Raw genomic sequence first — 461,373 nt, 5'->3', positions numbered from 1 at the left:
TTTACCGGTTATAACACCCATTTTTTGTTTGGCTGTTGATAGTATATCATCATTACCCTTATAGTTGTCAATTATACTTTGCAGCGTAGCTTTAGCCTGGAAGTTATCTTTTAGCTTCACATAATTATCGGCCAGTAAAATATAGGTTTTGGCTATCCAATAATCATAGTTTGGCATTTCCTTAGCCAGGTCAAAACACATTTTTTGCGATGTTTTGTACCTGCCTTTTAAATACTCAATATTGGCAAGGTTATATTTAGCTTCGGCAGCGGCCACTGTTTTGGTGTTGGTTACTGTGTAGGTAAATTCTTTAACAGCGGTTGTAGTATCACCTTTTTGCAAGTAGGCTTCGCCGGCATATAAACCGGTTTTGAATTTATCTTCCTGGGCAGCTTTTTCATTACCACGTACTTGTTTAACATAGTTCAGCACGTCGTCAGGCATTTGCATCTGAGCGTAGCACAGCATCAGGTTATTGATGGCAAAAGAATAATCCTCTTTAAACTCTGAATTGGTTTCCAGTTTTTTCAGGAATACTACAGCTTCGTTATATTTTTTCTGCGAGATGTACAACTTGGCCATACTAACCAATGATTTTTCAGTATAAGCGCTTGTCCAATCGTTTAATATGATGTTATAATCAACAACAGCCTCGGCAGATCTGTTGAGGTTAACCAAACTTTGGGCCCTGATAAACCTTGCCTGTTTTTCATAGATCTGTTTACTTGGGAATTTATCAAAATAGGCGTTAACCGCGCCCGCGGCGCCCTGCCAATCGCCTTTTAAGTAAAGGTTGTTAGCCGCGGTGATCATGATATCTTCCTGTTGTGATGTGGTATAATTGCCAATAGGGGTGCTTGTTGCATAATTAATAAATGTTTGCGCATCACCTTTATCAGTATATATTTTTTCAATTTGCTTAAGTGCCTGCTTAGCTTCGTCGGTTGATGAATAATCTGCAATTACCTTTTTAAATGACTCCACAGCGAGGTCGTCATTACCGGCATTGTAATCAATTAAACCAATGGTAACTAATGCCCGCGGAACGTAACTGCTATGCGGATACTTCTGGATCATGGCGTTCAGATCGGTTTTTGCTTTTTCCCCATCGGTTTTAAGGAAATAGGTATAGGCTATTTCGAACGATGCATCATCAGCATAGTCGGAATTAGGGAACGTATTTAAAACATCGTTCAGTGTGCTGATCTTGGTATCCAATGATCCCTGCAATCCCTGTATCATACCGCGTTGAAACAAGGCGTAGTCTTCGCCCTGGTTGTGCATGGCAATAATGCGGTTATAATAATCAAGGGCGGTACCATAGCTTTTCAATACAAAATAACTGTCGCCAAGCCTGGTTATGGCATCGTTTTGGGTGTTTTGATCTATTTGGGCGCCGCGTAAAAACTTTTCAAAGTAATTAGCTGCCTTTTTATATTGCTCACCATAAAAGGCTGCATAAGCCAAAGCATAGTTGGCGTAGTTGGACAGATCAGTTTCCTTAGCTTCGGGCATACTTAAAAAGCGCTCAAAGTTATCAACCGATTCACCATATTTACGTACCTCGTACATTGACTCAGCCATCCAATAGGTTGTAAGGGCTTCTGTTTTACTATCAATAGGGTTTTTTAATGAACGCAGGAAAATACCAATGGCATTTTCAAAGGCTCTTTCATTGTAAAACTCCAAACCACGGTAATAAGTAACTTTTTGATAAGCCACCTGTGCGCTTTCTGATTTGTTAGGGATAGGTTCCAGTATTTCAACAGCTTCTTTGTAGTTGCGTGAATTTAATAGTTCCTCACCAAGTAATATCTTCACCTCGTCATTACGGCGTGAGCGCGGATAGTTTTTTAGATACAGGCGGGTAGCAGCCAATGCATCGGTGTTAAAATCAAGTTCGTATGATAGCTTAGCATATTCATATAGGGCATCTTCCTGCAACTGCTTATCGTAGGTAAGTTTTGATGCCGCTAAGAACGCGTTACGGGCGCTTTGCTTGTTATTCATTTTCAGAAAAACATCGCCCAGGGTATAATTACCGCTTTGGCTGTACACATCGCCCTGTTCAATTAGGCGTTCCAGTTCTGTAGCTGCCTTGGCATAGTTACCTACCTTATAATAAGTGTAGCCAATTTGATAGCTATCCTGCGTGTTCTGGGTTTTACCCTGGTCACGGGCCTGAAAACGGTCGTAGTATTTAACCGCGTTATCATAGTTGGCTTTGGCAAAGTATGAAGCGGCAATAATGCGCAGCATCTCGGTTTCGTGCTCCTGGCGGGTGCTGTTTACTATAGGCACCGCGTAACTTAGTACATCGTCATACCGTTTATCCAAAAAATAAACCGCCGATATGTAGTAAGGGTAACTTTTTTCGTATTTTTTTGAATTTTTTAATTTTTCAAAATTTGCCAGCGCCAGGTGATAATCCTTGTTCAGGTAGGCTATATAGGCAAAGTAGTAGGTAGCATCCTCTGTAAATTCCGATCTTTTATTTTTTACCTCGGCAAAAAGCAACTGGGCATTTTTAAAATCGTTGGTGGAGAAATAAGCATATCCTTTGCGGAATTTATATTCGGTATTATCATGGCCGTTAAGCTCGCCTGCCTGTACTTTATCAAACCAGCGCAGGGCATCCTGGTACTTGCCTTGTTTAAAATATGATTTTCCTATCTGGAAGTAAGCAAGCTTAGTTAATGGGTTTTCGGGGTGCTCTTTTATAAAGCGCAGAAACATGCTTTCGGCATCATCATTGCCCAGGTTAAGGGCACAATAGGCTTCATAATACTGGCAGTTTTCTTTAACTAATGATAGTTCAGACTCAAATTGTGGTTGGGTGCTTGTTTTAAGCCGGGATGCTTCAACAATGCGAAATTGCTCAGCGGCGGCCACATATTTACCCTTATCCATCAGGTCAATTGCCGTATGATAAGTACGGTAAATTTGTGATGAAGGATTTTGCTGGGCACGGGCTGTTGAAACAATAAATACCGGGATTAACAAGGAGATGTATTTAATTTTGATCATAAAGCGCATACTAACGATGTTGCTAAAATAGCGAAACGAAAAAGAGTAGTTAACACAAGTAATTAACAAATGTGGAAAATACCTTTAATTGAACGAAGGTAATACTTAAGATAATATGTGTGTGGAAAACTTTAAAATTGTTGAACAATACCATAGTGCTGGTAACGGAGATCAAAAGTAATCAAATAGTACTTATGACCGCAATTTATTTAACAATAAAGCATTATATAGTATGGCATATTGTGCAATAGCAGTAATAGTGGTTTTGATGAGCTGTTTTTTTAACCGGTTTAGACCATTAGGTAAAATGCTGGTGATCATTGCTTTACTTTTACCGCAGCTTTCAAAAGCACAAAAAACAGTTGCCCCACTTGTTTTAAACAATGAGCAATTGCCTGTATTACCTAAAGAGTTTTACGTGGCTGCAGTTACAGATGAACGCGATGACCGCAGTGCTGTTGCCTGGCTTTTGCCAACTACAGAAGCTACCTCAATAACACCCCAGTATAAAGTAGACATTAAGTACGGCGCACAGGCTGCGATAAAACAGTTTGTTAATTATGCTATACCGCCTGATAAGGCATTACGCCCGGTCATCGTCAGGATAAAAAAACTTAAGCTTGCCGAAAGCTTGCTGGCAGGGGGGCGTGTAGAAGGCAAAATGGAGGTAGCGTTATCATTTGATTTGAAACGGGCTTATGATAACGTTCACTTAATAGATTATCGTACCAGCTCCATCTATAACCGCATTGAAGGGCAGCAGTATGATGTGGAAACCCTGTTGAGGCATACACTCGAAGCGGGTTTGATATATTTTAATACCTGGATAAATCGTGAGGCCGATACTAACATAAAATTGGCCAAAGGTGTAAAACTCATATTTACTGACTATACCGAGCAACCCGAAGGTGACACCATTTATTATTCGGCCAAAAGGCCTTTACGATGGGAAGATTTTAAAGCAGTACCAATAGGTGGAAAGTACGAAGCTTCGGTTTTGCCCAGTATTGGCTACAACGAGCGGGTGGAGATTATAAATGGAATAGTTAACATTCACCTTGCTATAAAGACTTATTTGCCCAAAAGCGCTTCATGGGTAAGAAACGGCAGCAGTACTAACTATAGCCTGAACCACGAACAACGGCATTTTGATATTGTGAAAATAATTGCAGAACGGTTTAAACAAAAGCTAATGTCTGAAAAGCTCCCTGTTGATAATTATGACGGCTACATAAATGTAGACTATCTGGAAGCGTTCCGTGAAATGAATATAATGCAGGATCAGTATGATAATGAAACTAGTCACGGTACTAACTCCTATGCACAGCAGCAGTGGAATGAAAAGATTGATAAAGAGCTGGGGAAGTGATGTGCAGATGTGCAGATGTGCAGATGTGCAGATGTGCAGATGTGCAGATGTGCAGATGTGCAGATGTGCAGATGTGCAGATGTGCAGATGTTTTGAAATAAGGCAATCAATTTAGCCAAAATCCCTGGCAATCTCCTAATCACATAAATTAAGGGTCAAACAAAATCAACGGAATCATAATAATCATAATAAATCTGCGGTTAATGTTTCATTTATTTTTGAAAGTTTAAAAACTTAATTACATTTGTATTATGGAACTGGCAGAAGCGAAGTTGAAGTTTATTGAGGCCTGGGGTAAATTAGGGTCAGAGTGGGGTATAAACCGTACTATGGCACAGGTACATGCTTTGCTGTTGGTTTCGCCCGAGGCTTTAACTACTGAAGAGGTTATGGCCGAACTGAGTATATCGCGTGGTAATGCTAACATGACCCTGCGTGATCTGATTGACTGGGGCCTGGTTGAAAAGCAACACAAAACAGGGGAGCGTAAAGAATATTTTTATGCCGAAAAAGATACCTGGATTATTGCCAGACGGGTAGCTGAGGAGCGTAAAAAACGCGAACTTGATCCGGTGATCAAAATATTGGGCCACCTGACAGAAGTTAAGGGTGATGAGAAGGATCCGGCTTTTAAAGCTTTTAATTCGTCGGTAACTAATATTAATAAGCTGGCCAATAACGTGAATAAAACGTTGGAAACCATGTTGAAAGCAGAAGAGAACTGGTTTTTTGGTTCGATCTTTAAAATGTTTAAGAAATAAGGATTACGCTGCAGTGTTTAGTTGTCTGCTTATGCTTCGCAGCAAATCATCAATATCAAAAGGTTTGGCTATATAATCATTTGGCCCGCCAATTTGATTTAATGTTCCCGAAACATCATGACTGGCTGATATTAATATAACCGGTATGTCATGTGTTTCTTTCCTGGTTTTAACAATTCTGCACAAATCGCGGCCATCTAAATTACCTAACATGATGTCAAGTAATATAAGGTCAGGCTGCTTTTCTCTTATCTTATCAAAAAGGTAATGTCCGTCAGTAAGGGTTTCAACCTCATACCCAGAATCTTCAAGTATGTATTGTATGACTTCTAAAATGTCGATGTCATCGTCTACCGCTAATATCCGTTTCATATTTTATTTTTAGCTACTTCCATAAAAATTGCTTCTAAAATTGTAATTAAAGCATCCGGTACTTAACTACACAATTTTTGTTCCAACTTTATGGTCAAAAGCTTAAAATTTGGTTAAATGTTTTAATTACACTTAACTCAGACGTAATTTTATACTGTTTAATCATAAATATTTTATAATAAAAAGGGTATTTGATGTTTGTTTACTGCCTGTTTTAACGCACAGTTTTGGTGAAAATCTAAAATGTGACGTTTTACAGGTCATTAATCGCTATTGTACGAAATGATCAATGCGATTGATCAATAAAAACATATGATGATCTTTTGCATTTTGCACAGAAGTATTTTCTGACAGGCAAAAAAAACAAAATTTTTTTTGTAAACCAGTTTCTTCGTAACTGGAAATGAAATGGTTCACCACATTTTGAGCAGTGATATTTTTTTCTTTTCTGGGTGTCTAAATTCAAATCGGTCACTACAAGTAAATAGAGTGGAACAAATTACAACACTTCCATAATAATGTGCAATAATGCGGGTATAAAAAGTCAAAACCTACTAATAGGTAAGTGTAGATTAATTCAAAAGATAAAAAATAACCAATTAGTTAATCAACGTAATATATAACGCTTACGCTGGCATCTATAACAGATATAGCGTTTTAGGGGAAGAAAGAATAATACAGTTTTTACAAAAAAACTTCTGGGTACCCTGCTATCAAGTTCGGTTTTGCACCGTGGGCACAAAGGCAATTTTTTATGCTCAGTCCTGATAGATTCGTTTGAATTTATTGGGATAACCATAATGCGATCCAGGGTTTAGGGTATTTATTATTTGTTTAAAACCTCATTATCACAAAGTTAAAACATTTGTCAATATTTCAACTATATCTGTTAATTATTAAGTAATTATCTATTTTTGATCAATAATCAGATACATATTGTAATTAACCCGGGTTTTAAGTGATATTTTTTAATCATTTATCAATTTTAACTAAAAACCATAAATTGAAACCACTAATTTATAGCTGTTTTATTAACCGAATTACGAATATAATAATACTATTATTAGGGATATTGCAGTAGCAAAAGGTATATGTAGGTTTATATCAAGTTGTTAACCTTTTCAACCAATTCAGACAGATCAAAGGGCTTATTAATAACGCCATCGCAGCCGTAGTTAAGCAAATGGTCATCATTATTCAAATAAGCAGAAAATATAATAACAGGGATATTACAGAATTTAGGATGTAACTTAATGTTTTTGCAAATTTCGCCACCAGTAGTGCCTGCTACGCGGTAATCTAATATAACAAGGTCTGGAATAAATTGTTCCATCAACGGTAGTACTTCAAGGCTGTTCGAAGTACTTCTTACCTCAAATTGCTCATAAGTAAGTGTTTCATGAACAATATCTAATATGTCCTGGTTGTCGTCCAATACTAAAATACGTTTTGACATAAAAAAATTAAAAATGTGAAAAGGTCGAAAATGTACTAAGGAATGTTTGTAAAACTAATGTATTAGTATAAAGGCAACGGCTTGGCTAAGTTTTTTTATCGTATAAATTAACATGCAAACTTAATTATTTTTTTATATTATTGGATTGGAAAACAGATGATGTAAATTATATTTTTTTGTTTTAATTAAAATTTTGAAAAATAACGATCAGAATACATCAGCAGGGCAGCGTATTAATGATTTGATAACGCAGGCTCCGGTTGCGATCAGTTTTTTAAAAGGCCATGAACTCATTATTGAATCGGCCAATATTCATATACTTGAATTGTGGGGCAAACAGGACGATATTGTAGGCAAGTCGCTTGCCCTTGCCTTACCCGGGCCTGATGGGCTGGCTTATACTAAATTATTACAGGAGGTTTATAAAAATGGCCACGTACATTATGGTTACGAAACAAAAGTGTGGCTTTACCGCAATGGCCATAATAACTTGTTTTATTTTGATTTTGTTTATAACCCGGTTAAAGATGCTGGCAATAATATAATTGGTATCATGGTGGTTGCTACCGAAGTAACCAAACAGGTGATAGCAAGGCAACTTCTTGAAGATACAGAAGAACGACTGCGTTTGGCTATTGAAGCCACCGGTATAAGTAACTGGGACCTTGATATGGTGGAGAGGACTATCATTGCTTCGCCCCGGCTTGCCGAAATATTTGGCCTTGATCCCGAAGAAAAAGTTACCCACCCGCAGTTGCGCGATATGATTCACCCCGATGATAAACCTATGGTGCTTAATGCTTTTGAAAATGCAGTAAAAACCGGTGTTTATTTATATGAGGCACGTATTGTATGGACCGATGGCTCAATACACTGGATTAGGACCGGAGGAAAAGTTGTTTATAATGAACAGCATAAACCTTTACGGATGCTGGGTACAACCTATGATATTACTGAACGGAAGCATGATGAGATGATGAAAAATGATTTTATAGCCCTTGCAAGCCATGAATTAAAAACACCTCTCACTTCCCTTAAGGCCTATACGCAACTACTCGCGGTAAAAGCCAAAAAAACTGACGATACATTTTTTATAAATGCGCTTGAAAAATCTGAAAAACAGATCAATAAAATGACCAGGTTAATACATGGTTTTCTTGATATGTCGAAAATTGAATTGGGCAAATTGCAGCTTAACCAACAACTTTTTGATATCGGCACACTAATTACCGAAGTGATAGCCGATAGCATTCCAAATGCTCCTGGTCATAATTTATTTTTTAAAGCAGGTAGCCCCATCCATATCATGGCTGATAAGGAAAAGATAGGGCAAGTACTTGGTAACCTTGTAAGTAATGCTATAAAATATTCGGCTAAAGGCAGTACTATAACTATTACTGCTAAAATGCAGGGTGAAAATTTGCAGGTAAGTGTAAAAGATCAGGGCATAGGGTTAAAACTAAAAGACCAGCAAAAAATATTTCAGCGCTTTTACCGGGTTGAGAACGAGAGTACTTACGGATTATCAGGTTTTGGCATAGGCCTTTATTTATCGGCCGAGATCATCAGGCTGCATCATGGCAAAATTGCTGTTGAAAGTGAAGAAGGCTATGGAGCCGAGTTTTACTTTTTGTTGCCAATGCAGGCCACAAATAGTTGATTCTTTACCTTGTCTTCCTGAGCCTGCCGGCATGCGGGGAGCGAAGGATTTATCCGCCAACATGCAAGTCTTATAATATATGCTTCACTGCGTTCGGCATGATAAACCTTTTTAGTTGTGATTGTAACGCTTTTGTCTATAAAAATCCTAAACTCAAATATTGTTATTACTTTAGGCGGATAACACAAGGTTTAATTTTATAAGGTTATTTACCTATACATATAACAGTTTGATATCATGGCATTACTAACTATCCTGATCTGTATTATTCTGCTTGTTTTATTAGTGAGCTGGGTTAAGGTCAATCCCTTTATCGCATTCCTCCTGGTATCAATTGCTGCAGGTCTCATGCTCGGTATCCCTATTAATAAAGTTACTGCTTCGGTACAAAAAGGCATGGGCGATATTTTGGGCCAGTTACTCATTATTATTTGCCTGGGCGCCATGCTGGGTAAGCTTGTAGCTGTAAGCGGGGCGGCCCAAAAAATTGCCGAGGTTTTGGTTAACGCCGTTGGTAAAAAGCATATCCAATGGGCATTGGTAACCGCAGGTTTTATTATTGGGATCCCCCTGTTTTATGGTATTGGCTTTGTGCTGATGGTCCCGCTTATATTTTCGGTAGTGTATAAATATAAGCTGCCTGCCGTATACATAGGTTTGCCCATGCTGGCATCCCTTTCTGTAACCCATGGTTTTTTACCACCGCACCCTTCACCATCAGCATTGGTTGTATTGTTTCATGCAAACATGGCTACCACTTTTATTTATGGGTTAATAATAGCTATCCCGGCCATAATACTTGCCGGCCCCATATTTGCAAAATTCCTGAAAAAAATACCATCTGAGCCACTGGCCACTTTTAGAGCCGAAGAGTTGCCTGCCGATAAATTACCCGGGGCCTTTAATAGCTTTTTTACCGCCCTGTTACCGGTAATGTTAATAATGCTCACCGCGTTTTTACCATATATGGGTATTAAAAATGCAGGGCTGTTAAAACTCGTTACTTTTTTAGGCGATCCATCCATTGTAATGCTAATTGCTCTTATTGTGGCAACCTTTACTTTGGGTGTAAAACAAGGCCTGAGCATGAGCCAACTGGCAGTTAATTATACCGATGCTACAAAAGATATAGCATTGATATTACTCATTATTGCAGGCTCGGGTGCTTTTAAGGAGGTATTAACTGCCAGCGGCGTAAGTAATGAAATAGCTGCCCAGTTGCAGCAGTTTAACCTGCCACCCCTTGTTTTAGGGTGGGTAATTGCGGCCATTATCCGTATTAGTTTGGGCTCGGCTACGGTTGCGGGTTTAACAGCCGCAGGCATAGTGGTTTCATTGGTGACACAAAACCATGTAAACCCCAACTTAATGGTATTATCAATAGGTGCCGGCAGCCTTGCATTTTCGCACGTGAACGATTCGGGTTTTTGGCTATATAAAGAGTATTTTAACCTGAGCATAAAGGATACTATAAAGTCATGGTCGGTAATGGAATCATTGGTTTCGGTTATTGGCTTAATAGGGGTATTGATCATTAATCAGTTTATAAAATAAAATCAACCGGTATGAAAAAAACCATTACCCATATAGCTGTATCAGCAATTATGTTGCTGATAAGTGGTGTTAGCTATGCGCAGCAGACTGTAACCGGCAGTTATTATACCTCCTTTGATGGTACAAAGATCTACTACGAGGTAAAAGGAGATGGTTTTCCGATTTTGCTTATTCACGGCTTTTCAGGTACTGGCGAAGGCTGGAAGAAAGGACCCTTGTATAACGACCTGCTAAATGCCGGGTATAAGGTGATCATATTGGATCAGCGGGGCAATGGCCGGTCAGACAAGCCGCATACCGATGCCGCATATGCCAATGATGCCGAGGCTAAAGATATCATGGGTTTGATAAGCAGCTTAAAGCTCAAAAAATATGATGTAGTAGGCTACTCCCGCGGCTCCATTATTGCATCACGGGTGCTGGTACTGGATAAACGTGTACAAAAACTGGTTATGGGTGGCATGGGCGATGCTTATACCAATCCGGAATGGCCAAGACGGGTGCATGCCTACAAAGCGCTGATGGGTGATACATCCTTTCATGATGTTGACGGTATGGTAAAATACATTCAAAGCAATCCCTTTGATGTGCAGGCATTGGCACTGCAGCAAAAATATCAGCCCTCAACAAGTAAACAAGAACTGGCTAAAGTAAAAATACCAGTAATGATCATATGCGGTACCGAAGATAAAGACGGTGGATCAGAAGAAGGACTTCAGCAAGCTATCCCAGGGTCAAAATTAACCTATATCCCTGGCGATCACAATATTGCAGGCAGAAGTGTAGAGTTTTCGGCTACGGTGCTTGCATTTTTGAAGTAATTGCAGGTTAGCATGACCCATCTTAAGGTTTTTTCGACGCTTTTTACATATACGGCTTATTATTTGCATAAGTGTTATCAGGAATAATTTATTAACACTTATCAGATATACTTATGAAAAAGTTAATGATATATGTTTGCCTGTTTGTTGCGTTCCTGCTAATATTAACCTTTAACGTACAAGCGCAAACTAAAAAGAAGAAAGACATAAGTCCGCAGGGTAAGGGTGCCATTATTGGTGGCGCGGGCGGTGCTGTAGCAGGTGGTTTAATAGGTCATAATGTTAAGGGCGCATTAATTGGCGGTGCCATTGGTGCAGGCGGCGGTTATATTATAGGTAATGAAAAACGCCGCGCAGAAGAGAAAAGGAGACGGGCATGGCGCAGAGCTCATCCAAAACACCACCATCACTATACCAAAACAACAACTACTACTACAGTTACCACCAATTAACAATGTTAAAAATGGTTAAAAAGCCTGCAGCTGTTTTTTTACTGCAGGCTTTTTAAATTATATTTAAGATGTTACGAAATTGCTGTTTTATTCGTTATATATAACAGGTAATTTACAAACAGCATGCTTCAATATTTGGTTTAATATATAATGGGTAAGGCGCTTTTAGCATTATTTTTTTGTTTGCTCTCTTTTACGTTGATGGCACAAAGCCGTCTTGAAATTCCTGATACCATTAAAATTAGTGATGATACATTAGTAGCTCAAAGAGATCTTATTGATGTAGTAAGATCGGTATTCAATATAAAGCCGCGAAAAATATCGGCCAGGGAAAAAAAGAAAATTTACTTCTCTATTTTGCCTATTTCTTCATCTGACGGCCGAAGTGGCGGCAAGGCTTTGTTTACATCAACCACAGCCGCATTTTACCTTGGCGATCAGGGAACAACTAATCTTTCCAGTTTAACATTTACGCCCTATTTTAATTTAAAGGGCAGGTATGGTTTGCCTATCAGGTCAAACATTTGGCTTGACAATAACCAGTGGAACATTGTAGGTGATACCCGCGTATTGGTTTACCCACAGTATACATGGGGATTGGGTGGAAACCAGCCCGAGGACGACCGTTTTTTGGTAGATTATAAGTACCTGCGTTTTTATCAAACGGTACTTAAAAAGATAAAACCCTATTTTTATGCCGGCCTGGGGTATAATCTTGATTATTACATGGATATTGAGAGTAGTGGAGCAACTAATCTGCGTGATTTTACTGGATATAACTTTGGTACCGGAAGCGGTCAGGATGTGCTTGCATCAGGAGTCACGCTTAATTTATTGTATGACACCCGTAAAAACTCCATAAATCCGTTACCCGGTGCATACGCGAATATAGTTTACAGAATTAACGGCAGGGCATTCGGCAGCCATAATAACTGGCAATCATTATATATTGATGTGCGCAAGTATATATCCTTAACGCATTCAGGACCTAAAAATGTGCTGGCTTTTTGGTCCTATTACTGGACATCACTTACACCCGGCACACCATATTTGAGCTTGCCCAGCCTGGGGTGGGAGCCCTACCAGAGATCGGGCAGGGGATTTGTTCAAAATAGGTACCGCGGCCAGCGGTTGGCCTATTTTGAAACCGAGTACCGGCGCGATATAACCCGTAACGGTTTACTGGGTTTTGTTTTGTTTGCTAATGTAAACTCCGTTACCGAAGCTACTAACCATAATTTTGTTTACTGGCACCCAGCGGGAGGTACAGGGTTACGGTTTAAGTTTAACAAAAAATCGGGCACAAACATCAGTCTTGATTATGGGGTAAGTAAAAATTTCTCATCCCTGAACCTTAACTTAGGCGAAACGTTTTAGGATAATGGTATAAGATGAAGACAGTGAGCTAAAAATGAACAAATGACAAATAAACAATAGGTGTTTATAATCTAAAACTTTATTTTTGGCCATGTTTTTATCCGGCCAATCGTAGTTAAGATTTCCCCGCACATAGCCGGTAATTTGCCCTTTTAAATTTATTCTGTAATAATATCTGTTGATCCTGGTCTGTTAGGCCACCTACCAAAAATCACATGACAAGAAAAAAATACATATCCCTTATCCTGATACTTGGTTCGCTTACGGCATTAGGGCCATTCTCTATTGATATGTACTTGCCTGGTTTTAAGGCTATAGCAAAATACCTGCATACCAGTACCGATCAGGTAGCCCTTTCATTATCCAGCTATTTTATCGGTATTTCTGCAGGGCAATTGTTATATGGCCCCCTGCTCGACAGGTTTGGGCGTAAAAGACCGCTGTATTTTGGCTTAGCACTTTACATTGTAGCATCAATAGGATGTTTCTTTTCTACTTCGCTGGAAATGCTGATCATTATGCGATTTTTTCAGGCTGTAGGAAGTTGTGCGGCCAGCGTTGCGGCTATGGCCATGGTGCGTGATCTTTTCCCGGTTGAGGAAAATGCCAAAGTATTTGCCCTGTTGATATTGGTACTGGGCGCTTCGCCTATGTTAGCGCCAACCATTGGCAGTTATATAACCGCCGTATTTGAATGGCAGGTGATATTTTTGATACTGACCATCATAGCCGTATTGATATTGCTGGCGGTTATATTTTTATTGCCAGAAAGCTACCAGCCCGATCCATCGTACTCCTTAAAACCCAGACCCATTATTGGTAACTTTTTGCAGGTATTAAAAGATCCTCAGTTTCTTACTTATTCGTTGAGCGGGGCATTCGCATTCGCGGGTTTGTTTGCATATGTATCCTCGTCGCCTATTGTGTTTATTGACGTATTTAAGGTGAGCGAAAAATCATTCGGGTGGATCTTTGCCGGATTATCAGTTGGCTTTATTGGTTCGAGCCAGGTGAACAGCATCCTGATGAAAAGGTATAAAAGCGAGCAAATGATAAATGTTTCGCTTATATGGATGGTATTTATATCTATGGTGTTTTTAATAGGATCACTTAATAACTGGTTTAATATTGGCGGCACCATCGCTATGATATTTGGTGTTTTATGCGGAGTGGGTATTAGTTATCCCAACACGGCAGCATTGTCGCTGGCCCCCTTCACTAAAAACGCTGGTTCAGCATCGGCACTTTTAGGAGCATTTCAAATGGCCGTTGGCTCACTGGCATCAGTAGGTATCACACTCATAAAAAGCCATAGCCCGCTGCCAATGGCAGGGGTTATGGCGGCATCATCTGTAGTGGCCCTATTGATACTGTTGATAGGCAAACGCTTTATTAAAAACAAGGTAGAAGCGAGTGCGGATGCGGGGGTAATAGCTCATTAATGACCGTTGATTTGGATTGATTGCGTTGATTTCGCTGATAACTCCTTTTAGCGCGATACCAGTGCTAAAGATTAATATTGTCTGCGTTTTCTTTTTATTAAGAGGTAAATCAAAAAAGCCTCGTTAAGAGGCTTTTTTGTTCAATAATGATCGTGCTAAGGATTTTTCCTCCTTCATCTTGTTCTTTTTATCTTTTGTCCAAAAGTCTTTTATCCTTCATCCAAAAGTCCTTTATCTGCTTAAGCCAATACTTCATCAATAATCCCAAACTCTTTGGCCTCGGTGGCTATCATCCAGTGGTCTCGGTCTGATACTTCATATACCTTTTCATATAGTTGCCCGCTATGTTTGGCAATGATCTCGTAAAGTTCCTGTTTTAATTTGAGCACCTGCCGCGCGGTTATTTCAATATCCGATGCCATTCCCTGTACACCACCCGATGGCTGATGAAGCATCACCCTGGAGTGGCTCAGCGCGGCGCGCTTGCCAGCCGCACCGCCACATAATAGTACAGCCCCCATTGACAGGGCCATGCCGGTACAAATAGTGGCCACATCAGGACTTATAAAGTGCATGGTATCATAAATACCCAGCCCTGCATATACAGAGCCGCCAGGCGAATTAATATACATCTGTATATCTTTCTTTGCATCTGTTGATTGCAGGAACAGTAATTGTGCCTGTATAATGTTGGCCACGTTATCATCAACCGCCTGACCAAGAAAAATAATGCGGTCCATCATGAGGCGCGAAAATACGTCCATCTGGGCTACGCGCATTTCGCGCTCTTCGGTTATGTAGGGCGTCATGGCCATAGGGAGGGCGCTTTTTTCGACCCCTGAAATAAAGCTATCTACCCGCGAACCGGCAATAGCATGGTGCATGACCGCATATTTGCGGAATTCCTGTTTATCGATATTCATAAAATTGTTGGTTTTTTAGGCGAGTTTTTTACTTACCTGTTTAAAAATATACGGGCTATTCTTTGCCGGAAACTCAGATGCTCGGGCTGGGTGAATAATTGCTGATGTACCGCTTCTATCTCCTGTTTTAATTGCTTGCGACCATATTGCTGCACCAGACTATAAACTTGCTGCTGCGATGAAACATTAACCCGCAGATCGGCATCGAGCAGCGTTTTAGCTTCAAACAAAAGTGCATCGCCGGGCATCTGCCTGTTAAGCAGATGGCTTTCTATTTGGGCTATATCATTCAAGGAAGTCCTCATATGTTAATGCTTTTTGTTTAACCGTGTCCCTTACTTTTTCAATACACTTATACTTTTGCACTGTTGCTGAGCGCACCCCTGAAAAACCGAATAGTTGTGCCACCCTGGTCATAGGTAAATTATCATAGTAAAAGGATCGCAACAGTTCCATGCAGCGTTTACCGGCGGTTTCTAAAAAATGCAGTAATTTATCTTCAGATGGAGCCGCTTCAGTTTCCGCGATGATACTGTACGCAGAGCTATCATCCAATTGCTTGGTTTGGCTACCCTGTTTGTACCGTTTGATCCATAGGTAGCGGGCGGTGCCATAAATATAAGCACCCTCACTACTGTTGATAGTCACATCGGCCGTATGGCTTTTTTCGTAATAGCTTATCAGTGCATCCTGAAACACATCTTTAGCTTCGTCAAATGATCCACCGCATTTGCTCACATACTTGGCTACGGCCGGGAAAACCTTTTGATATAATGTTGTAAAAAGCTGTTGCCTTGCAGCCTGCTCCTCCAAATTAACTGCATCCATTGTTTACTGTTTATTACTATGTGTAAATTATAACAGATATATCACCTTTTTGGATAAAAGATTTTTAATTCTTTTTGTCATCCTGAGGAACGAAGGATCTTCTTCAACTAAACTAATCATATAATAGATGCTTCACTCCGTTCAGTATGACAAATAATATCTCATCCTTCCTCACTACTACCTAAAATTTACTCATCCGTACCGCGGTAACTTTTGAACCATCGGCACCTATGGTTTCAAAAACGATGTTTGTTTCAGTAAGTTCAGATACGGTGAAAACAAAATCGCGTGTTTTACCATCAGGCAACTTTTCATTTACTTTTATGTTACCGCCATCAAGCGTATAGCTGCCATGTGATAAATATTTTCCGCCCCATACAATGTTCCATTTCATTTCGGGTGTAAACTGGATATAGGGAGAGGCTTCATCAAGTTCGGCTTTTTTCATGGTATCCGGCGGACTGGCATTGGGATTCTCTATTTTAACATATTTCCATTTTCCGGTAAGCGTGGTGCTGTTAACAGATGGCTTGCACGATGCCATGAAGCATAGCATGATAACGAATAATAAAAAGCTGTAATTTTTCATGATAGCATAAAAGTTCATCTAAGCTATACAATTACCGTTAAAAATAAAACTCAAACTAAAAGATCAGCTGTTACCTTTAATATGCTTTCTTATTCTTTCTTCAGCTTTTTTTACTTCGTCTTTTTCGCTAAGAGGGCCTTCGGTTTTAAGTTCTTCGGTAGATGATTTATTGCCGGTACCGCTTTTTGTTTTTTTAGTGCCAGCTTTATTTGATTTTGCTGTAGTATTCATGATCACAGGAGTTAATGATAGATGTATCTGTTTAACTACCGGCGAATTGAAATTGTTTTATGGAGTGCGTGTTACTGAGGCAAACGAGACAGGCAAAATCGCGGGAATCTTTTAATCCTATAAATCCAGGTTCAGATAAAAAAATCAACGTAATCGGATCATTATCAACCGCCAAAAATATTTTTGAAAAAAGTTGTAACAAGTAAAAAGCACAACCGTCATAATGACACTATATAGCCAAGGTACTCCAATCCAGTTAAGCTATAAGTTATTGTGAGGGCCCGCACCTTAAGGGTTCCGTTAAAAAATCAAATACTTAAATCTTTTAAAAAAATGAACAATCTAAACAATCTAATTGTGATGTTTTGGTGGGCTGTGCCTGTCATTCTGCTTTTGCTGATGTACAAATTTGTTTTACGCGTGTTTTTCGGTATGGTCATCGTGCCGGATAACCGTATTGGTCTGGTGGTCAAAAAATTCACCTTGTCGGGCAAATCGCGTCTGCCCGATGGTCGTATTATTGCCATTAACGGCGAAGCCGGTATGCAGGCCAAGGCACTGGCGCCGGGTTTATACTGGGGCATGTGGCCCTGGCAGTATGGCATCACCATGGAACCATTTACAATTATCGAACAAAATAAGCTGGGGCTGGTAAAGGCAAAAGATGGTGCACCGTTTGATATCGGCCGTGTATTGGGTAAACCTGTCGACTGTGATAAGTTTCAGGATGCTATAGCCTTTTTGGATAATAAAGGGCAAAAAGGTCCGCAGGCCGCATTCCTTACCCCGGGTAGTTACCGTATCAATACCTTTTTGTTTGAGATTGAGATGGTGCCCATTACCCAGATCCATGAAAACAAGGTAGGGATAGTTACCACACTTGATGGTGAGCCGCTGGATAAGGGCGAAATTGCCGGCGAATCAGTAGCGGGGCATAAGAACTACCAGGACCCTATCGCATTTATTAATGCAGGTGGCCGCAAGGGTTTGCAGGAAGATGTGATATTGGCCGGTACTTATTACCTTAATCCCTGGTTTGTAATTGTGGAGCAGGTTGATATGACCTATATACCTATTGGTTATGTAGGTGTGGTAAACTCCTTTGTTGGTCCCGAGGGTAAAGATACCAGCGGTGATGCTTTTAAACACGGTAATATTGTTCATCGTGGTCAAAAAGGTGTTTGGGAAGACCCGCTTGACCCAGGTAAGCACCCTATTAACATTTACACCCACGCGGTGGAAATTGTACCTACCACCAATATTGTGCTTAACTGGGCCGATAGCCGTACCGAAGCACACGAACTGGATAAAAACCTGTGTACCATTACGGTAAGGTCAAGCGATGGTTTTACCTTTAACCTCGATGTGTCACAGATCATCCACGTGCCACGTAACGAAGCACCAAAAGTAATAGCCCGTTTTGGTAAGATGAAAAACCTGGTATCGCAGGTGCTGGAACCTACCATTGCCAACTATTTCCGTAACTCGGCACAAAGGAGTGATGTGATAGGCTTTTTGGCTAACCGTATCCAAAGACAAAGTGATGCCCGCGATCATATAGGCGCTGTGTTAACAACCTATAACGTAATTGGAGTTGATACACTGATAGGCGATATAGTGCCACCTGCTGCACTGATGAAAACCCTTACCGACCGTAAACTGGCCGAAGAGGAAAAAGTAACTTACGAGATACAACGCCACGCCCAAATTGAGCGTAAGGAATTTGAAAGCGCCAGAGCCGGCGCCGACATGCAACCAGAAGTGGTGAAATCAACCCGTCAGGTGGAGATCAATACCCAGATGGCCGCTTCAAAAGTTGCTGCATCACGTGGTGAAGCCGAGGCCAAAACCATTAACGCCAAAGCTGATGCCGAGGTAAGGATCACGATAGCTAAAGCCGATGCCGAAGCCAAAACAGTGAACGCTAAAGCCGATGCCAACGCTACGGAGGTAAATGGTACTGCAGAAGGTGCTAAGATCAAGGCCATAGGTTTGGCCGAAGCCGAAGTAACCAAGCAAAAAACCGAGGCTATGGGTACCGAACAATATGCTATTGTGCGTGTAGCCGAAGCCCTGGCCAGCAACGGCATCAGGTTGGTGCCGGAAATATTGGTTAGTGGCAAGGATGGCGGTGGTAATGGTATGATAGACGCTTTGATAGGCAGCGAAATGCTTAAAAAATTGCAGAACGAAGCCATAAAAGGAAAGGAAACTGCGCATAAAAAAGAGGGTGATAACGATAAGAGAAATGATATTGAATAACCTTAATACCTAATACCTATCACCCGGGTGCCCCTCATTGGGGGCACCCTTTTACTTGATGTCAAATGTTAATTTTAGTTAAAAAAATATAATAGACAATTGAAGAACCGCATCTTCTGATTATTTTTACCTGATGCTCCGTTACCTGCTTTTAGTTTTTATGGGTTGTTTTATCACCTCTGTTGCTTGTGCGCAGGGTGTTCAAAATGGTACCGTGTTGGAAAACAAGACCCGAATAGTGTTACAAGGTATTCAGGTTGAAAATAAGACTACCACTAAAGTGGTGGTAACCGATAGAGCCGGAAGGTTTAGTATTCCGGCAAAAACAGGTGATCTGCTTGTATTTACAGGTGCCTTTTACCGACCAGATACCATATTGCTGACTAACCTATTGGGGCGGGAAGTGTTTTTAACACCAAAGCAAACTACACTTGGTGAGGTAAAGGTAAATGGTACAGAGATCAAACCGCCTGCAAGCGGCTATAAAGCTCCCGACTTTCACGGGCAAACGATGGTTTATCAGCGCGATGACAAAAATCACGATTATTTCAAGGGTGGGGTTGCACTCAGGCTGCACTATTGGACAAAAGATGATAAGAAACGTAAAAAGGAAGGAGAATTTATACAGAATCAACAGGTACAGGATGAAATAGCCGAGGTTTTCAGCGCTGAAAATATTGCCAAATACGTACCCTTAACTGGTGATGATATGAATAATTTCATATTGCTCTACATCCCATCGGTTAAAACCTATACCAGTACTGATTTTAACCTTACCACCTATCTGGATACCAGCTACAAAAAATTCATGAAATTAACCCCCGAGGAACGAAAAGCCGGTCAGCTGATTAAATAATTACTAACAGGTGTAACTTTTACTTAAATAATGCATCCTTTAGATGTATTCATTTTGAGTATAAAGTACTATAAGTAACTATCGCTTAACCTGTAATAATGGAAACTCAAACCGTTGTATCACCCCCTACCAATGGCAGCAGCACACAAGCTGGTAAAATATTATATATTGATAACCTGAAGGTAGTACTTACTATTTTAGTGATATTGCATCATACTTTTATTACTTATGGCGCGCCGGGGGGCTGGTACTACAGCGAAAAAACAACGCTTACGGCAGCATCTATTCCCATGACCTTGTTTGTAGCCATCAATCAATCGTTTTTCATGGGTTTCTTCTTTTTTATATCTGCGTACTTTACAGAGTCATCCTATCAAAAAAAAGGCGCAGCCCGTTTTATAGCTGATAGGTTAAAACGGCTTGGCATCCCGCTTATATTTTATTCTTTCCTATTCTCGCCTGTGTTGAGTTACCTGGTTTACCGTTTTGGTAAGGGTAATGATATTACCTATCTGCAATACCTGGGCGGCTTTCATTCCTGGATTGATTTTGGGGTACTGTGGTTTGTAGCCGCTTTGTTGTTGTTCAGTTTGCTGTATGCACGCATTATGTTGTTGATTAAAAGCAGGCCATTATCATTAGGGCAGGTTCCGGGTGTTTTAACCATTGTTTTATTTGCATTGACACTGGCTTTGGGCAGTTACCTGGTAAGGTGTGTATTTCCGGTTGGTTGGGTATTATCGCCAGTGGGCTTTCAATTGGGGCATTTTGTACAATATATAGCGCTGTTTGCTTTGGGTATAGTGGCCTCGCGCGGGCAATGGCTTAGTAAGCTCCGCTATAAAATGAGTAAAGGCTTTGCTGTAATGGTTTTAGTAATGATCGTAGTGGTTTTCCCGGTAATTTATTACGTAAAAGTTGCTACTAATAGTCCTGTTGAAACATTTAACGGCAACGGGTACTGGCAATCATTAATGTATGCCTGCTGGGAACAGTTTACAGGTATATTTATTATAACCGCTTTGTTGGGTATAGCTAAACAAAAATGGAATGGCCAGTCAGTACTGATGAAAAAATTATCAAGAGCTGCCTTTGGGGTATATATTTTTCACCCGCTGGTGCTCATCTCTTTATCTATGCTATTTAAAACATGGGGTGTTGATCCTGCGGTTAAATTACTGTTTGTGGCGCCATTGGCGGTTTTCGGCTCATTTATACTGGCACATTTGCTGTTAAAAATACCCGGCGTAAAAGCTGTAATTTGACGTATTAAAGCTGTCCCGAATTTATATTCGGGACAGCTTTTTACTTATGCATTAAACCTATCGGCAAACTCCCTTGCAAATACTTCCAATTTTCTCTTGCTTGTAATGATGGGTTTATTTAAATCATAGTCCTCCCATAATTTTCCGCTGCGCACCGCGGTTCCCATTTCTACAAAGTTTTTTGCAAGTTCTTCAGGTACTCCACTTTGTATTATCCCGCTTAATGCCTGGTCGTCGGTAAATTCTACCCATTGTAGTTCTGGTTTGCCAATGGCTGCACCTAAAATAGCTGCTATTTCTCCGGTAGTACGATCATCGCTCGCCAAATAGCGTACACTTTTTCCTGTAAAAGGGTGTTGAATTTCTTCGGCAGCAGCGGCGGCGATATCTTCGGGATGAACCATAACCAGTCTTGTGTTGCTGTCATAATTTGTTCCGAGAAAACCCAGGTTCCTGATCATATCTATATTATTATAAAAATTGATATAAAAGAAGGGGGCCCGAAGATGTTTTATGGCTACGTTTTCCAGCTTATTCAGTGCAGTTTCTACATCATGCACTCCTTTGATAGGTCCTGTGCCTTCATCAAGGTGCGCGCCAATACTGCTTAAATTAACTACCCGGGATACGCCGGACCTGTGAATAGCCTCTGCGTAATTTTTACCGATACCTGCTACATATTGGCGGTAGTTAGACGCGCCAAAGTTGGGCGGCACCATGGTATACACCACATTTGCACCGGTAAAAGCCTTTGTCAAAAAATCTACGTCGGCTACCGAACCAATGGCAGCCGTTGCGCCTAATGCTTCAATGTCTGTTATTTTATCCTGATTACTGCTGATAATAGTTACCTGATGTCCTGCATCAATTAATTGTTTAGCCAGCGGTTTGCTAATATTTCCTAATGATCCTGTGAGTGTGATTTTCATAACTTTATTGCTTTGATTTTGTTGACAACAAAGTTATATTTGTACTTACTTTTATACAAGTACTTACCCTAAAGTATGTATCATGACCGAAATCAAAGAAAGTTCAACCATACAGGAAAATAAACAAACGGCTTTTAAAGAGTGCCCTGTAACCTATGTAATGAATAAGATAGGCGGACATTGGAAACCCATCATCCTGTATCACCTGTTATCAGGCAGCAAACGGTATAGTGAATTAAGAAAATCGATCCCCGCCATCACCGAAAAAATGCTGATCCAACATCTTAAACAATTAGAGGCTGATAACTTGGTAGCCAGAAAAGCTAAACCTGTAGTCCCCCCGTATGTTACTTACAGCCTTACTACTTCGGGTTTAGCTTTAAAACCGGTTTTGTATACCATGGCCGTGTGGGCTATTGAGGAGAGCGGGAAAAATGCATCGATATTCTATAAAAGCCTGGATGATTTTCCGGGGTAATATTAAACAATAAAAGGCTGCCCTTTTGGCACAGCCTCTTATTGTTTTTATGATAGTATTGATGTATCTATTGTGCCTTCAAACTATCGGCTTTGGCCTTTGCTTTTTTCTTGAAAAAGCCGCGGAGCAAAAAGTTATGCTGCACAGCCTCCAGATCGTCATTTAACTTAACGGAGCTTTGCTGCAGCAGGTTTAGTGTACTTTGTACTTGAGTTGCTCCTTTAGGGTCATTCAGCAGTACGCCAATGGCATTATCGGTAGTATTAAGCTTATTGCTGGCTTTGGTCAAATTTTCGGTTAAGGTTGATGCATTGGCAGCAGTTTTTTGCAATTGGTTAACGGCCTGGCTTATCCTGCTAAATGTAGCGGTATCTGTAAGCAGTTTATCAGCAAAACCGCCCTTGGTGTTCATTTTATTGCTGAAACTGTTAAGCTGTACGGCCATGTTTGCCGCGCTTTGGGTAGCTGCCTGCAAATTACGCATAGCACTGCGCAGTTGCATAGCCAGGGTACTATCTGCCATTAATGCACCTACAGTTCCTTTGCCTTCCAGTATTTTATGACTTAATACTTTAAAATCAGTAGTGATAGCCAATATGTTTTGGTTATTTTCCTGCAGGGTTTTAAGCATATCATCAGTCGATAGCATTTTTTCGGCTTGTAGTTCATCGCCATCCTGTACTACAGGGGCTTGCGGGCTGCCGCCATCAATAACAATGATCTTATTACCTATCAGTCCGTCGGAGCTTATTTTGGCACCGGCATCATGATGAATATACTGCTGAGTGGCTTCATCAATGTTCATAAACACTTGTACCCGTGATGGACCTATGAATTTGACATTGCTGATAGTACCCACCTTAACACCTGAGAACCATACATTATTGCCTTTTTTTAACCCGGCAACATCACTGAATATGGAACTGATATGTATATTTTTTACAAAGCTTTTTTGCTGGCCCCCAAGCGTAAATACGCCAAGTATAAATACCACGAGGCCGAGTGCTAAAAATATGCCTACTATAATTGCTTTTTTATTTTCTGATGCATCCATGATAATGGTATAATGTCTATTGTATAAAGTTGTAGTCGTAAAAAGGTTTCACCCGGTCATCATTAGTGTTAAATACTTCATCAAAAGTACCGGTACGCTGAAATTGCCCATCGAGCAGCATGGCTATCCTGTCGCCGGTTTGTTTGGCACAGGTTAAGTCGTGGGTAATAATGATCGATGAAGTATTGTAACGTTGTTGTACTTCGTTAATAAGCGCATTAATCTCGATGCAGGTTATCGGATCAAGCCCCGCGGTTGGTTCATCATACAGCATTACCTCGGGGTTAAGGATCAGGGTGCGGGCAATACCAATACGTTTACGCTGCCCGCCCGAAAGCTCTGCAGGCATTTGGTTAATGGTGTGCGACAGGCCCACAGCATCCAATACTGTTTCAACAGCTGTATTAATTTCCTTACGGGTGATGTTTTTGCGGTTACGTACCAATGGAAATTCCAGGTTTTTGCGTACTGTCATACTATCATATAGGGCACTGTTTTGAAACGAAAAACCTATCCTGATACGCAGTTCCTGCAATTCCTTTTCGGTTATATGTGCAAAATCATGGCCCAGTACTGTTATTTCGCCCTCATCGGGCTTTAATAAACCTGATATGATCTTTATTAATACCGATTTACCGGTACCTGACCTACCGAGCACCACCAGGTTTTCGCCCTGGTACAGATCAAGGTTAATGCCGCGCAGTACAGCAAAATCCTCAAATGCTTTTTTAAGCCCTCTGATGCTGATAACCGGGTTGCTATGATCTGCCTGTGTTTTTACCTTTTTCATATTCCTGTATTAACGGAACCAGCTGGTTATCTGTACAATAATAATTTCTTCAATAAATACCAGGAACATGGCGGTTACTACCGCGCCATTGGCTGCTTTACCCACGCCCTCGGTTCCCTTAGTGGAGTTATAACCCTGATAACAGCCTACAATACCTATCGTGAAGCCAAAAACTATTGATTTAACTAATGATGCCACAAAATCAACAAACGTTAAAGGTTCAAACACCTGCTGTATAAAAGTACTCCAACTGGTACCTTCATTTTGGCTCACGTTTAAATACCCGCCTAAGATGGCTATAAGAGCGGTATAGGTTGATAAAATAGGTATGGTAAGGGTAGTAGCCAGCACGCGGGTACAAACCAAAAATTTAAAGGGTTTGGTACCTGATACTTCCATGGCATCAATTTGCTCGGTTACCCGCATGGAGCCCAGTTCGGCGCCAATACTTGAACCCACCTTGCCCGATGCTATAAGCGCGGTAACCAAAGGTGCTAATGCACGCATGATAGCGATGGATACCAGAGATGGCAGCCATGATTGCGCCCCAAACTCAGATAGCGACGGCCTTGATTGTTTTGTGAATATTACCCCAACAATAAACCCGGTTACTGATATTAAAGTAAAGGAACGTACACCCACTTCAAAACACTGGCGTACCACTTCTTTAAGTTCAAAAGGGGGTAAAAAAGCTTCTTTAAAAAAGCGTAATATGAATTGGTTGATCTTATACAGATCGGTAAAAAAGTTTATAAAACTTTGTTTAAGCTTTGAATTCTTTTTATAAACGGTTGTTGTGCTTTCTGCTGTATCCATTAAATATGATATAGTAGGTATTTGTCAATTTAATTATGGTTACTCTACAATAACTCATTGCATTTGTTTGCCGCAGTGTGTATTAGCAGGCAGTTTTTTTCAGTTCAGGCCCGATGAAAACTTTTTAAACCAAATTGTTGCAGTATCAAAAACCATACTTTATTGAAATAAAAGTATCACAAATTTCAATTCAATAGTTTAACTTTTCGCAATACTTTTATACATTTTGGTTAATATTCAATTAAAAAAAGTAAAAAAAGTATTATACCTTACTTCTTAATTGCAGGTACATTTGATATCAATCAATTGTAAGCCAGGTTTAAAACATAAACCAGGGATGCGTAAGTTAAGCAGGTAATTTTAAATAACATGTTAAATTGAGTTTAAGTTTTTGACCATTTGGGTAAAAAGTTAAAACTTCAATTGCCTGCAAACCTAAGAGTTATAATTTATATAGAATAATATAGCCAGAAAAATATAGTTAATGAAGTGTAAAATTTCAATATTATGCTTTTTGCTGCTGTTCATCCATCGCTCTTTGCAGGCGCAAAATGACCAGTTTCAATTTTCACATCTGGATATTAACAATGGGTTATCGCACAACCAAATAAATTGTATTTTAAAGGATAGTAAGGGTTTTATGTGGTTTGGTACGCTATCGGGCCTTAATAAATATGATGGGTATAAATTTAAGGCTTATAAACACGCTGTAAGTGATACCACTACCTTAAATGACGATTATATAGTTAGCATAGCCGAAGGACCGGAGCATAATATATGGGTTGAAACCCGCAACGGCTTTAATATTTACACTCCCTCAACAGAGAGATTCAGCCACAATATAGGCGGCTACCTTAAAAATATTGGACTTCCCGATGGCCGGATAGCAGCGTTGAAAAAAGACGGTTTTGGCAATTTTTGGTTTTTACATGCCACAAAAGGCATTTATAAATATGATGCCTCATCGCACAAAGTAACCCATTTAGTCCATAACAGGGCTGATGATAACTCCATTTACAGCAATACCGTATCAGATCTGTCGGTTGATTCAAAGGGCAATATATGGCTGATATACAGCCTGGGTGTATTAGAAAAACTAAATCCGGTAACCTACAAGGTAAACTACCGCTCGCAAGTAATGGAAAAATTGCCCGCGGGCCTAAATACAGCCTATAGGGTATATATTGATAAGCAAGACGACCTGTGGTGCTTTGTGCCTACTTATTCATCAGGGGTATATTACGTAAGTATTAAAAACAACATTTTTAAGCATATTGATAAGGGGGATGGCCCAACACATTTAAACACAAATGTAGTGGCCAACGTAATACAGGATGATAAGAACCGGATCTGGATAGCCACAGATCATGGCGGTATAAATCTGCTCAATAAGCAGGATTTTAACATACGATACCTGCTTAACCGCGAGGACGATATAAAAACGGTTGGCCAAAACAGCGTTACCCTGCTTTATAAAGATAACACAGGCATCATATGGGTGGGTACCTACAAACGGGGGGTAAGTTATTATCACGAAAGCATTATCAAGTTTCCGCTGTATACGCACCATTCATCTGATCCTTTAAGCCTGCCCTTTAGTGATATCAATAATTTTGCAGAAGACAGGGTCGGAAATATATGGCTGGGTACCAACGGCGGAGGACTGATATATTTTAATCGTAAAAACGGCAGCTTTAAACAATATCTACATAGTGCCACAAATAAAAACAGCCTCACCAATAATGTAATTGTGTGCATGTTTGTTGATCATGAGCAAAAGTTATGGATAGGCACTTATTTTGGTGGACTTGATTGCTTTGACGGAAAAACGTTTACCCATTATAAACATAATGATGCCATACCTGGCAGCATATCCGAAGACAGGATCTGCGCCATTCGGGAAGATTCAGAGCATAATTTATGGGTAGGCACATTAGCGGGCGGGCTTAATGTTTTTAATCGTAAAACACAGCAGTTTACCAACTATAAATTTAACGGCTATAATGGTAAGAACAATATTCACTCCAACTATGTAAGCGCTATTTTAGAGGATAGGCGAAAAAATATCTGGGTGGTAACCTCCTATGGCATTGATGTTTTGATGAAAAAAGCGCGCCAGTTTGTGCATTATATGCACGATGATAAAGATCCGGCCAGCCTTATAAACAACAATACTAATAATATTTTGGAAGATAGCCAGGGCTTGATTTGGGTAAGCACGCGCGAGGGTATCAGTATTTTTAATCCGGCAACCAATAAATTCACCAATATTATCAAACAGGATGGCCTGCCCGATAATACGGTGATTGACATGCAGGAGGATGAAAAGCATAATATGTGGGTAAGTACGCCCAATGGCCTGTCAAATATTATTGTATCGCGGCAAGCGAGCGGATTAAAGTTCCGTTTTATAAATTATAACGAGACCGAGGGTTTGCAGGGTCGTGAGTTTACAGAAAACTCATCCTACAAAACACGCGAAGGCGAGTTGATATTTGGCGGAGGAAATGGGTTTAACCTTTTTAAACCGGCCAATATCCAGTTCAATAAAAGTGTTCCTAATTTGGTTTTTACCGATTTTCAGGTGTTTAATCAAAGCATTGGTGCCGGCGATAAGATAAATGGTGACGCCATATTGGCCAAATCGATTACAGAAACAAAGTCATTGAAACTCAGACATAGTGAGAATGTATTTTCTATAGAATTCGCAGCCCTTAATTACTTTAATCCTGATAAAATAAAGCTGCAGTACATGATGCAAGGCTTTGATAAGAATTGGATAACGGCAGATAATAAGATCAGGAAAGCTACATATACCAATTTGGATGCCGGCGATTATATATTTAAAGTACGTACAACAAACAATGAATTTTGGAACGCTAAAGAAATTACTCTGCATGTTACCATATTGCCCCCATTCTGGAAAACTACCTGGGCATATTTGCTGTACATTCTTTTATTTATTGCCACGCTGCTTTATTTACGCCACCGGGGCATACAAAAAATAAAAACGCAATTTTCTATTGAAAAGGAGCGTGAGGAAGCACAGCGTATGCATGAGCTCGATTTGATGAAGATCAAATTTTTTACCAATGTAAGCCATGAGTTCCGTACGCCATTATCGCTCATTATGGCGCCTGTTGATAAAATATTAAAGCAAATAGCCGACCCCGATTCCAGGCGGCAGTTGCTGATGATTAACCGTAATGCCCGCCGTTTGCTTAACCTGGTAAATCAGTTAATGGATTTCAGAAAAATGGAGTTCCAGGAACTCAGGCTGCACAAAAAATCGGGCGATATCATCAGCTTTATTAAAGACCTGTCCTTGTCGTTTACCGATGTGGCCGACCAAAAGAATATCACATTTGTTTTTGATACCGATACCGAAGCGTTTTATACCAGCTTTGATCATGATAAAATTGAACGGATATTATTTAATTTACTCTCCAACGCCTATAAATTTACTCACGAGGGCAGGCAGGTAAGTGTATTGCTTAGTTTAAAATACCAAAGTGATACGAACGATCATCAACTGGAGATCAGGGTTATGGATACAGGTATTGGTATCCCGGCAGATAAACAGGGCAGGATCTTTGAACCATTTTTTCAGCATGATATTCCCGGCTCCATGTTAAACCAGGGGAGTGGTATCGGGCTGTCTATCACCAAGGAATTTGTTAAACTGCACAATGGCGAAATTTTGGTGGAAAGCGAGCATGACCAAGGCAGCTGTTTCACCGTTTTGCTGCCACTACAGCAGCTGGACGAAAGTTTATTTATCGATACGCCTTTGTTATTAAAACATGAGGTAGAAGGATTTATTGACTTGGAATCAGTAAAAACTAATCAGCATAAAGAGAACCGTGACTGTAAAAAGCTTACGGTACTACTGGTAGAGGATAATGAAGATTTTAGGTTTTATATTAAGGATAACCTTAAGGATCATTTTAACATTATTGAAGCCGAGAATGGTAAGAAGGGATGGCAAAAGGCCCTTGCCCAACACCCTAATTTGATTGTGAGCGATATTAGTATGCCCGAAATGAACGGGATTGACCTGTGCCTCAAGATCAGGAATGATTCGCGCACGTCACATATCCCGGTGATATTATTAACCGCCCTTATAGGCGAGGAGCAACAACTAAAAGGTTTGGAAACGGGCGCCACCGATTATATGACCAAGCCATTCAATTTTGAGATCCTGCTGTCAAAGATCAAAAATATCCTGAACCAGCAAGAGGATATGCGCAAAACCTACCGGAAACAGGTGGATGTTAAACCAACAAATGAGCATATTGATTCGCCGGAAGAACTGTTCATTAAAAAGGTTTTGCTTTTGATAGATAATAACATATCTAACCCTAATTTTTCGGTAGAGGAACTGAGCAGTGAAATGTTTGTAAGCCGCTATACGCTGTACAAAAAAATCCTGCAAATGACCGGTAAAACACCAAACGAACTGGTACGATCCATGCGGTTAAAAAGGGCCGCGCAATTGCTGGAAACCGGCCATTTAACCATATCCCAAATTTGCCATAAAGTAGGCTTCAAGAGTCAAAAATACTTTGTACGCACCTTTAAAGCCGAGTTTAACAGTATCCCATCCAAGTACCTTGAAGGGGTTAATGAGGGGGACTGATCCGTCATCCTGAACTTGTTTCAGGAGTTCTTAATAAATTTAGCTCTCATATTGTAGCTTATGGGATGCCGAAACAAGTTCGGCATGACCCCCAAATTGGTTTGTCATCCTGAGGAACGAAGGATCCATTTATCAAACATGCATATTGGATAATAGATGCTTCACTACGTTCAGCATGACAACATATCAATTCCACCAATTTCAACCCCACTTATAATACTATTATCTCACTTCTATGATCTCTTAAAAGGTTCAATAGGGACACATTTGTAAATAATTACTCCGTATTGTAGCTATTTTTATTATTAAATGATTGATAATCAATTATTTAATAAGAGTTGACATTTGTGCCCCTATTTATCCACAACCGGGTATCAACTACCATATAATTTTACCCTCATTATAATCAATATCAAAGCCTGGTTTAGTTTTCCCGGCCTGATATAAACCTAATAGGAATATTTAACCAATTTATTGAAGCAAGTGCCCATCGTTTTTTAATGATGGCAGCATGTCGGGAGTTTTAATGATATACAATATCATCAAATAACCGGCTGCTAAAACGCAGGCAATTGCAAATTACCGAACCAAAAAATCTAAATAAATCAATAACTAACAAATCAATTATGAGAAAAATTCTACGAATAGCCTTGCTGTTTGTTTGTTGTATTCTTGTAGCTGCAGTGGCCAACGCCCAGGATACAGGTACACTAATAAGAGGAACAGTTACAGATGATCAAGGCGTAACCCTGCCCGGAGTTACCGTAACAGCAAAAAATGTTAATGCCATTACCGGCGCTAATGGTAATTACCTTATCCGGGTACCGGCAGCTACCACAACCCTTAGGTTCACCTATGTTGGTATGAGCGCTAAAGACGTTCCAATTTCTGGCAAAACGGAAATTAACGTAACACTAAAATCAAATGCAAGCAATTTAAGCGAAGTGGTAGTTATTGGTTACGGTACAGTACGCCGTGCCGAAGTTACCTCATCTATTTCGTCGGTTTCGGCTAAGGATATTAAAGATCTGCCTGTTGCCGGTATTGACCAGGCGTTGCAGGGTAAGGTAGCAGGTGTTACTATCACCAACAACAGTGGGCAGCCGGGTGGCGGCGTTTCTGTACGGGTACGTGGTATTACCAGCGCCACCGGTTCAAACGAGCCTTTGTATGTAATTGACGGTGTTCAGTTTCAGGGCACCCCTGCAGGTAGTTTAAGCCAGGACTTTTTAGGCGGGGGCGCGGGCCAAACCGGTCAAAGTATTCTGGCTACTTTAAGCCCTTCGGATATTGAATCTATCGATATTTTGAAGGATGCATCTGCACAGGCTATTTACGGTTCGCGTGGTGCAAACGGTGTTGTTATTATTAATACCAAACACGGTAAGGTTAATCAAAATAAACTTAACTATGATGCTTATGTCGGCTTTTCCGAAGTTCCTAAAAAGCTAAAGGTTATGAACCTGCAGCAGTTTGCCCAGTATCAAAATTCATTGGTAAATGAAGTACGCGCGGTACCAGGGAGCGGATTGGATAGCACAATTGAATTTAGAGACCCGTCTGTATTAGGTCATGGTACCGACTGGCAGGATGAAATTTATCAAAGAGGAGTAACCACCAGTCACCAGTTATCCGTATCCGGAGGAAAGGATAAAACAACCTATTATTTTTCTGGTGGTTACCTAACCCAAACCGGAACGCTTATTAAAACCGGTTTTAACAGGTATAATTTAAGAGCCAGCATTGATCAGCAAGTCACCAACTGGTTAAAAGCAGGCTTTACCACTAATTTAACAAAAAGTAAGCAGCAAATTGGTCTTACCGACGGGTTTGACGCGGTAACAAGTACGGTTTTGTATAATACACCCGTATCGCCGGTGCGTGATATATATGGTAACTATATTACTAATGCCAATATTGGTGGTTACCAGATAAATTTAACCAACAACCCGGTAACATTGGCCCAGTCGCGCGACGTTACAGCGGCTAATACAAAGGCATTGGGCGCCATCTACGCCGAAATTAACTTTTTTAAAGGCCTTACTTTAAGAAACGAGTTTAACTATAATTTCAACCTGGAAAGTGATCACGCTTATCAGCCATTTTTGCAAAACACCGAAACCGGGGATGTGATATTATCGCCAAGCCGTATAAGGGAACAAAGAACTCAAAGCTTTTACTGGGATGTTAAAAACTTCCTGAATTATGACCATGTATTTGGAGGTAAGCATAGTGTAAGCGCCACGCTGGGCCATGAAGTGCAAAGGTCTGATTATGATTTCATCAACGCTAACCGTAACAACCTGGTGGCAAATCTGCCTTCATTAAACGCCGGTGATGCCGACCTTACGCAGGGTATTGGAGCCGGCGCGGGAACGTGGAGCATGGAATCGTATTTCGCGAGGGTTGGATATACTTACGATAACAGATACGCTATTTCAGGAACTGTTCGTCGTGATGGTTCATCAAGCTTTGGTCCGGGTAACCGTTGGGGGACTTTCCCGGCCGTATCAGCGTCATGGACAGTTACCAACGAGTCGTTTATGAAAAGCTTTAACGCTATAAATTACTTGAAAATACGCGGAGGCTTTGGCGAGGTAGGTAATCAAAATACAGCCACCAATGCTTTCGTATCAAATATAACTTTGTTTGGTACCGCTCCTTTTGGGCCAGGCAGTCTTCCGTACAATGTGGCCAACCCCGATCTGCAATGGGAAGCAGTAAAAACTTACAATATTGGCGCCGATCTTACAACGCTAAACAGCAAACTGGAATTATCAGTTGATGTATACAAAAAGATAACTACCAATATGCTTTTATCAAATCAGTTACCATCATTTTCTGGCTTGGGAACGTCATATAATGACATACAAACACCCATAACCAACGCCGGTAAAATGACCAATACAGGTATTGATATTGGTATTACTTCATACAATATCCAGAATAAGAATTTTAACTGGAAAACTAATTTAACCTTTAGCCATTATAAAAATGTGCTTAACCAGCTTAACAATCCTACGGCAACCCTGTCGGGGATATTCAATGAGTATGGAACCAGCAATTTAACTTCTCTTACGTCGCCAGGAGGTCCATTAGGTACATTCTACGGCTTCGTTACCGATGGGCTGTTCAGAACCCAGGAAGAACTGGCTAAAGGGCCTATCCCAACCGGGTTAACTGTTGCACCAGGATCATTATGGCTGGGCGATATCAGGTATAAAGACTTAAACGGTGATGGTGTAATCGACGATAAGGATGAGCGTGTTATAGGCAATCCCAATCCTAAATTCACTTATGGTTTTACCAACACCTTTAGCTTTAAAGGCATTGACCTGTCGGTATTTTTATACGGAAGCTACGGCGGCCAGATAATGAACTACACCCGCAGGCAAACCGAGGCAATGACAAGTGCTTTCAATAATCAGTTGGTTACTGTATTAAACAGGTACACGCCAACAAACACCACTGCAAATATGCCAAGGTATAACCAGTGGACCAATAATAACATCAAAATATCTGATCGGTATATTGAAAGTGCTTCATACCTGCGTATCCAGAACGTGGCACTTGGTTATAGCATTCCTAAAAGTATAATCAGCAGACTTAAAATTGCATCTGCCCGGTTCTATGCCTCGGTTCAAAACCTGCATACTTTCACCAAGTACACTGGTTATGATCCTGAATTAGGCGCTCTTAACTCACAAATAGGGTTTATGAATGTAGATAACGGCCACTACCCTGTACCACGTACGTTCACGTTTGGTACTAATATTCAATTTTAATCAAGTTAATACTAAGCAAGATGAAAATAAAAATCATATTCATAATGTTTGTAGCGATTTGCCTGGAAGCTTCTTGTAAGAAGGATTTCCTGAGCCATCCATCAACAACAAGCCCCACCACCGATAACTATTATACTACAGCTGCGCAGGTAAACGGTGCTACCGGAATTTTATACAATAACGTTTGGGGCGATTGGTTCGATAAGGCTTTTACATCAGTAGGTGATGTATTAGGCGGAACTGTAACCGGTACACAGGGTAATTCCCAGTACAACTCATTTTATAACTTCCAAATTCAAAGTACTGATGGGTTAATATCAAGCACCTGGAACTCCTGCTATAAAGCAGCAGGTCAGGCATCAGTTTTAATACAAACTTTTAAAGATAAAAAAGTACAGTTGGGCAGTAACACCGGTTTCCTGGATGTAGGTATTGCCGAGGCCAGATTTATACGCGGGTTTGCTTATTTTTATATTGGCCGAGCGTTTGGCGATGCGCCAATAGTTGATAATCCGCTGGATCTTACAAAACCGGGTGCCTATCTTGTACCCCGTTATTTTCAAAAAGATGTTTTGCGTTTCGCGTTAGAAGATCTGAAAGCTGCAGAAGCTGGTCTTCCTGAAGTATCTTACCAGGATGGCCGTGTAACAAAATATGCTGCCATAGGTATGCAAGCCAAGATCTACCTGTACCTTAAAGATTATGCAAACGCTGCCGCTAAAGCAAAACAGGTAATTGATTATGCAAATGGCGCGGGTGCAGGCAAGCTTGGCTTAAATAGCAGTTACAACGCCATGTTTACATCATCTACGGTTGCCAACACCAATAATGTCGAAAATTTATTCTCCTTAAGATGGTTGGCCTCCATGGGTTGGAACGGTGGAAACAGGTTTTCAATTTATGTTGCCCCGCAGCCGCTTGTACATCCAAAACCAACAGGTGCCAACGGATACTCGGCTGTTGTGCCATCATTTGATATGTTAAACACCAATACAGGGTATGAGGCTGCAGATAAAAGACGCGGCTGGTCTGTAATGCAGCAGGGATTTCACAGGGCTGATTGGGTTAATGATAATTTCCCTAATGGATTTACTTATGATACCACCGGCAAAGCTACAGACGACCATTTTATATTTACCGGCACCCGCTCAAACATTCAGAAATATATAGTGGGCACTAACAGGTCTACTGAACCGGTTACGCCAGACGGCCATACCAGCATGCCTACTTATATACTCAGATATGCTGATGTATTACTCATTTATGCCGAAGCTGTTTTAGCTGGCGGTGCTTCTACGGCTGATGCTGCTGCTTTAAAAGCTTTTAACGCGGTACATAATCGTGCCGGATTAACCAGCCTTACCAGCATTACCCAAAATGATATTTTACACGAGCGAAAAGTTGAATTTGCTTTTGAAGGTGATTATTGGTTTGATATTCAGCGACAGGGCTTTACCAAGGCCGCAGCAATTGTTGCCTCACAAGAGCGGGGTACTTTGGATGGAAGTGGAAGACTTACCAGTTTTAAAGCTACGTTAACGCAGGCACAAATGTTTTTGCCTCCGCCGCAGTCAGAAACTGTTCAGGATCCAAAGCTGCTTGAACCTGCCGTTGCGTATTATAAATAATGACTTACAACATTTAAATTATAGTAATCATGAAAAAATTATATAAACTACTGATCGTACTACTCACGTTTGCTGGTGGCGCATCGGTAATAACATCATGTACAAAGGAAGCACAAAAGCCCGCTGCTGCTTCATCCAATCCAATAGCCGATAAGCTTGATCCCGATTCGGCTAAAGGTGGGGCTGCATTAATATTGACAGGTAGCGGCCTTGGTCAAATTCAATCTGTTGTTTTTGAAACGGGAAACGTTCCGGCCCCATTCAATACGGTACTTAATACTGATAAGGCTTTAATATTCAGGGTTCCTGATACGGCTAACGGAGGTAAACAGAACATTATAATTACCAACAAATTAGGTAAGCAATTGAAAGTGCCGTTTACTGTGATCGCGCTTCCTGTTATATCATCAGTATCAAATTACAATTTTACCAGTGGTACAAGCATCACAATTGCTGGCAATAACCTGGGCGATGTTACATCTGTAAAGTTTGTTGGCTCAAATGATGCAATTACCATTGTGTCAAAATCAAAAAAAGAACTGGTTATAACCATGCCTGCAAATAGTTCGGTTTTGGGCGCGCCTTTAATTATTACTAATTCAACAGGCCCGGTTACTACTACCCAGGTATTTGAAAATTTGGATAAAGCTTACAAGATTTTTACAGATGATTATGGTACTGATGGATGGGCTAATAACTCATGGGGCCCGGCAACAATATCTGCTACGGTATCCAAATCAGGTACAAAATCATTTGCGGCAACCTATGCTAAGGGTAACTGGAGTCAGGATGGTTTTTCAAACTGGTCTAATGGTTTTGCCAGTAATCCATCTTACAAATACCTCACATTCTGGCTCAAAGGAGCATCAGAAGATTATACCCTTTACATCACTGGCGACAAGCGTGCAGGCGGGTTCGGTAACTCCGATGTATCGGCCCCGATCACTGTTCCGGCAAATGTTTGGACTTATTTTAAAATACCGCTTACCACGCTTGATCTTTGGAACAAAGGGACACCGTTTAATCAATTAGGTTTCTGGATAAAGGGACCTAATGACCAGGATGAGACATTCTATTTTGATGATGTACTTATTGTAAACCAATAATTACGCCTTAACATCCGGCCTGCAAAAGACCTTGCCGGGCCGGATGTTTTTTAACCAATGGGTACAGTTAATTTACAACTACTAATAACAATGTATATAAATTGATTTTTTTATGTTAAATTAGTATCAATATTAACACTCTTATTTGTATGCCTAATATATGATGACAAGTAACGTAATGCGTGAAATAACACCGCTAACCCCAAGCGATTGCTTTACTATTTTTTCGAGGGTCAAAAAAAAGTTCGACTTCCCGCTTCATTACCATGACGAGTATGAGCTAAATCTGATCATTAATGCCAAAGGCGCCAAGCGGGTTGTGGGCGGGCATATCGAAGTTATTGACGACCTGGAGCTGGCGCTGGTAGGGCCAAATCTGTACCATGCCTGGTTTACGCATCAATGCCAAAGCGAGGAGATCACTGAAATTACCATACAATTCCATAAGGATCTTTTTGATGAAAAATTTTTGAAACGCAACCAGTTAAGCTTTGTGAAAAGTATGCTGGAGCGTTCACAAAGAGGTATTGCGTTTTCGCCCGAAACTATTCAGGCACTTAAAGGGAGGATATTGGATTTGGATAAAAAGAATGGATTCGACTCAGTATTAGAGCTATTATCCATACTGCATGATCTTTCCATATCGCGCAATATGAAAATGCTTTCGGATCCAAGCTTTACCAACGAAAAGTTTTATTACAACAGCAGGCGCATTGAAAGGGTGTTTGAGCACATGAACATGAACTACAATAAACAGGTTACCCTGGCCGAAGTGGCTAAAATTGCCAACATGCCCGAGGCCTCGTTTAGCCGGTTTATTAAAAAACGTACCGGTAAAACGTTTATTGATAGCCTTAACGAAATAAGGCTGGGCCATGCTTCACGTATGCTTATCGATTCGACCACTACCATAGCCGAAATTGCCTATAAATGTGGCTTTAACAACATATCAAATTTCAACCGGATATTTAAACGCAAAAAGCTTTGCATCCCTAAGGAGTTCAGGGAAACTTATACCGGTAATCGCGTATTTATTTAAGTTTTGACATTCAATTGGCGATGATTTTGAAAATATCAGGGCCATTTTGTTAAATAAACCAAAATATAAAGTTAAAATAGTATTATAATAGGGTTGTTGATAAATTTATTTTAGCATTAACCTTTATATACCATTTGACACCGACATCATATTGCCATATCAGCACCTTCAAACAACCTAAATGAAATTACACTTACTTGATGTTGCCATTATAGTTTTATACTTGTTAAGCACCATTTTTATAGGTTTATGGTACCGTAAAAAAGCGCGCGAAAACAAAGAAAGCTACATGCTTGGAGGTAAATTATTACCCTGGTATAAGCTGGGTTTAAGTGATGCTTCTGACATGTTCGACATTAGTGGTACCATGTGGATGGTAAGCCTGTGTTTTGTGTATGGCATGAAAAGCATCTGGATACCCTGGCTATGGCCGGTATTTAACCAGGTGTTTTTAATGATGTACCTGTCGCGCTGGTTACGCCGCTCAAACGCGGCCACTGGTGCCGAATGGCTGGCCACCCGCTTTGGCAAAACCGGTTCGGGAGTAGGTGAGTCGCATATGGTAGTTATCGCATTCGCGCTGTTAAGTTGTCTTGGGTTTTTGGCTTATGGTTTTATTGGATTAGGCAAATTCATCGAAATTTTTATTCCCTGGGAGTTGGTTAAGGCTTATGTACCGTTTAATGTCGCGCCGCAGTATGTGCCGCACATATATGGTATTGTTTTTACCCTGTTTGCCATGTTCTATTCCATTTTAGGCGGAATGCATAGCATTGTACTGGGCGATATGATCAAATACAGCATCATGACGGTGGCCTGCATCTGGATTGGTTTTATAGCAGCAAACAAATTAATAGGTCATAACCTTAATGTGCCCAACGGCTGGTACAGCCCCTTCTTTGGTAAAAACCTGGGCATGGGCTGGACGGGCATCATCAACGAAGTAAATCAAAAGATAAAGGACGATGGCTATTCGCTGTTCGGTTTATTTTTCATGATGATGACCTTTAAGGGCTTTTTTGCCGCATTGGCCGGGCCGGCGCCTAATTATGATATGCAAAAGATCCTCTCTACCCGCTCGCCCGAAGAGGCCAGCAAAATGAGCGGTTTTGTAAGCATCATATTATTGCCCATCCGTTACTCGCTCATAGTAAGCTTAACCGTATTAGGCTTGCTATATTATAATGAAATGAACCTAAAGGATGCCACCGGTGCTATCGATTTTGAAAGGATTTTGCCGGCGGTTATCAATAACTTTTTACCAGTTGGCCTGGTAGGATTACTGCTGGCCGGTTTGCTGGGTGCGTTCATGAGCACATTTAGTGGTACCATGAACGCGGCGCAGGCCTATATAGTGAATGATATCTACTTAAAATATGTTAACCCAACGGCATCTACCAAAAAAATCATCGCCATGAATTATCTGGTTGGCGTGGTTGTGGTTGCAGTGGGGGTGATCCTTGGCTTTTTTGTGAAGGATGTGAACAGCGTTTTGCAATGGATCGTATCCGCACTGTATGGCGGCTATATAGCATCGAACGTGTTAAAATGGCATTGGTGGCGCTTTAATGCCAACGGATTTTTTTATGGCATGCTGGCGGGTATATTATCGTCAATGGTATTCTCATTACTTATACCATCGGGTGAGTTATTGTATTGGTTCCCGTTGTTGTTTTTGATCTCCATGGCAGGTTCTGTCATTGGATCATACGTTACGCCGGCAACGGACATGGAAGTGTTAAAATCGTTTTACAGCAATGTGCGGCCCTGGGGGTTTTGGGAACCCGTTAAACAATTGGTAATGGCGGATGACGCGGCATTTGTACCCAATAAAAATTTTAAACTAAATATGTTTAATGTGGTGGTTGGTACCGTAGGGCAGTTATGCCTTACTATATTACCTATGTACCTCATATTAAATCAAAAATTGCCCTTGCTGGTTACCATCGGCCTGCTGGCGATTATCATGATGATACTGAAAAGAACGTGGTGGAATAAATTAAAAGATTATTGAGAATTAGCTTATATGATACAGGAATTTAAACAAAGGTTAGCCAGGTTGCAGGATGAACTTACGCGACTGATCAACACCCCTAATGAAATAGCAGGTACAGGCAATGGTATTTTTGATCGCTACAAGCACCCGGTGTTAACAGCGGCGCATACCCCAATTAACTGGCGGTATGATCTTGATGCTAAAACAAACCCGTATTTAATGGAGCGTATTGGTATCAACGCGGTTTTTAATGCAGGTGCCATAAAATTTAACGACAAGTATTTGGTGGTTGCCCGCGTTGAAGGAGCCGACCGGAAATCGTTTTTCGCGGTAGCCGAAAGCGCCGACGGGATCAATAATTTTACCTTTTGGGATTACCCGGTTGATTTGCCTCAAACTGATGAGCCCGATACCAATGTGTACGATATGCGTTTAACCCGGCACCAGGATGGTTGGATATATGGTCTGTTTTGCACCGAAAGGCGCGATCCAGCAGCCCCGGCGCATGATCAGTCAATGGCGGTAGCAGCCTGTGGTATAGCACGTACAAAGGATATGATGAACTGGGAACGTTTGCCCGATCTGAAAACCAATTCGCCACAGCAACGGAATGTGGTATTGCACCCGGAGTTTGTTTATGGTAAATATGCTTTATATACCCGTCCGCAGGATGGTTTTATAAGTGCCGGAACTGGCGGCGGTATTGGTTTTGGCCTGTGCGATAACATAGAAAATGCGGTTATTGATCAGGAAACTATCATCGATAATAAAAACTACCACACCGTTTATGAGGCCAAAAACGGCCAGGGACCTGCACCTGTTAAAACCCAACAAGGATGGCTGCATTTGGCGCATGGGGTGCGTAATACCGCCGCGGGTTTGCGCTATGTGCTGTATATGTTCATGACCGATCTAAATGATCTTACCAAAGTATTATACAAACCTGGCGGTTATTTTTTAGCACCCGAAGGCGAAGAGCGTATAGGTGACGTCTCAAACGTAGTGTTTTGTAATGGCTGGATAGCTGATGATGACGGCACAGTTTACATTTACTACGCATCGTCAGATACCCGGATGCATGTGGCTACTACCACTCTGAATAAACTAATTGATTATGTGATGAATACCCCGGCCGATGGCTTAAGGTCGTCTACATCGGTTGATGCCATTTATCAGATCATTGACAATAATAAAAATCAATTGCAGGAAAGCTAATTGTAAATGATCATGCACCGGGAAATGACCGATAACAGGAGAGTTCAGCAACAGTTGAATTTGTATAAAAGCGAACTTACTGAGGAGTTGCAAAACATCATTAATTACTGGTTAAAGAACACTTATGATGAAATAAATGGTGGTTTTTGGGGCAAAATTGATCACGATAACCAGGTAAATCCCAACTCATCAAAGGGATCAGTGTTAAATGCGCGTATTTTATGGAGCTTTTCGGCTGCTTATAATCAAAAACCTGATGAAGCGGTTTTGCAAATGGCGCACCGTGCCTATGAATATATTATAGCCTATTTTATTGACTATGAATTTGGCGGGGTGTATTGGTCGGTTGATAATAAAGGTAATAAGCTGGATACCAAAAAACAAGTGTATGCCACTGCGTTTACCATATATGCACTGAGCGAATACTACATGGCATCGGGCATAGAAGAGGTCAGGGACCTTGCGGTCAGCTTATACCATTTACTGGTTGATAAAAGCTACGACCAGTACAAAACCGGTTACCTTGAAGCATTTACGCGGGATTGGCAACCGATAAATGATCTGCGTTTGAGTGCAAAGGATGCCAACGAAAAAAAGACCATGAACACCCATTTGCATGTATTGGAGGCTTATACCAACCTGTACCGTATTTGGCCTGATGAAGTGCTCAGGAAGCAAATAGAAACGCTTATTGATAACTTCTGTGATTATTTTATTGATGCTCAAACTCATCACCTCATCCTGTTTTTTGATGAGGATTGGAATCGCCGGTCAGACACGGTATCATACGGACATGATATTGAAGCCACCTGGCTTTTGCAGGAAGCCGCCGGGGTGATAAGCGATCAAGTACGTGAAGAGCGGGTAAAAATGATCTGTTTGGAGATAGCTGATGCAACATTGGAGGGGTTGGATACTGATGGCGGTTTATGGTACGAGTATGAACCGGCTGCCCGGCATCTCATAAAAGAAAAACACTGGTGGGTGCAAGCCGAAGCGATGGTTGGTTTTTTTAATGCCTGGCAAATAAGCGGCGATGAAAAATATCTCGATCTGTCGGTAAACAACTGGGCTTTTGTAAAAAGTAAAATACTGGATAAACAAAACGGCGAATGGTTTTGGGGTATTACCGCCGATGGAAGCGTTATGCCTGGTGAAGATAAAGTAGGTTTATGGAAATGCCCTTATCACAACAGCAGGGCTTGTATCGAAATTATTAAACGAATACACTAAAGAAAAGAAATTACATGGAATGCTTTAAGGTGCTCATTGCCGGGATTTTAGTGTTTTACAGTTTGTTTGCTAATGCGCAATTATTTAGCCCCAGTGATAAAAGGGCAACTACCGAAACCAGGGAGCTCTTTTATAGTATGCAGCGTTTGTTGGGTACCGGGGTAATGTTTGGTCATCATGACGATACCGCGTATGGCGTAGGCTGGAGGTTTGATCCCAACCGCTCAGATGTGAAAAGCGTTACCGGATCATACCCGGCTTTATATGGCTGGGACCTGGCCAAAATTGAGCATGATAGCACTAAAGATATTAACGGCATACCATTTAAACTGCAAAAGCAATTGGTAAAAGATGCCTATGAGCGCGGTGGCATTAACACCTACTGCTGGCATATGGATAACCCGGCCAATGGCAAAACCGCCTGGGATACCACCCAGCACACGGTGAAAGACCTGATCCTCGGAGGGGCTTACCATGACGTTTACGTAAGCTGGCTTGATAAAGCGGCAGCCTATATTGCTGATCTGAAAGGGTCGCAGGGCGAGGCTATCCCTATTCTTTTCAGGCCGTTTCATGAGCTTACGGGTAACTGGTTCTGGTGGTGTAAAAATACCAGCACGCCCGATGAATTTAAAACACTATGGCAATTTACCGTTGATTACCTGCGTAAAAATAAAAAACTGCACAATTTACTCATCGTATATTCAGTAGCTGATTTTGACTCGGAAGAGCAATTCCTGGAACGCTACCCCGGCGATGATTATGCCGATTTTATTGGCTTTGATAATTACTGCACCAAAAGCGTTCCTTACTACCAGGCCAAGCTGGATAAACGCCTTACCATTTTAGATGCCATCGCCGCCAGGCACCACAAATTAGCTTGTCTGCCCGAAACCGGCTATGAGCAAATTCCCATGGCCGATTGGTGGACTAAAGTGTTATTGCCAACCCTGTCAAAACATAAAGTATCATACGTAATGGCATGGCGCAATGGCCGTACAGATCATTATTATGCACCATATCCTGGTCAGGCCAGTGCCGATGATTTTATAAAATTTTACAGCAGCCAGCAAATCATGTTTCAAAACAGGTTAACGCCATTGGGTGTGTATGGCAGGCCTAATTTGAGTAAGTAGTTTTGAGTGGTGAGTTCTTTGCCAGTTCAAACGAAGGATGCACATTGCCTGTTCAAGCGTCCACGCTTGAATAACGTCCTGGGTAAGCGTCCACGCTTACTTTAAATAATTGCATATGTAAGCGTAGGCGCTTACCCTTATGTAAGTTCAAGCGGAGGACGCTTGAACTGGCGGTAGATGCAATGAAAATAATTAAGAATGGCTTTAGCCTAATTTACATAGCAAATCATACTAACCATTCATGACTTTTTCAACATCATCACTCCAAGCACACCAGCCAGTAGTGATGCCAACAAGATGCCATATTTAGCCTGATCAATCATTTCGGGGTGAGTAAAGGCAAGGCCGGATATAAACAACGACATGGTAAAACCAACACCGGCCAACAGTGCTACGCCAACTATTTGTTTCCAGCTGGCTTTAGCGGGTAATTGTGCACCAAACTTTACCATGAGCCAGGTAGCCAGCAATACACCTATAAACTTACCGGCCAATAAGCCAACTGCTACCCCCAAACTCACCGGGTTAACCAGTGACGAAAAAAAGTTGGAGCCAATAACAATCCCCGCATTTGCCAAAGCAAAAAGCGGCATTACCACAAAGGCTACCCAGGGGTGCAGCGCGAACTCCACTTTTTGCAATGGGGTTTCGGCATCCATGCTTAGTTCTTTTATTTTTTCAATAGTATCGTGCTGCTCGGGTGTGGTTAAAGTGCTGTTGTTGGGAATGGCCTTTTCAAAATCAAACAAAAGCTTACGCAGGCTTTCGGCATAATTTTTTTCGTTGATCCTTGTTCGTGCCGGGATGGTAAAGGCTACCAGCACACCTGCAATAGTGGCATGTACACCAGATAATAAAAAGGCTACCCAAACCCCAAAGCCTATTACCAGGTAAAAAATAATGCTCCGTATACCCAATTTATTGCCTATAAGCAGGATCACCAATAGCCACATACCTATGGTTAATGGCATTAATGCTATGTGCGAACTGTAAAATATAGCTATTACCAGCACCGCGCCCAGATCATCAGCGACAGCCAATGCGGATAAGAATACTTTTACCGATGTTGGGATATGTTTACCGGCAATAGAAAGCAGTGCAAGTGCAAAAGCGATATCAGTTGCCATAGGTATGCCCCAGCCATGTTCGGCTGTTGTGCCTTTATTAATAAAAAAGTAAATAAGGGCAGGTACCAGCATCCCGCCCAGGGCGGCAACCATGGGTAACGACGCTTTTTTTATAGTGGATAGCTCGCCGGCCATAAATTCCCGCTTTAATTCAAGTCCGATCACGAAAAAGAATACAGCCATCAGGCCATCATTTATCCACAGGTGAAGGGAGTGATCAAGAACATAGCCACCAAAGCCTAAGGAGAGTTTAATGTCCCACAGATCATGATAAAAGTGTTGCAAGGGAGAGTTTACCCATATAATAGCAACTAAAACACTTATAAAAAGTACAATACCACTGGTATGCTCCTGGTGTATAAACTTATTTACTGGTGCGGTAATTTTATCAATAGGAGATGGCTGCCTCATGCTGCCTAAATTAAGGAATTTTTATCAGGCGGAATTAAATAACCGATGATGTTTTGATTATGCAGATAATCAGATTGCGGGTATTAAACTATTAATCAACCTCAAATATTTAAAACCAATTAAACGGGTTAAACCTTTAATAATAAAAAAGAATTATGAATGTTTATCAGCAAAAATGGATCGATGTATTGAATAATGCTCACTTGCAGGGATGGAAAATTGAAGCCCGGGGCGAGGATATATTTATTGACATGCCCCATGTAACCGACCTTAAATTAATACGGGATAACCTGCCGCAAACCTTAGGGTTAATGTCCCTGGATATTGAATTGCCTAAAGAGCGCTTGAACTTTATTTTTCATAATGGATATGAGCAATTTGAATACCTGCTTAATCCCAGTGAGGCAGATCTGAATGAGGAATGATCAGATCTTGGCTTTTGACGATACAATCACTACCGAAACACCCATAGCAGCTATAAGTATAAATGATACCCTTAAGGTAGCCATGCCGGCAATAAAACCAATAATAGGTGGCCCAACTAAAAATCCCAAAAAGCCTATGGTTGATACTGCCGCCAGGGCAACACCCGGTTGCATGGTTTTTGACTTACCTGCCGCGCTAAATACCATGGGCACTACTGATGATACGCCCACACCTACCAATAAGAAACCCGCAATAGCGGTATATACATACGGAAATGCCACAGCTATTAATAATCCTGTGGCGGTTAATGCACCGCTAACTTGCAGGGTGCGTTTTAAGCCATAGCGGTGAGCAAACCAATCGGCTCTGAACCTGCCGGCCGCCATGGTTAACATAAAAGCCGTAAAACCTACACCTACAAAAGCTGGTGGTGCAAGTACTACTTTCTTGAAATAAATAACGCTCCAGTCAAACATCGCGCCTTCGCATATCATGGAACAAAAGGCAATAACGCCCAGCTTTATCAGGGAATGATCGGGCATTACAAATACGGGGCCGGGATCGGTTACTTTATCATCTTTTAAATACCGTGCAGCTATAATCACCCCTGTAAAAATAACCACCAGCATCAGCAAAAAATGATAAAGGGGGGAAATGTTATTGGCTATCATAAAAGTGCCTACGCCTGCACCAGCAAATCCAGCCAGGCTCCATAAACCGTGGAACGAAGCCATTATTGGTCTTTTATACAACTCCTCGGTAGCTACGGCCTGTGTATTAACGGATATGTTAACCGCGTTACTGCTAAAGCCAAAACATACCAGGCAAATAATAAGCTGAAATGTATTTTGCGCCAAACCCAGGCTTACCAAAGCTGTAGCGTATACCAGTAAAGCGCTGATCAGTAATTTGCGGCTGCCTATTTTAGTGATGATCCAGCCCGAAAACGGAAGGGAGCACATTAAACCTACAGGGAGCGAAAATAAAACAGCGCCCAGGGCGGCATCAGAAAGGCCCATGGTTTGCTGAACTGTTGCAATACGTGATGCCCAGCTTGAAAAGCTTAATCCAGCCATAAAAAACATAGCTCCAACAGCAATGCGGAGTGCTTTTTTTGATGTTAAGACTGGTAATTCAAGTGCGTCGATCATTGTAATTATGGCATCAAAGTGTAAAAAGTACACTATTGCTTGTGTTTACAAAGATATAGCAATTATTTTATACTTTAATACGCTAAATCGTTTTTTACTTTAGTGTGAATTAGGACTTTAACGCGAATAAAAAAATTATAAACCATTTTCCAGCCATACGGTAGCTTCCGCATTTGTTAATGTTAAAGAAGCGCCTGTCCCATCTATGGGATACAACATACAGGAAAAAGTAAGTTTAATTTTTAGTCCCTCTTCCCTTCCAATTTCAGCTGGTACCGAAGTTATGGATACAATATTAACACTGCCTGTTTGTGCTCCTCCTTTTGCACTTGTATATAATTTGCCCTGGCTATCTACATAAGTAATTGATACAAATTTGGCGTCGGCGGCATCATGATCTGTTCCAAAATTCCATGTGCCCGTTTTAACAAACGACTTGAAAACTACTGATTTATCATCATTAGGCAAGGCGTGAAACATGCCAATTTCAACCCCAAATTGTGGTTTAAACTCTTTAGAATCTGATAATAACGCGGTAAGGCTGCCTGTAATTTCGCCCTGGTCATTTGAAGTAGCCGAGGCTGATCCCGTAACCCAGCCATCAAAGCCATCAGTTTCCTGCCAGTTTAATGCCTGGCCATTTAAAGTACCTTTCAAATAGTAATCTCCCGTACTTGCAGCGCTCGTATCTGGTTTGATATACCCGGGAATAGGGATGATTTTGGTTGGATAAATATCCGGGTCTGGTTTACAGCTATTAATGGCCGTAAGTAAAAACAAAAAAGTAGCCGCCTTGTACAGGTTTTTCATACACACATTTATGATAAGGTTTTACCCGTACTAAAGATAATAATTGTTTAGGCTTATTAAAAAATATTAAAACTATTTAACGGTTGCGTTTGTATGCATAGCTGCAAACAAGGTAAGCTATAGGTGAAAATGGGAAAAAGCGGGCGGAAATAGAGAAGTGACTTAGGAGGGCACCCACAGTATTTTTAAACTGCGGATGCCTGTATAATATATCATTAATTGCAATCACCATCGGGCGAACATGATTCACCTTCAATTATGGTTAGTGCAGGTTTTTTGTTTTCCAGCTGCCATTCGGTAAATGATTTTTCAATTGTTTCCTGAAACACCGGAACGGCCTGTGCGCCGGATATGCCGTATTTGTTGTTTAACACAAAGAACGGAACCCCTCTTATACCCAGATGCTGCGCTTCGGCAATATCATGTTTTACATCATCGGCATAGGTGCCGCTATCAAGCACCAGCTTCACTTCTTCGGCATCAAGACCTATTTCAGTACCAAGTTTAATAAGGGTATCCTGATCATCAATATTCAATCCATCGGTAAAATATGATTTGAATAAAGCTTCTTCAGCTTTATCACCAAGATTATGTTTCTTGGCCAGGTGACTAAATCTGTGGGCATTAAAACTATTGGCCACAACCGATCTGTCAAAATTATAGGTAAGACCAACTTCTGCAGCCATTTGGGTCACATGGTCATTCATTTGCCGGGCATAATCCAGTGTCCAGCCTTTTGCATCAGCAAGGTATTGCGTAATATTTAGGGTCGGATCAGTTTTCATATCAGGATTTAGCTGAAAGCTTTTCCACTCTATTTCTACCTGGTCCTGGTGTCCGGAATGCTGCAGGGCCTCTTCAAATCTTCGTTTACCAATGTAGCAGAAGGGGCACATCACATCAGACCATATTTCTATCTTCATGTTATTTCTTTTATTGATACACAAAACTAACATACCCGCGTGGCATCCCCGTAAGGGCAAAGTAAAATTCCCGGCAGCTTAAAATATTTGTACTTATAATATTTGTACACATGCCCATAAAACAATTGCTTTGTAAACCCCAACTACCATATATGATGATGAAAAGAAACTACCTGTGTTTTTGCCTTTTAACAGTACTTATCTGTTATAGTTTTACATCAGTTGCGCAGCAAAAGGCGAAGCCGGCTAACCTTAACGATAATAATTTGTTTAGTGCGGGTATTGCCTCCGCATTTATAGCCGGGCTGTATGATGCGTGGTACCCCTATAAACAGCTTAAACAGCACGGCGATTTTGGCCTGGGTGCGCCCGACCGTGTAGATGGCGAACTGTTAATATTTAAAGGCAATTTGTATAAAACGCAATATACCGGCAAAACTACCCAACTTGCTGATACCGGCAAAACACCTTATGCAATCGCTTGTTTCTTTCACCCTGTTAAGGTTTATAAACATAGCGGTACGCTAAACAAAGCTGCGTTTTACAGTTACCTGGATAGCTTGCTTACCAACCAAAACGGTATTTATGCTATACATATCAGCGGTAAATTTAAATTGGTTAAGGCCCGTGCGTTTCCGCCGGCAGATAAGCCTTATTTACCCCTTGCCGAGTTACTTGACAAGCAGCATTTTTTTGACCATGCCGATTTGCAGGGCGACCTGGTAGGTTTCAGAATTCCTAAGTTTATGGAAGGCCCTCATATTGCCGGCTATCATTTTCATTTTTTATCGGCCGATAAAGTGTTTGGAGGGCATGTGGTTGACCTGATTGCCGAAGACATTACCGTTGAAGTTGACCCGTTGAGCAGTTTTACACTGGATATACCGCAAACAACTGATTTTAACAATTTCGATTTTAAAAAAGACCGCAAAGAAGAGATCAAAAGCGTAGAGAACGGTAAAAAACAGTAGTGTTTAATAAAAGCGGGAAAAAGCTGGTTTTACACTCAAAAATAATTATGCTGTGTTTTTTCTTTGTAAAAGTAATTTTTAATAAATTCGAAATAATTATAAACCAGATTGTTATATTTATTGGTCGGTGCAAACCGGTAACCCCTAACTATTGATATGCCATACATACCATTGGACGAAAACCTGCCCGGAATTACAGGTTTATTGAACTATCGTCAGGATACTGCTTTGCCTATCAGGCAACTCACCCAGATACTTTTAAGGGGCGAATCGACCCTTACCGAAGGTGAGCGCGAACTGATTGCCACAGTGGTTAGTAATGGTAATCAATGCAGGTTTTGCACCAATGCCCATACCGCTGCGGCTGATGCGCTTTTAGGCGAAACTGAAACTTCTGAAAAGGTAAAGAACGATCCGGACAATGCGCCTGTGAGCGAAAAAATGAAATACCTGCTGGAAATTGCCCGCCAAACCCAGGTAAACGGTAAAAACGTTACCCCGGAACTGGTAGCAAATGCAAGAGAAGCCGGGGCTACCGATCTTGAGATCCATGATACTGTACTGATTGCCGCTTTGTTTAGCTTATATAACCGTTATGTGGATGGCCTTGCCAGCGTAACACCAACCGATCCTGCTTTTTACGGCAGACTTGCAGGCATACTTAAAACAAGTGGTTACCTGCCATCGCCAAACAGGTATGCCGCCTTAACCCCCGAAGTATAATGAAAGATCAAAACAGAACGGGGATATTTTGGTGGGGCTTTATGTTGTTGATATTGCCGGGACTGGTGCACGCTTATCTGCTGATGCCTTTTCCGGGTAGCCAGGATCTGAACGCTATTACTGTATGCTATTATCTCGAAAAAATTGTTAATCCGCTACGTATAGTGGGTGTCTTGCTTGTTGTTTGGTACCTGTTTAAATATTATGCAAAAAACTCAACAAAAGGCAAAATTGTAAAGGCAGTGGTGTTATTACTATGCATGGGCAGTTTTTACTTTACTGATATTGCCTACAAAGCCGAAAGCATGTTTAAGGAAACGGCGTCGGCAAAGTTTGCCAATGGTCTTACTAATAGAGTTCCGCTAAACTTTCTGGTGATCGGTGTGATAAACAACGGTGTTGCAAAAGCCTATCCGGTGGTTTATCTGGGTTATCATCATAAAGTGCAGGATCAGGTAGGTGAGGTGCCAGTTTTGGTAACTTATTGCACCATGTGCCGCACGGGCAGGGTATATAGTCCGGTTATAAACGGTGTAAAGCAAAATTTTAGACTGGTGGGCGCAAGGCATTATAATGCCATTATTGAAGATGAAAGCACCAAAACATGGTGGTACCAGGCTACTGGTAATGCCGCCGTTGGCGAGTTAAAAGGTAAGCAATTAAAGGAATTGCCTTATGAGCAATCAACCCTGGGCGCCTGGCTGCAAAAGCACCCAACATCGGTCATTATGCAGCCTGATAAATTGTATACTACTGATTATGCCGACCTGAAAAATTACGACCGCATACAAATAGTTGATCGCGATAGTACGCTTAAAAACAAAGATTCGCTGATCAAAAAAAGCTGGGTAATAGGTGTAATTGTAAATGGCCAGGCCCGGGCTTATGACTGGCGCCACCTGAATAACAAACGCCTGCTTAATGATGAACTTGACCACAGCTCCCTGCTGATAGGTATTGAAAAAGACAGCCTTACATACCATGCATGGAACAGTACTATAAAGGGTAAAACACTGCACTTTAACCTGGATAATAATGGCCTGCTTACCGATGAGGAAACAGCTTCGGTTTGGGACTGGGATGGTGTATGCACGTCTGGTCCGCAAAAAGGACAGCAGTTAATCAAAATACAAGCTTATCAGGAGTACTGGCGTTCCTGGAAGCATTTTCACCCATCAACAACGTTTTGGAAGGACGGAGGGGTAACAGAGTCTGAGCCCATGGCGGGTATTTACTGATTTTGATGTAAGCGGAGAGTGCTTTTATGTTGGCTAAGCAAATCGCAGAGTGCTCAATTGCCACTGAGGCTGTTACTTTTGTCTTGATACAAAAGTAACCAAAAGATCAAGACAGAAAAAAGCACTTTTGTTACTTTTGGTGCAACAAACGGCGCAACCCTCTTGAGTACCTATAAAAACAATAGACAACGAAAAAAGTAAAGGCACTACCCTTCAATAACAGCTATAATCTTACCAATATCGCTATCAGTTATCAGCTCATCTTCGGCTATGTTGGGGTAGTATTTGTTTAGTATCTTTTTTATGATCAGGTAGCTTTCTATTGATTGAATAGGTGGGTTGGCCAGCTCATTAATAATGGAGCCTACCATCTTGATCTTTTTCGCCTCGTATTGGTTCAGTACAAAATCAGAAGTCTTTTTTTTACGACTGAGCACAATCAAGTCATCAAGTTTCTTGATATCTTCAATCAAGTCCATCAGCTTTAATACTTCCACTTTTTTCATCGCGTCAAAATTAAACAAATATTTGCGCCACTAAATAACATTCAGTTAATATGTAAAAATAAATAACATAACTGTGCGCTTTAGCTTTAAATAAAGCCAAATTGTGGTGTTTTAAATAATTTATGCTTAATAGATTTTTAACAAAAAACACATTATCTTAGGTAAATAAAAACTCAATATGAAAAGAAAGATTTTTACTACTACGATGCTGGTAGGCTGTTTTATGGTTTGCCTTGCTGCTATTGCTGACCTTAATGGTAAATGGGCCGGAAAATTGGTTATGGGCGATGGTTCAGAATATCCTTTGCTGTATAATTTTAAGATAGACGGCGATAAATTAACCGGCACTGCTTTAACCCCCGAAGGTGATGTACAGATAGCCGCAGGTAAAACAGATGGTACCACTTTTTCATTCAATGTAACCACCAGTGGTATGGATATACCTCATACCGGTAAATTTTATGGCGACTCAACCGCTATTGACCTGGAGATCAATGGTTCAAAAATACACTCCGTATTAAAAAGACCAGAAGAAAAGAAATAATAAAAAGCCCTGTCTAAAGATCCTTTGGATGGGGCCAACTTTTTTGGAGCCCTCCCTGCCAGGGAGGGCTGGATTCCTTACTAATCGGTAAGGTTTTTTTATTTATCAAACTTTTTAAGAGGGCAATTGTATCTCCATAACAGCACGTTATTAGTTGCTGACAGCAAAGCCCCCTGCCATGAAAAAAAAGATAGTTGCAACTACCGCGTTAATCGTGTTTTTTGTAGTTTGTTTTGCCGCTGTGAACGATATAAACGGAAAGTGGACTGGTACGTTAAAACTTCCGGATAACAGTACCTTTGAGCTGAGCTATACCTTTAAAATAGACAGCGGCAAACTTACCGGAACCGCACATATGCCACAATGTGATGCAAACATTACTGATGGCATGATAAACGGCAATGACTTTTCATTTAACGTGCCCGTGCCCGATGGTAATGCCCCGCATACCGGTAAACTTTACCCGGACTCCATTAAACTGCATATTGTTTATAAAGGCGAACACCTAAGTGCTGTATTGAAACGGAGTAATTAATTTGTTTTTTTTATTTACCGTTGCATATTAAAAGCTTAGCTACTACCTTTGCGCCAACATGCTGCAACGTATTACAGCCTATTTACTCATCATTTCACTGGTTACAGTTAATTTCTCGCGTTTTTTTATTTATGCGGGTTTTGAACTGAACAGGAATTACATTGCCACCAAACTTTGCGAAAACCGGAATAGACCCTGGTTGCACTGTGATGGTAAATGCTATTTCGCGAAAAAGATAAAACAGGCAGAGGATAAGCAGGCCAGCGATGAAAGGCAATCGCAAAAGAGCCTCTTTCAGGAGGTTTATGTTATCAGTTCAACTGATATTAAATTCCACTCCAGCTTGTTGCAAATTATTGTAACCCCCTTTGATTGTACCTTACCGGTTAACCGTGTTGGTGCAGTTTTCCGCCCTCCGCAGTTAGGATAACCCCATTTTATTTTCCCGGATTTTATTTGATGGCTTTGTCGTATGCTTTTGCATGGTGATTGTTTTGTCGTCATTGCAGATTTTCATCATATCATTGCGAGGAACGAAGCAATCTCACAGGACAGGTGACGAACATAAACGATGAGATTGCCGCGCTATCGCTCGCAATGACAAAGTAGTTAAAAAGCAATAAAGCTCAATGTCATCTCGAACGAGGTACGAGGAGAGATCTTATACACGATGCATATTAATCGTATAAGATTTCTCGCTACGGTCGAATGACAGTGGTCATCATCAAACCAAAATCCCGGGAAACCCATTCCTATACTAAAATTTTATACCCGGAGCGTATCGCTCCTGATACTTTATACATGAAACTATATCTAATCCTATATATACTTTTTTTATCTCTTTCAACTTCGGTTTTTAGTCAAACCACGCTGCAGGGTACTATAACAGATACCAATACACACGAGGCACTTGTGGGTGCATCAATCTGTAATGCCGATGCAGTAAATGGCACAAAACTGGCTACTACTAATGCAAAGGGGCGTTTTACTATAAATGCGCAAGGCATTACCCGGCTTAAATTTGCCATGGTTGGCTATAATGCGCGCATTATTGAGATCGCCGCCCTAAAAGGGCAAAACCTCGATATCGCTTTAGAACCTTCTACTGTCGACTTACAGCCTGTGGTAGTAACCGCAAGCAGAGAGGGCCAGGCCCGGCAGGATGCGCCCATCGCCATCAGCAAAATAAATTCCACCCAAATAAAAGATACAAAAGCGACGGCATTGTACCAGTTATTAAACAAAGTAGCCGGCGTTTACATGGTTAATTTAGGTAACGAGCAGCACACTATGGCCATCCGTCAGCCTATTACCTATAACGCGCTTTACCTATATATGGAGGATGGCTTACCTATCCGCCCTACGGGCATATTTAATCATAATTCCCTGTATGAGATCAACATGACGGGTGTTAAGGATATCGAGGTGATCAAAGGCCCGGCGTCATCGCTTTATGGCAGTAACTCTATTGGCGGCGCGGTTAACTTTATTACACAAGGTCCGCCGTCGGGTTATGCGGGTAACGTCTCTGTTCAGGGCGATAATTACCACTATCGCCGGGTTGATGCGGATGGTGGCTTTAGTCAGGGTAAGTTTGGCCTGTATGTTGGCGGATACATAGCCCACCAGAAAGACAGCTGGCAAGATTACTCCGATTTTGATAAATACTCGGGCAATTTTAAAACCACTTATGATTTTAATGCCACTACCCGTTTAACCACAGCCGCGGCTTACAATTACCTCAACACACAAACCCCAGGCAGTTTGGATAGCGCCCGTTTTTATGATCGAAGTTATGGGTCAAACCAGCGTTTTACCTACCGTAAAGTAAAATCATTCAGGGCAAGCACCCGGTTAGATCATCAATGGAACGATAAGAATAGCACTTTTGTAACCTTGTTTTTCCGCGATAACTCCACCGCGCAACTGCCTAGCTATTATATATCAGATGTACGGGATAATACAGGGAAATACCTGAGTTCTAGCGGACAGGTTAATGATCAAAAATTCCAAAGCTATGGCTTGCTGGCCCAGCACCGTGTTGATTTTGGTTTTCTGCATTCGCGTTTGATTGCGGGCGCTTATGTGGACGATAGTCCGAGTTCGTATTATGCCCAATACCTTAACATCAGCAAAGATGTACAGAACAACTACTATACAGGATTTACCAATACCGGCAAGTATATTGATGATTACAGGATTAAGTTATTTAACACCGCCGTTTATCTTCAATACGAAATAAAACCTGTTGAGGCCCTGCGCATTGTTGGCGGTTTGCGGTATGACCGGGTGCATTATGATTTTAGCAATGGTTTACCTGCTGGCCAAACCAAGTACAAACAACAGGAAACCAACAACTTTAATATTGTAGCTCCCAAACTGGGTTTAACGTATGATCTGGGCCATAATAAAGGTTTCTACGCCAATTACAGCGTAGGTTTCCAGCCACCAGAAACCGGCGACCTCTACAGCTCCCGTCAATTAACCCCGTTAAAGCAGGCTACTTTTGATAATTACGAAGTAGGCGGCTGGTTTTCGGCATTTGATAAAAAACTGTACTTTGAGTTGAGCCTGTTTGACCTGGAAGGGCATAATGAGATCATTAACCAGTTGCTGCCCGATAATACTACCCAAAATCAAAATGCTGGAGCTACCCGTCACCGGGGTATTGAATATGCTTTAACACTGGCGCCGGTTCATGAATTAACCTTCAGGTTTAGCGGTACCAACGCGAGGCATACCTATGTAGAATATAGCGAGGTTACTACCAATTACAGTACAGGCGCTAATACAGTGATCAGTTATAATGGTAAACGCATGAACAATGCCCCTGCATGGATAGCTAACTCCGAGCTTACCTATAAACCAATGTACCTGCCTGGTTTCAGAATAGCTACCGAGTGGCAGCATATTAACCAATATTATACCAATCCGGCCAATACCAAAACATATAGCGGGTATGATATTTACAACCTGCGTTTAGGGTACGATATCAAAAGCAGCGTGTTAAAGGGGGCGGGCATCTGGTTTAATGTACTTAACTTGACCAACAAATTATATGCTACCACGGTAACCAGTAATCAGTATGGCGATACTTATAACGCCGCGCCGCCGCGTACTTACACTTTAGGCATTAGTTACTCTTTTTCAAAATATTGATTATGGCATCACCAGCAGTAAAAAGTAAATTTTATAAATGGCACCGCGTACTTGGTTTAATAGGCTTGGTACCGGTTATCTTTTGGACGTTGAGCGGCTTGTCGCATCCTTTTATGTCGAACTGGTTCAGGCCAGAGATTGCTAAAGAAGTGTTTAAACCTTTGTCGCAAAACAGAATGAAATCAGCCTTATCTATTCAGCAAGTGATGGATAAGAACAACCTGCAGGAACTACGGAATTTTAATCTGGTAAATTTTAACAAAGGCACATTTTACCAGGTTTTGGGCCGGGATAGCGTGTACAAATATTACTCGGCTACCGATGGGGCATTACTGCCCAATGGCGACATTAGCTATGCAGAATACCTGGCCCGTTTTTTTACACAGGACTCTACATCTACCTTGAAAAGTATGGTATTACAAACCACGTTCGACGGGCAATACCAGCCTATTAACCACCTGCTGCCTGTATGGAAGGTGTCATTTAACCGCCCGGATGGGATGGATGTTTATATAGAAACAGGCCAAAGCCGCATGGGCACTTTTAATAATAATACCCGCAAAGCATTTTTGTGGGTGTTTGAGCAGTTCCACACCTGGCAGTTTTTGGCCGATATTGCCGGCGATACTTTTCGTAATGGATTCTTGTTGGTTATTATGTGCGTTCTGCTGTGCTCGCTGATCAGCGGGTTAACCATATATGGCTTGTTCTGGAAAAAGTTTAAAACCATACAGCAAAACCGTAAAGCCAATGGTACCGAAGACAAACGCTTTATTCATCGTTTTCACCGGCAGATCGGACTTATCGTGTCTTTTGTAATGTTAACATTTGTGATAAGTGGAGCGTTTCATTTATTTGTTAAGCTGTACAATAATGAGCCGGACAAGGCAGATTATGGGCAAGTGATCAGTCGCAAGCAGTTGGGTGTATCGAATTTGACATTGCCTGTGGCCGATAGCGCCATTAAAAAAACAGGCATAGTAAGTTTTTATAACAACACGTATTACCAGGTGGTAGACAACAGAAAGCAGGTTTTATACTTTAACACCCTAACTGGAAAAGAACTGGAACTCGGCGACGAAGATTATGCCCGGTTTTTAAGTTCCTACTATCACACCACCGCATCGGGTTTAAAAACCTATAAAGGCAGGGTTAAGGTAGATGTGATTAAACAGTTTGATGAAGAATATGGGTTTATCAACAAACGCTTGCCGGTTGAGCGTGTGGGTTACCCTAATGGCGATAACTGGTATATAGAAACCACCACATCCAAACTGGCCACCAAGGTCGCCGGTATCGACAGGGCCGAAGGCTTATCCTTCATCTTCCTGCATAAATACTTTGGTATGACCTGGGCTGGTAAAGATATCCGCGATATTGTAAGTATGCTGGCCGCTTTAGGCGTGCTGGTAGTATCCTTGTTTGGCTTTGCCTCCTTTATTAAAAACAAATAATCATGAAAAGATCAATTATAATCCTGGCTTTAGCCATTATATCACTAAGCGCTTTTAACGCATGCAGTGGTAATAACAAGACAGATAAAGCTACAGAAAGTAAACAAAAGAAGGGCAAATATACCTGCACCATGCACCCCGATGTAAGTGCAGATAAACCTGGCGTTTGCCCAAAATGCGGCATGGAACTGGTAGAGCGGGATACTACAGAGGATAAGTAGAAATACTAATGATATAGTCATGCCGAACTTGTTTCGGCATCCCACATGCAGGTTAAATATTATATTGTCCACTTGTCCTGTGGGATGCTGAAACAAGTTCAGCATGACAAAGTGTGTCGGGAGTTTGTTAGACTTACGAAGTTTTTAAAACTTCGTAAGTCTTCTATCTTATCTCTTGATTCTTACTTCTTGTCTCTTTCAACTATTTCTTCCTCAACAGCGTGGTATGCGCTTTTGTACCATTAACCGCAATATCAACGCCAACAGAATCGTCATAGAATTTACCGGTGTGCTCAATCTCCATATTGCCAAGCATAACGGTAAATTTAAAGTCGGTACCGGTTACTTTACCATCGTCAATGGGCAGGTCGCCTTTGGGTGTTTTGGCGGTGCCAGTTAACTTATCGCCATCAACCTTAAAATTATAAAGCAGGGGATACACTTCGCCGGTATCGGTTTTCAGGGTACCTGTCCACATGCCCGAAAAATCGGCAATAGCTGCAAAACTGGCTAAAAAGCAGCAAATTAACAGTGCTGATGTTAAAAATGTTCTTTTCATGAGAGTCGTTTTTTCAATAACTAAAAGTAAGATCCCTATTAAAACTAATCATGAACAGCAGGTTAAGTTTACTGGCTGATATCGGCTTGCTCGTAAACCGGTATCAGAGGCAACGATCTTGAGACTGCACAGATCATCGACTTACAGTTGTATTGCAATAAGCGTGCCTGTTCGGGTGTCCGCTTTTTTGTGAGGGTTGAAGACCCGAACACTCCCGAGCAATTACTGAAAATAATTGTAAAATACACACTTCATATATTTCCGAAAAATGTAACTTTAACACTTCATGCTTTAGCCAATTATGAAAAAGAAGGTCTGTCTATTAATAATAGTATGCTGCAGTTTTGGGGTTTTTGCACAAAAGCAGCAAGATTATCCCATTCAGCCGGTTCCGTTTACCAGTGTAAAACTTACCGACCACTTTTGGACGTCGCGTATTGAAACTAACCGCACGGCAACCATTCCGGCATCATTTGCACGTTGTGTAAGTACCGGTCGGGTAAAAAATTTCGAGATGGCTGCTGCCCGTTCGGGTAAATTTTGCACTACTTATCCTTTTGATGACACCGATATTTATAAAACCATCGAAGGGGCTTCCTATTCTTTAGCCGTTCATCCCGATAAAAAACTGGAACTATACCTTGATTCGCTGATCACTATTGTAGGCAAAGCCCAGGAGCCAGACGGCTATCTGTACACCGCGCGCACTATTGATCCGCTGCACCCGCAAGCCTGGGCTGGCCCGGAGCGCTGGGTTAACGAACAAAATATGAGCCATGAGCTGTATAATTGCGGCCACATGTTTGAGGCCGCGGCGGCGCATTTTATGGCTACCGGCAAACGTAATTTTCTGAACATAGCCCTTAAAAATGCCGACCTGCTGGTACGCACTTTCGGACCCGGCAAAAGACAGGTAGCGCCCGGTCATGAAATTGTGGAAATGGGTTTGGTGCGCCTGTACCGCATCAGTGGTAAAAAGGAGTACCTTGACCTGGCCAAATTTTTTATTGATGCCCGCGGTAAAAAAGATTATAACAAAAAAAGCAAGAACCCATTTGAAAACGGCATTTACTGGCAGGACAACACTCCTGTTGTTAACCAGGATGAAGCCGAGGGGCATGCCGTAAGAGCTATGTACCTGTACTCGGGTATGGCCGATGTAGCTGCCCTTACCGGCGATAAAGAATACCTTGCCGCCATTGATAAGATATGGGATAACATGGTAAGCAAAAAAATATATGTGCAGGGTAGTATAGGTGCCGTTGGCGATGGCGAGCGCTTTGGCGATAATTACGAGTTGCCCAACACCACTGCTTATAATGAAACCTGTGCAGCCATAGGCAATGTGTTTTGGAACCAGCGCATGTTTTTACTGCATGGTGATTCAAAATATATCGACCTATTGGAAAAAACCTTGTATAACGGACTAATATCGGGCGTAGGGCTTGATGGTAAATCATTTTTTTACACCAATGCCATGCAGATCAGGGATAGTTTTACCCATCCCGATATTGAGCGTGAGCGCTCGGGCTGGTTTACCTGTTCGTGTTGCCCTACCAATGTTGTGCGCTTGCTGCCTTCCATTCCGGGTTATATGTATGCGCAAAACGGTAAGGATGTTTATGTGAACCTGTTCATCAGTGGTTCAGGAAATTTTAAGGTAAATAATAAAGAAGTTAAAATTACCCAGCAAAATAATTACCCCTGGGATGGTGCTTTGGCGTTTACTATTGACCCGGCTTCGGCTTTGGATATGAACCTCAGGATCCGCATACCGGGTTGGGCACAGGATAAAGCCATTCCATCTGATCTGTATGCTTATGAAAAAGCATCGGCACAAAAAATTGAGATCAAGGTAAACGGAAAAGCGGTTGATTATCAAATGCAGAATGGCTATGCGGTTATCAGCAAAAAGTGGAAAAAGAACGACCGTGTTGAGCTTAATTTGCCTATGGATGTGCAGAGGGTAGTAGCCAATGATAAACTAAAGGACGATAACGGTAAGATTGCCATACAACGTGGCCCCATCATGTATTGTGCCGAATGGAAGGATAATGCAGGCAAGCCCAGCAGCTTTATTGTTGCTAAAGATGTTGTTTTTACCCCATCGTATAATGCCGATCTGCTAAACGGGGTTACCGTTTTAAAGGCCGAAGTGAAAAGCATCCAGGTTGATGAGGCCGGCCAAAATGTAACTACCACCAACAGTACTTTAACCGCTATTCCATATTATTCGTGGGCCAACCGCGGTAAGGGCGAAATGACCGTTTGGTTCCCTGAACAAGTTAAGTATATTGATATCCTATCTAAATAAATCAACCCTGAATGAGAAAATTATTTGTATTGACCTTGCTGGCTGCCATTTTTTTTAAAGCAACTGCACAGGATGTTCCGCTAAATAAAGGTTGGAAATTAGCCGTAGGCGATTCGGTACAATGGTCGTCGCCAACCTATAACGACCAGCATTGGGCAACTGTAAATGTAACCCAAAGCTGGGAGCAGGAAGGACACCCTGACTATAACGGTTTTGGCTGGTATCGCATCCATGTGGTTATCCCGTCATCGTTAAAAGAAAAAGCGTTTTTAAAGGATAGCCTGCGTATTAACCTGGGCAGTGTTGATGACAACGATGAAGTTTACCTCAACGGCAAGTTGATAGGCAGATTCGGCGGTAAAACCGGCGATATTGTAAAGGGGGCGTTTTATGGCCCGCGTACTTATACTATAGCTGCAAATAATCCTTCTATTTTATGGGATAAGGAAAACGTTTTGGCTGTGCGTATATATGATACTGGTGGTGATGGTGGTATATATGGCACTAACTTTAGCATAGGCATGGCCGATGTGATGGATCATGTAAGTGTTAACACCGAAGCCGATTTTAACTATGGCGAGCGCAACAGCCTGAGTAAATCTATCAAACTGCTTACCACCAATCATTATGATTATAAGGGTAAACTGGCATTCAAGGTTACTGATCCTGAAACTAACGCGGTTTTATACGAGAAAACTAACGACGCTGCATTTACCGGCGGCAAGCCATTTACCTATACATTTGAGATAGCCCGGCTGGAGAAAAAATCATACGCCATTACCTATACTTTTACTGATGAAAAATCGGGTAAAGTACTCACGCAAACCGAAACAACGCCTTACCTATTAACACCATATCCATCGGCAAAGCCAAAAATAAATGGTGCCGATGTTTTTGGCGCGCGGCCGGGTAACCCGTTTTTGTACCTGATACCCGCAACCGGCAAAAAACCGCTGGTGTATAAGGCTCAGGGTTTGCCCGATGGCTTAAAATTGGATGCGGCCACAGGTATCATTACCGGTACCGTAGCCCAGAAAGGCACGTACCCGGTAACATTTACGGTAAGCAATAAACTTGGTAGTAAAACAAAAGAGTTTACTATTGTTATTGGCGATAAAATAGGCTTAACACCTGCCCTGGGCTGGAACAGCTGGAACGCCTGGGGATTAAGCGTTGATGATAAAAAGGTACGCATATCAGCCAAAGCAATGGCCGATAGATTGAGCGCGCACGGTTGGGCCTATATCAATATTGATGATGGCTGGGAAGCAGAGCAGCGTTTGCCCGATGGTAAAATTGCCACGAACAGCAAATTTCCGGATATGAAGGGACTTACCGACTATGTACATGGTTTAGGTTTACGCATGGGGATTTATTCGTCGCCGGGGCCGCGTACTTGCGGTGGCTTTTTAGGCAGTTGGCAGCATGAAGAGCAGGATGCGCAAACTTATGGCGATTGGGGTATTGATTATTTAAAATATGACTGGTGTGCTTATTCGGAAGTTACTTCACCCAACCCTGATTTGCCTGCTTTGAAAAAACCTTACCAGGTAATGCGTGGCGCGTTGGATAAAATAAATCGCGACATCATGTATAGTCTTTGCCAATATGGCTGGGGAAACGTATGGGAGTGGGGCGCCGAAGTTGGCGGTAACAGCTGGCGTACTACCGGCGATATTCAGGATACGTGGCGGAGTTTATCGTCCATTGGCTTTAACCAGGATAAGGCGGCACCTTTTTCGCAGCCCGGTCATTTTAACGATCCCGATATGTTGGTTGTAGGAAAAGTAGGATGGGGGCCAAGCCTGCACAACACCCACCTTACCTATGACGAGCAATACACGCATATCAGTTTGTGGAGCCTGCTGTCGTCGCCATTATTAATAGGTTGCGATATGGGTCACCTGGATAGCTTTACGCTTAGTTTGCTTACCAATGATGAAGTGCTTGCTATTGATCAGGATGCTTTGGGTAAAGGAGCATCCCGGTACATAAAGAATGATAATTATCAGATTTGGGTAAAGGAACTTAAAGATGGTGGCAAAGCCATAGGTTTATTTAACATATCAGATAAATATCAAACCATCAGCCTTGATAAAAACGATCCTGCATTAAAGGGTTTCACCAAATTCAGGGATGTATGGCAACAAAAATATATTATAACAACAGGTAAAACCTTCAGCGCCAAAGTGGCCCCGCATGGGGTTATGCTGGTTAAAGTGTCTGAATAGATTGAGAGGCTGGTGCTGTCATCCTGAGGAATGTGTATGAAGATTTACGAAGTTTTAAAACTTCGTAAATCTAACTATCTCAATGACATGATTTTTTCTGTAATCCTGTTAATCCCTTAATCTGGGGAATCAAGGTTCAAACAACCTTACTCCGGGGTTTCGTAATAATAAATGGGTGCAAATACACCTTCGCTGGTAGTATAATAGCCTTTACCATCAGGTGTAAATCCTATTGCTTCGCCTTGTTTTTCCGCTTTATAGGATAGTTCCTCCGGTTTTCTTATCATGGTGGCCCAAATATGCTCATGAGGCTGGCGGCGCCAGTAGTAAACCTTTTCGTAGCTTTTTAGTAATACCTGTTGCCCGTCTTTTGATATGTCACCAGCGGTTATCCATTTAAACGGCCTGAAACCCGGGAAAAACAGGCTGGCACGTTTAGTCAGAATAAGGGTATCCTTAGCTGCTGCTTTTAGCGGTGCTGTGTAAACATTTACCGTATCACCACGTTTGGTAACAATATAAAACAGTTTCTCTATCGGGTCAACCATCAGGGTTTCCGCGTCTTTGGCGCCATCAGGATATTTTAAATTGATAGGCTCTGCTGTAACGTTGCTCAGGCTGTCAGTAGCCCATGATTTTTGTTCAGGAATACGATAAATAGTAATATAGCTCCACCAACCATTATTATCCCCAATATCACCTATGTAAACATAACTTTTGCCCTTAACAGGGCCTGGGCCTACGGCTATATCTTCGCAATCATGTACGCCTAAAATTCTATGTTCACCTTTAAAATAAATAGTAGTTTTTAATTTACCATTGGGATTTATAGCGAAAAAGCGACTGGTGTCGCCACTGTCGTTGTGTACATAATAAATATCGGGATTGATGGATGATGCAGCTATGCCGGATGTTTCACTCATTTGTTTGCTGCTGAGCGTACCAGATTGCACCGTCTTGTCAAATAGCCTGTGCTTGGCAAAGGCCCCCATAAAAATCAGGGTAATTAACGGTACAATTAATTTTAATTTTTTTGATCTGCTCATCTTATTTGTTGCAAATAATAACGCAAATTAACCAAAATAGTATGAAGATCGCATTAATTAAATGGTTTTATTGTGTTAATGATGAGGGTTTTGACACACTGATTACTTATAAAAACGCTTGATTACCTGGTTAAATATAAGCCTGTTTTCATGCAGATTCAAACGCCAGTAAAAGCGCGTTCTGCTGAAAGATTTCGCCGGGGGTACGATAGTCAGCAAGGTTAAGTTCCTGTACATACCGGCAATTGCAGGTATGTCCGGGAACAATAAAAACAGGCATATCAAAACCTAACTGCTGGTAATAGGGTGGTATAAACGCCTGCACCGGCAGGCTGTTTGCTGTAGCTATAATGGCAGGAGTTAATTTTTTTAAAGGTTTTAGCAAGAGTTTAACTTCACAAACCTTAAAATCGTCATAAAATGGTATCCATCTACTCACATTATCAACAGTAACCAGTATAGCACTTTGTTTGGTGCCTGCAAGGGTGCCAATAGTTATTTCATTATTTAAAAGGCTGTTGATCATCACCTGTTGTCCTATATAACGGCTAAATATAATGAGCTGGTCTGTAACGCAAAGTAAATCCATAATGCTAAAAATATTAGCAATTATAATGAATTTTGTATTGATTTTTATAGCTGTTAATAATTTTTTTAAGGAGGGTTTGAGGGTAGTAATTAAAAAATATCCTGGTTGTGGGGCTTCCGCTCAAACTTCTGGAAAGGGATTTTAACGGCACCTATAAAATTGGCATTTAGCTTTTCGTCCATATGGGTATCAATGCCGAAAACAGTTTCCTCTTTGCTTAATTGCCCATAAGTGCCAAATAGCCTATCCCAAATGCTTAGTACATCGCCATAATTGCAATCGGTATAAGGCAACTGGTAATGATGATGAACATGATGCAGATTAGGGGTAATAAATACCAGGGCTACAATTTTATTAGCTCTTTCGGGCAACCTGAATTCGGTATGGGCAACAATATTTGAAAACGACTGGAAGGTTTGCCGTAAAATTAAAACACCAATGGCGGGGCCGCAAATAAATACCCATAACATCAGGAAGCAAGTTCGTATACAGGTTTCACAGGGGTGTTCCCTTGTAGTGGTTGATACATCAACCTTAAGATCGCTGTGGTGAACCAGGTGAAATTTCCACAATGGTACTGCTTTGTGCATGGTAACATGATAAATATATTCGCAAAGGTCAAGCAAAATAAACAAAGTGATATAATACACCCAGCGGTTATAATGATAGGGGATAAAGGTAATAAGTCCCCAATGATGGGCCGTAACCCATGCTGATATTAAAACAACAAAGGTGGTTAATAATAGCTGTATAGGTAATGCGGTAAAAATAAATAAAGTATTCACAACAGAGTGTTTCCATTTATTTCTGATACTTTCAACTGATGCCATCATTTCGGCAAACCATAGTCCGGTTATAATACCCGCGTATAAAATTACCTGTGTAAGATCTTCGTGATGAGAAAAAAAAGAGCGCAGCTCGGCCATAGTTTAATTAATAGGGAACTAAAGATAGTGTATTTCGTCCCCTTTCCTTAATTCAACTTTAGGTCTTCATCATTTGTTCATTTTCAGCAGGTGCTAAGGGGAACGCGCTTATTTTTTGCCGGGATGTCTGTCTGCGACTATTTAAATGAGGTGAATTTCTGAAGGCGCTTAAAATAAAAAAGGGCTTTTTTAAAAGCCCTTTTTTATTAAATCTTATTTGCTGATACCGTTACCAGTTCAGGCTTTAACTTATCCGTCTTGATCAGGTCCATGTCTGGCCTGGAGATGTCTGTTATGGCAACACGGCCACGGTCTTTACGCAGGATACGGTTAAACAGTGATATTTCACGATCAAACAGAAAACGGAAAAACAATTTGGTCCATGAGGTATGGTAATACAGCGTTTCATAATATTCAGGCGCTGTCTTTTTTATTTCAGGAAGTTTGTTCCATGGGATAGAAGGAAAATCATGGTGTTCATTATGAAAACCCACATTAAATGCTACAAGGTTTAAACCACCATAATAGCTGTAAGTTTCCTGCTCCACGCTGTGGGTAAGGTAATGCTCCTGGATCCAGCGGGCACCCAGCGGGTGCAGGCCAACCGAAAAAGAAAAGCTTAACAGTAAAAAGGCAATTGCCGGCCAGCCCATAAAGTACCATACAGCGGTTGTAAATACAGCCTGCAATACAAAGTTGGTAACTATCCAGCCATCAATTGGATGAATTTCCCTTAGCCTCGATAAGCGGAAAAGTTGGAACACCGGGAAAAATAACAACCATAATGCTTTACCAAAAAATGAATGCCCAATAAGTTTTGCCTCCCATTTGTTGGGCAAATCGGCATCCAGTTCATGTACACCCTGAAAAGAGTGGTGTTTAATGTGATATTTTTCGAATGATATGGCGCTTGGCAATATTTGCGGTAAATTCGCAAACATAGATGCCCAACGGTTGGCATTACGGTTTTTAAACAGTAATTGGTGAGTACACTCATGTATCATTACAAACAAAGCATGATCGGCAAAAGCGCCTAATAAATAAGCTGCGCCAAAAATAAGCCACCATGACTGGTCGCGTAAAAACCAGGCTAAAACTACCTGGAATGCTACCAGGCCAATAATGGCAAATATGGTATTTGGGTTTTTACCTATCAGTTTCCGTAATTGCGGAAACTGTTTTAAAATTTTTTTTGTGCGGATACGATGAGGTTCAGACTCCTGGGAATAAACAAAATCAGTTTTCTTAATCATTATAGTATATAAACGTTAAATATAACAATAACGTCTCGAAAATATCATTTTGTCGTAAAAAATTATCATAAAAGGCAAAACTTCATAAACATTTCACGAATATTTTATATAGAAATGTTCTTATGGTTGCTTGAATACCAGTACTTTAAAGGTATTTGGTATTGCTTTTCTTGTGCCGGGTTCAAACTGTGCCACACTTAAGTAAATTTTGTGAGTCTGGAGATCCAATGCCATGGTTCTGGCCCTGTCTGTTGTTTTTAGCACCTGCACAACGCTGTAGTCATCGGCCGATTTTTGTTTGATAATGGTAGTTGTACCATCGCCACAGGAGCAAAATATCAATTTTGTTTGAGGATCATAAGCCACTGCATCAACTCCGGCGCCTATAGGTAAAGTGGTGATCACCTTTCCGGTGTTAATATCAACTACGCTTACGCCTTTATTTTCGCGGCAAACGGTAAACAACCGCTGGCTGGTAGCATCTAATGCCAGGCCGGTTGGGCCGCCGCAAGGTGCCAGCGGGTAATTTTTGATCACCTTCTGGGATTTGCTGTCAATTACGTTCAGACTACTTTTATCTTCAAGATTATTGTAAATTTTACCTTTACCATCGGTTACAGCAAATTCGGGAGCACCGCCGAGGGCAACCGTACCTACCTGTTTAAGAGTAGCCGGATCAATAACCGATGAATTATTACTTTCGCCATTGAAACTGAAAACACGGTTGGAGTAAGGATCATACATGATTGCATCCGGGCCGTTGGCATCAGTTAGTGGTATGGTGGCAATCACTTTAAGCGTTTTTAAATCAAAGACCACTACGGCGTTTGCTTTGCCATCACTAATAAAACCCCTGTTAAGCTTGTTTACAATAGCAATGCCATGAACCCCCTTCATATTATTAACCATACCAACAGGCTGCTCGGTAGCCAAATCAATAACATGTACCGAAGTACCATGCGATACATATAAACGGCGGTTTACTTTATCAATGGCCAGGTAGTCATAACCACCGTCGCCGGGCAAGGCAATGGTTTTATCGGCTACGTAGGTTTGAGCTTGTGATAACTGCGGGATGATGCTTGTTGTTAGCAACAGTAAGGTAATTAAAATATGCTTTTTCATTTTTGATGGTTTGCTTGTTGCAATGAAATTACCTGTTAAATCTGTAGAAAAGCTGTGTTAACCAAGCTGGTTTTCATTTGATGGGTGCGTAAAACCATGCCGGTACAAAATGCGTAACATAGCGGGCAAAACTATCAATAATAAAGGTAGGGCTGCTAAAAAACCACCTATTACAGCTATGGCCAAAGGTTGGTGCAACTGTGCCCCGGCACCAATGCCTAAGGCCAGGGGCAGCAAAGCAATAATTGCCCCAAGAGCCGTCATAAGTTTTGGTCTTAAGCGAGTGCTAATGGCATAACTGATAGCATCATTAACCGGGTTTTCGAGCGCGTTTTCTTTAAACTGCAGAAAGGTGAATATGGCATTTTCGCCAATGATGCCCACAATCATGATTAAACCGGTATAGCTGCCCACGTTTAGCGGGGTACCGGTAATGAACAGGGCCAATAAACTGCCGCCAATACCTAACACGCCTGTTACCAATATGAGTATGGCTATCCTGAACTGCTTAAACAGAAAAAGTATCACCCCGAAAACCAGTAAACTCGCAGTAATTAATATAATAAGCAGCTCTTTGAATGATTGCTGCTGCTGCGCGTACGCCCCACCATATTCTACATGATAGCCTTGTGGTAAGCTTACGTTTTGCGCAATGGTTTTTTGAATGGCCGGTATAACCGTACCCAGATCGCTGTTTTCGAGCCTGGCACTAACCACATTCATACTTTGCAGGTTTTCCCGGTTTATCTCGGCATCACCTGCCTTTAGTTCAACCGCGGCCAGTTCATTGATGGGAATAAGTTTACCGTTGGGTAAAAATATGTTCAGGCTATTTATACCCGCTACATTTAATGTCCTGTTGCCCGGGTAAACCATACGGATAGGCGATAATTGTTCTTTTTCGAGCATGTTGCCAATTACATTGCCCTCCAAAGCAGTTTGCACCTGTAACTGTAAATTGGCCGGCGTAATATTATACTGTGCCAGTTTGCCGTAATGTGGTTCTATGCTTACCGATGGACCTGCTATGATAATGCCGGGCAATACATCGGCGGTTCCCTTTACCTTTTCAACCAGACCGGCTATTTGTTTTGATAGTATATTTAGTCTTTTAGGATCGTCACCAAAGATCTTGATCTCGATGGGTTCGGCTGAAGTGGTGAGGTCGCCCAGCATATCGGTGATCACCTGTCCAAATTCAATAACCAGGGCGGGTTGGGTGGTTTCAATCTTTTTACGCAGCTCACTGATCACCTCTTCGGTAGTTTTGTCACGGGTCTTTTTTAGTTGTATCAGGTAATCGCCCCGGTTGGGTTCAGTAATAAAAAAGCCCATTTGCGTGCCTGTTCTGCGCGAGTAGGCGGTTACTTCGGGTTGTTTAATGATGATCTTTTCAACCTCGTGCAGCATACGGTCGGTTTCTTCCAGGGACGTGCCTGGAGGCGAATTATAGTCGAGCACAATACTGCCTTCGTCCATTTCGGGTAAAAAACCGGTCTCCAACCGCGACGGGATCAGTACAATTGCCGCGACCAGCATCAGCATAATAATGATAGCCACATATGGCCTAAGAATAAGGAAACTTACCCAACGGTGTTTTTTAACCTGATGTGGTTTTTCGTCCTTAGCCTTTACCGTATTGTTAAACTTAGGTTTAGGGGTTAACAGCACATAAATTACCGGCAGCCCTATCCAGGTCACAAAAAACGAACATACCAGTGTAATGATCATCGTATCGGTAAGCACCTTGAAATAGGCGCCTGCAACCCCGGTCATCAGCACAAAAGGAATAAATATAACAATGGTGCTGATGGACGAACCCACCATAGCCGGGAATAAATAATTAATAGCCTTTTGAACAAGGTGGCGGGTAAGCTCATCAGGATGTTCCTCATGTGTACGATGAATTTGCTCAACCACCACAATGGCATCGTCAATAATTAAACCTATTGACGCGGCTATGGCACCCAATGTCATGATGTTAAAGGTATAGCCCAACGCGTAAAGTACCAGCAGCGTAAGGCATAGCGTAACCGGTATGGTAATTAGTATAGTTACACTGGCCTTAAATGAGCGTAAAAATATAACCGCCACAATAATGGCGAGTAATAAGCCTATCCATAAGCTGTCGCTCACGCTTTTTACCGAGTCGTTCACAAAATCGGCTTGAACGTAGTATGGCTTTATGCTTACACCTGCCGGCAGTATTTTTTGCAGGTCCTTTACCTTTTGTTCCATATCTGTTGATAAGGAAATTAAATTGGCATTTGGCTGTTTTATAACCGCTATTAAAACACCATCGTGCCCGTTGGCGTTGATGCGCGTATATTCAATACCTTCATTTATCTGAATGCCGGCAAAATCTTTTAAGCGTACCACTCTTTTCCTGTTGTTGCTGATCACCAGGTTCTCCAGTTCATCTTTGGCATTAATGGTAGCATCGGTAACGGTTAGGTACAGCATTTTATAATCAGACAGGTAACCAGCTGATTTTACGAAGTTGGTTTGCGCCAGTGTATTGCTGATAATATCGGGCGTTAGGCCCAGCGAGCTCATTTTTTGAGGATCAAGCGTGAGCCAGTATTCTTTTAATTTACCTCCGATAACCCTGATCTCGGACACCCCGTCAACTTGCGATAAAAAAGGTTTTACGGTATAGGTAGCAATTTGGCGCAGTTCAATGGGCGATTTATTATGGCTCTCCAGCGTGTAGCCGCTTACCGGCAGTATGGAGGGGTTCATTTTTTCTACAGATATATTGACATCTGCAGGGAGGTCATTTTTTATCTGGTCGATGCTGGATTGTATGCGCTGCTGGCTCAGGTCAATATCGGCATCCCAATTAAGCAGGGCCGAAATTTCGCAACTGCCACGACTGGTTGTACTGCGCACCAGTTGCAGGTCAGGAACTTGTTTAATGGCGTTTTCGAGCGGTTTGGTAACCGTAACCATCATTTTATTTACCGGCTGCAAACCCTCATCGGCAATGATCTTGATCTTGGGGAAGGTGATCTCAGGGAAAAGTGAGGTTTGTAATTTAGAGTACGCAAATAGCCCGCCCATAATAATTATGGCCAAAACTAAACCCAGCGGTTTACGATGCGATATGGAAAAGCTTTTCCCGTTGGTCATTACTGCACAATTTTAACTTTGGCTGTATCAGCCAATCCATAATTACCGCTTACTACTATCTTGTCGGTTGCCGAGAATTTGGGCGATAAGATCTCCACTCGGTCGCCGCTTTCAATACCTTTGGTAACGGGGGTTTTAACAGCCGTTGTAGGGTTGATGAGTTTCATTACCCAAAACTCTGTTTGAGTTTCGTTGGTCAGGATGGCTGCCTTGGGCAACGACGCGGTACCTGGCCTTTCCGACTTTATGATCCGGGCTTTGGCCACCAAATTTTCGGGGATCAGATTAGTGCTGTTCACCCTGATCACCATACCCTGCGTTTGTGATAAGGTATCAACCGATGGCATTACAGAGCTTACCTTGCCTGTTAGCTTTTCGCCGCCGGGTAACAGTAAGTGTACATCCTGGTTGTTTTGTACATAACGGCGCATTTCATAAGGCAGCTGCATTACAAAGGCAAAGCTTGAGCGGTCGCTTATAACGGCCAGTTGTTCGCCATCCTGTACATAATCGCCTTGTTGGTGGTTTAACTGGGTAATGTAGCCGCTCCCCGGTGCTTTGATACGGTTAACGCCCGAAAATTTAAAGGTAGTATCAAGCACATTGATGCTATTACCTATGCTTTGGGCCTCCTTAGTTTTTATAGTGAAAACAGTTTCGCCCTTGCTTACATAATGCCCAAGCTGGGTATTTACTTTTTGTATGTAGCCATTGGCATTGGCCTTCATGAAGTTCTTTTGAAGAAAAACAGAAGTAGCGCTCAGGTCAACATAATCAATAAGGGTGCTGTCACTTATCGTGGTTACGGTAACCGGTGTTTGCGATGCTACTGCTGCATCCCCCTCATCAGCAGGCTGATCCTTGCTTTTGCATGAAAACAAGAGCATCAACAGGCAGGCAATTATATAGGTACGTTTAGGTTTCATGTTATCGGTTCCAGTAATTTAACTGATTAATGAGCTGTAAATTAGTGATATTGGTTTGCGTTTTCAGGTTTTTGATACTCAGGTAATTGTTAATGGCCAGTACCAGGTCTGCAATACGCAGGTCGCCGGTTTGCAACAGTTTGGTATCAACCTTGATCAGGCTTTCTGAAAATTTCATCTGTTCATCAATCTGCGCCAGCAGGCTTTCGTTGCCGGTAATTTGCTGATTTAGCTGCGCTATTTGCTGGCGATATTGGGTATCAAAAAAGGCCTTATAACTTTTGCGGGTATCTTCTTCGAGCGATAGTTTGTGGTATTGAATTTTCCGTTGGCCGCCATCATATATGGGCAGGGTAAAGCTAAAGCCTACACTTACACCAAAGTTTTTATAAGGCTGGCTCATAAAATCAGAATTATAACCGCCATCGGCCAGCAGGTTTATTTTAGGTTTGTAGGCAAAATCAACCAGGCTGCGGCTGTTTACCAATTTAAGACTATCCGTTTTATACTGACTGAAAAATATGCTGTTGCTTGCATCGGGGGTATAGGTTTTTTGAATGCCCGGCTCCTGCAGTTCTATGTAGCTGGTATCGGCAATGCCTGTTAAATAATTTAAAGTGGCATAGTCGTTTTTGTATTGCATACGTGATTGTAACAACTGCAATTGCTGCTGTTTTAGGGTTACCAAAAAGGTAAGGTAATCGCTTTGGCGATAAACATTGGTACGGGTAAGTTTTTTAAGCAGGTCTTCTTCCTGGCTAAGCAGGGTTACAATTTCCTGGTTAAATTTTAATTGCAGCAAGCTGCCGTAAGCGCTAATATATTGCGCGGTAACAGCTTTTTTCAGGTCCTGTTCAGATATTTTGGCGGTATTATTTACTGATTGAGATAGCAAAGTAATGGCATCAACCTGCGCGGCTATATTCTTTTTGCTATCCAAAGATTGATTTATACCTAACAAAGCATTAAGTGTATGCTCATTAGTAATAGCTGCGGCATAACCATAGCCATTTTTAACAGGCGCGTAAAGGCCGGTGCTGTTGGCGCTTACCTGTGGTTTATAGCCCGCTTTGACGCGTAAGCTGTCTAACTGATTGGAAGCTACCTGGTTTTTGAGGTCTTTAAGCAGCGGACTGTTATTTTTGGCCAGTTCAAGATAATGATCAAGCGTGTAGGTTTGTGCACCGGCAACAGTATAGGTAAGTGTGAATAGTATAAGACCGAAAAACCACTTCATTAACTGATATATAAATATATAAATGCTATTTAAACATAGCGAAACTATAGTGTAATTCTGAATTAATTTGGGATAGCTATCGTAACAAATTTAAAAGATAACAGTGAAGGTGTGGTAGGGTGCATGAAATTGGTACTTCAGAGAGAAGTTAAAATTTTCACAGATCTGCTTGCTGATGGTAAGCCCCAGCCCGCTGCCCTCAGATCCGGACGATTTATGGAAACGTGTAAATATTTGTTCTTCGTGCAAAGGGGCATCATCTCCAGAGTTTTTGATGATCAGGCTATCGGCAGTTAACTTAATAATAATATGGCCACCCGGATAGTTATGCCTTACCGCATTAATGATGAGATTGTTCAGCAAAATCTCTATCAGGTACTGGCTGGCAACGATCTCCTTATCTGCCAGATTGGTAGTAACCGTTATTTGTTTATCCAGAAAAATATCCTCCAGCTGCATCAGCATTTCCTCCAACAGTTGGCGTAAATTGATGTTTTGCTGATCGGTCATCAGCTTGTTTTCAATTTTAACCAGCAGCAACAATGATTGGTTGAGCCTGCTTAACCTTGATACCGCGCTGTACAGATCGTTAAGCAGCTTGCTTTGCCTGTCGCTAAAATTTTCGGTTTGTATCAGGGTATCCAATTTAGAATTAATGACCGCGATAGGTGTAAGTAATTCATGTGATGCATTTTCGGTAAACGCCTTCAGATCCTTATAATCATGTTTGGCCTTTGCCGACATGGCTGTTGCAGCCTGGTTTAACTCCTTAAACTCCTCAATATTGGTAGTGGTTTGGGCAATTTCCTTGTTATCGGCTATGTTAAATAGTTTCAGCTCTTTTAAAATAGCATAAAAAGGTTGCCATAACCGGTTTAAAATTAAGCGGTTGGCAACCAGCAGTACCAGCAGCAAAAACAAAATAACACCAATGGTAATACCAAAGATGATCTGGATCAGGTCCTCTGTTTCTACTTTTGATTCAACAATAAGTATTTTATAATATTTGCCATTAACCGTAACAGAGCTGATTAATCCACGGCCCGATTCATACTCGTTTTTATCTTTGCGATATTTGGTATTAATGAATTCGCGTCTGATGGAGTTAGGAGAGGCCTCTGTAAAGCTGATCTGCTGATCTTTGGAATCGAACACCTGGGGCAGCCTGTTATTTAATTTTACATAATCAAAAACCTCATCTTCCTCAACCTTTAGTGCTTTATCATTCTGATCATTTAATATCCAACTGATGGCCTGGTAATAAATAATGCCGGTTATCAGCATTACAACAATAGTGGTAATAATATTTACACGGTTATATAAGGTGAGCAGTTTCATTGATCAGTAAATTTATAACCCATACCATAGGCTGCCTGTATATAATCGCTCCCACCGGCCTCCATTAATTTTTTGCGGATGTTTTTAATATGAGAATAAATAAAGTCGAAATTATTGGCCAGATCGATGCCATCCCCCCATAAATGTTCGGCAATGGCGTTTTTAGAAATCACCTTGCCTTTATTGGCAATAAAATAAATAAGCAGATCAAACTCTTTGCGGGTAAATTTAACGGGTTTATCATGCACCTTTACCGTTTTGGCCTGCAGATCAATATTGAGTTCGTTAAATATCAGCAGGTTGCTGCCATTATACATTTTACGCCGGATGATGGCCGATACCCTTGCTTTTAACTCAGATAGATGAAAAGGCTTTACGAGATAATCATCGGCACCCAGGTCAAGGCCCTGCAGGCGGTCGTCCAGTGAGTTTTTGGCCGATATGATGAGCACACCATCGTTATAATTATTTTCCTTTAATTTTTTAAGTATGCTGATGCCATTGCCGCCGGGTAGGGTAATATCCAGCAGGATACAATCATAACGGTACAACTCAACTTTGGCCAAAGCGGCAGGGTAGCTGGCTGCAGTTTCGCAAATGTTGCCGGCTTCGGTAAAGTACTCTTCTATACTTTCGCGCAGGCCCTCTTCGTCTTCAATGATCAGTAACTTCATTACGTTGCAGGTTTTACGTTGGATATCTTCAACTCGTCAAAAGTAAAGGCGCAATTTGTACACATTCTGTATTTCCTCAGATTTACTACAGAATATGGAAGCAAATTAGCATTTAAATTGTTGAACATTAAATTAGAATGTCCAACATATAATGTTAAATGTAAAACAAAAAGCATGTGGTGGATATACGCTTTACTATCGGCATTGTTTGCCGCACTTACCGCAATATTTGCCAAGATAGGCATAAAAGGGGTTGATACCGATCTGGCAACCGCCATCCGTACCGTAGTGATATTGATACTGGCCTGGGCCATCGTATTATTTAAAGGCAGCAACCAGGGCATAAGTGGTTTAACCAAAATGAACTGGACATTCCTATTGCTTTCGGGCTGTGCAACCGGCCTTTCATGGATCTGTTATTTTAGGGCCCTGCAACTGGGCGAGGTATCACAAGTAGCACCGGTTGACAAATTAAGTGTTGCCATAGCCATTGCGCTGTCCGTTGTATTTTTAGGCGAGCCACTTACATTAAAAACGGCATCGGGCGCTTTATTGATCATCGCAGGTACTTTAGTGCTCATTTTTTAGTGTTTTGTAACAAGTATATATACATACAGTTAACCTTACTGTAACAAATACACAACAATTGATAAAATTCAATTTTTATCCAATCTTTCTTATCAAATTCGCGGCTTAATCACCAATTTATTGTAATGAAGGCCCTTTTTGTATCGTTTTTGTTAGTTATTTTTTATGTTAATGTTCAAGCCCAGGTTAACCCTGCCGCCAAAGGTAAAATAAGCGGTAAAGTTACCGATGCTACTAACAAACAACCGGTTGATTATGCAACTATATCTGTTTACAAACAGGGTAATGCATCGCCATTTAATGGTATCAGTACGGATACTAAAGGGAATTTTACGGTAGATCGTATACCTGCCGGCGAGTACAAAATTACAGCCGACTTTTTAGGGTATCAACGTGCTACTATTGAACACGTAATTGTTAAGGATGGCGGCAATGTATCTGTAGGCGAAATAAAACTGGCACCTGTGCCGCGTCAGTTGCAGGGTGTAACCATAACCGCCAAAACCCCTACGGTTGAAAACAGGATAGATAAGATGGTGTACAATCCGCAAAACGACCTGAGCGCGCAGGGCGGTGTAGCTATTGATATATTAAAAAAAGTACCGCAAATAACAGTTGATATTGATGGTAACGTGGAGTTGCAGGGTAATGCCAACATCCGCTTTTTAATAAACGGGAAACCGTCAAGTATTTTTGGAGCCAGCCTGGCCGATGCGCTGCAGAGCATACCCGCCAGCCAGATAAAAAGTATTGAAGTAATTACCAGTCCTGGTGCAAAGTATGATGCTGCCGGTACAGGAGGTATAGTAAACATTATATTAAAAGACAGCAGGGTTGAAGGTGTTAATGGCAGCGTTAACTTATCGGCTGGTACCCGCCGCGAAAACGGATCATTTAACCTGAATGTACGCAAAGGTAATTTTGGGGTGAACGCTTTTTTTAGCGGTAATGCCCAGCTCAACAGCAACTCGCCCAATAGCCGTACCCGTACCTCAACTGATTCATTAAAAAACATGACTACGCTGTTGCAGCAAGGCAGCAACAACTTTACCCGCAACGGGTACCAATCGGGCTTAAACTTTACCTGGAATATAACCAAACATGATGATTTGAACGCGTCTGTTGGGTTTAATCATTTTGGCAACCATAGCACGGGTGTTAGCAACGAGGATACGCGGGTAGTTGATGCAGCAGGTAATTTCGTGTCAGATCTTGCAGATATCCGTAATTCGAGAAGTAAATTTAACGGTACCTCAACTGATGTGAGCGTTGGTTACAAAAAAACATTTGATAAAGAAGGCCAGGAGCTTGACGTATTGTATACCGAAAGCTTTGGTAATAACAGCTTCAGCTCCTTTCAGCAAACAGATTTTTTAGCCGGAAACAGGCCATCAACAGGTATATCAAATAATAATCCGGGCAAGGATAGGGAAACCAATATTTCGGTTGATTACACCCATCCGGTAAGTAAAAATTTTACTATTGAAACGGGCGCCAAGCTTGATTTTAATCACATCAATAATAATGTTGTTACTGATACTTTATTGAACGGTGGATTTGTGCCTAATACAAACCAAACCTATGGCTTTACTTATGACAGTAAAATATATGCCTATTACCTTTCTGCCTCCACATCGCTGTTTCATGATTTTCTGGATATAAAGGCAGGTTTAAGGGATGAGTACACTACTATCAAAGCCGATTTTCAGGGTGCTAATATCCCTGATTATAATATTTTGGTACCGTCGTTGGTATTTTCACATAAAATTGGCGATAGCCAGTCTATTAAAATTAGTTACACCCGCCGTATACAACGACCTGATTATGGCGCCCTGAACCCGTTTTTAAACATCAGCGACCCACGTAACATCAGCACCGGTAACCCTAATTTAAAACCTGAAAAGGGCGATAATTTTGAACTGGGCTACAATAAGTCATTTGATAAGGGAGCTAACATTAATATAGCCGCGTTTTACCGTTACAATACGGATGATATACAACAGTTTACCACCTTTTTTCCGGAGCTGGATGTAAACGGCATCACTTATAATAACGTGTCATTAAATCAATGGTATAACTTAGGTTCGCAGATACGTACAGGTATCAATTTATATGCATCAGTACCGGTAACAAGTAAACTGAGCCTGCGTACCAACATGATATTTTCTGACAGGATTAGCAGAAATCCTGGTTTTGCAAGCGTAAGCGGTTTTACTTATCGTTTAAACCTAAACGCGCAATACAATTTTGGGCATGACCTGAGCGCAGAGTTTTTTGGCAACTATAACTCATCGCAAAAAGGCATACAGGGTGTTAATCCTAAATTCGTATTCTATAATTTTGCCGTGCGTAAAATGATCCTCAATAAAAAGTTCAGTTTCGGACTTACAGCAGCTAATCCCTTCGCCAATTTTGTTGGCCAGCGTTCAACAACCTTTGGCAGCGGCTTTAGCACAGTTAATATAAGGCAGGTTCCCGTACGCTCATTTGGTATAAGCCTGAGCTACAAATTTGGCAAGCTTGAATTTAAGAAAGAAAACAAAGAAAGGGACGAGGAGAATATGAATACCCCGGATGCTCCACCCGAAAAAGAAAGCGATAAGAAGGACGATAAGGGCAAACATTAATAGATTTTAGCGTCATGCTGAACTTGTTTCAGCATCCCATAGGCAGGTGGACCAACTGGTTACATAAATGGTCCCGAATTTATTTCGGGACCATTTATTTTAATCTATGCTGATAACATTGACTTAACAGTCATTAACCATTTTTGATCAGGATACTTTCAATAATCAGTGTTGCATCCTCGCAACTATCGGTAGCGGTTTCCATCGCCATAAAAACATCAGTATACTTAATAAGCTGTATAGCATCCGTTTCGTTAGCCAGTAAATCGGCAAAAGCTTCGTTATAAACGGTATCTGCCTGAAATTCCAGTTTTTTAATATTGTTGCAAAGCTCAAAAATATGTGCTGAGTTACCTAGGTTACTCATGGCAATAATAGCCTTTTGAAGCTCCATGCTTGTTTGAAATATCAAATTTGCCAGGTTGATGATTGGCGGCGTTATTTCAGGAACATCATACAGGTGTATCCTGCGCGATGCCATGGCTATGCTATCGGCAACATCATCAACTGCAGCGGCCAGGTCGCACATATCTTTACGCTGAAATGGTGATACCAATGATTTGCCCGACTCTGAAAATACCTGGTGAGTAAGTTCGTAGCTTTTTATTTTTAACTTATCAATATGAGTGAAATTGTACTTTTGCTCGTAAAGATCGGCCGAGTTCACTGCGATATTTAGTAACGTAGCCATTTCGGCAACATTGGCCGCAGCTTTGTTAAACAAATCATAAAAAATCTTATTTGAATTGGGGAATATCGACATAAAGCTAAACTTTTATGATCTTGTTTTAAATGGTAGAAAATTAAAACTCTGTATGTTAATTGATTAACCTACTTAAGTCACAAATTATATTGCGGTTAAATGTAGATATTAATTTGTTGTTAAAGGTCACGTAATTGTTAACGTAGTGTTAATTTAATATTATTAATTTGTTGGTGTATCTTTACAGCCATGCCGAAACACAGTTTGCCTACTTATGCCATTGTTGAATTATTGATAAGGTTATCGCGATATAATTATTTAATAGGCGACTATAAAAACCATAGTGTATTTGATACCGGCGTTATGGTTAAAACATCAGGTGGCAGCATCAGCTTTCCGGTAGCCATTATCGTACAACAATTTGAAAATCCCACAGCCATTACCGAAAGTGAGCTGGCCAGGATGGCATTACTTTTCAGGCAGGGTTAATAAACACCCAATTTAAGCGGTGAGCTTATAAATACTATGTAACATTTTGGCCCTGATAAAACAATATGCCCATCATGTTGATTATATTTATACAAGTTCATCATTATGAAACCCGCTGATAAACATTATAAATTTATAAACTGTAGAACTGGTTATGTAATTTATTATCATTCCATTAGCAGCGAACGCTCCGCCGAAGAGATTAGGGCCGAACTGCAGGAAGTAAGATGCAAGGTGGCTATTCAAAACGGCCTTTATTTTGAATCAGTTTACTGGGAAGAGATGAGGGAAGACGCTGAAGTGTAATGTAACTATAGCCCCCCGGTAAAAGTTGCAAAAAAAACCCCTGCCTTGCGGCAAGGGTCAAAAAAACCACAACAATTGTTTAACCTTTTGGCTATGAAACCCTAAGGTCAATTCCTAACTGCAATGTGATCTTCTTCCTATTAAACAGTGCTGTATATCAAATTGTTTGTGTATTTATTAGGATGTACTAATTTCACTTTATTTATCACGCTAATGGATAATCAAACAAATTTCCTCTTATATTTATACCATTAAATTATGAAAAATATTATGAGAAGAACATTCCAATTTAAAGCTGCGTTGCTTTTTGCAGTTACCCTGTTTGTAAGCAGTATGGTATCTGCCCAAGATAAAAAGCCCGCAAGTCCGCATGACAGTACAACTGCTGTTGTGGCTGGTTCAACTATCAAAATTAAATATGGCAGCCCTTATGTAAAAGGCCGTAAAGTATTGGGCGGAATTGTGCCTTACGATAAAGTATGGCGTGCCGGTGCCGATTCGGCAACCAGTATTACAACCAGCAAAGCTATAAAGGTTGAAGGTAAATCGCTTCCGGCAGGCAGGTATGCATTTTTTGTAATCCCATCTGAAAAGGGAACATGGACCATTATTTTTGATAAAAATCCAAAACAATGGGGTGCTTATACGTATAAAGAAAGTAATGACCAGTTAAGGGTTACTGTTAAAGGCAAAACTATTCCAAAACAGGAAAGCCTTACCTACGCAATTGATAAAGGCGGGTTTAACCTGAAATGGGATACATTTGAAGTGCCTGTTTCTGTAAAATAAAGATTTTTTTAATTGACCTGATCACATTAAAGCCTCGTTTACGGGGCTTTTTTTATGGCTTATGGTTGGGTTTATTATCATTACAGGTATCAGTTTAAATATTAATTTAGCAAACTCCTATTAGCTATATTTACACTATCAATGCATTACAACCTCAGCAAAAAACCTTTATTAAAAAGAACAGTTGTCATATTATTATTAACACTGGCTATTTTTATACTAATGCAGTTGGCAGGTTATCCTGCTGTAGTTGAGCGTTATTATTCCAGTGGCTTTTATATATTCATTTGCAGAGTTTTTCATCCGGTTTTAAGTTTATTTCCATTTAGTGTTGGCGATATATTGTACATAACAGTAATAGGGTATTTAATTTATAAAATCATCGGGGTTTTTAAACTGCTTTTTAAAAAGCAGTTTAAAAGGATAGGTATGGTATTATTAGGACTGGTTATTGGTGTACAGGCAGGCGTGCTGGCTTTTTATCTTTTTTGGGGGATGAATTATTTCAGGCCATCGGCAGCCGAGCGGCTTAATTTACGGGATACCTCCTTTACAACTGCCGACCTGAAAGCCGTAACCAAATTGCTGATTGATAGTGCCAACGCTTCCCGGGCGCGGGTTACCGCCGCGGATATGGCCCAAACAAACAGCGCTATTTATCATACCGCCGTACAGGCTGTAAGTTCACTTTCTGCCGATTCTGTTAATTTTCGGTCCTACCATCCCGATATTAAACCATCACTGTTAACATTCTTGTTAAACTATATTGGTACATCGGGCTATTATAACCCTTTTACCTCCGAGGCGCAGATCAATTACCAGATGCCCATTTTTAACCGGCCGTTTGTGGCCTGTCATGAAATGTCGCACCAGATGGGTTATGGGGCCGAAGATGAAGCTGATTTTGCCGGTTTTGTGGTCGCTATAAGATCGCGGGACAGGTTGCTGCGTTATTCGGCCTATCACCTGGCGGTTAGTGAATTTATGTACTCATTAGGCAGGTGCGATACGCTGGCCCATAAAGAATTGAAGGCCCTGCTTTCAAAAAAGGTACATCAGGATTATGTGATTGAGCACAATTACTGGCTATCATATGAAAATAAGCTGGGTGCAATTAGCAGCGTTTTTTATGATAACTTTTTAAAGGCAAATAACCAGCCACAAGGCCTTGAAACCTATAACCGTATGGTACTGCTGGTAATGGCCCGCGAGCGTGATCACTGGGTTCGTGATTAGTTTAAATAGTCGAAATGTTATTGTGCCTGGATTTACTGCCTGCTAAGACCAATGAACAATTGAACTAATGAACCATTGAACCAATAATAAAAAAGTGCGTTCCGTATCTCACCCCGGAACGCACCGCAATATCATATCAAACGATATTGAATCAACTAAATCTCAGATATCATGCTTAATGAGTACCCAAGCTCTTATATATTTACTGATGGTTCAGCTTCAGTAAACAAAATTTTATTACTTTGTAGCTATGCTGTTTTTTGAGCTTAATCATCCCGCTCCGTATTAATTATAAATAATTGAATAGGAACGGCGGGGTATTATAAATATTATAGCTTAAGCGTCAAATTTACTGTTATTATTAAAACACCCTTTAATTTTATATCTAAAAGGCCTTTTTGACAGGTAAAAATATTGTTACTATGAAACCTTATTTAATTTTTGCTTTAATATTTTCGCCGGTAATAGCTTTTGCTCAAATATTTAACCCGCAGGAGATCAAACGCGCGGAGACCCAGGCAAAAATGGTAACCATCATTAGGGATAACTGGGGTGTGCCGCATATTTATGGGAAAACGGATGCTGCAACAGTGTTTGGATTAATGTATACGCAATGTGAAGACAACTTTAAAGGTATTGAACGCAATTATCTTTACCAGTTGGGACGGCAAACCGAAGCCGATGGAGAAAATAGCTTATATACCGATGTGCAGTTGCAACTGATTGCCGATAGCGTTGATGCCATTAAAGATTATAAGGCCAGCGCGCCGTGGTTTAAAAAACTGATGGATGCTTTTGCCGATGGTATTAATTATTACCTGTACAAACACCCTGAAGTAAAACCCAAAGTATTTAAGCGGTTTGAACCCTGGTACGCTTTAATGTTTACCGATGGCAGCGTGGCTGCGACAGAAACCGGTGGTATAAAATTATCAGAAACGCAGAATTTTTATAATGGGGGCAGCGAAAAACTTGGCGCGTTGATCAACAAGCCCACACCAGTTTATGATATGGTGAACGAGCGGGAAACCGGATCAAACGGCTTTGCTATAGCACCATCAAAGTCGGCATCAGGGCATGCTTTGTTATATATTAACCCGCATGTGCCCTTTTATTTTCGCAGCGAGGTAGAGCTGGTGAGCGATGAAGGGCTTCATACCTACGGTGCGGTTACCTGGGGGCAATTTTTTATTTACCAGGGATTTAACCAGCACTGCGGCTGGATGCATACCAGCAGCTACGCCGATGTAGGTGATCTGTATGCCGAAAAGGTGAGCAAAAAAGATGGCAAATGGTATTATGAGTATGATGGATCGCTTAGGCCTGTTACCACCCGCAAACTGGTACTGAGCATTAAAAAGGGCGATCAGTTAGAACAGCGGTCTATAACAGGTTATTATACCCATCATGGCCCTGTATTGGGCAGCAGAGATGGTAAATGGCTGGCGCTGAAAGCTAATAACCGCTCCTATAACGCGCTGCTTGAATCATGGCTAATCACCAAAGCCAATACGCTGGCCGAATATAAAAAGGCAATGGAGCTGGTATCAAACACATCAAACAGCACGGTTTATGCCGATGACAAAGGAAATATCATATTTTGGTATGGCAATTACATTCCCAAACGTAATCCCGCATTTAACTGGAGCCTGCCTGTTGATGGCAGCACCCCTGCAACAGAATGGCAGGGTATACATGCGCTTAAGGATATCATAACCGATATGAATCCCGCGACAGGCTGGATCCAGAACTGTAATTCCACACCCTATACTGCATCAGGAACAAGCAGCCCCGATAAAAACAAATACCCGGTTTACATGGCACCCGATGGCGAAAATTACAGGGCCATTACAGCCATTAAATTATTAAAAGATGCGGATCATATCACCCTCGATGGGTTGATAGCCAAGGGGTACGATCATTACCTTGCTGCTTTTGATGACCTGCTGCCGCCTTTGTTTAAGGCTTATGATAATGCCCCTGATTCTATTAAAAAATCACTTGCAGAACCTATAGCGTTATTAAAACAATGGGACAAACGCAGCGCGGCAAACTCTGTGGCCAGCACCCTGGCCATTGAGTGGGGAACCCTTATGATGAAAACCATGCCGCCGCCTCAAACTGATCAGCAAAGCACATTTATTACTCAACGTGTTAAAAAACTTTCACAAACAGACGGCGTGCAACAACTCCAATTTTTGGCCGATGTTTTAAAAAACCTGCAAAGCCGCTTTGGCAGGTGGAAAATACAGTGGGGTGATGTTAACCGGTACCAGCGCCCTGCCGATGGTATTACGTTTGATGATGCCCTGCCAAGTATTCCCGTTGGTGCAACCGGGTCGGGCTTTGGGCAGTTGCCATCATTCCAGAGCCGTACTGTAAATACGCAAAAGCGCTATGGATACTCAGGCAATAGCTTTATCGCGGCCATTGAGTTTGGGCCGCGCATAAAAGCCAGGAGTATAATGACCGGGGGACAGTCTTTTGATCCTTCCTCAAAAAACTTTACCGATCAGGCACAGGGATTTATTGATGGGAAGTTTAAAGATGTGTTGTTTTATAAAAGTGATGTACTTAAGCACGCTCAAAAAACCTACCATCCGGGCGATTGATTACTTAGCAAACTATGTTTAAGTTTTTGGGGTTTGAGTAAAATATAGTTGTCATGCGCCACTCCTGGTAATGTGGTTGTTTTATTAATCTCGCAGCGATGCCAGGTGGCCAACTTTACTCATTAAAATTCAATGCAGCTTTATTATATTGCATTACCAATTTATAAAGCCTATGAAAACCATCAGCCGTAAAAAGTTTATAACTACAGCCGCGCTGGTTACTGCCGGCATCCCGTTTGGCCTGAGTGCTTTAGGAAAGGGAGCACTTGCCCCGGTAACTTTAAATAATAACGGAACTAATAACACATCTGCTGCCGAAAAAATTAAGGTAAGTATATTCTCCAAACATCTGCACTGGCTTAACTATACCGATATGACTGCACTGGCTGCTGAAATGGGTTTTGATGGTGTTGACCTAACCGTAAGGCCCGATGGTCATGTGCAGCCCGAAAATGTGGCTGCAGATTTGCCCAAAGCGGTGGCCGCAGTTGAAAAGGCCGGGTTAAAAGTATACTCCATAGTAACCAACATTAAACAGCCCAACGAAAAGTATACGGTGGATATTTTAAAGGCAGCATCAGCATTGGGTATAAAATATTACCGCACAGCCTGGTTCAATTATAATAATGCCATTACTGTTCCGGCCAATTTACAGGTAATTACCAAACAGTTTGCTGGTTTGGCTGCTTTAAATAAACAATATAATATTCACGGCGCTTACCAAAACCATTCGGGCGACTTATTTGGTGCATCCATTTGGGACCTTTGGCTGGCACTTAAAGATCTTGATCCAACTTCGATAGGCTGCCAGTACGATATCAGGCATGCCACTACCGAAGGGGCCGATACCTGGGCTACATCTATACAACCACTTGTGCCACATATTAAAACAACCAACATCAAGGATTTTTACTGGGAGAAAAAGGATGGTAAATGGCAGGTAAAAAGCGTTCCGCTGGGTGAGGGGATGGTTGATTTTAAAAAGTATTTTGCTGTTATCAAACAAAACAACATAGGAGGACCACTGAGCTTACATTGTGAGTATGAAGCTTTGGGCGGTGCGCAGGACGGCGCCAAACAAATAACTATCAGCAAACAGGAGTTTACTACTGTTGTGCAAAAGGATTTGACTACGTTGAGGGGATGGTTAAAAGACAACGGGTTGTCATGATCAATGGTGTAGCGTAAAGACCCAGGTGGCTCGAATGTCATCCCGAACGAGGTACGGGGAGGAATCTTATACACGGGATATGCTCATCGTATACGGTCGAAATGACAACAAGTGAAGAAAAATAATTTGCATTTATAACGAGTTTGTTACTATATTTAGTAAAAGTAAAAGCATGCCTTTTAACCCAATAAAACCGCTGCTTACTTTATAACCAATAACACCTTATAAAAAGAAAGGAGGCTGTCATGAACTTAGTTCATAAAATTGAAAACTGGGGCGACACTCATCACCCTAAGATACTTGACCTGGTACGAATTGCGCTTGGTGTATTTTTATTGTTAAAAGGTATAGCGTTCATGGAAAATACGGCATACCTGAAAAATATAATTGATAGCCAGGATGTAATTGACCTGTCGCCTATTGTGTTAATAATCCTGGTTTATTATGTAACCTTTGCCCACATGGTTGGGGGGATACTGATAGCTTTGGGTATATTAACCCGGTTGGCATCCATTATTCAAATACCCATAGTTTTGGGCGCTGTATTTTTAACGGGTATTTTTCAGGAAGCCATTAATACTATGGCTTGGCCGTCCATTACCGCACTGATCCTGTTGGTACTGTTCACCATATTGGGTTCGGGGCCAATTTCTTTAGATAAATATCTTTCGGAGTAGTAAGTATTGCAGAAGCCTCACCTAAACCCTCTCCAAAGGAGAGTACTTTACTTGAATGTTCTTATTTTATGGTTTAAGGGCGGTTAAGAATCATGATAATACTTTAATCCAATGAATCATGGTTCAGACGAAATCATGGTTCAGACAAAAATCAGCGAAATCGCGCCAATCATTTAAATCAACGGTCAATATCCTGTTACCAGTTCATCAACATAACACCATAGCCAGCGTTCGCCGGGCTCGGCTGATGTGACCACCGGGTGACCACTTGCCTGGAAGTGTTTGGTCATGTGCGTATTGGGCGAACTATCACAGCAAAGGGTAACACCACAGGTTTGGCAGGTACGCAGGTGCATCCACGAGGAATGCGTTTTTACACACTCCTCGCAAACGTGATCCTGCGGTTGTTTTATATCAGTAATGGCAGCCAGGTGCTGGCATATTTCATCTTCTTCCATCATTAAACCTCGGCTAAATATTTATGTACAAAACTAATGGCCATGGAGCCTTCGCCTACGGCTGATGCTACCCTGTTCATGGCTCCGGCGCGTACGTCGCCAGCGGCAAATATGCCGGAGCAGCTGGTTTCCAGTAAAAACGGATCGCGTTTAAGTTTCCATATTTTACCAAAGCCCTCATAGCTGCGCAGTTCGCGGCCGGTTTCAATAAAATCCTTATTGTTTTTTATAATGTCGAGCTTTATCCAGTCGGTATAAGGTTTTGCACCGATAAAAATGTACAAGGCATTAGCCTCTTTAGTAACCTTTTTCTGTGTTTTACAATTTAACAGTGTAAGCTCCTCAAGGCAGTTGGTGCCATTGGCTTCAATAATTTCAGTATCAGGTATAACTTCAATATTGGGGGTATCACCTATTTGTGTTATCAGATAGGCCGACATGGTACTTACCAAACTATCCTTGCGGATCACGATGTACACATTTTTGGCAAATTTGGATAGGTGCATAGCAGCCTGCCCTGCAGAGTTACCTCCGCCAATTACATACACCTCTTTACCGGTACAGGCTGTGGCCTCGGTAGTAGCGGCACCATAATAAATGCCTGCTCCTGTATAGTTTTCAACGCCTTTTACCTCCAGCTTGCGGTAATCAACACCGGTAGTAATTACCACGGTACGGCTGATGATCTCGGGACCGTCATCCAGAACGATGGTTTTATAGCCATCTTTTTGTTTGATATCGCTTACTGATTGGGGCGATAGAAACTCGGCGCCTAAACGCATGGCCTGGCTTATGGCGCGCCTGGTGAGGTCGGCCCCGCTTAAACCTGCAGGGAAACCCAGGTAATTTTCAATGCGCGAACTGGTACCTGCTTGTCCGCCGGGTGCTTTACGCTCAATCAGCAAAGTTTTTAATCCTTCTGATGCACCATAAACAGCCGCGGCCAGTCCGGCAGGTCCGGCACCTATTATTACTACATCATAAACATCAGTAAGTGTTTGTGGGTTTTTCTCCAGCTTTTCGGCTATGGCCCTAATGGTTGGTTTTGCTATATAACTGCCATCTTCAAAAACTACCAGTGGCAGGCAATCAGTTGTTAAATTGTTCAATGCCAAAAGGCTGCCTGCATCAATGTTCTTTTCAACATCAAGCCAGCGGTAAGGTATCAGGTTACCAGCTAAAAAATCTTTTATCTGGTGCGATTGTGGCGAAAATTGGTAACCTACCAGTTTAATGCCCACAAATTCGGGTACATAATTATTTTGCCAGTCTTCGAGCAGGTCATTTATTACCGGAAAAAGTTTTTCCTCGGGCGGGTCCCAGGGTTTCATCAGGTAATAATCAAGCTGCACATCATTAATGGCTTTTATAGCGGCCTCGGTATCAGAGTAAGCCGTAAGCAGTACACGTTTGGCATCGGGATATATTTTTTTTGCTTTCTCCAAAAATTTAACCCCCTCCATTTCGGGCATGCGCTGGTCGCACAGGAACAAGGCGATCACATCCGAGCTGTTTTTAAGCTCAGTAAGGCTTTCAAGGGCTTCGTTTGCCGATGTTGTACTCAATATTTTGTACTCTTTACCATATTGCGATCTTAAATCGCGGCTTATGGACCGCAGTACCTGCGGGTCATCATCAATGGAAAATATTATAGGGCGGCTCATAGGGGTGTTTTTCTAATAGGTAAATAATTAATATTTTGTTTAGTATCGAGTAATTAGTATCAAGTATCAAGTTGTGGGGTTATTAGTACAGTGCCATTTGAATGCTGTCTTGATACTTGATACCAGCTACTTGATACGCTATCCGTCAATCAGGAAACAAACACTAAATACAGTATGGCCCGGCTCCGATTTTACTTTTATGGAGCCACGGTGTTGTTTTACAATACGTTGTACAACCTCAAGCCCCATACCGGTACCTTTGCCCATTTCTTTGGTAGTAAAGAATGGGTCGAATATCAGCGTTTGTATATCGGGCGGAACTCCAGGGCCATCATCAACTATAAAAACTTCAACAAATTCACGGTCGCGGCGGGTTTTAATGGTCAGTGTACCTTTGCCGGCCGGTTCCATAGCATCAATAGCATTGTCAATCAGGTTGGTCCATACCTGATTAAGTTCACCAATCAGGGCCTTTACTTCGGGCAGTGTTTCATCAAAATCTTCAACAACGTTAATATTTCCTTTCCTTATCTTATAACCAAGCATGGTAAGCGTATTGCGAATGCCTATGTGTATATCGGCATATTGCTTATCCTGCGCACGATCCATGTGGGTAAATGTTTTAACGGAACTTACCAGCTCGGCAATGCGCCTTGCAGACTCCTGGATGTCCCTGACCATTTTTTCGGTGACCAGCATATCACTTATCCAGTTTAGTACATGCATTAAGTTACCCTCGGGTGTATGTTTTTTAAATGCTTCCAGCGTATCAATGGTAAAATTAAAATCAACAAAGCTTTCAGCAATGTCATATCCATTTTCTACTTCATGCTCATCAAGCCATTCAATTATTTCATCTTCGCGCTTTGTACGTTGTTTAAGGCTTAGCCGTGTAAAGTTTTTCTCGTCGAGCAACTCAAACAGGCTTTTGGTGATAGCAGTAACCTGTTCAGGTTCAATTTTCATAGTAAATATGGCCTTAATACTTTCGGGTTCCTGCTCCAGGTGTTTTTTTAATGTCAAAGAATCGCGAACGATGGCCGATGCCGGGTTGTTTAACTCATGCGCAAGCCCGGCCGATAATTTACCCAAGGCCATCATTTTTTCATTCTGCTGCTGTAGGGCAGTAAAATCACGTACACGGGTGGTCATGATATTTACCAGGGCCTGTGTAAGCTCGTAATGATTTTTTATCATTTCGGGTATCATCTCGGTATTGAAGCTGCGTAATTGCAACCTGCCAATAGCCTGTGCATACCCCTTTGAAATTTTGCCCCTTGAAAAGGGAAGGTACCCCGTAACGTTACCCGGGCCCACTACCGTAAATTCGCGCCTGAAACCACTTTGCAGCATAAAAAAACGCATGCTGCCATCTACGGTTATATGAGGTCCGCTCATAGGTTCACCAGGTTGCATCAGGAATTCTCCATCTTCAAATATGTTATCTTCACTATTATCTAAAAGCCATTGCAGCTGCTCTTCAGGTACACTATTTAAAATTTCGAGTGATTTTAGCCAGGACGCGGTTACTGTTTGCATGTATTAAAATTAGCTATTAATATTCAACGGTTTTATTGGCACTTACAAAAATAGCGCACATATTAAACCCAGCAAAATTGCTTTTGCTAAAATACGGATGATTTTTAAATTGAATAGCTAAACGGGTTATAAGTTACATTAACGCGTAAATTATAGCCACTTGCTCAGGAACTGACCAAAGGCTTCCTTGTACTGATCGCCAACGGTAATATTTATTTTGCCAATTTGCAGGGCGTTACGGGTAATGGAGTTTATTTTATCAAGCGAAACGATGAAAGAGCGGTGCACACGCATAAAACGTTTGGCGGGCAGTTTTTCTTCCAGTGCTTTTAAGCTGGTGAGTGACAGCAGTGGTTTCTCGGTATTTTGAAGATATATTTTTACATAATCTTTGAGGCCTTCCATATACAATATGTCCTTCAGGGCAATGCGTACCAGCTGGTATTCTATCTTTAAAAACAAGTACTCATCTTCCATACGCTGCTCATCAACTGCCAGTGAAGCCGTATTTGAGCGTTGTAACAGTTCTACATAGGTTAAGGCTTTATTAGCTGCATGTAAAAACTCCTCATAATTAAAGGGTTTAAGCAGGTAATCAAGCGCGTCAACCTTGTAACCCTCCAGTGCAAACTGGTTATAGGCTGTAGTGAAAATAATACGGGGCTTGTTCGGGCCGCGGCTATCCAGCACCCGGGCCAGTTCAAGGCCATTTAAATTGGGCATTTGTATGTCCAGAAAAATAAGGTCAACCTTTTTATCCTGCAGGCCCACCAATGCCTCAACAGCGCTTGAGTAGCTACCGGTAAGCTTTAAAAATGGGGTTTGCTCAATAAAGCTGCAAACCAATCCGAGTGCAAGGGGCTCGTCATCAACTGCTATACAATTCAATATCATGATAGGTTGAGCGTTAGGTGAACGGAATAAGTGTTAGTAGCAGTATCTTCATTGATGAGCAAATCATATTTATTGTGATAAAGCAGATCGAGCCGGCGAATGGTATTGGTAAGGCCTATGCCCTTGTTTTCTTCCAGATTTGCATTATTTTCTTTAAATATACTGTTCCTCACTATTAGTTCCAGCTGATTGGCATGTTGCTCAATACTAATGAAGATACTGCTGGGCAGCGTGGCGCTAATGCCATGTTTAAAAGCATTCTCCACAAAGGGTAAAAATATCATAGGGGCAACGGTTGTGCCATTTATTGTGTCAGGTAAATTAAATGTTACGGTAACCTTATCGGTAAGCCGCAGTTCCATTAGGCTGATATAATCTTTTATAAATGCTATTTCCTGACTAAGTTGGGCCGTGCCATGCTGGGTATCATACAATACATACCGCATCATGCGCGATAGCTGGTGCAGCGCCTTGCGCGATGTATCTGCATTTACCAGCGTTAGGGCGTAAATATTATTAAGGGTATTAAAAAAGAAATGCGGGTTGATCTGCGCTTTCAGGAATGACAGTTCGGAACTTATTTTATCCTGTTCCAAAGCCTCGCGCAGGCGGATATCGCCCTGCCACTTTTGAATGGCGGTAATGCTGGTGCTTATGCCAAGTACTAACGCGATTATAGCTATCACGGCAACATCAAAATCATGATTTTTTCCACGGCGTCTTGGCGGACCGTGTTTGTGAAAAGCTGTGTCAATAAGCCGGTGCATATTAAGCCAGTCATCCACAAAAGCGTTCAATAAAACTATAACGCCTACCAAAGCAAGTATATACAGGAAATATATACCAGTACGGTTCTTTAATAAATATTGCGGAACAAGTATCCTGGCATTAATATAATAGGCTGCTATCAGCGTACTTAAAACAAGTACCTGCTTTATCCAAAACTGGTAGGGTAATTCAATATTCCATGTTAACGGCTGGTACAAGAACAGCGAAACACTCAATACTACCCATGTAAGTACATGAATTAGTATGGTTATAAAGTTACTTTTTGATTTGAGGCTCATTTATTACTTGCGGCTGTTGTTAAATTTAAGTATATAATTTGTCAATAATACTAATCAATATGGGCATCAACCAATCATAATCGCTCAACAGGCAAAACTTACCGATGAGCGGCCGATGCTGCTCTTTTAAACAGATTGTTACATAAACGAGTTTTGATCATGTGCTTTTATAGGGTAAAATCTGGCCCTTATCTATGTTCTCCTCTTGTAGGTCTATTCTGTTTTTTATAATAAAAGTGGTGGTGTTTTTTTGTGGCTAATCATATCACCATAAAATGAAATTTCTATACGTACTCATAGCCGCTGCATTTTTGCTTAACCTTAATACCTACGCCCAAAGCGGTCGTGAGGTTAGCGGAACGGTGCAGGATTCAACCGGGGTTACTTTGCCCGGCACCACTGTACAATTGCTAACCGGTACAGACAGTACCACCGTAATTACCAATGCTAAAGGTGGTTTTGTTTTTAACCCGGTAAAGGCCAACCAGTTTAGTTTGGTTGTAAGATCAATAGGTTACAGAGCCTTAAAACGCAGGTTTATTTTAAATGCCGATAATAAGCCCGTAACGCTGGCACCCATCATCCTGAAAACCGAAACTTACATGTTAAACACAGTTACTATTGCCGATGTAAACCCGGTAAAGTTAAAGGAAGACACCATTGAATTTAATGCCGATGCTTACAAAGTACGTGATAATGCACCTGTTGAGGATGTTTTGAAAAAACTGCCTGGTGTTGACGTTGATAAAGATGGAAATGTAACCGCGCAAGGCAAAAGCGTAACCAAAGTAAGGGTGAACGGTAAGGACTTTTTTGGGGGAGATTTGAAAACAGCCACGAAGAATTTACCTGCCGATATTGTACAAAATATACAGATCATTGATGATTATGGCGATCAGGCTAATTTAACGGGTGTAAAAACCGGTGAGCCTGATAAGGTTTTAAACATTACCATAAAACAGAGTAAAAACTACGGTTACTTTGGCCAGGCCAGTGTGGGCGGAGGCAAGGATGCCATACCCGGCATAGCCAGCGATAAAGAAGGGAACCGCTATGTGGCCCAGGCAAACGTGTTCAGTTTTAGTGGCGATAGGCAGTTGGCCTTTTTGGGCAATTTAAATAACACCAATACCAACCTGTTTAGCTTTGGTGCCGGTGGTCCACGGGGTGGTGGTCCTGGTGGGCCACCCGGAGGAAGGAATAGTTCCTCAACCAATGGTATAACCACTGCCCGCTCATTTGGATTTAATTACCGCGATAGCTGGAGTAAAAAAATAACGGCCTATGGTAGTTATAGTTTTGCCGATAATTCGGTTTTTACATTGAGCAATACTATTCAAAATAACCTGTCGCCCAGCAACCCAAGCACCAGTACGCAAAACAGTTCGCAAAATGATGAAAACCTGAATCACCGCTTTAATTTTAATATAGAATACAAGCCCGATACAGTTAATTATGTAAAGATAACCCCATCATTTGCCTACGCCAAAGTAAATAGCACGCAGGCAGGCAGCAACAGCCTCATCAATAATGCCGAAACAATCTCCAATTATAATTTTAATACCCTGAGTAATTCGTCTGAACCAAATTACGGGGCCAACATATTATTTAACCACCGGTTTAACGGTCACGGGCGTAATTTGAGTTTAAATGTGGGTGCCGGCAGTTACAGCATTAACAAATACCAAAACCCGGTTTATACTTATATTGAAGGAGCCGCAAACGCGCCGCTTAACCAGTTCATTAATACCGATAGCCGTACCGATAGTATTGGTACCACTTTATCGTTTTTAGAACCGGTAAGCAAAAGGGGGTATCTGGAACTGAACTATGCCTATCATTATGCCTATACCACTGCCGATAAACTGACAGATACACTGGCCGATAATGGCAATCGTGAGCCGTATGATCTGTTGAGCAATAACTATAACTCCACCTTCATCACCAATCGCTTTGGGCTTAACTATCGTTTTATTGCCAAAAAGTATAATTATACCTTAGGTGTGGTGGCCCAGCCATCGGTTTTAAAGGGCCAATCGTCAATGGCAGGGACGTCAACCAATATCAGCATGTTTAATTTTGCGCCTACGGCAAGGTTCATTTATAATTTTTCGCGCAATCAGTCATTAAGCTTTAATTATAACGGCAGCAGCAGCCCGCCAACCTATACCGAGCTGCAGCCGGTGACCGATTTTTCGAACGCATCATACCCGGTACAGGGTAACCCTGATCTGAAACCGGAGTTTAATAATAACCTTTCTATCAAGTATAATAAGTTCAATTTCGAAACCGGGAACGTGTTTTTCAGTAATTTTTCGTTCACCAAAACCGATAATAAAATTGTGGCCAATACCATTAACTACCCAAAAGTTTACGCGCCTGATAGCAAGCTGGCCGGTAGTATATTAACACAGTATTTAAATGCAGATGGCTATTATTCGGCTTCGGGTTTTTATGTGTTTGCAAAGCCCTGGGAAAAAAGAAAGTATAATTTATTTTTTATTGGTAACATTTCGTACAATAACAACGTCTCATATATATCTAACGTAGATGCTGATACCTATCAAATGACTACAGAGAAAAACATCGCCAAAAACCTGGTGCTATCGCAAGGCGTACGCTTTCGCGTTAGCATTGCTGATGTTATTGATGCGGAGGCCAGTACCTCCTACAGCATTAACAAATCAAATAACTCCGTAAGCCAGGCCAACATCAATAATAATTTCAGGATGCTTAATCTGGGGCTTAATGGTAAAAACTATGTATGGAAAAACTGGACTCTGAGCTACGATTACTCCAAAGTATTGTACTATGGTTATACCGGTGCTACCAACCCTAACATACTGAATACCTATATAGAACGCAGGTTTTTAAAACAAAACATTGGTACGCTCCGTTTATCAGCAATGGATGTATTTAACCAGAATACCGGTTATACCAGTACCCAAAGCGGAAGCTATGTAACACAAACTAATTCGAACCGTTTAGGGCGATACTACCTGCTTACATTTACACTTAAACTACAGAAATTTGCCGGAAAAAGGCCAACCATGGGAGGACCAGGGGGGCCAGGCGGACCACCACCTGGCGGCGGCCCCGGAGGACCGCCACCGTTTTAAGACTGATAAAGCCTTGAAAAATATTTAAGACCTTACCATCCCTGAGAAAGGTGGTGAGATAGATCAAACATGAGGTTGATCTGGATTTAGTTGATGTTATTGATTTATTCAATAACCGGGCGTTCCGGGGGTGAGATACCGGAACGCTTTTTTATTTAGTTGATATACGTAGATTGCGTCATTTAAGTTTGATAATTTTCAGTTTTTATATCAGATTATTGTTCCAGAGCGAAAGCGCATTTGCTAACGATTGATGCTGCATTTACTAAATATAACGAAATAATAAAAAGCTACACGTAACGCGTGCCAAATTCTGTTCATAAGGCGTTTAACCCCGTTTATTTAGGTTTAAAACAATAAAAGCAATAGTTTAAATTAGGTTGAGTGTGTATTGAACACTAACAAATATAAACTATTGCTTTTAAATCACTCAATCGATTGTGAAAAAAAATATACTTTTTTTTGCCTCTAATAAAGTGGCCTTAGCTACAAAAAATTATAATGAATGTTTGCCCTGATATTGATCAACACAATAGCACATTTGTAGCCGGTTCCAGGTTGTTTTATTATTAAAACGAATAATTTAAGCCTGCCTGAATGCTGCTGGCCACTATATCATATTCCGCGGCGTCTGTAAAAGGGGCCGAAGCGCTGTATGATACAAAAAGGTCATATTTTTTATTAAGTACTATACCAACTTTTAGCGGAAATGAAGTCCACCCTTTAGTAACTTTCGGATCAGCATGTGCAGCACTTACCTTATTGTCATAATTAATGGTAACGTAATTATCTTTATATCGGGATATGTTTAACGAAGCACCCGCGGCACCATAAAACTTAAGATGGTCGGTATTATAAAAATTATATAACAGCTGGGGTATTATTGATAAGGTATATTGGTCTAACTTGTAATTATAAGTGGCTCCATTTAGTGGTACACTTGCATTAATCCTGTTAGCCCAAAAAGCGGCTTCAATCCTGAATATAAACCTGCCTACATTTGGATTGGCTAATACGTTGAGCCCGGCTGCTATCCTTGGAAGCACCGATGTTGAGTAAGTGTAAGTTGTTGAAGAAATTAAGCTTTCGGTTTTTATTATTCCGACATTTACACCAATGCCCACAAAAAATATAGTGCCTTTATTAAGCGGAGAAGCCTTTTTAATTTCCTTTTTACTAATACGGTTAATAATGCCTGTTATGAGCTCTATATCAGAAAGTTTATAATCGGCCCTTTCGGTTTGTATTTTTAAGACCTCGTTGTCAACATTATATTTTATGGCCAGTGCATACAACTGGCGCATGTATCCATTTTCGTTTACAGTTTTTCCGCCATCGTCATATAGTCGATAAACCAACTCAATGGGTTTATTGTCTGTGTTTTCTGACACAAAAAAGTGGTTCTTTGAGCCCTCGAAATATTCGTAAAGCGTTATGCTTTTACCTTTCTGAATAACTTTCAAAAATAAAGAATCGGTAATAGTGCTGGTATCGCGGCCAACGGTCATTGAATTTACATTGACACGGTCGATATTAAGTGTTCCAATATGTCGCTGATAGGACTCAAAGCCGGTTACATCAAAAAATGAAATATCAGCGGGTCCAAGGCTATGGGTATTGTTTCCATCAGCGGTTGTTTTGAAATTAATTTTCCGTGGATTGGTTGCCCATTCGCGCATGTCAATAAAGCCGCGTAAAGTATCGCCTTTAACGGTTATAGCGTAGCCTGGTTTATAATTGCTTTGGGCGTAAGAAAAAAAAGGTAATAATAGAGCAGGTAATAATAATTTGTAAAAGTGTTTCATTCAGATTGGTTTAGGTTTGAAATCGGCGGCAAGATATTAAAATAATAATAACAATCATTTTACAATGATCATCAGAATTAAAAATGAGCTATTTTTACATTTTTTATATACATTTACCCCTTCAATTGTAAATTAAGTTGAATGAAACCTCTTTTACTAAAAGTTTCTTCGGGCCCTGCGCACTCATTTAGCGTAAGGCATGATGTGTTGCCCGATATAAATAACAGGTGGCATTGCCATCCTGAGCTTGAACTGATATATTTTAAAAAAGGCAGCGGGACACAGTTTATTGGTGATAGTATTAAGCAGTTTAAAGCCGGTGATATGACCCTGGTTGGATCAAACCTGCCACACTACTGGCGTTTTGATGATGCTTATTTTCATCACGACGAAAATGTAAAGGTGGAGATGATCGTGGTGCATTTTTGCGAAAACTTTTGGGGCGACCAGTTTTTACAACTGCCGGAAAATAAACTGATAAAAGTTTTACTGGAACGGTCAAAAAGGGGCTTGCAAATAACAGGCGGCACTAAAGATAAAGTAGCCGATCTGCTGGCGGCTATGCTGAATACTGATGGCGCCGACAGGATCATCATGCTGCTTAAGGCCCTCAATACCGTGGCCACTACCAACCCGGTAAACTACCTTACATCCATTGGTTTTAAATATGACCATAACGAATCAGAGAACGACAGGCTGAATAATATTTATGAATACTCGGTACGTAATTTCAGGAAAAAGATATACCTGGACGAAATAGCCGAAATAGCCGGGGTAAGTTCCAACTCATTTTGCCGGTACTTTAAATCCAAAACCCGCAAAACGTATTCGCAGTTCATTATTGAGATCAAGGTGGGCTATGCCTGCAAACTATTGATTGAAGACAAGCTGAACATTAAGCAATTGTGTTACGATAGTGGATTCAATAACTTTTCGACCTTTCATAAACATTTTAAACAGGTAACCGGCAAAAGTCCGCTCATGTATCAAAAGGAGTTTACCAAGAATTGAATGCCTGATTTAAACTCCTGGAAAGGAGAGGGCTTAAAAAGTATTATAAGTATCGAACATGCATGAAAAAAGTTGGCCTGTCATGCTGAGCATGTCGAAGCATCGTGCGCAGAGGCCACCCCACCATGCTTCGACAGGCTCAGCATGACAGCCTTTGTTTTACTTGTTCCTAATGAGATTATTTTGCACCAATGCCGCGCCCGTTATTTTGTAACACCCGCGGCAATGAACGGGATTGAACTTTACCAAAAAACCTTATATTTAGCATTCAACCTTTGCACTTTATGATTCGTAACATCCTACTGGTTACTTACCGCAACCTGGTAAAAAACAAAATATACACTTTTATTAATGTAACCGGTTTGGCACTGGGTATGGCGGCTTTTATACTCATTACCGCGTTTGTGAATTTTGAAAAAAGCTTTGACCGCATCCACCCAGATGCAGCTCACATTTATCGTGTTGAGAGTCAGTTTTACCGTGGAAATAACCTTACCGATAGCTGGCCCACCAGCACCAATGGTTATGCTACAGCCATGAAAGCCAACCTGCCCGAAATTGCCTCATACGCCCGTATTAACTGGAGCAATTCAGAAAGGGTGGTGAAATATAACAACACCAAATACCGTGAAACACATGTTTGCTTTGCCGACAGTAACTTCTTTAGTTTTTTTGCCTATCCGCTGGTAAAGGGCGACCCCTTAACGGTGCTTAAAGAGGTAAATACCATGGTGATTTCGCAATCGGCAGCAAAAAAATATTTTGGCAATGCCGATCCTGTGGGCAAGTTCCTGGATATAACTACCCTGAGCGATAGTTACCATTGCATGGTTACCGGTGTGTTTAAAGATATCCCGGCTAACTCCACTATGCAGTTTAGTTTTTTGATATCATGGGCTACCACACCAAAGTTTTTGAAAGATTTTTGGTATCAGCACGAAAACTACACTTTTGTAAAGCTTAACCCCGGGGCCAGTGCTTTGGCGGTAGAAGCTAAATTTCCGGCACTTGCGGAAAGGTATAAAACCGGCCCGTCGCTAAAAGACCTGAAATGGGGTATCCAATTGGTACCACTTACCGATATTCACTTAAACCCGGCAAAACCAAATGAAGTTGAGGTTAAAGGCAACCGCTTCGCGGTTAATTTTTTAAATGTAATAGCTTATATCATCCTGCTTATAGCCTGTATCAATTATATTAACCTGGCCACAACCAAATCAGTCGACCGGGCTCGTGAGGTAGGTATCCGCAAAGTAAGCGGGGCGCACGCATCACAACTTATTCTCCAGTTCCTGATGGAGTCTTTCATTATCAACATAGCTGCCCTGTTTGCGGCCATTATACCGGTGATGGGTGCCCGCTATGGCCCGCTGCATTATTTATATGATAGCAATACTTATGGACTGTTGTTTGATGGCGCATTATTATTAAAAATAAGTGCTGTGTTTTTAGGCTGTATTTTAATATCGGGCATTTACCCGGCTACAGTGCTGGCCCGCTTAAAACCTATAGCGGTGCTTAAAGGGCGATTCGCGTTTTCAAAAAGCGGGGTGTTGTTGCGCAGGGTGATGGTGGCTTTTCAGTTTATGGCATCTGTACTGCTTATTGCCGGTACCTTTGCGGTTTATAGGCAAATTGTTTATATGAGCAGCCAAAGTACCGGGGTAAATATTAACCAAACCATCGTTATAAAAACACCGGTAAATACCAGCAATTACGCGCAAAAAACCAATAGCTTTAAAAATACGCTGCTGGCGTTTCCCGGTGTAAAAGTGGTTACATTGTCGGGTGCGGTACCAGGTAAGGAGGTGGGCAAATTTTTAGCCAACCGGCGTTTTGGTGCGCCAAAATCAGAGGAGCGCACCTATGAAATGCTGCGGGTTGATCATGATTTTATGCAGGCCTATAATATGCAACTGGTTGCAGGCAGGGCCTTTGATAAAAGTCGCCCTGCGGATTCAACCGGAATGGTGCTTAATGAATCGGCAGTAAAACAGTTTGGTTTTAACTCCCCGCAGGATGCCATCGGTAAAAAAATATGGATCGAAACTTTAGAAAAACGGCCAAATGAGATCATTGGTGTGATAAAGGATTATCACCAGCAATCGCTGCAACAAAAATATACCCCGGTAATATTGTTCATGGACCCCGGTTTGTCATGGATCCCGGCCGATTATTTTTCGGTTAAAGTAAGCCAGCATAACATGGCCCAAATGGTGAACAACATTAAAGGTACCTGGGATAACAACTTTCCCGAATCGTCATTTGATTTCTTTTTCCTTGACGATTTTTATAACCGACAGTATAGCCAGGAAACCCAGTTCGGCCATGTGTTTACCCTGTTCTCATCACTGGCTATATTTATAGCTTGTATTGGTCTTTTTGGCTTAACCGCCTACTCTGCGGCCCGCCGCACCAAAGAAATAGGCGTACGCAAAGTTTTGGGCGCATCGGTACAAAATATCATTTCCCTGCTTACCTGGGATGTGGTGAAGCTTATACTGATATCAAGCCTGTTTGCCTTGCCTGTTGCGTACATATTTATTAACCAATGGCTTAATAATTACGCGTTTAGGGTAACACTAACCTGGTGGCAGTTTGTGCTGCCAGTATTTGCTTTAATAAGCATCGCGGTAGCAACTACGTTCTATTTAACATTTAGGGCGGCGTTGGCAAATCCTACTTCATCGTTGAGGAATGAATGATATCGAATAATTATGTCATCTATCAAAATTGAACCCTTAAATAACACACTACAAACCCGTGAGGTGTTGAGCGAAATACTGGTTGAAGTAGTAGCTAACGGTGGATCGGTTAGTTTCATGCACCCGCTGGCATTAGAGGAGGCCAATGCCTTTTGGGATGGCTCGCTTGCTGCTGCCGAAAAAGGTGAACGCATAGTGCTGGGCGCATTTGATGGCGATATCCTTGCAGGGACTGTAACGCTGCTGCTTAGCCTCCCACCCAACCAGCCGCACCGGGCCGAAATAGCCAAAATGATGACCCGCATCAGCTATCGGGGCAGGGGCATTGCCAAAGCGCTGATGCAAGTTGCAGAACGTTTAGCCATTGAGCAAAAGAAAACCCTACTGGTTCTTGATACCGCGGAAGAAGATGGAGCATCCGCACTTTACGAAAAGCTGGGTTTCACCCTCACCGGTGTGATCCCTGATTTTGCATTAAAACCCCATGGTGGCTTAACCGGGACTATGGTTTATTGGAAAAGGCTTAGTTAACGGAGATTTTAAATATCAACCTGCTTTCGGCGAGGCTCACACCACGAGCGACGGGGAGGAGTCAAACGGTTGCTTTTTTTAACTCCCTCTCCTTTGGAGAGGGCCGGGGTGAGGCTCCCATGCCAAAAAAGCTGAACACTTTGACGATTTTCTGATAACTATTTTACAGCAAACCTTATTTCTTTGTACTACCAATACCACCTGATTTATAACATATTTATGGGCCACAGATATTGCTTAGCGCTTGATTTAGTTGATGACGAAGGTTTGATTGCCGAATACGAAAAGTATCATGAAGCCATATGGCCCGAGATCCGTAAAAGCATCGTCGACTCGGGCATCACCCATATGGAGATTTACCGTTTTGATGTGCGTTTATTTATGATCATGGAAACTGACGACAGCTTCAGCTTTGAAGAAAAAGCCGCTGTGGATGACGCCAACCCCAAAGTGCAGGAATGGGAAACCCTGATGTGGAAATACCAACAACCTGTAAAAGGCGCCCTGAAGGGCGAAAAGTGGGTTTTGATGAATAAAATATTTGCCTTGTAACCAATGCCAACTAAATAAATAATTATGCTTAGAAGAACACAATTACTATTAGCGCTGGTGCTTTTAACCGTCTCACAGGTATCTGCACAAAAAATGATAGGCAACGAAACCGATGCCCAAAAAGAAAAACGTATGGAGTGGTGGAAAGACGACCGCTTCGGCATGTTTATTCACTGGGGCTTGTACTCGGGAGCGGCCAGGCACGAGTGGGTAAAGCATAATGAAAAGATTGATAATGCGGGTTATCAAAAATATTTCGATCAGTTTAACCCCGATATGTTCGATCCGCAAAAATGGGCGAAACAAGCTAAAGCCGCGGGTATGAAATACGCGGTATTGACCACCAAACACCATGAAGGTTTTTGTTTGTTCGATTCGAAATTTACCGATTACAAAGCTCCCAATACCAAAGCCAAACGCGACCTGGTACGCGAGTATGTGAACGCTTTCCGCGGGCAGGGCCTAAAGGTTGGGTTTTATTATTCCCTGCTCGATTGGCACCACCCTGATTATACCATTGACGAAATTCATCCGCAATCGCCAAAAGATAAAAGCGATGCCTCTTATGCCGCTTTGAATAAAAGTCGTGATATGGCCAAATATCGTCAGTACATGCGCAACCAAATCACGGAGCTATTGACCAAATATGGGAAAATAGATATCCTATGGCTTGATTTTTCATTCCCTCGTAAAGATGGTCATGGAAAAGGCAAGGACGAATGGGGATCAGTTGAACTGTTAAAATTGATCAGGAAACTACAGCCAGGTATTATTGTAGATAACAGACTTAACCTGGAAGAATATAAGGACGGAGCAGATTTTGAGACCCCTGAGCAGGTAAGCACCGCCGAACTATTAAAATATCGGGGCAAAACATGGGAAACCTGCCAAACCTTTTCAGGTTCATGGGGATACTATCGTGATGAAAATACCTGGAAAACACATCGTCAGCTACTTGATCTGTTAATTACTTCGGCAAGTAACGGCGGTAACCTGATCCTGAATGTTGGCCCAACAGCCCGCGGCGAATTTGATTTTCGTGCCACCCGTGCCCTGGATAGCCTGAGCCATTGGATGCATGCCAACAGCAACGCTATTTATAACTGTACCTACGCGCCTGATACTTATAAAAAACCCGATAGCTCAAAACTTACCTATAATAAAGCAACCAAACGTTTATACGTACATTTGTATAACTATCCCAATACAGGCTCAATTGTTTTACCGGGATACAATGGTAAAATATCATACGCGCAGTTTTTAAATGATCATTCAGAGCTTTTGTTCAAACCATCGGCAACAAACCCCGAAGATCTGGTGTTAACGCTGCCAATCAAAAAGCCCGATTACGAGATACCGGTTATTGAATTAACGCTCAATAATTAGATAAAGAATATAGATAAAGGAATAAGGAACTTGATATAATGTCAGCACAAAAAGAAACATTTTTAAGGATACACCCGCATGATAATGTGCTGGTAGCCCTGCAAAATCTGGAGCAGGGAACAATGATAAGCTTTGAGGGCAATACCTTTGCTTTAGCTGATCGTATAGCAGCAAAACATAAATTTGCCATAAACGAGCTATCGGCGGGTCACGAAATTTATATGTATGGCGTATTGGTAGGTAAAGCAACAAGTACCATACCGCAAGGTGGCCTGTTGAGTACGCAGAATGTTCACCATGCGTCAGACGGTTTTCATTTGGGCGAACGTAAACTGCAATGGCACCAGCCTGATACGGGCAATTTCGAAGGCAAAACATTTAAGGGCTATCACCGTGCCGATGGTTCGGTGGGTACCAGCAATTACTGGATAGTTGTACCCCTTGTATTTTGCGAAAACCGTAACATCAATGTGTTAAAAGAAGCCCTGGTTGATAAGCTGGGTTATAAAAAAGCCAAAAGCTATGAGGGTGACGTGGAGCAGCTGATGGAGCTTTACCAGGCAGGTAAATCGGTTGAGGAAATTTTGAATGCCGATATTCAGGCTTCCACCGAAAGGCCGGATTCTAAACGCTTATTCAAAAATATAGATGGTATTAAGTTTTTAAACCATAGCATGGGCTGCGGCGGTACCAAGGATGATTCAGATGCCCTATGCGGTTTAATCGCGGGTTATATCACCCATCCAAATGTAGCTGGGGCAACCATTTTAAGTTTAGGATGCCAGCACGCGCAGGTAAGTATTTTACAGGCCGAGATAGCCAAACGTGATCCCGCTTTCAGCAAACCAATAGTGGTACTGGAGCAGCAAAAAGTAGGTACCGAAAGTGAACTGTTACAACAAGCACTGAAGCAAACTTTTGCCGGTTTGGTACAGGCAAACCAAACCCAACGCGAGCCTGCACCCTTATCAAAACTTTGTATTGGTATGGAGTGCGGTGGGTCTGATGGATTTTCAGGCATTTCGGCCAATCCGGCTTTGGGATATGTGTCTGATCTGCTGGTGACCATGGGCGGCTCAGTGATTCTTGCAGAGTTCCCTGAACTTTGTGGTGTGGAGCAGGAACTAAGCGACCGTTGTGTTGACGAGGATACCGCCAACCGCTTTATGCATTTAATGACCACCTACAACGCCCGTGCAGAGGCAGATGGCTCAGGATTTTATGCCAACCCATCACCCGGAAATATCCGGGACGGTTTAATTACCGATGCCATTAAATCGGCAGGTGCAGCTAAAAAAGGAGGGACATCACCAGTTGCCGCCGTGCTTGATTATCCTGAAAAAGTAACCAAACCAGGTTTAAACCTGCTTTGTACTCCCGGCAGCGATGTAGAAAGCACTACCGCCGAAGTAGGATCAGGCGCCAATATCGTGTTGTTCACCACCGGTTTGGGCACGCCAACCGGTAACCCGATAACTCCGGTAGTAAAACTATCAACCAATACGGTCATGTTCGAAAAAATGCCCGATATTATCGACATTAACTGCGGTACTATTATTGAAGGCGATGAAACCATTCAGCAAGCTGGCGAGCGTATATTAAACTATGTGATACAGGTTGCCAGCGGCGAGGCCGAGCCTAAAGCAGTAAAATTAGGTCAGGATGATTTTATACCATGGAAAAGGGGAGTATCGTTATAAAAGAAGCCTCACCCAACTCTCTCCTTCAGGAGAGGGCTTAAGAAAAGACAAATTAGTAACATTAAAATAAAACAAAAAAGTCTCACCCTTTAGGGGGAGATTTAGAGGAGGCTAACATGTTTAAATTAACCAATAAATCGGTAGTGATTACAGGCGGCGGCAGCGGTATAGGCAAAGCTATGTCTGTATTGTTTGCACAGCAGGATGCCACTGTACACATCATCGAACTAAATGACAAAGCCGCGGCCGAAACCGTAAGTGAGATCGAAGCCGCCAACGGAAAAGCAACAGGCTATGCCTGTGATGTAAGTAACCAGCAGCAGGTAGTTGATACATTTAATAAGATCGGTAAAATTGATATCCTGATAAATAATGCGGGCATAGCCCACATTGGTCGTGCTGATAATACCAGCACTGAAGATTTTGAGCGCGTATTTAACGTGAACGTAAAAGGGGCTTATAACTGTCTTTTCGCTGCTATCCCTATGTTCAAAGCTAATGGCGGGGGTGTCATCTTAAATACAGCTTCCATAGCAGCCAGCGTAGGTATTACCGATAGGTTTGCCTACTCTACAAGCAAGGGCGCAATACATGCCATGACGCTTTCGGTAGCGCGCGATTACCTGCATGATAACATTAGGTGTAATTGTATTTCGCCGGCACGTATCCATACTCCCTTTGTTGATGGGTTTATAGCTAAGAACTATGCCGGGCAGGAAGCCGAGATCTTTGAAAAATTGTCCAAAAGTCAGCCAATTGGCCGCATGGGTAAATCTGAGGAAGTAGCGGCGCTGGCATTATACCTGTGCTCAGACGAGGCCGGATTTATTACCGGTACCGATTACCCTATTGATGGCGGATTTATTACCTTGAACAACTAATCTTAAAAAAACAATAAACATAAATATGAAGCTTATACGATTTGGCGCTAACGGACAGGAAAAACCAGGAGTGATCCTTAACGATAAAAAATACGATGTTTCGGCTTTTGGCGAAGACTATACCGAACAGTTTTTCGAAACTGGTGGTGTTGCCCGTTTGGCTGCTTTTATAAAAGATAAACAATTGCCTGAAGTTGCTGCTGATGTACGTTTGGGCAGTCCGATTGTGCGTCCATCAAAAATTGTATGCATTGGCTTAAACTATGCCGATCACGCTAAAGAAACCAATGCACCGCTGCCACCTGAGCCGGTAATATTCATGAAGGCCACCACCGCTATAGTTGGTCCGTTTGATGATATTGTGATCCCTAAAAACTCTGTAAAAACAGACTGGGAAGTGGAACTGGCCGTTGTGATCGGCAAAAAAGCATCGTATGTTGACGAAGCCAGCGCTATGGATTACGTGGCCGGATATGTATTGCATAATGATGTATCAGAGCGCGAATTTCAATTAGAGCGTAATGGCACCTGGGATAAAGGAAAAGGTTGCGATACTTTTGCGCCGCTTGGCCCCTTCCTGGCTACACCTGATGAAATTGCCGATCCGCATAACCTGCGCCTGTGGCTTAAGGTGAACGGGCAAATCCTGCAGGATGGCACTACTTCAAACTTTATTTTTAATCTGCCACATTTAATATCCTATACCAGTCAGTTCATGACCCTGTTACCAGGTGATATTATATCAACAGGTACACCAGCAGGTGTTGGCCTGGGTATGAAACCTCCATTTTATTTAAAACCCGGTGATGTGGTTGAATTAGGCATCGATGGATTGGGCGAATCAAAGCAAAACGTTGTAGCTTATGCGTAAAATTGATGCGCACCAGCATTTCTGGATATTTGACCCGGTTAGGGATAGTTGGATCAACGATGAAATGCTGGTGATAAAACGTGATTTTTTACCAGCCGATCTGTTACCCGTATTAAAGCAAAACGGCATTGATGGTTGTGTGGCCGTACAAGCCAGTCAATCGGAAGAAGAAACCCGTTTTTTATTAGCCCTTGCAGCCGAAAGCCCCGAAGTTAAAGGCGTGGTGGGCTGGGTTGACCTGAAAGCTAATGATCTTGATAAAAGGTTACAGGATTACAAGCAATATGATAAGTTGAAAGGGTTTAGGCATATTTTACAGTCGGAGCCCGATAAACAGTACATGTTACAATCGCAATTTCAAAAGGGCATAGCCCGGCTGCAAAAGCACGGTTATACGTATGATATATTGATATACCCCGAACACTTGCCCTACGCGGTACAGTTGGCCGGGGGCTTTCCTGATCAGCAGTTTGTGGTTGACCATTTGGCCAAGCCACATATTAAGGATCAAAAAATAAGCGACTGGCAAAAGGATATCCAGGCTTTGGCCAAACACCAAAATGTGCATTGCAAAATTTCAGGGATGCTTACCGAGGCCAAGTGGAATTCCTGGAAAACCGAAGATTTTACATCGTATTTGGATGTAGTGTTCAACGCCTTTGGTATTAACCGGGTAATGTTTGGCTCCGACTGGCCGGTATGCCTGCTTGCCGGTGGTTATGAAGGTACTATGCAAGTGATGAATAATTATTGCGCAAAGCTATCAGCAACAGAACAGGTGTTATTTTGGGGCGATAATGCCACAAGTTTTTATAACTTATAGTTTTAAAAACCCCTCCTGGAGGGGTTTTTAAAATAAAAATGTATCCCTTCCCTATAGAGCTTATTTAGGCCTCCCGCTAATCGTTTGTATAAAACCTTACAAGATTAGTTTTGTATATTGATCCATACTCCTCATCATATCAACTATTTATCATTAAAAACTTAACATATAAGCAATAATTAAAGTCAATAAAAATTATGGCACATATTTAGCTATATAATTATTTGATGGCTGCCTAACAATAAACCGATTATAAAAGCATTTTATTATTAGTGTTTGTTAGTGCTGCTTTCAAATAAATTTTATCAAAAAAGTTATGTATATTATTTTATTACAAATTACCGCTCTGCTTGCTGTAATTATCCTGCCATTATTAGCTATACGGAAAAAATTCAGGAAAAGGTCAAAACCTGAGTTTAAGTATAAAATTGATACTGATACTGAATATGCCCGTTATGCAATAAATGAAGATGGTTTCCTGGAAGAAATTAATGAAGGTAAACTATCAAAGCACAAACATTAGTATTTGTGCAACACAAAAGCCATTGTCCTATTTGTTGGACAATGGCTTTTGTGTTTTTATTGATTTATTAAAAACCTTGTTCATCGGCGCTGGGGCCGTAACTACCCGGAATGGGTACGTTAAGCAGGCGCAAGTATACACCCAATTGTGCCCTGTGATGCACAATTTGTGAGTAAGCCATTCTGATGATATCACCTTTGCTTCTTACGCTGATAATGTAATCTCCTTTCCGCAGCGTCCATTCTTTTTCAAGATCTGCTTCATTTGCCGCGGCCAGACTTGTTTTGCCGCTTTCCAATGATTCTTCAAAAAAATTCAGCAGGTCGGCCGTATTATTTATGGTGTTATCAACATATGGGTTTTTATCAAAGTCGAGCTCGCTGGTGTTAAACGTCATGGTTACCCATGTAGGCAGTTCGGCAATGTGGTTGGCCAGGCGTTGTATGGTCATGCTTTTTTCGTGCGGTTGCCATTGATATTTATCATTAGGTACACGTTCCAGCATTTTACGGGTTGTTTGAGCTTCCTGCTCCATTTCTTTTAATAACATAGGGATGATTGACATGGCTTTATTGTTTTAAGTGTTTACTGTTTTTGTTTATGATTCAAAGTAACAACCGGCAAGTGACAGCCCTATGTCAGCAGGTTTTTATAAATGAAAAAATAGTTGAAAAGAGGTGCAATTTTGCTCACCTTTATCAAAACCTCATTACAATGATTTTTTTTTGCTACAGCATATGGGTAAGCTTTTCATGGGTAGGCATGATCATTTACCTGCTCATCAACCTGAAAAAGATTGAACAATTGAAAATACAACCCCTAATTGAAGCGCAACCGGCTGTAGTTATCATTATTGCAGTACGTAACGAGGAGGATTATCTTGAAAATGCCCTGCAAAGCGTTTGCAATATCAATTACAATAACTATCGTATTATCGTAGTGAATGATCGTTCTACAGACCGTACTGCAGATATACTACAGGGTTTTATTGCACATTACCCAAAACTTACCGTTACTACAATCACCACCTTGCCAGATGAGTGGCTGGGTAAAAACAATGCATTGTACCAGGGTTATTTAAGCAGTTCTGAAGAATGGATGCTTTTTACTGATGCCGATATCGTGTTTCACCGGGATGCCGTTAATAAGGCTTTAGGATATGCGGTTAAGCACAAGCTCGACCATTTAACCATACTGCCCGAGGCGATATCCAGATCTGTAATTTTAAACAGTGTACTGGGCACGTTCGGTATCATATTAATGATGCACATGAAGCCCTGGGGAGCCAAAGATCCCAAATCAAAAGGCTTTGCGGGTATTGGTGCATTTAATTTAGTGCGGCGCGATGCATATGAAAAAATAGGGACACATGCCCGTATCAAATTAAGGCCCGATGATGATATGCAGCTCGGTCAAACCATTAAGTCGGCTGGTTTAAAACAGGATGTATTGGGTGGTCAGCAATATATCTGTTTGGAGTGGTACAAAAATCTGAAGGAGTTTTGTAACGGGCTTATGAAAAATTCATTCTCGGTAGTCGAATATAAACTTGGTCATGCAATTATAAATGCTTTGATGGTATTGGTATGTTTTGCGTTACCTATTCCTGCTATGTTAATTTTCGGATCAACCGAAATTCGTTTAATGGCAGCAGTAGTGTTTCTGTTCCAGATATTTTACATGGTAGCTGTTCGTCCTAATAAATGGTGGTATGCCCTGATGATCCCGTTTACCAGCTTTCTTATAGTATATACCACTTTAAAATCCGCATTTTTAACAATAAGGCAGGGTGGTATTTATTGGCGCGATAGTTTTTACTCTTTAGACATGTTAAAAGGCAAAAGAACATAACTTATTAAGGTTAACACGTTTTAGCAAGAAGATAGACGGGGTTGCGGTTTCAAAATACAATTGATATACTTGGTTTACCAATTTAAATCATGAAAAATATATTCCTTTACCTCTTGCTTACCTTCCCGGCAATGTGCTTGGCGCAAACTCCTGTTGTTGAAAGTTTAACCGCCGAATACCTGACCAATCCAATAGGTATTGATGCACTACATCCCCGCCTGAGCTGGAAAATAAGCACCACGCAAAGAAACACCCTGCAGCAAGCCTACAACATCAGGGTGGCAACAGACGCGTCTTTTTCATCGTCAAAAACAGTTTGGAATACAGGTAAGGTAAAGTCCGATTCATCAGTTTTGATCACCTATAACGGCGTTGCATTAAAATCAGCTACACGTTACTACTGGCAGGTAAAGGTCTGGGACAATCATAACCATGCATCAGCCTGGAGCAAACCTGCTTATTTTGAAACCGGCCTGCTTTCGCCTGCCGACTGGACCGCCACCTGGGTACAACCTAAACAGGATACGTTGCGCAAAATACCGGCAATAATGCTACGCAAGCAATTTGCGGTTAGTAAGAAAATAGTATCGGCCAGGGTTTATGCTACCGCGCATGGTTTATATGAGCTATGTATTAACGGTAAAAGGGTAGGCGACCAACTCCTTACCCCCGGTTGGACAGAATATAAAAAACGACTGCAATACCAAGCTTATGATATTACCACCATGCTGCAACAAGGGGATAACGTGATAGGTGCTATGTTGGGCGATGGTTGGTTTCGTGGTACAACGGGCTTTGCCAGTCAATGGGCCGTTTGGGGTAAAAAACTGACTCTGCTATGCCAGTTGCGAATTACCTATGCCGATGGAACGGTGCAATACGTAAATTCTGACGGCTCCTGGAAAAGTACGCAAAACGGTCCTATAACACTTGATGGTATATATGATGGCGAAAACTATGATGCCCGTAAGGAAATACCCGGCTGGGACAGCAAAGGTTTTAACGCCGCCGCCTGGGTTCCTGTTGATACAGTTACCCATGATAAAAAGATGCTGGTGGGGGTAGAGAGTGTCCCCGTGCATAAAATTCAGGAGATAAAACCTATTGCTATATTTAAAAGCCCCAAAGGAACACAGATCATTGATTTTGGACAGAATCTTACTGGTTGGGTACGCCTGAAAGTAAGCGGCCAGGCTGGACAAACTATTACCATACGCCATGCCGAAGTACTGGATAAGTTTGGCGAGTTTTATACAGCCAATCTGCGCTCAGCAACCGCGACCATCAACTATACACTTAAAGGCGGTGGTATAGAAGTATTTGAACCGCATTTTACTTTTATGGGTTTCAGATACATAGCTGTTGAAGGTTTTCCAGGCGAACTGGAACCTGAAAATTTTACGGCCGTAGTTGTTCACTCAGATATGCCTGTAACTGGTACGTTCGCGTGCTCAGATACCATGATCAACAAACTGCAGCACAATATACTGTGGGGGCAAAAAGGTAACTTTTTAGACATCCCTACGGATTGTCCGCAACGCGACGAACGTTTGGGCTGGACGGGCGATGCGCAGGTTTTTTCGCGTACGGCGGCATTTAACATGCAAGTGGCCCCGTTTTTTGCCAAGTGGATGAAGGATGTAGCTGCCGACCAGTTTCCGGGCGGGGGGATACCCTTTGTGGTGCCCGACAATTTACCAACTGGTCAGGCCACATCGGCTGGATGGGGGGACGTAGCCGTGATTGTACCCTGGACAATGTACCAGGTTTATGCAGATAAGCACATTTTGCAGACCCAATATCCCAGTATGAAAGCCTATGTGGATTACATAGTTAAAAAGGCGGGTGATAAATACATATGGCACGGCGGCAGCTTGTTTGGCGACTGGTTGTTTTACCGTCCGGGTATTTATGATTTCTCTGAACCCAATGGCTATACCAATCCCGATCTGATAGCCACCGCGTTTTATGCCTACTCGTCAAAACTATTGAGCCAGGCGGCGGGCGTTTTAGGTAATACCGCGGATGAGAAGAAATACAGCGATATACATGAGGCGGTGAAAAAAGCCTTTATCCATAATTACATCACCCCAACGGGTCGCATATTTGCCGATTCGCAAACCGGGTATGTGCTGGCCCTAAAGTTTGATTTGGTGCCTGATAGTTTGAAGGCCAAAGCCGCGGCTTACCTCGTGGAGGATGTGCGCAGCCGTAAAAATCATTTATCTACCGGCTTTTTGGGCACGCCGTATTTGTGCCAGGTGCTATCGCAAAATGGTTATAGCAATGTGGCTTATGACTTGCTGCTGCAAAAAACATATCCTTCATGGCTATACCCTGTAAAAATGGGTGCCACCACCATTTGGGAACGCTGGGACGGCATCAAAACCGACAGCACTTTCCAGGATAAAAGCATGAACTCCTTTAACCACTACTCATATGGAGCAGTTGGCGATTGGATGTACCAGCAAATGGCCGGGTTGCAGATTGGCGCGCCGGGATATAAACACATCATTATAAAACCCGAGCCGCACCGCAAATTCACTTTTACAAAAGCAACGTTCGAAACCATGTACGGACAGGTATTGTCATCATGGGAAGTAAAAGACGCTACCATGCAGATGCACGTTAAAATCCCACCCAACACCACAGCTGATGTAACCCTGCCGCAGGCCAATGGCCAGGATATAAAACAGGATGGCAAACCAGTTACCGGAAGCACAGACGAAAGTGGTACCACCATAAAGCTCGGCTCAGGAGAGTATACGTTCAGCTATCCATGGACGGTGAAGAAGGAAGAGAAAAAAGTGGTTGCGAAGTAGATTTAATACATCTTTGTCATCCTGAGGAACGAAGGATCTATTCTACACTAAGCATATTGCGATTAGATCCTTCGCGATGCTCAGGATGACAATTTTTAAATGTTTAAGCCCCTTAGCGAGATAGAAAGATTTACGAAGTTTTTAAAACTTCGTAAATCTAACCTACCAACTGCTCAAACAATTTTGTCAATGTTTCATCAGCATCCAAACACAAACCAGGGTGTACTTTTGACGATTGCACTACCGTGCTCCGGGTAGCCGTAAGCCAGCGGAAGCGAGAGGCCATATCCAGTTTAGCAATAGGGCCGGCTTGTTTATCGCCATGACAGATCCTTTCGAAGGAGCTGATATTGTCTTTGATGCAATCAATATCCAGTCCGCGCGCGAAAGCGCTGATGCGGACCTCGTCAAGCATAAAGCGTACTTTTAAGAACTGCTGTTTGGGACAGTAAATGATCACGCCAATATTTATGAATTCCTCGCGCTCCACCCTGGGTACAACGCGTATCACGGCGTACTCAAATAAGTATTGCTCTTGCATATTGTGCTTCTTTTACAAATATATCAGACGCAGCTATGCGTGTGGTTAAAAAACGGGTGTAAACATCCCGGCGTTCATCAGGTGTCCCATTTTCCGAATCGTCTATAAGCCATTCATCTGGGATCAGGTTAACAATGGAGCGGATGCGGTCTTCAGTTAAAATAGAACAAAATTCTGCATCAACTTCATCCAGTGCCGAGGCCTGGGGTAGTAATACATGATCCTTAACCTTTATAAAAGGGCGCATAGCCTGCTCATCCCAGTTATCCCACGAATGATGAAAGTATAGTGCCGCGCCATGATCAATAAGCCATAGTTCTTTATGCCACATCAGCATATTGGTATTGCGGGGTGTACGGTCAACATTGGTGAGCAAGCAATCGAGCCATACTATTTGCGAGGCCAGTTTGGCATCAAGCGTATTAACAACGGGGTCATAGGTAATAGCACCCGAAAGGTAATGCAGGGCAAGGTTAAGCCCCACGCTAAATTTCAGCAAGTCCTGTATCTCCTCATCAGCTTCTGAGCGGCCAAAGGCAGGGTCAAGGTTAGCAAAAACCAGTTCTGGTACTTTTAAACCCAATGCGCGGGCAATTTCGCCGCCAATAAGTTCGGCAATAAGCGCTTTAACGCCCTGCCCGGCGCCGCGAAACTTGAGCACATACAAAAACTCATCGTCGCCTTCGGCAATGGCAGGCAATGAACCGCCTTCGCGTAAGGGGGTTACGTAGCGTATCACATTAATGGTTCTGAGTTGTGGTTCAGCGTAATTCATTGTGTGGATATTCAAAATTGATAGCTTTCTCCTTAAACAGATATATGCAGAATGGTAGACGACCCGAAAATTAGGGCAAATTTTTGAGAAATCAATAATATTAAATAGGTTTAATATATTACCAGGTGAGGTTGTAAGGATAAAAAGCAAAATGTTGCAACTCACTGTTAATATTGTTTAGGTATTATGATAACATAAATTTTACAGCCGATGATCTTATCTATATTTAAAAAGAGAGAAATTGCGGCGAAGTTTTTTAAGAAAAATACAGACTACAATTATGGAATCCAGACGGAACTTTATTAAAAAATCATTGTTATTATCGGGCGCAGCTGGCCTTACCGCCATGTTCCCGGCATCAATACAACGCGCTTTTGCCATTGATCCAAAGGCAGGTAGTACCTTTTTAGATGCCGAGCACATCGTGATCCTGATGCAGGAGAACAGGTCATTTGATCATTGTTTTGGAACCCTGCAGGGAGTAAGGGGATTTAACGATCCAAGAGCTATAAACCTGCCCGATAAAAAACCGGTATGGATGCAAACTAACGCGGTGGGCGAAACCTATGCCCCATTCCGTTTAAATATTAAAAATTCAAAAGTTACCTGGATAGGATCATTGCCGCATTCAAGGGCAAGCCAGGTTGATGCTTATAATAATGGTAAATATGATCAGTGGCTGCTCTCCAAAAAATCAGGAAATAAAAAGTATGCGGGTATGCCTTTAACCCTGGGCCATTTTACCCGCGAAGATCTGCCGTTTCATTATGCCATGGCCGACGCGTTTACCGTTTGTGATCAAAGTTTTTGTTCGGCTATGACAAGCACTACGCCCAACAGGGCTTTTTTCTGGACGGGTAAAACCAGTTACGAAGAAAATGGCCTTACTAAAGTAAATATCAGGAATGATGATTTTGATCATGGAAAAATGCCATGGCAAACATTCCCCGAACTGCTGGAAGACAACGATATTTCATGGAAGTTTTACCAGAATGAGTTGAATTGCGGCGGCGGCTTTAAAGGTGAAGAAAGATCCTGGCTTTCCAATTTCGGCTGTAATAATTTAGAGTTCTACGCCGCGTATAACGTTAAATTTACGCCGCGATATGTGCAAAATTTACAGCGGCAGGTGGATACGCTCCCTGCCGAGATCAGAAAGCTGCAGGAGAAAAACCCATCTGCAGATGCAAAAGTACAGGCCAGTATACAAACCAAACAGGCAGTATTGGATAATGCCAAAGCCGAACTGAAAAAGTATAACCAGGAACAGTTTAATAAATTATCGGCAAGAGAGAAGAGCTTGTATCAAAGAGCTTTTGTTGTAAATTCCGGTGATCCTGATTATCGCGATGTTACTACACTTAGCTATAATGATGGTAATACGCAGCGCGAGGTAACCGTGCCTAAAGGTGATGTATTGCACCAGTTTAGGCAGGATGTGAACACTGGTAAACTCCCTGCTGTTTCATGGCTGGCCGGGCCTCAAAACTTTTCAGACCATCCCAGCGCCCCGTGGTATGGTGCATGGTATGTTTCTGAAATACTAGATATATTGACCAAAAACCCTGAGGTATGGAAAAAAACCATCTTTATCAGCACATACGATGAAAACGATGGCTATTTTGATCATGTTAAGCCATTTTCAATACCTGATGAAAAAATACCCGGCACCGGGAAAGTATCAAAAGGGATAGATACCGAAGTAGAACACGTTAGGCTGGCCAATGAGCTTAAGCAAGGAATCCCCGAAAAAGAAGCACGCGAAGCACCTATCGGGCTCGGATTTAGGGTACCTACCATTATTGCCTCGCCGTGGAGCAGGGGAGGTAAGGTTTGTTCAGAAGTATTTGACCATACCTCAACCTTACAATTCCTGGAAGCCTTTTTTAATAAAAAGTACAAGAAAAATATTAGGATAGATAATATTAGTAAATGGCGCCGTGCCATATGCGGCGACCTGACTTCGGTGTTTAGTCCGTACGATGGTGATAAACCGGATAAGATTGACTTTTTAAACCGCAATAATTTTGTAGAGGAAATATATAACGCCAAGTTTAAAGAAGATCCATCGGGCTACAAAAAATTGTCGGACGAGGATGTAGCAAGGTATATAGATAAACCGCTTGCCGGGGATGTTGTACCGCTGCAGGAAAAAGGGGTACGTGCGTCATGTGCTTTGCCCTATGAGCTTTATGCACATGGTAAATTGAGTGCTGATAAAAAGAACTTTGAGCTAAAATTGGAAGCAGGGAATAAAGTTTTTGGAGAGCAATCTGCAGGTTCACCTTTTACTGTTTATGCACCCGGTAAATTTCATGATGCGTTAACGGAGCCAGCTACGCAAGTATGCCGTAACTGGTCGTTCGCGACTGCCGTAGGCGATACTGTAGCTTATAACTGGCCGGTTAATGCTTTTGAAGGAGATAAATATCATTTGAGGGTGAATGGCCCGAATGGATTTTACAGGGAATTTATTGGAACCGGTAATAACCCGCTGTTAAATATCACCGCAGAGTATGAACATACTGCAGAAAACGGAAAATTAACGGGTAATGTGATCGTGAAAATTACCAATTCCGATCCGTCAAAAACTCATGCTGTTACCATTAAGGATCAGGGCTACCATAAAAATGATACTAAAAAACAAATAGCCACCGGCAGTACACAAAACATAGTGCTTGATTTGAAATCAAGCTTCGGCTGGTATGATTTTAGCGTTCAGGTAGATGGGGCTGATCATTTTGAGCAGCGGTACGCAGGTAGGGTAGAGACCGGCGCAGCCAGCTTTACTGACCCGGTTATGGGTGGAGTTGTATAAGTAGGACAAATTACAAAGTAAAACGGGAACAGGGCTTAGCGCCCTGTTCCCGTTTTACTTTGTACTATCGGATAGACCCGGGCTGATGATTAAAACTTTTATGCTTAATTATTGTACTTATCTGTACGCTTTAACCGCATACAGAGCCTATGACCCCAAACAATAAACACCCTACCGAAAACGAAAAACAAAAGGAGCTAACTTATATTGAAAAAGTATGGCATACGGTTGCCATAGTTGCCTTATTGGTAGTTGTTATTCTGATAGCACGTGTGGCCTTTAATGTACTGCTGATGGTATTGGCAGGTGTCCTTGTATCGGTTTATTTTCATGGATTGGGAGATATGATTCAACGGAACACCAAATGGAGCAGGCGACCCTGCATGATCATTTCTGTTGCTGGTTCATTTATCATACTTGCTGTTTTATTTTGGTTTATGGGTAGCAAGATCTCCAACCAAATAGCCATATTAAGCGATTCGTTACCTAATACAGTCCGTACAGCTAAATTAAAGATGGCCGAGACACCCTTAGGGAATAAAGTGCTATCCTATTTATCAGATGATAACTCTGACAAGTTATTTGCCACTGCAAGGCAGTTTTTTAGTACCAGCTTTGGTGTTTTGGGCAATCTGTACATTATTTTTTTCCTGGCTATTTTTTTTACCACCAATCCCGATTTATATAAAAACGGTATCATCAAGCTGATACCTGAAGACCGGAAAGATCTTGCCAAAGAGGTTATTGACCGCATCAGCGTGGCACTCAAGAGCTGGCTTAAAGGCATGATGCTATCCATGGTTTTGGTGTTTATTTTACTTACTGTTGGTTTAAGCATCATGAGCATACCCGTAGCCCTTGTGCTGGCACTGCTTACAGGTTTGCTTAAGCTTATTCCCAACTTCGGATCGCTGGCAGCTATGATACCGGGGGTATTGCTTGCGCTCACTATCAGTACCAATACGGCAATAATTGTAGCGCTGATGTATATTATAACCCAAACCATTGTGAGCAATGTTGTAAACCCGCTTATTCAGAAAAGGATGATGGATCTGCCGCCTGCCCTTACTATACTTGCGCAAGTTTTGATGGCTACTTTATCGGGTGTTTTGGGTATCATATTGGCTGTTCCGTTACTGGCTATTGTTATGATCCTGGTTGATGAGTTATATGTGAAAAAGATCAATAAGATAGCTTAAGCAGCGGAAAGCGACTAACTAAACTCTTGTTTTTTCATTTTAGAAAAACGAATGCCTGGTTGTTATTGGTTAAAAGGGAAAGACTATCATAAGTCAATACATTGTAATTAAGAGATATTAATTGGCATATCGGGAAAATCAGATATATATTTGTGTTATGAATCACCTGGAAATTTTTAAGGCACTTTCAAATCCTACCCGGTTGCAGATACTGGCCTGGCTTAAAACACCCGAAAAGTATTTCCCAGATCAGCAGGAGCCATTTACCCTTGGGGTATGTGTTGGACAAATTCAAAAAAAGAGTGGTATGACACAATCTACCATTTCAGAAAACCTATCGGTTATGCAACGGGCAGGGCTGGTTACTTCAACCCGTAAAGGCCAGTGGACGTATTATAAAAGGAACGAGGATGCTTTTAAAGCTTTAGGCACTCTTGTACAGCAGGAACTTTAAGATTACAAATGTAATTCATAGTTTTTTCGTTATCCGAAGTGTAAGGGTTTTCGGATCTAAAATGCCGGTTGGCATTAAAGAAATCAACCTATGTTTTGTATTTAACCAAACCATAGGTTGAAGGGATCAAGCTGTTATATGATGGTGCTTACGCAAAACCAAGTACCGGATGAGGCTGGTATAGCTCTTCCAAACTTTTTATTTCTTCGTCAGAAAGTTTTACAGTTAATGCAGCTACGGCATCTTCTAAATGGCCGGGTTTGCTTGCACCAATAATAGGAGCGGTAACAGCGGATTTGCTCAGCATCCAGGCCAAAGCCACCTGCGCGTTAGGTAATCCTTTTACTGAAGCTATTTCAGTAAGGCGGTTTACGATATCAAAATCTGAGCTTTCATTGTACAGCGTTTTTCCAAAAGCATCTGTTTTAGAGCGCTCTGTTTCATTTCGTTCTTTTGTCCGCTTTCCGGTTAAAAGCCCGCGTGCCAATGGCGACCAGGGTATAACGGCGATCTTCTGATCCTGGCAAAGCGGGATCATCTCCCTTTCTTCCTCGCGGTATATCAAATTATAATGGGGTTGCATGGAAACAAATCTTGTCCATCCGTGCAGATCTGCCGTATATAATGCCTGAGCAAATTGCCAGCTATACATTGATGATGCGCCAATGTAGCGTGCCTTACCTGCCTTAACAACATCATGCAGGGCCTCCATGGTTTCCTCAATCGGTGTGTTATAATCCCAGCGGTGGGTTTGGTAAAGATCCACATAATCTGTCCCCAGCCGTTTCAGACTGGCATCAATGGCGCTCATGATATGTTTACGGGAAAGTCCCTTGTCATTGGGGCCGGAGCCCATAGCATTAAAAACCTTGGTGGCAATTACCACATCATCCCGTTTGGCAAAATCACGTAACGCTTTTCCTACAACTTCTTCACTGGCGCCTGCGGTATAAACATCGGCCGTATCAAAAAAATTAATACCCAGCTCCAGCGCTTTTTGAATAAAAGGCCGGCTTTGCTCTTCATTTAAGGCCCAGGGCCACCTTTCGGTTGGCCTTCCATAGGTCATGGTACCTAAACATAATTTTGAAACCATCATACCGGTTTGCCCAAATCTTACATAATCCATAGTAGTGTTTTATCGAATTTACAAATGTTATTTCAATAGGTTTCGCCCTATAAGCATATTAACAAAATTGTGACTTAGTATGGTGATTCTTGGAGAAGTTTTATTGACCGATCACTTTTTCGATCAGGTCAGATTTTGCATCTGCATATCCGGCATCATCTATATCCTTACCCTTACAATTATTTAACTTTATAAGTTCGTACTCGCGTCTTAAGCATTCATCCTGCATTAAGCTGTCGCGAAATCTGAGTTGTCGCTTTACAATTTCAGAGCCTGTTGCACAATAATGAAGGTTAATTTCCCGCGGCTGTCCCTTAGTAAACCAGATTCGCCCTTTAACGCCAGCCTCACCTTTATAGGTATAGCCTATAGCTGATAGCTGTTCAATAATATCCCGGCCCGGTGGAAATTCCTTTGATTCAAGAGCAATGTCAATTATGGGTTTAGCCAACAGATCGGGAATGGCAGTGCTGCCAACATGATATATTTTTACAAATTTTCCCAATACCCCCGAAAGTAGGCCTTGCTCTGCAGCAAATTTATGTGTCCAAATATCCTGATGTTTTTGTAAGGTTATATATTCCATATATCCGTTTTCTGCGGTATAAATTTAGCTCAAACAAATAACATCCGACTATCTCTTTTCTATTTTTCCGTTGAGGTAGTACTACGTATTTAATACTTTTTAAGGCATATACCGTAAAAGTATGGTATGCAAAAGGGCGTGATGGTATAACCGATATGAAAGGAGTATTCTCAGGATATTTATCGGAATTACTATCTTTACTAAAAGGTAGTATTATTGAATTTTAGGCAAGCATAAATGATTTTTGTTTTTAAAGATTTACCGGCAATTGATTTAGAGAAATTAAACGATATGGCCAAAGAAGCCGGAGCAGAAATACTTACTATTTATAATTTACCTCCCGAAAAGATGGAACTGACATTGAAGGATGACCAGTCGCCCCTTACCATTGCCGATAGCCTGTCGAATGATATTATAGTTAAAGGACTAACCTCGTTAACCCCGCACATCCCCATCATTTCTGAAGAGGGAAAAAATATCCCTTATGGTACCCGGAAAAACTGGGAGTTTTTTTGGTGTGTCGACCCATTGGATGGAACCAAAGAGTTCATCAAGCATAATGGCGAGTTTACGGTAAACATAGCCCTCATATATAAAGATACGCCCGTTTTAGGGGTCATCTACGTACCTGTTGCCGGTGAATTGTACTACGGCGGAGCAAATATTGGAAGCTGGAAAGAAACAAAAAACGGAATTAAAACCCAATTGCATGTTGATACAAGCAGTACCAATTGGACAGCTGTAGGCAGTCGTTCACATGCATCGCCAGAAGAAACAGCCGTGCTAAGCCAATACCCGGTAACCGAAACTATTTCGGCAGGGAGTTCGCTCAAATTTTGTTTAATAGTCGAAGGTAAGGCCCATATTTATTACCGCCACGGCCCTACCATGGAATGGGACACCGCGGCCGGCCAAGCTATCGCGACTTTTAGCGGCGCTACAATGACCGCCCCTAATGGTGATCCCTTTTTATACAACAAGGTCTCGTTACTCAATTCGGGCTTTTTATGTAAGGTGAAATAATCAGCCATCGTGGCGCTGCCGAACAGGTAAACATTAATTCACCATTAAGATTTTAAGCCTTAACAAACGTTTGCGTTAAATTAATTATTAACGCAGGCCGCTTAATTTGTAATTTTCTGAAAATCTTTATAAGATCATAACAATCAGGAAATTAATGGAGGCTGTACAAATTAATATAACTCAAGCTCAAAAGACCCGGGTAAGCCTTAGCTACCTGTTTTACACATTCCTTAAAATTGGGTGTGTGAGCTTTGGTGGCTATATGGCCCTTGTTGCCCTCATGCAAAAGCTCATGGTTGATAAGGACGAAGTTGTTGACAATGAAATTATATTGGAGGGTATTACCGTAGCAAGCCTGCTGCCGGGGCCATTGGCTGTAAATGTAGTAGCCTACATTGGTTACCGCCTTAAAGGCAAAACGGGCGCATTGGTTAGTATGCTGGGTGTTTTGCTACCTGCATGTACCCTCATGCTTTTATTATCATGGGTTTATTTTACCTACTCCTATAAAGTGGAATGGGCCCTCATCATGCAGTATGTAGCTGGTACGGTAAGCGCGATCATATTATCGGCAGGTTTGCAGTTATTCAAAAAGGAAATTTCGAAAGATCATAAAAAAATAGCGTTGTGTGTTTTCACCGTTGTGGTTATTTCTGTAATAAACAGCTACATGGTCACCATTGCACTTATTTTCATAGGGGCAATAGCAGGTTTTTTTATGGGCGGTCATAAACATGCGGGCATATCGATAGGAGATATTTTTAAAACCGGGTATAAGTTCAAAATAAACACGGCATCCATACTGATGGGGATACTGGTGGTTAACGAAGCTTTATTTTTAACCAACGTTTACAAAAACCTGAACAACATACTGCTAAAAATAGGAATGGTTTTTTCGGGGATAAGTCTTTCTTTATTTGGGGGCGGTTACGTCATGATCCCTATCATGCAATCATTATTTGTAAAAGACCTGCACTGGCTTACCGTACAGGAATTTATTGATGCCATAGCGTTTAGTCAGGCCACACCGGGGCCTATCCTGGTAAGCTCCACCTTTATTGGCTATAAATTAGCCGGAATTGCAGGGGCTATCCTGGCTACCGTGGCTATGTTTGCGCCATCGGCCATTTTAATGATCATGGTTGCTAAACTGTTCAAGAAAAACAAAGACCATGCGCTGGTTAAAAATGTAGTTGGCGGAATTAAGGTAGTGATCATCGGCCTTATCATTTCATCGGCTTTAAGGATTGTGTTTCAATTGCATTTAACGCCAGTCATCGTGATCATCCCGATAATTGCTTTGATCCTGAGCTATAAGTATAAAATAAACCCTGTTTATCTGATCATCGCCTCCATATCACTTGGGGTATTAACAAAGTATATTTAATATGAATAATCTGTATAAACCATTAGGCATCCAGATAATTGGCACACAAAGGTCGGGATCAAATTTATTGAGAGTGATACTGGATCAGTCGGAAGCCATAGCGTCACCTCATCCGCCGCATATACTGGTTACTTTTGTGCCCTTATTAAAGTTTTACGGGCCTTTAAATGAAAGTGCGTATAAAATACTGATCAACGATGTGGTTGACTATGTTGAGGCCAATCCTGTGCCCTGGGAAGGCATAAAGATCAACAGGGATTGGACCTTCGAAAATTCTACAGTATATAGCATTTTTGAGATAAACAGGCTTATTTATGAACAGGCAGCCATAACTAAAAAGGCAACGTACTGGTGCTGCAAAAGCATGGCCAACGTTCATTATGCCGATGAACTGGAGCAACACAACGCCAATTTAAAATACATTTACCTGTACCGCGATGGCCGTGATGTGGCGGTATCCTTTAAAAAAGCTATTGTTGGCGAAAAACATATTTACCACCTGGCCCAGCAATGGACACATGACCAGCAAGCCTGCATAAAACTGGCCGAACGCATAGAGGAGGACCGTTTCTTCGCCCTTAATTATGAAACATTGATTACACAGCCTGAAATGCTGATCAGGAAACTATGTAAGTTCCTGGAAATTGATTACGCGGATAACATGCTGAGTTTTTATAACTCAAACGAATCAAAAGCGACCGCAGCTGCCGGCGAAATGTGGCAGAACCTGGAAAAGCCCATCATGAATAACAATACAGGCAAGTTTCATAAAGAACTTAGATCAGACGAAATTGAAATATTTGAACTGGTTAGCCATGATGTATTGAAAAAACTTAATTACCCCATATTTACTTCCTTAACCAATACCCGGTTAACATCGCCAGATGCTGTTGAGGAATACACTGCCGATAACAACATGCTTAAAAAACAGATCCTGACCAACGCCCGTCAATCTGATCTTGATCGTAGGGAACTGCAATTACAGATCCTGCGCGATATAAAAAGTAAAGTTTTATAAAACCGGGTTCTTTAAACGTCATTTTTTGGCCTGTTATCAAACGTTTGCGTTAAGGTATCTGGCTTTAAGGCTGTATTAGTATCTATCTTTCATTGTCGCTAAGGTGCTCATATTTAAACTATTCAAGAGATAATGATAAAGTATAAACAGATCAATTTGTGGCTTTTTTGTATGGCAATGATGCCATTTTTTGCCGTTGCACAAACAAAATCAACGTATGACCAACTCCAGGTTTTCGATCATTCGTTTTTTACCCATAATGGTAATGAGTTACGGAGTGCCAATGGCGCTCCTGGTCCAAAATACTGGCAAAACAAAGCAGATTATGTTATTAATGCCAACCTGGTTGAAAAGGATACCCTGATCAAGGGCAATGTGAACATCAACTATACCAATAATAGCCCCGATACGCTCAACTATTTATGGCTTCAGCTTGATCAGAATTTATTCAGATCCGATTCCAGGGGCGCTGCCACAACGCCTGTAGGTGGCGACCGCTTTGATGTTAAGGGTTACAACAAGGGAGGCTACCATATTGAAATTGTTTTGGTTACCTATATGGGTAAAAGCTACCCGGTTAAACCTCTTATTAACGATACCCGCATGCAGATACGTTTGCCCTTCGCGGTAAAACCGCATGGTGATCAAATCGTTATAAAGATCAATTACGATTTTAATGTTCCCAATTACGGTGCCGACCGCATGGGGAAATTACCTGTAAAAGATGGCGTGATCTACCAACTGGCCCAATGGTACCCGCGCATGTGTGTTTATGATAATGTAAATGGCTGGGATACTTTGCCTTACATTGGTACCGGTGAATTTTACTGCGAGTATGGCAATTACGATTATTTTATCACCGTACCGGCCGATATGATAGTTGCAGCATCCGGCGATCTGCAAAACCCGGAGCAGGTTTTAACCGCAGCGCAAAATAAACGCTTAGCCGCGGCGGCTAAAAGCGATAGCAGTGTGAACATTATAACCGAGACCGAGGTTGGCACTACTGGTTCAAGGCCTAAACAGGCTGGTACGTTAACCTGGCACTATAAAATGCACAACACACGTGATGTTTCCTGGTCGGCGTCGAGGGCATTTATTTGGGATGCCGCCCGAGTTAATCTGCCATCAGGAAAAAAGGGAATGGCTAATGCAGTTTACCCGGTAGAGAGCCGAGGATATGAGCGCTATGGCCGTGCTGCCCAATATTTAAAACATAGTATAGAGTTTTACTCCAAAAATTATTTCGAATACCCTTGGCATTCGGCATTTGTGGTGGCTGGGGTAGCGCTTGGAATGGAATATCCGGGTATTGTATTTTGCAGCTATAAGATTAAAAAGGACGACCTGTGGCATGATATTACGCATGAAATGGGCCATAACTGGTTCCCGATGATAGTAGGCAGTAACGAAAGACGTTTTATGTGGATGGACGAAGGTTTAAACACTTTTATAAATGGCTATGCCTCTAATTGGTTTAACCACGGCGAATATAAGGATACCAGCAGCATGGCAGTAAGCATGACACGTAGTTTATTGAAAGAGAAAGATCCCCTGATGACCGCGCCCGAAGTGATGGCCTTTTCAGATGGTGGTCTGTATTATTACAAAACCGCACTGGCTTTAAACGTTTTGCGGAATGTAGTTTTAGGCGCCGATAGGTTTGATTATGCGTTTAATATGTATATCAAACGCTGGGCTTATAAACATCCGCAGCCTGATGATTTTTTTCGTACGATGAATGATGCAGCGGGCGAAGATCTTAACTGGTTTTGGAAAGAGTGGTTCTTTACCGCCTGGAACCTTGATCAGGCTGTTACTGATGTAAAGTATGTAAAAAACGATCCTGTAGCCGGGGCGTTGATAACTCTTGAAAATTTAGGCGGCATGGCCCTGCCTGTAGCCATAAAAGTAACCGAACAAAACGGAGCTGTACAACAAATAAAACTCCCTGTTGAGGTTTGGCAGCGTGGTGCAAAATGGGTATTTAAATGTAACTCAACTACAAAAATAACTTCAGTAATTTTAGACCCTGACAGGCAGCTGCCAGATATTGACCGCAGCAACAATGTTTACAGAATGCCTGAATAAGACATTGTATTAGTTTTAAATTAAATAGAAGGGAAAAGCTTTGCTTAATCAAAAAGGGATTGTTGTTTGGCTATTCGGATTATCGGGGGCGGGTAAAACAACCATAGCCTCCTTGTTAAAAGAAAAACTGGAAAACGATGGTTTTTTTACAGTTTCTTTAGATGGGGATGTGTTAAGGGCTGGTATTAATAATGATCTGTCGTTCACGGAGGACGACAGATCAGAAAATATCAGGCGTGCGGCAGAAATAGCCAGGATCATGCTGCAAAACGATATTATCACCATCTGTTCTTTTATAACTCCCCTTGAAAAACACAGGGCCCTTGCAGCGCAAATCATAGGCGGGCATTATCTGGAAGTTTTTGTGGACTGCCCCATGAGTGTTTGCCAGGCAAGGGACATTAAAGGCCTGTATAAAAAGGCTCAGTCCAGTGAAATTGTCAATTTTACGGGTATCAGTTCGGGGTTTGAGGCACCTTCCAAATCCAATCTCATCATTTATACAGCGCTTGAATCGCCTATGGAAAGCATGGAGAAGGTTTACAAGTATATTATTCCTTTTGTACAGGCTTAAGCCTGATTAGCACATTTTGCGAAGACTCACCCCGACATCGCTGCGTTTTTCACCCCTCTCTTCGCCTGCGGCGGAAAGAGGGGTGAAAAATAAGTTTGTCATGCTGAACATAGTGAAGCATCTATTCTATGATTGGCCTCTTGAGAGGGGGCGCGTAGGAATCGAGGGTAGCAGGGGTGTGTTTATGCGCGCGATGAAAAGGACACACCCCTCCACCTCTCTCGAGAGGGGAATCGCACACACAGCCTTTCGCTTCCTACGTCATTTTACCTTTAGATACCGCTGGTTTTGATAACTCAGGATGACAGTTAAATAAAAAGCCTTGCAACTCCCTCTCCCTGCCGAAGGCGAAGTGACGGTCGGGCAAATCAAATCAAGGCTTAACAGGTTAAAAATCAACCCCAAATCAAAAAATATCATCAACCCAGGTAAAACAAGCAGCTTTTTAACAAAAGTTTAAAAACCGCCGGGTTAAAAATCTGTAAAGCAGGTTGTTTACAGCCTCTTCTCCTAAAATATCCGGTGTGTTTTCCCATTTATCAAACGTTTGCGTCATTTAAGTTTTTGTAAAACAAACGTTTGCGTGGTGTTTGCGGGCCTTCAACTTTGCTTTGTTTAGGCCTTATCTCTAATTTCCAATATCCAAAACAATAAATAAAACGAACTAAAACTAATTGATTAATTAATACTAACACCAACAATGTATGATTAAAGTTTACACACAATTTGGCTCAGGTTTCAGTGAAAGTACATTTTTAAAAGGGCGTAGGTTATGCAAGCTCTTTTCTAAAATGATCTGCTGTTACCTGCTTGTACTGTTACCGGTATGGGCAAGTGCCCAAACCGCAATAAATGGTACAGTAAAGGATAATAAAGGCGTTCCGGTAATTGGCGCCACTGTAACCGAAAAAGGGGTTAAAAACAATGCCGTAACTGATATAAACGGTAAGTTTAAATTAACACTTAAAGGTAAATCGGGAGTTTTAACGGTAACCTATGTAGGATACAAAACACAGGACGTAACCATCGGAACATCCAGCGAACTATCTATTGTTTTAGAGGAAGACCTGAATAAGCTTAACGAAGTTGTAGTAGTAGGTTACGGTACCCAGAAAAAGAGCGACCTTACCGGTTCTGTAAGTTCGGTAAAAAGTGATGACCTGATCCTGGGTGGTACTACATCAAGCCTTGGCCAGGCCATACAGGGTAAGGCTGCGGGTGTGCAGGTACAACAATCAAGCTTTGCACCAGGCGGGGCCATTTCTATAACGGTGAGGGGGGGTAACTCTATTAATACAAGTAACTCGCCGTTGTATGTTGTTGATGGTTTTATTACCGATAACGGAAACCTGATCAACCCTAATGATATTGACGATATTCAAATCTTAAAAGATGCATCGGCAACTGCCATATATGGTTCCCGTGGTGGTAATGGTGTAATCTTGATCACTACCAAAAAAGGTAAAACAGGTAAGGTATCTATTGATGCCGATGTATCAAACGGTACCCAGTATTTAACCTATAAACCTGATTTACTTACCGGCGCCCAATACACCGCCATTCAAAACGCTACCGCGATTGAAGATGGCAACCCACCAATTTTTCCACCAAGTTTTCCGGTTACCAATACCAATTGGTTAAAAGCGGCTACACAAAATGCAACCGTTCAAAACCGCAACCTGAGTATCAGCAGTGGCGATAAAAATTCAAAAATTTATGTTTCAGGTAATTATATAAAGCAGGTTGGTGTATTAAAAAACACCAGTATGGAGAGATACAGTGCAAGGATAGGTGCCGAAAAAACGCTTAATGAGAATATTAAACTAAGTGCTAACTTTTACGGGGCAAGCACCAATCAAAACCAGCAATCCTATTCTGGTGATATTACAGCGCCTTTGTTCAGTATTTTAACAGCACAGCCTAATATCCCGGTTTATAATCCTGATGGTACTTACTATGTTTATCAGGGAAAAAATAACGCACTGGCCAACCTTTTGGAGCCAACCAATACAAGCGGTAACAAACTGGTAAACGGAAACATCGCTTTAGATTATCAGATCATTAAAGGACTTTCCTATCACCTGGGTGCCGGTAGCGAATACAACCAAACCACCGCTGGCCAGTACACCCCAAGAACATTAACTGCCGGTAAAGCAAATAATGGTATAGCCGCAGAGCAGATGTATACTTCATTCAGATGGCTGGTTGAAAACTACTTTACCTATAAATATGAATTAAAGGATCACGCGTTTACTTTATTGGTAGGTAATTCCAACCAAAAAGACGTAACAGAATCACTAAACGCGGGAGCTAAAGGCTTTCCTACCGACGCATTTTTATTTTATAACTTAAGCGCCGGTTCACTTACAAATGGTTACGGCAGTAATAAGGATCAATCTAAACTTACCGACTATTATGGAAGGTTAAATTATTCATATAAAGACAAACTTTTAGCAACTTTTACCTTAAGGGATGATGCTTCGTCAAAGTTTGGCTCCAACTTTAGCCATGGTCTTTTTCCATCAGGCGCTGTAGCTTATAAATTTACTGAAGATGAGTTTATTAAAAATTTAAATACCTTCTCCAGTTTAAAGCTTAGGGTAAGCTACGGTATTACCGGTAACGACCGCATCCCTAACAACCGTTACATCACTACATTTACCAACTATAGCACCGTGCTTAGCGACGGCGGTCCGTTGCAAGTGGGTATTGAACCATCAATATTACCAAATCCTAACCTGAAATGGGAAAGCACAGCGCAGTTTGACTTAGGTTTAGATATGGGTTTTGCTAACGACAGAATTAATGCCACTATTGATATTTACCGTAAAAAAACCAGCGACCTGCTGATCAATATTCCTATTGGACAGTATTGGGGCTTTAGTACCCAGTTAATAAATGCCGGTTCTATCCAAAATCAGGGTATTGAGCTTTCTATCAATACAAGCAATATCAGATCAAAGGATTTTTCATGGAACACCAGTTTCAATATTTCATATAACAAGCAAAAAACCTTGAAACTATCAAACAATGTTAAAGAGATAGTTACCAATACGGCTAACCCAAGCGGCGTGGTTTCGGGACAGCCATTTACCAAAGTGGTGCCTGGGGTTGAGCTGGGAGAGCTTTACGGTTATGTTTACGAAGGCGTATTAAAAACAGGAGAAACCTACGCTCCACAGCCAAATTCAAAACCCGGCGATCCTAAGTATAAGGATGTGAACGGCGATGGTAAAATTACACCTGACGGTGATCAAACCTATTTGGGTAACTCAAACCCACATTATACAGCCGGCTTTGGTAATGATTTCCATTACAAAGGTTTCGACCTGAACATTTTTATCCAGGGCGCGTTTGGTTATTCCTTATTTAACATGAATAGGCTCGTACTGGAGTCGACAACCGGTGCCGATGCGTTGAACAGATTTGTTGCCGGCAAAAATGAAAATACTGATGTACCCCGGGAAGGTTATTTTTTAACTACCTACGGTGGCTATGTTAACTCAAGATTTGTAGAGAACGCTTCTTTTGCACGCTTAAAATCGGTTTCATTGGGTTATAGCTTCCCATCGTCATTATTCCAGAATATGAAAATTCTTCAGGGAATAAGGATCTATGCCGAGGCCCAGAATTTATTTACGGTTACCAGCTATAAAGGTACAGATCCGGAGGTTAACGTTCATGCCGCTGCTGTTTCAGCAAGTACCCAAAATGTGGGTTCAATTAATAACCTGGCTGGCGGTTTAGATTTTGGTGGATTCCCGGCGTTCAGGACTATCACCTTTGGTATAAAAGCTTCTATCCATTAACAAAACAACAATTATCCTTTTTTAAGGATCAACATAAAATTTAAAAGAAATGAAAAAATATAGTATTCTTTTGATCACCATAGCGGTTTTTATTCAGTTCTCCTGTAATAAGAACCTCGACCCTAAGGTGTACAGCAGTTTAACGAGTGCCAACGCTTTTAAAACCGAATCTGATGCTATTGCCGCGGTAAATGCGGTTTATGCCCGCTTAAAAGGACCGGCTGTTGGCGATAACTTTGATTATTGGACCGTAAGGCACTTTGCCCTTACCGATCTTACAACCGATGTTGGGCATTGCAGCTATGGTGGCGACCCTGGTCAGCTTTCATTAGTGCAATGGAACTCAGCCAATGGCTTGCTGGCCGAGGATTGGAGGCAAATATACAAGCTGATAGCCAATGCAAACAACGCTATCTATAATATTACACCAATGACTTCGGTTTCTGCCGATCATAAAAATCAGTTTCTCGCCGAAATTAAATTTTTGCGCGCTGTGGCCTATATGGATCTTACCGATGCCTGGGGCCCTGTAGTACTCCTTACCGAAAAAGATCTTACCAACCCTAATTATACAGCTCAGCCACCGGTTACCCCGGTTGCCCAGATCGATGCGCTTTTAATAACCGATCTTACCGCTGCTGCAAGTACGCTCCCGGTTGATTATAAAAGTAATTCCATCTATTCAACCAATGATGTAGGCCGTGCAACCAAAGGTGCAGCGCTTACCTTGCTTGCCAAGCTTTATCTGCGCGAAAAACAATGGCAAAAAGCTGCTGATTTAACCAAGCAGGTAATGGATCTGAATGTTTACCAGCTTTATCCTTCTTATGCCGGTTTATTTGCCGAAGCCAATAAATGGTGTTCTGAAAATATCTTTTCGGTATTGAGCGATGCCAACGTAAACGGTACGGAGTTATTGAACCACTTTGGTCCGTTACAGCACCCGGTTTTAACCGACAGGTGGCAGTACTATGCAGTAACCTGGGATTTTTATAACAGTTATGATAATGCGGATGACCGTAAAAAGATGTTCTTCACTTCATATACCGGTGTTGATAACCTGGTGCATCAGCAGGCGCCAACAATAGGCGCTACCCCGCCTCCAGGAGCTTTTTATATGCCCGATGTTGCTACTATGAAATATGCTGACCCGCTTGGCGCAAATACCTATTATGATGGTCATAGTGTTGATATTTTGCGTTATGCCGATGTATTATTAAGCAGGGCCGAGGCATTGAACGAATTGAATGGGCCAAATGCCGAAAGTATAAACTTAATAAACCAGGTTAAAGGTCGGTCGCACGCCAAACAGCTTGTGTTGAGTGATTATTCCCAGGCCACATTGAGGGATGCCTTATTGCAGGAACGCGGATGGGAATTGTATTATGAAGGAAAAAGAAGAGCTGATTTAATAAGAATGGGTAAATATGATGTTATTGTAAATGCCTATTTGAAAAGAACAGGGCAAACACCAACAGTAGTTATGCCACGTGACCAATATTTCCCATACCCTTTAAATCAGGTTACTATTAACCCTAATTTAAGTAATTCTGGAAGGCAATAATACCTGTGTTTTAACTTCAAAAAAAGAATATACAGCCCTGCAAAGGGTTGTATATTCTTTTATATTTAACACAAATGGTACAAAACCAATATAGCATTGTAAATAGTATGATGAAATATTTTTTGAGATGTATTGCAGTAGTACTTGCATCAGCAATATTAGCGGGCTGCTCCAATAGCAACGTGATCAAAGAGATAAAAGTAGGCCTGCATAATGATAATGAATTAAAAATTCAGATCGATGTGCTTACCGGCTCACCCGTGGACGCCCACGCTGAATATTGGGTGGATAAGGGGGCGGATACCACGAAACAAGTTTCGCCGGTATCAAAAAATACGGAATCACATAGGTTTATCTTATGTAATATCATCCCCAAAACAAATTATGCTTACCATATTATTACGGTGGTCAATGGGGTTAAAAACATTAGTAAAACTTATACCTTCAGTTCAAATGACCTGCCTTTATTTTTGCAGGATCAGTTTAAAGCAAAAAGTGCTTCGGAGGGCCACATCCCGGCTGAGTTTAAGGATGGTTTGATGCTTATCAATAAACGGTATGCCCCCGGCGTTGCTTACCTGGTTGATTATAAAGGACAGATCAGGTGGTACCATATGATTGATGGCCTGGGCTTTAAGGTGATCCATTTTACAAAAGACAATACCCTGCTTTCCATTTTGGGCCGCAATGATGAACCCACCAGTTACGGCAGCGAGATCCTGGAAATTAACTTGTTAGGCGATACCCTTTTGCATCTGAAAAAAGGGCAGGGTGATTTTAAACAAACCATACACCACGAAATATTAAAGAACAATAAAGATCAGATAGTAACCTTGTTTGTTGACCAAAAGATTATGGATCTGAGTTCTATCGGCGGCAGCAAAAAAGACACCGTGAATGGCGATGGCATTATGATAATGGATAAAACGGGTAAGCAGTTATGGAAATGGAGTGTGTTTGATGTGATGGACCCATTTAAGGACCCTAAACTGCTTAAAACCAAAAAAGACTGGATGCACGCCAACAGCCTGAATTATGACAAGGATGGCAATTATCTGATGTCCTTCTATAACAATGGCCAGATCTGGAAGATAGATTCCCATACTGGCAAAGTGATCTGGAAGTTTGGCAAAGGCGGAACAATGACCATGCCCGCCGAATGTAATTTTACCCAGGCCCATGCCGCGCATATTAATGCCGATGGCGATTTAATGTTCTTTGATAACGGGGTCGAAAAACACCAGTCGGGAGTGTTTGCTATGAAATTGGATGAGCAGCAGCAAACTTCAAAGATCGATCTGCATATTCAGCTTCCTAAAGAAGTATTTAATGGCCGTATGGGCAGCGCTTATATGATCAATGATACCAGCGTGCTGGTGTGCTGTTCCAAAAGGCATATCATTGTTTTAACCGATCGCAAGGGCATTTTATTATGGACAATGGAAACATCGGTACCTACTTACCGGGCCAACTTTATAAAAAACGCTCAGCTTAGCCCTTATTTAAAACCCTGATGAAAAAAAGGCATCAATATATGATCTGGCTTTTAATGCTGGTGGTACTTGCGGATGTAGCGCAGCTGTTTACCTCCTGTAATGAAGATCGTGCAGCGACTTTAAGTAATTCAAATACCGCATTGATTGGTGCTGATAGTTTGGTTACTATTGATACACTAAAAATACCTCACGATAAATTTGGCCAGGCCGTTAGGTATGGCCGCCAACTGATGTTGAATACCGCTTATTATATTGGTCCGGAGGGTATTAACGGGCATTACACCGGCAATAAAATGAATTGCACCCATTGCCACCGCGATGCAGGCACACATCCTTATGCCTTTAACCTCGTAACAGTTTTTCGCAATTATCCGCAATACCGTGCAAGGGAAGGCAGGATACTGTCATTGGCCGAAAGGATAAACAATTGCGTAATGCGCCCAAACCTGGGTAAACCGCTGCCGCTTGATGGTAAGGAGATGATCTCCATCATGTCATACTTAAAATGGCTCAGTGATTCATCGCATGTGGATAGCCGTACCAAGGGCTTAAAAAATATGGAGATCGCTTTTCCTGATATCGCGGCATCATCTGATAATGGCGAACGGCTTTATGCTGTAAATTGTACACGTTGCCACGGCACAACCGGCGAAGGGCAAATGAGGTATGATAATGTAACATATACATACCCGCCGCTATGGGGTGCAAAAGCGTACCGGCAAGGGTCAAGTATGCACCGGGTGGTTAAACTGGCGCAATGGCTGGTGGCCAATATGCCTTATGATAAAGTTACGCACGGTAAACCATACCTTACTGATGCCGAAGCGCTTGACCTGGCAGCTTTTATAAATGATGACAAAAAACATCCGCGCCCGGCCGAAAAAGTAAAAGAGATCCAATACCCGCACTACGAAGAAAAGGCTATTGATTATGATAAAGGCCCTTTTAATGATACCTTTTCTGAATCACAACATAAGTATGGCCCATATAAACCTATAGCCGCTTATTGGAAAAGTAAAGGGCTTAAACCAACTTATTAAATTTAGATACCACTGAATAATGATTATGAAAAAACAACTCCTTGCGTTTGCCTTTCTGTTACCCTGCTTTGCAGCTTTTGCTCAAAAAATACCTTACACCAATTGTAAAAACTGCTGGACCGAGGATTCATTAGGAAATCACCGGGTGGTTTTAACTTTTAATGGCACCGGTAAAGCTGCAAAAGTCATCATTCCATGGAGGCGAAGGGATACCGAGCCTGAAAACAAGAGGATCATTATTCAGGATGCCCAAACAAAACAAAAGATAACCAATGTAAAGTTGGGTACTATAAACCGGGAAACTGGCGAGTTGGTTTTTGAACCTACATCGGGTAAAGGAACTTATTTTGTGTACTACATGCCTTATAAAAATGAAGGCCGTTCCAACTACCCCAAAGGTACTTACCTGAAACCCGAGAACACAGCTTCGGTAGCATGGTTAAATGGATTAAGCTCCAATATCCCGCTGGCTTCGGTAAAGGAGTTTCAATCTATTGACGCGTTCAATAGCTTTTACCCGATGGAGGTGATCGCCACAAAAAATGAAACTGATGCATTGATCAGCAAACATAAAAGTGAGCAATTCCTGATCTTCCCTGAAGACAGGTTGAACTCTATCCGAATGACCAAAGACCTGCCGCAGCGCTGGATTGAGCACGGTCCGCAAAGCAGATACGCGGCGACAGCATTACGTGGCGAGAATTTTTCTTTTCAGTTAGGCATATATGCTTTGCAAAATATTGATGATGTAAAAATTAAGTTCAGCGATCTGAAGACTGCTTCGGGTAAAGCTATCCCGGCGTCGGCTATTTTTTGTATCAATACAGGTGGTACAGCTTATGATGGTTCGCCGCTGAGCAAAACCGTTACGGTAGCCAAGGGTGATATTCAGGCTTTATGGTGCGGTATTGATGTCCCAGCAAATGCTACCCCTGCAATTTATAACGGCAAAGCAACCATCAGCATAAACGGTAAACCTGCAAAAGAAATTCAGTTAGCCATTACAGTTGGCAAAACCCTCGCAAAAAATGGCGGGGTAGATGAGCCCTGGAAAATGACCCGACTGGGATGGCTTAACTCTACCATGGCGCAAAATAATACGGTGATAGCACCATATACGCCATTGGTAGTAAAAAACAACAGGGTTGATCTGTTAGGTAGAAAAGTGGAGGTGAACAGTGATGGTTTTCCCAAGCAGATCCAAACGTTTTTTACACCCGAAATGACTGAGTATGCCAATACGCCCAACAACCTGTTAACCGAGGCCATTCATTTTCATTTTTTAAATGCCGGTGGTAAAAACATCAAGCTGAAAAGCGCGGGCCTGCAATTTACCAAACAGGAGCCCGGCACAGTACAGTGGAAAGCTACAAGCAGCAATGACAGCCTGAAAATGGAAGTAAGTGCCTCCATAGAGTTTGACGGGTTTATGGCCTACACAGTAAAAGTTGAAGCCCTTAATGATATTGATCTGAAAGATATTACCATGCACATTCCTTTTAAAAGGGATGTTGCCAAATATATGATGGGCTTAGGCCAAAAAGGCGGTTACCGCCCCGAGAACTTTGAATGGAAATGGGATGTGGCACATAAAAATCAGGACGGTGCCTGGATTGGTAATGTAAATGCGGGCCTGCAGTATTCCCTTCGCGACGATAAATATATGCGCCCGCTAAATACCAATTTTTACCTGCAAAAACCGTTGATATTACCATCATCATGGGGCAATGGCGACAAAGGCGGCATCAAAGTAAAAGACGATGGCAAAGCGGTACTTGCCAACAATTACAGCGGCGAAAGAAAACTGCACAAAGGCGATGTGCTGTATTACAATTTCAATTTGCTCATCACCCCGTTCCATACCATAAATACCGATTTTCAGTGGGCAACCAGGTTTTATCATGCTTATAAGCCTATTGATACTATTAAACAAGCAAGGGCTACGGTGATCAATATACATCATGCCACGGCTATCAACCCTAATATCAATTACCCTTTTATTGCCTGGAAGTCGATGAAAGCCTATGATGATTCGGCTCATGCTGCCGGGTTAAAGGTAAAGATCTATAATACCATACGTGAGCTGTCAAACCACGCCTATGAAACATTTGCTTTGAGAAGCTTGGGCCATGAGATCTATTCGTCGGGCAAAGGCGGGGGCTTTAGCTGGCTGCAGGAGCACGTGGGCGATGACTATATAGCTGCCTGGTTTGTTCCTGAAATTAAGGATGCGGCCATCATCAACAGCGGTATGAACCGCTGGCACAATTACTACGTGGAAGGCATGAACTGGCTCACCCAAAACGTAGGCATCGATGGTATTTACCTGGACGATGTGGCCTTTGACCGTGTTACCATGAAACGTGTAAAACGGGTACTGACTAAAGATGGTCACCCGGGTATCATTGATCTGCACTCGGCCAATCAGTATAATAAAAGTGATGGTTTTAATAACAGCGCCAATTTATATATGGAGCATTTTCCGTATCTCAACCGCCTTTGGTTTGGTGAATATTTTGATTACGAAAAAAATAACCCCGATTTTTTCCTGACCGAGGTAAGCGGTATTCCATTCGGCTTAATGGGTGAAATGTTGCAGGGTGGCGGTAACAAATGGCGCGGTATGGTTTACGGTATGACCAATCGTATGCCCTGGAGCGATGGCGCAGACCCTCGCCCTATCTGGAAAGCCTGGGATGATTTTGGAATGAAAGGCACCAAAATGATTGGCTATTGGGTTGATGATAACCCTGTAAAAACCGACCATGAAAAAGTGCTGGCCACGGTTTACAAAAAGGACGGCGCGGCTATGGTTTCCATTGCCAGCTGGGAAGACAGTGATACCGAGATCCAGTTAAAGATAGACTGGCAAAAATTAGGGATCGACCCGGCAAAGGCAACTATTACCGCGCCCGGGATCAGGAGCTTTCAGCCTGCAAAAACGTTCGGACTAAATGATAAAATACCTGTTGAAAAAGCCAAAGGCTGGTTGCTGATCATTAAATAAGCTAATGATGAAAAAAATAGGATTTGTTACTTTAGGTATTTGCTTATCAGTTTGGCAGGTTAAGGCGCAGGAAAAAGTGGGGTTTAAGGAGTATAATAAAACAATCACGACTTATCCGTTCTCTGATCCTAACCCTATCCCGGCGTTTACCAATATATACCCGTATTTCAGATATGATGGTTTTACGGATAAGCCCGTTCAAAAGGAATGGAAGGTTGTTGAGCTGCAAAACGCTTATATCAAACTAACCATATTGCCGCAAATAGGAGGCAAGATCTGGTCGGCGGTGGAACGGTTAACCGGTAAGCCTTTTATTTATGAAAACCATGTGGTAAAATTCAGGGACATTGCCATGCGCGGGCCCTGGACAAGCGGCGGCATTGAGCCCAATTACGGCATCATAGGCCATACTCCAAATTCAGTTACACCAGTTGATTATATAGTACGCAATAACGATGATGGCAGCGTAAGCTGCATCATCAGCGTGCTTGACCTGCTTACCCGTACCAACTGGACAATGGAGATTAACCTACCCAGAGACAAGGCTTATTTTACCACAAAGTCAACCTGGTACAATTCCAACACTTTAAATGAGCCCTATTATCACTGGATGAATACCGGGATAAAGACCAAAGGCAATTTGCAGTACATTTTTCCCGGTACCAATTACCTGGGCCACCAGGGTGAGCATGGCGACTGGCCCATTAACAAACAGAACGGTAAGGATGTATCCTTTTACAATAACAATGATTTTGGTGGATATAAATCGTACCACGTTTTTGGCAAGTACACCGATTTTTTTGGCGCATACTGGCACGACGATGATATGGGGATGGCCAGATATTCGGGCCATGATGATAAGGCCGGTAAAAAGATCTGGATCTGGGGCCTGTCAGATCAGGGCATGATCTGGGAAAAACTCCTGACCGATACCGGCGGCCAATACTCCGAGATCCAATCGGGCAGGCTATTTAACCAAACATCGCCCGAAAGTACTTTTACACCTTTCAAGCACAAAGGTTTCGAACCCGGCGCAGCCGATGTATGGACGGAGTACTGGTTCCCGGTATTAAAGACAAAAGGATTTGTAAAGGCCAATAACTACGGCGCGTTAAACGTACGGGCCGAAAATGGCTGGTTAAAAATCGCGTTCAGTCCGGTGCAGAGGATTGATGATAGTCTTAAGGTTAAACAGGGTACAGCTATTATCTACAACAAAAAAGTAGAACTGTCCCCGCTTAAAACTTTTGTTGATTCCATTAAAATGGATAAAAACGCGGGCGATCTAACGGTTACGCTTGGCGGCGATAAAATGGTATATCAATCAAACCCGGATGCGGATAATTTGAGCCGGCCAATTACATCGCCTAAAGATTTTGACTGGAATACGGCCTATGGTTTATACATACAAGGCAAGGAGCTGATGGATGAAAAAGCATATCCACAGGCAGAAGAAAAGCTGCAGGCAGCTTTAAAAAAGGATCATAACTTTTTACCCGTGTTAACAAAAATGGCCGAGCTGTTATACCGAAACCTGCGGTACACCGAAGGGTTGGAACTTGCAAAACGTGCTTTAAGTTTAGATGCTTACGATGGCGCGGCCAATTATTATTACGGCATCATCAATGCACAGCTTGGTCATATAGCCGATGCCAAAGACGGACTTGATATTGCTGCTTTATCTGTTGAATACAGGAGCGCGGCGTATAACGCATTAAGCAGTTTATACCTTAAACAGAAAAACTACGATAAGGCGCTGGAATATGCAGCCAAAGCCATCGGCTTTAACCGTTATGATATTTCGGCATTGCAGGTGCAGGCTATCGTTTACCGTAATCAAAATAACCTTAAAGCCGTGGAACAGGCGTTAAACCAGATCCTTACTTTTGATCCGTTGAATGATTTTGCCCGGTTTGAAAAGTATCTGTCAGATCCATCGGCAGAAAACAAAACCAGCTTCACCTCATTGATCACCAACGAACAGCCTATTGAAAGCTACCTGGAACTGGCCAATACTTATTACAAAAACGGATGTTTGGAGGAATGTCAAAAGGTATTGCAGCTTTCGCCAGGCAATGCGCTGGTAAACTATTGGCTGGCCTTTTTACAACATAAGGCAGGGCAACCGTTCCAGCAATTATTAGATCAGGCCAATAGCGCTACACCAAAGTTTGTATTCCCTTTTAGGGCAGATGATGAAGCGGTACTTGCCTGGGCCATGCAGCAAGGCAACAGCTGGAAACCCAAATACTACCTGGCCCTGTTGTATAAAGACAGAAATCGTATTACGGAGAGTAAAGGCCTGTTTGCCAAATGCGGCAACGAGCCTGATTTCGCTCCGTTTTATGCAGCCCGCGCGGCCATGTTAATGGGGGCATCTGATCTGGCCGACCTGCAACGGGCCATCAAGCTGGATGCCGGGGAATGGCGCTATTATAAACTGCTGGGCGAATATGATGTAAGCCATGATCAGTACCAAAACGCTTTAAATACTGTTGAACCTTTTTATCGCAGCCACCCTGAAAATTATATTATCGGGATGTTGTATGCTAAAACATTGCTGCTCAATAAGCGATATGACGAGTGCGCCAAATTGCTATCCCGCATCAATATACTTCCCTTTGAAGGTGCTACCATAAGCCGCGACCTGTACCATGAGGCTAAACTGATGCTGGCTATTGAAAAACTTAAAGCGGCCAATTATACCGCTGCTTTAGCTTTTATTAATGATGCCAAACAGTGGCCCCTGAATTTAGGTGTTGGCAAACCTTACCAGGAAAATATTGACGAAAGGGCAGAGGATTGGATGAGTTACCTATGTTATGCAAAACAAGGAAAGATCAAAGAAGCCAGGGATTATTTAAAAAAGATAGTAACGTTTAACCCTAAACTGGATAATACCGTAAAGAATTTTTTACCGGCCAACCACCTGGTAACGACATGGGCCATGGAAAAGTTGGATGGAAAAGCATCAGCAGCAAATTGGCTTAATGGACAGCTTAAGCAATACCCCAACGATGGAATTTTGAAATGGTGTAAACTGGTATTTGAAAATAAACCATCTGCAAAAAGCGATATCAATGATAGCGGCGCACGGATATTAGAACAGCTTAGGCGTATTAAATAGATCAAACTGAAACCACTTTATTTCTATGAATAAACATCGCATAAACAGTATAGCTAAAGTCTTTTTGTTAATTGCAACTTTTACATTGTTGCAATTAAATAGCCGGGCAGCCTTGCTACCGCAAGATTCTTTAATAGCCGTTCCGCTGGGTGGTAATAGTTGGGTTAGTAGGGGCTCACATGCTCAGATTGATAGTACTGGTTTGAGTAACTGGAGCGCTAATACAGATGTGGTGAGTATATACATACGGCTGGAATCTGCTGGTAGTTTAAATATCGCCTTAAAATTATTGGTACCTGATGGTTCAAGTAAAATAAGCCTTACTGTTGGCCAAACAACTTTAACAAAAACGGTATCAGGAAGTCAGCAGGCTATTATCAATTTTGGGAAGGTATCTGTTAAAACGCCAGGTTATATACAAGTAAAACTACAGGGATTAAAACGAAGTGGTAAAGTATATGCCCAGGTAAGCGATCTGCTATTGAGTGGCCCCGCAATTTCAAATGGCACCACATACGTGCAAGACAATCATGGCAATTACTTTTACTGGGGACGAAGAGGGCCATCAGTGCATTTAAATTACAGTTTACCAGATGAGGCTAAAAATACAGCGGAGTGGTTTTATAATGAAGTTACTGTACCCGTTGGCAACGATGTGTTAGGATCCTATTTTATGGCCGATGGCTTTACCGGGGGCTATTTCGGGATGCAGGTAAACTCGCCAACAGAACGGCATGTGCTGTTCTCTATCTGGAGCCCGTTTAATACCGATGATCCTAACAGCATTCCGGACAGCCTGAAAATAAAGTTAGTAAAAAAAGGACCGGGCATACACGCGGGCGAATTTGGCAGTGAAGGTTCGGGTGGGCAAAGCTATATGAACTATCCCTGGGTGGCCGGTAAAACCTATGCTTTTTTAGTACACGCGCAGGCTGATGTCGCATCAAAAACCACTGTTTTTACTGCCTGTTTTAAACCGGCAGACCAAAGTACGTGGCAATTGATAGCCAGTTTTAAGCGCCCTTCGTCTGGCTTTTATTTAAAAGGGCTTTATTCTTTTTTAGAGAATTTTGATCCTGACATGGGCACCGTACAGCGCAAAGTGTTTTTTGGTAACGGCTGGATAAAAGATACATCAGGTAAATGGTACCCGCTAACCAAAGCCCTCTTTACCGGCGATGCTACCGCTAATATCAATTACCGGAAAGACTACGATGGCGGCGTTAAAGGCGATCTTTTTTATCTGCGTAACTGCGGGCTGTTTAATGATTTTGCCCCGCTTAAAACCAATCTTATCCGTCAGCAATCAGGCAAAACCAATCCTGATATTGATTTTAGTAAATTGCCTTGATCAATATGAAAGCATTAGATATTAAAGATTGGGGGGCAGTTGCCAATCAAAAGGTTTACCTGTACACGCTCACCAATAAAAACGGGATGAGGGTGTCGCTGTCAAATATTGGCGCGGCTATCCAGTCGGTTTTTGTTAAAGATAAGAACGGCGTTTTTGACGATGTTGTGTTAGGCTATGATACCGTTGCGAGTTATCAACACGATCCTTTTTATATGGGCACCATAGTTGGCCGCTACGCCAACCGTATTGCGGGAGCAAAGGTTGAAATTGAGGGTAAAACCTGGCAGTTAACCGCGAAAGAAGGGGGCTTTCATCATCATGGAGGAAAAGAAGGATTCAATAAAAAGATATGGACACCAGTTCTTTTTGATAAAAGTGAGGGGCTGGGTTTAACGTTTAGTTTGTTTAGTCCCGATGGTGATGAAGGGTTTCCAGGTAATTTGCAGGTAACTGTTAAATATACCCTGAATGACGATGATCAGTTGACGGTAGAGTACAGTTGTGAAACGGATAAAAGCACCGTGATCAACTTAACACAACATGCGTACTTTAACCTGGCCGGCCATAATAAAGGTTCAATAACTGATCATCAACTGCGGGTTGATGCAAAGCAATACCTGCCGGTAAATAGCATGATAGTACCCAATGGAAACCTTGCAGATGTTGCCGGAACGTCCTTTGATTTTAGTACGCCCAAACCAATAGGCCGGGATATTGATGCTGATCACGAACAGATAAATTTAGGATCGGGATATGACCATTCCTGGGTGCTTAAAAAAGGGCGTTCGCAGGAGTTGGTGCTTGCAGCGCAGGCAACCGAGGATAAAAGCGGGCGTAAACTAACGGTGCATACTACAGAACCGGCCTTGCATATTTATACCGGTAATTTTTTGGATGGTTCTGTAAAGGGAAAGGATGGATACGCTTACCGGCGCCGGGAAGGTTTTTGCCTGGAAACTCAAAACTATCCCGATTCGCCAAATAAGCCGCATTTTCCAAGTGCGATACTCAAGGCCAGCGAGATATTCAGCAGTAAAACCATATTTGAATTTGGTCTTAAATAGTTGTTATCTCGGCTGATTTTGTGTGTTGGATACTATTTGCTGAAAGGTGTCTTCGGCCGCGATGTACTTTTCAAGCAGGGTAAACTGGTTTTGAGCCCTTACCAGGTTATGTCCCGGATAATTGGTGCCATAGTAAACATCATCATTTAAATAGTCTGTAAGGAAGCGTATAGCTTGCATATAGATCATTAATTTGCCCGAATACACGAACAGCTCCCTTTCTGCTTCTGTCAGGTTAGTGCTCATTTCTGACAGGTATCCTTCTACTATGGCGCTGAAAAAATCTTCGCGGATCTCAATTTTCGAGGTATCTGGTTCTTCTTCATTGGCCGGCGACAGGTAAGTACGCATCATATCGCCAACATCGCTGATGTAATAGCCAGGCATTACGGTATCAAGGTCAATTACACACAGGCCCTTATGTTCCTCATCAAATAAAATATTACTGATCTTGGTATCATGGTGAACTACCCGCAGGGGGATAAGCCCGTCGTTCATGATGGACTGGTGCATTTCGGCAATGTTCTGGTGTGCAAACGCATTTTCAATGGCTGTATTTGCCTTGTTTAGCCTCTCGGCACTTGCTTTTTTAACTACCCGTTTAAATTCTTCGAAGCGGGCGGATAGGTCATGGAAACCGGCAAGAGTATAGTTTAATTTGGTTACGCTAAAACCGGCCAGTAAATTGGTGAATTTGGCAAACTGGCGCGCTGCTTCAAAAGCTTCACTACGGGTTTGTACGGTATTTAACGTAATCGATTGCTTTACATAAGGTAATAAACGGTAATATTCGCCGTCGCTGTGTTTAACCATGTAATCGCCATTTACAGCGGCCAGGGGTAACACGAACAAATAATCGGGGTAATGCTTTGATAAATAAGCACCAATTTTATCAATGTTTTCGGCAATATGTGTAGGCGTTTTAAAAACGTTTTTATTGATCTGCTGAAGTATAAACTCGTTAGTATTTCCCAAACCGGTTATTTTCCAGGTCCGGTTTATTAATCCTTCTCCAAATTTTTCAATGTGGTATTCCTGGGCAATAAGGTTAAAGGATTTTAGAATATCATTAAACATTTACTAAGTTTTTTATAAGTTTCTGTATGCTTAAACCAAACCTAATTAATATAATGGTAAACTTTTCACGCAAACGTTTGCCTGTTTTTTTAATTTACAATCCTTTAAGAAAATTTTAATATCATACGCCGGATTTGACAGCATTATAGTTTCGGTTTAGGTATTGCTTCTTTTTTTATTTTCTACCAATTGCGACTCCACCATAACATTATAATAGGCCTGAACCTCATCTGATGATTGTGGTTTACGGGATAACAGATCCAATAATATATCGGCTGCTTTTTGACCCTGCAAATAGGGAAACTGCTCAACAGACGCTACAGGAGCATAATCCATATAATTAATAATGGGTAAATTGGCATAACTTACAAACAGCAGGTCTTTATCCAGATCAATTTTGAGGTTACGGGCGTGTTTTATGGCGTATAAGGACACATAGTCATTAAAGGTGACAATGGCCGTGGGCCTGCGTTTATATGCAAGCAGGCTGTCAAGGGCTGCTTGTGTGCCTTGTTCAGTTAAATTGCAGCTTACAATAAGCGATGGGTCAAACTTGAGCCGGTTTTTTATCATCGCTTTAATATAACCTTCCTTGCGCTCGCTACTTGCAGCTAAAGTATTAGGGCCGTTGATCATGCCGATACTTCGGTGGCCTTTTTGCAATAAATAGTTTACAGCCTCTATGCTTCCGGTTTCCATATTACAGGCCACATAATGTATGTTTTTAAGCGGCGGGATGCGGTCAAAAAACACAACAGGGATATTGTACCGTTTCAACATATCAAAATGTGCAAAGCCCGATGTTGTTTTTGCAACAGAGATCAGCAGGCCATCAACACGTGAGTTTTTCATTTTTTCAACCAGTTGTATCTCCTTTTCCTCATCGTCATGTGACTGGGCTATCAAAACCGTATAGTTTCTTTTGTAAGCGGTGTCTTCTATGGCACTTATTGCTGCGGAGAAAAATGCCTCTGACAGTTCGGGAAGAATAACACCTATGGTATAGGTTTTACCTTTTTGAAAAGATATAGCGGTTTGATTTGGTTCATAACTCAGTTTTTCTGCCAATGCCTGAACTTTTAACTGCGTGGTAAGGCCAATAGTAGGGTGCTTATGCAAAGCCCTTGAAACTGTTGATACAGAAACATTAAGAATTTTAGCTATTTCTTTAATAGTAGCGGGTTTTCCTGTCATTATCTAAAATTAATAAAATGCTTTCAATGTGGCAATTTATGTACAGCTATTGTGAGGGGAGAACAGATGGTTAATTTAACGCAAACGTTTGTTTTCTTTGATGGAAATGCGTTCATAGTATTAAGGTGAGCCTACGTTTACTTAAATATAGCCAGTGACAAAAACGGACAACTGCTGTTCGGTTTTGTTACAATTAACTTCTGTTATTTGATTGTATTTTATTGATTATTATGTAGTTGTAAATTTGGAACGGAATTTAATAGCTCCTGCTTGCAACCATAAACAAACATGAAAAAAATCACATTAGTATTTGCCCTGTTTATTCAAATAGGAGGCATGGCCATTGCCCAGACTAACCGGCAAAATACTCAAAAGTTAGATTCCATTGTTAACCATGCGGCCAGGGACTTTATAAAGGACAGTTCCTGGATGGGGTTTTCTGTTGGGATTGTTGAAAACGGAAAAACACATCTGTATGATTATGGTATTGCCGAAAAAGGGAAAGATCAGGCACCGTCTGATCAAACCATATACGAAATAGGCTCAATAACCAAAACATTCACCAGTGTTTTATTGGCCAAAGCCGTATTGGAAAAAAAGGTAAAATTAGACGATGATATCCGTAAATACCTTAAAGGCAATTATCCCAATTTAGCCTATGAGGGTAAACCCATACAATTAATCCATTTAGCAAATCTTACTTCCAGACTTCCTGATAACCTGCCTGATCATCCTGATGCGTTAAAAAACATGAATGCTGATTCCGTTCCTTACGCCATTTTAAAGATACATGAGGGCTATACAAAAGCAAATTTTCTGGAAGATCTGCACAAGGTTAAACTGGATACTGTTCCCGGACTTGATCCGCGGCATTCTAATGCTGCCGGTCAGCTGATGGGTTATATTTTAGAAAACATTTATCAGAAACCTTATGAGGAATTGTTAAAAGAGTACATCACCAAACCACTAAAAATGGATGATACCTTTGTTGATGTCCCGGCTGATAAAGTTCAGCTCCTGGTTAAGGGTTACAACGAAAAAGGAATGGTTATGCCTTATATTGTTAAAGATGCACAAGCCGCGGGCGGTTTAAAATCAAGCATTGCTGATATGGCCAGGTATATGAAATTTCACCTGGATGAGAAAGACCCCGCTGTTAAAGTAACCCACCAAATTGCATGGGGCGATGTTAATGTTTTTTCGATTGGCTTAAACTGGTTTATTAATAAAACAGGTGATGGAAAGTTGAATATCCGTGATGATGGAACCACTTTTGGCTTTACCACCTATTTTCTGCTCTATCCTGAATTAAAATTTGGAGTTGTATTGATGACTAATGTATGTTCTCCAACTTCCAATAACAAGCTTGGCGATATAGCTAAAAAAATATTTGAAGAAAGTAATTACACTCCAGCCCAGCTGGCTTCTGATGGGTTTGGTTTTTCTCCTTCCATCAATCAGCTCCTTACCGAATTAACAAAAAAAGGATATGATCATGCCATTGAAGTGGCAGATGAATTAAAGAAAAACAGCCCCAAATTTGATTTGAAAGAAAACGAAGTGAATAACTGGGCTTATGGGCTTCTTGGAAAAGGAAAAAAAGAACAAGCGTTGCAGATTTTTAAATTGAATGTAAGCCTGTACCCCGAAGGTTATAATACCTATGATAGTTTGGCAGAGATGTATGAGAATATGGGAAATAAAGAATTAGCCATTAAGAACTTTAGGCGCTCACTTGAACTAAACCCTAAAAACAACAATGCGGTGGAGCACCTGAAAAAATTAGAATAGCGCTTACGTAAAGGTTTTATGCTGATTATTTAACGAAAAGTTAATGCCCGCAAAACAGAATTTATTTATTTTTATTAAAAACCTTAAAAAACATGAGCAAGTTTGAAATTAAAACCAGGACCAATGGTGAATACCAGTTCAACCTAAAAGCAAACAATGGTGAAATTATTTTATCCAGCGAAGGATATAGTTCTAAAGCTGGTTGTGAAAATGGTATAGAATCAGTTAAAAAGAATGCTGCTGATGACGATAAATATGACAGGCTTGAGTCCAAAAACAGTAAACACTATTTTAATCTTAAAGCTACTAACGGACAAATAATAGGAAGCAGCGAAATGTACGAAAGTAAATCGGGCAGGGACGGAGGAATAGAATCTGTAAAGAAAAATGCTCCTGTAGCTATCGTTAGTGATCTTACTGTATAAAACCTATCAGGAATAAAATCTGTAAAATAACAAAGCCTTCCCGGTTTAACAGGAAGGCTTTGTTATTTTCAGGGTAAGACTTTCTACAAATAGACAACAGACCGGCATAGCTTATAGCATTATACTAATATGGTTTAATGTTTGTAAAAAAAATTAATCAAAAACGAACATTGTATGTATCAAAAACGAACAATTAAAACGATGATTTTTTTCGTAAATATCTGATTAATAGTTATTTAAATACATGGCATTTTCTTGGTGCATAATAATATGATTTATCTTTTTATAAGCCATTGATTTAAAAACCATAAACAATTTTGCCATGTTAAAAACCTATTTTAAAATAGCTTACAGAAATTTAATACGGCATAAAGCCTATTCTATTATTAATATATCGGGGTTAGCAATAGGCATGGCTGCAAGCATCCTGATCCTGCTTTGGGTGCAAAACGAATTAAGCTATGACCGGTTTCATAAAAATGCCGATCAGATATATCGTATTACCTGTAATGCCAGTGGCTTTAAAGCCGCTGTGAATCCTGCGGGTATGCCGGCCGGTTTAAAAGCACAAATGCCCGAGATAAAAAACACCGTTCGGTTGAGCCATCTCTCCACTAATTTGTTTGAAGTTGGCAACAGAAAATTTGAAGAAAAGCGTGTTTTTTATGCTGATGATACTTTCCTGCAAATATTTTCTTACGCCCTGGCTAAAGGCGATCCTTTAACCGCGTTAAAGCGTGTGGATGGCGTATTGATTACCCAGGATATGGCAAAAAAATACTTCGGGCAGGAAGATGCAATAGGTAAGGTGTTACGCAAAGATAATGGCGGCAATGTTGTGGTTACCGGGGTTTTGGCCAATATTCCGGCCAATTCTGATCTTCAGTTCGATTTCATTTTGCCAATGGCCTCTATCGCCAAAACCAATAATGATTTAAAGAACAATGTATGGGACAATTTTAACTTTTACAGCTACGTACAGCTGGATAAGAACTTTGTACCTACTGCTGCATCGTTATCAAAGTTTGCTCAGCAAATGACCCGCATCTATCACAAGGTTCAGCCTGAGATGAAGATAGAATTTCAACTGCAGCCGTTAACAAGTATCCACTTGTCTCAACCCTTACAGGTTGATTTGCCCGGGCACGGGAATGTTCAATATGTAAGGATCTTTTTTATAGTCGCTATTTTGATCCTTGTAGTAGCCTGTATCAATTTTATGAACCTGGCTACAGCACGTTCGGCACGAAGGGCTAAGGAAATTGGATTGCGTAAAGTGGCAGGAGCCATACGCGGGCAGCTCATTATACAATTTTTAGGCGAATCACTGCTCATCTCTTTTTTCGCTTTATTGCTGGCGTTGGCGCTTGTGTGGTTATTTCTTCCGTTGTTCAATAACCTGGCCGATAAAAAGCTGGCTATTGACTTTTTGAATGGGAAGCTTTGGTTAAGCCTGTTGGGCATAGCTTTGGTAACCGGGTTGGTATCAGGGAGCTATCCGGCCCTTTTCCTGTCGGGATTTAACCCGGTTAAAGTACTCAAAGGGAATATGAAATCAATGGGGGGCAATTTATTGTTCCGTAACGGATTGGTGGTAACGCAATTTATAGTTTCTATTTTGTTGCTTATTGGTACCGTGACCATTTACAACCAGCTTAAGTTTATAAAAAACAGAAATCCGGGTTTTGAGAAGGATAACCTGTTGTATATGCCCATGACAGGGGATATGTGGAACAAGCAGCAGGCTTTGAAAAGCGAACTAAAACAAAACCCGCTTACCAGTAATTTTACGGTGATCTCTGATCTGCCAACCAATTTAATTAGCGGAACATTGAGTGTGGATTGGGTGGGAAAAGATCCGCGATCGCAGGTTGTGATTCCTTCTATGGATGTAAGCGAGGATTTTATTCAGGTCTTTAAAATGAAGATGTTGAGCGGCAGGAGCTTTTCAACATCGTTTAAAGCAGATTCAAATAACTTCGTAGTAAATGAAAGAATGCTTAGTATAATGGGTCTTAAAACCGCTACAGCAGTAGGTAAATCATTAACGTTCCAGGGTACCAAAGGCAATATTATTGGTGTAGTAAAAGATTTTAATTTTAAGCCCATTCAGCAGTCAATAGAGCCACTGGTTTTACGATTGAACAAATATGGCGGAATTGTAATTGTAAGAACAGTGCCCAAAAGTACCGAAGCAACAATTAAAGCTTTAGCAAAAATAAGTGAGCAGCTTAACCCGGCTTATCCGTTTAAATATGATTTCCTTGACCAGGACCTGGCCAGTATGTATAAAGGCGAACAACAGATGGGCAGCATCTTTAATTTATTTGCCCTCCTTGCTATTTTTATTTCCTGCCTGGGTTTATATGGCTTATCGGCTTTTATGGCCGAACAGCGTACCAAAGAAATAGGCGTGCGCAAGGTGTTGGGAGCTTCTGTATTAAACGTTGTTTATTTATTATCAACTGGTATCACCAGGCTTATACTGGTCGCCATAGCTATAGCTATACCGCTTTCCTGGTATGCGGTTGATAGTTGGTTGGCCAGCTTTGCTTATCATATAAGTGTTGGTTGGGTTGTTTTTGTCGCGGCTTCGCTGGCAGCCCTAATCATTGCCTGGTTAACGGTTAGTTATGAATCTATTAAGGTCGCCATAGTTAACCCAATAAAAAGTTTGAGAACAGAGTAGAATTATTAACCTACAAAGAAGCCTGCAAATTCAACATTTACAGGCTTCTTTTTTTTAGTGCCTTATGGCGATAATGCGAAGTGTTTTTTAAGGATGAACCGAGTTAGCAATTAATGTAACTGCGGTTTGTGCCAACAATTTACCGGTAACTTTAGCGCCGGTGTTTAGTGATATCAATGTTTTACTCAATATTATACCTTTAAAATTTACGGTTGTTCCAAGAGTTGCTTTTCCAGAAACTACCCAGAATACGTTTTTAGCCTGAGCACCCCCCGCCAAAGTAATAATGGCGCTGTTATTTACAGTAAGGTTTTGCGCGATCTGGAAAACCCAAACATCATTAGGTCCTCCGGATAGTGTAACACCAACCTTTGTTATTAAAACACCAGTGCTCCATTTATATAGACCGGGGCGCAAAGTACGGCCACTGATATCGCCGGCGTACATTTGAACTTTAGGGGCTGGGAATACAATACCATTTGCGGTGGTAAAGGCTGTTTTCATATCATTTACAGCCGTAGTCATTTTGGATGGGGTAGGAGCCGCATAGTTAGCAGCGTAAACGTTCCCTGTTACAATTGGTGTACGCGAAAACTGGTTACTGGCATCCTTTATTAATCCAAATCCGGTAATTGCTGTTGATGCTATCGGGCTCGATCCTATATTGCCAATTATTGAAGTGACACCGGTTGTTGAAATACCGGTTTCTGTTAAAATTGTAAAGTTACCGGCTGTTCTGAGATTTATCGGCGCAGGACTAATCGCCGAACTCCCTGTATTTAAAGAGCTGTTTGCTGTCTGGCTTGCTGTTAATGACTGATCTGGTGCCGGGTTTGAATTGTCCTTGTTACATGATGCCGTAAATACAACAACTAATAACAATAATGGCCAAATGTGATTGAATAGTTTAGAATAGGTTTGTGTTTTACACACTTGAGTACTGTTCTTGATCAAATCGCTTTTTTTACTCATAATTTATGTTTTAGATAATAGTGATTTTTTAGATTTTACCTTCACCATGAATAATACAATGCAAAGCAAGTGCCCCTATTGAAGATGTATGTTTTTATAAAGGTATTTATACCAGTACTTTATTTATCGCTTTAACTTACAAATCGCTTGAGCGTATATGAAGGAGATTTTTAAATGGATAAATATCATTTACGAAATAAACTTTAATTAAAATAAAATCTATAATTAATTAAGAAAATCAAATGAACATATGAATGACTTTATGATTAGTTTAAAGGAATATACTGTAGCCTGTTAACTAATTGTTCCTTTAAACCAAAACGCGGAAAAGATTACTTGAAAACTTATTTTAAGACGAGACAGGTATAACAGCAATAGCCACCATTATAAGTGGTGGCTTATTGTAAAGGAATTTAAATTTAATGTTAAATGGTATTTTCCCAGGCCTTGAGTTGATGCTCTTTTAACATATCTTCTACAAATTTAGGAACTACATTCCGAAATTTGCCGGTATCCGATGGTACTATTTTGATCATGGCATCAATCATTTCTTTTGGATCTAACCTGCCTTCGGCAGTGCCTAAAAGGCTGTCGAATGTGGCCCTCATATCGGCACGTTTTGTAAAATTCTTACTGTCATCCAACCAACGGAAAGGGTTATCGGCCATGGTTTCATTATAACCGGTTAAGTAGGCCCCGGGATTAACAGTCTGTATCTGGATGTTATAAGGTTTTAGTTCTTCATGCAATGCTTCGGCAATAGCCTCTAAGGCATGTTTGGTCGAAACATAAATACCATATCCAGCCGGTGTAAACAGCCCCCCCATTGAGGATGTGAAAACAACTTTTCCTTTCCTTTTTTCGTTGATGAATTTGGCTATAAACTTTTGAGCAAGGTCAAGCGGGGCAAATACATTGGTTTCAAAATTGCGCCTTACTAAGTCAACAGGGATTTCAAATACCGGGCCAGCTTCTCCCATTCCGGCATTACTAAAAAGTATATCGATATCCCAGGTTAAGGCATATTTTACGTCATATGGGTCTAAAATATCAAGCCGCTCAACCCGCAGATTGTTTTCCAATCCAAGCTCTTTTGCTTTGAGGCGAAGCGCGGTTACCTGTGGGGATATTTGTACCCCTGCTATAACCTGGTGACCTAATTGTGCTAAACCAATAGCGGTTCCTTCCCCGAAACCAGAGCCTGCTCCGGTTATCAGAATTCTTTTACTTTCCATAATTTTTGTTTTTATTTTATAAAGTGATTTGTGCTGAATTAATTGATAACACTTCCGGCTGTGGCGATAGAAAAATCCTGGGGAACTGCACCTCCGGATACCCCAATGTATCCTATGATTTTTCCTTCCAGTTTAATGGGCATGCCGCCGGGAAAACCAACTAAGCCACCGTTGGTATTTTCGAGGCCATAAGTAGCTGCTTCAGGCTTAAGAAATTCTCCAACCTGTTCAGAATTCATTCGGAAAAGCATAGCCGTTTTAGCTTTTTGGATGGCAATATCCATTGATCCGATGAACGCGTCATCCATACGTTGCAGCGCTTTAAGGTGCCCGCCGGTATCCATAATAACAATATTAACTGGTACACCGATTTCGTGTGCTTTGCTTCTTGCCAAGCTTAACACCTGTTCTGATTGAGTGAGTGTGATATCCATGATTATATTTATTAATTAATACAGTAAAGTTAGGGAGATGCTGATGTGTATTGTTTAACAATAACAAAGCAAAAGTTGTGAATATCAAAGAAGCTGAAGTATGAGGAATGGATAATGATGTGAAATTCAGTTTATAGTAGGGGGTATCACCCAAAGCCAGTACACCCGCTGTCCGAAGTTCAGACTTCGGATGCACTATGCCTGTAGTCTTTAGACTATCGAAAAATAAGGAACGGGGAAATAAATGCGATGAAGAAATAAGGAGTTGTTGATTAATTATAAATAAATAGAAATCCATATATTTAACAATCAACCTCAAATGCCCGTTAATGAGCCGATATAAAAACCTTATAATAAGCACCATAATTTTATTTCTGTTAATAAATACTGGTTACTACTGGGAGGGGATGCTTGGGGGGGGAACTTATTGTTAATGTTGCTGTATGCGATCAGTTTTTTGATCCTATTGATATGTTTAATTCGCCAGTTATTTTTGGTTATTAAAGAACGATTAAAAAATAAGGCAAGGATATATCTAACTATTATAATGATTTGTCTTTTAGGGTTGATAGCAGCAAAACCTAATGGACTTATCGCTTTTGAAAAATTTGAAAGCAAGGATTTGTTTATAGGCTGGCAGGAAGGCGTCGCCAATTGTACTACCACCCTTAAACTCAAGGAAAATAATCAGTTTTATATAAGAAGTATTTGCTTTGGAGATGATAAAACCTGGGGAAGCTATTCTCTTAAAAATGATACCGTTAAATTAAAATTTTCACCTTTAAATAATAGAAATAAGTATTATGAATTTGGGGTGTATAAACCGATTGCTAACCCACATGATAAAATAATAGGAGTGATTTTTCTTTACACCTCTAAAAAGGATACTAAGCCATATCCGTTGTCGGTATATAAAAATGAATTGATAAAATAGGTTTAACATCAAGATATTCTCCAATGGGAAACTTTAGTGCAATAAAGGAGCCCTTTGGCTTTAAAGATTTTCATAAATGCTTCCGCTACTGCAGGCGCCGAATCAACCAAACTGATAATAAGCTATAGAGTTATGGAAACAAAAGATGGAAAACAGGCTGTTTATGCCAAAACCAGGTCAGACTGGCGGCAATGGCTGGAGGAAAATAGCCAAACAGAGAAATCTGTTTGGCTAATTCTTTATCATAAAAAAAGCAAAGTACAGAGTGTTAGCACCAGCGAAGCTATGGAAGAAGCGCTGTGTTTTGGCTGGATTGACAGTTTGGCGAAAAAAAGAGATCATGAAAGTTTCTACCTTACTTTTACCCCCCGCAATCCGAAAAGCAAATGGAGTAAAATCAACAGAGAACGAACAGAACGGTTGACAGAGGAGGGGCTAATGACTGAACATGGACAAAAATTAATTGATATAGCAAAACAGACAGAACGGTGGGAATCTTCGGAAGCGAAAGAGTAAGACCACACTACCCGCTGTTCGAAGTCAGAGACTTCGAACTACTATGCCTGTAGTCTTCCATCGAAAAACTAAAATAACAATACCCTGGTGCGCCAGCATAGGGAGGGTTAAATTAAGTTCAACGCAAATTGATCTGCACTGTGCTGGCGCAGGTGAACCCTGCAACGCCAGTGCTCCAGTGAACACACGACTAAAACGATATTTTTAATCTTTTTAGTCGTTTTAAAATTTTACTGCTTACTTTTGAATACAATTTAGTATAAGAATTTCATACACCATGAACATTTGGTTTTTGGCCGCACCCCGGCATATGTAGAAGTAGCTGAATTTATTCTTTAAAGATGGAAACGCATGAAACTCATTCAACAAAATGGCGAACCTTATTCGGTTGATACGTTAGTAAAACGTCAGAGTAAAACGAGCTTCCTTGTTTTCAGGAAGAATAAATATATCATTGTGCCTGTTGAGAATATTGCTTTTTTTTATGTCAGGCACGAGTCATCAGCAATTGTATGCTTTGACCGGCAGGAATATTTTGTGAATTATTCATTGGATCATATCCAGGAACTTTTGGCAGACAGTCAGTTTTTCAGATTAAATAGACAATACCTGATACATTTCCAGGCAATAAAAGATGTTGAGCATTATCCCGCACGAAAATTACTGGTTAACCTCACTATACCCTTCTCAGATAAATTGTTGGTTCCTAAAGAAAAGGTAAGTGTTTTTTTGAACTGGCTCGATAACCGGTAGTTTTTGGAAAAACCAAACAATTTTCAGATCATTCTTTGAAAGAAGTATGGTCTTTTTTTTTGAATTTATTCATCCCAATCTGTGAATGTGTGGTTAATGCACAAATTTCGTTTCAAGAAATTATTGCCCGCGCAAAGTTTCAAAAATTTTCGGGTTTAAAAATGGCAACCCCAGGAAGTATTTAGTCCACTTAAACTATTTGGTGCTTGGACGCCGGTTGATGAGGCAAATAACTTTGCAAAAAAAACCGACAACACATTAAACCTAAGACAATGGAAAAGAGCAAAAAAATCCTTACAAGTACAATTGTAGCAGGAGTCCTTGTGATGCAAGGTGCGTTAAGTAATGCGCAAAGCGTACCTTCCGGCAATGCCTCTTCGAATGAAGCGATCCGCCCCTTCCATGTGAACATCCCCCCAAAGAAACTCGAAGACCTTAAACGCCGGGTCTTAGCAACCCAGTGGCCCGGACGCGAGATTGTTAACGATGAAACGCAAGGTGTGCAGCTCGAGACGATGAAGCAGTTGGCACACTATTGGGCGACAGATTACGATTGGAGCAAGTGTGAAGCGAAACTGAAAGCCCTGCCGCAGTTCATGACGAATATCGACGGCGTCGACATTCATTTCATCCACGTTCGTTCAAAACAAAAAAATGCTTTACCGATCATTGTTACACATGGATGGCCCGGCTCCATCATCGAGCAGCTGAAGATTATCGGCCCGCTTACTGATCCTACTGCTTATGGTGGAAAGGCTGAAGACGCCTTCGATGTTGTGATCCCGTCAATTCCAGGCTACGGGTTTTCAGGAATACCAACCACAACCGGTTGGGATGCGCCCCGCATAGCGAACGCCTGGATAGTGCTGATGAAGCGCCTTGGCTATACAAAATTTGTAGCACAGGGTGGCGATTGGGGCGCACTGATTACAGACATGATGGCTGTACAAGCACCGCCAGAACTGATCGGCATACATACTAATATGGCCGGAGCTGTTCCAGTCGACATAGACAAAGCCGCTTTCACCGGTACGCCGCCTCCGGCAGGCCTCTCAGCCGACGAGCAGCGTGCGTATGACCAGCTCGCCTTCTTCTACAAACACGGCCTCGCCTACGCCCAGGAGATGGGTAACCGTCCGCAGACACTATACGGGATCGAGGATTCACCGATCGGCCTGGCCGCCTGGATACTCGATCATGACGCGCGTAGCTACGAGCTCATCACGCGCGTCTTTGCGGGTAAAGAAGAGGGTCTCACACGCGACGACATTCTTGATAATATCACGCTCTACTGGCTGACAAATACCGGAGTTTCTTCGGCCCGCCTTTACTGGGAAAACAAGCTCGCCTTTTTCGCCCCTAAACATGTCACCATCCCGGTGGCCGTAAGCGCCTTCCCGGATGAGATTTATACAGCTCCGAAGAGTTGGGCAGAGCAGGCGTATCCTAAACTCATCTATTACAACAAACCCAACAAAGGCGGGCACTTCGCGGCATGGGAACAGCCTAAACTTTTTGTTGATGATGTACGGGCAGGTTTCAAATCACTTCGGTGATCAGTCGTGAAAGAGGTTATGTACTACAAAACCGCTTAGTACACGTGATCAATTTGGTAACTGAATACTGTTTGAATGGGAAATAAATTTAAGAAGACAATTTTAAAATTTATACAATGGAAACCAGCACAGCAACTTTAGAGGGAGTAGTATCAGACGAATTGATCCGTCCCTTTCAGTTTACCTTCCCGCAGGCTGACCTTGATGATTTAAACCGCCGTATTTTAGCGACAAGGTGGTCTGAAAAAGAAACGGTAGATGATTTTTCGCAAGGTACGCCACTGGCAACATTGCAGGCAATAGCCAGCTATTGGGCTACAAGCTATGATTGGCGGAAAATAGAAGCGAAAATAAATGCCCTTCCGCAATTTGTAACCAATATTGACGGAGTGGATATTCATTTCATACATGTACGTTCAAAAAATCCAAATGCCCTCCCTATCATTATAACCCACGGCTGGCCGGCTTCTATAACGCACCACATGAAAATCATCGGTCCGTTAACCGACCCCGAAGCGTTTGGGGGATCGGCGGAAGAAGCCTTTGATGTTGTTTTTCCTTCGATGCCCGGGTATGGATTTTCTGGTAAGCCAACGAGGACAGGTTGGGGGCCGGAACGTATAGCGAAAGCCTGGGTTGTGCTGATGAAACGTCTTGGTTACAACAAATTTGTAGCACAGGGTGGAGATTGGGGCGCACTTATCACAGAACAGATGGCTGTACAAGCAGCGCCGGAATTGATTGGGATCCATACGAATATGCCCGGAGCAGTTCCGCCCGAACTTGACGGAGCGGCATTTACAGGTGTGCCGGCTCCTTCAGGTTTATCTGAAGAGGAAAAATATGCCTATGAGCAATTGGTATTTGTATACCAACATGTTGTTTACTATGCCTTCTATATGGCATCGCGTCCGCAAACATTGGCCGCATTGGCAGATTCACCAATAGGTATGGCGGCATTTTTGATCGACTTCGACCCCCGCGGATTTGAGCTTATCGCACGCGCCTTCGCGGGGCAAAATGAATGCCTTACACGAGACGACATACTCGATAATATCACACTTTTTTGGTTAACAAATACGGCTGTTTCAGCTGCGCGTCTTTACCGGGAAAATAAGCTGCCTTATTTTGCCCCAAAGGGTATCACTATCCCGGTTGCCGTAAGCGTTTTCCCTGATGAGCTTTATCTGGCACCACGCAGTTGGGTAGAAAAAGCATATCCAAACCTCATTCATTACAATAAACTTGACAAAGGAGGGCACTTCCCCGCATGGGAACAACCAGAACTGTTTGTTAATGAAATGCGTGCGGCTTTTGGTTCCCTTCGATGATCAGTGGGGAAATAGTTTAAGTACTACAAGATCATTTAGTTCGCTCAACCAATTTGGTAACTGAGTACAATTTGCACGGAGAATAAATAGTAGAAAATAATTAAAAATTTAAACAATGGAAACCAGCACAGAAACTTTAGAGGAAGTAGGATCAGCCGAATCGATCCGCCCCTTCCAGTTCACCTTCCCGCAGGCTGACCTCGATGATTTAAACCGCCGCATTTTAGCGACAAGATGGCCCGAAAAAGAACCTGTCAACGATCAAACGCAGGGTGTGCCGCTTGCGACAATGAAGGCACTTGCGCACTATTGGGCTACGGAATATGACTGGCGTAAAGTGGAAGCAAAACTGAATGCTTTGCCCCAGTTTATAACAGAAATTGACGGACTTGACATTCATTTTATTCATGTTCGTTCAAAACATACGAATGCTTTACCACTCATCGTTACACATGGATGGCCGGGTTCGATCATTGAGCAAATGAAGATCATTGGCCCACTCACGGATCCTACTGCCTTTGGTGGAAAGGCTGAAGATGCCTTTGATGTTGTGATTCCATCTATGCCTGGCTATGGATTTTCAGGGAAGCCAAGCACTACCGGCTGGGGCCCTTCCCGCATTGCATATGCATGGATAACACTGATGAAGCGCCTCGGATATGAGAAATTCCTGGCACAAGGCGGAGATTGGGGTGGGCTCATCACGGATATAATGGCTGTACAGTCGCCCGATAATTTACTGGGCATGGCCACAAATTTCCCTTGCACAGTTCCACCTGAAATCAACAATGCGGCATTTGCCGGAGCGCCTGCACCAGACGGCCTCTCAGCTGAGGAAAAACAGGCGTACGAGCAATTGAGTTTTTCATACAAGCACGTTGCCTACGCCCTCATTATGGGATCACGTCCACAGACATTACTCGCAACGGCGGATTCGCCAGTTGGCCTCGCCACTATGTTTCTTGACCACGACCAGCTTAGTTTGGCGCTAATTTCACGCTCGTTTGCCGGGAAGTCTGAAGGACTTACCCGGGATGATGTTCTTGACAACATCACACTATGCTGGTTAACCAACACGGCGGTTTCCGGGTACCGTATCTATTGGGAGAATAAGCATGCTTTTGTAGCTCCGTTAGGTGTTAAAGTCCCGGTTGTGGTGAGCGCTTTTCCTGACGAACTCTACCAGGCTCCCAAAAGTTGGGCAGAGAAAGCATATCCCAACATGATCTATTACAAGAAACACAACAAGGGCGGGCACTTCGCTGCCTGGGAGCAACCCGAACTTCTGGTTAACGATATCCGCGAAGGCTTCCGGTCATTGCACTGATGTTGGATAAAACAAGACCAACAGATCTTGAAACCGGGGCGCGATTTTGATAATGCGCCCCGGTTTAATTTTTCATTCATGAAATTTATTTTAAAAATAAGTTGATATCCCAAAGCTGAATCCCCTTGTATGAGTAGCTGGATTAGCTAAAATATCGCGTTGTTTTTGGATACGATAGTTTAGCCGGAAAACAGTTTGGGGGGTAGGCCTGAAACTAACTGCTGGCATTATACTCCAAATTTCATCTCCTATATTTCCACCGGTTTCTTTAAACCGACCTGCGTTATAATCTACATACTCTAAACGGCATGCCAGGTTTAATACAGCCTTTGGCCACCCCAATAAATTGTTTCTTAAAACAGGCTGTACGATGTCTAAAAATCCACCATGCTGCTTGTTACCAAATTGTTGCGAATAGGTTTGAGGAACATTTACGAAAATCCAGGCATACTCACCTATAAAGGTTGTCCCCGTTCTTTTGATAGTGGTATTCATATCAACCGCGAAAACGTCAACGCGTCGTTTATCATCTAATCTTAAACCGTCTTCCCGGTACTTATTGTATACATCACCCATGTATGATAAGCCAAGCTCACCGATTTTGATATTTTTTATCGCCACTTTACCAGTTATTAATGGCTCACCATTATTGCTCTCTTCAAAGCGTTCGGCATTTGCTTTTGAGGCCGGTAAATAAGTCCTGTTAAATTCATTTTCAATTATAGCATTATCAAAACCGCTGGTTAAGTAAAGTTCATATCCAAATAGCCAGTTATGCTGGTAATATTTACCATATAAGCCAAAGCCGGCATTACTCCATGTTGCAGGCAACATTTTTTCAGCCGAAATTGGCCGGTCGGTGAACTCCCATTTCGGCCCGTCATGGTTTTGGTTAAACGCGCCTATGGGATTAACGATCATTCCGCCCCGTAAATTAAAAAGCGGGTGAAACTCCACATCAACGGCGGCAAACTCTATGCTTATCTCTTTGTCGGCAGGTTCAAATTCTATCTCCGACAGAAATTTTATCCGGGTGGAAATGGTTGATGATACAAATAAAGTTAACCTTCTGAACTGGAACTGATGCCCTTCTGATATGCCATCTGTACCCAAATGCTGATAATTGGCTTCTACATAACCACCTAACGAAATAGGAAACTTACCAGCCTGCAGCGCCGGCCGGTTATAAATGGCATCCATGTTCATTAATTTTTTTGAGGTATCGGCCGGTGTTCGCCTTAACAAACTGGTGTCAATTTGTGCCTGCGTGCTTATTGCGATGAACAAAAAAAAAGTAAAAATTATTGCTTTCATTTTAAAGATATTCGGAGTAGGTTATCACTAATAGTTACCGGGAAGGTCCTGAGCTGGCTTGCCGCGGGGCCGTTTACCACCTGGCCATGGTTATTAAATTCGCTGCCATGTGCAGGGCATTGCATTTTATCACCAAACACCTGTAATTCTGTTCCCTGATGTGTACACCTCATCCATAGCGCTTCATATTGTGTTTCGCTAAAGCGATATACGCATATCGGATACCTTAACCGGTCGTTCTGAGCGACTATGTATTTCCTGAATTCCTTTTTACCAGCCCTGGCATGCTCAAAATTTTCCAGAGGTACCAACATATCAGATCCGGAAATATCGGCCGATACAATTTTAGAGGCAGTACCGCAGCCTTCTGATAAGGTGAGCAATAAACCACCACCAATACAGCTGATGCAGGTTGCAGCTATAAATTTTCGCCTGTCCATATTATAAGCTTTTTAAAAAGGTGATCACTTTTTGTCTTTCGCTTTCGCTAAGACTGCTATACCTGTTTTTGATGATTGCCGCCTCGCCATCGTGCATCCGTATCGCTTCATCAATGCTTTTAGCACGACCGTCGTGCATTAAAAAAAACTGTCCTCCCTGTGAGTTTGGCGCTAACCCTAATCCCCAAAGTGGTGGTGTGCGCCACTCGCTCGTTTTTGCGGATCCCTCTGTGTAACCATCATCCAAACCCGGCCCCATATCATGCACTAATAGGTCACTAAAAGGATGAAATTCTTTGTTTGAAAGCGCAGCGACCGGCGAATTACCTGTTTTTAAAGTTTGCTTATGGCAGCTTTCGCAACCTATTTGAACGAACAGGTTTTTACCACCAATAACATCCGGATTGTTCTGATCCCGTTGAATAGGCGCTTTAAGGGTTTGCAGGTAAAACACAACGTCCCTTATTATTTTATCAGATACCTCAGGGTCGGTGTCTAATAATGTGAAAACATCACTGGGGTCAAAAGACGAAGCGATACCCATATCCTGATTATAGGCAAGCACAGTTTGGTGCAACAGGTTAAAAGTACTTGCCTTTTTTCCGAAACGGGTAATGTACCTGTTTCCCTGAGTATGGCTGTTTGGTTTTGGTTTGATATAAGTTGGCAATAACGCCCAGTTGGGATGTCCTCTAACTCCATCCGGATTATCAACGTTGGCCGATGCCATTGCCAGGATATCATCTTCACTAACCAATTCAATAAAGCCTAAACCGGTATTGATGGGCGGAGTGAATTTAGCAAAACGGGCACCGGGGGGCAACTGCTCAGGTGCATAACCTGGTATTGCTCTTCCTTGTATTTGCGGTCCATGATCAAACTCGTTGCGGCCAAGGCTGTCATTTTTACCAAATCTTGTAAGTGTTGTAAACGGATGGCCTTTACCATCACCAGCATGACAGCTACCGCAACTGGTGGCCACAAATACCGGCCCCAAACCTGTAGCCGATGTAAACACCTGGTCGTTAAACCCAACATCGCCGGCAAGGTGCTGTAAGTTTTGGGCTGATGTTAGGTTTTCAATTGGCCCGTCAAGCAATGCATCTTCGGAAGGTACCGCTGGTTCAAATTTTCGACAGGAAATAATTATCGCGATCAGGAATGAAAATAGACCAATTGCGACCATTTGTTTTTTATTCATCTCTTCATGATATTTTCAATAGTACGAGCATATATAAAATATTTGATTAAGTTAATAAAATAAATTAGTTAAGACTAATTTATTTATAAAAATTTAAGGATATTTTTATTGCAAGCACATTGAATGACAAGGCATTATCAGAGTGGAAACTACATGAATGTTTTTATAAACTCAACGCTTAGCATCTCCTTTACAACATTAACTTTCGCACCAACCTTGAGATTCTTATCCGTTTTTTATATTTGGGTTCGATTTCCATAAAAAATGCATCTGCTCATACAACATATTCAAAAAATGACGTCCAGTTCTGAGATAGAGGGGGAGCCCATATTATCATTTTTTGAAACAAAGACATTTAAGAAAAAGGAAATTTTACAGGAAGAAGACAAGCGTTGTTTGTTATATTTTTTTGTAGTAAAAGGGTGCCTTCGTTTGTATTTTACAGATCAAAATGGTGTGGAACAAACGCAGCAACTTGCATTAGAAAACTGGTGGATGACAGATTTGAATGCTTTTCGATCCGGACGGAAATCAGCCTATACGATCCAGGCGCTGGAGGCAACGGAGGTATTGGCCATTACCGCCCCAAACTATGAGTTGATTCTGGCAAAATTCCCGGTCATCGAAAGCTATTTTCGGTTAATATATGAACGGGCCTATGCAGCGTCATTGCTTCGTATCCAGATGATTTCAAGAATGCCCAAGGATGAATTTTATGAACTGTTTCAATCAAAGTATCCGGAATTTATTCAACGGATCCCGCAGAAAGTATTGGCATCCTTTTTGGGCTTTACACCGGAGTATTTGAGCGAGTTGCGAAAAAATCTGGTAAAAGGAAAAAATAATTCATGACCGAACAATTATATCGACACATTCAGAAACTCGTGCCCGGTTTTACCGTCGAGCAAGAGAAAATAGCTTCGTTTTTCCAAACCAAACTGGTGAAAAAGGAGGTATTGCTATTAAGAGAAAAGGAAATGTGTGACACAATTTACTTCGTTAATAAAGGTTGTCTGTACCTGTTTTATGAAAATAACGAAGAAAAACAGGTGGTACATTTTGCATTGGAAAACTGGTGGATAACCGACTATAAAACTTTTCCCGATGGTAAACCCGCTGTTTATTCGATTGCGGCGATGGAAGATTCGGAAATTACCAGCATGAGCAGGAAAAACTACGAAACACTGCTGTTACAATTCCCCTTACTGGCATTATATTTTAATAAAATTCATGAGCGGGCTTATGGCGCGGCCTTATTTAAACAAAAAACATTTGCTACCGTGTCTAAAGAAGATTTCTATCGCTATTTCAGAAATACTTATCCTGAATTGATCCAAAGAATTCCCGATCCTGTTTTTGCCAGCTACATGGGTGTTTCATTGAAAACCTTAAAGACCTATCAGGACATGTATATTTCTTAAACCAGCTTAAGTTTTCCTGGGCGAGCTATATTCATCTTTGTATTATACAATTAACCTTAAATATTACAGATCATGAAAATTGTAGTTATCGGCGGTACCGGCCTTATTGGTAGCCAATTGGTAAATCAATTGCAGGACTCAGGACACGAGGTGATTGCCGCTTCACCAAACAACGGTGTCAATACACTTACCGGCGAAGGTTTAAATGAAGTACTGCAGGGCGCGCATGTGGTAGTGGATGTGTCCAACTCACCTTCCTTTGAAGATAATGCTGTAATGAACTTTTTCAAAACTGCTAACGGAAATCTATTACCTGCAGAAAAGGCAGCAGGGGTACAGCATCATATTGCCTTATCGGTAGTAGGTACTCAAAAACTACAGGCCAGCGGTTATTTCCGTGCGAAACAAGTGCAGGAAGATTTGATCAAGGCATCGGGTATTCCTTATACCATTGTTCATGCTACACAATTTTTTGAGTTTGCGGGAGGTATTGTTCAAATGAGTGTGGCCGATGGGAAAGTAATAGTACCGGCTGCCAACATTCAGCCTATCGCAAGTAAAGATGTAGCAGCTTTTATGGCCGGAACAGCACTGGAAAAACCTGCTAATAAGATACTTGAAATAGGTGGACCCGAAAAATTTGACATGGCAGTATGGGTAAAACAATATTTGCAGGCAACTCATAAAAATTACGAAGTAGTATCTGATACTCAAGCCCTGTATTCAGGAGCACCAATTACCGCTGATACTTTAGTGCCGGAAAAAGCTGTTTCTCTGGGCAAAACCCATTACGCGGATTGGATTTCTAAACCTGAAAATCAACGATGAAAGCGTAATATAAATTCGCGGTGGCGATTAAAAACAAAAAGCCCTGATACACCAGTATCAGGGCTTTTTGTACTCAGAGCGGGAGATTCTTTGAACACTTTAGCCCCTTTGTTATTAGCACAAATATTAAAGAAAGGCCAAAGTGAAAAAATAAGAGTTTGATTTTAAATTGGAGCTCTGAAAAATGTAGCTTTCGCTTTGAACAATGCAAATGGTCGCAAAATGCCCTAATATTGCCGCGATTGCCCCTGATGCGTGTACCTCATCCATTTTAACTTTGTTCATCATTAAACTAATGGTAAATAAAGATGAATAGTATCAACAAAACCATCGCCGGACTTGAACTGGCCCAAATAGGTTGGGTGGTTCCGGACATCCACGCCGCCGTAAAATTTCTGTCGAACGCCCTGGGCATCGCAGGCTTTCCCCAACCAGAACATATCCGCGCGCAGGATTTGGATATGACCTATTATGGCCAGGTGGTGGCGGGCGATTGGCTAACTACTCAAACCTATAACGGAGGCACCTTCATCGAGCTCGTTCAGCCTGTTTCCGGCCAAAGCATGTTTCATGACTACCTTGCCAAATATCCAGCAGGTGGCACACAGCACCTTGCCTTCCGTTTGCCCGTTAGTGATTTCAACCGGATCACCGACAATCTGCGTAAACAAGGTTACGCGGTCATCAGCGAAGTAGACCACCCAATTGCGCGGATGGCTTTTTTCGATACCTACCAAACGCTGGGCGTAGCTACCGAGATTATGGGCATTACGCCGGAAGGATGGACCGCCATCGAACAAATGCAGAAGACCAGGTGAATACAAACATTAAACTAATAGCAAACAAATGAGAAAGATCAGAATTTTTGAACATATCTCGCTGGATGGCGTGATAGAACATGACGGAGACTACACCTATGGCGCATGGACGACACCCTACCGAAGCCCTGCCGGGGCGGCAATCCTCTTTGAGGCATACGGGCCGAACTTTGACCTGCTGCTTGCCCGCCACACCTACGATATATTTAGTGACTTTTGGCCTAATGCCGGAGATTTCCCAATGGCAAATGCTATCAACGCTGCAACGAAATACATCGCAACCCACAGGCCCGACAGCCTGGAATGGGGACCGGTGCAGCATTTGGACGAGGACGTTATCGAGGCGATTCGCGATCTCAAGGCAACGGATGGCCCCGACCTGATCGTGGTGGGAAGTTCGACGCTAACGTCCGTGTTGCTTGACCAGGGACTGGCTGACGAGGTTGTGTTCATCACCTACCCAGTTTTGCTTGGCAGGGGTAAACGTTTATTGTCGGATAGTATTGACGCCCGGGAACTTGCTTTTGTTGACTCGAAGACTACGCCCACGGGTTTGCTCATCAACACTTATCGACACATTGGATCGCTGCGAACCAAATCTTAACCTATGGTCGGTATTATCACGGCATCACCAATTAAAATCATAAGTGGTGCGGTGATACCTACCGCAGGAGGAAATCTTTTACTGTTCAATACCTTGATAAATATCCATACATTTTTAAGAGGACTTAAAGAAGGCGGCCAAAGTTGTGGGGTTAAATCCGGAATATCGCTTAACGTCATTTGTGAGATGCGCGTGGTCATAATAACCCATTTCGTAAGCCAGTTGCGAAAGGCTTTCTTTAAAGTCTTTTTTACGGATCCTTTTCAAAACCTGTTGAAACCTGATGACTTTGATAAACTCTTTAGGGGTAATACCCATATGCTCATTAAACATCCGCTCCAACGTTCTGTTGGTCACGTGATGTTTTTCGGCCAGGTAATCAACGGTAATTTTTCCCATATGATTTTCCACGGTTTTAGCTAAGGGGAGTAGATTATGAGTATTCTTGATTTTTCTGATAAAGAAATCATTTAAGCGATCGGTAACTTTATTATCCACATCCAATAGGTCATATAGAAAACGATCCGGGAACTCTATAATTTCATCGGTAAGCTCTTGCAGCGGCAGTTTATAAAAGAATGCAAAACCACCAGGCTTAAAACGAATGCCAATAAACACACTGTTCGGTAAACGTTGGATAAGACTTGAAGCGGTCATTGTACCGCCAAAATAAATAGTACCAGGCAAAAGTGGTTTGTTATTAAGTAAAGGCCTGGTATTACCCATATTAACAAAGATGTCTGTAGTGCCATCGGCGTATAACCGTACTTCGGCAGGCTGGTATAACGCCCCGGTTTCCATTATCCAATACGTATCGATAAAATCCCTCAAATGTTCAACCGGAGGTATTTCGGCATATTTGAATGGACTCATAAACAAATTTAAGTAAACCGATGTTATCTTCCATTTAAATTACCGCTCTTCGCATCAGATAATTACGCCGTTCCTCAAAATTATTTTGTTCAACAGGCAACAGTATACTATCCAATAAATTGGTAACTGGCGCGGGATGATTGATTGCTTTCTGCGTTTGGGTATTAAAATATAAAAAAGTTGTCCATAACATGGCCTTAAGTTTATTTTTGCCTTCGTTCCACATACGCATTTCAATCTGGACACTTTTTGGGGTGAAGGCGATCAGTTGCGATTCAATGAGCACATTTTCAATCACGTTTGCCGGGTTTAGATAGCATATTTGATTGGATACCACTATCCAGGCCTGGCCATTAGTTTTTAAATTTTCAAACACATCAAAATTATAGTTATCCAGCAAATGATCTTCCCGGGCATTTATGAAATAATTGATATAACTGGCATTGTTTAAGTGATTAAAGGGATCACAGTCTTGAAACCGGATTTTGTAGTTGGAGCTCAATATTTTTTCCATGGCGTTATTTATTATATAGCTTACAAAGGAAAGCATCAGAAAAAGGAAGGGTTTGGAAAAATACGACAAAATGATTTTTACGAGGCGGTAAGTTTGGGATCTGGTCGTCCGAAAGGTTGAGCTTTGTTTTAAAGTCATTGAATTTTTCTTTCATTTCTTTCATCTGGTCCGGTGTAAGCCGGGATTGTGCCATTGAGCGGTTGCCTAATATCATGAGCGCCAGAAACGCCCCAATAAGCGTGATCTTTTTCATTTAATTTAATTTAATTGTTTTTAAGATTTGACCTGAGGCAAATAACCGTACCTGGTAAAGCTATTGCCTGTTAAATTTTGGTGAAGCTTCCGTTTTAAAGGTTGAACTGAACGGGAGGAGCTATTACCGGTAAACCACCACCCTCCTGCTTATAACAGGTCGGGGACGCACTATGGCAACACGTCGAGCTACCACAACCAGGCGCCCAACTACTACCGGGCGCGAAACTATAACCGTGGGTCTGACCGCAACCGAGCGTATAGGGCTTCTTAAAACAACCCGCGTGCGTGGGGTACGTACAATAACGCTTACCTGCGCTTTTGCCGTAAAAAAACCACTGATTAACAGGATACCAAGTGTTAACATCATCTTTTTCATATGCTTAATTTTTTAATTAATTTGATGTTAGGACTTGAAAACGGTTCATGAGTAACCGGCTCGAGGGTGAATTGACCATATCAGGCGGTCAACTTAGTTTATAGCGGGTTGAATTGACAGCAGGCTGAACGTCCGAAATTTCCAATCTCCATCAAATCGTGGGGTAAGGTTATGTTAGGACCGCTTTTCGCCAATAAATTAGTGTTCACTAAAAGCGAACATAAATGGAGTTTTTTTATAAACGCACGCAACTTTCACGTTACATGACCAATAAAGAATAAATTCTTCTCAACTTTGAATATCAAGTAGCGTTAATAAACACGATGCGTGCATTAAAGATTCATTACTTTCTATTTCTTGCAGTATGTATGTTGGTTGCTAAACCATTCGTAGGTTTTAGCGTACTTAAACATATTCCTATAAGTAAAACTCCCGGGATCGTTGTGAAGGCTTTTACCAAACGCAAACAAGAATATGTAGAGGACAGTGATTTTGATGTTTTAACTATTCAAAAGCGATTGGCTGACCCGATTTTAGCTTTAACCGTTCTTTTTTCTGTCCTTTTAAATACGTTATTTCCGTTCCTTTTCAGAAAGGTTAAACAACTTACTGCCGGTGTGTTGAACGCCATTCATTTAAGTTTATTTCCCCCGCTCCATCGTTATCTCCTTTCAGGAAAGCTAATCATTTGATCTTCCCCCTTCACTAATCATATTATAAGGTATATCTAAACAATACCTTGTTAAGCAGGCATTGTAAAATCTCTATTTCTTAAATTTTTTAATACATCATCAAGATGCACCGTCTAAAAAGATATGTGTGCCTGATCTTATTGCTATCGTTTGCGATAACAGTCAACGCACAACAAAAGGTCAGTCTGAAAGACCTGTTGAAACGGGTTGATCAAAAAGCCCCTTCACTAATTGCCGATTCAACTTCCATCACTATAAAACAAGCACAAGCGGCAGAAACGCGCAGCAACTGGTTGCCTAACTTAAAGCTGAATTACCAGGCCGACATAGGTACTAACAATAACACCGCCGGGCCATACTTCGGTTTTGGTATTATCCCGTCTAACTCACGGGGAGTACGTACGGAAAGCAATACCTCGGCCGTATTAACTAATCTGGGTATAGTTGCACTGGATTGGGAGGTCTATAACTTTGGAGCCTATGCCGCTCAAAATAAAGTTGCCGGTTCCGAAGTAGCTGTAGAACAAGACCAGTTCCAACAAGCTAAATACAAATTAGAAGCGTTCACTATCGGCAATTACCTGCAATTATTGCGACTACACGACTACTTAATTATACAGTCCCGTAATATTGAGCGTAACCAGCAGATCAGGCGGTCAATCCAATCGCTGGCCAAAAGCGGGGTCAGACCTGGCGTAGATACCAGCATAGCCGAAGCGGAATTATCAAAGGCCCGGCTAACCTATATCGAACTTAATAACGAACTTAAACAAACGCAATTGCAACTCTCTGCCATAAGTGGTTTGCCCTATCAAAGCATTGTGCCGGATACGCTGGCAGAAACCCGGCTGATCTCACAAACAAATATTCCAGGATTAATGCTTACAGATACCGCAAATCACCCGATCATCAACTATTACAAATCGATAGTTCAAAACAGCCGGCAGCGCGAAGACCTGGTTAAAAAGCAGTTTAACCCTAAGATACTTTTGGAAGCTGCAGCCTGGGGACGTGGAGCTAGTATTGATGCTAACGACCAGTTCAATTCCCTCTCTTCGGGCTTTGGATTTGACCGAAACAACTATTTAGTGGGTATTGGCATATCCTATAACCTTTTCGATCTGCGTCGCAGGCAGCTCAAATTGCGTACCCAGAGAGCCGAAATCGATTATGCCCGGCGTAACCTCGACGAACAACGATCGCTGTTAAGTTTAGGCATAAACCAGGCCGACGTAGAACTAAACACTGCAAAACAACGCCTGCTCGAAATACCCAATCAACTGAAAGCCGCTAATGCCGGCTATCGGCAAAAGCTATCGCTTTATAACAGCGGCTTAACAGATATTATTGAATTAAACGCCGCACTGAACATTCTTTACCGTGCCGAAACGGACTATGCGCAAGCCAAATTTGCTTATACCAGCGCGCTCTTTCAAAAAGCGGTCACCGGTAACCAGGTCAGTACAGTTTTAAACCTTTTAAATTAATTAACTATGTCAATGGTCACATCCGCACTCAAAAGGCCCATTACTACGGTAGTAATTACCGTGAGCCTTTTAATTTTTGCAGTGCTTAGTGCAATAAATATACCTATAGATATTTTTCCGCAGCTTAACCTGCCCACCATTTATGTTATAGAATCCTATGGCGGCATGTCTCCCCAGCAAATGGAAGGGTTTTTCTCCACCCGCTTGCAGGACCAGTTTTTATACGTAAACGGCATCAAAAGTATCAGCAGTAAAAACATCCAGGGCTTAACCCTCATTAAGCTATCTTTTTACGAGAGTACCAACATGGCCGAGGCCAGTGCTCAGGTGGCCTTGCAGGTTAACCGGGCGCAAAGCTTTTTCCCTCCCGGTGCTTTGCCGCCGCAGGTGGTGAGGTTTGATGCCTCATCACTGCCAGTGGGGCAACTGGTGCTGGATAGCAAGTCCGAGAGTCTGAAGGATATTTATGATATGGCGGCAACGCGCATTCGTCCTATGTTCTCCACCATTCCGGGTTTATCAGCACCGCCGCCCTTTGGTTCAAATGCACGATCCATTATTTTAAGTGTTGATCCCAATAAACTACGAAGCTATAGCCTAACGCCGGATGAAGTAGTTGAAGCATTATCAAAATTTAATGTGATGTCGCCGTCGGGAAATTTGCGGTTGGATAACACCATCTATCTCACCACCATGAACTCGCTGATCAAAAACACAGATAATTTTGGTAAGATCCCCGTCATCACCAAAAATGGCGTACCCATTTACATTCAGGATATTGCCCGCGTTACCGATGCTGCGGATGTTACGGTAGACTATGCCTTAGTAAATGGTAAACGATCAGTATACATCCCTGTGGTAAAAACAGCGGATGCCAGTACATGGACGGTGGTACAAACACTGAAAAGTAAACTGGCCGAAATGCAAAGTTTATTGCCGGACGATGTAAAAATAAGTTATGAATTCGACCAATCTGTATTTGTGGTGAATGCCGTGAAAAGTTTGATGACCGAAGGCGGCTTAGGTGCTTTACTAACCGGGCTAATGGTACTGCTGTTTTTGCGCGACTGGCGTAGCAGCTTGATTGTGGTTATCACCATCCCGGTGTCGATTCTTATCGGAGTGCTGCTGTTGGGCTTGTTCGGGCAAACCATTAACATCATGACGTTAAGCGGCCTGGCTTTAGCCATAGGTATCCTCGTTGATCAGGCTACGGTTACCATAGAGAATATCCACCAGCATTTGGAAATGGGCAAAAATAAGAAGCAGGCTATATACGATGCTTGCGAGGAGATATCCTTCCCGCTGTTGCTTATCCTGTTTTGTATCCTGGCTGTATTCGCGCCATCGTTTATGATGAATGGAGTGCCTAAAGCAATGTTTCTGCCGCTATCCATGTCTATCGGCTTAACCATGATTGTGTCGTTTATTATCGCGCAAACACTGGTGCCTATCCTGAGTAACTGGCTGATCAATGCATCCCAATACCAGCATTATGAGCATGGCAAAATACACGCCCACGCCGGCGAGGGATTAGATGAAATTGAAGAGGGCCAAATCAGGATGCACCAACGCGCAGAAGAAGAACACCCTGAAAAGAACGATCTTTTTGAAAAAATAAAAATGGGCTTTATGAAGATCATTACCCGCTGGATGCCCAATAAGAAGGTAATTATCCCGGTATATTTGGTTGTTGTGTTTGTGTTGGCCGGGATTTGTTTTGTGGTGATAGGCAAGGATATGATGCCGAAACTAAATAATGGCCAGTTCCAGATGCGTATCAAAGAACCGCAGGGAACGAGGCTGGAACGTACCGAGGATAAGTTTAAACAGGTATTACAGATCATCGACAAAACGGTTGACCATCACGTCGGGATCACTTCGGGCTACATTGGCTTAGTGCCCAGTAGTTTTGGCAGCAGCAACCTGTACGTGTTTAATACCGGCACACACGAAGCTGTATTGCAGGTTAACCTGGATGAAAAGTACCATGTGAACATGGACGAGTTGAAGGATGCCCTGCGTAAAAACATTAAGCAGGAAATTCCTGAATTGGGGATCAGCTTTGAGCCGATAGATATGACAGAAAAGATCATGAGCCAAGGTGCGTCAACGCCTATACAGGTTCAGATCGCGGGAAAAAATATGGATCAAATAGTGGATTTTAGTAATAAGGTATTAGCTAAACTCAAAGCCATCTCCTACCTGCGCGACATACAGATCGATCAGCCACAAAAGTTCCCGGCAGTGAGTATTACGCTTGACAGGTTGAAGGTATCACAGTTGGGGTTAAATATTAAAGACATATCAAGGTCTGTTACGGCAAGTACCTCATCAAGCCGGTTCACCGAGAAGAATCTTTGGCTGGATGAAAAATCGGCCTATACGTACCAGGTGCAGGTGCAAGTGCCCGAGTACGTGATGAATACGATGGATGAGCTAAAAGAAATCCCATTGCTGAAAGGACAAAGTTCGCCCACGCTTGCCGATGTAGCCGATTTTAAAGTCAATTACGCCCCCGGTGAGTATGATCGGGTTGGCCCGCGCCGCTATTTAACGGTTAGCGCCAACATCTATAAAAAAGATCTGGGTACAGCCACATCCGATGTGCAAAAAGCGGTTAGTAGTTTAGGCACACCGCCAAAGGGATTAATTGCCAATCTGCAAGGTATGTCCAGCTTGTTAACTGAAACCTTAACCAGTTTGCAAAATGGACTGGGCTTCGCCATATTGGTTATTTTCCTGCTTTTGGCGGCAAATTACCAATCGTTTAAGCTATCGTTAACGGTACTCTGTACTATCCCGGCGGTGATATTGGGTTCGCTTACTGCTTTGCTCTTAACAGGTTCTACGCTTAACCTGCAATCATACATGGGTATGATCATGTCTACCGGGGTGTCGGTCGCCAACGCTATCCTGATTGTTACCAATGGTGAAAATTTACGCTTGGAATTTCAGGATGCTACAAAAGCGGCGATCACCAGTGCATCTATCAGGCTACGACCTATTTTAATGACCAGTTTGGCTATGATAGCAGGTATGATCCCAATGGCATCAGGTATGGGCGAAGCCGGTGAACAAACGGCACCGTTAGGCCGTGCGGTGATAGGCGGCCTGTTCGCATCCACATTGGCAGCCTTATTTATTTTGCCGTTAGTATTTGCATGGGTACAAGATAAAACCACCTATGAATCACCGTCTCTGATGCCCGAAAATGAAAACGAACTTGAACCATCAACCATTTAAAAACATGAAAACGAAATTGATCATTATAAGCTTGTCAGCCTGCTTTTTCGCAGCATGCGCTGGTAATCAAAAACCGATTGACCTTACCGAAGGTAAAACAATCAATGGTAAAAAATACGAATTAGGTACTATTACAGAAAAAGCATTGTCCAGTTCAGCCCGATTGCCGGGGCAGCTTAATCCCTTTAACGAGGTAAACCTATTCCCCAAAGTGAATGGTTTTGTGAAACAATTATATGTAGATCGAGGCTCCATTGTTAAAAAAGGGCAATTATTGGTCACATTGGAAGCGCCCGAAATGGAATCCCAATTGCAGGCCGCCAATTCACGCTATTTGCAGGCACAGGAAAATGCCGAAGCCAGTAAAGAAAAATATGCCCGTTTAAAACAAGCCGCACAGGAGCCCGGCTCTGTTTCGCCGCTCGATCTGGACAATGCTACGGCAAAAATGAAGGCTGATAACGCCTTGGCTGAATCCGAAAAATCAAATGTTGAATCAGTAAAGACCATGCAGGGATATCTGCATATCTATGCGCCTTTTGATGGCATGATCGTTCAGCGTAATATATCGCCGGGCGCATTGGTAGCGCCCGGTAAAGCTACGGACCAGCCCATGTTGGTTTTGCAGGATATTAGCAAATTACGTTTAGAAGTAGCTATACCTGAAGATTATGTAGACAAAGTGGACCTAAAAAAAAACGTGGTTTTTATGTTTAACGCGATGCCGGGTACTGAACATACCGCTAAAATAAGTCGCTGGGCTAACGCTTTGAGTAGTATGCGCAGCGAGGCTATTGAGATAGATGTGCGCAACAAAAATGGCCAACTTATACCCGGTATGTACGCCGAAGTAAAAATACCTATGCTTTCGGGAGCAAAATCGTTATTGGTACCTAATTCGGCCATCGTGCGCTCAACAGAACGGGAATACGTAATTGCCGCAAGGGGTGGTAAAGCTAAACTGATAGACATAAAAGAAGGCTTGGCCGGAAACGATTCAACTGAAGTATTTGGTGCACTCACCGCAAATGATCAGATCATTATAAAAGCAAGTGATGAACTGAAAGATGGCGATCAGATAAAATAGTCCCTAATGCAGCAGCTGTACTTTAATAGCTGCTGCATTTTTTTATAGGCTGTTAAACAAAACGCGTATTGCCTTTTCACACTTTACACGTCAGTTAGCATGATCAATGGTTTTCATATTATCATTTGGGTTTCTATCTATCAGGGTGCCAAACGGGTCAACTCCAGCAGCATTTGGTTTGCCTTTAACTATAATGGTCAATTGGTGCTCACCCCGAGTTAATTTGTATTTTTTGAGATAAAGTAAGTTAGCCTGGTTCCGTCCGTTTTTATCATTCGTATCCGCGGCGAAAATTCCGATATCGATGTAATCATTCATCTTTAATGCTGACACGTCATTACCCTTGCTATCTATCCAAACCTTGTTGATATTTACTTTCAGGGTTACTTTATACTTGTTCTTACCGGCTATTTTTGTAGCGGTTACGGTGTTAACCTTGCTGTCATAAAGCGTTACCTTTTGCCAGGTGTCGGTCATGTAATACTGTAAAGAATCGGGAACATGTTTTTGCAGGTAATGATAAAGGTCATTTGTGCCCGCAAAAGGCGGCTGGCTTTTAAATGCATAAGCATTTTTAAACTCACGGAGGGCGTTATTCAGGCTGTCTTCGCCAATGAGGTTACGTAAACCGTACATGGCCACACTTGCCTTGCCACTCCATTCAAACCATTGGTTGGCCCTGATCAGTGGATGCTCCCTTTCTTCCAGCCGGCGCCTTACAAACAGGTAATACCATAACTGGTCGAGCACTATGGCTCGCATATTGGCTTTGCCGTATTTTTTTTCGGCCATTACCAAAGCATCGAAATTGGCAAGGCCTTCGGGTATTACCAATGAGCCTACGGTATTGTTTGGGGCCACCTGGAAACGCCACCATTGCTGGGCAAGATTACGCGTGGTTGCAAAATACAGGTAATCAAACTCGTTAGGATTGGTGAAATGCGCGTTCCAGCTATTGTACTCGGCATAAGTATCAAGCGTAGTCGTTGAAGATTCGCGCGGACCATAAGTGGAAGTCTCTGCAAGCCTGATGTTTTTAAATGGATATGGCCCATACACGGAACTATAATATTTAAGTCCTTCTTTATATGCATTTATAAAGCGGGTGGTATTTTCATTATGGGTAGGGTGGTGATAAACGTCAATATATATTTTATGATCGAGCATAATACTGTCGCGGCTATCGGTAAACCTCGCCGAAATAATACCGAAAGGCACATACATACCCGGTTTATCCTGAATGTAATGGAAATAATTGCGGCCGTTCTGTTTCCATTGTTTTACCAGCTCGCCGTGAGTAACAACAATTTGATCGCCAGAAGTGCTTACCGTAACATCAAGACTTAGGAGGTCGGAAGATTTTCCGGCTTTCAGGGTTTTAATACCAACCAGGTCGTTTTGTGGTATTTCACTTTCTGCTGTTTTAGGTGGTAAACCTGCCTTTTTACGTACGTATGGGCTACCTACTTCATCATCATCGTCATAACCCAAGCCGGGCAGACCACCTGTAAAGAAGGTGCCGTTATGCAACAGGTTGGTCGAATAAAGGCTGTTGGTGAAACCGGTATGCGTAACCGATGAATTAATCTCCAAAACGGCCGAATCCCCGGGTGCAAGCGACTGCCTCAACTGGTACAATCTAAAATCGGCTGTATCCTGCTTCGGCCTAAACCAGTTAAAAAATCCCCGTGAATAAAACAGCGGATTAGTGAACGGAACAGGCTTACCATCAACGGCGATAGAATAATTCAGGCCATCAGCATCAAGCAGCATTTTTGAAATGGGTTTATCTGTTTTGTTTACTACAGTGACCTGAGCTTTTACAAATTCCTGCTGTTTATCCGGAAAAATGTCAACGTTCATTTTTATACGTGTTACCTTGGGTAATGGCAGCGACTGATATTTTTTCAGGGCCTTTTCGTAAATTATAGCACGATCTTCCTGCTCGTCTTTGCTTAAGTAATTATTGAGGTAGCTCACATTATAATAATTATATGCACCTACAATTAAGAACAAAGGGATGAGTCCTACAGTAAATAGTTTCGTTTTTTTATCAAACCGTTCAGGTATCAGCCGCAGCCTTTCTTTAAATGACGAACTTACACCCCGATAGTAGAATAATGCGGCTACAATGATGAGTATTCCACCCCCTAAAAGCCAGTAAAGATTAAACCAGCTTATCGGCCCAACCATGTGGCCCATGCCGTCCATATCCGAAAGGCCTGAGTTTGGGGTATAGGAGTACAGCAGTAAATGATAATTGAAGATGCCAGTAAGTTCCAAAAAGAAAAAACCTATCCATAATGTAACACCTACCGCGTAAGCGGCAAATTTATTGTTGATGATCACATGTATCAGGTAACAAAACACCACGATCAGCAGCAGCTTAGGCAATAGTATAATGAGGATATAGCTAAAATATGCCGCTAAATGGAGTTCCGTATATCCTTTGGCAAGCTGTATAATTACACCTATCACGAGTGGAATAAACGAGAGACCAGCGCCAATAATGAGTAAAGGGATCAGTTTTGAGCCGTTCAATACCCAGTTTGGTGGTGGTAACGAATCATTAATAAAGGCATAACGGGTAAGCCGGTCGCGCTGCAGCGTTTCGCCGGTGTAAAACATGATAATAAAGAAGATGAAGAACGGGAAAGCATCGTTAAAGATGCTTAAAAGCATTACGGTTCGCGGCAGGTCAGGTATGCCGTAATTCCTTTCGCCCAACCAAAATACAAAGCCCAGGAAGATACTGCCGCTGCCTACGATGATCCAGAAGTAATTATCGCGGATGATGTTTAACAGCTCCAGTTTTATAAGGTTTGATAAAACCCGCCGCTCATATTTGCCCGCGAAACTCACCGCAGGTATTTTAATAGCCTTATTGGTTGCCTTTATATTTATATCATCAATGGCTGACTTATCGCCCTTGCCGCTAAAGAATTTTTCAAAATTAAAGCGGACATAAGTAAACAACAGGATGACAAGCCCCAGTCCCGGCCAAATGATCCTGTTAATGGCCATAGGACCGCTGATCAGGATCAGGTTATTGTTTTGTTCGGTGGCTGTAGCGTTGTTCATTTGATACCGCACCCCGTTCATCCCAAAAGGATCAGATATGCCAATAACTGTGGTATTGTTTGTGTGGTTGAGGAAAAATAAGGCGATAAAATAAAACAGGAACAAAAGGATACCGCCAAAATAGATCACCTTCACGTTACGGGTTATAGCTACCAGGCCAAAGAACAACGATGATGTAAAAAACAGGTTTGGAAGCGCGATGGTAAAAAATGGATATAAGTAATATATCAAGTGATTTGGGCCATATTGAGCACGGTCTGTTTTACCAATAAGTGGCCCTATAATGGTGCCGGAATATATGCCGAGTAAAATAGCAAGCGCTATAAAGAGCATAAAAATAAAAGAACCCAGGTATCGGCCCCAGAAATAGCTGGGCTTGGTGATAGGGTAGGTGAGGTAATAATCTTTGGTTTGGTATTCAATATCGCGGTAAATTGCCGCACCCATAACCGACGAGCTGATAAGCATCATCATCATAGTGATACCTGCACACCAAAACGTTATTAAAAAAGGTGAATTGATGTGTTCTTTTTCGGCTATCGGCAGCGCGCCGGTAGCAAATGCGAACAAGGTAAAAAGCAATACTGCAAAAAAATACAGGTAAAAGGCTGGCCTGCGGACCCTATTCTGGATCTCGAACAGAAATATTTTTAAGAACATAAGCTGTTGTTTTTTAAATGTTTACATGGTATTTACATCAACCCGTTTAGCAATGTTACTGAAGTAAACATCTTCGAGGTTTGGGGTTGCGGTAACAAAGCCATCTTGTAGTCCGGTTTCCTGTAATATCCTGATATGGAGCTTGCCCGTTTTAAGTTGGGTGGATATCACATTATAAACATCACGGTAATATTTGATCTCTGAGCGATCGATAGCTTTGGAATAGATCTTTCCGTTCAATTCATTTACTGCAGTTTCAGGGTCGCCGGCATAAAGTACTTCACCGTGGCAAATAATGGCAAAGTTGGCACAAAGGGTGCTAACATCCTCAACAATATGGGTTGATAGGATAACGATGGTATTTTCGCCCAGTTGGCTCAACAAGTTGTAAAAGCGATTACGTTCGGCTGGGTCAAGTCCTGCTGTAGGTTCATCAACAATAATAAGTTTAGGATCGCCAATGAGTGCCTGTGCTATGCCAAATCGTTGTTTCATTCCTCCCGAATACGTGCCGAGGTGTTTTTTGCGATCCCTGAAGAGGTTAACTTTTTCAAGCAGACCCTGTACCAAATCTTTTCGTTCGGCATTGTTGCCAACACCTTTTAGCTGAGCAATATGATCAAGCATCCGCTCGGCCGATATTTTGGGGTAAACACCAAACTCCTGTGGCAAATATCCCAGCAGCTGCCGTACCTGCGTTTTGTTTTTCAATACATTGAGGTCGTCAAGAAACACGTTTCCTGAATCGGCCTCCTGTAAAGTTGCGATGGTACGCATCAGCGATGATTTACCCGCTCCGTTGGGTCCAAGCAAACCAAACATGCCATTTGATAGTGTGAGCGATACGTTTTTTAACGCATGCACGCCATTGGCATAGGTTTTTGAAAGAGAATCGATAATTAATTTCATGGCTGTTTAAGTTTTAAAATATTTTGCGATGCACCATTTACAATGAGTTTGGCGCTATCAGCAATATGGTAATTGAGTTGTGTATTGCCGGCTTCCCTGATCCATAAACGACTCTTGTTCCTGATATCAAGCTGAGCCTTGCCAATATGATTACCCTTGCCAAGGATAAGATTTGATGCGCTGCCATTAGTTATACCTGTTACGGCATCTAAGATCCCTATACTATCATTTTGGAGCAGGATATTGCTGGCATGGTCCTGCGTTATTTTTAAGTGGTTGCTTGTAAAACCGCTTATTATAGTTGAACGCCATTTAAAATCCTCTGCAGCAAGTGTATCTATCACCTGGTTTTCGCCTGCCGTATAACGGGCATCCGCCATAAATGCATGGAGCTCTGGACATGAAATATACATGATATACGAGGAGCGGACGTTATGATAGTTGGATTTAAAACGGGCTTCCACAGTTAGGGTATCACCGTGCTGGTTAACTTTTGCAAATTCCATTGCATCCGGATCGGTAAGTACCTTGAAAGGGCCTTTCACCACCATCATGTTTATAGCGGTAGATGATTTGAGGTTGATTACCTTGAACCCACTTAAATTTAACTTGATAAAATTGCCAAATGGGTTTCTGAAATCCCCTTTTTTATATTCGGCCCTGAGCTGAAAATCGTATAGGAGAACCGATAGCAGGAGCAGGGTTATGGCAGCTGTTAAAAATTTATTACTTGTTTTCATCCTGGTTATGTTTAGGTGTTATGGCGGCCTGGTTGTTTTGAAACTGTGTGTATTGTTCGCTGATCTCTGTTATCGAAATATCAAGCAAGTACATGTTCTTAAATAGTTCGGGCAGGTTCTGACGTACAAAACTCTCTTTACGATAGGCTTTAACTTTATCAAAGCCATCGGTAGCAACAAACAAACCAAGCCCACGTTTATTGTAAACTATTTCCAAGCTCTGCAAAAATTCGTATGAACGCATAACCGTATTGGGGTTTACTTCCAGTTCAATAGCCATATCACGTACCGATGGTATTTTCTGATCGGCGGGCCATTTACCCATCAAAATCTGATCGCACACAAAAGCAGCTATCTGGAGGTATATTGCTTCGTTATCCTTAAATTCCATTTCTTGTTCCTTTAAACCTGTTTTTCCTTAAGTCTGAAATAGGTAGCTATCCAGAATAGCAATATCACTATCGATAGGGATGCAAAAACCCAAAGTGTTTGTTCGTAGCCTACACTAAGAGAGTAAAAGCTACGGCCCTCCGTAAAATTAAGGAAGCCGAACGGTGTAGCCGGAAATATATTTCGCCCCAGAATAGATCGCAAAAAGAATGTATTGCAAATGATAAGAAATGCATAGCCTATAAAAAAGCAGAAGGCAATTTTTATGAAATGCAGTTTTTCAAAAACGATTGCGCCGTACATGCTAATAGCGTGCAACAGCGAAAAAAGAATAATTAATATCGAAAACCTGTCCTGAAAAATGCTGAAGACCTCGCTATTATGCCCAGGCCAGTGTTTTATACTGATGAGGCCAAGCAAAACGAGGTAAAATACAGCCGTATATACGATCATGAATAGCGGGTAAGAATAAAACCAGCCTACCAGGTATTTTTCAAATGTAGAGGCAGGCAGGCTCAAAGCTGGTATGGCCTTTTTTTTATCGCCCATATCGGCAAAAATAGTACTGGTGAAAACACTGCCGGCAATGAGCATGAGGATAGCAAACAACGCAGTTTGAAAGCCGGCATCCATTGGCCCCGGTATCATATAAAATATGAATGAGCCGCCAAGCAGCATTACACCTGCCAAAACACCAATCGACATTAAATAAGTTCGATAATGCTCGGCGCTGTGCTTAATGAGTAGTTGCAAAAAACGATTAAAGCTGAAAAAATTATTCATGATATGCAGACGGCTTTAGGGTATTTAATAATTTAGTATTGCCACTGGTTGCAGCGTTAAAAAGCAGCTCGAGATCCATTTTACTGAACTTGCCGGTGGTGTTTTGCAATATGGCATATTTGCCTTTAAATGAATCTTCTTCATACAATACAGGCAAACCATCTGTATCGTTAAACACACCAAAAATTAATTTTTCGGTAAGCTCATCAACTGATTGTTCAATCACTATCCGGTGATCGTCCAGTATCAACACGGTATCAATAAGACTGTCCAGATCGCGTACCTGGTGCGTTGATATCACAATACACCTGTCATCATTTAATACGGATGCTATCAGTTTTCTGAATTGCACTTTCGAGGGAATATCCAAACCATTGGTAGGTTCATCCATGATAAGTGCACCCGTATTAGTAGCCAAACCGAAAGCGATAATCGTTTTCTTTTGTTGACCGTATGACATTTTGGTCATCGGCAGAGCATCGTCAATATCCAAGGTTTTCAAATAACCGTAAAAATCAATAGTGCTGAATTTGGGATAAAAAACCGCTGTACGTTTGAGGAATTGAGCAGGTGTTAACGCAGGTACATGAACCTCTTCGGCAATAAAATAAAGCTCATGTAAAACGGATACGGATCTTTTGGCGCTTTCCACCCCATTGATCATACATTTGCCTGATGCGGGGAATGCTAATCCTGCAATGTTTTTTAATAAGGTTGATTTACCTGCCCCATTTTTTCCGAGCAGTCCATAAATATGCCCGGCGCTCAGATTAAGGCTCAGGTCCTTAAACAAAGGACGTTTGCGGTCATAACTGAAATTCAAATTTTTTATTTGAATCATTGTTTTAGTGTATTAGTTAAGTAGTACAGTCAAATGTAAGAAAAGAATTTATAAATCAAATCTTATGATGAAATTATTTTTCGTAAATTTTTTTTTACCGAGTGTGTCAAATATACTTTCAATAAGGATAGCATGGGAATACTTATTAAAGCTCAATTGTTGGTGCCAGAAGCAATAGTATTAAATACTACAGATAACGGCTGGGGGCCGCCCCCCAGGAATTTCAATTTAGCCAAAAGCTCCTCGTTTGAAATGGAAATGATGAAAGCCTCAGCAAACAATTGGGCGGCAGTTTTGAGATAAGAAATAATCCTGGTATTGTTGTGACAATAAAATTAAAAATTGAATATGGTTCTGGAAAAGTATCGGATGGCAGATTTTAATTATTGTAAAAGGAGCTTTTACCTCTATCGTTTGAATTACTATAGTAGATTTATGCTGTGTCATTGAAAAAAATACAAATACCGGACAACATCAAGCGTGCAATTAAGACTCAATGATTTATTGAGCAGGTAGTGCATAGTAACGCTGTCATTTACGATAGTATTTGTTATCATATGCCGGGATACAGGCATCAGGTTATATAAAAAGAAATGAAAAACGTTCGCAAGTGTTTCGGTACTTGCGAACGTTTGTACTCTCAACGATACAGATTTCGAACCGTTTTTTGGAGGATTTGCAAGTTTTATTGTGTTTAACTGCCTGAGATGAGCTTTTTGTATAAGGAGATGGGAAATTTATCGGACCGTTTAACATGGATTAACTTGGAATCGACACAGATTAACTTCCCCAATGTCCGGTAAAAATTAGCCGAAATCTGAAACGTTTTTAAGCTTGGGTCAAAGTAACGGGAAGAGATCGCAGGCTTTGCTCCCGTTATTTTGATCCAGGCGGGGACGCTCAATGGCGTAAGGTTTATTTCGATTGAGCGCCAAAATCAATTCGATATCGAAATACCGTAGATTGGGAATTGCTTAATTGCGTACTATTGCTGATTCTTTGATAACCTGCCATCTTCCCGATAGATATTCCCAAATCAAGGTAAAGAACTTTTTATCTAACTTTCCATTAAATTCCAATTCGCGGGTAATCACCACCATGCCTATATTTTCTTCGCATACAGCATAATGATATTCAGTCTTGGAGGAAATTGGTTCTGCATTTGAATCCTTATTCTCCTGAATAAAATTAACGAGCTGCTCTTTGTTCATGGTGTCTACTACACCAGCCTCATCAACTTTGACTATCAATAATTTATCTGCATAAGCATCCTTAACGTATGGCACATCAAAATGTGTAGCATGATAAATAAGATCTTTAGTTAATTCAATTAATTGCTCACTGTTCATTTTTTAATTTTTAAAGTTTAATTCGTTTTTTTTATATTTCAATAGAGAGACACTAAAATTAATAGTTACGCCCACGCGAAATGTTCAAGCGGTGTAAGGTCACAGTTCAGGTCCTCGTTCCAGTTGCCTGTAATTGCAGCCGCGTTGTAAGTTGATTTAAAGAAATCAAGTAGCATTTCTTCCGGGGAGTGCGATTGCTGTGCATCGGCATACCGCAAAATGAACTCACCCATTTCGGGAGAATAAAAAGCTTCAGATGGAGTTACGGATTGTTTCCCGAAGTCTGCGGGAGTTGGATAGCAAGATGCGTAAAATAATGGCGTTGGAAGGGATTTACTTCCAGGCCAGAATCCAAGGCCTACGTGTTCGTGCGAATAAGACTCTTGTGTAACAGCTTCAGGCATATGTGGTTCTGAACCTACGAACAGCGGGGCCCGACGACCGGAAAAAATGGTAAGTGATAAATCAAAGCCTCCCCAAAACAATTGGGGTCTACTGCATTTGCCGTTGAATCCGGCCCTGAACTGAACCATTACTGCCTCAATACGCAGCAATGCCTGCCAGCAGCTATGCATTTCTTCCTCTATATAAACGCGGCGTTGATGATCCTCATTAAACGGAATAGCATGGGCTATTTCGCTTGGTATTGGATGGATGTTAGTATTAATACCAAATTTATTGAGTAAACGGAGCAGGTGTTCGTAGAAACCGGAAATACTACCTGACTGTAAATTGATTAACGCAGAAGAACCGTTGGATAAAGTGATTAAAAGTTCGTGACTAATAAAATCAAAATCTATCTGAAAACTACCTTGCTCAAAAGGAATAGTTCCTGTGGACAACCCTCTGGAAGTAAGGTAAAGCGTTACGTGCCAGCTGTGATTGATCCATGGCGTGTTGGCCATCCTGATTTTACCAACTATTTGTGTCCACAGCTGAACAGTCTCCAGCGTTTCTTTTAGATTCTTATAGTTGAGGACGGGCCATAAGTTTTTTTTTGCTTTCATAACAATGTTGCTTAATGATTATTATTTATCTACAAGATGAAGTGTTTATTTGCCGAAGTGTGATCTCAGCATCCATGCCATTCCTTCATGGGTTTCTAAGAGCTGCGTTAAATAATCACTGGAGCCCTGATCTTTAAATTTTTCGGCAAATGAATTGATGTTACCTCTTAGAAATTTGATAATGCTTTCATGGTCAGATAACAACTCTTTCATATAGCCTTGACTATCATTGTTATTTTCCAGTTTTTCTGTTAGGTGGGTAAGTTGCAGAAATTGGGTTAAAGTGGCTGGAGCATAATGACCTATTTTGCGAATCCGTTCGGCTACGCTGTCTACTACCTCTTCCAATTGCTGGTATTGTGATTCAAAAAAGACATGTGCCGTATGAAAGTCTGGCCCTTCAATGTTCCAATGTGCATTTCTTGTTTTTGTGTATAATAAAAACTCGTCTGCCAGTAGTTTGGCTAATTGATCAGAAACGCTCTTTCTGTCTGTTTCGTTGATTCCGATGTTGGTTTGCATATTTTAGTTTTTAATTTTTGATTTCTTAAGGTTATTATAGTTGTTAGATGATTAATTTTTATCATCTGTGAAATTGTTATACCAGTGCGACCCATCACAAAAAGGTTTATTTTTTGACCCTCCGCAACGGCATAGCGTGTAATGTTCTGTTGATGCACCCTGCAAAAAGTCGGCGTCCAGTTTTATACTTCCTTTTACACGGTAGGGGCCATTTTTTGAAACTGTAATGGTGGGGAGGTTGACAGGTGCTTCTGCTTCATTGTTTAATTTAGCATCAGTAAAACTGAAACTTAGCGCACCCGATGGACATTTCTTGGTTTGCTGAAATATCCTCGGGCCACTCGCCGCTGTCTGGTCTACAAAAGGTTCCTTACCAAGCCTGAAAACTTCGGGCAGCTCATCGGTACAAAAGCCAGAATGCTGGCATATTCCACGGTTATCGCATACTTTATAGTCAGCAGCTGGATATTCATCCAGTCTGTCAGGGGTTCTTCCCGGCAGTTTTCTGCTATCAAAGCCTATCCTGGCATGGGTTCCGTCGCAAAATGGTTTGTTGAATGAGCCTCCGCACCGGCACAAAGCCATTTGTGGCTCTGCAGGTAAAGCCTCTCCCTTTGAGTTTAGCAAATTATTAACACCCTTTACGAGATATGGTCCGTTTAGTGAAGGATAAATTTCAGGTGATGGGGTATGTTCCAATTTTGTAAACTCACTCTTAGGCTCTACTTTTTGCCTCTGGGCTGTTTTTCGGATAAAAAGTTCTGAAAGCGCCTGTAAAGCAGCCGAAGCCTCTTTAACTTCAACCGGGGCGGTTTTTTGCTCAGCCAGCTCCGTTGCCTCCTTTGCGAGGTTAAAAAGCCGCTCAGAAAAAAATATCCATGCCGAATCTTTGTGCGGTAACAGGTTTATATCTCTGTTGTACCCAAATCCCGGCCCTGCCATTAACGCTATATCTTTTGGATCACCAAGGGGCATTTTGGCAAGAGCCTCACCCAACGGGCGGATAACAGTGGTCATTATTCGTAAGGTAGCACGTGACAGCAATTCCAATTCTTCTTCCGACTCATCTGTATGAGCAAAAAAACGGAGCAGCATTTGGAGCATGGTATCGTAACTCATGTTAAAAATATCTGCCGCGCAATGAGTGTCTGCATCGAGGATCAGGGTGCCGCCGGTGGTATCATCATAAAACCTGGTCATTGGATTGGATGCCATTTTCCGTACAGGCTCAAACACGGTGTTGTTTTCCAGAGCCTTTTCGGTTTCGCTGATCAATTGAGTTCTGATGGTATCAAAAACCTGGAAATGACAATCGGGATGTTGCTGTGTTGGGGCTTCTCCCTGTTCAACAATCATTTCAATTGCCTCTAAGGCCGAGGCCCTGTTCATTACTGAAATCAGCTTGCCACCGAGATCAACAAAACGGGCGTTGGCCTGTGCTTCTTTTGGGCCAATAAATAAGATCTCTTCAGGGATACATCGAAACCCTGATGCGATTTTATTATAAAATTCGCCCACGGTTTTAAAATCTACCTCATAGGGCTCCTGGAATTTAAAAGCTTTAGTACCAAACCGCTCCACTAACTCTGGTTCAGCTTTGAACTGCCTGGGTCTTAATCCTGTTAAGTCTAACTCCTGCGCTTGAATCACTTTATCACGAAGTGCACTATACTGGATATATAAATCGATCTCCAGCACACCTTCTTCGGGTAATTCAAACATTACAAAACGTTCAATCGTTGCAAGAGAAAACGGCTCCAGTGTTAACTTAATACCAAAAGGAAAGGCTGAAATAGGCAATGGGAAATTTGTTCTCCGGAAATTTGGTGCGCCGCCGATAGCCGTTAGCATATTATTAACCTGGGCAAGGTGCAACATCTCTTCAACCGCTACTGACGCCAGTTTCCTTTTCCAGGTTTTCACCATCAAGAGTTGATCTTCAGTCAATCCACCTTCTTCAAGGCATGACTTTAATGAATAGGCAGCATAGAGGTAGACACAGGCCAAACCATGTTCCAGTTCAGAGGCTCTCGACAGCAAGTAAATGAGTTCCTCCCTGCTTTCTACTTCTTTAAGCACTGGCACATTTTGAGTTGGATTATTCATAATGTTTTGAGAAATGTTATCTGTAAGCACTTAGTTTTTATTTGTATGTGATTTTAGTTCGCAAAATTATAGGGGTGGACAATACTGAAAGGGAGCCAGAGGGTAGCCATCTGGTAATCCAGGCTAATTTGGATGCTGTTGCAACCCAAACCGCTGCAGGACCCTGTAATTGATATTGCTCGGTTTTCAATATTTTCCATGTTGGGATAGTTTTTTCGAATAAGATATTGAGTTGATTATTCTTCCCAATCATCTGACTGTTCATCTTTTTGTGGAGCGATAACGTATGCAATCGCCGTTAAACAACAAAACGACACCACCCTGGTAAAATAAAATATAAATACTTCCATGACATTTGATTTAATAGTTGGTTGTATGCAGTGTGTTTTGCATTTTTTGTGCCAACGGGTTAAATAATTTATTTTCAATTTATTGCGTGTTTTTTGGTGGGTTAGAATCCACTTTATTTGGTGGGTTGCCGATCTTGGAAGCGAAATATGGCCAATAATATGGATGGAATAGTAATGGGTACATGCATGTGGAACAACATCCATTCTCCTGTTAATTCAGACACCAACATCTGGACCAGCTACTCATGCCTGGCTGGTACCCAGAATGATGCGCGGTGAACTCTATTTTTACCCGCAATAACTCGAATGAAATTATGAAGAACCGGCCCGCTAAATAATAATTTAATGACGGAAAACGCCGCAGTTTCAGAATTGGATTCGGAGAGTTAGCAGAGAAATTAGTATTAAGAAGTTGGTTTGGCGTTATGAGGAATTATCCCTATTTGGTTACACTTTTGGCTATGGGTACAGCTATTTTTACAGGCTGCAAATCTGGGGTACATTGTGATACACCTTCTGCCGGGAGTGCGAATTTGTCCCGGGTTATTGCAGTAGGGAGTTCTTTTACAGCTGGATATATGGATGGCGGGCTTTACCGGAACAGTCAACTAAATTCCTACCCAAACATTATTGCCTCGCAAATGCAAAAAGTGGGGGGAGGACGCTTTCTTCAACCCTTGTTTACACCCGAACAGGCCAATGGCTCTGGTTACCTGATCCTGACTGGTTATAACAACGACGGTAGCCCGCAGCTTGATCGGGTTAAAACAAACCTTGCCGTGCGGGGATATGTTAGTGCATCATGTTTTGGGGAGTTGAGATTATTTACCAAGTTTACCGGCGAAATCAATAACTACGGTGTACCCGGTATTAAGCTGAAAGAAATTACTTACAAGCCCTACGGAAATGTGAATGGGTTTTTTGAACGCATGCTTCCGGGGCAAGCCCCTGGCAATATGACCAGTTACCTTGATTTCATCACTGCTAAGCCATTTACCTTCTTTACCAACTGGTTGGGCACTAATGACGTGCTGCCCTACGCAAAAAGCGGCGGAGCCGGGGATCAGCTCACTGATGAGGGTGTTTTTGAACAATTGTATGGACTGGCTATTAATAGACTTACAGCCGCAGATCAACAAGGTACAGTTGCCACCATACCAGATTTTACCACTTTCCCGTTTTGCAATACGATCACAGTAGGCGCTGTATTGGCCCAGGCAAAAAAGGTGGATCCTAAAGCAAAAGCGCTATATATAAACGCAAAGGACTCCGGGACAACCTATAGTTCCCGCCCGGCTACTGCAAAGGATCTTATCATTCTTGATTTTAACACACATGAAATCGGTAAACCAGTATTTACAGAACACGGTACCCTTCCTTATGGCTTAACCATTTACACACCAATTGAGCATGAATATGTACTTGATGAAAATGAGGTGTTTAACTGCCAAAATTATATAAAATCCTATAACAATTCAATCAGAGCCATCGCGGAAGCTAAGGGGCTCGCTGTTTTTGATGCTTATTCTTTTTTTAATAAAATTATGGTAAAGGGATTAGTGGTTAGTGGTTTAAAACTAAATTTAAAGCTCATCAAGGGAGGGATATTTTCATTAGACGGAGTGAATTTTAACAGCCGGGGGTATGCAGTAGTAGCCAACGAATTTATTAAAGCAATTAATCGCCAATATAAGGCTTGTATACCAACTGTTAATGTTGTTGCTTATTAATGGGATTGCAACACAAAAGCCCTGGCTACTCCTCAGGGCTTTGTGCTGTTTTACCTCTCGCGCCGTACCTGGGCGCCGTGAATTATATTAGCAATTAAGTTATGGAGATTCCGCCATCAACAGGCAGTACAACCCCGGTTACCCATGTTGAGCCCGAATCTATCAATAAGGCTGTATTAACCACAATATCTTCCACACTGCCTCTTCGCTGCAGAGGAATGGTTGCTCTCTCGCTGTCATGAATAACCTGGACAACATCTGGTGGTAACCCTGCATTCGCCAACACTGGGGTATCTGTTGGGCCGGGAGCGATAGAATTAACACGGATACCTAAAAGAGCTAATTCTAAAGCCCAGATTTTGGTTAGCATGTTCATACCTGCTTTGGCCGAACCATATGCACTGAGCTGAGAAGAAGGTTTAATGCCAACGCTGCTGCTTACATTAATAATTTGCCCTTTAGATGCAGTGAGAAATTCAATACACCCTGATGCGAGCAGGCTGGGCGCAATAAGATGTGTTTTGTACATCGTTTCGAGCTCAACCCGGTTGATAGCTTGTATTGGCGTAAGAGCTACATGGCCTGCGTTATTTACCAATACATCGAGCTTACCGTTCCAGGTTTGACGAATAAATTGAATTAAGGGTTGTTCCTGATCTTCTTTTAAACTATCATACTCCAGCACATGAAGGCCCGGCATTTCACTGGCTAATTTTGATAACCGTTCTTTATTGCGGCCTGTGATCAATACTCCCCAGCCTTTATCATAAAAATGGCGTGCAAGGCCTTCTCCAATACCTGAAGAACCACCTGTAATTAATATGTTTTTTTGCATTTGTTTGTTAATTTTTTTGAACAAAATAACGACTCAATGTTATGATAAACAATGACTTACCATGTGGTAAGTAACTGTAAAAGGGGTTTGCCATGTTCATAATTAGCACATTACATAAAATGCTTTTTGAAAGTATAACAGATTCATGACAATTAGCCACAGCAACACAAATTGTATGCTTGCAGGTAAAGCTATGCGATAAATTATTGCTAAAGTGGGCCAGCAGGAGTTACTCTGATGGTCCAGGAGATCTCCTGTCAATTTTTTGGATGGGCGAACATTTTAAGCGCTGGCTGTGGAATCATGAAGTTATTTTAACTAAAATATCCACAGCTTTTGTCATTTCTTCCTCAGAAAGTGAGGCGAATCCAAACCGGATACCATTATCATTCGGATCTCCGGGTCGTCTGAACGGCATACCGATCATACAAAGCCCGGCATGGGAAGCATCATTAAGGATCCTGTTTATAGGGAATCTCGATTTAAATTTCAACCATACGGCCATACCGCCAAGTGGTTTGGTAAATTCAATGGCATGTGACAACTTTTGGGTTAAAAGGTTGCAAATAAAATCACAACGATGAGAGTATAATTTATTCGATTTATTGATGTGCCTGGCCATGTCGCCGTTAATAATCATTTGAGCCAGCATATATTCTATGAAAGTATCGCCCCTTAAATCAATCAAGCGTTTTAAAGCAATTGCCTTTTTTACGATATCGGGCGCAGCTATCAGATAACCTATCCTAATTGATGGGGCAAGCAACTTGGTGAAGGAGCCTATATAAATTATTTTACCATGGTGCGGAGCGCTGGCCAAAGGAAGTATCGGACTATTCTTGTAATAAAAATCATAGTCATAATCGTCTTCAATAACATAAAAGCCATATTGTTCAATGAGTTTAAGTAATTTTTGCCTTCTGGCGGCAGACATCGTTATGGTTGTAGGGTGATGGTGATGAGGAACAATATAAAGCATTCTGATCGGGCTCTTTTTGAGGATTTGATCTAACTGATCCATATCCGGGCCTTCCTCATCTATTCCTATTTTGGTAATATAAGCCCCGGCGTTCTCCATAATATCATTGGCGAAGACATAGTTGGGTTCAGTTACTACCACATGATCTCCCTTAGAAAGTAACACAGTTGCCGTAATATATATGGCCATTTGCGCTCCTCGGGTAATTACAATATCATCCTTTTTAATATTCAGCCCCCTGGTTTCATTTAAAAATAATGCGGCTGCGTCTTTGAGTAGCGGAAGACCACCCTGATCCCTCAGGCACATAAGCTGTTTTATTCTGGAACTGATTCCTTTATCGCGATAAATCTTACTGATTTCCTTAAATGGCGCGAGTTCCGGATCTGGAAAGCCGTCATTAACAACAATGTCTGAACTTTTTGTGTCGCGGTGCTCCGGTTGTGGCGGGCATTGTAGAATCAAGCCTTCAGAGCTGACGTAACCAGTAGAAGAAAAATGGCTTGGAGGCTGGAAGGACCTTGGTTTAATTACAGGAAGCTCTGGAGTAACCCGGTATCCTTTCCGGTCTATCGATTCTATCCAGTCTTCCGTCAGCAGTTCTTCATAGGCATTAATAATTGTTTTCCGGTTAACTGTGATTAACTCGGCCATTTGGCGGGTCCCGGGGAAAAATGTGCCGGGCGGAATCAGCCCTTTTTGTATCAGCCCGATCAGACGATTTGTAATTTGCTTGTAAATAGGTAGTTGATTTTCTTTATCAACGACGATCAGGCTATCGTAAGGAAGCATTTTGTTAGTTTTTGTTGATTAAGGCTAATTAAAATGAATTGCACTATTACTCTTTCTTTAGATTTTATGACTGTTGTAGAAGCGAGCTTTCTGGTTTGTCCAGATCGGTTATCCAGCGCTCCAGATAAGCAATCAGGTCCTTTTGGCTTGAACTGTTTTTATTTTCGCCCATTGTAACAAAAACAGCAATCCCAAGAGCGATACAATGAGCGATAGTCAGCTGCATCAGTAAACCAGAGCTGTAACCAGCAACAAAGTTGTCTCTTGCGTCTTCGGCTAATTCAATATTATGATTAGCTTTTTGCCTGGCCAGTACAAATTGCTGTTCTTCGGTAAATACTATTACATCGGTAAAGGAATAGATGGCCAGGCAATAAATGCTCATGGTTCTGAAAATGGAGAAATATTTTCTTTTGAGATCATCCGGTGCATAAGTTTTGGAGGAGGCACCTCCTTGCTCGCCATTGAGTACCATCCATAATTTAATTGCCTCATGTTCATCCAGGAAGAAAGTCACTTTCCCGGCATATGAAAAATCACTGATGATATCCAGAATCTCATCAACCTGGAAAAATATCATTTTATCGGGGTCGCCCAGGTAAAATATAAAATCGAGGTCCTTTTTCTTGAGCGGTTTAATAACATCGGTAAGAAGACCGGTCCATATGTCGGAAGCATCTGATGCATTTGCCCAATCGCCGAAAGCAATCGTCCTGCAGTTTTTAAACAGCATTTGTAACGCTGCTATAAGTTTGTCGTTCTTAATATCCCTCCAGTGGTGTTTGCCAGTATTTTCCCCGGAAGTTATAATGTCAAGCTCTGATAGTAACATACTATCGTATTGCGAATTCAAACTCAAGCTACGTATACCTAATCGTTTTAAAAAACCCGGCAGGGCTAATTCTTTAATTCCAATGATATTTTTTTGATAATCCGTTTGAATGGTGGCACGCGCTCTGTTTGCGTCGTTAGCGTTCAGATAGATATTTTCGGTATCATTAAAATCTTGTATGGATAAAACCAGCTCTGCTAAAATAGGACCGGGGTTTTTGATTTGCATATTTAAGGTTTCCATGATCGCTTTAATTGATTGTTAATAATTTTACTGTAAGTTTATCAAAGTGTTATGTCATTCTTGGTTGAAGTTTCAATTTCGTTTACAAAGCGGAAATAGCCACTTATGTCTACAATTTATATGGCCTCTTTATATTTGTATCCACGGCTTAAATTTTGAAAACTATTCATTTATATTGAAATCAGCCATGTATTGATATTTCATACACAGTATTTAAAAAGGCCTCTGCGAGTTGCAGGAACCTTTTTTGATTGTCTAAGTGTAAGGTTAAACAGCCTGACGGATTTCAACGGTGCCACCCAATTCTAAAACCGGGCAAGTTTGTGCGATTGCAGCTGCTTCATCGTAATCCGCAGCATTAATGATAACAAGACCGCCAATTGATTGCGTTACCTCAGCATAAGGCCCATCTGCAGTGGAGGTACCTCCGGTAACTATTTTGCCCAGAGGGTCAAATCGTTGAATAGGTTTTGCCACTTTATCTTTGATACTGGTAAAAAACACTTGCCAGTGAGCCAGGTGCTCTTGTAGCTTTTCTGGTGAAGGTTGGATTTCTTTGGTTTTGTAATCTCTGCGGAATACTAAGAGGAATTCGCTCATGATGTTGATTTTTGAATGGTTGATTATTTAATTACTTGTTATAAACCCTGACGGATTTCGACGGTTCCCCCCAGTCTCAGGATAGGGCAGTCCCGGGCTGTTTCCACAGCTTCTGTATAGTCGGCCGCTTTGAGAAAAAGTAAACCTCCAACCGACAGTGTTACTTCTGTATAAGGCCCTTTGGTAACCTGGCTGCTTACCACTATACCCTGAGGGGCGAAGATCTGTATTGGCCTTGACAATTTATCGCCGGCAGCAAGACTGCGGAACCAATCTGCCCAGTGTTTACGGTATTCTCTTAATTGTTCAGGGGATGGCTGAATTTCCACGGTTTGGTAGTCTCGCCAGAATACCAATAAGAACTCGTTCATTATTAGGTATTAAGATAAATTTGATATGTATTTCATTCGTCGGGCCCTTCCTCAAAGGGTTGTTCAACCATTCTTAGTGAGTCATCAAGGTATTCGCCTCCCTGACTGAAGCTTTCATCAAAGTTTGGGTCTGCATCATTATCTGTTGCTTGTGTTGATTTTTGATCTCTGTGGCCAGGGTCCGCATGGGTCCCAAAAAAGGAATAGTTCATGTCGCTCTGCATTAAGTTTATGATTTGTCGTGAAACGTTTATTGCTTTTTAAAATGTTTCTGATTCTAACACATTAACTGGTTTGCAACGAGTGTGCCAATGAGTTAAATGATTGTTAATAAGGTATTTATTAAAAACTGTATTTTGGATTTACACCTTATTTAGCCGATGTATGGTTGATTACACGAAATAAAGAGCATTTAACTTTCAGCTGGATGGGTAGACGGCGCTAAATTTTGTAGGTGAGCTCTTGTATCATTTCTGAACTTATTTAAGGTAGCAGTAGCCCGTCGACTCTCCGAGTTGTTGACCGGTTTTCACAGGGACACTGTGCCGGCGTGGGTTTGTCCCGTGCACGAACGGGTGGAAAGTGCACGCCCCTTACAACATCCTCCGAAGAGCTGACACCCGTCATCTTCGTTACGCCGGGCGTATGCAAGCCTTAAAAATTTCTATAATTATTTACGCCTTTTTAGGCTGATTTAAATACCAGTTTTCAAAGTTGATGTTGAAAATTCTCGCTCCATCGCCCGGAACCAACATTTGGTCATTTAATTCTGCACCGTAATAACGTGCATGCACATCGGCAATTACCTTGCGCGGATCGTTATTTTTGTCTAAATATTTCTGAACGAGATCCGAAAGTTTAATTTTAGCCGGACCGGCAATTTCCACAGTCCCATTTATTGGTGCATTCAAAGTAACGTCAGCAACGGCAGTAGCCACATCGGCCGAAGCAATGGGTTGGATAAGGGCGGGAGACAGGCGAACGATTTCTCCGTCGGTTGCTGCAACAGCTATTCCGCCCAGAAATTCAAAAAACTGGGTTGAATGTACAATAGAGTAAGGAACGCCAGAGGCTTTGATTAAATCTTCCTGTACCTGTTTTGCTCTGAAGTACCCACTTTCCTGCAGTCGGCTGGTTCCAACTACTGATAAAGCGATGTGGTGTTTTACCCCTGCTGCTGTTTCTGCAGTAAGGAGATTTTTTCCTGAGGTTTTGAAAAAATCCATTACTGCTGTATCCTCAAATGAAGGAGAGTTTGCAACGTCAACAACAACATCTGTACCCTTCAGTACTTCAGTAAGGCCTTCACCAGTGATCGTATTAACACCAGTGGCTGGAGATGCTGCTATAACTTCATGACCAAGTTGGGTGAGCTTGTTTACGAGCTGTGATCCGATTAGCCCGCTTCCTCCGATTACTACAATTTTCATAGTTTGTGTTTTTAATGGCCTTTAATACGACCGGTTTTACAGTGTTTTTTAAAATGTAATTGCTATTTTGCAATGGTTGTGCCATTAGTTAAGTAATTGAATTTTAGGCTTTTGTAAAATTATGACTGTTTTTTTGCACTGTATTTCGTGGAAGGATGTTCAGTGACACGATATTTAGCGCCATTACCATTATGCCGGATACTGTAAAACAAAAACTGCGACATCCTTTTAAGAATGTCGCAGTTTTTGCATAGTTTAATAATATCCCAAATTTAAAGAAGGATGTGCTTTTTACGACTTGCTTTTGATAAGGAGATTTGATTTTGAGGTTTTTTAAAATGATCTTCATATACCATTTCATCAAATCCAAAAAAAAGAAAATTGCCGTCTTCAATTACAGGGCGCTTAATAATACCTGGCTGATCTTTAAGTAATCTCAGCGCATCTTCTTTGGTTTTTATTGATTCCTTAACCTCCTGATGCAATTTTCGCCAGGTGGTACTTTTCTTATTTAAAAAAGCATCATAGCCCATTTTTGCATCCCATTCCTGAAGTTTGTCTGACGATACACCATCCTTTTTGAAATTTTGGAATTCAATGGCCATCTTACGCTCTTTGAACCAAGCCAGTGCCTTCTGTGTTCGTCTGCAAGTAGTTTGTCCGTATACTTTCATAAAGCTATATCTTAAACAATCTGTTAATGATGGTTTCAGGTCGGTATTATCTTATTTTCCTTCTGTTATAAATGGCAATTCCTTCGGGCCAATAAAGTAGACCAATAGTTTAGCCTGTTTTGTTTTACTCATATTCTTACTCTCTGCATGCAGTCCGTTAGGGTCTTCCCAGAAAGCTTCTCCTTGATTATAAATATGAGTTTTTCCGTTAAATGTTGAAGATATACTTCCCTGCAATACATAAGCAATTGTTGGGATCGGGTGCCGGTGAGCCCCGGATACCTCACCCGGTGCAAAGGTTACCACCACCAATTTAGCTTCCTGACTCTTGATTTCAGGAGTAGTTATGATCTTTTTAAAAATAACTTCCGGTGGAAATTGCGTAACATTTACAGATTTCGGTTCATGCTGCGCTTGTGCATTAATGGCAAATACTGCACAAAATACAAATAGGCTTAAAGTGAATTTTTTCATTGCTATATATAATTATACACAAACCCATCCATTGAGTTTGATAGGCAAAATTAATGACCATATAAATTTTGAAGTGGTCCAGCGATTGACCGTAAGAGGGTCCAATCATCTTATTGCACATTTCTTTTGTTTCTTTTCTTATTTGCTCACTGTAAGTAATGTTCTTACTTATTCATATTGTTTTGTCACAAATGACAAATACCCTGATGGAAAATTGCAGGGGAAAATGTCCAGTAGTAGATACTCATTGTCCATTGATGAGCTTTGACTGATAAAGGACCTTTGTATTAATAAATAAAACAATAGTCTTTAAAAATTAAAATCATGAAATCAGAATCAAAATTGAACCTTGGTCTTGGCAGGCAGGTGATCACAGCAGTAATTTTCCTGGGCTTTTTGTTGATATTGCACAATTTATCAAAAGCTCAGGATAAACCCGTAAAGAATATCGTACTCGTGCATGGGGCCTTTGCCGATGGTTCGGGCTGGCGGGGAGTTTTTGATATCCTTGTTAAGAAAGGATATCACGTTAGCATTGTACAGATCCCGCTGACTTCGCTTAAGGATGACGTAGACGCGACTAACCGTATATTGGATAAACAAGATGGTCCGGTTATATTGGTTGGCCATTCATGGGGTGGGGTTGTAATTACCGAAGCGGGCATGCACCCAAAGGTTGCTGGCCTAGTGTATGTAGCCGCCTATCAGCCCGATAAAGGAGAAAATACACTGCAATGGTTTACTTCATTACCTGTTAAACCTGAATATGGGATTTTGCCGCCAGATGATAAAGGTTTTGTTTATTACGGTAAAGACAAATTCCACGCCGGTTTTGCAGCCGATTTAAGTAAGGAGGAGGCTGATTTTATGTTTGCATCTCAGGAGCCTATTTTAGGCGCAAGCTTTTTAACCCCTGTTGCCGATGCAGCCTGGAAAACTAAACCAGCGTACGGTATAGTGGCAACGGAAGATAAAAGCATCAATCCGGATATTGAACGTAATATGTATAAGCGATCCAATACCCGTACTACAGAAATTAAAGGAAGCCATGTGGTTTTCATTTCGCATCCTGATGCTGTTGCCAAAATAATTATTGAAGCATCCCAAAAGAAATAATCCTGATAGTTGTGATCGACCGGGATCAGGCCGGTCAACACGAACAACATGCCACATCGTAAAGCCCCGGATTATCCCCGGGGCTTTACGATGTTATAATAACTCTGATATCAACAAATACCGCTATCGATTACTGATCAGTATATTAAAGTAAGTACAAGCTGCTTGTCAGATGGCAATAATCCATTGATAAATGGCATCCAAAAGAGTTATAAAACACGATCAGGATTTTTTTACCTGCTCCAAAGGAGAAAACACTCGGAATATCGTTAAAGTGACTACCAATCCGCAATATAAAGTGTAAGATAAAAAGTTAATTATTATTAAATAATTGATATTCAATTGTTTGTGTGGTGGCACGCCTGTTGTAATTCAGTATCCGGACCGGCATATAGGTGATAACAAATTTAATTTCCTGTGTTAATATAGCCGCCTGCTTAGACTATTACAAGATGGAATATTTGAAACAATGTGCCTTTAAAAAATTTGGTATCCTGGATTTTTGCAAACAAAACTCGCCAGATCAGTTCATTGATCAACTCAGGGGTTTTATTAAGATTATATACATCAGGGCGGGTGGCCGGGTAAGTAGCGATTTTAACGACATTGAGGTGCAACAGGACGGGTTGCTTTTTGTAAGCGCTGGGCAATTCCTTCGGCTATCTGAAAATATCCAGGGTAGCATGATATATTATAACCAGGATCTTTATGGCGTGCAGTTGCATGATCAGGAAATTGCATGCGACGAATTGCTTTTCAGCGATTTTCATAAAATACCTTTGGTTGAACTTAACGCTAACAGTTCAGCAGCTATTTTATCTATTTTTGACGAAATCAGAAGAGAAATAAGTCAGGGTGACATCAATCTGGAAGAGATGGTTCGAGTATTACTGAAGCAAATTATTATCAGGGCAACCCGTTTTGGGAAACATCAGCGGGGTATAAATGATTTAGTTCGTCAACAAGATTCAGGGTTTTCCAGGTTTTTTATACAATTGGTAGAGAACAACTTTTCAAAACACCATGATGTTGCATCATATGCCAATATGCTAAATATCAGTGCTAAGGCCCTGAATAAACGCATTTGCAAATACCGAAAGTGCACACCAAATGAGATAATCAAAAAGCGGATCATCATGGAAGCGAAACGACTTTTGGTTTATACGCACCTGTCAGTAAAGGAAATTGGCTATAGACTTGGTTATGATGATCCATCATATTTTATCCGTTTTTTTAGCAAGCAGGTTAAAATTGCCCCGCAAAATTTCAGGCTTCATTTTCAAAGGGTTTTAAATGCCGTTGCATGACAGGGCGCAATTTATCAATGAGTTCTTTTCTTAAACTTTAAATAAAAATATTTCATCGATGAGCTATAGCAGGCAGGTTACCATAACATGTGAGAATAATTCAAGTGCTGATTGCAGTGTTGATGCTGCATTGTCTATCATTGGCGGGAAATGGAAGCTTAAAATTTATAAGAGTTTAAAAAGCGGTAAACCTTTACGTTTTTCCAGCCTTATTAGAGAACTTACTGGTATCTCAGAAAAAATGCTGACCACCCAACTGCGTGAAATGGAAAAAGATGGAATAATTACGAGGGCTGTTTATCTCGAAATACCCCCACGGGTAGAGTATCAGCTCACTGACTTAGGCCATTCTCTCGACAAGGTGTTCAGCTCCCTGGATACCTGGGGAAGGGCTTATATTAATCGAAAGGCATTATAGGTGGCAAAACAATGGATCCTTGATTCTATAACTTCCGGAGTTGCCTCGTCGCTGTTACCCCTGGTTAAGATAGTCCGCTTTTGTAATATTCAACTTTCGCATTTTAGAATGCAGGGTGGTTGACGGAATATTCAATATCAAGGCAGCTCCATCGGCTCCAGAAATTTTGCCCTGACATTGTTTTAAAATCCCGATAATATGATTTCGCTCCATCTCCTCAATGGTTTGGTTAAAAAGAGTTATTGTTTGATTATTAATTTGCGCTGATTTTGGTAAATGCACTTCGCGCAGTACATGATCGTTTGCCAGCAAAATACTCCTTTCAATAATATGCTCCAGCTCCCGCACATTTCCAGGCCATAAATAAGCCTTCAATTGCTGCAGAACTTTGGGAGTAATTGATGTAACCTTGTAGCCGGTTAGTTTACTATATTTTGCCAAAAAGAAATCAGTCAGCAAGCCTATATCTTCGGCCCGTTCACGTAGCGGGGGAAGACTTATTGGGAAGACGTTGAGGCGATAGTAGAGGTCAGATCGGAATTTACCCGCAAGTATCTCTTTTTCCAGGTTTCGATTAGTAGCGGCAATGATCCTGACATCTACTTTTAATGTGGTTTTCCCGCCTACCCGTTCAAATTCCCGTTCCTGAATTACCCTCAGTAATTTAACCTGCAATTCCAGCGGCAATTCACCAACTTCATCTAAAAACAGGGTACTGTTATGCGCCAGTTCAAATTTACCTATACGCCGGTCAAAAGCCCCAGTGAATGACCCTTTTTCATGGCCAAACAACTCGCTTTCGATCAGGTTAGGTGGCAGCGCCGCACAGTTTACTTTGATCATCAATTTGTCTTTTCTGGGTGAGGCATTATGAATGCCACGTGCAATGAGCTCCTTACCGGTTCCTGTTTCACCAAGTATCAGTACGGTTGAAGAGGATTCGGCTACGCGTGACATTAACCGATAAACCTTTTCCATCTGAGGGCCACGACCAATAATCTCCGAAAAATTGTAAATGGTTTTGATCTGTTCCTTCAAATGATCGTTTTCAACTTCTAACTGCTGCTTATATGCTAACAGTCTTTCGTTAGCTTTAATATTAAATATAGCTACTGATATCTGTGAGCAAAGCCCTTTGAGTAAATCAATATTTAATTCGTTTGTTAAGAGCCAGAGTATTCCTATGTTTTCGTCCCCAACACGCAGGCGAGCGCCATAGGCATTTTTTAAACCCGACTTTTTCCAAATGTGCATGTACGGCGCATACCTTCCTTTTCGCAGTTCCTCGTCGATATTAAAAATAATTGGGGAATCATTATTAAGGACTTTTGACGTTAAGGGTTCATTAATGGTAATAGTTTTCGCCGATAGTTCGATAAAAGACCCATCATCAGGGTAAATTTCGTTTTTATCGTAGATATACCGAATCAGGGAAACGCCATCGTCTTCCATTACCCTTATTACACATAATTTCATGCCAACCAGGCGCACTAACACATTTGAGATGGCAATTTCCAGATCTTCTCTTGTCCTAACGGCGGTAAGGTCGGTACTAAATTTAAGTAAGTATGATTTATCGCGTTCTTTATTTAAAATAGCTTCGTTGGCGGTGATGTTGTTGGCGGCTTTGGCCAGCTGCCCAGCAATACTTTCTATAATTTCAATACTGGTATCATCAAATGAGTTTATCTTATCTGCAAAGAGGATAAGGCTATGTTTAGGAACGCCATTGTCAGGCAATGCTTTTATAAGTATTTCGCGGGCACCCGCAGCATAATTGAGTTTAAGCCACTGAGGAGCCTTACTCAGGTCAAATGAACGGATATCAAAAATTAATGGCTTCTCAGTCGCCGAAGCCAGATCATAAATACCATCGTGAACCGGGTAGGGTAGGGAAATGATTTCGTTATAACTGGAATAACCCTTTGACGACACATCCTTATCCGTTAAAAAGGCTTGGTAAGTTTGTCCATCATCTGTCAGCACAGTCATCACGCTATGTGTAAATGCAATTAGCTTGGTGAGTCCGTTATTAATTGCATTCAACAGGTGAGACCGCGTCCTGACGGTTACAACTTCACGACTTAACGAGAGCAATACTTCATTCTGGTAATCCTTTTTTCTATTCCCTTCATTAATGATGATGTTGGAAATCGCACTTGATAATTGTGGTGCTATGCCATTTAAAATCTGCTTAAATTCGTTAGTAAAACTGTCTGTTCTGTTTGAGTATACCAATATAAAGCCCATCACCTCTGTTTGACTTCTTAATGGGGTAATCATCATCTCTTTAATATCACGCTCATAGTTAACTTTTATAAATGGCGGTATGCCAGGTGTTTTGATGATCTCATCAAGCAGAAAGGTTATCGGGCCTTCAGAATTGAGCACGTCTCTTATCACCGGTACGTCAATTGGATAAACCATTTTTACTATTTCGGGATATAACGGGTGATCTGTTATCGGAGACGAGTCGGGATTAAGCAAAAAAGGCTTAAATGTTTTATTTTGCTGATCAACCAACATAACGATGCTGTGGAGAAAGTAAAACATACCCCGAAGACGGGAAGAAAAAAGTCTGATAAGGTCATCTTTTTCACGCACTTTAGTGATATCGGTGCTTAAAGCAAAAAGGAGGTCTTGCTCTTGCTCATATGCGTCTATCTGCTTTAACAAATAGTCTGCACTTTGTATATCTTCTATCTTATTGGGCAGGATCTCTTCTTTCATTTTTTCTTACTTATCCTTTTTACCGGGGATTCTTATCTGTAATCTTCTTTAATAATATTTAACTTTTTCATTTTAGAATGAAGGGTTGTTGGCGGAATATCAAATACATCAGCAGCTCCGCCCTCGCCGCCTATTTTACCACCGCAACGCCTTAACGTGCCAATGATGTGATAGCGCTCCCGGGCTTCCAGGGTTTGTGTTTGTGCAAAATCAGAAACGGGTAGATCATCATTGTCTCCCGGAAGATATATTTCCCTTAATATATTACCGTTTGCCAGCAATACGCTACGTTCAATTAAATGTTCCAGTTCCCTTACGTTGCCTGGCCATTCATAATCCTGCAACGCCCTTGCCACTCCGGGAGTCATGCCTTTTACGGTTATGCCTGTTTGTTTGCTGTAGCGGGCAAGGAAAAAGTTGGCTAAGGGAATTACATCTTCTTTTCTTTCTCTTAATGACGGTAAATGAATCGGGAAAACATTAAGTCTATAGTAAAGATCAGACCGAAACCTGCCTGCTGCCACCTCATCTTCCAGGTTTCTGTTGGTGGCAGCAATAATTCTTACGTCAACTTTTATGGTATTTTTCCCGCCTATTCTTTCAAATTCTCGCTCCTGGATAACCCTCAGGAGTTTAACCTGTAGTTCTAAAGGCAATTCACCTATTTCATCTAAAAACAGGGTACTGTTATGCGCCAGCTCAAATTTGCCTATTCTGCGTTCAAACGCTCCGGTAAAAGATCCCTTTTCATGACCAAACAATTCGCTCTCTATAAGGTTAGCGGGCATTGCGGCGCAATTAACTTTAATCATTAATTTGCCCTTCCGCGGCGATGCGTGGTGTACAGCCCGTGCAATCAGTTCCTTCCCGGTACCGGTTTCGCCGAGTATCAATACCGAGGATGGGGCACCTGCTACCCGCGATATTAACTGGTAAACATTTCGCATTTTGGCATGATTGCCCACGATTTCGGAAAAGTTATAAATATTATTAAGTTGTTCGTTAAGGTGCTCATTTTCATGTTCCAGCTTTTGTTTAAAAATAAGTACCTGCTCGTTGGCCTTGATATTGGAAATTGCAATGGATATCAGTGAGCAAATACCTTTAACCAGGGGTATATTGATTTCTTCCATCCCCAACCATAAGATTCCCCAATTTTTAGAGGCTGTTTTTAGCGGCATACCCACCACTTTTACAAAACCTATACTTTTCCAAAAGGCAAAGTATTTAGGATTACGCCCCCGTGCAATTTCTTCATCAATTGTTAAAAATACGGGTGCCTCGCTGTTCAATACCCTGTTCTGGATGCCATCATTTATTGGCAAGCGTGCCGTTGTAACCTCAAGCATTAGCGGATCATTAGGCATTGTAGCGCTGATGTCATGGATATAAGTAGTTGTTGTTTTACCGTCTTCATTGATCAGCCTGATTGCATATCCTCTCAGTGCATTCAGTTTTTTAAGAAATATTATTACGGCATCAAAAAGGTCTTCTTTACTTCTTACTTTAGCTATTGCATTACCAAAATCAAGCAGGAATGAGGTTTCCCATTCTTTTTCGGTTATCTGCTCATTGGCAACAATGTTTTCTGCTACCGTTGTCAATTCACCCGCAATACGTTCAACAATGGCTATGGCATTATTATCAAATGTTTTCTGCTGATCTGAAAAAAGGATAAGGCTATGTTTTACACCCTGTTCAGATGGTAAAATCTTGATGAGTATTTCGCGGGCACCGGCAGTATAATTTAACTTAAACCAAAGCGGGGCCTCCTGCATATTAATAGATTGCATATTGATTACCATAGCCCTGCCTGAAATGGCAGCCACATCATAAATTCCGTCATTTACAGGATAAGGTTGGGTTATTGCCTTGTTGTACTGGTAAAGCCCCGGCGCACCCGATTCTTCATCTATTAAAAAAGCATTGTATGTTTTGCCGTTTGTATTCAAAACGGTCATCATGCAACTATTGAAGCTGATGAGTTTTTTTAAGCTTGAATTAATGATATTCAACAAACCTTTCCGCTCCCTGATAACAACCATCTCGGCGCTTAGATCAAGCAATACCCTGTCCACATGTTGTTTTTGTTTGATTTCTTCATTGATGATGATATTAGTTACCGCATTAGAAAGTTGAGGCGCGATATTCAGCATCAGGTGCTGCAGTTCATTGGTAAGAATGCCCGGGCTTTTTGCATAAACCAAGCTGAAACCAATAACTTCATTTTTATTTTTAAGTGGGGTAACCAACATTTCTTTAACACCGCATTCGTAATTAACGCGGATAAATGATGGCAAGCCTGGCGAGTTTAGGATTTCTGCAAGGTTATAAATAAGCGGTTGTGGCGTATCCAGGATTTTACCAATAATAGGTTCGTTCAGCGAAAATTTTGTGGTAGTAAGCGCAGTATACTCAGGATGGTCCTTTATAATTGAGCCATAAGGATCAAGTAAAAAAGGAGAATATGTGTTAGTTTGATGATCTATCAGCATCACAATGGTATGTGAAAAGTTGAATATCGGTTTTATCCGTGCAGAAAACAGATTGACGAGATCGTTTTTAGCCCTTACCCGTGTTATATCGTTACTTAGTAAAAGAAATATATCTTTTTGCTGTTCAAATAAAGAAAGCCGCTTTTGAAGCTCAATTAGTTGGGTATGAGCCGAAATTTCGGAAGGGCGTTTTGTTGAATTGCGAAACTGCTGAAGTTTATCCATAACAATCATGGTGTGGTTATCACCTTTTACTATGTTGATTCACTAATATGCCTGGGTATGTTTTTAGGGTTTTCAATTGCCCTTCATCCGCTATGGGTATGATCAATTTTTGCACAGGATGGCTAAATAAGAGTGCTCCCGGCTCAGTATATTGAAAATGGGGGAGGAGATGAAATGTTTGTTGTGCTTTCATTTCGAGATCCTGTGTAATAAAGATTTTCGCTTTCATATAAACTAAAAAGGTTTAACCAAACCGGGTAAAAACCAAGGTAGCCATATATAAAATTATGCCATTTTTACAACTGTTTGATTATAAGCATAATGTGTATTTTTAAAGCCGGGGCAACGGGCGAAATAACGCCTCTTAATAGCTGCGCCACCAAATAACGCCTAACGCCTTGCCGTAATTCCGGATTTTTTTCAATCGCCGTGGTGGATTTGCCGAGGCAACATGATCACTCTGTTCTGAGCAATTGATTTAATGGAGGTTTTTATGATTATTTGTAGATGATATAAAGCAGATCTATAAGATGCAGTGTAAAGAAAACAAATTTTGTTTTCACATATTTGGCAAATTTGTTTGCATCAATTTTTGCGGATAATGTGGCCATCTTTGTATTTAAGGAGTTTACATCAGATAATAACCCATTAGTTCCGTTATGCCCGGGAGTGATGTTTGTTTTAATCGTGGTTTTCATTGCAGATATTATTTGTTCATTGTTGTTGAATTGATGCAATGTATTCCAGAAATATACCATTATTTAAGTTATTGATAGTGAGGGTTTTGATAAAAAATACCTTATCGTTTGACTACGATATTTAATCATTAGTTTACCAACTGGCGAAATGTAGCAAGCCTGAAATATCGCGATAGCTAATGTTTATGAAGGAATGACAGCCTGAACAGGGAGGTTATTGACCTTGACCAATATTAAGGGGGGCTATTACCGGAGTAACAATTTCAGTTATTTAACCCAAGCCTCTCCCCGGGTTATATTTTAAAAAGTAATAAATACGCTGTGAGTTGAAGTATCCAGATTTGATGAAATTTGGATATAGACTTAGATATCTGAAACGATTTTTAAAATGAAGGTAAATCAAATCTTATATTAAAGATCTGCACGGTTCTCCCGATTCTCTGACCGGAAGATCATGCGCAGGGCCTGGTCATGGGTAAGATAAGCTATTGCCCAGTTGTAAAGTGTTTTGATCTTGTTATTATAATTCACAAGCGATATCAGGTGGATAAAAAGCCAGCCCATCAAACCTAAAAAGCCACCTAAATGAAGTTTGTGTTTAAAAAGATCGGCCATTGCAACTCTGCCGCCGATGATGGCCATATCTCCCCGGTCGAAATAGATAAAAGGTTTCATTTGCTGTCCTTTTGCAAGCCGGGTAAGATTTTTTGCCAGGCTTTTGCCCTGCTGTATCGCAGGTTGTGCCAGTTGGGAGTGACCATCAGGATAGGCCGGGTCGTAAAATTGAAGACTTATATCTCCAATAGCATAGATGTTTTCATATCCATTAACCTGGTTAAAGGCATTTGTGAGCATGCGCCTGCCTTTTCCGATGCTTTCTTCAGCAATACCCTCAAATGAGTTGGCTATTACGCCAGCCGCCCATATTAAAGTTTCTGCCTCAATGATGCTTCCGTCAGATAAATGTACCTGACCGTTTTCATACAAATTAACACGTGTATTCAGTTTGATATGTACGCCTTGATCGGCTAAAGCTTTATATGCCGCCCGGTGTGATTTTTCGCTCATCGGTGCTAAAAGATACGGAGAACCATCAACAATATGGATTTCTGTGGTCGCCTCCAATAACTGGGGGTAATCGTTGCCAAGAATATAACGCCTCATCTCGGCCAGCATACCGGCAATTTCTACGCCTGTTGGGCCGCCTCCGGCAATAACTACAGTTAGTAGCTTTTGCCTTGCTGCCGCATCCGTCTCAATAGCCGCTTTTTCTACCGTTTTGATCAGTTCATTACGCATGTACAGCGCGTCATCAATGCCTTTAAGCGAAAAGGCCCTGGCACGTACACTTTCGTTGCCAAAAAAGTTGGTTTTTGACCCTGCTGCAAATACAAGGATATCATAATGCAGAATACCGCCATCGCTTAAATAAATAGTATTCGCCCTGGTATCAACCTTCTTTAGAGATGCCATTCTGAAAGAAACGTCCTTGTTTTTTAATAACTTTCGGAACGGGTAACTGATGCTTGCCGGTTCAAGAAAACTTGTGGCCACCTGGTATAGTAAGGGGGTAAAATAGTTATAGTTATTTTTATCTATCAGGGTTACATCGTAGTATTTGCTCCTAAACATGTGGGTAACAAAATTTAACCCGGCAAATCCTCCGCCAATAACCACAATGTGCTTTTTATTTACATTACTATTTTCCATTGGGGTTTTCTTTTGATAAATACCATTTTCGGCTCAGTGTTTTAATGAGCGTCAAATATATTTTTAGCTTTTTTGAGCGTTTCTTCCAAATTAATTCCCGGTTCGAGTACCCCTTTGAACAGATCACCGGTTTCTTTGAGCCGGTCTGTAGCATTGAAGATGGTAAAGTCATGCATCTTCAAACCTGGTTTTACTTCGTCCCAATGCAATGGCATAGAAACCGTAGCGCCGGGCCTGGGCCGCAGTGAGTATACACCGGCTATAGTAGCCTCAGGACGGTTTTGTAAAAAATCAAGGTACATTTTACCATTCCGGGAGGCAGTCATTCTTTCCAATGTGGTAAAGCCAGGCAATTCCCAATTAACCAAACTTACGATTAGTTTAGCGAACATTTGTGATTGTTCATAGCTGTATGTTGTACCTATTGGGATGTAAATATGTATCCCGGTTGAGCCTGATGTTTTAGGAAATGAGGGAATTTCAAGGGCATCCGTAATTTTCTTTACCATTTGGGCTGCCTCAATCACCTGTTCAAATGTATTATTGTCGTCCGGGTCAAGATCGATCAGACAATGATCCGGATGTTCCGGAGACCCAATGCGGCTAAGCCAGGGGTTAATTTCAATACAGCCTTGTCCGGCCATCCACAGCAAACTTGAAATATCGCCTCCAACAAGGTAATTATGATGTTCGCCTTTAGCGGTGTTATGTGCAAATGTTGTAGCCCAATCAGGAACTTTGCCGGTAACATCTTTCTGGTAAAAATGCGGCCCGCCAATACCATCCGGGAAACGGTTTAACGACATAGGCCTGTCTTGCAGATGGGGCAGCATATATTCGGCAACCACCATATAATAATTAAGCATATCCCGCTTGGTTACGGCTTCCTGTGGCCAGAAAACTTTATTAAGGTGCGTAAATTGCAGATCAGAGCCGTTAAAATTAACCACTGCTGTTTCGTTGCCCCGGGGTAGGAGGCTAATATGATCAGAGGAAGACGCAGATGTAGGGGTAGCAGTTGTTTTATTTGCCTGGTCAATAGTTTTGACTGTGTTTTTTGGAATTTCCAATTCTATATCAAGTGCTTTTTTATCAATGCGCATCCCTTTAAACGATGCTTGTCTGAAAAGACCATCTTTGGTAACTTCTGCAAAGTTAACTTCGCATATCAGCTCGGGCATAAGCCAGGTAAAGGTTTCGCCTGAAGTTTTTTTATTTAAAGGCGATATGTTGCCTGGCGTTTCAATATCAAACGGGTTTACACCACTTATAAATGGCGCAAAACTCTCCATCATTTCCATTTCCAAAGCCACTGAAAATCCGGTACCAACTTTTCCTACAAACCGGAGTCGACCATCTTCATAAACACCTAACAACAAAGCGCTGAATGGCTTTGATGTATCTTTATTTTTGGTAAAGCCTCCTATTACCACCTCCTGCCTTCGCTGAACTTTTATTTTAAGCCATTCTTTTGAACGCTGATCAGGGGTGTAAACGCTACTTGCTTTTTTTGCAACAATGCCCTCATATCCATGTTTTTCTGCATTTTCAAAAAGTTCTATACCTCTGGTAGGTACAGCCTTACTTTGGCGTATCCTGTCGTTCCTATTTTTGGCTAAAACCTGTTGTAGTATAGCTTGCCTTTGATTTAACGACACGCCGGTCAAATTCCGGCCTTCGTACCATAAAATATCAAATACGCAATATACAAGCAAACCATCCTTTTCGCTTTTCCAGTTTTGAAGTGCGCCAAAATCTGTCTTCCCGTCCTCACACATTACTACAATTTCGCCGTCAATAACCGCATTGCATGGCCACGTTTGCATTATATCAATAATGGGGTAATACTTAGCAAACGAAACATCATTACGTGAAAGCAGCTTTGCCTTAAAGTTATTGATAGTTGCTATTGCGCGGTACCCGTCCCACTTGTTTTCAAATAACCAGTCCTGGTCATCAAACGGAGCATCTACGAGGGTAGGCTTCATGGACTTAATGTCTTTGGGCATCGGTGCTTCAGGCGCCTCCGCTAAAAGATCGGATAGGTTTGAGGGATTAACCATTGTTTTCCCCTGTAAATCCGGATGATCAGCAACTACAGCCGGTGATTTCGTCGGTTCGGCATGGTCATGATTCCATACGTTATCGGCAGAAATGGACATATCTTCGAGGCTTTTACCTGATATAACGGAACGGTCCTGCAGGGTAATATCAGCGGCGCTTGCAAATTGGTCATTATGCTTGATAAGCAGCCAGCCGTTTTCGCCCATGCCATGGGTTTTAACAAGGGCAAACTCGCCTTTTAGCTTTTGCCCGTGGAGCTTTATTTTAAGCGAACCGCTTGAAAGTTGCTGTAATAGCCGCACTTCCTGGTCGGCCTTGCCTTCAATTGCCTCAATGGGTTCATAGGTGCCCTGATCCCAAACAATTACCGTACCTCCACCATACTCACCTTGTGGAATGTTTCCCTCAAAATTCCGGTAATCGAAAGGATGGTCTTCAACCATCATGGCCAGATGTTTGGCTTTAGGATCTGTTGAAGGCCCTTTTGGTATTGCCCAGCTTTTTAAAACGCCATCCATCTCCAGCCTGAAATCATAATGCAGATGAGATGCCGCATGTTTTTGTACCACGAACACCAGGCTATCTTTATTATTACTGGTTCCGGCTACAGGCTCGGTTGTTTTTGAAAAATCCCGCTTTTCGATATATGCTTGAAGATTCATGATTACTTGTGTTTATTATTGAATACCGATCTGGTTTGTATTATAAAATTGGGTTGAATGAGGTTTATGTTTTTTAAACGCGAAGGCGGGCTAACTGCTTATTAATAAGTAAACTTGATTATTTAGAAGAGGGCGGCATGTTTCAATGCCTGCCCTCCTAAATAAAGATATCATGCAAACTGTCCGGCTTTGTATGTGCCCACTGCGTTTGGAAACGCGAGATTAAAACGGTTCCAGGTGTTGATGGTGGTTATTGCCAGCGTAAGGTCGATCATTTCTGCTTCGGTGAACACTGGGCTTACCTCTTCATATACACTGTCTGGCACATCGCATTTAGTTACTGCTTCGGCCCACGCCAAAGCGGCGCGTTCCCGGACCGAAAAGTAAGGTGTTTCGCGCCAGGCGCTGATGCCATACAAACGTTGTTCTGTTTCGCCATGGGCGCGGGCATCTTTAGAATGCATATCTAAACAGTATGCGCAATTATTGATCTGAGATACCCTGAAAAATACCAGCTCCAGAAGCTGTTCCTCTACAGGTGAATTTTTCAGGTAGGCACCCGTTTGAAACAGGGCCTTTAATGCATTTTGTCCTTTTGCAAAGACGTTGATTCTTTGTTCCATTGTAATTAAATTAATGTTTATATTTATTGATAAAGGTGCATGCTTTCTGGTTTTTGGAGATCTTCTATCCATTTTTGAATGTATGCCTGCAGGTTTTCCTGGTTTGGACTTGCATTCAGTTCGCCATAGGAGCCAAATACAATAAGGCCAAGGGCAATACAATGGGCAATGTCAAGCTGCTTTAGCAGGCCAATACTGAAACCCATAATAAAATTTTGCCTGGCGTTTAAGCCTATCTCGATATGATGATCAACTTTCTTTCGGGTGAGGATAAATTGTTGGTCTTTAGAGAATAATATGGCATCGTTCGCTGAATATATCAGGAGACGGGCAATGTTCATGATCCTGAAAATAGAGAAATACTTTTTTTTCAGATCGGAAGGCGTTTGGGCTGCGAGAGGCATATCCAGATTTACACCGTTCAGCACCATCCATAACCTGAGGGCTTCGCTTTCATCAAGGGCGAAGGTTACCTGCCCATGTGAAGAAAAATCACAGATCAGCTCAATTGCTTCATCTACCTGGAACGAGAGTTTACTTATTGGGTCCCCGAGATAAAAGATAAACTCCATATCTGTTTTACCCAATGGGCTGATTACGTCGGCCAAAAGTCCGTCCCAAAGGTTAGAAGCACCGGTAAAATCGGCCCAATCGTCAAAAGCAATTGTGCGGCAATTGCTAAATAAGGAACGAAGTTCGTTAATAACGTTTTCGTCATTAAAAAAGGTCCACAGGTATTGTTCTACCTCAGCAGGGGGCAGCGTAACAGTAAGCTTTGCAAGCCGATCAAAATCATAGCCAGCGTTTAAGGTAATGCTGCGAATGCCTAAAAGTTTCAGTATTTCAGGTAGGGGTGCTTCATTAACACCAAGTACGTTTACCCATGAACCAGATGAAGGATGATCTGCTGTCATGCCAACATCCAAATCGTTTAGGTAAATATTTTCTGAAACGGTGTTGGTTTGCATAATTTGTAACAGCCTGGCTAAAACGGGCCCGGTGTTTTTAATTTCCATGTTTAATGTTTCCATTGTTCAATTATTTTAAATTCATTAATGTCTTATGTGCTTTTTGCCGGAAGGCAATCTTCACAGGATAATATCATTTTGGGCCTGCAGCTCGGGCGGAAGGCCTGTTTCGCCAAGAAACTCCCTGAGTTCAATTTCAATACTGCGGCTCATCTGCGAAATAGGTACATCATTAGCGCTGCCTTCAAAGGGGTTTTCTGTACTTTCACCAACCTGCTCAAGGGATGTGTATATCCAGGAAATGATGGTGCTAAATGGTACAACCAGCCAAACCATATAACCTTTCATAGCACCTTGTACCACATCGTTAAGGCGGTCAAAATCCTTGAGCATTCCAAAAGGCAGCATAAAACAAAACAGCCATACAAAAAAGGTATTGATAATGGCATACTGGCGGGGAAAAGGCGAGTTTTTCATCTGTTCGTTCCTTGCCTGTTGGGTATAAAAATCGCGTAAGGCACGCTCCATTTCTACAAACTGCAGCACTGCAATTTCACCTTGCTCATATAACTGCTTTATTGTTTTGCTCTGTAATGCAAGAATCTGGGTAGCTTTATTATTTGTGCTTAGTATATACTTTAGTTCCTCGCCCGAAAGGTATTTAGCAAGTTCGCTTTCATAGGAGGTTTCCCATTCTGGTATGCAGTAATATTGTTGGTATTCAGCATTATGTTTTTTATTGGCGCTTTCCCATATTCTGCCTTCTCTTAGTTGATAACGCAGGGCTGTAAGCCATGCTATATGTCGGTATATAAGTAGTTTGCTTTTTTCGGGGTTGTTAAAAAAATCGCGGCTTATAATACCCCATGACCTGCTGAGGCTGAATATACTGGTCCACATTTGTTGCCCTTCGTCGGTACGCTTGTAGGTTTGTGTATTGGTAAAACCAACTATGAAGGCTGCACTTGTACCCATAAACCCTATTACAGGCCATGGAATGTTAAGCCATTTAAAGTCCAAGACCTGGTAAAGAATTACCGGTATGAGGCCGAGGATAAAAAGTGCATAAATTTTCCTCCTCGTCCAAACCAGGAACTCTGATAATCTGTATGATTTTCCGACGTGCATATTGTTATTTCTGCTTTATATATATAAGTAAATGGATGTCTTTTAAATACAGCGGCGTATGCATTTGCATTAAACTATCGTCGCTGCGACAATGCATGATATTTTGCAAGGGTTGTGCCATTTGATTAAAGTGTTGATTTTAAGATTTTTGCGTATCTTTTATGTTTTTTGTTTACACCTTATATCGTGGATAAGGGGGTGTTCCGCTAAATACAGAGCCTTATCCGAGCTGTATTGATCTGAAATTTTTGTCAGTACAGGATCTCATTTAATGACATAAATTATGATCTGGATTTAATGAACTGTTTCAGTAGATATCAGTCTATTATCGAAAATTATTCGATTTGTTCTCGGTACTGATTTGTTTCGGGTGATGTAGTCGGCTGATAAATTAGATGCCTGGTAAAAGATGATCCCCTTGGTCTCTTAACCACTTTATTTCATCATAAACGCCGAAATGAGACGATATAACGTCATTTATTTAGAGGGTTATTTTATTAACTTATTGAACGTTAATTTATTAGGGTATGGCACATGGTTTGGCGATCGCTATTCATACAATAGGAATATTTAAGATTGCAGAAATCGCTGCGCCAAATTAGAAAACACATATATGATTAAAGCCTTGCAAATGGATGACCAGCAAGTATTGAAAAATGTCAGGATCTATATAAAGTCATGCTTTGCCGAAAGACAAGAGGCCTCCCTGCCGTATCATAATATAAACCATACCAGGTATGTAGTTAAGGCCGTAAAGAAAATAGCTGATCATTACAAGCTTAACAAAATAGATCTTTTTATGCTGGAGGTTGCGGCTTGGTTTCACGACGTTGGCATGATTGATAGTCCTCAGAATCACGAAGCCGCAGGAGCTGAGTTAGCGTGCGCCTTTTTAGCTGAAGAAAAAGTAGATAGCAAGCTTATTGAAGAAATAAAGACCCTTATTATGGTAACGCGGATACCACAATTGCCATCCTGCTTACTGGAAGAGATAATTTGCGATGCTAATCTTTTTTATTTAGGCAGCAAATCTTTTGACAAGAAGAGTGAACAATTGCAACGGGAACTTGAATTTGTACAGAAGAAAGGCATAAATAAAAAGGAATGGTTATCCAATACCATTCTATTTATGGAAACGCATCATTACTATACGGAATATTGCTCGTCTTTACGGGGACCTACCAAGGCTAAAAACCTGGCGAGGCTGAAGCAAAAGCTTACCGAAGTAGAAAGAAATATTGTTGCCGCTTATGAACACTTCGCTGAAAAATCAATGACCGACCCGGAAAAAGACCGGCCTGAAAAAGGCATTGAAACCATGTTCCGGATCACGTCTTCTAATAACCAGCGATTAAGCGATATGGCAGATAATAAGGCCCGACTTTTGATTACTGTTAATTCTATTATTCTGTCGGCCATTATCAGCCTGGTTTTGCGGAAATTGGATGTTTACAGATTTTTAATATATCCCACATTTATACTATTAGCAATTTGTTTAGCGGCAATGACCTTCGCTATTTTAGCAACACGACCATCGATACCGAATGGTAAATTCACCATTAATGACCTGAAATGTAAGACGGTTAACCTGCTGTTCTTTGGGAATTTTTATAAAATGGCGTTGGAAGAATATAAAGATGGAATGATGAGAGTAATGGATGACCGGGTATTTCTTTACAACACACTCATCAGCGACGTTTACGGGCAAGGGGTTGTCCTTGGCAAAAAATACGGATTGTTAAGGGTTGCCTATAATATTTTTATGTTTGGCCTGATCATTTCGGTGCTGGCATTTATTGTAGCAACTGCCTTTCATCAATGATGTTCCACTAATCCCAACGGTTAAATCACATTGAATTGACTATCGTTGGCTCCATATAGCTTTTAATTAACGCTCAATCTTAAATATAACCGTTACGCCAGAATCATTGCTTATCTCAAAACTGCCTCCCAATTGTTTGCTGAGGGCTTTCATCATCTCCATTCCCAACGAGGAGGTTTCGGCTAAATTGAAATTCCGGGGAAGTCCCCGGCCGTTATCTGTAATGCTTAGTACGATAGATTCTGGCTCGGCCAAATCTGCTTTAATAAATATCTCCCCGCCATCTTTATCGAAAGCATATTTAATACAATTAGTGATCGCTTCATTCAATATTAAACCCATCGGCACTGCCTGGGATATGTCGAGATTTACTGAATCTACTTCTTCTTTAAATTTAATTCTGCGGTGGTTACAATCATAACAAGTGTAAAGGTATCTTACCAGGTCATTAATATAATCAGCCATAATAATAGTGGCCACATTGGTTTTATTATAAAGTTTTTGATGGATAATGGAGATCGCCTGTACCCTGTTTTGACTATCTCTTGTTGCTTCTATCGCATCAGTTTTTTGTAAATATGCCCATTGGGTGTATAACAGGTTCATCACGATCTGCAGGTTATTCTTAACACGGTGATGAACCTCTTTGTGCAGCCATTCCTTTTCATTAATCAAATTCTGCAGCAGATTTAATGAGTCATCTTTATCCTGTAATAGTTTCTCTTTTTCATTCAATAAAGAGGAGAGCAAATTGTTCTGGGCATTAATTTCCTCTTGCTTAACTTTTAAGCTAAAGTTGCTGCGCCGCCTACTGCGACAGGCGAAGTACAGCAAACCAGCCAGTATAAAGTTGATCAAGATGCCAGCAAGGGCGATATTTCTTTGCAGGTTGTTTTCTTCGAGATTGGTTTGAGTAGCTGACTGATTACCGAGCTCCCGTGTTGTTTTGTCTGTCTGCGCTGATAAATATTTTGTTTCAAACTTATTGATCTGCTTGCTTGCTGTAATATTCGTTAGGGAATCTTTAATAATTTTGATCTGCTTATACCGATAATAGTTGACTATTCGAGGCTGAATGTTAATCCGGCTGGTATCACCGCCGGTTTTCTGATGTTTCAAAAGTAACTCAGCGGGATTTTGGGCAATGATGATGGAAGCGTAACACATCAAAAAAATACAGAAAGTAAGCTTTCTAATCATAATTTAAAGTTGACAGACTTTATTGTTGGATAACTGCTATTTTAAAAAATTCATAAGTATTAAAATAGTCGTAAAACTAATTGTCATCGCTACCTCAAGGCTTCGGTTTTTAAAAAGACATACAGATTGATAAATACTGACAACGAAGATTGTGCCATCTGTTCAAAGTATTAATAGTCAATAAATTAAGTTTTTTGTAAAAACGCCACAAGGGCGATATTTCGGATTGACGCATAGCAAGCGCCGATATTTCGTTGGTGATTTCCTGAAAGTTTTGCCACTTATTCCGCAGTGGATTAAGGCTATTATGGTCTATTTAATACCCAGTTTCTTCATCTTTGAATGGAGGGTGGTTGGTGGCAGCCCCATTACTTCTGCAGCGCCGCCAACACCTCTTATCCGGCCATTACAGTTTTTAAGCACGTTAATAATATAATCCCTTTCGTTTTCATCAATGGTTTTCATTCTTCCGCTGGCAACTGGTTCTGGATTGGTTTTGTTTGAGGTGTGCTTGGGCAATGTAACCTCTTCTATAACTAGCCCTTTGGATAGGAGTATCGACCGCTCAATGAAATGTTCTAATTCCCTGACATTACCGGGCCACGGGTAATCGAGCATTTGAGCTAAAACCTCCGGGGATACACTGGTAATTGACTTCTTATATTTTTTTGAATAGTGCGAAATGAAATGATTTGTCAGTGCTGGTATATCATCAATTCTTTCCCTTAAGGATGGAATTAAGATAGGGAATACAAAAAGACGGTAATACAGGTCTAAACGAAACCGTCCCTCTTCCATTTCCTTTTCCAGGTCGCGGTTTGTGGCAGCTATGATCCGGACGTCTATTTTTATAGGTCCTCTGCCACCTAACCGCTCAATTTCGTGTTCCTGTAGTACACGGAGCAACTTTACCTGAAGATCTGTTGGAAGCTCTCCGATCTCGTCCAGGAAAATAGTGCCGCCGTCGGCCATCTCAAATTTGCCTATCCGCTTTTCAAGTGCACCGGTATACGCCCCCTTCTCATGCCCGAACAGCTCAGACTCAATCAAATTAGCCGGAAGTGAGGCGCAGTTTACCACAACCAGAGGTTTGTTTGCCCGGCCCGATAGTGCGTGGATACTTTTAGCCACTCTTTCCTTGCCGGTTCCACTTTCTCCAAGGATGAGTACTGAAGTATCCAGTGGAGATATAGTGGCGATGTGATCCAGTACCGTTAACATAGGGGGGCTTTGCCCTACAATGCCGTCAAAATCACGAATCTTTTCTTTATGTTGAGGTGGATTGTTGTTGGAGGATAAATTAAACGCACCGTCGATCACAGTATCCTGCCTGCTCCCCTCAAGCACACTGCTTAAAGCATTAATCAGTCGGCTTAACAAAGTGATATGCTGTTCAGAATAAGTATTGCCTTTACGATTATAAAATTCATACCTGATCAATTCTGATTTACCAGGTAAAACCGGAAAAAGTAACGACGATTCGAAATCGTAAGTATCAGCAATTATTTTACTCAGGGGATTTTGATTGCACAGGGAATCAAATTCTTCGTCATTAAAGCATTTGGCTTTATTTATGGCAGGTAACGATTCATAAATATTTTTCAACTTTTTCTGGTCCACGCCGGTAACATTCAGGAACTCTTGTTCTCCCAATATCTGGTATTCATCAAAGCCGATTCTTAAAAAACCAATATTGGTCACCTTTGTGTCGCCCGTTTTTCTTATTATAAAGTTTAAGTAGTCGAATGGAACGTGCGCTTGCAGGTTATCTGAAACCCGCAGCAATTTTTGCACGGTGTCGGTACTATAGCTGCTGATGTCCTTTAATTTTTGATTTAGTTCCATCTCCTGCTGACGGCGGGACTCAAGACTATTTTGATGGCGATAAAATGCAACATCGAGCGTGGTAAGGAGGTCATCCTCCCTGAATGGCTTAACAATGAACCCGAACGGCATTGTTGATTTGGCTTCTTCCAGTAAAGCTCCCTGGAAATTTGCGGTAAGGTATACAAAAGCCATATTTCTTTCGGTAAGTTTCCTGGCGAGATCGATGCCGTTTAATACGCCTTTCAGATGAATATCAAGCAAAACCAGGTCGGGTTTTTGTTCTTCTATAGCAGCCAGTGCTTCGTTAACCGATTCGGATATACCGGTAACCTTATATCCTGCCGCGGTTAAAATTAATTTTAAATGATGACCTACCAGCGATTCGTCTTCAACGATCAATATTTTCTTCATTGACATGTTTTACAAAAATAAGCTATTCTAAATGTCAGGTTACTTAGAAAAGATCATTAATAAAAACGAAAATTTCAGTTAATAATCCATCCATTAAATAGTATCCAAAATCAATATATGTGCCGGGTAACATAGCACTTTAAACAATTTCTATCTATTTGGGGACTCTGCCAAATCTATTCTTAAAATTAGTATCTTTTTAAATCTTATCCGGATTAGTCCCGCCCTGTTTGTTTCGAAATTCAATGCTCAGCCGACGAAATATAATTCCTCCGGAACCAAAAGAGTCGAAATATCGTCGGTTGGGTGACCAAATAGCACTTTTTTGCAAGCTATAAGAATGGCATAAAATTCGAAGCGGTAAAATGGAACATATACCTTAAACGAATTTGAAATGGTCACAGAAAAAATACTATCAAATCCGGAGAGCGAGGTGCTATCAGGATCAAAGCTGAATTTAAACTATGGCTTATCGAAAGGCATCCTGATCGGTTCCCGAATAAATGCGGGCGCCGAAAATCAAATACATAAACCTGTTAATAATTATCAATACCCCGGTGTTATTGGTAACAGCTTCGAGATGCAAAAGGTTTACCACCTGATGTCTATGGTTGCTCCGACTAATTCAACGGTTTTGCTGCTTGGCGAAACGGGTACAGGCAAGGAGGTTATTGCCCGCGCCATACATCTGTCATCAGCCCGGAAAAATAAACAAATGGTGACTATAAATTGTGCGGCATTGCCCGCCAATCTCATTGAAAGTGAGCTTTTCGGACACGAAAGAGGAGCATTCACGGGGGCTGTTGACCGCAGGATTGGTAAATTTGAAATGGCGCATCAAAGCACTATTTTCCTGGATGAGATCGGAGAGCTTTCGACAGAGCTGCAGGTAAAATTATTGCGTGTGATCCAGGAACGTGAATTTGAGCGGGTTGGTGGAAAAACAACAATCAGGGTAGATGTCAGGGTCATTACAGCTACGAACCGCGATCTGGAAGCAGAAGTTGATGCACATCATTTCAGAGCAGACCTGTACTATCGCCTTAACGTTTTTCCGATCAGCTTACCGCCGTTAAGAGAAAGACCGGATGATATCGCCGCGTTGGCGAGTTTCTTTCTTTCCCGGTATAGCAAAATCACCGGCAAACAGGTAAACTTCATATCTAAAGGGGTTATACAACAATTAAAAAGTTATACCTGGCCAGGAAATGTCAGGCAATTGGAACATTTGATTGAAAGAAGTATTCTCTTGTCAGACGGTCATATACTAAAGCATATATGTTTGCCAAATGAGGTCAATAAAAACATAAATGACTACGATTTCTTTAAAAATAAAACACTTAATGATGTTGAAAGAAATCACATTATAGCAGTATTAAAAAGATGCGGCGGTAAGATTGCCGGAAACGGAGGTGCAGCCGACTGGTTAGATGTCCCGCCAACTACCCTCCACGCGAAAATGAAAAAACTCAATATTGTTAAACAGGATTATTTCCCCAAAAAAGGATGATTTCAATTTAAAAGTAAACTGTCAAAACGATGCCCGATTATTTAACTTCCAGCTACCGGTTTAAACTCCCAAATAAAAGTTATGATAGCCCCTAATTCAATTCATTAAAAATATCTATTTTTAATACCAAACAGCTGTTCTGGCATACACTATGTCCAATTAGTAAAGCAAATTTTCATGAAACATTCATTGATACGACGTTGTGTTTTAGCCTTATTTCATTGCTTTTTGTTTTGTTATCTATCATTATCAGCCTATGCTCAGAATTTTAAGACTTTAATAACAGATCTTAACAAAACAAAGCAGGATACAGGTCGGGTGGTTGCACTTCTCAAATTAGGGCAGTATTTTAAAAACAAATCGGCCCCGAACCCCAAAAACATTGACACTGCACGTTATTATTTTAATTCGGCAATGACATTAAGTCAGTCAATTAAATCTACTGACTTCTTTTACCGGGCATTATCAGACAAAGCCTCCACATACATTTTAAAAGCCGATTTTAAATTTGCTGACTCTTTATTTAACCGGATCACCAATTATTATAATAGTATTGGCAACTATTCAAAAGAGGCTGAATACTGGACGATATATGGAAATATTTTAGAGCATGATGATCCACGCGTTCTTACCACCAGGACAAAATGCTTTAATAAAGCCTACGACCTTTACAGGAAGGGAAATGACAGACTAAAAACCGCTGATGCGCTTGGTAAGATTGCCGATGCCGACCTCAACGAAGGCAGGTACGATAAGGCCGAACGCGAAATGTTAATTGTTATACAAGAATACAGAGCGTTGAAATTTCCAAGAATCTATTATGGATATTATCTTTTGGCAGAAGTGTATTCGCGAAAGAATCAGTTTCAGAAAGAATTGCTTACACGGATCGAATGCATGAACAGTTGCGAGGCCGACCCGAAGAGGAGTGACTATGACGCAGGATTTTTTAATATTTCGTTAGCGATGTCATACCAGGAAAACAATAAAGATGAACAGGCAATTCCGTATTTCAAAAGAGGTTCTGAATTGGCCTTTAAATTGAATGATCAGGATAGTTATTATAAAGCTATTGATGGAATCATAAGTTGCTGTATAACGCTCAAAAGATATAAGACCGCACTCGTTTATTTAAATAACACACCTAAAAAATTTGCGGTTAAAACAATTGAAGAAGAAAGCTTGTATCTGGCGAGGAAGTTGCAACTATACAATTTCCTTAATCGCAATAAGGAGGCGGGGGATTTAGTGCCTGCATTTAAACAAGTATTTAGTAAACTCTATAAAACACTCGATGATGATCCGTTTTTTTATGTCGTTGATAAATTCGTTAAGAACTATGATCCACTACCACAACATTTTATTCAAACAGCGCAATGGGATAAATTAGTATCCGAATTAAAGTTACTTCAAAATCTGCCTTTAAAGAGATTATCTGCTTCATCCCGTATAATTCTTTCCGGTTATAAGTTTAAAATTGATTCGGCAAATGGGAATTTCGCAGTTGCATTAAAGGAGTTTCAGCTTAGCAGGCGGATGCAGGATTCATTAACTAATGCTGCCACCACGAAACAAATCAACGAGTTAGAAGCCAACTATAATTCAATTAAAAAGGACAAAACAATCCAAACCCTCAATAACGATGCACTGATACAAAAAGATAAACTGGAAAAGGTTAACCAGCAGAGAAATATCACCTTTGCAGGCGTACTCATCTCTATAGTATTTGCAGCTGTCATATATATTGCCTATCGAGGTAAACAGCGTAGTAATGTCAGTTTACAGACGAAACAGGACGAAATTAATCATCAAAACAATAAATTATCTGCCTTACTTAGTGAAAAAGAAAAGTTGTTGGATGATAAAGATGGCTTATTGAAAAGGCAGGAAGATTTGATTACCGAAAAGGAATGGCTGCTGAAGGAAGTACATCACCGTGTTAAGAATAACCTGCAGATCGTGATGAGCCTGTTGTACACCCAATCGGCATATTTACAAAATACTGATGCGATAGAAGCAATAAAAGATAGTCAAAACAGGGTACAAACGATCTCTATTATTCATCAAAAACTTTATAATAAAAGCAATGTGGCTACTATTATCATGCCTGATTATATTAATGACCTGGTAAGGTACCTTTACACTTGTTATGATTGTAACCATCGCAGAATTAAATTTAAAGAAGAGGTAGATTCAGTAAATCTCGAAATATCCCAGGCAGTGCCGATGGGTTTAATATTGAACGAAGCGATCACCAATTGTATCAAATATGCCTTCGATAAAGATGGCGGGGAGATATTTATTAAAGCACATTTGGCCGAGCCAGAAACTATTGAACTAAGCATTACAGACAACGGCCGGGGACTGCCCAGTAATTTCAATTTAGCCGAGACGTCTTCATTGGGAATGGAGATGATGAAAGCCCTCAGCAAACAATTGGGAGGCAGTTTTGAGATAAGAAATGATTCTGGTGTAACGGTAACGGTTATATTTAAGATTGAAGGTGGTTCTGGAAAAGTACCGGGTGGCAGATTTTAATTATTGCAAAAGGTGCTTTTACCTCTTATCCTTGAATTACTATAATGGATTTACTGTGTCATTTCAAAAAATACAAATACCGGGCAACATCAAGCGTGCAATTAAGACTCAATGATTTATTGAGCAGGTAGTGCATAGTAACGCTGTCATTTACGATAGTATTTGTTATCATATGCCGGGATACAGGCATCGGGTTATATAAAAAGAAATGAAAAACGTTCGCAAGTGTTTCGGTACTTGCGAACGTTTGTACTCAGAGCGGGAATCGAACCCGCACTCCGTTTACAGGAACAGGATTTTAAGTCCTGCGTGTCTACCAGTTCCACCATCTGAGCAGGCGGTTAACCTTTTAAAAATAAAACCCTTCTTTTTGATGGAAGGGCTTTGAGCGAAAGACGAGATTCGAACTCGCGACCCCGACCTTGGCAAGGTCGTGCTCTACCAACTGAGCTACTTTCGCGTTGGGAGTGCAAATATATACAGAAAAGCATATTCTGCAAGATAAAAAATAAATTCGACACGTTTGACAGTCTAAACTTAATTGCACATCAACCATATGCCGTTATCAAATTGCCGGCAATGAATGGTGCTCATGCATAAACCACCATTGACCATCTATTTTTTTGAAACCGATAGTTAGCCTGAAGTCCAAAAACTCATCTTCATTATTGTCATCCACGCCGGCACATCGCATGGCTGCGCAACAGTAGGCCACGTCTTCGCCTGCGGTGATATGCAATTCACGGATATCAAAGATCCCAAGATTATTCTGCGACCACGCGTAATAAGTATCCCAGGTTTTTATATAGGCCTCAATTCCCCTCGATTGGAAAGGTTCAGGAACATCATACATAATAATGTCTTCATCATGATAGGCCAAAATTCCAGCAAGATCTTTGTTCCGTACTGCTTCTGCCCAGTTTTCCACTAACAAGCGGATCGCTGTTTTACTTTTGTTGCCGGTACTCATGGTTTTAATTTTAGGGGTTAATGATACTGATTATCAGGCTATACAAAGTTCTGTATAAAAACTTAGAACAATGATATCATCTCCGATAATTTAAAAGTTGATTTACGAAAAATTCTATTTTACCGCAAAGGACATATACCCTTTCTATGAATGATTTGGTATCCGGAGATCTGGATTTTTCAAAAATTAGAAAAATAAGAATAGAGTAAACTAATTTGGTTAACGTCATAAATTGTTTTATTTTAAGGATGCAAATAAGACATAAATGACTTTGAATTTCCTGACACGAAATCGTTCCGTTTTAATTTATGGTGCATCCCTGGCTGTTTTGTTAATCTTAATGAAATGGCTGGAGTGGCGTTTCGTTATAATCGACCACGCGTTTGAGCTTTATGCAGGTTCATTAGCAGTAATTTTTACATTACTTGGTATCTGGCTGGCAGTTAAACTTACCCGCCCCAAAACTGTAATTGTTGAAAAAGAGGTAATTGTTAAAAGCGGGCATTTTGTTTTGAATGAGAATGAACTCAACAAACTTGGGTTGAGCAAACGTGAAATGGAAGTATTGCAATTGATGGCCGAAGGTTTAAGCAATCATGAAATTGCTTCCCGCTTATTTGTATCATTAAACACCATCAAAACACACTCATCAAAAGTATTTGAAAAATTGGAAGTACGGCGACGTACACAGGCTATTGATAAGGCAAAAAAGCTAAGCCTGATACCCTGATATTGATCATCTTTTAGTATTAAATCGCTATTTTTATTAAAATCACTCTAAAGTATGAGCTAAAAAAGAATGCGAAAGTTCAACTTTGACCTATAAACATTAAGCTAAATCAAAATGAAAAAGAACGTAATTGTATTTGGATTAATATCAGGGCTTATCGTATCTGTATGGGCAGTTGTAGGTGTAGCATGGTGTTATAGCAGTGGCAATTTTGAAGGCAACATGCTGCTCGGTTACGCCTCTATGATATTGGCCTTTTCGCTCGTGTTTGTGGGTGTTAAAAATTACAGGGATAAATATAATGGCGGCATTATCAGCTTTGTTAAGGCATTTCGGATAGGTTTATACATTACATTTGTGGCATCAACCCTATATGTATTGGTATGGCTTGTTGATTATTATGTGTTCATCCCCGATTTTATGGATAAGTATTCCGCACACATCATCAGTAAAGCTCAAAATAGTGGTGCAAGTGCCAGTGAAATTGCTGCCAAAACTAAACAGATAAACACCATGAAGGAAATGTACAACTCGCCTTTAATGGTTGTGTTGTTTACCTATATGGAGATATTTCCGGTTGGGCTAATCATATCCATCATTACTGCATTAATATTAAAACGTAAATCAAACAACGGCAGCGTAGTAGCTATAACTTAAATACAATTCGGACAGCGATAGACCCTTAATATTAAGATTTTTGATTAAAAGTATTCAGCGCCGGAGTCGAACCCACACAACTTAATTAAGTAATCTGATAATCCTTTATTTTATTTTTATCATTCTTTTTATTGAATGGAAATTTAAATAACCAGGATAAATAAGGCCTTTTAATGGCGAATGAATATATTATCAATGGAATTACTATTCCCAGCGTAGTGCCTGCTAAAATGTTTACGACAGGACTATATATGTGTAATATTTTTAATAAAATAACTCTTGTTCCACTGGCCACTAAAATATGAACAAGATATATTGCCAACGATTCTTTCCCCAGAAAAATAAAGAAAATAAAAATTTTATTTAATACTGCTCTTTCAGATAATTGCATAATTATTAATGATCCTAAAGTCGCGACTGTAATAAATAAGAATTGAAAACCTCGGGTATTCTTAGTAATCGAAAAGTATAAATATTCAAAAAGGGTGAACAGAAAAATATTTAACAGTAAAAGTTTATTGCTTTTCAGCAATACAAAAAATTGTTTGTTAAACCTTGAAAATATAATGCCGATATTAAAAAATATCAAGTATTGAAAAGTTTGATTAAAGGGGCTTAAATTATAATGGAAACCCCAATAAATGAACCAGGTTGCAATTGAAATATACAATCCGTATTTTTTTGATATTCTAAAGAACAAAGCATTTAGTATAAATATAAAAAACAGTGCATACACAAACCAAAATTGATCTCTTGGAATGAATATACACGTAATTAATGCTTCTGGTGGAATTTTAGTATTTGTAAATCTGTTTAATAAAACCTCAACCAGGGTTTGAAGCAAAGACCAGATAACAAACGGATACAGTAGCGTTTTAAATTTGTTTATAGTAAACCTTGTCGGACTTTTTATAAATGAATCGTAAAAAAAATAGCCGGATAAAATAAAAAATAGCGGCATGTGAAAACTGTAAACAAAAGTATCTGAATATCGAAAAAAAGTACCATCACTGATGGCGCCTGCTTCTTTTAACCCCCTAATAACATGCCCGTAAACTGCTAATACTATGCCTATTCCTTTTGAATAATCAACCCACGAAAGTCTTTGATCTGAGTGATTACTTAAAGATATTGGCATAGTTTATTATTATTTGCTTAAATATTACATTTATATAAAAACCGCTACCGGAAGGTGAGCTGTTTTAAATCTACTAAATATATAAAAAAATAGATTAGATAAAAACAGAGAAGAGGCATTAACAACGAGTAAAAAAAGGAAAGATTGCAAATCGTTGCATCTTTACTGTTCAGTACTCAGAGCGGGAAGTTTTTTGAACACATTTATGGCTTTTTGATGGTTGTAGAGCGGATTTTGGAGAAATATGCTGAGAAGAATTTGGGTGATAAAAGTGAATAATCGCTGTAATTTTCCTTTTGAAAAGTGTTCAAAAAAATTAACATGTTAGATTTTTTGAACACTTTATAATTTGTATCGCTCTGAAAAAGTTGAAGCGACAAGTAGTTTGTGATTACATGCCCACAAAATAGGTCATTGGATTTTGCGGATGGCTTGGTATGGTAATCCAGAAGGGAGATTATTAGAATGCTTATTGGAGTTTTTAGAGGCTGTTGAGTCAATTTTAAAAAGATGAAAATAGGATTTAGAATTTTTCCAACTTAGATCGGCCGTTTTCGAACGTTCGATGCCAACACGGGGAGTAATGTAATAATTGAAAAGATCCCAATTACACGGTGCATTATGGCATTGTTTTTCCAAAGACTAGTGGAGAATAATGATTTCTTCACTAAAAGCTCGAATAAACTAAAATTTTGTTTCCATCATCCGCCTAACAATAAGCAAACTACATCAGGCCCTTATGTAATATTTGCGCCAACCAGGTTATTTTGCTTTCAAATTGCGGAAACTTTCCGAAAAGAATGATCTCTTGGTCAAAACACTTGAAAACACTTTGTAAGGTCTCTGCCAAAAACTGGCTGTCTTCTTCGTTGAGTTCCGCTATTTCTTTATTTTCCAGGGCCCAACTGATCATGAGTTTCACCACCAGGATCTCCTCTTCAGACATAATGCGGGACTGCATGATCAGCAAAGAGGGGTCCTGCCTCATATCCTCAATAACCAGCTTATATTTTAAAACCACTTCGCGCAGGCGTTTGATCTTTACCTCATTAAATGATTCTATATTGGCCGAAAAAGAACGTCGTTTGCTTATCGTGGCTTTGCTTTCCTCCAGGCATTGGGAAAATATTTTGTGACATAAAGCGTCAAGTACCTCTGTTTTGTTCTTAAAGTAATGATAAAGTGTACTCCGGCCTTTTTTGCATTCATTTGATATATCCTGCATAGATACCCTTACGAAGCCGTAACGCTCAAATACCGCGTCGGCTGCCGTGATGATCTCTTCTCTTATGCTATCGTTTTGATCTGCTTTCATGATTCGACAAAAATACAATTTTTGTTTGTGATTTTTTTTGCCGTTTAAAGGTTTAGCCGGATTATATCGAATTAGTAATATGGCACAATTATTAAAAACATCATAAAAACAAATAATGTATATTTGTCGAAATCTTTTAAACTTGCTATTTAATCAAATACACTTTCTAAATGAGAGTGAAAGTTAGAAATTAAGTTCTCGTTTGAATTTTTTATAGCTCAACACAATCAGTTGCGGGATTAATAAACAATGAAATAACAATCGACATAAATACAAATAATGTTCAATTAATTATATGAAAACCAAACTTACACTTGCAGGAGCGATGATGGCCGCTATCTGGATTTCCGGCTGCTCAGGTAAAAAAGAGCAAAAGAACGGGCCGGACACTTTAGCGGTAAACGTATTCAATTTGAGTGCGGATTCCATGTCAACCGGCAACCGGATCGTTTACGACGGAACACTTGAAGCCGAAAAGACAATCGATTTAAGCTTTCAGGTTTCCGGAACTATCCTGTCATTCCCGGTGCTAACCGGCGATTACGTTAAAAAAGGACAACTGGTAGGCGCTGTAGATGAAACGGTATACCGCAACCAGTATAACGCACAGCTGGCGCAGGCTAAACTTGCCGAAGAAAATTATACCCGTATCAACGATGTATTTAAAAAAGGCAGCATTTCTGAAATAAAAATGCTGGAAGCCAGATCAAATTATGAACAGGCAACCTCTGCCGCCCGCGCAACCTACCAAAATATAGCCCATACACACCTTTATGCACCGGTAAGCGGGTATATTGGTGAAAAGAAAGCCGAAGCAGGAGCGGTAGCTAACCCTGGGCAGCCCGTTTTGCAGTTGCTGGATACCCGTTCGGTGAAGGTGCTGGTAGCAGTGCCCGAAAGTGAAATTAATCACTATAAAACAGGAACTCCGGCTACGGTAAAAATTGATGCCTTAGGGAATCAGCCTTTGCAGGGCAACGTAACCGAAGTCGGCGTTTTAGCGCTTAACGGCAGCGCTAATTATAATCTTAAAATATCGCTTGCCAATAATGATATGAAGTTAAGGCCCGGCATGCTTTGTAAAGTGGTGTTTAACAAAACCGCCGGGGCTGTCGCTTCTTCTAATGATATTAAAGAAGTCATTGTTCCGGTGCAATCTGTTCAGGTGGACGAAAAAGGAGCCAGCTTTCTCTATATAATGGGTGCAACGCATAAGGCAGTGCGGAAAGATGTTATTACTGGTCAGCTTTACAGTAACGGCATCACGATCAAATCCGGGCTATCAGGTAATGAGCAGGTGATCACCTCGGGTTACCAGAAGCTTGCCGATCAAACCCCTGTCATTGTCAGTAAATAAGCCCATATCATGAAAAAGAACTCAAATTTAATTGAATGGGCAATGGAGTACCATGTATTCCCGCTTGCGCTTTCGGCCATACTCGTACTGCTTGGTTTAGCCGGGCTTTTCAATATGCCACGAAACGAATTTCCGGATTTCACCATCAGGCAGGGTCTCATCGTAGGGCAATACCCCGGCGCTTCATCAAAACAGGTAGAAGAGCAGCTGACAAAAAAAGTAGAGGAATACCTTTTTAGTAATAACGAAGTTAACAAGAAAAAAACCTACTCCTTTTCGCGGGATGGCGTCATGTACATCTTTGTGGAGGTAGCGGATAACCAAAATGCCATCCAAACCAAAGCGTTTTGGAATAAGATTAAAAACGGGATGCTGATCCTGCAAAGCCAGCTCCCTAAAGAAGTTAAAGGATTTTATATCGACAGTGATTTCGGTAATACCTCTGCCATGCTTTTATCCGTAGAATCCAAGACACGGCCCTATAAAGAACTGCTCCGTAATGTGGAAGACATAGAGGCAGAACTGAGGCAGGTGCAGGATGTTGCCAAGATATCCCATACCGGCAACCTGAACGAGCAGATCACCATTTATGTAGATAATAATAAACTGCTGCAAAAGGGGGTATCTGTTAATAATGTGATGCAGGTGCTGCAAAATGAAGGCGCAATTAATGCCACCGGTAAAGTGGAAGGAAAGGTGATAGATGAGCCCATTCATTTAAGCACCTACTATAAAACCGAGGCCGAACTTGCCGAGCAGATCATCAGGCAGGACGCTAACGGCAATTCGGTGCGCCTTCGTGATGTAGCGACATTGAAACGCGAGTATGACGAGCCGGACAGCTATGTAACATCCAACGGCACCAAATCCATCGTGATATCGCTGGAAATGATCGCCGGTAAAAACATTGTGCAGTTTGGTAAGGAACTGGAAGAGCATATCGAAAAAGTAAAACAGCACCTGCCGCCTGATATTCAACTGGTAAAACTGGCAGATCAACCGGAGGTCGTGGATGATTCGATCAGCCACTTTATGAAAGAGTTTGCTTTTGCGCTTATCGGCGTGGTGTGCGTTGCATTGCTGTTGCTGCCATTTAGGGTTGCCGCGGTTGCTGCAGCAACTATCCCTATTACCATAGCCGCAACGCTGGGCATTATGTATATGGCCGGCATAGAGCTGGATACTGTTACGCTTGCCGCATTGATTGTGGTGCTGGGGATTGTAGTTGATGACCCCATTGTAGTGATTGATAACCACGTAGAAAAGCTGGATCATGGCATGTCTGTTTGGGATGCCGCCATTAGTAGCGCCAAAGAATTGTTCCCATCGGTATTTACCGCTACGCTGGCCATATCAGCAACCTTTGTACCACTGGCATTTTTTATGACCGGTACGGCTAAAGATTTTATCCGGTTGTTCCCGGTAACCATCATGATCGCTTTGACACTGTCGCTGATCATCTCCATGATGGTGGTGCCATTTTTCAATACGCTGTTCATCAAAAAAGGCCTGCTGCATAATAAGGCGGATGAAAAAAGATCTTTCCTGGACCGATTGCAGGATTTCTTTAACAGCCATATCGGTAATTCTATGAAACACTATAAGCTAACTGTGTTTTTTGCGGTGCTGTCGGTAGTGATCGGCATAGGAATTATGGGGGTATTGCCGCAGCAGTTGTTTCCTAAAGTAGAGCGAAACCAATTTGCAATGGAGATCTATCTGCCATCGGGCTACAGGCTTTCGCAAACAGACAGCGTGGTGAAGGGAATGGAAAAGATATTAAAGCAGGATAAACGTATCCTTAATTATACCAGCTTTATCGGCAGTAGTTCACCGCGTTTCCACTCGGTATATGCGCCAAATCTTCCGTCAAAAAATTATGCGCAGATCCTGATCAAAACAGTGTCTGAAGACGCAACCGCAGAGGTGATTGTTGACTATCAGCAAAAATACAGTAACCTGTTCCCGGCTGCTTATGTTCGGATGAAACAATTAAACATGATCAACGCGCTGGCACCTATCGAGGTAAGGATCAGCGGAAATGATATTCCAGCCTTAAAACAGGTAGCTAACCAGGTTTTAGCCATTGGTAAAACGCATAAACAGGTTACCTGGGCCCGGACAGATTATAACGAGATACAGCCAACCCTTAAAATAGATGTAAAAACAGCGGAAGCTGCACGGCTTGGATTAAGCAAAAGCGATATCGCCAATGCGGTAGCCTTGCATTCGGAAGGTATAACAGCCACACAGGTTTGGGAAAACAATTACGCGGTAGATGTAAAGATCAAATCGCCTAAAGCTTCCAGGAGTGATCTGTCGGCCCTGCGTGACTTGAATATTGTTTCCCCGCAAACTAAATCCCTGATACCGCTAAGGCAAGTAGCAGACGTCAACCCGGAGTGGAATGATGGCCAGATTGCCCGCAGGAACAGTGTACGTACGCTTACCGTGCGTATGGATGTAACCCAGGAAGCTGTTGCCAATGCCGTATTGCTGGACCTGCAACCGGCCATCGAAAAAATAAAACTTCCTGCCGGCGTTGAACTGCGTTACGGGGGCGAACTGGAATTGCAGGGAGAGAACCAGGGCCCGATGGGTACCGCGCTTGGTGTAAGTATCATATTGATATTCCTGATTTTATTATGGCACTTTAAACACCTTAAACATGCACTGCTGAGTATTACCACCATGCCATTAAGCTTATTGGGCGCTTCGTCCGGCTTGCTGATCATGGGCTACCCGTTTGGCTTTACCTCATTCCTCGGTTTACTTGCGCTCTGCGGAATTGTAGTTCGTAATGGTATCATCCTGATAGATTTTGCGGAAGAACTACGATTGCACGAAGGTAAATCTGTTTTTGAAGCTGCTAAACTTTCTGCCGAACGCAGGATGCGACCAATCTTTTTAACCTCTTCGGCAGCGGCAGTTGGTGTAATCCCGATGGTGATCAGCAGGTCATCCTTATGGGGGCCGTTGGGTACTGTGATCTGTTTCGGGTTACTGTTATCCATGTTGCTGACCTTATTCGTGCTGCCAACGCTATACTGGCTATTCTTCCGTAAGGAGGACAAAATCAACCCGGCGAACGAAACACCTGAAACCGCAACCGCATAAGTTTACAAATCATGAAATCATTAATCATATCCATCATTATATTAACCGGCTTGCAGGCAAATGCCCAGCAGCACACCATATCCCTGCAGGAAAGTAAGCAGGCGGCCATAGCCTATAGCTATGCACTTAAAAACGGCCAGTTACGGGTGAATTCCGCAAAAGCCGATGTGGCGGCTGCCAAGTCGGATTATCTGCCATCGGTCAGCGGAACGGGCATAGGATTGTTTGGCTTTAAGGATATTATCCCAGCTATTCCTGATGTTTTAACAAAAGGCATTAATAACTTCTACACGTTAGGGGTTACTGGCACACAAACGCTTTATGCCGGTGGCAAAATTAAAACGGGCAACCAGTTAGCGGCACTGCAACTGCAGGTGAGCGAGATTCGGAAAAAGCAATCGGCAGATTCGGTATTGTTGCTCACTGAGCAAAAATACTGGAACCTGGTTAACATTCAGGAGCAGCAAAAAACGCTGGCGGTTAACGAAACCCTGCTTAACACTGTGCTGAAGATGCAGAAAGACATGCTGGCCTCCGGTTTAATAGCCCGTAATGACCTGCTGAAAGTAAAGGTTCAGTTGAGCCAACTGCTGGTGAATAAAAGCAAACTGCAGAACGGCCGCCGCGTTGCCCTGCTTGATTTCTCGGTATACACAGGCATTGCTTTCGATTCGCTGATGGTGATGCAGGATACTCTGAATAAAAACAGTACGCCGGTATTGCCTGCCTTACAGCCCGATACCACCTTAGACAAAAATGCCAAATACCAGTTGCTGACCAAGCGCGTAGCAGGCGAACAATTACAAACCCGTTTAGCTAATGGCGATAACCTGCCAAGTTTAGCAGTTGGTTTAAGTGCATCACAAGTAGGTTCTATCCGCAGTGACGTAGGAAGTAATTTCTCGCCGGCCAGTTTTGCAACCCTCAGCATCCCGATATCAAACGGGTTGTGGGGGCGCGGTAAGCAAAAGGTAAGTCAGCGCAGGATCAACGAAGAAATCGCCCGCAATGATTACCGCGACGGGCAGAACCAGCTGCGGGTAGGAATAATACGCTACTGGTATGACATGCAGGACCAGCTGACGCAGATCCACTATGCCAAAGACAACCTGGAGCAGGCTACCGAAAATCTGAAAGTTAACCAGGATAATTACAAAGCTGGCTTGGCTACCATTTCTGAGGTACTGGATGCCCAAACCGCTTATCAGCAGGCTTCAACCACGGTTGCTACCGCATTTGCTGATTTTTATGTAAGGTCAGCCATATATAATTATGTTACCGCGAAAACCGAAAATCAGCCCTGAGGCGAATCTGAAGAATAGCATCCTTGAAGCGTTGGAAGCAACAACTAAAGCAACCGGAATGGAAGATAAAAGAAAACGCCTGATTGATCATGCAATTGAGCTTTTTATAAGGCATGGCATTATCAGTGTAACGATGGATGAAGTAGCGAAGACTGCCGGTATGTCGAAGAAAACCGTCTACCAATATTTTGCCAATAAAGGAATCCTTGTCGAAGCTGTTGTTGACCACTTGATCGGGCAATCTAAAAGCATCATCAGTTCAAATATCGATGCCGCAGATGACCCGGTACAGGAGTTGGTTCTTCAACAAGGGCTTTTTAAACATTTAATCGCCTTACGGCACCTTTTTAACGAGCTGATGTTGAGAAGGTACCCAAGGGCGCTGAGGGCGCTTCATGAATTTAAAAGCGATTACCTGAAGATGATTATCGAATTAAATTTAGCAGATGGCGTAGCAAAGGGGCTGTACAGGTCAAATCTGGACGTTTCGGGCATAGCCAGCATCTATGTATCGGTAACAGACTTTTATCTGTTTAATAACCTAAAGAACCAGGATGAAATATTTGAAGCGCTACAGTTATTTATAAACGGCATAATTACCAATTACGGACGTCGTCTTCTCGCGGACTATGGTAAGTAAAAGCGAAATATTCTCTTCGTAAAACTTCTGGTGCGGTACAAATCCAATAGTGCCATTTCAGTTAATCATCTGGATCATAATGATTGTCATCTTTAAATCAAAAGAATTAAAATATACTAAAAAGTTTCTTTTAATAAACCTTTTAGTATATTTTTGTTTCGAAAATTTATCAATATGCTTACTAAAGCCGAAAGAACAAAGCAATTCATCCTGGAAACAGCAGCCCCTATCTTTAATCAGAAAGGAATATCCGGCGCTAATATAGACGACGTGCTTGCTGCCACAAAATTGACTAAAGGATGCCTTTACGGTCATTTTGAAGGCAAGGAAGACCTAGCCTTACAGGTTGTTGATTTTATGCTGAATACTAACGGCGAGAAAATGTTGTTAACTATCAGCAAGGGTAAAACAGCGAAGGCTAAAGTGTTTGCTTTTCTCGATTTTTATAAAGATCCTTTGAATACTTACCTTAAAGGCGGATGTCCTGTATTTAATATTGCGGTGGAATCTGATGACAATTTCCCGGCCATTAAGGAAAAGATAGCCGGAGTCATCCGACATGGACAGGAATTGTTTGTCAGTATTTTAAATCAAGGCATTGCCGGCGGTGAATTTTCTGACCAGCTTGATCCGGCTGTCTATGCGTTCAAAGCGGTATCTGCGGTTGAAGGAGCCGTTGTGATGTGCAGGGCGATGAATACTGCAAAACCGATGGCCGGTTTGCTCAGGAGCCTGAAAGCGGAGTTAGAAAGTTATGCGATATGATTTTTTTTGATATAAAATATACTAAAAAGTCTTTTTTGTAAACTCCCGAGTTGTCTTCACAATTTGGTATTCAGCCCTACTCCGCAGACATCATTTAGTAAAGAATATGAACAATCAAAACGGAATAAAATATACTAAAAAGTATAAAATAACAATGAACCGAGGTTGCAAACCTGCTTCCTGATACTATTTAAAAACAAAACAATGAATGATCAAATAATTTTCGAGCCATATAATTTAAATGGCCTTGCTCTGAGCAACCGCATGGTAATGGCACCGATGACCCGCAGCCGTTCAGCTAATCCGGGCAATGTGCCCACAGAACTGACTGCTCTTTATTACCAGCAACGCGCTTCGGCGGGTCTGATCATTACTGAAGGAACCTACGTCAGTCGTGATGCTGTAGGGTACCTTAATGTGCCCGGCATCTATACAGAAGAACAGGTTGAAGGCTGGCAACTGGTTACCAATGCGGTGCATCAGCAAGGCGGAAAAATTTTCGCGCAATTATGGCACGTGGGACGGCTATCGCACCCCGATTTGCTTGATGGTGAACTTCCGCTGGGCCCTTCCGCGCTAAATCCGCTGGCCCAGGCATTCACACCAGAGGGCTTTAAGGACACAGTAGATGCCCGGGAGATGACGCTGGAAGAGATCCAAAAGACAATTAACGATTTTAAACAGGCTGCTATAAACGCGGTTTATGCAGGTTTTGACGGTGTTGAACTGCATGCAGCCAACGGCTACCTGTTACATCAGTTTTTTAATCTTTACTCCAATAAGCGTCAGGACCAGTATGGCGGCACCATCAAAAACCGTGCACGCATCTTATTTGACATACTGAATGAGCTGTCCGCTGTGATTGACATCAGGAGAGTCGGCGTGAGATTAAATCCTTCCCTGCATGGTATCCAGGGTATGATGCTGGATGAGGAATCAATGGCCGTGCACGATTATATCGTTGCCAAATTAAATGAATATGACCTGGCTTACCTGCACCTGACCGAGCCTTTTACCGATGTTTCAGGCAATCTTTGGGCTATTGAGGAAGTTGCCAAACGCTACCGCCCGATTTATGACGGCACGATCATCATTAACCGCGGATTTAATAAGGCAACGGCCAGCCAGGTCCTGAACGATGGCGATGCCGACCTGGTAGCATTCGGGGTTCCCTTTATTGCCAACCCGGATCTTGTCGAGCGTTTTAAAACAGGCGCGCCGCTTAGTCAGCCCGACCCATCAACCTTCTATACGCCAGGGGAAAAAGGTTATACAGATTATCCAACGCTGGCTCAATTATAGGTAGCGAAAACAACATTAAAAACAAAGAAAATGAAACAAACAATTTTAGTCACAGGTGCCTCATCGGGCATCGGGCTGCTTGTCGCCAGCAAGCTCCACGAAAATGGCTATCAGGTAATTGGCACAAGCCGGGATCCGGAAAAGCACCAGGCAAAATTACCATTTAAGGTACTGCCATTGGATTTAAATGATGACCATTCCATAGCATCTTTTGGCAAGCTACTGTTCAGTGAGATCAAACAATTAGATGTGCTGATCAACAACGCGGGTTACTTAGTAAACGGACTTGCCGAGGAAACCCCTATTGAGTTAGGCAGGCAGCAGTTTGAAACCAACTTTTGGGGAACCATCAAATTAACTAACGAGTTATTGCCCTACTTCAGGAAGCAAAAACATGGAAAAATAATCACACTTGGTTCCCTGCTGGGCTTATTGAGTCTTCCAAATGTGGCCTACTACGCGGCTTCCAAACATGCACTCGAAGGTTATTTTAAATCGCTCCGGTTTGAATTGAACCAGTTTAACATCAAGGTGGTTATGGTTGAGCCGATCGCGTTCAAAACCAATATCGGCGAAAGTGGAACTGTCGCAAAAGGAACCATCACAGACTATGACCCGTTTCGGCAAAAGGTCACCGCATATACCAAAAAGTCATTTGATAATGCACCCGACCCTGCACCGGTTATCGCTACTTTATTGCAAACAGTGAAAGAAATAAATCCAAAATTTAGTTACCCTGTCGGAAAAGGATCATCAATCGTACTCCTGCTTCAACACTTCGCCTATAAGGTTTTCGAGAAATCCATTCTGAAATCGATTAATGCTTCAAAATAGAATTAACAATAGAAATTAAATCATGCAACTGAAAGGAAAAACGGTATTGATCACAGGAGGTGCATCAGGTATCGGGCTGGAAGCAGCGAAACAATTTTTAGCCAATGGTGCCAATGTGATTATCACCGGTAGAAACCAGATAAAATTAGATGAAGCCAGAAAACTGTATCCGGCGATTACAACTGTTAAAAGTGATGTATCAGACGCAGGTGATGCACAAAAGCTTTTCAAACAGGTACAGCAAATGGGCGGTATAGACATTTTATACAATAACGCGGGAGTGTTGACTGACCCCATTAACCTTGGAATGGCCAATAGTCAGCATTTTGAGGACGCGGCATATGAAATGAACGTCAATTACCTCGGGGTAATCCGGCTTAACAATTTGTTTATCGATATGTTGAAATCGAGGAAAGACAGCGCCATTATCAATACGACTTCAATACTCAGTTATGTTCCTGCATTGCTGGAGGCGACTTATTCAGCATCCAAAGTAGCATTACAATTTTACACGAAAACATTGAGAAAGCACCTCCAGATTTTGAACAGCAGCGTCAAAGTTTTTGAACTTTTGCCCCCGCTTGTTGCTACAGAAATGACCGCTGGCCGGAACGACAAAAAAATGACTACGGAAGACCTGGTGAAAGCGCTGATTGCAGGTATCAAGAAGGATCAGCTTACCATTCGTGCCGGTGATACCAAAGCAGTTTATATACTCAACCGGCTTTTTCCAACAATGACTTTTGGTTTGATTAACCCTAAGAAAAGTTACGCGGTATTAGCATCATAGAACTTAATCCCACTATATATTTTAAACATTAAAAAAAATGAAAGCATTCATCATTGATAAATATAAAAGCAAAGATGGCGGGCGCATCGGGCAAATACCTGCTCCGGAACCACAGGCGGATGAGGTGTTGGTAGAAGTACATGCCACTGCTATAAACCTGCTGGATTCCAAAATCAGAAACGGGGAGTTCAAACTCATTTTGCCGTATAAAACACCATTTGTTTTGGGCCATGATGTGGCGGGTGTTGTAACTAAGGTTGGGGTCCGTGTGCAACAATTTAAAGTTGGAGACGAGGTTTACGCGCGACCAGCTGATCATCGCATTGGAACATTTGCGGAATTTATTGCCATTAAAGAAGCTGATGTAGCGCTTAAGCCGAAAAAGCTGAGCATGGAAGAAGCCGCATCTATTCCCCTGGTGGGCCTTACCGCCTGGCAGGCACTGATTGAAAAAGGAAATCTGAAGAAAGGGCAAAAAGTGTTCATCCAGGCCGGTTCTGGTGGTGTAGGTACATTTGCCATTCAACTGGCAAAGTACCTGGGAGCCACGGTGGCCACAACCACAAGTACAGCCAATATTGAGTTGGTGAAAAGCCTGGGCGCAGATGTGGTTATAGACTACAAGAAAGACGACTTTGAGAAGGTATTGCACGGTTATGACCTGGTTTTGAATAGTCAGGATGGAAAGACGCTCGAAAAGTCGCTTCGCGTTTTAAAACCTGGCGGAAAACTCATCTCAATTTCCGGTCCGCCTGATCCTGATTTTGCAGAAGAAATCGGAGCACCCTGGTACGTAAAATTAATCATGCGCCTTTTGAGCGCCGGAGTAAGAAAGAAGGCAAAACGGCTTAATGTGGGCTTTTCATTTCTTTTCATGAAGGCCAATGGCCCTCAGTTAAAGGAAATCACCTCGCTTATAAACTCCGGTACAATAATACCGGTTATAGACAAAATTTTCTCGTTCGAATCGATCAAGGAAGCGATTGCCTATGTTGAAAGCGGCCGTGCTAAAGGAAAAGTTGTTGTCAAAATTAAATAACGTTGTTACTTGCCCAACACAATGTCTTAAACCCACATAATAATGAAAAAGATAAGAATAATATTATTGCTATGCCTTTTTACAGTAGCAAAAGCGTTTGCACAAACTCCCGGAGCCGATAAGATCTTAGGCGTATGGCTGAGCGAAGATAAGACGGGTAAAATTGATGTTTATAAAGCAAACGGCAAATATTTCGGCAAGCTGATCTGGGGCAAAACGATGTACGAGCCGGATGGAATTACTTCCCGGAAAGATGTTAAAAACAAAAATGAAAAATTAAGGTCCCGTAACCTCAAAGATCCGATCATGCTTTACGATTTTACGTATCATGATCGAGCCTGGGATGGTGGTCAGATCTATGATCCTTATAGCGGTAAAACATACAGTTGTACATTGAAACTAAAGGATGATAAACTAAATATCAGGGGATACATAGGAGTATCGCTATTTGGCCGGACAAGTGTTTGGGAAAAGGTAAAATAATGTTTGTCACAGCTAAATGACATTCAAAACCAGTTAGTAATTATTCCTCATCTCAGTCAAAGTTTCATTCTGTACTTTTTTATCAATAACAAAATATAAAGATAATTTCATTGTAAACAGCTGGGCGGTTGATTGTGATGAGTCTTTAGTTAATATTTTTTAAAATGTCAAAAAAAGACCAGCCAAAAGAGTTGTTAAAAAAGGAGCATCAAAGTTTGATAACATCCCAGAAGAATCGCGGGCCAAAATTTACGGCCTGGTGGGTTTGGACATCGATTCAGAAACAGCTGAAGAAATAGCACTTTCCATTGTAGCCGAGATTAAGACATTGTTCTCCGAAAGAAACGGGCGTTCGCTGAAAGTAAAATCAATGCCGATTCATGATGAAGAAGTCAAAGTCATTTTTGAAGAATAACAGCGTTAATGATAATAGCTGCAATATGAAAATAACAAAAAGAAAAGCCAAAAGAATAGCAAACCGCCCATTGAAAGCGAAATCTATAGATAGAAATATCTATGCAGGTAGCGAGGAAGCATTGTTAAATAAAGTTGTAGAAATAATTGTTAAGATAATTAAGAAAGAGATTGGTTTATAGCGAGTTAAGGTGTTCAATGGTCTGATATTGTGGGACTGCATGGGAATGCAAAGCATTTAAGGGCTATAAATAATTGACAATTAATTAGTTATCGTGTTCGACTATCAGCAAAACAGGGGGGGGATGGGAATGAAAATACCTTTGTTTTGTAAATAGTTGATAATTAGTAAGGTAAAATATTCGTTTAAGTTGTTTTATTGAGGAGGTCAACAAAATCTATTAAAAACAAGAAATGCAAGTTGTTGATAGTCAAACTATTACAAACTTGCATTTCTGTCTAAGTACTCAGAGCGGGAATCGAACCCGCACTCCGTTTACGGGAACAGGATTTTAAGTCCTGCGTGTCTACCAGTTCCACCATCTGAGCAGGCGGTTAACCTTTTAAAAATAAAACCCTTCTTTTTGACAGGAAGGGCTTTGAGCGAAAGACGAGATTCGAACTCGCGACCCCGACCTTGGCAAGGTCGTGCTCTACCAACTGAGCTACTTTCGCGTTGGGAGTGCAAATATAGGCAGAAAAGCATATTCTGCAAGGAGAAATATTAAAAAATTTTTTTTTTTATAAGTCACTGGCTTTCAAAACGTCAGCAACCAGGTCGGCCTCATATCCACGGCCCATCGCATACTGCTGTAGCTTGTACCGGCGTTTAATGGCATTTTTTTCACTTAACAATGCCGCTTTTTTCTCCAGCACCCTGGTCAGGGCCGCTAAATAGTCATCAGCATCAATGGTTAGCAGCGCTTTTTTTATCAACACATCGGGTACCCGTTTAAATTTAAGGCCCTGTTTTATTTTAATTTTTCCCCAGGCCTTCTGGCCAAATTTACCTTTGGCGTAGGCCTTTGCAAAGCGGTCCTCGTTTAAAAAATTCCCTTCAATCAGCTTACTTATGGTTTGTTCAACGGCGTCGGGCCAAAGTCCCCATTCGTATAACTTATCACGCACCTCCTGCTGCGACCGCTCCTGGTAGGCGCAAAAATGCTCGGCCTTTGCCAGCGCAACATTTGGGTCGGTTATCTTAATTGTTTTGGGGGCGTCCATCAATGTCAAAATTCGTTAAAAATTCTTCTATTGTTAGATAATATAAGCAAATTCGTACCATGCATAGTAATCAATACGCCATAACCGAGGTTAAACAAATCATTAATGCAGGCGGCAATATAGTAAAAGAAAGCACCATCAGTACCCTGTTAACCGATAGCCGCCGCATCAGCAACGCGGCAGAAGGGTTGTTTTTTGCATTGAGCGCCAGGCGTAACGGGCACGAGTTTGTTGCCGAGGCCTATGCAGCCGGTGTGCGCAATTTTGTGGTGAAGCAGGGTGCCGAATTTAATTTACCCGGTGCAAATTTTTTGCTGGTTGATGATCCACTGGCGGCTTTACAAACTTTGGCTGCTTATCATCGCGGCCAGTTTAAGCTGGAGGTGATAGGCATAACAGGAAGCAATGGCAAAACCATAGTTAAGGAGTGGCTTTACCAATTATTGGCGGCCGATAAAAATATTGTACGGAATCCTAAAAGTTATAACTCGCAAATTGGTGTGCCGCTTTCGGTATGGCAAATAAACAACCGGAATGATCTGGGTATTTTTGAAGCCGGTATCTCTACCATAAACGAAATGGACAAGCTGCAAGCTATCATCAAACCACAAATAGGGGTGCTCACGCATATAGGCCCCGCGCATGATGAAGGCTTTACAGATAGGCGCCAAAAAGTACTGGAAAAACTGAAACTATTTAAAAACAGCAAACAGCTTATTTATAATTACGATCAGCTTATCGACTTTACAAAGGATATCCCGGTTAAGGAAACTTTTACCTGGAGCCGTAAGTTTAAGCAGGCCGATCTGTATGTTTTCAGCGAAACGGCTATCTCCAAAAAATACTATCTGCGGGCTTACTTTCAGAAAAAAGAGATCGAATGCCTGATCCCTTTTTCAGACCTGGCATCTATCGAAAACGCCATTACCTGCTGGGCTACCATGTTGGCTTTAGGATACAGTGCGGTTGAGGCCGACGATCGTATTGAGCGACTTAACCCGGTAAGTATGCGTTTGGAGTTAAAGAACGGTGTAAATAACTGCTCCGTTATTGATGACTCCTATAATTCAGATCTGCAATCGCTGGAGATTGCGCTTAATTTTTTGAGCCAGCAAAATCAGCATCAGAAACGGACGCTCATCCTGTCGGATATATTGCAATCCGGTCTTTCTCAGGAAGTTTTATACTGTCAGGTTGCCAATTTAATAGGTACAAAAAGCATTGATAAGTTTATTGGGGTGGGCGATGCGCTCATGAATAACCAGGCATGTTTTGACATTGCCGAACAACATTTTTTTAAGGATACACCAGCCTTACTACAGCAATTAAAAACGCTTAATTTTAAGGAAGAAACCATCCTGATCAAAGGTTCAAGGAGTTTTGAATTTGAGCGCATCAGTGGTGCCCTTACTCAAAAGGCACATGAAACCATCATGGAGATTAACCTGAACACGCTGCTCAGTAATCTTAATTTTTACCGGACAAAATTAAAACCAGGTGTAAAGGTAATGGCTATGGTCAAAGCCTTTTCATACGGCAGCGGCACTTTTGAGGTGGCCAATATGCTGCAGTATAACAAGGTTGATTACCTGGCGGTTGCTTATATTGACGAAGGAGTGGCCCTGCGCCAGGCAGGCATTAATCTGCCCATGATGGTGCTTAACCCCGAGGCATCGGCATTTGATAAGCTTACTGAATACAAGCTTGAACCGGTAATTTACAGTTTTGGCCTGCTGGACGATTTTGTGGTGTACACACAGGAACGTGGTATTGTAAATTACCCGGTACACCTTAAAATTGATACAGGTATGCACCGCCTGGGTTTTGAAAATCTGGACATTGAAACCCTTTGCGATATGCTGGAGGCGAACAGGTACATCCGTGTACAATCGGTGTTTTCACACCTGGTGGCAAGCGAGGCAAAACAGCATGACGAGTTTAGTAAAAAGCAGATCAAGCGCTTTGAAAAAGCTTTTAAGGAGATAGAAAAAACGCTGGGTTATAAAGTGATCAAACATATATGTAACACCGCGGGCATCATCCGCTGGCCATCGGCACATTATGATATGGTGCGGCTGGGCATTGGGTTATATGGTATTGATTCGTCTGTTCCGGTTGCAGAAAATGCTTTACAGCCCATTGCCAGTTTAAAAACAAGTATTGCCCAGGTTAAAAAGATAGGGGCAGGTGATACCATTAGTTATGGCCGCAGCGGTAGTTTATTAAAAGATGGTAAAATAGCAACTGTTCGTATTGGTTATGCCGATGGGTATCTGCGCGCCTTTGGCAATGGTGTAGGTAAAATGCTGGTAAAAGGTACGCTGGTGCCTACGGTGGGCAATATTACTATGGATATGTGTATGCTTGATGTAAGCGGCCTTGACGTAAGTGAGGGCGACGAAGTGATTATTTTTGATGGACGCCTGCGTATTGAGGAACTGGCAAAGCAAATAGGCACCATTCCGTACGAAATTTTAACTAATGTTTCGCAACGGGTAAAAAGAGTGTACTTTTATGAGTAGTATCAATCTTTGTGTATCAAGTCGTTAGTATCAGGTATCAGGATTTTTGATGCTGATTTTAAAAAAACAGGTTACCTTGATACCCGATACTAACTACTTGATACTAAATTTGCATCTATGAACAGATTAGCCGGAGCTTTATTAAGGTATTTTGTAAAAGGACTAATCATTGTAGTGCCTATAGGCGCGGCATTTTTTTTAATTTACTGGGCGGTATCAACCATTGATAAAGCTTTGAATTTAAGCGATGTTTTATGGGTGGATAAGAATGGTAAGCACATATACATTCCGGGTCTGGGTATTTTAAATGTGGTTGTGGTTATCATGGTAGCCGGTATATTGGTTACCAATGTAGTTACCGATCCTATTAAACGCTGGTTTAACCGCTGGCTAAACCGACTGCCTTTAATTAAATTCCTGTACTCATCTATAAAAGATCTGACGGAAGCCATTGTAGGCGACGAGAAAAAATTTAACGAACCCGTTTTGGTGGAGGTAAATGAGTTTGGATTGAAAAAGATAGGCTTTATTGTTCAAAAGGATCTTACATCCTTAAATCTGCCCGGCGAGGTTGCCGTATATTTCCCATATTCCTACTCCTTTGCGGGGCAGGTAGTTATTATATCGGCCGATAAAGTAAAACACATTGATAAGAGCGCCGCCGATATGATGAAGTTCGTAATATCAGGCGGTGTAAGTGGACTGGATCATAAGCCGGATCGCAGGTAGAATTGTTATTGCAGGGCCCTTTTGTAGTTACCAAAAGCATCAGCTCTGTAATATTCTGTCTGATTTCTTCTGATAAACTTTTTTTGCTTTTCATCATAGGTGGTAAAATAGCCCAATAACTTAATATCATCTCTTTCTTTAAATTCTTTGCCGGGAATGTGAATTAATTGCTGTTCAATTTTAGTGTATTGAGTATCTAACTCGGCACTATCACCAACAGTACGATAAGGCCAGTAACTGAATAATTGTTTATATCCATTTACGTCAAAATAAGTATTAGTAAGTGTTTCTGTACTTGTTCCAACATAACTGGATGTTATTCGTAATAACTGAAAATCATGTCCAAATTTTTCAATCTGCAAAGTATCATAGCCCGAACCAAAGCTTCCGGCTGCAATCAGGTTCTTCTTGAAATTTAAAATGTTATAAGTGGAATCTTGTTTTTCAATGCTTGCGATACCATAAATAGGTGAGCATACATGGCAATCTCTTTTTTTACCACTGTTGTAATAACCATCTGTACGAAAGATTATAATGTATTTTTGATGCGTAAGGGTAATGATGGTATCAATTTTTGTTTTGCAAGTACTATCGTCTGATATTACCATATTAAAATAATCGTCCATATCGGGCTTCCATACAGCCAAATTTTTATTGACGATCTTAACCGGAGAAAAGAATTTTTTTAAAATTTCAGTAGTATCATTTATTGACTTTATGGATAAAGAAAGGTTAGGCTTTGTATTGTGGTTATCATTGCATGCAATAAGTAAAACGGATAGTGAAAACAGTATTAATAAAAGCTTTCTCATGGTTTTGGTTTCACCATAAAGATAAACTTTTTAAGCTTTCTTTAATTCAACCGCCGAAGCTTTCCTAAAACTTCTTATCGCCAGTAAAATACTAAGCAGCATTAATACAGCGCCCATTAAATAGGGAGCTCCCGGAAAATAAACTGCTGTGCCCTTCATGGTAAAATGATGGAACAGGCTGGTCATCAGCAATGGGCCTACAATGGTGGTTACACTTACCAGGCTGGTTAATGCTCCCTGTAGTTCGCCCTGTTCATTGGGGGCAATTTTTTCGGTGATAAAACCTTGCAAAGCCGGACCTGATATCCCACCCAAACAATAGGGGATCATGTATACATACATCATCCAGCCGATGTTATTGAAAGCGATAAATATTAAGCCTATAGTATAAAAGGCCATACCTGCTATAACGCTTTTCTCCAGGCCAAGTTTTGGTATCACTATGCGTATCAGCCCGCCCTGTATGCCTACCAGTAAAATGCCTATAAATATACCCAGACCGCTTATGCTGCTCAGGGTCCATTGATATTTTTCAATTAAAAAGAACGGCAGTGTACTCTCTACGGCTTTTTGCCCGATATACACTATGGTAAATGCCGTGATCAGTGTGCTTATGGAAATATCGTATTTACCTAAACGGGTTAACGCGCTTATAGGATTTGCGCGTTTCCATTCAAACTTGCGCCGGTTTTCGGGAGCTAATGATTCGGGTAGTACAAAGAAACCGTAAAGGGCATTTAACAATGCCAAACCAGCCGCCACAATAAAGGGGAGTTTTACGCTGATGGCCCCTAAAAAGCCACCCATCCCTATCCCCAAAATAAAGCCTAACCCTGATGCGGCCCCAACCAGGCCAAAGTTCGCGGCCCGTTTATTACCTGTGCTCACGTCGGCAATATAAGCCGTGGCGGTGGTGCTGCTGGCCCCGGTTACACCTGCTATAACACGGCCAATAAATAACCAGAATAGGGTGGGTGCAAAGGCCATGAACAGGTAATCAACGCCAAAGCCAAGTAAAGAGCCTAGCAATACGGGCCGCCGGCCAAATCTATCACTCAGGTTGCCTAAAACCGGCGAGAACAAAAACTGCATGGAGGCATAGGTAAATGTTAAATACCCGCTGATTTGGGTGGCTGTACTCAGATCAACATGGGCTAATTGCTCCAGTAATTTGGGCAATATGGGTATAATGATACCTAAACCCAATACATCAATAAATAAAGTGATGAATATAAACCCTAATGCAGCTTTACCTTTTTGATTGCCGGGTTTATCCATAAGTTTTTTAATATAAAGCTATAATAGGTTTAATTATATGAGGTAACTATTTTGCGTGGCAAATTGTTTAATTTCTTTTAAAACTCCTTACAGCAAGCAACGCGCTCAGCAGCATCAATATGCTCCCGATAATAAACGGCGCGCCCGGAAACTGGATAGAAGCATTGGGCCGGGTGAAATGATAAAAAGCCCAGGTCATTAATAAAGGCCCAAAAATGGAGCTTAAGCTCATGAGGCTGGTAAGACCGCCCTGTAGCTCGCCCTGCGCATTGTCGGGCACGGCTGTGCTCATGTAACCCTGCAGCGCCGGGCCTGCAATACCACCCAGGCAATAGGGGATGAGGTAAACAAACATTAGCCAGCCTTTGTCGGCAAAAGCAAATAGTAACAGACCTAAACTATATATGACCAAACCAATCCAAATACTCCGTTGTACGCCTAATTTAGGTAATATCAGGCGGATCAGGCCACCCTGCACTGCTGCCACCATGAGGCCCACAAAGCCCAGCGAATAGCCTATCATATCTTCGCTCCAGGCAAATTTTTTGATGGTATAAAATGTCCATACACTTTGTACCGATTGTACGGCAAAATATACCAGGAATAAGGATACGGCTAAGCCTATAACCTCTTTGTATTTACTCATTTGTATCAGCGAGCCAACGGGATTGGCTCTTTTCCAGTCAAAATTGCGGCGTTTTTCCTTGGGTAACGATTCGGGCAAAATAAAGTAACCGTATATGGCATTTATCAAAGCCAAACCAGCGGCCGCGAGGAAAGGGTATTGTACATTGTACTTGCCTAAAATGCCGCCAATTACCGGCCCAATGATAAAGCCTAAACCAAAGGCTACACCCACCAGGCCAAAGTTTGCAGCACGTTTTTCGGGTGCGCTGATGTCAGCAATATAGGCTGATGCAGTAGTGAAACTGGCGCCGGTGATGCCCGCAATAATGCGGCCCACAAACAACCAGGCTATGGTAGGGGCAAAGGCCATAAAAACATAATCGATACTAAAACCAAGCAGTGAGCATAGCAGCACCGGGCGGCGGCCAAACTTGTCGCTCAGGTTACCTATCAGTGGCGAAAACAGGAATTGCATACTGGCGTACACCGCTGTAAGCCAGCCCGAATAACTGGAAGCTTCGCTTACATCGCCATGGATCAGGTGCTCAATTAACTTGGGGATAACCGGTATAATTATAGCCAACCCCATTACATCAATAAATAAAGTGGCAAAAATAAATCCTAATGCGGCCTGCGCTTTGGGTTTTCCCGTGTTATCCATAGCCTGCAAAATAACAATTTAGTATTAAATAGTTATTTATGTTGCTCAAAACATATGATGGTTTGTTGATTATACCTTTTTGTTTGTTTAAAAAGCTTCATTTAAACCCAGAAAGAACCCCTTAGCTCCATATTTACCGAAGGCATAATCCAGGCACAGGTTGGTGCGTGTGGCCTTGTTAAAGAGCACACGTAAACCCGCGCCATATCCTGGCTGCCATACCTGAAACAGCTTGGTGCCCGATTCGTCATTAGCGGTTTGCAAATTAAAGAAGGTAACGCCACTGAGGAACTTGTTCCTGAGTATCGGAAAACGGTATTCAACTTCTGAGTAATCATATTTTGTACCTTTAAAGTAACCTGTAGTATAGCCCCTTCCGCTGCGGAAGCTTCCGTCTTTAGCGGTACCCGGCAGTTCAAGATATGGCACGTTGCCGCTTATTAAATATGATCCCCAGTTCCAAAACGCGATAACGTGTTCTGGATGATCCTCCGAAAGGCTAAAGTATTTTCTGAAATCGGTGATAAATTGCACTGCGCTTTTAGAGCTTCCTATCCAGGTTTGATTAATCCTAATGCCTGCGTCGGCATAGATCCCCTTATAAGCCCGGTTCTGGTTATCGCGGGTGGTGTATTGTACGTTAAAGAGAAACCCGTTTGAGCTGTAGCTATTTCGGCTAAATCCATGCTCATCACTATAAATATTGTAAGGCGTTAAGCCAGTGGATTTTGTGTCTTCAATATTTTTCCTGACATCAAACGAGAGCCCGGCACCAACAAAAAGGTTTTTCTCCACTTCCTTGTATACCTTTTCCCTGAAGTTAAAATATACGGAATGAAGAGCCCTGCCTTTACGCTCAGGATTGGTCAACACATGCTCAGCATCACTTGCGTCAGACCCACGACCGATGCCTAATCCAAAATCGGGTGTAACGGTCTTGGCTACAACGAGGTTACCCTGTAAGTTCCACTTATTACCGGAGGTGTATACATTATGATTGATGTAGAAATAAATAATACCCTTGGTGGTTATAGAGGCCGATGTTGCAGCAACAGACAGGAGCGTATTAGGATCGTTACCAAATTTTCTACCGGCTACTGCCTTGATCCCTATTTGTGATCCAATACTGGGGTTTGAAGCGACATTGGGTATGATGGTAATACCAGATGATTTTTTAGTAATTGGATCAGGCTTTTTGTTGGGATGAAAAATATCGTTGAACAAATCGCCCACGTCAAATTGCTTAGACAGGGCCTTTGCCTGCTGAACTCTTATAGAGTCGTTGCGCAGGGAATCCCGTTTCAAAGAATCGGCGGGAGTTACCACCTGGCTATAGGCGTAGCCATGAATTCCTGCAAACAGGGGCAGTAATACAATCTTTAATAATAAAAAGAACTTTCTATGGGTTGGGATATGATGCGCTTTCAGGATGATGATGTTTAAAATTTCAATTAATTTATAATATCTGTTGCAATAACAGTAAATCAAATTTTAAACCATAAAAGCCCTGAAATGTTTTCAGGCTTGAATCAATGTATTATCCCAGCATGATTTATCATACGCCTTTAAAGCACTTAACCCACCCTCAATTTAGCACGTGTGTTTGTACACACTTACCGTATGTATCCGGCAATAAGGCCAGGTTCTGTCTTTATTCTGTCCTTAAACTTTTTACAGGATTTGCAATGGCCGCTTTAATGGTATTAATGCTTACTATGGCCAGCGTTAACAATAATATGAGCATACCTACCACGCCAAATAATCCAACACTTATGCTAACATGATAAGGATATTTTTGTAACCAGTTGTACATCAACCACCAGGTTAAGGGTACAGCTATTACAAAAGCAATCAATACCAGCTTTAAAAACTCGGTGGATATTAATATTAATAACTGCTGTATGGTTGCTCCCAAAACCTTGCGTATCCCTATTTCCCTAAACCGTTTTTCGATGGTGAACGATGCCAGACCGGCTAAGCCAATACAGCAGATGAAAATAGCCAGACCGGCAAAAATGTTGGTAATGCGGCTTATCAGCTCCTCTGTCAAAAACTTTTTACCAAATTCCTGATCTACAAACTGGTATTCAAAAATATCGGCAGGGCTGTATTGAGCATATACTTTTTTAAGTAACTGTATTACCTTTTGTGGCTCCACACCGTTATGGAGCCTTATATTAATATAGTTCGAATTGTTATGATCTGCAAAAACCATCATCGGATCTACCGGCGAATAAGGCGATGACATAACCACGTTATCAGTTACACCAATTACTGTGAATTTATGATCTCCGTATCGTAATTGCCTTCCAAGCGGGTTTTTGAGCTGCATTGCCTCAATCGCGGCTTTATTTAATATCACCGAAGAAGTATCAGAAGGCATTCCGGTAAACTCAGTACCCTGCAATAATTTAATACCCATTGTTTTAGCATAATCAACATCAGCTGTCATGTTTGAGAATATGATATTGGCATTGGCTGGCTTGCCGTCCCAATCCGGCGGACCAGATCTCCAGGATATTTCTGTTACAGCCGATGAAGTACGGGTGACACCTTTGATTAGTCCTGTTTTCAGCAGATCGCCTTTTATGGCCGTAAAACTTTTGTTGGTAGCCTCTGTAGACGGAACCATGATCATGTTATCCGGATTATATCCCATGTCTCGATCCTTTACATGCTGTATTTGCTGGTAAACAATTATAGTTGCAGAAATAAGCAGAATAGACGCCACAAATTGGAATATTACCAAAACCCTGCGTGGCGCTATAGCGCTTTTACCCGCAATAAAAGTGCCTTTTAGTACTTTAACCGGGTTAAATGATGATAAATATAAAGCAGGATAACTGCCGGCTATTAAACCGGTAACCAGGATGATCAGCACAGCACCTATCCAGAAAAATGGTTCAGACAGATCTAAATGAAGTTGCTTATCTACCAGGTGATTAAAGGAAGGCAGCAGCAGGTAAACCGATATAATAGAACATATAAAAGCGATCAGTACCAGGGTCATGGATTCCATAAAGAATTGTATTATCAGTTGCTTTTTATCTGATCCCAGTGTTTTACGAATACCTACCTCTTTAGCTCTTTTTTCAGACCGTGCTGTAGAAAGGTTCATGAAGTTAACACAGGCAATCAATAAAATAATGATAGCTATGATGATAAAAAAACGAACATGCTCAATCATTCCCCCAACGTTCTTACCATCTTTAAAATCACTGTACAGGTGCCATTTATTCATGGGGAAGGCAAAATAGGTACTGATCTTGTCCTTATTATGCTGAAACATTACATTGGTAATGTATTTTCCCAATTGGGCGATATTCGGGTTATCCACCGTTTGTATATACACCTCCCATGATGAATTACCCCACTGGGTCATGGCTTCCTTTACGTCGGCATCTGAAAAATTATAGGGTATAATATAATCAAACTGCTGTGTGGCATTATTTGGTGGGTCGGCCACCACAGCAGTAACTTTATGTACCCCGGTATTATCAATTTTTATTACTTTATCTATTGGATTAGCGTTTCCGAATAAGGTTTTGGCGGTAGATGCCGTGATGACTATTGATGATGGATCGGTTATAGCAGTAGCAGCATTCCCTTTACTAAATCTCCAGGAAAACATATCAAAATATCTACCTCCAACATATAGCCCATGTATTTTGACCTTGCTATCACCAACATTGGCCTGGTGTTGCTCTAAATGTGATGTAAGCACCGCATTTTTTATTTGCGGATAACCACTTTCAATGGCTTTGGCAAGTGGGAACACCATGTTCCTGTCGGTGAAAATGGTGTTTTTAAAATCCCGGTTAGCAATTACCTGGTAAATGGTTTTATAGTTAGCATGAAATTTATCATAGGTAAGCTCATTTCTTACCCATAAAAATATAAAAATGGTGCAGGTCATCCCAATGGTAAGTCCCAGCAAATTGGTTATGGAAAAACCCTTATTCCTGGTCAGATTACGCCAGGCAATTTTAAAATAGTTTTTAATCATGATCTTGAGTGCTAAACCGCTCAAAATCAACCAAATAAATGCCATTGTTATAATATATTGATAATGAGAGTTTTATGGCAATAGAAATAGATTAAAGCGTTCGGTTTTGATACACAGATTGTTCGGTATCGTATGGCACCCAGGAAAAATTAAAGCCCCGGTTGTTTTTGCAACCGGGGCTTTAATATATTTCAATCGCCTGACCTTAACGGAGACCCTGGCTAATTTCTGCAATTTCCTGGATCAGGCTGTTTACCTTTTCAAAATTAGCGGTTTGCGGACCGCCGCCAACAATAGTAAATAGGGGCCTTTTTCCTTGTGGTAATTCAACCAATGTCAACATCGCGTCGGCTACTTCCTGAGGGTCGCGGCTTTCGGGAGTTGGGTCAAAGTATTGAATCACTCCTTTTTTATAGTTCAATATATCTTTGCCATAAAACTCTTCTACAGCAATATTACCGGCTACTATTGACTTGGTTGTAATATCAGTAGTTTGATACGCTCCCGGCTGAATAGTAGCTACATCAATACCTGACGATTTCAGTTCATAATGATAACCTACCGATACTGCATCCAAAGCTGCCTTGGTACCGTTATATGTACTTAAAATAGGAATATAATGCCTTGACTGTACACTAGTGATATTGATAATTAAACCATCTTTTTGTTTGTGCATAAAAGGTAACACCGCTTTCATCATACGTTCTGGCGCAATAGTGTTTACCTGGTATATCTGGTCTGTTTGTTCAATGGTAAGTGCCTCGCCCAGTCCCAGGTATGATAAACCCGCGTTATTGATCAAAACATCAATAACCCCGCCTGATTTTTCGCTGATCTCCGCAATAGCCTTCTTAGCCGATTCATTGCTGGTTACATCAAGTTCAATAACCTCAACGGCTGCGCCATTTTCTTTTGCCCATTGTTTTAATTCGGCTGCTGTGGCAGCGTTTGCACCGGTAATGTTACGCATGGTAGCGTAAACGGTATGACCTTTACTGGCCAGGGTTTTTACTGCCTGTAAGCCAAACCCGCTGCTGCTTCCTGTTAGAATGATCTTTTTCATGTTGTTGTTTAATTTGATTTTGTTGTTTGATTTATATACTTACTTATATGTATGTAAGTAAAATGAGTAAATTTTTTTATTTTGCTTTTAAAGATGATCGTAAGCCATCCATCAACTGGTAAAAATAAGCTTCGCCGCGTATACGGCCTACCTGTAACGAGCCTGGCAATATGGCTTCCCATTTGTTGGCCATTTCTTCGGCTGTGCCTTCAAAATTAAATTTACCAGTGTCGAGCCCATTTTGCAATACTTCTATAAGCCAGGCATGTACCATATTTGAATACTGGATGGTAGCTGCCTGTATTTTTTCGGGAACATCGTGATAGGCCGAACCTAAAGTACCTATCAGGCACATTTTATGTCCTTCGTTAAAGTAAAGGTCATAATTGTACAGCAGGGCTTCCAGCTTTTCCATGGGTTCATCATTAGCTTTAAGCTTTATCATATTAGCAAAGTCATGGCTGTCCTTTTCAATAACGGCCAAACCAAGGTCTTCCTTTGCCGGATAATAGTGATGAATAGCCGCATTCTTAATGTTCAATACGGTGGCTATCTGTTTATAATTAAATGAATGATACCCTATCTTCTGGATAAAGTTCCGTGCTAACTCTATGATCTTGTCCCGGGTATGTAATGAGGCATCCATTTTGTTATTGATTTGATGATACAAGTATACTTACTTTTATGTAAGTAAGTATACTTAATATGCATGTTGACAATCAGATTACAAATACTGGTTAATGGTTTAGATAAAAAGAGGCTGTCTCATATGTCGAAACAACCTCTTTAATTACTTTAATCAAGTGTTTTGAATAACACCCCTTTAATTAAAAATTCGGTTTCAGCACATACTTGTTGTAAAAACGGGTAATATGCTCAACGGCTTCTTCGGCGGTATCAACCACGCGGTAAAGCATCAGGTCGTCGGGGTTAATGTTGTGCTGATCGGCCAGCATTTTCTCTTCTACCCAGGCAAACAAGCCTTTCCAGTATTCCACACCAACAAATATGATAGGGAAACGGGCAATTTTACCGGTTTGTATCAGGGTGATGGCCTCAAATGATTCGTCCATAGTACCAAAACCGCCGGGCAGTATGATAAAGCCCTGCGAATATTTCATGAACATCACCTTGCGGATAAAGAAGTAATCAAACTCCATGATCTTATCCCTGTCAATATATTTATTGTGGAACTGCTCAAAGGGAAGCTCAATATTCAAACCAACCGATTTACCGCCGGCCTCGTAAGCGCCTTTGTTGGCAGCCTCCATAATGCCTGGTCCGCCGCCTGATATTACGCCATAGCCGTGCTCGGTTAGCAGGCGGGCGGTATCTTCGGCAAGCTTATAATACTTGTTATCATTATGCGTACGTGCCGATCCAAAGATGGATACACAGGGGCCTATTTTTGCCAGTTTTTCAAAGCCATCAACAAATTCGGCCATTATTTTAAATATCTGCCAGGAGTCGGTAACCTTAATTTCCTGCCAGTTCTTGTTCTCAAATGCTTGTCTAATTTTTTCTTCGCCAGTCATATCCTTTTATAAAATATTAATAAACTATAACGTTGCCACCTTTGTTTTTGATGTTGACGTTATCCAAAGGCCAACAAATGTAATTAATCCGTTAACAATGATAAGCTCGTTGTCAAAAACATATCCGCCTAATATATGCTTTGATTCTGTACTTAAAAAATAACATATCGCTGGCGAGATAATGCAAATAAACGGCACCAGTTTATCCCGTACCTGTCGATTACCAACAAACAGGCCAAACGAATACAAACCTAACAGTGGTCCGTAGGTATATGATGCAACTTTAAATATAGCATTCACCACCGCATCGTTATTAATGGCGTTAAATATAATGATGGTTAAAAACATGAGCCCCGAAAAACCAACGTGCACTACGTGCCGGGCGCTTACCATTTTTTTGCTATTTACATCCCCTCTTTTATTAAAGTTCAAAAAATCAACACAAAACGAAGTAGTAAGCGCGGTAAGGGCCGAATCTGTAGTGGCAAATGTGGCTGCGGTTAATCCCAGCATAAATACCATAGCCGGCACTATTCCCAGGTATTTTAGGGCGATAGTAGGGTATAGGTAATCGGTTTTTTCAACGTGGATGCCGTATTTGTTGGCGTATATCCAAAGCAAAGCGCCCACACTTAGAAAGAAAATATTGATCACCACGAACACGCCGGTAAAGCTGAACATGTTTTTTTGCGCTTCCTTTATATTTTTCAGGCTCAGGTTTTTTTGCATCAGGTCCTGGTCAAGCCCAACCATGCATACGGTGATAAACAAGCCACCTAAAAAGGCTTTGGTGAAGTGGAATTTGCTGCTTAAAAAATCATTAAAGAAAAATATTTTGGAGTAGCTGCTGTTTTTGATAGCATCGGCAGCCTCAAAAATGCTCATGTGCAGGCTCTGGCAAATAAAATATATCGACAGGAATACTGACAGCACCAGGAAAAACGTCTGCAAACTATCGGTAATGATGATGGTTTTTAACCCACCCTTAAACGTATACGACCAGATAAGCAGCAAACAAATAAGCACCGTTACCGCGAAAGGAATATGATAGCTATCGAAAATAAACCTTTGCAACACAATAACCACCAGGTAAAGCCGGAATGCAGAGCCAATAACCCTGCTGATGAGGAATATGCCTGCCGCGGTTTTGTAGCTCCAGGTACCTAAAGCGCCCTCAATATAACTGTAAATAGAGGTAAGCTTAAGCCGGTAATACAGCGGTAGCAATACGGTAGCAACTACGATAAATCCCGCGGCATTACCCAATACAAATTGGAAGTAGGAGAATTCATCGCCGGAGGGAGCGCCAACTTTGCCCGGTACCGAAATAAAGGTAACCCCGCTTAAGGCTGTGCCGATCATCCCGAAGGCTACCAGGTACCATTTGGAATTGCGGTTGGCTACAAAAAAGGTATCGTTATCTGATGATTTTTTTGAGGTGAGCCATGATATGACCAATAACACTAAAAAGTAACCGATGATAAAAGAAAGTAATATTCCGGGCGACATATATTTGTTTTAAGTCAGAAAGACCGAAAGCCGGGGAAGTCCGAAAGTTCAGGTCTCTGTTTAATCCGAAAGTCGGAAACTTTTTTTACAATAGGTAATTATTGGAGTTGGTTTGTGTATTTTATTATTTGAGGTGATGCGTTTTTCTTATCTCTTGATTCTTGTTTCTAATCTCTTGCCTCTATTCTCACCCCTACATCACCTCTCATGCCCGTTTTTAACATTTACATTCACTTAAAATCAATTAGTTTTATGGCAGCAACCATTAACCAATAATTTAGCCATGACCACCCGTACCGGTATTCAAAAAATTACTGCGCTGGCAATTGTAATTTGTGTAATATGTTTTAGTTTTTACAGTGCCAAGGCACAAGATCATAAAGCTAAATTTAAGGTGATAGCCTTTTATACCGGCCGGAATGATAAGGCACATATCAGCTTTATGCACGAAGCAAACCGATGGTTCCCGCAGATGGCTAAAAAATATAATTTCACCTATGACTCCACCAAAAACTGGAGCGATATGAACCCGGAGTTTTTGGCTAAATATCAGGTGGTAATATTTTTAGATACCCGTGCCGATGACCCTGCGCAAAGGGCGGCGTTTGAGCAATACATGAAAAAAGGCGGCGCATGGATGGGTTTTCACTTCTCGGCCTTTGCGCTTACCCCGTCAGATTATCCCCAAAACTGGGATTGGTACCATAATGAGTTCTTAGGATCTGGCCAGTATAAAAGCAATACCTGGCATCCAACTTCGGCCATTTTAAGGGTGGAGGATGCTAAACATTCGGTAACTAAAGGGTTGCCTACTACCTTTAAAGCGTCGCCTAACGAATGGTACAGGTGGGAAAAAGACCTGCGTACTAATCCGGATATTAAGATCCTGTTATCTATTGATTCTGCCAGTTTTCCGTTAGGTACAGGGCCAAAACAGAGTGAGATTTGGCATAGCGGTTACTACCCCGTTGTATGGACAAACAAAAACTACCGGATGGTTTATTTTAACATGGGCCACAACGCTATTGATTATGACGGCGGAACCAATAAAGAGCAATCACAAACATTTGATAACGATATTCAGAATAAATTAATCCTTAATACACTGTTATGGTTGGGAACGGGTAAAAGGTAAAGCTTATATCTTTTTAAAAAGGATGTCATTTTCTTTAAAATGACATTTGCAAATGGGTTGACTTTAAAAGAGGTTTCTACCTTTGATAGTAACAACTCACCTATGAAAAAACTGAAAGAACTTTTTACCCAGGTTAAAGCACTAAACTATACCGATGGTGAAGACGTAAGCGATCTGCTGTGGCAGCTCATCTGTTATTCGCCCAAAATGCCGGTAAGGCTGCAAAGCCAGCAGTTGCTTGACGAGGCAACATCATTTACGCTGGAAGTTGATGATTCGCATTTTAGCCATTCCGTATTAAAATTTAACGGTTTTATATGGGGTAATGGCAAGCGCAAGGTATTGATCACTCATGGCTGGGGCTCTAAAGCAGCTGATTTTTCCGATTTGATCACAGCACTCAGGACTATTGAAAACCTGCAGATTGTAGCCTTTGATGCCCCGGGTAACGGCAGTTCTGAAGGTGAATTATCCAACCTGTTACTTTTTGCCAGGGCCACGGAAGTTGTTATCGGAACCTATGGTGCGTCCGATATAATGATAGGGCACTCGCTGGGAGTAATGGCCAATATCATGGCGATAAGCGAAACTGCAATTAAACCATCTTTATTGATAAACATAACCCCAATGGTAAGGTTAAAAGAAAACTTTACAGCTACCATGACTTTCGCTGAAGTTCCGCAAGCGGCACAGTCTAAGTTTTTTGAAAGTTTTGAATCATTGTTTAAAGTGCCTGTATCCTATTTTAAGCTAACTGATTTGTATACTGAAGGTGCTGCTGTAAAACATTGGCTGGCTTATGATCCGGGAGATAAAGTTGCTCCTCTTGAGTACCTGCAGGAGTTTTTAGCCATGCATCCTTCGGTTTTATCCAAAGAATATGCAGCCACCGGGCACGAGAGGATAATTAAAGATGCCGGGCTTATTAATGATATTGTGGAGTTGGTAAAGCAGGGGAATAAGCAAGGCAATTAGCTACAACGCGTCATTGCGGTAAGCCCCCTCTAAATCTCCCCCGGTAGGGGAGACTTTTATTTTTTGGCCCTCCCTTCCGGGGAGGGTTGGGTGGGGCTAATTGCTTCGTGCCTCGCAATGACGCGTTTTTTAATTTAATTCTACTCAAACCACCTCATTCTGTACTCCTGAGTAATATTTCAGTTCGATAAGATCATGCGGGAGGGATTTGGTGTTCCAGGCCTGATGTATGGCAAGTGCTGTACCTACGGCGGTGGCCTGCGCCATTGATGCCGCGTAAACTTCTAAATGAGGAAAGGCGAAAGCCAACAGGTGCATAAACACTGTGTTTTTGCTGAAGCCACCATCTACAAAAATCCTTTGTACTTTACAGCCCTGCAGCACATACCCGGTAGATATCGTTTGCTGCTGAACAATATCAATCATTAACTGGTGATAGGCTTCTGTATCATTACTAAAATCGGCCAGGTTGCGTTGCTCAAAGGCCGATTTTTGTAGCTCACCCTCCTGAGGTTTGGATTGCGGTGCATCTTTTGTTTGTAACCGGGCAACAATAGCAGGGGCAAAATTCATAGTGCGATACCTGATCGCATCCTGGTTAAAATGAGCAGCAATGCGTTTTACCTGTTGCTCATATTCGTAACCTGTAAACAGCCGCGATGCCTTAACCGGACTGCCTTTATATTGCAGATAATTCAAGCAATCATTTTTAAGTTCTTCCTCGGTAAGGGGAGTTTGATTAAAAGGGTTCAGGCTAATGGACCATGTACCTGTTGATATGAGTACAAAAGGCATATTAAAGCTCACCAGGTAAGGAATAAGCGCCGCCGAACTATCATGCAAACCAATGCCCACACTATAAGTACTCCCCGGAAATACTGCCGAGAGTACCCCATCGGCAGGTTTCAGGGGCGCCATTTTGGGCAGGATGCCTTCGCGGTTTAACCATTCATGGTAGGTATTTTTACTAAAATCCCAAAGTGCGGTGTGGCAACCTATACTGGTAAGGTCGGTAACCATTTGGCCGCTGAGCAGATAGCTCATGTATTGTGGTAAATGCAGGGCGTATTTCACCTTGTTAAAAACTTCGGGCTGTTGGTATTTAAGCCGGTAAAGCTGCAGTCCCGAGTTTAAATTACCCAAAACAGGCGAAGCAGTTTCATGTGCAAACCGGGCTTCATCGCCATAGGTTTCATAAAACTGCTTGCCCAACTCTGGTGGATATGGTTTAAGGTAATTATACAAAGGTGTAAGTGGACTACCATCTTCGTCAACATAAACAAAGCTGGCTCCATAGGTTGAAAAGTTGACCGCTTTAAGGTCAAACTCCTTATGCTTAAATATTTCCCTCAACGAATCAAACACCGACAGCCGCAGGCTGTCGAGGTTTTCGCAAGGGTCGCCATCCTCGTCGTGGGTTTCGGTAAACCGGGCTGTTCTTTCAAAAACTATCTTATAGTTCTCATCAAAAAGAAACAGCTTTTTATTGGTTTTACCCACGTCAAAAATAGCTATAACAGGTATTTGCTCCATAGTTTACAAGCCGGTTGATACTGCCAGCGCTCCACGTTCTTCTATCAGTTGTTTGCGTACGGCCTGTTGCCTGTACACAGCTAAAGGATTTAATGCTCCGCCCGAGCGTAAACGGGCCTCGGCCAATAGCGGCCGTACATCGGTGCGGTAAGCGTGCTGCAAAATTTCCTGCGCCAGCACCACATCATTGTTTTGTTGTGCCTGTACCAGGGCAGGTTGATCAACCAGTAATGCCTGGGCGTAAGCTATCTTGATGGCTTCTACAGATTGCAGCAGGTCCTCTACAGGGTCTTTTACGTTATGCGATGCGTCGATCATCCATCCTATGCCGGTAGCATGGTTCAGGCCGCGGGCATCCATGCCTTCCACCAGTTCATTAAATATCAGGAACAGTTGGTAAGGATTAATGCTGCCAACGGTTAAATCATCATCACCATATTTTGAATCGTTAAAGTGGAAACCGGCCAGCTTGCCTTCCATCAGCAATAATGAAACAATTTGCTCAATATTGGTACTGCCTAAATGGTGACCTAAATCGACCAAAGTTTGGGCCTTTTTGCCCAGTTTTGATGCCAGCAGGTATGATTGGCCCCAATCACCAATAGTGGTCGAATAAAAATTGGGCTCATAAGGTTTGTACTCTATCCAAACTTTCCAGTCGGCGGGCAAAGCGTCATAAATTTCATGCAAGCTTTCCAGCGTGCGCTCAAACGCGCCGCGCATATTAAGCTGGCCGGGGAAGTTTGATCCGTCAGACAGCCAAACTGACAATGCCTTTGAATCCAACTCCACACCGTAATTGATCACCTCGATATTATGCTCCACAGCCTGTTTGCGCACGGCTTTATCCACATGGTGTAAAGAGCCATATTTGTAGCTATGTTGCTGTGAAGGCTGATCCTGGAAGGTGTTGGAATTTACCGCGTCAAAGTGCAAACCGAGTTGTGCGGCTAATGCTTTAATATCCGACGCGTTTTTAGGGATATCCCAGGGAATGTGCAGAGAGATAGAATTGCTGCTTTTGTTTAAAGCATGTATCAAGCCTACATCCTCAATTTTTTCTTCGAGGCTGCGTGGCTCACCACCGCCTGAAAAACGGCCAAAGCGTGTCCCGCCGGTACCTAATGCCCAGCTGGGTATAGCTATGTTAAAATCTGAAATTTTTTGAATAATGGTATCCAGCCCGTTTATGTCCGCAGCAACAAAATCAAACTTGCGCTGGTGCGCGGTCTGTTGCTTATGATTAGCCTCGTCAATTATGCTCTTCTCTAATTGCATGATTATAATGGTTAAGCCCCACCCAAACCCTCCCCTGAAGGGGAGGGCTTAAAAAGGACAGTTTAATTCCCTCAGAGGAGGTTTAGATCTTATGTATTTTTTAAAGTCTCCCCCTTCAGGGGGAGATTTAGAGGGGGCTTCCCTTATCGCACAAATGCCATAGCCACACCGCCATCAACATTTAACACATTACCTGTTGATTTGTTGAGCAGCCCGCCGGTAAAGGCAAAGCAGGCATCAGCAATATCGGCTGGTAAAATGATCTCGTTTAGCAGAGTACGTTTGGCATAGTAGGCGGGCAGCTCGGCAACGGTAATTCCGTATGCCTTCGCACGACCTTCGGCCCATCCCCCGGCCCAAATATTGCTATCGCTGATAACAGCATCAGGATTTACTACGTTTACACGGATGCCATCAGCGCCTAATTCGGCAGCGTTAAGACGGCTTAAATGCAGCTGTGCAGCTTTTGCCGAACCATAACCCGCGTTATTTGGTCCGCTTACTAAAGCGTTCTTGCTTACAATATTGATAACATCACCACCAATTGCTTGTTTTTTCATTACGGCAACCGCGGCCTGGGTAATAAAGAACTGGCCTTTCACCAGTACATCATATAGCAGGTCCCAGTCTTTTTCGGTATGATCGGCGATGGATTTAGATATGGATAAGCCCGCATTATTTATAACAATATCAACCCCGCCAAAAGCTAAAGCTGCTATTTCAAGTGCGCTATTGATCTGGTCGGCATTGGTAACATCAAGCACCGCTGTGGTGTATGAATCTTTACCATATTGCTTTTTAAACTCTTCGCCGGCACTTTCCAAACGCTCGGTGTTCATATCGTTTAAGATCACTACAGCACCTTCGTCAACAAATTTTTTGGCGATAGCTTTACCTATACCACCTGCGCTACCTGTGATCAAGGCAATTTTGCCTGATAAAGCTTTTGCTTTTGGCATACGCTGTAATTTAGCTTCTTCCAGTAACCAGTATTCAATATCAAAAGCTTCCTGACGGGGTAACGAAGTATACTCAGAGATAGCCTCGGCACCCTTCATTACGTTGATAGCATTGGTATAAAACTCAGCTGCTACACGGGCAGTTTGTTTGTCTTTGGAGAACGAGAACAAGCCCACACCCGGATACAGGATGATCACCGGATTGGTATCTCTTATGGCCGGACTGTTATCATGCTTGCAGGTATTGTAATAGTCGGTATACATTTGGCGGTAAGCCTCAAAAGCAGGGGTAAGGCGTTCCTGCAAAGCTTTAACATCGCTCAGGTCCTCACCGGGTTTAAGGTCAAGCACCAACGGACTGATCTTGGTACGCAAAAAGTGATCAGGGCAGCTGGTACCCAAAGGTGCCAAACGATCAAGATCATTGGAGTTGATAAACTCCAGCACACGTGCATCATCGGTAAAATGACCTATCATGTGTTTTTGGCTTGAGCAAAAGCCACGCAGAATAGGAGCAATAGCAGCAGCTTGTTTTTTACGGCCGGCTTCGTCCAAACTTTGTACTTTTTGACCGCCAAAAACAGGGCCTTTCTTGCCGTAATTTTCTTCTAAATATTCGGCACAACGCTCAATAACTTCCAGCGTGTTCATATAGCTTTCATATGCGGTATCGCCCCAGGTAAATAAACCATGTGAGCCTAACATAATACCACGGATGCCGGGGTTTTCGTCAAGGCATTGCTTTAATTGCAAGCCCAGTTCAAAGCCTGGTTTTTTCCACTCCACCCAGCCTATAGTACCGTTAAACAGCTCCTGGGTTATTTTTTTACCGTCCTTAGCTGCGGCAATAGCAATGGCCGCGTCAGGGTGCAGGTGGTCGATATGTTTAAAGGGTAAAAAGCCATGCAGCGGGGTATCAATTGAAGGAGCTTTTGACGCCAGGTCATAAATGCAATGGTTAAAAAGCTCAACCATTTCATCCTCATACTGCACACCACGATAGACGTTTTTAAGGCTGCGCAAACGGTCGACATACAAGGCCGCCAGTCCGCTTTTTTTAAGCGTACCTATATCGCCGCCCGAGCCTTTGATCCACATTACTTCAACCTCGCTGCCGGTTAGCGGGTCTTTTGATATGAGTTTACAAGAGGTATTACCACCACCATAATTGGTGAGCCTCAGGTCGGCCCCCAGCAGGTTTGAGCGGTAAATTAACAGCGCAACTTCGTCGCCTTCCAGTTCGGCGGCTTTTGCATCATCCCACAGGTAGCTTACATGCTTAAATTGTGTTGTTCTGACAGACATATATTTTAATTATTGAATTGTGGATTTAGTGAATTAGTGTTTTTTTGAACTACTTAATTATTTTAATTGTTAAATTATTGATGTTTTACTTAATTGAATTACCATAACCTACTACCAGTACCGACAGGATAATAACCAATATACCGGCTATTACAGTGGCAAATGCCTTTTTACTTACACCTTTCCATTCTTTTAATACCAGGCCCCACATGTTGGCTATAAGTATAATAAAGGCCATGTGCAGGATCCAGGAACTGGCACCATTACCCAGCTTACTTTCGCCCATACCGTAAAAAAAGAACTGCAGGAACCAGGTGGTACCGGCCAGTGCCGCAAACAAATAGTTTTTAAGCAATGGAGTTTTTTTGTCGGTATAGTTATTAAAAGTTTTATTACGGGCGTTTAGCACCATACACCATATAAAATTAGTGGTGAGGCCACCCCATAGTATAATAATGTAAGTTACATTGTTTTGATACAGAAAGTTTCCCTGACCCGGATTGGCCGCCTGCCAAAGCTGGTTAGCAGTATCGGCCATTGATTTACCCGCCTCAATACCGAAATTGAAACAGGCGCTTAATATACCGGATACTATGGCTACTAGGATACCCAGGCCAAAACGGTAGTCTTTGTTTTCCTGCGCTATGGTTTTATCGGCCGATAGTTCTTTCTCCTTCATCATGCCTGCCTTACCGCAGATAATAATACCAATTACACACAGTAAAATGCCCAGTAAAACGAATTGCCCCCATTGAGTATGTAATAACATACTGAAAGTATCCTTGCCTTCCTTCGGGAAAATATCATAATAAACGGATGGTATCAGTGCGCCAAAAACCGAGCAAAGCCCAAGTATAATAGTACTGCCTAAAGACACGCCAAGGTACCTGACACCTAAACCATAAGTGAGCCCGCCAATGCCCCAAAGCAAACCCATTAAGTATGTCCACCCGATAACTTCTGTACTGGTATGACTAATAATATCTGCAAAACCGGGGATGGTTAACCATGCAGCCAGCGGCGGTACAATAAACCATGAAAAAATACCTCCTACTATCCAGTAGCTTTCCCAGGCCCAACCTTTAATTTTTTTGTAGGGGATGTAAAAGCTCCCCGAGGCAAAGCCACCGATGAAATGAAAGAAAACTCCGAAAATTATTTGCATACACTAATTGGTTTATATTGGTAAAGCTAATTTAGAGATTAAAAATATGGGAACTGTCATGGACTGTCATGGAAATCTCAGCTGGACGAGGGGGTTGACGGGGCCTCACCCCGGCCCTCTATTGAGAGTAATAGCCTATGAGAAGACAGCTATCAAACTTTGAAGGGAAATAACACCGTCCACAGTTGACTCACCCGGTCTACGCTTCGCTGGACCACCCTCTCTCCGGCTTCGCCGCAAAGAGGGTAAAGAAAAAAAATGTTGAAGTCCCTTCTTTGCGCGGAGCGTAGAGAGGGGTGACAAGCGCAGCGATGTCGGGGTGAGTCGATACTGCGTTTAATTATGGTCGTCTGTCTTATCATGTTATTAATAATTGGCTTTCACTCCCTCTCCAAAGGAGAGGATTTAGGTGAGGTTTTCGCTATTTATTTCCTGCATCCCAAGATAAATCCTATTTTGTGGCCTGATATGCAACCATATATTTTAGGCATCGATATTGGCACAGGCAGCACTAAGGCGGTAGCTGTAACTTTAACCGGCGAGGCATTGGGCGTAGTGCAAAATCATTATCCCATTAACAGCCCTGAGCCAGGCTATAGTGAACAGGACCCTTTATTGATCTGGGACGCTTTTGTAAAATGCCTGCAGGAAATTGTAGTGAAGATAGGTTATGCACCAGAGGCGGTGAGCCTGAGCAGCGCCATGCACAGTATTATACCGGTTGATAAAAAGGGTATTCCCTTATCGCCTATGATAACCTGGGCTGATGCACGGAGCGAGAACATTGCGCAAGGTTTAAGAGATTCTGACCAGGGCGAGGAGGTCTACCGTATCACCGGAACGCCTATACATGCCATGTCGCCCTTATGCAAGCTGATTTGGCTGCGCACCAATAAGCCGATGCTGTTTACCCAGGCGCATAAGTTTATATCAGTTAAAGAATTTATATGGTTTAGGTTGTTTAACAGCTTTCAGGTTGATTACTCTATTGCTTCGGCAACGGGTTTGTTTGATATTTTAAAGCTGGAATGGAGCGCCGAAGCCTGTACCCTGGCCGGAGTATCTGCAGATAAACTATCGCGACCAGAAAATACTACCTATTACCGTGATGATATGGATGTGGCTACAGCCGCAATGTTGGGTATCCCGCAAAAAACTAATTTTACTATTGGTGCCAGTGATGGCTGCTGCGCCAATTTGGGCAGCCATACTACCGGACCGGGCATTGCCGCCCTTACCATTGGTACCAGTGGCGCAGTGCGCATCACCAGTCCCAACCCAGTTTACAACTTTGAGGGAATGACCTTCAATTACCTGCTTAATGAAAAAACTTTTGTGTGTGGCGGAGCGGTAAACAACGGTGGCATAGCTATTAATTGGTTGCTGAAAAACTTTCTGCAAAAGGAAAAGCTATTAGCTGCTGATTACGATGAACTATTTAATGCGATTGAAACTGTACCTGCCGGAAGCGATGGTTTGATATTTTTACCCTATTTGTATGGCGAACGTGCACCGCTTTGGGATACCAAAAGCAGCGGAGCCTTTTTTAATATCAAACCTGTACATACCCGAGCTCATTTTTTAAGGGCCTCCCTTGAGGGCGTATGTTTTGCCCTGTACGATGTACTTAAAATCGTGGAGGATGCCTCAGTAAATATTACCCAGGTTAATATCAGCGGCGGTTTTGTAAGTTCTGGCGTGTGGACACAGATCCTGGCCGACATCACTGGTAAAAAACTGGTAGTACTGCAACCCGAGGATGCATCGGCCGTAGGCGCTATTTATCTGGCTATGCAGGTGTTGCACCCTGAAAGCTATAATCGGTTAACAGAAATTAGCGGTGAAACAGTTATTGAGCCAAATAGCCAAAACCATGAGCGGTACAGCAAATTATTTAGCGTATATAAAAAGCTGTACCGGGATCTTAAAGATTCTATGCACCTGATGCATGATCTGGATATATAACAGGGGTATTAAGTGGAGTGGTTGTTAAAAGGGTCAGCGAAGCTTTTCCCGGCTAAAAAATCTTTTAGCTCGGCATCAGTTATCAGGCAGTTATTTAGCTCTTCCATCAGCATCGCCTTGTTTAATTGCTCGCCTATAAATACCAGTTCATTGTGGCGGTCGCCAAAATCTTTTGACCAATCTTTTTCAATGAATTCGCGGTTGTCTACAAAATCATTATATCTGATACGTTGCTGATAAGGCATGCTTGCCCACCAAACTCCGGCATTCTCTAATCGCGATGAACCACCCGCCTGCGAAAAGTTTAACGCATCATCGGGTGCTGATGCTATCCAGAACAAACCTTTTGAACGGATAATGTTTTGCGGGAAATCATAGTGCAGATAATGATAAAATCTTTCCGGATGAAAAGGCCTTTTAGACCGGAACACAGTCGAACTGATGCCATATTCTTCTGTTTCGGGCGTGTGCTCGCCGTTCAATTCCTTTATCCACCCGGCAGATTGTGAGGCTTTGTCGAAATCAAACAAGCCGGTGTTCAAGATCTCGGCAGGATCAACTTTTCCAAATTCGGTATGTAATATTTTTGCCCCGGGGTTTAGTTTGGTGATCAAAGCCTCTATTACTTTTACCTGTTTGGGCGATGCCAGATCGGTTTTGTTGAGCAATATTACATCGGCAAACTCAATCTGGTCGGTAAGCAGGTTAACTATGGTACGGCGGTCGCCGGGGTCATCTACCAAATCACGGTTAAGTAACAACTCCGAACTGCCAAAATCTTTATAAAAGTTAAAACAATCCACCACGGTAACCATGGTATCCAGTACCGAAAAACGGCTCAGGTCGATACCGGCGGCTTCATCGGCAAAATTAAATGTTTGGGCAATAGGAATAGGTTCTGATATACCGGTGCTTTCGATCAACAGGTAATCAAAACGGCCTTCTTTGGCCAGTTTCTCTACTTCTATCATCAGGTCCTCGCGTAAGGTGCAGCAAATGCAGCCGTTGCTCATTTCTACCAGTTTTTCTTCGGTACGGGATAATGTTTTTTGATTGGCCACGAGGCGGGCATCAATATTCACCTCGCTCATATCGTTAACTATAACAGCCACCTTTAAATTCTGCTTGTTGTGCAGGATATGATTTAATAAAGTTGTTTTACCACTGCCTAAAAAACCGCTTAATACGGTTACAGGTAATTTCTTTTCCATCTGCAATTATTTTAAGCAAACATAGCAGATTAAAATATTAAATGCAATTATGTTGCATTTAATAAATAAACAAAGAAAGTATAATGAATAGGTAGACCTATCCTATCACAGATCGAGCGAACGGGTAAACCGGTATAAGCAGTAAACTATAACAGGAGCGGCCAGTACATCCATCGTATAATGAATATGCTGTATAAGCAGCAGGAACATTACCACAATAGCAGCTATGAAGGCGATGACCTTATCGCTTCTTTTTTCGAGATTAAGATAAATCATGACCATGGTTGAGGTATGGCCCGAAAAAAACAAATCCCTGGTGATGGCGGCATGGCCATAAAAACAACTACTAAGCGGATCAATCAATGGCACAAGACCAACGGGGGGATTAAGTTTCACCAGTGTAATGGATATGAACCGGGCTATGCAAATAAATATCAACGTCCAGATATAAGTAGTACAAACGGCAGGTTTGTAAAAAGCCCTAACCAGCATCAGTACGCCCATGCCCCATATAATAGCAAAAATTGGTACCGATACGTCATAGGCCGGCAGATGGGTCAATACCCAATCATTAAGTACCACTCCGTTTCTGCTTTCAATACTCCTGAAAAAAGAAGGCATGGTACTGATAATACCAACGATCAGTATGGCACCGATCAATAGTTTGAGGCGTTTTAAACTGGTGTCATAAGCATTTTGCCAGTTTTGTTTTAATTTATAAAGCGCTGTTATAGCCACAGTTTATCAATAGATAATGGTTGCTAAATAATTATTGACGTCAATATTAAGCAGTTGTTACTAAATAGTTAAAATAAAATTCGATAAAAATACATATAAATTAATGCAATTGTGTTGCATTAATTTATATTTGCACATGGATTTCCAAAAAACATCTGCCCGACTTGACAACATCGGGATAACCGCCTCAACCCTGTGTGCTATACATTGCGCGATTGTGCCGGTGTTATTTACCAGTTTGCCGCTGCTTGGTTTGGGTTTCCTGGCCAATGCCTGGGTAGAGTGGGGGATGATCGTTTTGGCGTTAGTCATAGGTGTGTACTCCATTGGTCTATCTTACCTGCGTACCCACCGGCGACCCTTGCCATTGTTTTTACTGATAACAGGTTTTGTAATTATTATGCTGGGTCATGCATTTATAAAAGGGTGGGCCGAAGCCATTATAGTACCAATCGGCGGATTGCTTATTGCCATTGCACACTTTGTAAACTATAAACGTACCGGGGCTTGCAGGCACAACACCAGGTTTTGTTAAACTTTTACTAATTAACCACACCTTATTTTAAACCATTGGTTATTCTTGTTAAATTTGTATCCTGAATTATTATACCCTAATAAATTAAATGGCACAAACCCGCAATAATTTTCATTTTGAAGATTTGCTGAACAAGCATCATTTAAAAAAAACTGCCCCCAGGCTCAGGGTTTTATCCATGATGTCGTCAAGGAGCGCCGCCACTTCACAGCCCGACCTGGAGAGTGTGATGAACGATATTGACCGGGTTACGCTTTACCGGATCTTGAACGCGTTTGAAGAAAAGGGTATTATCCATAAGGTGTTTGATTTAAATGGTACCGCCAACTATGCGCTGTGCACATCCAATTGCAATGAAGGGCATCACCACGATGAGCATTTGCATTTTAACTGTACCAATTGTAAAAACGTTTATTGTTTAGATGATATGCACCTGCCTGCCATAAATTTACCTAATGGATTTGAATCCACAGGTTTTACCTTGTATGCCACCGGCTTATGCCCAAAATGCAGTAAAAAGGCTGTTAAAAAATGAACTTTACCACCAGGATTTCCAGAATAATTATCATTAACAGCGGGCTTTTATTGCTGTTTTTTTGTTTTAGCGCCTTTACCCCTGCGCGAGATACTATACCTGTTTTATCTACTTTTAGGTTTAAAACTATCATTATTGATGCCGGGCATGGCGGAAAAGATCCGGGGGCACGGGGCTCTTATTCGGTTGAAAAAAATGTGACCCTGGCCATAGCCAAAAAACTAAAAGCGGCTATTGATTCGCAGATCACCAGTGTTAATGCTATCATGACCCGTACCGATGACACTTTTATTCCGCTAAACCAGCGGTCGGCTATTGCTAATCAGAATCATGGCAACCTGTTTATTTCCATCCACTGCAACTCATCGCCCGAAGGCACTGGCTCCTCAGCGCATAAAAGGCGGGGCGTATTGCTGCTGGTTTATGGTTTTCACAGGTTAAAGGAGCAGGAAGAAGCGATACGTGAAAACTCTTCCATATTCATTGAAAAAAACTATAAGGAAAACTACGAGAGTTATGATGAAAGCGATCCTTCAAACCTCATCATACTCAATGCCTATATACAAAAATATCGTAAGCAAAGCATCCTTTTTGGCGACCTGCTGAACACCGAGTTTGTGGATACTAACGGCCGGGAAAGTGCGGGCGTAAAAGAACAGGGCGTTTTGGTTTTGGCCCACAGCGCCATGCCGGCCGTGCTCATCGAAACGGGTTTTATCAACAACCCGGAGGAAGAAGACTACCTGAACTCTCCCGAGGGGCAAAACGAGATTGTGCAATCCATCGTCACTGCCATTAACAATTACCGCAAGGCTATTGGGGCGATGTAGTTTGAGAAACATAATTTGAGCCAGGGATAGCGCGATTCCCTTCTTGAGAGGGGTGGAGGGGTGTGGTCTTTACTTGTGAATAAACACACCCCCGCCACTACACTGCCTTACGCGCCCCCTCTCAAGAGGGGAAACTATTATGCTGTTAATTTCGTTCATAAACAACTATATTCGGCTTTAACAATTCAACGCCGATGGTCAACCCGCTTAATTCCCGTAAGTTTATTTTAAAAACGGTATGCAGTATATTTTGCTGTTTGATGCTTATTCATCAAGGCACTCATGCACAAATTAAAGAACAGGGCATTATACCGCAGCCGTTTAAGGTAGAGAAAACCAATGAAGTGTTCAGCTTTACACCATCAACAAGCATAACTATTGGAGCGAATATAAGTCCCGATAACCTGATTTTCTTCAATCAATATTTTCATTCAATTGCCGGGTATAACCTGGCAATCGACAAAAAAGTAGCTACTTCATCCATCCAATTAAATATTGATTCAACTAAAGCTATACAGCCAGAGGGCTACATATTATCGGTAACCGCAAAACATATCAACATTATAGGGCATGATCGGGCTGGCGTGTTTTATGGGCTGCAATCATTGATCCAATTGCTGCACTCAGCCAACGGGAAAATTACGGTTCAGGGATGTACAGTAGAAGATCATCCGCGGTTTGCTTATCGGGGAATGCATCTGGATGTGAGCCGCCATTTTTTTACGGTAGAAACCATCAAAAAATGGATAAACCTGCTGGCCCTGTACAAGATCAATACCTTCCACTGGCACCTTACCGACGACCAGGGCTGGCGCATCGAAATAAAAAAATACCCACTGCTGCAAAGCATTTCGGCCTGGCGCGATGAAACCATCATTGGCCATAAAAGGGATAGTCCGCACCGTTTTGATGGCAAACGTTATGGCGGGTATTATACGCAGGATGAAGTTAAAACCGTGGTAAAATATGCCATGGAACGACATATTAACATCATCCCCGAAATTGAAATGCCCGGTCATGCCCTCGCTGCACTGGCTGCTTATCCGCAACTGGGCTGTACAGGCGGGCCATATAAAACCGCTACCTACTGGGGCATTTTTGATGATGTGTATTGCGCCGGGAACGAAGAAACATTTACTTTTTTACAAAATGTGCTGGATGAGGTGCTGCCGCTTTTCCCCTCGAAATATATTCATATAGGTGGCGATGAGTGCCCCAAAACAAAATGGAAAACCTGCCCCAAATGTCAGCAGCGCATTAAGGACGAGCATTTGAAGGATGAGCACGAACTGCAAAGTTATTTCATAGGTCGTATGGAAAAATACCTGAACAGTAAAAGCAGGCAGATCATCGGTTGGGATGAGATACTGGAAGGAGGCCTAACCCCCGGGGCCACCGTAATGAGCTGGACGGGCGAAGAGGGCGGTATTGCCGCTGCCAAACAACATCATGATGCCATCATGACGCCCGAAAAATATGTTTACCTGGATTATTATCAGTCGCTTTACCGCAGTGAACCGATAGCCGGTGGTGGCTACAATCCGTTAAGTAAAATTTATAATTATGAACCCTTAACCAAAGAACTTTCTGGCGATGAAGCAAAATATATCAAAGGCGTACAGGCCAATGCCTGGAGCGAATACATGGCCAGTCCCGCCCAGGCCGAGCGCCAGTTGTTCCCGAGGATGCTGGCTTTATCAGAAATAGCGTGGACGGCCAAAGAAAATAAGGATTATACAGGTTTTTTGAAACACTTACGTTATCAACAGTCTCTGCTGAAACAATTCAACGTCAACGCCGCAAACACGTTTGATGAAATTACCGATAGTGTAATCGAATCATCAGATCATAAAGTGCTGCTTGCCTTAAACAGCACCCTGCCCGGCAGCCAAATTTATTATACTATTAATGGCTCACTACCAAGCTCTAAGAGCAAAAAGTACAGCAAACCGTTTACCATTGGTACATCTGGCCAGATAAAGGCAGCCGTATACAGTGACGGGAAACAATATGGGCGTGTGTTTGAAAAAGATTTTCACCTGCATAAAGCAGTAGGCAAAGAGGTAACGCTTACCAACCAGCCACAAGGCACCTATAACTCGGGAAACTCATTTGGGCTGGTGAATGGGGTGTTTGGCAATAAATTATATAATGATGGGCAGTGGTACGGTTTCAATGGCGATGATCTGGATGCTGTGGTTGACCTGGGAGCGATTCAAAAAGTATCACAATTGGGTATTAACATTTTAAAATATCATTGGCAAAAAATGTGGGAACCGCAGGTGCTCACGTTTGAAGTATCAGCAGATGGAAAAACCTATACTGAAGTTTACAGGCAAACCGCCTTTAATGCCAATGGTATCAATGCGGTAAGGGCAACTGTTAAACCCGTACAGGCAAGATATATCCGGATAAAAGGAACTAATAAAGGCATCATCCCCCCCGGCGAATACATTGCCGGTGCCAAAGCCTGGCTATTGGTTGATGAACTGATGGTGAATTAAAGTTTTGTCTGAACCATGATTAAACAGATTTAGGGATTAATATGATTTTTTATCCTGGTAATCCTTTAATCCTAAAAATCCTGGTTCAGACAAATCTGTTTAATCCCGGTTCAGACAAATAATCTGTACATCATACAATTTGCACATCTGCAAATCAATAATCCTCATCCCATATTTTTTTTCCTATTTTTATACCAAACACTAACGCGTGCGTTATGTTCAAATAACAGAATGTTAAATATGATGTTATTTTACGCTGATAGCACCGCAAGGATAATTACTCAATGAGCAAAGTATTTACAATAACCGAGGGTTTGGAGAATATGGGGGCTTTGCGAACGGGCGGACAAGGCTCAGTTTATAAAGGCAGGCGTTACGGCCCTATCATTACTGCAGTAAAATTATTGCCAACACCCATTCACACCGAAAGCACCGACGATAAGAATTTCAGGAATTTTCAGAACGAAGTTGAAAAACTAAAAAAGGTAAATGAAGAACCTAATCCCAATGTAGTTAAGATCTTAAATTCGGGCATTACCGAAAGCGGTTCGTTTCCATTTATCGAAATGGAGTACATTGATGGTCCTGATCTGGAGGATCTGCTAAAACCTCCGCACGAGCCAATTTTTACTATAAAAGAGATCATCAAACTGGCCGATCAACTGGCCAATGCTTTATCGCACTGTCACAAGGTATCGGTAAAACATGGCGATATCAAAAGCAATAATGTAAAGTTCAACATCCATACGGGCAACTATGTACTGCTTGATTTTGGTCTTTCGGCTATGTCTGATGATCAGCGGCGTACCAGTATCAGGCATGCCGGCGCCATTGAGTTTATGGCCCCTGAGCAAAACGAGGGGCTCATGTATTTCCAGACTGATGTGTACAGCTATGGTATTATTCTGTATGAACTCATAGCAGGACAGGTGCCTTTCCCGCTGCATGATAATGGCGAAACTTCCCGCAACGCTGTGATGCTTGCCCACATGGAAACGCCCGTGCCCGATGTAATGGAGCTGCGCAAAGCCAACCTGCCCGAAAGCTGGACCGATAAAAAGAAAGAACATGAAATGCTGGTGCCTGCATGGCTGCTGCAGGTAGTATCCAAATGCCTGGAGAAAGACCCTGAAAATAGGTTTACCAATGGTATTGAGTTGCAGGAAACCCTGATGTATAGCAGTATTTCGGCGGTAGGTAATAATCAGGAAGATGATACCTGGAACGCGTCAGTTCTGTTAAAAGAGAACGAACGTTTGCAAGGTCTGCTTTTGTACTACCAGGAAGCCGAAAATAGTAAGGGCCAACCGGTGTTGACCGCCGGTGCAGATAAGTTTACCGATAACGGGAAACTGGTGCGCATGTCAAAACCTATTTTTGTGTTCTTTATGATCATGCTGTGTGGTTTTACTGTGTTTTCGGCAGTGGTACTGAGCAAATTTGGCGACAGGATATACCATGGCGTATATAACAGGATTTTTAAGCCATCAAAAAAGCCGGCCGATTCTGTTACTACCCGCTTCACTGTCCCTAAAAAAAAGGCGGATACAGCTGTGCAGGATGATACTACACCGGTCAGGGATGAATCTGGCATTCCGCCAGAAATTGATTCGCAGGCCGACTCAATACTGAAGGGAATGAAATATAAAAAGCCCGGGGCTGCCGAGGAACCTCAATTTTATCGCGATAGTGCTAAAACAAAGGATACCTCCAATTTGAATTTTTAATTATGACAGCGTTAACCAGTTAATTTAAAGGATATAACTGAATGGAATCAAAATCAACGTTTTGGCAAAAGATAGGGCTGCAGGACTGGTTTTTGCCTAATGGGAAACCTGCAAATGCCGCCGCCGCAACTATTAAGGCACTTACCCCCGATGATGTTTACATGTACATTATCGAAAAATTTAAAGAATCTATCGGTCAGCTGTCATTTGCTGATCGTGTGGTGTTTTACCACGAATATATCATCAGCTTTAACGAAGAGGATTACCAGGAATTCATTAACAACCGGTCGGGGCTTTTTGGCATTATCGTTCATGAATCAGTAAAAAAGTTTTATGAGCTGCTGCGTGAGCACCAGGAGGTAGGTAAAAAGGTAGAGCCCTCCAGCTCTAAATGGGTGTTCAGGCTGGTTTCGCATCCTGATTATGCCAAGGGCGACAAAGGCTTTATAGGCAAGCTGTTACCGGGCAGCAGTAAAAAAGAAGAGAACCTGCGTGTAACATTTATTCCACGGCATACCGGCGTGGCGCAAACACTGGATATCAGCAATGAGATATTAAAAGGCTTTACCTACTATAGCGAAGGCTATTATGAACTGCCTTATGCTAATGACCTGCACTATAACGAGAAGGAAATAGCAAAGCCCGGCGAAAAAGTATTAGCCCGGCTGGATACCATAATGCCCGATAAGCAATTTGTGGGCCGTAAGGTGGAGTACCTGATGAAGGACGATGATATTGTAGTATCAGGTAATGAGGAAACCCGTGAGGAACCAGCCGTGTTTAAAGTGCCGAGCGATTGGGTGAATACCCCTCACCTGCGTATCCGCCTCAATAAAGCAGACGGCAAGCTTTACTTAGCGTCCTTTGGTGAGCGTACGCTGATCAATGAGCAGGAGGTAATTCAAAGCGATGTAAACTCGCCACAATGGGTCGATCTGCCTTTTAACTCAAAAATATTACTGAATGGTATAATAGGTATCAACATATTTAAACCTGAAGCATAATGTCACAAATATTATCATTTGGGCTGTTAGCAATATGCGTTTTATTATTGGCGGCCCACTTTATCGACATAAAAAATTCCAGTAAAAACCATGGCAAATAATTTTTTCGGAATAACAGATATTGGTAAGCAAAGGGATAATAACGAGGATACCTTTATTGCCCAAAAAGCCGATGATGGCAACTTCATTATCGCCTGTGTAATTGATGGCGTAGGTGGTTATGTGGGGGGCGAAGTTGCTGCCGATATAGCGCGCGATTGCATATTGCAGCAACTATCATACATTGCTGGTGACATTGTCCCTTTATTGGTAAATACAATTACAATTGCCAACCAAAGGATCTACGATAGAAAGCTGGAGGCTAAGCAGCTGGAAAACATGGCCTGCGTATTAACGCTTGCCGTGATCGATATTCAAAACAACCTGTTTTACTATGCCCACGTGGGTGATACCCGTTTGTATTTGCTGCGCGATAATTCCCTGATAAAAATATCAAAGGATCATTCCTTTGTTGGTTTTCTGGAAGATTCTGGCCGGCTTAGCGAGGAGGCTGCTATGGATCACCCCAAACGGAATGAAATTAACAAGGCCCTGGGTTTTAACCCGCAGATAGCGCATGACCCTGATTTTGTTGAAACCGGGCAATCTCCATTTTTACCCGGCGATACCTTACTGGTTTGCAGCGACGGCCTTACCGATATGGTTGATAAAAACCTGATTAAAGCCATACTAACAAGCAGTGGCTCCATACAGGATAAAGGCGAAAAATTAATAGATGCCGCCAACAGCAAAGGCGGAAAAGACAACGTAACTGTAGTGCTGGTGCAGAATGACAAGGCGCCACGCAAGTATAGCGCTACACGGCCCGCGGCCACAACTGCAAAAGTTACCGATGAAATAATTGATCCGCTGGCCCAACCTAAATTGCCCGATGGCCCATTAACAGTACCTGTAAAACAAAAAAGCAACCGCGGTACTATGGTGGTGCTTTTTATATTGCTGGCTTTAGCATTAACGGGTTTTTTATGGCAATTTTGGTTAAACTATCAACTAACGCAAACCCCGGTAAAAGTGGTTGCAGTGCCCCCCGTAAAGGTGAATAATGCAGAACAAATAAGGCTGCAGGATACCATCAATAAACTAAAAGGCCGTACGCTGATACTTTCTGATGCTGATTTTAAACAACCTATTATATTGAGCGATACTTTGCACATAAGTCAGGATAGCCTGTACATTAAGGCCAAAGGAAATATCATATTTAAACGCGATTCTACCTATGCCGGTCCGGGAATATCCCTCGCGGCCACCAGCAAATACATTGTGCTGGATAGTGTAGCTTTTGAAGGTTTTAAGGTAGCCATTGCTACCCGTAATGATGCATTGGTATTAAAGCATGTGGTATTTAACAATTGCATGGTGCCGGTGCAAACTTCCTATATCTTCCCCGATAAAAAATATATTTCGGGCAGGTTGTTTGGTGGCTTGTTCAAGATCGATACCTTATCAAAAACTACTAAATAATAATGGATCAAGGTACATCAAAGGCGCCGGGCAGGGGAATGGAGCGGCTATTTTTATTGCTGACCGGTATTGTGCTGGCTGTGTTATTTGGTAAGCTTTATTTTGTGCTGCAGCAAAAATTTGTTGATGTTGATAAACGGCTTAGGGATGGTACCATTGTAAATTTGAACGCGCCAAATACCGCCCGCAATGTTGCGGCTTTACTGCAAAAAGGATATTATTTTGATGACCCTAAAGATGTTGACTACATTAGGGCAACTATAGCAGCCAAAGCAAATGCCGGCCAGGAGTTTGATAATGCCGGGGAGCTTAACAAACGCAGATTCTATGTAAATGCCGATGATGCATTTGCAAATGGCGGCGAATCATTCAAAAAACGGGTCATCGTGTCCCGCTCATTATTGGGTTATACGGGCGACGATTCTGTTCGTTTTACGCAGGAAAGAAATCACCCGCCGCAAATACCAACGCAAACCGATCTTAACCTGGGCGAATACAGCATCAGGGGAACAATCAAAAATAAAAAACTACCCGTAGCCGGTGTATTGGTAAGGCTGGCTTTAATACTACCGCAGGATAGTATTTACTCTGATGAGGAAACCGGATCAAAAGGCTCAACCACAGAAAATACCAAAGCCTATAAAAAGGTTTACGTTATTAATGCCGATAAAAAGCGCCAGCTGCAATCCCTTACTGCCTTTGCCCGCACGGATGCCGGGGGTAATTATGAATTTAAAAACCTGCCTACGGGGAAGGCTTTTGAAGTGCTACCCCTGCAGCCGGGTTTTGAGTTTGGCAGTTCGCAGGGTGTGGTGGAGCTAAACAAGGATAAAACACTCAACTTTTTCCAATCGCCGCATAGCATTAAGCTGCTATCCACCCGCGATTTTAATATCCTCAAAAAAGAGGGTGCCTTTATAGTACGTACACAAGACGATTTTAATGAATGGTACTTGATAATTGCCGGCAGCTTTTTTGCAGGGTTCATCATTATTCACCTGCTGCTCAGCAGCCGCTATCCACAGGCCGACCAACTGATACTGCCTTTAGTAATGCTGTTAACCGGTATCTCGTTCCTTACGCTATTATCATTACAGGATCCGCTGCGCGATAGGTTTTTAGCTAAAGACACGCTTGTTTATCTTGGTATTGGCGTTGGTGGTATCTGCATACTGCAGTTATTTAACCTACGCCGTTTTAATGCCGATTCTACCTTGTACAGGTTATTATTTTTTAAAGGAGTGCGCAGCGCGGCCAATGGCTGGCCCTGGGCTATTGTGGCTATGGGCATATTGTTCAGCACTATTTTATTTGGTACCGGGCCCGAGGGTAGTGGTGTAAAAGTGAACCTGTTGGGTTTTCAACCAAGTGAGATCGTGAAATACCTGATCGTGATATTCCTGGCTGGCTTTTTTGCCGCTAACGAGAAGTTCATCAGCCAGTATGCCAGTTGGGGTAAGCGCTGGTCGTTCTTTTCATTTGCACTGATAGCCACTATTATTACCCTGCTGTTGTTTTTGGTGCTGGGCGATTTAGGCCCGGCCATGGTGATCTGTTTTACATTCATTATCCTGTTCTCTTTTTCCCGCGGCGATTTTCTGCATACGGCTGGTTATGTGATATTGTTTGTGCTGGCCACCTGGTTTTTTGAAAACGTTTGGCTCAGCGCGGCTATCACATTCGGGATCTGGGGCCTGGTAGCATTTTTAAAACCACGTTTGCTCAGCGAATCGGCATTTATGGCTTTGATCGTGATCACGGCATTTTTAACAATTGATAAAATACCTGGCCTGGATAAAATTATCCCCGGTCCGGTAGAGCGGTTGGTGGAACGTAAAGCCATTTGGCAAGATCCCTGGAACAATGAAGTATATGGTGGCGACCAGGTAGCTAATGGCCTTTGGGCCATGGCAGGCGGCGGTTTAAGTGGTACGGGTGTAGGGCAGGGCTTTGCTAAAACCATCCCCGAAGCACATACCGATATGATACTGCCTTCCATTGGTGAAGAATTTGGATGGGCGGGCATGGCGGCCGTATTTATATTGTTCCTGCTTTATCTGCACCGGTCTATCATTATAGGCCGGCAAACAGGTACGCCCTTGTTGTTTTACCTGAGTGCCGGTATTGGTACCTGTACATTTGTGCAATTTTTGCTGATAGCCGGTGGCTCCATAGGTGCATTGCCGCTGTCGGGGGTATCATTGCCTTTTGAAAGTTACGGTGGTTCATCGCTGGTGATCAATATGGTTGCAGCGGGTTTTTTGCTGTCGGTATCATCTGTAAAAGGTACGGCGGTACAAATGAGCTTTATCACCAAACAGCAGGATAAAAATTTAGTGCCTGCATTGGCCGCCGCATTGGCCGCGGTGGTTTTGCTCACCGTAAACGTATCGCGCTATAGTGCCGATAATAAACATTGGGTGGTAAAGCCAGCATTGGTGGCCGATAAAAGCGGTTTGCGCATGTTTAGCTATAACCCACGCATTGCTATCCTGATGAACAAGCTGCAGGCCGGTTCATTATTGGATCGTAACGGCCTGGTCCTGGCTACCAGCAAGCCGGAGTTGATAGAGAAGCAAAAAGACAAATTAGCCGCTACGGGATTGATGCATTATGATCTGGATTCGGCCATGCACAAGCGGCTGGACAGGTTTTATCCTTTCGAGGAGCAGATGTTTTTCTGGACGGGTGATGACAATACCGGTGTATTTAACGGCAGTACCAACGGCTACTTTGCCGAGTATGAGCACGCCGCCGAACTGCGCGGTTTTAAAATGCCCGTAACCAGCTATAATGTAAAGGCATCCCGTTTTCAGGAAGACCGGTTTTTACCTCGCGGGATGAAAGAGATGACCGTAAGCAAACGAGATTATAGCGCGCTGGCCCCATTGCTGCTGGCCGATATAAACGGGCCCGAAATAGCGGCATTTAAAAACAAGAACCGTGATGTACAGCTTACTGTTGATGCCGAACTGCAAACCAGTATACAACAATCCATAGCTGCCGATACAGCCTTGCTGGATAACCGGGTTTCGGTTGTGGTGATGGAGGCTAACACAGGGGATGTGTTGGCATCGGCAGTGTACCCTTTACCGCCGGTGCGAAACTGGGATCAACTGACCATGCCGCAGGCAGATCAGAATAAATTAGCTACCTGGATGACCACTACCGATCTTGGTTTTACGTATGCTTCGCAACCGGGTTCAACGGCCAAGGTGTTAACGGCCATGTCGGCATTTAATAAGTTAGGTATGAGCGCGGCAGATGTTGTATATCATGTAAGCATGAACGAGCGTATCCGTACCAAAGGTATTGAACCCGATGAAACCGGGATGATCAGCATGGAAAGGGCTATTGCCAAATCAAACAACGTATATTTTATAAAGCTGGCCAACCAGCAGCACCTGGAAGAGTATATGGCAAACCTGTATTTAAAAACCGGGATGTTTTTGCATGGTGTAGGCGGCTACTATTATAATAAACCGGTTCAGAATGATGAACAGGAAGAAAAATGGCGCAATCTGTGGCGTAAAACCGAGTTTAATACCAAGCCGCGTTATGATCCTAATAATATTCATAAAACAAGGGCCAAAGGTATATCTGGTATGGCCTGGGGCCAGGGCGAGTTGATCGCGACACCCGCAGCTGTAGCCAGGTTAATTTCGGGCGTGGCAAATGATGGTATATTGCGCGCCAACCGGTTTGTACTGAAAATTAACGATACGGTAATGGCTGTAAAAGGGGGTATAAAACTGGCCGAGAAACCAGAATACGCCGCCCTGCTCAAACAATATATGATAGCGCAAAGTGCGCCAAAAGTGCCTATATTGCATATAGCTGTGGCAGGTAAGAGTGGTACGCCCGAGCGCATTGTAAAAAATAAAAGTGTGAACGATGGCTGGTATGTGTTTTTTGCACCTGAGGCTAAAGGCACCGGCAATATGGTGGTCTGTATTCGTATTGAATCAACCAAGGGATCATCAGATGCGGTGAGATTGGCAGGGAATCACGTAATACCTTTTTTGCTGAAAAAGGGTTATATGAAAAGCTTTATACCCGAAAAGGTAGTGATGCCTGAAAAAGTACAGCCATCAGAAGAAATAAAGGTGCCGGAAGATACCGCATCAACAGAAGAAATAAATCCATAAAAAGTATTAGGCATGGCATTTAATTTATTTAGCAATAACAAAAAGAAACGCGACTGGGATGTGAAAAGTCTGCGCGATGCGCTGTTGCGTTTTATAAAAGAAGCCCTGCAAAAGGTAGAGGGCGGTGAGGGCGGCCATATTAAAGAACTGCTGCTTTTTATAGCTACGGTGCCCGAGGATAAACACTTGTACGAGGGGGCTGTATATGTACACGAAAAAGAGAAGTTCAGGAACGAGGTACAAAAAATAGCTGATGATTACGCGCTTGACCTGCCCGCCGACTGGACAATTGAAGTTTCTTTTACAGACGAATTACCCATCGAGGCCACCAAAATACCTGAGCTCGATGCCGCTTTCCTGATGCATACCCGCAGACAGGTGATGCATAATGCCTCATCGGCGATAGCTTATATCAGGATACTGAGCGGTGAAGCTGAGCAGGAAGAATATGTGATAAAAGCTACAGATAATAAAATAAACATAGGCAGAGATAAAAAATCGGTTACGGATAATGGATCGTACCGCATAAATAAACTCATATTCCCGGCTACCAGTACAGATGAAAGCAATAAGTTCATCAGCAGGCAACATGCCCATATTGAATGGGACAAAGATGCTGAACGCTTTATGATATTTGCCGATGAAGGAGGGGTACCTCCAAGCAATAAAACCAAGATCCATATAGCTGCCGACGGCAAAATGATCAAGCTAAACTCCACGCAGATCGGTCACCCGATGAATGAGGGTGACCAGGTGATATTGGGCGAATCGGCAGTGTTTTTATTTAGTACCAAAGCCGAGGGGTAGGTAGGCCTAACGTTATTAAGTTAAAACGATCCGTGAATAGACTCACCCGACCATCGCTACGCTTGGTCACCCTCTCTTCGCCTATGGCGGAGGGGATTAAAAAGTTTTTCATTTTAACTGTCATCCTGAGGAACGAAGGGTCTACTCAACAACATGCGTGTCGAATAATAGATGCTTCACTATGTTCAGCATGACAAACTTATTTTTCCTCCTTAACCCTCTTTGCGGCGAAGCCGCAGAGAGGGTCGCCCAGCGAGCGCAGGCGGGGTGAGTCTCCTGTACCATCTGCCAAAAAACATCCACCACCTTATTTTCTTATCCTACATCAAGTGTAATCGTTGTTTTCCGGGGTAAATTTGAATCATCAATTAAAACAATTATTAATTTTTGATTCGAAAAGGAACACAATGGAAAATACAATAAACGGCATACATCACATTACTGCTATTGCAGGCGCTGCCAAAAAAAACTATGATTTTTATACAAGGGTACTGGGTTTAAGAATGGTGAAAAAAACGGTGAACTTTGATGATCCGAATACTTACCACTTATATTATGGCGACAAGGTAGGTACCCCCGGAACCATCCTTACATTTTTCCCGTGGGAAGGTATTTCTCCGGGTCGCAGGGGTGCACGCCAGGTTACCGAAATTGGTTATAGTGTACCTGAAGGCAGTTTGGATTTTTGGTTGAAAAGATTTGAAGCTAACAACATATTATACAACAAACCCGCCGAAAAATTTGGCGAGCAATACCTTACTTTCCTTGATCCTGATGGTTTGAAGCTGGAACTGATTGTGCCTAAAACTGCCGATACCCGGTTACCATGGGAAACGGCGGATGTTAAAGCCGAAAATGCTACCCGTGGTTTTCATAACATTACCATCACTTCAAATAAAATTGAAGCGACTGCCAAAATACTGACTGATGTGTTTGGTTACCGATTATTGGAACAGCATGTGAACCGTTACAGGTTTATAACCGACGCCGTGGATAACGCTGCCATAGTTGACCTGGTTGAGGTAGCCGGGGAAGTTGCCGGGCATGTTGCAGGAGGTTCAGTTCACCACGTGGCGTTCCGCGTTAAAAATGATGAGATATTAATGCAGTACCGTGAAAAAATAGCCGACCTGGGCTTACATATTACTGATAAGATAGACAGGAACTACTTTTACTCTTTATACTTCCGTGAACCAGGAGGCGTATTGTTTGAACTGGCTTCAGATAACCCTGGCTTCTCAGTTGATGAGCCGGTTGAACAATTAGGCAGCGGCCTTAAACTGCCCGCTCAGTATGAAAACATGCGCGAAGAGTTGGAAAAATCACTGCCATCATTAGTATAAATAAATGTTTTTAAATCCCCCTCTTGAGAGCTTCGATGTGTACACATCTTTTTAAAAAAAAATGTCATTTCGATAGAGCCGGGGAAGGGAATGAGGGAGGCGCGAAAGAGAAACTATCTCTTGAGCGATAGCGAAAAATCTTCTACACCATGCAAAGTTCGTATGAAAAGTCGTAGAAGATTTCTCTCTATCGTTCGAAATGACATAGGGTTTGTTAACAGACCCCTCCCCAGGGGAATCGCACACAGCCTTTAAGAACACACAGAATTTTAATTGCACAGCACAATCATGTATACGCACAATAAACAAATAGTTACAGCGGGCACACCCGTTGAACAGGCTAAAAAAGCCATCATTATGCTGCATGGCCGTGGAGCATCAGCAGCAAGTATTATAACATTACAGGATCACCTGGAGCTTGATGGTTATGCCATTTTTGCACCACAAGCAACAGAACATAGCTGGTATCCATATAGTTTTATGGCACCGGTAAGTAATAACCAACCCGCCCTTGATTCGGCGCTGGCGGTTATTGGCGAATTGGTAGAGGATATCAAACAAAAAGGAATAGCTCAGGAAAATATTTATTTCCTGGGTTTTTCGCAGGGTGCTTGTTTAACCCTGGAGTATGTGACCCGTAACGCGGGTCGTTACGGCGGCGTAATAGCTTTTACCGGTGGATTGATAGGCGAGAAACTGATCCATGATAATTACAAAGGTGATTTTAACCAAACCCCTATACTCATTACCACCGGCGACCCTGACCCGCATGTACCGGTGAGCCGCGTAAATGAAAGTGTAGCTATAATTCAGGGCCTCCATGCAAATGTAACCCTCGAAATTTATAAAACCCGTCCGCACACTATAACCGGCGAAGAATTGGCGTTGGCTAACGGAATATTAAAATAAGCAAATCCTTAAGAAAAAAAGAGCCATTGAGAGATGGCTCTTTTTTTGCGCTTTAAATCAACTACAAGGCAATGTTTAAAGCACGTTAGCTTACCTTATGATGTCAATAAACTAAATGTAAATACATTTCAATTTACTACAACCAATTCCTTGATAAATTGTTACCTCGTATAACTGACTGTTATTCAGGTTGATTTTACGGGTTGGTGTTTTATATAAACATTCAGTTAATATTAATTAAATTAACAATATGGTTTGATGTTAACCCGGTTGAAATATGTCCGATAAAAGAGCTTTAAGTGATATACAACTGATCGACCGCTTAAAACTGGACGATGAAACGGCACTATCGGCTATTTATAAAAGATACTGGGAAGTACTTTACACTTCAGCTTATCATGTTTTAAAAGACAGACAGGTTTGCGAAGATATCATACAGGAATTATTCATCAAACTTTGGAACAACCGGTACAACACCCGCATCACCGTATCGTTAAAAGCTTATTTATATGCCTCCATCCGTTATGAAGTTTACCGGCAAATACGAACGGGCGCGGTAAGGGGCGATATTTATGATGATGTTTTACAACGCATACATGCCCCTGCAGTTTATGACAATATTGAATATAAAGAGCTAGCCGCCCGGATAAGCTCAATAGTAAGCACACTCCCCGAAAAATGCCGGGAGGTATACAAATTAAGCCGCGAAGAATGTTTAAGCCATAAGGAAATCGCGTCGCAATTAAACATATCTACCAAAACGGTCGAAAACCATCTAACCAAAGCCTTGCGGCAGCTCCGAACCTCTATAGGCAGTACGTTCCTGCTCCAGGTGCTGTTTCTTTTAATTAAAAAATAACGGTTACTTAATAATTAATAAATTTTTGATTGCTGCGTAGGGGATAAGCTGGTTTTTATACTCTCCTTAAAAAACCAGATTGTGCAGCAGCAGGAATTTTTACAACTTATTGATAAGTATTTAAACGGAACAGCTTCTGCCGAAGAGGAGCGGTTGTTATTGGATTTTTTCGATAGTTTTCAGTCTACCCAGGGGTGGGACGAATCTGTATTGGGTGTAAAAGAGCAACTGGAGGCTAAAATGCTTAAGCGTTTGCAGCAAACTGTTTATCAGTCAAAAAAACAGCATCCGCCTAAAGTGATCAGGCTCTTTACTATAAGAAATGTAGCTGCAGCAGCAATTATACTGGTGGCTATCGGAGCCGGAACATACTACTATATTCAGCTAAACGCCAAACGGTCATTCATCGCCAATAGTACAAAAGCCATCAAGCACGATGTTGACCCGGGCAATAACAAAGCCATACTCACACTTGAAAATGGTGCCAAACTGGTATTGGATTCTGCCAAAATTGGCACCCTTGCCAAAAAAGGAAAGATCAGTATCAGAAAAACTAAAGACGGACAACTTATTTACGCGGTTGACAGGGGTAATGATGCTGCAACTAATGAACCAATTACCTATAACACTATCACTACGCCCCGCGGCGGCCAATACCAGGTTATACTGCCCGATGGTACAAAGGTTTGGTTAAACGCGGCTTCGTCATTAAAATTCCCTACTGCTTTTGCCGGTAACCAGCGTAGTGTGGAGCTAATTGGCGAGGCTTATTTTGAGGTGACAAAAAATACCGCGAAACCTTTCATGGTAAAAGTTGATAAGATGCAGGTAAAGGTTTTAGGCACCCATTTTAATATCATGGCCTATAGCGATGAAGCAGAGATAAAAACCACCCTGCTGGAAGGTGCCATTCAGTTAAACAATGGTAGTAAGCGTAATTTTCTGAAGCCCGGTCAGCAGGGCATTGTTAAAGATGATAATGTACAGGTTATTGATGCGGATACCGATGAGGCTATTGCCTGGAAAAACGGATTTTTTGAGTTTAGACGGGTAAGTATCCAGGATATTATGAAACAGCTTAGCAGATGGTATGATACCGAGGTTACTTACGAAGGTAAAATACCTGATGATGAGTTTGTAGGTAAAATTGAGCGCAATGTAAAACTGTCGCAGGTGCTGCATATTCTGGAGCTAAACCATGTTCATTTTAAAATTGAAAACAAAAAGATAACTGTAACGCCATAGCCAACTAAATTTTAAACGACATTAAATATAACTATGACCAAACGCCGACGAATCCATTAACGCAACCATCCGCTGCTTATCCACAAAAAAAACCGGAAGTGCTCGCAACACTCCCGGGTTAGAATAGTTGGATCAAGCTTACTGAGAATCATTAACAGACACATTAACCCAAACTTGACGAAGTTATGCAATTAAACTTTAGGGGTAAAGTATTTTACGTTCCCCGTACATCAACCTCAAAACTGTTTTTGACTATGAAATTAACGGTACTATTAGTTATTATCGGCTGCTTGCAGCTTAGCGCCAAAAGTTTCTCGCAAACTATAACACTAAGCACCAACAATGCTGCTATTGAAAAAGTATTTACCGCTATTGAAAAACAGAGCGGGTACTATTTTTTTTATAAATACAATGATATTAAGCTGGCCAGGCCGGTTACCGTAGCATTAAAAAACGCGTCGCTTGATGAAGCATTACAGCAGTGTTTTAAAAACGAGCCCTTTACTTACACTATTGAAAACAAAACAATTATTGTAAATAAAAAGGATGCGGCTGCAAGCAATACTGCCCCTGTGCCTATAACGGTGACCGGGCAGGTGGTGGATAAGCAAAACCAGCCGCTGCCGGGTGTTAATGTTAAAATAAAAGGAACAAACATAGGTGCGGTTACAGGGGTTGATGGTAAGTTTAGTTTGCAGGCCGAGGATAACGCCATATTGGTGTTTACGTTTGTAGGTTTTAAAGTAAAAGAGGAACCTGTAAATAAACGGACCACTATCAATATTGTATTAGAAGATGATAATACCCAGCTAAACGAAGTGGTAGTAGTAGGCTATGGCCATCTGGAAAGAAAAGATGTTACGGGTGCCGTAGGTACTGTAAAAATGGCCAACATTAAAGAGATCAAAGCCGCCAGTGTCGATTTGAAACTTGCCGGTCAGCTTGCCGGTGTTACCGTAAACCAGGTAACAGGTACGCCGGGCGGTGGTGTTTCCGTTAACATCCGTGGCGCGGGATCAGTAGGTGCAGGCGATGATCCGCTATATGTGGTTGATGGCTTTCCGTTATCTCCAGGTTTTGATCAGTATTCAAATCCTTTAAGTACCATTAACCCCGATGATATTGAAAATATCAGCGTGCTGAAAGATGCGGCTTCCACTGCCATTTATGGTTCACGCGGAGCTAACGGGGTTATCCTGATCACCACTAAAAGGGCTAAAAAGGGTGAGTCGACGGTTACTGTAAATACCTCAACAGGTATTCAAACAATTCTTCCAAAAAGCAAGCTCAAAATGATGACGGCTGAGCAGTATGCACAATGGCGCATTGAAGCTTTACAAGATGCCGACGAAGCAGCAGGGAAACCCTTTGACATTAGCCAGGTACCCGAGGCGTTTAGAAATCCGAAAGCGCTTGGTAAAGGTACCGATTGGTTTGATGCAGTAACCCGGGTAGCTCCAATGCAAAATTATGATGTGACGGTTGCCAATGGCACCGAAAAAGTAAGATCATTGTTTTCAATGGGTTTTTTTGATCAGCGGGGTACTGTATTAAATACAGGTTTTAGAAGGTATTCATTAAAAGGTAATATGGATGCTGATGTGACAAAAAATTTAACTATTGGGCTTAGTATTGCGCCTACCTATAGTTTTAGAAATTTACAGCAAACAGATGGGCATTTTGATGAGGCGGTATTGAGCCAGGCTTATTTAGAAAGCCCGCTTACACCCGTAAAACAACCCGACGGTTCCTATACAAACGTTGTAGGCTCACCCGGTAATGAGAATATAGCAGGAACATCTCAAAATGCCAACCCGGTAAGTGAACTGGTAAATACAAAAAACAAATATACCCAGTTCCGCACGCTTGCAAATGTTTATGCCAACTGGGAGATAATTAAAGGGTTGGATATAAAGTCAACTTTTGGTGTTGATTATCAAAACAGTACCGGCGATTATTTCAGGCCATCATTTCTTGGAGGATTTCGTATCCCCAATAAAGATGGGAACCAGGTAAAGGCAGCTGCTTCTTTTAACTCGTCAAACTCTTTTAACTGGATCAACGAAAATAGTGTTAATTACAAGAAAACCTGGGGTAACCATACTTTAACCGTGCTGGCAGATTACTCCATACAGCAGGAAAATTCCCATAGCCGCCTAACTTACGGAACCGGTTTTGCTGATGATGCCATACAGTCGGTTGGTAAAGCTACCATAGTTACCGCGAGCGCCGGCGATGAAGACTGGCGCTTACTATCATTAATAGGTCGGGTAAATTATGCCTATAAAGATAAATACTTGTTAAGCGGATCCATCCGGCGCGATGGCTCATCAAGATTTGCTCCAGGGCATAGGTGGGGTACTTTTCCATCCGTATCAGGCGGGTGGCGCATTTCTGACGAATCGTTTTTTCCTAAAGTGGCGGTTATTGACCAGTTGAAGTTCACCGCCAGTTATGGCCTTGCAGGTAATAATAATGTAGGTAACTATGATTACATACCGTCGGTTGATCAAGCCGATTATACGTTTGGCGGAGCGCTTGCCCCGGGCGCCTCCGTAACCGATCAGATAGGAAATACGGAACTCGGATGGGAAACTACAAAGCAGCTGGATATAGGTATGGACCTGTCATTGCTTAAAGGCCGTATTTACTTAATTGCCGAATACTATAACCGGTATACACAACGCATGCTGCAGTATATCCCTATCCCTATAGTTTCAGGTTATGGGTACGCTTTATCAAACGTTGGCAATGTGCGTAACCGGGGATGGGAATTTACCTTAACCACAAAGAACATCGCTGGCAGGGAATTTAATTGGTCTACAGATTTAAACATCTCGTTTAACCGCAATAAAGTGCTCAGCTTAGGGCCAACACCACAAATATATGACGCGCCCAAAAATGATAACCCAACTAGCATTACCAAAGTAGGGTTACCGCTGGGCCAGTTTTACGGTTATATTTTTGAAGGCATATTCCAGAACCAGGCCGAGCTGGACAAATATCCGCACTTTGACGGAGAGCAGGTGGGCAATATAAGATATAAAGATATTAATGGCGATGGCGTAATTGATGGTAATGACCAAACCAACATAGGCAACCCATGGGCCCAATTTACGTTTGGTTTTAATAATCATTTTTCTTACAAAAACTTTGATCTGAATATTATTTCGGCAGGCTCGGTAGGTGGGCATGTATTTGATATGTATAAACAGTTCACTACCAACCTCGACGGGATTTTTAATGTAGAACAATCTGTAATGCAGCGCTGGCGTTCTGCGGCACAACCAGGGGCGGGATTTTTACCAACCACAGTTTCAAATACCAATCTGGCCCGTGATTATTATCCGTCCTATTGGGTCGAAAACAATTCATACCTGATGGTTAAAAACATTGACCTGGGGTACAATTTTAAAACAAAGTTCAGCAAAAACTTCAGGGTTTATTTCAGTGCACAAAACGCGATACTCATAACAGGTTATAAAGGTGGCAACCCAGAAGTGGGCATAGATGGACAACTGGGCAACAGGTCACTTTCACCAAACGTGAATTTTACGGGATACCCGGTATCAGCGGTTTATACATTGGGGTGTAATGTGATATTTTAAAGAACGATTGATCAAACCATAATAACTGAAATCATGAAAAAATATATATATCTTTTTTTGATCCTTACGGTGCCTGGTATAAACGGCTGTAAAAAGGATTATCTAAACCGCCAGCCAACAGATACCCAAAACACAACCAATTTTTATAAAACGCCGGCTCAGTTTACCCAGGCTATTAACGGAGCTTATGCGCCTTTGCAGGGCTTATATAACGGAAGCTTTTGGGCCATGGGCGAAATGCGGTCTGATAATACCTCCTATGAATTTAACCCTAATGACCGCTCTGGTACCAATAAAGAAGAAATAGACGAATTCAGGGAGTTAAATAATAACGACCTGGTAGGGGCCTTTTTTAATGCCAGTTACACCGGTATTGGCCGTTGCAATGTTATTTTAGCCCGTTTGCCGGCTGCCAAACTGGATGCCGCTGTTGCAGATACCATAACCGGACAGGCCAGTTTTTTGCGGGCTTTCAATTATTTTAATGTGGTACGTATGTTTGGCGACGTTCCGCTGGTGCTAACTGAAGTACAGTCGGTAGGCGAGGCCTATAAAGTAGCTACCAAAGCTCACGTTGCCGATGTATATAATCAAATAATTGCTGATGCACAGCTGGCTATTACTAAGTTACCTGTAAAATATACTGGAACCGCCAATAAAGGAAGGGTGACAAAAGGCACCGCCGAAACGATGCTGGCCGAAGTGTATATGACCCAGAAAAAATTTGATCTGGCTATACCGCTGCTGCGCAATGTTATCACATCAAACGCTTATAGCCTGAATGCCAATTATGCAGATAATTTTGATATAACTAAAGAAAATGGCCCGGAATCAATATTTGAGATCCAATATATTGAAGGACCCAACGGGCTGGGCAGCGATTTCATGGATACATTTATTCCGTGGGATTATTATGATAGTGATGTAACCGGCTTTGAAATTGCTAATGGCGCGCAAAATGGCTGGAATATTCCAACCCATGACCTGATAACCGCTTACGAAGCCGGAGATAAAAGAAGGGCTGCTTCAGTAATTGAATTTACATCTGATGAGTTTGGTATTGACCTGCCCTTTATTAAAAAATATCAGAGTATAAGTGCAGTTCAGGGCATTACAGGCAATAATTTTCCGGTATATCGTTATTCAGATGTTTACCTGATGCTGGCCGAATGCCTGAACGAGCAGGGTTTTGCGGGCGGTGGTGATGCATTCAGGTATTTAAATCTGGTAAGACATCGTGCAGGGCTAAAAGATAAAACAGCCGGGAACTCTAATCCTGCCTTAAATGTGGCAACCCAGGATGCTTTCCGTGATGCCATAGCGCATGAACGGCAGGTTGAACTATGTTTTGAAAATCACCGCTGGTTTGACTTGTTGCGTACAGGAAAAGCGGCTGCTGTAATGATAGCCCATGGTGCCAGAGAAAAAACGTTTAAAAAACCCTATTGGACCGTCAATTCAGCTGCTTATTCCAATATCCGGTTGCTTTTCCAATATCCGTTAAACGAAGGGAATCTGGAACATTAATAATGTAATTACGGCTTCATGAAACTTTCATGGAGCCACAATACGTTTACAGCTTATATAATCTTAATATTGTAACAAATGGATCATAATTAACTTTATTAAGCAAAAAAATGTGTTGTATGTTAAAACAAAATCGTTCTAAAGCTATATTTTAATAGCATGAATTACATAGCCGAAAAGGGTGTGCTCAAAAAGGTATACTTAATTATCGTTATATTAATATTTTTCCTTCATAAGGGCTTTTCACAGGTTCAAAATGTGCCTGTTAATTTCAAGGTCGATAATCTGATATGTGAGTATAAAGTTAATCCTATAGCTGTTGATGTGGCAAATCCGCGCCTGAGCTGGAAACTGATCACACAGGATAGGAATATTCAGCAAACGTATTATGAAATACGGGTTGGCAGCAATGCGGTATCATTAACAAAAGGTCAGGACTTAATATGGACATCTGGTAAGATACCGTCTGATCAGTCGGTACATGTTTATTATGGTGGGCCAACGCTTACATCGCGTCAAAAATGCTACTGGCAGGTTAGGGTTTGGAATAATAAGAACCAGGTAACGCCCTGGAGTATGGTAAACTTTTGGAAAATGGGTCTGCTTAAACCCGAAGACTGGACGGCTAAATGGATTCAGGATAACTATGTATCTGATACCACCGGCGGTCCAAGCCCAATGTTCCGTAAGGCTTTTAAATTAGATCATAAAATACGTGCCGCCCATTTGTACGTAACCGCGCATGGTGTATTTGAAGCACAGATCAACGGTAAAAGAGTTGGGAACGATTATTTTACCCCCGGATGGACAAGCTATAACAAAAGGATCCAATACCAGGTGTATGATGTTACATCGATGCTTAAAAAGGGCGATAATGCAACGGGGGTAACTATTGGCGATGGCTGGTACCGCGGCTATACCTATAACCGTAAAAAAGATGTATATGGTAAAAAACTGGCCCTGCTTTATCAGCTCGAAGTGGTTTATACCAATGGTAAGCGAGTGATTATTACATCTGATAAAAGCTGGAAAGTGGCTTATGGTGCAATTCGCGCCTCTTCATTTTTTGATGGCGAGGTTTATGATGCCCGCAAAGAAAAAACCGGATGGACAAATCCTACTTATCGTGACCTCACCTGGGATACAGTAAAAACTGATGAAACTATAAAAAGTAACCTGATAGCAACGGCTGGCCCAACGGTAAAAAAACATGAGAAGTTTTTACCACTTAAAGTATTTACCACACCCGAGGGCGACAGGGTGGTTGATTTTGGCCAGAATCTGGTAGGCTGGGTGCAATTTAAGCTAAAGGCCAATGCGGGCGATACGATGAAGCTTTACCACGCCGAGGTGCTTGACCAGAAAGGTAATTTTTACACCAAGAACCTGCGTACAGCCAAGCAGGAAATTACCTATGTTTTTAAAGACGATAGTGTTGCAGCCTTTGAACCGCATTTTACTTTTCAGGGCTTTCGTTTTCTGAAGGTAGTAGGATATAAAGGCCCGCTTGATTCAACCAACCTGGCTGCTTATGCTTTATATTCAGATATGGCACAAACGGGGCAGTTCTCCACATCAAACCCGCTCATAAACCAATTGCAGCATAATATACAATGGGGTCAAAAAGGTAACTTTATTGATATACCTACAGATTGCCCTCAACGCGATGAACGCATGGGCTGGACTGGCGACGCGCAGGCCTTTTGCCGTACCGCTACCTTTAATATGGATGTGGCCGGCTTTTTTACCAAATGGCTTAAAGATCTGTCGGCAGATCAGCATAAGGATGGCGCGGTGCCTTATGTAGTACCCAATGTGTTGGATAGTGTTTCGGCTGCGGCATCGGGCTGGAGCGATGTAGCTACCATTGCCCCCTGGAACATTTACCTGGCCTATGGCGATAAGCAGGTATTACAGCAGCAGTACGAAAGCATGAAGGCCTGGGTGGGCTACATACAGCTTCATAGCCGAAATTACCTTTGGGACACCGGTAACCACTTTGGCGATTGGCTGTTTTATGCCGGCACAAACTATGAGGATGGCGCCGCCCTTACCGATAAAAATTTGATAGCACAGGCATTTTATGCTCATTCAACGCAATTATTGATCAATGCTGCAAAAATATTGGGCAGAAATGAGGATGTGCAAAAGTACACCCTGCTATTATATAACATTAAAAAAGCATTTCAAAGTGAGTATGTAACCCCCAATGGCCGCATGATATCAGGTACACAAACCTCCTATGTGCTGGCTTTGAACTTTGATCTGCTGCCCGAAAATTTACGGGAGTCGGCTGCAAAAAGACTGGTACATAATATTGAAGATTATGACGAACATATCACTACCGGATTTTTAGGTACACCCTATATCTGCCATGTGCTAAGCCGTTTTGGGCATACCGATATTGCTTATGATCTGCTTATGAAAGAGTCGTACCCATCATGGCTTTATCCTGTAAAAAACGGGGCAACTACTATCTGGGAGCGTTGGGATGGTATTAAACCCGATAAGAGTTTTGAAGATCCTGAAATGAACTCTTTTAATCATTATGCTTATGGCGCTATTGGCGACTGGATGTACCGGGTTATTGCGGGCATAAACACTGACGAAAGTTCGCCGGGTTTCCATAAAATAATCATCGCGCCCCATCCGGGTGGAAAGCTTACCAGCACACAGGCCGAGCTGGAAACGTTATACGGCAAGGTGAAATCTGCATGGAGCATTGACAACGGCATATTTACGCTTGATGTGATTGTGCCGCCTAATACCACAGCCCAGATCGTGCTGCCATCCGTAACCGATCAGATCACGGAGAGTGGCCTGGATATTAATACCGAAAAAGAAATTACCGGGATTCAAAAAATAGGTAACGACGCGCAGTTAAACGTAGGTTCGGGCACTTATCATTTTGTGTACACTTTAAAAACTTACGGTAAACACATTAATTAGAAATTAGGGCAAATGAAATGGAGTTTATGTATCGCGACATTTTTTACCATAACAACTGTAAACGCCCAGGTTTATAAAGACCCTAAAGCGCCTGTTGAGGTACGTGTAAAAGACTTGCTTGGCCGCATGACACTGGAGGAAAAGGTAGGGCAAATGAGCATGAACAGCTTAAAAGGCTCGTTGGATAACCCCATTGCTTATGGCGTTTGCGAAAGTCCGTTCATCACCATAAATGAAATTGCTTCATTATCTGTTAAAGCAAAAAAATATGCCCGCGAAAAAACACGTTTGGGTATTCCACCTATACAAATAGGAGAATGCTTGCATGGGCAACTGGCTTCGGGAGCTACCATATTTCCGCAGGCCATAGCCCAGGGGAGCAGTTGGAACCCTATGCTAATCAGGCAAATGAGCTCGGTTATCGCTTACGAAGCATCTTCATCGGGTGTTGATCAGGCTTTATCTCCATTGTTTGACCTCATTCGCGACCCTCGCTTTGGCCGGGTTGAGGAATGTTATGCCGAAGATCCATACCTGGTGAGCCAAATGGGTACAGCCTTTGTAACCGGCATGCAAGGCGACGCGAAGGGGAGTTTAATAGGTTTAGGCAAGGATAAAATAATGTGTACTGCCAAGCATTTTGCAGCTTACAGCATTCCGGTGGCGGGTATTAACCTTGCGCCTGCATCCATCGGCGAGCGTGAACTGCGTTCTATGTTTTTAGTGCCATTCAGGGATGCGGTACAAAAGGCCAACATATATTCGGTAATGCCGTCATACAATGAGATGGACGGCGTACCGGCACATGCTAATCATTTTTTGCTGGATCAGGTATTACGCAAGGAATGGGGTTTTAAGGGTTATGTGTTTTCTGATTATGAGGGGTTAAAGATGTTATACAGTTTTCAGCATATTGCTAAAAATGCAGAAGATGCCGCCCCCGAAGCCCTAAATGCCGGTGTGGATCTGGAAGCCCCCAAGCCCGATGTGTATGCCAAACTAATTGAATTGGTTAAAGCTGGCAAGGTAAAAGAGGCACAGATTGATACCGCCGTAGCCCGCATCCTGACAGCCAAATTTAAGGCAGGCCTGTTTGAAAAACCTTTGGTTGATACGCTGCAGCTTAAAAAGCGGGTACATACCCCGGCGCACATCGCCCTGTCGCAGCAAATAGCTGAGGAATCCATTATCCTGTTAAAAAATGATAAACAGTTGTTGCCATTAAATATCAATACTCTAAAATCGCTGGCTGTAATTGGCCCCAATGCCAACCAGGTGCAATACGGCGATTACAGTTCTACCCGCGACAACCGCTCTGGTACTACCATTTTGGATGGCATTAAGGAATTGGTAGGCAATAAAGTAAGGATCAATTATGCCAAAGGCAGCACCTTATCAGGGCAAAACAAAAGTGGATTTGCCGAGGCGGTTACTGCCGCTAAAAACAGTGATGCTGTGGTTGTAGTATTGGGTACTACCAGCGTAGTGTTTTCGGGCATCGGATGGAACGGCCATGCCCCTGAAAGTGAGCCCAAAGACCCCTTTACCTGTGGCGAGGGTTATGACGTTACCGATATAAACCCCGAAGGTGTGCAGCGCGAACTGTTGCAGGAAATTTATAAAACCGGTAAGCCCGTGATATTGGTACTGGTACATGGCCGTCCCTGGAGCATCAGTTGGGAAAAGGAAAACATCCCGGCGATATTGGAGGCCTGGTACCCTGGCGAAAAGGGTGGTGCGGCTGTAGCCAATATCCTGTTTGGTAAGGTAAACCCCTCTGGCAGGTTAAACGTATCTATTCCGCAATCTGTGGGGCATATCCCGGTGTTTTATAACCATGTAAACTCCAATAAAGGTTTTTACCATAATCCGGGTTCGCCTGATAAGCCTGGTCAGGACTATGTTTTTTCATCAACGGATGTATTGTATCCTTTTGGGTATGGTTTAAGTTATACCTCGTTCAAGTACAGTAATATGCTGGTTTCGGCTACCTCATTTAATAAAAACCAGGAGGTGCAGGTTTCAGTTGATGTAACCAATACGGGCAATGTGTTGGGTAAAGAGGTGGTACAAATGTACCTCGGCAATAAAGTAAACTCAGTTACTACGCCGGTAATGGCCTTAAAAGGTTTTGATAAGGTCAGTCTGAAACCCGGCGAAACCAAAACGGTAAAATTCACCGTAAAACCGGATGATATTGCCATCTGGAACACCGATATGAAGCAGGTAACCGAGCCCGGCACATTTGATGTAATGATAGCCCGCTCGGCAGAGGATGTGGTGCTTAAAAAAACTCTGGAATATAAAGAGTAAGCTATGCGCTATAAAAGCCTTTTAAACCGGTACCCTAAAATGGGTTCAACATTAATGCTCCTTATTATTTTCCATTCCTTTAATTCGGGAATAAAAATGGGAGCCTCCAATCCTGAATTTATAGATGCCTGTGTATAAAAAGCAGCGCGTGCAGGATGATCGGGCGAACAAGCGTTAAACAAATAACCATATATCTGCATATCAATAATAGCCATACTTAAACCAATGCAGTCATCAAGATGGATCAGGTTCACAGGGGCGTTGCCATTTGGTATATCCTTTTTTCCGGCAAAAAATCTGCCCGGGTCACGGCCAGGGCCAATTAATCCCGCAAAGCGGATGATGGTAGTTTTAAATGATGTTTCCGCCCTGAAAAGATCTTCTGCAGTCAGTAATAATTTGCCGGCTTCGGTATTGGGTTGAGGGGCTATATTTTCATTCACCTCCTTGTTTAAATCAGCATAAACACCAGTGGAGCCAATGAAAATTACATTTTTAATACCTTGCTGCTTTGCCAGGCTGATCATGCGCCGTATCTTATAAATGTAGTTTGCTCCTTCGCCTGATCTGCTTTTGGGAGGGATGGCAATTAATAATACATCGCAATTGAAAAAAACGGCATCATAATTTTCATCCTCCGGTAAAAAATTAACCAGGTAAGGTTCAATCCCTTCAGCCGCTAATACCTCCAATTTTTGTGGCGATGTAGTTGATCCTTTAACATGATAACCGGCATTTACTAACGTTTTTGCCAGCGCAGTTCCGTACCAACCGCAACCTAAAATACTGATGTTTATTACCTGTGGCATTGCTGATAGATACCCTTTTTTAATGGATTGGCGCAAAGGTAATTAAATATTTAAAGCGGTTAAATGACCTAATTATGCATTTATTCCTTAAACTTTTTGCGCCCGATAATCGTTGATGTTGTATGAAGAAAGAGATTTTGGCAACATCTGTTGTTTTAGGTTTAACTGCTTTAGCGCTGCAAGCCAGGAATAAACCATTAGAAACTGTTAAGTACGTTGAACTAAAAAAATACCTGGGCACCTGGTTTGAAATAGCTGCCTTTCCGCAAAGTTTTGAAAAAGGGCGTAGTTGTGCATCGGCAACTTACGGCTTAAATACCGATGGTACCTTAATTGTAAAAAATCGTTGTATCAGGAATAATAAGTTAAAAATAACCGAAGGCAGGGCCTTTGTAAGCGATAATACCAATGCGAAATTAGAAGTACAGTTTTATTGGCCTTTTCGCGGTAAATACTGGATCATTGACCTTGCACGTGATTACAGCTATGCTGTAGTAGGGCATCCCAACCGCAATTACCTTTGGATATTAAGCCGTCGCCCTACTTTGGATGAGCAGACCTATAATCAATTAGTAGTTAATGCCGCCAATAAGGGTTTTGATGTGAGGCAGCTGGTGAAGACCGAGCAGATAGCTGATGTATCAAGTATTTAGTGTGATAGCTTTTTATGGACAAATAGGCTTTAAACGCGCTTATTTAATTTTGTTGTAGTATTTTACAACCCTGTATTTAGGATCAATAGTTTCATTGTTATATGTTAAAGTAAGTGTATCTGTGCTTATGAGTGCGATATTCCAATGTTCATAGTATCCGGTACGAGCATAAAAAAACTTTAAGGTGTTTAATGAATAGGTAAAGCCACCCAACCCATAGTTACTCTCGCCACTACCGTTATGATTGAAGTTTAGTATCTCATAGTTTGTTCTGGCTGTTGTATCAACAGTGTTTTTTTCGGTATCAGGAGGAAAATATGTTCTTGTAGTTTTGAACAGTTTCCATTCGCCCGAGATCTTTTCATAAGGGATCTTGTCCTTTTTGCAGGAATACAATAAGGCTATAATACAAATTGCAGGTAATAGTCTCTTCATAAGTTAAAGATTGCAATTATCATTTAACGTATTAGTAAATAGCTTATTACATGTGCTTGGTTAATGAAAAAGCCCTTCTGGTTATATTTAGAAAGGCTTTTTCAATGAGGTTATCATTTAAAAACGATATCCCAAAGTCAGGAAACCATTGTTATTGGTTTTTTTGAAGCTGGCTGTCGGGTTTCCTGCATCAATAAGATAAGGGGATATCAGTTCCGAACCTGTTACATGTGCGTAGGTGGCATCAATATAGTATGCGCCAAACCTGAGGCCTATACCGCCGGTAACGGTTTTGATATCGCCGGTAACATCAGTAGCTGTGCTGTTGTTTTTAAACGGACTGCCTTGCTGGCTATAGCCACCACGTAAGTAAAACATGCTGGTTATGCGGGCTTCGGCACCGGCGTGGATATTAATGGTTGAACGGTAATCAGATTTGATTTGGGTAATATCTGAGGTGTTATCAAAGTCGACATTGCTGTTTATATGCGCGCTGGCATAATCAATATATTCCACATCGCCGCTTATAAAGCCATATTTACCTATAAAAAAGGACGCTCCGCCTGCCAGTTTAAGCGGTGTGCGCATATTATAATTAAATGTACTTGAACCTAATTCATCACTTTGACCCGCCCTGCCGCTGATATTGGTTGATAAACCCTCGTTGTAGCCGTCATCGATACTATAAAAAGTTGGAGATGTAAAGGTAAAGCCTAAGCGCAAGGCTTCAACCGGCTTATAAATAACACCTAATTTGATATTGGCGCCGTTACCCCTTGTTGACTGACTTTGTACATAAGCCGAATTAAAATCAGTAGGCACACCTACAGTACCGCCGTTGGGGGGTATGGATGCGCTGCCCGTTTCTGTAAACTGACGAAAATAATCATACCTGATATCGGTAATAGCTACACCCACGCCCAGGTATAGTTTATTGCTGTAATTGGCTCCAAAAGAAAAATCAAACTCCGATTGCCCACCCACACGTGAAATTATTCCGTTTTGATTTATTGGTGTGGAAACTGTGCTTGCAAAGTCGGGGTTGGTATTGGTGCCAAAATTATCTACAATGCCTTGCTTATATGCCCAGCCGCCCAGGGCGTCGTTGGGGCGGTTGTTGGCAATGCCTGCGAAATAATCAGATATGGAACTGCTTGGGTTTCTACCACTGTAAGCTATATCTTCATAAAAATTATTGGTACGGCTGTAAGCAGCCCCATAGTTAATACTTAACCAGCCTTTGGTTTTATCGCGCCCTTTTGGGGTATTAAGCTGCTGATAAATTACAACCGCGGCATTATTTAAATTACCATTGTTTTTACTGGTGTTACCGGTTTGGCCAAAATAGGTTGAATTTACTTTTGAACCATTGTACTCAGGGGTTATGCTGAATTCGGAATGTGTAAAGAAACCCAAACCGGCAGGATTACCGCTAATGGAGCTCAAGTCGCCACCTACAGCTGTACCGGCATTACCAATGGCTTTTATGCGCGATGTAGAACCTGTTTGGAAAGTGGAGAAACGTACTACATCCTGCGCGTACTGCCCAAAACTATTTTTAGTAATAGCTACTATAGCAATTACGGTGAGTAGGTATTTTATTTTCATAGAATCTCAGGGTGATAAAATTATGGTCTGCCTGGTCTGCCGCCTCCACCGCTGCTACCTCCGCTTGAGCTGCGTGTGCCGCCGCCGGAGTTGTTGTTTGATGGTGCGGGTGTATAAGTAGGTTGCTGCTGTGTAGCCTGGCGCGCCTCTGCCGCACGTGCCGGCTGATTGTCTGAACGAGACGGACGGGCATCTGTACGTGCCGGCCGATTATAATTGTTATTGGTGCCGCGGCCGCCCGGTATATAACCTATGCCACTATTGGCGGGTACACGCGTACCAAAACCAGGAGTGCTGGCAGTACCACTACCGCTGCCACGGCCATATCCAACCCCACGGTTAGGACGTGGTGTGCCGCCGGCATAATATCCACCTCCGTAATATCCGCCCCCATAGTATCCGCCATATCCCCAGCCCAGGCCACCCCAGCCATAACCATATCCAAGGCCTAAGCCCCATCCTCCGTAACCATACCCCAAACCTAAGCCCCAGCCACCATAGCCATAAGGTGAATATCCATAGCCATAAGGCCCGTAATTAAAGCCTAAGCTAAAGCCATTGTTAAAAGCGTAATTGTTATAGCCATAGTACAAATTGTCGTAATAACTAAAAGGAGAGTAATAACTGAAACGGTTTATGCGCGATGCATAGTCATCGTAATAAAAATAATCATCGTCATTGTAGTCCTGATCCTGATCTACATTTTGGTTGTATGTGTCGGCCGCCGCGTAAGTAGGGTCATCACCAGCTTTAGCTTTAGAGAAATAGACATCATCACTGCTTTCGGTATTTGCGAGTTTTGTGGTTGAGCAGGAACTCAGCGCCATGGCGCCGATTAGAAAAATTCCTATAGCAATGTTCCGTTTCATGTCAGGTATATGAAAAGTTCGAGTTCGAATAAGTTTTAAATTTATAAATTTGAGCGCAATATACAACAATTGCAAAGTCAAATTCTATCCAATCAATATGAGCAAAGGTGTTATTAGTAAAGACGAAGATTATTCGCAATGGTTTAACGACTTAGTAATTAAATCTGACATGGCCGAATATTCGCCGGTTAGGGGCTGTATGATCATCAAACCCTATGGATATTCTATATGGGAAAATATACAGGCCGTGCTTGATCAGATGTTTAAAGATACAGGGCATAGCAATGCCTATTTCCCGCTGTTAATACCCAAATCCTTTTTCTCAAAAGAGGCCAGTCACGTTGATGGCTTTGCCAAGGAATGCGCAGTTGTTACACACTATCGCCTTAAAAACGATGGTAGCGGAAATATTGTGGTTGATGAAGATGCCAAACTGGAAGAGGAACTCATCATTCGCCCAACATCCGAAACCATTATCTGGAACACTTATAAAGGCTGGATCCAATCGTACCGGGACCTGCCTATCCTGGTTAACCAATGGGCCAATGTAATGCGCTGGGAAATGCGTACCCGTTTGTTTTTACGTACAAGCGAGTTTTTATGGCAGGAAGGGCACACCGCCCATGCCACATCAGAAGAAGCCGTAGCCGAAACCGAGCAAATGCTTAACATATATGCCGATTTTGCAGAGAATTGGATGGCATTGCCTGTAATAAAAGGCCGTAAAACGCCAAATGAACGTTTTGCAGGCGCTTTGGATACTTATTGTATTGAGGCTTTGATGCAGGATGGTAAAGCATTGCAAGCCGGCACATCGCACTTTTTGGGGCAAAATTTTGCCAAGGCTTTTGATGTAAAGTTTACCAACAAAGAGAATAAGCTGGATTATGTTTGGGCAACATCATGGGGCGTATCAACCCGTTTAATAGGTGCGCTGATCATGGCACACTCTGATGATGCCGGGCTGGTATTACCGCCAAAACTGGCGCCTATTCAGGTTGTGGTTGTACCTATCTATAAACATCAGGAAGAGCTGGATAATATATCGGCTTATGTAGCATCATTAACTAAAGAGTTAAAGGCTAAAGGTATCTCCGTAAAGTTTGATAACCGGGATACCCACCGTCCGGGAGCAAAATTTGCCGAGTACGAGTTAAAGGGTGTGCCATTGCGTGTAGCCATAGGCAGCCGCGATATGCAAAATGGAACCGTTGAACTGGCCCGTAGAGATACCAAGACAAAGGAAACTGTAAACCAGGAAGGCCTGGCTCAGCACATTGAAACCCTGCTGGAGGAAATTCAGACTAACATCTATAAAAAAGCGTTCGACTTTAGGGCTGAGAATATGACTGAGGTTGATACCTATGAGGAGTTTAAACGTATGTTGGATGAAGAACCAGGTTTCCTGAGCGCCCACTGGGACGGCACACCTGAAACCGAGCAACGCATAAAAGAGGAAACTAAGGCGACAATACGTTGCATACCTTTGGATAATAAACAGGAAGAAGGTAAATGCATTTTGACTGGGAAACCGTCGACACAAAGGGTACTTTTCGCCAGAGCATATTAATCGGTGGCGTGTTGCGGGGTGCGTGTGGCGTGTTAAATACGTAGCAGGATACCCGCAACCCGCAACACAAAACTGAACAAATGAAATTCGCAACTAAAGCTATACATGCAGGGCAGGAGCCCGATCCAACTACGGGCGCTATCATGACGCCGATATATCAAACATCAACCTACTGGCAAAAATCGCCGGGCGATAATAAGGGGTATGAATACTCACGTGGTACCAACCCAACCCGCAAGGCGCTGGAAGACTGTTTAGCTGCATTAGAGAATGCCAAATTCGGTTTGGCTTTTTCAAGCGGAATGGGCGCTACCGATGCGGTGATGAAATTACTTGCCCCGGGTGATGAAGTAATAACCGGGAACGATCTTTACGGTGGTTCATACCGGATCTTCACTAAAATTTTCGCTAACTATGGTATCAAGTTCCATTTTTTGGATCTGTCAAACCCCGAGATCATCCGGGAGTACACCAATGATAAAACCAGGCTGATCTGGATAGAAACGCCAACCAATCCTACCATGCAAATTGTAGATATTGCGGCGATAGGTAAAATAGCGAAAGAAAAGAACCTGCTTTTTGTGGTGGATAATACCTTTGCTTCGCCATACCTGCAAAATCCTATTGATCTGGGTGCCGATGTGGTGATGCATTCTGTAACCAAATACATTGGTGGCCATAGCGATGTGGTAATGGGTGCCCTGATGCTAAATGATGAAGAGCTGTATAAAAAACTATGGTTCATTTATAACGCCTGCGGTGCTACGCCGGGCCCTATGGATAGCTTTTTGGTATTGCGCGGTATTAAAACCCTGCACCTGCGCATGAAAGCCCATTGTGAAAACGGCAGACAGATAGCCGAGTTCCTGAAAACTCACCCTAAGGTGGAAAAAATATACTGGCCGGGCTTTACCGACCATCCTAACCATGCTATCGCCAAAAAGCAAATGCTTGATTTTGGTGGTATGATCTCTATTGTTTTAAAGGGTGCTGACCTGCAAGAAACTTTCCGCATCGCATCTTCATTTAAAGTGTTCTCCCTGGCCGAGTCATTGGGCGGTGTAGAATCATTGATCAATCACCCGGTAAGTATGACACATGGTTCTATACCCAAAGCCGAGCGCGAAAAAGCTGGTGTAGTTGATAATCTGTTACGCTTAAGTGTAGGGGTTGAGGATATTGAAGATTTATTGGAAGATTTGAAGCAAGCATTGAGCCCCCCGACCCCCTAAAGGGGGAGGATATAATCATATTATGAGTAATGGTGCATTAAAAGCATCCCCTTTAGGGGACGGGAGGGGCAGGCTCCCCCTTCAGGGGGCGGGGGGGCTTCAAACTTTCCTCGATGCTAAAGTTTCCCAATACAACCAGCCCGGTTTTATTGAGAACGACCCAATATCTATACCTCACTTGTTCAGTAAAAAACAAGATATTGAGATCATGGGCTTTTGGGCTGCGACCCTGGCCTGGGGGCAGCGTGTTACCATCATCAAAAAATGTAAGGAACTGATTATCTTAATGGATGGCGCGCCTTATGATTTTATCATGAACCATCAGGAACCGGATCTTGAAAAGCTACTTAGTTTTAAGCACCGTACCTTTAATGATATTGATACACTGTATTTCATAAGCTTTTTCAGATATCATTATGAGCGATTCGATTCATTAGAAGATGCGTTTGTGACGCCCCTCGGCCCCCTGAAGGGGGAGTCTTTTGATTTGCCAGGTGGCGGGGCCGAGGCGGCATTGAACCACTTCCGTTCATATTTCTTTTCTCTGCCCGATTATCCGCATCGAACTAAAAAACATGTGTCGTCGCCGTCGCAAAAATCAACCTGCAAACGGCTCAATATGTTTTTACGCTGGATGGTGCGTAAGGATGATTGCGGAGTTGATTTTGGCATTTGGAACCACATTAAACCTGCCGACCTGATCTGCCCGCTTGACCTGCATGTTGACCGGGTATCCCGCAAACTGTTGCTCATTACCCGCAAGCAAACCGACTGGCAAACCGCCATTGAACTTACCCAGCGCCTGCGCGAATTTGATCCGCTCGATCCGGTAAAGTATGACTTTGCCTTATTTGGATTAGGCATTGAGGAACGCTGGGGTGTGCAGTTTTAAGAAATTAAGGCACTGACCTTATTGTTTATCTCCATTTATTTATCTCCACGCGTCATTGCGAGGAACGAAGCAAGTAGCCTCACCCAACCCTCTCCAAAGGAGAGGATTTTAAAATGCTTTTTAGAGTCTCCCCTTTTGGGGAGATTTAGAGGGGGCTTCTTGCCTCGTACCTCGCAAAGACGCGTTTTTAATTATAAATTCTCCAAAAAGTTGGCCCTTTTCTCATGCTATCAAAATGATAAAACCTATCAAAATGATAGGTTTTTAAGTCTTTAATTTTACATGTATTTTTAATTAATCTATTGTAATAGAGTATTTTAATAAAAAATTAAGTCATGAGGTGCATATATTGCTGAGGGGGTTTTATTAACAAAAATCAATGTATGATGGTATTGTCCCCTATTGCTGCAGCCTCCAATTTAAACTGGATGTCGAAAACTCAAGACAGCAACAGTACCTCTTTTTTAAATCCCCTATTAGTTTATCCTATTAAATGAATTCGCACGTTAAGCAGCTCACTTTCGCGGGTATGATTGTTACCCTTGGTATTATTTTTGGCGATATTGGTACATCCCCTTTGTATGTTTTTCAAACTTTGTTGGTTGAAGGTGGCAAGGTTAACCCAACCCTGGTATTAGGTTCAATATCCTGCATATTTTGGACGCTTACCCTGCAAACCACTTTTAAATACATTGTAATAACCCTGCAGGCTGATAACAAAGGCGAAGGGGGGATATTTTCACTGTATGCCCTGGTTAGGCGATATGGCAAATGGCTGGCCATTCCGGCCATTATAGGTGCTGGTACTTTGCTTGCTGATGGTATTATTACCCCACCTATATCGGTTACATCAGCTATTGAGGGGTTAAACCTGGTGCCTGCTTTTTCGAGCGTTATTATCCCCGGTAATAACCTCATTTTAATTATTGTGATCAGCATTATTATACTGCTTTTCTTTTTTCAGCAGTTTGGTACCAAAGTGGTAGGTTCGGCATTTGGGCCGGTTATGCTCATGTGGTTTGTAATGCTGGGCGTTTTAGGAACCATGCAGGTAGCTCATTATCCGGCTATTTTTAAAGCGCTTAATCCATACTATGGTGCCCGGTTGCTGATGGATCACCCCCAGGGTTTCTGGTTGTTAGGTGCCGTATTTTTATGTACCACAGGTGCCGAAGCTCTGTACTCAGACCTGGGCCATTGCGGGCGCAAAAATATACAGGTAAGCTGGATCTTTGTAAAAACCACGCTTATATTAAATTACCTCGGACAGGGAGCCTGGGTACTTTCGCAAGGGCCCGCTAAAAACTTTACCGGTGTAAATCCTTTCTTCGAGATTGTTCCGCATCAATTTTTAATTCCGAGTATTGCCCTGGCCACCCTCGCAACCATAATTGCCAGTCAGGCTTTGATCAGCGGATCTTTCACCCTCATCAGTGAGGCCGTGAGTATGAATTTCTGGCCGCGTATTACTATAAAATATCCATCAAACATACGCGGACAAATTTATATCCCCAGCATTAACTGGATCTTGTGTATAGGTTGCATCCTGGTATCGTTATACTTTAAAACTTCCAGCGCCATGACGGCCGCTTATGGGTTTAGTATCACTATTGCTATGCTGAGCACCACCATTTTAATGTATTATTTTATGCGCTATGTAAAGCACTGGCCGGTTTGGCTGGTTACCATTATACTGTGCGTGTTTTTAACAGTAGAGTTCTCATTTTTTGTAGCCAACGCGGTTAAAATATTGAAAAGATTATTCTTTGTTGGGTTTGAAGTTGGGTTGATATTCACCATGTATATTTGGTTTAAGGCCCGTAAGATCAATAACCGTTTCCTGAACTTTATAGATATAAAAGAGCAATTGCCGCTGTTGAATGCCTTGAGTGCCGATACTACCGTTAATAAATATGCAACTCACCTAATTTACCTTACCAAGGCCAACAATGGCAAACAGATAGAAGAGAAGATCATTTACTCCATTATGAGCCGCCGCCCTAAACGTGCCGATACCTATTGGTTTGTGCATATTGAACGTACCGATGAACCTTATACCATGGAGTACAGTGTTGATCAGATTGAACCCGGTAAGGTGATCCGTATTGAATACCGCTTGGGCTTTAGGATACAGCCGAGAGTGAATGTGCTATTCCGCAATGTGGTGGAAGATATGGTGAAGCGTAAGGAGATAGATATCACCAGTCAGTACGAATCTTTAAACAAATATAAAATTGCTGCCGATTTCAGGTTTGTGATCATGGAGAAATTCCTGTCGTACAATAACCTGTTTAGCGTGAGCGAGGCGTTTATTTTGAACAGTTATTTCGCCATCAAAAAACTGGCCCAGTCAGAAGCTAAAGCCTTTGGTTTGGATACCAGCGAGACCCGGATAGAGAAAATACCACTGGTGGTAAAACCGGTAAGCAATATTCATTTAAAAAGGGTTGAGCCGGTTACTTATGGAGCGGGTAGTTTGGTTGAGGTGGATTGAAACAGATGCTGTTTCTTTCATCAGAGTTACGAAGTTTTTAAAACTTCGTAACTCTTTACTAATACAATAATTAACCTACGCCTCTTCCTTAAAATAAACCTTATAATAGTTCATCGCCCTCCCATCGTCAAAACCTTTTTCAATCAGTTCCTTGTCGCCGTGGATATAGATGTGGAAGTTTTTATCGAGCTTTAATACGCTTTTATAAACCCGGGCTTGTTTTTTAACGGCATTGTCAGATATCTCAAAAGTATTGGCAATAGGACTGTCGAACTCCTGCTCGTACTGGTTTTTAAAGTTTTTGAATGATTCAATAGCCTGTGGGTTGCCGATTACTTCGCCGGTAAATTCATCCATATCAAAGGTTTCCTTTTCCTTAAAATATTTCATGGAGCGGTTCAGCAAGTCTATCTTGTCGGCTTTGCTCATTTCAAACTCGTCGTCGAGCTTTTGCGTTACAAAGTTTTTGTAGATGCCCAGCGTGTTGCTGGTTTGGTTAAAGCTGTCGTTACGAATTTTGAGCTGTAAAAACTCATCTTTCCAATAAACGGCTGCATCCTGGCTGCCATTGGTCTTGTCGATCACCACTACTTTATAACCATTCTCTTTTTCGATGTTGAATATTAGTACACCTTTGTCAAGTTTGTTAATATTGATGGCATTTTCTTCATAATCAACCTGGAAACCACCTTTGTCAGGGTAAACTTTCAGGTAAGTTTCCTTGTTTTCCGACTTAAATATACCAATGGCATCCAGCGGGTTACCTTCTATTTGTACCTTGTTAAAATAAACCACATACAGTTCGCCGCCTTTAATGTTAGGGTGGGTAGTTATTTTATATAAGTGTTTGGCAATCTGCTCAGATGCCTCGTGAAACTTCTCCTTATCCTCAAATACCTGTGTAGCAAAGTGATGGATCTCGTTAAGGTTAAGCTCGCCACTACTGTGCATGAGGTGATAAACCTCGTTAGTTTTTTCAAAAGGTTTTAAAAAATACTGCATCAGCAGGTTAGGGATAATATCATCCTTCAGTTCAAGGGGATGATCTGATAATGCATACATCTCGCTTTGCGACTGATTGCCAACATGATGTACCGAAATTGTATCGAGCGAAGCTTCAAAAAAAGTTACCATAATTTGTGAGCGCAAGGTAAGAGTTTTGTTTATTGGTTCAATGGTTCATTGGGGTATTCTGTTAATTTGTAAATTTTGAAAATTCAGATTCAGACAATTAAGTCATTGAAAAGTAGTTCATGGCCGGCGGTTAATAGTTCATGTTAATTTGTTTTACTTTTACACTTTGGTAGTTAACAAACTATTGAAATGACTTAATAATAAATGATTCAATGACAAATAATGAAACCATAGTAGCTCTTGCCACACCAAACGGAATAGGTGCTATCGCGGTGATCCGCCTTTCGGGACTGGATGCTATTACGATAGCCAACAGCGTATGGAAGGGTAAGGATCTGACAGAGCAGGCATCGCATACCATACACTTCGGGCATATTGTTGATGGCGACCTGATTTTGGATGAGGTACTGGTTTCGCTGTTTGTAGCACCTAAATCATACACACGCGAAAACGTGGTGGAGGTATCCTGCCATGCATCGGGTTATATTATTGAGTCGATAATTAAGCTGTTCATCAAAAAAGGGGCTCGTTCTGCCAAACCCGGCGAGTTTACTTTAAGAGCATTTTTAAACGGTCAGCTTGATCTGTCGCAAGCCGAGGCGGTGGCCGACCTGATCGCATCAAACTCTAAAGCGTCACAACAGGTGGCTTTGCAACAACTACGGGGCGGGTTCAGTAATCAACTGCAAACCTTGCGTGAGCAGTTGGTGAATTTCGCTTCACTCATTGAGTTGGAACTTGATTTTGCCGAGGAAGATGTGGAATTTGCTAACCGCGATCAGTTAAAACAATTGATCATTGATATTACCCGCGTAATTGGTCGTTTAATTCAGTCATTTGAACTGGGTAACGCTATTAAACAGGGGGTTAATACAGTAATTGCCGGCCGACCAAATGCAGGTAAATCGACCCTGTTAAACGCTCTATTAAACGAAGAACGAGCCATTGTGAGCCATATACCCGGCACCACCCGCGATACTATTGAGGAGGTGTTAAATATTCAAGGCATTAATTTTAGATTGATAGATACTGCGGGGATCCGTGAAGCCACGGATGCAATTGAACAAATAGGGGTACAGCGTACTATGGAAAAGATCAGCCAGTCGGCCCTGTTGATCTATGTTTTTGATGCCGAGCAGATAACTACGGAAGAACTTAAAAATGATCTGGAAAGCTTGCAAGGCCCCGGTATTGCCATGCTGATGGTTGCCAATAAGATGGATTTGTTAAGCCAGACGGGCAAAACAGAAAGCATTAAAACGTTCTTCCAAACCTCCGGGCTTCCAGGCGCTCAAACCATCTTCATTTCGGCCAAAGAAAAGCTGCATATTGATGACCTTAAAAATAAAATTTACAGCGCCGCCATTAAAGATCAATTAAGTGGCGACGAAACACTGGTAACCAACATCCGCCACCTGGAGGCCCTGCAAAAAACCGAAGGGGCCCTGATTAGGGTGCTTGGCGGAATTGATGGCAGTATAACCTCAGATTTTTTATCGATGGACATCAAACAAGCCCTGCATTACCTCGGCGAAATAACGGGAGCCGTTACTACAGATGATCTGCTGGAAAATATATTTAGTAAGTTTTGTATCGGCAAGTGATTATTGATAAACAACAATGAGTAATGCTGAATAAATCACATTAATATACTTATAATCAATTGATATAGTCTTTTCTGAATTATTATTGTTAATAGCTGGAATTGTATTTTTATTGAATATTTGTACCTTTAATGGTCTCTTTTGACAAGGATACAAAAAGGTACAAGTATTAATAGTAAAAGTACATGAAAGAAAGTCATAGCGTTAAGCTCAGAGAAAAGAAATTATTAGATGAGCGTCTTAGCCTATATCTTGATTTCTACCCGCCAGTGTACATCGCAGAAACCGGAAAGGAAACAAGGAGAGAATTTCTGAAAATCTATCTTTATGAAAAGCCTACTAACGCTTCTCAAAAAGAACATAACCGGGTGTGTAAAGCGAAGGCTGATAATATCCGATCAGAAAGGGAGCTTCAATTTATAAACAAGAGTTTTGATTTTACCGACAAACTCTCCGCCAAAATGGATTTCTTAGCTTACTTTGAAGAAAAGGTGCGAAAGCGTAACAGATCAAAAGGCAATCATGATAATTGGTACGGAGCTTATAAATATCTCAAACTTTATACTAATGGACAATGCAAGTTTGGCGAGGTTGATGAAAAGTTCTGCGAGGGATTTAAAGCCTTTTTAACGACGGTAAAATCAATTAAGTCAGATACTGTCGGCTTAGCCCAAAACTCGCAGTATAGCTACTATAATAAGTTTAGAGCAGCGGTTAAAGAAGCCTTTGAGGATCGTCTGTTTGCTGTAAGTCCTATTTTGCGTGTAAAAGGTATTCCCCAGGGTGAAACTCAAAGAGAGTTTTTAACCCTGGAAGAACTAAAAGCACTATATGATACCGAATGCGACCCGTTGGTATTAAAACGAACGGCTATATTTTCTGCATTAACTGGTTTGCGATGGTCTGATGTAATTAAGTTAACCTGGAAGGAAGTTCAACATTCAGAACAGGACGGCTACTTTATCAGGTTTACTCAACAAAAAACTCAAGGAGTTGAAACACTACCTATTCCTGAACAAGCTTTTGAGCAATTGGGTGACCGAGGTACCGCTGCCGATAAGATCTTTAAAGGACTTAAATACTCATCATATACAAATGTGCAACTGGCCCGGTGGGTATTAAACGCCGGTATAACTAAGAAGATAACTTTTCATTGTTTCCGCCATACGTATGCAACGTTGCAATTAACTATGGGCACGGATATTTATACCGTTTCCAAAATGCTCGGCCACAGGCATCTAAAAACAACCGAGATTTATGGGAAGGTTATTGATAAAAGGAAAATTGAGGCTGCTAACAGAATAAAGTTATAAGATGGATATCAGAAATAATCCAGTTAACTTTTTTGAAGTAAATAATTCTGAAAATAGTTTCCAATGTGTGATTCACTATGACAGTGATCTTTATGTTTTCACCAGGAGCTTTTATAAAATATTAGTACTATTGGCAGATAGATATGTTGTGTTTCAACAATTAAATACAACCGAGGAACTTAAATTTAAATATGAAGTATACACTCAATCTGGAAGTGAAGACGACAAATTATTAGATAGCGGTCGGGTAAGCGACATGATAGGTCTTGAAAAAGCTTTTGAAAATATCTATTTATCTCTAAAAGTCTTTGTATTGTGTAAACTCAGAGAAATGCCGCAAGTTATGGCGTTAGAACAAGCTTATCATTTACAATTTGAATTAAAGGAAAGTTATCGTCACCATGAGCCACAAATTTTTGATACTATATTTTATCCCGTAATTCAGCAATGGAACAGTGGCTTTGTTTATCTGATTAACTATTTCGAAAAGCTACTTCAATTAGAAAAGTACAAACAGTTTGTGCATTTAAAAAACAATGAGGTGGATGAACAGGTTCACCTGGCAGGTGTAACTCCTTCTGAAATAGATGAAATTGTAGAGACTTTTTCAAAACTTTCAATTTTCGGAAATGAAGAAGATAATAAATTAACACTTAGAAACTTCTTTTTAGGAAAGCCAGATGTAGTTGAATATGTTGTTTTAAAGGGCCTTCAAAAAGAAATTGCTTACATTTTCATATCTCTGTTTAAAGACCACCGATTTAGCACAACAAAAAAACGACAGCTTGCAGATTGGGTTAAAAGAAAATTTAGAGTTCTCAATAATGATAAAATTAGCTTATTTGGCGACGAAGCCTTTCGAACTATAAGCCAAGAAACTGTTTTTAAAAGGATTAATTTATCATTTTTAGACTACGATAAATTAAAATAAAGAATCTTCACCCCTAAACCGATAAGGGGTGTTCTATTCCTTTTTCTTTGCTGATGTTAATTAATACACACAGCAATGAACGAGTTAATACTAACATCTATAAGCAAGGAAGAGCTAAGGAAAATTTTCGCTGATTCAGTGCGATTGGTTTTAAATGAAAATCCTTATTTAATCTCGGAGCTATCAAAAAGCGCTACTCCTGCTAATAATACTGGAGAGTTTTTGAGCATTGATGAAGTTGCTACCTTGATAAATCTCGCTAAAGCAACTATTTACGCTTTGTGTTCTTCAGCTAAAATCCCCCACATTAAAAAAGGCAAACACTTATATTTTTTAAGGACTGATATAGTCGCCTGGTTAAACGAAGGTAAGCGTAAAACTAACGATCAGATCCAAGCAGAGGCTGATGCTTATCTTTTAGGCAAAAGGAGAATTGGTTAATTGTTTATCACTACAAATCGATTAGACAATCATGCCTACTGATAAGGAAATTTTGAGCTATAAGATCATTCGCCAGCCATACCGTATTACAATGGCCAAGTGGGATTTTACCGTCATACAAAAACGAATTTTAACAAAGATAATTTCTATGTTACAGCGAGAGATTTATTTAGTATCCAAGGGCTTATCATTTAATCAGCTTGAATTGTTTTCTTCAACAGATGATAGCATAAAGTTGCAGTTTCCTCTTACTGATATAGTAAAAGGCACTAACAATTATGGGAATGTTAAAAAGGCGCTCATGGATTTACGTAGCATAGATGTTCAGATTGTATTACCGGAGACCAAGAGCAGAAAAAATAAAATGCCGGAAGAGGAAGTGATTCTTACTGGTTTAATTGAAAGGGCGATACTGACAAAATATTCAAGAACAGTTACTGTTGTAATTCACAAAGTGACTGCACAGGAGCTTATTAAGGTTTCTAATGGATTAACGCAGTTTGCCGAAGAAGTAATGTATTCAACAAATAATATTTACTCTCAGAAGCTATATGAAATGATTTCTCATTGGAAAGATCAGGACGTTTTTTCGATTACACCTAACGATTTTCGAATTAAGTTTTCATTAATTGATAAATACCCACAGATTAAAGATTTGATAAAAAGAGTAATCAGGCCAGCAGAGACTGAATTGAAAAATATAGCTGATGTGTATTTTATATTTAATACCACTGTGCAACACAGAAAAATCATTAGGTTTAATTTTGTAATTAAACACAGGAAGGCACTTGTTGAATATGCTAGTAAACTGGACAAACTAAGAAATGACAATATTTATTTGTTAAAAACCCATTTTGGGTTCAATACAGATCATATTGCAATTATCAATGACATTTTGCTTAGAAACGACGTTTTGAGCGATTTAAGGCAAAGAATAATAGAACTATATGATTTTATATGCGAAGCGGGAAAATCTCCTCAAACAGCGATTAAAAACGTTCCTCAGTATGTAATAAAAAGCTTAAAAAATGATTTTTCGCCATAGGGGATGCTGGGTTTCCATCTGGACATAAAATCCGTTAAAGTTGTCCTCCTTAAAAAGATAATCCATTAAAGTTGTCCTCCATAATCCGTTAAAGTTGTCCCCTAAATCCGTTAAAGTTGTCCCCTGAAACCGTTAAAGTTGTCCCTATAAGTCCTTGTAATTATTTGTTTATCAATTATTTGTGGACGCTTCAATATAATCAATTGATTAATCAATATTAATCAATAAGGAGTTTTTAAGGATTTTAATTAGTTTAATTAGCTTAAATTGAAGTTCTTTTAAGCATAAACGTACCTGATTTGGAAAAAAATCAATCAATCAAAAGATTTGAGGGGCGCGGCCAAAAAAATCCGTTAAAGTTGTCCACCATTGAGTGTCTTCGAATTTTATGGTGGACAACTTTAACGGATTGTGTTTTATTAACATCTGATTATTAGATATTTACTGCGCTATAGTTTGCGCTATAGTTATTGTATAAAAAACAAGGAGCTACGAAAAGGATGATGAGTTAGGTTGCAGGCCAAAATTAAGTTGGTTTATATGGAAGCCTTGTTTGCATGTAAATATGCTTGTATGTAAAGATGTAAGTCGGTTTATATGTAAACATGTTTGCATGTAAATATGCTTGTATGCAAATATGTAAGTCGGTTTATATGTAAATATGTTTGCATGTAAATATGCTTGTATGCAAATATGTAAGTCAGTTTATATGTAAACATGTTTGCATGTAAATATGCTTGTATGCAAATATGTAAGTTGGCTTACTTCTAATTGAATCTTGCGCTCCTTAAAAAGAAAAATTTTAGGATTATAGATTATTGTTTGTTTCGCTTCAGCATGTTCAATTCTTTGCTGAAAGTTTTAAAAAAATGTGGCCGCGTTTTGTTTGGCAAGATGTGTTATTGTCATACAATAACCTCCTTGCCCTTACACCCAATTCTTGGTTCCAGGGTGAAGATCCTGCGCAACTTGGATCTTTAATATTTAATTATGTCAACGAAAAACAAGGAAATATTTAACCCAAGAGGAGGGAGACCTATAATTACAGATGGTTCTAAATTAAGTAACCGAATAGATTGGCGTTTAAATGATTTAGATTATCAACAATTGAAAAATGATTTTGAAAGCTCCGGACTGAAAACAATGACAGAATATTTGCGATTAAGGATCATTAAAACTAAAGATCTTTACGTTCACAATCCTGTTGAGATCCTTAAAACCCTTGACGCAATTGGTGAACGAATTGGCAAAGTAGGAAATAACATAAATCAACTCGCAAAGTATGCCAATATCTTACAGCTAAAGGGAAAATTGGAACCAGGTGTAATGGATTCATTAAATCAATTACTTCGTGAATATGGCAAGGAGAGGAAGGAAATAGCACTCTCCGTTCGAGCACTGCTTAGGCGTAAAAGAGATTAGATTTTAATCATTTTCTCCCCTTTGGTAATATTATGCATGATCTATCTGATTTCAATAATTAGTATTTTTGACACATGAAAAACGTCTGGTTTATTCGTCATGCCGAAAGCGAAGCCAATGCAGGTTTACCAACCTCCTTCCCTGAAAAGATTTCTTTAACCTGCAAAGGAATAAAGCAAGCTGAGGCCTTGACGGATCTGTTAAATGAAAAGCCGGATTTAATCGTGACCTCTAAATACATTCGTACCCAGCAAACCGCCGAGCCAACTATTAATAAATTCAGAGATGTTCCGGTGGAGGTATGGCCATTGCACGAATATGATTTTTTATCACCTACTCAATGTATAAATACAACGGTCGATCAACGTAAGCCCTGGGTGCAAGATTACTGGAGTCGATGCGAAGCAGTCTATGTACACGGCGAGGGTGCTGAATCATTTTTAGACTTTAAAAGCCGGGTTGTCAGTTGTATAAAAATGCTTGAAAATAATCTCAATGACTTTATAGTTGTTTTCGCTCATGGTCACGTCATTAGAGCCATTTGGCAGTATTTTATAACATCGAGTGACACTATTGATAATACTACCATGCAATATTTTAGAGATAAGATGGCGCACTTGCCAGTTTCGAATACGGCAGTATTTAAGGCTGATTTTGACGGAAATAAATGGATTATTGTTGATCCAATATTTGAGCCGCCAGCTTAGTTTAATCTATTTAACCAAAGGGGCAACAACAAATCTCGGCTTTATAGATCCCGGCGCACTTTTGTGGCTTACCGTCCCGGTGTTAGTTGTTGTTGTTTAAGAGTAAGTCGATTCGATATTAGAGTTTGTTTAAATCTTTGTCATTAATCCGACCTTCGACTGATTTTGCAGAATAGTCTGGAGGTGTGGGCTTAAATGTTGAATCGTCTTTTTGGAGCTCATATTCTTTAAGTTGAAACATTCGTAGTTCCCGTATAGGTAATTCGCCAACGACTATTGTGGAATTTTTACCTCCTTTGATTTGTAAAATATCCCGTTTATAACTTGAAGCAGGCTGAATTACACGTGAATCACCATAATTAGAAGAATTTACTTGCACAAAAAAACAATGTATATCTCTTACCCACGATCCCGCTATTTCCGCAAAATAATTTGTGTCTTTATTATATTCTGAAGCTATGATGAAATCTACCCGGGATTTAAAAAGGCCTCTGTCATGTATGTCCGCTAATTCGAAGCAGTTATACACGGAAAAATAGGTTTTACCCCAATGGAATAAATCATATCTCTTTTGAGCTGAAAGAACGGTTTCTCCTGGAATTAACAACCGATATCCCTTTAGCTGTCTTTTTTCTTCGGGTGAATAATGGTTTTTTAATCTTATCTTAATTAGACAGGTTGAGTAATTATTTCTTTTGATAGGTAATATGGTTGCCATAAAATTGAAAGCAAAGCCATGTGCATTAATCCAATGTTCTAGACCTGCAATTATTCCTAATGATCGCCTGTTTGACTGATAGGCTAATAGTCCAAGCCATTGATATGGTACTGAAACTTCAGGCAGTACAAAAAGATCACATCTCTCTTCTTCTACTAAGTTTAAAAGCTTAAAAAGAAGCTGTCTTCTATCTTTCTTAAGATTAGGTCGTTTTAAATAGCTTGCTTCTATATTATTGGGTTCAACTTTTACATTCGCAATGGCAATTTTCTTATTTTCTTTTTTTGAATTGAGAGACGGTATATTTACGTACACCACTTTATCATTATAGTTTATTATTTTATTAATATCTGCTGATGGAATGGGTGTAACCGAAAAGTAATCCGCTTTTAAAATTGTTTTGTTAGTTTCATCATTAGTTGACTTTTTCCATAGGTAATTTATCTGCCAATACTTGTCAAAGGCAATATCTGGGATAAAATCAAATACCTGAATATTATTCGACGTTAATTCTTTAATCGATTGAACAGTTTTGTAAATTTCTAGTACGTTTAATTCATGAAAGTGAACATATCTTGGAGATAGCAAACTTAATCGTGGATCAATCTCTAAAGAACAAATATTAAGAGAGGCTTCTTTAATTTTTAAGAGATTCAGATATTCTTTTTTTTCATCTAATTTAAAGACATAATCAGTGAAATTTAAACTTGGCAAGCCTACCCAGGAATGTCGAATAAAATTTGCATGCCTGATTTTTATTGACGTTTCTTTGATTTTCCCAAAAGATGCAGATTCTATTTTATTAAGGAATTCAAATTTCATGGAGGGGTTAAATGCCAAAGGAGTTGCAATTGCAACTTGTAAATAATCGTTAATATCGTCGATTATCTTACTTTTTATAAATTCGATATTGGGATTTTGTATGTCTTCGTAATGTTCGAAGCTTATATTCTTTATAGCTTTTTTGCTTTGATTGTAGAATTCTAAGAGGCTTTTACTTTGATTGTTAATAATGAAATAAGTTGCTACCTTTTCCCAAAGTGTATGAAATGAAATCCCGTTGACACCTTTAAAAAAGGTAAGAATCTGCTTATTTGTTTTCGGATCAGCCGATTCATCGCTCAAACATGCGGCAAAAATTTTGCCGGCTAAATATTTTGAAGCACCATATTTGTCCTCACTAAACTCTTTAATACTTCTCAATTTGTTTAAAGAATCACTATAATGCATATTAAAAGCTTCTTCATCAAACTCTTTATCGACCTTATCTTCTTCGGGTAAGAATCTGAACTCACTTCTATTTTTATCCAGGTTTTTCTTGAATTTATTTAAGATTGCCGGTGATTCTTTGTGATCTAAGTCTTGTAACACAACTTTTTTACTTTGTATTTTCAAAGACGGGAATAATGATATGCAGAATTTTAATTTTTGTGCTTCCGAAAGAGATTCAAGAAACTTTACTGAATCATCTGGAATAACGTTGGGATTCCTGTAAGAATATTTTACTTTTTTATTTAATTGGGTTGTTTTATAGAAAGATTCATTTAAAGAGGATAAATTGTCGAATTCTAAAAGTTTCCTCCTTACAAAATATTTGCTGATAAAATCATTTATAGGGTAAACTGCATTTTCTTCAATCTTAACATTTGTAAGAACAAATAGTAAATCGTCAACGTATCTGCCGTAATAATTGGGATTCAATTCTTCTTTAACAGCAATATCGAACTTTGATAAGTGCAAATTCCCCAGTAGTCCTGAGGATAATAATCCAATTGGAAGGCAACTTTCTTTTGCAGTGTGAATAGTAGAATGGGGTAAAATCTTTTTTGTATAAGTTAAATTTATTAAATCAAGTAGTTTAAATAATTTGATTACTTTTTCATTGTCTTTTAGTTCAGGCTTAATTTTAAAGAGGTCAATCTTAACATTATCTAAATTTATTTTAACTGAATGAAAGTATTCTTTTATATCTAAGCTTAAGATAACAATGTCTTTTTTATCTTCTATAAGTTGCTCTGCTTTTTTGAGCGCGTTATCACGCCAATTCTGATATTGAATAAAATAAGGTTTGTAAAGTCTTAAGCCATTTACAACTTTTTGTTCATCTTCTTCTCCATCTAACTCTAGTTGGTAGGCGTAATTGTCTTGATCTACTAAATTTACTAAAAACCTGCCCGCATGCATTAGCCATAGTACTGCAATTATATGGACTTCAATGGGGGCGTCAATAAATGTATTAATTCTTTCAATTTCTAGCTTCTCTTTCTCTGATCTATTTGTGAGATAACTATAAGTTTTCTTTTTAAAGGATTTCGGTGTTAGTTTATATTCAATATTCTTGGTAAAGTAAGCTTTCCAATTTTTTTTCGTATTTAATTGGGTAGCAAATTTTTCAGTCCATTTTACAAATGCATCATTAAAATCCATGTTGTCACAACTTTTATCAATTTCGTCTTCAAACTGGGCAATTCTTTGCCGAAGAAATAATGAGGTATTGTCGTAATAATAATAATGTTTAAGCTTTTTATAGGCAGAAAATACTTCCTCGGGATAAAATTCATCCATTTGAACGATCAATTAGATTGTGTAAAATAAGCCAAGTATTAAGCAGAAATTCTAAAATCCGGATTTGGATTGGATAAAAGGTTATGTTAATTGTGACAGGCCTGCCCCAAACGTACTTTATAAAAAGCATAATTCAAATAGCAATCGCATTTGACTTGAGAATTTATCTATTCGTTTCTGGTATGGCTCTTGAAATTATGACTACTACAAATAGGAATGTTATGATAAATTGTATCATTGAGACAGAATATCCCCAGTCAGTTATTGGTTTGATTACGTCGTAATTGCCAGATACGGAATTTGATATACTATACCACAAATAGTTTAACCAATGTATTTTTGATTGTGTGGAAGTGAAGTCGGTTTTATACGATAGTGAGTAAAGAAGAGCAAACGAAAAATGTGAAAAAAAAACCGCCTGAATAACATGAATAAATCTGCGTTTGCTTCTTGCTATACTTTGATTTATTATTAAGTCCTCCTTCCATACCAGATAGTAAAAAAAGGTAAATAAGTTTGAAATAATTAAATACCACATAGATAATCTTAAGAAAAAATTATCTTTTCCTAAAAACCATATTAATAAAATAAATATCCATTTTGTAAGTATAAATAGATCGCTTGCAACAATTCTATATTTAATGACTTTATTTGAGTCATTTTGGTTCTTAACCAATTTTTTGGCTATAAATTTAAACAATTCTAAAAGGTTTAAATATTTTAAAAAATTGATAAGGTTGTTAAAATACTTGTAAATGAAGCCGTTATTCATTTTGGATATGGTTATTTATATGGTTTGATTTTCAAGCACTAATTTATATTATAAATATTTAATAGGACTTTTAAAATAGTTGCAACCGGTAACATATAATATTACATATTAAGTTTGTGTTTTTTTATACCTTGTTCAATCTAAACCCAAATACATAAATGACTGTAAGTCAATACATCGAACAAGTACAAAAGCTTTATAAAACTGGATTATCAAGCGAGCATAGCTATAGAGGTGATTTAAGAACATTACTTGAAAGTATTGTGCCTGAAGTTATGGTTACAAATGAGCCGAAACGCATTGCTTGCGGCGCACCTGATTATATTATAACAAGAAAGGAAATACCGGTTGGTTATATAGAAGCCAAAGATATTGGTAAAGACATAGGCCATAAAGATTATAAAGAACAATTTGATAGGTATCGGAAATCATTGAATAATTTGATTATCACAGATTACGTTGATTTTTGGTTATTTATAGATGGTGAGCTTAAGTCGAAAATTAGAATAGCCGAAATTGTTGACCATGATATTAAGCCACTTCCTGAAAATTTCGATCAATTTAATAGCCTTATAAAAAGCTTTTGCGCACACGTAGGACAAACTATTAAATCGGCCCAAAAGTTAGCTGTAATGATGGCGGATAAGGCCAAATTGCTTTCACAAGTTATTGAAAAAGCTTTAAGTAGTGATGTAGAGAATGAGGAAGATAGTTCACTCAAAGAGCAAATGCACGCTTTTAAGGATATCTTGATACACGACATTAAGCCGCGAGACTTTGCTGATATATATGCACAAACCATTGCTTACGGAATGTTTGCCGCCCGTTTACATGATACTACACTTGACGATTTTTCAAGACAGGAGGCCGCAGAATTAATTCCAAAAACCAATCCATTTTTGAGGAAGCTATTCAGTATGTTGCTGGCTATGATTTAGACAGTCGTATAGTATGGATAGTTGATGCGCTTGCTGACATTTTTAGAGCTACGGATGTGGCGGCAATTTTGAATAATTTTGGAAAAGCAACTCAACTAAATGACCCTATTATTCATTTTTACGAAACTTTTCTTGCTGAATATGATCCAGCTTTACGAAAGGCTCGGGGAGTGTGGTATACACCAGCGCCTGTAGTTAATTTTATAGTAAGGGCTGTTGATGATATATTGAAAACAGAGTTTAATCTCCCTCAAGGCTTGGCGGATAACACCAAAATAAAAATAAAACAAAAACAAGTTACTAAGGCGACTTCAGATCAACGATCCAAATTGAAAGAGGTTGAAATAGAACAAGAAGTGCACAAAGTACAAATATTAGATCCGGCTACCGGCACGGGTACATTTTTGGCTGAGGTGATAAAGCACGTATATTTAAAATTTGCAGGACAACAAGGAATCTGGAGCAACTATGCCGAAAATCATTTAATCCCGCGCTTAAATGGCTTTGAATTATTAATGGCAAGTTATGCGATGGCTCATTTAAAAATGGATTTGCTACTTGCGGAAACAGGGTTTAAATCAACGAAAAATCAGCGTTTTCGTATTTATTTAACAAATAGTTTAGAAGAACATCATGCAGATACAGGAACATTATTTGCCAGTTGGTTAAGTAGTGAGGCTAATGAAGCGAACCACATTAAGCGTGATACTCCTGTAATGGTAGTAATGGGTAATCCTCCATACTCTGTTAGTAGTAACAATAAAAGCGAGTGGATTGAAAAACTAATTGCAGATTATAAAAAGAATTTGAACGAACGCAATATCCAACCGTTAAGCGACGACTATATTAAATTCATACGTTTTGGGCAACATTTTGTGGAGAAAAATGGAGAGGGAATTTTGGCTTATATAACAAATAATAGCTTCATAGATGGCTTAGTACATAGGCAAATGAGGAGGAGCTTGTTAGAGAGTTTTGACAAGATTTACGTCTTAGATCTACATGGGAGCACCAAAAGGAAAGAAAAATCACTGGACGGATCAAAGGACGAAAATGTATTTGATATTCAACCCGGAGTATCAATCAATATTTTTATAAAAAAAACAAACAAAACTGGCTTGGGTCAAGTGTACAAATTTGATTTACAAGGAAGCAGGGCAGTAAAGTATGATTTTTTAAAAGATTATTCAATGCAAAACATTAATTGGGAAATGATAACATTTTCTGATAATGAAAAGGAATTTATGTTTAAGAATTTTAACGGCATAGAGTTAACAAAAGTCAATAGCTTCAGTGTGAATGAGTTATTTACTATTAATGCCTCAGGAATTACTACCGAAAGAGATATTTTGACCATTCAGTTTGATAATAAGATTTTATATGAAATAAAAGATGATCTTATTAATTTAAGTAACTCTGAAATCAGAATTAAGTACTCACTGGAAAAAGATGGTAGAGATTGGACATTGGATACTGCAGTTAAGGATTTAAAAATAAACAGGCCTGAGCTTAAAATGGTCTTATATAGACCGTTTGATAAAAGGAAAACATTTTATACTGGGAAAACTAAAGGATTTCACTCATATCCCCGCAGTTCGGTAATGAATCACATGCTTGATAATAATATAGCATTAGTCATAGGCAGGCAGGGACAGGCTATAGGTGGAGATGAATGGAACATTGTTTCGATTAGTGATACAATAGTTGATTGTAACATGTTCTATAGAGGGAGGAGCACTGTTTTTCCCTTATACTTATATCCAAACAAATCTGATCAAATCAATTTAGAAGAGGAAACAATTCGAATTCCAAATTTTGACAAAGAAATTATTAAACTAATAGCTAACGAATTAGGATTAACTTTTGTCCATGAAAAAAAATCAAATGAAAATAGCTTTGCACCAATAGACATACTCGATTACATATATGCTATTTTGCACTGTCCCGCCTATCGAGAGAAATATAAAGAGTTTTTAAAAATAGATTTTCCTCGAATTCCTTATCCGAATGATGTGGACACTTTTTGGGAATTAGTTAAACTAGGTGGTGAACTTAGGCAGTTACATTTAATGGAAAGTGACGAAGTACATAACTATATTACTACATATCCGCAAGATGGTGATAATGTGGTAAATGCTCCTTATTACGACGATGGCAAAGTGTATATTAATTCCAATCAGTACTTTGGGGGGATTCCAAATAATATCTGGAAATTTTTTGTAGGTGGCTATCAACCGGCTCAAAAATGGCTAAAAGATCGGAAAGGCCGAGAATTAAGTTTTGATGATATATTGCATTATCAAAAAATTATTGTTGCGCTTAATGAAACTAACAGAATAATGAAAGAAATTGATAAGGTTGACTTTTTATAAAAATATTAATGGACGATTTGATTAAAGGGAAAATATATAATGTTTGGGAGGATTACATCGGCGCTAAACGAGCGATCTATGATCTTAAAGGGAACTCTTATAAAAACATCGATTTTGATAATAAAAGATTAGATGCAATAAAGGATATCAAAACCATTTTATCACTGTTTTATGATGGTAGTTATGATTTAGCAACATTCAAAACTACTTTGGATGGTTATAATAAGCGGAATAATTTTTGGGGGTTCCCTGCTGCAAAAGGCCAAATGTATTTTAATCTATTAACGAAAGCGAGTCAAGGTAAATTGGATGCTTTGACGGAACTATTAAAAGATGTAATTAAAGAACCTGTTGATATAAACGATGCCATAAAAAAAATTGAAAGACTTGAGTTATTCACAATTAAACTTTCTGAAATAAGCTCGGATAAACGAAAATCTCCTAACCCTTCGTCGGTAGGTTACTTCTTGTCCTATTTTTGGCAAATTTGTAATCCTATAAAATGGCCAATAATTTACACATCCATAATTGAATCTTTTAAGGCGCTAAATTTTGGGGGGGATGAAAATGGTCAATCTTTAAATTATAAGAAGTTTTTTTTAATTAATGAAGACATCAAAAGGTTTTTATCAATTAAGGTGAATGAGAACTTAACGAACTGGGATATAGAGCATTGTTTCTGGTATTTTAAAGGCCGTCCGCAAACAGAACCATCAACTATTCAAATTGCTGATCCCAATAGTCTAAATGATTTAAAAAATGAACCACTATCGATAAAAGCCAATTTTAATATTTATGATTATATAATACCCAAGGTTTCAAAATTAATAGAAATAGGGGAACAAGAGGGGATGAAATAACTTGGACGACTGATATAAAAAGATTTATATTATTGTCGTCAGAGGCTTTGTTGTATCTACATGCTTATAAAATCAAAGATAATCTAGGTGTATCCACTATTATTGAGAAACTGATTGGGTGTGGGAATTTGGTTACTGCAGAAAAGATAATCTCCGAGTTTGACGATGTTTAATATACCCGGACTATAGGAATAATTGTTTAGAAAACTAATGGATAAGGCGTTAATTTTAATTCATTTAAAAGAAGTCGAAAATCTTCAAAGATCTATAGAAGATCTTACCCAGTATTCTTCATCTAATTATGGGCTTGCCGATTATATTAACATGTTACGTCAAAAATTAGCATATTTTGATCATGGGGAAAGAGATAGATTTTATGTACCGTATATTAATCTACAGCGGAAACTTGATTTACTATTAGAAAAAGGAGAGGAAGCTTTTCAGAGTGCTTTCAAAACGAATAAAACATTGTTACTTTCTGCTGTCAAAAGCTATCTCAATAAAATGAACGCCTCACTTCGAGAACCGGATTAAAGAGATGAGCCGAATTAAAATTAAAATCGGCTCAAGTTTTTATTATATTTGAGCCGAATAAATACCCTAATCGGCTCATTATGTATAATTGGCAACTTCCAAAATGGCCTAACTTCATTTTTGAAGTACAGGAAATCCAACCATTAATCCTGGCATTTGCGCAAGAAACCGGAGAGGTAAGTGGTGTTATTCAAGGACTATCAGACGACTTAAAGTATGAAACGCTGCTACAGCTTATGCTGTCTGAGGCGGTTAAAACTTCCGAAATTGAAGGCGAGTACATCAGCCGAGAGGATGTAATATCATCTATCCGAAATAATCTCGGACTAAATGAAACGCCAATTGATGTCAAAGACAAACGTGCTGAAGGAGTGGCTCAATTGATGCTCGAAGTCCGGAAATCATTTGATCAGCCGATGAGTTTGGATATGCTCCAGGCTTGGCACGATATGTTGATGATCAATGCACGTAACGTTAATCCTGGCCAATGGCGGATAGGGGTCGAGCCTATGCAAATAGTTTCAGGTTCGTACGGCCGAGAGATAGTACATTATGAAGCACCGCCATCTTCAGATGTTCCTAAAGAAATGGAGAGGTTTGTTAAATGGTACAATAATGCTGCCTTTCAATTGAAAGGAGAGGTTGCCGAAGCGGTATTGAAATCGGCTGTGGCGCACTTGTATTTTGAATCCATACATCCGTTTGAAGATGGTAATGGGCGTATTGGTCGAGCGATTGCAGAGAAGGCGTTGTCACAATCCATCGGACGACCTATAATGCTCAGCCTTTCTAAAATCATTGAGCACGATAAAACGGCCTATTATGCCGCCTTAAAGGAAGCGCAGCGGTCATTGGATATCACTGCTTGGATTAATTATTTCGCTTCTGTAATTTTGGAAGCCCAGCGCGATGCTAAGGCTATGGTGCAGTTTACGTTGAAGAAAGCTCAATTCTTCGACCGATATAAACATCAGTTTAATGAGCGACAATTAAAAGCAGTAAACAAGATGTTGGAAAAAGGTGCCGACGGATTTGAAGGGGGGATGACGGCTAAGAAATATATTGGCATCACTAAAACTTCTAAAGCTACCGCCACTCGTGACCTGCAAGAGCTTCAAGTTATGAGCGTTTTTGTGCAGGAGGGGGCAGGGAGGTCGATACGATATCAGTTGAACTTAGTTTGACTTTTTGGAAGCCTGGAGCGAATGTCATTGACGACTGAAAAGAATACTACATTAGGGCTTCTCAATTTAAAATAGTCGCCATTTTGTTAGTACGGATTTGGGAAATATCAGCATTAACTCTTTCCGCGAACGACATGGGTGGTTTTGATTTTTTGTACGTTTCAATACACGGAGGAATACCTGTACTTCTCCTTTGTTTTTCGTTAAGGCCAGTTTTTAAATTACTATTCCTATCTAAAAAAACTGACGCATCACCACTTGTTTTTAAAGTTTTTCGGGTTCTTATTTCATCAGAGCTGCCTTTTTTTAAAGGGAAACCAAATTCGTTGAATATGTTATATAGGGTTATATTCACGTGTTTATCTAGATCTGCAATCTGATTATCGATATCCAAAAAGCTATAGGCAGCAATCCAACCTTCTACTGCGTTTCTAACTTTAACCAATACTTGTAAAAAGCCGAGCTCTTGACCGGGGAAATTTTGTTTTAGTGATTTCTGGGATGAAAGATCTCTAAGCTTTGAGATAATTGCAACAACCTTTTTATCGGACACTGAGCATTTCACCCCGTCAAATTTAACGGACAGAAAACTGAAAGAATGTTCCGTTGGTTTTAGTATTCTGCTTATCTTTTCATTCCCGGCCGCTTTGTCCTTTAATGGATAAAGCGTTAGACTAAGTTTAGTTTCTAATTCTTCTATGGCTATCAAATACGCCTTTTTAGCGTCGTCAGCGGTTTTGCACAATATAATAAAGTCGTCTGCATACCTGATCATTTTTATTTTCGACTTTATCATTCTCTGGTCGAAATTAGCTAAGAATATATTGGCCAGCAAGGGAGATAAGGCATTGCCCTGGGGTATACCTTCTTCAGCGCTAGAAAAAATGTCATCATAAATTTTCTGGTCTCGTTGTTTAAGTTCAGTTCTGTTTCCTAACTCCTGATTTAGTGACCCTTGGAGCAAGATATCAAGCGTATGATCTTGCAGGTTGGTGCAAATATCATTCAAGAGCATTTGCTTATCGACGGTAGGAAAGAAGCTTTGGATATCTGCTTCAAGTATATATTTATAACCTTGTTGATAATACGAGGCCATTTTTAAGATGGCGTCTTGAATACTCAGCTTTCTTTGGTAAGCAAAGCTGCAAATGTTTTTGATCTTGTATTTGCGGGAAAGTTTTGCTTCCAGCTTTAGTGCGAGAGCCTTATGAACTATTCTATCTTGTACTTCTGATATCATCAAAGGGCGAAACCCTTTGTTCTTTTTGGCTAAGGCAACACCTTTTACAGCAGAAAATCTAAAGGATCCGTTCAATAATGAAGTTGATAACGATTTGATGTTATTTTTGAGATTGGCCTCAAAGTCTTTGATCGAAATTTTGGATAAGCCGGTAGATTTCTTGTTAGAAGTATTCAACAGACGCCATGCTTCTAACAGGAATTTTACTTGCGATATTTGTTTTAATAAGGTAGGTTTAACTCTTGATGACATATATGTATGAAATGTGGGTCCAAACTGTTAACAGTCCTTGCAGGTCCAATCATAATCACAGGAGAGAGGTTATCAAACACAGTAATGGTATATAATACCACCCTTTACGCTTAACGGTCTCTTTAGCATTAGCCATCGTCAGGCGCTTAGCACCGTCCATTGTCTTAATCTTTAGTCCACGGCCACCGGCCAGGCTCCATTTGTTTGTTTTTTACCTTTCATGCTATTTTTTTGGGCGCATCTACGCTACGTAAATCTAATGTTTTTTATCACATTTGCAACTTTTTTGAAAATAGTTGAAGGCCGCTGCTCCCTGCCCTTTAAAATTCCAAATGACACCGATATGGTTACCCTGAACCTGCAAGTAAAAGTGTAATTGGGGTTGCACAGGAGAGAGGTTATCAAACACAGTAATGGTATATAATACCACCCTTTACGCTTAACGGTCTCTTTAGCATTAGCCATCGTCAGGCGCTTAGCACCGTCCATGGCATAAGCAAATATACTCATATTTTCTGCTAAGTATTTAGCTTGTTGAAAAAAATGAATAAGGAGTAATTTGCAAGGCGAAATTGTAATTCGATTATTAATAAATTACTGCGTTTTCTATTTAAAAGAATTGCATAATAATTACCTGTTGAATCGAAATTTAATATTTACTTAGATGGTCTCTTATTGATTTAGTATCTAATTTAACGCTTTTTGTATCTATTTTGTACCTCAAATCGATTAACTAATTGATAATCATAGTATAATTACTTTTTGTATCGGTTAAGTAAATATCGATAAACGATAATGAGTAAAACAAGAGTTGAAAAGATTGAAAGTCAAAATATATAATACTCCTCCAAATTAGGTCAAATAATTAAAGTATAAAAGTCGTAAATTTATTTGACCTAATTTGGAGGAGTATTATACTGGTTGATATCCAAGGAAAGTTTTTCCCAGGTATTGTTAGAATGAACAAGGAGTTATGATGAAAAAGATGATGATACAAATCACATCGGGCAAGGGCTCGGCAGAATGCTACCGGGGTGTAGCCGGTGTGCAAAGCCTGATAATGAAACAGGCTAAACAGCACGGCATTGAATTGCAGGTGCTAGAAAATAAAGCCGGCCAATTGAACGGAACGCTATTGTCAACCAATCGGAGACAAATCCGACAAGGGGGGGGATTTTTAAATAAAAGCCAGGTATTGTTAAAAAACTTAATTAACAACAACACTAAAACTCACGTCTTCCGGTGGTAGACATTTACTATCATCGCAAGCCATAAACTCTATATTCCCTTCAATTTGAAGATTCTTTGATTTAACGCTAATCTTTTGCTGAAAAATTACGGTGTTTTGAAAATACCTGATATTGAGATTGAAAATCTTCTCAAATTTCGTTTTGGGGCTTGGTTGGGTTGTTTTACCTAAAAGGTGAAATCTTTCAGATGGTTTGAAAGTAATAGTTGTTTTTACTGGACCTCCTTCTTCAATGTCCTGAGCGTAAATATGCCAGCCTTTATCAATTGATGCTTTTAAATAAATAATCGCGTTATACTTGCTTGTTTTTTTCAACGAGTAACTCCAACTTACAGGCTTAAGAATCTGACCAAACACACCAGAATACGCAAGTGTTGTTACTATAAATAGCAATACTTTTTTCATTTATAATTAATCATAATAACTAACACAAAAAGACTACAGTAAAAATTTTAAACACCCAATATTAGCTGCTTGTTAATTACCTGCGCTAACATCGTATATCTTAATATCATTTTTATTCTTTTTGTTCGGGTAATAGATTCTTGTACTTAAAACCTTTTCTTTGTTTTTTATTTGCATAATATATACTATTTCTTCAAGATGTTCAATCTTAAATTTCCCTTGTTGATTTAGTGTTATAACTTGTTTTAAATTTTCAGTGGTACCATCCATTGTTCGCGGCCAAAAAGAAATTGTTACATCTTGTGGCAAGGTATTTTTAGGTAATAGCACCGTTCCATCTAAAGTATATACAGGGTTAATTCCGCTATAAGAGTCTAATTTTAACAAAGGTGTTTTATTGTCATCAAGAATACCATTCAGTTTAACAGCATTATTTTTTATAAGTCCTACCTTGATAAAGAATCTCAAATTATTTACACAAGAGTTTGAATCATTTCCTTTTACAGCATTCATTATTAACTCAGATTCAAACTTCAATCGTTCAAGTTCAAGTTCATTGTTTTTTTGAATAAAAGAAGCTATAAATGATCCGAAAATGGTAATTAAAGTAACAATAATGGTAACTAAGGTGGGAGATATTCCAGAGATTTTTTTATTTTCCTTTTTTAGACTTTCAAGTTCATTAAGCTTTATCTCATATTCAATATCATCCAAACTTCTTTTCATATATGATAAAGTTTAGCTAAAAATAGCAATAATTAATAAATTTTTCAAACAAACTAATCTTTCACTGCCACAAAGCCCCAGGCTTGTGTGCCAAACGAAAATCATAATGGCTTTGTAACCTATACAGCCCATACCTCTCCACTCCCCGGCCAATAAAGGCCATGAGCGCATGCCAAACGACCCACAACTTTATTATATGATAATTAAAAAAACATTGATTGGATTATGTTTCAATATCCTTATCATCTATTTGCTAAAACATTTATAACTAGTCTTTCCACACTCGGAGCCGAAATATTTCAGTGATATTTTATTGAGTTAACATGGTTTTTATTTCTTTTACACTACGGTATTGATCTGCATCCGTGGGGGTAATAATGCCTTCTTGCTCAAGATCATCAAAATCTTTCAGGAAAGCTTCCCTAAAGGATTTGTCACCGTTAGCATACGGTTTATCCTTAAGATCGGCATAAAGCATTTTTGCGCTGTTAACATCTCCGCTAAGAAGATAGCCGAGCGCCAGGTTGGTGTAAATCCAATCGTTCCCTTTAAACAGCTCAATTCCTTTTTTTGCCGAAGAGACTGTCGATTTAAAATCTTTAATAAAAAGTTGGTCCCAAGCTAGACTCCCATATAATGCAGACAACTTAATTGGGGGATAATAATCAGCTGAAGTACTATCCTGCATGTTCTTTTCAATCAGCGATATACTTTGTTTTAATCGCTCAACTTTGCCAAAATGATTCTCAGCATCAGCTGTATTCAATGCATTGTTTAATTGAACGATATAAAATGTATATACTGATGGCTTCTCTTTCTTCCCCATTTTTAGGAGTTTAAGGTAGAGCTGTTTCGATTTGTTGAGGTATTCTTTTTTGTCGCGATAATAAAACTTTGCGCCGACGGTTAAAACCTCTTCATCGTCTGAAGCTATTAGTTCCTCGAATGATAGTGTTTGATTATTTAATCCGTAACGCGTTTTTAGTTTCTTTGTGGTACTGGCGGCATCCTCAGCGGAGAGATAGGCGGATATTAACGTATTAAGTTTTTCAAAATCCATTTCGCCATTAGCTGGCATCTTATTGATTGCATTGCTCACTACTTTTTCTGTAAACAGATCATCAAACTCCTTTGGCGTTCTGCCGGTCAGTTCTATCACGCGGGAGCGGTTGGTTTTTAAAAAGGTTAGCTGGTCATCGTTTAAAACTTTAGCGTAATCCAAAACCAGGTTAAGCATTTCTTTTTCCATCAGCGGATGTTGGTTACTTTTTATATATCCAGTCATAACCTCATCAACACCGCTATATTCTATTTTATCGGCGACAGTTAACCATTCGCCAAAAGCAGCGGGCGTCAATACGCCGGTCATAGCCTTGTTACGCACGGTATAAAATTGCTTTTGTGGATTCCTGGCATCTTTGGCCAGTGCAACAAAGTCCTCTACCTCCAGCGCCCCAACACTTAAGTGAACCAGCTGTCCATTTGCGTTAATAAAGAACAAAGTTGGATAAGCTTTAACATCATACTTCTTAGCCAGCATTACGCCTTCACCTTTTTCCATATCCATCTTTACATTTATAAAGTTCTTGTTATACTCGCTGCCTGCCTGCGCCGTAGTAAAAACATTATTTTGTAGACGCTTACATGGCCCGCACCAGGATGCGTATGCATCTAAAAAAATGAGCTTCTTTTGAACTTTAGCCATTGCCAAAACATCTTTCCAGGCCTTATTATCAATAAATTTGATTCCCTGGGCGCTGATACAAAAAGGTATCAAAGCGCAACAAAACATAAAAAGTAATTTGGTTTTCATGATTTCTTTTATTTAGTTTTTGGATAATCGTTTACAGTTTACTAAATAGCCCAACCTTTTAGATGTTCCTTTACCTTACTTCAGCAAGTCCCTGATTTGCTTTACGTGCGCGTAAAGTTCTGTATCCTCGGCTGTAATAATATCTTCGCTTTCTAAATCAACCAGGTCATCAATGAATGTCTTTTTAAATGTGTTTTTCGACTGATAAAAGTTTTTGTCTTTATACTGCAGGTAAATAGCCTTAGCTTTATCAAACTCGCCGATTAAAAGATAACCCAAAGCCAAATTGGTATATATCCAGTCGTTTGTTTTTACTAATTGGAGGCCATTTTGTGACGACAAAATAGCCTCTTTGTAATTCTTTATAAATAACTGATTGTAAGCCAGATTGCCCCAGTCGTTCGAAAGGCTTTTGGTGGTAACTGCATTCACATCATCTGAAACAGAAAGTCTTAGCACATCACCAAATAATGTTATATTCTCTTTGAGACGAACAACTTTTGCGAAATAATTTTTCGATTCCAACTCATTTAAACTGGTATTTACATCAATCAAATGTTCCAGGTAATCGTATACCGGGTTCTCTTTTGTGATAGTCACCAGCCGGGTAAAAATTTGTTTGGCTTTGATAAGCGAATCCTTGTTATTCACCGTTTTTTGGAAAGCACTCCCCCTATTGTGCAATAATTGGGGGTCATTCGATAACATTAGATCAAATTGGGGACTATTCGACAAATTTGACTTTTTAAAGACGGAGGAATCTAAAATCTGTACCTCGGCAATAGCAATTGGTAAGCTGTTAAATTTAGGAAATATCCTGTAAGTGGTGACTTTACCATGATACCCGACAGAAAGTACAGTATTACTACTTAGAAAATTGGCATAGATAACATTTGTATCTATAGGTAATTTCTTAAAGTAGCCCCCAGGTATATTCAGCACAATATATTTTCCATCATTTGCTGAACCTGCTAAAATATTTCGATCATCTGGCGATAACGATACACTGCCTATATAATTTAGTTTTTCTTTAAAATCGAACATTTGTCCCGAGGTTTGCACTTTATACAGGTTTGAGATCATAACTTCCTGCTGAGATGTACCAATGATTATACTTTTTGAATCGCGGGAGAAATTTAAAGCCGTAACATACACTTGGACAGGCACTTTTCTGTCCTTTCCGGCCTCATAATAAATCTTAGTGCCAGTAACGGTGCGGGTGCTAACCAATTTCCCCGTAAAGTCAAATATACTTACACCGTCAACATGTCCAACCGCAATTAATTGGTTATCTGGAGAAAAAGCAGTCAAGTATACCGTTTGGTTAAAATCCTTAAATGATATCGGGTTAGCCTGCTGCCCCTTAATAAGCGCACTTGTTTTCCACAAGAGCGGTACGTTATCTTTTCTTGTGAACAGTATTGAGCCATCGGGCGATAGCTTACAAATGGCGCTACTGTCTACAGGTAAAGCTAAAAGTCGTTTTTCTCCATTTACCGAATACACCAAATGGCCCTTTTCCCTGGCAACAATTTCGCCTGCGTTATTGAGTCCTATGGAAGTGAGATGTGGGCCGTGTTTAAAACTTGGTATGTAATCAATTTTCAAACTATCAGCCACCAATTGCCCTGTCACAACACCTTCTTCTACGTTATACGCGAATTTGGTTCTATCGGGTGAAAAAGCGAATGCTGTAGTATGAAGGCGGGATGCATCGTAAATGGGCAATATCTCCTGCTTTTTTGAAACATCATTAAATACTGGCAGGCCAACTAAATTTATTATATTTTTTTCCCTGGCTCCGGAATTTTTATTCTTATCATATATTACCTTTATTTGGTACATAGCACTGTATTGCTCACTAACAGACAAGTCCGCCGCCTTAGCTAAATTGTTTAGCAGACTAACAGCAAAATTATAATTATTCGTTTCGTTCGCTAAAAAATACTCCAGACAAAGACTCCTTCCTTGTTGCTTTAATGCAGTATCTATTAGTTTAGATTGCATAAATATAGTTGATTGAAAAAGGCCATCAAACTTCTCATAAGCCCTTTTTTTCAATTGAGCATTTGCGACAGCCAGTTGGCGATTCAATGCCCTTGTTATATTTACTTGATTTTCTGCAGCCAATTTAGCGCTATCGGCTTTTTGGAGTGCCGCGATTGTCTTGTCCTTCTGTAGTCGGAGGTCGTCTGCGGTGTTTGTTAAAATGTGATTACTTTTATCAAGCTGCTTGTTCATTGTTTCTATCGATTTTTTTGACTCATTGGCATCATTTTTCATGCTAACGGCATACACGCATGCCACAATCGAAATTATAGCCAATACCGAGATGCAGGCCAGTAATAATTGTGTATTCCGTAACTTTTTTCTTTGCTTGGCGGCGAGATCCCGTTCTATTGTTAGTCTCTGTTCATCTTCTTCTATCTTTAACTTTTCCAGCCGTTTTGCCTTGGCCTTAAGTATGGGATCTACAAGGGTATCATGGCTTAGCTCATAAGACAATGCTCCGGCGGTGTTAGGTTCGGCCCGCACCAGATGGCTGTTTACCAATTCGGCAAGCAAGGTTTTGCTTACGTTATAATCGCGTAAAATTTGCTGTTCATATATACTCAGGCGGGTTTTGTCTTCCTCGAAAATCAATTTCTCTTCTATAAACACCCTGGCTCTTTGCTGATCTTCTGCTGTAGGTAGTTTCGAAATTAAATTATCGTAGTAGTTTTCAAAAATATCGTTGATATCACCTAAGTGCTCCGTACCGATGATCCGAAGTCCCTTTTCTATTGCCAGTGTTTCCATGAACTGGCAAATTATCTGAAGCTGAAAAGATTCTATTTTTTGTTTCCCGTCTTTCGTTAAAAAAAGCAAAATTTGGTCAAGGGCATCGTTAGAAATATCAAATGGAGGCGACAAAAAAGTTTCTTCGCGCTTATAGGCAGGCTTCAGAATGGCATCTTTAGCTTGCGAAATATCGAGCGCCATAAGTTCATACGTTTTCCCATAGATACCCGGGATACAATCTTTAAGATTGTTGAGTAGGCTCATTTTATCTGACCGGATGGACATCAGTACCTTTACATTAAGGGGCTCGAACAGAAATTTAAGGTCATCATCACTAATGGCTTGCGGATTATTAATCATTTGTTTTTCCAGTTCAATCCGTACACCCTGGGGGATGTTAACATATAACACTTCGGCCAGTTGCTTTTTAAAGTCAATTATCTGAGCTTCCGGGTAGGTGAATAATTCTTCAAATTGGTCAATGATGATTAGTATATTTTTGTTCCCTGTACTTTTTTGGATAGCTTTTAAAGCGTGCCAAGCTTCACTGGTATTACTATTTTTAGTATTATCAGGAGAAACATTGGTATACCTACTGTCAAGCCCTGTTTTCTCTAATAGTGTTTCCAGCGGAGTAACTTGATTTTCGGGCCTATAAACTCCAAATCTTACGTTTAGAATATCGAAGTTGCCAGTTTCTCTTAACTTTGGGGTTATACCTGCATTTAATATCGAACTTTTTCCCAAGCCAGATTTTGAATACAGCACTATTAATTGCTCAACACATATCAGTTTAAATAGGGTATTAATATCCCCGTCACGACCAAAAAAAAGATCCTGGTCTTCGATTGAAAACGGTTTTATGCCGGGGTATCTGAATCCTAAAGCCATCACGTTGTTATAAGATCTGTTAAAAGCGCTACTGATTTTCAAGAAAGGAAATAAAATCTATAAGCCTTGTTCTGATGTTATTCATTTGGGTTTGTTGTTCGCTATTCGATAGTATGCCCTTCATTCTGTTCTGCTCGAAATAATTATAACTTCCTTGTATATTGTCCAGCATGTCGTTATTAGAAGAGTTACTGAAGGGGTAATCACCTTTAAGTACTTTGGTAAGCTCAGTGAATGCCTCTCCTATCTTATCGTTGGTTATTATTTGGCGAATTCTATGAAGTTCCACTGATATTAATGAAGTATTTTCGACACCTCGCAGGAGGCCTTCTTCCCTGCACTTTTCACATAATGTTTCTATGAAATCCTCTAACTGGGTATCAATAAAATTAATAGAGAATTGTGCCCTGCATAGATCTTCAATTTCGGATTCGCCGGTGCTGTCAGTCTTAATCGAATATTTGGATGATCGGTAGAGTGGATTATGAATTTTCAATAATCTCAACAAAAGCTGTACATACCATTTTTCAAACTTAAACCCAAGAAAAATAATGTTTGTGGCCCGTTGAAATGTATTTGCTACCTCAATAGGAAGTTTATTTGGCCCCATTATCGCACTCAGAAAATCAAATAATCCATCATGAGTTAAAACCAATGATTCTTCTTCTTCTGTGCAGCCAAATAAATTATAGATTACAGGATCTTGCCCGATAGGGGCGGTAATGTCATGGGGAGCTTGGGTTTTGTTATATACTTCAAAGCGATGTGGGAATTTCATTGCTTTAAAGGCTTGTTTCAGATATGTGTCTGGCGATACAGATACTATTAAGGGAAAGGGGATTTTAGTGATATTTTCATATATAGTTCGTTTTACAGTAGCCTTGGCATAAAATGCTTTTATCTTATAGTAAGTTTTTGTTTGAGAAGGCATGTCCTTAAATAAAAAAAGCTCATCCTGGCTGTAATATTTAAGGATATTGGAGTCTTGGTAAGCATTAAGGTAATCTAACAGCGCATTTTGCACACTATGTACTTTGCCCGAATCATTAAGATCAGACACCTTAATAATATCTGGCCCCAAAAGCAGTATACACTTCTCCTCTTTTAATGTATCAAGTAAAAAATCCCAATCAGGACTGTTAGTTTTTGTGACAACAGGCTCATCCATTGGTGAAAAAATTTAATGTTAATAAATATATACAACTTTTAGTTGTATTTTATATTTTTTAAAAAAAATATTTCCGTATCCAGCTGTAAATCAGCGAACAATACTAGACAAGTACCGGTAAATTAATATATTTGAAATATAAAATATAACTTTTGTGGAGACTTCAGAAATACGATCCCTGATTAAAAGAGGAGATATTGAAAAGGCAATAAAAGCCACCTTACTCATTACTGAAAAGATGGAACTAAATGAAACAGCTTACGCCATTTCTGCAAGGTATCGGAAGTACAAAAAAGACCTGATCATCGGCATATTAAGCCCCTCTGAAGATACCATCGCTTTTGCAACGATTACCAGCAACCTTTTATCTTTGCTGCACGAATACGAGGAAGAATATAGTAGATCTGTTCGTAATGTTAAGGAGTCGGTAGGGCAAGTGTTTATTTCGTACGCCTGGGGTGGCGAAAGTGAGGCAATTACCAATGCAATAGTTAGTGCACTAAAAGACCGGAATATCGTGGTGGTGCACGATAAAACTGATATGAAATTTAAGAGCAGCATAAAAGATTTTATGCAAACGATAGGTAAAGGAAAATGCATCATACTGGTTATCAGCGACCACTACCTAAAGTCTAAGAGTTGTTTATTTGAATTATTGCAGATAGCAAGTCAAGGTGAGTTTGCAAAAAGAATATTCCCTGTGTTACTAAAAGACGCAAACATTTTTGATACAATAAACCTTATTGGCTATGTAAAATATTGGGAAATACAGATGGCGGAACTGGAAAGTGCCATGAAAGAAGTTTCCATTGCCAATTTACAGGGTATTCGGGAAGATCTCGACCTTTACTATGAAATAAGGGCATTTTTACCCCAACTGATAAACAAGATAAGAGATATGAATACACTTACAGCTGAAGTGCATCAGCGGTCGAACTTTGAGCAATTATATGAAGCGATAGCACAAAACATCAATTAAGACATTTAGCTCCTGCCATGGGCAAATGGCAAAAAATGCTGCAAACGGAAAGTATACACTGGCTTGAAGACAAGGAAAACGATAGGAATCGCAGCGGATCAAACTGAGCAGATACAGCAAATCTTGGATTAAAAAGCAATGGCAGTTATAATTAGACTATTTTTTATTCCCTATCAGTATTAAATAAAAGACGTTCATTCTATCCTTTCTTAAAGTATTGTTTCTTGATTTCACCTCAAATAGTTAGAACAATTAAAATCCTTATATTTGATTCATTGTTATTTATTAATTCAACAGACCGTTTGATTTTATCATTTCCCTACTATATGACAATGCTATATTTGTATTACACAAATTAACCTGATAAGCAAAACCTGCTCATATGAAGCCTGAAACTATTTCCTACACAGAAGAAGAATTAATTTTTGAACCTTATGAAGCACAAGCTAAGGGTTTGTTTGATGATGATAATATACCAGAGGCCGTAGCTGAACCCGAGTTTTTTGGACTTAAAATTCGTATAGGAAATAAACCAGTGGTACGCAATTTAAAAAAGCTGATTGAGCTTTCTAATCAACAGTTGCCACCGGAAGTAAGTGTATTATTCGAAAACTACAATATTTTTACAGTCACACACGCTATTGGAGTAATTCAAATATCGGGCAACGCTTCATTAAATGAACTTCAATTTAACGGAGAAATTGTGGATGCAGATGCAACAACAATAGATCTTTTACCAGATACTGCTTTTAAAAGTTTGTTAAGCATTAATGGAGATTACGAAGCGGCAATGAAAGCCGGCGGAAGTTTTTCGGCAAAGTTACCAAATGAACTAACTAATGCCTTGTCAGGAAAGTCAATCTCATTGGGTGGAGATATTGACTTACATCTTTCAAGTAACACACAATTTGTTGGTAAAATTAGCGCCTCTATAAAGTTTCCTTTGATTATTGCAACGGGTAAAAATTCAAGCCATTGTAGTTGGGTGATTAAACGTGATCAGGATCCTTTGCTCGGTGACCAGCTGTTAATTCAGACGGTGGCTGTAGCGAAAACCTGTACAGCGATGACATATAAAGTTAAAGCCACCGCAAAGGTTAAACATGGTTTTTTTAAAAAGGATAGTATTGATACCACAACAATTTCTTTAATCGTTACCTTAGACAACTAAACAATGGCAGATCCGCGCGCTTTTATAAGTTTCGATTTCGACAACAATGACAAACAAAAGAATTATTTCGTTGGTCAGACTATAAACAGCCGTACTCCCTTTAATATCCAGGATTGGTCTTCCAAGGAAGAATTGGTGCAAAGTCGCTGGCAAGAAATCATTGCGCAAAAGATGCGTTATTGCCAGCTTATGATTGTCCTAGTTGGGAGATCAGCGAGTGCAACGGGCATCCATCGAGAGATTGAGATGGCTCAAGCAAGCAATATCCCTTTCTTCGGAGTGTATGTAGATGGTGCAGATATATTTACGCCATTGCCCCCGGGCCTTTCTCGTAACAGCACAATAAACTGGAACTGGCAAGCAATCTCAGACAAGATCGACCGATGTATGAAGGATGGTAAAAATGGCTGAGACAAGAGGTGCTTTATTAGTGGGAATTGATCATTATGGTTTCCCAACTTCCCTGACAGGCTGCGTAGCCGACGCAGAAAAATTTGCTGACCTCCTGGCTTGGCACGAGGATGGCACGAAAAACTTTGATACTTACTTACACATTTCCACCGATGCAAAGAAGATTACGCGCCCTTTTTTAAAAAAGAAGATTGAGGAACTTTTTAATGTCGATGGTGATATTGCACTATTTTATTTTTCAGGACACGGTACAGAAAATAACTTGGGAGGGTTTCTCGTAACGCAAGATGCCGAAAAATGGGATGAAGGCGTTTCTTTACGTGATGTCTTGGAATTAGCTAACAATTCCAAATCAAAAGAAACCATAATCATTTTGGATTCTTGCAATAGCGGTCATTTAGGAAATTTACCAGCGGTCAACAATCAAGCTGTATTAAGGCAAGGCATTTCTATTTTAACAGCTAGCCGTATGGATCAAAAAGCTTATGAGAGTGCTGGTAACGGCGTTTTTAGCTCCTTGTTGATGGAGGGTCTACAAGGTGGTGCAGCAGATATTTTGGGTAAAGTGACTAGTGCTAGTCTCTATAGCTATGCAGAACAAGCGTTAGGTTTTCTTGAACAACGACCACTTTTTAAATCGCATGTAGCTAAGCTGATAGATATTCGAAAATGTTCGCCACAAGTGCCATTAAAAGTTTTGCGAAAATTGAACACCTACTTTCCAGAGCAGAATGCCGATTATCAGTTAGATCCTTCTCATGAGCGTACTGTTGAAGGTTATGACAAAGCAAAAGTGATAATCTTTGAAGATTTACAAAAGTGCCGGGCAACCGGTTTAGTCGTGCCTGTAGGTTTTGATCATATGTACGATGCCGCGATTGCTTCTGGCATCTGTAGATTGACAGCACAAGGACGATATTACTGGTATTTGGCAAAATCAAATCGTTTATAGTATGACCGATATTTTTATTTCCCATCCGACACCATTTAATGAACAACAGGAAAAATTTTTGGTACTCTTGGAAAGCAAACTTGCAAACGCCCAACTAAATCCAGTTAATTTAGGGAAAAAAAATTGGAGCTATCGTAATCCTATGAAACCAATCAAGGATATCATGCGAACTTGCAAAGGCGCGGTAATTATTGGTTTGGAACGCTTTCATAGCTATATAGGCTATGAATTTGAACATTCTGGTAGAGAGAAGGAATATGTTCATCGCTATGAGTCCACGCCTTGGATACATATTGAAGCGGGCATGGCTTATCAAAAAGGGCTACCTTTATTGATTTTAAAAGAAGACCGGGTTCATGAGTCAGGGATTCTGGATCCAATCTCCAGTGACTATTTTATTTTTAAATTCGATATCATTAAAGAACAAGATGGGTTTTCGAAAGAACTAAATATGTTTATTGAGAGCTGGATAGATGAAATCAATTGGAAAAATTAAACTAGAATTGTCGTAGTGATTTTTTGATTAGGTTGAGATGCAGAATAGGCTTTTGCAACGCGCGCGCATGCGCTACGATGTCTCCTGTCCCCCCTAGTCCTTTAGCCTTCTGACCATCCCAAACAGCGAATAAAATGTCTGATGCTTCAACAATAGCTTTGCCTGCCGTATAAAATGCTTCCTCTGATGGCTCGGGATAATTTAACTCTACAATTCCAGAAGCTTGGGTCAGGAGTTGCTTAAATGTTTTTAAATTCTCATTATCGAAGGTCTTTTCGTAATGCTGACAAGGAATAATCACACTCAATGGAATTTTTAATTTTAACGCTAGTTTTGCAAATAGTTGATCTGCACCGATTGCCAGGCTTGAATAAATCGCACTTGGCTGTCGAATTTCTAACTGCTCAATTATTATTTTTTTTAGCCAAGCAATGGTACGATCGTTTTTGAGATCCTGATGTCCCGTGATACCTACCTTCATTTTTCTAAAAATACGAATTCCTATTAAGATTACTATCGAATGATTACCTTATTATAATTATAGAGATGATTTCAGCGCGTTTTTTTTTCAAATATAAAAGACACCTTGAACGACGCACTTGAATATTGCTTATTTTGGACTGCATTGGAGGGGGCTTTAAAAGCAAAAAGCCTCTAAATCATATGATTTAGAGGCTCTTGCACATTCTTAAAATGTATTAGCGGGCTACATTTTATGGGAAAGCCTTAAGTCGAAAGATTTGAGGCTTTTTTATGTGCGCCAGGCATGTGTATCAGCTCTAAGGTGCAAGTCCTGAAAGCACTTTACAGTGGGAAGCCTTAGCTAAAGGCAAGGAGATCGTGGGCGACCACGGATCCGAAGGACGCTTCACTTTGGTCGATCAAGGCATTATTTGTTTTACACAATTATGTTTAGGTTTTAAAATTTTTGTATTTATTTTGTACCTTGAATCATATAATAAATTGATAATCATAGTTTAAGTACTTTCTGTATCGGCAAATGAGAAGGAAACAGAAGGAAAGTATTTCTTTGACCTTGGTAATAGACAGTGGAACATTCCTGAACTGCGCTACTTGCTGGAAAACATCCTTCCCGAAAAAAAAGTGGTTATTGATTTTGAAGTTATACACGTATTTCCATCTATAGGGCGCAGGGTAATGAGTTTAAACGCACGCCAGCTTGATAAAACAAATGGCGGACAATTGATCTTACTGGATATTGAAGATATTACCGATCAACGGAAAATAGAGGAAGGTTTGGCCGAAATAGAACTCTTATTTCATGAAAGCAAAGACCGGTTAAAGCTGGCGGTTGATGCCGCCGGGTTAGGTACCTGGGATTATAATCCTCTGATCGGTGAGCTGATAGCTGACTCATGTTGTAATGAAATGTTTGGCCTTTTACCGCATGAAAAGATTGATTGTGCCCGTTTTATAGCGATGATTCATGAAGAAGAGCGTAACCATATTGAGAATGTGCTCCAACTTGCTTTAAAGGGTATCAATCATGGTGGTTATGAAGAGGAATTCCGGACAGCTGAAACTATTGACGGAAATGTTAGATGGATAAAATTCAGGGGTAAAGCATATTTTAATGTAGATGGTATTGCCTATCGTTTAGTGGGCACCTCGCTTGATATAACTGTGCAGAAAATACTGGATCAGGCAACCAAAGAGTTATTGAAAAAGAAGGATGATTTTATGAGCATTGCCAGCCATGAGCTTAAAACCCCGATCACTACGCTGAAAGCCTCGTTGCAGTTACTTAAACGGATGAAGGATAACCCAGATAAAATGCTGCCTACGCTAATTGAACAGGCCAATAAAAGCATGGAAAGAGTAACTACGCTTATTGAAAATTTGTTAAATACCAATAAGCTGAACGAAGGACAGCTTCATTTAAATAAAACCTCCTTTATTATAGCAGATGTTATTGCCGATTGCTGCCAGCATATTCGTGTTGCCGGTGAATATACCATTATTACAAAAGGAGATAAAGAATTGATGGCATATGCCGATGCTGATCGTATTGAGCAGGCGGTTGTTAATTTTGTGAATAATGCCATCAAATATGCTCCTGGTGCTAAAGAAATTCACATCAGCATCGAAAAAATAAAGGATATGGTTAAAGTATCTGTTAGCGACAAAGGTCAAGGGATTCCTGCTGAAAAACTGCCTTATTTGTTTGACCGCTATTACAGGGTAGATAGTAGCGGACTCCAATATTCTGGCTTGGGATTAGGACTGTATATCAGCGCGGAGATCATCAAAAGACATAATGGACAAATAGGGGTAAACAGCGAAATAGGTAAAGGAAGTACCTTTTGGTTTACACTGCCATTAGTTGAGCAGTTTTCATAGACTAAATAATACCTAATCGTTGTCTGAATCAGGTGTTGCCGGATATTTACCTTCTGCATCAAGTTCTCCCAGATCGTCATCTGCCTGTATTTCATGCAGATCGTCTTCATCATCAACGTTATGCATTTTAACAAAAAATGAGATTAGACTTATTTTTCGCCGGCATAGCTATTAAGCTTAACATCACACCAGGTAATGACCAAGGTCATAATTATACCGCGGTGTTTTACCCAATTTTACGGTAATAAATATCACTTAAAACCATGAAAACATTTCTTGTTGCTACTGATTTTTCGGCGAATGCCAGGCATGCTGCTGAATACGGATATAGTATTGCTAAACAAATCAAAGCTAATATCATTTTGTGTAACGCAGTAATTGTACCTGCAGAAATGCCCCAATCCGGTTTGGTTTTCTGGCCGATGGAGGAATCTGATGAATTATTGATGGATAGTACAAAAGAATTACAATACTTAAAAAACCATCTCGAAGGTGCGGATCAGGAAAAAGGGTTTAAACCAGTGATTAGTTGCAAAAATGAATCTGGCACGGTAACCGATGTAGTTCAAAGTCAGATCAGCAATGGTTTAATTGATCTCGTGGTGATGGGAACACATGGCAGCAGTGGGCTGAGTCAGTTTTTATTAGGTAATCACAGTAGCAATATGATCAATAATACCACCAAACCATTAATGCTCATCTCGCCGGAAACACAGGTTTTACCTATAAAGAAAATCGCTTTCGCTACAGATTTTACACATCCGGAAAGCGATTTGGAATGTTTATACGATCTCATACCGCTGGCCAAATTACTGGGTGCGGAGATTCTGCTGACACATATTTATAATGAACAAACACAATTACAGGACCTGGAAAAAACAATTAAGCACTTTATGACCGACGTTTCTAACAAAGCAAATTATTCGCATATCTATTACCGTAGTGTAAAAAATAGCCACATGGAAACTGGCCTGAGCTGGTTATGTGAGCATGGACAGGTAGATATGCTGGTGATGGTACATCGTCCACACAGCTTTTTTTATAAACTGCTGAAGAGTGGTCATTGCGAAAAAATGGCCGGGCATATTGCTGTGCCTTTATTGGTGTTCCCCGCTGCCGAATAGTTAAAGTGATGAACGGTCTTAATATAAAAAATGACACCTTTATCGGGTGTCATTTTTTGTTGTGAGATAGTTGATGGAGCGGGGTTAAATGAGTGTGTCGTCAAGCTTATGCTCAGCGATACCCAGATCTGCATATAGCGCTTGCATCAGCGCTGATGTCTGGTCGGGTAATTCGCTGAAAAGTTGTTTGTAGTAGGCTATCCCGCTTACAAGCTGATCTTTAAATTTGCTGAACTGTTTTATTTTCTTATCTGTCAGCTCTTTTAGGTGTTTTTGCAGGTCGGTTTGTAAATAATCAATATATAGGTTTAATTCTTTAACAAACATGTGCGGCCGTTTAACTTGGTCCAGCAAATCGAGTTTGCCGTAAATGTGTTTCACCATTTCATCTAAAGAGTAGGTCCTGTTAAAATAAGCGAGGTTAGGGCCCGGGCAAATGGCCACCGCTTTGTTTTCTTTAGGTTTGCTGATATTATATTTAATATAGGCTGATGAACACAGACCTTCGCAAAGGCATATTTTTTCAGTTACGGCGTCATATTGTTGCTGGTATCCTTCTGGGGCGAGGTTTGATGCTTGTAACTGATTGATCTTTAAACGTTGGTATTCCCTGGAAGCGGTGCAAATGGGTTGAACGGTAAATTCGGTATTGGTACAAAGGTATTTTTTGGTGCAGGGACTGCCCGGCCTGCCGGCTTCAATTCGCGCTAATCTTTGGTTTTCGCTGCTGGCTTGTTTAAAGTTATTGAACAGAATACCTAACGGTGATGAGGCACTCAGGTAATAATCTGATTCCTGTGCGCCTGATAGCTGCATCAGCGTTTCTTCATCTACATTTGTTGCTTCAGGAACTAAAAGGAATGGGCTACCCCATCCGGTAGCATCTAACTGGTAGTGATTTATTAAAAAATCGTTTTCTTCGGCTGTGCCAATACCTCCCTGCACGCTTAGTTTTTGTTTTGGAGGAGTGTGAGATGTGATGCCTTTTTGAAGTATAGCCGCTTGGTACAATTGAAATAATTCAGTGATCATGTCAGCTCGTTTTTGTTTAAACTCTTCCAGTATTGGTCCCAACAGGTAACCTTCGGTTGCAAAAGCATGACCACCGCAATTTAATCCCGATTCTACCCGGAACTCAGATATCCACAGGCCTTTTTTTGCCAGAAATTTAGCCTGGATCAATGCCGACCGGAAATCGCTCACCTTTAAAATGATCTTTTTCTTTAGCTCTCCGTTTTTATCCGGAAAAAAAGCGTCGAAGGTTTCCAGGTAACTATACAATTTAGGATTCATTCCGGCAGATAAAATAACCGAGGAGCTCAGGTTGCTATCGGCAAACCCGCGCAAAGCGGCTTGCGCATCTGTATTTTCGTCCCCCAAATATTCTCCCGCTGCGCTAAAATTCATCCGGTCAACTTTCGACATGATGTTCACATCAATAGCACCCCTGATCATCATCCGGCGCAGAATCTGTTGGAACAGCGCTTTATTTTCGCCTTCCGGATAATCCATCATCAGGTCGTAACCAGCTTTTAACTGCGAGCCCTCGGGCAATAGTTCAAAATAACGGCAGATGTCACTGCCGGTTTCAAACGGTTGGTTTTGCAGGTAATCGAATTGTTCGTTAACCAGGCTGTGCAATAGGTTAAGGTAGGCTGTTATCCGCTTTGCCCGGCTATCTGTAACTTTTTTTGAGATAGGAATAAACGGTCTTTCATTTTCTAACGAATGATATTCGCGCATGCGTTCTATCAGTTCATCGTCTACAATGGATAGTACGGAAGCTATGCCGTAACGTGCAACTTTAAGCGGGGTATCAATAGAATAACCCAAACCTAAAACAGGAATATGAAAAGTATGGCTCATGATAAATAACAATAGATGAGGAAACAGCTTTTATCAGTCGTTTCAATTTTCAAAACTATGGGGCTCTCCTGCTTGTAAAACTGATGAAGATCATATTTTGAGGTATTAATGGTCACTCTTTACAGGCACGGAACTCCGCAGCTTTGAGCATTAAAATTCAAAAGATGATCCAAAATACCGTCATGGAGAAAATTGCCTGCTACCATTGCGGCGATGATTGTTTAACAACAGCTTATGTTATGGAGGAGAAAAACTTCTGTTGTAATGGCTGTAAAACCGTTTTCGAAATATTGTCGGCCAGTAAAATGGCTAACTATTATAGTTATAATGACCATCCTGGTGCTACAAGGGCACGTACAGACAAACGCTTTGACTATTTAGGTTCGGAAGATATTATCAATGAACTGGTAGATTATACGGATAGCCAGATTACTATTGTAACTTTTTTTATCCCGCATATACATTGCAGTTCCTGTCTTTGGCTGCTGGAACAGTTAAACAGCATCAACCCCGCTATTCATTACAGCCGGGTTGATTTTTTAAAAAAACAGTTGAATATCCGGTTTGATCATCAAAAGATCAGCTTACAGCAAGTGGTGGAGCTATTGTATGATGTAGGGTACGAACCGCTCATCAGTTTGCAGGATATCATCAAAAAACAAAACGGGTTAAGTAAGGATAACCTTGTACAGAAGATTGCCGTTGCCGGCTTTTGCTTTGGTAATGTGATGTTGCTTAGCTTCCCGGAGTATTTTGGGTTATCTGATTATGAAACTACATTTAAACATTTTTTTGGCTGGCTGAACATCCTGTTTATCCTGCCAGTTGTTTTTTATAGCGGCCGTGGATATTTTATCGCTGCCTGGCAAAATCTGAAGAAAAAAGTATTTGGCATTGATTTTCCTCTGGCATTGGGTATAGCCGTATTATTTATCCGTACCTGTCTTGAAGTTATCACCCATAGCGGTGCCGGTTTCGCGGATACGCTTTGTGGGCTGGTTTTCTTTTTACTGGTAGGCAAACTGGTGCAGAAGAAAACATATCACCACATTTCTTTCGAGCGGGATTACCGGTCATTTTTCCCGGTAGCGGTTCATGTTATCGAGGATAGCCTGAACAAACCCATTCCGCTTGCACAATTAAAAACAGGCCACCGGATACTCATTCGCCATAACGAGATTATACCGGCCGATGCCATTTTATTAAAAGGAGAGGCCCTGATTGATTTTAGCTTTGTAACCGGCGAGAGTATACCCATAAAGAAAACGCTGGGCGAGGTCATTTACGCAGGAGGCCGGCAAACCGGTGAGGCGATTGAACTGGAAGTGGTTAAACCGGTATATCAAAGCTACCTAACCCAACTGTGGAACAATGAGGCATTCACCCGGCAAAAGGATAACCGGATGCAAACTTTTAACGAAAAGGTAAGCCGATATTTTACCATTGTACTGCTGGCTATCGCTTTTGGCTCTCTGCTTTTCTGGCTGCCAACAGATGTAAGGCGTGGCTTTGCCGCTTTCACAGCTGTATTGATAGTGGCCTGCCCGTGCGCGCTGGCTTTAAGTACCCCTTTTACCATGTCGGCGGCGCTCTCCATATTTGACCGTAATCTTTTTTATCTCAAAAACGTAGCTGTGGTAGAACAAATGGCAGCCATTGATACCATTGTTTTTGATAAGACAGGCACTATCACGACAGGAAGTGGCAAAGAGATTAAAATAGATGGGTTATTATCAGCAAAAGAACAATTACTTATTTATAGCGCCTGTATCAATTCAACGCATCCCTTAAGCCGGATGATTTGCCAGTACCTGGGTAACCAGCAACGCCTGGCGATTACCAGGTATATCGAGATTCCTAACCTGGGTATCCTGGCAACCATTGACGGGCAGCGATTACGCATAGGCAGCTCAAAATTGGTTTTAGGCTATAAAGAAATAGAAGACAGGGTAAGCAAAGTTTACCTGATGTTGGATGAGGAACTGATTGGCTTTTTTGAATTTACGCATCAGTACCGGGATGGCATGGATAATATAGAAAATCTCGAACCAGCCTATCGTACGTTTTTGCTATCTGGCGATCAGGATCATGAGCGGGAAGAACTTATCGGTTTTTTTAAAGCGCGGGATAGCATGCTTTTCAACCAGTCGCCGCAAAGCAAGCTGGACTTTGTACAGGCACTGCAACAGCAGGGCAGGCAGGTAATAATGATGGGCGACGGGCTTAACGATGCCGGGGCTTTAAAACAAAGCGATCTGGGCATTGCCATTACGGATGACGTGAATAACTTTTCGCCGGGCAGTGATGCCATTATGGATGGCAGATCCTTTCATAAACTGCCCGCATTTCTGCGGTTTTCTAAAGATACTATCAATATTATCCGTTTTTCATTTTTGATATCGCTTACGTATAACCTTATCGGGCTCAGTTATGCTATCACCGGCAGGCTTTCTCCTTTAACTGCGGCTATTTTGATGCCTTTAAGCACGGTAACCATCATCTCTTTCACCAGCCTGGCTACGCATTTTGCCGCCAGGAAAAGAAAACTGGCATGAGCATTATTTACTTCCTGATTGGTTGCAGTGTATTGCTGGCCCTGCTTTTTTTAGCCGCCTTTTTCTGGGCACAGCGCAGCGGGCAAAATGATGACCTGTATACGCCATCTATGCGCATCCTGCTTGATGATGAAGAAGAACCACCTCCAGAAAAGTGACCGCTATCATTTATTAGGGCAATGCTTGTCATTCTTCACCAGCCCTGTGCCATCTAATTTTGCCATATCATAAAAACAATTATGCAGCCCGAAAAATTTTACTACGATAATAAGATAGTCCGCGATTTTGGTATTGCTACCGTTATCTGGGGGATAATAGGAATGACGGTAGGCCTTATCATCGCCATACAGTTGTATGCCCCCGGCATGAACATGAATAACCAGTATACCACCTATGGCCGTATCCGTCCATTGCATACCAACACGGTGATCTTCGCCTTTGTGGGTAATGCCATTTTTATGGGTGTTTATTATTCACTGCAACGTTTACTCAAGGCGCGTATGTACAGCGACTGGTTGAGCAAGATTCATTTTTGGGGCTGGCAGCTGATCATTCTATCCGCAGTGATCACCTTACCCCTGGGCTTCACCACCTCTCATGAATATGCCGAGCTGGAATGGCCTATTGATATCGCCATCACGCTCATATGGGTGGTATTTGGCATAAATATGTTCGGTACAATATTTAAACGCCGCGAACGGCATCTGTATGTAGCCATCTGGTTTTACATCGCCACATTTGTTACTATAGCAGTTTTGCACATCGTTAACTCTATGGAGCTACCTGTATCTGGCTGGAAAAGTTACTATATATACGCAGGAGTACAGGACGCGCTGGTACAATGGTGGTATGGACATAATGCCGTAGCTTTTTTCCTGACAACGCCTTATTTGGGTATGATGTATTACTTTCTGCCTAAAATGGCTAACCGGCCTATTTATTCGTACAAGTTAAGCATCCTGCATTTTTGGGCGCTTATATTTATTTATATATGGGCAGGTCCACACCATTTGTTATATACTACTTTACCGGGCTGGGCACAATCGTTGGGTATAGCGTTTTCCATTATGCTTATCGCGCCAAGCTGGGGAGGTATGATCAATGGACTATTAACCCTGCGTGGTGCCTGGGATAAGGTACGTGATGACGTGGTATTGAAATTTATGGTAGTTGGCTTAACCGCCTACGGCATGGCCACTTTTGAAGGACCCATGTTATCCCTGAAACAAGTAAACGGTTTTGCCCACTTTAGTGACTGGATCATCGCCCACGTACATGTAGGTGCATTAGGTTGGAATGGTTTTTTAACCTTCGCTATCCTGTATTGGGTTATTCCCCGCATCTATAAAACAGAATTGTTCTCCAAAAAACTATCAGCCTTCCATTTTTGGATAGGTACACTGGGGATATTATTTTATGCTATCCCTCTGTATTGGGCGGGCTTTACCCAAAGCCTGATGCTGAAAGAATTTACACCAGAAGGGATGTTGAAATATCCTAACTTTTTGGAAACCACCCTGCAGATCCTGCCCATGCATATGATGCGTTCTGCAGGCGGGGCCATGTACCTGCTGGGGGTTATTGTGATGGCCTATAATTTGGCCCGCACCATGATGCAAGGCAGTTTGGTGGCCAATGAAGCTGCACAGGCTATGCCATTAGCACCTGTAAATACAGTGGTAAATGAAAAAAGCTGGCACCGTACGCTGGAACGTAAACCTATCCAAATGATGATAGCAGCGTTGCTGGTGATCCTGGTGGGCACATTTATAGAGCTGATGCCAACGCTCACCGTCAAATCAAATATTCCCACCATTGCCAGTGTAAAATCATATACACCATTGGAATTACAGGGACGTGATCTTTATATCAGAGAAGGATGTGTTAATTGCCATTCGCAAACAGTAAGGCCATTCCGGTCAGAAACCGAGCGGTATGGCGAATACAGCAAGGCCGGTGAATTTGTATACGATCACCCGTTTTTATGGGGATCAAAGCGCACCGGGCCGGATTTGGCCAGGGAGGGTGAAAAGTACGGCAACGCCTGGCAGTATAATCACCTGATGGACCCAAGGCTGATGTCGCCGGGCAGTATCATGCCTAATTACGACTGGCTGATCTCACAAACGCTGGATACCACAACTACCCGGTCAAAGATCAATGCTATGCGTGCGCTGGGTGTGCCTTATGCACCTGGCTATGAAAACAATGCAAACCAGGATCTGGATAAACAGGCCAAAGGGATCTCTGATAACCTGGCCAAAGACCATATTAAGGTAAAAAGCAATAAAGAGATCATCGCCATCATCGCTTACCTGCAACGGTTAGGTGTTGACATCAAAGCCAATAAAACCGCTAATAAATAATCTTATCATGTTTAAACAATTCACAGAAAACATCACCGCCAGTCAGGGATACCTGCTTATATCCTTAGGTATATTCTTTTTATTTTTTGTTGTAGTAACCATTATGCTTATCAGACTGCGTAAGGAGCACGTTAAACACATGAGTGATATGCCTCTTCATGACGGGATCAAAGAACCTCAAAAACATAAGAAATTATGAAGTACTGCTGTATAATTTTAATATTTTACCTGATAACGATAACCGGCACCGCATCGGCTGATAACCTGATTGCAGGTGATGTACAGAATTACCTTGCCTATGGCGCTATCGTAACTATGCTGTTGCTTATTATAATTGCCATGCTGGTACTCGTACGCACGTTCAATGTACTCACCAGGCTTGTTTTAAAGGCCGAAGGTTATACAAACGCGCAGATCAGCGCCGAAATGCATCCACCTAAAAAAGAGAAAAAGCCGAAAGGGGAGGTGTGGAATAAACTGCTTTCGCTAAGGCCGATGGCAGAGGAAAAGGAATTGTTGATAGCGCATGATTATGACGGTATTCAGGAATTGAATAACCCTATTCCCGGCTGGTTCATGTACCTGTTTTATGCTTCAATTATTTTCGCAGTGGGTTACATGTTTAATTATCAGGTTTTTCACACCGGCCAGTTTCAATACGAAGAATACAAAACAGAAATGGCGCAAGCAGCTATCGCTAAAAAACTGTACCTGAGCAAGGCTGCCAACCGGGTAGATGAAAATACGGTAAAACTTGTTCATGATCCGGAGATATTAAAAGCCGGACAGGTGATCTTTGCGCAAAATTGCCAGGCCTGCCATGGCGAACACGCGCAAGGTAGTGTGGGGCCAAACCTTACAGATGATTTCTGGCTGCATGGCAGCAAGATCAATGATCTGTTTAAAACCATCAAATATGGTGTACTGGCCAAAGGGATGCCTACCTGGGAAAAACAATTATCGCCAACACAAATAGCTGATGTAGCCAATTATGTAAAATCATTACATGGCACTAAGCCTGCCGGAGCAAAAGAGCCACAAGGCACTAAAGAAACAGCGGCAAATGACCAGCTGGCCTCAATCAAATAATTATGGACGGATTACTGGCGGGAAAGGAAACAGGAGAACGGAAGTGGATGTACCCGCTGCTGCGCAAAGGTGTTTTATATAAATGGCGCAGTTGGGTAAGCTATTTTTACCTTGTCATTTTTTTTGCCGGTCCGTTTATACGGATCAACGGGCAGGCTTTGCTGTTGCTCAATTTTATGGACCGGCAGTTTGTGATACTCGGGCAGGTATTTTGGCCGCAGGATATCTTTCTGTTTGTACTGGCTACATTGGTTTTCCTGGTTTGCGTGGTACTGTTCACCATTGTTTTCGGGCGTATCTTTTGCGGGTGGATATGCCCGCAAACCATTTTTATGGAGATGGTTTTTCGAAAGATAGAGTTCTGGATAGAAGGGGATACCGGGAAACGCAGAGCATTAGATGCAAAACCCTGGGATAAGGAGAAAATATGTAAGAAAACGGGCAAGCATTTGTTGTTCCTCTTTTTTTCTTTCCTCATCGCTAATACCTTTTGGGCTTACCTTATCGGGAGCGAAAGCCTGTTAAAGATCATTACAGAACCACTTGCCTTGCATTGGTCAGGATTTATCAGTATATGGGTGTTTACTATCCTCTTTTATTTGGTGTATAGCCAGGTGCGTGAATTGGTATGCACCGTCATTTGCCCATATGGTCGCTTGCAGGGTGTATTGCTTGATCAAAATACACTGGTGGTGGCTTATGATAGTGTACGTGGCGATCCCCGCGGAAAATTATCCAGGGATGCGGAACTTAACACTTCCAAAGGCGATTGTGTGGATTGTGGTTTGTGCGTATCCGTTTGCCCAACAGGTATCGATATCCGTAACGGTACACAGATGGAATGCATCAACTGCACCGCCTGTATTGATGTATGTAACGAGGTAATGATCAAAATAAAAAAGCCGGTTAACCTGGTCGGCTTTTTTTCAGAAAACATGATCCAAAACCAGGTGAAGCCCACATTTACCGGCAGGATGAAGGCATACACGGTTGTTATCACACTATTAATTACGGTACTCTGCTATTTTATATTTAGTCGCAATGATTTAAATATGACGGTGATGCGCGGCGCGGGAATGCTTTATCAGGAACAACCGGGAGGCTATATCAGTAATATATATAACGCCGAAATTATTAATAAAACCAAGGCGAATAAACTCATAACCATACAGCCGGTTGATCCTGCTGTTAAAGTGAAGTATATACAGGCACCGGGCACTATCATTGGGGGTACAGCTGCCAAAGCAGTGTTTTTTATACTGGTTCCGACGGGTAAAATACATTCAGCAAAAACAACAATCAGCTTACAGCTGATCCAAAACCATAAGGTTATTCAAACGCTAACTACCGCGTTTGTAGGGCCAGTAAACGATTAAGATGATGAACTGGGGAAAAGGAATTATTGGAGGAATGGTGCTTTTTATGATATATATAATCAGCATGTGTGTTTGTATGTTTATGGTACCCGATGACGGATATGATCACCAATATTATGAAAAGGGCCTCAATTTCAATAAGGATTATAATAAAGAGCAGCAGGTTCAACGGGATCATGCCCAGCCTTTGATTGAAGTTGCAGGGAAAACAGTAAGTATCACATTTAGTAAACCGGCATCCGGCACTATCAAATTTATAAGACCGGCAAATGCAGCATTGGACAATGTTATTAAACTGGATAGCATAAGGGGAAAGCGCATGAGCATCCCCGTTCAGAATATGATTATTGGCAGGTGGCAATTGGTACTGAACTGGGAAAGTAACCACAAAGCATACCTCTATCAACAGGAAATCTACATTAAATGAGCAACAACAGCATCGCTTTTTTTATCGGCTTGTTTGGCAGTGTGCATTGCATTGGCATGTGCGGGCCACTTGCGCTGGCTATTCCATCCTTCCAAACCAAATGGTGGCTAATAGTGAGCGATAAACTGCTGTATAATATGGGCCGCGTTATCACTTATTCTTTTTTGGGGTTATTGATTGGTTTATTAGGAAAGCAACTATGGCTTGCCGGCCTGCAGCAGGGCGTAAGTTTTTTAAGTGGCTTGTTTATTATGATGGCTGGCTTGTCGCGTTTATTCAAAATAAGGTTTTCAAAAAATCCGGGCATAGCTAAACTATTATCGCCGGTTACCCAATTATTAAATTATGCGCTTAAGCATAAAGCCGGCCATTTAATAGTTGGCATCCTGAATGGTTTTTTGCCCTGCGGCTTTGTTTATCTGGCATTGGTTGGGGCAATTAACACAACGTCGCCTGTATCAGCTGCGCAATATATGTTTTGGTTTGGAATGGGAACCTTTCCGCTTATGCTGCTGGCTACTATTAGCTCCGGTTTTGTCGGTCCGGTTATCCGCCGACGCATCAACCGTACTATGCCATACCTGATGGTTTGCCTGGGCTTTTGGTTCGTCCTCCGGGGGATGAATTTGAATATCCCATACCTTAGTCCGAAGATCCAATCATCGGGTATCAGCGTTTGTCATTAATAACCCCAATTTGTATGTTAAGGCACCTGGGCACCAAACGAACTTACGGACATAATGTTAAACTGGCTTCGTTGCTGGGTTTAACTGCCGGGTTTGTTAACGCTGCCGGTTTTTTGGGATTCGCGGTTTTAACCACCAATGTTACCGGACATGCCGCGCTCTTTGCCGAACGGATTGCCTTACAAGATTGGAAAGCCGCGCGGGTAGTAGCTTTGTGGATGTTTTTATTTTTAGCCGGCGCTTTTATCTGCGGTTTAATAGTAGCACGTATTGGCCGTAACCAACGTTTTTCCTATGTTGTTCCTATTTTTATCGAGATAGCCATATTATTAACAGTAGCCTTGCTGGGTTACCGCTATGACCATAGCCTTGTAGCCAAAGAAGTGTTTGCAGGTAGTTTGCTTTTTGCTATGGGCCTGCAAAACTCGCTGGTATCTATGGTTTCCGGGTCGGTTGTCAGAACAACCCATCTAACAGGTACTTTTACAGATCTGGGGATAGAGCTGGCGCAGTTCCTTCAAAAAAAGCCGGATGATCGTGCGGCTCTTGTATCCCGGATCAAGCTGAGGTCGGCAATCATTTTATTTTTTATGTGTGGCGCCTTAGGCGGGGCTTATCTGTTTCGTTTGATGAGGTTTTACGCATTCTTTATACCTGTGTCCTTATTGATCTATATTTTAATATACGATGTTTTCCGGATAGCTGTTAAACGTTATACCAGCAATTACAGCATCCGTTTAAGGGTGAAAAGTGATGAAGGTCAGTTTTCAGATAGATGCCCGTCATGGTTTAAAATGGCTTTAGTAAGCATCTTTGATCTATTAAAACATATCAATCATGGCAACTTTAAAATTAAACGCCCCAACCTGGACAGCAGCAACAACTGATCAAAACAACAATACAAATTTATGGAACAAATGGCTGGCCATCGCAGATAGTCAGGCCCCAAATAAAACCATGTGGTTCCTGGTTTCCCTGATAATGCAGGGTGTACTTTTTTTGCCAATCCCCGCTGTTTTGATGTATTATTTTGATGCACCTATTGCTGTGCTGGGTATTACAATGGTTTTATTCTTTGCCAATATCATTGCAGGCATGGGTGGTTCTGGTATCAGAACCGTATTATCTTTCTTTGCAGCCAGTGTAATTATACACCTGGCTATGCTGGCTGTTTTTATATTATAATTCAATACACGCCTAACAAAAACATATGCTACCTAAAACAATGAAAGCAGCGGTGATCCATGAATTTGGACAAGCGCTGCATATCGAAGAAATGCCGGTGAAAGAACCGGGCGAAAATCAAATAGTGGTGAAGGTGATAGCCTGCGGCGTATGCCATACGGATCTGCACGCCTGCCAGGGCGACTGGCCCGCGAAGCCGAAGCTGCCGCTAATACCGGGGCACGAGGCTTTAGGCTATGTAGTTGCTTTAGGCCGGGGTGTTAAAAATGTAAAAGAGGGAGATATTGTGGGTGTGCCCTGGCTTTTCAGCGCCTGTGGTTGTTGCGAGTTTTGCATCACCGGCTGGGAGACCCTGTGCGATACGCAGCAAAACGGCGGGTATAGCGTGGATGGGGGCTTTGCAGAATATGTTACCGCAGATGCACGGTATGTGGCGCATTTTCCGGCCAATATCAACTTTACCCAAATGGCGCCCATCATTTGCGCCGGTGTTACAGTTTATAAAGGGATAAAAGAGACAGAAGCTAAACCTGGCGAATGGATTGCCATATCGGGTATTGGTGGTTTAGGACATCTGGCTGTTCAATATGCTAAGGCGATGGGTTTGCATGTGGCCGCTATTGATATAGCCGATGACAAATTAAACCTGGCTAAAAGTTTGGGCGCCGACTTAACGGTTAACGCGCTGGAACAGGATCCGGGTGAATTTTTAAAGAAAGAAACAGGTGGTATGCATGGGGTATTGGTAACGGCGGTTTCGCCTATTGCTTTTAAACAAGGTATATCGGCATTAAGGCGCAAGGGAACTATCGCTTTAAACGGCTTGCCAAAAGGCGGTTTCGATCTGCCGATATTTGATACCGTGATCAACCGTTACACAGTCCGCGGTTCCATTGTAGGTACGCGTAAAGACATGCAGGAAGCAATTGATTTCGCGCTGGACGGGAAGGTAAAAGCAACCGTTCGCACTGCGAAACTTGAAGATATCAATTCGGTTTTTGATGAAATGAAGAAAGGGGATATCGAGGGACGCGTAGTATTAGAAATAGCCAGGCCTAATTAAATAAGCAACAATTATATACGATGAGAAGAGGAGAACTTAAACAAGTTCTCCTTTCTTTTTTAGATAGCCATGCTGAACAACTGCGCCGCCGGCTTATCCGCCCATAACCGGGTATCGAGCGCCACGCTAATGTTTCTTAAAAAAACTTTACCTAAGGGTGTTACTTTTAACCCCCAGGAATTAAGTTCAATCAATCCGTCATCGGCCAAAGGCTGTAAGCGATTTATACCGGCAAGCAGTGAAACACAGGGCTCCAGGTGGTGGTTCCAGGTGGTTTCACCTTTGCACATGATGTTTTGGATATGTTTACGTATCACCAGGTCGTCGGCAGTAAGCAAGTGTCCTTTAAATACGGGTAACTCCGCTTGTTTTATCAACTGTAGGTATTCCTCCACATTTTTTGCATTCTGAGCGAAGGCATAGCCTGAATCGCTTATGGCAGATACCCCAAGCCCTATCAATAATTGCGTGTGTTGATTGGTATAACCCATGAAATTACGATAAAGCGTCCCGTTTTTCAGGGCTGTGAAAAGCTCATCGCCCGGTAATGCAAAATGATCCATGCCTATCTCCGAATAACCATAACCATTCAATAAAGCACGACCGGTTTCCTGTAACTTTTTTTTGGCCCCAGCATTTGGCAGGTCATTTTCTGTAAAACGGCGCTGACCCGGTTTTATCCAGGGTACGTGTGCATAGCTGTAAAAGGCTATCCTATCGGGCATCAGTTCGGCTACCTGTTGTATAGTAGCGGCTAAACCCTGCAAGGTTTGTAATGGAAGGCCGTAGATGAGATCATAATTAACAGATGTATAACCTATGCGGCGCGCCTGGCCGGTAACCACCTGCACCTGCGCGAAGCTTTGCTGGCGGTTAATAATGAATTGGACCCCCGGGTCAAAATCCTGGATCCCCAGGCTCAACCGTCTAAACCCAAGATCATACAATATCTGTAAATGGTCAACTGTGGTATTGGCCGGATGCGCCTCAAAGCTAAATGCCGCATCGGGATGAAGAACTGTATGGAGAAGAATACCACTGATCAGTGTTTTTAAGTTTTCTGCACTAAAAAACGTTGGGGTGCCACCCCCAAGGTGAATCTCGCGGATGAGGGGTTTTTTGCCAAAAATGTTTTTATACATAGACCACTCTAATAACAGTGCTTTAATGTATGGCTCTTCAACGCGGTGGTTTTTAGTTATGCGGGTATTGCAGCCGCAATAAGTACATAAACTTTCGCAAAAGGGTAAATGAATATAAATGCTGATCCCTTCTGAATCATTACTTTCTTTGAATGACCGCTTAACGGTATGTTGCCATTCATTACTATTAAAAGCGGCAATATCCCAGTAAGGCATAGTTGGGTAACTGGTATAGCGGGGCAATGCCACGTTGTATTTCGCCGCAAGGTTAATGTTTTCAGGAACAGGCATGGTATTTTAGTCTTTAATGGTGTCTTTGATAGTCCGGCAGTCTTTCTGGCATACGCAGGCTTTTCCTACGCACTTATCGAGCTGCCATAGATCGAGGTTTTTGATGGTCTGATCGGCTATTTCCTGCAATGCTTCTTTGGTTAAATACGCCTGGTGTGGTGTAATCAGCACATTGGGATAGTTCAACAAACTGTGTAGTAAAGGATCTTTGACCAGGTCGTCTTCATGATCTTCAAAAAACAAACCTTTTTCAAATTCATAAACATCAAGGCCGAGATAGCCTATTTTTCCACTTTTTAATCCCACTATGATATCTGTTGTTCTGATGAGCGCCCCCCTGGAGGTATTGATCAGCATCAAGCCACGTTTCATTTTGTCGATGGTTTCCCTTTTAATAAGATGTTTCGTGGCAGCTGTAAGCGGTAAATGCAAAGAAATAATGTCGGAAGTGGTTAATAACTTGTCAAAACTAACACATTTCACATCATGCAGGTTTTCGGGAAAGTTTGGGTCGCAAGCAATTACGCTACATCCCAATCCATTAAATATTTTCGCGACTGCTTTGCCTGTATTACCCAGGCCAACAAGACCAACGGTTTTTCCGGCAAAATTAAAGCCGATCAGTTCATCGTTTCTGAAATCAAAGTGATGGCTATGCTGGTCTGCTGTAACCAGGTGACGGTTTAGTGCGAATGCCATAGCAACCGCGTGTTCGGCAATTGCCTGAGGCGAATAGGAGGGCACGTTGGCAAGTTTAATACCAAATTTGGCCGCCGCATCCTTATCTATATGATCAGTACCGGTAGAGCGGGTGACAATATATTTTACGCCTGATTTGGCCAGCTTTTCGATCACTGTTGCCGACACATCATCATTGGTAAATACGATAACTGCATCCTTACCATCAGCATAGATAGCGGTATCCAAACTTAGTGCATTGGATATCAGTGTGATGTCATGCTTTTTTTCGTTGGCTTTGGCCAGGTATTCTTTTTCAAAAGGTTTGATACTATAAGCTACCGCTTTCATCCTATTCTGTTTTATTAAACAAAACTATGGTTAAGGTGGCGTTTAGGGTATGCTTATCATCAGGCAAAAAAGTGATCTTAGTCAGTTCTTCATTTTAATGAGACGTTCAAGGTTCAGTATAGTAATTGTGCTGCCCTTTTTATCTACCAGCCCTTCATCCTTAAAATCTGCCAGCGAACGGCTTACCGTCTCGGTAGCCATTCCGGCCATTGCAGCCAGGTCTTCGCGGGATATCTTAAACCTCATTTCTGCACTGTCCTGTTGCCGGTAAATGCGTAGAATGGCTTCAGCCATTTTTTTACGTACAGAATGATAAGCTAATTGCAACAGTTGTTCTTCTTTTTCACGAATATCATTTGCCAGTAGTTTGATGAATGCCCTGCCCACTTCCGGATACTGGTTTAATAATTCATCCAGTTGGTCCTTGGGGATCAGGCAAAGCTGGCAGTCTTCTAAAGCGGTGGCTGTATCCGCATAAGTTTCATTACTGAGAATGGCATGAATGCCCAGATAATCATCTGCAGCGTACATACCGGTCATAAGTTCCCTGCCGTCGCTAACTTGTTTTATGGTTTTTATCTTGCCACTCATCACCAGGTAAAGCCCATAACCTTTATCTCCTTCGTAATAAATTACCTGTCCTTTTTTAAATGGTCGTATTTTACGTTCCTGGATAATTTTTTTTAATTCGGCCAGACCATCGTTTTTAGTCACCAGTGTATGTAAGCGATCAAGGCTCTTACTGTACAACTGCTGTATACTATCTTGTTTTTTAAGCCTTGTTTCAATGGCGTTCAGCAGTTCCATATCATCAAAGGGCTTGGTAAGGTAATCATCGGCACCCATTTCCATACCTTTGCGCTGGTCGAGCCGTTCTGCTTTGGCGGTTAAGAAGATAAATGGTACCGTAGCCATCTCCGGATGCTTATTTAGCATAAAGAGTACGCCATAGCCATCCAGTTCAGGCATCATGATATCGCAAAGTATAATATCCGGGATGTTTTTCAGGGCGAGGTCGACACCCGTTTTACCGTTATCAGCTTCAAATACAGTATAACCAGCCAGCTGTAAAATCTCTGCAATGTTTTCACGGATATCATGGTTGTCTTCGATGATCAATACTTTTTTGCTCATAGGTTGGGGAATGAAATGGTAAATAAGGTGCCATGGTTCACATTACTTTTAAAATCGATGGTGCCGTTCATCAGACTCGCGTAACGGGCCACAATATTTAGACCGAGGCCGGTTCCTGGAATGTTACCCGTATTATGTGCCCTGAAAAAGGCTTCAAAAAGATGTTTTTGGTCTGCTTCGGGAATCCCGATGCCATTATCCTTAATGACGATGTGGCAGCCGGCTTCGTTGATCTCGGTATTAAACTCAATAAATGTGTTTTCCCCCGAATACTTGATCGCGTTGGCGATGAGGTTGATGATGCAATTTTTAAGGAGGCTGGCATCCAGATTTGCTATATGGCTGATACCGGTATGCTGATAAATGATGTTCTGGTTTTGTTTAGCCAGCATCTGCATTTCTTCGGTGATCTCCTCGGCCAGTTTAACCAGGTCAAATCGACTGAAGCTTGGTTCTACCCGTCCTGCTTCCAGTTTTTCCAGGGACAGAAAATCGTTGAGGATACCCGTTAGGTTGCCAACCGCGTGTTTGATGCGGGCAACATGCTTGGTTATATTAGGGTTGTCAAAAGGCTGTGCGTATTTATCAATCAGGGATGCAGAAAGCTGCACCGCACTTAGCGGCGTACGAAATTCGTGCGAGGCCATAGATACAAAACGGCTTTTTAACTGGCCAAGTTCTTTTTCTTTTTCAAGTGAAAGGCTAACTTCTTCCTTTGCCTGGCTCAATGCTTCAAGCATGTGCTGAAGAGATTGTGTTCTTTCCGTCACCAACTCTTCCAGGTGAGCTGCGTATTCTTTGAGTTGGTGCTCAGCTTCTTTTTCACGACTCAGGTCATGGATGAACCCCGCATAGATCTGCCGTCCTGAATATTTTACCTCGCTAACTCCAAGTCGAAACGGGAAACGTATGCCATTTTTTCTTAACCCGGTTACCTCGCGGCCAATACCAATAATATGGGCATGCCCGGTGCGCTGGTAGCGGTTTAAATACTCATCATGTTGCTGCTTATCGGGAGGTGGCATTAATACAGATACATTTTTACCTATTACTTCTTCCGGTGAATACTGGAATAGTTTACATGCAGCAGGATTGATCGATTCTATATTACCTCTTGCATCGATAGTGATAATACCATCAATTGCATTGTCAATTATCGCGCGTAAAAGGGCAGCATTCTCCATATATAGATTTGACCGAATGGCCATTGTCCAAATATCAGTATAAGCTATCATACAACAAGTAATTAGTTTCAAGCAGAAAAGTGACGAAGATCATTTTTTAACAAACCAGGGAATCTTTATGAAACAAAAGCCATCGCGGTTCCTTTAATAGGTAATATTCTTAACCCCTTTCCTATCAGCGGCCGCTGCCGCCAAATTACCCTGCTGCCATAATGAACGCCGGGATAATTAATGACGCTTATCATTTGTTACCGCAATTGCGGTCATTTTTAACCGGTAGCATGACCTGTAGTTTTGTTACCGGTACTAACGTCTTCTATTTACGCTCAATCTACATGCAAGAAAAACAATCCTCATATATTCTAAGCGTCAACTGTGGTTCGTCCAGCCTAAAGTTCAGTTTGTACCATTCCGGCTCATTACTGCCGGAATGTACAGGTAGTGTGAATGCTATTGGTTGCGCGGAAAGCAATTTCGATATCAGGAAAGGAGAACAATCTATTGAACATAAGGCAACAGGTTTTAAAGATCTGGATGCGGCTATAAAGGCAGTTATCCGCTGGTTTAAAAACAGTGTGTATAAAAATTGCCTGTTTGCTATAGGTCATCGTTTGGTACAGGGTGGGCCGGATCACCGGGAACCTGAACTAATTACCGATAGGCTGCTGGAAACCTTACATCAATTCATTTACCTGGCGCCTAATCATTTGCCGGATGAGCTTAAAACGATCAAAACATTCCAATTCGCTTTCCCAGGATTGCCGCAGGTCGCTTGTTTCGATACCGCCTTTCATAAGAATATGCCGGATGAAGCCAAATATTATCCGCTTCCCGCCAAATACCGGGAGCAGGGGGTATTGCATTACGGTTTTCACGGACTTTCTTATGAATACATTATGCAGAAGCTGAAATCCGATATGGTAAAGATAAAAGCACAGAAAATCATTATTGCTCATTTGGGCAACGGAGCCAGCATGGCTGCAGTAAAATACGGAACCTGTATAGAAACAACCATGGGCTTAAGTCCGATAGGTGGATTGGTGATGGGCACCCGTTCCGGAGATCTCGATCCGGGTGTTATATTATTTCTGTTGAAACAAGGAGGGCTTACCGTTACGCAATTGGATGAATTACTGAGTAAGGGTTCTGGGCTCAAGGCCATTGCGGGTAAAAGTGATGTTCAGGGCTTACTAAAAATGGAAGCTAAAGATCCCAAAGCTTTAGCTGCCATCACCATGTTTTGTTACCAGGCCCGGAAGTTTATAGGTTCACTCGCAGCGGCCATGGGAGGGCTGGATACGCTGGTTTTTACAGGAGGTATCGGCGAAAATTCTGCCATTATCCGCGAACGTATCTGCCTGGACCTGGGATTCCTGGGAATCAATCTCGATAAAAAATCAAATTATAATAACAAAAAAAATATTTCATTGGCAAGAAGCCGGGTAAATGTACTGGTGATGAAAACCGATGAAGAAAAAATGATTGCACAACATACACAAACAGCTATTAAATAATTATTATGGAAACCGAATTATCAAATATAGAAGTGGAGGAATTATCCCCTAAATTACTGCAAAAGATGCACGCATACTGGCGCGCGGCCAATTACCTCTCAGTAGGGCAATTATATCTACGGCATAACCCGTTGCTTAAAGAGCCTCTGAAGCTGGAACATGTCAAAAACATGTTGCTGGGGCATTGGGGCACTACTCCCGGGCAAAATTTTATTTATACGCATCTTAATCGGATCATTAACAAATACGATTTGAATATGATCTATGTTTCCGGTCCCGGCCATGGTGGCCCTGCTGTAGTGGCCGGCACTTACCTGGAAGGTACATACACCGAAGTTTATCCCAATATTACCCAGGATGAGGATGGACTTAAAAAACTGTTCACCCAGTTTTCTTATCCCGGAGGAATTCCCAGTCACGCCTCACCGCAAACACCGGGTTCAATTCATGAAGGTGGGGAATTGGGTTATTCGCTGAGCCATGCTTTTGGCGCAGTGCTGGATAACCCGGATCTGGTGGTGGCCTGTGTAGTTGGTGATGGCGAAGCTGAAACCGGGCCTTTAGCTACGGCCTGGCATTCCAATAAGTTCCTGAATCCGCGTACAGACGGAACGGTATTACCCATCTTACACCTGAATGGCTATAAGATTTCGAATCCCACCGTTCTGGCCCGCATTACCGAAGAAGAACTGGAACAGTTGTTTTGTGGTTATGGCTGGAACCCCATCTTTGTGGAAGGTGACGAACCGGAGAAGATGCACCGGGACATGGCAGCCGCTTTGGATTATGCGGTTGGCCGGATCAAACAAATAAAATATGACTCGGAACATCCAAACGGTGACCGCCCACGCTGGCCGATGATTGTACTGCGGTCGCCCAAAGGTTGGACAGGGCCAAAGGAAGTGGACGGTTATAAAATTGAAGGCAATTTCCGGGCGCATCAGATCCCGCTGGCTGTCTCGGCATCCGCCCCACCTGAGCATTTGCAAATGCTGGAAGAATGGATGAAAAGCTATCACCCCGAAGAATTATTTGACGAACAAGGCAAACTGATCCCTGAACTGGCCGAACTGGCACCGAAAGGCGACCGGCGGATGGGGGCCAACCCGCATACCAACGGAGGTAACTTATTGCGTGATCTGCGCCTGCCCAATTTCAGGGACTATGCCACCGTTGTGGAAAATCCCGGTGCCGATGGTGAAGGGGATACTCATGTAAGTGGTCGTTTCCTGCGGGATGTGATCAAAGAGAACCAGGAGAGGCGCAATTTCAGGATCTTCGGTCCGGATGAAACGATATCTAACCGGCTGGATGTGGTATTTGAAGCAACCAACCGCCAATGGGATGCGCCCATAACCGAGCATGATGAGTTCCTGGCAGCTGATGGCAGCGTAATGGAGATGCTAAGTGAACATCAGTGCGAAGGCTGGCTGGAAGGTTACCTGCTTACCGGCAGGCACGGTTTGTTTAATTGTTATGAAGCTTTTATACATATCGTAGATTCTATGTTTAATCAGCATGCCAAATGGCTGAAAGCAAGTCTGGAACTACCCTGGCGCAAGCGGATCGCTTCTCTTAACATATTACTGACATCTACCGTATGGCGTCAGGACCATAATGGCTTTACCCACCAGGATCCCGGCTTCCTGGATCATGTGGTGAACAAAAAAGCTACCATTGTTAGGGTTTATTTACCGCCCGATGCCAATTGCTTGCTGTCGGTGATGGATCATTGCCTGCGCAGCTATCATTACGTGAACGTGATCGTGGCGGGCAAACACCCTGCACCGCAATGGCTCAACATGGAGCAGGCGGTAGAACATTGTACCCGCGGTATTGGCATCTGGGATTTTGCAAGTAACGACCAGGAGGCAGAGCCGGATGTAATCATGGCCTGCAGCGGTGATGTACCTACTTTAGAAACACTGGCTGCGGTATCTATTCTACGGGAACATCTACCCGAGTTAAAGATCAGGGTAGTTAACGTGGTAGATCTTTTTAAGCTGCAGAAAAGTACGGAACATACGCATGGCCTTACAGATAAGGATTATGACGCTTTATTTACTACCAATAAGCCGGTCGTATTCGCTTTTCACGGTTACCCATGGCTGGTACACCGTCTTACCTATAACCGGGCAAACAATGTGAATATGCATGTACGCGGCTATAAAGAGGAGGGAACCATCACCACGTCTTTTGATATGACGGTGCTGAACGAGATGGACAGGTTTCACCTGGTCATCGACGTGCTCGACCGCTTGCCACAAACCGGCAGCAAAGGGGTTTACCTGAAGCAGTTATTGATGGATAAATTGATTGAACACAAACATTATATCAATGCCAATGGCAAGGATATGCCCGAAATACTTAATTGGAAATGGAAACAATAGATATGGATATGCCTGTGAGACTGGAAAGACACAATTATGACTGCTATTATCGTGTTGACAGGAACGATACAACCGTGACCAGGGTTTCTACTAATGACTTTAAGCCGGGAAGACACTTGTTAACTGGTTACGGAGATATTGTTTATACCTTACGACTGGAGTATGAACTATGTTATCAATGTGTCAGCCTGGTCGGTGCTATGGAAAAGGCCAAAGCATGGGCGCTGGTACATATAGAAAAATTAATTAAGAAAGGAGAAACAGGCCTTCCTGAATTATTGCAATACCGGAAAGATCATTATGAGGACCTGCACATTAATTTGGTAGATGCCAATATTCAACTGGTAGAACAGGAAATAGAGGCCGATAAGTATTTTAAATGGGTACCTTACCGGATAAATAATTAGATATGCTTACACAAAAAGAGATTTTTGGCTATGCGCCGAATGCGAAATATAAAACTTCAGTCGCTTATTTTTCTATGGAGTTCGCGATTGACCAGGCGCTTAAGATCTATAGTGGTGGGCTGGGGTTTTTATCGGGTTCGCATTTAAGGAGCGCTTATGAATTAAAGCAAAACCTGATAGGTATAGGTATGCTGTGGAAATACGGTTATTATGACCAGGGGAGAGATGGGAACGGGTTTATGAAGCCGGAGTTCATTGAAAAACAGTACTCCTTTTTAACCGATATCGGGATAACCTTTACAGTGCCGGTACACGATGCACCGGTACATGTTAAAGCCTGGTTACTAAAACCTGAAACATTTGGTTCAGCACCTTTATTCTTACTAAGTACAGATCTTCCGGAAAACGATGAGGTCTCCAGGTCAATCACACACAGTTTGTACGATTCCAACGAGGCAACCCGTATAGCCCAAACAATTGTGTTAGGTATTGGTGGCGCTATGCTGCTCGATAGCTTAGGTATCGAACCGGATGTTTATCATATGAACGAAGGGCATTCCGTTTCGCTTAATTTTTACCTGTATGCCAAATATAAGAGTTTGGATGAGGTGCGGAAAAGGGTAGTTTTTACTACCCATACGCCGGAATTAGCCGGTAATGAAGCACATGGTTATGGCTTGCTGAAAGAGATGTCGCTTTTTTACCACATGCAGGAGCATGAAGTAAAATCATTGTTGGGAATGGAAGGAGATTACTTCAATTATACGCTGGCAGCACTCAAATTTTCACGCAAAGCAAATGGTGTCTCGAAACTTCATGGCGAAGTGGCCCGGCAAATGTGGGGCAGTAACCCGGGTGTGTGCGATATCATTTCTATCACTAATGCCCAGAACAAAACCTACTGGCAGGACACATTGCTGGCGCAGGCGATTAGCACCAAAGATAACGACGCCATCACCGTCAGGAAAAAAGTGATGAAACGAGCATTGTTTAAGGTAGTTGCCGATCAATGCGGGAAATTGTTTGACGAAAATGTGCTGACCATTGTATGGGCCAGGCGCTTTGCGGGATACAAGCGGGCCGACCTAATGATGCAGGACTGGGATAAGTTTATGAGTCTTGTAAATAACAAGAAATATCCGGTTCAGATCATCTGGGCGGGTAAACCCTATCCGGAAGACACAGGTGCTATCAGCTTGTTTAACCAGATCATAGCCCGTGCTAAACCCTTAGCCAATTGTGCCGTGCTTACCGGATATGAACTGGGTTTATCGGCTCTACTGAAAAAAGGATCAGATGTGTGGCTTAATACGCCAAGGATGTACCGGGAGGCCTCGGGCACCAGCGGGATGGCCGCTGCCATGAATGGGAGTATTAATCTGTCGTTGCCCGACGGCTGGGTGCCGGAGTTTGCCAGGGATAAAGAAAACTGTTTTTTGATTGAACCTGCATCAAGCGAGCTTTCTGTAGAAGAAAAGGATGGCCTGGAAAACAAAAGCCTGATGGCTACTTTGGAAAATACCATACTCCCAATGTATTATGGTAACCAAAAGCAATGGTTAAAGATTATGAAAAACGCGGCCGCTGATGTGTTGCCAAAGTTTGAATCAGCCCGGCTTGCTGATGAGTATTACACGCAAGTTTATCATGCTCCTATAGTTGTTTAGCGATGGATATGTGAGAAACTGATGTACGTCATATTTCATACTGATACCAGTCATTTTTAATGAAGTGCTAATGTGATAAGTTTACTAAGTATTCAACTTATATACAAATACTTATGAAAACTATCCTTGTTATTAATGATTTTTTCTCAGCCTCTCATCCGGCAGCTTTGCTGGCATTTTCCATAGCTCAGCAAACAGGCGCTCATTTGCTGCTGGCAAATATAAAGCCGGTTAGTGAAAAGCTTCCTGTTAACACCTATGCCCATGTGCCCATGAATGTCCCCGGTGTACTTGTAACGGAACCAGTAGACAGCTTGTTGGAGGAATTGAATAGGATAAATTATCCTGATCAACCTTTTAAACCGAATATTCGGGTATTGCCTGAGGCAACATACACGGAGGCAGATATCACGGCGTCGATCAATACACGCGGTGTATGGATGGTGGTTAGCGACATTCAAGGCTATGGCGCTTTTGGTAAATTGAACCTTCAGGCTATTCTAAACAATATCCAATGCCCTTTAATGCTGATTCCCGAAAACTTCGACCAGAAAAGCTTCGACCACATTGTTTATACTGCCGACCTCCGTTATTGCAGGATAGAGATACTCCGTTATTTGATAGCGTTGGCCAAACCATATCAGGCGTCGCTTCTGATAGCACATTTGTCTGCCAGTGGCTTGCCGCATCTGGATGATAATTATGCTGAAATGATTTTTAAAGAAAGTATTTATCCCTTGCTTGGGTATCCGCAACTTAATTATCAAAATATCAGGGAAAGAGATATGAATAAAGCGGTCGATGTTTTAGTTAACGGAATGGATACCGATCTGTTGGTGTTAGAAAACCACCGGTTTCATTTTGAAGAAATCTTCGGCACGTCTATTCCTGATCGCTTGCCATCACACCTTATGCTTCCGATATTGATTTTTCCTTATTAAGAAGATATATTTCACGGGTTAATACATAAATTATAAAAAATCAAATATGGAAACTATAGATCAAGATATAGATGCGGTTATGCAGGATTACACCATCGTGAACCAATGGGCCGCTGATAATACATTTTTTCGAATCGAAACCGTTTTTCTGCATCACCTGCTGAATGATCTCATTGCCCGATGCCCCGAAATAGACCAAATTAAAAAAATTAGACAGATTAAGATAGACCTGTATCAGCTGGAAGCACACGAGCAGCATATAGATGGAATCCTGAAACAGCAAATGAAAAACCTTGCCGAAAAGGCTAAAGGTACCTATACTTTGATTGATATAGATATTGTTGCTAAACACAAACAGTTAGAGAAATTAATGGCAGGTCTTACCCTGGAATATCGTGCCTTTAAGCAAATATTATTCGCGCTTTCAAAAGAAGAAATGAAAAAGAGGGTTTAATTAAGTTTACTGATATCATCAGCAACTGCCAGATTAAAAGCTATGCAGGAAATAGCTAATATATACCATTTCAATAAAGGCTGCACAAGCCTCTGTAAATTACATGCCTTACCCATCATCGCTCTTAGATACAGCCAATATCGACGCATAGATTTAAATAATAATTAAAATATTTTATTTATTTTTAAATAAATAAACTTTTAGGTTTTTATTCCGTAATAGTGTATCTAATCTAATTAAGATAACAATGCTATTTAAACTATAAAAGGATAGCCTTAAATAGTTTAAAACCTATCCTTTGATCTAAAATCTGTAATAACCTTAAATACAGAAATAGATATTCTGCCATTTCAATTATGAAAAAGATATTTATCTCTGTTCTCTTCGTTTTTATTGTTTTCCGACTGAGCGCATATACAGGAGATAATCACAAATTTTCAACTTCAAAAAGCCCCATTACTTCTTCTAAAAATATTGGTATAAAAGGTAACAGGCTAATCGCAACTACGGTTGTGCCCGACCTTGGTTCAGCAGCAGGTTTTGCTCTATTTACCGTTGCCGGCGCGGTAGGTAATACAGGAATTTCAAATATCACTGGTAATATAGGTGCAAATGTTGGCGCCATAACCGGGTTTGGAACCTCCATTGTCACGGGTGCTATCTATAACGCTAATAGCGTAACGGCACAATGTGCTGCAGATTTAATATCAGCATATAACCAATTAAGCGCTATTACTTCAACGGCTGCACATGCTGCCGTTTTTGGAAATGGCGAAACACTTTATACAGGAGTTTATACCGTTGGCGCCGCCGGATCGGCGGCGGGGGTATTAACATTGGATGCCCAGGGAGACGCGAATGCAGTGTTTATTTTTAAGATAGGTGGCGCGTTTACTACGGGTGCCAGTACAACCGTTATACTAACCAATGGAGCTTCGGCAAAAAATGTGTTTTGGGTTGCTGAGGGTGCTATAGCTATGGCCGCATCCACTACTATGAAAGGAACATTAATTGCAAATAACGATGCAATTTCCATGGGTGCCGGTGGATCCCTCGAAGGAAGAATGTTTTCGACAACGGGGGCTGTATCCGTTTATGGGAATAATATATACATACCGGGCAGTAGTGGTATTGGATGGATAGGTTTCTTTAGCAATAACTGGAATACTGCAGCAAACTGGGCTGGCAATGTAGTGCCAACCAGCTCAGATCAAGCCTTTATTGGTGTAAATCAAGCTTTTTTTAATTTCCCAAATATCCCGGCATCCTCCGGTACGGTTAATGTTGGTTCTATAAAATTTGGTACCCTGGGACTTAAGGCGGCCGGAGTGGTTGTAAATGCCGGCAGTACTTTAAATGTATTGGGAGCAATCACCTACCAAAGCGATGCAGGTTCTGCTTTGAATTATACCTGTACACTTTCGGGCGTGGGCACTGTTAAAGCAAACAGCATAGCTATTATTGCTAACACTCCCATACCTTTAAGCCCTTATACACAAATATTCGCTTCATCGGTCACCAATTTAAATGTTGATGACAATATTACGCTTACTTCAACAGTGACAGGCGGATATGTTCTTAACTCAACCTTTAACGTTACCGGAGGCACAACATTAGTTAACGGTATCATATTAACCAGCAATGCTGCCGGCAATACTTCAACTTTTACAGTAACACCTACAACAATAGCCACCTTACAAATAGCAAACAATGCAGCATTATCAGGCTTGTCGGCATTGGGTACCAATGTTATAACCTTTAAAAATCCAGGGGCAACTGTCGAATATTCGGGAGCGGCCCAAATTGTTTATAATGATGCGGCTATTACCGGTTTAAGTACGGGTGTAAATTATCAAAATATAAAATTTTCTGGTACAGGTTTAAAAACTTTATCAGTCGGAAATCTAAATGTTGCCGGCAATTTTACCAATGCACTAACCAATGATGTCAGTAATAATTTAAACCTGCTTAACAATACCGTAAAATTTAATGGTACAACCCAAAGCCTGGCAGGGGGTACAGGCCTGGGCACAATATTTAATAATGTAGCATTTAGCGGTGCCGGCACTAAAAACATGGTAAGCGGTAATTTTTATGTGGGTAGTTCGGGCGTTTTAACCATGAGTGGGAATAGCCCCAGCACCATTTTAAATGCTGGTGGGTTTCTAACTTTAAATTCAGATGCTTTGGGTTCTGCATCAATTGCTCGTATTCTAACCGGTCCGGGTATAACTGGTAATGTAAATGTTCAGCGATACTTTAAAGCACAGGCCAGTGGTGCCACCGCCGATAATACACGCAATTACAGGTTACTTTCCTCGCCTGTAAATAGTGGATCGGGAGCTTATTCGCTAAGCTATCTTAATGCCAACTCCGGAAATTTAACGGGCATATTTGTATCAGGACCAACCGGGCCAGCTGGTGGTTTTACGGTTACCAATGCCACTCCCACCATTTACCTTCACAATGAAAGTTTAACCACAAGCACATCTTCATTTAGTGGTGGAAATTTCAAGGGTCTCACCAATATTTCAGGGAACACATTAACTTATTATAATAGCAGCGGCACAGCTACTGCCAATACTACTTTGCCTGTAGGTAATGGTTTTTTACTTTATTACGTTGGTAATAACATTAATAATGTTACATCGGCAACCGCCCTCAACAAGCAATATAGGTTCGGCGGCTCTTACATAGCGCCTGATGCTGCGACTTCAACAGCAACCGGAGTGCTTAATCAAGGGGCAATAGCTGTAAAATTATGGTGGAATGGCGGTACTGTTTTAAGTGATGCCAAAACCGGGTATAACCTTATTGGTAATCCTTATGCATCAACTATTGACTGGGACCAGTATTCGGCAGGTACCAATACTGCCGGAATTTACGCTCCCTTAGTATCGCCAACAATGTATGTGTTCAATTATTCCAACAAAAACTATGGCAGTTACTTGGCAGGCACACCAGGTGGAACCGGTACCAATAACGCCAGCAGATACATAGCCAGCTCACAGGGTTTTTTTATCATGGCCAGCGTATCAAGCGGCGCTTCGCTCACCTTTAATGAAACGGCTAAAACGGTTGTTCAACCCACTAATTCATTGCTCTTGTTTAAGAGCCTGGCTACTCCAATAGCACTTAACCAGCTAATGAGGATTAAATTATCTAAAGATGCCGTCAATACAGATGATATCATGATACTTTTTGAGCCTGACTCTAAAAATGAATACGAACCATACCATGATGCGGATAGGTTAAGTGGAATAGGTAATGTTACCACATTGGCAAGCTATGGTTATGATAGCGAGGTTTTACTTGCCATAAACCGCATGCGCAGTATTGATACAGTTACAAGGGTAAAACTTTACGTGAACATTAGTAAATCCGTGGGTGTGGATACTTTATCAGCATCCGGATTAAGCTCCCTTGATCCTCGTTTTGATATATATCTTATCGATCATTATAAAAAGGACTCATTAATGATCAGCCGGTATCCTCAATACCTGTTTAATATAACCGATGCTGATCCATCAAGCTTTGGAGCCAATCGCTTTGAAATAGTTTTTCACAAAAAGAGCAGTCTTAATTATAAGCTGTTAGGCTTCACGGCCTCACCTGTTGCAAAAGGGGTTCTGTTAACCTGGAGAACCCAGAATGAGAATAATTTAACTGGATTTAGTATTGAACGCAAGGATGGTTCAACGCGATTTGTAGCGTTAAACCAGATGCAAAGTAACGGCAGCGGCATCTATACATATATTGACAGCGCCCCGCTAACCGGTGTTAGTTATTACCGGTTAAAGCAAAATGATGCATTTGATGTGGTATCCTACAGCAAAATAATAGCCGTAAATAAAATCAACATCAGTTCTGAAATTTTAACGCTATATCCTAATCCAGCTACATCCAAATTCACCATAATCATCCATTATGATATTCCCTCAAAAGCTATTATCAGGATTACCGATGCCGGGGGCAGAACTCAAATTAACCGGCAAACTGAAGGGGATAATATTCAACAGGTGGTGAATGATCTTATGCCTGGTGTTTACCTGGTGGAGGTTATAGATGCAGGAACTAAAAAGCTGATTGGAGCTAAAAAGCTTATAAAAAAGTAATTCATTACTAATCATATCCTTATTACTAACCTTAATCTAAATAATACTATGAACGTTCTCTCCAGAATTTTTGTCACCTTTTTTTGTGTTTGTAGTCCGTTATTACTGTTAGCTGATGATCCGGGTACACCCTGTGACGACAGCGACCCTTTAGATAATTCATGTCCCCTGGATAATTGGGTATTTATTCTTGCTTTTGTTGTAGTTGTTATAGTGGCTATTCATCTTTACAGGCAGGGTAACCAACTTAAAACGGCATCAGGCATTAAACCTGGCGGGATATATATTCCTGATACGGTTAAAATTTCAATATAAATCCGAAAGTTTATTTACTCATCCAACTATGCTATCCTTATAAATATTAAACAAAAATGAATAATTTCGGGTTCATCCGGTATGGTCAACAGACCTATCAGCGGGCTACCACAAGCGGTCGATCATATTCGACTGTGCTAAACGGCGCCTGTGCGTTGACCTGGGAAATCGTTAAGCAGCATTGCAGGGCTATAGATTGCTCCTGCCGGTGATGAGAAATTGAATTATATTTTATTTCTCCTTAAAATTGTATCGCATTAACTCAATCACTAAATCCTCAATAAATTTTATTTTATTAAGATCATAAATATTTTCCATTACAGGCTCTTCTACCCGCATTTCATTCAAAAGCTCAATCAAAGATTTTTCATAGGCAAAGAACGTTGAACTGGTGGTAAATATCAGAAAGAGGCTTTCATCACTTTGTTTTACCGCAGGATGGCTTACATTAAAAAAATCAAATCCACTCAGTAGCTTGAGATTTATTGGAACGGTGACCATATTAAGTATCGGCTAAAAAATAATAATGAACAGTTTTAGGACAATGTAAATACCATTCGGGTTAGATAGCAATGAAAAAAGAAAAATTGCTAAATATCCTCGTGTAGACTATATATATTATTAGAATAGGTATTATCACAAGTTAAATAATATTGACTATCAAGTGATTGTAAAAATAAATATTGATTAAATATTGGTTATTATCAATTGGAACGTTCGTTTGGTTATAATTGATGAATTATGAATCAAATAATTTTAATACTTAATATTAAAAACATATATCCATTCAGATAGTTATACCAGTGATAAATAAGGGGGCTTATTTGTCACTTAACAGCCTCGATTGCGATCGGGGACTGTTATTTTATTACAAGTTAGACCCATCACATTATGGTGATTATGTGAACCGCGGCTTATTGTATGTCTGGTTTTTTTATTGTACAACAATCGTAACCTGCATAGCGTATACAAAATTGTCGTAATTGTTATGGGTTGATGGAAACTGACGCTCCCGGTGAAATTCCGGAAGTTTCGGTTTTGATGACAGAACAAGGAAAAATATGCCGAAGCAAATTATAGCCGTGTTGACACCCCAAGTGCCCATTTTGTTTTTTATGTTATGTAAGAAATGACGATGCAGTGGGATTAAAGTACTACACACCTATACCCGTTTCAGTTTAAAACCTCGGTTATTTATCGGGGTTTTTTTATATATGTTTATTTTATGTGTAGCCCTGAAGGGCAAAAAATGACTTTGGAGTCATGGATATTGATAATAAGCTACTTATTATCAATAATTTAATTATTATATTTCCTTTCTTTTTACTTTCCTGCCAGGATCCGTGTTGGATGCTACAATGCCTTTAAAGCCGTTACTATGTTATTAACTGAGCCTCATCATATCATTGCCATTGGTGCCTCCGCAGGCGGGATGGAAGAAATTAATTCTTTTTTTGACCATACCCCTTTAGATGGGGTTTCCTATATTATTATACAGCATTTGTCTCCCGATTTTAAAAGCCGGATGGTAGAGCTACTGGCCAGGCATAGCAAACTGGTCGTTAAGGAAGCGGAAAATGCCACGGTTGTCAATTGTAATGAGGTGTATCTGATTCCTAATGATAAGTACATGACCATCCGTGACGGCAGCTTATATTTAACGGATAAGGAAAATATCAAGGGGCCTCATTTGACCATTAATACTTTTTTTAATTCGTTGGCGGCTGACCGCAGTAAAAAAGCAATCGGAGTTATTCTTTCCGGCCAGGGTTCTGATGGGACCGAAGGCGTTAGGGCCATTAAGAAGGCCGGCGGTATGATCATCGCGCGTAATCCGGCTACCTCGGCGTTCGGTAGTATGCCAACGAGTGCTATTGCGACCGGCATGGTGGACTTTGTGCTGGAGCCGGAAGCGATGCCCGACGTGATTGAATACTATGTTGGAAACGCTGAAGAGTTATTAATAGGCGACCCGGATGATGAAAAAGAACTAAAAAATATCATTGATTTGGTCAGGGAAAACTCACCGCTTGATTTTTCAGATTATAAAAAAAACACGATCCTGAGAAGAACCAAAAGAAGGGTCTCCCATGGTAATTTTACAACACTAACCAGCTACCTGAATTTCCTCAGGACCAATCCCGTTGAAGTAGAAGCGCTGGCCAAAGAATTCCTGATCAGTGTAACTTCATTTTTCAGGGATGCGCCTGCCTTTGAATTGATTCAAACACAGGTGTTGCCCGATATTTTAAAAAATATTACACCCGGTGAAGAACTAAAAATGTGGGTTGCGGGTTGTGCTACCGGTGAGGAGGTGTATTCCCTGGCGATCTTGGTGGCCGAACAATTGACCGGCGATTTTGAGGATACTATCGTTAAACTATTTGCAACGGATATCGATAGCTCCGCTTTAATTTATGCTGGGAAGGGGATCTACCCAGCTTCTATTTCAAAGAATGTATCCGCTGAACGTTTGGAAAAATATTTCATTAGAGAAGGAGAACATTACCGGGTTAATCCGGCGATACGCAAGATGGTTATTTTTGCGCAGCACGACCTGGTGAAGAACCCGCCTTATTGTAACATGCAGCTGATCAGCTGCCGTAATCTGCTGATCTATATGACCCCGGTTTTGCAAAAGAAAATATTTGCTATGCTGCTGTTCGGCCTGAAGATGAATGGATATCTGTTTTTAGGTTCAAGTGAAAACCCGATGCCTATTTTGAAAAACCTGGAAGTGGTTCACAAAAAATGGAAGATCTATAAAAACCTGGAAGCAAAACGGGCCGTAAGCTTTGAAGCATTCTCCATGCCTGACCTGCCGGATATCAAACGTACACCATTCCGCTTGTCGCCGCATGATGAGGTTAAAAATACGAACCCCGCGATAACCGAAGCCATGAATCAAAGCCTGGCTGTTAACCTGGATTGCCTGAACATTTGCATTAATGAAAATAACCAGGTCATTAAATCCTACGGGGATGCCAGTAAGTTTTTACTTCAAAAGTATTTCACCGCTGACCTGACCGAGTTATTACCCAAACCACTGGCTGTGGTTTTTAATACCCTGAGCAAGCGCGCTATCAAAACAAATCAGAAAGTGCATGTCAGCGGTATCACTATCAAGCAGGGCAGCTCTGTTTTTAAAGTTAATCTGTCCGTCAGTCCGTTGGAGGTCAGGGGTGAACAAAAACTGTTCATGGTCACTTTTAGGGAAAATGAAAGCGCTGCGCCCGCTGCTGACCATATCGTGTTCGACGAAAAAATATACATTGATCAATATATCAGGAACCTGGAAGAGGAATTAAAGGAATCAAAGGAGAAGCTGCATTCTTCTTACGAAAGGCTCGATGCTTCCAACGAAAATATGCAATCATTTAACGAGGAGCTGATCTCTGCCAACGAAGAGATGCAGAGTACGAACGAAGAAATGCAGTCAGTGAATGAAGAACTGCATACTATTAATGCGGACTACCAGTTAAAAAACAAGGAGCTGTTAGAGATCAATGACGACCTGAATAATTATTTCCGAAGCAATATTAATGGGCAGCTGTTTATTAACAATGAACTGGAGCTGATGAAGTTTTCACTTGGAGCCGTTAAGCAGATTAACCTGCTGGAAACAGATATTGGCCGTCCCCTCAGCAATATCTCTACCAATATCAAGCTGGAAACCATCATCCAGGATATTAAACGGGTGCTAACCGAAGGCGTTATCATTACCAAGGAAGTTGAAACGGACAACGGCCTTTGGTACCAGATTATGACTATGCCCTATGTACAACAGACGGATAACAGGAACAACGGGGCTATTATTACCTTCAACGAGATTACCGTCCTTAAAAAGGCCCAACAGGAATTGGCCCAGAAAAACAAAAGCCTGTTGCGGATCAATGCGGACCTGGATCATTTTATTCATGCGGCCTCACATGATCTCTTAGGACCGCTGGGCAATATTGAATCAAGCATTGGCTTCATGAATAAAATAGCCTTAAGTGATGCCAAACTGCATGATTTTTTACACATGATCGATGTCTCCGTTAAAAAGTTCCGCGAACTGATCACCGAGCTGGCCACGATCGCCAAGGTAGAGGGTGATATGATTACCCTGGAAAAGGTTGATCTGGATGAAACTATAGATAATATAGAGTGGAGTTTAGAAAATATCATTCAGGCATCCGGGGCGGTTATTATCAGGAACCTGGAAGTTAAACAGGTCCTTTTTTCAAAAAAGAACCTGCGGAGCATTGTTTATAACCTGATCTCGAACGCTGTCAAATTTAAACGGGAAGAAAGCCTGGTTATTCATATTTCCACCCAAACGGATAATGATCATATTGTCTTATCCGTAAGGGACAATGGTAGGGGCATCCGTAAAGGCGGGATTGACAAAATATTTGAGATGTATGGCCGGCTAAATCATGAGGTGGACGGGCAAGGTATCGGTTTGTACCTGGCTAAAAAAATAGTAAACGCAACGGGTGGCAACATCGTTGTGGAGAGTGAGCCGGGTATTGGCACTACTTTCAGTATCTATTTAAGGCTCGAAGCCGAGAACTCAGCGGTCACACCCATTTTAAATTAAAGCGCGGTTTTCAACTGGGCCAGCGAAGCAGCGGGTGCCAGGGCGAGCATAGGGGCGGCAAAGAACATAACAAGAACAAGGATTAAAAGGATTTTTTAAATAAAGTAAACTGATAAGTTCAGGACTCAGGAACCGATCCGGTGGCATCGGTGATCTGCTGGATCACGTTGTTCATCTCGTTAGTGGATAAGACCAGGTATTCCCCGATGTCCTGCTTTTCCTTAATGGTGGTCTTTGGATCAATAAACATCGGTATCAGCCCCATGATCCTGGCCAGTGGTGCACGGATAACGTGCGACTGCATCCAGGAAATGGCCAGCAGCTTTTCATTCTGTTGCTCGATGGCTTTAGTATAGCGTAGCCGCTCGGTCATATCAGTGGCAATCACGATGCTGGTCTTGACGCCTTTGAACCGGAAAGGCGCGAGCTGGATTTCCATGTTCATCAGCTCACCGTTCTTTTTCCGGTGGACCATTTGCCGGTGTGCGATAGCATCTGGCTCGCTGTCACCTTGGTCCAGCGCGCGCTGCATACTCGCAATTCCGCTCTCCGGACGGATATCCCTTAGGTTCATGGTTAAAAACTCTTCTCGCGTGTAGCCATAATGTTCGATCGTGGCCTCGTTCACATCCATGAATGCCAGGGATTCTAAGTTCACCACCCACATAGGCAGCGGGCTGAAATGGAATACATCGCTGTAGCGTTGCTCGGATTCCTTCAGATCGCTGATGCTTTGTTTTCGCTCCGAAATATCTTTAAAATAAACCGATAGTCCGGCCGGCGACGGAAAGGCGCTGACCTCGTACCAGCAATCCAGCAGGGCAAAATAGTCTTCAAAATGAACCGCCAGGCCGGTGTTCGTTGCCTGGTGGTATTGGCGGTAAGATACCGAGTTCACTGCAGTCGGGAACGCGTCCCATAAATTCCGGCCCAGCATTTCCTGTTTCGTTTTTTGCAGTATCTTTTCTGCCGTCCTGTTCCAATAAGATACCGCCCAGTCCTTGTCCAGGGCAAAGAAGGCATCGCCGATACTTTCCAGGATCATGTTTCGTTCTTCGAGCGCTTCGGCATTCTTTTCGCGGACGATGGTCAGTCGGGCAGCATCTTGGAGCAGGGTCATTTGCTCGGTTTGAATGAGCTGGATCTGGTGATATTTATTTAGCTGGAAGGCACATAAACCACAGATGAAACAGATCACACCGGTCAGCAGGATGTGTGCAGTAAATGTCTGCAAGTGAAGATTACTCGGCTGGCTGAGCATGTCCATATCCTGCAGGTAGTTGAACAGCGTGTAATGCAGTAAAACAAACAGCAGTAAAGGAAGTTGTAGCTTCCAGTTTTGATAAGTGATCAGCAGGGCGCTGCCGATAAAGGCAAAGAAGTGCATTTCAAACATCCCATGCATCTGGTAGATGAACTGCGCCATAAAAATACCCAGTACCACACTCAGTACATATTGATACCAACAGGAGTCGGGCAAAGCGACCTTGACCAAATAATAAGCGATAAGCGAAAGTCCACCGACACCAACAGCGATCAGCCAGGTGCCATAGAAGGGGGCCAGGAAAAGCCCAAGCAAAAAATAACCGCCGAGGAAATAATTGATCAGCCTGTTAGAACGCTCAGTCACGCCAAAATGGAGGTCTTGGGCCAGTGGCACAGTTAAAGTTGGCGGACGATTCTTCATAACGCTTTTGCTTTGAGTGGGCTTTGCAGAAAAAGCTACAGGCATCAGTCCATGGGAAAGTGGACGAACGGAGGTAGAATCCGAAATTAAACATTAATAATGGCCTTACCGTATTTATCAGCACTTATTTGCTCTGCTAAACGGCATAACTGCTGAATCTTTTTTCAGGTTATAAAGGAAGCCGAAACCTACGTATATCGCTATAATAACTGTTAAAACTACCAGTTGCTTTATCATTCAATACGCTTTTGAGGATGCGCTAAAGAATTCGGACCGCGTTTTAATTACAAATAGAATGTCAGCGAATGCCTCTAACCATACCGCTCTTGAAAGTGAGATGATAATTATTTGAACTCCAATTATGAAAAGAGTAAGTGCCAATCTCTTGACGGTTTGCAGGGGGATCGAACCCCTATTAAGATACTTTTGGTTTGGTTAAAGTTTTAGGTTGCTCCTTTAAGTAAGTGATTCGAATTCTGCTAGTCTTTGGGGAATTGCAGTTGACAACCTCTGAGAACAGATTCCCAATATACATATCACGAATTTGGGAATCTTAAAAAATTGACGATAAGAGAGAGATTAACACCAAGCCCATTTATTTTCTTTTACTTTGGAATTTGTTTAAAGTTTTCTTACTTAGCGTTAAGTTATCCACATTAATCCCGTTAAAAAATGGGGCAAAAAACACTCAAATTTCTTGTAACTGATTTGTAACTCAAAACTTATAACTTACTGATAGTCATAGTTTAAGTACTTTCTGTATCGGGCAAGTAGTCGATATAACTTATTGATAATAAATTAGTTGTGAATTAAAAACAGAAAGTAAAAATCATCATTTTATTTTCATAAATATCATGATATCAGGTATTTATAAATAAAACCAATCGGTATATTTATACTTTTTGTTACTATTAGAAAGTAATTTCGTTGCTTTTTCGGTTCCCAAATTATCTTTTGTTCCTCGTTTTTAGGTTACTTATAAATCGTTGTGACTATCGGTAACTAAATAGCACTAAACGATACTAAATGCCACAAAACACTACAATTTAGGGAGAAACAACAACTGATATCGTTGCGATGATTTTCTTGGAGTGAGTGTTAATGTGGACAATTAGATTGTGGAAATTTAAAATACATGAGTTCAAATTTCACGATCCAAAGAAAATGTGTGCACTGTAAACAAACATTCAATGCCAAAACCACTGTCACTCGATTTTGTGGCAAGCTGTGTAATAAACGGGTTAACGCTGTAAAACAGAGAAATGAAAAGATTGAAGCGGAAAATCTACAGCCCGTTATTTTGTCCGCTCAAGCAATGCAACCCCTTAAAAATGTAGAGTTTTTAGATACTCAAAAAGCTGCGCTTTTGCTTGGGGTGTCACGCAATTTTATTTATCATTTAATAAACACCCGTAAACTCGTCGCCTATAATCTTTCTGTTCGCCGAACGATCATTCTAAAAAGGGACATCGAGCAGTTATTTCAATCGAGGACACTTATGGCACCTCTTCCCAAAAAGCAGGTATCCAAAATGCCCGCAATGGACGACTGTTACAATATGAGCGAATTACACGAGAAGTTTAAAATCTCAGACGCAGCGATATATAATTTAATCAAAAGAAATAGCACAGATAAGTTTCAGGTAGGCCGATTCACTTATGTTGCCAAGAAAAATATTGATTCAATTTTACTTAATCAAATCTGATGGCAAACGTAACTATAAGCACCTTAAAATGACGTGTTTTTAAGGTACAAGTAGACTTGTGTAAACCGGTCCAGTTTCTGTTTTTAATGTCAGATTTCAAAAAAGGTGGTTGAATTATTTTGGTTTATTAAACACTGTTCAATAAATTTGTACCGGTTTTAAATTAAATCAAGTCATTAGCGATCTTATATTCGTATCATATCATAATCTAAATGGGCATAGCAGAACGAAAACTGGAAGAGAAGCAGGAAATGCACAAACGCATCCTTAATGGTGCACGAAAGATATTTTTAGAAAAGGGTTATGAACAGGCCAGTATGCGCAGTATTGCTCAGGAGATCCGTTATAGTCCGGGCTCGCTATATTTCTATTTTAAGGATAAAAGCGAAATTTTCCACGAATTGCATAAAGAAGGTTTCCGCCTGCTGCTGAACCAGTTAAAAGTACTAGACAAGGTAGCTGATCCATTTGAGCGTTTAAAGGCTTCCGGGCGCGTTTTTATTCAATTCGCCCACGAGAACAAGGACTACTATAACCTGATGTTTATTGTTGACGAACCGGTTAAAGACTCTTTGTCCGAGGGATTTCAGATCGCAGAAGAAGCGATCAGTTATATGCAGGAAATGGTAAAGGAATGCCAGCAAAAAGGGAAGTTCAAGGATATGGACACGGAATACTTTACTTTCCTGATCATCTCGGTGGTTCATGGCATCTGCGCGCTTTTTTGCAAACACCGCAATTCAAGCTTTGTCGGCAAGACGAATGAAGAGCTGATGCAAAACGGATATGAGTCTTTTGTGGCGCTGCTCGAAAAAAGCTAGGCTTTTTTTTCTAACTATATTGAACACTGTTTAAAATTATAACAATGATTAAAATGAAATTTAAAAATCAAACATTCTATCAACTTTTGCTTTTATCATCGGCCTTACTGGCTGCACCCTTTGCAAAAGCTCAGGGCAGGTTGGATGAGTATATCCAGCAAGGCCTTGCCTCTAATGAAAGTATAAAGCAACAAAACTTTGTACTCGAAAAAAACATCTACGCGCTGAAGGAAGCTAAGAGCATGTTTTTGCCCGAGGTTACCTTTTCCACCACCTACACGAAAGCTGACGGCGGGCGTACGATAGATTTCCCGACCGGCGATCTGTTTAACGGAGTTTACGCCACACTAAACCGGTTGACTAACAGCAATGCCTTTCCGCAGTTGCAAAACCAAAAGATCCTGCTCAACCCGGACAATTTCTACGATGCTAAATTCCGCACGACACTTCCCATCCTGAATGCAGAACTGATCTATAACAAGCGGATCAAAAAGCAGCAGGTAGACCTGCAAAAGGCCGAGGTGTTGCTTTATAAGCGTGAACTGGTCAAAGAAATCAAAACGGCTTATTACAATTACCAGAAAGCCGTGTATGCGACCGGTATTTACGAATCTTCCCTTCGTTTGGTTGATGAAGGGCAAAGGATCAATACGAAGTTGTATGAAAACAGCAAAGTAAACCGGACAGTGGTGCTCCGAAGCCAAAACGAAGTGTCGCGGATCAACGCCTCGCTCATCAGTGCCAAAAAAACAGCCGAATCAGCACGTTACTATTTTAACTTCCTGCTTAACCGCCCGCTTACAGACAGTATTGGTTCAGATAATATTACGGCGCTCCCTGCCCGGGAACAATTACTGGGAAACAGCGTTAGCGGAAGGGAAGAATTGTCCAAGCTAAGAATAGCAAAAGATATTAACGGCAATCTGACCGGGCTGGCCAGATCCTATATCGTCCCCAAGTTAGGAACCTTTATCGATCTGGGTTCGCAGGCTTTTGACTGGAAGTTCAACAATAACAGCCGTTACTACCTGTTTGGGGTCTCTCTCCAATGGAACCTCTTTTCTTCCGGCAAAAACAATTACCGGGTGAAGCAGGCGATCGCCGACCAGAATGCCCTGGCATCACAGACCGATTACGTACAGCAGCAATTGCTTACCGAACTTAAAGTTCGCCAGGCCAGTATGCAAAGCGCCATTGCGCAATACGAGGCCGCACAATCCCAATTAAAAACCAGTCAAACCTATTACGGTGATATGCTGAAGTTATACAAACAGGGAATGGCCATTTACATAGAACTGCTGGATGCCCAGAACCAATGGATCGATGCCCAGCTTCACGCCAATATTGCCCTTTACGACACCTGGATTGCAGATGCCGCGATCGAACGTGCCAATGCCAGTTTCACCATTCAATAAAAAACCATCATGAAAAAAATAAAATTACTCAGCTTTGTTGCAGCCACTTTAATCGTTGTTGCGTCCTGCAAAGAAAAATCCAAAGAAAAAAATCCAATAGGAGAACCGGATATTATTTCCGTTAAGGTTTCCAAGGTCTCTGTTTTAGGCGTGCCCGATCAGATCACCGCCACAGGCCTGGTCAGTACAGAGGATGAAGCCAAATATGCCTTTAAGATAGGCGGTGTGATCAGCCGTATCCTGGTACAGGAAGGCCAGTTCTTTAAACAGGGCCAATTGCTGGCCACACTCAATTCTACTGAGATTTCAGCAGGCCTGGCGCAATCCACTTTGGGTGTAGAAAAGGCACAGCGTGACTACAGCCGCGCAGTAAACCTTTACAAAGACAGTGTTTACACTTTAGAGCAACTGCAGAATACCAAAACAGCTTTGGATGTTGCAAAAAAAGCCCGTGAAGCAACGGCCTTTAACGAGCGCTACTCTAAAATATATGCCGCATCTGACGGTTTTGTAAGCAAGAAAATAGCAAACGAAGGCGAGGTTATTGCCGGAGGGATGCCAGTGCTGCTGACCAATTCTACCGAACAGCGAAACAGTTATTCACTTAAAGTCGGTGTGACCGACCGCGAATGGGCCATTATCAAGCCTGGGCAAACCGCCAAAGTAACGCTCGACAGTTATGCCGGTCAAGCCTTTGATGCCACTGTGTTCCGCAAATCGCAGGCGGCTGACCGTGAACTTGGCTCGTTCCAGATAGAACTGAAACTGCAATTAAACGGCGTAAAACCCGCGGTTGGCATGTTTGGGAAAGCGGAGATAGCCACTCATCAGGATAAAAGCGCGATGATCATCCCATACGCCTCTCTCGTGGAAGCTGACGGCAATAAAGGTTTCGTGTTTACTACTATCGGCACAACCAGGGTAAAAAGAGTACCGGTGACCATCTTGAAGTTTGATAACGAAAACGTGTACCTCAAGGATAAACTGGAAGGTATAGACCAGATCGTGATCTCCAACAGCGCCTACCTCAACGAACAATCTTTCATTAAAATTATCAAGTAAGGCCATGAAGATCACAAATTTTGCCGTTAAGAACTATCAGTTCACGCTGATCATATTCCTTTTGGTAGCAGTTGTCGGCGTGCTTACGCTGTTTACCATGCCCCGTTCGGAAGACCCGACCACACATGCACCGCAATATATCATTACGGTTATTTACCCGGGTACCAGTCCCAAGGATATGGAAGAACAGGTAGTAAAACCCATCGAAAATAAAATCTATGGACTGGAAAACATTGAAAAGATCCTGACAACCGTAGAGGACGGTGTGGCGGTTATCCAGCCAAAATTTAAATATGGTGTTGACGTGGACAATAAATATCAGGAAATATCCACGGAGATCAATGCGCTAAAAAACAGTGAACTTCCTAAAGATATCTACCTGATCAAAACAGAAAAGGTATCCTCATCAGACGTAAAAGTTTTACAGGTTGCTCTCGTGTCAGATAACGCTTCCGGTAAGTTGCTGCGGGATAAAGCAGACATCCTTAAAACGCAATTAGAAAAGATCACCAATCTGAAAGAGGTGAAATACTTCGGTATGCCCGAGCAGGAGATCCGCATCGATATGCAACTGGATAAGCTGGCTCAATTGAAAATACCGCTTAATTTGGTCATCGGCAGTTTGCAAAGCGAAGCCGCGGATATTCCCGGAGGGAGTATTAATCTGGACAGCAAGGTGTTTAACGTAAAAACCAGCGGCAAATTTAAAAACGTTGAAGATGTGGCCAATACGGTGATCTACAATGCCAATGGCAAGATCATCTATCTCAAAGATGTGGCAGACGTGAGCTACAAGGATGGGATCGTCGACCATATTACCCGGGTGAACGGGCACCGTTGTATCCTGGTTACGGCAGCTATGAAAGATAAGGTGAATATAACCAGCGTTCAGAAAGAATACTTACCTGTATTGGAGGAATTTGGCAAAACTCTGCCGGAGAACATCCACATGGTCAAAAACTTCGACCAGGCCAATATGGTATCCGAACGTTTAGGCCATCTTGGCTTTGACTTTGGGCTGGCTATTGTGCTGGTGGTAGTAACTCTTCTTCCTTTAGGCTTCAGGGCATCGCTGATCGTGATGATCTCCATTCCGCTTTCCTTAGCCCTGGGACTCATTGCCTTAAACATGTTAGGCTATTCTTTAAACCAGTTGAGTATTGTTGGCCTGGTGGTGGCGTTAGGATTACTGGTGGACGACAGTATCGTCGTCGTCGAAAATATTGAACGCTGGCTCAGGGAAGGGCATTCCCGTACGGATGCCATTTTTAAGGGAACGAAACAGATCGGTGCCGCTGTTGTTGGTTGTACCGCAACGCTGGTTATCGCGTTTTTGCCGCTGGCATTCTTACCCGATATAGCCGGTGAATTTATCCGTAGCCTGCCAATGGCCGTCATGACCAGCGTACTGGCATCCATGATCGTAGCTTTGACGCTTGTTCCTTTCCTGGGCAGCAGGATGTTAAAAACCCATACACATGGCGAGGGTAACTTCTTTTTAAAGCACCTGCAAAGATTCCTGACCAGATCTTACAGCCGCGTTATGCCGCTTGCCTTAAAATGGCCTAAAGCCACCATCGGGATATCATTAGCCTTAAGCGGGCTTGCTTTTTTCCTGTTTACGTTAACCGGATTTAAGCTTTTCCCCACCTCTGAAAAACCGATGTTCCTGATCAATATCAAAATGCCCTTACAGGCGGATATACCGGAAAGTGACCGGGCGACTAAACTTGTAGAGGGAGAATTGAAAAAACATAAAGAGATTGTTTTTTATACATCGAATGTGGGTAAAGGTAACCCCCAGATTTATTACAACGTGCACCAGCAGGATGTAAAGCCCGACTTTGCCCAGGTATTCGTTCAATTGGGCGAAGAGGCAAGTCCCGGTGAAAAAACGGAACTGATCAAACGACTGCGAAAGAAGTTCAGCGACTTCCCTTATGCCAAGATCGAAATCAAAGATTTTGAACAGGGAACACCTATAGAAGCGAATATTGTAGTCAGAGTATTTGGTGAGAACCAGGATACCTTACGGTCCCTTTCATTTAAAGTGGAAGAGATCCTGAGGAAACATCCGGGCACTTTCTTCGTCAACAACGAACTCAACACCTATAAATCGGATGTTAAAATAAAGATCGATAAAGAAAAGGCCCGTACTTTGGGTGTCCTGACCAGTGATGTGGACAAAGTGGTCCGCCTGGCAGTCGCCGGGTTAACCGTAGGGGATTATATTGATGACCGGGGCGATTCACGCAACGTAGTGATCACCATGCCCAGGGACAAGTTTTCCAATTTAAATGCGCTAAAAAAACTTTATGTCAATAATGTACAGGGCACCCCGGTGCTGGTAGACCAGATCGCTACGATCTCCTTTGAAACCTCGCCTACGGCGATCAACCATTTTAATAAATCACGCTTCGCCAAGGTTACGTCGCTTACGAAAGAGCATGTACTGGCCAATGACATTTTGAAAGACGTTGTTCCGCAATTGAATAAATTAAAGATGCCGCAGGGCTATTATTACAAGCTTTCCGGCGAGGCCGAGTCAGAAGGTGATACACTGGGCGGCAACTTCCTTTCCGTAATTATATTGAGCACCTTTCTTTTTATCGGGGTCCTGCTGCTGCAGTTTAAGACCTTTAAAGGGATCATTATTGTATTGTCGATCATTCCTTTAGGTATCCTTGGCGGGGTGGTATTACTACTGATGACAGGCAACCCGATGTCACTTGTCTCTATTATCGGATTCATCGGCTTATCAGGTATACAGGTTAAAAATTCGCTGTTGCTGGTAGATTTTACTAACCAATTACGGCTCGAAGGCCATAGTATTGATGAGGCCATCAACATGGCAGGCGAAACCCGCTTTCTGCCGGTAGTGCTTACATCTATAACAGCCATCTGCGGTTTGCTTCCCATTGCGCTTAACCCCAACCCGCTTATCGCGCCTTTAGCCATTGTATTGATCGGCGGACTGATCAGTTCTACTATCCTTTCGAGGATCGTAACGCCGGTAATGTATAAACTGATACCGCCGAGCCTCGAAAATGACTTGTAATAAATGAATTAGAGCTCATAAATGAAATTAACGCGCTGATTTTAAAACCCTTAAAATCACCCTTAAGAACCTGATTAAATAACACATTTTAAATATTTTATAATGAAAATTAAAAACGTTACCGTATTCGGGTCTGGTGTACTGGGTGCACAGATCGCTTTTCAAACTGCCTACCACGGTTATCGTGTTACCTTGTTCGATATCAAAGAAGAACTGCTGGAGCAGGCAAAATTGAAGTTCGAACAGTTCAAACAATATTATCAGCAGGATTTGAATGCCGCTCCCGCTGATCTGGATGCCGCTGTGACGAGGATCAGTTTCACAACAGATCTGGCCGGATCGGTTAAAGACGCCGATCTCACTATCGAAGCCATTCCAGAAAGTATTCAGATCAAGAAGGATTTTTATAAAAAGCTAAGCCCACTGGCTCCTGCAAAAACAATTTTTTGCACCAACTCATCTACGCTGTTGCCAAGCCAGTTCGCTGCTGAAACAGGCCGGCCGGAGCGATTTTTAGCACTACACTTTGCTAATTATTTATGGAAGAATAACGTGGCTGAAATTATGGGGCACGACGGCACAGATCATGAAATTTTTGATCAGGTAGTTCAATTTGCTAAAACGATCGGTATGCTAACCATACCAATCTACAAGGAACAGCCTGGTTATGTCATGAATTCGCTTTTAGTGCCCTGGTTAATTGCAGGCCTGGATCTATACCGAAATGGTGTTGCCGATGCAGCATCTATTGATAAGACCTGGATGAAAACCGTCGGGGCTGATTTGGGGCCTATGGCTATGGCAGATCTCGTAGGAATGACCACCGCTTATAATGTTACTAAGTCCTATGCAGAATTAACCGGCGAGGAGGTATGGGAAAAAAGACGAGATTTCCTGAAAGAGAACTTCATTGATAAAAACAAGCTCGGTATATCTACAGGGGAAGGTTTCTATACGTACCCAAACCCGGCATATCAAAATGCTGATTTCCTGAAATAGAGATAACCTTAAATGTACCATAAACAAAATTCAAAAATCACTAACATAAATTTTAATCCACATGAAAGAATACATATTGCTCACCGGCGCATCGTCCGGTATTGGCTATGAAATGGCCAATCAATTAGCTGCAAAAAAACTGAACCTGATATTGGTTGCCCGTACTGAAACCAAATTACAGCAAATGCAGGCGGAACTAACCAACAGGTATGGCATTCTGGTTCAATATTTCGTTGCTGATCTCTCTGACGTAAATGCTGCTAAAAACCTTTACAAAAAGGTGCAACAGGAAAATTTATTAGTAACCCACCTGGTCAATAATGCAGGTGTAGGTAACTATGGCAATTTTACTGAAACCTCATTGGAAGAAGAACTGGGCATGATTCAATTAAATATTTCCAGTTTGGTAGTACTTACCAAGCTCTTTGCAAAAGATATGGTCAGCCGCAAATCCGGTAGAATTATGAACATAGGATCATTGCTTTCATTTTTGCCATTTCCATATTTTGCTGTTTATTCTGCTACCAAAGCTTTTGTACTGGCATTTAGTGAAACGCTTGCTGCCGAATTAGACGGCACCGGTGTTATTGTTAATTCGCTTTACCCCGGCACGGTAGATACGGGTTTTACCACCGAGAAGATGCAATCTACAAATCTTCATAAAACCAAGCCAATGCATCCCAAAGAAGTGGCAGCGCAAGGTGTGAAACATCTTTTATCGGGAAAAGGGAAAAAAGTAGTTGGCTTTCAAAACTGGTTTAACTCCAAACTGTCAAGTTTTGTCCCTGATCCTATTATGATGAAGATCAAAAAGAATCTCGCAAGTGTTAAATCTTAATGAAGTAAAAATCAAATATCCGACACAATGAAAACAACAAAATTATTTATACTGGTTAGCTTAGCCAGTATATCATTGCTACTTTCTTCATGTTATTCACACAAAAAAGCAGTTCAGTCAAGTTTACTTTATTCCGATAAAATCAACTGGCCAGAAGGCTATAAACCATCTGAATCTGATTTTTTCATACACAACGCAATAGACATCAAAGCTTCACCCCAAGTGGTTTGGGATATTCTCATCCAGGCTGATAAATGGCCGGAATGGCACAAAAAAGCTGAAGGGATTGAGCTGCTAAATTCACCTAACGGGAAGCTTAATTCATCCAGTGTTTTTATTTGGCACCCGGCAGGTAAATTCACTTCAACTATAAAGGAATTCAATCCTCCTTATAACATAGCCTGGCGAGGCGAAACCTTCCGGAATTAAAATAAAGGTTTCTTTTTTGCAAACATTGTTTTGATTCTTGCAAAGGCTTGTTCATCCGTTCTTCCCAACTTTGTTCTATCAAATCAAACGAAGATGGAACTAAGTAAAAACACAATTTTAATAACCGGCGGGACGAGCGGGTTTGGCTTCGAGTTCGCCTCCAAACTTATTGCGCTCGGTAATACCGTGATCATTACCGGAAGAAATGCCCGAAAACTGGAAGAGACCAAACAGATACTTCCTGGTGTCCACATCATACAGAGTGATGTAAGCAAAATTTACGATATCAGCAGCCTGTACGATCAGGTCATTGAAGAATTCCCTGATCTGAATATTCTGATCAATAATGCCGGGGAGATGCGGAAGATCTTCCTCAATGAGGATCATGACCTTTCTGACATTACCAGGGAAATAGAGATCAATTTAATGGGCCCTATCCGTATGGTACAGGAATTTCTGCCGTACCTTAAACGGAAGCCCAATGCGGCCATTATGAACGTCACCTCTGGCATCGCCCTGATGGCTTTCCCTATAGCGCCTGTATACGGCGCCTCAAAGTCCGGGCTGCGCTCTTACACGCAATCCCTGCGTGTGCAGTTAAAAAATACCAATGTTAAAGTATTTGAGCTTGTTGCTCCCGGTTCCACAACCCCTTTGAATGATAAATTCAAAAACGACGAAGGATTTAACGAAAAGATGTTAATGGCTCCGGACAAGCTGATAGACGAGGCGATCAAGGGGATGAAAAACGATTCCTATGAGATCTATCCCGGCCTGGCTAAGGTTATGCGTATTATGAGCAGGCTTGCTCCAAAATTATTACTTTCCCAGACGACTAAAATGTACGAAAAGGTCGTATCAAGCATATAGTTTCCCATTACTTACTCATTAACAATTATTTATGAAAAGAATTATTTTTTTCACCGGCATACTATTGCTTATGGTTACCGGTTCATTCGCACAATCTCTGCCAGCAGATAAGATCCTGGGGGTATGGTTTTCTGCAGACAATGCCATGAAGATAGAAATCTTTAAAACGGGCAATACCTATTCCGGCAAGCTTTTACAAGCAAAATTCATGTTTGAAGCTGACGGCAAAACACCTAAAAAGGATACTAAAAACCCTAACGAAAAACTCAGAAGCCGCTCAATGCAGGGGCTTGTACATATCACCGAGCTGGTCTACGATGAAGGCAAATACATTAATGGGGTTCTATACAGCGCGGAGACCGGAGGTACCTATAGTATCAAAGGCGATCTGAAAGGCCCTAACGACCTTGAAACAAGAGGTTACAAAGGTGTTCCCATGATGGGTAAAACCTTCAAATGGACGCGCGTAAAATAGACGGTTACTAACAGATCTCCATTCAAAAACTAAAACAGGCACAATGAAAATAATTAGCAGCATACTCATTCTTATAACAGCTGTACTTAGCATAAAGCACGGCTGGGACGGCTTCCATATCGACGCGAATACCGAGCAGGCAAAGATGGCCGCAGAACTGGGCATCGGGAGGGCGGTCATACTTGTCATGAGCGTTGTAGGTATCGCTGTTGGTATCGCCATACTTTTTCCGCAAACATATTATATCGCATGCGTCATAAATGCTGTGACCATTGTCCTGATCATGGCATTATCCCTGAAGGGGGGAACTATAAAACAGCTTTGATCGAGATCCCCTTTCTACTGATTCCGCTGCTGATTATCTATTTGGGGCATCCTTTTAAAAAGTAATGGAAAGCGAATATTTTGAAGCCTTTTGGTGGCCGTCTGGACAGGGTGGAAAAGGCAAGTTGCTTGCTTACGATAAGCAGTTTTACATCTGTTTGAAATTGAGTGTTACGTTCGCTAAACCGCCAACTCTTGTTTTCTGCAGGTCGGGTGATCTTGAATGGGATGATCAGGATATGGGCTACGTCATATCGTTTGACAAGTCTTTTTTTACTAAAGGAGTGTGGTGCAAATTTGAGGGGATCGATCTTTTTAAAGAAAGGAACCCGATAAACATTGAACTGGATGAGGCAGATGTATTAACACTGGCACCAATCTTTGATAAGATATGCGGCAGCATGGACTCAACGTATCTCTACAAGTACGACCTGGTGCGAACTTACCTTTTCCAGATCATCCATCTCTCGATCAAAATACATCTTCAAAGGACAGATATCGTCAAATTACCTATCCGTTATGCCCGCTTGACCACCTGCGGTATAGATATGTTCATCAGGATAAAACTCGGTCACAAACAATAAAATATACAATTAAACTACGCAATTATGTTCAATCACAATTTTTCAATTTCTCGTTTCCATCGCTCAGCAAAGGAAACTTCCAACCTTTTGAAGGCACTAATAGTAATCACGGCATTTTTAATAGTGCCATTCATCGGCAAGGCACAAAGCCAGGATAGCCTTGCCAAAAAAGTTACCGAATTTGCAGCTGATAAGTTTGCAGAACGCAGGCCATTCAGTATAGACTATAAACAATACGGCAACTACAACTCCTCATCCACCCTTAGAGGACAGGACCTTCCGGATGGGGAGATCACCAAATGGTCGCAATTTAGTGCAAGTGCCAATATTAATTTGCTGCAGAACCGCCGCTGGCTATTGCAAGCCAACGGTTTTTACCGGTACGTTTCTGCCGAATATAATTTCCCGGCGTCCACAACTGGTACGTCACAACCGGTCAGCAGGGATTTTCATTATCATACAGAGGGGCTGAACCTTACCTATTTCTCTAAACTTTTCGGAAAGACCGCCATCTACACCGGTAGTGTCAATGTAGATTGGAGTGAGCGGTCACTGGAACGGGTTCGCGGGTTATTTACCGGCTCCATTGTCCTGAAAGCCAATGCCAGAACGAAAATAAACGTCGGTATTTTGTACAGTAGCGATCCAAGTACACTTATCCGTGTAATTCCGACGTTTCTTTACGAGCATAAGTTCAATGAGAGCCTGATGGCAGATGTATTTTTACCACGGTATGCCTACCTACGAAAAAAAATGTTTGGAAACGGCAGGCTTTCCGCAGGTTGGGAATTGGATCCGCAAACCACTTTTTTCCTGAATGACCTTGATCAAAACGGTACAACGTACCAGTATCGCCAGATCGATGTGAACTCCGGGTTGGTTTATGAGCATATTTTGTCGGGAAGCATCATCCTGTCGCTCCGCGCCGGTGTGCGGTTGAACCCTTACTCCCGTACGTTCGAAAAAGACCGTTCCTTCACAGATTATACCTGGGAAGGCAGAGCCGACGCCGCACCTTACGTAAATATCGGATTCTCATTTAATCCCTTTGCAAAGCAAAAAAAGTAGGTTTTGAGCTGTAGGCCAAACCGACATAAAACCTTTGATGCATAAACATTAAACCATATAATCAAATCAACCAGTTATGTCAAATTATAATTCAAAAGCTTTAAGTTCTCCGCGCTCAGTAACGAGAATTTCAGATCGTATCTGCAGGTTAAAGTGGCAAGACCTATCAATATCGCCACCTGCAAAGCGTGTTCAGTTCCGATGATTTTGTCAAATGCCGATGCAATCCGCATCAGGCCCTTATCAGGGTACTTAGCCCTGGTAAAGGCTTGTATCGGTCTATATATCATATTGATTTTTAGTTATTTAGAAATTACTAATTATTGAGGTAGCCGTATAGGGTATCACATCCTAATTTTTATCCAGCATAATTATCTGCCTATCCACAAAGTGGTGCGCGGAATTGGGCTGGCGCAAGGCCTAATTTATTGAATGTCGCAGTAACGCGTTCAAAGGAGGCGTTGTATGTGGTGGGTAACCGGAGTCTGTGGAAGTCTGCTCACCTATTTCAAGAATTACATCATGCGCTTTCGGAAAGGTTATAGTGGCAAGGTAATTTCAGCAAATGTTGATTACTAATAGAAAATCAATAACTATGGATGCGCTGAATATTTCATTCATGTATTACAGAGAGAACCAATAATTAGTTATTAACAATTTTTCGTTATATTCTGATTTGTTGCTCAATTGTTGCTGATTTTATGTAAGTAATTGATAATAAATTATTATAATTTACTTACAGAAAGTCAAAATCCATTTTTTTATTTTATAAATATCAGTATTTCAATTAATTACAAATTGAATCAATTGGTATATTTTTATATTTTGTTACTGATAGCATTTTATTTTGGTACTTATTTGTTACTCAAAGTGACAATTGTTTCTCGTTTTTTAATCCCAACAAAATCATTGTGACTGTTGGTGACTATTTAATAATAAACAGTACTAAATATCACAGAACACCACTAATCAAGTAGGGGAAATAACAAGGGATGTCCAACACATAATTTTTATACGTTAAATGTTCAATTCTGATTAGATTTTGGAAATTTAATATATGAGTTCAAACTTCACGATTCAAAGAAAATGTGAGCATTGTAAAAAACATTCGATGCCAAAACTACCGTCACACGATTTTGTGGCAAGCTGTGCAATAAGGAAGCGAATAAAAAAATGGTTTTCTATTTGAAAAGCTTTTTCTCCCGTAAAAAAAACGAAATAAACAGTATTTCGCTCTCAGAATCAAAATGGGTGACGGGGCTCGAACCAAAAAACATTGCCGTTATACGTCAGGAACGGTTGGGAAGTATTTCATTTTGAATTGAATAAAAATGGACTTATTGCCAATTTCGCTGAATCAAATGCTAAATTCGCGAAATATTGGTTCATAAACATTTTCCATTTTTATAAACCATTATAAACGTCTTTTTTTAATTATCAAACCAACATTTATATTGATAATTTATTTGAAGACAAATTGCCTGATATTTTTCCTGATGATTTAAAATTTTTCTATGCCCGACTATGGCCTTTATTCGGATAAAGAATTAGCATATCGCTTAAACGATAGTGATAAAGCTGCTTTCACGGAAATTTATAACCGGTTTTACGGAGTGCTTTACTGGCATGCCTATAAAAGTTTGCCGGACCCCGACGCATTAAAAGATATCCTTCAGGAGGTTTTTGTTTATTTATGGAATAACAGAACAAATATAAAACCCGAAGAAAACCTTTCGGCTTACCTGTATGTGTCTATTAGGAATAAATTGATTAATAATTTCAGGCACCTGAAAATTAAAAATGATTATATCGCATCGTTCCAGGATTACCTGGATAACAACATTCAACCCGAAGCAGACGAAACCATACGTTTGAAGCAGCTGATTTCTATAATTGAGGCGGAAGTTGCCAGGCTTCCGGCACAAATGCGGCTCATATTCCAAATGAGCAGGAACGCCAATCTTTCGCATCAGGAAATTGCCGACGAGCTTGGCCTGAGCGTACTAACGGTAAGGAAACAGGTTAACAACTCCCTAAAAATTCTGAGGTTGAAGCTGGGAAGTAAGTTTTTTTTATTTTTTTTCTAAACCGTCTACTCCCTTAGCGCTCCATAAGTGCATATAGCATAATAGGGGAAATCATTCCCTTGCCAATTATGTCTAAAAAAGACGCAACAGATTTATTGAACAGGTACCGAAATGGTGATGTAACGGAAGACGAAAAGGCTTTGGTTGAAAGCTGGTATTTGAATTATACCCAAAAGACCGCTAACCCTCAAATTAGCGACCTGGAATTGGAAGTTAATCAGCATAAGATACTTGATCACGTTATGGCTGAGATTGAGCCAAAACATAAAATTAAGTATTGGCGGTATATAAGTATTGCTGCTGCTGTTCTCATAGTAATATTTGCGGGGACTTTACTTTTAAAAGAAAACAGGCCCAATACTGACGTATCAACCTCTGCTACAAAACAACAAAATAATAATTTGCCACCTGGGGGCAACAGGGCTACATTAATTTTATCCAACGGTACCTTAATAAACCTTAGCGGTATAAAAAACGGAACCCTGGCAAGTGAAAAAGGGACTGTTATTAACAAAAATGCAGACGGACGAATAACTTATGCTCATGGCAAAAGTAATGCAACATCAGCAAATGCATTTAATACTGTACTTACCCCAAGAGGAGGGCAATACCAGCTTGTTTTAAGTGATGGAACCAAAGTTTGGTTAAACTCAGCCTCCTCTTTAAAATATCCGGTAAACTTTACTGCCGCAAAACGGGAAGTAGAACTTTCCGGAGAAGCTTACTTTGAGGTTGCACATAATCAGCATAAGCCGTTTCTGGTAATATCAAACGGGCAAACGGTGCAAGTGTTGGGTACCCATTTTAATATTAACGCCTATCAGGACGAACAAGCTACTAAAACCACGCTCCTGCAAGGAAGTGTCAAAGTGCTCACAAATGGGGTAAGTAGCAAAATTAAACCAGGAGAGCAGGCTATGTTAAAAAATGGCAAGTTGATTGTTTCGGAGGTAGACCTGGACGAAGCCATAGCATGGAAAAAAGGTTTCTTTTATTTTAAAGACGATAATATTAAAACGGTTATGCGGCAGCTTTCCCGCTGGTATGATGTTGAAATAAAATATGAAGGGCAGATCCCCGAAAGAGAATTTTCCGGACAAATGAATAAAAACATTGATGCTTCACAGCTGATGCATATTTTAAGTATTGAAAAAATACATTATCGCTTAGAGAACAGAACCATAGTTATAACACCATAATAATAATCAGCCCCAATTATTCACTTAAAACCCCATTTATGATAAAAAACACACAAAAAGAAATGTCTTAAGGCATCCCACTTAAAGGTTAAGAAGTAGAAACGTACCCCGACGGCAATCAGGGTACGTGTATCTGAGTTAACCTCCTTTATAGAAAAATGATCTTATTCGGTAATCATCCATTAACTCAAACTTATCAAAAGTATGAAATTAAATGCTCTTTCTGTGGCTACAGGTAAATTATGGCCGCCCAAAAAAATATTATTGGTTATGAAACTGACCACCATAATTATTCTCTTAGCCTTTCTGCAATGCAGTGCTAAGGTTTTTAGTCAAAAGGTTAATCTTAATGAAACCAATATCTCTTTAAAAAAATTATTGAAAGTCATTAATAATCAAACGGGCTATGTATTCTTTTATGAATCTAAATCCATTCGTAATAAAAACATTACTATAATGGTAAAGGATGCATCTATTGATGCCGCTTTAATGGCTTGTTTGAAAAATCAGCACTTAAGCTATGAAATAGTGAACAACACTGTTTTTATAAATGAGCAGCAAACGCCTGATCAAGTTCCGTCGGCATTAAACCTGCGGCAGGTTGCGGTAAAGGTAACCGGTTTGGTTTATGACGAAAAGAACATACCTATGCCCGGTGTTACGGTTAAATTAAAAGGCGGTACCACCGCCGTAATTACAGATAAGGACGGAAAATTCAATATTGATGTTCCTAATACCGAAGCGGTTCTTATTTTTTCATTTGTTGGTTATATAAAGCAAGAACTAACCATTGTGCAAGGTAGTTTGATGACCGTTCACTTGCAGCCTGAACAATCAAAACTGAATGAGGTAGTTGTTGTTGGATATGGCACAGCCAAAAAATCAGACTTAACAGGTTCTGTTGGTTCGGTGCGAAGTGAAGCCCTTGAGGAACGACCTGCTTCTTCTCTTAACCAGGCCCTGGCTGGCCGCATATCTGGGGTAAATGTATCCTCCAATTCTGGCAGGCCCGGCGGTAAAACCAATATCCGAATCCGTGGTTCAAGTTCCTTGCTCACAACCAACAATCCATTGTATGTAATAGATGGCGTTATTATGAGCAATATAGACCTCCGAAATGGAAGCACACCGATTGATTATATTAACCCTAATGATATAGCCTCTATTGAAGTACTGAAAGATGCCTCATCTACAGCTATTTATGGTGCTCGTGGAGCAAACGGCGTTATTATGGTTACAACTAAGCGCGGAAGCACCAGCGGTGGAAAAATATCGTATGACCCTGATTTCAGCATAGGCGTGCTGCCTAAAGAACTTCCGGTACTTAACTCAAAGGAGTTTTTGGCTGTGGAAGATCTGGCCTATGCGAATGCCGCAAAATTTGACCCTGTTGGATGGGCTACGGGTACCAAGTATACTGATCCTAAAACCAAGCGAACCAATCCGTTATTGTTTGATGCGCAAGGTAACCCGTTATATGATACCGATTGGCAGAAATTATCATTCCAGAAAGCGTTTACACAAAATCACCAGCTTTCATTTACCGATGGTGATGAAAAACGCAGTCTTGGTGTTTTTTTAAACTATCGTAACCAACAGGGTTTGGCGATTGGTTCATGGCAAAAAAGATACTCAGGACGTTTTGTGTTTGACAGTCAAATAAAAAGTTGGGTTAAAGTTGGCGGAACATTAGGCTATACCGACCAAACTGATAAACAGGTAGACCAGGTTGATGGGGCCGGCATAACCATGATGAGGGATGTTTTGGAAGAATTGCCTATAATTCCGGTAAAGTATGCTGATGGGGCATGGGCCAGTAACAGAGACTATCCTGGGATGGAAGGTGGAGATAGCCCTTTACGGCTTGCTGCTGAAAGGAATGACGTTCTTAAAACTCAAACCTTGCTGGCCGATATATATGCCAATCTTCACTTTGCCGAAGGATTGGACTTCAAATCAACAATTGGTACCAACCTGATCAACCAATCAGAACAATATTCGGCCGCCGCCGGGTTGCAGTATATTTCTGATAAAGGCGATGCCAGCGTATCTAACAGCAGGATTACTTCGTGGCAGTTTGAAAACTATCTTACTTACAGTAAACAGTTTGCCAAAATACATTCACTTACCGCGGTAGCGGGCTTGTCATGGCAGCATAATGATCGCTTTGACAGCTACGCGGCTTCCAATAATTTTTTTGACCCTTACTTTCAGTTCAATAATCTTGGCGCAGGTGCCAATCCGCAAGCTCCTTCTTCTGGTGCCACGGCTTCGGGGTTGAATTCTTATTTTGCCCGTTTAAATTATGGATTATTTAATAAATACCTTGTTACCTTCACGGGAAGGAGGGATGGTTCGTCAAAATTTGGGAAAAACAATCAATATGCCTATTTCCCATCCGCAGCACTCGCATGGAGGGTAATAGAAGAAGATTTTGTCAAAGCTATACCTGTTATTTCAAACCTGAAACTTCGTGCCAGTTATGGATTAACCGGTAATTCGGAAATTGCGCCGTATAGCGCTAATGCCGGCTTAACCACCGATAACTATGTGATAGTTTTAGACGGAACCCGCCAGACAGGGGTGGGCAACGCCCGTATGGCGAATGATAATTTAAAATGGGAAAAAACAGCACAAACCGATGTTGGTTTAGAGCTTGGTTTGTTTTCCAACAAGGTAAATATTGAGTTTGATTTATACCGCAGAAAGGTAAATGATATGCTGCTGAATCAGCCTTTGCCATTTAGCAGCGGATTTTCAAATGTTGTTGCCAACGTTGGGAGTATGGAAAATAAAGGTTTTGAAGTAGCTTTGAACACTACTAATATCAAAACAAGTAATTTCACCTGGAGCACCACATTCAATATTTCTGTAAATAAAAATAAAGTGCTGGCCTTAGCGGGTGGCCGCGATATATTTTCAGGTAATGGAATTATAAGGGTGGGTGAACCTGTAGGTTCTTTTTATGGAAGGGTAAGCCTTGGAACATGGGGCAGTAATGAGGCAGCCGAAGCAAAGAAATACGGTATGCTGCCGGGCGATATCAAATATAAGGACTTAAATAACGATGGCACTATAAATGATCTTGACCGGACCATCATAGGAAAAGGCATTCCAGACGGCTATGGAACTTTGCTGAATACATTTCAATATAAAAACTGGGCGTTAACAGTCGATCTTCAGTACATGTACGGCAATGATGTGCTGGACAGAAGTATTCACTCGGCCGAAGACAGGCAAGGTATTGCCAACAGTTACAAAACTGTGTTAAACGCCTGGACCGAAGCCAATCAAAATACGCCTATTGCTCAAATACGACCCATTAACGCTTATTATACCACTAATAATGACAGCCATAAAGTAACCGACGGGTCGTTTATACGTGGGCGTAACCTATTGCTTGCTTATACGCTTCCAGCAGCGTTATCATCCCGGTTAAAACTGACTAAGCTAAGGATTTACGCATCTGTGCAAAACTTTTTTGTAGCCACCAAATTCAAGGGTTATGACCCTGAAGTTTCTAACTCCAGCGCTCCATTTGACCAGGGCTTAACATTGTATGATTATCCAAAGCCCAGAATATTTATGCTCGGCCTCAATGTTGGACTTTAATTAATACCAATTCTTTAAACAAGGAAAAATGAAAACAATAAAGAAATATAGTTTGCTGGCATTAATAGTTGGCATATCAGGACTCTTCGGCTGTTCTAAATTTTTAAATGAAACGGATCCGAGCAACTTTACAGTGGGAGCGTACTTTACCAAACCAGAACAGGCCCGGACTTCTGTAAATGCTATTTATGCGAGTTTGCGCGATCAGATGAATGGCGATTTTAACGGGGCAGCCTGGACAATGACAGAGTTTGCCACAGGGCAGGCAGCTACCGATTTGGGCCAGGCGGTTAATAGCTATTTTATAAAAGATTTGAAAAATACAGCAGAGAATAGCTACGGGCAAACCTATTGGCAAAGTTATTATAAAGGTATTGGCAATGCTAACCTTTCTATAGCCAACATACCCAAAATACCGGGTATGGATGCTGCACAAGTAAAACAATTGCTTGGGGAAGCTTATTTTTTAAGGGCCTGGTATTACTTTAGCCTTGTGCAAATGTTTGGTAATATACCCTTGATTACTGAGCCTATTGATTTAACGTCATCGCAATTGAAACCCAAACAGGCAACCCCGGATGATGTTTATAAACAGATTGTGAGTGATTTAACTACTGCTGAGGCGGCAGGCTTACCATGGGTAGATGCTGGTGGAAGGGTAAGCCTGGGGGCTGTGAAATCATTGTTGGCCAAAGTATACCTCACTATGGCCGGATATCCGTTAAAAAAAGGTAATGATTATTATGACCTGGCCGCAAAAAAATCTGCGGAAGTTATTGACTCAAAACAATTTAAACTGTTTGATAGCTATGCTGATCTGCACAATCCGAACAAGAAAAATATTGAAGAAAATATCTTTATGATCCAATATAAAACACAAGTTATCCCTGGTAGCTGGCAGTCGTTGATTATTCCTTATAACAAAAATATTTCGGCATATTCTGCAGAAACCGGAGGTATTTACGCCACGGCAGATTTTGTAAAATCGTACGATCCGGCCGATTTGCGGGCTAAAGAAGGACAGTTCTTTTTTACCAAATTTACCAATCAGGATGACCGGAAAATTGAGGTGAATTTAGGAGGCTATTTTCTTTACAAACTTTTTGATGTTGACGCGCAAACCAATACAGCCAATAGCGATCTTAACTGGTCGCTTATTCGTTATGCTGATGTGTTACTGGTATATGCCGAAGCATCCAACGAAGTAAGCGGCCCAACGGGCAAAGCTTACGATGCTGTTAACGGGATAAGAACAAGGGCGCAGTTACCAAACCTGGCCGGCCTGTCAAAAGATCAGTTTCGTGAAGCCGTTTGGAAAGAACGCTGGTATGAATTATGTTTTGAAGATGTTACCTGGTTTGATATGGCCCGTCTTCGTAAAGCATTTAACGTTAGTACCAAACAGTTTGACGAATACGTTGGGCACAAATTCTCTTATGGGCCTGTTTTAACCGAAAGAGAGCTTTTGTTTCCTATTCCAAGTGTTGAGTTACAAAATAACCCTAACTTAATACCCACGAAAGGATATTAATATCAAAATCCGCGTGCTTTAATAGCTCTTAAAACAATTATTGAATAATAATCCTGATGGTTTTGTTAAATCAGGATTATTATTTCTTAAATCTGTATAGGTATTCATCCGGCTGTAGTTGATTTAAATCTTTATCAGACGATTAAATGGATGGACAAGTACAAACTTACTTTATTGCTGAGGCAGAAAAATTAAAATATATCAATAACAATTAACAAAAATTATGAAACGTATTTTCCTTTTCTTATGGCTTATTTCTACTTTGCTCCCCGCTGGCGCTCAACAGGCTTCCAATCAACAGGAACGTGTTAAATGGTTTACCGATGCGCGTTTTGGCATGTTCATTCACTGGGGAGTATATAGTGGCGCAGAAGGGATATGGAAGGGCGAACGCCTGAGGAACGGAAATAATTATGCAGAATGGCTGCGCTACCGCAATCGTATTTCAGAGGAAGAATATGTTCAATTAGCAAAACGGTTTGACTGGAATAAAATAAACCCCGAACAATGGGTATTGCTGGCTAAAAAGGCAGGAATGAAATATATCCTGATTACCGCCAAGCATCACGACGGGATCGCTATCTGGAACTCTAAAGTTAGCGATAGTAACCTTAGTAAACTTAGCGGTACAAACAGAGATGTAATTAAGGAGTTAGCTGCCGCCTGTAAAAAGCATAATATGAAGCTGGGTTTTTATTATTCGCATTGGCTTGATTGGGAACACCCAAACGGCTGGGATCATAACCAGGAAATAACAGGCCGTATTACTGATGAGCAATACAATAAATACTGGCAGGAAAAAGTTTTGCCGCAATTGCGTGAACTACTAACCAATTATGGCGACATTGCCATGATCTGGTTTGATATGTGGATAGATTATAAGTCTACAATTGTGAAAAAGGAGCAACTTGATCAGGTCATTAATCTGATACACAAATTGCAACCAGATTGCCTTATAAATTCCAGGCTTGGGTTACCTGCAAGCGATCCGGGCATTGATTTTGAAACCATGGGCGACAACCAACTGGGCGCGGTATATACCAACCATCCATGGGAAACCTCTGGAACAATTGCACATTCATGGGGATACAACGCCCTGGAAAACGAGTATAAGTCTACCAGCCAGTTATTACAATCCTTAATAGGAAATGTAAGCCTCAACGGAGGATTCACGTTAAATATCGGACCACGGGCAGATGGTTCTGTTCCATACGAAGACCTAACCAGATTGGATGATATGGGTGCATGGCTTTCCAAAAACGGAGAATCTATTTATGGGTGCACCGGTCTTGAATTACGGCCTAATCAACACGATTGGGGACGGATAACCACAAAAAAACTGGGTAAAAAACAGATCGTTTACCTGCAAGTGTATAATTGGCCATTAGATCATGTGCTGCGTTTAGCCGGAATTTTATCAAAAGCCGAAAAAGCAGAGCTGATAACTCCATCTGGTAAAAAGGCATTACGCTTTACGCAATCAGGTCCATTAACCCATATCCAATTGCCCGAAGTTGCCGGAGATAATTTTGTATCGGTAATTGCATTACAGTACGCACAACCACTGGAGCTTGATGAAAAGACCGTGGCCGAATCTACCTTTGGAGGACTTGCTTTAAGTGCCGAAAATGATTCAGAAAACCCTTCAAAATATAAACTGGTGCAATTTGATGGCTTGCGCCCTTCTCATTTAATAATAGATAAAGATGGTTTACTTATGTGGCAGATTTATGTCCCGGGCGCCGGAACTTATAATGTAGATATATCATATCATAATGATTCAAAAACCGAAATGCCGGTAAACATTAGCGCTGGTGATCAAAATTTGTCGCATTCATTAAAACCCACAGGAAAGGTGGTTGTAGAACCTCATGATAGTTATACAGATGAATTTGTGAATAACCGAATTGGTTTGTTTGATTTTCCTAAAGAAGGTTTTTATAAGGTTATTTTAAAGGTAAGCCCTAAAGAAAATGAAAAATTATACTTTAATAGAATTTGGTTAAGCAAAAAACCTTAACATTTTTAATCTATCACAAAAAAACATACCTAACTTATATTCCACAATGAACGATCAAGGGTAATGATAAGGCTATTCATGGTTTGACCGGGTGAGCTGGGCAGCCTTCGGTGTAGCTCTCCCGATCCTTTTCTCCACGTGCGAAATGAGTTCGCAGATGCAGAATTGCGACTCCCTCGAAGTCATCGTGGTCATCCTTGAGTTGGAGCCAGGCGGACTCATATACCGTGCCCTTTGATAATTGTCATTCAAAATTTGTAAAAAAATTGTAAGTTATTAACATTTTTTACTAAATTATATAGTTGTTACTCATTTGTTGCTGAAAATTTATAACTAGTTGATAATCAAAATGTTATTACTTTCTGTATCGGTAAATGATGTCTGTAGTTATCTGATTTTAAATAGTTTACAATTATTTGATAAAATATAAAATATGAATCGTCTTATGATTTAATCTACTGTACCCCATTTGTTCCTGATTTTAATCAAAGGAGAAAATAGATGTCATTCAATGCTTTTTACCCCGTTCTGACTTTGCTTTTTAGTTTTTAATTGCTCGTTTTTTACTGTGGCGCTTTTATACCATCATCTAAATAGGTTTGCATTCGTACACCTACTGTTTGTTAAAATGTCCTGTTGATTTATTATAGTTCACCTGCTCTATGATGAAAACTGATGAAGACTACACCGAATATAACCCATCTCTGTTGGTTACAGGTGTTCTTGCCGGAGTAGGCGGTTCGTTAATTTTTTCGCTTTTCAACTTATTATGCTCTATCGTTATATAAACCAACCTAACTGCTGGAGTAGAGCTCGACCTGATGTTCAGGATTTTAAATTGGAATTTAAATAACTTTTACCCGATTACAGGTCTGCTATCAATTTATGTCACAACAAATCTATAACTGTTTCGTTAACAGTATATCCTATAGATTAAGCCGAAACGTACGATCCCGTTGCAAGACCCGCCATAGAGCGGGTTTTTTGTTTTAACTAAATCCCTTCAAATCATATTATTTATGGTATGAGGTTAAATAAGACAGGAAGGGATTTTATATAAACAGTTGTTTTAAATTTAAAACATATTAATACTCAGTGTGGTATGCAAGTCCCGGCTTTTGATAGATCGGGGCTTTTTCTTATTCGTAACTTAATAATAAAACCTACGTATACAACCTTGTCATAATCGTATTGTTAGAGTTAAGCCCTCCCGACAGCAATTGTCAGGAGGTCTTTATTTTTTGATATTAATTTAATATTAAGTATATTTATTATGCAAGTTTGGAGTGTTAGGAATGACTTGCAACGCTATTGCCCCGGTTGCTGTTTCCGGGATGTTTACCTTTCATATTAAAACTTCTTACGGGTTGATGGTTAATGATGTTCTTGTTCAAGCCATACTATAGCGATAAACAGGTAGCTTACTCCATAACTGATCCATGTAGGCCACAACTGGCCCAACGCGTGAAAGGTGGCACTTTCAGGCTTCTTATAATTCCAGGATCATAATGGTGATCACAATAGCAAACACACCGTCCGAAAATGCACCAACGCGGTCCGGTGCCGTTTGATTTGTGATCTTCATTTTTTTATTCTCCTTTATCATGGCGTTAAGAATTCTGGAATACGGTGCTTTGTTAATTATCTTTTAAGTTAAAGATCCAGTTCAAGGGGCGCTACCGGAGCTGCACAACAAATAAGTACATTTCCCTCTGCCGGAGGATCAAGAGGGTCAGGCGAATAGGCAACCTTTCCATCAATTATGCCGCTTTCACACCGGTGGCAAACACCGGTGCGGCAGGACCACAGAACCGGGACATCGCAAGCTTCGGCGGCCTCCAATAAATTTCTGAAGTGTGAATTCCAGGGAAACGAAATTTTACTTTTTGCGAAGGTAACCAGAGGGCCCGTTCCGGCATTATCGAATGGAAGGTGTGGGGCAGTTGTTGAGTTCGGGGCATTCACACTATGGTTACCGAAATCCTCGTATCGGATATTTCCTTCGGGAATCCCAAGACTTCGGAGTGCGGCCCGGGTGTCTGATAGGTATCCTTCCGGGCCGCAAAGGTACCATTCACTTTGGAGGGGTATCTTCAGTTTTTTCAACAATTCAAGATTGAGGCGCCCCTGAATATCATAATCCATTCCCTGTTGTTCATTTTCGCTTGGGCGGCTATAAATCCTTACCATATGAAAGTTGGCTAAGTCTGTGCCTATTTTTTTTACTTCATTTGCAAAAGAATAGTGCGCCCCGTTCTGTGTGGAATGAATCCACCATACTTCCCTCGAAACGGAATTCAGACCTACAGCGTAAAGTATGCCGAGTAATGGGGTGATACCAACTCCTGCGCTCAAAAGGACGAGCGGAGTTTTTCCTGACGACAGCGTAAAGGTTCCCCGCGGGGCGCTTACCTCCAGAATATCGCCGTTATTAATTTGTTCATGCAGATATATACTTCCACGTCCATCGATTTCGCGCTTGACGGCGATACGATAAGTTGTGGTTCCGGGAGGGCCACAAAGCGAGTACATGCGGAGGAGCGGAATGACGTTAGGGGCAGCCGGAATTCGTATCGCGATGTGTTGTCCCGGTATAAATTCAGGAAGCGGGCCTTTATTGGCAGGCTCAAGTTCAAAAGAGCGAACACCGTTGCTTTCCATTCTTGAACTCCGGATAACAAAGGGGCGAAACCCGAACCAGGCGGCCGGCCGCGATTGAATGCCGGTTAAACCAGCGTTTCCGCTATTAACTCCTTCCAACACAGCATGGAGTAGTTCCTGGAAGGACGTTCGCCACCCTTTACTCAAAGCAGGAATCTTTAAAGCTTTCTTCAACCCCTCTTCAGAATGATCTTTTGAATATAGGAGCTGGTCAACATCAACCACACTCATGCTTTCCGGTCCCTTCGCGATCTGTAGGATCAAATCGCCTACACTAATTATTCCTTCCTTTATCACCCTGAAGTAGAAACCCGGTCGTTTGAGTGCAACAAGTAATGCCGGCATTTCGGGGACCCCGGTGCTTATGCCGATTTTATAACAGGTAACCCGCGGCTGGGTAACTTCAAAAATGGCTGTGCCAATCTGGAAACGATCCCCAATGCATACATCTTTATCTGCTAACCCCTCAACGGTCAGGTTCTCTCCAAACCTTCCATACGCCCAGTCATCGCGTTGAAACTGTTTACGCCAGAATTGATAGGAGTCTGCCTGATAAACCATAACGGCCCGGTGTTCGCCTCCATGGCCTACAAGGTCTGATTGTGCATCACCGTCAATGTTGAATTGCCTGACCCTGACGGGCCCTTTTACCGGTGTCTTAAAAATGGAGGTCCTTACCATTTGGCCATTCCATTCTATCTCGCGCGGCTGTCCAACGTTTACTGAAATTACTTTCATACGCCTCCCATACCTTAAGTGTGACCGGATTTCGATTTGCAATTACCTTAATTCGAAGACAATTTGAATCCGGCGAAATTGTAATTACAAAAATACATTACTGCAATGAATTTCAAACATAGATTGAGCTTGCAATTTATATAGCCTGGCGGAAACTATAAAAGGCAGAGGCTAATCAAATTGTTAGTGGCCATCAGGCCCACTTCCTAAAATTATTGTATTAAGTTTACTTTGATAACAATTGTAAATGATGAAAAACCCTTTCTTATCCCTTTGCTGTATCGCCATTTTGCTATGCTTCACCTCATTTCAGCCCAAAGATGATTGGACACTATTGCTTGATAAAAAGTTGTCAAAATGGGATATCTACCAAAGCTTCCGGTTCCCGAACGGGTATAAAGGTGCCGCTCCAAAAAATGCGGATGGAACTAATGTAAAACCTATTGGTTATAACATTAATCAGGATAAAGTATTTTCAATCATTATGGAAAACGGTGTGCCCGTGCTGAAGATAGATGGCGATATCTACGGCTGTATTTTCACCAAACAGGATTTTGAAAATTATCACCTTAAGCTAAAGGTAAAATGGGGCGATAAAAAATATTCACCACGTTTAAATGAAGATAAAGATTCCGGCGTTCTATACCATTCGCAAGGCAAATGCGGTGTAGAGTATTGGCGTACCTGGATGCTGAGTCAGGAATTCCAGGTAACAGAAAAAGGAATGGGCGATTACTGGTCGCAGGCCAGCTCACGGTCAGATGTTAAGGCACGGAAAGATGATAAAGATTATTTTTTTGATAACAGCGGCACATTAATGGCATTTGGCGGCGGTACGGGTAATGGTAACTTTTGCCACGCCGGAACAGATGCCGAAATAAAAGGAGATTGGAACGAATTGGAGTTAATAACCTATGGCGATAAAAGCATCCGTATTGTTAACGGAAAGGTTGTAATGGCACTGTCAAACAGCCGTTATATGGCTAATGGCGAAGCAAAACCATTGGTAAGCGGTAAAATCCAGATCCAGAGTGAAGCCGCGGAGGTTTATTATAAGGATATGATGATAAAGAAGATTGACGGGATGCCGGAGGAGTATGCCGGGTATTTTAAATAAGCACAATCCATGAACTTGAAATTTTTGTTTGCACTCATTATTGTTTTAGGCACTTGTTGTCGTCTGTCGGCCCAGGTAACAGGCGCCGATAAACCAGTTACTGCCGCTGATCTGGATTATCGTAAGGACGGTAATAATTACCTGCTCGTTTTGAAGGCTGGTCAAACCGCTTATTGCCAGTCTTGTGGCTTTTATGGAAAAGGAAAGATTGCCAGGTGCAAGCCTCTCCGGGATTGGCGCGGTTAAAAACGTGGAAGTTGCGTATTACGATATTCAGGCTCAGAAATATAAGTACCACACATTTAAACCATCAATGGAGGTGCTTTCATTGAATGGAAATATGGGATATTTTCAAAATAAACCTATTGTCCACGCCCATGTCGCTTTAGCGGATTCAAGCTATACTGTACACGGCGGTCATGTTAAAGAAGCAGAAGTTTCCCTGATCCTGGAAATCTTTATAACCCCCACATCTAAACCAATTACAAGAGAGTGGAATACAAAATTTCCGGAACTTCGTACCATGACAACATTATGCGATTAAATGAGCTGTTTAAGCACCCGGCACCATCACGCGTTTCGCTGATCTTCTATGTGTATACCCGGAGATCATGCGGAGCGAATTACAAATAATGCTGGGTTTATAAAAGGCGCTTCCATCTCATCTGAAGCGCCTTTTGGTCAACTAAATATCAAGCGTAAAACGCCGATTTTTTTTATTTCCAGATAGATTTCAATCCCGTAATCCTCATGTTGTTTATATTTAACTTACCTTCTGTAATGACAGTAAGGTTATTAAAATCGCTATTGGGGAAATAAACCGCCGTCATGGTAGTTAAACCTCCATCAGTAAATATTTCTACAGATGCTTTATCAACTACCAGGGTAATATCTGAGCTTTTAGCAGCAGTTAATCGGGGTGCTGTAAAACGGCCGGCAAAATTCTTTTGAAAATCGATTTTCCCGGCTTTTGTACGGTCAATGTAATACTGATCTTTTCCGGCTTCATAACCTATCAGCAGCTCTTCTCCATTTTTATTTGACAGCTTAATGCTATAATCTTTTAGTTGGGCCAAATTCAATTTTAAAACATACTGACCTTTAAAACCGCTTATCTTTGAGGAAAGGTCAATAGTTTTATTAACCTGCAGCTGCTTCAAAACAACTGTTTTTGTATGGATATTTTTTAGCTCTTCTACAGGTTTAGATGCCAGCAAAATTTCCCCCTTACTTTGTTGTAGTTTAAGATCACGTGGTATGGTCATGGCATTGCGCCATGTTTGTGTTGGCACCTGATTTGCATATTGCCAGTTACTCATCCAACCTAAAAATATTTTGCGGCTGCCGGTATTGCTCCAGGTTATGCCGGCATACTCATCAGGGCCGTAATCAAGCCACCGGGTATTGGTGTCGATGGGGGTGAATTTATTACCGTCAAAGTTACCTACAAAATATTGGGTAGCCGAGCCACCGTTTGGCCCTCCGGGGTTAATGTTTACGATCAATACCCAGTAAGTTTTTCCATTCAGTTTTAAAGAGAACAGATCCGGGCATTCCCATACACCGCCATGGGCACCCTCTTTAATACCGAACTCACTTTCCTTTTTCCAGCTTTTCAAATCAGTGGCCGAATAAAATGATATATGATCCTGGGTGGCCAGTGTCATCACCCATTTTTTCTGCCGGGCATACCACATTACTTTAGGATCACGAAAATCTTTGATACCCGGATTTTTCAGCACGGGGTTGCTGCTGTATTTGGTCCAGGTAGTGCCGTTATCTAAGCTGTATACAATGCTTTGGTTCTGAAAAACTTCAGTTCCTGCTTTTTCTCCTTTCGGGTCATGATGGGTAAATATGGCCACCAGTGGTATTTTACCGTTTTTGCCAAAGCCCGAAGTGTTGTTTGAATCAACAACAGCGCTGCCCGAAAATATATAACCCAAACTATCGGGATATAAAGCTATCGGCAGCTCTTTCCAATTGATAAGATCTTTGCTTACCGCATGTCCCCAGTGCATCGGCCCCCAAATAATATCCTTCGGATAGTACTGAAAAAACAGATGATAGGTATGGTTAAAATAAACCATACCATTGGGATCGTTTACCCAATGTGCTTTTGGCGAAAAATGTACCTGCGGGCGATATTGCTCCTGGTAAGTTTTTTTTGGAGAATCCTGAGCTTTACAAACACAAGTTACTGTGATAAAGGTAATCAGCATTAATATGCCGCATTTTGTTTTCATAATTTAAGCTTTTAATAGGTTATAGATTTGGCAGGGGTATTCAAAAACCTTAAAATAAATATTTTATAAAATAACTTTAAAATAATGGGACAACCTGGATTAGTTTATTAAACCAGGTTGCCCATTGTTGTTAACAATTTTAATATCCAGGGTTTTGTTTATATAAACCGTTGGTAAATGTAATTTCTGATTGCGGAATTGGAAGATATTCATCTCTTCCGGCAGTAAATTTAGCCGTTGATAAAAATGTTCTCCTAACTTTTTCAATATTAATGTAGTCGTTTAAAGTTTTTTCTGCAATTCCCCACCTAACCAAATCAAAGAAACGTGCTCCTTCGGTTGCAAACTCCAGGCGTCTTTCCCATTGTAATGCTTTACGTGCATAATCTTGAGTCCAGTTTGCTAAGCTATAGGGTTTTATGTTATAGGTTGAAGGAAAAGTACCATCCAGTTTTTTAAGTCGTGCGGTACTTGCCGCGGCTCTGTTTCTAATTTGATTAATTAATGGCAGTGCATTTGTCTGCTTCCCCAACTCAATATAAGCTTCGGCTTGCATTAATAAAACATCATCATATCTAATTATATCATAATTTTTTGCCGCCCCCATAAACGGCCCAAGCTTAAAATAAGATGAGCTTGTGGCCAATTGCTGGTTACGCATAGTATGAAAATTCCCATAAACACCCGGGTCACGCACCCAACTGTTACTGAATGGTTTTGTATTATCATATTTATACGGATGCCCGTCTATACCAACTGTATGGTCTAATCTGGGATCAACAGTAACTTTTGATAAATCGGCTATGCCATTATTGAATGTATCAAAATTAGGTAAGCCACTCGCATCAGTTGTATAGGCATTTACTAAATTCTGACTTGCCGCATGGAACCCGCAACACCCATATTGAGGCGCTCCATGTGGATAATTTAGCCCGTCTTCAAAATTTAAACGCCCGGAAGTAGTTCCATCATTAATGGTAAATTGTATCGCGAATACAGATTCCGGTCCGTTCTCTGTTTCAGGTAAAAAATTATCAGCAATATCATTACTTAACGAATATTTACCAGAAGAAATAACTGCCTGTGTAAGCGTAACAACTTCCTGCAACCTTGTTTTATTGATATTGATTACATGGTGTTTTTCATCCTGTTCGTATGCCTGGTATAATCTCAATTTAGCTAAATAAGCCTGGGCATTTAATTTATTGGCCCTGGCTAATTCAGGCTGAGTTGCTGGCAAATTATCAATTGCATATTGAAAATCAGCAGCAATTTTATTCCATGAATCTTCATTTGATAAAGTATTTGAAACTTTCAGAATGTCATCAGTGGTTGCATTTTCATCAAAAATGGGTATATTTTTGTATAACAATTTCATAGTAAAATAGCTATGTGCTCTTAAAAACCTCAATTCGGCCAAACGTATCTTTTTGTTAGGAAGTTCAGCATCTGAAAGTGAATTAACCGCCCTAAGCGCCACATTTGCTCTTGAAATAGATTTAAACAAATTTTTCCAGGTTCGTGAAACAAAAGAATCCATAGATGGGGTTACCAGGTTATAATGTTCCAATGCATCAACTTCACCAACATCCCCGGTACCACCACCGCCTTTATAAGCATCATCTGCACGAACGCTGCCATAGGCCCAGTCGCTATATATTGGCCCTATCATATCGCCATTCCCAATGGCAGCATAAGCTGCAGTTACCAAACCTTCAACAGCGGCTGGCGACTTTAAATCTGAAGGAGACAGTACTCCCTTTGGAGTATAGTCTAATGCTTTTTTACAGGAACTAAAAATTATTAGCCCCGATAAAATAGTTGTTAATAATATTTTTGCTTTCATATTGAATAATATTTTTCGTTAAAATGATGCGTTAACTCCAAAACTGAAAACCCGGGGAATTGGAACAGGATCGAGGTCGATTCTTTCCGGATCGGGGCTCAAATAGCTTTTATTTTTTAATGTAAATACGTTTTCGGCCATGGCAAATACCCTTAATCTGGTAAATACAGCTTTAGGCGTAATGGTATATCCAATTTGAATGTTTCTTAATTTGAAATAGGATGTGTTTACAATAAAATAATCAGAAGTCCGGCCTTCATTGTTATTATCTTTTAGTGTTAATGCCGGTACGTTGGTGTTGGTGTTTTGCGGTGTCCAGCCATCAAATACACCCGGGCCTACGTTTTCTCTGCTGTGCATCAGGTTATTATATAGCGTATACACGTCAAATCCTTTTCGGCCAGCAACACCTGATCCAAATATTGATAAGTCGAACTTTTTATAAGTCAAATCAATTCTTGCACCGTACTCCAATGCCGGCAGGGTAGTGCCTATCCAGGTTTGATCGTTGGCGTCAATTTTTCCGTCCTGATTGACATCCACATAACGAATTCTACCCGGACCTGCGCCGATTTGAGTTGGGGCCGCATCCACTTCGGACTGCGATTGGAAAAGGCCGTTTGTTTTATAACCAAATATGTCAAATTGTGAATGCCCTATTATGGTATTATCTATATTACCCGGATAAGCCGGTCTAACGTTCTCTGGTAAATCCGTAATCTTGTCTCTAAAGTGCGAAAAGTTTAAAGTAACGTTGTAATTAAAATCTCCTGCTTGCTGCCCATGATAGGTAACTAAAAATTCCCAGCCTTTATTGGTTTTTGAAGCACCATTAACTGTTTTAGATTGCCCTTCGCCTAATGCCGATGCAACCGGAGGCGTAATTAAAATACCCGTGGTTTTTCGCGTAAAATAGTCAAATGAACCTGAGATCCTATCGTTTAATATGGCAAAGTCTAACCCTGCATTTATTTCGTCGGTAGTTTCCCATTTAAGAGCAGGGTTTTGTGCCTGGGTTTGAACAAAGCCCGATGGCAGCGATCCTGTATTAGCACCAGACAATGAATAGGCGGTACCAACATTCATATACTGCTCCCAAAAGCCGGGTGTAAGTTGGTTTTGGGTGGTGCCATACCGCGTGTAGTAAAGCGCGTAACGCGACAGGTCGCCAATTTCCTGATTACCTACCCTTCCTATACCAGCTCTTAATTTCAATTCAGAAAAAATGGTGTTGTTTTTCATGAAGCCTTCCTGATCTATTTTCCAGCCGATTGAAGCGGCGGGAAAAATACCATACTGATTATTGGCACCAAATCTTGACGAACCGTCACGACGAACCGTAAGCGAGACTAAATATTTGCTGGCATAATTATAATCCAAACGCGCAAACTGTGAAAATAAACTATTACCAGTTGACCGCCCGGTAACTATGGTATTGCCGGTGCCGGCATCCAATGTAAAATAGTCTTCTGTTTGTATGGCGTAGCCTTGTTTAAGGGTTGTCTGGAAATCAGTGAAGGTTTTAATATACTCTGTACCAACTAATATTTTAAAGTGATTATTGGTGTTTAAATCATAGTTATACCTTATTGTATTTGAAAGAGTGGTACTCAGGTAATGGTTTTGGTCAAAAAACAAGCTGTTGGTGGTGCGGTTTAAGGCTCCTTCAGTAAAAGTTGGCGTTATTACCTTACTAAGATATGTTGAGTTATCTGCTCCAAAATTAGATTTAAAATACAGGTTCTTAATCGGTTGTATTTCTAAAAACACGTTGCCAAATGTGTTTAAACGATTGGTATTATTCCATTTCGCAAGATCCTGCATGTGTAAAGGATTGTTCCTGTCAGAATAACCTGCTCCCGATTCGCCGGCATAGGTAACCCCATCTTTTTGATAAACCGGAATAGTTGGAGCTAATGTAACAGCCAAAAATGTAGTTGATGCTCCGCCTAAGTCTCTGGTTGTAAGGGTTTCATTTGAGTTAGTTATTTTTAAATTAACGCCAAAAGCAGCTTTGTTATTAAATGCGTGCGTTATAGCATTGATGCTACCCGTAGTACGTCCATAATCTGTAAATCTAACAAGGCCGGTATTTTTGATATTTCCAAAATTTATTTGAAGCGAAGAGTTTTTATTACCGATAGAGGCTGTAAAATCATTATTATAAACCACCGCGGTTTTATACAATACACTTTGCCAATCGGTATCACCTGCAGGGGTATTAGGATCGCCACCTACAAATGGTTTAGGAACCACGCTACTTAAAACAGGATTATTATAATCATTATTCCAGTTAAAAGAATATATGTCGCCATAACCAGCGGCAGGGTCCTGGCCATCATTTACAGAAGCCTGCCACAACGCCCTGCCTCTGTCTACCGAATTTAACATTTTAAACCTTGAAGATTTTTCAGATTGAAATGAGGTGCTATTATTAAACTGGAACTGCACTTTATCTTGTGTATTTCCACCGTTTTTAGTTGTAACGATGATAACACCATTTGATGCGCGTGATCCATAAATTGATTCGGACGAGGCATCTTTTAGTACCTGAACAGATGCTATATTTGAGGGTGACAGATTTTGAAATACTTCTGGCCTGGTGGTTGGTATGCCATCAATAATATATAAAGGGTTATTATTGCCTAAAGTATTGGCCCCCCTGATTAAAATTCGGCTGGTTGACCCATTAGCCGATCCATCTTTTTCAATAAACAAACCTGCAACCCTGCCCTGTAACGCCTGCATGGTGTTTCCCGAGCTGTTATTTTTTACCGGTGCTAAATCAACAACGGCAACCGCGCCGGTTAAGTCTTTCTTTCTTTCAGAGGTATAACCGGTTACAACTACTTCGTTAAGTGTGTTTTCTGCATCTTTAAATACTACATTAAGTACTTTAGTATCAGCAGTGATAGTCATCAGTATTGGTTTTGCACCTACATATGAAAATCTTACAGACTGGCCATTTTCCACAGCGATCCTGAATTTTCCATTAGCATCTGATAGCGTTGATTTTTGGGATTCAACAACCACTATAGTAACTCCATCTATAGGTTTGGATGAGTTATCTAATACGGTCCCGGTAATAATTCGGGATTGCGCGTATCCTTCACTTATTAGCAGTATAAGAAAGGAACAAATAAGTAATAATTTTCTCATTGATTTTGATTTAAGTGTAATTGGTTTGGTTAAAACATTTTGTTTATAAAGTCTTGATATTCTTTGATTTTATAATCCGGACAGCCTCCTTTCTTTGTTGCAATAAAGCCGCCCATCGCTATTGCATTTTTTAATATGATCTCGGGTGATATACCATGGTAATGGTTTACTATAAATGCCGCTAAAAAAGAATCGCCGCTGCCTATGGTATCTCTTACTTTTACCTCGCGCCCGGCAACATGGTAAGCTTTGTTCTCCTTATAGTAGGATGCGCCAAACTCACCTTTGGTAACTATGATCTCGGGTATATTAAAATGATCCTGAATAAATTTGATTTGTTCCGATTCTTTCCAGAACGAGCCCCTAAACAGGCCCTGTACCATTTCCAGCTCGGCCTGGTTAAACTTTACAATATTGGCTTTGTGCAGCAATTCACCTAACAGATCGCGGCTTATAAAAGGCGGTCTTAAATTAATATCGAATACTTTGATGGCATCGCTTTCCAACAGTTCAAACAAGGTATTGCGCGAGACGATGTTTCTGGAAGCCAGACTGCCGTAAACAAAATAGGTAGAGGGTTTTATCTGCGTTTTGATGCTCTGGCTATCATTAATAAAATCCCAGGCCACAGGGAAAACGATCTCATATGACACTTCGTTTCCATTGTTCATGCTCGCTATTACCTCGCTGGTTGGGTGTTCCACATCTACTTGCAGCAAATGTTTTTTTATACCCCAGTTATCCAGCAGATTTTCCAGCTTGTGCCCATTTTCATCATTACCTATTTTACTCACCAGGCTGGTTGGCATACCCAGCTTATTTAAATGGTACGAAACATTCAGCAAAGCGCCCCCGGGTTGAGGGCCGTCGGGTAAAACGTCCCAAAGTATTTCGCCGTAGCAAATGGCAGGGGTAATTGTATCAGCTTGTAAAGTCATAATTTGATTATATTAATGCATTACCATATTAGTTTCAATCTGCTCTAATGACCTTCCTTTAGTTTCGGGCATGAACTTCCAGACAAAAATCAGCTGGCATATCATCATGGTGCCGAAAAATGAAAAGGTTACTGTGCCGCCCAGCTTTTCAGCGAAGTATGGAAAGGAAAAAGCGATCAGCGCTGCCATGATCCAGTGGGTAGAGCTGCCCAGTGTTTGGCCTTTTGCACGCACCTGATTAGGAAATATCTCCGAAATAAATACCCATATAACTGCTCCCTGCGAAAAAGCGAAAAACGCGATGAACAACATCATATAAGCAGGAATAGCAAAACCACTGAGATGCCCGGAGTAAAATGTGTAAGCAACCAGGAAAAGAGAAACAATTAATCCGATTGAACCGATGATCATTAGTACTCGGCGGCCAACCTTGTCTATAATATTAATAGCCAGCAGGGTGAATATAAAATTGATTGCCCCAAGACCAACTGTTGATAGTAGTGATGAATGCGCCCCAAGACCTGCCATTTCAAATATGCGCGGGGCGTAATAAATAATAGCGTTGATGCCCGATACCTGATTAAAAAAGGCAAACAAAACGGCTAAAACCACGGGTGTTTTGTACTGCCCCGAAAACAGGTTCTCGCTTTTACCGCTCTCATTCAAGTTAGAATTACGAATAGCGGTCAGCTCACTTTCACAGTCCAGCGGATTGATTATCCGTAGTATTTCAAGGGCTTTGGCTGTTGCACCTTTTTTGAGAATGAGCCAACGCGGGCTTTCAGGTATAAAATAAATGAGCACCAGAAAAAGCAGTGATGGAAAAGCCTGTACGCCCAGCATCCAGCGCCATGAAGCATCGCCCCCCTGGCTAATGAGGTAATTGGAAAGGTAGGAAACCAATATGCCCAGTACCACATTAAACTGAAACAGTCCAACCAGTTGGCCACGGCGATCAGCGGGTGATACTTCTGATATATAAATAGGTGCGGTTACTGATGATATACCTACACCCAAACCGCCCAGTAGCCTGAACACTAAAAATACATACCAGTTATCGGCAAGCGCGGTACCAATTGATGATAATAAATAAGCCGCGGCTACAAAGTATAAGGTGTTTTTTCGCCCAAAGATATCTGAAGGCCGGGCACCTAATAATGAACCTATTACAGTGCCTATTAAAGCGATAGAAATTGTAAGACCATGCTCTACTACTGATAAATGCCAGAATTGCTGGATAGATTTTTCGGCGCCTGATATTACAGCGGTATCAAACCCGAAAAGAAAGCCACCAAGGGCCACGACCATGGACCAGGCCAGGACGGAATGTTTTCTCATAATATTTATTAAGGTGTTATTGGATTTATGCTTGCAAAGTAGGCCAATTGAGGAGGTGCCTGTTACCGATTCCGTATCAAAAAAGTATAAAAATAAATCATTGTATACCTATCTGATTTACAGATAAATAAAATTAAAAATCAAAGAGTGTAAATTGAAATCTTCGTTTATGTTACCTGTTTCTTTCAATCCTGTAACATTGTTGAGGTTGTTGCGGGGTTTTGGCAAAGCCCTGAATTTGTTTTGTAAAAGCATTTATTGATACCTTTACTTTGTTTAATCCTAAAAGGAAAAATAAACCAACAATTAATCCTGTTAATCACCTTTTTCTTCCAAATAATTTGAGCCGATGGCCTTTCGCAACAAATGGCATACTAAAAACCGACTGATCAGTACCCTGATGGTCATTATAGCTATGCTTATTACCGAGAGTTGTAAAAAGGCCGATAAAACATCGCAGTATACAATAGGGTTTTCGCAATGTATTGGTTCTGATCTCTGGCGCCGTACCATGCTTGATGAAATGAGGATGGAACTTTCATTACACCCCGACGCCCGCTTCATTTATGCTGATGCCGATGGTAACAGCAGCAAACAGGTTGAACAGGTAAAGAAAATGCTTGACGAGGGTGTCGATCTCCTGATCATTTCTCCAAATGAGGCACAACCGCTTACCGGTATAGTGGAGCAGACTTACAATAAAGGCATTCCTGTAATTGTGATCGACCGTAAAACCTCATCAGCCTTATATACAGCTTATGTTGGTGCGGATAATTACCAGATTGGTAAAATGGCTGGTGAATATGCAGGTACCCTTTTAAAAGGCAAGGGGAACATTGTAGAAGTAATGGGGCTTCCCGGCTCTTCGCCGGCTATTGAAAGGGACCGCGGCTTTTCTGACGGGTTAAAGAAATATACCGACATACATATAACCGCCAGGGTGTATGGCGATTGGCTGAAGGATAGTGCTGAAAAGCAATTGATAAGGATTGAGCCTGTTATAAAAAATGCGAATGCATTATTTGCCCATAACGACGTAATGGCGCTCGGGTCGAGAAAGGTTCTTGATAAATTTAAAATAAGGCACGGTGTTAAAGTACTGGGTGTTGATGCACTGCCTGGTAATGGGGGAGGCCTGCAAATGGTTGCTTCAAAAACCATTGATGCCAGCATGATATATCCTACAGGCGGTAAAGAGGCTATTATGACGGCCTTCAGGATCTTAAACAAAGAATCTTTTGCAAGAGAAAATTTATTACAGTCGGTCGTGATTGATTCTACCAATGTACAGTTAATGAAGCTGCAATGGAACAAGATCAATAGCCAGCAGAAAGATATTGAACGGCAGCAGGCTTTACTTGAAGAACAAATAAATATTTATAACAGCCAGCAGGTTATTTTAAACATCATTGTAATATCGCTGGTACTGGCTTTAGTATCAGGAGGGCTTGCCTTTTACTCGCTGATGGAAAACCGCAAGATCAATAAAAGGCTGGAGGTTAAAAACAATGAAATATTAGCACAACGCAACCAGTTGATCGAGATGTCGGCCAGGGCCGAAGTGGCAACCGAAGCTAAATTAAAGTTCTTCACTAATATTTCGCATGAGTTCCGCACACCACTTACGCTCATCCTTTCGCCTGTTGAGGATATGATGAGCAACGAGAAGTTCAATATAGTTGCCGGTAAAAGTTTAAAACTGATCCATAAAAATGTATATCGCTTATTGCGCCTGGTTAACCAACTGATAGATTATCGTAAAATAGAATATGATAAACAGCAGATTAATGTATCACCCAATAACATTATTGAATTTACCAGGGATATCATAAATAGCTTTCAGGACAATGCGCAAAAACGCAATATTAGCTTGAGCCAGGTAAGCGATGAACAAAATATAACGGTTTGGTACGATGTTAATCTGTTGGATAAGGTGTTTTTTAATATCATAGCAAATGCACTCAAATTTACCAACGATAATGGCCGTATACAGATAATCTTCAAAAAGAACGATAATAATACCATTGATATAGCCATACAGGACAATGGAATTGGTATGGAGCCTGAAGAAACAGCGCATGTATTTGAACAGTTTTACCAGGCCGAAAATGGCTCATCAAAAGGATCAGGCTTGGGGCTTGCCTTGTCAAAAGAAATAGTGACCCTGCACCATGGGAGTATCCAGGTGATCAGTAAAAAATGGCAGGGAACTACCTTCATTATTAATATGCTGTTAGGTGATGAACACTTTGATCATCCTGCCCAACAAAGTATCAATAAAAAACAAACCGATATTGAAGAGCGTGCAAAAATTTATGTGACCGACCTGGAAGTGCCTGCAATAAAAAAACAGGAAGAGGAAACATTTGGCGCTCCAAAAGAACAGTCAATACTGATCATAGAAGACAATAAAGATCTGCTGAATTACCTGAGCGAAAAATTAGGCGAGACTTATGAAATATTTACTGCCGATAATGGAGCAAGCGGGCTAAATGAAACTTTTGAACGTGTCCCGGATCTGATCATATCTGATGTTGTATTACCTGGTATGTCTGGGAAAAATATTACCGTTAATCTAAAAACCGATATCAGAACCTCACACATTCCCATCATATTATTAACCGCACAGGGCAGTGTTGAACAGCAAATAGATGGCATAACCTGCATGGCTGATGCCTATATTATTAAACCTTTTAACTTTGATTATTTACTGGCTACGGTTAAAAACCTGATCAAAAACAGGGTAATACTGAAAGAACACTTTACAAGCGATGTGAGTAACTCCAATATGCCGGTATCAAAAAACCTGGATAAAAAGTTCCTGAATGATTTTGCAGGTATCGTAGAGCAAAACTTAGCCAACGAAAACTTTAGTGTAGATGAAATATGCAAAATAATAGGTGTTTCCAGGATCCAGCTTTACCGCAAGGTTAAAGCATTGCTTGGCTGTAGTATCTCTGATTATATTTTAAATCGTCGGTTAAAAAAAGCAAAATATTTACTGATGAATGAAGGGTACCCGATATCTGAGATCACTTATATGGTTGGTTTTTCTACCCCTAATTATTTCTCCACTGTTTTTAAGGCAAAATATGGCTGTACCCCAAGCGAATATAAACGCAAGCAGCATTTGTAACTGGTATAACTTATTTATAATGAAATTTTTTATTTCTTCCTGATCCTTAGCAGGCCGTTAGCGGTAGTTGCATAAATAACACCTTTTGAGTCCTGAACTAATTGATAAATTGTATAGCCGGGTGCGGCAGAATTGTTATTGTGATAGTTTTCCCAACCATCTTTCAAATTAAACCTTACCAGGCCCGACTGATCTGTACCTATCCACAAAACATGTTCAAACTTGTCATACAATATATTATTGACACGGTTTGAGGGCATTCCTGAATTTTTATCGTTATAATGAATCCAGTTGCCGTTAGTTTTCAGCACCGCTACACCCTCTTTATCATTATCACCCTCAACTTTATTGATGCCAATCAACGAGAAGTAAAGGTTACCCTTTTCATCTTCTACAGCGCCTGAAATGCACACGTTTTTCAATGGTGTATCAGATGTATTAAATGTAGTTACAAAGAAGTCTCTATCAATCATGATACTGCCTTTCGAAGTACCTATCCATAAACGATTCCGGCTATCAACATAAGCATACAAAACATTATTTGAGGGTAGCAGTGGTATCGTTTTTTTATTCAAGAGCACAACCTTATCATTTCTTACAACCACCAGGCCATCTTTAGTAGTAAAAATAAGTTTACCGTTACTACTATTTAAAATGTGGGTGATGCCTGATTTTATGAACTTTTTGAAATCGTACACTTGCCACCCGGCATCGGTACACTTGTATATCGTATTGTTAATGTAAACCCATTTGTTATTGTCTTTGTCCACAGTTATGTCCCGCACGGCTGTTTCGGCGGTAAATGGCGAGTTAAATTCATTAACCGGATTAAAAGTTTTTCCATCAAACCGGGTCAGCCCCCGGGCAGTAGCATACCACAAAAGATCAGTTTTATCTATGGCAAAAGATTGGGCAATATTATCAGGAAGAGGTGAATTATATTTGGTCCACACTGTAAATTCATAGTTTTTTAATGATGGATTATTATAAACAGCTTTTTCGTTATAAATAACAGGATCGCCGGGCGGCTTTAATTGAGCCAGGTCCATTCTCTGCATCTGGGCCGATATATTGCCATTAACAATACGGAAAATTACGTTCACAGATGCAGCCACTGGCTTGCCGTTTTCTATAGCTGGTTTCCATATATTACCATTCAGGTACCTGATCAACTCAGCTGTTAATGGGCTGTTGGTGACATCAGTATGGCTAAGCACGCAGCTAAAACCAGAGGGTTCTACCAAAACCTGAAAGGTTATTGATAAATTGACATCTTTTAACAGATATTTACGATTGATTCTGTCGGTTATATAATCCAGCGTAAACTGAGCACATGTTGCTTTTGGATCTCCGCAGTCCATACAATAGTTTGAAGCATTGCATAGTTCTATTTTTTCGGAAAAAAGATTTTGCGCGGAGAGTACCGCGGGGAAAAAGAAAATAAACAGACCGATAAGCAATAGCTTACAAATTTTGCTGGGATATAACAATGTTAACATTACAGTTTATAAAGTAAAGAAAGCAAACTCAAAACGGCAAGCGAATGATAGTTAAAATTGGTTAAAGTCTTACGCAACGGGATCAAGCTTGCTTTTGTAACTAATTTGTTATTGTTCGTTTTCTGTATCGGCAAGATATTAACGATTTATGCTAACTAAATCATGTAGCAATTGCTAATCAGAGTTATTAAAAATTGAACTTATAAACAGGACAGATTTTTAATTATCTTTACTTGGTAATCTATACCAGACCGAACTATAATAATGTTTTAACCAACTTCATTGTATAGTCATGAAAATCAAAAAAAAGCTTCTATTAGGATTCGGCCTTTTGTTTGTAGCTGTGCTGATTTTTGGTGTTGTATCTGTTTACTACATCAAAGTGATATCTGGAACTTCAAATGTTACCTTAAAAAACAACTACGAAACATTACTATTTACTCAGGAAATGCGTTCGGTTTTAGATGAAAATGATCTGCCATTAACATCCCGGGAGTCTGAAACATTTGAGACAGCCCTTAAGAAGCAGGAAAATAATATCACAGAACCAGGTGAAAAAGCAACAACAGAAGATCTGCGCAAAGCCTTCACATTGCTCATCAATCCCTCATCAGATTTAAATCAAAAACAACAAGCAAAACGAAATGCGCACCTGCAATTGAAAAAGATCGAAAGTTTAAACATGCAGGCAATCGTACTTAAAAATAATTATACCCATTCAACGGTGAGTAAGGCCGCCTTTTACCTTGGGAGTATAGTGTTTATCACCTTTTTAATCCTTTTTATTTTAATTGTTAATTTCCCCGGATTTATACTGAATCCGCTTCTCGAATTGACAAATGGTCTTGATCAGGTTAGTCGAAAAAATTATAATACCCGGCTTAATTTTAGTACAAGCGAAGAGTTTACCCGATTGGGCGAAGCATATAATACAATGGCTGCCAGGCTCAGTGAACAGGAAGATACCGGCCTTTCCAAAACAATTTCGGCAGAATTGCAGATAAAAACGCTGATAGAAGAGACCCCTTATGCCGTGTTGGGGGTCAATGAAAAACAGGAAATTTTATTTATTAATCAGGAAGCGAAAAAAATCCTGAACCTGAGCGAAAAGTCGGTTATTGGGCAATCTGTTTTGGAGTTGAGCAAAAGTAACCAATTGATGAAAATGATGCTTGAAAATAATGATCCTGCAAGCCCTTTACAAGTTAACCAGGATGGTAAAGTATCATATTTTCAACAAAAGAGCATTGAAATTGTGGTGCCAAATTTTAAACCAGACCACGAAACACTGCAGATTGCAGGATATTCGGCCGGAAGGATCCGAATCTTAAAAAAAGTAACAGGGTAGGCAAAACTGCTTTGTTAATTCTTACTATTTTACACCTGTGTAATACATTTTGTTGATCGGGTTTATGACTATATGTAAATGGTGTTTGTTTCTCTTTGTAGTTTTCTATATTAAGTTACCGGGCTATGCACAGCTTATACCCATTAAAACTACAACAATTGGCATGGGCTGGGCAAATAACTCGGTCAACACGGTTATCTTTCGTAAAAACTCGCTGGTAACTTATAAAGGCACGCAATACGCGGCTTATTATGATAATGATCAGTTTGTGGTATTGGCCAAACGGCAAACCGGCTTTAATCATTGGCAAACCATGCGCACAGCCTACAAAGGCGACGCAACCGACGCGCATAAGGCCATTTGTATCATTGCAGACGGAGCCGGTTATCTTCATGTAACCTGGGGGCATCATAACCAACCTTTAAACTACGCAATGAGTATATCACCCGGCAGTCTCAGCCTATCCGCAAAAAAAACTATGACCGGTGATAAGGAAGACAAAGTATCGTATCCGGAATTTTATAAACTGCCCGGTGGCGACCTGTTATTCCTTTACCGGGATGGTGCTTCGGGCAACGGCAATCTGATGCTGAACCGCTATATCGTTGCAACTAAAAAATGGAGCAGGGTACAGGATGGTTTAATTGATGGCGAGGGAAGTCGAAATGCTTACTGGCAAATGGTCATTGATAAATGCGGCACTATTCACCTGTCATGGGTATGGCGCGAAAGCCCCGATGTAGCCAGTAATCATGATATGTGCTACGCCCGCTCAAAGGATGGGGGACTTACCTGGGAAAGGTCGACCGGCGAAAAATATGTTTTACCGATAACAGCCGCCTCTGCCGAGTATGCTTGTAAAATACCTCAAAAAAGTGAACTGATTAACCAAACATCCATGTTTGCTGATGATGAAGGTAATCCTTTTATCGCCACTTACTGGCGCGAAGAAGGGCAAACCGTACCACAGTATCATTTAGTTTATAACAACGCTGGTAAATGGCAGGTAAGTAACCTTGGTTTTCGCAAAACGGCCTTTAGCCTTAGCGGTGGGGGAACTAAAAGTATCCCCATATCGCGCCCGCAGATCATTGCATGGAGTTTGGGTAAACATATGGCGGCAGCCTTGATCTTCCGCGACGCGGAGCGTGGCGACAAAGTTTCTGTAGCGATAATCCGTGATCTGAATAGTAATAAATGGCAGGTCAATGACCTGTCTGCAGCAAGTGTTGGGGCCTGGGAACCAACTTACGACACCGGGTTATGGGGAGATAAAAAAGTGCTTGATCTGTTTGTGCAAAAGGTAGTACAGGTTGATGGCGAAGGCCAGGCAAATATTCCACCCCAGCCGATACAGGTATTGGAGTGGAAACCCACCGCCAGGTAACTATTATAAACAAAAAAGTGCCGGGGCATTAAAACGATAAATATTAACGATGAATAAATATGTCATACTTTTTCTGGCATTATTAGTTGGAATACCGCTTACCGCTAAATGTCAGCAAAGCCCAAGGGATACTACCGAAGGTTATAAACTGGTTTGGGCAGATGAATTTAATAACGAAGGACAGCCCGATGCTAACAACTGGGGATTTGAACACGGTTTTGTACGTAATAATGAATTGCAATGGTACCAGCCTCAAAATGCCGGTTGTCACAACGGCACGCTGGTTATTGAGGCTCGGCAAGAAAAAGATTTAGCCAATCCCGGCTATCTTCCGCAAAGTAATAACTGGAAAACCAGCAGACCTGAAATTAAATACACATCAGCCAGCCTTAATACCTCAGGCTTGCATAGCTGGCAGTATGGGCGGTTTGTGATGCGGGCGCGTATTGATACGGATGAAGGGCTATGGCCGGCTTTTTGGACCCTTGGGGTGTCGGGCGAGTGGCCCTCAAATGGCGAGATTGATATTATGGAATATTACCGGAATAAACTGCTGGCCAATATAGCCTGCGGAACGGCAACCCGCCATAAGGCTAAATGGTATAGCCAAACCAAAGCGCTGGAAACTTTTAACCCCGACTGGTCCAAACAGTTTCATATATGGCAAATGGATTGGGACAAAAATGCCATTAGCTTGTATGTTGATGGGCAGTTGATGAACCGGGTAGAGCTGCATGATCTAATTAACCAGGATGGGAGCAAGGTTAACCCCTTTGAACAACCGCATTACATATTGCTTAACCTGGCTATAGGCGGCGACAATGGCGGAGATCCGGCTTTAACCCCCTTCCCAAAACATTTTGAAATTGATTATGTAAGGGTATATCAAAAATAGGGGTGATAACCTGTACATCAGAATATCTAACCCATTTTTAATGATCCGACGAAGGGATCACAAGAGGCCTTTTTTTATCTCTTTTAGCAACAAAAAGCAGTAAAGGTAGTACTATGGCAAAAAACAGGCCGATCAGAAAATAGCCATCAAGGTAACTGGAGAATGAAGACTGCTTTATGACAACTTTTTCTATCAGCTCCATTGCTTTTTGCTGAGCATCAAACAGGCTAAAGCCCTTTTGCTGAAATGCTCCTGTATATGTGTTGATCCTGCTAACCGAGATCGGATTATCAGCAGTAATATGGGTAATGAGATCAACACGGTGCGAGGCTATCCGGCGTGCTACATAGGTATTGATAATGGAAATGCCGAAAGAACCACCTAATTGCCGCATCATATTGTTTAACGCGGTACCTTGTGGCATATCCTTAGCTTCCAGCGATGACACGGCCAATGTACCTAAGGGAACAGTGAGCAACGCCATACCTATTGCCCTGAATATCAAATTTAAGGTAATGTCAATAGCCGGGGTTTCCAGGTTGATTCTTGACATAGACCAGTTAAAATAAATAAAACATAAAAAACCAAAGAAGACTATCAAAGCGGCCGAAACTCCCTTTTGCAGTAATTTTCCGGTAACTATCAATGCCAATACGGCCACAATAGAGCCGGGCAAAAGCAACAGTCCTGATTGGGTGGGGGTAAAGCCCAGTAAACGTTGCGCAACCACTGGGGTAAGGTAAATGGAAGTGTACATACCTATCCCGGTAATAAAGGTGAGCACAGCGGCTATGCTCAATGATCTGAATCGTAATATACGCAGGTTCACCACCGGGTTTTCGGTATATAGCTCCCATATAATAAATGCAGTGAGCGAAATAACGGCAACCACGGTTAGGAAAATAATATAACCAGCTGCAAACCAATCATCTGTTTGCCCTCTTTCCAGCACCACCTGGAGCGAGCCGATTCCGATGATCAGTAACATGATGCCGGTCCAGTCAACTTTAGCTATTTTTTGTTTGATCAACGGTTCATACAAAAGGAACAAACATGAAATCACTGCAGCTACCCCGATAGGAATATTAATATAAAAAATCCAGGGCCATGAATAATTTTCTGTGATATAACCTCCCAGTGTTGGCCCAATAGTAGGACCGATGAAAACCCCTATACCAAATAAGGCACTGGCTGTGGCCTGCTTTTCTTTTGGAAATAATTCAAAAACAACGGTAGCTGAAACCGAGAGCAGGGCGCCACCACCCAAGCCCTGCAGAAACCTGAATGCCACCAGTTCCCAAATTCCCGTAGCGTTACCACACAAAAAAGAACAAACAGTAAAAAGTATGATAGAACCAATATAATAATTCCTTCGCCCAAGATTATTAACTAAAAAACTGGTCATAGGAATAATGATCACGTTGGCTATAGCATAGGAGGTTATCACCCAGGAAATATCTTCTAACGTGGCACCAAGGTTACCGCTCATATAGTTAAGGGCCACATTTACAATAGATGTATCTATTAGCTCCATAATTGCTGCCGCAATTACGGTGATCAAAAGTATTTGTCGTTTTAAAGGAGTCATTTTTATACTGATTGGTATATTTTTAATTGTAATATTTAATTGAAATTGGGTATGATGTATATGATATTTAATCGTATGGATATTTTTATAATATACCAATCGGTATTTTATAGATTAAATTTTTTTACTTTTTCATTTGGCTGATCAACATTTCTACGGTTTGCAAAACGTTATCCATATTGGCAGGATTACCGGTAACCCGGGATATCATTACACCACCTTCAATTAAGGCGATAACAGACAATGCCGTTTGGCGCGGATCTACTTCTGCTTTAAATTCGCCTGCATCAATTCCTTGTTCAATGAGCTGTACTATATTCTTTTTCCATTGAAGTATGGCCTTTGCTGCCCTGTCTTTTAATAAATTATTGGTATCGTCTGCTTCTGTAGCTGTGTTTAATATGGGGCAACCTCCCCGGTTAATCCTGCCTCCTGATACTTTCCGGTAAACTTTGGCGTAAACCATTAATTTATCGTGGTAGCTTTGAGCTAAGTCAGTTTGTTCTTTTGTTGATTTTGAAAGCCTGGAACAATTAAAATCAAAAACGGCCAATGCAACTTCTTCTTTATTTTTAAAGTTACTGTAAATAGAGCCTTTAGACAGACCAGTGGCGCTTGTGATATCAGACAGCGCTGTGCCGGCGTAGCCTTTCTTATTGAAGACCTCGGCGGTGCTTTCAATAATAAAGTTCCTGGTACGTTCTGATTTTGATGATGCCTTAATCATGACAGCAAATATACCGATTGGTATTAAATTGCAAAAGCAAATCTTTAATATTACTTTTCTATGTCAAGTATGGGTTTTTAAAGATCGCTTTAACAGGCATGTCAACTCACGCGTAAAGTGAGTTAGTTGAATTTTACGTTAAATTGAGGTAGTAGAAGATAAGAATAACAAACTATGCTTTGCGTGTTGCCTGTTCAATGCTGTCCCACATGGCATCAGGTACCATTTCAAGCCCGCTGAACTGACCGGCACCTTGCAGCCACTCGCCGCCGTCGATAGTGATCACTTCGCCGTTAATGTAGCCCGAAAAATCAGATACCAGGAATGCGGCCAGATTAGCCAATTCTTGATGTTCGCCAACCCGTTTAAGCGGAACCCGATTTTTAAAGTCGAATTTTTGTGCCATATCGCCGGGCAGTAAACGTTCCCATGCGCCTTTGGTTGGGAACGGGCCTGGCGCTATAGCGTTGGTACGGATGCCGTGTCTTCCCCATTCTACGGCCAGCGACCGGGTCATGGCCAGCACTCCGCCCTTTGCGCAGGCCGATGGCACAACATAGGCCGAGCCTGTAAAGGCATAGGTGGTAATGATATTGAGGATGGTGCCGGGTATTTTTTCGGCTATCCAGTACTTACCCAGGGCCAGTGAACAATTGGCCGAGCCTTTTAACACAATATCAATAACAGCCGAAAACGCGTTTGCCGACAACCGTTCTGTTGGCGAAATAAAATTGCCCGCGGCATTGTTCAATAGGCCATCAACACGACCAAAAGTAGCGATGGATTGCTGCAGCATCTTTTCAACATGGTCATAATTGCGTACATCGCAGGCTATGGCTAAAACCTTTCCGCCAGTTTCTGTTTCCATTTCGGCAGCGGTTTTTTCTAATACATCCAGTTTGCGGCTGGTAATCACCAGGTTGGCTCCTAATTTTAAAAAGTAGGTTCCCATTGCCTTGCCCAGGCCGGTGCCGCCACCGGTTACAATAATGGTCTTTCCTTTCAGGGCATTATCCCTTAACATACCTGTAGTCGTTGCTGTACTGTTGTCGCTCATTATCAATGAATTATTGGGCTGCTGTTGATTTTGATTTTAAATTCTGGATAAGCATTTGCAGGCCTTTCCTGGTTTCGGGCGCCCACCACTGCTGCAGCATATTGTTTAAAGTTGCAGATTGGTCGGTATTTAGTTTGTCCATCAGTTCCTTACGCAGGTTTAGCTTGCTTTGGCTCCAGGTAATTGGGTTTAGCTGCATATAAGTTCTGATCTTTCTTTCGGCTGTTGTTATCAGGCTTTCGGCCGGGCTTATCTCATCAATCAAACCAGCATCAAACGCCTCATTAACTTTTAGGAGCTTGCCTTCCATCAAAAACTGGTAAGCTTTATGCTGACCAAGCCAAAAAGCGTACAAGTTAAAAACGCTATCGGGTACGATAATACCTACCGGAATCTCATTTAAACCAATGATGAATGCGCCATCGGCCATCACGCGATAATCACAACAAATGGCCATTACACATCCCCCGGCAGGACTATGGCCGCTAATAGCAGCCACCATTGGCTTTTTAAAAGCCGCCAGCAGGCGTTGCAGTAACAAAAAGTCTGTCCATAAAGCACGGCTTTGTTCCTCATCATATTCGTAAGCCTCAATCAGGTCAATGCCCGATGAAAAGAAACCGGGCTTACCTGTTAAAATCAGGCCGCCTACATTATTATCCCTTTCCAGTGATTGAATACAGGTTATCAGCTCTTTAACCATTTGGTGGTTAATAGCATTGGAACGCCCTCTGTCAAGCATTACAATAGCCAGCCGGTCGTTTATGGTTAATTGGAATGTGGTCATGTTGATTAGAATCAAGAGTTAAGAATCAAGAACCAGGGATGTCAGAGCCAGGAATTAAGCGTGTTTTTTTGCCTTGATTCCTGGCTCTTATCTCTTGCCCCAAAATATCAGTGTACCAGGGACGGATTTTCATGTTCTTCGCCTGTATACATTTTATCAATTTCGGCTTTATATTTTTCTGTGATCACTTTCCGTTTCATTTTGCCGGTAGGGGTAAGCTCTCCACTCTCTATCGACCATTCATCAGGCATTAAGGTTACTTTCTTAACCTGTTCCACATGATTAAATTCGGGATTAAAAGCGTTTATTATAGATTGATATAATGCTACAACCCTGCTATCCTTTATAATCTCATTATTGGATGAAAACGCAATATCGTTTTGCTTGCACCAGGGTTTTAAATTGGTATAGGAGGGTACGATGAGTGCTGCTGTAAATTTTCTTTCGGCCCCAACTACCATCATCTGCTCAATAAAATGATTCTCTTTCATTTTATTTTCAATAGGGAGGGGAGCCACATATTTACCACCCGATGTTTTAAAGATCTCTTTTTTACGATCTGTTATTTTAAGGAACCCATCTTTATCCAGTTCCCCAATATCGCCGGTGCAAAACCAGCCGTCCCTAATAACTTCGGCCGTCATTTCTGGGTTTTTGTAGTATCCCACCATAACATTAGGGCCTTTACAAAGTATCTCGCCATCATCAGCAATCCTAACCTGTACTCCACTCAGTAACGGGCCTACAGTGCCAAATTTTCTACCACTTTTTTGGTAATGATTAACTGCAATTACCGGCGAAGTTTCAGTAAGCCCATAACCTTCCAAAACAACCATGCCGGCGGCTGTAAATATTTTTTCAAGCTTTATAGGGCAGGCAGAACTTCCTATAACTATGGCTTTTACATTGCCGCCAATGGCATTACGCCATTTGCTGTAAACCAGCTTATCGGCAATGGCCAATTTAGTTTTATACCATAGGTTGTTATTATTGATCTCAAACTGTTCAGCAACTGTGATCGACCATAAAAAGATCTTTCTTTTAATACCGGTTAACTTTTGCCCTTGTACCATAATTTTCTCGAACACTTTTTCCAGCAGTCGTGGTACCGCGGTAAAAATGTAAGGTTTAGCCTCTTTCATATTGGCGCCAATGGTATCCATGCTTTCGGCATAATGGATGGAAAATCCAAAGAAGAGATAAATGTACGTGCACATTTTTTCGAAAATGTGGTTCAGCGGTAAAAAGCTCAGTGCTATTTTCTGTTCTATGGGGATCTGTGAAAGCACCTCGCCGGAGGCCATAACATTGGTTAAAATATTTTTATGGGTAAGCATTACACCTTTGGGCCGGCCCGTAGTACCTGATGTATAAATAATGGTGGTTACATCATTTTCTGTTATGGTATCGCTTATTTTAGATAACTTTTCACGATAACCCTCCTGTAATGGTTTAAAGAGTTCGGCCCAGTTAGGGCAATCTTCCATCTGATCAAAAGTATAAACAGCCTTTAGCGACGGGATGTTTAAGCGGACTTCGTTTACCTTACCACACAGCTCTTTTGTGCTAACAAACAAGTATTTTACCTCTGCTTCGTTCAGGATCTGTTCCAGCTCCTTGGGGTTACTGTTGGGATATAAGGGCACCAATATAGCGCCTATGAGTTGTACGGCAAGGTCGGTTATCAGCCATTCGGGTCGCCCATTGCTAATGAGCCCTATTTTATCCCGGCCTTCTGTTGTACTATCGCCCTGCGAAACACCCATATCCAAAAGCGACATGGCTAACTGGTAAATCAGGGTATGAACTTCCTGTGTGCTGTATGCTTTCCAGTCACCGTTTACTTTGGCGTTCAATAAACTCACCCTGGGTTCTTTTGCCTGGATCTCCATGCAATCAAACAATCTGGCCGCTTTTTTCATATACCTAACAGTTAAAAAGTAAATCGTTATAATAATTCAAAAATGCCCGCGGCACCCTGTCCGGTACCTACGCACATAGTAACCATGCCATATTTTTTATCTCTGCGTTTTAGTTCATTAAATAGCTGTACAGATAATTTTGCTCCCGTACAGCCCAACGGGTGACCAAGCGCTATAGCTCCACCATTTACATTAATGCGGTCAAGGTCAAGATCCAGACCTTTAATAACGGCTAATGATTGTGATGCAAAAGCCTCGTTCAATTCAATCAGGTCAATATCCTGTTGCTTCATACCAGCCATTTTTAGCACTTTAGGGATAGCTATCAGCGGCCCAATACCCATAATACGCGGCGGTACACCTGCTACAGCGTAGTTAACCAGCCTTGCAATAGGTTTTAAATTATTCGCTTTTAAAAACCGCTCACTTACCACCATTACAAAAGCCGCGCCGTCACTTGTTTGCGATGAATTGCCTGCAGTAACTACGCCTTTGGCATCAAATACCGGTTTAAGTTTGGCAAGTGCATCAAGCGAAGTATCTGCACGCGGACCTTCGTCCGTATCCACTTTAAATTCCCTTTGTTTTCTTTTGCCACTTTCATCAATATAGGTTTCCGTAATACTTAAGGGTACTATTTCATCTTTAAACTTGCCCTCTTTTATGGCGTTTATTGCCCTTTGATGCGAATTATAAGAAAACTGGTCCTGCTCTTCACGATCAATTTTATATTCTTTTGCCACAGCCTCGGCTGTTAAGCCCATGCCCCAATAATAATCGGGATGAGCAAGAGCAACATCAGCATTGGGTACAATGCGCCAGCCGCCCATGGGGAGCAGGCTCATGCTTTCTACACCGCCTGCAATAATGCAGTCGGCAATGCCGCTATGTATTTTGGCCGATGCTATGGCTATGGTTTCCAGGCCCGATGCGCAATACCTGTTTACGGTCATGCCGGGTACTTTATCGGTATCCAAAGCCATCAGCGAAATTAGGCGAGCTACGTTTAAACCCTGCTCTGCTTCCGGCGTTGCATTACCCACAATTACATCCTCAATCTGTTCCTTATCCACATTGGGCACCGATGCCATCAAATGTTTAATTACATCTGCAGCAAGTGTATCAGGCCGGGTAAACCTGAAGCCGCCCCTGGTTGCTTTTCCAATTGCGCTGCGACTGCCGGCTACTATATATGCGTTCATATCTTTTTTATTTAATCGTATTTAGTATCGAGTACTTAGTATCAAGTATCAAGACTTTTGAATGCTTTATATAAATCATGATACTTGATACTTAAAAATCTAATTCCTTAACACCTTGCCACCTGTTATAATGGATTGGATGCGCTCCAGTGTTTTGCGCTCTGCACAGAGGGAAACAAAAGCCTCCCGCTCCAAACCCAGTAAATATTCTTCGCTTACCAATGATGGTTGTGACAGATCGCCGCCAGCCAATACATAGGCCAGTTTTTGCGAGATCTTCACATCATGCTCACTGATGTAATTGCCGCTGTACATGGTATTGGCGCCCACATAACCCAGGCCTAATGCCTGTTTGCCCAGTACCCTGATATCCGTGCGTTGAACGGGCTGTACATAGCCGTCATTAGCAAGCTGCAGGCAATGTTGTTTAGCTTCGGCCAGTAAGCGGTTTTGTGATACTACTACTACATCACGGCCTTTTTTCAAATAGCCAAATTCAAAGGCTTCATAAGCAGAAGTGGAAACTTTTGCCTGGCCTATAGTTAAAAAGCGGTCGCGGAAATTGTTCAGTTCAATGTCGCCATCCTGTAATTCGTCTGACAGGCGGAGGGCAAACTCTTTAGAACCGCCACCACCAGGGATCAGGCCGACACCAAATTCAACCAATCCCATATATAACTCCGCATGGGCTACTACCTTATCAGCATGGAGGCACAGCTCACAGCCGCCACCTAAAGCCATCTGGTGCGGGGCCGCTACCACCGGGATGGAAGAATACCGGATGCGCATCATGGTGTTTTGAAAAGCTTTTATAACCACATTAAGCTCATCAAACTCTTGCTCAACAGCCATCATAAATATCATGCCTACGTTGGCACCGGCACTAAAATTGGTTCCTTCGTTGGAGATCACCAATCCTTTATAACTATTTTCGGCAAGGGTGATGGCTTTGTTAATACCCTCAATCACATCGCCGCCAATAGTGTTCATTTTGGTGTGGAACTCCAGGTTAAGGATACCATCGCCAATATCGGTAATGGTAGTGCCGCTGTTTTTCCATACCGTATTCGCTTCGCGGATATTGCTCAGCAGAATAAAGCTTTCTGTACCCGGAATTACCTTGTAAGTTTTTGATGTGATATCATAATACTGACGATTGCCATCGGCTATTTTATAAAAACTCTCTGCACCTGAGGCAAGCATATCATATACCCATTGGGCTGGTTTATTGCCTGCAGCTTCCATCGCTTTCACGGTATCGGCTACGCCCAAGGCATCCCACTTTTCAAAGGGACCCATTTCCCAGCCAAAGCCGGCATTAACGGCAGCATCTATTTTATAAAGTTCATCAGCAATTTCGGGAATGCGATTACTGGCATAGGCAAAAAGCTGGTAAAAGGTAGCTCTGTAAAAATCGCCGGCTTTATCTTTTGCCGCAAACAGGATTTTTAATCTATCTTTTAAACTGTCGACTGTTTTAGTGGTATCCAATGAAGGAAACTTTACCTTTTGGGATGGTTTGTATTCCAGCGTTTTCAAATCAAGCGCGAAGAATTGGTTTACGCCGTCAACCTTTTCTTTTTTATAAAATCCCTGCCCGGTTTTGCTGCCCAGCCAGTTGTTTTTAAGCATACCGTTTACAAATTCGGGAATTGCAAATAATTCCTTCGCTTCATCATCCGGGGCGTTTTTACTGAGGCCATTGGCCACGTGCACCATGGTATCCAAACCAACTACATCATTGGTACGGAAAGTTGCCGATTTTGGGTGACCAATTACCGGGCCGGTCAATTTATCAACCTCTTCAACCGTCATCCCCATTTTATTAACATAATGCAATACGCTCATGATGCTGAAAACACCTATGCGGTTGCCTATAAAGGCAGGGGTATCTTTAGCAAGTACGGTGGTTTTACCCAAAAACTTCTCGCCGTATTCCATCAGAAAACTTACTATCGGAGATAAAGTATCTTTTGTAGGGATGATTTCTAATAGCTTTAAGTATCTCGGCGGGTTGAAGAAGTGGCTGCCGCAAAAGTGCTGCTTAAAATCTTCACTGCGCCCCTCGGCCATTAAATGGATCGGGATGCCTGATGTATTTGAGGTGATGAGTGTGCCTGGTTTCCTGTGTTTTTCAACCGTTTCAAATACTTGTTGTTTGATATCCAAACGTTCCACCACCACTTCTATCACCCAATCGCATTCTGCAATTTTGGGCATATCATCTTCAAAGTTCCCAGTTGTTATGCGCCTGGCGAATGATTTGAGATAGATGGGAGAGGGGTTTGATTTTAAGGCGAAATCGAGCGCGTCATTAACTATTTTATTCCGGGCCTTTTTATCCCCGGCAGGTGTGTCTTTTGGTACAATATCAAGCAGCAATACCTGCACACCGATGTTTGCGAAATGGCAGGCAATACGACTACCCATTACACCAGAGCCCAGAATAGCTACTTTTTTTATAATTCGTTTAGCATCCATATATAAGTTAGTTAGTGGTGAGTAATGAGTTGAAATCAGCTGTTTTTGAAAACTTTATATTCCATTCACCATTCATTCCTCATTATTTAATTATTCAGCCTTTTCCCAGGTAGTTGTACGCCCAAAAAGTGAGATGCCAACATACCCGCGAATGGCTAATGTTTTGCCTTTGTAAGTAATATTGCAGGAGTAAGTTTTACCGTTTTTAGGATCGTAAATTTTGCCGTCGGTATATTTGTCGTCACCATCAGGCACAAAACCTTCCAATATGTGTAAACCAATGATTGGTCTGCTGCGCAATTTTTCGTCCTTGTTTTCCTCATCGGTTTTAGGTTTACCATTTTTTAATGGTTCCTTTAGCCATACTATTTTGCCGTTAAACTTGCCATCGGCACCCTTGCTGATCTGTATTTTGGCACTTTTGATATCGTTGTACCACAGACCTTCAATTTTATCGGTTTGAGCTTTGGCTGCGATGTTTACTGAGGTGATAGTTAGCAGGATTAATACTAATCGGGCGAAATACTGTTTAGGTGATGACATAGTTTTGCTTGGTTATTACTAAATAATTAAATAGGTCCGATTAAAAAATAAGATACAGACTTAGCTACGGAGCTGTAATAAACAGCGGTAATAAGTTGCACCCTTTTTAAAGAGACAAACAGAATTACAAGACAGGTTAAAAATTAATTTAGTATTGGTTTATAATAAACAAATATCCTTTTTAGCGAAGTTTAACAAAGGTCTAAATGACGGAAACATTTGTCAAAATTTCGGAACATTCTATTTGCCTTGTTATAAATTGTTTTATTAAAGATAGTTATTTCTCTGCCAACTCTTTCACCAAATCAATATACTCCCGCATAGCATTATCAGCAGGGGCGCCTTTGAGTTTTAACCAGGCATCATACTTTGCCCTGGCTACAAAATCAAACATGCCCGGCGGGTTTTCTGTATTGATATCACCTTCTGTTGCCTGCTTGTACAGACTATATAAACGCAGCAGGTTTTCATTGTTGGGGCGGGAAGGTAGCTGCTTACTTTGGGCAATCGCGTTTTCGAAGTCTATTTTTTGATCAGTCATAGTTATTTTAGTTGTCAGGATTTAGTTGCATGAGCGCCCTGCTCTATATAGTCCGCGCTTCTCGGGGCTTTCATGAATAGTTGGCTTAACTCAATGGGTAATACTGCGAGCTTGCGCTTTTCCATATCAATCCAGGCGCCATGAACCATAATTACGGAGGCCTTAACGCCATCGCTTCGGTACAACTCATGCCTGATAGACCACCGGGAACCATCAGGCCGTGATTGGGTTACCTCGCAGGTTACTTTTATGTTGTCGTTTAGTGTTACTTCGCGCAGATAAACCAATTCTTCCTTAAACAACACCGGGCCAATTTTAAAGGCGAAAAGTTTTGTTGGCCTCAGGCCCAGACTTTCGAGCATATTTAACCTGGCCTGTGCTGCAACGTCAGCATAAGCAGAATGCCGCATATGCTGGTTTGCATCAATTTGCGACCATAATATCTGTCCTTCATAAAAAACGTTCATAGCCTTATTATTTATGATTTTGCCTGAATTTCTTTACTGCTTCCTTAAGTTTTGGTAAAACCTCCAGGGCATCACCAACAACACCGTAGTTAGCTGCTTTAAAAAACGGCGCTTCAGGATCTTTATTTATTACCACAATGGTTTTTGAACCATTAACCCCGGCCAGGTGCTGGATAGCTCCTGAAATGCCTACCGCTATATACAGATTGGGCCTTACGGTACCACCTGTTTGCCCCACATGCTCATGATGGGGGCGCCAGTGGGCATCGGCTACCGGGCGAGAGCATGCTGTTGCAGCGCCGAGTTCTTTTGCCAGGTCTTCAATCAGTCCCCAGTTTTCAGGGCCTTTCATACCCCGGCCGCCGGATACTACCAACTGTGCATCGCCGAGCGGGATCTCGCCAGTTATTTTATTGACTTCTTTAACTTTAATGCCAAAGTCCTTATCAACAAAGCTCATGTCCAGTTTTTCAATGGATGCTTTGCCATCAACCTTGTTCAGCGGGAAAGTGTTAGGCATCAGTGTGATTACTTTTACATCGCTGGTGATGTTTAGATAAGCAAATGCTTTGCCTGAGAAAACGGCTTTTTTGATCACAAACCCTTTATCTGTATCAGGGTAGGATAATGCACCAGCAACCAAACCGGCATTAAGTTTTACGGCCAATCGAGGTGCAACAGCACGACCGTTTATATCATGCAGCGCTATAATGATCTTGCTATTTTCTTTTTGAGCGGCTGCGAATAAGGCGCTTGTATAAGCCCTTGCATGAAGTTCATCCAAACGGGCATCAGCAACATGCAGTACTTTTTGTGCTCCATATTGGCCCAGGCTTTCCATTTCATTATCGGCAACCGTGCCTAAAACTACTGCGGTAACTGTTGTTCCTGCTTTTTTGGCGATACCGGAAGCATATTGTACAGCTTCAAAACTCTTCTTTTTTATGATTCCATCGGTGTGTTCAACCAATACTATTACTGACATTTTTTATAGGTTTTAGTTAAATAAAAAGACCGCTTATATAACCTTTGCTTCGGTATGCAGCAGTTCTACCAGTTCGTCCATATCATCAGGACTAATCAATTTGATCCCTGCCTTTGCGGGTGGTAACTCGTATGACAAAATATCCGTCACCGCATTAACAGCAGCAGGCGTAATCACTTTTAGCGGACGGGTACGGGCAGCCATAATACCCCGCATGTTGGGGATACGGGCTTCGGCAACTCCTTTTTGGCACGCAATAACCAGTGGTAAGTTACAGGTGTTGGTTTCTTCGCCGCCTTCAATTTCGCGTTTTACAGTTGCGATGTTTCCTTCTATCTGGATGTTGCTTGCAAAGCCTATGTAATCAGTATCAAGCAATTCGGCAAGCATGGCACCCACAGCACCGTTGTTATAATCGATAGATTCTTTACCGCAGAGGACCAGGTCATAACCTACGCTTTTAGCATATTCTGCTATATAATTAGCGGTTTCATAAGGATCATTACTGTCAGCATCAATCCTGATAGCTTCGTCGCCACCTAAAGCCAGCGCTTTCCTGATCACCGGTTCTGTATCGGCTTTGCCAACAGTGATCAGGTGCACATCAGTTGCAATGCCGCTTTCTTTCAGTTCAAGCGCCCGGATTAGCGCGTACCATTCATCATAAGGGTTTATTACATACGTAACTCCCTGTTTGTTTATAGCGGTATTGTTGTCTTTTAATACAATTTTAGTGCTTGTATCAGGCACCTGGCTTATGCACACTAATATCTTCATACTTTAAGTTTGGAGTTGTTTGTTAGCAGATGGAAAATCACATTGAAAGCCCCTCTGAGCCTCCCTGCCATCGGGCAGCGGAGGCTCTATCATCCTCTTGTCGGGAAGCGTCGAGTGTAGAACACTCCCTTTCCTCTGGAGAGGTAGGGGTTTGGGTTATCAGACCTAATAGCAGTATTTATTCGCGCTTATTAGTTTAGCGGCAATATTTCTGCGAGCCTGTGTGGTGTTAATATCTTCGGTTTTGGTAAAGCGCTTTAGACCCATCAGCATCATTCTGCGTTCATCGCCCTCGGCAAATGAGTTAAGCGCTTCCCTGCCCGATTTGGCTATATGTTCGGCGGCGTCATTGATATAAACACGCATCATGTCTAATTGTTCTTTACAGGCATCTTCTCCTTTTAGGCCAACCAGTTTTTCAACGCGCAACTGTAATGATTCGCTCACGTAAAGCTCAATAAGCATATCTGCAAGGCACATGAGCACTTCCTGCTCCTTACCTAATTGTGCCATTAGTTTTTGTACCGCGGCACCAGCTACCATGAGCACTGCCTTTTTGAAATTGGCTATGTATTTTTTCTCTTTAGTAAACAGGTCTTCATCTCCTGCACCACCAAAGTCAGGTACGCTTACCAATTCGCCGGCAACCTTTTGAGCAGGACCCATCAGGTCGAGCTCACCTTTTAAGGCACGTTTCAGCATCATATCAACCGTGAGCATACGGTTAATTTCATTGGTGCCTTCAAAGATCCGGTTGATGCGTGAATCGCGATAGGCCCTGTCCATAGGAGCTTCGGCGCTGTAACCCATGCCGCCATAGATCTGCACACCTTCATCAACCACATAATCAAGCGTTTCTGAAGCATGTACCTTTATAATAGCTGCTTCAATGGCAAACTGCTCTGTTCCTTTAAGCTTGGCTTTTATCTCATCAAGACCGGATGCTTCGTACATTTCCGTAGCTTCTTCCATATTTGAACTGGCCCTGTATATGGCAGATTCTGAAGCATAAACACTGATAGCCTGCTGAGCCAGTTTATAACGGATAGCACCATATTTTGAAATAGGGCGGCCAAATTGCTCACGCTCATTGGCATAACGAATGGACGAAGTAATGACCTCCTTACTGGCACCAACGGTAGCACCGCCTAATTTAATGCGGCCCAGGTTTAAAATATTTACTGCAATCTTAAAACCGTTTTGCCTGTCTGATAGAAGGTTTTCAACAGGTATCTTACAGTCGTTAAAAAATACCTGCCGGGTTGAGCTGCCTTTGATACCCATTTTGTGCTCTTCGGTATTTAATGAAAGTCCTTCAAAATCTTTCTCTACAATAAAGGCGCTTAGGTTTTCATCGTCGTCAATCTTCGCGAAAACGGTAAAAATATCAGCAAAGCCTGCATTGGTGATCCACATTTTTTGACCGGTAAGTAAATAGTATTTACCATCGGCAGAAAGCTTTGCCCTTGCCTTGCCCGAGTTGGCATCAGAACCTGCACCAGGTTCGGTAAGACAATAAGCGCCTTTCCACTCGCCACTGGCCAGCTTTGGGATATATTTTTCCTTTTGCGCATCGTTACCGTAGTATAAAATAGGCAGGGTACCTATGCCGGTATGGGCCGAAAAAGCAACAGAGAAAGAATTGCCTGCACCCAATTTTTCGGTAACCAGCATAGAGGTTTTAAAATCTTTACCAAAGCCACCGTATTGTTCAGGTATGGAAATGCTTAGCAATCCAAGCGCACCGGCCTCTTCCATTAAATGGGGCATTAAACCTTCTTCCTGCTCATCAATACGGTTTAAATTAGGGACTACGTTTTGTGCAAGAAAATTGGTACATGTTTCTGCGATCATTAGCTGCTCTTCGTTCCACTCTTCCGGAATAAAAACACTATCTGCCTGTGTTTCCCTGATCAGGAACTCACCACCCTTTATAGCTTTTATAGATTCAGTTGCACTCATGATTAAATATTTAACTTTTATGATCTTCTGCTTCTTTTTTTAATTAAGTACACAATACAAAGAGCTAAGTTTCTGCAAATGAATATTTTATATTCATTGCCTTACATAGCGTGATAATTGCTTTCGGCATTAGCTATCTGATACCAGCTCAACAAGCTTTACGGACAGCAATTTATTTGGTTTTATAATCTGGAGTAAAATTAGAGGGCTTGGGGAGCGAAAAAAAGGGCTGCAGTGCGGAGATATTAGTCAAAAAGTCGGAAAGAGGAATGGAACTTGCGCTCGTCTGCGACAATAAGTGTTCGAAAGATTATAATCTCCGTGTTCATTCCCTCCCCACGGGAGGGGTGCAGCGGATTGTGTAATGGCAGGGAGGGGTTTCTAAGAGCGATTGAACCTTTATAGCTTATAAATCCCTACCTCCCCTTCCCCAGGGAAGGAATCGCACAACCTCCGCTTTTCTTTTATTTCCCCACAACATCTCGGATCGCAGACGAGCGTAAGATGCTTTTTTTAATGTGTAGTTACCATTCTGTAATCAGAAGGCGACATACCGGTATGTTTTTTAAAGTACTTACCAAATGAGGATTGATCCGGAAAGTTGATCTCTTCGGCTACCCTGGCAATGCTGATGTCGTGATTTCTGAGCAGTACCTTAGCTTCCAGTATTACAGCATCGTCTATCCATTCGCCAGCTGTTCGGCCGGTTACTTCCTTAATGGTTTCTGTTAAGTGTTTTGGTGAAACATAAAGCAAATCGGCATAATACTGTACGTTGCGGTGCTCTTTATAATGATGAAAAACAAGTTCCTGAAACAGTACGTTTAATTCCTGCTTTCGGGTTTGTTTTCCTTTTATTATTACGTGTTGCTTTTCGTAAATAGATTCTACTTCGTAAAGCATGGTAGTTAACATGCTCCTGGAGATCTCCATACGATAGGGATGATCTTCGCGAGCTAACTTTTGTTGCATCAATAAATAAATATCAAGCAGCATTTTGGCATCCTCATGATCAGGATAGATCACCGGGAGTGATGCGCTTTTAAAATAGCTGAATGATTCCAGGAAATGACTGTTAACATTGTTTTCGGTTAAAAAGGCCTTTGAAAAAACGATGAACCTGCATAAAAAATCATCGCTGCTGTTATAGATCCTTAAAATATGGAAGGGTGTAGCGAGCAGCATGGCATCCTGCCGGGCCTCATAAACCTGTAGGTTTGCCTCAACCTGGGCGGTTCCGCGGGTACAGATGCCTATAATATAGCCATCAGAACGGTAGGGGTATTCACTTAAACTTAATAGTTGTTTTTCGTCGGCTATAAAAAATTCCGGGCTTACCAACTTGTCTGCATAAAGATCGGCAAATTTGGATAGGCTTAGCTGTCCAACCTTTTTACTTACATATTTGGAACTTTTACTCATGTAACGGAAAGATATAATTTTATTGCTGAATTTATTAAAAGTGTTAATTATTCGGCAACTATATTTAATACTATTTTTCTTTAATTATATAATAATTAAGTTTTATCCGACTTTTTGACTAATATCTCCGCACTGCTGCCCTTTTTTTCATTTCAAACCATCCTAATTTTATTTTTTTAAAAATGTGGTTTGTTCCCCCAAAACAAGCTGCATATTATAAACCAATTATATTCTATTATGAGAAAACTTATACTATTGCTATTCGCAATAATGCCTGCTATGGTATTTGCCCAGGGTTTCCAGGTTAACCTTCACGGACAGAAACAGATAGGCATGGGACATACTGGCACAGGTTTATTGCAAGATGGCGCTTCTGTTTTATTTAATCCTGGCGCCGTAGCTATGCTCCCGGAAAATTATGTACAGGCAGGTGTTAGCCCGTTACTTTTTAAGTCTGATTTTAATCCCAGTGGTACTACTGATCAGTTTCGTACCAAAAACAAGATAGCCACTCCGTTCACTTTTTATGCTGTCTGGGGTCCTAAGGATTCCTGGTGGAAATTAGGTTTAGGAGTTTATACACCGTTTGGTGGTTTAACCGATTGGGGTAACACCTGGACAGGGAAATACGTACTGCAAAGCCTTAACCTGAAAGCAATTTACTTTCAGCCAACTTTAAGTATCAAGTTAGCCGATTTCCTGAGTGTAGGCGGCGGGTTTGTTTATAATCACGGCGATGTGGATTTAACCAGGGCTATCCCATTGGTAAACGCGTCGGGGCAGCCGGGGCAAGCCGAGCTTAAGGGGAAAGGCCATGGCTACGGTTGGAATGCAGGGATATATGTAAAAACAGAAGCTGGGATCACCGTCGGTATAACACATCGATCACGGGTGAATACTACTGTAAAAAATGGCGACGCTATTTTTAATGTACCGGCATCATTACAATCCATTTTTCCGCAGCCAAACACGTTTACCACCACACTTCCATTGCCGTCAACCTCCTCCATCGGGTTTGGATTTTATCCGTCAGACAAATGGACACTGGCCCTCGATGTGAATTTTACCAATTGGGATGTGTATAAGGTACTGGCATTTGATTATGCAACAAACACATCGGCATTACAGGATACCTATTCACCGCGAAACTACAAGGATGCGTGGAGTTACAGGGGCGGTGCACAGTATAAAGCTAACAGTAAACTGGCCTTGCGCTTTGGCGGTGGTTATGCTACCTCAGCAGTTGCTGATGGTTATGTTACACCCGAGGCACCCGATGCCAATCGCTATTATGTTACCGCTGGCTTAGGTTATACACTGGCCAGGCACCTTGATCTGGATCTGTCGTTTGAATACGAATACCTGAAGGCCCGTACTCAAACCAATATTGAGTCGCAATTATCTGGTACGTTTAAAACAAATGTCTACATCCCCGGCATATCGCTTGCTTATCACTGGTAAACTTAAACACTTAATTAGATGAAAACTTTCAGATCATATCTCCATATATTTTTAGTTACGGGTTTATTAGGCTTTGCTGCCTGTAAAACCAGTATCAATACACCAACCCCATCGCGCGGAACGGCAGATTTTTCAAGATATATTGCTGTGGGTAATTCCCTTACCGCAGGTTATGCCGATGGTGGCCTGTACCGCGATGGACAATTAAACTCTTATCCCAGCATTATTGCCAAACAAATGCAAAGCGCGGGCGGTGGCACGTTTACACAGCCTTTATTTAATACTGATCAGGCTAACGGCTCAGGGTATTTAAAATTAGCCGGTTTTAACGCCGACGGTACACCCAAAACAGAACAGGTTACAGCTAATTTGGCTTTACACGGGCAATTAACGGTTCCTGGTTTTGGCAACGTAATTCTGTATACAAAATATAGCGGCGATTTAAACAATTATGGTGTACCGGGCATTAAATTACAGCAAATAACCTATGCGCCTTATGGTAATTTAAACGGCTTTTTTGAAAGATTGCTGCCAGGAAGCGCCCCCGCGAATACCACTACTTATCTTGATTTTGTTACGGCAAAGCCATTTACCTTTTTTACCGACTGGCTGGGTAATAACGATGCCTTATTATACGCTACAAGCGGCGGGGCGGGTGATGTACTTACAGATAAAGGTTTATTTTCACAATTGTACAACCTATCTATAAGCAAACTAACTGCAGCGGGCCAAAAAGGAGCTGTGGCAACTATCCCGGATGTTACGGCTGTACCCTATTTTAACACCATAACTATTCCGGCTATTTTGGCGGGAGTACAAAAAGCTAATCCAACTGTAAAGGCCCTTTATGTAAACGCGCTTGTATCGGCTGGTACATATGCCCCAAGAGTGGCAACCGCTAAGGATCTGGTGATACTTACCTTTAGCACAGCTTTAATAGGATCGCCGGTAACCACACCAGTTGGAACTTTGCCATATGGTTTAACACCATACACGCCTATTGAAAATAAATATGTGCTTGATGAAAACGAAGTAGCACTTACGCAGGATTATGTTACATCCTATAACACAACCATTAAAGCCGCGGCGGCATCCAAGGGGCTGGCTGTTTTTGATGCCTATACTTTTTTAAATGATATTAAGGCTCACGGGTTGGCTGTTAACGGTGTAAATGTAAGCTCCAACTACATCAGCGGGGGGCTATTTTCATTAGATGGGGTGCATTTAACACCGCGTGGTTATGCCATAGTGGCTAATGAATTTATAAAGGCTATTAATGGCCGATATGGCTCGTCGATTCCGTTGGCTGATATTTCAAGCTATAACGGGGTTAAGTTCCCTTAAAAAATTCTGAATACTGATCTTATATTTTGAATTTACAACGGCCCGTTAATTAACCGGGCCGTTGTTTTTACCAATGCGATCTGTTTTTAAGCATAAGCTTATAAAGGGTACAATTTTACTATTAGTAGTGTTAATGTAGGGGTGCTAAAATCAGCAATGGAACGTAAAATTGGAATTTACTCTCTATATTTAGAAACCAATTAATTATAAACTGAAGAGTAAAGTGCATAAGAGTATTAACAGCAATCATATTCAAGAATTGATTGCAGGCAATGAGTCTGCGTTCGATATTATCTATGAAACGTATTGTGATAAAGTTTACAGGCTGGCATTCAGGTTTTTAAAAGATAGAGAACAGAGTGAAGAAATTGTGCAGGAGTGTTTTATAAATCTTTGGATGAGCCGGCAAAAGCTAAACCCGGAGGGGAATATATGGTTGTATCTGTATGTTATTGCCAAAAGGTTATCGCTAAATACATTAAGGCAAATTTGCCAATCAAGAGAACTTACAGGAAAGTTAATTAACTATATCGCAACCGTACATAATAACACGGAAGAAGATGTATTGGTACATGATCTGGAACAATTTACAGAAAAGATCATTAACCAGCTTCCAAAGCAGCAACAACTGATCTTTAGGTTAAGCCGTATTGAGCACCTGTCGCATAAAGAAATAGCAGATCAATTGCAAATTTCGCCTAATACTGTAAAAAATCACATGGTTGAAGCACTCAAAACTTTGAAATCTCACCTGCAATATTCTGATCTTATCTTCTTTTTAGCCTTATTTTTCCGGATCTGATCTTTTTTTGATAAGGCGGTTTTCCCATTTTTAATGAAGACTTAAACTATTAACACTTTTTAACTTTTTATGATAATAACCAGATAATAACTATTTATAGATTTGAGTAATCTGATCATAAAATTTACTGCGTTAATTCTTCCTTTAAATTATCAATTACCAGAACCATAAGAAGATAAACCCAATGAAAAAGAAATTAATATTGCTTGGTTGTATGTTTTTTTTAGGTACAACTGTCTTTGCACAAAGCCAAAAATCGATGCTGTACAGCAGGGACCCCAAACTGGCTAAAAACAAAAGAATCGTGTACGATTTTTGGCGTTCGGTGCTGGAGGGCGGCCATTTGGAACTTGCCCCGCAATATATGCTGGAAACTTATATCCAGCACAATCCGAATGTGCCGACAGGTAGGCAAGGCTTTATTGATTTCTTTTCAAAATTTGCAAAGGCCCGGCCTATTGTTGATACCATTCAAGGCCCTCTGATCGCTATCGTTGCAGAGGGAGACCGGGTAGTACTTAGTTTTAAAGCAGTGCATCGCGACCCAAAGGACCCGGCAAAAAACTACACAACAACCTCGTTTGAAATGCTCCGTATTGAAAACGGAAAGGTTGCAGAGCATTGGGATTCGGCGCTTAAGGAATAATTTGAGCTACCTGCTCATGACCTTAAAAATAACCTTGTTTTTCCGGATTTGATTTTTTTTCATTTACAACTAGTCCTATCGGTTAATCTGTGTGTTCTATACACACCAACCCCCTTCAGGGGGATATTATAAACCAAAGGACATGAACAAAGATAAACTTAAGCGTTTATTACATCAGTATTTTAACAATGCCATAAGCGATACTGATTGTATTGAGCTGCTTGACTATCTGGGTAATCATGATTCGGAGCAAATAGCCGATATTATTGACGAGCAGATGCTGATGCTTGATAAGGGGCCAAAATTTAACAGTTTGCGGGCTAATAAAGTGCTGGAGCATATTAAAGCCGACCCAAGGTTTGCCAATAAACCTATTGAGCAAATTAATCACAAACAATTAATAGTTAAATTATACCACAATTGGATAAGGGTTGCGGCTCTTATTATTTTTTTTAGTGGTATTGGCTTCTATTTTTTACTTAATAGGTATAATCATATAGCCAACCAAAATAACAAAGCCGTGGTTCGGTCTTCAAAAATTTTACCCGGCAGTAATAAAGCAACGTTGACACTGGCCAACGGGAAAGTTATTTTATTGGATAGCATAGCCGATGGAATGCTTGCAAAATCGGGCAGAACTGTGGTAAACAAAGCTCATAAAGGCGAACTTGTTTACAACACTTTGGCTGATAGTATAAGTCCTGAAGCTAACGCTGTTGTGTATAATACATTATCCACACCAAGGGGTGGTCAGTATCAGTTAAAACTTCCGGATGGCACCAGAGTTTGGTTAAACTCATCATCTTCCATAAGTTATCCTATAGAATTTACAGGCAATGAAAGGCGTGTAAAGCTTACCGGCGAAGCTTATTTTGAAGTTGCCAAGAATAAGGAAAAACCATTTTATGTAAGTATCAATAATAAGATGCAGGTTAAAGTTTTGGGTACGCATTTTAATATAGCCGCCTATAATGATGATGAAGAACTTACTACTACTTTATTAGAAGGCGCTGTCCAGATCAGCAAAAACAACAAGCAGTGTTTATTGAAACCGGGGCAGCAGGCTGTGGTAAGCAACCGTACGGATGTTATTGCAGTTTCAGAAGCCAACGTTAGTCAGGCTATAGCCTGGAAAAATGGATATTTTGTATTTAATGACGAGAGTATTGTTACAATCATGAAAAAAGTATCGCGCTGGTATGATGCGGATATTGAATATCAGGGCAATTTTGAAAACCAGCGTTTTGGCGGCACATTTTACCGGTCTAAAAGCATTAACGAATTATTGCATCATCTTGAAAAGATAGGAAAGGTTCACTTTAAAATTACAGGAAGGAGGATCACAGTTATGGAATAGTTTTACACTCCCATTTCTCTATTCAATTATCTGTGAAGTAAACCAGGAGCGTTTCGGACCGCCCCTGGTATTAGCCATAGTATGACTATGTCAGATAATGAAATTAATTGCAGCGAATAAAACCACTTATTAATAAACTGACATTCAAATGTATAAAAATTTTACTGCATTTACTTGCGGCAAACAACGTGGGCGCCTATATAAACCAGTGCTTATCATGAAACTAACCCTTATTTTGCTAACGGCAACCTTTTTACAGGTAACGGCGGCAACTTATGCACAAAAGGTTACATTAAAAGTCGAAAAAGGTAATTTAAAGGAAGTATTTGAGCAAATACAAAATCAAACAGGTTATGATTTTTTGTATAATTCAGATGACCTGAAAATTGCCAGACCGGTAAACCTCGACCTTAAAAATGTTACCTTAAAACAAGCATTGGACATATGTTTTAAAAATCAGTTATTGACTTATGTAATTGAGGATAAAACTATACTCATTAGTAAAAAGGCAATAAGCCCTGACAATAAATTAAACATCCCCAAAAAAATCATCGGGAAAGTTACAGACAGTAAAGGCTTGCCCTTACCCGGAGTGACCATCAAAGAAAAAGGTACAAAGGCCGCTGTAATAACCGACAATAATGGGTATTACGTTATCAATGTTGCTGATGATAATGCCACACTTGTTTTTTCCTTTATTGGCTTTGTTACCAAAGAGGTTCCACTCAATGGCAAGGCAGAGTTAAATGTATTTCTTGAAGATAGTTCGCAAGGACTTAACGAGGTTATTGTGGTTGGTTATGGTACCCAAAAGAAAGAAACGGTTACCGGGGCCATATCAACCATTGGCACAAGTGAGCTGGTGCAATCACCAGTGGCCAACTTAAGTAATGCCCTGGCCGGTCGTTTATCTGGTTTAACGGCTATCCAAAATTCAGGAAAGCCGGGCGATGACAACTCAACCCTGTACGTAAGGGGTGTTGGAACTTATACCGGCGTAACCGCTCCCTTAATTATGGTTGATGGAGTAGCCAGGGACAGCTATAATGATATTGACCCCAATGAAGTTGCATCCATAAGTATCCTGAAAGATGCCTCGGCCACAGCGGTATATGGGGTTCGTGGTGCCAACGGTGTAATCCTGATCACTACTAAACGTGGTAAAGAAGGAGCCCCAAAGGTTAGCGCGACAGCCCAAACCGCAATATCACAGTTTTCGAGCATGCCCGACTTTGTTAACTCCTATCAGTATGCCTCCTTATTAAATGAGCAGAGTTATGAAAACTATTGGATACAACATGCTAAAGATGCTGATATTAATACCTGGGCTGATTTTGCTCAAAAACGCGACGCGAATTGGGTAAAGGAAGCAACTATTTACTACTCTCCCCAGGATCTGAAATATTATCAAAACGCACGCACGCCTTTAGTTAATGGTAAAGCGAATCCTTATTATGATCCTTATGGTCACCCTGATCAGGATTGGAAAAAACAGATCTTTAATAAGTTTGCTCCGCAAACCCAATATAACGCCAATATTACCGGCGGTACAGAATCAGTTAAATATTTTGTTTCCTTAGGTTACTTAAGCCAGGGCGGTTTATTTAATACTGATTACATGCCGTTTGGCGATGATATGCAATTCAAAAAGAAACGCTATAACCTGCGTGGAAACCTTGATTTTGATGTGAACAAGAATTTCAGGGTATCGGTTGATATTGCTACACAGTATGTAACCATAACCGGTATGGATAACGATGGCTATACCTGGGAAAAACGTATTCTATGGTCTTCACCACTGGGCTCTCCGGGCATAATAGATGGTAAATTTGTAGTGCCATTTAGCAATCAGAATGACCAGCTAAATCCTTTGTATGCCATAGCCAATAGTAATAATTATAATATTAATACTAATAGTACTTTAAACTCTTCCATCAGGTTAACACATAAGCTTGATTTTATTACCGAAGGTTTATCGGTAAACGCCAGGGGAGCTTATGACAGCTATTTCCAGGATCGCTCATACGGAAAATATACACCATTACTATATGGCGTAAGGCCAAATCCTAACGGAGATCTTTTAAATCCTATCCTGGTTCAGATAACCAACGATGTGGCGCCGTCGCGGTCAACTGATTATTATACCGAAAAATGGCGTAAGGTATATGGTGAGTTCTCTATAAATTACAACCATACTTTTGCCAAAAAACATGTTGTTACCGGCCTTATACTGGCCAATGCCGAAAAAAGATACGATCCTACCTATGTACCCGACCTTCCTCATGCTTATGAGGGCGCGGCAGGCAGGGTAACCTATGGTTATGATAACCGGTATTTAGCCGAATATGACATGGGTTATAATGGATCTGAAAACTTTCCAGAAGGTAAAAGATTTGGCTTTCTTCCCGCTTATTCATTAGGCTGGATAGCAAGTAATGAGTCGTTCTTCCCTAAAAATGATTATGTAACCTACTTTAAAGTAAGAGGGAGTTTAGGTAAAGTAGGGAACGATGGTATATACATCCCGGGCAGTAATCCTCCAAAGCTTGCCCGTTATTTATATTTACCTGATACCTGGCAATACGGACAAGGTTACAATAACGGTGGGGGATACACCTTTGGTACGCTGAATGACCGTAACACCATAAAGGGAGCATATGAAAATGTGTTAGGAAACCCGGATGTAACCTGGGAAACCGCTACTAAATCAAACATAGGTTTAGAGGCCCATTTTTTTAATGAGCACCTATCTGTTACCTATGATCATTATAACGAGCATCGTAAAAATATTCTTTCGTACAAGGGAAGTGTTCCTGGTATTGTGCAGGCTACCCTGCCTCCTTACAACCTTGGCGAAGTTAGAAACTGGGGTAATGAGATCGAAATTAGCTACAACAGTACGCCTGGCAAATTTACCTGGTGGGTAAAAGGAAATGCATCAACCAATAAAAACAAAATTATTTTTAAAGATGAGGCCATTGCTCCGGGCTTAGAATATCAGGCAGCTACCGGGCGCCCTATTAATCAGGGATCGTATTTGCAGGCTAATGGGCTTTACACCTCCTGGTCGCAGTTATATGCCATGGACGCTAACGGAAACCCTGTTTTATCCAGCCCGGTAAGAGCATTGGATAAAAGCGGAAAGCCTTATGTAAATGCTTCAGGAGCCCCTGTTTATCAAAAAGACCTTGGCTATTCAGGAGCACCTTTACAACCCGGTGAAGTACGTTTAGTTGACGTTAATGGCGACGGGATTATCAACGAGAAAGATTATGTAAGAACCGGAAAAACTGATCTGCCAGAACTTAGCTATGGTTTTTCGTTTGGCTTTAACTTCAAAGGGTTTGACTTTTCTGCTTTACTACAGGGTGTTAGCGGGGTTGCTAAGTACGCTATGCAGGAGCTACACTTTAACAAACAGCAGTCGCTTTTTGATGTAGATGAGAACCGCTTTACCCAGGAGCGCTATGATAACGGAGAAAGGATAGATTTCCCGATAGCCGCATATAACCAGGCTGCTGCTTATAATACCTTCTTCCTTAAAAGTACAGCTTACGTACGGTTAAAAAATGCTGAAATAGGTTATACGCTTAAACCAAGCTTTTTAAAGAAAGTAGGGATCAAATCTGCCCGTTTTTATGTGAACGGATATAACCTGTACACATGGTCACCTAATAAGATCTGGGGCGATCCTGAGAATTTGGGTTATATCGGTTATCCGCTTACCCGCACTTATAACGTGGGCGTAAATGTTAATTTTTAATCAATTAATAGCTAAATGATGAAAAGAACAAATATAATCATACTGCTTTTTATGTGTGTCATGGGCGGTATACTTTCAACAAGCTGTAAAAAGAGTTTTCTTGAAAAGCCTAAAGGAGGGTCTGTAACCGTTGATACTATTTTTGATACCAAGAACCAGGCCCAATATGCTGTGGCGCAAATGTATATGCTATGTATCAGGGGATATTTTCCTGAAACTTATGATGGCTGCCGGCCCGAAGCAATTACAGACCAGCTTTATATTATACACCCGGCTTATGACTGGGCTTCAAATACCATCGGTACCGGCTCATACATAACCGGGAACATGAGCGCGGATGCAAATTGCGATTATGGTTTTGGAGCCGATAATGGAGCCGGATTTTACTGGCACTACAAAGGTATCAGACAGGCTAACCTGGTATTAAAAAATATAAATCAGGTAGCTGATGCCGATAATAGCTGGAAAACCGATGTAAAAGGACAGGCCTTGTTTTGCAGGGCCATGCAGCACTATGAACTATTCAGGTATTATGGAGGTGTTCCTATTGTAAATGCGCCTTTGGATGGAACCGGCAAAATAAATATACCACGCAGCTCTGTACAATCGGTAGTTGATAGTGTTGTTAAATGGTGCGATCTGGCTGCCACTATGTTGCCCGCCACACGCCCAAGTTCAGATTATGGCCGAATTACAAAATTAGCCGCCTTAGCTTTAAAAGCCAGGATATTATTATATGCGGCAAGTCCGCTGTATAATACGCCGGGTAATATGAAATCTGATGTTGCAGGAGCCCGCTTTGGCGATAGCCGCGATACGGTATTGGCTTATACCAACTATGATCCTGAACGCTGGAACAAAGCTGCCAAAGCCGCGAAAGATGTAATAGATAATGCAGGCGGAGCAGGAGTATCACTCTATAACACCGGAAAACCCGAAACCACAGGCGAAACTTATGCAACCCTGGGCGATTATGAATCGGTATGGAATGTATTTGCCAACCCGGAATTGATATTGGTTAATACATCAAACCAGGTACCCGGAGCCGGTGGTGGCTGGGGAGATGGCTCGGCATGGGGCCAGTACTTATCCTCAAAGTTGCGTTTGGCGCAGTGGGGGGTAAAAAATAATGTACCCATTGAGTTTATGCAGCAATATGAAAAAAAGGATGGTACCAAATGGACCTTGCCTGCCACCGGAAATGACTTGCCGGTAGATATTAAGGCGCTCAATCTCGACCCGCGGTTTTATCAAACCATTGCTTATGATGGTATGTACTACAGCAGCCAACGGGGTACTTTGGCGTACTATAAAAAAGGTGACTACAGCACCGATGGTAATTTGGCCAGCAGCGACGCGGGTGTTGATGGTTATGCCGCAGAAACTTACAAATTTGTTGCCCGGGTTGATAACATGACCGATAATCATTTTGCCTGGCCCGTATTTCGCCTTGCCGAGTTTTATCTGGATTATGCCGAAGCGATCAATGAATTTCAGGGCCCGGGTGGTGATGCAACCAGCTATCTTAACCTGATCAGGAAAAGAGCCGGAATGCCTGAAAAACACCCTGCCGATGCTAATTCATTCAGGGAGGCCGTGCAAAACGAACGTACCATTGAATTTGCATATGAAGGGCAACGGTATAATGACCTCAACCGCTGGTTAAAAGCCAAAACTGTGTTAAATACAACCTTACACGGTATTCAAACCACCGCCAGGAATGTTGGCGGCCAATTAAAACGGACCTGGCAGGTAGTGCCATTTGTTACCAGGATATTCCCTGCAAAATACTATTACGTTCCATTCCCGAGCACCGAAATAAGTTTGAGGTATTTGGGTACTAAGAATTGGGATGGGCAAAACCCAGGATGGTAATCAGCTTTACACATTAATAATTAATGAGAAAAAATGAAAAAAGAATATATAACCCTTTTTGCGTGGATTTTTTCGTTCTGTAGTTTCTCTGTCGCTAATGCGCAAACTACGAATGTTATTTCAGCAGATTCCATTAAAACAGGCAATATCAATGCTAATAGTATGGTTGATGGTGGATTGCGATCTGAAAAATCCTGGAGAAATACGGGTGCTGTCTTTACACTTTCGGGTGAGGATTTAACACGTATGACGTCGGGAAATTTATTAAATACATTGCAGGGCCGCATTCCCGGTTTAACCGTAGTAACCGGTTCGGGCGAGCCCGGATACGATAACCCTACACTCTATATGAGGGGGCAAAGCAGCTGGAACATAGCAGGGAACCAGGTGTTGATATACCTGGATGGTTTTCAGGTTGATCTGGGAGCCATAAGCGGTCTTTCGGCATATGAAATAGAGTCAGTAACACTGCTAAAAGATGCAGCCGCTTTGGCGGTATATGGCTTACAGGGTGGTGCTGGTGTATTAAGCATCAGAACGAAGCGGGGCGAGGTTATGCCAAAAACCCAAATAACCGTTAACGGAAAATATGGGATACTAAGCGCTATTGATCTGCCTAAGTTGATGGATGCTTACGGTTATACAACAGCTTATAACCAGGCATTGCAAAATGATGGCCTGCCTATCAAGTACCCTAATCCCGAGTTATATAAAGCAGCAAATGATCCGTTTCACCCCAACGTAAACTGGTATGATGAGCTGCTTAAAAAAACTTCGACTATTCAGGATTATAACTTCTCCTTTCGCGGCGGAAACAAGACTGCTAAGTATTTCGTGTTAATGAACTACACTAACTTTGAAGGTTTATATAAAAACGCTGATATAATTGATAAGGATTTTGGTACAAATGCCAAATACACCAAATTAAACCTTAGGGCCAATATTGAACTGCAATTGAATAAAAACCTGGCAGTGGTGGCCAATATCAGCGGCATAACGGAGGATAGAAACACCCCTTCGGGCTTTGCCGCATTTGATGTATTTAATGCCCTGCTGGAAATTCCGGCCGCGGCCTTTCCTGTAAAAAACCCTAATGGTACCTGGGGTAATAGTTCTATTTACGGCCCTAATGGTTATAATCCGGTGCAGCTTTTACAACAAAATGGAGTATATAGCTCGCATACCAGAACACTGCAAACAAACTTTGGCTTTACACAAAAGTTAGATGCCTTAACAAAAGGATTAGACTTAAGAGGTGCAGTATCATTTAGTAACCAGTATGTAGGTACTTATCAAAAGCTTTTCTCTGTGCTTTCTTATGAGATATCGAAGGACGCTAATGATATGCCCGTGCGTGACGCAAACGGGAATGTTGTTTACAAAACAATAGGTAGTATCAGTCAGTCGAACCCTGATGGTGGTGGCGCGCTCTGGAACAGGACCGCGGTACAAGTTGGGTTTGATTATGATCGCAGCTTCGGCAAGCATACTTTTACCGGTATGGTAATGGCGCGCAGGCAAGGTTACAGCCACAACGGCATAACTTACGCAGTTCGTACACAAGGCCTTTCGGGTGATGTTACCTATGATTATGATAAAAAATATATTATTGATCTGACTGCCGCGTATAACGGCTCTGCTGATTTTGCGCCTGGACATCGGTATGGTTTTTTCCCGGCAGCGGGATTAGGATGGATAGCTTCCCAGGAAGATTTTCTTAAAGACAATTCAGTAATCAGTTTCCTGAAAGTGAGAGCATCATATGGTACTACAGGCAATATTAACGAAGCTTACCGTTTTTTATATCAGCAATTTGCAATAAGCGCCCCCGGATGGATAACAGGAACTGCTAATACAACCCAACCAGGCAGAACCGAAGGGCGAATTACCAACCCGGATGTCGCCTGGGAAAAGAAAACCACTTTGAATGTTGGCATTGACCTCAAACTATGGAAAAAGCTTTCGGCAACTGTAGATGTATTTAGCGAAAAACGTACCGGTATCCTGGAGATCCCATCAGCTGATGTGCCCGATTATACAGGGTTCTCTTTACAATATGCAAATACCGGAGAAGTAAGTAATAAAGGATTTGAAGCCTCACTTAATTTTAAAGACAAGATCAATTCTTTTGAATACTATTTTGGAGGTTCAGCAGCTTTTGCCCGTAATAAAATTACAAAAAGATCAGAAAGCCCCGAACCTTATAATTATTTGTATACACAAGGTTACCAGCTTGGCCAAATGCGGGGACTGGTTTACAAAGGGTTTTATCAGCAATCAGATTTTGATGCCAATGGTAATTTAAAAGCGGGAGTAGTATCATCATCATATACCAATGTTAAACCCGGCGATTTAAAATTTGCCGATCAGGATGGCAATGGCATTATTAATGGTTATGATAAAGTACCATTAAACTATGCTAAACTGCCCCAAATTACTTTAGGGTTTAACTTAGGTTTTAAATTCAAAGGTTTTGATTTTGATGCTTATCTGGAAGGTGTACTACATCGCACCGTAAGCCTGCTCGATGATGCTTATTATTATACCCATCCATTTGTAAACAACAATAACATCACTGCATTTTCGGCCAACAGCTGGACACCACAAACGGCAGGTACGGCTACTACTCCGCGTCTTTCTACACAAAGCAACGCTAATAATGACCAGGTTTCTGACTTTTGGATGCGTAATGGCGATTTCTTAAAGCTGCGCAGTGTTGAACTGGGCTATACTTTGCCTCAAAAAGGATTTTTAAAGAAGCTTGATGCCATCAGGATCTTTGTAAATGGAACCAACCTGTTTACCTGGGACAAAATTGACGACCTGGAGGCCGAACGACTTTCAATGGGATATCCATTAATGAAAGCTGTAAGTTTTGGATTGAAAGTTAAATTGTAGTAATAAACCATTTGTAATTACAAGGAAATGAAAAAAAATCGATATATAACAACATTGATAGTTCTGGGTACGCTGCTTTACTCCTGTAAACGTGATTACCTGGACGTGCAAACTTTACAAGCTGGTGTTACTGTTGACAAGCTTTACAGCAACTATACCTATGTGCAGCAGCAGGTTTGGAATACCTACAGCTATCTTCCAAACGGATTCAACTATCTTGATATGGAGGCTGCTACTGATAACGCGGAAGTTACCTATGCGCTTGACAAATCGCAAACCTTTAACAACGGAACATGGAATCAGTATAATAATCCTGATAGTGCATGGGCCACTAATTTTGCCGGGATACGGCAGGCTAATCTTTACCTGAAAAATAAAGATAAGGTTGATATTTCATATATCAAGGATAAGATCACCTCGTCAGACTCAACAACCTATTTTAACGCCCGCGACAATGTGAAGTTTATGCAGGGCGAAACGCTTTTTTTAAAGGCATTCTTTTACTTTGAACTGGTTAAACGGTATGGTGGAGTACCTATTTTTGAAGAGCCGCTTGACTACAATGACCCTAACACCTGGAAAACTGTACAAAGAAAAACATTAGATGAATGTTTAAAGTATATAGTTTCGTTGTGTGATAAAGCCGCTGCTATAATCCCTGCAAGTCTTACGCCTTACACTTGGTATGACGCGGGCAGGGTTACACAAGGCGCCATAAGGGCTTTAAAGGCAAAAACTCTATTGTACGGAGCAAGCCCGCTTTATAAGGATAATGGCTCTACAGTAACCTGGGCACAGGCCGCGGCTGCTTTAAATGATGTAATTGCTTTGCACTTATATTCTCTGGATGCTAATTATTCAAATTTATTTGGAGCTAATAATACTACATCGCCTGAGTTTATTTTCTATCGTCGTTATGGCGCTGTAAATACCCTGGAGTTTAACAATTTCCCTATTGTATTTCCAAGCAGTTTTGGTAATAGTTATTCACCAACCGAGAATTTGGTAAATAGTTTTGAAGTACTTCAAAAAGATGGGGGTGGTAATATTACAGGATCGGTTCCGTTTGACTGGAACAACCCAGCCCATTCGGCAAACCCTTACCAGAACCGCGATCCGCGTTTTGCAGCTACCGTAGTATATAACGGCGCAACCTTTAAATCAACAGTTATTGAAACATTTACAGGCGGCAACAGCGGCTTGCCAAAACAAAATGCCACTAAAACAGGCTATTACCTGTCAAAATGGGTTAACCAATCTATTGATCTTGTAAATAATACTACGGCGAATCATGCATGGAGTTATTTCAGATACGGCGAAATTCTGCTGGATTATGCCGAAGCCATGTTTAACGCGTATGGTGCTGATGCCGATCCGCAAGGATATGGAATGACAGCTTTGCAAGCTATAAATAAAGTAAGGCTGCGTGTTAAAATGCCGGCCCTAACTGCCTTAAATCAGCAGACTATTGAGCATGAGCGCAATGTAGAAATGAGTTTTGAAGATCAGCGTTTTTGGGATGTTCGCCGATGGAAAAAAGGCGGGGTATATTTTAAAACTCCTGTAAACCGTATAAGCATCACCAATACAGGCGGGTCTTATACCTATGGTGTTAAGCAATTGGAAAACAGGGTGTTTGAGGATAGGATGAACTGGTATCCAATTCCACAAAGTGAAATAGCAAAAACTCATTGGGCGCAAAACCCGGGTTGGTAATAATAAATGGATCATCGCACCTGTAAAAGGTGTGATGATCCATCATGATTTAAATTATTAATATAGAAAATATTTTATGAAAATTCATGCATCATCAATATTGAAATTGTCTGCTTGTTTATTGCTGGCAATAGTATCCTGTAAGCAGGAATATCTGGAAGGAGTTAAATCAAGCCCGGCAGTAAAGGTTTATTTACCCCAGTCCGAAAAACCAAATGGGCTTGTAGATGCCCTTGCCGATAATAAGCTGGTGGTAGATAGTATAGCCCATACGGCTAATTTTTCTGTTCCGGTTTACCGGGGTGGCGAATCTGGTTTTGATCCTTTAACCGTAGATGTAAGTGTAGATAATACTGCTATTGCAGGTTTAATAACATCAGGAGCCTTACCGGTTAATACCATAGTTTTAGATCCTGCCGACTATACACTTGCGGCAAAAGATTCGGTTGCTCTTGATAATAACATCATGAAGGGTAACATCATCCCTAAAATAAAGATCGACGCCATGAGTAAATATGGCGGTAAAATAGCTGCTTTAGGTATCAAAATTGCTAATTCATCAAAACAGGAAGTGAATACAAACATGAATAGGCAGATCATTTATTTTGATGTTGATCAGTTACTGGATGCTGTTACTCCTAAAACCAACATGGTTGACAAAGCAAAGTGGCAGGTTTTGAAGATTGCCGCTAATGATAATGTAACCTTTAAAGTTAATGACGATGGAAGCATACTTGCATCAGGCGGTAACGGAGGTCATCAGGGCGTTTATCAGCCATTGGTGGTAAGGGCTAATAAACAATATAAAATAGACTTTAATGTGCAGGGACAGGGGGCAACAGATACCTGGTTTGAAGTTTACATAGGTACTTTGGCGCCAACACAGGGTAGTGATTATAGTAATGGCGGTATACGTATGGCCTTAAATACCTGGACCGGTTGCGGAAAAACACCTTTTAACGGCTTATTGTCGGCCGTGAAATGTGCGGGAAGCGGTAATGTTGTTACATTTCCTGCCGCCGGTACTGTATGGCTTGTTATTAAGTCGGGCGGTAGTAACCTGGGCAATGGAGGTATAAAACTTACTAATATTGATTTCAGGAGGGTAAATTAAGGTTATACCAACTAAAGATCTTTAGTTTGAGATGTAGTTGAATAGTATAATTAATACTGTGAAGCGTCCCGGGGTGAGATACGGGGCGCTTTTTAGTGTCAATATTTTTAATCTTTAAGCAGCATTGGTATGCCACAACTCAGGGAAACAAGAGTTGTGTTATCACAAATATTATAATAGCAGTATTCTTTAATAAAGATCTGAGGAATTTAAGCGCATGTGTAATTTGATTCTCTACCGTACGTTTTGATATTCCGAGTTGTTGGGCTATTTCGTCATTGGTTAAATTATCCATGCGGCTTAGTTTAAAAATTTCACGGCAACGCTTGGGCAAATTATTCAATGATGTTTCAACGGAATGCTCTAATTCCAGGTAAGTGATGTTTTCATCGCCCTGATTAATATCCTGGTAATGGGTTGAAAAACGATCATAATCTTCTATATATAAAATAGCAGATGATCTTTTTGCTTTTAATTGTTTATAAACATGATACCTTGCTGCTGATGTGAGGTAATTTTTAAAGCTGGTGATTTTAAACTCGTTCCTTTTTTGCCAGATATTTAAAAATATATCCTGTACAATTTCGGTACTAGCTTCCTTATCCTTTAAATACGAAAAAGCAGTGCCATATATAATGCTCCAATAACGTTCAAAAAGCGTTTCAAAAGCTTTTGTATCGTTAAGCATTATCGCCTCCCACAATTCAGAATCAGAGTATTTATTCAAAAGCATATAATTGGTTAAATAAAATTAGGGATTTTATCTGTAATGAAGTGTAATTGTTACAATTAATATTTTACCCGCGCACCATCTGGAAATTATTTTTTTTTATTTTATGTGTGTTGAGGTCACAAAAAGTCTCTACACCTAAACAACCAGATTATATTCTTTCCATGACCCAACAAGATTTTATCGATTTATACGAGAAATATATATCCGGTAATTGTACACCAGATGAAATAAAGCAGCTGGAAGCGTATCGGGATGGCTTTCAGTTGAGAGATCTGCCATGGAGTGCGGAGATGGGTGATAAACAAGAAGTTAAGCAGGAAATATTAAGCAAATTAAATACCGGCATTACACCTCCCGGAAAAAAAACCTTTAAAAATTATTGGATCGCGGCGGCTGCGGCAATTGCTATTTTCACTATCGGTTTGGTACTGATGCTGGAGCAGAAAGCCCAGCTATCACCTGATAAACTGGTTAAAAATCCGTCATCAGCCGGTAAAGGTCCGGTGGTACCTGGCTTTAATAAAGCAACTTTAACACTTTCTGATGGCTCAAACATTGATCTTAATGACTCAAAAAATGGAACACTCTCTAAACAAGGTGGAGTATCAGTGGGTAAATTAGGGGATGGGAAATTAGTTTATGACATAAATGGAGCTAAAACTAAAAAAGCTGCAGTATTATATAATACCATTACCACACCAAGGGGAGGTCAGTACCAGGTAGTATTATCTGACGGGACAAAAGTATGGCTCAATGCCGCATCCTCATTAAAGTTCCCTGCAATTTTCACCGGCAACGAAAGAAATGTAGAACTATCAGGCGAAGCATATTTTGAAGTCGCAAAAAATAAGGATAAACCTTTTAAGGTTGCTGTTAATAATATGAACATTGAGGTATTGGGAACCCACTTCAATGTAAATGCATATAACGACGAAAATGCTATAAAAACCACTCTTTTGGAAGGGTCGGTAAAATTAAAGACCGGTAATCAGCAGGCATATTTAAAGCCGGGGCAACAAGCTACGCTGGGTCAGCAACAAATGTTTAATATTCGCCCGGTTAATACTGAGGATGCAGTAGCGTGGAAAAATGGATATTTTGTGTTTAACAATGAAAACATCCAAAGTATCATGAAAAAAATTTCGCGCTGGTATGATGTGGAAGTTGTTTATGAGGGAAAAGTTGACGAAAGGGACTTTGGCGGCACAGCATCGCGCTTTGGCAGTGTTACAGAAGTATTAAAATTATTGGAGTTAACAGGTACAGTTCACTTTAAAATGGAAGGAAGGAGGATTACGGTAATGCCATAAACTTACTTATATATAATTATAAAATAAGTTACCGTAAAAACCAGGAGCGATTGCAGCGCTCCCGGTTAGTCAGTCTGCTTTGTTAAGCAGTTAAAAGGGTAACAATCAATTGCTTCTACAACCAATTTTAATTAAACCTTTTTCAAATGTATAAAGATAATATTGCATTTCCATGCAGGAGGATTTCCTGTGTGTCAATTAAAATACTTAGGGTGATGAAACTTGTGTTAATTTTATTAATTACCACTATTATGCAGGTGAATGCCACCTCTTATGCCCAAACTGTAAGCTTAAATTTAAAAAATGCCTCGCTAAAGGAGGTTATTGAACAATTAAGACAACAAACGGGATACCATTTTCTGTATAAAACGCAGATGCTTAATGAAACTAAGCAGGTTAACCTTTCGGTAAGTAATGAACCGTTTTTAGAGGTTCTTGAAAAATGCTTCGCCGGTCAGCCTATAACCTATACTGTTGTTCAAAACACGGTTGTTTTAAGGCGAAAGACCCAGGCAGATAACAGCCCCAGGCAAGCTGTGAAAGTTACAGGTAAAGTAACTGATGAAAGGGGACAGCCCCTGCCGGGTGTAAGCGTAAAGGTAAAGGGCACAACTAATGGCATAATTACCGATGGTAGCGGTAAATATGCCCTAACCGTTGATAATGCCAGCGGGGTTTTGGAATTTACCTTTTTAGGATTTACCAAACAGGAAGTTGCCATTAATGGCCGTGCCGAAATTAATATTGTTTTAAAGGAAGCACAAACTGCTTTAAATGAAGTAGTTGTTATTGGCTACGGAACTGTTAAGCGGTCTGACCTTACCGGTGCTACCGCTTCGGTTAAAGGCTCAGATATAAAGGCCCAGGGTGTAAGCGATATTACCCGGTCATTACAAGGTAAAATGCCGGGAGTTACCATAGAGTCTACCGGTGGCGATCCGGGAGCCGGAACCAGGATTATGATCAGGGGTGTTGGTACTTTAGGAAAAGGAGATCCATTATATATTGTTGATGGTGTGCCAACGGCCAGTATCAACTATCTGAACCAGGTTGATATTGAATCAATCGATGTACTAAAAGACGCTTCTGCCGCGGCTATATACGGTTCAAGGGCGGCAAACGGCGTGGTATTGGTTACCACTAAAGCCGGCAAAAATGGTGCACCTGTAGTACAGTTTACTGCAAATTATGGTCAGCAAAAAGTAGCTAAAGAAGTTGACGTTTTAAATGCGCAGGAATGGGCAAATGTTAGTAACGCGGCTCATGATAATGCGGGCTTACCACGGCTTGATATTGCCAAAAATCCGCAAACTTTAGGCGCCGGTACCGATTGGCAGGATGCCATATACAGAACAGCCCCTGTTCAGCAGTATAATATGCTCGTTAGCGGAGGAGGTGAATTTACCAAATACAGCGTTTCAGGTGGTTATAATGATCAGCAGGGAATTGTGGATATAACCGGTTATAAGCGTTATAACTTACGGGTAAAAACAGAAACTACAAAAGGGCGATTGAAGTTTGGCGAAACAGTATTGTTGTCAAGAGAAAAATTTATTACCATGGCCGGTGGCTGGGGCGGTCAGGGAGGTAATCCGGTAGGTTCGGCAGCAAAAATGATCCCTGTTTTTAATATTTATGACCCAACAGCTGTTGGTGGTTTTGCGGGGGCTTATGGTCCTGTGGTTAATGTTGCCAACCCGGTAGCCCAGTTAAATCTGGAAAATATTAACCGTGAGCTTACCAGCATACTGGCTAATGCCTATGCGCAGGTAAACCTTTTGCCTGGTTTAAATTACAAGCTTAACCTGGGTTATACCAACAGCTTTACCAGTAATTACGATTATGCTAAAAGATATAACGTAGGCACGCTGTTCTCTCACCCAACCAATGATATTAATTTGAATAAGGATCAAACCGTAATGGTGCTGTTAGAAAACACCCTGAACTATGATAAGCATTTTGGTAAACATAGCTTACAGGCATTAGCTGGCTATGCCTATCAAAGTACAAAATATAATTACATTGCTACAGGCCGTACAGATCTGCCCGACGGAATTGACCAGATAGATGCAGGTGCTGGTATTGCCACTAATGCGGGCAGACGTACAGAAAGTAACCTGGTATCGGAATTTGCAAGGCTTATTTATTCATATGATAACCGGTACCTTTTAACAGCCAGTTTCAGGCATGATGGTTCGTCAAGGTTTGGTAGTACTCATCGTTATGGCGACTATCCTTCTATCGCGTTGGGATGGAATATTTCAAATGAGCGCTTTTTTGAATCTTTAAAAAATACATTTTCAACTTTAAAACTTAGGGCGAGTTATGGTGTGCTGGGTAACCAGGAAATTTTGGATTATCAGTACAGTGCCGCCATCGCCTCAAATATAAATTATGTTGTTGGTGCCGATCAGCAAAAATGGTTCGGAGCCATTCAAACAGCGTTTGCTTCTCCCAATATTAAATGGGAAAGTACTAAAACTTCAAATATTGGTGTGGATGTAGGTTTTTTTAATGATAAACTGAATGTAACCGCCGATTATTTTATTAAAAAAACCTCCGATCTGCTGTTAAACGTTCCTATACCCGGTTCGGCCGGAGCAATAACAAACCCGGTAGTAAATGCAGGCGATCTGCGTAACAAAGGTATTGAGGTTGGTGTTAATTTTAATGATCATATAGGCAAATTAAACTATGGCATTTTTGGTACAATAAGCGCGGTGAAAAATAAAGTAATAGCACTTGGCACGGGCTCACAGCAAATTTTTGGCGGGCAGCCTACCCACCATGGGGCGTCAAGCACCCTAACCGAAGCC

Annotated in this window: 356 protein-coding genes, 4 tRNA genes and 3 pseudogenes (2 of these 363 only partly in view); 214 read left to right on the top strand and 149 right to left on the bottom strand. The window is 41.3% G+C overall.

Annotated elements, in window-relative coordinates:
* On the bottom strand, positions 1-3,027 hold the 5' portion of the coding sequence (locus M2273_RS15790) for a tetratricopeptide repeat protein (protein ID WP_429398475.1). 123 nt of this gene lie to the left of the window's left edge; the window shows 3,027 of its 3,150 coding nt (coding positions 1-3,027); its start codon is at positions 3,025-3,027; its stop codon lies beyond the left edge, outside the window.
* Positions 3,028-3,259: 232 nt separating this feature from the next.
* Here M2273_RS15790 and M2273_RS15785 point away from each other — a divergent pair, with 232 nt between their 5' ends.
* Positions 3,260-4,396, top strand: a complete 1,137-nt coding sequence (locus M2273_RS15785) for a hypothetical protein (protein WP_429398473.1) — start codon at positions 3,260-3,262, stop codon at positions 4,394-4,396.
* Between the two features lie 251 nt (positions 4,397-4,647).
* Positions 4,648-5,157 (top strand): GbsR/MarR family transcriptional regulator, encoded by a 510-nt coding sequence (locus M2273_RS15780; RefSeq protein WP_429398471.1) that lies wholly within the window; start codon positions 4,648-4,650, stop codon positions 5,155-5,157.
* A 3-nt stretch (positions 5,158-5,160) separates the two neighbouring features.
* Here M2273_RS15780 and M2273_RS15775 read toward each other — a convergent pair whose 3' ends face one another.
* Both M2273_RS15775 and M2273_RS15770 read right to left on the bottom strand, forming a co-directional pair.
* On the bottom strand, positions 5,161-5,529 hold the full coding sequence (locus M2273_RS15775) for a response regulator (protein ID WP_429398469.1): 369 nt from the start codon (positions 5,527-5,529) through the stop codon (positions 5,161-5,163).
* A gap of 1,099 nt (positions 5,530-6,628) precedes the next feature.
* Positions 6,629-6,985, bottom strand: a complete 357-nt coding sequence (locus M2273_RS15770) for a response regulator transcription factor (RefSeq protein ID WP_429398467.1) — start codon at positions 6,983-6,985, stop codon at positions 6,629-6,631.
* A gap of 193 nt (positions 6,986-7,178) precedes the next feature.
* On the opposite strand from M2273_RS15770, the gene M2273_RS15765 reads away from it, so the two are divergent.
* The 6 genes from M2273_RS15765 to M2273_RS15740 all read left to right on the top strand — a co-directional run bounded on the left by M2273_RS15765 (position 7,179) and on the right by M2273_RS15740 (position 14,291).
* Positions 7,179-8,645, top strand: coding sequence for an ATP-binding protein (locus M2273_RS15765; protein WP_429398465.1), 1,467 nt, complete (start codon positions 7,179-7,181; stop codon positions 8,643-8,645).
* A gap of 237 nt (positions 8,646-8,882) precedes the next feature.
* Positions 8,883-10,199 (top strand): gluconate:H+ symporter, encoded by a 1,317-nt coding sequence (locus M2273_RS15760; RefSeq protein WP_429398463.1) that lies wholly within the window; start codon positions 8,883-8,885, stop codon positions 10,197-10,199.
* Between the two features lie 11 nt (positions 10,200-10,210).
* Positions 10,211-11,020 carry an alpha/beta fold hydrolase gene (locus tag M2273_RS15755; RefSeq protein WP_429398461.1) on the top strand — a complete coding sequence of 270 codons (810 nt, stop codon included), beginning with the start codon at positions 10,211-10,213 and terminating at the stop codon, positions 11,018-11,020.
* A 113-nt stretch (positions 11,021-11,133) separates the two neighbouring features.
* Positions 11,134-11,472 (top strand): YMGG-like glycine zipper-containing protein, encoded by a 339-nt coding sequence (locus M2273_RS15750; RefSeq protein WP_429398459.1) that lies wholly within the window; start codon positions 11,134-11,136, stop codon positions 11,470-11,472.
* A 201-nt stretch (positions 11,473-11,673) separates the two neighbouring features.
* Complete coding sequence (locus M2273_RS15745; protein WP_429398458.1) at positions 11,674-12,849, top strand: hypothetical protein; 1,176 nt, start codon at positions 11,674-11,676, stop codon at positions 12,847-12,849.
* Between the two features lie 215 nt (positions 12,850-13,064).
* Entirely contained in the window at positions 13,065-14,291 is a 1,227-nt protein-coding gene (locus tag M2273_RS15740; protein WP_429398456.1) for a multidrug effflux MFS transporter, read from the top strand.
* A 239-nt stretch (positions 14,292-14,530) separates the two neighbouring features.
* On the opposite strand, the gene M2273_RS15735 is transcribed toward M2273_RS15740, so the two are convergent.
* The 5 genes from M2273_RS15735 to M2273_RS15715 all read right to left on the bottom strand — a co-directional run bounded on the left by M2273_RS15735 (position 14,531) and on the right by M2273_RS15715 (position 16,862).
* Positions 14,531-15,214, bottom strand: a complete 684-nt coding sequence (locus M2273_RS15735) for a ClpP family protease (protein WP_429398454.1) — start codon at positions 15,212-15,214, stop codon at positions 14,531-14,533.
* A gap of 32 nt (positions 15,215-15,246) precedes the next feature.
* Complete coding sequence (locus tag M2273_RS15730) at positions 15,247-15,519, bottom strand: hypothetical protein (RefSeq protein WP_429398452.1); 273 nt, start codon at positions 15,517-15,519, stop codon at positions 15,247-15,249.
* Positions 15,500-16,042 (bottom strand): RNA polymerase sigma factor, encoded by a 543-nt coding sequence (locus M2273_RS15725; protein WP_429398450.1) that lies wholly within the window; start codon positions 16,040-16,042, stop codon positions 15,500-15,502. The genes M2273_RS15730 and M2273_RS15725 overlap by 20 nt, the downstream gene beginning before the upstream one ends.
* Positions 16,043-16,223: 181 nt before the next feature.
* The gene (locus M2273_RS15720; RefSeq protein WP_429398449.1) at positions 16,224-16,631 is read right to left on the bottom strand and encodes a hypothetical protein; all 408 of its coding nucleotides are present in this window, start codon (positions 16,629-16,631) and stop codon (positions 16,224-16,226) included.
* A 63-nt stretch (positions 16,632-16,694) separates the two neighbouring features.
* Positions 16,695-16,862 (bottom strand): hypothetical protein, encoded by a 168-nt coding sequence (locus M2273_RS15715; RefSeq protein ID WP_429398447.1) that lies wholly within the window; start codon positions 16,860-16,862, stop codon positions 16,695-16,697.
* A 333-nt stretch (positions 16,863-17,195) separates the two neighbouring features.
* Between M2273_RS15715 and M2273_RS15710 the strand changes: the two genes are divergently transcribed.
* From M2273_RS15710 to M2273_RS15700, 3 genes are all read left to right on the top strand, one after another.
* Positions 17,196-19,124: an SPFH domain-containing protein gene (locus M2273_RS15710; protein ID WP_429398445.1), complete on the top strand. Its 1,929-nt coding sequence runs from the start codon at positions 17,196-17,198 to the stop codon at positions 19,122-19,124.
* 133 nt (positions 19,125-19,257) lie between these two features.
* Positions 19,258-19,980, top strand: a complete 723-nt coding sequence (locus M2273_RS15705) for a hypothetical protein (protein ID WP_429398443.1) — start codon at positions 19,258-19,260, stop codon at positions 19,978-19,980.
* A gap of 98 nt (positions 19,981-20,078) precedes the next feature.
* The gene (locus M2273_RS15700; RefSeq protein ID WP_429398442.1) at positions 20,079-21,245 is read left to right on the top strand and encodes an acyltransferase family protein; all 1,167 of its coding nucleotides are present in this window, start codon (positions 20,079-20,081) and stop codon (positions 21,243-21,245) included.
* A gap of 44 nt (positions 21,246-21,289) precedes the next feature.
* On the opposite strand, the gene M2273_RS15695 is transcribed toward M2273_RS15700, so the two are convergent.
* Positions 21,290-22,174: an NAD(P)H-binding protein gene (locus tag M2273_RS15695; protein WP_429398440.1), complete on the bottom strand. Its 885-nt coding sequence runs from the start codon at positions 22,172-22,174 to the stop codon at positions 21,290-21,292.
* Between the two features lie 82 nt (positions 22,175-22,256).
* Here M2273_RS15695 and M2273_RS15690 point away from each other — a divergent pair, with 82 nt between their 5' ends.
* On the top strand, positions 22,257-22,652 hold the full coding sequence (locus M2273_RS15690; RefSeq protein WP_429398438.1) for a winged helix-turn-helix transcriptional regulator: 396 nt from the start codon (positions 22,257-22,259) through the stop codon (positions 22,650-22,652).
* A 67-nt stretch (positions 22,653-22,719) separates the two neighbouring features.
* Here M2273_RS15690 and M2273_RS15685 read toward each other — a convergent pair whose 3' ends face one another.
* Genes M2273_RS15685 through M2273_RS15675 form a run of 3 tightly spaced genes read right to left on the bottom strand, consistent with a single transcriptional unit; the run spans position 22,720 to position 25,312 of the window.
* Positions 22,720-23,706: an MlaD family protein gene (locus M2273_RS15685; protein ID WP_429398436.1), complete on the bottom strand. Its 987-nt coding sequence runs from the start codon at positions 23,704-23,706 to the stop codon at positions 22,720-22,722.
* Positions 23,707-23,722: 16 nt separating this feature from the next.
* Positions 23,723-24,496: an ABC transporter ATP-binding protein gene (locus tag M2273_RS15680; RefSeq protein WP_429398434.1), complete on the bottom strand. Its 774-nt coding sequence runs from the start codon at positions 24,494-24,496 to the stop codon at positions 23,723-23,725.
* A gap of 9 nt (positions 24,497-24,505) precedes the next feature.
* On the bottom strand, positions 24,506-25,312 hold the full coding sequence (locus M2273_RS15675; protein WP_429398432.1) for an MlaE family ABC transporter permease: 807 nt from the start codon (positions 25,310-25,312) through the stop codon (positions 24,506-24,508).
* 484 nt (positions 25,313-25,796) lie between these two features.
* Here M2273_RS15675 and M2273_RS15670 point away from each other — a divergent pair, with 484 nt between their 5' ends.
* The 9 genes from M2273_RS15670 to M2273_RS15630 all read left to right on the top strand — a co-directional run bounded on the left by M2273_RS15670 (position 25,797) and on the right by M2273_RS15630 (position 43,089).
* Complete coding sequence (locus tag M2273_RS15670) at positions 25,797-29,951, top strand: two-component regulator propeller domain-containing protein (protein ID WP_429398430.1); 4,155 nt, start codon at positions 25,797-25,799, stop codon at positions 29,949-29,951.
* 626 nt (positions 29,952-30,577) lie between these two features.
* On the top strand, positions 30,578-33,736 hold the full coding sequence (locus M2273_RS15665) for a SusC/RagA family TonB-linked outer membrane protein (protein ID WP_429398429.1): 3,159 nt from the start codon (positions 30,578-30,580) through the stop codon (positions 33,734-33,736).
* Positions 33,737-33,756: 20 nt separating this feature from the next.
* Positions 33,757-35,364, top strand: a complete 1,608-nt coding sequence (locus M2273_RS15660) for a RagB/SusD family nutrient uptake outer membrane protein (RefSeq protein WP_429398427.1) — start codon at positions 33,757-33,759, stop codon at positions 35,362-35,364.
* A 29-nt stretch (positions 35,365-35,393) separates the two neighbouring features.
* Positions 35,394-36,470: an IPT/TIG domain-containing protein gene (locus tag M2273_RS15655; protein ID WP_429398426.1), complete on the top strand. Its 1,077-nt coding sequence runs from the start codon at positions 35,394-35,396 to the stop codon at positions 36,468-36,470.
* A gap of 160 nt (positions 36,471-36,630) precedes the next feature.
* On the top strand, positions 36,631-37,509 hold the full coding sequence (locus tag M2273_RS15650; RefSeq protein ID WP_429398424.1) for an AraC family transcriptional regulator: 879 nt from the start codon (positions 36,631-36,633) through the stop codon (positions 37,507-37,509).
* A 181-nt stretch (positions 37,510-37,690) separates the two neighbouring features.
* The gene (locus tag M2273_RS15645; protein WP_429398422.1) at positions 37,691-39,523 is read left to right on the top strand and encodes a sodium:solute symporter family protein; all 1,833 of its coding nucleotides are present in this window, start codon (positions 37,691-37,693) and stop codon (positions 39,521-39,523) included.
* Between the two features lie 12 nt (positions 39,524-39,535).
* Complete coding sequence (locus M2273_RS15640; RefSeq protein ID WP_429398420.1) at positions 39,536-40,720, top strand: glycoside hydrolase family 130 protein; 1,185 nt, start codon at positions 39,536-39,538, stop codon at positions 40,718-40,720.
* 6 nt (positions 40,721-40,726) lie between these two features.
* Complete coding sequence (locus tag M2273_RS15635; protein WP_429398418.1) at positions 40,727-41,953, top strand: AGE family epimerase/isomerase; 1,227 nt, start codon at positions 40,727-40,729, stop codon at positions 41,951-41,953.
* Positions 41,954-41,967: 14 nt separating this feature from the next.
* Positions 41,968-43,089: a glycoside hydrolase family 26 protein gene (locus M2273_RS15630; protein ID WP_429398416.1), complete on the top strand. Its 1,122-nt coding sequence runs from the start codon at positions 41,968-41,970 to the stop codon at positions 43,087-43,089.
* A gap of 239 nt (positions 43,090-43,328) precedes the next feature.
* Here M2273_RS15630 and nhaA read toward each other — a convergent pair whose 3' ends face one another.
* Complete coding sequence (nhaA, locus tag M2273_RS15625) at positions 43,329-44,627, bottom strand: Na+/H+ antiporter NhaA (RefSeq protein WP_429398414.1); 1,299 nt, start codon at positions 44,625-44,627, stop codon at positions 43,329-43,331.
* Between the two features lie 155 nt (positions 44,628-44,782).
* Here nhaA and M2273_RS15620 point away from each other — a divergent pair, with 155 nt between their 5' ends.
* Positions 44,783-45,052: a hypothetical protein gene (locus tag M2273_RS15620; RefSeq protein ID WP_429398413.1), complete on the top strand. Its 270-nt coding sequence runs from the start codon at positions 44,783-44,785 to the stop codon at positions 45,050-45,052.
* Here the strand turns inward: M2273_RS15620 and M2273_RS15615 are convergent, their stop codons facing one another.
* The 3 genes from M2273_RS15615 to M2273_RS15605 all read right to left on the bottom strand — a co-directional run bounded on the left by M2273_RS15615 (position 45,053) and on the right by M2273_RS15605 (position 47,937).
* Positions 45,053-46,204 carry an MFS transporter gene (locus M2273_RS15615; RefSeq protein WP_429398411.1) on the bottom strand — a complete coding sequence of 384 codons (1,152 nt, stop codon included), beginning with the start codon at positions 46,202-46,204 and terminating at the stop codon, positions 45,053-45,055.
* Between the two features lie 135 nt (positions 46,205-46,339).
* The gene (locus M2273_RS15610) at positions 46,340-47,014 is read right to left on the bottom strand and encodes a hypothetical protein (protein WP_429398409.1); all 675 of its coding nucleotides are present in this window, start codon (positions 47,012-47,014) and stop codon (positions 46,340-46,342) included.
* Between the two features lie 215 nt (positions 47,015-47,229).
* A complete protein-coding gene (locus tag M2273_RS15605; RefSeq protein ID WP_429398408.1) occupies positions 47,230-47,937 on the bottom strand; it encodes a DsbA family oxidoreductase in 708 nt (235 codons plus the stop codon).
* A 110-nt stretch (positions 47,938-48,047) separates the two neighbouring features.
* On the opposite strand from M2273_RS15605, the gene budA reads away from it, so the two are divergent.
* The 3 genes from budA to M2273_RS15590 all read left to right on the top strand — a co-directional run bounded on the left by budA (position 48,048) and on the right by M2273_RS15590 (position 50,869).
* Positions 48,048-48,908 carry an acetolactate decarboxylase gene (gene budA / locus M2273_RS15600; protein WP_429398406.1) on the top strand — a complete coding sequence of 287 codons (861 nt, stop codon included), beginning with the start codon at positions 48,048-48,050 and terminating at the stop codon, positions 48,906-48,908.
* Between the two features lie 156 nt (positions 48,909-49,064).
* Positions 49,065-49,631 (top strand): carboxymuconolactone decarboxylase family protein, encoded by a 567-nt coding sequence (locus M2273_RS15595; RefSeq protein ID WP_429398404.1) that lies wholly within the window; start codon positions 49,065-49,067, stop codon positions 49,629-49,631.
* A complete protein-coding gene (locus M2273_RS15590; protein WP_429398402.1) occupies positions 49,631-50,869 on the top strand; it encodes a DUF3179 domain-containing (seleno)protein in 1,239 nt (412 codons plus the stop codon). The genes M2273_RS15595 and M2273_RS15590 overlap by 1 nt, the downstream gene beginning before the upstream one ends.
* A 206-nt stretch (positions 50,870-51,075) precedes the next feature.
* On the opposite strand, the gene M2273_RS15585 is transcribed toward M2273_RS15590, so the two are convergent.
* The gene (locus tag M2273_RS15585; protein ID WP_429398400.1) at positions 51,076-51,375 is read right to left on the bottom strand and encodes a hypothetical protein; all 300 of its coding nucleotides are present in this window, start codon (positions 51,373-51,375) and stop codon (positions 51,076-51,078) included.
* 178 nt (positions 51,376-51,553) lie between these two features.
* Between M2273_RS15585 and M2273_RS15580 the strand changes: the two genes are divergently transcribed.
* From M2273_RS15580 to M2273_RS15555, 6 genes are all read left to right on the top strand, one after another.
* Entirely contained in the window at positions 51,554-51,919 is a 366-nt protein-coding gene (locus tag M2273_RS15580; RefSeq protein ID WP_429398398.1) for a hypothetical protein, read from the top strand.
* A gap of 178 nt (positions 51,920-52,097) precedes the next feature.
* Positions 52,098-52,454, top strand: a complete 357-nt coding sequence (locus M2273_RS15575; RefSeq protein WP_429398396.1) for a hypothetical protein — start codon at positions 52,098-52,100, stop codon at positions 52,452-52,454.
* Between the two features lie 58 nt (positions 52,455-52,512).
* Complete coding sequence (locus M2273_RS15570; protein WP_429398394.1) at positions 52,513-52,884, top strand: hypothetical protein; 372 nt, start codon at positions 52,513-52,515, stop codon at positions 52,882-52,884.
* 371 nt (positions 52,885-53,255) lie between these two features.
* On the top strand, positions 53,256-55,613 hold the full coding sequence (locus M2273_RS15565) for a TonB-dependent receptor (protein WP_429398393.1): 2,358 nt from the start codon (positions 53,256-53,258) through the stop codon (positions 55,611-55,613).
* Between the two features lie 2 nt (positions 55,614-55,615).
* Positions 55,616-57,067 (top strand): PepSY domain-containing protein, encoded by a 1,452-nt coding sequence (locus M2273_RS15560; protein WP_429398391.1) that lies wholly within the window; start codon positions 55,616-55,618, stop codon positions 57,065-57,067.
* A 2-nt stretch (positions 57,068-57,069) separates the two neighbouring features.
* On the top strand, positions 57,070-57,288 hold the full coding sequence (locus M2273_RS15555; RefSeq protein WP_429398389.1) for a heavy metal-binding domain-containing protein: 219 nt from the start codon (positions 57,070-57,072) through the stop codon (positions 57,286-57,288).
* A 202-nt stretch (positions 57,289-57,490) separates the two neighbouring features.
* Here M2273_RS15555 and M2273_RS15550 read toward each other — a convergent pair whose 3' ends face one another.
* Entirely contained in the window at positions 57,491-57,847 is a 357-nt protein-coding gene (locus tag M2273_RS15550; RefSeq protein WP_429398387.1) for a hypothetical protein, read from the bottom strand.
* Positions 57,848-58,148: 301 nt separating this feature from the next.
* Between M2273_RS15550 and M2273_RS15545 the strand changes: the two genes are divergently transcribed.
* Together M2273_RS15545 and M2273_RS15540 are read left to right on the top strand one after the other, a co-directional pair.
* Positions 58,149-60,161 carry a glycoside hydrolase family 127 protein gene (locus M2273_RS15545; protein WP_429398385.1) on the top strand — a complete coding sequence of 671 codons (2,013 nt, stop codon included), beginning with the start codon at positions 58,149-58,151 and terminating at the stop codon, positions 60,159-60,161.
* 11 nt (positions 60,162-60,172) lie between these two features.
* Entirely contained in the window at positions 60,173-62,392 is a 2,220-nt protein-coding gene (locus M2273_RS15540) for a putative Ig domain-containing protein (RefSeq protein ID WP_429398383.1), read from the top strand.
* Between the two features lie 146 nt (positions 62,393-62,538).
* Here the strand turns inward: M2273_RS15540 and M2273_RS15535 are convergent, their stop codons facing one another.
* The 10 genes from M2273_RS15535 to M2273_RS15490 form a co-directional block, all read right to left on the bottom strand.
* A complete protein-coding gene (locus M2273_RS15535; protein WP_429398381.1) occupies positions 62,539-63,438 on the bottom strand; it encodes a hypothetical protein in 900 nt (299 codons plus the stop codon).
* Positions 63,439-63,586: 148 nt separating this feature from the next.
* On the bottom strand, positions 63,587-64,027 hold the full coding sequence (locus M2273_RS15530; protein WP_429398379.1) for a hypothetical protein: 441 nt from the start codon (positions 64,025-64,027) through the stop codon (positions 63,587-63,589).
* A gap of 89 nt (positions 64,028-64,116) precedes the next feature.
* Positions 64,117-64,953 (bottom strand): sterol desaturase family protein, encoded by an 837-nt coding sequence (locus tag M2273_RS15525; protein WP_429398377.1) that lies wholly within the window; start codon positions 64,951-64,953, stop codon positions 64,117-64,119.
* A gap of 206 nt (positions 64,954-65,159) precedes the next feature.
* Entirely contained in the window at positions 65,160-66,206 is a 1,047-nt protein-coding gene (locus M2273_RS15520) for a fatty acid desaturase (RefSeq protein ID WP_429398375.1), read from the bottom strand.
* Positions 66,207-66,326: 120 nt separating this feature from the next.
* Entirely contained in the window at positions 66,327-67,331 is a 1,005-nt protein-coding gene (locus M2273_RS15515; RefSeq protein WP_429398373.1) for a YncE family protein, read from the bottom strand.
* A gap of 57 nt (positions 67,332-67,388) precedes the next feature.
* A complete protein-coding gene (locus tag M2273_RS15510) occupies positions 67,389-70,463 on the bottom strand; it encodes an efflux RND transporter permease subunit (protein ID WP_429398371.1) in 3,075 nt (1,024 codons plus the stop codon).
* The gene (locus M2273_RS15505; RefSeq protein WP_429398369.1) at positions 70,463-71,389 is read right to left on the bottom strand and encodes an efflux RND transporter periplasmic adaptor subunit; all 927 of its coding nucleotides are present in this window, start codon (positions 71,387-71,389) and stop codon (positions 70,463-70,465) included. The genes M2273_RS15510 and M2273_RS15505 overlap by 1 nt, the downstream gene beginning before the upstream one ends.
* A gap of 1 nt (position 71,390) precedes the next feature.
* Complete coding sequence (locus M2273_RS15500) at positions 71,391-72,626, bottom strand: TolC family protein (protein WP_429398367.1); 1,236 nt, start codon at positions 72,624-72,626, stop codon at positions 71,391-71,393.
* 90 nt (positions 72,627-72,716) lie between these two features.
* Complete coding sequence (locus M2273_RS15495) at positions 72,717-73,964, bottom strand: sensor histidine kinase (protein ID WP_429398365.1); 1,248 nt, start codon at positions 73,962-73,964, stop codon at positions 72,717-72,719.
* Positions 73,961-74,638: a response regulator transcription factor gene (locus tag M2273_RS15490; protein WP_429398363.1), complete on the bottom strand. Its 678-nt coding sequence runs from the start codon at positions 74,636-74,638 to the stop codon at positions 73,961-73,963. The genes M2273_RS15495 and M2273_RS15490 overlap by 4 nt, the downstream gene beginning before the upstream one ends.
* A gap of 174 nt (positions 74,639-74,812) precedes the next feature.
* Here M2273_RS15490 and M2273_RS15485 point away from each other — a divergent pair, with 174 nt between their 5' ends.
* Positions 74,813-75,226 (top strand): EamA family transporter, encoded by a 414-nt coding sequence (locus M2273_RS15485; protein WP_429398361.1) that lies wholly within the window; start codon positions 74,813-74,815, stop codon positions 75,224-75,226.
* Positions 75,227-75,351: 125 nt separating this feature from the next.
* Positions 75,352-77,853: a TonB-dependent receptor domain-containing protein gene (locus tag M2273_RS15480; protein ID WP_429398359.1), complete on the top strand. Its 2,502-nt coding sequence runs from the start codon at positions 75,352-75,354 to the stop codon at positions 77,851-77,853.
* Between the two features lie 133 nt (positions 77,854-77,986).
* Here the strand turns inward: M2273_RS15480 and M2273_RS15475 are convergent, their stop codons facing one another.
* Positions 77,987-78,616, bottom strand: coding sequence for a DUF47 domain-containing protein (locus M2273_RS15475; RefSeq protein WP_429398357.1), 630 nt, complete (start codon positions 78,614-78,616; stop codon positions 77,987-77,989).
* A gap of 189 nt (positions 78,617-78,805) precedes the next feature.
* On the opposite strand from M2273_RS15475, the gene M2273_RS15470 reads away from it, so the two are divergent.
* The 7 genes from M2273_RS15470 to M2273_RS15440 all read left to right on the top strand — a co-directional run bounded on the left by M2273_RS15470 (position 78,806) and on the right by M2273_RS15440 (position 85,836).
* On the top strand, positions 78,806-79,045 hold the full coding sequence (locus M2273_RS15470; protein ID WP_429398356.1) for a hypothetical protein: 240 nt from the start codon (positions 78,806-78,808) through the stop codon (positions 79,043-79,045).
* A gap of 105 nt (positions 79,046-79,150) precedes the next feature.
* Complete coding sequence (locus M2273_RS15465; RefSeq protein ID WP_429398354.1) at positions 79,151-79,351, top strand: hypothetical protein; 201 nt, start codon at positions 79,151-79,153, stop codon at positions 79,349-79,351.
* Between the two features lie 270 nt (positions 79,352-79,621).
* Positions 79,622-80,140: a DUF2911 domain-containing protein gene (locus tag M2273_RS15460; protein WP_429398352.1), complete on the top strand. Its 519-nt coding sequence runs from the start codon at positions 79,622-79,624 to the stop codon at positions 80,138-80,140.
* A gap of 141 nt (positions 80,141-80,281) precedes the next feature.
* Positions 80,282-81,376, top strand: a complete 1,095-nt coding sequence (locus M2273_RS15455) for a DUF3810 domain-containing protein (RefSeq protein ID WP_429398350.1) — start codon at positions 80,282-80,284, stop codon at positions 81,374-81,376.
* Positions 81,377-81,798: 422 nt separating this feature from the next.
* Complete coding sequence (locus M2273_RS15450; RefSeq protein ID WP_429398348.1) at positions 81,799-83,988, top strand: penicillin acylase family protein; 2,190 nt, start codon at positions 81,799-81,801, stop codon at positions 83,986-83,988.
* Positions 83,989-84,160: 172 nt separating this feature from the next.
* Complete coding sequence (locus M2273_RS15445; RefSeq protein ID WP_429398346.1) at positions 84,161-85,159, top strand: sugar phosphate isomerase/epimerase family protein; 999 nt, start codon at positions 84,161-84,163, stop codon at positions 85,157-85,159.
* Positions 85,160-85,404: 245 nt separating this feature from the next.
* Positions 85,405-85,836 carry a DoxX family protein gene (locus tag M2273_RS15440; RefSeq protein ID WP_429398344.1) on the top strand — a complete coding sequence of 144 codons (432 nt, stop codon included), beginning with the start codon at positions 85,405-85,407 and terminating at the stop codon, positions 85,834-85,836.
* 185 nt (positions 85,837-86,021) lie between these two features.
* Here the strand turns inward: M2273_RS15440 and M2273_RS15435 are convergent, their stop codons facing one another.
* The 5 genes from M2273_RS15435 to M2273_RS15415 form a co-directional block, all read right to left on the bottom strand.
* Positions 86,022-86,297, bottom strand: coding sequence for a UBP-type zinc finger domain-containing protein (locus tag M2273_RS15435; RefSeq protein WP_429398342.1), 276 nt, complete (start codon positions 86,295-86,297; stop codon positions 86,022-86,024).
* Positions 86,297-87,958: an FAD-dependent oxidoreductase gene (locus M2273_RS15430; protein ID WP_429398340.1), complete on the bottom strand. Its 1,662-nt coding sequence runs from the start codon at positions 87,956-87,958 to the stop codon at positions 86,297-86,299. Before M2273_RS15430 ends, M2273_RS15435 begins: the two co-directional genes overlap by 1 nt.
* A gap of 138 nt (positions 87,959-88,096) precedes the next feature.
* Entirely contained in the window at positions 88,097-89,497 is a 1,401-nt protein-coding gene (locus M2273_RS15425) for an ATP-binding protein (RefSeq protein WP_429398338.1), read from the bottom strand.
* A gap of 150 nt (positions 89,498-89,647) precedes the next feature.
* Positions 89,648-90,391, bottom strand: a complete 744-nt coding sequence (locus tag M2273_RS15420; RefSeq protein WP_429398336.1) for a LytR/AlgR family response regulator transcription factor — start codon at positions 90,389-90,391, stop codon at positions 89,648-89,650.
* Positions 90,388-91,458, bottom strand: coding sequence for a sensor histidine kinase (locus M2273_RS15415; protein WP_429398334.1), 1,071 nt, complete (start codon positions 91,456-91,458; stop codon positions 90,388-90,390). Before M2273_RS15415 ends, M2273_RS15420 begins: the two co-directional genes overlap by 4 nt.
* Positions 91,459-91,733: 275 nt before the next feature.
* On the opposite strand from M2273_RS15415, the gene M2273_RS15410 reads away from it, so the two are divergent.
* Positions 91,734-94,577, top strand: coding sequence for a TonB-dependent receptor (locus tag M2273_RS15410; protein WP_429398332.1), 2,844 nt, complete (start codon positions 91,734-91,736; stop codon positions 94,575-94,577).
* Between the two features lie 569 nt (positions 94,578-95,146).
* Here M2273_RS15410 and M2273_RS15405 read toward each other — a convergent pair.
* Complete coding sequence (locus tag M2273_RS15405) at positions 95,147-96,382, bottom strand: outer membrane protein (RefSeq protein WP_429398330.1); 1,236 nt, start codon at positions 96,380-96,382, stop codon at positions 95,147-95,149.
* Between the two features lie 141 nt (positions 96,383-96,523).
* Here M2273_RS15405 and M2273_RS15400 point away from each other — a divergent pair, with 141 nt between their 5' ends.
* From M2273_RS15400 to M2273_RS15355, 10 genes are all read left to right on the top strand, one after another.
* Positions 96,524-97,393, top strand: coding sequence for an AraC family transcriptional regulator (locus M2273_RS15400; RefSeq protein ID WP_429398328.1), 870 nt, complete (start codon positions 96,524-96,526; stop codon positions 97,391-97,393).
* A 284-nt stretch (positions 97,394-97,677) separates the two neighbouring features.
* A complete protein-coding gene (locus M2273_RS15395; RefSeq protein ID WP_429398326.1) occupies positions 97,678-100,098 on the top strand; it encodes an ABC transporter permease in 2,421 nt (806 codons plus the stop codon).
* Between the two features lie 12 nt (positions 100,099-100,110).
* Positions 100,111-100,629: an N-acetyltransferase family protein gene (locus M2273_RS15390; protein ID WP_429398324.1), complete on the top strand. Its 519-nt coding sequence runs from the start codon at positions 100,111-100,113 to the stop codon at positions 100,627-100,629.
* 219 nt (positions 100,630-100,848) lie between these two features.
* Positions 100,849-101,181, top strand: a complete 333-nt coding sequence (locus M2273_RS15385; RefSeq protein ID WP_429398322.1) for an L-rhamnose mutarotase — start codon at positions 100,849-100,851, stop codon at positions 101,179-101,181.
* 24 nt (positions 101,182-101,205) lie between these two features.
* Positions 101,206-102,567, top strand: a complete 1,362-nt coding sequence (locus M2273_RS15380) for an alpha-L-fucosidase (protein ID WP_429398320.1) — start codon at positions 101,206-101,208, stop codon at positions 102,565-102,567.
* Between the two features lie 38 nt (positions 102,568-102,605).
* Positions 102,606-104,267, top strand: coding sequence for a UxaA family hydrolase (locus tag M2273_RS15375; RefSeq protein ID WP_429398318.1), 1,662 nt, complete (start codon positions 102,606-102,608; stop codon positions 104,265-104,267).
* 116 nt (positions 104,268-104,383) lie between these two features.
* The gene (locus M2273_RS15370) at positions 104,384-105,148 is read left to right on the top strand and encodes an SDR family NAD(P)-dependent oxidoreductase (RefSeq protein WP_429398316.1); all 765 of its coding nucleotides are present in this window, start codon (positions 104,384-104,386) and stop codon (positions 105,146-105,148) included.
* Between the two features lie 25 nt (positions 105,149-105,173).
* Positions 105,174-106,019 carry a fumarylacetoacetate hydrolase family protein gene (locus M2273_RS15365; protein ID WP_429398314.1) on the top strand — a complete coding sequence of 282 codons (846 nt, stop codon included), beginning with the start codon at positions 105,174-105,176 and terminating at the stop codon, positions 106,017-106,019.
* On the top strand, positions 106,012-106,842 hold the full coding sequence (locus M2273_RS15360) for an amidohydrolase family protein (RefSeq protein ID WP_429398312.1): 831 nt from the start codon (positions 106,012-106,014) through the stop codon (positions 106,840-106,842). Before M2273_RS15365 ends, M2273_RS15360 begins: the two co-directional genes overlap by 8 nt.
* 316 nt (positions 106,843-107,158) lie before the next feature.
* Positions 107,159-107,365, top strand: a complete 207-nt coding sequence (locus M2273_RS15355) for a hypothetical protein (protein WP_429398311.1) — start codon at positions 107,159-107,161, stop codon at positions 107,363-107,365.
* Positions 107,366-107,432: 67 nt separating this feature from the next.
* Here M2273_RS15355 and M2273_RS15350 read toward each other — a convergent pair whose 3' ends face one another.
* Positions 107,433-107,930: a DinB family protein gene (locus M2273_RS15350; RefSeq protein ID WP_429398310.1), complete on the bottom strand. Its 498-nt coding sequence runs from the start codon at positions 107,928-107,930 to the stop codon at positions 107,433-107,435.
* A 149-nt stretch (positions 107,931-108,079) separates the two neighbouring features.
* On the opposite strand from M2273_RS15350, the gene M2273_RS15345 reads away from it, so the two are divergent.
* Complete coding sequence (locus M2273_RS15345) at positions 108,080-109,216, top strand: glycosyltransferase (RefSeq protein WP_429398309.1); 1,137 nt, start codon at positions 108,080-108,082, stop codon at positions 109,214-109,216.
* A gap of 89 nt (positions 109,217-109,305) precedes the next feature.
* The gene (locus tag M2273_RS15340) at positions 109,306-112,038 is read left to right on the top strand and encodes a glycoside hydrolase family 78 protein (protein WP_429398307.1); all 2,733 of its coding nucleotides are present in this window, start codon (positions 109,306-109,308) and stop codon (positions 112,036-112,038) included.
* A 157-nt stretch (positions 112,039-112,195) separates the two neighbouring features.
* On the opposite strand, the gene M2273_RS15335 is transcribed toward M2273_RS15340, so the two are convergent.
* The gene (locus M2273_RS15335; RefSeq protein WP_429398305.1) at positions 112,196-112,579 is read right to left on the bottom strand and encodes a DUF3037 domain-containing protein; all 384 of its coding nucleotides are present in this window, start codon (positions 112,577-112,579) and stop codon (positions 112,196-112,198) included.
* Positions 112,557-113,354 carry a HipA family kinase gene (locus M2273_RS15330; protein WP_429398303.1) on the bottom strand — a complete coding sequence of 266 codons (798 nt, stop codon included), beginning with the start codon at positions 113,352-113,354 and terminating at the stop codon, positions 112,557-112,559. The genes M2273_RS15335 and M2273_RS15330 overlap by 23 nt, the downstream gene beginning before the upstream one ends.
* Positions 113,355-113,634: 280 nt before the next feature.
* On the opposite strand from M2273_RS15330, the gene M2273_RS15325 reads away from it, so the two are divergent.
* From M2273_RS15325 to M2273_RS15315, 3 genes are all read left to right on the top strand, one after another.
* Positions 113,635-116,172, top strand: coding sequence for a phosphocholine-specific phospholipase C (locus M2273_RS15325; protein ID WP_429398302.1), 2,538 nt, complete (start codon positions 113,635-113,637; stop codon positions 116,170-116,172).
* Positions 116,173-116,321: 149 nt separating this feature from the next.
* On the top strand, positions 116,322-117,371 hold the full coding sequence (locus M2273_RS15320) for an AI-2E family transporter (RefSeq protein ID WP_429398300.1): 1,050 nt from the start codon (positions 116,322-116,324) through the stop codon (positions 117,369-117,371).
* A gap of 157 nt (positions 117,372-117,528) precedes the next feature.
* A complete protein-coding gene (locus M2273_RS15315) occupies positions 117,529-117,825 on the top strand; it encodes an ArsR/SmtB family transcription factor (RefSeq protein ID WP_429398298.1) in 297 nt (98 codons plus the stop codon).
* A gap of 148 nt (positions 117,826-117,973) precedes the next feature.
* Here M2273_RS15315 and M2273_RS15310 read toward each other — a convergent pair whose 3' ends face one another.
* Together M2273_RS15310 and M2273_RS15305 are read right to left on the bottom strand one after the other, a co-directional pair.
* Positions 117,974-118,954: an aldo/keto reductase gene (locus M2273_RS15310; protein WP_429398296.1), complete on the bottom strand. Its 981-nt coding sequence runs from the start codon at positions 118,952-118,954 to the stop codon at positions 117,974-117,976.
* 100 nt (positions 118,955-119,054) lie between these two features.
* On the bottom strand, positions 119,055-119,540 hold the full coding sequence (locus tag M2273_RS15305; RefSeq protein WP_429398294.1) for a GrpB family protein: 486 nt from the start codon (positions 119,538-119,540) through the stop codon (positions 119,055-119,057).
* Positions 119,541-119,777: 237 nt separating this feature from the next.
* On the opposite strand from M2273_RS15305, the gene cysQ reads away from it, so the two are divergent.
* The 13 genes from cysQ (at position 119,778) to M2273_RS15240 (ending at position 142,094) form a co-directional block, all read left to right on the top strand.
* On the top strand, positions 119,778-120,563 hold the full coding sequence (gene cysQ / locus M2273_RS15300) for a 3'(2'),5'-bisphosphate nucleotidase CysQ (RefSeq protein WP_429398292.1): 786 nt from the start codon (positions 119,778-119,780) through the stop codon (positions 120,561-120,563).
* 154 nt (positions 120,564-120,717) lie between these two features.
* A complete protein-coding gene (chrA, locus tag M2273_RS15295) occupies positions 120,718-121,950 on the top strand; it encodes a chromate efflux transporter (RefSeq protein WP_429398290.1) in 1,233 nt (410 codons plus the stop codon).
* A gap of 1 nt (position 121,951) precedes the next feature.
* Positions 121,952-122,968 carry a sulfotransferase family protein gene (locus M2273_RS15290; RefSeq protein ID WP_429398288.1) on the top strand — a complete coding sequence of 339 codons (1,017 nt, stop codon included), beginning with the start codon at positions 121,952-121,954 and terminating at the stop codon, positions 122,966-122,968.
* Positions 122,969-123,100: 132 nt separating this feature from the next.
* Positions 123,101-125,059 (top strand): M1 family metallopeptidase, encoded by a 1,959-nt coding sequence (locus M2273_RS15285; RefSeq protein WP_429398286.1) that lies wholly within the window; start codon positions 123,101-123,103, stop codon positions 125,057-125,059.
* Positions 125,060-125,099: 40 nt separating this feature from the next.
* Entirely contained in the window at positions 125,100-125,633 is a 534-nt protein-coding gene (gene cysC / locus M2273_RS15280) for an adenylyl-sulfate kinase (protein ID WP_429398284.1), read from the top strand.
* Between the two features lie 704 nt (positions 125,634-126,337).
* Positions 126,338-129,442, top strand: a complete 3,105-nt coding sequence (locus M2273_RS15275; RefSeq protein WP_429398282.1) for a SusC/RagA family TonB-linked outer membrane protein — start codon at positions 126,338-126,340, stop codon at positions 129,440-129,442.
* A 49-nt stretch (positions 129,443-129,491) separates the two neighbouring features.
* Positions 129,492-131,006, top strand: coding sequence for a RagB/SusD family nutrient uptake outer membrane protein (locus M2273_RS15270; protein WP_429398280.1), 1,515 nt, complete (start codon positions 129,492-129,494; stop codon positions 131,004-131,006).
* A gap of 74 nt (positions 131,007-131,080) precedes the next feature.
* Complete coding sequence (locus tag M2273_RS15265) at positions 131,081-132,520, top strand: aryl-sulfate sulfotransferase (RefSeq protein ID WP_429398278.1); 1,440 nt, start codon at positions 131,081-131,083, stop codon at positions 132,518-132,520.
* The gene (locus M2273_RS15260; RefSeq protein ID WP_429398276.1) at positions 132,520-133,542 is read left to right on the top strand and encodes a c-type cytochrome; all 1,023 of its coding nucleotides are present in this window, start codon (positions 132,520-132,522) and stop codon (positions 133,540-133,542) included. Before M2273_RS15265 ends, M2273_RS15260 begins: the two co-directional genes overlap by 1 nt.
* A 25-nt stretch (positions 133,543-133,567) precedes the next feature.
* Positions 133,568-136,549, top strand: coding sequence for a glycoside hydrolase domain-containing protein (locus M2273_RS15255; RefSeq protein WP_429398274.1), 2,982 nt, complete (start codon positions 133,568-133,570; stop codon positions 136,547-136,549).
* A gap of 4 nt (positions 136,550-136,553) precedes the next feature.
* The gene (locus M2273_RS15250) at positions 136,554-139,676 is read left to right on the top strand and encodes a DUF5107 domain-containing protein (protein ID WP_429398273.1); all 3,123 of its coding nucleotides are present in this window, start codon (positions 136,554-136,556) and stop codon (positions 139,674-139,676) included.
* 25 nt (positions 139,677-139,701) lie between these two features.
* Positions 139,702-141,027, top strand: coding sequence for a DUF3472 domain-containing protein (locus M2273_RS15245; RefSeq protein WP_429398271.1), 1,326 nt, complete (start codon positions 139,702-139,704; stop codon positions 141,025-141,027).
* A 5-nt stretch (positions 141,028-141,032) separates the two neighbouring features.
* Positions 141,033-142,094 carry an aldose epimerase family protein gene (locus M2273_RS15240; protein WP_429398269.1) on the top strand — a complete coding sequence of 354 codons (1,062 nt, stop codon included), beginning with the start codon at positions 141,033-141,035 and terminating at the stop codon, positions 142,092-142,094.
* 3 nt (positions 142,095-142,097) lie between these two features.
* Here M2273_RS15240 and M2273_RS15235 read toward each other — a convergent pair whose 3' ends face one another.
* Positions 142,098-143,171, bottom strand: coding sequence for a phosphotransferase enzyme family protein (locus tag M2273_RS15235; RefSeq protein ID WP_429398267.1), 1,074 nt, complete (start codon positions 143,169-143,171; stop codon positions 142,098-142,100).
* A 156-nt stretch (positions 143,172-143,327) separates the two neighbouring features.
* Positions 143,328-144,365, bottom strand: a complete 1,038-nt coding sequence (locus M2273_RS15230) for a LacI family DNA-binding transcriptional regulator (protein WP_429398266.1) — start codon at positions 144,363-144,365, stop codon at positions 143,328-143,330.
* A gap of 288 nt (positions 144,366-144,653) precedes the next feature.
* On the opposite strand from M2273_RS15230, the gene M2273_RS15225 reads away from it, so the two are divergent.
* The 3 genes from M2273_RS15225 to M2273_RS15215 all read left to right on the top strand — a co-directional run bounded on the left by M2273_RS15225 (position 144,654) and on the right by M2273_RS15215 (position 149,270).
* Positions 144,654-146,156 carry a serine hydrolase gene (locus tag M2273_RS15225; protein ID WP_429398264.1) on the top strand — a complete coding sequence of 501 codons (1,503 nt, stop codon included), beginning with the start codon at positions 144,654-144,656 and terminating at the stop codon, positions 146,154-146,156.
* A gap of 92 nt (positions 146,157-146,248) precedes the next feature.
* The gene (locus M2273_RS15220; RefSeq protein ID WP_429398262.1) at positions 146,249-146,581 is read left to right on the top strand and encodes a YegP family protein; all 333 of its coding nucleotides are present in this window, start codon (positions 146,249-146,251) and stop codon (positions 146,579-146,581) included.
* A 322-nt stretch (positions 146,582-146,903) separates the two neighbouring features.
* Complete coding sequence (locus M2273_RS15215; protein ID WP_429398260.1) at positions 146,904-149,270, top strand: ABC transporter permease; 2,367 nt, start codon at positions 146,904-146,906, stop codon at positions 149,268-149,270.
* A gap of 87 nt (positions 149,271-149,357) precedes the next feature.
* On the opposite strand, the gene M2273_RS15210 is transcribed toward M2273_RS15215, so the two are convergent.
* The 3 genes from M2273_RS15210 to M2273_RS15200 all read right to left on the bottom strand — a co-directional run bounded on the left by M2273_RS15210 (position 149,358) and on the right by M2273_RS15200 (position 151,911).
* Complete coding sequence (locus M2273_RS15210) at positions 149,358-150,242, bottom strand: ice-binding family protein (protein ID WP_429398258.1); 885 nt, start codon at positions 150,240-150,242, stop codon at positions 149,358-149,360.
* A 425-nt stretch (positions 150,243-150,667) separates the two neighbouring features.
* Complete coding sequence (locus M2273_RS15205; RefSeq protein WP_429398256.1) at positions 150,668-151,477, bottom strand: SDR family oxidoreductase; 810 nt, start codon at positions 151,475-151,477, stop codon at positions 150,668-150,670.
* A gap of 38 nt (positions 151,478-151,515) precedes the next feature.
* Entirely contained in the window at positions 151,516-151,911 is a 396-nt protein-coding gene (locus M2273_RS15200) for a GlcG/HbpS family heme-binding protein (RefSeq protein ID WP_429398254.1), read from the bottom strand.
* A 493-nt stretch (positions 151,912-152,404) separates the two neighbouring features.
* On the opposite strand from M2273_RS15200, the gene M2273_RS15195 reads away from it, so the two are divergent.
* The 6 genes from M2273_RS15195 to M2273_RS15170 all read left to right on the top strand — a co-directional run bounded on the left by M2273_RS15195 (position 152,405) and on the right by M2273_RS15170 (position 158,328).
* Positions 152,405-152,845 carry a hypothetical protein gene (locus tag M2273_RS15195; RefSeq protein ID WP_429398252.1) on the top strand — a complete coding sequence of 147 codons (441 nt, stop codon included), beginning with the start codon at positions 152,405-152,407 and terminating at the stop codon, positions 152,843-152,845.
* A 132-nt stretch (positions 152,846-152,977) separates the two neighbouring features.
* Positions 152,978-153,361 carry a YdeI/OmpD-associated family protein gene (locus tag M2273_RS15190; protein WP_429398250.1) on the top strand — a complete coding sequence of 128 codons (384 nt, stop codon included), beginning with the start codon at positions 152,978-152,980 and terminating at the stop codon, positions 153,359-153,361.
* Positions 153,362-153,712: 351 nt separating this feature from the next.
* Positions 153,713-154,114: a LytR/AlgR family response regulator transcription factor gene (locus tag M2273_RS15185; RefSeq protein WP_429398248.1), complete on the top strand. Its 402-nt coding sequence runs from the start codon at positions 153,713-153,715 to the stop codon at positions 154,112-154,114.
* Positions 154,115-154,386: 272 nt separating this feature from the next.
* On the top strand, positions 154,387-155,670 hold the full coding sequence (locus M2273_RS15180) for an epoxide hydrolase family protein (RefSeq protein WP_429398246.1): 1,284 nt from the start codon (positions 154,387-154,389) through the stop codon (positions 155,668-155,670).
* Positions 155,671-155,786: 116 nt separating this feature from the next.
* Complete coding sequence (locus M2273_RS15175; protein ID WP_429398244.1) at positions 155,787-157,001, top strand: epoxide hydrolase family protein; 1,215 nt, start codon at positions 155,787-155,789, stop codon at positions 156,999-157,001.
* A 115-nt stretch (positions 157,002-157,116) separates the two neighbouring features.
* Positions 157,117-158,328, top strand: a complete 1,212-nt coding sequence (locus tag M2273_RS15170) for an epoxide hydrolase family protein (RefSeq protein ID WP_429398242.1) — start codon at positions 157,117-157,119, stop codon at positions 158,326-158,328.
* Between the two features lie 90 nt (positions 158,329-158,418).
* Here M2273_RS15170 and M2273_RS15165 read toward each other — a convergent pair whose 3' ends face one another.
* Genes M2273_RS15165 through M2273_RS15155 form a run of 3 tightly spaced genes read right to left on the bottom strand, consistent with a single transcriptional unit; the run spans position 158,419 to position 161,283 of the window.
* Positions 158,419-159,642, bottom strand: coding sequence for a hypothetical protein (locus M2273_RS15165; protein ID WP_429398240.1), 1,224 nt, complete (start codon positions 159,640-159,642; stop codon positions 158,419-158,421).
* Positions 159,639-160,082: a ubiquinol-cytochrome c reductase iron-sulfur subunit gene (locus M2273_RS15160; protein WP_429398238.1), complete on the bottom strand. Its 444-nt coding sequence runs from the start codon at positions 160,080-160,082 to the stop codon at positions 159,639-159,641. The genes M2273_RS15165 and M2273_RS15160 overlap by 4 nt, the downstream gene beginning before the upstream one ends.
* 1 nt (position 160,083) lies before the next feature.
* On the bottom strand, positions 160,084-161,283 hold the full coding sequence (locus M2273_RS15155) for a di-heme oxidoredictase family protein (RefSeq protein WP_429398236.1): 1,200 nt from the start codon (positions 161,281-161,283) through the stop codon (positions 160,084-160,086).
* A gap of 294 nt (positions 161,284-161,577) precedes the next feature.
* On the opposite strand from M2273_RS15155, the gene M2273_RS15150 reads away from it, so the two are divergent.
* From M2273_RS15150 to M2273_RS15130, 5 genes are all read left to right on the top strand, one after another.
* On the top strand, positions 161,578-162,135 hold the full coding sequence (locus M2273_RS15150) for a Crp/Fnr family transcriptional regulator (protein WP_429398234.1): 558 nt from the start codon (positions 161,578-161,580) through the stop codon (positions 162,133-162,135).
* A complete protein-coding gene (locus M2273_RS15145) occupies positions 162,132-162,704 on the top strand; it encodes a Crp/Fnr family transcriptional regulator (RefSeq protein ID WP_429398233.1) in 573 nt (190 codons plus the stop codon). The genes M2273_RS15150 and M2273_RS15145 overlap by 4 nt, the downstream gene beginning before the upstream one ends.
* A gap of 72 nt (positions 162,705-162,776) precedes the next feature.
* Entirely contained in the window at positions 162,777-163,532 is a 756-nt protein-coding gene (locus M2273_RS15140; protein WP_429398231.1) for an SDR family oxidoreductase, read from the top strand.
* A gap of 308 nt (positions 163,533-163,840) precedes the next feature.
* Positions 163,841-164,350 carry a VOC family protein gene (locus M2273_RS15135; RefSeq protein ID WP_429398229.1) on the top strand — a complete coding sequence of 170 codons (510 nt, stop codon included), beginning with the start codon at positions 163,841-163,843 and terminating at the stop codon, positions 164,348-164,350.
* 28 nt (positions 164,351-164,378) lie between these two features.
* Positions 164,379-164,954 (top strand): dihydrofolate reductase family protein, encoded by a 576-nt coding sequence (locus tag M2273_RS15130; RefSeq protein ID WP_429398227.1) that lies wholly within the window; start codon positions 164,379-164,381, stop codon positions 164,952-164,954.
* A 114-nt stretch (positions 164,955-165,068) separates the two neighbouring features.
* Here the strand turns inward: M2273_RS15130 and M2273_RS15125 are convergent, their stop codons facing one another.
* From M2273_RS15125 to M2273_RS15110, 4 genes are all read right to left on the bottom strand, one after another.
* Positions 165,069-165,827 carry a DUF6597 domain-containing transcriptional factor gene (locus M2273_RS15125; RefSeq protein WP_429398225.1) on the bottom strand — a complete coding sequence of 253 codons (759 nt, stop codon included), beginning with the start codon at positions 165,825-165,827 and terminating at the stop codon, positions 165,069-165,071.
* A 34-nt stretch (positions 165,828-165,861) separates the two neighbouring features.
* Positions 165,862-166,341, bottom strand: coding sequence for an acyl-CoA thioesterase (locus tag M2273_RS15120; RefSeq protein ID WP_429398223.1), 480 nt, complete (start codon positions 166,339-166,341; stop codon positions 165,862-165,864).
* 4 nt (positions 166,342-166,345) lie between these two features.
* Positions 166,346-166,594, bottom strand: a complete 249-nt coding sequence (locus tag M2273_RS15115; RefSeq protein ID WP_429398221.1) for a hypothetical protein — start codon at positions 166,592-166,594, stop codon at positions 166,346-166,348.
* Between the two features lie 123 nt (positions 166,595-166,717).
* Positions 166,718-166,972, bottom strand: coding sequence for a hypothetical protein (locus M2273_RS15110; RefSeq protein ID WP_429398219.1), 255 nt, complete (start codon positions 166,970-166,972; stop codon positions 166,718-166,720).
* Positions 166,973-167,295: 323 nt separating this feature from the next.
* Here M2273_RS15110 and M2273_RS15105 point away from each other — a divergent pair, with 323 nt between their 5' ends.
* From M2273_RS15105 to M2273_RS15090, 4 genes are all read left to right on the top strand, one after another.
* Positions 167,296-167,664: a hypothetical protein gene (locus tag M2273_RS15105; protein WP_429398217.1), complete on the top strand. Its 369-nt coding sequence runs from the start codon at positions 167,296-167,298 to the stop codon at positions 167,662-167,664.
* Between the two features lie 104 nt (positions 167,665-167,768).
* On the top strand, positions 167,769-169,151 hold the full coding sequence (locus tag M2273_RS15100) for a TolC family protein (protein WP_429398215.1): 1,383 nt from the start codon (positions 167,769-167,771) through the stop codon (positions 169,149-169,151).
* A 6-nt stretch (positions 169,152-169,157) separates the two neighbouring features.
* Complete coding sequence (locus M2273_RS15095; RefSeq protein ID WP_429398213.1) at positions 169,158-172,397, top strand: efflux RND transporter permease subunit; 3,240 nt, start codon at positions 169,158-169,160, stop codon at positions 172,395-172,397.
* Positions 172,398-172,401: 4 nt separating this feature from the next.
* Positions 172,402-173,484 carry an efflux RND transporter periplasmic adaptor subunit gene (locus M2273_RS15090; RefSeq protein WP_429398211.1) on the top strand — a complete coding sequence of 361 codons (1,083 nt, stop codon included), beginning with the start codon at positions 172,402-172,404 and terminating at the stop codon, positions 173,482-173,484.
* 90 nt (positions 173,485-173,574) lie between these two features.
* Here the strand turns inward: M2273_RS15090 and M2273_RS15085 are convergent, their stop codons facing one another.
* From M2273_RS15085 to M2273_RS15040, 10 genes are all read right to left on the bottom strand, one after another.
* Positions 173,575-177,225, bottom strand: a complete 3,651-nt coding sequence (locus tag M2273_RS15085) for a hypothetical protein (RefSeq protein ID WP_429398210.1) — start codon at positions 177,223-177,225, stop codon at positions 173,575-173,577.
* 21 nt (positions 177,226-177,246) lie between these two features.
* Positions 177,247-178,134 carry an ABC transporter ATP-binding protein gene (locus M2273_RS15080; protein ID WP_429398208.1) on the bottom strand — a complete coding sequence of 296 codons (888 nt, stop codon included), beginning with the start codon at positions 178,132-178,134 and terminating at the stop codon, positions 177,247-177,249.
* On the bottom strand, positions 178,131-178,874 hold the full coding sequence (locus tag M2273_RS15075; protein ID WP_429398207.1) for a hypothetical protein: 744 nt from the start codon (positions 178,872-178,874) through the stop codon (positions 178,131-178,133). Before M2273_RS15075 ends, M2273_RS15080 begins: the two co-directional genes overlap by 4 nt.
* Positions 178,861-179,265 (bottom strand): GntR family transcriptional regulator, encoded by a 405-nt coding sequence (locus M2273_RS15070; protein WP_429398205.1) that lies wholly within the window; start codon positions 179,263-179,265, stop codon positions 178,861-178,863. Before M2273_RS15070 ends, M2273_RS15075 begins: the two co-directional genes overlap by 14 nt.
* A gap of 11 nt (positions 179,266-179,276) precedes the next feature.
* Entirely contained in the window at positions 179,277-180,047 is a 771-nt protein-coding gene (locus M2273_RS15065) for a hypothetical protein (RefSeq protein WP_429398203.1), read from the bottom strand.
* The gene (locus M2273_RS15060) at positions 180,040-180,888 is read right to left on the bottom strand and encodes an ATP-binding cassette domain-containing protein (RefSeq protein WP_429398201.1); all 849 of its coding nucleotides are present in this window, start codon (positions 180,886-180,888) and stop codon (positions 180,040-180,042) included. Before M2273_RS15060 ends, M2273_RS15065 begins: the two co-directional genes overlap by 8 nt.
* 974 nt (positions 180,889-181,862) lie before the next feature.
* On the bottom strand, positions 181,863-182,237 hold the full coding sequence (locus M2273_RS15055) for a hypothetical protein (RefSeq protein ID WP_429398199.1): 375 nt from the start codon (positions 182,235-182,237) through the stop codon (positions 181,863-181,865).
* Positions 182,238-182,302: 65 nt separating this feature from the next.
* On the bottom strand, positions 182,303-183,244 hold the full coding sequence (locus M2273_RS15050; protein ID WP_429398197.1) for a DUF5996 family protein: 942 nt from the start codon (positions 183,242-183,244) through the stop codon (positions 182,303-182,305).
* 45 nt (positions 183,245-183,289) lie between these two features.
* Positions 183,290-183,766, bottom strand: a complete 477-nt coding sequence (locus M2273_RS15045; RefSeq protein ID WP_429398195.1) for a Dps family protein — start codon at positions 183,764-183,766, stop codon at positions 183,290-183,292.
* 51 nt (positions 183,767-183,817) lie between these two features.
* On the bottom strand, positions 183,818-185,872 hold the full coding sequence (locus M2273_RS15040) for a ferritin-like domain-containing protein (protein WP_429398193.1): 2,055 nt from the start codon (positions 185,870-185,872) through the stop codon (positions 183,818-183,820).
* 497 nt (positions 185,873-186,369) lie between these two features.
* Between M2273_RS15040 and M2273_RS15035 the strand changes: the two genes are divergently transcribed.
* Both M2273_RS15035 and M2273_RS15030 read left to right on the top strand, forming a co-directional pair.
* Positions 186,370-186,501 carry a hypothetical protein gene (locus M2273_RS15035; protein WP_429398191.1) on the top strand — a complete coding sequence of 44 codons (132 nt, stop codon included), beginning with the start codon at positions 186,370-186,372 and terminating at the stop codon, positions 186,499-186,501.
* 146 nt (positions 186,502-186,647) lie between these two features.
* Complete coding sequence (locus tag M2273_RS15030; RefSeq protein ID WP_429398189.1) at positions 186,648-187,952, top strand: SGNH/GDSL hydrolase family protein; 1,305 nt, start codon at positions 186,648-186,650, stop codon at positions 187,950-187,952.
* Positions 187,953-188,046: 94 nt separating this feature from the next.
* Here M2273_RS15030 and M2273_RS15025 read toward each other — a convergent pair whose 3' ends face one another.
* The 9 genes from M2273_RS15025 to M2273_RS14985 form a co-directional block, all read right to left on the bottom strand.
* A complete protein-coding gene (locus tag M2273_RS15025; protein WP_429398188.1) occupies positions 188,047-188,787 on the bottom strand; it encodes an SDR family NAD(P)-dependent oxidoreductase in 741 nt (246 codons plus the stop codon).
* A gap of 301 nt (positions 188,788-189,088) precedes the next feature.
* A complete protein-coding gene (locus M2273_RS15020; protein WP_429398186.1) occupies positions 189,089-190,558 on the bottom strand; it encodes a PLP-dependent aminotransferase family protein in 1,470 nt (489 codons plus the stop codon).
* 64 nt (positions 190,559-190,622) lie between these two features.
* Positions 190,623-191,633, bottom strand: coding sequence for a hypothetical protein (locus tag M2273_RS15015; RefSeq protein WP_429398185.1), 1,011 nt, complete (start codon positions 191,631-191,633; stop codon positions 190,623-190,625).
* Between the two features lie 267 nt (positions 191,634-191,900).
* Complete coding sequence (locus tag M2273_RS15010; protein ID WP_429398183.1) at positions 191,901-192,233, bottom strand: YciI family protein; 333 nt, start codon at positions 192,231-192,233, stop codon at positions 191,901-191,903.
* A 38-nt stretch (positions 192,234-192,271) separates the two neighbouring features.
* Positions 192,272-192,604, bottom strand: a complete 333-nt coding sequence (locus M2273_RS15005) for a YciI family protein (RefSeq protein WP_429398181.1) — start codon at positions 192,602-192,604, stop codon at positions 192,272-192,274.
* Between the two features lie 32 nt (positions 192,605-192,636).
* Positions 192,637-192,816, bottom strand: a complete 180-nt coding sequence (locus M2273_RS15000) for a hypothetical protein (protein ID WP_429398179.1) — start codon at positions 192,814-192,816, stop codon at positions 192,637-192,639.
* 462 nt (positions 192,817-193,278) lie between these two features.
* Complete coding sequence (locus tag M2273_RS14995; RefSeq protein WP_429398177.1) at positions 193,279-194,034, bottom strand: SDR family oxidoreductase; 756 nt, start codon at positions 194,032-194,034, stop codon at positions 193,279-193,281.
* Between the two features lie 272 nt (positions 194,035-194,306).
* Positions 194,307-194,708 (bottom strand): Spx/MgsR family RNA polymerase-binding regulatory protein, encoded by a 402-nt coding sequence (locus tag M2273_RS14990; RefSeq protein WP_429398175.1) that lies wholly within the window; start codon positions 194,706-194,708, stop codon positions 194,307-194,309.
* Positions 194,709-194,759: 51 nt separating this feature from the next.
* Positions 194,760-195,182, bottom strand: a complete 423-nt coding sequence (locus tag M2273_RS14985) for a cupin domain-containing protein (protein ID WP_429398173.1) — start codon at positions 195,180-195,182, stop codon at positions 194,760-194,762.
* Between the two features lie 324 nt (positions 195,183-195,506).
* Here M2273_RS14985 and M2273_RS14980 point away from each other — a divergent pair, with 324 nt between their 5' ends.
* The 3 genes from M2273_RS14980 to M2273_RS14970 all read left to right on the top strand — a co-directional run bounded on the left by M2273_RS14980 (position 195,507) and on the right by M2273_RS14970 (position 198,023).
* Positions 195,507-196,298 (top strand): alpha/beta hydrolase, encoded by a 792-nt coding sequence (locus M2273_RS14980; protein ID WP_429398171.1) that lies wholly within the window; start codon positions 195,507-195,509, stop codon positions 196,296-196,298.
* A gap of 452 nt (positions 196,299-196,750) precedes the next feature.
* A complete protein-coding gene (locus M2273_RS14975) occupies positions 196,751-197,605 on the top strand; it encodes a helix-turn-helix domain-containing protein (protein ID WP_429398169.1) in 855 nt (284 codons plus the stop codon).
* A 58-nt stretch (positions 197,606-197,663) separates the two neighbouring features.
* Entirely contained in the window at positions 197,664-198,023 is a 360-nt protein-coding gene (locus M2273_RS14970; protein WP_429398167.1) for a winged helix-turn-helix transcriptional regulator, read from the top strand.
* A 54-nt stretch (positions 198,024-198,077) separates the two neighbouring features.
* On the opposite strand, the gene M2273_RS14965 is transcribed toward M2273_RS14970, so the two are convergent.
* From M2273_RS14965 to M2273_RS14930, 8 genes are all read right to left on the bottom strand, one after another.
* The gene (locus M2273_RS14965) at positions 198,078-200,753 is read right to left on the bottom strand and encodes a sigma 54-interacting transcriptional regulator (protein WP_429398165.1); all 2,676 of its coding nucleotides are present in this window, start codon (positions 200,751-200,753) and stop codon (positions 198,078-198,080) included.
* Between the two features lie 32 nt (positions 200,754-200,785).
* On the bottom strand, positions 200,786-203,473 hold the full coding sequence (locus M2273_RS14960) for a sigma-54-dependent Fis family transcriptional regulator (RefSeq protein WP_429398163.1): 2,688 nt from the start codon (positions 203,471-203,473) through the stop codon (positions 200,786-200,788).
* A gap of 497 nt (positions 203,474-203,970) precedes the next feature.
* On the bottom strand, positions 203,971-204,171 hold the full coding sequence (locus M2273_RS14955) for a hypothetical protein (RefSeq protein WP_429398161.1): 201 nt from the start codon (positions 204,169-204,171) through the stop codon (positions 203,971-203,973).
* Between the two features lie 411 nt (positions 204,172-204,582).
* Positions 204,583-205,881, bottom strand: a complete 1,299-nt coding sequence (locus M2273_RS14950) for an NAD(P)/FAD-dependent oxidoreductase (RefSeq protein ID WP_429398159.1) — start codon at positions 205,879-205,881, stop codon at positions 204,583-204,585.
* Between the two features lie 41 nt (positions 205,882-205,922).
* Complete coding sequence (ligD, locus tag M2273_RS14945; protein WP_429398157.1) at positions 205,923-208,607, bottom strand: DNA ligase D; 2,685 nt, start codon at positions 208,605-208,607, stop codon at positions 205,923-205,925.
* 170 nt (positions 208,608-208,777) lie between these two features.
* Positions 208,778-209,230: a carboxymuconolactone decarboxylase family protein gene (locus M2273_RS14940; protein ID WP_429398155.1), complete on the bottom strand. Its 453-nt coding sequence runs from the start codon at positions 209,228-209,230 to the stop codon at positions 208,778-208,780.
* Positions 209,231-209,253: 23 nt separating this feature from the next.
* Positions 209,254-210,261, bottom strand: coding sequence for a hypothetical protein (locus tag M2273_RS14935; RefSeq protein WP_429398153.1), 1,008 nt, complete (start codon positions 210,259-210,261; stop codon positions 209,254-209,256).
* Positions 210,262-210,318: 57 nt separating this feature from the next.
* Positions 210,319-211,326, bottom strand: a complete 1,008-nt coding sequence (locus M2273_RS14930; protein ID WP_429398151.1) for a bestrophin family protein — start codon at positions 211,324-211,326, stop codon at positions 210,319-210,321.
* A 613-nt stretch (positions 211,327-211,939) separates the two neighbouring features.
* On the opposite strand from M2273_RS14930, the gene M2273_RS14925 reads away from it, so the two are divergent.
* Positions 211,940-213,148 carry a Pycsar system effector family protein gene (locus tag M2273_RS14925; RefSeq protein ID WP_429398149.1) on the top strand — a complete coding sequence of 403 codons (1,209 nt, stop codon included), beginning with the start codon at positions 211,940-211,942 and terminating at the stop codon, positions 213,146-213,148.
* 66 nt (positions 213,149-213,214) lie between these two features.
* On the opposite strand, the gene M2273_RS14920 is transcribed toward M2273_RS14925, so the two are convergent.
* Together M2273_RS14920 and M2273_RS14915 are read right to left on the bottom strand one after the other, a co-directional pair.
* Positions 213,215-214,348, bottom strand: a complete 1,134-nt coding sequence (locus tag M2273_RS14920; protein ID WP_429398147.1) for a sensor histidine kinase — start codon at positions 214,346-214,348, stop codon at positions 213,215-213,217.
* 312 nt (positions 214,349-214,660) lie between these two features.
* Entirely contained in the window at positions 214,661-216,586 is a 1,926-nt protein-coding gene (locus tag M2273_RS14915) for a sigma 54-interacting transcriptional regulator (RefSeq protein ID WP_429398145.1), read from the bottom strand.
* A gap of 394 nt (positions 216,587-216,980) precedes the next feature.
* Between M2273_RS14915 and M2273_RS14910 the strand changes: the two genes are divergently transcribed.
* Together M2273_RS14910 and M2273_RS14905 are read left to right on the top strand one after the other, a co-directional pair.
* Positions 216,981-218,096, top strand: coding sequence for a sigma-54 interaction domain-containing protein (locus M2273_RS14910; RefSeq protein ID WP_429398143.1), 1,116 nt, complete (start codon positions 216,981-216,983; stop codon positions 218,094-218,096).
* A 414-nt stretch (positions 218,097-218,510) separates the two neighbouring features.
* A complete protein-coding gene (locus M2273_RS14905) occupies positions 218,511-220,634 on the top strand; it encodes a histidine kinase dimerization/phosphoacceptor domain -containing protein (RefSeq protein WP_429398141.1) in 2,124 nt (707 codons plus the stop codon).
* Positions 220,635-220,884: 250 nt separating this feature from the next.
* Here the strand turns inward: M2273_RS14905 and M2273_RS14900 are convergent.
* From M2273_RS14900 to M2273_RS14890, 3 genes are all read right to left on the bottom strand, one after another.
* A tRNA-Leu gene (locus M2273_RS14900) sits at positions 220,885-220,969 on the bottom strand.
* Positions 220,970-221,021: 52 nt separating this feature from the next.
* Positions 221,022-221,094: transfer RNA gene (locus M2273_RS14895), tRNA-Gly, on the bottom strand.
* A gap of 105 nt (positions 221,095-221,199) precedes the next feature.
* Complete coding sequence (locus M2273_RS14890; protein WP_429398139.1) at positions 221,200-221,604, bottom strand: YybH family protein; 405 nt, start codon at positions 221,602-221,604, stop codon at positions 221,200-221,202.
* A gap of 340 nt (positions 221,605-221,944) precedes the next feature.
* On the opposite strand from M2273_RS14890, the gene M2273_RS14885 reads away from it, so the two are divergent.
* Together M2273_RS14885 and M2273_RS14880 are read left to right on the top strand one after the other, a co-directional pair.
* Complete coding sequence (locus M2273_RS14885) at positions 221,945-222,334, top strand: response regulator transcription factor (RefSeq protein ID WP_429398137.1); 390 nt, start codon at positions 221,945-221,947, stop codon at positions 222,332-222,334.
* Between the two features lie 114 nt (positions 222,335-222,448).
* Complete coding sequence (locus tag M2273_RS14880; protein WP_429398135.1) at positions 222,449-222,991, top strand: DUF4199 domain-containing protein; 543 nt, start codon at positions 222,449-222,451, stop codon at positions 222,989-222,991.
* 85 nt (positions 222,992-223,076) lie between these two features.
* Here the strand turns inward: M2273_RS14880 and M2273_RS14875 are convergent, their stop codons facing one another.
* Both M2273_RS14875 and M2273_RS14870 read right to left on the bottom strand, forming a co-directional pair.
* Positions 223,077-224,129: an acyltransferase family protein gene (locus M2273_RS14875; protein WP_429398133.1), complete on the bottom strand. Its 1,053-nt coding sequence runs from the start codon at positions 224,127-224,129 to the stop codon at positions 223,077-223,079.
* 724 nt (positions 224,130-224,853) lie between these two features.
* Positions 224,854-225,444, bottom strand: coding sequence for a TetR/AcrR family transcriptional regulator (locus tag M2273_RS14870; RefSeq protein WP_429398131.1), 591 nt, complete (start codon positions 225,442-225,444; stop codon positions 224,854-224,856).
* Between the two features lie 295 nt (positions 225,445-225,739).
* On the opposite strand from M2273_RS14870, the gene M2273_RS14865 reads away from it, so the two are divergent.
* From M2273_RS14865 to M2273_RS14810, 12 genes and pseudogenes are all read left to right on the top strand, one after another.
* The gene (locus M2273_RS14865) at positions 225,740-226,801 is read left to right on the top strand and encodes an efflux RND transporter periplasmic adaptor subunit (RefSeq protein ID WP_429398129.1); all 1,062 of its coding nucleotides are present in this window, start codon (positions 225,740-225,742) and stop codon (positions 226,799-226,801) included.
* Between the two features lie 9 nt (positions 226,802-226,810).
* Positions 226,811-229,918, top strand: coding sequence for an efflux RND transporter permease subunit (locus M2273_RS14860; protein WP_429398127.1), 3,108 nt, complete (start codon positions 226,811-226,813; stop codon positions 229,916-229,918).
* A gap of 11 nt (positions 229,919-229,929) precedes the next feature.
* Positions 229,930-231,222, top strand: coding sequence for a TolC family protein (locus M2273_RS14855; protein ID WP_429398125.1), 1,293 nt, complete (start codon positions 229,930-229,932; stop codon positions 231,220-231,222).
* The gene (locus M2273_RS14850; protein ID WP_429398123.1) at positions 231,191-231,862 is read left to right on the top strand and encodes a TetR/AcrR family transcriptional regulator; all 672 of its coding nucleotides are present in this window, start codon (positions 231,191-231,193) and stop codon (positions 231,860-231,862) included. The genes M2273_RS14855 and M2273_RS14850 overlap by 32 nt, the downstream gene beginning before the upstream one ends.
* Before the next feature lie 174 nt (positions 231,863-232,036).
* Positions 232,037-232,627: a TetR/AcrR family transcriptional regulator gene (locus M2273_RS14845; protein ID WP_429398121.1), complete on the top strand. Its 591-nt coding sequence runs from the start codon at positions 232,037-232,039 to the stop codon at positions 232,625-232,627.
* A gap of 204 nt (positions 232,628-232,831) precedes the next feature.
* Positions 232,832-233,929: an alkene reductase gene (locus tag M2273_RS14840; protein WP_429398119.1), complete on the top strand. Its 1,098-nt coding sequence runs from the start codon at positions 232,832-232,834 to the stop codon at positions 233,927-233,929.
* A 30-nt stretch (positions 233,930-233,959) separates the two neighbouring features.
* Positions 233,960-234,763, top strand: coding sequence for an SDR family NAD(P)-dependent oxidoreductase (locus M2273_RS14835; RefSeq protein WP_429398117.1), 804 nt, complete (start codon positions 233,960-233,962; stop codon positions 234,761-234,763).
* Positions 234,764-234,785: 22 nt separating this feature from the next.
* Positions 234,786-235,553 (top strand): SDR family oxidoreductase, encoded by a 768-nt coding sequence (locus M2273_RS14830; RefSeq protein WP_429398115.1) that lies wholly within the window; start codon positions 234,786-234,788, stop codon positions 235,551-235,553.
* 37 nt (positions 235,554-235,590) lie between these two features.
* Positions 235,591-236,592, top strand: a complete 1,002-nt coding sequence (locus M2273_RS14825) for an NADP-dependent oxidoreductase (protein WP_429398113.1) — start codon at positions 235,591-235,593, stop codon at positions 236,590-236,592.
* 42 nt (positions 236,593-236,634) lie between these two features.
* Positions 236,635-237,075, top strand: a complete 441-nt coding sequence (locus M2273_RS14820) for a DUF2147 domain-containing protein (RefSeq protein WP_429398111.1) — start codon at positions 236,635-236,637, stop codon at positions 237,073-237,075.
* A gap of 220 nt (positions 237,076-237,295) precedes the next feature.
* Positions 237,296-237,490 (top strand): annotated as a pseudogene (locus tag M2273_RS14815) (XdhC family protein); the annotation flags it as partial.
* A gap of 25 nt (positions 237,491-237,515) precedes the next feature.
* Positions 237,516-237,671 (top strand): hypothetical protein, encoded by a 156-nt coding sequence (locus M2273_RS14810; RefSeq protein ID WP_429398109.1) that lies wholly within the window; start codon positions 237,516-237,518, stop codon positions 237,669-237,671.
* Between the two features lie 282 nt (positions 237,672-237,953).
* On the opposite strand, the gene M2273_RS14805 is transcribed toward M2273_RS14810, so the two are convergent.
* From M2273_RS14805 to M2273_RS14795, 3 genes are all read right to left on the bottom strand, one after another.
* A tRNA-Leu gene (locus M2273_RS14805) sits at positions 237,954-238,038 on the bottom strand.
* Positions 238,039-238,091: 53 nt separating this feature from the next.
* A tRNA-Gly gene (locus M2273_RS14800) sits at positions 238,092-238,164 on the bottom strand.
* A gap of 66 nt (positions 238,165-238,230) precedes the next feature.
* Positions 238,231-238,713 (bottom strand): regulatory protein RecX, encoded by a 483-nt coding sequence (locus M2273_RS14795; protein WP_429398107.1) that lies wholly within the window; start codon positions 238,711-238,713, stop codon positions 238,231-238,233.
* Positions 238,714-238,772: 59 nt separating this feature from the next.
* Here M2273_RS14795 and M2273_RS14790 point away from each other — a divergent pair, with 59 nt between their 5' ends.
* Both M2273_RS14790 and M2273_RS14785 read left to right on the top strand, forming a co-directional pair.
* A complete protein-coding gene (locus M2273_RS14790) occupies positions 238,773-241,235 on the top strand; it encodes a bifunctional UDP-N-acetylmuramoyl-tripeptide:D-alanyl-D-alanine ligase/alanine racemase (RefSeq protein ID WP_429398105.1) in 2,463 nt (820 codons plus the stop codon).
* 117 nt (positions 241,236-241,352) lie between these two features.
* The gene (locus M2273_RS14785) at positions 241,353-241,964 is read left to right on the top strand and encodes a DUF502 domain-containing protein (protein ID WP_429398103.1); all 612 of its coding nucleotides are present in this window, start codon (positions 241,353-241,355) and stop codon (positions 241,962-241,964) included.
* 5 nt (positions 241,965-241,969) lie between these two features.
* Here M2273_RS14785 and M2273_RS14780 read toward each other — a convergent pair whose 3' ends face one another.
* From M2273_RS14780 to M2273_RS14740, 9 genes are all read right to left on the bottom strand, one after another.
* Positions 241,970-242,776, bottom strand: coding sequence for a hypothetical protein (locus M2273_RS14780; RefSeq protein ID WP_429398101.1), 807 nt, complete (start codon positions 242,774-242,776; stop codon positions 241,970-241,972).
* Between the two features lie 30 nt (positions 242,777-242,806).
* Complete coding sequence (locus M2273_RS14775) at positions 242,807-244,054, bottom strand: TCR/Tet family MFS transporter (RefSeq protein WP_429398099.1); 1,248 nt, start codon at positions 244,052-244,054, stop codon at positions 242,807-242,809.
* 67 nt (positions 244,055-244,121) lie between these two features.
* Positions 244,122-245,342: a TCR/Tet family MFS transporter gene (locus M2273_RS14770; protein WP_429398097.1), complete on the bottom strand. Its 1,221-nt coding sequence runs from the start codon at positions 245,340-245,342 to the stop codon at positions 244,122-244,124.
* 87 nt (positions 245,343-245,429) lie between these two features.
* The gene (locus tag M2273_RS14765) at positions 245,430-246,830 is read right to left on the bottom strand and encodes a BamA/TamA family outer membrane protein (protein WP_429398095.1); all 1,401 of its coding nucleotides are present in this window, start codon (positions 246,828-246,830) and stop codon (positions 245,430-245,432) included.
* A gap of 163 nt (positions 246,831-246,993) precedes the next feature.
* A complete protein-coding gene (locus tag M2273_RS14760; RefSeq protein ID WP_429398093.1) occupies positions 246,994-249,348 on the bottom strand; it encodes an ABC transporter permease in 2,355 nt (784 codons plus the stop codon).
* A gap of 205 nt (positions 249,349-249,553) precedes the next feature.
* A complete protein-coding gene (locus M2273_RS14755; protein ID WP_429398091.1) occupies positions 249,554-250,411 on the bottom strand; it encodes an SDR family NAD(P)-dependent oxidoreductase in 858 nt (285 codons plus the stop codon).
* A 76-nt stretch (positions 250,412-250,487) separates the two neighbouring features.
* Positions 250,488-251,057 (bottom strand): TetR/AcrR family transcriptional regulator, encoded by a 570-nt coding sequence (locus M2273_RS14750; protein ID WP_429398089.1) that lies wholly within the window; start codon positions 251,055-251,057, stop codon positions 250,488-250,490.
* A 181-nt stretch (positions 251,058-251,238) separates the two neighbouring features.
* A complete protein-coding gene (locus tag M2273_RS14745) occupies positions 251,239-251,946 on the bottom strand; it encodes a TIGR00730 family Rossman fold protein (RefSeq protein WP_429398087.1) in 708 nt (235 codons plus the stop codon).
* 24 nt (positions 251,947-251,970) lie between these two features.
* Entirely contained in the window at positions 251,971-253,455 is a 1,485-nt protein-coding gene (locus M2273_RS14740) for a sodium:solute symporter (RefSeq protein ID WP_429398086.1), read from the bottom strand.
* 283 nt (positions 253,456-253,738) lie between these two features.
* Here M2273_RS14740 and M2273_RS14735 point away from each other — a divergent pair, with 283 nt between their 5' ends.
* A complete protein-coding gene (locus tag M2273_RS14735) occupies positions 253,739-254,590 on the top strand; it encodes a ThuA domain-containing protein (RefSeq protein ID WP_429398084.1) in 852 nt (283 codons plus the stop codon).
* Between the two features lie 102 nt (positions 254,591-254,692).
* Positions 254,693-255,565 (top strand): alpha/beta fold hydrolase, encoded by an 873-nt coding sequence (locus M2273_RS14730; protein WP_429398082.1) that lies wholly within the window; start codon positions 254,693-254,695, stop codon positions 255,563-255,565.
* A 144-nt stretch (positions 255,566-255,709) separates the two neighbouring features.
* Here M2273_RS14730 and M2273_RS14725 read toward each other — a convergent pair whose 3' ends face one another.
* The 4 genes from M2273_RS14725 to rhaT all read right to left on the bottom strand — a co-directional run bounded on the left by M2273_RS14725 (position 255,710) and on the right by rhaT (position 261,805).
* Complete coding sequence (locus M2273_RS14725; protein ID WP_429398080.1) at positions 255,710-257,098, bottom strand: FGGY-family carbohydrate kinase; 1,389 nt, start codon at positions 257,096-257,098, stop codon at positions 255,710-255,712.
* Between the two features lie 3 nt (positions 257,099-257,101).
* Complete coding sequence (locus tag M2273_RS14720; protein ID WP_429398078.1) at positions 257,102-258,376, bottom strand: TIM barrel protein; 1,275 nt, start codon at positions 258,374-258,376, stop codon at positions 257,102-257,104.
* A gap of 143 nt (positions 258,377-258,519) precedes the next feature.
* Positions 258,520-260,640 (bottom strand): bifunctional aldolase/short-chain dehydrogenase, encoded by a 2,121-nt coding sequence (locus M2273_RS14715; protein WP_429398077.1) that lies wholly within the window; start codon positions 260,638-260,640, stop codon positions 258,520-258,522.
* A gap of 85 nt (positions 260,641-260,725) precedes the next feature.
* Positions 260,726-261,805: an L-rhamnose/proton symporter RhaT gene (gene rhaT, locus M2273_RS14710; protein WP_429398075.1), complete on the bottom strand. Its 1,080-nt coding sequence runs from the start codon at positions 261,803-261,805 to the stop codon at positions 260,726-260,728.
* A 360-nt stretch (positions 261,806-262,165) separates the two neighbouring features.
* Between rhaT and M2273_RS14705 the strand changes: the two genes are divergently transcribed.
* A complete protein-coding gene (locus M2273_RS14705; RefSeq protein ID WP_429398073.1) occupies positions 262,166-263,770 on the top strand; it encodes a gluconokinase in 1,605 nt (534 codons plus the stop codon).
* Positions 263,771-263,778: 8 nt separating this feature from the next.
* Here the strand turns inward: M2273_RS14705 and M2273_RS14700 are convergent, their stop codons facing one another.
* Positions 263,779-264,981: a GTP-binding protein gene (locus tag M2273_RS14700; RefSeq protein ID WP_429398071.1), complete on the bottom strand. Its 1,203-nt coding sequence runs from the start codon at positions 264,979-264,981 to the stop codon at positions 263,779-263,781.
* Positions 264,982-265,086: 105 nt separating this feature from the next.
* Positions 265,087-265,719, bottom strand: a complete 633-nt coding sequence (locus M2273_RS14695; RefSeq protein WP_429398069.1) for a phosphatase PAP2-related protein — start codon at positions 265,717-265,719, stop codon at positions 265,087-265,089.
* 136 nt (positions 265,720-265,855) lie between these two features.
* On the opposite strand from M2273_RS14695, the gene M2273_RS14690 reads away from it, so the two are divergent.
* The 17 genes from M2273_RS14690 (at position 265,856) to M2273_RS14610 (ending at position 294,083) form a co-directional block, all read left to right on the top strand.
* Positions 265,856-266,254 carry a MerC domain-containing protein gene (locus M2273_RS14690; protein WP_429398068.1) on the top strand — a complete coding sequence of 133 codons (399 nt, stop codon included), beginning with the start codon at positions 265,856-265,858 and terminating at the stop codon, positions 266,252-266,254.
* Between the two features lie 88 nt (positions 266,255-266,342).
* Entirely contained in the window at positions 266,343-266,789 is a 447-nt protein-coding gene (locus tag M2273_RS14685) for a Fur family transcriptional regulator (protein ID WP_429398066.1), read from the top strand.
* Positions 266,786-267,619 (top strand): N-acetylmuramoyl-L-alanine amidase family protein, encoded by an 834-nt coding sequence (locus M2273_RS14680; RefSeq protein WP_429398064.1) that lies wholly within the window; start codon positions 266,786-266,788, stop codon positions 267,617-267,619. The genes M2273_RS14685 and M2273_RS14680 overlap by 4 nt, the downstream gene beginning before the upstream one ends.
* A gap of 260 nt (positions 267,620-267,879) precedes the next feature.
* Positions 267,880-270,123 carry a glycoside hydrolase family 20 protein gene (locus M2273_RS14675; RefSeq protein WP_429398062.1) on the top strand — a complete coding sequence of 748 codons (2,244 nt, stop codon included), beginning with the start codon at positions 267,880-267,882 and terminating at the stop codon, positions 270,121-270,123.
* A 284-nt stretch (positions 270,124-270,407) separates the two neighbouring features.
* Positions 270,408-271,850 carry a serine/threonine protein kinase gene (locus tag M2273_RS14670; RefSeq protein ID WP_429398060.1) on the top strand — a complete coding sequence of 481 codons (1,443 nt, stop codon included), beginning with the start codon at positions 270,408-270,410 and terminating at the stop codon, positions 271,848-271,850.
* A 41-nt stretch (positions 271,851-271,891) separates the two neighbouring features.
* The gene (locus M2273_RS14665) at positions 271,892-272,854 is read left to right on the top strand and encodes a hypothetical protein (RefSeq protein WP_429398058.1); all 963 of its coding nucleotides are present in this window, start codon (positions 271,892-271,894) and stop codon (positions 272,852-272,854) included.
* Between the two features lie 90 nt (positions 272,855-272,944).
* On the top strand, positions 272,945-274,375 hold the full coding sequence (locus M2273_RS14660; RefSeq protein WP_429398056.1) for a PP2C family protein-serine/threonine phosphatase: 1,431 nt from the start codon (positions 272,945-272,947) through the stop codon (positions 274,373-274,375).
* Positions 274,376-274,377: 2 nt separating this feature from the next.
* Positions 274,378-278,523, top strand: a complete 4,146-nt coding sequence (locus M2273_RS14655; RefSeq protein ID WP_429398054.1) for an FtsW/RodA/SpoVE family cell cycle protein — start codon at positions 274,378-274,380, stop codon at positions 278,521-278,523.
* 12 nt (positions 278,524-278,535) lie between these two features.
* Positions 278,536-279,330 carry an FHA domain-containing protein gene (locus M2273_RS14650; RefSeq protein ID WP_429398052.1) on the top strand — a complete coding sequence of 265 codons (795 nt, stop codon included), beginning with the start codon at positions 278,536-278,538 and terminating at the stop codon, positions 279,328-279,330.
* A 407-nt stretch (positions 279,331-279,737) separates the two neighbouring features.
* A complete protein-coding gene (locus M2273_RS14645) occupies positions 279,738-280,673 on the top strand; it encodes a ring-cleaving dioxygenase (protein ID WP_429398051.1) in 936 nt (311 codons plus the stop codon).
* A gap of 288 nt (positions 280,674-280,961) precedes the next feature.
* Entirely contained in the window at positions 280,962-281,582 is a 621-nt protein-coding gene (locus M2273_RS14640) for an alpha/beta hydrolase (RefSeq protein WP_429398049.1), read from the top strand.
* A 277-nt stretch (positions 281,583-281,859) separates the two neighbouring features.
* Complete coding sequence (locus M2273_RS14635; protein ID WP_429398047.1) at positions 281,860-282,441, top strand: RNA polymerase sigma-70 factor; 582 nt, start codon at positions 281,860-281,862, stop codon at positions 282,439-282,441.
* Positions 282,442-282,522: 81 nt separating this feature from the next.
* On the top strand, positions 282,523-283,686 hold the full coding sequence (locus M2273_RS14630) for a FecR family protein (protein WP_429398045.1): 1,164 nt from the start codon (positions 282,523-282,525) through the stop codon (positions 283,684-283,686).
* A gap of 254 nt (positions 283,687-283,940) precedes the next feature.
* Complete coding sequence (locus M2273_RS14625; RefSeq protein ID WP_429398043.1) at positions 283,941-287,294, top strand: TonB-dependent receptor; 3,354 nt, start codon at positions 283,941-283,943, stop codon at positions 287,292-287,294.
* A gap of 33 nt (positions 287,295-287,327) precedes the next feature.
* On the top strand, positions 287,328-288,821 hold the full coding sequence (locus M2273_RS14620) for a RagB/SusD family nutrient uptake outer membrane protein (protein ID WP_429398041.1): 1,494 nt from the start codon (positions 287,328-287,330) through the stop codon (positions 288,819-288,821).
* Positions 288,822-288,980: 159 nt separating this feature from the next.
* Positions 288,981-291,770 (top strand): family 78 glycoside hydrolase catalytic domain, encoded by a 2,790-nt coding sequence (locus tag M2273_RS14615; RefSeq protein ID WP_429398039.1) that lies wholly within the window; start codon positions 288,981-288,983, stop codon positions 291,768-291,770.
* A 12-nt stretch (positions 291,771-291,782) separates the two neighbouring features.
* On the top strand, positions 291,783-294,083 hold the full coding sequence (locus M2273_RS14610; RefSeq protein ID WP_429398037.1) for a glycoside hydrolase family 3 N-terminal domain-containing protein: 2,301 nt from the start codon (positions 291,783-291,785) through the stop codon (positions 294,081-294,083).
* A gap of 8 nt (positions 294,084-294,091) precedes the next feature.
* Here the strand turns inward: M2273_RS14610 and M2273_RS14605 are convergent, their stop codons facing one another.
* The gene (locus tag M2273_RS14605) at positions 294,092-294,892 is read right to left on the bottom strand and encodes an SDR family oxidoreductase (RefSeq protein WP_429398035.1); all 801 of its coding nucleotides are present in this window, start codon (positions 294,890-294,892) and stop codon (positions 294,092-294,094) included.
* 122 nt (positions 294,893-295,014) lie between these two features.
* Here M2273_RS14605 and M2273_RS14600 point away from each other — a divergent pair, with 122 nt between their 5' ends.
* A complete protein-coding gene (locus M2273_RS14600; RefSeq protein WP_429398033.1) occupies positions 295,015-295,545 on the top strand; it encodes a lipocalin family protein in 531 nt (176 codons plus the stop codon).
* Between the two features lie 39 nt (positions 295,546-295,584).
* Here the strand turns inward: M2273_RS14600 and M2273_RS14595 are convergent, their stop codons facing one another.
* The 3 genes from M2273_RS14595 to M2273_RS14585 all read right to left on the bottom strand — a co-directional run bounded on the left by M2273_RS14595 (position 295,585) and on the right by M2273_RS14585 (position 298,457).
* On the bottom strand, positions 295,585-295,980 hold the full coding sequence (locus M2273_RS14595; protein WP_429398031.1) for a hypothetical protein: 396 nt from the start codon (positions 295,978-295,980) through the stop codon (positions 295,585-295,587).
* Positions 295,981-296,097: 117 nt separating this feature from the next.
* A complete protein-coding gene (locus M2273_RS14590; protein WP_429398029.1) occupies positions 296,098-297,588 on the bottom strand; it encodes an OmpP1/FadL family transporter in 1,491 nt (496 codons plus the stop codon).
* A gap of 20 nt (positions 297,589-297,608) precedes the next feature.
* Positions 297,609-298,457 carry a hypothetical protein gene (locus M2273_RS14585; RefSeq protein ID WP_429398027.1) on the bottom strand — a complete coding sequence of 283 codons (849 nt, stop codon included), beginning with the start codon at positions 298,455-298,457 and terminating at the stop codon, positions 297,609-297,611.
* A gap of 97 nt (positions 298,458-298,554) precedes the next feature.
* Here M2273_RS14585 and proS point away from each other — a divergent pair, with 97 nt between their 5' ends.
* From proS to M2273_RS14565, 4 genes and pseudogenes are all read left to right on the top strand, one after another.
* Entirely contained in the window at positions 298,555-300,027 is a 1,473-nt protein-coding gene (proS, locus tag M2273_RS14580; protein WP_429398025.1) for a proline--tRNA ligase, read from the top strand.
* A gap of 74 nt (positions 300,028-300,101) precedes the next feature.
* Positions 300,102-301,259: pseudogene (locus M2273_RS14575) on the top strand (cystathionine gamma-synthase); the annotation flags it as partial.
* A gap of 22 nt (positions 301,260-301,281) precedes the next feature.
* Positions 301,282-302,151 carry a TIGR02757 family protein gene (locus M2273_RS14570; RefSeq protein WP_429398024.1) on the top strand — a complete coding sequence of 290 codons (870 nt, stop codon included), beginning with the start codon at positions 301,282-301,284 and terminating at the stop codon, positions 302,149-302,151.
* Between the two features lie 493 nt (positions 302,152-302,644).
* Complete coding sequence (locus M2273_RS14565; RefSeq protein WP_429398022.1) at positions 302,645-304,645, top strand: KUP/HAK/KT family potassium transporter; 2,001 nt, start codon at positions 302,645-302,647, stop codon at positions 304,643-304,645.
* Positions 304,646-304,720: 75 nt separating this feature from the next.
* Here M2273_RS14565 and M2273_RS14560 read toward each other — a convergent pair whose 3' ends face one another.
* A complete protein-coding gene (locus M2273_RS14560; RefSeq protein WP_429398020.1) occupies positions 304,721-305,779 on the bottom strand; it encodes a nucleoid-associated protein in 1,059 nt (352 codons plus the stop codon).
* Between the two features lie 212 nt (positions 305,780-305,991).
* On the opposite strand from M2273_RS14560, the gene mnmE reads away from it, so the two are divergent.
* The 7 genes from mnmE to M2273_RS14525 all read left to right on the top strand — a co-directional run bounded on the left by mnmE (position 305,992) and on the right by M2273_RS14525 (position 313,242).
* A complete protein-coding gene (gene mnmE / locus M2273_RS14555) occupies positions 305,992-307,383 on the top strand; it encodes a tRNA uridine-5-carboxymethylaminomethyl(34) synthesis GTPase MnmE (RefSeq protein ID WP_429398018.1) in 1,392 nt (463 codons plus the stop codon).
* A gap of 185 nt (positions 307,384-307,568) precedes the next feature.
* Positions 307,569-308,696 (top strand): phage integrase SAM-like domain-containing protein, encoded by a 1,128-nt coding sequence (locus M2273_RS14550; RefSeq protein WP_429398016.1) that lies wholly within the window; start codon positions 307,569-307,571, stop codon positions 308,694-308,696.
* Between the two features lies 1 nt (position 308,697).
* Entirely contained in the window at positions 308,698-309,627 is a 930-nt protein-coding gene (locus tag M2273_RS14545) for a hypothetical protein (protein ID WP_429398014.1), read from the top strand.
* 75 nt (positions 309,628-309,702) lie between these two features.
* Entirely contained in the window at positions 309,703-310,068 is a 366-nt protein-coding gene (locus tag M2273_RS14540; protein WP_429398012.1) for a helix-turn-helix domain-containing protein, read from the top strand.
* Positions 310,069-310,099: 31 nt separating this feature from the next.
* Positions 310,100-311,113, top strand: coding sequence for a replication initiation protein (locus tag M2273_RS14535; protein WP_429398010.1), 1,014 nt, complete (start codon positions 310,100-310,102; stop codon positions 311,111-311,113).
* Between the two features lie 990 nt (positions 311,114-312,103).
* Positions 312,104-312,535 (top strand): plasmid mobilization relaxosome protein MobC, encoded by a 432-nt coding sequence (gene mobC, locus M2273_RS14530; RefSeq protein WP_429398008.1) that lies wholly within the window; start codon positions 312,104-312,106, stop codon positions 312,533-312,535.
* A gap of 74 nt (positions 312,536-312,609) precedes the next feature.
* Positions 312,610-313,242, top strand: coding sequence for a histidine phosphatase family protein (locus M2273_RS14525; protein WP_429398006.1), 633 nt, complete (start codon positions 312,610-312,612; stop codon positions 313,240-313,242).
* Between the two features lie 118 nt (positions 313,243-313,360).
* Here M2273_RS14525 and M2273_RS14520 read toward each other — a convergent pair whose 3' ends face one another.
* Positions 313,361-316,525, bottom strand: a complete 3,165-nt coding sequence (locus M2273_RS14520) for a reverse transcriptase domain-containing protein (protein ID WP_429398005.1) — start codon at positions 316,523-316,525, stop codon at positions 313,361-313,363.
* A 930-nt stretch (positions 316,526-317,455) separates the two neighbouring features.
* Between M2273_RS14520 and M2273_RS14515 the strand changes: the two genes are divergently transcribed.
* The 5 genes from M2273_RS14515 to M2273_RS14495 all read left to right on the top strand — a co-directional run bounded on the left by M2273_RS14515 (position 317,456) and on the right by M2273_RS14495 (position 323,185).
* Entirely contained in the window at positions 317,456-318,235 is a 780-nt protein-coding gene (locus M2273_RS14515; RefSeq protein ID WP_429398004.1) for a hypothetical protein, read from the top strand.
* 56 nt (positions 318,236-318,291) lie between these two features.
* Positions 318,292-320,607 (top strand): type ISP restriction/modification enzyme, encoded by a 2,316-nt coding sequence (locus tag M2273_RS14510; protein ID WP_429398002.1) that lies wholly within the window; start codon positions 318,292-318,294, stop codon positions 320,605-320,607.
* 8 nt (positions 320,608-320,615) lie between these two features.
* Positions 320,616-321,467, top strand: a complete 852-nt coding sequence (locus M2273_RS14505) for a hypothetical protein (RefSeq protein WP_429398001.1) — start codon at positions 320,616-320,618, stop codon at positions 321,465-321,467.
* Positions 321,468-321,677: 210 nt separating this feature from the next.
* Positions 321,678-322,001, top strand: coding sequence for a hypothetical protein (locus tag M2273_RS14500; RefSeq protein WP_429397999.1), 324 nt, complete (start codon positions 321,678-321,680; stop codon positions 321,999-322,001).
* 80 nt (positions 322,002-322,081) lie between these two features.
* The gene (locus M2273_RS14495; RefSeq protein WP_429397997.1) at positions 322,082-323,185 is read left to right on the top strand and encodes a Fic family protein; all 1,104 of its coding nucleotides are present in this window, start codon (positions 322,082-322,084) and stop codon (positions 323,183-323,185) included.
* Between the two features lie 61 nt (positions 323,186-323,246).
* Here the strand turns inward: M2273_RS14495 and M2273_RS14490 are convergent, their stop codons facing one another.
* From M2273_RS14490 to M2273_RS14465, 6 genes are all read right to left on the bottom strand, one after another.
* Positions 323,247-324,677, bottom strand: coding sequence for a reverse transcriptase domain-containing protein (locus M2273_RS14490; protein WP_429397995.1), 1,431 nt, complete (start codon positions 324,675-324,677; stop codon positions 323,247-323,249).
* Between the two features lie 1,207 nt (positions 324,678-325,884).
* Entirely contained in the window at positions 325,885-326,331 is a 447-nt protein-coding gene (locus M2273_RS14485) for a protein-disulfide reductase DsbD domain-containing protein (RefSeq protein WP_429397993.1), read from the bottom strand.
* A gap of 72 nt (positions 326,332-326,403) precedes the next feature.
* Positions 326,404-327,057, bottom strand: coding sequence for a hypothetical protein (locus tag M2273_RS14480; protein WP_429397991.1), 654 nt, complete (start codon positions 327,055-327,057; stop codon positions 326,404-326,406).
* Positions 327,058-327,367: 310 nt separating this feature from the next.
* Positions 327,368-328,849 (bottom strand): thioredoxin family protein, encoded by a 1,482-nt coding sequence (locus tag M2273_RS14475; RefSeq protein WP_429398667.1) that lies wholly within the window; start codon positions 328,847-328,849, stop codon positions 327,368-327,370.
* Positions 328,850-328,945: 96 nt separating this feature from the next.
* A complete protein-coding gene (locus M2273_RS14470; RefSeq protein ID WP_429397989.1) occupies positions 328,946-332,584 on the bottom strand; it encodes a hypothetical protein in 3,639 nt (1,212 codons plus the stop codon).
* A complete protein-coding gene (locus M2273_RS14465) occupies positions 332,571-333,710 on the bottom strand; it encodes an SIR2 family protein (protein WP_429397987.1) in 1,140 nt (379 codons plus the stop codon). The genes M2273_RS14470 and M2273_RS14465 overlap by 14 nt, the downstream gene beginning before the upstream one ends.
* Positions 333,711-333,864: 154 nt before the next feature.
* Between M2273_RS14465 and M2273_RS14460 the strand changes: the two genes are divergently transcribed.
* The 5 genes from M2273_RS14460 (at position 333,865) to M2273_RS14440 (ending at position 337,719) form a co-directional block, all read left to right on the top strand.
* A complete protein-coding gene (locus tag M2273_RS14460; RefSeq protein ID WP_429397985.1) occupies positions 333,865-334,689 on the top strand; it encodes a TIR domain-containing protein in 825 nt (274 codons plus the stop codon).
* A 382-nt stretch (positions 334,690-335,071) separates the two neighbouring features.
* Positions 335,072-335,860 carry a hypothetical protein gene (locus tag M2273_RS14455; protein ID WP_429397983.1) on the top strand — a complete coding sequence of 263 codons (789 nt, stop codon included), beginning with the start codon at positions 335,072-335,074 and terminating at the stop codon, positions 335,858-335,860.
* Positions 335,861-335,863: 3 nt separating this feature from the next.
* Positions 335,864-336,271, top strand: coding sequence for a TIR domain-containing protein (locus M2273_RS14450; RefSeq protein WP_429397981.1), 408 nt, complete (start codon positions 335,864-335,866; stop codon positions 336,269-336,271).
* The gene (locus tag M2273_RS14445; protein WP_429397979.1) at positions 336,264-337,223 is read left to right on the top strand and encodes a caspase family protein; all 960 of its coding nucleotides are present in this window, start codon (positions 336,264-336,266) and stop codon (positions 337,221-337,223) included. Before M2273_RS14450 ends, M2273_RS14445 begins: the two co-directional genes overlap by 8 nt.
* A 1-nt stretch (position 337,224) precedes the next feature.
* Positions 337,225-337,719 carry a hypothetical protein gene (locus M2273_RS14440; protein WP_429397977.1) on the top strand — a complete coding sequence of 165 codons (495 nt, stop codon included), beginning with the start codon at positions 337,225-337,227 and terminating at the stop codon, positions 337,717-337,719.
* Position 337,720: 1 nt separating this feature from the next.
* On the opposite strand, the gene M2273_RS14435 is transcribed toward M2273_RS14440, so the two are convergent.
* Positions 337,721-338,200, bottom strand: coding sequence for a hypothetical protein (locus M2273_RS14435; protein ID WP_429397975.1), 480 nt, complete (start codon positions 338,198-338,200; stop codon positions 337,721-337,723).
* Between the two features lie 593 nt (positions 338,201-338,793).
* Here M2273_RS14435 and M2273_RS14430 point away from each other — a divergent pair.
* A complete protein-coding gene (locus tag M2273_RS14430) occupies positions 338,794-340,080 on the top strand; it encodes an ATP-binding protein (RefSeq protein ID WP_429397974.1) in 1,287 nt (428 codons plus the stop codon).
* 263 nt (positions 340,081-340,343) lie between these two features.
* Positions 340,344-341,204, top strand: a complete 861-nt coding sequence (locus M2273_RS14425; protein WP_429397972.1) for a universal stress protein — start codon at positions 340,344-340,346, stop codon at positions 341,202-341,204.
* A gap of 84 nt (positions 341,205-341,288) precedes the next feature.
* Here M2273_RS14425 and M2273_RS14420 read toward each other — a convergent pair whose 3' ends face one another.
* Entirely contained in the window at positions 341,289-343,070 is a 1,782-nt protein-coding gene (locus tag M2273_RS14420) for a hypothetical protein (protein ID WP_429397970.1), read from the bottom strand.
* Positions 343,071-343,234: 164 nt separating this feature from the next.
* Between M2273_RS14420 and M2273_RS14415 the strand changes: the two genes are divergently transcribed.
* The 11 genes from M2273_RS14415 to adhP all read left to right on the top strand — a co-directional run bounded on the left by M2273_RS14415 (position 343,235) and on the right by adhP (position 353,817).
* Positions 343,235-345,625, top strand: a complete 2,391-nt coding sequence (locus M2273_RS14415; RefSeq protein ID WP_429397968.1) for a heavy metal translocating P-type ATPase — start codon at positions 343,235-343,237, stop codon at positions 345,623-345,625.
* On the top strand, positions 345,622-345,783 hold the full coding sequence (gene ccoS / locus M2273_RS14410; protein ID WP_429397966.1) for a cbb3-type cytochrome oxidase assembly protein CcoS: 162 nt from the start codon (positions 345,622-345,624) through the stop codon (positions 345,781-345,783). The genes M2273_RS14415 and ccoS overlap by 4 nt, the downstream gene beginning before the upstream one ends.
* An 81-nt stretch (positions 345,784-345,864) precedes the next feature.
* Positions 345,865-347,991 (top strand): cytochrome-c oxidase, cbb3-type subunit I, encoded by a 2,127-nt coding sequence (gene ccoN, locus M2273_RS14405; RefSeq protein WP_429397964.1) that lies wholly within the window; start codon positions 345,865-345,867, stop codon positions 347,989-347,991.
* Positions 347,992-347,998: 7 nt separating this feature from the next.
* Positions 347,999-348,190: a hypothetical protein gene (locus M2273_RS14400; RefSeq protein ID WP_429397962.1), complete on the top strand. Its 192-nt coding sequence runs from the start codon at positions 347,999-348,001 to the stop codon at positions 348,188-348,190.
* A complete protein-coding gene (locus tag M2273_RS14395) occupies positions 348,187-349,080 on the top strand; it encodes a cbb3-type cytochrome c oxidase N-terminal domain-containing protein (protein ID WP_429397961.1) in 894 nt (297 codons plus the stop codon). Before M2273_RS14400 ends, M2273_RS14395 begins: the two co-directional genes overlap by 4 nt.
* 2 nt (positions 349,081-349,082) lie before the next feature.
* Positions 349,083-350,456, top strand: a complete 1,374-nt coding sequence (gene ccoG / locus M2273_RS14390) for a cytochrome c oxidase accessory protein CcoG (RefSeq protein ID WP_429397959.1) — start codon at positions 349,083-349,085, stop codon at positions 350,454-350,456.
* 1 nt (position 350,457) lies between these two features.
* A complete protein-coding gene (locus M2273_RS14385; RefSeq protein WP_429397957.1) occupies positions 350,458-350,883 on the top strand; it encodes a FixH family protein in 426 nt (141 codons plus the stop codon).
* Positions 350,880-351,569, top strand: coding sequence for a sulfite exporter TauE/SafE family protein (locus M2273_RS14380; protein ID WP_429397955.1), 690 nt, complete (start codon positions 350,880-350,882; stop codon positions 351,567-351,569). Before M2273_RS14385 ends, M2273_RS14380 begins: the two co-directional genes overlap by 4 nt.
* Before the next feature lie 14 nt (positions 351,570-351,583).
* The gene (locus M2273_RS14375) at positions 351,584-352,456 is read left to right on the top strand and encodes a YoaK family protein (RefSeq protein WP_429397953.1); all 873 of its coding nucleotides are present in this window, start codon (positions 351,584-351,586) and stop codon (positions 352,454-352,456) included.
* Positions 352,407-352,754, top strand: coding sequence for a hypothetical protein (locus tag M2273_RS14370; RefSeq protein ID WP_429397951.1), 348 nt, complete (start codon positions 352,407-352,409; stop codon positions 352,752-352,754). Before M2273_RS14375 ends, M2273_RS14370 begins: the two co-directional genes overlap by 50 nt.
* A 25-nt stretch (positions 352,755-352,779) precedes the next feature.
* Positions 352,780-353,817, top strand: a complete 1,038-nt coding sequence (gene adhP, locus M2273_RS14365; protein WP_429397949.1) for an alcohol dehydrogenase AdhP — start codon at positions 352,780-352,782, stop codon at positions 353,815-353,817.
* A gap of 59 nt (positions 353,818-353,876) precedes the next feature.
* Here the strand turns inward: adhP and hemN are convergent, their stop codons facing one another.
* The 4 genes from hemN to M2273_RS14345 form a co-directional block, all read right to left on the bottom strand.
* Positions 353,877-355,250, bottom strand: coding sequence for an oxygen-independent coproporphyrinogen III oxidase (gene hemN / locus M2273_RS14360; protein ID WP_429397947.1), 1,374 nt, complete (start codon positions 355,248-355,250; stop codon positions 353,877-353,879).
* Between the two features lie 6 nt (positions 355,251-355,256).
* The gene (locus M2273_RS14355) at positions 355,257-356,279 is read right to left on the bottom strand and encodes a 2-hydroxyacid dehydrogenase (protein WP_429397945.1); all 1,023 of its coding nucleotides are present in this window, start codon (positions 356,277-356,279) and stop codon (positions 355,257-355,259) included.
* An 81-nt stretch (positions 356,280-356,360) separates the two neighbouring features.
* Positions 356,361-357,413: a response regulator gene (locus M2273_RS14350; RefSeq protein ID WP_429397943.1), complete on the bottom strand. Its 1,053-nt coding sequence runs from the start codon at positions 357,411-357,413 to the stop codon at positions 356,361-356,363.
* Positions 357,410-358,597 carry a PAS domain-containing sensor histidine kinase gene (locus tag M2273_RS14345; protein ID WP_429398665.1) on the bottom strand — a complete coding sequence of 396 codons (1,188 nt, stop codon included), beginning with the start codon at positions 358,595-358,597 and terminating at the stop codon, positions 357,410-357,412. Before M2273_RS14345 ends, M2273_RS14350 begins: the two co-directional genes overlap by 4 nt.
* Before the next feature lie 212 nt (positions 358,598-358,809).
* Here M2273_RS14345 and M2273_RS14340 point away from each other — a divergent pair, with 212 nt between their 5' ends.
* The 8 genes from M2273_RS14340 to M2273_RS14305 all read left to right on the top strand — a co-directional run bounded on the left by M2273_RS14340 (position 358,810) and on the right by M2273_RS14305 (position 370,400).
* A complete protein-coding gene (locus tag M2273_RS14340; protein ID WP_429397941.1) occupies positions 358,810-360,111 on the top strand; it encodes an acetate/propionate family kinase in 1,302 nt (433 codons plus the stop codon).
* Between the two features lie 5 nt (positions 360,112-360,116).
* The gene (locus tag M2273_RS14335) at positions 360,117-362,501 is read left to right on the top strand and encodes a phosphoketolase family protein (protein WP_429397939.1); all 2,385 of its coding nucleotides are present in this window, start codon (positions 360,117-360,119) and stop codon (positions 362,499-362,501) included.
* The gene (locus tag M2273_RS14330; RefSeq protein ID WP_429397937.1) at positions 362,489-362,908 is read left to right on the top strand and encodes a hypothetical protein; all 420 of its coding nucleotides are present in this window, start codon (positions 362,489-362,491) and stop codon (positions 362,906-362,908) included. The genes M2273_RS14335 and M2273_RS14330 overlap by 13 nt, the downstream gene beginning before the upstream one ends.
* Positions 362,909-362,910: 2 nt before the next feature.
* Positions 362,911-364,575 carry an alpha-glucan family phosphorylase gene (gene glgP / locus M2273_RS14325; protein ID WP_429397935.1) on the top strand — a complete coding sequence of 555 codons (1,665 nt, stop codon included), beginning with the start codon at positions 362,911-362,913 and terminating at the stop codon, positions 364,573-364,575.
* A 113-nt stretch (positions 364,576-364,688) separates the two neighbouring features.
* Entirely contained in the window at positions 364,689-365,516 is an 828-nt protein-coding gene (locus M2273_RS14320; protein WP_429397933.1) for a hypothetical protein, read from the top strand.
* A gap of 46 nt (positions 365,517-365,562) precedes the next feature.
* On the top strand, positions 365,563-365,970 hold the full coding sequence (locus M2273_RS14315; protein ID WP_429397931.1) for a hypothetical protein: 408 nt from the start codon (positions 365,563-365,565) through the stop codon (positions 365,968-365,970).
* A 356-nt stretch (positions 365,971-366,326) separates the two neighbouring features.
* Complete coding sequence (locus M2273_RS14310) at positions 366,327-370,085, top strand: ice-binding family protein (protein WP_429397929.1); 3,759 nt, start codon at positions 366,327-366,329, stop codon at positions 370,083-370,085.
* 48 nt (positions 370,086-370,133) lie between these two features.
* Positions 370,134-370,400 (top strand): hypothetical protein, encoded by a 267-nt coding sequence (locus tag M2273_RS14305; protein WP_429397927.1) that lies wholly within the window; start codon positions 370,134-370,136, stop codon positions 370,398-370,400.
* A gap of 231 nt (positions 370,401-370,631) precedes the next feature.
* On the opposite strand, the gene M2273_RS14300 is transcribed toward M2273_RS14305, so the two are convergent.
* Positions 370,632-370,901, bottom strand: a complete 270-nt coding sequence (locus M2273_RS14300) for a hypothetical protein (protein WP_429397925.1) — start codon at positions 370,899-370,901, stop codon at positions 370,632-370,634.
* A gap of 877 nt (positions 370,902-371,778) precedes the next feature.
* On the opposite strand from M2273_RS14300, the gene M2273_RS14295 reads away from it, so the two are divergent.
* Positions 371,779-374,985, top strand: a complete 3,207-nt coding sequence (locus M2273_RS14295; protein ID WP_429397924.1) for a chemotaxis protein CheB — start codon at positions 371,779-371,781, stop codon at positions 374,983-374,985.
* Positions 374,986-375,103: 118 nt separating this feature from the next.
* Here the strand turns inward: M2273_RS14295 and M2273_RS14290 are convergent, their stop codons facing one another.
* The gene (locus M2273_RS14290) at positions 375,104-376,672 is read right to left on the bottom strand and encodes a PAS domain-containing protein (RefSeq protein WP_429397922.1); all 1,569 of its coding nucleotides are present in this window, start codon (positions 376,670-376,672) and stop codon (positions 375,104-375,106) included.
* A 1,135-nt stretch (positions 376,673-377,807) separates the two neighbouring features.
* Between M2273_RS14290 and M2273_RS14285 the strand changes: the two genes are divergently transcribed.
* The 13 genes from M2273_RS14285 to M2273_RS14225 all read left to right on the top strand — a co-directional run bounded on the left by M2273_RS14285 (position 377,808) and on the right by M2273_RS14225 (position 390,320).
* A complete protein-coding gene (locus M2273_RS14285) occupies positions 377,808-378,377 on the top strand; it encodes a helix-turn-helix domain-containing protein (protein WP_429397920.1) in 570 nt (189 codons plus the stop codon).
* Positions 378,378-378,589: 212 nt separating this feature from the next.
* Positions 378,590-379,198: a TetR/AcrR family transcriptional regulator gene (locus M2273_RS14280; protein WP_429397918.1), complete on the top strand. Its 609-nt coding sequence runs from the start codon at positions 378,590-378,592 to the stop codon at positions 379,196-379,198.
* A gap of 53 nt (positions 379,199-379,251) precedes the next feature.
* Positions 379,252-380,613 carry a TolC family protein gene (locus M2273_RS14275; protein WP_429397916.1) on the top strand — a complete coding sequence of 454 codons (1,362 nt, stop codon included), beginning with the start codon at positions 379,252-379,254 and terminating at the stop codon, positions 380,611-380,613.
* Between the two features lie 9 nt (positions 380,614-380,622).
* The gene (locus M2273_RS14270; RefSeq protein WP_429397914.1) at positions 380,623-381,675 is read left to right on the top strand and encodes an efflux RND transporter periplasmic adaptor subunit; all 1,053 of its coding nucleotides are present in this window, start codon (positions 380,623-380,625) and stop codon (positions 381,673-381,675) included.
* A gap of 4 nt (positions 381,676-381,679) precedes the next feature.
* The gene (locus M2273_RS14265) at positions 381,680-384,733 is read left to right on the top strand and encodes an efflux RND transporter permease subunit (protein WP_429397912.1); all 3,054 of its coding nucleotides are present in this window, start codon (positions 381,680-381,682) and stop codon (positions 384,731-384,733) included.
* A gap of 102 nt (positions 384,734-384,835) precedes the next feature.
* Complete coding sequence (locus M2273_RS14260; protein ID WP_429397910.1) at positions 384,836-385,732, top strand: 3-hydroxyacyl-CoA dehydrogenase; 897 nt, start codon at positions 384,836-384,838, stop codon at positions 385,730-385,732.
* A 61-nt stretch (positions 385,733-385,793) separates the two neighbouring features.
* Positions 385,794-386,570, top strand: coding sequence for an SDR family NAD(P)-dependent oxidoreductase (locus M2273_RS14255; RefSeq protein ID WP_429397908.1), 777 nt, complete (start codon positions 385,794-385,796; stop codon positions 386,568-386,570).
* Positions 386,571-386,597: 27 nt separating this feature from the next.
* Positions 386,598-386,999, top strand: a complete 402-nt coding sequence (locus M2273_RS14250; protein ID WP_429397906.1) for an SRPBCC family protein — start codon at positions 386,598-386,600, stop codon at positions 386,997-386,999.
* A 93-nt stretch (positions 387,000-387,092) separates the two neighbouring features.
* Positions 387,093-387,869 (top strand): SDR family oxidoreductase, encoded by a 777-nt coding sequence (locus tag M2273_RS14245; RefSeq protein ID WP_429397904.1) that lies wholly within the window; start codon positions 387,093-387,095, stop codon positions 387,867-387,869.
* A 31-nt stretch (positions 387,870-387,900) separates the two neighbouring features.
* Positions 387,901-388,344, top strand: coding sequence for a DUF2147 domain-containing protein (locus M2273_RS14240; protein ID WP_429397902.1), 444 nt, complete (start codon positions 387,901-387,903; stop codon positions 388,342-388,344).
* Between the two features lie 43 nt (positions 388,345-388,387).
* Complete coding sequence (locus M2273_RS14235) at positions 388,388-388,669, top strand: hypothetical protein (RefSeq protein WP_429397900.1); 282 nt, start codon at positions 388,388-388,390, stop codon at positions 388,667-388,669.
* 64 nt (positions 388,670-388,733) lie between these two features.
* Positions 388,734-389,252: a hypothetical protein gene (locus tag M2273_RS14230; RefSeq protein WP_429397898.1), complete on the top strand. Its 519-nt coding sequence runs from the start codon at positions 388,734-388,736 to the stop codon at positions 389,250-389,252.
* 24 nt (positions 389,253-389,276) lie between these two features.
* On the top strand, positions 389,277-390,320 hold the full coding sequence (locus tag M2273_RS14225) for a hypothetical protein (protein ID WP_429397896.1): 1,044 nt from the start codon (positions 389,277-389,279) through the stop codon (positions 390,318-390,320).
* 74 nt (positions 390,321-390,394) lie between these two features.
* Here M2273_RS14225 and M2273_RS14220 read toward each other — a convergent pair whose 3' ends face one another.
* Entirely contained in the window at positions 390,395-390,610 is a 216-nt protein-coding gene (locus M2273_RS14220; protein ID WP_429397894.1) for a hypothetical protein, read from the bottom strand.
* A gap of 1,224 nt (positions 390,611-391,834) precedes the next feature.
* Between M2273_RS14220 and M2273_RS14215 the strand changes: the two genes are divergently transcribed.
* From M2273_RS14215 to M2273_RS14195, 5 genes are all read left to right on the top strand, one after another.
* Positions 391,835-392,407, top strand: coding sequence for an RNA polymerase sigma-70 factor (locus M2273_RS14215; RefSeq protein WP_429397893.1), 573 nt, complete (start codon positions 391,835-391,837; stop codon positions 392,405-392,407).
* Positions 392,408-392,475: 68 nt separating this feature from the next.
* Positions 392,476-393,606 (top strand): FecR family protein, encoded by a 1,131-nt coding sequence (locus tag M2273_RS14210; protein ID WP_429397891.1) that lies wholly within the window; start codon positions 392,476-392,478, stop codon positions 393,604-393,606.
* Positions 393,607-393,810: 204 nt separating this feature from the next.
* The gene (locus tag M2273_RS14205) at positions 393,811-397,218 is read left to right on the top strand and encodes a TonB-dependent receptor (RefSeq protein ID WP_429397889.1); all 3,408 of its coding nucleotides are present in this window, start codon (positions 393,811-393,813) and stop codon (positions 397,216-397,218) included.
* Between the two features lie 28 nt (positions 397,219-397,246).
* Positions 397,247-398,749, top strand: a complete 1,503-nt coding sequence (locus M2273_RS14200) for a RagB/SusD family nutrient uptake outer membrane protein (RefSeq protein WP_429397887.1) — start codon at positions 397,247-397,249, stop codon at positions 398,747-398,749.
* Positions 398,750-398,972: 223 nt separating this feature from the next.
* Positions 398,973-400,769 carry an alpha-L-fucosidase gene (locus M2273_RS14195; RefSeq protein ID WP_429397885.1) on the top strand — a complete coding sequence of 599 codons (1,797 nt, stop codon included), beginning with the start codon at positions 398,973-398,975 and terminating at the stop codon, positions 400,767-400,769.
* 1,374 nt (positions 400,770-402,143) lie between these two features.
* Here M2273_RS14195 and M2273_RS14190 read toward each other — a convergent pair.
* The 3 genes and pseudogenes from M2273_RS14190 to M2273_RS14180 all read right to left on the bottom strand — a co-directional run.
* A pseudogene (locus M2273_RS14190) lies at positions 402,144-402,245 on the bottom strand (hypothetical protein); the annotation flags it as partial.
* Positions 402,246-402,258: 13 nt separating this feature from the next.
* Positions 402,259-402,354, bottom strand: coding sequence for a TMEM175 family protein (locus M2273_RS14185; RefSeq protein ID WP_429397883.1), 96 nt, complete (start codon positions 402,352-402,354; stop codon positions 402,259-402,261).
* A 68-nt stretch (positions 402,355-402,422) separates the two neighbouring features.
* On the bottom strand, positions 402,423-404,168 hold the full coding sequence (locus tag M2273_RS14180) for an MOSC domain-containing protein (protein ID WP_429397881.1): 1,746 nt from the start codon (positions 404,166-404,168) through the stop codon (positions 402,423-402,425).
* Positions 404,169-404,415: 247 nt separating this feature from the next.
* Here M2273_RS14180 and M2273_RS14175 point away from each other — a divergent pair, with 247 nt between their 5' ends.
* Genes M2273_RS14175 through M2273_RS14165 form a run of 3 tightly spaced genes read left to right on the top strand, consistent with a single transcriptional unit; the run spans position 404,416 to position 405,829 of the window.
* Positions 404,416-405,285, top strand: a complete 870-nt coding sequence (locus M2273_RS14175; RefSeq protein ID WP_429397879.1) for a 3-keto-disaccharide hydrolase — start codon at positions 404,416-404,418, stop codon at positions 405,283-405,285.
* A gap of 9 nt (positions 405,286-405,294) precedes the next feature.
* Positions 405,295-405,531, top strand: coding sequence for a hypothetical protein (locus M2273_RS14170; RefSeq protein ID WP_429397877.1), 237 nt, complete (start codon positions 405,295-405,297; stop codon positions 405,529-405,531).
* The gene (locus M2273_RS14165; protein ID WP_429397875.1) at positions 405,479-405,829 is read left to right on the top strand and encodes a PPC domain-containing DNA-binding protein; all 351 of its coding nucleotides are present in this window, start codon (positions 405,479-405,481) and stop codon (positions 405,827-405,829) included. Before M2273_RS14170 ends, M2273_RS14165 begins: the two co-directional genes overlap by 53 nt.
* A gap of 172 nt (positions 405,830-406,001) precedes the next feature.
* On the opposite strand, the gene M2273_RS14160 is transcribed toward M2273_RS14165, so the two are convergent.
* From M2273_RS14160 to M2273_RS14140, 5 genes are all read right to left on the bottom strand, one after another.
* Positions 406,002-407,531, bottom strand: coding sequence for a glycoside hydrolase family 32 protein (locus tag M2273_RS14160; protein WP_429397873.1), 1,530 nt, complete (start codon positions 407,529-407,531; stop codon positions 406,002-406,004).
* Positions 407,532-407,670: 139 nt separating this feature from the next.
* Positions 407,671-409,377, bottom strand: coding sequence for a RagB/SusD family nutrient uptake outer membrane protein (locus M2273_RS14155; protein WP_429397871.1), 1,707 nt, complete (start codon positions 409,375-409,377; stop codon positions 407,671-407,673).
* An 18-nt stretch (positions 409,378-409,395) separates the two neighbouring features.
* Positions 409,396-412,536 carry a SusC/RagA family TonB-linked outer membrane protein gene (locus M2273_RS14150; protein WP_429397869.1) on the bottom strand — a complete coding sequence of 1,047 codons (3,141 nt, stop codon included), beginning with the start codon at positions 412,534-412,536 and terminating at the stop codon, positions 409,396-409,398.
* 29 nt (positions 412,537-412,565) lie between these two features.
* Positions 412,566-413,474: a carbohydrate kinase family protein gene (locus tag M2273_RS14145; RefSeq protein WP_429397867.1), complete on the bottom strand. Its 909-nt coding sequence runs from the start codon at positions 413,472-413,474 to the stop codon at positions 412,566-412,568.
* 12 nt (positions 413,475-413,486) lie between these two features.
* A complete protein-coding gene (locus M2273_RS14140) occupies positions 413,487-414,812 on the bottom strand; it encodes a sugar porter family MFS transporter (protein WP_429397865.1) in 1,326 nt (441 codons plus the stop codon).
* Between the two features lie 349 nt (positions 414,813-415,161).
* Between M2273_RS14140 and M2273_RS14135 the strand changes: the two genes are divergently transcribed.
* The gene (locus tag M2273_RS14135; RefSeq protein WP_429397863.1) at positions 415,162-417,948 is read left to right on the top strand and encodes a substrate-binding domain-containing protein; all 2,787 of its coding nucleotides are present in this window, start codon (positions 415,162-415,164) and stop codon (positions 417,946-417,948) included.
* A gap of 29 nt (positions 417,949-417,977) precedes the next feature.
* Here M2273_RS14135 and M2273_RS14130 read toward each other — a convergent pair whose 3' ends face one another.
* Positions 417,978-419,309, bottom strand: coding sequence for a ligand-binding sensor domain-containing protein (locus M2273_RS14130; protein WP_429397861.1), 1,332 nt, complete (start codon positions 419,307-419,309; stop codon positions 417,978-417,980).
* A gap of 430 nt (positions 419,310-419,739) precedes the next feature.
* On the opposite strand from M2273_RS14130, the gene M2273_RS14125 reads away from it, so the two are divergent.
* The 3 genes from M2273_RS14125 (at position 419,740) to M2273_RS14115 (ending at position 423,077) form a co-directional block, all read left to right on the top strand.
* Positions 419,740-420,795, top strand: a complete 1,056-nt coding sequence (locus tag M2273_RS14125; protein WP_429397859.1) for a PAS domain-containing protein — start codon at positions 419,740-419,742, stop codon at positions 420,793-420,795.
* Between the two features lie 163 nt (positions 420,796-420,958).
* A complete protein-coding gene (locus M2273_RS14120) occupies positions 420,959-422,182 on the top strand; it encodes a BNR repeat-containing protein (RefSeq protein ID WP_429397857.1) in 1,224 nt (407 codons plus the stop codon).
* Between the two features lie 49 nt (positions 422,183-422,231).
* Complete coding sequence (locus M2273_RS14115) at positions 422,232-423,077, top strand: glycoside hydrolase family 16 protein (RefSeq protein WP_429397855.1); 846 nt, start codon at positions 422,232-422,234, stop codon at positions 423,075-423,077.
* A gap of 37 nt (positions 423,078-423,114) precedes the next feature.
* Here M2273_RS14115 and M2273_RS14110 read toward each other — a convergent pair whose 3' ends face one another.
* From M2273_RS14110 to M2273_RS14045, 14 genes are all read right to left on the bottom strand, one after another.
* Positions 423,115-424,665, bottom strand: a complete 1,551-nt coding sequence (locus M2273_RS14110; RefSeq protein WP_429397853.1) for a DHA2 family efflux MFS transporter permease subunit — start codon at positions 424,663-424,665, stop codon at positions 423,115-423,117.
* Positions 424,666-424,789: 124 nt separating this feature from the next.
* Positions 424,790-425,392, bottom strand: coding sequence for a TetR/AcrR family transcriptional regulator (locus M2273_RS14105; RefSeq protein ID WP_429397851.1), 603 nt, complete (start codon positions 425,390-425,392; stop codon positions 424,790-424,792).
* A 172-nt stretch (positions 425,393-425,564) separates the two neighbouring features.
* On the bottom strand, positions 425,565-426,449 hold the full coding sequence (locus M2273_RS14100; protein WP_429397849.1) for an SDR family oxidoreductase: 885 nt from the start codon (positions 426,447-426,449) through the stop codon (positions 425,565-425,567).
* A gap of 10 nt (positions 426,450-426,459) precedes the next feature.
* Complete coding sequence (locus M2273_RS14095) at positions 426,460-427,236, bottom strand: enoyl-CoA hydratase/isomerase family protein (protein ID WP_429397847.1); 777 nt, start codon at positions 427,234-427,236, stop codon at positions 426,460-426,462.
* A 107-nt stretch (positions 427,237-427,343) separates the two neighbouring features.
* On the bottom strand, positions 427,344-429,158 hold the full coding sequence (locus M2273_RS14090) for an AMP-dependent synthetase/ligase (protein ID WP_429397845.1): 1,815 nt from the start codon (positions 429,156-429,158) through the stop codon (positions 427,344-427,346).
* Between the two features lie 26 nt (positions 429,159-429,184).
* The gene (locus M2273_RS14085; RefSeq protein WP_429397843.1) at positions 429,185-430,360 is read right to left on the bottom strand and encodes an acetyl-CoA C-acyltransferase; all 1,176 of its coding nucleotides are present in this window, start codon (positions 430,358-430,360) and stop codon (positions 429,185-429,187) included.
* 99 nt (positions 430,361-430,459) lie between these two features.
* Positions 430,460-432,841 (bottom strand): 3-hydroxyacyl-CoA dehydrogenase/enoyl-CoA hydratase family protein, encoded by a 2,382-nt coding sequence (locus M2273_RS14080; protein ID WP_429397841.1) that lies wholly within the window; start codon positions 432,839-432,841, stop codon positions 430,460-430,462.
* Positions 432,842-432,931: 90 nt separating this feature from the next.
* Positions 432,932-433,384: a DUF2147 domain-containing protein gene (locus M2273_RS14075; RefSeq protein ID WP_429397839.1), complete on the bottom strand. Its 453-nt coding sequence runs from the start codon at positions 433,382-433,384 to the stop codon at positions 432,932-432,934.
* Between the two features lie 277 nt (positions 433,385-433,661).
* Complete coding sequence (locus tag M2273_RS14070) at positions 433,662-433,925, bottom strand: acyl-CoA-binding protein (RefSeq protein ID WP_429397837.1); 264 nt, start codon at positions 433,923-433,925, stop codon at positions 433,662-433,664.
* Positions 433,926-433,939: 14 nt separating this feature from the next.
* Entirely contained in the window at positions 433,940-434,392 is a 453-nt protein-coding gene (locus M2273_RS14065; protein WP_429397835.1) for an acyl-CoA thioesterase, read from the bottom strand.
* A gap of 7 nt (positions 434,393-434,399) precedes the next feature.
* Positions 434,400-435,377 (bottom strand): electron transfer flavoprotein subunit alpha/FixB family protein, encoded by a 978-nt coding sequence (locus M2273_RS14060; RefSeq protein WP_429397833.1) that lies wholly within the window; start codon positions 435,375-435,377, stop codon positions 434,400-434,402.
* 33 nt (positions 435,378-435,410) lie between these two features.
* Positions 435,411-436,154: an electron transfer flavoprotein subunit beta/FixA family protein gene (locus tag M2273_RS14055; protein ID WP_429397831.1), complete on the bottom strand. Its 744-nt coding sequence runs from the start codon at positions 436,152-436,154 to the stop codon at positions 435,411-435,413.
* A gap of 165 nt (positions 436,155-436,319) precedes the next feature.
* The gene (locus tag M2273_RS14050; RefSeq protein WP_429397829.1) at positions 436,320-438,116 is read right to left on the bottom strand and encodes an acyl-CoA dehydrogenase family protein; all 1,797 of its coding nucleotides are present in this window, start codon (positions 438,114-438,116) and stop codon (positions 436,320-436,322) included.
* A 513-nt stretch (positions 438,117-438,629) separates the two neighbouring features.
* Positions 438,630-439,538: a helix-turn-helix domain-containing protein gene (locus tag M2273_RS14045; protein ID WP_429397827.1), complete on the bottom strand. Its 909-nt coding sequence runs from the start codon at positions 439,536-439,538 to the stop codon at positions 438,630-438,632.
* Between the two features lie 237 nt (positions 439,539-439,775).
* On the opposite strand from M2273_RS14045, the gene M2273_RS14040 reads away from it, so the two are divergent.
* The 10 genes from M2273_RS14040 (at position 439,776) to M2273_RS13995 (ending at position 456,514) form a co-directional block, all read left to right on the top strand.
* Complete coding sequence (locus M2273_RS14040) at positions 439,776-440,999, top strand: OmpP1/FadL family transporter (protein ID WP_429397825.1); 1,224 nt, start codon at positions 439,776-439,778, stop codon at positions 440,997-440,999.
* An 18-nt stretch (positions 441,000-441,017) separates the two neighbouring features.
* Positions 441,018-442,343: an SGNH/GDSL hydrolase family protein gene (locus tag M2273_RS14035; protein WP_429397823.1), complete on the top strand. Its 1,326-nt coding sequence runs from the start codon at positions 441,018-441,020 to the stop codon at positions 442,341-442,343.
* Between the two features lie 223 nt (positions 442,344-442,566).
* Positions 442,567-443,145 carry an RNA polymerase sigma factor gene (locus M2273_RS14030; protein WP_429397821.1) on the top strand — a complete coding sequence of 193 codons (579 nt, stop codon included), beginning with the start codon at positions 442,567-442,569 and terminating at the stop codon, positions 443,143-443,145.
* A gap of 184 nt (positions 443,146-443,329) precedes the next feature.
* Positions 443,330-443,791, top strand: coding sequence for a nuclear transport factor 2 family protein (locus M2273_RS14025; protein WP_429397819.1), 462 nt, complete (start codon positions 443,330-443,332; stop codon positions 443,789-443,791).
* 142 nt (positions 443,792-443,933) lie between these two features.
* Complete coding sequence (locus M2273_RS14020; RefSeq protein WP_429397817.1) at positions 443,934-445,148, top strand: FecR family protein; 1,215 nt, start codon at positions 443,934-443,936, stop codon at positions 445,146-445,148.
* A 217-nt stretch (positions 445,149-445,365) separates the two neighbouring features.
* A complete protein-coding gene (locus M2273_RS14015) occupies positions 445,366-448,911 on the top strand; it encodes a TonB-dependent receptor (RefSeq protein ID WP_429397815.1) in 3,546 nt (1,181 codons plus the stop codon).
* Positions 448,912-448,926: 15 nt separating this feature from the next.
* Positions 448,927-450,786 (top strand): RagB/SusD family nutrient uptake outer membrane protein, encoded by a 1,860-nt coding sequence (locus M2273_RS14010; RefSeq protein ID WP_429397813.1) that lies wholly within the window; start codon positions 448,927-448,929, stop codon positions 450,784-450,786.
* A 33-nt stretch (positions 450,787-450,819) separates the two neighbouring features.
* Positions 450,820-453,684, top strand: a complete 2,865-nt coding sequence (locus tag M2273_RS14005) for a SusC/RagA family TonB-linked outer membrane protein (protein ID WP_429397811.1) — start codon at positions 450,820-450,822, stop codon at positions 453,682-453,684.
* A 27-nt stretch (positions 453,685-453,711) separates the two neighbouring features.
* On the top strand, positions 453,712-455,400 hold the full coding sequence (locus M2273_RS14000) for a RagB/SusD family nutrient uptake outer membrane protein (protein WP_429397809.1): 1,689 nt from the start codon (positions 453,712-453,714) through the stop codon (positions 455,398-455,400).
* 76 nt (positions 455,401-455,476) lie between these two features.
* On the top strand, positions 455,477-456,514 hold the full coding sequence (locus M2273_RS13995) for a hypothetical protein (protein ID WP_429397807.1): 1,038 nt from the start codon (positions 455,477-455,479) through the stop codon (positions 456,512-456,514).
* A gap of 139 nt (positions 456,515-456,653) precedes the next feature.
* Here M2273_RS13995 and M2273_RS13990 read toward each other — a convergent pair whose 3' ends face one another.
* On the bottom strand, positions 456,654-457,247 hold the full coding sequence (locus tag M2273_RS13990; RefSeq protein ID WP_429397805.1) for an RNA polymerase sigma factor: 594 nt from the start codon (positions 457,245-457,247) through the stop codon (positions 456,654-456,656).
* Between the two features lie 161 nt (positions 457,248-457,408).
* Here M2273_RS13990 and M2273_RS13985 point away from each other — a divergent pair, with 161 nt between their 5' ends.
* Together M2273_RS13985 and M2273_RS13980 are read left to right on the top strand one after the other, a co-directional pair.
* Entirely contained in the window at positions 457,409-458,557 is a 1,149-nt protein-coding gene (locus M2273_RS13985; RefSeq protein ID WP_429397803.1) for a FecR family protein, read from the top strand.
* 215 nt (positions 458,558-458,772) lie between these two features.
* Positions 458,773-461,373, top strand: partial view of a TonB-dependent receptor gene (locus M2273_RS13980; protein ID WP_429397801.1) — the 5' portion only. It continues 705 nt past the right edge of the window; the window shows 2,601 of its 3,306 coding nt (coding positions 1-2,601); its start codon is at positions 458,773-458,775; the stop codon falls past the right edge of the window.

Origin of the sequence: Mucilaginibacter lappiensis (genome assembly GCF_050433765.1) — a bacterium.
In the GTDB taxonomy this organism is placed as follows: Bacteria; Bacteroidota; Bacteroidia; order Sphingobacteriales; family Sphingobacteriaceae; genus Mucilaginibacter; species Mucilaginibacter lappiensis_A.
Note: the sequence above shows the minus strand (reverse complement) of the source record. Positions and strands in the feature narration are given on the sequence as shown.

Excerpts from the sequence above, each read along its gene's own strand:
- M2273_RS15785 (WP_429398473.1), top strand. The coding sequence starts at position 3,260 with ATGGCATATTGTGCAATAGCAGTAATAGTGGTTTTGATGAGCTGTTTT.
- M2273_RS15780 (WP_429398471.1), top strand. The coding sequence starts at position 4,648 with ATGGAACTGGCAGAAGCGAAGTTGAAGTTTATTGAGGCCTGGGGTAAA.
- M2273_RS15775 (WP_429398469.1), bottom strand. The coding sequence starts at position 5,529 with ATGAAACGGATATTAGCGGTAGACGATGACATCGACATTTTAGAAGTC.
- M2273_RS15770 (WP_429398467.1), bottom strand. The coding sequence starts at position 6,985 with ATGTCAAAACGTATTTTAGTATTGGACGACAACCAGGACATATTAGAT.
- M2273_RS15760 (WP_429398463.1), top strand. The coding sequence starts at position 8,883 with ATGGCATTACTAACTATCCTGATCTGTATTATTCTGCTTGTTTTATTA.
- M2273_RS15755 (WP_429398461.1), top strand. The coding sequence starts at position 10,211 with ATGAAAAAAACCATTACCCATATAGCTGTATCAGCAATTATGTTGCTG.
- M2273_RS15750 (WP_429398459.1), top strand. The coding sequence starts at position 11,134 with ATGAAAAAGTTAATGATATATGTTTGCCTGTTTGTTGCGTTCCTGCTA.
- M2273_RS15745 (WP_429398458.1), top strand. The coding sequence starts at position 11,674 with ATGGCACAAAGCCGTCTTGAAATTCCTGATACCATTAAAATTAGTGAT.
- M2273_RS15740 (WP_429398456.1), top strand. The coding sequence starts at position 13,065 with ATGACAAGAAAAAAATACATATCCCTTATCCTGATACTTGGTTCGCTT.
- M2273_RS15735 (WP_429398454.1), bottom strand. The coding sequence starts at position 15,214 with ATGAATATCGATAAACAGGAATTCCGCAAATATGCGGTCATGCACCAT.
- M2273_RS15730 (WP_429398452.1), bottom strand. The coding sequence starts at position 15,519 with ATGAGGACTTCCTTGAATGATATAGCCCAAATAGAAAGCCATCTGCTT.
- M2273_RS15725 (WP_429398450.1), bottom strand. The coding sequence starts at position 16,042 with ATGGATGCAGTTAATTTGGAGGAGCAGGCTGCAAGGCAACAGCTTTTT.
- M2273_RS15720 (WP_429398449.1), bottom strand. The coding sequence starts at position 16,631 with ATGAAAAATTACAGCTTTTTATTATTCGTTATCATGCTATGCTTCATG.
- M2273_RS15715 (WP_429398447.1), bottom strand. The coding sequence starts at position 16,862 with ATGAATACTACAGCAAAATCAAATAAAGCTGGCACTAAAAAAACAAAA.
- M2273_RS15710 (WP_429398445.1), top strand. The coding sequence starts at position 17,196 with ATGAACAATCTAAACAATCTAATTGTGATGTTTTGGTGGGCTGTGCCT.
- M2273_RS15705 (WP_429398443.1), top strand. The coding sequence starts at position 19,258 with ATGCTCCGTTACCTGCTTTTAGTTTTTATGGGTTGTTTTATCACCTCT.
- M2273_RS15700 (WP_429398442.1), top strand. The coding sequence starts at position 20,079 with ATGGAAACTCAAACCGTTGTATCACCCCCTACCAATGGCAGCAGCACA.
- M2273_RS15695 (WP_429398440.1), bottom strand. The coding sequence starts at position 22,174 with ATGAAAATCACACTCACAGGATCATTAGGAAATATTAGCAAACCGCTG.
- M2273_RS15690 (WP_429398438.1), top strand. The coding sequence starts at position 22,257 with ATGACCGAAATCAAAGAAAGTTCAACCATACAGGAAAATAAACAAACG.
- M2273_RS15685 (WP_429398436.1), bottom strand. The coding sequence starts at position 23,706 with ATGGATGCATCAGAAAATAAAAAAGCAATTATAGTAGGCATATTTTTA.
- M2273_RS15680 (WP_429398434.1), bottom strand. The coding sequence starts at position 24,496 with ATGAAAAAGGTAAAAACACAGGCAGATCATAGCAACCCGGTTATCAGC.
- M2273_RS15675 (WP_429398432.1), bottom strand. The coding sequence starts at position 25,312 with ATGGATACAGCAGAAAGCACAACAACCGTTTATAAAAAGAATTCAAAG.
- M2273_RS15670 (WP_429398430.1), top strand. The coding sequence starts at position 25,797 with ATGAAGTGTAAAATTTCAATATTATGCTTTTTGCTGCTGTTCATCCAT.
- M2273_RS15665 (WP_429398429.1), top strand. The coding sequence starts at position 30,578 with ATGAGAAAAATTCTACGAATAGCCTTGCTGTTTGTTTGTTGTATTCTT.
- M2273_RS15660 (WP_429398427.1), top strand. The coding sequence starts at position 33,757 with ATGAAAATAAAAATCATATTCATAATGTTTGTAGCGATTTGCCTGGAA.
- M2273_RS15655 (WP_429398426.1), top strand. The coding sequence starts at position 35,394 with ATGAAAAAATTATATAAACTACTGATCGTACTACTCACGTTTGCTGGT.
- M2273_RS15650 (WP_429398424.1), top strand. The coding sequence starts at position 36,631 with ATGATGACAAGTAACGTAATGCGTGAAATAACACCGCTAACCCCAAGC.
- M2273_RS15645 (WP_429398422.1), top strand. The coding sequence starts at position 37,691 with ATGAAATTACACTTACTTGATGTTGCCATTATAGTTTTATACTTGTTA.
- M2273_RS15640 (WP_429398420.1), top strand. The coding sequence starts at position 39,536 with ATGATACAGGAATTTAAACAAAGGTTAGCCAGGTTGCAGGATGAACTT.
- M2273_RS15635 (WP_429398418.1), top strand. The coding sequence starts at position 40,727 with ATGATCATGCACCGGGAAATGACCGATAACAGGAGAGTTCAGCAACAG.
- M2273_RS15630 (WP_429398416.1), top strand. The coding sequence starts at position 41,968 with ATGGAATGCTTTAAGGTGCTCATTGCCGGGATTTTAGTGTTTTACAGT.
- nhaA (WP_429398414.1), bottom strand. The coding sequence starts at position 44,627 with ATGAGGCAGCCATCTCCTATTGATAAAATTACCGCACCAGTAAATAAG.
- M2273_RS15620 (WP_429398413.1), top strand. The coding sequence starts at position 44,783 with ATGAATGTTTATCAGCAAAAATGGATCGATGTATTGAATAATGCTCAC.
- M2273_RS15615 (WP_429398411.1), bottom strand. The coding sequence starts at position 46,204 with ATGATCGACGCACTTGAATTACCAGTCTTAACATCAAAAAAAGCACTC.
- M2273_RS15610 (WP_429398409.1), bottom strand. The coding sequence starts at position 47,014 with ATGAAAAACCTGTACAAGGCGGCTACTTTTTTGTTTTTACTTACGGCC.
- M2273_RS15605 (WP_429398408.1), bottom strand. The coding sequence starts at position 47,937 with ATGAAGATAGAAATATGGTCTGATGTGATGTGCCCCTTCTGCTACATT.
- budA (WP_429398406.1), top strand. The coding sequence starts at position 48,048 with ATGCCCATAAAACAATTGCTTTGTAAACCCCAACTACCATATATGATG.
- M2273_RS15595 (WP_429398404.1), top strand. The coding sequence starts at position 49,065 with ATGCCATACATACCATTGGACGAAAACCTGCCCGGAATTACAGGTTTA.
- M2273_RS15590 (WP_429398402.1), top strand. The coding sequence starts at position 49,631 with ATGAAAGATCAAAACAGAACGGGGATATTTTGGTGGGGCTTTATGTTG.
- M2273_RS15585 (WP_429398400.1), bottom strand. The coding sequence starts at position 51,375 with ATGAAAAAAGTGGAAGTATTAAAGCTGATGGACTTGATTGAAGATATC.
- M2273_RS15580 (WP_429398398.1), top strand. The coding sequence starts at position 51,554 with ATGAAAAGAAAGATTTTTACTACTACGATGCTGGTAGGCTGTTTTATG.
- M2273_RS15575 (WP_429398396.1), top strand. The coding sequence starts at position 52,098 with ATGAAAAAAAAGATAGTTGCAACTACCGCGTTAATCGTGTTTTTTGTA.
- M2273_RS15570 (WP_429398394.1), top strand. The coding sequence starts at position 52,513 with ATGCTGCAACGTATTACAGCCTATTTACTCATCATTTCACTGGTTACA.
- M2273_RS15565 (WP_429398393.1), top strand. The coding sequence starts at position 53,256 with ATGAAACTATATCTAATCCTATATATACTTTTTTTATCTCTTTCAACT.
- M2273_RS15560 (WP_429398391.1), top strand. The coding sequence starts at position 55,616 with ATGGCATCACCAGCAGTAAAAAGTAAATTTTATAAATGGCACCGCGTA.
- M2273_RS15555 (WP_429398389.1), top strand. The coding sequence starts at position 57,070 with ATGAAAAGATCAATTATAATCCTGGCTTTAGCCATTATATCACTAAGC.
- M2273_RS15550 (WP_429398387.1), bottom strand. The coding sequence starts at position 57,847 with ATGAAAAGAACATTTTTAACATCAGCACTGTTAATTTGCTGCTTTTTA.
- M2273_RS15545 (WP_429398385.1), top strand. The coding sequence starts at position 58,149 with ATGAAAAAGAAGGTCTGTCTATTAATAATAGTATGCTGCAGTTTTGGG.
- M2273_RS15540 (WP_429398383.1), top strand. The coding sequence starts at position 60,173 with ATGAGAAAATTATTTGTATTGACCTTGCTGGCTGCCATTTTTTTTAAA.
- M2273_RS15535 (WP_429398381.1), bottom strand. The coding sequence starts at position 63,438 with ATGAGCAGATCAAAAAAATTAAAATTAATTGTACCGTTAATTACCCTG.
- M2273_RS15530 (WP_429398379.1), bottom strand. The coding sequence starts at position 64,027 with ATGGATTTACTTTGCGTTACAGACCAGCTCATTATATTTAGCCGTTAT.
- M2273_RS15525 (WP_429398377.1), bottom strand. The coding sequence starts at position 64,953 with ATGGCCGAGCTGCGCTCTTTTTTTTCTCATCACGAAGATCTTACACAG.
- M2273_RS15520 (WP_429398375.1), bottom strand. The coding sequence starts at position 66,206 with ATGATTAAGAAAACTGATTTTGTTTATTCCCAGGAGTCTGAACCTCAT.
- M2273_RS15515 (WP_429398373.1), bottom strand. The coding sequence starts at position 67,331 with ATGAAAAAGCATATTTTAATTACCTTACTGTTGCTAACAACAAGCATC.
- M2273_RS15510 (WP_429398371.1), bottom strand. The coding sequence starts at position 70,463 with ATGACCAACGGGAAAAGCTTTTCCATATCGCATCGTAAACCGCTGGGT.
- M2273_RS15505 (WP_429398369.1), bottom strand. The coding sequence starts at position 71,389 with ATGAAACCTAAACGTACCTATATAATTGCCTGCCTGTTGATGCTCTTG.
- M2273_RS15500 (WP_429398367.1), bottom strand. The coding sequence starts at position 72,626 with ATGAAGTGGTTTTTCGGTCTTATACTATTCACACTTACCTATACTGTT.
- M2273_RS15495 (WP_429398365.1), bottom strand. The coding sequence starts at position 73,964 with ATGAAACTGCTCACCTTATATAACCGTGTAAATATTATTACCACTATT.
- M2273_RS15490 (WP_429398363.1), bottom strand. The coding sequence starts at position 74,638 with ATGAAGTTACTGATCATTGAAGACGAAGAGGGCCTGCGCGAAAGTATA.
- M2273_RS15485 (WP_429398361.1), top strand. The coding sequence starts at position 74,813 with ATGTGGTGGATATACGCTTTACTATCGGCATTGTTTGCCGCACTTACC.
- M2273_RS15480 (WP_429398359.1), top strand. The coding sequence starts at position 75,352 with ATGAAGGCCCTTTTTGTATCGTTTTTGTTAGTTATTTTTTATGTTAAT.
- M2273_RS15475 (WP_429398357.1), bottom strand. The coding sequence starts at position 78,616 with ATGTCGATATTCCCCAATTCAAATAAGATTTTTTATGATTTGTTTAAC.
- M2273_RS15470 (WP_429398356.1), top strand. The coding sequence starts at position 78,806 with ATGCCGAAACACAGTTTGCCTACTTATGCCATTGTTGAATTATTGATA.
- M2273_RS15465 (WP_429398354.1), top strand. The coding sequence starts at position 79,151 with ATGAAACCCGCTGATAAACATTATAAATTTATAAACTGTAGAACTGGT.
- M2273_RS15460 (WP_429398352.1), top strand. The coding sequence starts at position 79,622 with ATGAGAAGAACATTCCAATTTAAAGCTGCGTTGCTTTTTGCAGTTACC.
- M2273_RS15455 (WP_429398350.1), top strand. The coding sequence starts at position 80,282 with ATGCATTACAACCTCAGCAAAAAACCTTTATTAAAAAGAACAGTTGTC.
- M2273_RS15450 (WP_429398348.1), top strand. The coding sequence starts at position 81,799 with ATGAAACCTTATTTAATTTTTGCTTTAATATTTTCGCCGGTAATAGCT.
- M2273_RS15445 (WP_429398346.1), top strand. The coding sequence starts at position 84,161 with ATGAAAACCATCAGCCGTAAAAAGTTTATAACTACAGCCGCGCTGGTT.
- M2273_RS15440 (WP_429398344.1), top strand. The coding sequence starts at position 85,405 with ATGAACTTAGTTCATAAAATTGAAAACTGGGGCGACACTCATCACCCT.
- M2273_RS15435 (WP_429398342.1), bottom strand. The coding sequence starts at position 86,297 with ATGATGGAAGAAGATGAAATATGCCAGCACCTGGCTGCCATTACTGAT.
- M2273_RS15430 (WP_429398340.1), bottom strand. The coding sequence starts at position 87,958 with ATGAGCCGCCCTATAATATTTTCCATTGATGATGACCCGCAGGTACTG.
- M2273_RS15425 (WP_429398338.1), bottom strand. The coding sequence starts at position 89,497 with ATGCAAACAGTAACCGCGTCCTGGCTAAAATCACTCGAAATTTTAAAT.
- M2273_RS15420 (WP_429398336.1), bottom strand. The coding sequence starts at position 90,391 with ATGATATTGAATTGTATAGCAGTTGATGACGAGCCCCTTGCACTCGGA.
- M2273_RS15415 (WP_429398334.1), bottom strand. The coding sequence starts at position 91,458 with ATGAGCCTCAAATCAAAAAGTAACTTTATAACCATACTAATTCATGTA.
- M2273_RS15410 (WP_429398332.1), top strand. The coding sequence starts at position 91,734 with ATGAAATTTCTATACGTACTCATAGCCGCTGCATTTTTGCTTAACCTT.
- M2273_RS15405 (WP_429398330.1), bottom strand. The coding sequence starts at position 96,382 with ATGAAACACTTTTACAAATTATTATTACCTGCTCTATTATTACCTTTT.
- M2273_RS15400 (WP_429398328.1), top strand. The coding sequence starts at position 96,524 with ATGAAACCTCTTTTACTAAAAGTTTCTTCGGGCCCTGCGCACTCATTT.
- M2273_RS15395 (WP_429398326.1), top strand. The coding sequence starts at position 97,678 with ATGATTCGTAACATCCTACTGGTTACTTACCGCAACCTGGTAAAAAAC.
- M2273_RS15390 (WP_429398324.1), top strand. The coding sequence starts at position 100,111 with ATGTCATCTATCAAAATTGAACCCTTAAATAACACACTACAAACCCGT.
- M2273_RS15385 (WP_429398322.1), top strand. The coding sequence starts at position 100,849 with ATGGGCCACAGATATTGCTTAGCGCTTGATTTAGTTGATGACGAAGGT.
- M2273_RS15380 (WP_429398320.1), top strand. The coding sequence starts at position 101,206 with ATGCTTAGAAGAACACAATTACTATTAGCGCTGGTGCTTTTAACCGTC.
- M2273_RS15375 (WP_429398318.1), top strand. The coding sequence starts at position 102,606 with ATGTCAGCACAAAAAGAAACATTTTTAAGGATACACCCGCATGATAAT.
- M2273_RS15370 (WP_429398316.1), top strand. The coding sequence starts at position 104,384 with ATGTTTAAATTAACCAATAAATCGGTAGTGATTACAGGCGGCGGCAGC.
- M2273_RS15365 (WP_429398314.1), top strand. The coding sequence starts at position 105,174 with ATGAAGCTTATACGATTTGGCGCTAACGGACAGGAAAAACCAGGAGTG.
- M2273_RS15360 (WP_429398312.1), top strand. The coding sequence starts at position 106,012 with ATGCGTAAAATTGATGCGCACCAGCATTTCTGGATATTTGACCCGGTT.
- M2273_RS15355 (WP_429398311.1), top strand. The coding sequence starts at position 107,159 with ATGTATATTATTTTATTACAAATTACCGCTCTGCTTGCTGTAATTATC.
- M2273_RS15350 (WP_429398310.1), bottom strand. The coding sequence starts at position 107,930 with ATGTCAATCATCCCTATGTTATTAAAAGAAATGGAGCAGGAAGCTCAA.
- M2273_RS15345 (WP_429398309.1), top strand. The coding sequence starts at position 108,080 with ATGATTTTTTTTTGCTACAGCATATGGGTAAGCTTTTCATGGGTAGGC.
- M2273_RS15340 (WP_429398307.1), top strand. The coding sequence starts at position 109,306 with ATGAAAAATATATTCCTTTACCTCTTGCTTACCTTCCCGGCAATGTGC.
- M2273_RS15335 (WP_429398305.1), bottom strand. The coding sequence starts at position 112,579 with ATGCAAGAGCAATACTTATTTGAGTACGCCGTGATACGCGTTGTACCC.
- M2273_RS15330 (WP_429398303.1), bottom strand. The coding sequence starts at position 113,354 with ATGAATTACGCTGAACCACAACTCAGAACCATTAATGTGATACGCTAC.
- M2273_RS15325 (WP_429398302.1), top strand. The coding sequence starts at position 113,635 with ATGGAATCCAGACGGAACTTTATTAAAAAATCATTGTTATTATCGGGC.
- M2273_RS15320 (WP_429398300.1), top strand. The coding sequence starts at position 116,322 with ATGACCCCAAACAATAAACACCCTACCGAAAACGAAAAACAAAAGGAG.
- M2273_RS15315 (WP_429398298.1), top strand. The coding sequence starts at position 117,529 with ATGAATCACCTGGAAATTTTTAAGGCACTTTCAAATCCTACCCGGTTG.
- M2273_RS15310 (WP_429398296.1), bottom strand. The coding sequence starts at position 118,954 with ATGGATTATGTAAGATTTGGGCAAACCGGTATGATGGTTTCAAAATTA.
- M2273_RS15305 (WP_429398294.1), bottom strand. The coding sequence starts at position 119,540 with ATGGAATATATAACCTTACAAAAACATCAGGATATTTGGACACATAAA.
- cysQ (WP_429398292.1), top strand. The coding sequence starts at position 119,778 with ATGATTTTTGTTTTTAAAGATTTACCGGCAATTGATTTAGAGAAATTA.
- chrA (WP_429398290.1), top strand. The coding sequence starts at position 120,718 with ATGGAGGCTGTACAAATTAATATAACTCAAGCTCAAAAGACCCGGGTA.
- M2273_RS15290 (WP_429398288.1), top strand. The coding sequence starts at position 121,952 with ATGAATAATCTGTATAAACCATTAGGCATCCAGATAATTGGCACACAA.
- M2273_RS15285 (WP_429398286.1), top strand. The coding sequence starts at position 123,101 with ATGATAAAGTATAAACAGATCAATTTGTGGCTTTTTTGTATGGCAATG.
- M2273_RS15275 (WP_429398282.1), top strand. The coding sequence starts at position 126,338 with ATGATTAAAGTTTACACACAATTTGGCTCAGGTTTCAGTGAAAGTACA.
- M2273_RS15270 (WP_429398280.1), top strand. The coding sequence starts at position 129,492 with ATGAAAAAATATAGTATTCTTTTGATCACCATAGCGGTTTTTATTCAG.
- M2273_RS15265 (WP_429398278.1), top strand. The coding sequence starts at position 131,081 with ATGGTACAAAACCAATATAGCATTGTAAATAGTATGATGAAATATTTT.
- M2273_RS15260 (WP_429398276.1), top strand. The coding sequence starts at position 132,520 with ATGAAAAAAAGGCATCAATATATGATCTGGCTTTTAATGCTGGTGGTA.
- M2273_RS15255 (WP_429398274.1), top strand. The coding sequence starts at position 133,568 with ATGAAAAAACAACTCCTTGCGTTTGCCTTTCTGTTACCCTGCTTTGCA.
- M2273_RS15250 (WP_429398273.1), top strand. The coding sequence starts at position 136,554 with ATGATGAAAAAAATAGGATTTGTTACTTTAGGTATTTGCTTATCAGTT.
- M2273_RS15245 (WP_429398271.1), top strand. The coding sequence starts at position 139,702 with ATGAATAAACATCGCATAAACAGTATAGCTAAAGTCTTTTTGTTAATT.
- M2273_RS15240 (WP_429398269.1), top strand. The coding sequence starts at position 141,033 with ATGAAAGCATTAGATATTAAAGATTGGGGGGCAGTTGCCAATCAAAAG.
- M2273_RS15235 (WP_429398267.1), bottom strand. The coding sequence starts at position 143,171 with ATGTTTAATGATATTCTAAAATCCTTTAACCTTATTGCCCAGGAATAC.
- M2273_RS15230 (WP_429398266.1), bottom strand. The coding sequence starts at position 144,365 with ATGACAGGAAAACCCGCTACTATTAAAGAAATAGCTAAAATTCTTAAT.
- M2273_RS15225 (WP_429398264.1), top strand. The coding sequence starts at position 144,654 with ATGAAAAAAATCACATTAGTATTTGCCCTGTTTATTCAAATAGGAGGC.
- M2273_RS15220 (WP_429398262.1), top strand. The coding sequence starts at position 146,249 with ATGAGCAAGTTTGAAATTAAAACCAGGACCAATGGTGAATACCAGTTC.
- M2273_RS15215 (WP_429398260.1), top strand. The coding sequence starts at position 146,904 with ATGTTAAAAACCTATTTTAAAATAGCTTACAGAAATTTAATACGGCAT.
- M2273_RS15210 (WP_429398258.1), bottom strand. The coding sequence starts at position 150,242 with ATGAGTAAAAAAAGCGATTTGATCAAGAACAGTACTCAAGTGTGTAAA.
- M2273_RS15205 (WP_429398256.1), bottom strand. The coding sequence starts at position 151,477 with ATGGAAAGTAAAAGAATTCTGATAACCGGAGCAGGCTCTGGTTTCGGG.
- M2273_RS15200 (WP_429398254.1), bottom strand. The coding sequence starts at position 151,911 with ATGGATATCACACTCACTCAATCAGAACAGGTGTTAAGCTTGGCAAGA.
- M2273_RS15190 (WP_429398250.1), top strand. The coding sequence starts at position 152,978 with ATGGAAACAAAAGATGGAAAACAGGCTGTTTATGCCAAAACCAGGTCA.
- M2273_RS15185 (WP_429398248.1), top strand. The coding sequence starts at position 153,713 with ATGAAACTCATTCAACAAAATGGCGAACCTTATTCGGTTGATACGTTA.
- M2273_RS15180 (WP_429398246.1), top strand. The coding sequence starts at position 154,387 with ATGGAAAAGAGCAAAAAAATCCTTACAAGTACAATTGTAGCAGGAGTC.
- M2273_RS15175 (WP_429398244.1), top strand. The coding sequence starts at position 155,787 with ATGGAAACCAGCACAGCAACTTTAGAGGGAGTAGTATCAGACGAATTG.
- M2273_RS15170 (WP_429398242.1), top strand. The coding sequence starts at position 157,117 with ATGGAAACCAGCACAGAAACTTTAGAGGAAGTAGGATCAGCCGAATCG.
- M2273_RS15165 (WP_429398240.1), bottom strand. The coding sequence starts at position 159,642 with ATGAAAGCAATAATTTTTACTTTTTTTTTGTTCATCGCAATAAGCACG.
- M2273_RS15160 (WP_429398238.1), bottom strand. The coding sequence starts at position 160,082 with ATGGACAGGCGAAAATTTATAGCTGCAACCTGCATCAGCTGTATTGGT.
- M2273_RS15155 (WP_429398236.1), bottom strand. The coding sequence starts at position 161,283 with ATGAATAAAAAACAAATGGTCGCAATTGGTCTATTTTCATTCCTGATC.
- M2273_RS15150 (WP_429398234.1), top strand. The coding sequence starts at position 161,578 with ATGACGTCCAGTTCTGAGATAGAGGGGGAGCCCATATTATCATTTTTT.
- M2273_RS15145 (WP_429398233.1), top strand. The coding sequence starts at position 162,132 with ATGACCGAACAATTATATCGACACATTCAGAAACTCGTGCCCGGTTTT.
- M2273_RS15140 (WP_429398231.1), top strand. The coding sequence starts at position 162,777 with ATGAAAATTGTAGTTATCGGCGGTACCGGCCTTATTGGTAGCCAATTG.
- M2273_RS15135 (WP_429398229.1), top strand. The coding sequence starts at position 163,841 with ATGAATAGTATCAACAAAACCATCGCCGGACTTGAACTGGCCCAAATA.
- M2273_RS15130 (WP_429398227.1), top strand. The coding sequence starts at position 164,379 with ATGAGAAAGATCAGAATTTTTGAACATATCTCGCTGGATGGCGTGATA.
- M2273_RS15125 (WP_429398225.1), bottom strand. The coding sequence starts at position 165,827 with ATGAGTCCATTCAAATATGCCGAAATACCTCCGGTTGAACATTTGAGG.
- M2273_RS15120 (WP_429398223.1), bottom strand. The coding sequence starts at position 166,341 with ATGGAAAAAATATTGAGCTCCAACTACAAAATCCGGTTTCAAGACTGT.
- M2273_RS15115 (WP_429398221.1), bottom strand. The coding sequence starts at position 166,594 with ATGAAAAAGATCACGCTTATTGGGGCGTTTCTGGCGCTCATGATATTA.
- M2273_RS15110 (WP_429398219.1), bottom strand. The coding sequence starts at position 166,972 with ATGAAAAAGATGATGTTAACACTTGGTATCCTGTTAATCAGTGGTTTT.
- M2273_RS15105 (WP_429398217.1), top strand. The coding sequence starts at position 167,296 with ATGCGTGCATTAAAGATTCATTACTTTCTATTTCTTGCAGTATGTATG.
- M2273_RS15100 (WP_429398215.1), top strand. The coding sequence starts at position 167,769 with ATGCACCGTCTAAAAAGATATGTGTGCCTGATCTTATTGCTATCGTTT.
- M2273_RS15095 (WP_429398213.1), top strand. The coding sequence starts at position 169,158 with ATGTCAATGGTCACATCCGCACTCAAAAGGCCCATTACTACGGTAGTA.
- M2273_RS15090 (WP_429398211.1), top strand. The coding sequence starts at position 172,402 with ATGAAAACGAAATTGATCATTATAAGCTTGTCAGCCTGCTTTTTCGCA.
- M2273_RS15085 (WP_429398210.1), bottom strand. The coding sequence starts at position 177,225 with ATGTTCTTAAAAATATTTCTGTTCGAGATCCAGAATAGGGTCCGCAGG.
- M2273_RS15080 (WP_429398208.1), bottom strand. The coding sequence starts at position 178,134 with ATGAAATTAATTATCGATTCTCTTTCAAAAACCTATGCCAATGGCGTG.
- M2273_RS15075 (WP_429398207.1), bottom strand. The coding sequence starts at position 178,874 with ATGAAAACAAGTAATAAATTTTTAACAGCTGCCATAACCCTGCTCCTG.
- M2273_RS15070 (WP_429398205.1), bottom strand. The coding sequence starts at position 179,265 with ATGGAATTTAAGGATAACGAAGCAATATACCTCCAGATAGCTGCTTTT.
- M2273_RS15065 (WP_429398203.1), bottom strand. The coding sequence starts at position 180,047 with ATGAATAATTTTTTCAGCTTTAATCGTTTTTTGCAACTACTCATTAAG.
- M2273_RS15060 (WP_429398201.1), bottom strand. The coding sequence starts at position 180,888 with ATGATTCAAATAAAAAATTTGAATTTCAGTTATGACCGCAAACGTCCT.
- M2273_RS15055 (WP_429398199.1), bottom strand. The coding sequence starts at position 182,237 with ATGAACAGTGAGCAATTAATTGAATTAACTAAAGATCTTATTTATCAT.
- M2273_RS15050 (WP_429398197.1), bottom strand. The coding sequence starts at position 183,244 with ATGAAAGCAAAAAAAAACTTATGGCCCGTCCTCAACTATAAGAATCTA.
- M2273_RS15045 (WP_429398195.1), bottom strand. The coding sequence starts at position 183,766 with ATGCAAACCAACATCGGAATCAACGAAACAGACAGAAAGAGCGTTTCT.
- M2273_RS15040 (WP_429398193.1), bottom strand. The coding sequence starts at position 185,872 with ATGAATAATCCAACTCAAAATGTGCCAGTGCTTAAAGAAGTAGAAAGC.
- M2273_RS15035 (WP_429398191.1), top strand. The coding sequence starts at position 186,370 with ATGGCCAATAATATGGATGGAATAGTAATGGGTACATGCATGTGGAAC.
- M2273_RS15030 (WP_429398189.1), top strand. The coding sequence starts at position 186,648 with ATGAGGAATTATCCCTATTTGGTTACACTTTTGGCTATGGGTACAGCT.
- M2273_RS15025 (WP_429398188.1), bottom strand. The coding sequence starts at position 188,787 with ATGCAAAAAAACATATTAATTACAGGTGGTTCTTCAGGTATTGGAGAA.
- M2273_RS15020 (WP_429398186.1), bottom strand. The coding sequence starts at position 190,558 with ATGCTTCCTTACGATAGCCTGATCGTCGTTGATAAAGAAAATCAACTA.
- M2273_RS15015 (WP_429398185.1), bottom strand. The coding sequence starts at position 191,633 with ATGGAAACCTTAAATATGCAAATCAAAAACCCCGGTCCTATTTTAGCA.
- M2273_RS15010 (WP_429398183.1), bottom strand. The coding sequence starts at position 192,233 with ATGAGCGAATTCCTCTTAGTATTCCGCAGAGATTACAAAACCAAAGAA.
- M2273_RS15005 (WP_429398181.1), bottom strand. The coding sequence starts at position 192,604 with ATGAACGAGTTCTTATTGGTATTCTGGCGAGACTACCAAACCGTGGAA.
- M2273_RS15000 (WP_429398179.1), bottom strand. The coding sequence starts at position 192,816 with ATGAACTATTCCTTTTTTGGGACCCATGCGGACCCTGGCCACAGAGAT.
- M2273_RS14995 (WP_429398177.1), bottom strand. The coding sequence starts at position 194,034 with ATGAAAATTGTAGTAATCGGAGGAAGCGGGCTAATCGGATCACAGCTC.
- M2273_RS14990 (WP_429398175.1), bottom strand. The coding sequence starts at position 194,708 with ATGAAAGTATACGGACAAACTACTTGCAGACGAACACAGAAGGCACTG.
- M2273_RS14985 (WP_429398173.1), bottom strand. The coding sequence starts at position 195,182 with ATGAAAAAATTCACTTTAAGCCTATTTGTATTTTGTGCAGTATTTGCC.
- M2273_RS14980 (WP_429398171.1), top strand. The coding sequence starts at position 195,507 with ATGAAATCAGAATCAAAATTGAACCTTGGTCTTGGCAGGCAGGTGATC.
- M2273_RS14975 (WP_429398169.1), top strand. The coding sequence starts at position 196,751 with ATGGAATATTTGAAACAATGTGCCTTTAAAAAATTTGGTATCCTGGAT.
- M2273_RS14970 (WP_429398167.1), top strand. The coding sequence starts at position 197,664 with ATGAGCTATAGCAGGCAGGTTACCATAACATGTGAGAATAATTCAAGT.
- M2273_RS14965 (WP_429398165.1), bottom strand. The coding sequence starts at position 200,753 with ATGAAAGAAGAGATCCTGCCCAATAAGATAGAAGATATACAAAGTGCA.
- M2273_RS14960 (WP_429398163.1), bottom strand. The coding sequence starts at position 203,473 with ATGGATAAACTTCAGCAGTTTCGCAATTCAACAAAACGCCCTTCCGAA.
- M2273_RS14955 (WP_429398161.1), bottom strand. The coding sequence starts at position 204,171 with ATGAAAACCACGATTAAAACAAACATCACTCCCGGGCATAACGGAACT.
- M2273_RS14950 (WP_429398159.1), bottom strand. The coding sequence starts at position 205,881 with ATGGAAAATAGTAATGTAAATAAAAAGCACATTGTGGTTATTGGCGGA.
- ligD (WP_429398157.1), bottom strand. The coding sequence starts at position 208,607 with ATGAATCTTCAAGCATATATCGAAAAGCGGGATTTTTCAAAAACAACC.
- M2273_RS14940 (WP_429398155.1), bottom strand. The coding sequence starts at position 209,230 with ATGGAACAAAGAATCAACGTCTTTGCAAAAGGACAAAATGCATTAAAG.
- M2273_RS14935 (WP_429398153.1), bottom strand. The coding sequence starts at position 210,261 with ATGGAAACATTAAACATGGAAATTAAAAACACCGGGCCCGTTTTAGCC.
- M2273_RS14930 (WP_429398151.1), bottom strand. The coding sequence starts at position 211,326 with ATGCACGTCGGAAAATCATACAGATTATCAGAGTTCCTGGTTTGGACG.
- M2273_RS14925 (WP_429398149.1), top strand. The coding sequence starts at position 211,940 with ATGATTAAAGCCTTGCAAATGGATGACCAGCAAGTATTGAAAAATGTC.
- M2273_RS14920 (WP_429398147.1), bottom strand. The coding sequence starts at position 214,348 with ATGATTAGAAAGCTTACTTTCTGTATTTTTTTGATGTGTTACGCTTCC.
- M2273_RS14915 (WP_429398145.1), bottom strand. The coding sequence starts at position 216,586 with ATGAAGAAAATATTGATCGTTGAAGACGAATCGCTGGTAGGTCATCAT.
- M2273_RS14910 (WP_429398143.1), top strand. The coding sequence starts at position 216,981 with ATGGTCACAGAAAAAATACTATCAAATCCGGAGAGCGAGGTGCTATCA.
- M2273_RS14905 (WP_429398141.1), top strand. The coding sequence starts at position 218,511 with ATGACATTAAGTCAGTCAATTAAATCTACTGACTTCTTTTACCGGGCA.
- M2273_RS14890 (WP_429398139.1), bottom strand. The coding sequence starts at position 221,604 with ATGAGTACCGGCAACAAAAGTAAAACAGCGATCCGCTTGTTAGTGGAA.
- M2273_RS14885 (WP_429398137.1), top strand. The coding sequence starts at position 221,945 with ATGAAATGGCTGGAGTGGCGTTTCGTTATAATCGACCACGCGTTTGAG.
- M2273_RS14880 (WP_429398135.1), top strand. The coding sequence starts at position 222,449 with ATGAAAAAGAACGTAATTGTATTTGGATTAATATCAGGGCTTATCGTA.
- M2273_RS14875 (WP_429398133.1), bottom strand. The coding sequence starts at position 224,129 with ATGCCAATATCTTTAAGTAATCACTCAGATCAAAGACTTTCGTGGGTT.
- M2273_RS14870 (WP_429398131.1), bottom strand. The coding sequence starts at position 225,444 with ATGAAAGCAGATCAAAACGATAGCATAAGAGAAGAGATCATCACGGCA.
- M2273_RS14865 (WP_429398129.1), top strand. The coding sequence starts at position 225,740 with ATGAAAACCAAACTTACACTTGCAGGAGCGATGATGGCCGCTATCTGG.
- M2273_RS14860 (WP_429398127.1), top strand. The coding sequence starts at position 226,811 with ATGAAAAAGAACTCAAATTTAATTGAATGGGCAATGGAGTACCATGTA.
- M2273_RS14855 (WP_429398125.1), top strand. The coding sequence starts at position 229,930 with ATGAAATCATTAATCATATCCATCATTATATTAACCGGCTTGCAGGCA.
- M2273_RS14850 (WP_429398123.1), top strand. The coding sequence starts at position 231,191 with ATGTTACCGCGAAAACCGAAAATCAGCCCTGAGGCGAATCTGAAGAAT.
- M2273_RS14845 (WP_429398121.1), top strand. The coding sequence starts at position 232,037 with ATGCTTACTAAAGCCGAAAGAACAAAGCAATTCATCCTGGAAACAGCA.
- M2273_RS14840 (WP_429398119.1), top strand. The coding sequence starts at position 232,832 with ATGAATGATCAAATAATTTTCGAGCCATATAATTTAAATGGCCTTGCT.
- M2273_RS14835 (WP_429398117.1), top strand. The coding sequence starts at position 233,960 with ATGAAACAAACAATTTTAGTCACAGGTGCCTCATCGGGCATCGGGCTG.
- M2273_RS14830 (WP_429398115.1), top strand. The coding sequence starts at position 234,786 with ATGCAACTGAAAGGAAAAACGGTATTGATCACAGGAGGTGCATCAGGT.
- M2273_RS14825 (WP_429398113.1), top strand. The coding sequence starts at position 235,591 with ATGAAAGCATTCATCATTGATAAATATAAAAGCAAAGATGGCGGGCGC.
- M2273_RS14820 (WP_429398111.1), top strand. The coding sequence starts at position 236,635 with ATGAAAAAGATAAGAATAATATTATTGCTATGCCTTTTTACAGTAGCA.
- M2273_RS14810 (WP_429398109.1), top strand. The coding sequence starts at position 237,516 with ATGAAAATAACAAAAAGAAAAGCCAAAAGAATAGCAAACCGCCCATTG.
- M2273_RS14795 (WP_429398107.1), bottom strand. The coding sequence starts at position 238,713 with ATGGACGCCCCCAAAACAATTAAGATAACCGACCCAAATGTTGCGCTG.
- M2273_RS14790 (WP_429398105.1), top strand. The coding sequence starts at position 238,773 with ATGCATAGTAATCAATACGCCATAACCGAGGTTAAACAAATCATTAAT.
- M2273_RS14785 (WP_429398103.1), top strand. The coding sequence starts at position 241,353 with ATGAACAGATTAGCCGGAGCTTTATTAAGGTATTTTGTAAAAGGACTA.
- M2273_RS14780 (WP_429398101.1), bottom strand. The coding sequence starts at position 242,776 with ATGAGAAAGCTTTTATTAATACTGTTTTCACTATCCGTTTTACTTATT.
- M2273_RS14775 (WP_429398099.1), bottom strand. The coding sequence starts at position 244,054 with ATGGATAAACCCGGCAATCAAAAAGGTAAAGCTGCATTAGGGTTTATA.
- M2273_RS14770 (WP_429398097.1), bottom strand. The coding sequence starts at position 245,342 with ATGGATAACACGGGAAAACCCAAAGCGCAGGCCGCATTAGGATTTATT.
- M2273_RS14760 (WP_429398093.1), bottom strand. The coding sequence starts at position 249,348 with ATGATTAAAAACTATTTTAAAATTGCCTGGCGTAATCTGACCAGGAAT.
- M2273_RS14755 (WP_429398091.1), bottom strand. The coding sequence starts at position 250,411 with ATGAAAAAGATCATTCTAACAGGAAGCAGCAGCGGGTTTGGCTTACAG.
- M2273_RS14750 (WP_429398089.1), bottom strand. The coding sequence starts at position 251,057 with ATGGATGCCTCATTACATACCCGGGACAAGATCATAGAGTTAGCACGG.
- M2273_RS14745 (WP_429398087.1), bottom strand. The coding sequence starts at position 251,946 with ATGACTGGCGAAGAAAAAATTAGACAAGCATTTGAGAACAAGAACTGG.
- M2273_RS14740 (WP_429398086.1), bottom strand. The coding sequence starts at position 253,455 with ATGTCGCCCGGAATATTACTTTCTTTTATCATCGGTTACTTTTTAGTG.
- M2273_RS14735 (WP_429398084.1), top strand. The coding sequence starts at position 253,739 with ATGACCACCCGTACCGGTATTCAAAAAATTACTGCGCTGGCAATTGTA.
- M2273_RS14730 (WP_429398082.1), top strand. The coding sequence starts at position 254,693 with ATGAAAAAACTGAAAGAACTTTTTACCCAGGTTAAAGCACTAAACTAT.
- M2273_RS14725 (WP_429398080.1), bottom strand. The coding sequence starts at position 257,098 with ATGGAGCAAATACCTGTTATAGCTATTTTTGACGTGGGTAAAACCAAT.
- M2273_RS14720 (WP_429398078.1), bottom strand. The coding sequence starts at position 258,376 with ATGCAATTAGAGAAGAGCATAATTGACGAGGCTAATCATAAGCAACAG.
- M2273_RS14715 (WP_429398077.1), bottom strand. The coding sequence starts at position 260,640 with ATGTCTGTCAGAACAACACAATTTAAGCATGTAAGCTACCTGTGGGAT.
- rhaT (WP_429398075.1), bottom strand. The coding sequence starts at position 261,805 with ATGCAAATAATTTTCGGAGTTTTCTTTCATTTCATCGGTGGCTTTGCC.
- M2273_RS14705 (WP_429398073.1), top strand. The coding sequence starts at position 262,166 with ATGTTATTAATAATTGGCTTTCACTCCCTCTCCAAAGGAGAGGATTTA.
- M2273_RS14700 (WP_429398071.1), bottom strand. The coding sequence starts at position 264,981 with ATGGAAAAGAAATTACCTGTAACCGTATTAAGCGGTTTTTTAGGCAGT.
- M2273_RS14690 (WP_429398068.1), top strand. The coding sequence starts at position 265,856 with ATGGATTTCCAAAAAACATCTGCCCGACTTGACAACATCGGGATAACC.
- M2273_RS14685 (WP_429398066.1), top strand. The coding sequence starts at position 266,343 with ATGGCACAAACCCGCAATAATTTTCATTTTGAAGATTTGCTGAACAAG.
- M2273_RS14680 (WP_429398064.1), top strand. The coding sequence starts at position 266,786 with ATGAACTTTACCACCAGGATTTCCAGAATAATTATCATTAACAGCGGG.
- M2273_RS14675 (WP_429398062.1), top strand. The coding sequence starts at position 267,880 with ATGCTTATTCATCAAGGCACTCATGCACAAATTAAAGAACAGGGCATT.
- M2273_RS14670 (WP_429398060.1), top strand. The coding sequence starts at position 270,408 with ATGAGCAAAGTATTTACAATAACCGAGGGTTTGGAGAATATGGGGGCT.
- M2273_RS14665 (WP_429398058.1), top strand. The coding sequence starts at position 271,892 with ATGGAATCAAAATCAACGTTTTGGCAAAAGATAGGGCTGCAGGACTGG.
- M2273_RS14660 (WP_429398056.1), top strand. The coding sequence starts at position 272,945 with ATGGCAAATAATTTTTTCGGAATAACAGATATTGGTAAGCAAAGGGAT.
- M2273_RS14655 (WP_429398054.1), top strand. The coding sequence starts at position 274,378 with ATGGATCAAGGTACATCAAAGGCGCCGGGCAGGGGAATGGAGCGGCTA.
- M2273_RS14650 (WP_429398052.1), top strand. The coding sequence starts at position 278,536 with ATGGCATTTAATTTATTTAGCAATAACAAAAAGAAACGCGACTGGGAT.
- M2273_RS14645 (WP_429398051.1), top strand. The coding sequence starts at position 279,738 with ATGGAAAATACAATAAACGGCATACATCACATTACTGCTATTGCAGGC.
- M2273_RS14640 (WP_429398049.1), top strand. The coding sequence starts at position 280,962 with ATGTATACGCACAATAAACAAATAGTTACAGCGGGCACACCCGTTGAA.
- M2273_RS14635 (WP_429398047.1), top strand. The coding sequence starts at position 281,860 with ATGTCCGATAAAAGAGCTTTAAGTGATATACAACTGATCGACCGCTTA.
- M2273_RS14625 (WP_429398043.1), top strand. The coding sequence starts at position 283,941 with ATGAAATTAACGGTACTATTAGTTATTATCGGCTGCTTGCAGCTTAGC.
- M2273_RS14620 (WP_429398041.1), top strand. The coding sequence starts at position 287,328 with ATGAAAAAATATATATATCTTTTTTTGATCCTTACGGTGCCTGGTATA.
- M2273_RS14615 (WP_429398039.1), top strand. The coding sequence starts at position 288,981 with ATGAATTACATAGCCGAAAAGGGTGTGCTCAAAAAGGTATACTTAATT.
- M2273_RS14610 (WP_429398037.1), top strand. The coding sequence starts at position 291,783 with ATGAAATGGAGTTTATGTATCGCGACATTTTTTACCATAACAACTGTA.
- M2273_RS14605 (WP_429398035.1), bottom strand. The coding sequence starts at position 294,892 with ATGCCACAGGTAATAAACATCAGTATTTTAGGTTGCGGTTGGTACGGA.
- M2273_RS14600 (WP_429398033.1), top strand. The coding sequence starts at position 295,015 with ATGAAGAAAGAGATTTTGGCAACATCTGTTGTTTTAGGTTTAACTGCT.
- M2273_RS14595 (WP_429398031.1), bottom strand. The coding sequence starts at position 295,980 with ATGAAGAGACTATTACCTGCAATTTGTATTATAGCCTTATTGTATTCC.
- M2273_RS14590 (WP_429398029.1), bottom strand. The coding sequence starts at position 297,588 with ATGAAAATAAAATACCTACTCACCGTAATTGCTATAGTAGCTATTACT.
- M2273_RS14585 (WP_429398027.1), bottom strand. The coding sequence starts at position 298,457 with ATGAAACGGAACATTGCTATAGGAATTTTTCTAATCGGCGCCATGGCG.
- proS (WP_429398025.1), top strand. The coding sequence starts at position 298,555 with ATGAGCAAAGGTGTTATTAGTAAAGACGAAGATTATTCGCAATGGTTT.
- M2273_RS14570 (WP_429398024.1), top strand. The coding sequence starts at position 301,282 with ATGAGTAATGGTGCATTAAAAGCATCCCCTTTAGGGGACGGGAGGGGC.
- M2273_RS14565 (WP_429398022.1), top strand. The coding sequence starts at position 302,645 with ATGAATTCGCACGTTAAGCAGCTCACTTTCGCGGGTATGATTGTTACC.
- M2273_RS14560 (WP_429398020.1), bottom strand. The coding sequence starts at position 305,779 with ATGGTAACTTTTTTTGAAGCTTCGCTCGATACAATTTCGGTACATCAT.
- mnmE (WP_429398018.1), top strand. The coding sequence starts at position 305,992 with ATGACAAATAATGAAACCATAGTAGCTCTTGCCACACCAAACGGAATA.
- M2273_RS14550 (WP_429398016.1), top strand. The coding sequence starts at position 307,569 with ATGAAAGAAAGTCATAGCGTTAAGCTCAGAGAAAAGAAATTATTAGAT.
- M2273_RS14545 (WP_429398014.1), top strand. The coding sequence starts at position 308,698 with ATGGATATCAGAAATAATCCAGTTAACTTTTTTGAAGTAAATAATTCT.
- M2273_RS14540 (WP_429398012.1), top strand. The coding sequence starts at position 309,703 with ATGAACGAGTTAATACTAACATCTATAAGCAAGGAAGAGCTAAGGAAA.
- M2273_RS14535 (WP_429398010.1), top strand. The coding sequence starts at position 310,100 with ATGCCTACTGATAAGGAAATTTTGAGCTATAAGATCATTCGCCAGCCA.
- mobC (WP_429398008.1), top strand. The coding sequence starts at position 312,104 with ATGTCAACGAAAAACAAGGAAATATTTAACCCAAGAGGAGGGAGACCT.
- M2273_RS14525 (WP_429398006.1), top strand. The coding sequence starts at position 312,610 with ATGAAAAACGTCTGGTTTATTCGTCATGCCGAAAGCGAAGCCAATGCA.
- M2273_RS14520 (WP_429398005.1), bottom strand. The coding sequence starts at position 316,525 with ATGGATGAATTTTATCCCGAGGAAGTATTTTCTGCCTATAAAAAGCTT.
- M2273_RS14515 (WP_429398004.1), top strand. The coding sequence starts at position 317,456 with ATGACTGTAAGTCAATACATCGAACAAGTACAAAAGCTTTATAAAACT.
- M2273_RS14505 (WP_429398001.1), top strand. The coding sequence starts at position 320,616 with ATGGACGATTTGATTAAAGGGAAAATATATAATGTTTGGGAGGATTAC.
- M2273_RS14500 (WP_429397999.1), top strand. The coding sequence starts at position 321,678 with ATGGATAAGGCGTTAATTTTAATTCATTTAAAAGAAGTCGAAAATCTT.
- M2273_RS14495 (WP_429397997.1), top strand. The coding sequence starts at position 322,082 with ATGTATAATTGGCAACTTCCAAAATGGCCTAACTTCATTTTTGAAGTA.
- M2273_RS14490 (WP_429397995.1), bottom strand. The coding sequence starts at position 324,677 with ATGTCATCAAGAGTTAAACCTACCTTATTAAAACAAATATCGCAAGTA.
- M2273_RS14485 (WP_429397993.1), bottom strand. The coding sequence starts at position 326,331 with ATGAAAAAAGTATTGCTATTTATAGTAACAACACTTGCGTATTCTGGT.
- M2273_RS14480 (WP_429397991.1), bottom strand. The coding sequence starts at position 327,057 with ATGAAAAGAAGTTTGGATGATATTGAATATGAGATAAAGCTTAATGAA.
- M2273_RS14475 (WP_429398667.1), bottom strand. The coding sequence starts at position 328,849 with ATGTTTTGTTGCGCTTTGATACCTTTTTGTATCAGCGCCCAGGGAATC.
- M2273_RS14465 (WP_429397987.1), bottom strand. The coding sequence starts at position 333,710 with ATGGATGAGCCTGTTGTCACAAAAACTAACAGTCCTGATTGGGATTTT.
- M2273_RS14455 (WP_429397983.1), top strand. The coding sequence starts at position 335,072 with ATGAAGCCTGAAACTATTTCCTACACAGAAGAAGAATTAATTTTTGAA.
- M2273_RS14450 (WP_429397981.1), top strand. The coding sequence starts at position 335,864 with ATGGCAGATCCGCGCGCTTTTATAAGTTTCGATTTCGACAACAATGAC.
- M2273_RS14445 (WP_429397979.1), top strand. The coding sequence starts at position 336,264 with ATGGCTGAGACAAGAGGTGCTTTATTAGTGGGAATTGATCATTATGGT.
- M2273_RS14440 (WP_429397977.1), top strand. The coding sequence starts at position 337,225 with ATGACCGATATTTTTATTTCCCATCCGACACCATTTAATGAACAACAG.
- M2273_RS14435 (WP_429397975.1), bottom strand. The coding sequence starts at position 338,200 with ATGAAGGTAGGTATCACGGGACATCAGGATCTCAAAAACGATCGTACC.
- M2273_RS14425 (WP_429397972.1), top strand. The coding sequence starts at position 340,344 with ATGAAAACATTTCTTGTTGCTACTGATTTTTCGGCGAATGCCAGGCAT.
- M2273_RS14420 (WP_429397970.1), bottom strand. The coding sequence starts at position 343,070 with ATGAGCCATACTTTTCATATTCCTGTTTTAGGTTTGGGTTATTCTATT.
- M2273_RS14415 (WP_429397968.1), top strand. The coding sequence starts at position 343,235 with ATGATCCAAAATACCGTCATGGAGAAAATTGCCTGCTACCATTGCGGC.
- ccoS (WP_429397966.1), top strand. The coding sequence starts at position 345,622 with ATGAGCATTATTTACTTCCTGATTGGTTGCAGTGTATTGCTGGCCCTG.
- ccoN (WP_429397964.1), top strand. The coding sequence starts at position 345,865 with ATGCAGCCCGAAAAATTTTACTACGATAATAAGATAGTCCGCGATTTT.
- M2273_RS14400 (WP_429397962.1), top strand. The coding sequence starts at position 347,999 with ATGTTTAAACAATTCACAGAAAACATCACCGCCAGTCAGGGATACCTG.
- M2273_RS14395 (WP_429397961.1), top strand. The coding sequence starts at position 348,187 with ATGAAGTACTGCTGTATAATTTTAATATTTTACCTGATAACGATAACC.
- ccoG (WP_429397959.1), top strand. The coding sequence starts at position 349,083 with ATGGACGGATTACTGGCGGGAAAGGAAACAGGAGAACGGAAGTGGATG.
- M2273_RS14385 (WP_429397957.1), top strand. The coding sequence starts at position 350,458 with ATGATGAACTGGGGAAAAGGAATTATTGGAGGAATGGTGCTTTTTATG.
- M2273_RS14380 (WP_429397955.1), top strand. The coding sequence starts at position 350,880 with ATGAGCAACAACAGCATCGCTTTTTTTATCGGCTTGTTTGGCAGTGTG.
- M2273_RS14375 (WP_429397953.1), top strand. The coding sequence starts at position 351,584 with ATGTTAAGGCACCTGGGCACCAAACGAACTTACGGACATAATGTTAAA.
- M2273_RS14370 (WP_429397951.1), top strand. The coding sequence starts at position 352,407 with ATGGCAACTTTAAAATTAAACGCCCCAACCTGGACAGCAGCAACAACT.
- adhP (WP_429397949.1), top strand. The coding sequence starts at position 352,780 with ATGCTACCTAAAACAATGAAAGCAGCGGTGATCCATGAATTTGGACAA.
- hemN (WP_429397947.1), bottom strand. The coding sequence starts at position 355,250 with ATGCCTGTTCCTGAAAACATTAACCTTGCGGCGAAATACAACGTGGCA.
- M2273_RS14355 (WP_429397945.1), bottom strand. The coding sequence starts at position 356,279 with ATGAAAGCGGTAGCTTATAGTATCAAACCTTTTGAAAAAGAATACCTG.
- M2273_RS14350 (WP_429397943.1), bottom strand. The coding sequence starts at position 357,413 with ATGAGCAAAAAAGTATTGATCATCGAAGACAACCATGATATCCGTGAA.
- M2273_RS14345 (WP_429398665.1), bottom strand. The coding sequence starts at position 358,597 with ATGGAGAATGCTGCCCTTTTACGCGCGATAATTGACAATGCAATTGAT.
- M2273_RS14340 (WP_429397941.1), top strand. The coding sequence starts at position 358,810 with ATGAACGCCGGGATAATTAATGACGCTTATCATTTGTTACCGCAATTG.
- M2273_RS14335 (WP_429397939.1), top strand. The coding sequence starts at position 360,117 with ATGGAAACCGAATTATCAAATATAGAAGTGGAGGAATTATCCCCTAAA.
- M2273_RS14330 (WP_429397937.1), top strand. The coding sequence starts at position 362,489 with ATGGAAACAATAGATATGGATATGCCTGTGAGACTGGAAAGACACAAT.
- glgP (WP_429397935.1), top strand. The coding sequence starts at position 362,911 with ATGCTTACACAAAAAGAGATTTTTGGCTATGCGCCGAATGCGAAATAT.
- M2273_RS14320 (WP_429397933.1), top strand. The coding sequence starts at position 364,689 with ATGAAAACTATCCTTGTTATTAATGATTTTTTCTCAGCCTCTCATCCG.
- M2273_RS14315 (WP_429397931.1), top strand. The coding sequence starts at position 365,563 with ATGGAAACTATAGATCAAGATATAGATGCGGTTATGCAGGATTACACC.
- M2273_RS14310 (WP_429397929.1), top strand. The coding sequence starts at position 366,327 with ATGAAAAAGATATTTATCTCTGTTCTCTTCGTTTTTATTGTTTTCCGA.
- M2273_RS14305 (WP_429397927.1), top strand. The coding sequence starts at position 370,134 with ATGAACGTTCTCTCCAGAATTTTTGTCACCTTTTTTTGTGTTTGTAGT.
- M2273_RS14300 (WP_429397925.1), bottom strand. The coding sequence starts at position 370,901 with ATGGTCACCGTTCCAATAAATCTCAAGCTACTGAGTGGATTTGATTTT.
- M2273_RS14295 (WP_429397924.1), top strand. The coding sequence starts at position 371,779 with ATGTTATTAACTGAGCCTCATCATATCATTGCCATTGGTGCCTCCGCA.
- M2273_RS14290 (WP_429397922.1), bottom strand. The coding sequence starts at position 376,672 with ATGAAGAATCGTCCGCCAACTTTAACTGTGCCACTGGCCCAAGACCTC.
- M2273_RS14285 (WP_429397920.1), top strand. The coding sequence starts at position 377,808 with ATGAGTTCAAATTTCACGATCCAAAGAAAATGTGTGCACTGTAAACAA.
- M2273_RS14280 (WP_429397918.1), top strand. The coding sequence starts at position 378,590 with ATGGGCATAGCAGAACGAAAACTGGAAGAGAAGCAGGAAATGCACAAA.
- M2273_RS14275 (WP_429397916.1), top strand. The coding sequence starts at position 379,252 with ATGAAATTTAAAAATCAAACATTCTATCAACTTTTGCTTTTATCATCG.
- M2273_RS14270 (WP_429397914.1), top strand. The coding sequence starts at position 380,623 with ATGAAAAAAATAAAATTACTCAGCTTTGTTGCAGCCACTTTAATCGTT.
- M2273_RS14265 (WP_429397912.1), top strand. The coding sequence starts at position 381,680 with ATGAAGATCACAAATTTTGCCGTTAAGAACTATCAGTTCACGCTGATC.
- M2273_RS14260 (WP_429397910.1), top strand. The coding sequence starts at position 384,836 with ATGAAAATTAAAAACGTTACCGTATTCGGGTCTGGTGTACTGGGTGCA.
- M2273_RS14255 (WP_429397908.1), top strand. The coding sequence starts at position 385,794 with ATGAAAGAATACATATTGCTCACCGGCGCATCGTCCGGTATTGGCTAT.
- M2273_RS14250 (WP_429397906.1), top strand. The coding sequence starts at position 386,598 with ATGAAAACAACAAAATTATTTATACTGGTTAGCTTAGCCAGTATATCA.
- M2273_RS14245 (WP_429397904.1), top strand. The coding sequence starts at position 387,093 with ATGGAACTAAGTAAAAACACAATTTTAATAACCGGCGGGACGAGCGGG.
- M2273_RS14240 (WP_429397902.1), top strand. The coding sequence starts at position 387,901 with ATGAAAAGAATTATTTTTTTCACCGGCATACTATTGCTTATGGTTACC.
- M2273_RS14235 (WP_429397900.1), top strand. The coding sequence starts at position 388,388 with ATGAAAATAATTAGCAGCATACTCATTCTTATAACAGCTGTACTTAGC.
- M2273_RS14230 (WP_429397898.1), top strand. The coding sequence starts at position 388,734 with ATGGAAAGCGAATATTTTGAAGCCTTTTGGTGGCCGTCTGGACAGGGT.
- M2273_RS14225 (WP_429397896.1), top strand. The coding sequence starts at position 389,277 with ATGTTCAATCACAATTTTTCAATTTCTCGTTTCCATCGCTCAGCAAAG.
- M2273_RS14220 (WP_429397894.1), bottom strand. The coding sequence starts at position 390,610 with ATGATATATAGACCGATACAAGCCTTTACCAGGGCTAAGTACCCTGAT.
- M2273_RS14215 (WP_429397893.1), top strand. The coding sequence starts at position 391,835 with ATGCCCGACTATGGCCTTTATTCGGATAAAGAATTAGCATATCGCTTA.
- M2273_RS14210 (WP_429397891.1), top strand. The coding sequence starts at position 392,476 with ATGTCTAAAAAAGACGCAACAGATTTATTGAACAGGTACCGAAATGGT.
- M2273_RS14205 (WP_429397889.1), top strand. The coding sequence starts at position 393,811 with ATGAAATTAAATGCTCTTTCTGTGGCTACAGGTAAATTATGGCCGCCC.
- M2273_RS14200 (WP_429397887.1), top strand. The coding sequence starts at position 397,247 with ATGAAAACAATAAAGAAATATAGTTTGCTGGCATTAATAGTTGGCATA.
- M2273_RS14195 (WP_429397885.1), top strand. The coding sequence starts at position 398,973 with ATGAAACGTATTTTCCTTTTCTTATGGCTTATTTCTACTTTGCTCCCC.
- M2273_RS14185 (WP_429397883.1), bottom strand. The coding sequence starts at position 402,354 with ATGAAGATCACAAATCAAACGGCACCGGACCGCGTTGGTGCATTTTCG.
- M2273_RS14180 (WP_429397881.1), bottom strand. The coding sequence starts at position 404,168 with ATGAAAGTAATTTCAGTAAACGTTGGACAGCCGCGCGAGATAGAATGG.
- M2273_RS14175 (WP_429397879.1), top strand. The coding sequence starts at position 404,416 with ATGATGAAAAACCCTTTCTTATCCCTTTGCTGTATCGCCATTTTGCTA.
- M2273_RS14170 (WP_429397877.1), top strand. The coding sequence starts at position 405,295 with ATGAACTTGAAATTTTTGTTTGCACTCATTATTGTTTTAGGCACTTGT.
- M2273_RS14165 (WP_429397875.1), top strand. The coding sequence starts at position 405,479 with ATGGAAAAGGAAAGATTGCCAGGTGCAAGCCTCTCCGGGATTGGCGCG.
- M2273_RS14160 (WP_429397873.1), bottom strand. The coding sequence starts at position 407,531 with ATGAAAACAAAATGCGGCATATTAATGCTGATTACCTTTATCACAGTA.
- M2273_RS14155 (WP_429397871.1), bottom strand. The coding sequence starts at position 409,377 with ATGAAAGCAAAAATATTATTAACAACTATTTTATCGGGGCTAATAATT.
- M2273_RS14150 (WP_429397869.1), bottom strand. The coding sequence starts at position 412,536 with ATGAGAAAATTATTACTTATTTGTTCCTTTCTTATACTGCTAATAAGT.
- M2273_RS14145 (WP_429397867.1), bottom strand. The coding sequence starts at position 413,474 with ATGACTTTACAAGCTGATACAATTACCCCTGCCATTTGCTACGGCGAA.
- M2273_RS14140 (WP_429397865.1), bottom strand. The coding sequence starts at position 414,812 with ATGAGAAAACATTCCGTCCTGGCCTGGTCCATGGTCGTGGCCCTTGGT.
- M2273_RS14135 (WP_429397863.1), top strand. The coding sequence starts at position 415,162 with ATGGCCTTTCGCAACAAATGGCATACTAAAAACCGACTGATCAGTACC.
- M2273_RS14130 (WP_429397861.1), bottom strand. The coding sequence starts at position 419,309 with ATGGACTGCGGAGATCCAAAAGCAACATGTGCTCAGTTTACGCTGGAT.
- M2273_RS14125 (WP_429397859.1), top strand. The coding sequence starts at position 419,740 with ATGAAAATCAAAAAAAAGCTTCTATTAGGATTCGGCCTTTTGTTTGTA.
- M2273_RS14120 (WP_429397857.1), top strand. The coding sequence starts at position 420,959 with ATGGGCTGGGCAAATAACTCGGTCAACACGGTTATCTTTCGTAAAAAC.
- M2273_RS14115 (WP_429397855.1), top strand. The coding sequence starts at position 422,232 with ATGAATAAATATGTCATACTTTTTCTGGCATTATTAGTTGGAATACCG.
- M2273_RS14110 (WP_429397853.1), bottom strand. The coding sequence starts at position 424,665 with ATGACTCCTTTAAAACGACAAATACTTTTGATCACCGTAATTGCGGCA.
- M2273_RS14105 (WP_429397851.1), bottom strand. The coding sequence starts at position 425,392 with ATGATTAAGGCATCATCAAAATCAGAACGTACCAGGAACTTTATTATT.
- M2273_RS14100 (WP_429397849.1), bottom strand. The coding sequence starts at position 426,449 with ATGAGCGACAACAGTACAGCAACGACTACAGGTATGTTAAGGGATAAT.
- M2273_RS14095 (WP_429397847.1), bottom strand. The coding sequence starts at position 427,236 with ATGACCACATTCCAATTAACCATAAACGACCGGCTGGCTATTGTAATG.
- M2273_RS14090 (WP_429397845.1), bottom strand. The coding sequence starts at position 429,158 with ATGAAAAAAGCGGCCAGATTGTTTGATTGCATGGAGATCCAGGCAAAA.
- M2273_RS14085 (WP_429397843.1), bottom strand. The coding sequence starts at position 430,360 with ATGAACGCATATATAGTAGCCGGCAGTCGCAGCGCAATTGGAAAAGCA.
- M2273_RS14080 (WP_429397841.1), bottom strand. The coding sequence starts at position 432,841 with ATGGATGCTAAACGAATTATAAAAAAAGTAGCTATTCTGGGCTCTGGT.
- M2273_RS14075 (WP_429397839.1), bottom strand. The coding sequence starts at position 433,384 with ATGTCATCACCTAAACAGTATTTCGCCCGATTAGTATTAATCCTGCTA.
- M2273_RS14070 (WP_429397837.1), bottom strand. The coding sequence starts at position 433,925 with ATGACTGATCAAAAAATAGACTTCGAAAACGCGATTGCCCAAAGTAAG.
- M2273_RS14065 (WP_429397835.1), bottom strand. The coding sequence starts at position 434,392 with ATGAACGTTTTTTATGAAGGACAGATATTATGGTCGCAAATTGATGCA.
- M2273_RS14060 (WP_429397833.1), bottom strand. The coding sequence starts at position 435,377 with ATGTCAGTAATAGTATTGGTTGAACACACCGATGGAATCATAAAAAAG.
- M2273_RS14055 (WP_429397831.1), bottom strand. The coding sequence starts at position 436,154 with ATGAAGATATTAGTGTGCATAAGCCAGGTGCCTGATACAAGCACTAAA.
- M2273_RS14050 (WP_429397829.1), bottom strand. The coding sequence starts at position 438,116 with ATGAGTGCAACTGAATCTATAAAAGCTATAAAGGGTGGTGAGTTCCTG.
- M2273_RS14045 (WP_429397827.1), bottom strand. The coding sequence starts at position 439,538 with ATGAGTAAAAGTTCCAAATATGTAAGTAAAAAGGTTGGACAGCTAAGC.
- M2273_RS14040 (WP_429397825.1), top strand. The coding sequence starts at position 439,776 with ATGAGAAAACTTATACTATTGCTATTCGCAATAATGCCTGCTATGGTA.
- M2273_RS14035 (WP_429397823.1), top strand. The coding sequence starts at position 441,018 with ATGAAAACTTTCAGATCATATCTCCATATATTTTTAGTTACGGGTTTA.
- M2273_RS14025 (WP_429397819.1), top strand. The coding sequence starts at position 443,330 with ATGAAAAAGAAATTAATATTGCTTGGTTGTATGTTTTTTTTAGGTACA.
- M2273_RS14020 (WP_429397817.1), top strand. The coding sequence starts at position 443,934 with ATGAACAAAGATAAACTTAAGCGTTTATTACATCAGTATTTTAACAAT.
- M2273_RS14015 (WP_429397815.1), top strand. The coding sequence starts at position 445,366 with ATGAAACTAACCCTTATTTTGCTAACGGCAACCTTTTTACAGGTAACG.
- M2273_RS14010 (WP_429397813.1), top strand. The coding sequence starts at position 448,927 with ATGATGAAAAGAACAAATATAATCATACTGCTTTTTATGTGTGTCATG.
- M2273_RS14005 (WP_429397811.1), top strand. The coding sequence starts at position 450,820 with ATGAAAAAAGAATATATAACCCTTTTTGCGTGGATTTTTTCGTTCTGT.
- M2273_RS14000 (WP_429397809.1), top strand. The coding sequence starts at position 453,712 with ATGAAAAAAAATCGATATATAACAACATTGATAGTTCTGGGTACGCTG.
- M2273_RS13995 (WP_429397807.1), top strand. The coding sequence starts at position 455,477 with ATGAAAATTCATGCATCATCAATATTGAAATTGTCTGCTTGTTTATTG.
- M2273_RS13990 (WP_429397805.1), bottom strand. The coding sequence starts at position 457,247 with ATGCTTTTGAATAAATACTCTGATTCTGAATTGTGGGAGGCGATAATG.
- M2273_RS13985 (WP_429397803.1), top strand. The coding sequence starts at position 457,409 with ATGACCCAACAAGATTTTATCGATTTATACGAGAAATATATATCCGGT.